The organism is Streptomyces sp. VTCC 41912, from assembly GCF_045799175.1.
Lineage (GTDB): Bacteria > Actinomycetota > Actinomycetes > Streptomycetales > Streptomycetaceae > Streptomyces > Streptomyces albulus_C.
This window is the reverse complement of sequence record NZ_JBJMAB010000003.1, coordinates 1-404141: the sequence shown is the minus strand read 5'-3', so window position 1 is coordinate 404141 and position 404141 is coordinate 1. Positions and strand designations below refer to the sequence as shown.

At 72.1% G+C, this 404141-nt stretch carries 359 protein-coding genes, 8 tRNA genes, 4 pseudogenes and 2 riboswitches; of the genes and pseudogenes, 181 read left to right on the top strand and 190 right to left on the bottom strand.

Going from position 1 to position 404141, the window contains the following annotated elements; genetic code table 11:
- The first annotated feature begins 256 nt into the window (after positions 1-256).
- A complete protein-coding gene (locus tag ACJ6WD_RS07215) occupies positions 257-1186 on the top strand; it encodes a Yip1 family protein (protein ID WP_016573136.1) in 930 nt (309 codons plus the stop codon).
- A 125-nt stretch (positions 1187-1311) separates the two neighbouring features.
- On the opposite strand, the gene ACJ6WD_RS07210 is transcribed toward ACJ6WD_RS07215, so the two are convergent.
- The 4 genes from ACJ6WD_RS07210 to ACJ6WD_RS07195 all read right to left on the bottom strand — a co-directional run bounded on the left by ACJ6WD_RS07210 (position 1312) and on the right by ACJ6WD_RS07195 (position 4493).
- A complete protein-coding gene (locus tag ACJ6WD_RS07210) occupies positions 1312-2898 on the bottom strand; it encodes a ricin-type beta-trefoil lectin domain protein (RefSeq protein WP_407615317.1) in 1587 nt (528 codons plus the stop codon).
- 153 nt (positions 2899-3051) lie between these two features.
- Positions 3052-3549: a phosphoribosyltransferase gene (locus tag ACJ6WD_RS07205; RefSeq protein ID WP_016573138.1), complete on the bottom strand. Its 498-nt coding sequence runs from the start codon at positions 3547-3549 to the stop codon at positions 3052-3054.
- Positions 3550-3618: 69 nt separating this feature from the next.
- Positions 3619-4194: a dCTP deaminase gene (gene dcd / locus ACJ6WD_RS07200; RefSeq protein ID WP_016573139.1), complete on the bottom strand. Its 576-nt coding sequence runs from the start codon at positions 4192-4194 to the stop codon at positions 3619-3621.
- Positions 4195-4334: 140 nt separating this feature from the next.
- A complete protein-coding gene (locus ACJ6WD_RS07195; protein ID WP_016573140.1) occupies positions 4335-4493 on the bottom strand; it encodes a hypothetical protein in 159 nt (52 codons plus the stop codon).
- 281 nt (positions 4494-4774) lie between these two features.
- On the opposite strand from ACJ6WD_RS07195, the gene ACJ6WD_RS07190 reads away from it, so the two are divergent.
- Together ACJ6WD_RS07190 and ACJ6WD_RS07185 are read left to right on the top strand one after the other, a co-directional pair.
- Positions 4775-4848: transfer RNA gene (locus tag ACJ6WD_RS07190), tRNA-Gly, on the top strand.
- 401 nt (positions 4849-5249) lie between these two features.
- A pseudogene (locus tag ACJ6WD_RS07185) lies at positions 5250-5744 on the top strand (trypco2 family protein); the annotation flags it as partial.
- Between the two features lie 134 nt (positions 5745-5878).
- Here the strand turns inward: ACJ6WD_RS07185 and ACJ6WD_RS07180 are convergent.
- Entirely contained in the window at positions 5879-6205 is a 327-nt protein-coding gene (locus ACJ6WD_RS07180; RefSeq protein WP_100606316.1) for a MerR family transcriptional regulator, read from the bottom strand.
- A gap of 634 nt (positions 6206-6839) precedes the next feature.
- On the opposite strand from ACJ6WD_RS07180, the pseudogene ACJ6WD_RS07175 reads away from it, so the two are divergent.
- Positions 6840-7576 (top strand): annotated as a pseudogene (locus ACJ6WD_RS07175) (PP2C family protein-serine/threonine phosphatase); the annotation flags it as partial.
- Between the two features lie 348 nt (positions 7577-7924).
- Here the strand turns inward: ACJ6WD_RS07175 and ACJ6WD_RS07170 are convergent.
- From ACJ6WD_RS07170 to ACJ6WD_RS07155, 4 genes are all read right to left on the bottom strand, one after another.
- Positions 7925-8233, bottom strand: a complete 309-nt coding sequence (locus ACJ6WD_RS07170; protein WP_376558456.1) for an SCO5918 family protein — start codon at positions 8231-8233, stop codon at positions 7925-7927.
- Positions 8234-8293: 60 nt separating this feature from the next.
- Entirely contained in the window at positions 8294-8683 is a 390-nt protein-coding gene (locus ACJ6WD_RS07165; protein WP_233657143.1) for a CBS domain-containing protein, read from the bottom strand.
- Between the two features lie 61 nt (positions 8684-8744).
- On the bottom strand, positions 8745-10259 hold the full coding sequence (locus ACJ6WD_RS07160) for a DEAD/DEAH box helicase (RefSeq protein WP_407615316.1): 1515 nt from the start codon (positions 10257-10259) through the stop codon (positions 8745-8747).
- Positions 10260-10541: 282 nt separating this feature from the next.
- Positions 10542-10745 carry a cold-shock protein gene (locus tag ACJ6WD_RS07155; protein ID WP_006604711.1) on the bottom strand — a complete coding sequence of 68 codons (204 nt, stop codon included), beginning with the start codon at positions 10743-10745 and terminating at the stop codon, positions 10542-10544.
- An 861-nt stretch (positions 10746-11606) separates the two neighbouring features.
- Between ACJ6WD_RS07155 and ACJ6WD_RS07150 the strand changes: the two genes are divergently transcribed.
- The 4 genes from ACJ6WD_RS07150 to ACJ6WD_RS07135 all read left to right on the top strand — a co-directional run bounded on the left by ACJ6WD_RS07150 (position 11607) and on the right by ACJ6WD_RS07135 (position 14283).
- Positions 11607-11906 carry a WXG100 family type VII secretion target gene (locus ACJ6WD_RS07150; RefSeq protein WP_016577972.1) on the top strand — a complete coding sequence of 100 codons (300 nt, stop codon included), beginning with the start codon at positions 11607-11609 and terminating at the stop codon, positions 11904-11906.
- Positions 11907-11980: 74 nt separating this feature from the next.
- Positions 11981-12277 carry a hypothetical protein gene (locus ACJ6WD_RS07145; RefSeq protein ID WP_233657145.1) on the top strand — a complete coding sequence of 99 codons (297 nt, stop codon included), beginning with the start codon at positions 11981-11983 and terminating at the stop codon, positions 12275-12277.
- A gap of 46 nt (positions 12278-12323) precedes the next feature.
- On the top strand, positions 12324-13022 hold the full coding sequence (locus ACJ6WD_RS07140) for a hypothetical protein (RefSeq protein WP_407615315.1): 699 nt from the start codon (positions 12324-12326) through the stop codon (positions 13020-13022).
- A 25-nt stretch (positions 13023-13047) separates the two neighbouring features.
- Positions 13048-14283, top strand: coding sequence for a hypothetical protein (locus ACJ6WD_RS07135; protein ID WP_233657147.1), 1236 nt, complete (start codon positions 13048-13050; stop codon positions 14281-14283).
- A gap of 75 nt (positions 14284-14358) precedes the next feature.
- Here ACJ6WD_RS07135 and ACJ6WD_RS07130 read toward each other — a convergent pair whose 3' ends face one another.
- A complete protein-coding gene (locus ACJ6WD_RS07130) occupies positions 14359-18741 on the bottom strand; it encodes an FtsK/SpoIIIE domain-containing protein (RefSeq protein WP_407615323.1) in 4383 nt (1460 codons plus the stop codon).
- Positions 18742-18989: 248 nt separating this feature from the next.
- Here ACJ6WD_RS07130 and ACJ6WD_RS07125 point away from each other — a divergent pair, with 248 nt between their 5' ends.
- Positions 18990-19931: a hypothetical protein gene (locus tag ACJ6WD_RS07125; protein WP_376441497.1), complete on the top strand. Its 942-nt coding sequence runs from the start codon at positions 18990-18992 to the stop codon at positions 19929-19931.
- Between the two features lie 3 nt (positions 19932-19934).
- Here ACJ6WD_RS07125 and ACJ6WD_RS07120 read toward each other — a convergent pair whose 3' ends face one another.
- On the bottom strand, positions 19935-20519 hold the full coding sequence (locus ACJ6WD_RS07120; protein WP_038520325.1) for a sigma-70 family RNA polymerase sigma factor: 585 nt from the start codon (positions 20517-20519) through the stop codon (positions 19935-19937).
- Positions 20520-20666: 147 nt separating this feature from the next.
- Complete coding sequence (locus ACJ6WD_RS07115) at positions 20667-21437, bottom strand: LamG domain-containing protein (protein ID WP_233657149.1); 771 nt, start codon at positions 21435-21437, stop codon at positions 20667-20669.
- A gap of 350 nt (positions 21438-21787) precedes the next feature.
- Between ACJ6WD_RS07115 and ACJ6WD_RS07110 the strand changes: the two genes are divergently transcribed.
- Complete coding sequence (locus ACJ6WD_RS07110) at positions 21788-22858, top strand: CoA ester lyase (RefSeq protein ID WP_233657150.1); 1071 nt, start codon at positions 21788-21790, stop codon at positions 22856-22858.
- Positions 22859-22863: 5 nt separating this feature from the next.
- The gene (locus ACJ6WD_RS07105; RefSeq protein ID WP_233657151.1) at positions 22864-23757 is read left to right on the top strand and encodes a CoA ester lyase; all 894 of its coding nucleotides are present in this window, start codon (positions 22864-22866) and stop codon (positions 23755-23757) included.
- A gap of 26 nt (positions 23758-23783) precedes the next feature.
- Here ACJ6WD_RS07105 and ACJ6WD_RS07100 read toward each other — a convergent pair whose 3' ends face one another.
- Entirely contained in the window at positions 23784-24920 is a 1137-nt protein-coding gene (locus ACJ6WD_RS07100) for a CapA family protein (RefSeq protein WP_407615314.1), read from the bottom strand.
- Between the two features lie 188 nt (positions 24921-25108).
- Positions 25109-26647 (bottom strand): alpha/beta hydrolase, encoded by a 1539-nt coding sequence (locus ACJ6WD_RS07095; RefSeq protein ID WP_407615313.1) that lies wholly within the window; start codon positions 26645-26647, stop codon positions 25109-25111.
- Between the two features lie 238 nt (positions 26648-26885).
- Between ACJ6WD_RS07095 and ACJ6WD_RS07090 the strand changes: the two genes are divergently transcribed.
- Positions 26886-27281 carry a hypothetical protein gene (locus ACJ6WD_RS07090; RefSeq protein ID WP_233657364.1) on the top strand — a complete coding sequence of 132 codons (396 nt, stop codon included), beginning with the start codon at positions 26886-26888 and terminating at the stop codon, positions 27279-27281.
- A 117-nt stretch (positions 27282-27398) separates the two neighbouring features.
- Here ACJ6WD_RS07090 and ACJ6WD_RS07085 read toward each other — a convergent pair whose 3' ends face one another.
- Complete coding sequence (locus ACJ6WD_RS07085) at positions 27399-27749, bottom strand: hypothetical protein (RefSeq protein ID WP_233657154.1); 351 nt, start codon at positions 27747-27749, stop codon at positions 27399-27401.
- Between the two features lie 690 nt (positions 27750-28439).
- Here ACJ6WD_RS07085 and ACJ6WD_RS07080 point away from each other — a divergent pair.
- Positions 28440-31529: a tetratricopeptide repeat protein gene (locus ACJ6WD_RS07080; RefSeq protein WP_233657155.1), complete on the top strand. Its 3090-nt coding sequence runs from the start codon at positions 28440-28442 to the stop codon at positions 31527-31529.
- A 420-nt stretch (positions 31530-31949) separates the two neighbouring features.
- Here the strand turns inward: ACJ6WD_RS07080 and ACJ6WD_RS07075 are convergent, their stop codons facing one another.
- Positions 31950-32555 carry a transglycosylase family protein gene (locus ACJ6WD_RS07075; protein ID WP_233657156.1) on the bottom strand — a complete coding sequence of 202 codons (606 nt, stop codon included), beginning with the start codon at positions 32553-32555 and terminating at the stop codon, positions 31950-31952.
- 517 nt (positions 32556-33072) lie between these two features.
- Here ACJ6WD_RS07075 and ACJ6WD_RS07070 point away from each other — a divergent pair.
- Complete coding sequence (locus ACJ6WD_RS07070; protein WP_038520338.1) at positions 33073-33252, top strand: DUF5708 family protein; 180 nt, start codon at positions 33073-33075, stop codon at positions 33250-33252.
- Between the two features lie 34 nt (positions 33253-33286).
- On the opposite strand, the gene ACJ6WD_RS07065 is transcribed toward ACJ6WD_RS07070, so the two are convergent.
- Entirely contained in the window at positions 33287-34537 is a 1251-nt protein-coding gene (locus ACJ6WD_RS07065) for a helix-turn-helix transcriptional regulator (RefSeq protein WP_267952421.1), read from the bottom strand.
- A gap of 630 nt (positions 34538-35167) precedes the next feature.
- On the opposite strand from ACJ6WD_RS07065, the gene ACJ6WD_RS07060 reads away from it, so the two are divergent.
- Positions 35168-36445 (top strand): helix-turn-helix domain-containing protein, encoded by a 1278-nt coding sequence (locus ACJ6WD_RS07060; protein WP_407615312.1) that lies wholly within the window; start codon positions 35168-35170, stop codon positions 36443-36445.
- A 961-nt stretch (positions 36446-37406) separates the two neighbouring features.
- On the opposite strand, the gene ACJ6WD_RS07055 is transcribed toward ACJ6WD_RS07060, so the two are convergent.
- The 3 genes from ACJ6WD_RS07055 to ACJ6WD_RS07045 form a co-directional block, all read right to left on the bottom strand.
- Positions 37407-37913 (bottom strand): DUF6344 domain-containing protein, encoded by a 507-nt coding sequence (locus ACJ6WD_RS07055; RefSeq protein ID WP_233657159.1) that lies wholly within the window; start codon positions 37911-37913, stop codon positions 37407-37409.
- Positions 37914-38259: 346 nt separating this feature from the next.
- Positions 38260-38697 carry a DUF5994 family protein gene (locus ACJ6WD_RS07050; RefSeq protein WP_331247645.1) on the bottom strand — a complete coding sequence of 146 codons (438 nt, stop codon included), beginning with the start codon at positions 38695-38697 and terminating at the stop codon, positions 38260-38262.
- Between the two features lie 127 nt (positions 38698-38824).
- Positions 38825-39049, bottom strand: a complete 225-nt coding sequence (locus ACJ6WD_RS07045; protein WP_020963616.1) for a hypothetical protein — start codon at positions 39047-39049, stop codon at positions 38825-38827.
- A gap of 264 nt (positions 39050-39313) precedes the next feature.
- Between ACJ6WD_RS07045 and ACJ6WD_RS07040 the strand changes: the two genes are divergently transcribed.
- Positions 39314-39769, top strand: coding sequence for a tellurite resistance TerB family protein (locus ACJ6WD_RS07040; RefSeq protein WP_016571096.1), 456 nt, complete (start codon positions 39314-39316; stop codon positions 39767-39769).
- A gap of 85 nt (positions 39770-39854) precedes the next feature.
- Here the strand turns inward: ACJ6WD_RS07040 and ACJ6WD_RS07035 are convergent, their stop codons facing one another.
- Positions 39855-40430, bottom strand: a complete 576-nt coding sequence (locus tag ACJ6WD_RS07035; RefSeq protein ID WP_407615311.1) for a TerD family protein — start codon at positions 40428-40430, stop codon at positions 39855-39857.
- A gap of 221 nt (positions 40431-40651) precedes the next feature.
- Between ACJ6WD_RS07035 and ACJ6WD_RS07030 the strand changes: the two genes are divergently transcribed.
- The 4 genes from ACJ6WD_RS07030 to ACJ6WD_RS07015 all read left to right on the top strand — a co-directional run bounded on the left by ACJ6WD_RS07030 (position 40652) and on the right by ACJ6WD_RS07015 (position 44130).
- Entirely contained in the window at positions 40652-41125 is a 474-nt protein-coding gene (locus ACJ6WD_RS07030) for a BlaI/MecI/CopY family transcriptional regulator (RefSeq protein WP_016571094.1), read from the top strand.
- Between the two features lie 3 nt (positions 41126-41128).
- Positions 41129-42094, top strand: coding sequence for a M56 family metallopeptidase (locus ACJ6WD_RS07025; protein ID WP_376557474.1), 966 nt, complete (start codon positions 41129-41131; stop codon positions 42092-42094).
- 200 nt (positions 42095-42294) lie between these two features.
- Positions 42295-42489 carry a hypothetical protein gene (locus ACJ6WD_RS07020; RefSeq protein ID WP_016571092.1) on the top strand — a complete coding sequence of 65 codons (195 nt, stop codon included), beginning with the start codon at positions 42295-42297 and terminating at the stop codon, positions 42487-42489.
- A 306-nt stretch (positions 42490-42795) separates the two neighbouring features.
- Positions 42796-44130: an LCP family protein gene (locus ACJ6WD_RS07015; protein WP_376441566.1), complete on the top strand. Its 1335-nt coding sequence runs from the start codon at positions 42796-42798 to the stop codon at positions 44128-44130.
- A gap of 117 nt (positions 44131-44247) precedes the next feature.
- Here ACJ6WD_RS07015 and ACJ6WD_RS07010 read toward each other — a convergent pair whose 3' ends face one another.
- Entirely contained in the window at positions 44248-44538 is a 291-nt protein-coding gene (locus ACJ6WD_RS07010) for a DUF1876 domain-containing protein (protein ID WP_407615310.1), read from the bottom strand.
- Between the two features lie 250 nt (positions 44539-44788).
- Between ACJ6WD_RS07010 and ACJ6WD_RS07005 the strand changes: the two genes are divergently transcribed.
- Positions 44789-45526 (top strand): DUF4097 family beta strand repeat-containing protein, encoded by a 738-nt coding sequence (locus ACJ6WD_RS07005; protein ID WP_407615309.1) that lies wholly within the window; start codon positions 44789-44791, stop codon positions 45524-45526.
- A 119-nt stretch (positions 45527-45645) separates the two neighbouring features.
- The gene (locus ACJ6WD_RS07000; protein ID WP_233657164.1) at positions 45646-46917 is read left to right on the top strand and encodes an MFS transporter; all 1272 of its coding nucleotides are present in this window, start codon (positions 45646-45648) and stop codon (positions 46915-46917) included.
- 81 nt (positions 46918-46998) lie between these two features.
- Here ACJ6WD_RS07000 and cobN read toward each other — a convergent pair whose 3' ends face one another.
- Positions 46999-50601, bottom strand: coding sequence for a cobaltochelatase subunit CobN (gene cobN / locus ACJ6WD_RS06995; protein ID WP_233657366.1), 3603 nt, complete (start codon positions 50599-50601; stop codon positions 46999-47001).
- 32 nt (positions 50602-50633) lie between these two features.
- A riboswitch (cobalamin riboswitch) is annotated at positions 50634-50786 on the bottom strand.
- Between the two features lie 85 nt (positions 50787-50871).
- Here cobN and cobG point away from each other — a divergent pair.
- Genes cobG through ACJ6WD_RS06980 form a run of 3 tightly spaced genes read left to right on the top strand, consistent with a single transcriptional unit; the run spans position 50872 to position 54577 of the window.
- Positions 50872-52380, top strand: a complete 1509-nt coding sequence (gene cobG, locus ACJ6WD_RS06990; protein ID WP_233657165.1) for a precorrin-3B synthase — start codon at positions 50872-50874, stop codon at positions 52378-52380.
- Complete coding sequence (locus ACJ6WD_RS06985; protein WP_044376979.1) at positions 52377-53009, top strand: precorrin-8X methylmutase; 633 nt, start codon at positions 52377-52379, stop codon at positions 53007-53009. The genes cobG and ACJ6WD_RS06985 overlap by 4 nt, the downstream gene beginning before the upstream one ends.
- Positions 53010-53011: 2 nt before the next feature.
- Positions 53012-54577: a precorrin-2 C(20)-methyltransferase gene (locus tag ACJ6WD_RS06980; RefSeq protein ID WP_233657167.1), complete on the top strand. Its 1566-nt coding sequence runs from the start codon at positions 53012-53014 to the stop codon at positions 54575-54577.
- A gap of 14 nt (positions 54578-54591) precedes the next feature.
- On the opposite strand, the gene ACJ6WD_RS06975 is transcribed toward ACJ6WD_RS06980, so the two are convergent.
- Positions 54592-55362 (bottom strand): cobalt-precorrin-6A reductase, encoded by a 771-nt coding sequence (locus ACJ6WD_RS06975; protein ID WP_376557483.1) that lies wholly within the window; start codon positions 55360-55362, stop codon positions 54592-54594.
- A 17-nt stretch (positions 55363-55379) separates the two neighbouring features.
- Between ACJ6WD_RS06975 and ACJ6WD_RS06970 the strand changes: the two genes are divergently transcribed.
- Positions 55380-56543: a cobalt-precorrin-5B (C(1))-methyltransferase gene (locus tag ACJ6WD_RS06970; protein WP_233657169.1), complete on the top strand. Its 1164-nt coding sequence runs from the start codon at positions 55380-55382 to the stop codon at positions 56541-56543.
- 81 nt (positions 56544-56624) lie between these two features.
- Here ACJ6WD_RS06970 and ACJ6WD_RS06965 read toward each other — a convergent pair whose 3' ends face one another.
- From ACJ6WD_RS06965 to cbiE, 3 genes are all read right to left on the bottom strand, one after another.
- Positions 56625-56966: a hypothetical protein gene (locus ACJ6WD_RS06965; RefSeq protein ID WP_233657170.1), complete on the bottom strand. Its 342-nt coding sequence runs from the start codon at positions 56964-56966 to the stop codon at positions 56625-56627.
- 142 nt (positions 56967-57108) lie between these two features.
- Complete coding sequence (cobM, locus tag ACJ6WD_RS06960) at positions 57109-57876, bottom strand: precorrin-4 C(11)-methyltransferase (RefSeq protein WP_233657171.1); 768 nt, start codon at positions 57874-57876, stop codon at positions 57109-57111.
- A gap of 21 nt (positions 57877-57897) precedes the next feature.
- A complete protein-coding gene (gene cbiE, locus ACJ6WD_RS06955) occupies positions 57898-59199 on the bottom strand; it encodes a precorrin-6y C5,15-methyltransferase (decarboxylating) subunit CbiE (RefSeq protein WP_407615308.1) in 1302 nt (433 codons plus the stop codon).
- Between the two features lie 223 nt (positions 59200-59422).
- On the opposite strand from cbiE, the gene tsaD reads away from it, so the two are divergent.
- The 3 genes from tsaD to ACJ6WD_RS06940 all read left to right on the top strand — a co-directional run bounded on the left by tsaD (position 59423) and on the right by ACJ6WD_RS06940 (position 63009).
- Positions 59423-60496, top strand: a complete 1074-nt coding sequence (gene tsaD, locus ACJ6WD_RS06950) for a tRNA (adenosine(37)-N6)-threonylcarbamoyltransferase complex transferase subunit TsaD (protein ID WP_407615307.1) — start codon at positions 59423-59425, stop codon at positions 60494-60496.
- Between the two features lie 231 nt (positions 60497-60727).
- On the top strand, positions 60728-61744 hold the full coding sequence (locus tag ACJ6WD_RS06945; RefSeq protein WP_233657174.1) for a cation diffusion facilitator family transporter: 1017 nt from the start codon (positions 60728-60730) through the stop codon (positions 61742-61744).
- Positions 61745-61935: 191 nt separating this feature from the next.
- Positions 61936-63009 carry a hypothetical protein gene (locus tag ACJ6WD_RS06940; RefSeq protein WP_407615306.1) on the top strand — a complete coding sequence of 358 codons (1074 nt, stop codon included), beginning with the start codon at positions 61936-61938 and terminating at the stop codon, positions 63007-63009.
- A gap of 30 nt (positions 63010-63039) precedes the next feature.
- On the opposite strand, the gene ACJ6WD_RS06935 is transcribed toward ACJ6WD_RS06940, so the two are convergent.
- Positions 63040-63981 (bottom strand): NADP-dependent oxidoreductase, encoded by a 942-nt coding sequence (locus ACJ6WD_RS06935; RefSeq protein ID WP_382467935.1) that lies wholly within the window; start codon positions 63979-63981, stop codon positions 63040-63042.
- A 188-nt stretch (positions 63982-64169) separates the two neighbouring features.
- Here ACJ6WD_RS06935 and ACJ6WD_RS06930 point away from each other — a divergent pair, with 188 nt between their 5' ends.
- Positions 64170-65327, top strand: coding sequence for an ATP-binding cassette domain-containing protein (locus tag ACJ6WD_RS06930; protein ID WP_407615305.1), 1158 nt, complete (start codon positions 64170-64172; stop codon positions 65325-65327).
- A gap of 90 nt (positions 65328-65417) precedes the next feature.
- Here the strand turns inward: ACJ6WD_RS06930 and ACJ6WD_RS06925 are convergent, their stop codons facing one another.
- From ACJ6WD_RS06925 to ACJ6WD_RS06915, 3 genes are read right to left on the bottom strand one after another with little or no spacing between them, the layout of a single operon-like run.
- A complete protein-coding gene (locus ACJ6WD_RS06925) occupies positions 65418-66380 on the bottom strand; it encodes an ABC transporter substrate-binding protein (protein WP_407615322.1) in 963 nt (320 codons plus the stop codon).
- Between the two features lie 23 nt (positions 66381-66403).
- Positions 66404-67078 carry an ABC transporter permease gene (locus tag ACJ6WD_RS06920; RefSeq protein ID WP_233657179.1) on the bottom strand — a complete coding sequence of 225 codons (675 nt, stop codon included), beginning with the start codon at positions 67076-67078 and terminating at the stop codon, positions 66404-66406.
- Positions 67075-67806, bottom strand: a complete 732-nt coding sequence (locus ACJ6WD_RS06915) for an ABC transporter permease (RefSeq protein WP_233657180.1) — start codon at positions 67804-67806, stop codon at positions 67075-67077. Before ACJ6WD_RS06915 ends, ACJ6WD_RS06920 begins: the two co-directional genes overlap by 4 nt.
- 304 nt (positions 67807-68110) lie before the next feature.
- Between ACJ6WD_RS06915 and ACJ6WD_RS06910 the strand changes: the two genes are divergently transcribed.
- Entirely contained in the window at positions 68111-68908 is a 798-nt protein-coding gene (locus ACJ6WD_RS06910) for a polysaccharide deacetylase family protein (RefSeq protein ID WP_407615304.1), read from the top strand.
- Positions 68909-69083: 175 nt separating this feature from the next.
- Here the strand turns inward: ACJ6WD_RS06910 and ACJ6WD_RS06905 are convergent, their stop codons facing one another.
- Positions 69084-70364: an esterase family protein gene (locus ACJ6WD_RS06905; protein ID WP_016578759.1), complete on the bottom strand. Its 1281-nt coding sequence runs from the start codon at positions 70362-70364 to the stop codon at positions 69084-69086.
- A 750-nt stretch (positions 70365-71114) separates the two neighbouring features.
- Between ACJ6WD_RS06905 and ACJ6WD_RS06900 the strand changes: the two genes are divergently transcribed.
- Positions 71115-72809, top strand: coding sequence for a VWA domain-containing protein (locus ACJ6WD_RS06900; RefSeq protein WP_407615303.1), 1695 nt, complete (start codon positions 71115-71117; stop codon positions 72807-72809).
- Positions 72810-73187: 378 nt separating this feature from the next.
- The gene (gene metG, locus ACJ6WD_RS06895; RefSeq protein ID WP_233657183.1) at positions 73188-74903 is read left to right on the top strand and encodes a methionine--tRNA ligase; all 1716 of its coding nucleotides are present in this window, start codon (positions 73188-73190) and stop codon (positions 74901-74903) included.
- A 156-nt stretch (positions 74904-75059) separates the two neighbouring features.
- Here the strand turns inward: metG and aspS are convergent, their stop codons facing one another.
- Positions 75060-76847: an aspartate--tRNA ligase gene (gene aspS, locus ACJ6WD_RS06890; RefSeq protein ID WP_233657184.1), complete on the bottom strand. Its 1788-nt coding sequence runs from the start codon at positions 76845-76847 to the stop codon at positions 75060-75062.
- 271 nt (positions 76848-77118) lie between these two features.
- Between aspS and ACJ6WD_RS06885 the strand changes: the two genes are divergently transcribed.
- On the top strand, positions 77119-79305 hold the full coding sequence (locus ACJ6WD_RS06885; protein ID WP_331247659.1) for a SpoIIE family protein phosphatase: 2187 nt from the start codon (positions 77119-77121) through the stop codon (positions 79303-79305).
- Here the strand turns inward: ACJ6WD_RS06885 and ACJ6WD_RS06880 are convergent.
- The 3 genes from ACJ6WD_RS06880 to ACJ6WD_RS06870 form a co-directional block, all read right to left on the bottom strand.
- Entirely contained in the window at positions 79221-80381 is a 1161-nt protein-coding gene (locus ACJ6WD_RS06880) for an AI-2E family transporter (protein WP_233657186.1), read from the bottom strand. The genes ACJ6WD_RS06885 and ACJ6WD_RS06880 overlap by 85 nt on opposite strands.
- Positions 80382-80541: 160 nt before the next feature.
- The gene (locus ACJ6WD_RS06875; RefSeq protein ID WP_016571780.1) at positions 80542-81495 is read right to left on the bottom strand and encodes a pirin family protein; all 954 of its coding nucleotides are present in this window, start codon (positions 81493-81495) and stop codon (positions 80542-80544) included.
- A 176-nt stretch (positions 81496-81671) separates the two neighbouring features.
- Positions 81672-82142: an SseB family protein gene (locus ACJ6WD_RS06870; protein ID WP_016571781.1), complete on the bottom strand. Its 471-nt coding sequence runs from the start codon at positions 82140-82142 to the stop codon at positions 81672-81674.
- A gap of 189 nt (positions 82143-82331) precedes the next feature.
- Between ACJ6WD_RS06870 and ACJ6WD_RS06865 the strand changes: the two genes are divergently transcribed.
- The 7 genes from ACJ6WD_RS06865 (at position 82332) to ACJ6WD_RS06835 (ending at position 91870) form a co-directional block, all read left to right on the top strand.
- Positions 82332-84158 (top strand): acyl-CoA dehydrogenase, encoded by a 1827-nt coding sequence (locus tag ACJ6WD_RS06865; protein WP_233657187.1) that lies wholly within the window; start codon positions 82332-82334, stop codon positions 84156-84158.
- Between the two features lie 315 nt (positions 84159-84473).
- Positions 84474-85769: a M18 family aminopeptidase gene (locus tag ACJ6WD_RS06860; RefSeq protein ID WP_038520376.1), complete on the top strand. Its 1296-nt coding sequence runs from the start codon at positions 84474-84476 to the stop codon at positions 85767-85769.
- A 1-nt stretch (position 85770) separates the two neighbouring features.
- A complete protein-coding gene (locus ACJ6WD_RS06855; protein WP_331247661.1) occupies positions 85771-87750 on the top strand; it encodes a BTAD domain-containing putative transcriptional regulator in 1980 nt (659 codons plus the stop codon).
- A 163-nt stretch (positions 87751-87913) separates the two neighbouring features.
- Complete coding sequence (locus tag ACJ6WD_RS06850) at positions 87914-88738, top strand: DUF4232 domain-containing protein (RefSeq protein WP_407615302.1); 825 nt, start codon at positions 87914-87916, stop codon at positions 88736-88738.
- 352 nt (positions 88739-89090) lie between these two features.
- On the top strand, positions 89091-89984 hold the full coding sequence (locus ACJ6WD_RS06845; RefSeq protein ID WP_407615301.1) for a hypothetical protein: 894 nt from the start codon (positions 89091-89093) through the stop codon (positions 89982-89984).
- A 188-nt stretch (positions 89985-90172) separates the two neighbouring features.
- Positions 90173-91078, top strand: a complete 906-nt coding sequence (locus ACJ6WD_RS06840) for a helix-turn-helix domain-containing protein (protein ID WP_407615300.1) — start codon at positions 90173-90175, stop codon at positions 91076-91078.
- A 153-nt stretch (positions 91079-91231) separates the two neighbouring features.
- Positions 91232-91870, top strand: a complete 639-nt coding sequence (locus ACJ6WD_RS06835) for a DUF4232 domain-containing protein (protein ID WP_038520379.1) — start codon at positions 91232-91234, stop codon at positions 91868-91870.
- Between the two features lie 69 nt (positions 91871-91939).
- Here the strand turns inward: ACJ6WD_RS06835 and ACJ6WD_RS06830 are convergent, their stop codons facing one another.
- A complete protein-coding gene (locus ACJ6WD_RS06830) occupies positions 91940-93754 on the bottom strand; it encodes an NHL domain-containing thioredoxin family protein (protein WP_407615299.1) in 1815 nt (604 codons plus the stop codon).
- Positions 93755-93818: 64 nt separating this feature from the next.
- Here ACJ6WD_RS06830 and ACJ6WD_RS06825 point away from each other — a divergent pair, with 64 nt between their 5' ends.
- From ACJ6WD_RS06825 to ACJ6WD_RS06815, 3 genes are all read left to right on the top strand, one after another.
- Positions 93819-94349 carry an LURP-one-related/scramblase family protein gene (locus ACJ6WD_RS06825; protein ID WP_016571790.1) on the top strand — a complete coding sequence of 177 codons (531 nt, stop codon included), beginning with the start codon at positions 93819-93821 and terminating at the stop codon, positions 94347-94349.
- A 238-nt stretch (positions 94350-94587) separates the two neighbouring features.
- Entirely contained in the window at positions 94588-95412 is an 825-nt protein-coding gene (locus tag ACJ6WD_RS06820) for a maleylpyruvate isomerase family mycothiol-dependent enzyme (RefSeq protein ID WP_407615298.1), read from the top strand.
- Positions 95413-95610: 198 nt separating this feature from the next.
- Entirely contained in the window at positions 95611-95886 is a 276-nt protein-coding gene (locus ACJ6WD_RS06815; RefSeq protein ID WP_407615297.1) for a hypothetical protein, read from the top strand.
- 314 nt (positions 95887-96200) lie between these two features.
- Here ACJ6WD_RS06815 and ACJ6WD_RS06810 read toward each other — a convergent pair whose 3' ends face one another.
- The 3 genes from ACJ6WD_RS06810 to ACJ6WD_RS06800 all read right to left on the bottom strand — a co-directional run bounded on the left by ACJ6WD_RS06810 (position 96201) and on the right by ACJ6WD_RS06800 (position 99252).
- Positions 96201-97454: a nitrate/nitrite transporter gene (locus ACJ6WD_RS06810; protein ID WP_374206784.1), complete on the bottom strand. Its 1254-nt coding sequence runs from the start codon at positions 97452-97454 to the stop codon at positions 96201-96203.
- A 116-nt stretch (positions 97455-97570) separates the two neighbouring features.
- A complete protein-coding gene (locus ACJ6WD_RS06805; RefSeq protein WP_233657195.1) occupies positions 97571-98263 on the bottom strand; it encodes a GntR family transcriptional regulator in 693 nt (230 codons plus the stop codon).
- Positions 98264-98400: 137 nt separating this feature from the next.
- A complete protein-coding gene (locus ACJ6WD_RS06800; protein ID WP_407615296.1) occupies positions 98401-99252 on the bottom strand; it encodes a GNAT family N-acetyltransferase in 852 nt (283 codons plus the stop codon).
- A 204-nt stretch (positions 99253-99456) separates the two neighbouring features.
- On the opposite strand from ACJ6WD_RS06800, the gene ACJ6WD_RS06795 reads away from it, so the two are divergent.
- Positions 99457-99633 carry a hypothetical protein gene (locus tag ACJ6WD_RS06795; RefSeq protein WP_165479645.1) on the top strand — a complete coding sequence of 59 codons (177 nt, stop codon included), beginning with the start codon at positions 99457-99459 and terminating at the stop codon, positions 99631-99633.
- Between the two features lie 107 nt (positions 99634-99740).
- On the opposite strand, the gene ACJ6WD_RS06790 is transcribed toward ACJ6WD_RS06795, so the two are convergent.
- Genes ACJ6WD_RS06790 through pdhA (ACJ6WD_RS06780) form a run of 3 tightly spaced genes read right to left on the bottom strand, consistent with a single transcriptional unit; the run spans position 99741 to position 103432 of the window.
- On the bottom strand, positions 99741-101207 hold the full coding sequence (locus ACJ6WD_RS06790) for a dihydrolipoamide acetyltransferase family protein (RefSeq protein ID WP_407615295.1): 1467 nt from the start codon (positions 101205-101207) through the stop codon (positions 99741-99743).
- A gap of 21 nt (positions 101208-101228) precedes the next feature.
- Positions 101229-102212: an alpha-ketoacid dehydrogenase subunit beta gene (locus ACJ6WD_RS06785; protein ID WP_376445164.1), complete on the bottom strand. Its 984-nt coding sequence runs from the start codon at positions 102210-102212 to the stop codon at positions 101229-101231.
- Positions 102213-102214: 2 nt separating this feature from the next.
- Positions 102215-103432, bottom strand: a complete 1218-nt coding sequence (pdhA, locus tag ACJ6WD_RS06780; protein WP_233657199.1) for a pyruvate dehydrogenase (acetyl-transferring) E1 component subunit alpha — start codon at positions 103430-103432, stop codon at positions 102215-102217.
- A gap of 325 nt (positions 103433-103757) precedes the next feature.
- On the opposite strand from pdhA (ACJ6WD_RS06780), the gene ACJ6WD_RS06775 reads away from it, so the two are divergent.
- The 3 genes from ACJ6WD_RS06775 to ACJ6WD_RS06765 all read left to right on the top strand — a co-directional run bounded on the left by ACJ6WD_RS06775 (position 103758) and on the right by ACJ6WD_RS06765 (position 106057).
- The gene (locus tag ACJ6WD_RS06775; protein ID WP_233657200.1) at positions 103758-104417 is read left to right on the top strand and encodes a response regulator transcription factor; all 660 of its coding nucleotides are present in this window, start codon (positions 103758-103760) and stop codon (positions 104415-104417) included.
- Positions 104418-104544: 127 nt separating this feature from the next.
- The gene (locus ACJ6WD_RS06770) at positions 104545-104961 is read left to right on the top strand and encodes a pyridoxamine 5'-phosphate oxidase family protein (protein ID WP_233657201.1); all 417 of its coding nucleotides are present in this window, start codon (positions 104545-104547) and stop codon (positions 104959-104961) included.
- A gap of 52 nt (positions 104962-105013) precedes the next feature.
- The gene (locus ACJ6WD_RS06765; RefSeq protein WP_407615294.1) at positions 105014-106057 is read left to right on the top strand and encodes a phosphotransferase; all 1044 of its coding nucleotides are present in this window, start codon (positions 105014-105016) and stop codon (positions 106055-106057) included.
- A gap of 33 nt (positions 106058-106090) precedes the next feature.
- On the opposite strand, the gene ACJ6WD_RS06760 is transcribed toward ACJ6WD_RS06765, so the two are convergent.
- Positions 106091-107758 (bottom strand): protein kinase domain-containing protein, encoded by a 1668-nt coding sequence (locus tag ACJ6WD_RS06760; protein ID WP_366407643.1) that lies wholly within the window; start codon positions 107756-107758, stop codon positions 106091-106093.
- 313 nt (positions 107759-108071) lie between these two features.
- On the opposite strand from ACJ6WD_RS06760, the gene ACJ6WD_RS06755 reads away from it, so the two are divergent.
- Positions 108072-109718 carry a protein kinase domain-containing protein gene (locus tag ACJ6WD_RS06755; protein WP_376559119.1) on the top strand — a complete coding sequence of 549 codons (1647 nt, stop codon included), beginning with the start codon at positions 108072-108074 and terminating at the stop codon, positions 109716-109718.
- An 85-nt stretch (positions 109719-109803) separates the two neighbouring features.
- Here the strand turns inward: ACJ6WD_RS06755 and ACJ6WD_RS06750 are convergent, their stop codons facing one another.
- The 9 genes from ACJ6WD_RS06750 to pdhA (ACJ6WD_RS06710) all read right to left on the bottom strand — a co-directional run bounded on the left by ACJ6WD_RS06750 (position 109804) and on the right by pdhA (ACJ6WD_RS06710) (position 120020).
- Entirely contained in the window at positions 109804-110364 is a 561-nt protein-coding gene (locus ACJ6WD_RS06750; RefSeq protein WP_308401734.1) for a bacterial proteasome activator family protein, read from the bottom strand.
- Positions 110365-110613: 249 nt separating this feature from the next.
- Positions 110614-111414, bottom strand: a complete 801-nt coding sequence (locus ACJ6WD_RS06745) for a hypothetical protein (protein ID WP_407615293.1) — start codon at positions 111412-111414, stop codon at positions 110614-110616.
- Positions 111415-111591: 177 nt separating this feature from the next.
- Positions 111592-112569, bottom strand: coding sequence for an NAD(P)H-quinone oxidoreductase (locus ACJ6WD_RS06740; RefSeq protein ID WP_233657206.1), 978 nt, complete (start codon positions 112567-112569; stop codon positions 111592-111594).
- A 108-nt stretch (positions 112570-112677) separates the two neighbouring features.
- Positions 112678-113817, bottom strand: coding sequence for a TrkA family potassium uptake protein (locus tag ACJ6WD_RS06735; protein ID WP_233657207.1), 1140 nt, complete (start codon positions 113815-113817; stop codon positions 112678-112680).
- Positions 113814-115385 (bottom strand): molybdopterin molybdotransferase MoeA, encoded by a 1572-nt coding sequence (locus ACJ6WD_RS06730; RefSeq protein ID WP_407615292.1) that lies wholly within the window; start codon positions 115383-115385, stop codon positions 113814-113816. The genes ACJ6WD_RS06735 and ACJ6WD_RS06730 overlap by 4 nt, the downstream gene beginning before the upstream one ends.
- A complete protein-coding gene (locus tag ACJ6WD_RS06725; protein ID WP_233657209.1) occupies positions 115382-116293 on the bottom strand; it encodes an NTP transferase domain-containing protein in 912 nt (303 codons plus the stop codon). Before ACJ6WD_RS06725 ends, ACJ6WD_RS06730 begins: the two co-directional genes overlap by 4 nt.
- Positions 116294-116347: 54 nt before the next feature.
- Positions 116348-117790, bottom strand: coding sequence for a dihydrolipoamide acetyltransferase family protein (locus tag ACJ6WD_RS06720; protein WP_407615291.1), 1443 nt, complete (start codon positions 117788-117790; stop codon positions 116348-116350).
- Entirely contained in the window at positions 117790-118824 is a 1035-nt protein-coding gene (locus ACJ6WD_RS06715; protein WP_407615290.1) for an alpha-ketoacid dehydrogenase subunit beta, read from the bottom strand. The genes ACJ6WD_RS06720 and ACJ6WD_RS06715 overlap by 1 nt, the downstream gene beginning before the upstream one ends.
- Positions 118821-120020, bottom strand: coding sequence for a pyruvate dehydrogenase (acetyl-transferring) E1 component subunit alpha (pdhA, locus tag ACJ6WD_RS06710; protein WP_016570495.1), 1200 nt, complete (start codon positions 120018-120020; stop codon positions 118821-118823). Before pdhA (ACJ6WD_RS06710) ends, ACJ6WD_RS06715 begins: the two co-directional genes overlap by 4 nt.
- Positions 120021-120267: 247 nt before the next feature.
- On the opposite strand from pdhA (ACJ6WD_RS06710), the gene ACJ6WD_RS06705 reads away from it, so the two are divergent.
- The gene (locus tag ACJ6WD_RS06705; protein ID WP_233657213.1) at positions 120268-120786 is read left to right on the top strand and encodes an Lrp/AsnC family transcriptional regulator; all 519 of its coding nucleotides are present in this window, start codon (positions 120268-120270) and stop codon (positions 120784-120786) included.
- A gap of 104 nt (positions 120787-120890) precedes the next feature.
- On the opposite strand, the gene ACJ6WD_RS06700 is transcribed toward ACJ6WD_RS06705, so the two are convergent.
- Both ACJ6WD_RS06700 and ACJ6WD_RS06695 read right to left on the bottom strand, forming a co-directional pair.
- Positions 120891-121481 (bottom strand): TetR/AcrR family transcriptional regulator, encoded by a 591-nt coding sequence (locus ACJ6WD_RS06700; RefSeq protein WP_233657214.1) that lies wholly within the window; start codon positions 121479-121481, stop codon positions 120891-120893.
- A gap of 2 nt (positions 121482-121483) precedes the next feature.
- Positions 121484-123010, bottom strand: coding sequence for a 3-hydroxyacyl-CoA dehydrogenase (locus tag ACJ6WD_RS06695; protein ID WP_331247681.1), 1527 nt, complete (start codon positions 123008-123010; stop codon positions 121484-121486).
- A gap of 145 nt (positions 123011-123155) precedes the next feature.
- Between ACJ6WD_RS06695 and paaN the strand changes: the two genes are divergently transcribed.
- Positions 123156-124838 carry a phenylacetic acid degradation protein PaaN gene (gene paaN / locus ACJ6WD_RS06690; protein ID WP_407615289.1) on the top strand — a complete coding sequence of 561 codons (1683 nt, stop codon included), beginning with the start codon at positions 123156-123158 and terminating at the stop codon, positions 124836-124838.
- Between the two features lie 184 nt (positions 124839-125022).
- Here paaN and ACJ6WD_RS06685 read toward each other — a convergent pair whose 3' ends face one another.
- The 3 genes from ACJ6WD_RS06685 to ACJ6WD_RS06675 are packed head-to-tail and all read right to left on the bottom strand — an operon-like array spanning position 125023 to position 127717.
- Positions 125023-125688: a TrmH family RNA methyltransferase gene (locus tag ACJ6WD_RS06685; RefSeq protein ID WP_016570500.1), complete on the bottom strand. Its 666-nt coding sequence runs from the start codon at positions 125686-125688 to the stop codon at positions 125023-125025.
- On the bottom strand, positions 125685-127049 hold the full coding sequence (locus ACJ6WD_RS06680) for an HTTM domain-containing protein (RefSeq protein WP_376555578.1): 1365 nt from the start codon (positions 127047-127049) through the stop codon (positions 125685-125687). Before ACJ6WD_RS06680 ends, ACJ6WD_RS06685 begins: the two co-directional genes overlap by 4 nt.
- Complete coding sequence (locus tag ACJ6WD_RS06675) at positions 127046-127717, bottom strand: DUF5819 family protein (protein WP_233657218.1); 672 nt, start codon at positions 127715-127717, stop codon at positions 127046-127048. The genes ACJ6WD_RS06680 and ACJ6WD_RS06675 overlap by 4 nt, the downstream gene beginning before the upstream one ends.
- Positions 127718-127882: 165 nt before the next feature.
- Here ACJ6WD_RS06675 and paaA point away from each other — a divergent pair, with 165 nt between their 5' ends.
- The 6 genes from paaA to ACJ6WD_RS06645 all read left to right on the top strand — a co-directional run bounded on the left by paaA (position 127883) and on the right by ACJ6WD_RS06645 (position 132738).
- Positions 127883-128866 carry a 1,2-phenylacetyl-CoA epoxidase subunit PaaA gene (paaA, locus tag ACJ6WD_RS06670; RefSeq protein WP_233657219.1) on the top strand — a complete coding sequence of 328 codons (984 nt, stop codon included), beginning with the start codon at positions 127883-127885 and terminating at the stop codon, positions 128864-128866.
- Positions 128863-129234, top strand: coding sequence for a 1,2-phenylacetyl-CoA epoxidase subunit PaaB (gene paaB, locus ACJ6WD_RS06665; protein ID WP_374206781.1), 372 nt, complete (start codon positions 128863-128865; stop codon positions 129232-129234). The genes paaA and paaB overlap by 4 nt, the downstream gene beginning before the upstream one ends.
- Entirely contained in the window at positions 129231-129941 is a 711-nt protein-coding gene (gene paaC, locus ACJ6WD_RS06660) for a 1,2-phenylacetyl-CoA epoxidase subunit PaaC (RefSeq protein ID WP_407615288.1), read from the top strand. Before paaB ends, paaC begins: the two co-directional genes overlap by 4 nt.
- Positions 129935-130432 carry a 1,2-phenylacetyl-CoA epoxidase subunit PaaD gene (gene paaD / locus ACJ6WD_RS06655; protein WP_376445438.1) on the top strand — a complete coding sequence of 166 codons (498 nt, stop codon included), beginning with the start codon at positions 129935-129937 and terminating at the stop codon, positions 130430-130432. The genes paaC and paaD overlap by 7 nt, the downstream gene beginning before the upstream one ends.
- Entirely contained in the window at positions 130432-131478 is a 1047-nt protein-coding gene (locus tag ACJ6WD_RS06650) for a 2Fe-2S iron-sulfur cluster-binding protein (protein WP_376555570.1), read from the top strand. Before paaD ends, ACJ6WD_RS06650 begins: the two co-directional genes overlap by 1 nt.
- A 126-nt stretch (positions 131479-131604) precedes the next feature.
- The gene (locus ACJ6WD_RS06645; RefSeq protein ID WP_407615287.1) at positions 131605-132738 is read left to right on the top strand and encodes an acyl-CoA dehydrogenase family protein; all 1134 of its coding nucleotides are present in this window, start codon (positions 131605-131607) and stop codon (positions 132736-132738) included.
- Between the two features lie 61 nt (positions 132739-132799).
- On the opposite strand, the gene ACJ6WD_RS06640 is transcribed toward ACJ6WD_RS06645, so the two are convergent.
- From ACJ6WD_RS06640 to ACJ6WD_RS06625, 4 genes are all read right to left on the bottom strand, one after another.
- Positions 132800-133144, bottom strand: coding sequence for a rhodanese-like domain-containing protein (locus ACJ6WD_RS06640; RefSeq protein ID WP_016570509.1), 345 nt, complete (start codon positions 133142-133144; stop codon positions 132800-132802).
- Between the two features lie 10 nt (positions 133145-133154).
- The gene (locus ACJ6WD_RS06635; protein ID WP_233657224.1) at positions 133155-134117 is read right to left on the bottom strand and encodes a hypothetical protein; all 963 of its coding nucleotides are present in this window, start codon (positions 134115-134117) and stop codon (positions 133155-133157) included.
- Positions 134118-134279: 162 nt separating this feature from the next.
- Positions 134280-135749, bottom strand: coding sequence for a DUF2252 domain-containing protein (locus ACJ6WD_RS06630; RefSeq protein ID WP_376555563.1), 1470 nt, complete (start codon positions 135747-135749; stop codon positions 134280-134282).
- A gap of 283 nt (positions 135750-136032) precedes the next feature.
- Entirely contained in the window at positions 136033-137226 is a 1194-nt protein-coding gene (locus ACJ6WD_RS06625) for an ABC transporter permease (protein WP_407615286.1), read from the bottom strand.
- Positions 137227-137395: 169 nt separating this feature from the next.
- On the opposite strand from ACJ6WD_RS06625, the gene ACJ6WD_RS06620 reads away from it, so the two are divergent.
- On the top strand, positions 137396-137830 hold the full coding sequence (locus ACJ6WD_RS06620; RefSeq protein WP_331247496.1) for a MarR family winged helix-turn-helix transcriptional regulator: 435 nt from the start codon (positions 137396-137398) through the stop codon (positions 137828-137830).
- 121 nt (positions 137831-137951) lie between these two features.
- Here ACJ6WD_RS06620 and ACJ6WD_RS06615 read toward each other — a convergent pair whose 3' ends face one another.
- Positions 137952-138314: a helix-turn-helix domain-containing protein gene (locus tag ACJ6WD_RS06615; protein WP_016574483.1), complete on the bottom strand. Its 363-nt coding sequence runs from the start codon at positions 138312-138314 to the stop codon at positions 137952-137954.
- 124 nt (positions 138315-138438) lie between these two features.
- On the opposite strand from ACJ6WD_RS06615, the gene ACJ6WD_RS06610 reads away from it, so the two are divergent.
- The gene (locus ACJ6WD_RS06610) at positions 138439-139089 is read left to right on the top strand and encodes an FMN-dependent NADH-azoreductase (protein ID WP_233657228.1); all 651 of its coding nucleotides are present in this window, start codon (positions 138439-138441) and stop codon (positions 139087-139089) included.
- Positions 139090-139267: 178 nt separating this feature from the next.
- Here the strand turns inward: ACJ6WD_RS06610 and ACJ6WD_RS06605 are convergent, their stop codons facing one another.
- Positions 139268-140533 carry an MFS transporter gene (locus tag ACJ6WD_RS06605; protein WP_407615285.1) on the bottom strand — a complete coding sequence of 422 codons (1266 nt, stop codon included), beginning with the start codon at positions 140531-140533 and terminating at the stop codon, positions 139268-139270.
- A 98-nt stretch (positions 140534-140631) separates the two neighbouring features.
- Here ACJ6WD_RS06605 and ACJ6WD_RS06600 point away from each other — a divergent pair, with 98 nt between their 5' ends.
- Positions 140632-141615 carry a LysR family transcriptional regulator gene (locus tag ACJ6WD_RS06600; RefSeq protein WP_407615284.1) on the top strand — a complete coding sequence of 328 codons (984 nt, stop codon included), beginning with the start codon at positions 140632-140634 and terminating at the stop codon, positions 141613-141615.
- 133 nt (positions 141616-141748) lie between these two features.
- On the opposite strand, the gene ACJ6WD_RS06595 is transcribed toward ACJ6WD_RS06600, so the two are convergent.
- Positions 141749-141832, bottom strand: a tRNA-Leu gene (locus tag ACJ6WD_RS06595).
- A gap of 455 nt (positions 141833-142287) precedes the next feature.
- Here ACJ6WD_RS06595 and ACJ6WD_RS06590 point away from each other — a divergent pair.
- The 6 genes from ACJ6WD_RS06590 (at position 142288) to pknB (ending at position 150316) form a co-directional block, all read left to right on the top strand.
- A complete protein-coding gene (locus tag ACJ6WD_RS06590) occupies positions 142288-143106 on the top strand; it encodes a DUF3662 and FHA domain-containing protein (RefSeq protein ID WP_016574846.1) in 819 nt (272 codons plus the stop codon).
- Between the two features lie 10 nt (positions 143107-143116).
- Positions 143117-143644 (top strand): FHA domain-containing protein, encoded by a 528-nt coding sequence (locus tag ACJ6WD_RS06585; RefSeq protein WP_233657231.1) that lies wholly within the window; start codon positions 143117-143119, stop codon positions 143642-143644.
- 132 nt (positions 143645-143776) lie between these two features.
- Positions 143777-145285 carry a PP2C family serine/threonine-protein phosphatase gene (locus ACJ6WD_RS06580; protein ID WP_233657232.1) on the top strand — a complete coding sequence of 503 codons (1509 nt, stop codon included), beginning with the start codon at positions 143777-143779 and terminating at the stop codon, positions 145283-145285.
- Positions 145286-145308: 23 nt separating this feature from the next.
- On the top strand, positions 145309-146706 hold the full coding sequence (locus tag ACJ6WD_RS06575) for an FtsW/RodA/SpoVE family cell cycle protein (RefSeq protein WP_233657233.1): 1398 nt from the start codon (positions 145309-145311) through the stop codon (positions 146704-146706).
- Positions 146703-148172 (top strand): penicillin-binding protein 2, encoded by a 1470-nt coding sequence (locus tag ACJ6WD_RS06570; protein ID WP_233657234.1) that lies wholly within the window; start codon positions 146703-146705, stop codon positions 148170-148172. The genes ACJ6WD_RS06575 and ACJ6WD_RS06570 overlap by 4 nt, the downstream gene beginning before the upstream one ends.
- Positions 148173-148318: 146 nt before the next feature.
- Positions 148319-150316 carry a Stk1 family PASTA domain-containing Ser/Thr kinase gene (gene pknB, locus ACJ6WD_RS06565; RefSeq protein WP_233657235.1) on the top strand — a complete coding sequence of 666 codons (1998 nt, stop codon included), beginning with the start codon at positions 148319-148321 and terminating at the stop codon, positions 150314-150316.
- A gap of 79 nt (positions 150317-150395) precedes the next feature.
- On the opposite strand, the gene ACJ6WD_RS06560 is transcribed toward pknB, so the two are convergent.
- From ACJ6WD_RS06560 to ACJ6WD_RS06535, 6 genes are all read right to left on the bottom strand, one after another.
- Positions 150396-151142: a class E sortase gene (locus tag ACJ6WD_RS06560; RefSeq protein WP_233657236.1), complete on the bottom strand. Its 747-nt coding sequence runs from the start codon at positions 151140-151142 to the stop codon at positions 150396-150398.
- A 26-nt stretch (positions 151143-151168) separates the two neighbouring features.
- A complete protein-coding gene (locus ACJ6WD_RS06555; protein WP_407615283.1) occupies positions 151169-152773 on the bottom strand; it encodes a class E sortase in 1605 nt (534 codons plus the stop codon).
- Positions 152770-153426, bottom strand: coding sequence for an aminodeoxychorismate/anthranilate synthase component II (locus ACJ6WD_RS06550; protein ID WP_233657238.1), 657 nt, complete (start codon positions 153424-153426; stop codon positions 152770-152772). The genes ACJ6WD_RS06555 and ACJ6WD_RS06550 overlap by 4 nt, the downstream gene beginning before the upstream one ends.
- The gene (locus ACJ6WD_RS06545; RefSeq protein WP_016572301.1) at positions 153423-153599 is read right to left on the bottom strand and encodes a hypothetical protein; all 177 of its coding nucleotides are present in this window, start codon (positions 153597-153599) and stop codon (positions 153423-153425) included. Before ACJ6WD_RS06545 ends, ACJ6WD_RS06550 begins: the two co-directional genes overlap by 4 nt.
- An 82-nt stretch (positions 153600-153681) precedes the next feature.
- Positions 153682-154371, bottom strand: coding sequence for a class E sortase (locus ACJ6WD_RS06540; RefSeq protein WP_376437888.1), 690 nt, complete (start codon positions 154369-154371; stop codon positions 153682-153684).
- A 36-nt stretch (positions 154372-154407) separates the two neighbouring features.
- The gene (locus tag ACJ6WD_RS06535; RefSeq protein WP_016571109.1) at positions 154408-155178 is read right to left on the bottom strand and encodes a DUF881 domain-containing protein; all 771 of its coding nucleotides are present in this window, start codon (positions 155176-155178) and stop codon (positions 154408-154410) included.
- Positions 155179-155348: 170 nt separating this feature from the next.
- On the opposite strand from ACJ6WD_RS06535, the gene crgA reads away from it, so the two are divergent.
- Complete coding sequence (gene crgA / locus ACJ6WD_RS06530) at positions 155349-155603, top strand: cell division protein CrgA (protein WP_016571110.1); 255 nt, start codon at positions 155349-155351, stop codon at positions 155601-155603.
- A 258-nt stretch (positions 155604-155861) separates the two neighbouring features.
- Here crgA and ACJ6WD_RS06525 read toward each other — a convergent pair whose 3' ends face one another.
- Both ACJ6WD_RS06525 and ACJ6WD_RS06520 read right to left on the bottom strand, forming a co-directional pair.
- On the bottom strand, positions 155862-156776 hold the full coding sequence (locus ACJ6WD_RS06525) for a rhomboid family intramembrane serine protease (protein ID WP_407615282.1): 915 nt from the start codon (positions 156774-156776) through the stop codon (positions 155862-155864).
- A 192-nt stretch (positions 156777-156968) separates the two neighbouring features.
- Positions 156969-157496: a peptidylprolyl isomerase gene (locus ACJ6WD_RS06520; protein ID WP_016571112.1), complete on the bottom strand. Its 528-nt coding sequence runs from the start codon at positions 157494-157496 to the stop codon at positions 156969-156971.
- A 291-nt stretch (positions 157497-157787) separates the two neighbouring features.
- Between ACJ6WD_RS06520 and ACJ6WD_RS06515 the strand changes: the two genes are divergently transcribed.
- Complete coding sequence (locus ACJ6WD_RS06515; protein WP_016571113.1) at positions 157788-158510, top strand: DUF5324 family protein; 723 nt, start codon at positions 157788-157790, stop codon at positions 158508-158510.
- Positions 158511-158780: 270 nt separating this feature from the next.
- On the opposite strand, the gene ACJ6WD_RS06510 is transcribed toward ACJ6WD_RS06515, so the two are convergent.
- Positions 158781-158853: transfer RNA gene (locus ACJ6WD_RS06510), tRNA-Ala, on the bottom strand.
- Positions 158854-158982: 129 nt separating this feature from the next.
- Here ACJ6WD_RS06510 and ACJ6WD_RS06505 point away from each other — a divergent pair.
- Both ACJ6WD_RS06505 and ACJ6WD_RS06500 read left to right on the top strand, forming a co-directional pair.
- Positions 158983-159531 (top strand): DNA-binding protein, encoded by a 549-nt coding sequence (locus ACJ6WD_RS06505; protein WP_016571114.1) that lies wholly within the window; start codon positions 158983-158985, stop codon positions 159529-159531.
- A gap of 66 nt (positions 159532-159597) precedes the next feature.
- Positions 159598-160983, top strand: a complete 1386-nt coding sequence (locus tag ACJ6WD_RS06500; RefSeq protein ID WP_331247488.1) for a serine/threonine-protein kinase — start codon at positions 159598-159600, stop codon at positions 160981-160983.
- A 6-nt stretch (positions 160984-160989) separates the two neighbouring features.
- Here the strand turns inward: ACJ6WD_RS06500 and ACJ6WD_RS06495 are convergent, their stop codons facing one another.
- The 12 genes from ACJ6WD_RS06495 to dnaA form a co-directional block, all read right to left on the bottom strand.
- Positions 160990-161796 (bottom strand): hypothetical protein, encoded by an 807-nt coding sequence (locus ACJ6WD_RS06495; RefSeq protein WP_407615281.1) that lies wholly within the window; start codon positions 161794-161796, stop codon positions 160990-160992.
- A gap of 249 nt (positions 161797-162045) precedes the next feature.
- The gene (locus ACJ6WD_RS06490) at positions 162046-163896 is read right to left on the bottom strand and encodes a vWA domain-containing protein (protein WP_407615321.1); all 1851 of its coding nucleotides are present in this window, start codon (positions 163894-163896) and stop codon (positions 162046-162048) included.
- 262 nt (positions 163897-164158) lie between these two features.
- Positions 164159-164293 (bottom strand): DLW-39 family protein, encoded by a 135-nt coding sequence (locus ACJ6WD_RS06485; RefSeq protein ID WP_003958712.1) that lies wholly within the window; start codon positions 164291-164293, stop codon positions 164159-164161.
- 245 nt (positions 164294-164538) lie between these two features.
- Positions 164539-164612 (bottom strand) — tRNA-Ile (locus ACJ6WD_RS06480).
- 99 nt (positions 164613-164711) lie between these two features.
- Complete coding sequence (locus tag ACJ6WD_RS06475; protein ID WP_407615280.1) at positions 164712-165404, bottom strand: DUF3566 domain-containing protein; 693 nt, start codon at positions 165402-165404, stop codon at positions 164712-164714.
- A gap of 15 nt (positions 165405-165419) precedes the next feature.
- Positions 165420-168044 carry a DNA gyrase subunit A gene (gene gyrA / locus ACJ6WD_RS06470; RefSeq protein ID WP_233657244.1) on the bottom strand — a complete coding sequence of 875 codons (2625 nt, stop codon included), beginning with the start codon at positions 168042-168044 and terminating at the stop codon, positions 165420-165422.
- A gap of 50 nt (positions 168045-168094) precedes the next feature.
- Complete coding sequence (gene gyrB / locus ACJ6WD_RS06465; protein WP_044370774.1) at positions 168095-170149, bottom strand: DNA topoisomerase (ATP-hydrolyzing) subunit B; 2055 nt, start codon at positions 170147-170149, stop codon at positions 168095-168097.
- Between the two features lie 408 nt (positions 170150-170557).
- Positions 170558-171091, bottom strand: a complete 534-nt coding sequence (locus ACJ6WD_RS06460; protein WP_233657245.1) for a DUF721 domain-containing protein — start codon at positions 171089-171091, stop codon at positions 170558-170560.
- Positions 171088-172224 (bottom strand): DNA replication/repair protein RecF, encoded by a 1137-nt coding sequence (recF, locus tag ACJ6WD_RS06455; RefSeq protein ID WP_233657246.1) that lies wholly within the window; start codon positions 172222-172224, stop codon positions 171088-171090. The genes ACJ6WD_RS06460 and recF overlap by 4 nt, the downstream gene beginning before the upstream one ends.
- A gap of 41 nt (positions 172225-172265) precedes the next feature.
- Positions 172266-173144, bottom strand: coding sequence for a phosphogluconate dehydrogenase (NAD(+)-dependent, decarboxylating) (gnd, locus tag ACJ6WD_RS06450; RefSeq protein ID WP_016571628.1), 879 nt, complete (start codon positions 173142-173144; stop codon positions 172266-172268).
- Between the two features lie 173 nt (positions 173145-173317).
- The gene (gene dnaN / locus ACJ6WD_RS06445) at positions 173318-174448 is read right to left on the bottom strand and encodes a DNA polymerase III subunit beta (protein ID WP_016571629.1); all 1131 of its coding nucleotides are present in this window, start codon (positions 174446-174448) and stop codon (positions 173318-173320) included.
- 1025 nt (positions 174449-175473) lie between these two features.
- Positions 175474-177336: a chromosomal replication initiator protein DnaA gene (gene dnaA / locus ACJ6WD_RS06440; protein WP_407615279.1), complete on the bottom strand. Its 1863-nt coding sequence runs from the start codon at positions 177334-177336 to the stop codon at positions 175474-175476.
- Positions 177337-177711: 375 nt separating this feature from the next.
- Between dnaA and rpmH the strand changes: the two genes are divergently transcribed.
- From rpmH to ACJ6WD_RS06395, 9 genes and pseudogenes are all read left to right on the top strand, one after another.
- A complete protein-coding gene (gene rpmH / locus ACJ6WD_RS06435) occupies positions 177712-177849 on the top strand; it encodes a 50S ribosomal protein L34 (RefSeq protein WP_009716483.1) in 138 nt (45 codons plus the stop codon).
- Between the two features lie 23 nt (positions 177850-177872).
- A pseudogene (gene rnpA, locus ACJ6WD_RS06430) lies at positions 177873-178241 on the top strand (ribonuclease P protein component); the annotation flags it as partial.
- 86 nt (positions 178242-178327) lie between these two features.
- Positions 178328-178645, top strand: a complete 318-nt coding sequence (yidD, locus tag ACJ6WD_RS06425; RefSeq protein WP_006604423.1) for a membrane protein insertion efficiency factor YidD — start codon at positions 178328-178330, stop codon at positions 178643-178645.
- Between the two features lie 3 nt (positions 178646-178648).
- The gene (gene yidC, locus ACJ6WD_RS06420; protein WP_376437870.1) at positions 178649-179773 is read left to right on the top strand and encodes a membrane protein insertase YidC; all 1125 of its coding nucleotides are present in this window, start codon (positions 178649-178651) and stop codon (positions 179771-179773) included.
- A gap of 14 nt (positions 179774-179787) precedes the next feature.
- Positions 179788-180294 carry a R3H domain-containing nucleic acid-binding protein gene (locus tag ACJ6WD_RS06415; protein ID WP_233657250.1) on the top strand — a complete coding sequence of 169 codons (507 nt, stop codon included), beginning with the start codon at positions 179788-179790 and terminating at the stop codon, positions 180292-180294.
- Positions 180295-180427: 133 nt separating this feature from the next.
- The gene (gene rsmG, locus ACJ6WD_RS06410; protein ID WP_037632570.1) at positions 180428-181153 is read left to right on the top strand and encodes a 16S rRNA (guanine(527)-N(7))-methyltransferase RsmG; all 726 of its coding nucleotides are present in this window, start codon (positions 180428-180430) and stop codon (positions 181151-181153) included.
- Between the two features lie 306 nt (positions 181154-181459).
- Positions 181460-182533: a ParA family protein gene (locus ACJ6WD_RS06405; protein WP_078486662.1), complete on the top strand. Its 1074-nt coding sequence runs from the start codon at positions 181460-181462 to the stop codon at positions 182531-182533.
- Positions 182530-183630, top strand: a complete 1101-nt coding sequence (locus ACJ6WD_RS06400) for a ParB/RepB/Spo0J family partition protein (RefSeq protein ID WP_407615278.1) — start codon at positions 182530-182532, stop codon at positions 183628-183630. The genes ACJ6WD_RS06405 and ACJ6WD_RS06400 overlap by 4 nt, the downstream gene beginning before the upstream one ends.
- 308 nt (positions 183631-183938) lie before the next feature.
- A complete protein-coding gene (locus ACJ6WD_RS06395; RefSeq protein WP_376437865.1) occupies positions 183939-184556 on the top strand; it encodes a GNAT family N-acetyltransferase in 618 nt (205 codons plus the stop codon).
- A gap of 107 nt (positions 184557-184663) precedes the next feature.
- Here the strand turns inward: ACJ6WD_RS06395 and trxA are convergent, their stop codons facing one another.
- The 7 genes from trxA to ACJ6WD_RS06360 form a co-directional block, all read right to left on the bottom strand.
- Entirely contained in the window at positions 184664-184990 is a 327-nt protein-coding gene (gene trxA / locus ACJ6WD_RS06390; RefSeq protein ID WP_016571638.1) for a thioredoxin, read from the bottom strand.
- A gap of 50 nt (positions 184991-185040) precedes the next feature.
- Positions 185041-186015: a thioredoxin-disulfide reductase gene (trxB, locus tag ACJ6WD_RS06385; protein WP_331247480.1), complete on the bottom strand. Its 975-nt coding sequence runs from the start codon at positions 186013-186015 to the stop codon at positions 185041-185043.
- Between the two features lie 113 nt (positions 186016-186128).
- Positions 186129-187118 (bottom strand): hypothetical protein, encoded by a 990-nt coding sequence (locus ACJ6WD_RS06380; protein WP_407615277.1) that lies wholly within the window; start codon positions 187116-187118, stop codon positions 186129-186131.
- Positions 187115-187810 carry an RNA polymerase sigma factor SigM gene (sigM, locus tag ACJ6WD_RS06375; protein WP_407615276.1) on the bottom strand — a complete coding sequence of 232 codons (696 nt, stop codon included), beginning with the start codon at positions 187808-187810 and terminating at the stop codon, positions 187115-187117. Before sigM ends, ACJ6WD_RS06380 begins: the two co-directional genes overlap by 4 nt.
- Positions 187811-187999: 189 nt before the next feature.
- Positions 188000-189718, bottom strand: coding sequence for a protein kinase family protein (locus ACJ6WD_RS06370; RefSeq protein ID WP_233657255.1), 1719 nt, complete (start codon positions 189716-189718; stop codon positions 188000-188002).
- A 107-nt stretch (positions 189719-189825) separates the two neighbouring features.
- Positions 189826-192060: a murein biosynthesis integral membrane protein MurJ gene (murJ, locus tag ACJ6WD_RS06365; protein WP_407615275.1), complete on the bottom strand. Its 2235-nt coding sequence runs from the start codon at positions 192058-192060 to the stop codon at positions 189826-189828.
- Between the two features lie 46 nt (positions 192061-192106).
- The gene (locus ACJ6WD_RS06360) at positions 192107-194362 is read right to left on the bottom strand and encodes a DUF6049 family protein (RefSeq protein ID WP_376447257.1); all 2256 of its coding nucleotides are present in this window, start codon (positions 194360-194362) and stop codon (positions 192107-192109) included.
- Between the two features lie 248 nt (positions 194363-194610).
- Here ACJ6WD_RS06360 and ACJ6WD_RS06355 point away from each other — a divergent pair, with 248 nt between their 5' ends.
- Positions 194611-196086 carry a CCA tRNA nucleotidyltransferase gene (locus tag ACJ6WD_RS06355; RefSeq protein WP_233657258.1) on the top strand — a complete coding sequence of 492 codons (1476 nt, stop codon included), beginning with the start codon at positions 194611-194613 and terminating at the stop codon, positions 196084-196086.
- 143 nt (positions 196087-196229) lie between these two features.
- Here ACJ6WD_RS06355 and ACJ6WD_RS06350 read toward each other — a convergent pair whose 3' ends face one another.
- The 4 genes from ACJ6WD_RS06350 to ACJ6WD_RS06335 all read right to left on the bottom strand — a co-directional run bounded on the left by ACJ6WD_RS06350 (position 196230) and on the right by ACJ6WD_RS06335 (position 200117).
- Positions 196230-196844 carry a hypothetical protein gene (locus ACJ6WD_RS06350; protein ID WP_233657259.1) on the bottom strand — a complete coding sequence of 205 codons (615 nt, stop codon included), beginning with the start codon at positions 196842-196844 and terminating at the stop codon, positions 196230-196232.
- Positions 196845-196970: 126 nt separating this feature from the next.
- Entirely contained in the window at positions 196971-198230 is a 1260-nt protein-coding gene (locus tag ACJ6WD_RS06345; protein ID WP_233657260.1) for an MFS transporter, read from the bottom strand.
- Positions 198231-198306: 76 nt separating this feature from the next.
- Positions 198307-199389 carry an inositol-3-phosphate synthase gene (locus tag ACJ6WD_RS06340; protein ID WP_407615274.1) on the bottom strand — a complete coding sequence of 361 codons (1083 nt, stop codon included), beginning with the start codon at positions 199387-199389 and terminating at the stop codon, positions 198307-198309.
- A 59-nt stretch (positions 199390-199448) separates the two neighbouring features.
- On the bottom strand, positions 199449-200117 hold the full coding sequence (locus tag ACJ6WD_RS06335) for a PadR family transcriptional regulator (RefSeq protein ID WP_407615273.1): 669 nt from the start codon (positions 200115-200117) through the stop codon (positions 199449-199451).
- Positions 200118-200478: 361 nt separating this feature from the next.
- On the opposite strand from ACJ6WD_RS06335, the gene ACJ6WD_RS06330 reads away from it, so the two are divergent.
- Positions 200479-203139: a transglycosylase domain-containing protein gene (locus ACJ6WD_RS06330; protein ID WP_407615272.1), complete on the top strand. Its 2661-nt coding sequence runs from the start codon at positions 200479-200481 to the stop codon at positions 203137-203139.
- Between the two features lie 124 nt (positions 203140-203263).
- Positions 203264-204745: a glycosyltransferase family 87 protein gene (locus tag ACJ6WD_RS06325; RefSeq protein WP_233657262.1), complete on the top strand. Its 1482-nt coding sequence runs from the start codon at positions 203264-203266 to the stop codon at positions 204743-204745.
- A gap of 88 nt (positions 204746-204833) precedes the next feature.
- On the opposite strand, the gene ACJ6WD_RS06320 is transcribed toward ACJ6WD_RS06325, so the two are convergent.
- The 3 genes from ACJ6WD_RS06320 to ACJ6WD_RS06310 all read right to left on the bottom strand — a co-directional run bounded on the left by ACJ6WD_RS06320 (position 204834) and on the right by ACJ6WD_RS06310 (position 207486).
- Complete coding sequence (locus ACJ6WD_RS06320) at positions 204834-205865, bottom strand: alanine racemase (RefSeq protein WP_233657263.1); 1032 nt, start codon at positions 205863-205865, stop codon at positions 204834-204836.
- Between the two features lie 55 nt (positions 205866-205920).
- Positions 205921-207039 (bottom strand): peptidoglycan bridge formation glycyltransferase FemA/FemB family protein, encoded by a 1119-nt coding sequence (locus ACJ6WD_RS06315; RefSeq protein WP_233657264.1) that lies wholly within the window; start codon positions 207037-207039, stop codon positions 205921-205923.
- A 129-nt stretch (positions 207040-207168) separates the two neighbouring features.
- The gene (locus ACJ6WD_RS06310) at positions 207169-207486 is read right to left on the bottom strand and encodes a hypothetical protein (protein ID WP_016578032.1); all 318 of its coding nucleotides are present in this window, start codon (positions 207484-207486) and stop codon (positions 207169-207171) included.
- Between the two features lie 229 nt (positions 207487-207715).
- Between ACJ6WD_RS06310 and rpsF the strand changes: the two genes are divergently transcribed.
- From rpsF to rplI, 4 genes are all read left to right on the top strand, one after another.
- The gene (rpsF, locus tag ACJ6WD_RS06305; RefSeq protein ID WP_016578033.1) at positions 207716-208006 is read left to right on the top strand and encodes a 30S ribosomal protein S6; all 291 of its coding nucleotides are present in this window, start codon (positions 207716-207718) and stop codon (positions 208004-208006) included.
- Between the two features lie 82 nt (positions 208007-208088).
- The gene (locus ACJ6WD_RS06300) at positions 208089-208700 is read left to right on the top strand and encodes a single-stranded DNA-binding protein (protein WP_016578034.1); all 612 of its coding nucleotides are present in this window, start codon (positions 208089-208091) and stop codon (positions 208698-208700) included.
- 129 nt (positions 208701-208829) lie between these two features.
- Positions 208830-209066, top strand: a complete 237-nt coding sequence (gene rpsR / locus ACJ6WD_RS06295) for a 30S ribosomal protein S18 (protein WP_003978893.1) — start codon at positions 208830-208832, stop codon at positions 209064-209066.
- A gap of 18 nt (positions 209067-209084) precedes the next feature.
- Positions 209085-209531 (top strand): 50S ribosomal protein L9, encoded by a 447-nt coding sequence (rplI, locus tag ACJ6WD_RS06290; RefSeq protein WP_016578035.1) that lies wholly within the window; start codon positions 209085-209087, stop codon positions 209529-209531.
- An 85-nt stretch (positions 209532-209616) separates the two neighbouring features.
- Here rplI and ACJ6WD_RS06285 read toward each other — a convergent pair whose 3' ends face one another.
- On the bottom strand, positions 209617-210435 hold the full coding sequence (locus tag ACJ6WD_RS06285; RefSeq protein WP_233657266.1) for a serine protease: 819 nt from the start codon (positions 210433-210435) through the stop codon (positions 209617-209619).
- 88 nt (positions 210436-210523) lie between these two features.
- The gene (locus ACJ6WD_RS06280) at positions 210524-211861 is read right to left on the bottom strand and encodes an MATE family efflux transporter (protein ID WP_038520462.1); all 1338 of its coding nucleotides are present in this window, start codon (positions 211859-211861) and stop codon (positions 210524-210526) included.
- 460 nt (positions 211862-212321) lie between these two features.
- On the opposite strand from ACJ6WD_RS06280, the gene dnaB reads away from it, so the two are divergent.
- On the top strand, positions 212322-213800 hold the full coding sequence (gene dnaB / locus ACJ6WD_RS06275; protein ID WP_078486669.1) for a replicative DNA helicase: 1479 nt from the start codon (positions 212322-212324) through the stop codon (positions 213798-213800).
- Between the two features lie 19 nt (positions 213801-213819).
- Here dnaB and ACJ6WD_RS06270 read toward each other — a convergent pair whose 3' ends face one another.
- A complete protein-coding gene (locus tag ACJ6WD_RS06270) occupies positions 213820-214170 on the bottom strand; it encodes a winged helix-turn-helix transcriptional regulator (protein ID WP_407615271.1) in 351 nt (116 codons plus the stop codon).
- An 88-nt stretch (positions 214171-214258) separates the two neighbouring features.
- On the opposite strand from ACJ6WD_RS06270, the gene ACJ6WD_RS06265 reads away from it, so the two are divergent.
- The 8 genes from ACJ6WD_RS06265 (at position 214259) to ACJ6WD_RS06230 (ending at position 225636) form a co-directional block, all read left to right on the top strand.
- Positions 214259-215083, top strand: coding sequence for a polysaccharide deacetylase family protein (locus ACJ6WD_RS06265; RefSeq protein WP_376437839.1), 825 nt, complete (start codon positions 214259-214261; stop codon positions 215081-215083).
- A complete protein-coding gene (locus ACJ6WD_RS06260) occupies positions 215080-216006 on the top strand; it encodes an NmrA family NAD(P)-binding protein (RefSeq protein WP_407615270.1) in 927 nt (308 codons plus the stop codon). Before ACJ6WD_RS06265 ends, ACJ6WD_RS06260 begins: the two co-directional genes overlap by 4 nt.
- Positions 216007-216184: 178 nt before the next feature.
- Positions 216185-219328 (top strand): BTAD domain-containing putative transcriptional regulator, encoded by a 3144-nt coding sequence (locus tag ACJ6WD_RS06255; protein WP_407615269.1) that lies wholly within the window; start codon positions 216185-216187, stop codon positions 219326-219328.
- An 87-nt stretch (positions 219329-219415) separates the two neighbouring features.
- The gene (locus ACJ6WD_RS06250; protein WP_407615268.1) at positions 219416-220546 is read left to right on the top strand and encodes a MerR family transcriptional regulator; all 1131 of its coding nucleotides are present in this window, start codon (positions 219416-219418) and stop codon (positions 220544-220546) included.
- A 101-nt stretch (positions 220547-220647) separates the two neighbouring features.
- Complete coding sequence (locus ACJ6WD_RS06245; protein WP_407615267.1) at positions 220648-221340, top strand: hypothetical protein; 693 nt, start codon at positions 220648-220650, stop codon at positions 221338-221340.
- Between the two features lie 373 nt (positions 221341-221713).
- A complete protein-coding gene (locus ACJ6WD_RS06240) occupies positions 221714-223072 on the top strand; it encodes a serine hydrolase domain-containing protein (protein WP_331247501.1) in 1359 nt (452 codons plus the stop codon).
- Between the two features lie 177 nt (positions 223073-223249).
- Positions 223250-224389, top strand: a complete 1140-nt coding sequence (locus ACJ6WD_RS06235; RefSeq protein ID WP_331247465.1) for an aminotransferase class V-fold PLP-dependent enzyme — start codon at positions 223250-223252, stop codon at positions 224387-224389.
- Positions 224390-224838: 449 nt separating this feature from the next.
- Entirely contained in the window at positions 224839-225636 is a 798-nt protein-coding gene (locus ACJ6WD_RS06230; protein WP_331247464.1) for a helix-turn-helix domain-containing protein, read from the top strand.
- A gap of 33 nt (positions 225637-225669) precedes the next feature.
- Here ACJ6WD_RS06230 and ACJ6WD_RS06225 read toward each other — a convergent pair whose 3' ends face one another.
- From ACJ6WD_RS06225 to ACJ6WD_RS06215, 3 genes are all read right to left on the bottom strand, one after another.
- A complete protein-coding gene (locus ACJ6WD_RS06225) occupies positions 225670-226122 on the bottom strand; it encodes a GNAT family N-acetyltransferase (protein WP_233657275.1) in 453 nt (150 codons plus the stop codon).
- 90 nt (positions 226123-226212) lie between these two features.
- On the bottom strand, positions 226213-226695 hold the full coding sequence (locus tag ACJ6WD_RS06220; protein ID WP_016572508.1) for a MarR family winged helix-turn-helix transcriptional regulator: 483 nt from the start codon (positions 226693-226695) through the stop codon (positions 226213-226215).
- A gap of 111 nt (positions 226696-226806) precedes the next feature.
- The gene (locus ACJ6WD_RS06215) at positions 226807-227316 is read right to left on the bottom strand and encodes a DUF2269 domain-containing protein (protein ID WP_407615266.1); all 510 of its coding nucleotides are present in this window, start codon (positions 227314-227316) and stop codon (positions 226807-226809) included.
- 149 nt (positions 227317-227465) lie between these two features.
- On the opposite strand from ACJ6WD_RS06215, the gene ACJ6WD_RS06210 reads away from it, so the two are divergent.
- The 3 genes from ACJ6WD_RS06210 (at position 227466) to ACJ6WD_RS06200 (ending at position 231263) form a co-directional block, all read left to right on the top strand.
- Positions 227466-228101, top strand: a complete 636-nt coding sequence (locus ACJ6WD_RS06210; RefSeq protein WP_376439194.1) for an HAD family hydrolase — start codon at positions 227466-227468, stop codon at positions 228099-228101.
- A 458-nt stretch (positions 228102-228559) separates the two neighbouring features.
- Complete coding sequence (locus ACJ6WD_RS06205; RefSeq protein WP_407615265.1) at positions 228560-230338, top strand: globin domain-containing protein; 1779 nt, start codon at positions 228560-228562, stop codon at positions 230336-230338.
- Positions 230339-230432: 94 nt separating this feature from the next.
- Positions 230433-231263, top strand: coding sequence for a pyridoxamine 5'-phosphate oxidase family protein (locus tag ACJ6WD_RS06200; protein ID WP_233657279.1), 831 nt, complete (start codon positions 230433-230435; stop codon positions 231261-231263).
- 59 nt (positions 231264-231322) lie between these two features.
- Here the strand turns inward: ACJ6WD_RS06200 and ACJ6WD_RS06195 are convergent, their stop codons facing one another.
- The 5 genes from ACJ6WD_RS06195 to ACJ6WD_RS06175 form a co-directional block, all read right to left on the bottom strand.
- Positions 231323-231802 carry an NUDIX domain-containing protein gene (locus ACJ6WD_RS06195; RefSeq protein WP_233657280.1) on the bottom strand — a complete coding sequence of 160 codons (480 nt, stop codon included), beginning with the start codon at positions 231800-231802 and terminating at the stop codon, positions 231323-231325.
- Positions 231803-231854: 52 nt separating this feature from the next.
- Positions 231855-232751, bottom strand: coding sequence for a LysR family transcriptional regulator (locus ACJ6WD_RS06190; protein ID WP_016570806.1), 897 nt, complete (start codon positions 232749-232751; stop codon positions 231855-231857).
- A 254-nt stretch (positions 232752-233005) separates the two neighbouring features.
- Positions 233006-234130 carry a cystathionine gamma-lyase gene (locus ACJ6WD_RS06185; protein WP_331247461.1) on the bottom strand — a complete coding sequence of 375 codons (1125 nt, stop codon included), beginning with the start codon at positions 234128-234130 and terminating at the stop codon, positions 233006-233008.
- Positions 234127-234693, bottom strand: coding sequence for a low molecular weight protein-tyrosine-phosphatase (locus tag ACJ6WD_RS06180; protein WP_407615264.1), 567 nt, complete (start codon positions 234691-234693; stop codon positions 234127-234129). The genes ACJ6WD_RS06185 and ACJ6WD_RS06180 overlap by 4 nt, the downstream gene beginning before the upstream one ends.
- Before the next feature lie 3 nt (positions 234694-234696).
- Complete coding sequence (locus ACJ6WD_RS06175; RefSeq protein ID WP_016570809.1) at positions 234697-235074, bottom strand: phage holin family protein; 378 nt, start codon at positions 235072-235074, stop codon at positions 234697-234699.
- A 48-nt stretch (positions 235075-235122) separates the two neighbouring features.
- Here ACJ6WD_RS06175 and ACJ6WD_RS06170 point away from each other — a divergent pair, with 48 nt between their 5' ends.
- From ACJ6WD_RS06170 to ACJ6WD_RS06155, 4 genes are all read left to right on the top strand, one after another.
- On the top strand, positions 235123-235440 hold the full coding sequence (locus ACJ6WD_RS06170) for a cupin domain-containing protein (RefSeq protein ID WP_016570810.1): 318 nt from the start codon (positions 235123-235125) through the stop codon (positions 235438-235440).
- Between the two features lie 202 nt (positions 235441-235642).
- Positions 235643-235876, top strand: coding sequence for a DUF5326 family protein (locus tag ACJ6WD_RS06165; protein ID WP_055582522.1), 234 nt, complete (start codon positions 235643-235645; stop codon positions 235874-235876).
- A 449-nt stretch (positions 235877-236325) separates the two neighbouring features.
- The gene (locus tag ACJ6WD_RS06160) at positions 236326-237102 is read left to right on the top strand and encodes an IclR family transcriptional regulator (protein WP_233657283.1); all 777 of its coding nucleotides are present in this window, start codon (positions 236326-236328) and stop codon (positions 237100-237102) included.
- Positions 237103-237206: 104 nt separating this feature from the next.
- The gene (locus ACJ6WD_RS06155; RefSeq protein WP_078486673.1) at positions 237207-237629 is read left to right on the top strand and encodes an SsgA family sporulation/cell division regulator; all 423 of its coding nucleotides are present in this window, start codon (positions 237207-237209) and stop codon (positions 237627-237629) included.
- 132 nt (positions 237630-237761) lie between these two features.
- Here ACJ6WD_RS06155 and ACJ6WD_RS06150 read toward each other — a convergent pair whose 3' ends face one another.
- The gene (locus ACJ6WD_RS06150; RefSeq protein ID WP_407615263.1) at positions 237762-239099 is read right to left on the bottom strand and encodes a YibE/F family protein; all 1338 of its coding nucleotides are present in this window, start codon (positions 239097-239099) and stop codon (positions 237762-237764) included.
- Positions 239100-239169: 70 nt separating this feature from the next.
- A riboswitch (TPP riboswitch) is annotated at positions 239170-239326 on the top strand.
- On the opposite strand from ACJ6WD_RS06150, the gene thiC reads away from it, so the two are divergent.
- Complete coding sequence (gene thiC, locus ACJ6WD_RS06145; RefSeq protein WP_233657285.1) at positions 239321-241105, top strand: phosphomethylpyrimidine synthase ThiC; 1785 nt, start codon at positions 239321-239323, stop codon at positions 241103-241105. Its footprint overlaps the riboswitch before it by 6 nt.
- Positions 241106-241225: 120 nt before the next feature.
- Here the strand turns inward: thiC and ACJ6WD_RS06140 are convergent, their stop codons facing one another.
- The 3 genes from ACJ6WD_RS06140 to ACJ6WD_RS06130 form a co-directional block, all read right to left on the bottom strand.
- Positions 241226-242107: a hypothetical protein gene (locus ACJ6WD_RS06140; protein ID WP_233657286.1), complete on the bottom strand. Its 882-nt coding sequence runs from the start codon at positions 242105-242107 to the stop codon at positions 241226-241228.
- A 210-nt stretch (positions 242108-242317) separates the two neighbouring features.
- Positions 242318-243361: a metallophosphoesterase gene (locus ACJ6WD_RS06135; RefSeq protein ID WP_376437804.1), complete on the bottom strand. Its 1044-nt coding sequence runs from the start codon at positions 243359-243361 to the stop codon at positions 242318-242320.
- Between the two features lie 280 nt (positions 243362-243641).
- Positions 243642-244742, bottom strand: coding sequence for a LacI family DNA-binding transcriptional regulator (locus ACJ6WD_RS06130; protein ID WP_233657287.1), 1101 nt, complete (start codon positions 244740-244742; stop codon positions 243642-243644).
- Positions 244743-245173: 431 nt separating this feature from the next.
- Here ACJ6WD_RS06130 and hisC point away from each other — a divergent pair, with 431 nt between their 5' ends.
- Positions 245174-246253 carry a histidinol-phosphate transaminase gene (gene hisC / locus ACJ6WD_RS06125; protein ID WP_376437799.1) on the top strand — a complete coding sequence of 360 codons (1080 nt, stop codon included), beginning with the start codon at positions 245174-245176 and terminating at the stop codon, positions 246251-246253.
- A 99-nt stretch (positions 246254-246352) separates the two neighbouring features.
- On the opposite strand, the gene ACJ6WD_RS06120 is transcribed toward hisC, so the two are convergent.
- Positions 246353-246721, bottom strand: coding sequence for a cyclophilin-like fold protein (locus tag ACJ6WD_RS06120; protein WP_233657289.1), 369 nt, complete (start codon positions 246719-246721; stop codon positions 246353-246355).
- A gap of 258 nt (positions 246722-246979) precedes the next feature.
- Between ACJ6WD_RS06120 and ACJ6WD_RS06115 the strand changes: the two genes are divergently transcribed.
- The 4 genes from ACJ6WD_RS06115 to ACJ6WD_RS06100 all read left to right on the top strand — a co-directional run bounded on the left by ACJ6WD_RS06115 (position 246980) and on the right by ACJ6WD_RS06100 (position 255088).
- A complete protein-coding gene (locus ACJ6WD_RS06115; RefSeq protein WP_233657290.1) occupies positions 246980-248488 on the top strand; it encodes a cytochrome ubiquinol oxidase subunit I in 1509 nt (502 codons plus the stop codon).
- Positions 248489-248497: 9 nt separating this feature from the next.
- Positions 248498-249499, top strand: coding sequence for a cytochrome d ubiquinol oxidase subunit II (gene cydB, locus ACJ6WD_RS06110; protein ID WP_016570822.1), 1002 nt, complete (start codon positions 248498-248500; stop codon positions 249497-249499).
- A 52-nt stretch (positions 249500-249551) separates the two neighbouring features.
- Positions 249552-253226, top strand: a complete 3675-nt coding sequence (gene cydD / locus ACJ6WD_RS06105) for a thiol reductant ABC exporter subunit CydD (RefSeq protein ID WP_407615262.1) — start codon at positions 249552-249554, stop codon at positions 253224-253226.
- Between the two features lie 185 nt (positions 253227-253411).
- Positions 253412-255088, top strand: coding sequence for a GAF domain-containing protein (locus ACJ6WD_RS06100; protein WP_233657372.1), 1677 nt, complete (start codon positions 253412-253414; stop codon positions 255086-255088).
- Positions 255089-255322: 234 nt separating this feature from the next.
- Here ACJ6WD_RS06100 and ACJ6WD_RS06095 read toward each other — a convergent pair whose 3' ends face one another.
- Positions 255323-256204, bottom strand: a complete 882-nt coding sequence (locus ACJ6WD_RS06095; protein WP_407615261.1) for an HAD hydrolase family protein — start codon at positions 256202-256204, stop codon at positions 255323-255325.
- A gap of 111 nt (positions 256205-256315) precedes the next feature.
- On the opposite strand from ACJ6WD_RS06095, the gene ACJ6WD_RS06090 reads away from it, so the two are divergent.
- The 3 genes from ACJ6WD_RS06090 (at position 256316) to pspAB (ending at position 258975) form a co-directional block, all read left to right on the top strand.
- On the top strand, positions 256316-257212 hold the full coding sequence (locus ACJ6WD_RS06090; RefSeq protein WP_407615260.1) for an LLM class flavin-dependent oxidoreductase: 897 nt from the start codon (positions 256316-256318) through the stop codon (positions 257210-257212).
- Positions 257213-257412: 200 nt separating this feature from the next.
- Positions 257413-258312 carry a zinc metalloprotease HtpX gene (gene htpX, locus ACJ6WD_RS06085; protein ID WP_016570627.1) on the top strand — a complete coding sequence of 300 codons (900 nt, stop codon included), beginning with the start codon at positions 257413-257415 and terminating at the stop codon, positions 258310-258312.
- Between the two features lie 99 nt (positions 258313-258411).
- A complete protein-coding gene (pspAB, locus tag ACJ6WD_RS06080) occupies positions 258412-258975 on the top strand; it encodes a PspA-associated protein PspAB (RefSeq protein ID WP_016570626.1) in 564 nt (187 codons plus the stop codon).
- A gap of 24 nt (positions 258976-258999) precedes the next feature.
- Here the strand turns inward: pspAB and ACJ6WD_RS06075 are convergent, their stop codons facing one another.
- Positions 259000-259542, bottom strand: a complete 543-nt coding sequence (locus ACJ6WD_RS06075) for an RNA 2'-phosphotransferase (protein ID WP_407615259.1) — start codon at positions 259540-259542, stop codon at positions 259000-259002.
- A 118-nt stretch (positions 259543-259660) separates the two neighbouring features.
- Positions 259661-260275, bottom strand: a complete 615-nt coding sequence (locus ACJ6WD_RS06070) for a PadR family transcriptional regulator (protein ID WP_233657295.1) — start codon at positions 260273-260275, stop codon at positions 259661-259663.
- Between the two features lie 183 nt (positions 260276-260458).
- Here ACJ6WD_RS06070 and ACJ6WD_RS06065 point away from each other — a divergent pair, with 183 nt between their 5' ends.
- Complete coding sequence (locus ACJ6WD_RS06065; RefSeq protein WP_407615258.1) at positions 260459-261049, top strand: hypothetical protein; 591 nt, start codon at positions 260459-260461, stop codon at positions 261047-261049.
- A complete protein-coding gene (locus tag ACJ6WD_RS06060; protein WP_407615257.1) occupies positions 261046-262395 on the top strand; it encodes a carotenoid oxygenase family protein in 1350 nt (449 codons plus the stop codon). The genes ACJ6WD_RS06065 and ACJ6WD_RS06060 overlap by 4 nt, the downstream gene beginning before the upstream one ends.
- 151 nt (positions 262396-262546) lie before the next feature.
- Here ACJ6WD_RS06060 and ACJ6WD_RS06055 read toward each other — a convergent pair whose 3' ends face one another.
- From ACJ6WD_RS06055 to ACJ6WD_RS06040, 4 genes are all read right to left on the bottom strand, one after another.
- The gene (locus ACJ6WD_RS06055; RefSeq protein WP_407615256.1) at positions 262547-263683 is read right to left on the bottom strand and encodes a MerR family transcriptional regulator; all 1137 of its coding nucleotides are present in this window, start codon (positions 263681-263683) and stop codon (positions 262547-262549) included.
- 297 nt (positions 263684-263980) lie between these two features.
- Positions 263981-264898 carry a metal-dependent hydrolase gene (locus tag ACJ6WD_RS06050; RefSeq protein ID WP_407615255.1) on the bottom strand — a complete coding sequence of 306 codons (918 nt, stop codon included), beginning with the start codon at positions 264896-264898 and terminating at the stop codon, positions 263981-263983.
- 123 nt (positions 264899-265021) lie between these two features.
- Positions 265022-266752: an SDR family oxidoreductase gene (locus ACJ6WD_RS06045; RefSeq protein ID WP_407615320.1), complete on the bottom strand. Its 1731-nt coding sequence runs from the start codon at positions 266750-266752 to the stop codon at positions 265022-265024.
- 116 nt (positions 266753-266868) lie between these two features.
- Complete coding sequence (locus tag ACJ6WD_RS06040) at positions 266869-267744, bottom strand: M24 family metallopeptidase (RefSeq protein WP_407615254.1); 876 nt, start codon at positions 267742-267744, stop codon at positions 266869-266871.
- Between the two features lie 288 nt (positions 267745-268032).
- On the opposite strand from ACJ6WD_RS06040, the gene ACJ6WD_RS06035 reads away from it, so the two are divergent.
- The 4 genes from ACJ6WD_RS06035 to ACJ6WD_RS06020 are packed head-to-tail and all read left to right on the top strand — an operon-like array spanning position 268033 to position 271825.
- Positions 268033-269172 (top strand): ABC transporter ATP-binding protein, encoded by a 1140-nt coding sequence (locus tag ACJ6WD_RS06035; protein ID WP_331247451.1) that lies wholly within the window; start codon positions 268033-268035, stop codon positions 269170-269172.
- Entirely contained in the window at positions 269169-270062 is an 894-nt protein-coding gene (locus ACJ6WD_RS06030; protein ID WP_233657301.1) for an ABC transporter permease, read from the top strand. The genes ACJ6WD_RS06035 and ACJ6WD_RS06030 overlap by 4 nt, the downstream gene beginning before the upstream one ends.
- A gap of 49 nt (positions 270063-270111) precedes the next feature.
- Complete coding sequence (locus ACJ6WD_RS06025; protein ID WP_016570615.1) at positions 270112-271023, top strand: ABC transporter ATP-binding protein; 912 nt, start codon at positions 270112-270114, stop codon at positions 271021-271023.
- Positions 271024-271048: 25 nt separating this feature from the next.
- Entirely contained in the window at positions 271049-271825 is a 777-nt protein-coding gene (locus ACJ6WD_RS06020) for an ABC transporter permease (RefSeq protein WP_233657302.1), read from the top strand.
- A 57-nt stretch (positions 271826-271882) separates the two neighbouring features.
- Here the strand turns inward: ACJ6WD_RS06020 and mltG are convergent, their stop codons facing one another.
- The 3 genes from mltG to ACJ6WD_RS06005 all read right to left on the bottom strand — a co-directional run bounded on the left by mltG (position 271883) and on the right by ACJ6WD_RS06005 (position 275127).
- A complete protein-coding gene (gene mltG, locus ACJ6WD_RS06015; protein WP_233657303.1) occupies positions 271883-272707 on the bottom strand; it encodes an endolytic transglycosylase MltG in 825 nt (274 codons plus the stop codon).
- Between the two features lie 307 nt (positions 272708-273014).
- Positions 273015-274307: a CynX/NimT family MFS transporter gene (locus ACJ6WD_RS06010; protein ID WP_376437757.1), complete on the bottom strand. Its 1293-nt coding sequence runs from the start codon at positions 274305-274307 to the stop codon at positions 273015-273017.
- A gap of 109 nt (positions 274308-274416) precedes the next feature.
- A complete protein-coding gene (locus ACJ6WD_RS06005) occupies positions 274417-275127 on the bottom strand; it encodes a FadR/GntR family transcriptional regulator (protein ID WP_038520533.1) in 711 nt (236 codons plus the stop codon).
- 617 nt (positions 275128-275744) lie between these two features.
- Here ACJ6WD_RS06005 and ACJ6WD_RS06000 point away from each other — a divergent pair.
- Positions 275745-276203, top strand: a complete 459-nt coding sequence (locus ACJ6WD_RS06000) for a VOC family protein (protein ID WP_233657306.1) — start codon at positions 275745-275747, stop codon at positions 276201-276203.
- Positions 276204-276414: 211 nt separating this feature from the next.
- Here the strand turns inward: ACJ6WD_RS06000 and lysA are convergent, their stop codons facing one another.
- Together lysA and ACJ6WD_RS05990 are read right to left on the bottom strand one after the other, a co-directional pair.
- Positions 276415-277830: a diaminopimelate decarboxylase gene (gene lysA / locus ACJ6WD_RS05995; protein WP_233657307.1), complete on the bottom strand. Its 1416-nt coding sequence runs from the start codon at positions 277828-277830 to the stop codon at positions 276415-276417.
- 15 nt (positions 277831-277845) lie between these two features.
- On the bottom strand, positions 277846-278322 hold the full coding sequence (locus ACJ6WD_RS05990) for an SAV_915 family protein (protein WP_407615253.1): 477 nt from the start codon (positions 278320-278322) through the stop codon (positions 277846-277848).
- A 277-nt stretch (positions 278323-278599) separates the two neighbouring features.
- Here ACJ6WD_RS05990 and ACJ6WD_RS05985 point away from each other — a divergent pair, with 277 nt between their 5' ends.
- Complete coding sequence (locus tag ACJ6WD_RS05985) at positions 278600-278932, top strand: hypothetical protein (RefSeq protein WP_374206783.1); 333 nt, start codon at positions 278600-278602, stop codon at positions 278930-278932.
- On the opposite strand, the gene ACJ6WD_RS05980 is transcribed toward ACJ6WD_RS05985, so the two are convergent.
- Both ACJ6WD_RS05980 and ACJ6WD_RS05975 read right to left on the bottom strand, forming a co-directional pair.
- Positions 278908-279930 (bottom strand): LysR family transcriptional regulator, encoded by a 1023-nt coding sequence (locus ACJ6WD_RS05980; RefSeq protein WP_331249361.1) that lies wholly within the window; start codon positions 279928-279930, stop codon positions 278908-278910. The two genes, ACJ6WD_RS05985 and ACJ6WD_RS05980, sit on opposite strands and share 25 nt — an antisense overlap.
- 212 nt (positions 279931-280142) lie before the next feature.
- On the bottom strand, positions 280143-281708 hold the full coding sequence (locus tag ACJ6WD_RS05975; RefSeq protein ID WP_407615252.1) for an MFS transporter: 1566 nt from the start codon (positions 281706-281708) through the stop codon (positions 280143-280145).
- 143 nt (positions 281709-281851) lie between these two features.
- Here ACJ6WD_RS05975 and ACJ6WD_RS05970 point away from each other — a divergent pair, with 143 nt between their 5' ends.
- Together ACJ6WD_RS05970 and ACJ6WD_RS05965 are read left to right on the top strand one after the other, a co-directional pair.
- Positions 281852-282913 (top strand): Lrp/AsnC family transcriptional regulator, encoded by a 1062-nt coding sequence (locus ACJ6WD_RS05970; protein ID WP_233657311.1) that lies wholly within the window; start codon positions 281852-281854, stop codon positions 282911-282913.
- The gene (locus ACJ6WD_RS05965) at positions 282910-283638 is read left to right on the top strand and encodes a rhomboid-like protein (RefSeq protein ID WP_233657312.1); all 729 of its coding nucleotides are present in this window, start codon (positions 282910-282912) and stop codon (positions 283636-283638) included. Before ACJ6WD_RS05970 ends, ACJ6WD_RS05965 begins: the two co-directional genes overlap by 4 nt.
- Here ACJ6WD_RS05965 and ACJ6WD_RS05960 read toward each other — a convergent pair.
- From ACJ6WD_RS05960 to ACJ6WD_RS05920, 9 genes are all read right to left on the bottom strand, one after another.
- Entirely contained in the window at positions 283629-284453 is an 825-nt protein-coding gene (locus ACJ6WD_RS05960) for an HAD family hydrolase (protein WP_233657313.1), read from the bottom strand. The two genes, ACJ6WD_RS05965 and ACJ6WD_RS05960, sit on opposite strands and share 10 nt — an antisense overlap.
- A complete protein-coding gene (gene serS / locus ACJ6WD_RS05955; protein WP_233657314.1) occupies positions 284450-285739 on the bottom strand; it encodes a serine--tRNA ligase in 1290 nt (429 codons plus the stop codon). Before serS ends, ACJ6WD_RS05960 begins: the two co-directional genes overlap by 4 nt.
- 671 nt (positions 285740-286410) lie before the next feature.
- The gene (pheA, locus tag ACJ6WD_RS05950) at positions 286411-287337 is read right to left on the bottom strand and encodes a prephenate dehydratase (RefSeq protein WP_233657315.1); all 927 of its coding nucleotides are present in this window, start codon (positions 287335-287337) and stop codon (positions 286411-286413) included.
- Between the two features lie 122 nt (positions 287338-287459).
- Entirely contained in the window at positions 287460-288773 is a 1314-nt protein-coding gene (gene efeB, locus ACJ6WD_RS05945; protein ID WP_331249358.1) for an iron uptake transporter deferrochelatase/peroxidase subunit, read from the bottom strand.
- Positions 288773-290872 carry a copper resistance protein CopC gene (locus tag ACJ6WD_RS05940; RefSeq protein WP_407615319.1) on the bottom strand — a complete coding sequence of 700 codons (2100 nt, stop codon included), beginning with the start codon at positions 290870-290872 and terminating at the stop codon, positions 288773-288775. Before ACJ6WD_RS05940 ends, efeB begins: the two co-directional genes overlap by 1 nt.
- A gap of 100 nt (positions 290873-290972) precedes the next feature.
- Entirely contained in the window at positions 290973-291461 is a 489-nt protein-coding gene (locus tag ACJ6WD_RS05935) for a copper chaperone PCu(A)C (RefSeq protein ID WP_016573588.1), read from the bottom strand.
- On the bottom strand, positions 291458-292114 hold the full coding sequence (locus tag ACJ6WD_RS05930; protein ID WP_233657317.1) for an SCO family protein: 657 nt from the start codon (positions 292112-292114) through the stop codon (positions 291458-291460). Before ACJ6WD_RS05930 ends, ACJ6WD_RS05935 begins: the two co-directional genes overlap by 4 nt.
- A 138-nt stretch (positions 292115-292252) precedes the next feature.
- Positions 292253-292990, bottom strand: coding sequence for a YcnI family protein (locus tag ACJ6WD_RS05925; RefSeq protein ID WP_233657318.1), 738 nt, complete (start codon positions 292988-292990; stop codon positions 292253-292255).
- 170 nt (positions 292991-293160) lie between these two features.
- A complete protein-coding gene (locus ACJ6WD_RS05920; RefSeq protein WP_331249357.1) occupies positions 293161-293991 on the bottom strand; it encodes a hypothetical protein in 831 nt (276 codons plus the stop codon).
- Positions 293992-294260: 269 nt separating this feature from the next.
- Here ACJ6WD_RS05920 and ACJ6WD_RS05915 point away from each other — a divergent pair, with 269 nt between their 5' ends.
- Complete coding sequence (locus ACJ6WD_RS05915) at positions 294261-294743, top strand: ATP-binding protein (protein WP_233657320.1); 483 nt, start codon at positions 294261-294263, stop codon at positions 294741-294743.
- A gap of 121 nt (positions 294744-294864) precedes the next feature.
- Here the strand turns inward: ACJ6WD_RS05915 and ACJ6WD_RS05910 are convergent, their stop codons facing one another.
- Complete coding sequence (locus ACJ6WD_RS05910; RefSeq protein WP_267952428.1) at positions 294865-294990, bottom strand: hypothetical protein; 126 nt, start codon at positions 294988-294990, stop codon at positions 294865-294867.
- Positions 294991-295130: 140 nt separating this feature from the next.
- Here ACJ6WD_RS05910 and ACJ6WD_RS05905 point away from each other — a divergent pair, with 140 nt between their 5' ends.
- Positions 295131-295331 (top strand): hypothetical protein, encoded by a 201-nt coding sequence (locus ACJ6WD_RS05905; RefSeq protein WP_331249356.1) that lies wholly within the window; start codon positions 295131-295133, stop codon positions 295329-295331.
- 385 nt (positions 295332-295716) lie between these two features.
- Here the strand turns inward: ACJ6WD_RS05905 and ACJ6WD_RS05900 are convergent, their stop codons facing one another.
- On the bottom strand, positions 295717-296346 hold the full coding sequence (locus tag ACJ6WD_RS05900) for a type III effector protein (protein ID WP_233657322.1): 630 nt from the start codon (positions 296344-296346) through the stop codon (positions 295717-295719).
- Positions 296347-296472: 126 nt separating this feature from the next.
- On the opposite strand from ACJ6WD_RS05900, the gene ACJ6WD_RS05895 reads away from it, so the two are divergent.
- The 7 genes from ACJ6WD_RS05895 (at position 296473) to ACJ6WD_RS05865 (ending at position 301867) form a co-directional block, all read left to right on the top strand.
- Positions 296473-296904 (top strand): Hsp20/alpha crystallin family protein, encoded by a 432-nt coding sequence (locus ACJ6WD_RS05895; protein WP_233657323.1) that lies wholly within the window; start codon positions 296473-296475, stop codon positions 296902-296904.
- A gap of 97 nt (positions 296905-297001) precedes the next feature.
- The gene (locus ACJ6WD_RS05890) at positions 297002-297397 is read left to right on the top strand and encodes a DUF2267 domain-containing protein (RefSeq protein WP_233657324.1); all 396 of its coding nucleotides are present in this window, start codon (positions 297002-297004) and stop codon (positions 297395-297397) included.
- A 62-nt stretch (positions 297398-297459) separates the two neighbouring features.
- Entirely contained in the window at positions 297460-297903 is a 444-nt protein-coding gene (locus tag ACJ6WD_RS05885) for a DUF2267 domain-containing protein (protein WP_407615251.1), read from the top strand.
- Positions 297904-298552: 649 nt separating this feature from the next.
- Positions 298553-299065 carry a hypothetical protein gene (locus tag ACJ6WD_RS05880; RefSeq protein WP_376439246.1) on the top strand — a complete coding sequence of 171 codons (513 nt, stop codon included), beginning with the start codon at positions 298553-298555 and terminating at the stop codon, positions 299063-299065.
- Between the two features lie 100 nt (positions 299066-299165).
- Positions 299166-300011 (top strand): DUF4097 family beta strand repeat-containing protein, encoded by an 846-nt coding sequence (locus ACJ6WD_RS05875; RefSeq protein ID WP_233657327.1) that lies wholly within the window; start codon positions 299166-299168, stop codon positions 300009-300011.
- A 72-nt stretch (positions 300012-300083) separates the two neighbouring features.
- A complete protein-coding gene (locus ACJ6WD_RS05870; RefSeq protein WP_407615250.1) occupies positions 300084-301082 on the top strand; it encodes an ATP-binding cassette domain-containing protein in 999 nt (332 codons plus the stop codon).
- Positions 301079-301867 (top strand): ABC transporter permease, encoded by a 789-nt coding sequence (locus ACJ6WD_RS05865; RefSeq protein WP_407615249.1) that lies wholly within the window; start codon positions 301079-301081, stop codon positions 301865-301867. The genes ACJ6WD_RS05870 and ACJ6WD_RS05865 overlap by 4 nt, the downstream gene beginning before the upstream one ends.
- Before the next feature lie 90 nt (positions 301868-301957).
- Here ACJ6WD_RS05865 and ACJ6WD_RS05860 read toward each other — a convergent pair whose 3' ends face one another.
- Complete coding sequence (locus ACJ6WD_RS05860) at positions 301958-303247, bottom strand: hypothetical protein (RefSeq protein ID WP_407615248.1); 1290 nt, start codon at positions 303245-303247, stop codon at positions 301958-301960.
- A 25-nt stretch (positions 303248-303272) separates the two neighbouring features.
- The gene (locus ACJ6WD_RS05855) at positions 303273-304415 is read right to left on the bottom strand and encodes an SPFH domain-containing protein (protein WP_308401739.1); all 1143 of its coding nucleotides are present in this window, start codon (positions 304413-304415) and stop codon (positions 303273-303275) included.
- A 305-nt stretch (positions 304416-304720) separates the two neighbouring features.
- Between ACJ6WD_RS05855 and ACJ6WD_RS05850 the strand changes: the two genes are divergently transcribed.
- From ACJ6WD_RS05850 to ACJ6WD_RS05840, 3 genes are all read left to right on the top strand, one after another.
- On the top strand, positions 304721-306382 hold the full coding sequence (locus ACJ6WD_RS05850) for an FAD-binding dehydrogenase (RefSeq protein WP_233657331.1): 1662 nt from the start codon (positions 304721-304723) through the stop codon (positions 306380-306382).
- Complete coding sequence (locus ACJ6WD_RS05845; RefSeq protein ID WP_407615247.1) at positions 306379-307221, top strand: SDR family oxidoreductase; 843 nt, start codon at positions 306379-306381, stop codon at positions 307219-307221. Before ACJ6WD_RS05850 ends, ACJ6WD_RS05845 begins: the two co-directional genes overlap by 4 nt.
- Positions 307222-307533: 312 nt before the next feature.
- Positions 307534-308259, top strand: coding sequence for a TetR/AcrR family transcriptional regulator (locus ACJ6WD_RS05840; RefSeq protein ID WP_376439253.1), 726 nt, complete (start codon positions 307534-307536; stop codon positions 308257-308259).
- Between the two features lie 41 nt (positions 308260-308300).
- Here the strand turns inward: ACJ6WD_RS05840 and ACJ6WD_RS05835 are convergent, their stop codons facing one another.
- A complete protein-coding gene (locus ACJ6WD_RS05835; RefSeq protein WP_233657375.1) occupies positions 308301-309770 on the bottom strand; it encodes an aminopeptidase P family protein in 1470 nt (489 codons plus the stop codon).
- A gap of 154 nt (positions 309771-309924) precedes the next feature.
- Entirely contained in the window at positions 309925-311721 is a 1797-nt protein-coding gene (locus tag ACJ6WD_RS05830; RefSeq protein WP_376437712.1) for a SpoIIE family protein phosphatase, read from the bottom strand.
- 551 nt (positions 311722-312272) lie between these two features.
- Between ACJ6WD_RS05830 and ACJ6WD_RS05825 the strand changes: the two genes are divergently transcribed.
- Together ACJ6WD_RS05825 and ACJ6WD_RS05820 are read left to right on the top strand one after the other, a co-directional pair.
- On the top strand, positions 312273-312983 hold the full coding sequence (locus ACJ6WD_RS05825) for a bifunctional DNA primase/polymerase (RefSeq protein ID WP_037683460.1): 711 nt from the start codon (positions 312273-312275) through the stop codon (positions 312981-312983).
- Positions 312984-313206: 223 nt separating this feature from the next.
- Entirely contained in the window at positions 313207-313773 is a 567-nt protein-coding gene (locus ACJ6WD_RS05820; RefSeq protein ID WP_233657335.1) for a hypothetical protein, read from the top strand.
- A gap of 236 nt (positions 313774-314009) precedes the next feature.
- On the opposite strand, the gene ACJ6WD_RS05815 is transcribed toward ACJ6WD_RS05820, so the two are convergent.
- The 3 genes from ACJ6WD_RS05815 to ACJ6WD_RS05805 all read right to left on the bottom strand — a co-directional run bounded on the left by ACJ6WD_RS05815 (position 314010) and on the right by ACJ6WD_RS05805 (position 316887).
- The gene (locus tag ACJ6WD_RS05815) at positions 314010-314978 is read right to left on the bottom strand and encodes a DUF5926 family protein (RefSeq protein ID WP_233657336.1); all 969 of its coding nucleotides are present in this window, start codon (positions 314976-314978) and stop codon (positions 314010-314012) included.
- A gap of 137 nt (positions 314979-315115) precedes the next feature.
- A complete protein-coding gene (locus ACJ6WD_RS05810) occupies positions 315116-315937 on the bottom strand; it encodes an ATP-binding protein (protein ID WP_407615246.1) in 822 nt (273 codons plus the stop codon).
- A gap of 53 nt (positions 315938-315990) precedes the next feature.
- On the bottom strand, positions 315991-316887 hold the full coding sequence (locus tag ACJ6WD_RS05805) for a glycerophosphodiester phosphodiesterase family protein (RefSeq protein WP_233657338.1): 897 nt from the start codon (positions 316885-316887) through the stop codon (positions 315991-315993).
- A gap of 398 nt (positions 316888-317285) precedes the next feature.
- On the opposite strand from ACJ6WD_RS05805, the gene ACJ6WD_RS05800 reads away from it, so the two are divergent.
- Both ACJ6WD_RS05800 and ACJ6WD_RS05795 read left to right on the top strand, forming a co-directional pair.
- Complete coding sequence (locus tag ACJ6WD_RS05800) at positions 317286-318770, top strand: trypsin-like peptidase domain-containing protein (protein WP_376444797.1); 1485 nt, start codon at positions 317286-317288, stop codon at positions 318768-318770.
- A gap of 44 nt (positions 318771-318814) precedes the next feature.
- Positions 318815-318901, top strand: a tRNA-Ser gene (locus ACJ6WD_RS05795).
- Between the two features lie 70 nt (positions 318902-318971).
- Here ACJ6WD_RS05795 and ACJ6WD_RS05790 read toward each other — a convergent pair.
- Positions 318972-319346 carry a hypothetical protein gene (locus tag ACJ6WD_RS05790; protein ID WP_233657358.1) on the bottom strand — a complete coding sequence of 125 codons (375 nt, stop codon included), beginning with the start codon at positions 319344-319346 and terminating at the stop codon, positions 318972-318974.
- A gap of 91 nt (positions 319347-319437) precedes the next feature.
- Complete coding sequence (locus ACJ6WD_RS05785; RefSeq protein WP_407615245.1) at positions 319438-319956, bottom strand: MarR family winged helix-turn-helix transcriptional regulator; 519 nt, start codon at positions 319954-319956, stop codon at positions 319438-319440.
- Between the two features lie 41 nt (positions 319957-319997).
- On the opposite strand from ACJ6WD_RS05785, the gene ACJ6WD_RS05780 reads away from it, so the two are divergent.
- Positions 319998-320954 (top strand): DMT family transporter, encoded by a 957-nt coding sequence (locus ACJ6WD_RS05780; protein ID WP_233657360.1) that lies wholly within the window; start codon positions 319998-320000, stop codon positions 320952-320954.
- Positions 320955-320990: 36 nt separating this feature from the next.
- A complete protein-coding gene (locus ACJ6WD_RS05775; protein WP_407615244.1) occupies positions 320991-321755 on the top strand; it encodes a class I SAM-dependent methyltransferase in 765 nt (254 codons plus the stop codon).
- 39 nt (positions 321756-321794) lie between these two features.
- Here the strand turns inward: ACJ6WD_RS05775 and ACJ6WD_RS05770 are convergent, their stop codons facing one another.
- Positions 321795-322790 carry a bifunctional DNA primase/polymerase gene (locus tag ACJ6WD_RS05770; RefSeq protein ID WP_407615243.1) on the bottom strand — a complete coding sequence of 332 codons (996 nt, stop codon included), beginning with the start codon at positions 322788-322790 and terminating at the stop codon, positions 321795-321797.
- Between the two features lie 474 nt (positions 322791-323264).
- Here ACJ6WD_RS05770 and ACJ6WD_RS05765 point away from each other — a divergent pair, with 474 nt between their 5' ends.
- The 8 genes from ACJ6WD_RS05765 to ACJ6WD_RS05730 all read left to right on the top strand — a co-directional run bounded on the left by ACJ6WD_RS05765 (position 323265) and on the right by ACJ6WD_RS05730 (position 330115).
- Positions 323265-323570, top strand: a complete 306-nt coding sequence (locus ACJ6WD_RS05765) for a hypothetical protein (protein ID WP_016572123.1) — start codon at positions 323265-323267, stop codon at positions 323568-323570.
- A 183-nt stretch (positions 323571-323753) separates the two neighbouring features.
- Positions 323754-324962: an acyl-CoA dehydrogenase family protein gene (locus tag ACJ6WD_RS05760; protein WP_407615242.1), complete on the top strand. Its 1209-nt coding sequence runs from the start codon at positions 323754-323756 to the stop codon at positions 324960-324962.
- Entirely contained in the window at positions 324959-325996 is a 1038-nt protein-coding gene (locus tag ACJ6WD_RS05755) for a bifunctional MaoC family dehydratase N-terminal/OB-fold nucleic acid binding domain-containing protein (RefSeq protein ID WP_407615241.1), read from the top strand. Before ACJ6WD_RS05760 ends, ACJ6WD_RS05755 begins: the two co-directional genes overlap by 4 nt.
- A gap of 1 nt (position 325997) precedes the next feature.
- The gene (locus ACJ6WD_RS05750; RefSeq protein ID WP_233661458.1) at positions 325998-327065 is read left to right on the top strand and encodes an acyl-CoA dehydrogenase family protein; all 1068 of its coding nucleotides are present in this window, start codon (positions 325998-326000) and stop codon (positions 327063-327065) included.
- A complete protein-coding gene (locus ACJ6WD_RS05745) occupies positions 327062-327496 on the top strand; it encodes a MaoC family dehydratase (RefSeq protein ID WP_331249640.1) in 435 nt (144 codons plus the stop codon). Before ACJ6WD_RS05750 ends, ACJ6WD_RS05745 begins: the two co-directional genes overlap by 4 nt.
- Positions 327493-328659: a lipid-transfer protein gene (locus tag ACJ6WD_RS05740; protein WP_020931178.1), complete on the top strand. Its 1167-nt coding sequence runs from the start codon at positions 327493-327495 to the stop codon at positions 328657-328659. Before ACJ6WD_RS05745 ends, ACJ6WD_RS05740 begins: the two co-directional genes overlap by 4 nt.
- A gap of 161 nt (positions 328660-328820) precedes the next feature.
- Positions 328821-329372, top strand: a complete 552-nt coding sequence (locus ACJ6WD_RS05735) for a SigE family RNA polymerase sigma factor (RefSeq protein WP_016572444.1) — start codon at positions 328821-328823, stop codon at positions 329370-329372.
- 194 nt (positions 329373-329566) lie between these two features.
- Positions 329567-330115 (top strand): Uma2 family endonuclease, encoded by a 549-nt coding sequence (locus tag ACJ6WD_RS05730; RefSeq protein WP_376437679.1) that lies wholly within the window; start codon positions 329567-329569, stop codon positions 330113-330115.
- A gap of 72 nt (positions 330116-330187) precedes the next feature.
- On the opposite strand, the gene ACJ6WD_RS05725 is transcribed toward ACJ6WD_RS05730, so the two are convergent.
- A complete protein-coding gene (locus tag ACJ6WD_RS05725; protein WP_233661462.1) occupies positions 330188-330679 on the bottom strand; it encodes a MarR family winged helix-turn-helix transcriptional regulator in 492 nt (163 codons plus the stop codon).
- A gap of 103 nt (positions 330680-330782) precedes the next feature.
- Here ACJ6WD_RS05725 and ACJ6WD_RS05720 point away from each other — a divergent pair, with 103 nt between their 5' ends.
- On the top strand, positions 330783-331529 hold the full coding sequence (locus ACJ6WD_RS05720; RefSeq protein ID WP_331249655.1) for a dienelactone hydrolase family protein: 747 nt from the start codon (positions 330783-330785) through the stop codon (positions 331527-331529).
- Between the two features lie 46 nt (positions 331530-331575).
- Here the strand turns inward: ACJ6WD_RS05720 and ACJ6WD_RS05715 are convergent, their stop codons facing one another.
- Positions 331576-332298 carry a response regulator gene (locus ACJ6WD_RS05715; RefSeq protein ID WP_331249642.1) on the bottom strand — a complete coding sequence of 241 codons (723 nt, stop codon included), beginning with the start codon at positions 332296-332298 and terminating at the stop codon, positions 331576-331578.
- Positions 332295-336422: a HAMP domain-containing protein gene (locus ACJ6WD_RS05710; RefSeq protein WP_407615240.1), complete on the bottom strand. Its 4128-nt coding sequence runs from the start codon at positions 336420-336422 to the stop codon at positions 332295-332297. Before ACJ6WD_RS05710 ends, ACJ6WD_RS05715 begins: the two co-directional genes overlap by 4 nt.
- Positions 336423-336674: 252 nt before the next feature.
- Here ACJ6WD_RS05710 and ACJ6WD_RS05705 point away from each other — a divergent pair, with 252 nt between their 5' ends.
- A complete protein-coding gene (locus tag ACJ6WD_RS05705; protein WP_331249656.1) occupies positions 336675-338546 on the top strand; it encodes a SpoIIE family protein phosphatase in 1872 nt (623 codons plus the stop codon).
- 598 nt (positions 338547-339144) lie between these two features.
- Here the strand turns inward: ACJ6WD_RS05705 and ACJ6WD_RS05700 are convergent.
- On the bottom strand, positions 339145-339342 hold the full coding sequence (locus ACJ6WD_RS05700) for a DUF397 domain-containing protein (protein ID WP_233661465.1): 198 nt from the start codon (positions 339340-339342) through the stop codon (positions 339145-339147).
- 8 nt (positions 339343-339350) lie between these two features.
- Positions 339351-340205 (bottom strand): helix-turn-helix transcriptional regulator, encoded by an 855-nt coding sequence (locus ACJ6WD_RS05695; RefSeq protein WP_233661466.1) that lies wholly within the window; start codon positions 340203-340205, stop codon positions 339351-339353.
- Between the two features lie 241 nt (positions 340206-340446).
- On the opposite strand from ACJ6WD_RS05695, the gene ACJ6WD_RS05690 reads away from it, so the two are divergent.
- From ACJ6WD_RS05690 to ACJ6WD_RS05680, 3 genes are all read left to right on the top strand, one after another.
- Positions 340447-340944, top strand: a complete 498-nt coding sequence (locus ACJ6WD_RS05690) for an ATP-binding protein (protein ID WP_275463740.1) — start codon at positions 340447-340449, stop codon at positions 340942-340944.
- Positions 340945-341357: 413 nt separating this feature from the next.
- Positions 341358-341846 carry a carboxymuconolactone decarboxylase family protein gene (locus ACJ6WD_RS05685; RefSeq protein WP_331249647.1) on the top strand — a complete coding sequence of 163 codons (489 nt, stop codon included), beginning with the start codon at positions 341358-341360 and terminating at the stop codon, positions 341844-341846.
- A gap of 138 nt (positions 341847-341984) precedes the next feature.
- Positions 341985-343637: a long-chain fatty acid--CoA ligase gene (locus tag ACJ6WD_RS05680; RefSeq protein WP_331249648.1), complete on the top strand. Its 1653-nt coding sequence runs from the start codon at positions 341985-341987 to the stop codon at positions 343635-343637.
- 58 nt (positions 343638-343695) lie between these two features.
- Here the strand turns inward: ACJ6WD_RS05680 and ACJ6WD_RS05675 are convergent, their stop codons facing one another.
- Together ACJ6WD_RS05675 and ACJ6WD_RS05670 are read right to left on the bottom strand one after the other, a co-directional pair.
- Complete coding sequence (locus ACJ6WD_RS05675; protein ID WP_407615239.1) at positions 343696-347691, bottom strand: PAS domain-containing protein; 3996 nt, start codon at positions 347689-347691, stop codon at positions 343696-343698.
- Between the two features lie 191 nt (positions 347692-347882).
- On the bottom strand, positions 347883-348431 hold the full coding sequence (locus tag ACJ6WD_RS05670) for an SSI family serine proteinase inhibitor (RefSeq protein WP_233661471.1): 549 nt from the start codon (positions 348429-348431) through the stop codon (positions 347883-347885).
- Positions 348432-348715: 284 nt separating this feature from the next.
- Here ACJ6WD_RS05670 and ACJ6WD_RS05665 point away from each other — a divergent pair.
- The 4 genes from ACJ6WD_RS05665 to ACJ6WD_RS05650 all read left to right on the top strand — a co-directional run bounded on the left by ACJ6WD_RS05665 (position 348716) and on the right by ACJ6WD_RS05650 (position 350919).
- Positions 348716-348806: transfer RNA gene (locus ACJ6WD_RS05665), tRNA-Ser, on the top strand.
- A 126-nt stretch (positions 348807-348932) separates the two neighbouring features.
- A complete protein-coding gene (locus ACJ6WD_RS05660) occupies positions 348933-349949 on the top strand; it encodes a GlxA family transcriptional regulator (RefSeq protein WP_233661472.1) in 1017 nt (338 codons plus the stop codon).
- 106 nt (positions 349950-350055) lie between these two features.
- Positions 350056-350715: an HD domain-containing protein gene (locus ACJ6WD_RS05655; protein WP_407615238.1), complete on the top strand. Its 660-nt coding sequence runs from the start codon at positions 350056-350058 to the stop codon at positions 350713-350715.
- Between the two features lie 131 nt (positions 350716-350846).
- Positions 350847-350919, top strand: a tRNA-Arg gene (locus ACJ6WD_RS05650).
- Positions 350920-351520: 601 nt separating this feature from the next.
- Here ACJ6WD_RS05650 and ACJ6WD_RS05645 read toward each other — a convergent pair.
- The gene (locus tag ACJ6WD_RS05645; protein ID WP_407615237.1) at positions 351521-352333 is read right to left on the bottom strand and encodes an NAD(P)H-dependent oxidoreductase; all 813 of its coding nucleotides are present in this window, start codon (positions 352331-352333) and stop codon (positions 351521-351523) included.
- Positions 352334-352404: 71 nt separating this feature from the next.
- Between ACJ6WD_RS05645 and ACJ6WD_RS05640 the strand changes: the two genes are divergently transcribed.
- The 3 genes from ACJ6WD_RS05640 to ACJ6WD_RS05630 all read left to right on the top strand — a co-directional run bounded on the left by ACJ6WD_RS05640 (position 352405) and on the right by ACJ6WD_RS05630 (position 355439).
- Positions 352405-353436: a GlxA family transcriptional regulator gene (locus tag ACJ6WD_RS05640; protein WP_407615236.1), complete on the top strand. Its 1032-nt coding sequence runs from the start codon at positions 352405-352407 to the stop codon at positions 353434-353436.
- 154 nt (positions 353437-353590) lie between these two features.
- The gene (locus ACJ6WD_RS05635; protein ID WP_407615318.1) at positions 353591-354466 is read left to right on the top strand and encodes a DUF2797 domain-containing protein; all 876 of its coding nucleotides are present in this window, start codon (positions 353591-353593) and stop codon (positions 354464-354466) included.
- Positions 354467-354533: 67 nt separating this feature from the next.
- Positions 354534-355439 carry an amidohydrolase family protein gene (locus tag ACJ6WD_RS05630; RefSeq protein ID WP_407615235.1) on the top strand — a complete coding sequence of 302 codons (906 nt, stop codon included), beginning with the start codon at positions 354534-354536 and terminating at the stop codon, positions 355437-355439.
- On the opposite strand, the gene ACJ6WD_RS05625 is transcribed toward ACJ6WD_RS05630, so the two are convergent.
- On the bottom strand, positions 355436-356059 hold the full coding sequence (locus ACJ6WD_RS05625) for an NADPH-dependent FMN reductase (RefSeq protein WP_407615234.1): 624 nt from the start codon (positions 356057-356059) through the stop codon (positions 355436-355438). The two genes, ACJ6WD_RS05630 and ACJ6WD_RS05625, sit on opposite strands and share 4 nt — an antisense overlap.
- Before the next feature lie 184 nt (positions 356060-356243).
- On the opposite strand from ACJ6WD_RS05625, the gene ACJ6WD_RS05620 reads away from it, so the two are divergent.
- From ACJ6WD_RS05620 to ACJ6WD_RS05595, 6 genes are all read left to right on the top strand, one after another.
- A complete protein-coding gene (locus ACJ6WD_RS05620; protein ID WP_407615233.1) occupies positions 356244-357050 on the top strand; it encodes a response regulator transcription factor in 807 nt (268 codons plus the stop codon).
- Positions 357051-357344: 294 nt separating this feature from the next.
- Positions 357345-358820 (top strand): sensor histidine kinase, encoded by a 1476-nt coding sequence (locus ACJ6WD_RS05615; protein WP_407615232.1) that lies wholly within the window; start codon positions 357345-357347, stop codon positions 358818-358820.
- 88 nt (positions 358821-358908) lie between these two features.
- Positions 358909-360306 carry a glycosyltransferase gene (locus ACJ6WD_RS05610; protein ID WP_407615231.1) on the top strand — a complete coding sequence of 466 codons (1398 nt, stop codon included), beginning with the start codon at positions 358909-358911 and terminating at the stop codon, positions 360304-360306.
- Positions 360303-362621 carry an ArnT family glycosyltransferase gene (locus ACJ6WD_RS05605; RefSeq protein ID WP_407615230.1) on the top strand — a complete coding sequence of 773 codons (2319 nt, stop codon included), beginning with the start codon at positions 360303-360305 and terminating at the stop codon, positions 362619-362621. Before ACJ6WD_RS05610 ends, ACJ6WD_RS05605 begins: the two co-directional genes overlap by 4 nt.
- Positions 362622-362750: 129 nt before the next feature.
- Positions 362751-364310: an MFS transporter gene (locus tag ACJ6WD_RS05600; protein ID WP_407615229.1), complete on the top strand. Its 1560-nt coding sequence runs from the start codon at positions 362751-362753 to the stop codon at positions 364308-364310.
- Positions 364311-364418: 108 nt separating this feature from the next.
- On the top strand, positions 364419-365195 hold the full coding sequence (locus tag ACJ6WD_RS05595; protein WP_402539453.1) for a TetR/AcrR family transcriptional regulator: 777 nt from the start codon (positions 364419-364421) through the stop codon (positions 365193-365195).
- A gap of 39 nt (positions 365196-365234) precedes the next feature.
- Here the strand turns inward: ACJ6WD_RS05595 and ACJ6WD_RS05590 are convergent, their stop codons facing one another.
- A complete protein-coding gene (locus ACJ6WD_RS05590; RefSeq protein ID WP_407615228.1) occupies positions 365235-365393 on the bottom strand; it encodes a hypothetical protein in 159 nt (52 codons plus the stop codon).
- A 189-nt stretch (positions 365394-365582) separates the two neighbouring features.
- Complete coding sequence (locus ACJ6WD_RS05585; RefSeq protein WP_376712405.1) at positions 365583-366827, bottom strand: S8 family serine peptidase; 1245 nt, start codon at positions 366825-366827, stop codon at positions 365583-365585.
- Between the two features lie 496 nt (positions 366828-367323).
- Between ACJ6WD_RS05585 and ACJ6WD_RS05580 the strand changes: the two genes are divergently transcribed.
- Positions 367324-368151, top strand: a complete 828-nt coding sequence (locus ACJ6WD_RS05580) for a TrmB family transcriptional regulator (protein ID WP_038520621.1) — start codon at positions 367324-367326, stop codon at positions 368149-368151.
- Positions 368152-368234: 83 nt separating this feature from the next.
- Here the strand turns inward: ACJ6WD_RS05580 and ACJ6WD_RS05575 are convergent, their stop codons facing one another.
- From ACJ6WD_RS05575 to ACJ6WD_RS05565, 3 genes are all read right to left on the bottom strand, one after another.
- Positions 368235-369077, bottom strand: a complete 843-nt coding sequence (locus ACJ6WD_RS05575) for a YceI family protein (RefSeq protein WP_233661483.1) — start codon at positions 369075-369077, stop codon at positions 368235-368237.
- Positions 369078-369399: 322 nt separating this feature from the next.
- On the bottom strand, positions 369400-372012 hold the full coding sequence (locus ACJ6WD_RS05570; protein ID WP_376447233.1) for an MFS transporter: 2613 nt from the start codon (positions 372010-372012) through the stop codon (positions 369400-369402).
- 29 nt (positions 372013-372041) lie between these two features.
- Positions 372042-372524 (bottom strand): MarR family winged helix-turn-helix transcriptional regulator, encoded by a 483-nt coding sequence (locus ACJ6WD_RS05565; RefSeq protein WP_037635873.1) that lies wholly within the window; start codon positions 372522-372524, stop codon positions 372042-372044.
- Between the two features lie 433 nt (positions 372525-372957).
- On the opposite strand from ACJ6WD_RS05565, the gene ACJ6WD_RS05560 reads away from it, so the two are divergent.
- Positions 372958-373191 (top strand): hypothetical protein, encoded by a 234-nt coding sequence (locus ACJ6WD_RS05560; RefSeq protein ID WP_233661485.1) that lies wholly within the window; start codon positions 372958-372960, stop codon positions 373189-373191.
- A gap of 356 nt (positions 373192-373547) precedes the next feature.
- Here ACJ6WD_RS05560 and ACJ6WD_RS05555 read toward each other — a convergent pair whose 3' ends face one another.
- Both ACJ6WD_RS05555 and ACJ6WD_RS05550 read right to left on the bottom strand, forming a co-directional pair.
- Positions 373548-373907 carry a hypothetical protein gene (locus ACJ6WD_RS05555; RefSeq protein ID WP_407615227.1) on the bottom strand — a complete coding sequence of 120 codons (360 nt, stop codon included), beginning with the start codon at positions 373905-373907 and terminating at the stop codon, positions 373548-373550.
- Positions 373904-374110, bottom strand: a complete 207-nt coding sequence (locus ACJ6WD_RS05550; protein ID WP_407615226.1) for a hypothetical protein — start codon at positions 374108-374110, stop codon at positions 373904-373906. The genes ACJ6WD_RS05555 and ACJ6WD_RS05550 overlap by 4 nt, the downstream gene beginning before the upstream one ends.
- Before the next feature lie 272 nt (positions 374111-374382).
- Between ACJ6WD_RS05550 and ACJ6WD_RS05545 the strand changes: the two genes are divergently transcribed.
- Positions 374383-375213: a Scr1 family TA system antitoxin-like transcriptional regulator gene (locus ACJ6WD_RS05545; protein ID WP_376447234.1), complete on the top strand. Its 831-nt coding sequence runs from the start codon at positions 374383-374385 to the stop codon at positions 375211-375213.
- On the top strand, positions 375210-375416 hold the full coding sequence (locus ACJ6WD_RS05540; protein ID WP_376558902.1) for a DUF397 domain-containing protein: 207 nt from the start codon (positions 375210-375212) through the stop codon (positions 375414-375416). The genes ACJ6WD_RS05545 and ACJ6WD_RS05540 overlap by 4 nt, the downstream gene beginning before the upstream one ends.
- A gap of 71 nt (positions 375417-375487) precedes the next feature.
- Here ACJ6WD_RS05540 and ACJ6WD_RS05535 read toward each other — a convergent pair whose 3' ends face one another.
- Positions 375488-375964, bottom strand: coding sequence for a VOC family protein (locus tag ACJ6WD_RS05535; protein ID WP_407615225.1), 477 nt, complete (start codon positions 375962-375964; stop codon positions 375488-375490).
- A gap of 160 nt (positions 375965-376124) precedes the next feature.
- Here ACJ6WD_RS05535 and ACJ6WD_RS05530 point away from each other — a divergent pair, with 160 nt between their 5' ends.
- Positions 376125-376778 (top strand): GntR family transcriptional regulator, encoded by a 654-nt coding sequence (locus ACJ6WD_RS05530; protein ID WP_407615224.1) that lies wholly within the window; start codon positions 376125-376127, stop codon positions 376776-376778.
- A gap of 42 nt (positions 376779-376820) precedes the next feature.
- On the opposite strand, the gene ACJ6WD_RS05525 is transcribed toward ACJ6WD_RS05530, so the two are convergent.
- From ACJ6WD_RS05525 to ACJ6WD_RS05505, 5 genes are all read right to left on the bottom strand, one after another.
- Positions 376821-377618, bottom strand: a complete 798-nt coding sequence (locus tag ACJ6WD_RS05525) for a hypothetical protein (RefSeq protein ID WP_407615223.1) — start codon at positions 377616-377618, stop codon at positions 376821-376823.
- A gap of 253 nt (positions 377619-377871) precedes the next feature.
- A complete protein-coding gene (locus ACJ6WD_RS05520) occupies positions 377872-378711 on the bottom strand; it encodes an RNA polymerase sigma factor SigF (RefSeq protein WP_037635852.1) in 840 nt (279 codons plus the stop codon).
- A gap of 190 nt (positions 378712-378901) precedes the next feature.
- Positions 378902-379711 carry an RNA polymerase sigma factor SigF gene (locus ACJ6WD_RS05515; RefSeq protein WP_016575579.1) on the bottom strand — a complete coding sequence of 270 codons (810 nt, stop codon included), beginning with the start codon at positions 379709-379711 and terminating at the stop codon, positions 378902-378904.
- Positions 379712-379975: 264 nt separating this feature from the next.
- Complete coding sequence (locus tag ACJ6WD_RS05510) at positions 379976-380269, bottom strand: Dabb family protein (RefSeq protein WP_016574700.1); 294 nt, start codon at positions 380267-380269, stop codon at positions 379976-379978.
- Between the two features lie 56 nt (positions 380270-380325).
- Positions 380326-380472, bottom strand: a complete 147-nt coding sequence (locus tag ACJ6WD_RS05505) for a hypothetical protein (protein WP_020930781.1) — start codon at positions 380470-380472, stop codon at positions 380326-380328.
- Between the two features lie 648 nt (positions 380473-381120).
- On the opposite strand from ACJ6WD_RS05505, the gene ACJ6WD_RS05500 reads away from it, so the two are divergent.
- The 7 genes from ACJ6WD_RS05500 (at position 381121) to ACJ6WD_RS05470 (ending at position 388238) form a co-directional block, all read left to right on the top strand.
- The gene (locus ACJ6WD_RS05500; RefSeq protein ID WP_016574698.1) at positions 381121-381906 is read left to right on the top strand and encodes a DUF2127 domain-containing protein; all 786 of its coding nucleotides are present in this window, start codon (positions 381121-381123) and stop codon (positions 381904-381906) included.
- A 28-nt stretch (positions 381907-381934) separates the two neighbouring features.
- Positions 381935-382414, top strand: a complete 480-nt coding sequence (locus tag ACJ6WD_RS05495) for a hypothetical protein (RefSeq protein ID WP_331248982.1) — start codon at positions 381935-381937, stop codon at positions 382412-382414.
- 402 nt (positions 382415-382816) lie between these two features.
- Complete coding sequence (locus ACJ6WD_RS05490) at positions 382817-382936, top strand: azolemycin family RiPP peptide (protein ID WP_020930782.1); 120 nt, start codon at positions 382817-382819, stop codon at positions 382934-382936.
- Between the two features lie 88 nt (positions 382937-383024).
- Positions 383025-385148: a YcaO-like family protein gene (locus tag ACJ6WD_RS05485; protein WP_407615222.1), complete on the top strand. Its 2124-nt coding sequence runs from the start codon at positions 383025-383027 to the stop codon at positions 385146-385148.
- Positions 385149-385217: 69 nt separating this feature from the next.
- On the top strand, positions 385218-386414 hold the full coding sequence (locus ACJ6WD_RS05480; protein WP_407615221.1) for a SagB family peptide dehydrogenase: 1197 nt from the start codon (positions 385218-385220) through the stop codon (positions 386412-386414).
- A 204-nt stretch (positions 386415-386618) separates the two neighbouring features.
- Positions 386619-387395 carry an SDR family oxidoreductase gene (locus ACJ6WD_RS05475; RefSeq protein WP_233661495.1) on the top strand — a complete coding sequence of 259 codons (777 nt, stop codon included), beginning with the start codon at positions 386619-386621 and terminating at the stop codon, positions 387393-387395.
- Positions 387396-387494: 99 nt separating this feature from the next.
- Positions 387495-388238 carry an SDR family oxidoreductase gene (locus ACJ6WD_RS05470; RefSeq protein ID WP_233661496.1) on the top strand — a complete coding sequence of 248 codons (744 nt, stop codon included), beginning with the start codon at positions 387495-387497 and terminating at the stop codon, positions 388236-388238.
- Between the two features lie 7 nt (positions 388239-388245).
- Here ACJ6WD_RS05470 and ACJ6WD_RS05465 read toward each other — a convergent pair whose 3' ends face one another.
- The 4 genes from ACJ6WD_RS05465 to ACJ6WD_RS05450 form a co-directional block, all read right to left on the bottom strand.
- Positions 388246-389133: a LysR family transcriptional regulator gene (locus ACJ6WD_RS05465; protein ID WP_407615220.1), complete on the bottom strand. Its 888-nt coding sequence runs from the start codon at positions 389131-389133 to the stop codon at positions 388246-388248.
- Positions 389134-389370: 237 nt separating this feature from the next.
- A tRNA-Ser gene (locus ACJ6WD_RS05460) sits at positions 389371-389458 on the bottom strand.
- A gap of 68 nt (positions 389459-389526) precedes the next feature.
- On the bottom strand, positions 389527-390027 hold the full coding sequence (tadA, locus tag ACJ6WD_RS05455; protein ID WP_020930784.1) for a tRNA adenosine(34) deaminase TadA: 501 nt from the start codon (positions 390025-390027) through the stop codon (positions 389527-389529).
- A 67-nt stretch (positions 390028-390094) separates the two neighbouring features.
- Positions 390095-390619, bottom strand: a complete 525-nt coding sequence (locus ACJ6WD_RS05450; RefSeq protein WP_407615219.1) for a hypothetical protein — start codon at positions 390617-390619, stop codon at positions 390095-390097.
- Between the two features lie 216 nt (positions 390620-390835).
- Here ACJ6WD_RS05450 and upp point away from each other — a divergent pair, with 216 nt between their 5' ends.
- Positions 390836-391471 (top strand): uracil phosphoribosyltransferase, encoded by a 636-nt coding sequence (gene upp, locus ACJ6WD_RS05445; RefSeq protein WP_016572552.1) that lies wholly within the window; start codon positions 390836-390838, stop codon positions 391469-391471.
- Between the two features lie 73 nt (positions 391472-391544).
- On the opposite strand, the gene ACJ6WD_RS05440 is transcribed toward upp, so the two are convergent.
- The 9 genes from ACJ6WD_RS05440 to ACJ6WD_RS05400 all read right to left on the bottom strand — a co-directional run bounded on the left by ACJ6WD_RS05440 (position 391545) and on the right by ACJ6WD_RS05400 (position 398161).
- Entirely contained in the window at positions 391545-392186 is a 642-nt protein-coding gene (locus ACJ6WD_RS05440; RefSeq protein ID WP_376556643.1) for a LytR C-terminal domain-containing protein, read from the bottom strand.
- A gap of 145 nt (positions 392187-392331) precedes the next feature.
- The gene (locus tag ACJ6WD_RS05435) at positions 392332-392631 is read right to left on the bottom strand and encodes a type II toxin-antitoxin system VapB family antitoxin (RefSeq protein ID WP_016572550.1); all 300 of its coding nucleotides are present in this window, start codon (positions 392629-392631) and stop codon (positions 392332-392334) included.
- A gap of 178 nt (positions 392632-392809) precedes the next feature.
- Positions 392810-393460, bottom strand: a complete 651-nt coding sequence (locus tag ACJ6WD_RS05430; RefSeq protein WP_407615218.1) for a DUF4232 domain-containing protein — start codon at positions 393458-393460, stop codon at positions 392810-392812.
- A gap of 45 nt (positions 393461-393505) precedes the next feature.
- Complete coding sequence (locus tag ACJ6WD_RS05425; RefSeq protein WP_407615217.1) at positions 393506-394099, bottom strand: hypothetical protein; 594 nt, start codon at positions 394097-394099, stop codon at positions 393506-393508.
- A complete protein-coding gene (locus ACJ6WD_RS05420; protein WP_407615216.1) occupies positions 394096-394770 on the bottom strand; it encodes an RNA polymerase sigma factor in 675 nt (224 codons plus the stop codon). Before ACJ6WD_RS05420 ends, ACJ6WD_RS05425 begins: the two co-directional genes overlap by 4 nt.
- 25 nt (positions 394771-394795) lie before the next feature.
- On the bottom strand, positions 394796-395293 hold the full coding sequence (locus ACJ6WD_RS05415; RefSeq protein WP_233661503.1) for an LPXTG cell wall anchor domain-containing protein: 498 nt from the start codon (positions 395291-395293) through the stop codon (positions 394796-394798).
- Between the two features lie 169 nt (positions 395294-395462).
- On the bottom strand, positions 395463-396710 hold the full coding sequence (locus tag ACJ6WD_RS05410) for a GTP-binding protein (RefSeq protein WP_407615215.1): 1248 nt from the start codon (positions 396708-396710) through the stop codon (positions 395463-395465).
- 7 nt (positions 396711-396717) lie between these two features.
- Positions 396718-396888 carry a 50S ribosomal protein L32 gene (gene rpmF / locus ACJ6WD_RS05405; protein WP_016576166.1) on the bottom strand — a complete coding sequence of 57 codons (171 nt, stop codon included), beginning with the start codon at positions 396886-396888 and terminating at the stop codon, positions 396718-396720.
- A gap of 217 nt (positions 396889-397105) precedes the next feature.
- Positions 397106-398161, bottom strand: coding sequence for an NAD(P)-dependent alcohol dehydrogenase (locus ACJ6WD_RS05400; RefSeq protein WP_038526159.1), 1056 nt, complete (start codon positions 398159-398161; stop codon positions 397106-397108).
- A 139-nt stretch (positions 398162-398300) separates the two neighbouring features.
- On the opposite strand from ACJ6WD_RS05400, the gene ACJ6WD_RS05395 reads away from it, so the two are divergent.
- Positions 398301-399158, top strand: a complete 858-nt coding sequence (locus ACJ6WD_RS05395; RefSeq protein WP_331249012.1) for a helix-turn-helix transcriptional regulator — start codon at positions 398301-398303, stop codon at positions 399156-399158.
- 66 nt (positions 399159-399224) lie between these two features.
- Here ACJ6WD_RS05395 and ACJ6WD_RS05390 read toward each other — a convergent pair whose 3' ends face one another.
- The gene (locus ACJ6WD_RS05390) at positions 399225-399419 is read right to left on the bottom strand and encodes a ferredoxin (RefSeq protein ID WP_016572926.1); all 195 of its coding nucleotides are present in this window, start codon (positions 399417-399419) and stop codon (positions 399225-399227) included.
- A gap of 45 nt (positions 399420-399464) precedes the next feature.
- Positions 399465-400676, bottom strand: coding sequence for a cytochrome P450 (locus ACJ6WD_RS05385; RefSeq protein ID WP_407615214.1), 1212 nt, complete (start codon positions 400674-400676; stop codon positions 399465-399467).
- 243 nt (positions 400677-400919) lie between these two features.
- Here ACJ6WD_RS05385 and ACJ6WD_RS05380 point away from each other — a divergent pair, with 243 nt between their 5' ends.
- Positions 400920-401417, top strand: a complete 498-nt coding sequence (locus ACJ6WD_RS05380) for a MarR family winged helix-turn-helix transcriptional regulator (protein WP_267953508.1) — start codon at positions 400920-400922, stop codon at positions 401415-401417.
- A gap of 81 nt (positions 401418-401498) precedes the next feature.
- Here the strand turns inward: ACJ6WD_RS05380 and ACJ6WD_RS05375 are convergent, their stop codons facing one another.
- Positions 401499-402662, bottom strand: coding sequence for a flotillin family protein (locus ACJ6WD_RS05375; RefSeq protein ID WP_233661506.1), 1164 nt, complete (start codon positions 402660-402662; stop codon positions 401499-401501).
- A gap of 11 nt (positions 402663-402673) precedes the next feature.
- On the bottom strand, positions 402674-402925 hold the full coding sequence (locus ACJ6WD_RS05370; protein ID WP_233661507.1) for a hypothetical protein: 252 nt from the start codon (positions 402923-402925) through the stop codon (positions 402674-402676).
- Between the two features lie 167 nt (positions 402926-403092).
- Between ACJ6WD_RS05370 and ACJ6WD_RS05365 the strand changes: the two are divergent.
- A pseudogene (locus tag ACJ6WD_RS05365) lies at positions 403093-403965 on the top strand (PLP-dependent aminotransferase family protein); the annotation flags it as partial.
- Between the last annotated feature and the right edge of the window lie 176 nt (positions 403966-404141).

The following is a 404141-nucleotide window of genomic DNA, read 5'->3' as shown; positions in this document are numbered from 1 at the left end:
CCCCCCCCCCCCCCCCCCCCCCCCCCCCCCCCCCCCCACCCCCGGCACCGCACCCGACCAGCCCCGCGCAGCGGCCCCGCGCCGCAGGCGCAAACAGAAACCCCCACGGCGGGAAGGCCGACAACGTGGGAAACCCACCCCGGAGGGGAACCCCTTAGGGGATGTCACAGCTCGGCTCCAAAGGGCCGCTGCCCCACCACGCGGCCCCACCCGCGCAGCGGGACCAGGTACTTTCGAGGGCGTGGCTGGATTCAGGATGGGGCGCGGACGGGATGCCCGACCCGCGCAGGACGGACAGCAGGCGGGGCAGCAGGCGCCGCACGGGTACGGCCCGCCGGCGCCGTACGGGCAGCAGCCCCCGCAGGGACAGTGGCCCTCGGCGCCGCAGGCGTACGGCGCGCCCCAGGGCGGGCCGGGCCCGCAGGGGCAGCCCGAGTACTTCGGCGACGGCGGCTACCAGGCGGCGGAGCCGACGCACCCCGCCTACGACAACCTCAACAACGCTCCGGGGCACACCCAGCAGTTCAGCGTCGGCGAGGCCCCGGACGCCTACGACGGGTACGGGGACGGCTACGGGCCGGCCGACGGCCAGTACGCGGCGGGCGGCACCTACCGCGCCGGCCAGAGCAGCGCGCCCCCGGCCGGTCCGCGGCTGCCGTGGCAGCAGTTGCTGTCCGGCATCGTGCTGCGGCCCACGCCCACGTTCTGGCAGATGCGGGACCACGCCCTGTGGGCTCCGGCGCTGATCGTCACCTTCGTCTACGGGCTGCTCGCGGTCTTCGGCTTCGACAAGGCCCGCGAGGACGTGCTCAACCAGACGATGGGCAACAGCGTCCCGTGGGTGCTGATCACCTCGGTGATGTTCATCCTGGGCAGTCTGATCCTGGGCGCGGTCACCCACACCATGGCCCGCCAGCTGGGCGGTGACGGCGCCTGGCAGCCGACCGTGGGCCTGTCCATGCTGATCATGACGATCCCGGACGCGCCGCGGCTGCTCTTCGCCATGTTCCTGGGCGGCGACAGTCCGCTGGTCCAGGTGCTGGGGTGGGCCACCTGGCTCGCCACCGGCTACCTGCTGACCTCCATGGTCAGCAAGTCGCACGACCTGCCGTGGCCGAAGGCGCTGGGCGCCTCCGCGATCCAGTTGGTCGCGCTGCTGGCCCTGGTGAAGCTCGGCACGCTGTAACCGGCGCACGACGCGGTCCGGCCCACGGATCGAGGGGCCCGTTCCGAAAGGACGTCACCGACGTCTCTCGGAACGGGCCCCTCGTCGTTCCGTGGGCGGGCCCGCCCTCGGCTTCCGGCGGCCGGTCAGGCGAACCGCTGGCCCGCCGACCCGTCGCACTTCTGGAGCCGTAGCGGGTCCTTCGCCGCGCCCAGCGTCAGGCACAGCGACGGGGCCGCGGTCGGGCGGAGCGTGCCGCCGTCCCGGTCGAACTGCTGGTTGGCCGCGCCCGAGCAGTTCCACAGCACCAGCGCGGCGCCGGCCTCGTAGCGGGCGCCCGGCACGTCCAGGCACCTCGCCTGGGTCAGTTCCACGTGCAGCGACTTGCGGCCCTGGTCGTACCACCAGCCCTGGTTGCGCTGCCCGTTGCAGTCCCAGCCGCCCACCGCGGTGCCGTTGCGGGACAGCCCGCCGGTGGCGTCCACGCAGGTCCCGGTCGCGGCGCTCCTCAGCGGCCGGTAGGCGTCGTCCCAGGCGCCCGGGTACAGCTCGGGCCGCCCGGTGTTCGCCGGGTCGGCGCAGGACGCCTCGCGCAGTTGCGGCGCCGCGTACAGCTGCGTCAGGCAGGACGCGAACGCGCCGTGCCCGCGGGCGTTGGGGTGGAAGGACTGGCGGACCGAATTGGCGTCCGGCGGGAAGGGGTTGGAGACGTTCACGTACAGGCCGCGGGCCCAGGTCTCGGGCATGCACACCTCGTGCCCGTGGAAGAGCCGCGAGGAGTCGAGGTAGGTGACACCGGTGTCCTGCGCGATCTTGCGCACGCCGCGTTCGAAGGCCGGCACCGCCGCGTTGCGTCCCCAGCCGGAGTCCGAGGTGTACCCGGTGCACCCGCCCGGGATCTTCCCCGGAAAGTTCGGGTTGTCCTCGACGTCCGGGCCGATCGGGCTCGGGTACGACATCACCACGAGCCGGTAGTCGCCGTCGGCGTACCCGGCGTCCCGCATCACGGTCCGCAGGTCCCGCACCGTCGCCTCGACCTTCGGCACCAGCCCGTCCACCCGGGCCTGCCAGCCCGGCTGGTACTTGGGCTCGCAGGTGCCCTGGAGCAGGAACCAGCGCTCGACGCAGTCCGTCATCACCGGCCCGAACTGGAGGTCGTCGTTGGCGCCGGCGACCAGCAGGACCATTTTCAGCCGGGTGTTGCGCGCCGCGATGGCCAGACTGTCGCTCTGCACCAGTTCATCGGCGTACTGCTTGGTGCCGCCGATCCGGATGTTGCCGGTGTACGCGCCCGAGCACGCGACGTTGTACGTCACGTCCGCCGCGATGCCGGTCCGGTGGATCGCGGAATCCGGCGACCGGTGGCACCAGTTGGTGGGCCCGTCGGTCCCCGGCTCGTACGTCCCGACGCCCTCGCCGGCGATCTCGCTGTCGCCCAGCGAGATCAGCGAGGTCTTCCGCTCGTCGAGCGGCCGCACGGCGGCGTCGCCGTACAGCTTCGCCGCCGCCTGCGCCCGGATCCGTTCCAGTTCCGGCGACAGCGGGGCAACGGCCGGCCGCCCGGCCGTCGTTGCGGTTCCCACCGTCGCGGTCCGGGCCGGGGCGGCACTCGCGCCGCCCGCCGTCACCGTGAACGCGGCGGTCAGCGCCGCCGCCGACACCGCCACGGCGGCCCGCAGCCGCCGCCCTCGTCCACGTCCGCTCCACTGCGGCCCGCGTCTCGCACGCACCATTGGGCCTCCCCTCCGGTCTGCTGTTACCGCCGGTTTCTACTCGGAGGTAGTGACCGGTGGAACACCCGGAGCAGAACTGGCCGAAAGGCGCGCCACAAAACGCCGCGAGCCCGCAGTGATCGCGGGCTCGCGGGACGGACGGGGAGCAGTGCGTCAGGCGTCGAGGATCTGGCCCTCGCGCCGGACCACCGGCGGCTCGACGCTCCACGGGAAGTTGATCCAGTCGTCCGTGCGCTTCCAGACGTACTCGCACTTCACCAGCGAGTGCGACTTCTCGTAGATCACCGCGCTGCGGACCTCGGCGACGGTCCCCAGGCAGAAGTCGTGCACCAGCTTGAGCGTCTTGCCGGTGTCGGCGACGTCGTCCGCGATCAGCACCTTCTTGTCCGAGAAGTCGATCGCGTTGGGCACCGGCGCGAGCATCACCGGCATCTCCAAGGTGGTGCCCACCCCGGTGTAGAACTCGACATTCACCAGGTGAATGTTCTTGCAGTCCAGCGCGTACGCCAGCCCACCGGCCACGAACACGCCGCCCCGGGCGATCGACAGCACGATGTCGGGCTCGTACCCGTCATCCGCGATCGTCTGCGCCAGCTCGCGGATCGCTCCGCCGAACAGCTCGTACGTCAGGTTCTCCCGCACGTCACCCACGACTCTCCCAGACCTCTTCCTCGTCTCCGGGACCCGCACCGGCCCCGCCTCGCACCTGCGTAAGGTGCCTCACACCTGCGTACGGTGGAAGTTCTTGAACGACCGCGACGCGGTCGGACCGCGCTGCCCCTGGTACCGCGAGCCGTAGCGCTCGCTGCCGTACGGGTGCTCCGCCGGCGAGGTCAGCCGGAACATGCACAGCTGCCCGATCTTCATGCCCGGCCACAGCTTGATCGGCAACGTCGCGACGTTGCTCAGCTCCAGCGTCACGTGCCCGCTGAACCCCGGGTCGATGAACCCTGCGGTCGAGTGCGTCAGCAGCCCGAGCCGGCCCAGGCTGGACTTGCCCTCCAGGCGCGAGGCGAGGTCGTCGGGCAGCGAGATGACCTCGTACGTCGAGGCCAGCACGAACTCGCCGGGGTGCAGGATGAACGCCTCTTCGCCCTCCGGCACGACCTCGCGGGTCAGGTCGGCCTGCTCGACGGCGGGGTCGATGTGCGGGTAGCGGTGGTTCTCGAACACCCGGAAGTAGCGGTCGAGCCGCACGTCGATGCTGGAGGGCTGCACCATCGCGTCGTCGTAGGGATCGATGCGCACCCGACCGGCGTCGATCTCGGCCCGGATGTCCTTGTCTGAGAGAAGCACGCAGACGAGGATACGCGCCCGCGCACACCCCTCCGAACGACGAGGGCCCGGCCCCCATCAGGGACCGGGCCGCACGAACCTCACCTCGACGTCACGCGCGAAGATCGCCGCCGACCTTCACCGCGACCCCGCGACCGCCGCTACCGCTTGGCGTGCTCCACCGGCACCGAGTGCCGCAGCCGAGCACAGCGCGGGCAGCGCAGCAGCCGCCCGGGACCGAGCCGGTCGGTGGTCTGCATGGGGAACGAAGCGGTGCTGAAGACGTGCCCCTCGGCACAACGTACGACGGTGCGCTCCATCAAGTCCCTCTCCCAACTGCGTGGACAACAAAAGCCACATTAGGGGATGAACTGGGTGCACTCGCAGGCGGCACTCCGATGCCCCACCGTACGCCTCAACTCCCGTGCCGCGCACCCGCGTACCGCCCCGCGGAGCCCGCCCAACCACCTCCCCGACGCCCCCTCCGAAGCACCCCACCCACCACCCGGACAAGCCAAACGCACCGCGGCACGGCGATGGGGTAGAGTGTGCGACGAAGCTCCGCCTCCAGGCTGGTTCACTCCAGACCGGGCGGTGTTACGCGGGTGTAGTTTAATGGTAGAACATGAGCTTCCCAAGCTCAGAGCGCGGGTTCGATTCCCGTCACCCGCTCCATGCGAAAGCCCCAGGTCAGCGACCTGGGGCTTGTTTGTTGTCTAGACCTCTCGCGGACCCGCGCGCCCTCCATGTGCCCCAACTCAGCGGGAAACAGCGGGTCATGGGGCAACAGGCCACCCCCAGTTCCCCGCGTCGGCCACTGATCTCGAATGGCGAGACGCGATTCACGTGACGTGCACCACCGAAGCGACGAACAATTGCCGACTTGCGCTTGCGAAGTGCACCGATTCCAGGCTTTGGGTAGCGCTCGTCAGTGGCCAACTGGCCTACTGGGGCCCGGAGATAGGGGGGACAACCTGGAATCCGGCAGTACCGAGTTGGCCGAGGCGCTCAAGGCCGTCCGCGACGGCCTCGCAGCAGCGCAACGGGACGGCGAGGGATGACCCTTCCGCTTCACGGTCAAGGACGTAACGCTTGACCTCGGCATCGAGCTACGGCACTCGGCATCTGCGGGCGGCGGAGTGCAGGCGTTCGTCGTCTCCGCCGACGCACGCGGTGAACGGGCAAAGAGCGAGACCCACAAGCTGACCGTGAACCTGCAGGTGCACCATGCGGAGGACCATCTGATCTCGGATGTGGGGCGAGGGCTCGCCCCACTCCCGGGCGAAGCACCTCTGTCCTGGGAGACCCGCGTGAGCGCACTCCTCCGCCAAAGAACGGTTGAGGTCCACAATCCTCGTGATGGGACATTCGGTTCCGGGAGCATCATTGCCCCTGGCCTCATCCTCACCGCAGCCCATGTGTCCTGCCGGCAAGGTCCAGATGGTCAACCGGTGTTGGTCCGTGCCCTCGAAGAGGGAGCGACCGTAGAGGCACGGGTGATTCGGCACGACGCAGAACTGGACAGCGCGCTGCTTCAGGCCGACCGAGGGCGCCTCGGAGCCGGAGTGCCGGCTCCGACAGACGGGGCGCCTTCCTGCTCATCGCAGCCTGGCGCCAGCGCATATGACCTCCCAGTACTCGTCAACATCGCCCCACCATGGATCAGGCCGCAAGTGACTTCACCACCGCTCGAAAAAACCAGCCGTTACGAGGTGGCACCGCGGGTACGCAGTTCTTCGTTGATGCGCTGGGCTTCTTCGAGTTGGTCTTCGAGGATGATGATGCGGCAGGCGGCTTCGATGGGGGTGCCGGCGTCGACGAGTTCGCGGGTGCGGGCGGCGATGCGCAGTTGGTAGCGGGAGTAGCGGCGGTGGCCGCCTTCGGAGCGCAGAGGAGTGATCAGTCGGTGCTCGCCGAGGGCACGGAGGAAAGCGGGAGTACTGCCGATCATCTCGGCGGCCCGGCCCATGGTGTAGGCGGGGTAGTCGTCGTCGTCGAACTTGTCGACGGGGCGGGAACTGCGAGGGGGCATAGACCTCTTCTTTCGGGGACGCGTCGAGGGGCCCGAGTGCCGTACTGGCACCCGGGCCCCGAGCTTTCAACACCATCTGCCGGCTGACTGCGCCGGCCTTCTTGTTCCGCTGGTCCGTCCTGGAAGACGGAAGTGCGGGGATCGCGGATGCGTGACCGGGGACCACCTTCCAATCTGGGGCCTGCGGTACCCGAGCGGTGCTCTGCCCGCCCGGGCGATCCTGATGGCGTTCTGCTTCTCACCTTCGGTTACTCGGTTGTACTGCTGGATATCGCGGGTGGTACACGCGGCCCCCAGGGCCGCTCGGCCCGGCAGACAGCGAAGGAACCCACCTTTTCCGGCCCCTCCGCGCCCACTGCCGTTCCGCAGACCTGCTCACGCGGCAGTTCATCTCTGCCGCGCCCTCTTCGACTTCTTGGGTACGAGGAAACACTAACCCCCGCACCCACCCATGTCTACTCTCGGCGTTATAGATTTTCTCAACAGACAGTGAGTGGACTTCTACCTCATGCACACCGGGAAGAGTGCCGTCCGGGTTGAAGACCGGCCCGGCGGCACAACCGACCCAGGCAGGGTGTGAGCGCATGAACGACACGACGACAACAGCACGACAGCTCCGAAGCCCCCTGCCGCCCTTGAAGACGGCAGCCCCGTCGGCATCCCACGCGCCCGCGACGCCGCCCGGGCTTTCGCCGACAGCCTCGACCCGTCCTTGGATTCCGAGGCTGCGGAAACCCTCGCCCTGGTGGCCGACATGCCTGTGACCAAGCACGGCTACACCGATCTGTTCTTCCGGTTCCGACGCAGGGAGCCGATGAGCGTCGCCGCGGAGATCCAGTGGGCGGTCCTGCCACCGCTGGCGATGTCCGTGCCCCGGGTCGCGGTGGCCGGGATTCTGGAGCCCGCGTACGACGTCGCGGGTGACAGCTTCGACACGCCCTCAACGGCGACATCCTGCATGCGGCGGTGGTCGACGCGATGGGCCACGGTCTCGATGCCGCCACGATGGCCACGGTGGCCATCGGTTCCTACCGGCACGCGCGGCGCATCAGCATCGGGCTCTTCGAGATCTACGCGTTCATGGACCGGGCGATCGCCGGCAAGTTCGGCCCCGACCGCTTCGTGACCGCCCAGATGATGCAGCTCAACACGGCTACCGGGAACGTCCAGTGGGTCAACGCGGGACATCCCGTGCCCCTGCTCATCCGCGGACGGCGCATCATCCGGCGGCTCCACAGCGCGACCACCCTGCCGGTCGGCTTCGGCGGCCAGGAGCTCCGGATCAGCGAGCGCACCGGGACCGAGAGGCGGGCGGCAGTCCGCTCCCTACCCCAAGCCCTCATGCGTGAACGGGGTGGAATCACCACGGACGGCTACCAAAGCTCCCGAGAGGGGAGCAGGCCAGCCTCAGACCGCCGGGCCTGCATTGTCGGGCATGGACTGTCACAACATCGCCGGCAGGGTGGAACGGCCGGGGCCGTTTTCTGCTCTCTTCTCACCGGCCGACGAGGCACCTCACTTGCCGAACCGGAACGAGCGCCCTACGTATCTGCGTTCCCCCGCCACGCGGACCCCGCGGGGAAGTCCCGGTCTTCCCGAGGTGGGCGGCGTGTAGCGCTTCGGCGTAGGGGATGCCGGCCCCTGGAAGGAGGGGCCTTGCGCTGGTCCGACCGCTGAGTCGGCCGCTGCGGGGCGGATTCTGTGCCCACAGCGGCCCGGTCAGGCTCGGGCCGGGCTCCCCAGCAAGGCGGACGCCGTCTCCAGTGGTGTGCGACCGGTCGGTGGTACGAGCGCGGCAGCCGGGCGGCACACGAAGCCGAGGCGGCTCAGGGCCCGGGTCACTTCACCGGCGGAGAAGTCACGGCGATCCTGCCGGGTGATGATCTCCCCGACCTGTTTGACGGGGTAATGGCGGCGACCGATGAGGACGGAGTCACCCGTGACGGGTTCGGCTTTGATCCCCTTCATCGCCTCCTGCACCTCGGTCTTGAGCAGGTCGAAAGGGAAGCGGGCGATGACGACGCGCATAGTGCCTCGACAGGGTCGAAGAGAAGCCGGAAACGGATCACCGGCCCGGACGGAGAGGAATCAATGGGTGAGGACGACGACGCCCAGGGCGTGCCCGTCCTCACCGATCACGGGCGAGGCCCGCAGCGCGCGTTGACGCATGGCGCGTTCCGCGTCGGGTGCGGGCGTCACCGGTGAAGTGAAGGGCCCACGGTCGTAGGTGAGGTCCCGCAACCGGGTCTCCTCGGTGTACCAGGAGCCCTGGCGGTGGGCCGTCAGCTGGGAACGGGTGATCAGGCCCGTGCACCGCCCGTCCTCGTCGCGGACGAGGAGATAGCCGGCACGGGCCCCGATGAGGACGGACAGAGCCACGTCGACGATCATGTCGTCGTCGACCTGTGGTCCCGTCGCCGACATGACGTCGCCGGCTGCCTTGCCGGAGCAGTCTGCCTGGGGGTAGCTCTGCAACATCAACGAAAGCCTCCGTGACGATGGTGATCCGATGAACCGAGCCTGATCGTCCGGCACCGGCCTAGGCGGCCGGGGCCGAAGAGGTCCGCCGCGCAGTCGGTGCCGCGGTTCGGGCCGATCCGGCAGCACGGCGTGCCTGGGCGGGGCGGCTGCGGCGGCCGCGTGTGGAGGAGCCGCTGCGCTTGGCACGTTCGACGACTGGTGCGGCGATGGTGACCGGGGTGCCGGAGGGTGCCTGGGCGCCTGTGATGCGGCTCAGTTCGGCCTCGCCGGAGCGGACCTGGGTGGTCTGCGGGATGATGCCCGCGTCCGCCATCAGGCGGTTCACGGTGCGGCGCTGGTTGGGCAGGACGAGGGTGACGACGCTGCCGGACTCACCGGCGCGCGCGGTACGGCCACCGCGGTGCAGGTAGTCCTTGTGGTCGCTGGGAGGGTCGACGTTGACGACGAGATCGAGGTTGTCGACATGGATACCGCGGGCCGCGACGTTGGTGGCCACCAGGACGGTGACATGGCCGGACTTGAACTGGGCCAGGGTACGGGTGCGCTGGGGCTGGGACTTGCCACCGTGGAGGGCCGCGGCGCGGACACCGCTGTTCAGCAGATGCTTGGTGAGGTTGTCCACGGCGTGCTTGGTGTCCAGGAACATTATCGACCGACCTTCGCGGGCGGCGATCTCGGTGGTGGTGGCGTGCTTGTCGGCGCCGTGGACGTGCAGCACGTGGTGCTCCATCGTCGTGACCGCGCCCGCCGAAGGATCGACGGAGTGGACCACCGGGTCCGTCAGGTAGCGCCGGACCAGGAGGTCCACGTTGCGGTCCAGGGTGGCCGAGAAGAGCATCCGCTGTCCTTCGGGCCGAACCTGGTCGAGCAGCGCGGTGACCTGGGGCATGAAGCCCATGTCGGCCATCTGGTCGGCTTCGTCCAGCACGGTGATGCCGACCTGGTTCAGCCGGCAGTCACCGCGCTCGATGAGGTCCTTGAGCCGTCCTGGCGTGGCGACGACCACCTCGACGCCGCCGCGCAGTGCGCTGGACTGGCGGCCGATCGACATTCCGCCGACGACGGTGGCCAGCCGCAGCTTGAGCGACCGGGCGTAGGGGGTGAGTGCGTCGGTGACCTGCTGAGCCAGTTCTCGAGTGGGGACCAGGACCAGTGCCAGCGGCTGGCGGGGCTCGGCGCGCTGCCCGGCGGTACGGGCCAGCAGGGCCAGACCGAAGGCCAGCGTTTTGCCCGATCCGGTGCGGCCGCGGCCGAGAACATCGCGTCCGGCCAACGAGTTCGGCAGCGTGGCGGCTTGGATGGCGAACGGGGCGGACATGCCTTCTGCGCTGAGGGCCGCCAGCAGCGCCGACGGCATGTCCAGCTCGGCGAACGTCTCGGCCGGGGGCAGGGCGGGAGTGTGGGTGACGGGCAGGGCGAACTCTCCCTGCAGGGGCGCGCGACGCCGTCCGGGGCCCCCGGAACGTCCTGTGCCCGAGCGGTTCGGCCCACCGGAGCGGTAGCCGCCGCGGTCTGAGCCGGACACGCCGCCAGAGCGGGAGTAACGGTCATTCGTGCGAGCTGTGCGGTTCATGGAGAACCTTCCTCGATGCGGTACGCCGAGGAATTCCTGGCGGCGATGAGCCGCACACAAAGAATCGCAAGAACGAACCGATGAAATGAGATGAAACGATGCGGGGCAGAAACATGTCGACCCTGCACGCCGAAGCGGGACAGGCGCCGCAGCAAAAGAAGGGCATCTGGCTTCCGCACACCGCGTGTGCGGCCGTTGTGGGCACGCGGGAAACGGCGAAAAAACAACGAGCTGGGGCCCGCACCCAAGGTGCGGGCCCCAGCTACGGTGTACGCGTCAGCCTCAGGCGGGAACGATGTTCTCGGCCTGCGGGCCCTTCTGGCCCTGCGTGACGTCGAAGTTCACCTTCTGGCCTTCCTGCAACTCGCGGAAGCCCTGGGCGGCGATGTTCGAGTAGTGGGCGAAGACGTCGGCGCCGCCACCCTCCTGCTCGATGAAGCCGAAACCCTTTTCCGCGTTGAACCACTTCACGGTGCCAGTAGCCATGTCATATCTCCTTCGGGGCAGTGCCCGGAGCCCACACCGTGTGAACTCCGTATCGCTGCGTTGATTGCCCGTCCGGAAATAAACACCGGAAACACGAAAGCACTCTGCCAGGTACGGCAGTGAGCAAGCTTGAAGTCTTGGGAACCACAACTGCAACTGAGATCGACGGTAGCACGGTATTGGCAGCCAGGCGCGGTGCATGATCCCGGCGCTTTCAAGAGGGCAAAAAACCCTTACCGCGCCAGTGGTCATTTCTGTAGTTGCGGCATGAGATATTCAGAAGCGGCGCGTGTCCGTATTCGACCGGAAACACGTCGAGCTGCTGGACCGCCGCCCCTGGCTCCGCAGGCACGAGCCGGGCTCCACCACGGCCAACACGGGTGTCCCTCGCCGCTCTCCGCTCTGCCCCGCAGGTCGCGTTTACGCAGGTCAGCTACCCAATAGCGACTGGTGACCCCGTTGATTCCCAAGCGCAGCGCGCGGGTTCGATTCCCGTCACCCGCTTCAGATCGAGAGCCCAGCCCAGGGGTACACCCCCGAGGCTGGGCTTCTTTGTTGTGTGCGGTGTCGGCGGCGTGGTCCGTTGGCGGCGTGGTGCCGTCGTCCCTCGTGTCCCGCGCCTCGGTCGACCGTGCGGCGGCGTGCGTGCCCGGGCGGCGGGAGGGGCGTCCGCGGCTTCCCGAGGCGCAGGTTGGTGGCGGACGGCGTTTGGCCGTGGCCTAGTTGGGCGTGGGGGTGGGGGCGGGGCGGGTCTTTCGTCACCGTTCCGCAACAGGCCGAACCGGGCTGGCGGGTGCCGCGTAGAGCCGGGTGTGAGCGGCCGAGCGGCCGCGGCGATCCGCAACGAGAGAAGGAACCGACATGGCCGGCGGCAACATTCAGATCAGCCCGGACGAGATGCGGGAGGCGTCGACCTGGCTGCAGAACCAGAAGGAACTGATGCAGCAGAGCCTTCACGAGGCCAACACCAAGATGGACGAGATGGTCGAGGCGGCCTATGCGACGCCGGGCTCCGAGACCAAGTTCCGTCCGTTCTGGGAGGAGTACAAGAACGGCACCGAGAAGGCGATCGAGGGTCTGCAGGGCGTCAGCGAGTTCATCAAGCAGGTCGCCGACGCGTTCGTCGACACCGACGACCAGACGTCCGGCGCCATCGGCTGACGTGGCCCCGTGTCCGGTCCCGCTCTCCGGTCGGAGGGCGGGACCGGACGGTGCTGACCGGAGAGGAGCAGCCGATGACCCGCATCAGCGTCCCCATCGAGGACTTGAACGAGACGGTCACGTCGCTTGAGGACATCGGGGAGCGGATCAACAACACCGCGCGGCTCAGCGACGTCGGGTCGAAGAGCGACGTGGGCGATTCGACGCTCGCCGAATCCCTCGCGTATTTCGACCACAAGTGGAGCGAGGGCCACGAGAAGGTGCAGGACAACGTGAAGGTCTTCTCCGAGAACACGAAGAAGATCGCCGATGCCTTCACGCAGACGGACGACGAGACCGTCAAGGCGCTGGACGAGTCGAAGAAGAGCTGACGAGAGCCGGAGGGCAGAGAGCCCCTTGGTGGAAGGGACACGCGTCATGACGCATCCGGTCACGGACCGGGATCCGGGGGCACCCGCGCACTACAAGCTGCGCTACCCCGGTTCGTGGTGGTACCTGGACCTCGACCCGAGCACCCGGGACGCGTCCATCCGCCGCCGGATCGAGCACCAGGCGAGGGGAGTTCCGCAGCTCTCCCGCGAGCGGCTCGACGGCCTGATCCGCACCACCCGGCACACGGCCCGCGAGGCCTACACCCGAGGGGCGCTCCAGGCGGCGGGCATGGTGGCGTTCCCCGGCGGGGACTCGATGCTCAGCGCCACCTCCGTCGTGGTGCGGATGCCCGTGCCGGAGGACCAGCCGGCGGACCTGGCCGAGGTGCTCTTCGGGGCGGGCATGCAGGCCGACGGCCCGCAGAGCGGCGGGTACCCGCCGCGCGAGGTGGAGCTGTTGGAGTTCGCCGAGGTCGGGCCGGTCGGGCGGATCGCCTCGATCGAGGACATCGACTACAAGGGCAAGCCGGTGCGCACGGCGCTGCTGCACACGCTGTTCCCGATCCCGGGCCGACGCGAGTACCTGGTGGTCTCCAGTTCCACGCCCAACGTGGAGCTCAAGGACCAGTTCTTCGAGGTGTTCGACGCGATCGCGGGGACGCTGCGCTTCGTGGAAGTAAAGAGCAAGGGCACGGCCGTGCCGGCCGCACAGGGCCCGCAGGGTATGGACGAGAACGGAAAGTGAGGGCGCGGCAATGGCGCGGCCAGCGGTGTCCGAGTGGGAGACGGTCTTCGGGTTCTCGGACGACCCGACGCCGGGCGATGCGGAGATGCTCACGACGCTCGCGGGCCGGTACCGGGCCGTCGCGGACGACGCGGACCAGGCACTCCCCATCGTCAGTGGCCTCAAGGGTCGCCAGATCGGCGAGGGCAAGGCCATGGACAAGCTCCGGGACAAGCTCGGGGACCTGGCCAACCAGGTGGAGAAGCTGCACAGTTCGTACGACAAGGCGGCCCGCGCGCTGAGTACGTACGCCGACCAGCTGGCGGACCACCAGCGCAAGGCGGACAACGCCATGGTCGACGGGCGGGACGCCAAGGAGCGGCTGCGGCGCGCCACCGACGCCGCCACCGCGGCGGGGTCCGTGATCAGCGGCCTGGACGCGGCGGACCCGCCGCCGCCGGACGACGAGGCGGCCCGGCGCAGCGCGCGGCAGGCCATGGAGAACGCCCGGCACGACCAGTCCTCGGCGCAAGGGGACGCCGACGCCGCCCAGCGGGACCTCGACGCCGCCCGGATGCTCGCCGAGGACGCGCAGGAGCTGCGCGAGTCGGACGCCTCGACGGCGGCCCGCGCGCTGGACGAGGCGTCGGGCGAGGCGGTCGGGGGCAAGAGCCTGTGGGACAAGATCAAGGACATCTTCAAGAAGGTGCTCGGCTTCATCAGCGCCGCCCTGGGGATCATCGCCATGCTCATCCCCGGGCTCCAGGGCCTCGGGCTCATCCTGACGATCGCCAGTCTGGTCACCGCGGCCATCCCCTTCATCATGAACATCGTCGACAGCATCCAGTCGGGCGAGTGGGACATCCTCGACATGGTCCTCAGCGGTCTGGGGCTGGTGCTCGGCGGCATCGGCCTCGTCAAGATCGCCAATTTGGGCGGGATCGCGAACACCCTCAAGACCGTGGGGAACGATCTCAAGACGATCCAGATCAACATCAAGAGCGTGGGCCCGACCCTCAAGGGGTTCGCCGGGTTCAAGGATCCGACGGCCTTCGTCGGAAACATCCTGTCGAAGTTCCCCAACGGGACGATGAAGGTCCCGGACGTGCTCAAGCAGCTGCCGGGCCTCAACAACATCTGGACCAAGACGGGGACGTGGTTCGACCAGAGCTCGAACCTCATCGGCGTGGCCGGGCTCGGCTGGGCGATCAACGGGGCCGTCCCCGGCGGTACGAAGGGCACGACCGTGCACGACCCCAGCTACGTGGACGGATCGACCTGATCCGGGCCGCGTCCCGGAATGCGTGAGGGCTCCCGCCCCGGCCGTCGCCGGGGTGGGAGCCCTCTGCCGTGGGCCTCAGCCGCCGGCCGGCGGGAGCACCGTCTCCGGGACCTGGACGGTGCGCAGCACGCCGTCGCCCAGGTGCAGGATCGCCCGGCCGGGGCGGGTCGCGCCCAGGCGGCTGCGGGGCACCTTGACGCCGATCAGTTCGCCGTCGCTCATGTTCTGCGGCTTCAGCAGCAGACCGCACCGGTTGCGGCGGGCCTCGGTGTGCCAGCCGGAGAACCCGGAGGAGAGCCGGTCGGTCTGCCCGGCGATCACCAGGCCCCGGCCGCTCTCGGCACCGGACTTGGCGATCGGCGTGAGGACCGGCTCGGCCTTCGACTTCAGCAGCAGGTCGGCGTCGTCCAGGAGCACCACGGCCCCCTGCGCCGAGGAGGCCAGCGCCTGCTCCAGCGCGGTGGGGTCGATGTCGGACTCGTCGAAGACCGCGAGGACCCCGGGCCGGCCGGCGAGTCGGCGCAACGGCGACCGGGCGGGCGCGCCGATGACGACGGGCGTCCCGACCGACAGCAGCGACAGGGCCAGCGTCGCCAGGACGGTGCTGCGGCCCGAGCGGGCGGGACCGGCGACGAGGAACGTCGGCGTGATGCCGAAGTCCGGTCCGAACGCGGTCAGTTCGTCGCCGCCGACGCCGGACAGCGCCCAGCGGGCGGAGGGCAGCGGCCGCGGCAGGTAGCGGACCGCCGCCTCCCAGGTGAGCCGGTCCGGCAGGGTGTCGACGCGGAACGGCCGGGTGGCGGCGGGCAGGTGGGCCACCCGCTGGCGGCAGTACTCGGCGATCTGCTGGAGCGCCGCGGCCTGCGCCTGGCCCTCCGGGTTGTCCGTGAGGAGCGCGATCTGCACCTCCGCCTTGTCGGCGGCGCGGAAGGCGCGGCCCGGCGGGATCTCGTCGGGGACGTTCCGCTGGGTGATGCCGATCATGCCGTACTCGGACTTCTCGTTGAGCTTCAGCACGAGCTTGTCCTCGGTGGAGCCGTTGACCCGGCTGGAGAACAGCGCCCGGTCGCCGGTCATCACCAGGTGGATGCCGACGCTCCCGCCGTCCCGGAGCAGGTTCAGCACGCCGGTCAGCAGGTTTCCGGCGTCGTACTCGCCGAGCTGCTTGTCGAAGACCTCCCACCGGTCGATGAACAGCACGATGTGCGGCGGCCGTTCGGCCTCCGGCAGGCTGCGGCGCAGCTCCGGCAGGTCGGCGCTGCCGTGGGCGGCGAGCAGTTCCTGCCGCCGGGCGAGCTCCGTCGTCAGCCGGGCGAGCAGCCGGGCCACCCGGTCGGGCTGGGTGCGCTGGGTGACGGCACCGCAGTGCGGCAGCCCCTCCATGGCCAGCAGGGCGCCGTTGCCGCAGTCGATGCCGTACATGTGCAGGCGGTCCGGGGAGTGGGCGTAGGCCAGGGTGCCGGCGATGGTGCGCAGCGTCTGCGACCTGCCCTGCCGGGGCGAGCCGATGACGTGCAGGTGCCCGAGCGTCGCCGGGTCGATCACCAGGGGGAGTCGGGCCTGTTGGGCTGGCAGGTCCAGCACGCCGTACGCGACGGGCGCGAGGTCGTAGTCCGAGGGCGGGGCCGGCGGCAGTTCACCGGTGACCAGCTGCTCGGGCAGCGGCGGCAGCCAGGGGCTGTGCTGCGCGGGGATGCCCATCTCCCGGTCCGCGTCCCGGATGGCGCGGACGAGTCCGGCGAGGTCGGTCTCCACCTCGGCGGGGGCGGCCGCGGCGCGGGGCCGCGGCGGCAGCGGTTCGCCGAGCCGTTCCCAGCCGACGGTCACCGCCCAGGGGGCCGGCAGCGAACTCGCCGCGGCACCGGGGCGGCGGCCGCCGACCCGACCGGACTGGAACGGCACCAGGGAGTTCTGGCCGAGGCGGACGTAGGCGCGGCCCGGCGTGCTCTGCGAGATCGACGCGGCCTCGGGGGAGTTGAGGACGTCCTGGCTCTCGCCGGAGTCCGTCACCCGCAGGGCGATCCGCAGATTGGTGTTGGCGCGGATCTCCGAGGAGACGACGCCGCTGGGGCGCTGCGTCGCCAGGATCAGGTGGATGCCGAGGCTGCGGCCCCGCTGCGCGATGTTGACCAGGCCCTTCACGAAGTCCGGCAGGTCGCGCACCATGGAGGCGAACTCGTCGATGACGATGAGCAGTCGGGGCATCGGCTCGTGGCCCGCCGGGTTGCGCTCCAGCAGGTCGACGTAGTCCTCGATGTCCTTGGCGCCGACCGCGGCGAGGATGTGCTCGCGCCGGGTGAGCTCCGCCGTCAGCGACACCAGGGCCCGCTCGACGAGGTGGGCGTCGAGGTCGGTGACCATGCCGACGGTGTGCGGCAGGTCCACGCAGTCCTTGAACGCGGAGCCGCCCTTGTAGTCGACGAGGACGAACGTCATCGCGTCCGGCCGGTTCGCCACCGCGAGCGAGGCGACCAGCGTCTGCAGCAGTTCGGACTTGCCGGAGCCGGTGGTGCCGGCGACCAGCCCGTGCGGGCCGTCGCGCTTGAGGTCCAGGAAGAACGGGCCGTCCAGGGAGACGCCGACGGCCGCCCGGGTCGAACGGCCCCCGGCCGCCCAGCGCGCCCGGATGCCGGCGGCCTGCGGCGGGTCGAGGGCGAGCACGTCGAGCAGCCGCGCGGCACCGGGCAGCACGGCGGCCTCCTCGTCGGCCCCGCCCGGGTCGCGCAGCGGGCCCATCGCGCGGGCCAGCGACCGGCACCAGTCCTGGGACACCGCGTCGGGCCGGATGCCCCCGACGGTGCCCCGACCGGAGCGTCCCACCCGCACGGTTCCGCCGGGCTCCTCGGCGACGACGGCCTGGCACTCCTCGGGCAGCAGCCGCTCCTCGGCGTCCAGGCAGACCGCGCGGACGCCGACGGCCGGTCCGTCGCGCAGGATCTGCGCCACGCCGGGCAGCGAACGCAGCCTGCGGGCGCCGTCGAGGACGACGAGGACGTCGGGGCCGGCGGACCGCTTCCGCCGGTCCTCCGCTCCGGCGCGCTCGGCGATCAGCGCGGTCAGTTCGGCGACCCGCCGGGCGCAGGTCTCCGTGCCGTAGCCGATGCTGGCCGGGGTGTCGCCGGACTTCTTGCGCACGTGCGGCAGCCAGCGCAGCCAGGACCAGCTGTCCCGGCCCGGGCCGCCGGTCGTCAGCAGGTGGATCTGGAGGTCGCGGGGGCTGTGCAGGACGGCGGCCTGGGCGACGGCCCACTGCGCGACAGCGCGGGCGACCGGGCCCTCGCCGGCGATCCCCAGCACGTCGTGCTGGCGCAGCGGAACGGTCACCGGGACGTCGTACGCGGTCCACGGGTCCTGGCGGCGGTGTTCGTCCTTGGTCGGGTCCTGGAGCACCACGTCGGAGGGCAGGTCGGCGGTCCCGATGCGCAGTTCCAGGAAGTCGGCGTCCGAGGTGCGGCGCTCCCACAGGCGGCGCCGGGGGCCGACGGCGGTCAGGACGACCTCGGCCGGGTCGGGGAAGCCGCGGCGCCGGGCGGTGCGTTCGGCCGCCAGGGCCTGCTGCGCGTCGCCCTCGATGCGGGCCTTCTTCTCCTCGTAGGCGGTGACCGCGTCCGAGTGGGACTGGCGTCCGCTGCGCCGGCTCACCAGGTAGTTGCCGAGGATGGCGACCGGGGAGAGCAGCCCGAACAGCAGCATCGACATGCGGCCGAAGACCAGCGCGCCGGCCACCGCCATCACCAGCGGGGCGAGCGCGGTGATCCACGGCAGCGGGCGGGCGGCGGGCGAGGCGGGCGGGGAGGGCAGCGTGAAGCGGGTGGCGTTCTCGGCCGGCCGCAGCCGCGGCGGCCGGTTGTAGTCCCAGCCGGCGCCGTCCTCCGAGGGCTGCACGGCCGCGTCCGGCCGCTGCGGCAGGGCGAGTTCGAGCAGGCAGCCGCCGACGAGGAGCTGCGCGCCGGCCTGCCAGGCGGTGGACTCGGCGAGGTCCTCGCGGTCCAGTTGCGGCGGGTCGCCGGCCGGCGCGGCCGCGTCCGGCGCCACCCGGCAGCGCCCTCCGGGGCCCACCGTCAAGATGGCGAACGGCCGGTCCGGCATGGCGCGCAGCACCTGGGCCATCCCGTCGTGCGCCAGGCCGATCCGGTACTCGCCGATGTCGAGGCGGTGCACCGCGCCCGCCGCGGTCCCGCCGACCGCACGGACCTCCACCAGCCCGTCCGGTTCGGCCGACGAGGTGCCCGCCGGGCGGCCCAGGCCGACGACGGCCGCGTGGTGCAGCGGCGAGTCCCGCAGCCGCAGGTCCGCGGGCAACAGGCGGTCGCCGGCGTACAGTCCGAGGCCCTCCGGGGGCCGGTGGACGCCGCCCGCCCCGGCCAGCGCCTCCGCGACGGCGCCCACGGGCGTGTCGGGGTCGGCGTCGAGGTGGACGTCGAACGCGTCACCGTCCCCCTCGACCACGGTCAACATCAACGACACGAAACGTCCTCCAGCCGGCGCGAATGGGGGGCCTCGGAAGCCGTGTTCGACGGCTCCGTGCCACTGACGTGAGCTACGGCGCCGGCCGGCGATTGGTTCACCCGGCGGGCTCGTGAACCATCCGGGGGCCGGCGCCGTAGTCGCCTTGGGAGGCACGGCGCCGCGACGCCGCCGCGGTGCCGCCCCGCTTTCGACCGTCCCGGCTCCGCCGCCGGGGCGTCCCGACAAGGAGTCAGAAGATGATCTGGTACGTCCTGGCCGCGGTGCTGGGGCTGGCGCTGATCGGGGCGGTGGCCGCGCTGATCGTCACCGAGTGGCGGTCCCGCCCGCCGAAGCCCGTCGCCGCCTCGGCCGCCGTCGTGGGACGGGAGGCGCTGGACGCGGTCAACGCGGGCCTGCGCCGGCTGACGGGCGAGTGCCTGCGCTCCGGCCGGTCGCTGCCCGACCTGTACGCCGTCGTCTACTCCGAGGAGCGGCTCGGACTGCTGCTGGCCGGCGCGGAGGAGACCGCCCCCGCGCCGTGGACCGCCGAGGAGGACGGCGAGCGCTGGACGGCCCCGCTCGACGCCCTGCACCGCCCCGGTCCGGAGGGCGAGCCGGCTCTGCCGTACGCGCTGACGGTGACGGTGGGGCTGGACGGCCCCGACCGGGTGCTGGTCGACCTCTCCCGGGCGACCGGACCGGTGTCCGTGACGGGCCCGGACGAGGAGGTGCACAGCCTCGTGCGGGCCGTCATCGCCGAGACGCTCTCCAGCCCGGTGGGCGCCCTCGCCGAGGTCACCCTGGTGGGATCCCTGGCAGGCGCGGGACTCGTGACCGGCGACGGGCCGCACAGCTCGCGGCTGCACACCGCGGCCACCTTGGAGGAGGCGTTCGCCCGGGCCGCTTCGGGGGCACCGGGACAGCCGCAGCCCGAAGCCTCCGACGTCACCCAGATCTTCCGGCTGATCGAGGGCAGCAGCCGGCTCGCCGTCCAGGGCGAGGCCCCGCACCTGTTCGTGGTGGACGCCTCGCAACTTCCGCGGCGGCAGGGGGCGTTGGACGCCCTGGGGCGCGGGGACGCGCTGCTGGTGGTCGGCGACGCGCCCGCGGGGTGGCGCTGGCGGGCCGGCGCCGGCGGCACGCTCGACACCGGACCGCTCGGCCTGGAGATCACCCGGCACGTGGGGCGTTTCGCGTGAGCCTCAGCCGGCTTCGCGCTCCTGGCCGTCCACGTGCAGTCCGCGGCTGTGCAGCGCCTCGCGCAGGGCGCGCGCGGCGTAGTGCGTCCGCGACTTGACGGTGCCCGGCGGAACGCCGAGGACCTGGGCCGTCTGGTTGACGCTGCGCCCCAGGTAGTGCACGTGCAGCAGGACCTCGCGCTGCGAAGGCCGCAGGTCGCGCAGCGCCTCGACGAGCACCTGGGAGGTCAGGACCTGGTCCACGTCGTCCGGGACCGTCAGGTGGGCGAGTTCCGGGTCACCGCTCTCCGGCGGCCTGGCCTGGCGGGCCCGGTGCCCGTCGATGACGAGGTTTCGCAGCACGGTGAACAGCCACGGCCGCACCGATTCCGCGGTCGGGTCGAGCTCCTCGGCGTGCCGCCAGGCGCGGATCGCGACCTCCTGGAGGACGTCCTCGGCACGGTGCCAGTCGCCCTCCAGGCGCCGTGCGGCGAACTGCAGTAACGCGCTGCCGTGGGAGTGGTAGAGGGCCCTGAGGAACTCGTCCGGGCGGGACTCCGGCGTGGCGGGGTCCGGTATGCGGTCTTCGGTCGAAGCGCTGGCCGACAAGGGCCTTTTCCTCTCCGGTCATCTGTGGGCGAGACGGGTCAGCCGGCTGCGGGAGGCCGGCGGGCACTGCCGCGAGCGGTCGTGCGTGCGCTCCGTGCGGTGTGTCCGCCGGCCTGCGTCGGCGGTGGGCCCGCCCCGGTGCCACGGTCAGTCCGGTTCGCGGGCCGACAGCGACTCGACCTCACGGGGCGTCAGTTCCCGGTCGTAGAGGTGCACGTCGGCGATGTCGCCCTGCCAGAAGTCGACCGTCTCCCCGTTGAACTTGGCGCGCCCGAGCACCACTTCACCGGTCGGGTCCACGCTGCTGGTGGCGATCCTGCTCCCCGCCAGTCGGCCGTCGACGTAGAGCTGCATGCGGTGGTCCTTCTGGCTGTACGTGCCCGTGAGGTGGTACCAGCGTCCGGCCTGCGGCTTCTCGGTCTTCTCCGCGACGGTGCGGGCGCCGGAGAAGCTGAACGCGAAGTTCTGGTCCTGCCCGGAGTACTGGAGGAAGAACGCGCTGATCTGGTCGCCGTCCTGGGACAGGGCGGTGTGGAAGCCGTTCATGTCGTCGGCGGTGAGCCGCACCCGTGCGGCGACCGAGTAGTCCTGGCCCTTGGTGTCGAGCCGGGTGCCGGTCTCGGCGTAGCCGCTGAGCCCGTCCAACTGCAGGGCACCGCCCGTGGGACCGTCGACCCACTGCGTGCGCCCGAGGACCTCCGTGTCGCGCTCCCCCGCCTTCGCGGTGCCGGACTGGTGCAGCGGCCACCACGCGACGCCGCGCAGCGCGCCGGGGTCGGCGCCCGGAGCGGACGCGACCGGCTTCGCCGCGGCCGGTTGGTCGCCGGCCCCCTGGCCGCGCACCAGTTGCACGACGACGAAGGCCAGCGCGACGGTCAGGACGGCGATCGCGGTGATGAGCGACCATCTGCGCTTCATGAATCTCCCCGAAACGTGCGGCGTACAGGTGTCACTCGTAGGTCACGCGTCCGCCCGGGGAGCGGTTCAAGGCCCACTTGCCTTGTGACAGGGTCGTTAAACAACAGGTAATGAGTGCCCCTAAATACACTGCCGTGCGGCGGAACGTGCTATGGCGCCCCAAATGGGCTGGCGCGAAGGCCCGTTGGGGCGCGCCGCCCCTCCCCTGCGCGACCCGCAACGGCAATTCCCCTCGCTTTCCGTGATCAACGGCACACGTACTGCCCGGTAACAAGGGGGGTGTGTCGGGCCTAGAGTGTGCGCCGGTGGCCGGCTCCGGGCCGGGGCGTTCGGCGCGAGGTGGAGGCAGGGTGCGTACTCCGAAGGACTTTTTCCGTCCGTTGGCCGTGGGGGCTCCGGAGCCGGTGCGGGAGGTGCCGTTCCGACCGTCACGGATGATCCACTTCTTCGATCCGGGCAATCCGCGGATGGCGGCGAAGGTGCCCGACATCGCGCCGGACGTCGACGTGCTGCTCGGCAACCTGGAGGACGCGGTCGCCGCGGACCGCAAGGAGGCGGCCCGGGCCGGGCTGGTGGAGATCGCCCGCGGGACCGACTTCGGCGAGACGCAGTTGTGGACGCGGATCAACAGCCTCGACTCGCCATGGGCGTTGGACGACCTGCTGACGCTGGTCACCGAGGTCGGCGACCGGCTCGACGTGATCATGGTGCCGAAGGTGGAGGGCGCCGAGGACATCCACTACGTCGACCGGCTGGTGGCGCAGTTGGAGGCGAAGGCCGGGGTGCGGCGGCCGATCCTGCTGCACGCCATCCTGGAGACGCCGCGCGGGGTCGCGAGCGTCGAGGAGATCGCCGGGGCCAGCCCGCGGATGCAGGGCATGTCGCTGGGGCCGGCGGACCTGGCGGCGAGCCGGCGGATGAAGACCACCCGGGTCGGCGGCGGGCACCCCGACTACCTGGTGCGCCAGGACCCGCAGCCGGGTGCGGCCGACGCGCCGCGCGCGGTGTTCCAGCAGGACCTGTGGCACTACACGATCGCGCGGATGGTGGACGCCTGCGCGGCGCACGGGATCCTGCCGTACTACGGGCCGTTCGGCGACATCAAGGACACCGTGGCGTGCGAGGACCAGTTCCGCAACGCGTTCCTCCTGGGCTGCGTGGGGGCCTGGAGCCTGCACCCGGTGCAGATCGGCATCGCGAAGAAGGTGTTCTCGCCGGCGCCGGCCGACGTCGCCTGGGCGCGCCGGGTCATCGCGGCGATGGGCGACGGGACCGGTGCGGTCATGATCGACGGGAAGATGCAGGACGACGCCACGGTCAAGCAGTGCCGGGTGGTGGTGGAGCTGGCCGACGCGCTGGTGACGCGCGATCCCGCACTGCGGGCGGCGTACGCGGCGGCGAGCGACGAGGGAACGGAGTAGGGGCCATGGCTGCGACGGACGAGGCGCAGGAGGGCGTGCGGGCGCGCCGGTCGGTGCTGTACATGCCGGGCGCCAACGCGCGGGCGCTTCAGAAGGCGGCGTCGCTGCCGGCGGACGGGCTGATCCTCGACCTGGAGGACGCGGTCGCCCCGGACGCCAAGGAGGCGGCCCGGGACCGGGTCGCGGCGGCGGTGGCCACCGGCGGGTACGGCCATCGGGAGGTCACGATCCGGGTCAACGGGCCGGGCACGCGGTGGTTCGCGGACGACCTGCGGGCCGCGGCGCAGGCCGGACCGGATGCGGTGGTGGTGCCGAAGGTGGAGTCGGCACGGACCGTGCACGAGGTGGAGCGGCAGCTGGAGGCGGCCGGCGCCCCGGACCGCACGGCGATCTGGGCGATGGTGGAGACCCCGCGGGCAATGTTGGACGCCCGCGCGGTGGCCGGTGCGAGCGAGCGGTTGACGGTGCTGGTGATGGGCACCAACGACCTCGCGAAGGAACTGCACGCCGCCCACGTGCCCGGCCGGGCACCGCTGTTGACGGGGCTGTCGCTGGCGCTGCTCGCGGCCCGTGAGGCGGGGAAGGCGATCCTGGACGGGGTGTTCAACGACGTCAAGGACCCGGCCGGGTTCGAGGCGGAGTGCGTCCAGGGGCGGCAGTTCGGGTTCGACGGGAAGACGTTGATCCACCCGTCGCAGATCGAGCCGTGCAACCGGGCGTTCGCGCCGGCCGAGGAGGAGGTGGCGCGGGCCCTGAGGATCATCGAGGCGTTCGAGGCCGCGGACCGCGAGGGCCGCGGGGTGGTCACCGTGGACGGCCGGATGGTGGAGAACCTCCACGTGGAGGAGGCGCGGCGGGTGCTGGCGCTGGCCGCGGCGGTGGCGGACGCCGGCCGGTAGCCGGACCGGCGGGGCCACCGGCGGCGCTACCGTAAGGGCCCCGGCGCACGCGCCGGGTGCAGGGTCAGCGCCGGCGCGGGGTCGGTGGTGAGGACGGCGGGGGCGAACCCGCGGGCGAGGCGGTCGAAGAGGGCGCCGAGCCAGCGGGCGTCCGCGGCGGAGGCGTGCCGCAGCCGCATCCGGTGGGCCTGGAAGGGGACGATCCGCAGTTCCCGCAGGCGTCCGGTGCCGGGCTCCAGCGTGGCGAGGTAGAGCGGGCGCAGGTCGTCGCGGTAGCGCTCGTAGCCGGTGATGCCTTCGTAGTCGTCGATGAAGTCGCCGCACCCGTGGAGGATGAGCTTGCCCGCGTACACCTCCACGGGGCGCGGATGGTGCGCGGAGTGGCCGTGGACGAGGTCCACGCCGGCGTCGACGAGGGCGTGCGCGCAGGCGGTCTGGGCGCGGGGGACGCCGTAGCCCCAGTTGGACCCCCAGTGCACCGAGACCAGGGTCAGGTCGCCGGTCCGCCTGCGGCTGCGGAGCAGGGCGGCCGCCGCGGCGGCGGTCGCCGGCGAGGGGCCGTCCGCCCAGTGCACGCCGCCGTGCCGGGCGGTCGCGGCCCAGGTGCGGGGGATGCCGCTGGACGGCATGCCGAGGGCGAGGACGAGCAACCGGTGCCCTCCGGGCAGGGGGACGATCGCGGGGCGGCGGGCCGCCTCGGCGTCGTCGCCGGCGCCCGCCGTGCGCAGCCCCTCGGCGGCCAGAGCCCGCAGGGTCTCCGTCAGTCCCTCGCGGCCGAAGTCCAGGACGTGGTTGTTGGCCAGGACGCAGACATCGGGGCGGGCGGCGGCCAGGCAGGGCAGGTTCGCCGGGTGCATCCGGTAGTGGATCTGCCGGCCGGGGGCGAAGGTGCCCCGCCGGGTGACGGAGGTCTCCAGGTTCAGCACGCGGGCGGCGGGCGCGGCGGCGTCGAGGGCGTCCAGGGCGGCGCCCCAGGGGTAGCGGACGTCGACGGGGCGGGGGACGGGGCCGTTGACGGCCTCGGCCAGGCCCACGTAGATCCGGGCGTCCTGGACGTACGGTTCGCGCAGTTCCGGGTCGCCGGGGCACGGCAGGATCTGATCGACCCCGCGGCCGAGCATCACGTCGCCGCAGAGTGCGAGGGTGACGGGATCAGCGGTCATCGGCACGCACCGGCTTCCTCCTCCCAGGTTAGGGGGCGGGCGGCAGGGCGGACGGGTGGCTCCGGAGCGGTGTTTCACGTGAAACGCGGCGCCGTGCCGTGGTGCGGCGGGTCCGGGCCCGCCCGGCGCCCCGCCGGGGCGGGCCGGGGCGAGGGCCGGGCCGCCTGGTGGCGGCCCGGCCCTCGGCCTCACCCCGCGCAGTACGCGTCCTGCGCGGGCCGCCGGCCGTCCCGCAGGTACCCGGTCACGGTCCGGTCCGCGCAGGCGTTCCCGTTCGCCAGGTAGACGCCGTGCCCGCCGTGGTCGACGGTCACCAGCCGGGCCCGCGCCCCGAGCGCCGCCCGCATCTTCAACGCCCCGACGTAGGGCGTCGCGGGGTCGCGGAGGTTCTGCACCATCAGCACGTTGGCGGGGCCCCGGTCGGTGATCCGGACCGGCGGGTCGGCCGGCCGGTCCGACCAGAACGCGCAGGGCGTGACGTTCGCCGGCATGCCGGCGGTGAGCGGGTGGCGCACCCGGTCGACGGCCACCGCCCGCCGGTAGGCGTCCGGATCCCGCGGCCACGCCACGTCGTTGCAGATCGTCGCGATCGTCACGGCGGCGTCCGCGTCGGGCAGCGGACCGGCCACGTCGGCCGGCAACTGCGGGGTCGCGGCGGGGTCCTGGGCCGCCTTGACCAGCGCGGCCAGCCGGGCGAAGGCGGTCTCGTCCCCGTAGAGCGCGGTCTGCATCGCCTGCCGCAGCCGGTTGCCGGTCAGCGGCGCCCCCGGCACGTTCGACGGCTTCGGCCGCCGGTCCAGCTCCGCGGCGACGGCGAGGAACAACGGCCTTACCTCGTCGGCTCGTTCGGCCAGCCGCAGCCCGTCCGCCGCCCGAGCCGGGTCCGCCGCCCAGGCCGCGAAGTCGGGGAACCGGTCGTCCGCCCCCTGCGCCATGTTCGCCAACCAGCCCCGCGCCACCCGCGTCGGATCGGGATCGCCGCTGCTGTCCAGCACCCACCGGTCGGTGCGGTCCGGGTGCGCCTGGGCGTACGCCGCCGCCACGTACGTCCCGTACGACACGGCCCAGGCGGACAGCTTCCGTTCGCCCAGCGCCGCGCGCAGCCGTTCGACGTCGCGCACCTCGTTCGCCGTGCTCATGCCGCGCACCAGCGCGCCGCCGTGGCGTGCGCAGGACCGCGCGATCCGGCGCGACCGGGCGGTGTTCTCCGCGATCCCGCCGTCCGGCGTCGGCCAGGACCGCAGCGTCACCAACTCCCGGTCGGCGGGGTCCAGTCCGCAGCCGCCCCTCGTGCTGCCGCCCACCCCGCGCGGATCGAAGCCGACCAGGTCGTACGCGCCCGCCAGCTGCCGTTGCAGCGCCGGGGCCCGCTGCGTCAGCCGGTCGACCCCGGAACCGCCCGGACCGCCCGGGACCACCAGCAGCGTGCCGCGCCGGGCGGCCGGCCGGTCGCTGCGCACCCGGCTCACCGCCAGCGAGACCTGCGGTCCCGTCGGGTCCCGGTAGTCCAGCGGCACCGGAAGGTCGGCGCACTGCTGCCCCGCCGGCCCGCCGGCGCGCTCGCAGGCCCGCCAGGCCAGCCGGGGTGCCGGCCCCCCGGCCTCGCCGCGCGCCCCGTCCACCGCCCGGGCGAACGGCGCGGCGACGCCCAGCGTCGCCGCGGTCAACGCGCCCGACAGCCCCAGCAGCAACGCCCTGCGGACCTTGATCCCCCTGCAACTCGTCATGTGTCAAGGTTCGTTGTCCCGTGCCCGGCGGCCCATCCGGCGGACCGCCCGCTCGTGGTGGGGTTTTCCCCCGGCCCGGGCGGCCGCGAGGGGGCGCGCGGCCGTTGGGCCACCCGGCTGAATATGGCCCGCGAGCGTTTGGCTCCCTGCGGGTTCTGAACACCGCGGACGGACAACCGCAGCACGATACGTCTGGCATCAGCAGGCCGATCGGGCAAGGAGAGCCGTGAAGAAACTAATGCAGACGGGGACCGTCGTCGGGGCGTGCGGACTGGTGTTGTTCGGCAGCGGCGTCGCACGGGCGCAGACCGATCCGGGAGACTCCCTGCTCTCCGCGGTGGCGGGCGCCGACGTCGGCACCGTCACCGGCATGATCTCCGGTGTGGTCTGCGACAACCGTCTCGCTGATTTCAATTACCAGTCGCCGGCGACCAAATCGCCGCACCCTTGCGTCAACGGCCCGGTCCACAGCGGGAACAGCAAGAACAGCAACAACTTCCTCAACCACGGAAACCCCGTGGACAGCGGGAACATCGAGACGGCCAGCGGCTCGACCAACAGCCTCAACACGGTCTACGGGGCTCAGAAGGACAGCAACAACAACATCTCCCGGATCCTCAAGGTCCTCCACTGAGCCGGACCACGCCGGCGAGCCCAAGCGGCCCGAGCGGCCCGAGCGGCCCGATAGCCGAAACGCGGTGCAGAACCCGTATTCCCGGTTCTGCACCGCGTGGTGGTCGCCGCCGACGGTCTACAGGTGCAGGCTGCCGGTGCCCTGCCCGATCTGCTGCATGTGGTTGGCACTGCCCGACGCGGTCCCCGTGCTGGTGGACCCGCTGTTGTTGGATCCGCTGCTGTTCACGGGGCTTCCGCTGTTGCTGGGATTCCCCGTCAGGTTGACGTTCCCGGCGTTCTTCGTGTTGCCGCTGTTGACGGAGCCGTTGATGCAGTAGCGCGCCCGCCCCTCGCACCGGAACCCGGCGAAGAACCGGACGAAGGTGTCGCCGCTCGCCCCGAACGGCCCGTCCCCTCCGGCCATCGCCGGCGACGCCCCGGCGCCCACCAGGAGCAGGCCGGAAAGGCCCACCATCACCCTCTTCATGCGGCGTGCTCTCTTCACAGTGCGATCCTGCCCCTCACGGTTGGAAATCCCCGGAGTCTTGCTACCGGCAGTGGGCAGTTCGACCAAGCCGGCAGAGCGGTCGATCCGCCCCGTTCACCCTGAACGACCACCGGATTCACCGTGTCGGCCCTCCACGGCGGAATTCCTCGCACCGGCGAATCCGCTCACGACCACCAAGGAGCGGGCCGCGCCGCCCCGGTCGGCGCGGAGCCGGTGCAGCGTCCGCAGGTCGGGTTCCCGGCCGACCAACCATGCGCGTACCGGAGCAAGTTGTCGGGGTCGCGGAACGGTGGGCGCGGCCTGGTGGTGGAGGCGGGCGCCGCCCTGGACGCCGCGGGCCTGCACGCGCTGCCCGTGGAGGTGCGCGGCGCCGTCGAGGACGTGCGCCGAAGCCGACCATGGCCGAAAGCAGCTCTTCCCACCCGCCCGATTCCGGAGTCGGCACGTCCGTAACCTCCTCCTCGCGATGCACTCGATTGTCACGGGCATATGCATTGTCAATGCCGCCGTGCTGGAACGCAGTTGACATCCCTCCCGGGCTTTTCCGTTCCCCGAACAAAGCCGTTCATCGTGAAGTCAGATTTGGACTTCAATCAATCCGATATGGCACTGGTCAGGCCATGCGTGTCATCCTCGATAAGCGGGACAGACCGGCGGGAGGGGGCGCTGGTGGAGATCGAAATTCGACTTTCCGGATCGGTCGAGGTGCGGGCGGCCGGCCGGCGCCGCGATCCCGGCCCCAGACAGACCCGCCTGGCGCTCGCCGCACTGGCCTGGGACGCGAGCCGCACCGTGAGCATGGACACGCTCGTGCACCGCATCTGGGACGACCACCCGCCGGCGAAGCCCCGGGCCGCCCTGTACGTGCACGTCACCCGCATCCGCAAGGCGTTGGAGATCGACGGGCAGCCGGCGCCCACGGTCCGCGCCGGGGCCAACTCCTACGTCATGGACGTCGATCCGGACCGCGTCGACCTGCGCCGCTACGTCAGCCTGGTCAACCAGGCACGCTCCCTGAAGGAGAGCAACAGCGCGGCCGACGCGCTCCAGCTGCTCGACCGCGCGGAGACCCTGTGGTGCGGCGAACCCCTGGCCGGCATCTCCGCCTACTGGGCCGGTGAACTGCGGTCCGCCGTAGGGGAGAAGAGCCTCGCCGCGGCGATGTTGCGGGCCGAGATCCTGCTCGAAGCCGGCCGGTTCGGGGAGGCGGTCCCGGTCCTGCTGCCGTTCGTCGCGGACCGCCCCGTCGACGAGGGGCTCGTCGAACGGCTCGCCCTCGCCCTGCACGGCTGCGGCCGCACCGCCGACGCCACCCGCCTCCTGCACCGCACCCAGCGCCGCATCGTGCACGACCTCGGCACCGACGCCAGCCCCCGGCTGGACCGCGTCCAACAGGGCATCCTCGCCTCGGCCCCCCTGGCCGCGCTCCTACCGGCCACCACGACCACCACCACGCCCCGCACCCCCGACGTCCCGGACAACCTGCCGGGCGACGTCCCGTGGGTCGGACGCCGCGCCGAACTCCGGCAGTTGGGCGCGGCGCTCTCCGAGGGCGGCGCCGCCCCGGTCGTCGCCCTCCAGGCGATCGGCGGCATGGGCGGCGTCGGCAAGACCTCGCTGGCCGTGCACGTCGCCCACCAGATGCGCCACCACTTCCCCGACGGCCGGCTCTACCTGAACCTGCGCGGCCACGCACCCGACCAGCCGCCCCTGGGCGTGGCCCACGCACTGACCATCCTGATCCGCATGCTGGGCACCGTCCCCGGGCCGTTGCCCCAGGACGAGGCCGAGTTGGCCGCGCTGTGGCGGAGCGCGGTGCGCAACCGCCGCATGGTGATGGTCCTCGACGACGCCGCCGGCCCCGCGCAGGTCCGCCCGCTGCTCCCCGGCGCCTCCCCCACGGTGGTGATCGTCACCAGCCGCCAGCGCCTCACCGGCCTGCCCGGCGTCCGCCCGCTCTCCCTCGACGTGCTGCCGCGCGAGGACGCGATCGCCCTCTTCGAGAACCGGCTGGGACCGCACGCCGCCCCCCACCGGGCGGACGTCGCGCACCTCGTCCGGCTCTGCGGCTATGTGCCCCTCGCCATCGAACTCATGGCGAGCCGGCTGCTGTCCCATCCCTCCTGGACCACCGCCGACCTGCTGCGCCTGCTCAACGACGCCGCCAGCCGACTCTCCGCCATCGACGACCACGAAGGGCGGCTGTCCACGGTCCTGGAGGTCTCGTACCGCACCCTGCCCCCGTTGGAACGGCTGGTCTTCCGACGGATCGGGCTGCACACCGGGAGCGAGTTCGGCGTCCCCGCCGCGACCGCGCTGACCGGACTCCCGCCCGACGTCACCGCCGGTGCACTCGAACGCCTGCTCGCGTACCACCTCGTCACCGAACCGTCCCCGCACCGCTTCCGGATGCACGACCTGCTGCGCGAGTACGCCCGCTCGCTGGTCGCCGACGCGGCCCCCGCCGCACTCGACGTCGACCCGCCGGACGAGGCCCGGCTGGCCCTGCGCCGCCTGACCGACCACTACCTGTACGTCGCGGACCGGGCGGACCGGCTGGCCTTCCCCTTCCGGGCCCGGGTGGCAGTGACCCCGGACGGCACGGTGCTCCCGACGGCGAACGGACCGCAACCGGCCACCGCCCACGACGCCGAGGAGTGGTTCATCACCGAGGGCGCCAACCTGCTGGCCGCCCTGGACCACGTGCGCACCCACGGGCCGGCCGGCCAACTGGCGCTGCTCACCCACGTCCTCGCCGGATTCCTGGACATGGAGGGGTACCTCGCCACGGCCGAACCCCTGCTGCGGCGCGCCCTCGCGCACTGGCAGTCCGCCGGCCACGCCGCGGCCCGGGCCCGCGCCCTCCTCGACCTCAGTACGGTGTGCGCGCACAGCGGTCAGTACGAGGAGGCGCACCGCACGGCGCGGGAGGCCCTCGACCTGGCCCGCACGCTGAAGGACCCGGGGCTGGAAGGCGAATGCCTCCACCAACTGACCATCCCCCTGTGGCACACCGGGCAATACGCACTGGCCCGCGACCTCCAGGAACTCTCACTGAATCTGCGACTGCAAACGTCGAACCAGTTACAGGTCGCGCGGAGCTACAACCTCCTGGGGATCTCCTATCTCCACTTGGACGAGAAGGAAAAGTCCCTCGCGTGCCTACGTCGAGCACTCTCGGGATTCACCGATGTCGGGGACCAGCGGGGCCGTTACCGTACCTTGAACAATATCGCCGAATTGCAGAAGCGGAACGGAAATTACGAATCCGCGGAAAACGCCTATCGGGAAGCCCTGGAGACCCACCGGGACATGGGCAGCCGAGGCGACCTCGCGACGCTCCAGGTGAACCTGGCGGGCATCCTCACCACCACCGGCAAGGCCCCCGAGGCACTCGGCCTGTACGAGACCGCCCTACCGACCCTGCGCAGCGTCGGCGACCAGCGCGGCGAGGCCATCGCCCTGAACGGCATCGGCAAGGCCCTGCAGGCGGTCGGCCGGATCGAGGAGGCGATCCCGCAACACGTGGCGGCCCTCTCGACCGCCCGCCGCATCGGCGCCACCGGCGAGGAGGCCACCGTCCTGTACGACCTCAGCTGCGCCGAACAACGGATCGGCTGCGTCCGGCAGGCCGCCGCCCACCTGGAGGAGAGCCTCACCATCTATCGACGCATCGGCGCACGCGCGGAGGAATCCCGTTCCGAACGAGCCCTGGACCGGCTGCGGCGCCACCGGGAGAGCCTCCCCGACGGATCGTGAACCAAAAGCGACAGACGGGATTAACGCGCGCTTTTTGCTGCACGCGGCGACGCCTCCACCGCGATTGGCATATGCCAGATGAATTTTACCGCCGCGGAAATTACACCTCTCCCAATAAAGGGAGCCGGGCCGATGTATAGGGATTTGCGCGAGCGAGCGATGATCCCTTAAATTGCGGAACCCGGGAAGCCCGCAAACGGGTTCTGCTTCCCATTCCCACAGGCGGCAAGCCGCTAATTCGGCCTGCCCGCGGCTCGACCCACCCCTCCAAGGAGAACTCCCCCATGGCACGTGTCGGCACCGTGATGACCGCACTCGCCGTCGTCGGCTTCGGCGTCGTCATCACCGACGTCTGCATGCCGTACCTCGTCCCGCACAAGCCGGTCCGGGCCGCCGCGGGCGCGTCGCCCGCGGCCGGGCTCACGTCAACCGCAGCCGCTGCCCCGGGTAAATCCGGTCCGGGCCGTTTCGTAGGCGCGCCCTGTTGAGGGCGTAGAGGTTGCTGGTGCCGCCGGGGGCGTCCGTGTGGTGGGCGATGTCGGAGAGGCAGTCGCCGGGACGGACGGTGTAGGTGCCGCGCCGGGGCGTCGTGCGGTGGGCCTCGGCGGAGGGGGGCGCGGGACCCCGGCTGGACGCGGCGCGGTCGCTGGTCGCGGCGCCCTGCACACCGCAGTTGGGCCAGGGGGAGAGGCCGCGGTCCTGGGCGATGCGCTCGCCGATGGCGATCTGCTCGGCGCGGCTGGCGAGGTCGGCGCGCGGGGCGTAGCGGCCGCCGCCGTAGGCGCGCCACGTGGACGGGGCGATCTGGAGGCCGCCGTGGTAGCCGTTGCCGGTGTTGGTGTGCCAGTTGCCGCTGCTCTCGCAGGCGGCGATCTGGTCCCAGTCGGTGCCCGAGGACGGTGGTGGCGCGGCGGCCGCGGGGTCCGCGGTGGCGACCGCGGCGCCCAGGAGTAACAGCACGGGGAGCAGGGCGCGCACGGCGGAGGGGATCGGTCCGGCGGTGCGGCCGGCGAGCGGCGACAACATGGCGTACTTCCTCCTGCATGCTCCAGCGGGGTCGCGGCATCGTGCTCGCCGCGACTGAGGGGCAGGCACCAGGTAACCCGCCGTCAGGTCGGGCGGCAGGTCTGGGTACGCCAGGGGAAGGGATTTTCACCCGTGCGGTCGCCAACCCGGGCCCTCCAGGCGCCGTTGGGCCACGGCGCCCCGGCGTCCGCCACCGTCGGTCCCCGGGTGCGCGCCCGCGCGCGTGGACATGCCGAGTCACGGGACGCGCGGCCACCACCACCCGACCGATTCCCCGTCATGACTTGGGAAGGGACACGGAATCCACCTATAGCGCAGGCAACTCGGATCAAGACATGACTGACAAATAACGCAATGTGACTGTCGCGACCGAGCCGCCGGTAGGACCCGGCGTACAGAGAAAGTGACAGTCGTCGCCCGGGGAAGTGCCTACCTGCGGACGATCCCTGCGCCCGGGCCGGGCGGGACGCTGGTGCGGTCAACCGGTTCCGCACCAGCGACGAGGACGTGGGAATTCATGAAGGGCATTGCGGTCGGCGTCATCCTGGCGGTCGTCGGCGTCATCCTGTGGCTCACCACCAAGGAGGTGCAGACGCCGGTGGTCTCGCTGCACAAGGTCGGCCTGGTGCTGGCGTTCGTGGGCGGCGCGGAGGCGCTGTTCGCCCTGTTCGGAGCGGGCAGGAAGGCCAAGAAATAGCGGCGGGGCATGCTCAACGGAGCGGTGGCGGAGGTCAGTTCCGCATTTCCAGGAGGTCGGACAGCCGTTCCCGGGCCCGGTCGGCGTGCCGGTACGCCTGGGCCCGCCGGAACAGCTCCGCGGCGTAACGGAGGTACCCGGCCGCCCGCTCCCGGTCGCCCAGCCGCGCGCAGGCTCCCGCGACCTCCGACAGCGCGGCGGCCTTCTCGTGGCACCGCCCGTCGTCGGGCAGGGCGGCGAGTTGTTCGCCGCGCTCGCGCACCCGGGCGTGGTCGCCCGCCGCCTCCGCGCAGACCGCCTCCGCGGTCGTCAACCAGAGTGGGAAGTCCGGCTCTTGGGCCACCGAGGCGACGACCAGCCCGCGCTCCACGATGGTCCGCGCGGCGGACCGCTCGCCACGGGCGAGCAGCAGCAGCGCATGGCGGCCGTTGACGGCCTCCCAGAGGCGGAAGCCGGCGGCGGGGGTGACCCGGCGGGCGGTCTCGGCCAGCAGCGCGGCGGCCCGGTCGGTCGCGCCGCGGTCCCACAGGTCCAGCGCCCGGTGGAGGGCGATGCCGGCGCGCGGGCCCGGCAGCCCGCCGTCGGTCGGCGGCTCCCCCAGGCCGGTCCCCGTCGCCCAATGGGCGCAGCCGCTCCAGTAGGCGCACCGGGTCAGCGCGTCCAGGAGCAACAGCGAGTGGAAAGCGCTCTCCGAGGGCGGGGCGACGGCCTCCTCCAGGGAGGCGGTGAGCGCGTACCGCAGTCCGTCCTGGACCCGGCCGGCCGACTCCAACAGGTCGGCCAGGGCGATCAGGGCGCGCACCCGGGTCTCCGCGTAGCCGGCGGGGCCGAGGCCGTCCAGCATCCGCAACAGGACGGCCGCGCCGTCGTCGGCCCGGCCCTGCGCGCCCAGTATTTCCGCGATGGCGAGTTGGGCCTCGGTGTACACGTCGTCCGGCCGGCCGACCGGTGAGGTGCCGGCCAGCGCGCGGAACGCCCGCAGCGCCCCTTCGGGATCGCCGCCCTCCCACTGGCGGCGGGCCGCGACCAGCCGGCCGACCAGGTCGAGCCGGCGGACCCGGCCGGCGGACTCCGCCCGTGGGGCGCCCCCGGAGATGTCCGCCATGCCGACGCCGAGCCGCCCGGCCAGGATCTTCAGGGCGCGGCCGCTGGGAATGCGCTTGCCGCGTTCGACGAGGGAGATGTAGCTGGCGGAGATGTCCGGTCCGGCGAGTTCGTGCTGGGTCATTCCCGCACTGACCCGGAGCTCTTTGATTCGCCGCCCGGTGTCCACCGGCTCAGGCATGCGACAAACCCTTCAGATTTCGAATGGCCCGGGACTTCGGCCGGGTACCCACGTCGTCGTCGAGTCGCAACGAATAGCGGGCACTTTACCAAGCAGTCAACAAGAAGTCGATACGGATTCGGCCCGCCCGCCGGCCGTTCCACACAAGCCAACCGACGTGCCACACACCTGTGTTGGCGTCCCGTTTTGTTGAGCGCGAGTTGCCGGGGAGGGGAGCCGGAGGCAGGAATGGACCCCCACCGCCGGAAAATACCGGCCAGCCGGTCGAATAAAAGGCAGAAGCTTCACCGCCCCGCCTTTCACCCGCCGACGCCACGGCCCTCTAGCCCGCAGTTCACCCGAAGACAACGCCCTCGATTACCTCTTATCGTCATACCCAGTCACGGATTTCAACCTCCGGATTCTGACAAAATGGACCGCCCAGGCAGGTGGCGGATAATCCGCGCATCGTCGCCGCCCAGGAGAGAACGAGGCGGCGAGCCGACGGTCGGCGTGACAAGAATTGACAAGGCGTCACGAGGAAGCCGGCCGGGCCGACGGCGGGCCGTCCACAGATCGCCCCGCGGCGTGGGCCCGTGGGTAGACTCGCCGTCACCGTCCGTTCCCCCAAGTCAACTGCGAGCGATTCCCTTGACGATCGAGCAGCCCGCCTTTGGACAACGAGTCCGGGAGATCCGGCGCGCTCAGGGGCTCTCCCAGGGGGACCTCGCCGGGACGGACCTCTCCCCCAGCTACGTCTCGCTGGTCGAGAACGGCCGCCGGATCCCCGGCACCAAGATCGTCCGTTCCCTGGCGGAGCGGCTGGGCACCACCGTCGAGGCGCTCAGCACCGTCCGCCGGCCGACCGACCGCCAGGTTCAACGCCTCGACCTGGTCGGCCGGTTGGTGGCGGCCCGGGCAAGCCAGTTGACCGGCGACTGGCCCGCGGCCCGGCGCCAACTGGAGGCCGTCCTCGCACATGCCGACGGGAGCGAGCAGGACCCGGTCCGCTGGGAAGCCCGCTGGGAACTGGCCACGGTCCTCGGCCGGTTCGACGACCCCGCCCCGCACGAGGTGGCACTGCGCCGGCTGCTCGACGATCCGATGACCCGCTCCGCGCCGGTGCTCTACGCCCGAATCGCCGTCGAACTGGCCCAGCTGCTGCGCACCGGTGGCCGGCTGTCCGACGCCGTCCGGGCGGCCGAGGACGCCGTCCGGGTCACCGCTGGGCTGGAGCCCGGCCGTCCGGAGCGGGCGCAGGCCCACATCGTGCTGTTGTCCGCGTGCGTGGACAGCGGCGAGTGGCGCCGCGCGGACGAGCTCGGCGCGCAGCTGCGCGCCGAGGTCGCACCGCTGCCCGCGGGCGAGGTGCGGGCCGGTGCGCTGTGGGCGGCGGCCGGTGCGCAGTACCTGGCCGGTGACACCGACGGCGCGCTGGCGCTCCTGGCCGAGGCCGAGACGCTGATCGCGTCGACGGACGGCGTCCGCCAGCGGTTCCGCCTGGCCCGCGCCCGGACCCTCCTGGCGCTCACCGCCGGCCCGTTGGACGAGGCGGACGCCTTACTGGCCCGCACCCGGCAGGCCGCGGCGCTGGTGGACACCGCATCGGCGCGGACCTGGCTGGCCGTGCTGGAGACGGTCGGCGCGCTGCGCCACGGCGACCCCGCGGGAGCCGCCGCCCAGGCCGCCGCGATCGACCCCGACATGGCCGGACTGTCCCCGCTGGACCGGGCACGCTGTCTGCTCCAGGTCGCCCGCGCGCACCGCGCCGGCGGGCGGGCCGCGGAGACCGAGGAGTTCTTCCAGGAGGCCGCCGCGGGATACGAACAGGCCGGTGCGTTCCGACTCGCCATGGAGTCCTGGCGGGAACTGAGCGCCGGCGCCCGCAACGCCGCAGAGCCGGATCCGCACGCGGTGATCCTGCCCTAGGTGTTCTGTCCGGCGCCCGTACGGTACCGCCCCGGCCCCCGCCGGAATCCCGGTCATGCCAAAGGGCCGCCCGGCGCGGGACGGCTGCTGCGTGACGGCATCCTGCGCGGAGGCGGTGGACGGCTCGCGCGCACCGGTCGACGCGGACGCCCGGCGTCCGGCGATCGCTCCCGACGGCTCGTCACGGACGCGTCGCGCGCGTCGTGGGCCGCCGCAGGCGGTGTGCCGGCCGGGCCGTGTGCTCTCCCCGAGAGCACTGCGCGCCGTGCCGGTCCCTGCGGCCGGTCGGTGAGGGTGCTGGCCGTCCCCGGTCAACGCCGGTGCCGTGCGGTGCGCTTCGTCATCGTGGGCCGGGCGACGGGACTCCGCTCACGGTGCACCGGGGTCGATCCCGGCCCTGGAAGCGGAACTGCCGTCTGCCGTCTGCCGTATGCCGTTTCACGTGAAACCACGGATGCCCGAAGCCTCGACTGCCCGGGGGCTGGAGGTCCGAAGCTGTCTGCGGCTTCCTGTCGGTTGCCACGGCGGCTTCTGCTGTCCGGCCTCACGTGGGGCGTTCATGGCTTCGTCACCGGTTCGTGTCCGGCCTCGTGCCCTCGACGTCGCACGCAACGTCACGTCACGTCAAAGTGTGTGGGTACTGCGGTGGAGGGTGCTCGTGGAGCTGGGTTCGGCCCTCTTGCCGAGCCTGGCGTCCGACGTGGCAACGGGCCTGGTGTCGGGCCTGTGGTGGGTCCGCTCGTGGGCTCCGCCATCGGATCCGGCGGTGCGTACGGTCACGCCGGACGGGACGTCCGGGGGGCTGCTCGGGGTGGTGCCCGGTGCGTTCGGCAGCGTGCTGCGGGTGCTGCTGCCGGCTGTGGGCGCCGCTCGGTGGTGCCGGTCCTGCCGCGGGGGTTGCCGCCAGGGAGCGCACCGGACTGCGGTGCGTCGGGTTGCCGGGGCGCATGCGCGGTTGGACTCACACGGCATGGGCGGTGCTGCGCTCGCGGCGGCGGGCGGCCGGGATGGCCGGGGCGGCGGCAGCGCTGTCGAGGTGCGCGGGGTCACCGAACGGGCCCGTGGACAACGGCAGGGCGCCGGCGGTGCGGCGGACGCGGGAGGTGGGGGAGGCCCCGTGCGCCTCGGCGCGGATGCGCTGCTTGATGGTCGGCGGCAGCGTCGGCAGCGGGTCCCGGCGGCGGACCGACGACGCCTCGCCGTACCGGGGGGCGGTGCGCGCGGCGGGCACGAAGGGCTTGACGGGGTCCGCGGCAGGCGTCAACGGACCTGGATCGGGGTCCGGTTCGGCGCCGTGCAGCGCTTCGGGGCGGGCCGTGCCCGGGGCGGTGCTGCCCAGGGTCCGCTCGTGGAGTGCGGCCTCCCGGCGGGCCGCGGACGCGGCGGCGGAGACCCCCAGTGACGCGAGCAGCTTGCCCAGCATCGCCAGGCACACCGCCCAGAACCTCATGACCTTGGTCGCAGCCATGGTCCCTCTCTTTCGGTCGGGATCCCGGGGAGGGATCCACAGGGTTCTTCCTGTTGCGTTTTCTTATGATGAGTACGCAATGGGAGGATTCACGGACCCACGCCCCCGGATCGGCGTTCTTCCGATGAACACCACCCGTCCGCAGTAGTCGCCCCCGGAAAACCCCAGGCAGCAGAGGGATCGGAGGGCGACGGAGCGGCCGGTTCGCGGCGGTGCGGGGGCCGCGGGGCGAGGCCGCGGGATGCGCGCTCCGGATTCCCGCGGTATGCCGGAGACCGACGGCCACGCTCCGCGCGCGGCCGCCGCGTTCCCTGGGGTGATGCGGGCTCGGCCAGGTGATGCGGTGTCAGGCCGGGGTCGGCACGCCGGCCCGCGCCGTCTCCGCCAGCATCCGGAGCGCGTCGGGCTCGGGGGTCGCGGGCGCCAGGATCAGCAGGTCCCAGCGGCCGTGGCCGGCCGCGACCAGGCAGACGGTGTCCGGGCCGGGGCGGTTGGTGGTGTGGCGCAGCCGGACGACGTGACCGGCGACGAGGATCCGGCCGGGCAGCGCGGACCAGCCGGCACCGTTCACCGTGGCGTGCGTGATCCGCGGCCAGTCGAAGGGCAACGCGGCCAGCAACTCGGGGAGTTCGGTGAGCAGGTCCGTGGAGTGCGGCCACCACACGCCGTCGATCCGCCGGGTCACCTCCCCGTGCGGGGCGATGGCCAGTCGGGCGACCGGCGGCGGTGCGTGGCGCTGCGGGGGGCGGGGGTGCGGGGAGCGGCCCTCGGGGGCGGTGGTCATACGTCGCTCCTGACGCGACGGATGGCGACCGCGGCGGCCGCGATCGCCGGGGACGGGAGGGGCCGGGCGAAGCCTGTCGTCGAGGGACGGCGGTCGGGCGACGGGCGGGCGGATCCGGCGGCGGGCGTCACCGGTCGTCGCCCGGCTCCCGGGAAGGCGGCGGGCCCGTCGGGTGCGCCCCGGGGCCGGCGCCGTGCGGGTGCTTGTGCAGCCGCTGCTGGAACGATTCCTTCAGGTGCGCGTACCGGTGCGGGGTGGGCCGACCGACCGTCTGGGCGTTGACCCGGATCAGGAACAGCACGCCCAACGCGATCAGGGCCAGCAGCACGAGCACGGACAAGAAGGTCTGCATGGCGCTCACCCGCAGGGTCCCGGGCACTCACGACGCGAGCATCCGGGACATCGTCGGAAACTCTTCGCTTTGCACTGGCTTCTCCACCGTACTCCGCACAGTGGGGGCATATCGCACCAAAGTTGGCCATGACGACCGGGGGCGGCATCCGCACACCTTCTACAGGGCTGTAGATTTTACTTACGCATGACCAAACGCATGCGTGAAGCATGCCCAGGGCCCGCCCTCCGCATGCTCGCGTCACGACCAGCCGAGGAGATTCACATGGCGCTCTGGGACCGGATCCGAGAGTCCGCGCAGACGATGCAGAGCCAGCTCGTCGCCAAGAAGAACGACCTCAAGAGCGGCGCCTTCCGCGACGCCAGCATGGCGATGTGCGCCCTGGTGGCCGCCGCGGACGGGGTCGTCGACCCGTCGGAGCGCCGGCGGGTGGCGCAGCTGATCGCCACCAACGAGGCGCTGCAGAACTTCCCCGCCGAGGACCTGCGGCTCCGCTTCGAGGGCTGCCTGGACAAGCTCGCCGCCGACTTCGACTTCGGCAAGGTCGCGCTGATGCAGGAGATAGGGAAGGTGAAGAAGAAGCCGGTGGAGGCGCGGGCGGTGGTCCAGATCGGCATCGTCATCGGCGGTGCCGACGGCGACTTCGACCCGACCGAGCGCGCGGTCGTGCGCGAGGTGTGCTTCGCGCTGGGGATCCCCCCGGCCGAGTTCGACGTCTGACCACGACGGGAGCGGGGGCCGGCGCGCCCCCGCTCCCGTGCCGTGCGACGGACCTCGTCCGCGTCGTGGGGCCGGTGCGCCCGGCTCAGACGTTGACGCCGAAGTCCGCCACGATCCCCGCCAGCCCGGACGCGTAACCCTGGCCCACCGCGCGGAACTTCCACTCCGCGCCGTGCCGGTAGAGCTCGCCGAAGACCATCGCGGTCTCGGTCGAGGCGTCCTCGGTCAGGTCGTAGCGGGCCAGTTCGGCGCCGCCCTGCTGGTTGACGACGCGGATGTAGGCGTTGCGCACCTGGCCGAAGTTCTGGCCGCGGCCCTCGGCGTCGTGGATGGAGACCGGGAAGACGATCTTCGTGACCTCGGCCGGCACGCCGTCCAGCGCGACGTTGAGGGTCTCGTCGTCGCCGTCGCCCGCACCGGTGAGGTTGTCGCCGGTGTGCTGCACCGAGCCGTCCGGGCTGGTGAGGTTGTTGTAGAAGACGAAGTGCCGGTCGGAGACGACCTTCCCGGCGTCGGTGCAGAGCAGCGCGCTGGCGTCGAGGTCGTAGTCGGCGCCGGTGGTCGTCCGCACGTCCCAGCCGAGACCGACCGAGACCGCGGTCAGGCCGGGTGCTTCCTTCGACAGCGAGACGTTGCCGCCCTTGGCGAGCGAGACTCCCATGGCTTCCCTCCAGGTGGTGGCCGGTGCCGGTTGCCGTGACCGGTTCCCGGTTGTGAACTAGGACCTGGCGGAAAAACTACAGGAGTGTAGAAGTAAGCGCGGCCGGGAGCGACGCCCGCGGGTGCGAACCCTTGGACGGGCCGGATGGCGGGGCCTCGGCCGCCGTAAAATGCCCCGGCGTCCCAGCCCGCGGGACGCCCGGCGCGACGGGAGGCGACGACATGGGCGGAACACCCTTCGGCAAGGCCCTCGGCGGCAACGGACGGGACCGGGCCCGGCGCGGACAGGGCCAGTTGGAGGCGCAGGTGCTGGCCGCGCTGCACCACGCGCCCGGACCGGCCACCGCCGCCTGGGTCCAGGAGCGGCTCGGCGACGACCTCGCCTACACGACCGTGATGACGATCCTGTCCCGGCTGCACGCCAAGGGGGCGGTCACCCGCGAACGGTCCGGCCGGGCCTACCTGTGGACCCCCGCGGCCGACGAGGCCGGGCTCGCGGCGCTGCGGATGCGCCGTGTCCTGGACGGCGAACCGGACCGGGACGCCGTGCTGACCAGCTTCGTCTCGGCGCTCTCGGCGCACGACGAGGAGGTGCTGCGCAGCCTCCTGGCCCGCGCCGAGGACGACGGCCGGGCTCCCGGTCCCGCCCCGGGGCCGGGCCGCGCGGGCCGCTCGGACGAAGCCCGTGGGGGGTGACCGGTGGGCGTCTTCGTCTTCCTGCCGCTCGTCCTGCCGCTGACCGCGCTGCCGATCGCCCGGCTCGCGGAGCAGCACCTGCACCCGCGGGTGACCACGCGGCTGCTGACCCTGCTGGCCGTGGTCCTCGGGGTGTGCAGCACGCTCTGCCTGGGCCTCCTGGTGGTCGTCGGGACCGCCCAACTGCCCGGCAACCCGCTGCCGGACGGCTGGTCGGACCCGGAGGTGCGGGCCGCCGTGCCGTTCGCCGAGGTGGCCGGCATCGCGGCGATCTTCGCGTTGACCGCCGCCCTCACCGTGTGCGGCGCCGCCCTGCGCCGGGACCTCCGCATCCGGCTCCGGGCCCACCGCGCGCTCGGCGTCCTGCCGGTCGGCGCCGATCCCGCGGTGCTGCCGGACGACGATCCGTACGCCTACGCCGTGCCCGGCACCCCCGCACGACCGGGGCGGCCGGCCCGGGCCGGCCGGATCGCGGTGTCCCGGGGCATGCTGCGGAGTTTGGACGAGGACGAGCGGTGCGCCCTCTTCGCCCACGAGCGGGCGCACCTGAACTGCCGCCACCACCGCTACCTGCTCGCCGTCCGACTGGCCGGGTGCGTCAACCCGCTGCTGCTGCCGCTGCGTTCCGCGGTCGCGTTCAGTGCCGAGCGCTGGGCGGACGAGGAGGCGGCCCGGGCGGTCGGCGACCGGCGGCTGACCGCCCGCGCGGTGGGGAAGGCCGCGCTGATCTCGCGGCCCGCGCCGTACCCGGTGGCGGTGCAGTTCGCCGCGCCCGAACCCGGGCCGGTGCCGCGGCGGGTGGCGGCGCTGCTCGGCCCGGTGCCCTCGGCCCGCACCTGGCCGCCGGCGCTGACCCCGGCGGGGCTGGCCGCGCTGGTCGCCGCGGCCGGCACGGCGGCGTCCGCACTGTCCGCGCTGAACGCGTCGGTAGCTCTGTTCCTCGTTCTGAAGGCAGCAACGCCGTGGTGAGTGCACACTGATGCCGGACTCTCCAGCACGCCACGCGACGGACACCTCTTTGTGACCCGGAGCACACCAACCGACTTCTACAGCGTTGTAGAAGTTGCCGGTAGGGTTGCGGCTGACATGCGCAACGGGCGCTGCCGGAGGGGGAGATGGCGACGAGGTGCGGACCCCTGACCTGGGACAGCCCGCCTCCAGAGGCGGAAGTGCGATGGGTCTATCAACCGGTCGAGGTCCAATACCCCGACGGCGCCTGGGAATTGGGCCGGATCAGCGCCTGGTGGACGGACGGGGCGGGCGAGACGTGGTGCCTGCTGCGCACCGTGCCGCACGGCAGCCGTCCCCAATGGCTCCGCTACGACCCGGAATCCGTGCGGTTGCTGCCCACCGAGGGCATCTGACGCACCGGTACGGGCCACCGCCCCGAGGCCCCCGGCCGGCACCGCCACCCGTCACCGACGGCGCGCCCACCCCCGCGTCCGCACACCTGCGCACTCGGCAAGACCAGCTCCAGAAGGACCAGAAGGGCCATCGGCGTGCATGACAGGACGACGCACAGGCAGGGGGCCCGGCGGGGCAACGGAAGCGGCCGGGGTTCGGCGGCGGACGACGGCGACCGCGGCGCGGGCGGCGGCCGCGCCGAACGGCGGCGGACCGGCTCCGGACGACGGGCCGGCGGCGGCTCCCGCAAGGGCGGGAAGACCAGGATGACCCGGCGCGGCCGGATCGTGGCGTGGACCGGCGGGGTGCTCGGGGTGCTCCTGCTCGGCACGGCCGGGGTCGGCGTGTGGGCGTACCAGCACCTGGACGGCAACATCCACGGCGCGGACGTGAACAGCGAGCTGGGCGGCGACCGGCCGGTCAACCTCAGCCCCGGCTCCAAGAACATCCTGGTCGTCGGCTCCGACAGCCGGGCGGGCACCGGCGGGGAGTACGGCAGCGGGCTGACCACCATGCAGTCGGACACCCTGATGGTGCTGCACATCTCCGCCGACCATAAGTGGGCCACCGCGGTGTCCTTCCCGCGCGACTCCTGGGTGGAGATCCCGGCGTGCGACAAGGGCGGCGGTTCGCAGTCCTCCCCGCACCACTTCAAGATCAACGAGGCGTACACCCTCGGCGGGCTCAGCGGCGACGTCGAAAAGGCCGCGGCGTGCAGCATCAAGACCGTCGAGAAGAACACCGGCCTGCGCATCGACCACTTCGTCTCGGTCGACTTCCAGGGCTTCAAGGGCATGGTCAACGCGCTGGGCGGCATCGAGGTCTGCCCCAAGCAGGCCATCCACGACAAGAAGGCCCACCTCGACATGGAGGCCGGCTGCCAGAACGTCACCGACGAGAAGGCGCTCGGCTACGTCCGCACCCGCTACAGCGTCGGCGACGGCTCCGACCTCGGCCGGATCGGCCGCCAGCAGGAGTTCATGAAGGCGATCGCGGCCAAGGCGCAGTCCAAGCTGACCAGCCCGACCGACCTCTACGGCTTCCTGGACTCCGCCACCAAGTCCCTCACCACCGACAAGGACCTGGCCGGGATCAAGCCGCTGTACGACCTCGCCTCCACGGTCAAGGACATCCCCACCGACCGCCTCACCTTCCTCACCGTCCCCACCTATCCGCGCGAGGCGGACGTCCCCACCGACAAGGCCAACGTCATCTGGCAGTACCCGCAGGCCGGCGAGTTGTTCGCGGACCTCGCCCACGACCGGGAGGTCGGCGCCGCCGGGAAGAAGAAGTTCGCCGAGGCCGAGAAGAACCCGGTGACGGCGCGCTCGGTCCGGGTGCGGGTGCTCAACGGCACCGTCACCCCGGGCCTCGCCGGAGACGCCGCCCAGAAGCTGCGCCAGCTCGGCTTCACCATCGTCTTCACCGACAACGGCGAGCGCTCCGACAAGTCCACCATCAGCTACCCGCCCGGCATGAAGACCCAGGCCCAGGTGCTCGCCTCGCGGCTGCCCGGCACCACCATCGCGGAGTCGGCACAGGCGGCACCGGGGGTGGTGACGCTCACCGTCGGCGCGAACTTCTCCGCGAAGGACAGCTGACGACGGGGACGACCGACGCCCGGCACCCGGGGGACCGGCCGCCGCGGGAACGGCTTCGCGCACGGGTGCGCGGGCGGACCGCGACCGGTCCGCCCGGGGCCGGGCGCACGGGGCCCGTCAGGCGTGCAGGCGCTCGACGGGGCGGGCGGTGTGCACCTCGATGTCGTGCGCGGCGCGGCTGAGCAACTGGTGACTCAGGTCGGACAGCGCCCGCGCCGTCGCCAGCTCGTCCCCGATGGCCGGGACGTTCTCGTCCGCCGGGTTGCACCGGGCGGATCCCTCGCCGATGAGCTGCCCGCCGTCCTTGCCACGTAGCCGGGCCTCGGCCCGTACCTCACTGCCGGATTCGACGATGTCGATCTCCGCGTGCCACGCCTTCGTGTTCGTACCCTTGCCCGTGCCGGTCACCGGAAGCCTCCTTATGCCGCAGCGGAACAGCCCCCACACCCAGCGTCGCACCGGCGCCCGGCGGTCGCACCCGGAGGTCTGCCCCCGCCGTGGCCCGGGGGACAGCCCCATGGTCCAACGGGCGGGAAGTGCCTAGGGTCGGTGGCAGGGGGCCCGGTGCCGGCGGCCGGCAGGCCGTGGCGCGGGCCCGGACCACAGAGGCGACGGGCCGACCCGGAGCCGTGAACGGACCGGATTCCGGGGGGACTTCATGCGCAGGTACGTCCGCTTCACCGGGGCCGCGGCACTCGCCGCGGCCGGGGCACTGGCGCTCGGCGCGTGCGGCCTCGTGGTCGGCGAGACCTTCTCCGACGACGCCACGGTGGCGCAGAAGATCACGGCGGTGCGGGTGGACACCTCCGACGGCGGCGTGACGGTGCACGGCGGCACGGGCGGGAGCACGGCCGGCGTGCACCGCAAGGTCACCTACCGGGGCGACCGGCCGCAGGGGCCGACGTACCGGGTCGAGGGCGGCACCCTGGTGCTCGGCGGCTGCGGCGAGCACTGCTCGGTGACGTACACGGTCGACCTGCCCGGCACGGTGCCGGTGACCGGCGGGACCTCCAACGGCGCGCTCAACCTGTCCAAGGTGGCCGCGGTGCGGGTGACCACCAGCAACGGCGCGATCGACCTGGACGGGGTGTCCGGCGCGGTGGACGTCCGCACCACCGACGGCGCGATCACCGGAAAGGGCCTGGCGGGCACCGGCATCAAGGCCGAGACCTCCAACGGCGAGGTCACGCTCACCGCGACGAAAGCGCAGGACGTCCGGGCGAAGACCTCCAACGGCGCGGTGTCGGTGACCGTACCGGACGCCCCGTTCCAGGTGTCCGCGCAGACCTCCAACGGCGCGAAGCGGATCGCGGTGCGCAACGACCCGGCGGGCCGCTACCGGCTCGATCTGACCACCAGCAACGGGGAGATCCACGCCGGGACGGCCAAGGGCTGAAGGCCCACCGGCCGGCGTCCACGGCGGCGGAACCACCACGTCGGAAAGGCGCCGGACCGTCGGGCCGGCGGCTGCTGGACTGAGAGCACCGCAACCGGTCGCCTCTCAGGACGGACACCATGACGACCACCGGCAGCTCCCACACCGCCCCCGCCCGACGCCCGCACCGGACCACGGCCGCACCGGACTCCGGGAGCCCGGCACGCCCGGCGCCGGCCGGTCGGGCGCCGCTCAAGGGCCGGCTCGCCGTGCTGGCGGTGACCCTCGGCATCTTCACCATCGTCACCACCGAGATCCTGCCGATCGGCCTGCTGACCCGGATCGGGGCGGACTTCGGCGTCTCCGACGGCACCGCGGGGCTGATGATGACGCTTCCCGGGTTCCTCGCCGCCTGCGCGGCGCCGACGGTGACGGTGGCGACCGCCCGGTTCGACCGGCGGCTGATGCTCTGTGGCCTCGTCGCCCTGCTGGCCCTGGCGAACTTCACGGCCGCGGCCGCTCCGGCCTACTGGCTGGTGCTGCTGTCCCGGGTCCTGGTCGGCGTGGTCATCGGCGGGTTCTGGTCGATCGGGGTCGGGCTCGCCGAGCGGCTGGTACCGGCGGCGTCGGCGGGCCGGGCCACCGCCGTGATCTTCTCCGCGGTGCCGCTGGGCTCGGTGATCGGGGTGCCCGCCGGAACCTTCCTCGGCGATCTGGCCGGCTGGCGGACCGCCTGCGCCGCGGTCGGCGGACTGGCGGTGGGGGTGTGGGTGTTGACCGCCCTGGTGCTGCCACCGCTGCCGGCGGTGCGGGCCACCAGTCCGGCGTTGCTGCGCGCCACGCTGCGCGGGGTGCACACCCGGTTCGCGCTGCTGATGACGTTCCTGGTCGTGCTGGCGCACTTCGGCGCGTACACCTACGTGACGCCGTTCCTGGAACGGACCACGCATCTGGCCACCGCCGCGACGGTGACGCTGTTCCTGCTGGTCTACGGCGTCGCCGGGGTCGTGGGGAACTTCGCCGGCGGTGCCGTGGTGGCCCGGCGTCCGCGCGCCGTCTTCGGGACCGCGGCCGCGCTCCTGGCCCTGGCCACGCTGCTGCTACCGGTCCTCGGTCGGGAACCGGTCGGTGCGCTGGCCCTGCTGGTGGTCTGGGGCGTCGCGTACGGCGCGGTGCCGGTCGCCTCGCAGACCTGGTTCGCCAAGGCGGCGCCCGGGGCGCCCGAGGCGGCCTCGGTGCTGTTCACCGCGTCGTTCCAGGCGACGCTGTCGCTCGGCGCGCTGGCCGGCGGGATGGTGGTGGACCGCACGTCCCCCGCGGTGGTGATGGTGCTGGGCGGGGCGACCGCGGTCCTGGTGGCCCTGGTCGCGTGGCTGCACTTCGCCAAGCGGCCTGCGTGGCCGGTGGGTTGAGGGGAGGGCCTCCGCGGAGCGGAGGGAGGCCGGGGCGGTGTTTCACGTGAAACACCGCCCCTCCGTCACGCCCCCGAGCCGTCAGTCCTCGCCCTCCAGCTCGCCCTCGGTCTCCAGGAACGCCTCGCGCAGCGCCGCCAGCGTCTCCGCGTCCGGCTTCTCCCACATGCCGCGGGACTCGGCCTCCAGGAGGCGCTCGGCGATTCCGTGCAGCGCCCAGGGGTTCGCCTCCTGGAGGAACGCGCGGTTCTCCGGGTCCAGGACGTAGGTCTGGGCGAGCTTGTCGTACATCCAGTCGGCGACGACCCCGGTCGTGGCGTCGTAGCCGAACAAGTAGTCCACGGTGGCGGCGAGTTCGAAGGCGCCCTTGTAGCCGTGGCGGCGCATCGCCTCGATCCAGCGGGGGTTGACGACCCGGGCCCGGAAGACCCGGGAGGTCTCCTCCACCAGCGTCCTGGTGCGGACCGTCTCGGGGCGGGTCGAGTCGCCGATGTACGCCTCGGGCGCCTTGCCCTTGAGCGCCTTGACGGTGGCGACCATTCCGCCGTGGTACTGGAAGTAGTCGTCGGAGTCGGCGATGTCGTGCTCGCGGGTGTCGGTGTTCTTGGCGGCCACCGCGATGCGCTTGTACGCCGTCTCCATCTCCTCCCGGGCCGGACGGCCCTCCAGCCCGCGCCCGTAGGCGTAGCCGCCCCAGACGGTGTAGACCTCGGCGAGGTCGGCGTCGGTGCGCCAGTCGCGGGAGTCGATGAGTTGGAGCAGGCCCGCGCCGTACGTGCCGGGACGGGAGCCGAAGATCCGGGTGGTGGCCCGGCGTTCGTCGCCGTGTGCGGCGAGGTCCGCCTGGGCGTGGGCCCGGACGAAGTTGCGGTCGGCGGGCTCGTCGAGGCCGGCGGCGAGCCGCACCGCATCGTCGAGCAGGCCGATGACGTGCGGGAACGCGTCCCGGAAGAAACCGCTGATGCGCAGGGTGACGTCGATCCGGGGGCGGCCCAGCTCGCCGAGTTCGACGGCCTCCAGACCGGTGACCCGGCGCGAGGCGTCGTCCCAGACGGGGCGGACACCCAGCAGCGCGAGCGCCTCCGCCACATCGTCGCCGGACGTGCGCATCGCGCTGGTGCCCCACAGGGACAGGCCGACCGACTCCGGCCAGTCACCGTTGTCCTCGCGGTAGCGGGTCAGCAGCGAGTCGGCGAGCGCCTGCCCGGTCTCCCAGGCCAGCCGCGACGGGACGGCCTTGGGGTCGACGGAGTAGAAGTTGCGGCCGGTCGGCAGGACGTTGACCAGGCCGCGCAGCGGCGAGCCGGACGGACCGGCCGGAACGAACCCGCCGTTCAGGGCGTGCACCGCGTGGTCGACCTCGGCCGTGGTGCCGGCCAGTCGCGGGACGACCTGCCGGGCCGCGAAGTCGAGGACGTCCGCGACCGCGGTCGGGTGCCCCTCGGCGACCCGGGCCACCGCGGCCGGGTCCCACTCCGCGTCCTCCATGGCCTGGACCAGTCCGCGGGCGACCGCCTCGGCTTCGTCGGCGGCGGTGCGGGTCGCGGCCGACTCGTCCAGGCCGAGCGCCTCGCGCAGCCCGGGCAGCGCGGAGGTGCCACCCCAGATCTGCCGGGCGCGCAGGATCGCCAGCACGAGGTTGACCCGGGCCTCGCCGACCGGGGCGGCGCCCAGGACGTGCAGGCCGTCGCGGATCTGCGCGTCCTTCACCTCGCAGAGCCAGCCGTCGACGTGCAGCAGGAAGTCGTCGAAGCCGTCGTCGTCCGGACGTGCCTCCAGGCCCAGGTCGTGGTCGAGCTTGGCGGCCTGGATCAGGGTCCAGATCTGCGCCCGGATCGCGGGCAGCTTGGCCGGGTCCATCGAGGAGATCGCGGCGTACTCGTCGAGCAGTTGCTCAAGCCGGGCGATGTCACCGTAGGAGTCCGCGCGGGCCATCGGCGGCACGAGGTGGTCGACGAGCGTGGCGTGCACCCGGCGCTTGGCCTGGGTGCCCTCGCCCGGGTCGTTGACCAGGAACGGGTAGACGAGCGGCAGGTCGCCGAGCGCCGCGTCCGGACCGCAGGCGGCGGAGAGGCCGGCGTTCTTGCCGGGCAGCCACTCCAGGTTGCCGTGCTTGCCGAGGTGGACCATGGCGTCGGCGCCGAACCCGCCGTCGGCGGTGGGGGTGGCGATCCAGCGGTAGGCCGCCAAGTAGTGGTGCGAGGGCGGCAGATCGGGGTCGTGGTAGATCGCGATCGGGTTCTCGCCGAAGCCGCGCGGCGGCTGGATCAGTATCAGCAGGTTGCCGCGGCGCAGCGCGGCCAGCACGATGTCGCCCTCGGGGTTGCGGCTGCGGTCGAGGAACATCTCGCCCGGCGGCGGGCCCCAGTGCTCCTCCACGGACTCCCGCAGCTCCTGCGGCAGCGTGCCGTACCAGCGGCGGTAGTCGGCGGCCGGGATGCGGACCGGATTGCGGGCCAACTGCTCCTCGGTCAGCCACTCCTGGTCGTGGCCACCGGCCTCGATGAGGGCGTAGATCAGCTCGTCGCCGTCGCCGGACGCCAGGCCGGGCACCGGCTCGGTACCGAAGTCGTAGCCCTCGGCCTTCAGCCGGCGCAGCAGCGCGACGGCGCTCGCCGGGGTGTCCAGACCGACCGCGTTGCCGATCCGGGAGTGCTTGGTGGGGTAGGCCGACAGCACCAGCGCCAGCCGCTTCTCGGCGGCCGGGATGTGGCGCAGCCGGGCGTGCCGGACGGCGATCCCGGCGACCCGGGCGGCCCGCTCGGCGTCGGCGACGTACACCGGCAGCCCGTCCTCGTCGATCTCCTTGAACGAGAACGGCACGGTGATCAGGCGCCCGTCGAACTCCGGCACGGCGATCTGCGAGGCGGCGTCGAGCGGGGAGAGGCCCTCGTCGTTCTCCTCCCAGGCGGCGCGCGCGCCGGTCAGGCAGAGCGCCTGCAGGATCGGCACGTCCAGGGCGGTCAGCGCGCCGGCGTCCCAGGACTCGTCGTCGCCGCCCGCGGAGGCTTCGGCGGGCTTGGTGCCGCCCGCGGCCAGCACGGTGGTGACGATGACGTCGGCGGCGCGCAGCTCCTCGATCAGCTCCGGCTCGGGGGCCCGCAGCGAGGCGACGTACAGCGGCAGCGGGCGACCGCCGGCCCGCTCGACCTGGTCGCACAGGTCGTGGATGAAGCGGGTGTTGCCGCTCATGTGGTGGGCGCGGTAGTAGAGCACCGCCACGGTCGGGCCGGTCGCCTCCGACGCCGGACGCTCCAGCGGGCCCCAGGACGGGGCGGCCGCGGGCGGCTCGAAGCCGTGGCCGCTGAGCAGAACGGTGTCGCTGAGGAAGCAGGCCAGCTGGGAGAGGTTGGCCGGACCGCCGTGCGCGAGGTAGGCGTGCGCCTCGGCCGCGATGCCGACCGGGACCGTGGACGCCTCCATGAGCTGGGCGTCGGGGGCCTGTTCGCCGGTGAGCACGACGACCGGGCGGTGCTGGCCCGCGGCCAGCAGCACGTCCAGGCCGTCCTGCCAGGCGCGGATGCCGCCGAGCAGCCGGACGACGACGAGGTCGGTGCCCTCGAGGAGTCCGGGGAGTTCGGCGACGTCGAGGCGGGCGGGGTTGGCGAGCCGGTACGGCACGGGACCCGTGGCCGCCCGGGCGCTGAGCAGATCGGTGTCGGACGTCGACAGCAGCAGGATCACGGCGCAGCCCTTCCTCGGGGTGTCCACGCCCCGGGTGGTCGTATGGACGGCGGGAGTTCCTGGCTCACCCGGCGGTGGCCGGGTTCACAGTGGCGGGACCGCGCCGGATTCTCACCGGGCTTCCTCCCTTGGCGCCGTCGCTGGCGTCCGGCGGGTCAGCCGACCCGCCGACCTGCATAGTAAGGGCTGCGGCCGCACCGCGGGAGCGGGCCTTTCGGAGCCGCCCTCCACGCCCCCCTCGCCACGGTTCCGGGCGAAACCGACGTAGGTATGCTCGCCGCCATGCCGCCCTCCCCCGCACCACGCCCCGACCGGGCCGAACCACCCGTTCGGGACCGCGGCGACGCCTGCCCGGGAGCGCTGCGGCTGCACCCCGCCGCCGACGGGAACCTGGCCCGAGTGCGGCTCCCCGCAGGGGACTTGACGGTCCGCCAGGCCACCGCCCTGGCGGACGCAGCGGAACGCCTCGGCGACGGGCACCTCTCGCTCACCTCCCGCGGCAACGTCGAACTGCGCGGCCTGCCCGACGACGGCGGCCGGCACCTCGCCGACCTCCTCGCCGACGCCGGGCTGCTGCCGTCCGTACGCCATGAGCGGATCCGCAACGTACTGGCCTCGCCGCTGGCCGGACTGGACCGGCACACCCCCTCCGACGTGCGGTTGTGGGCCCGGAACCTGGACGCGCTGCTGTGTGCGAGCGATGCCGCGACAGGACTTTCGGGCCGCTTCCTGTTCGTCCTCGACGACGGTCGGGGCGACGTGGCCGGCCTGGGCGGCGATGTGACCTTGCTCGCAGAATCCGGTCGACAGGACCCGCCGGCCGCCGGGTACGCACCGGGCGCCGCGTCCGGGTGGGGAGCGCTGCTCCGGGTCGGCGACGACCGGGCGGCACTGCGGATCGCGGCGGACGACGCCCCGCGGGCGGCCCTGACGGCCGCCGAGGTCTTCCTGGCCGCGGCCGCGGAGCGCGGCAGCGGCGCCTGGCGCGTCCGTGAGCTCCCCACCGCAGGACCGCTGACCGCCCAGGAGGTGCAGCGTGCGCTGCGGGCCGCGGGCATCGCCGCGGAGCACGTGGAACATCCGGCCGCCCCCGTCCCAGGGTCGGCCGCGCACTATGCCGATGCCACCGCCCCCGGCCCGGTCGAGGGGCCCGACGGTCGCCGCGCGCTGGCGGTCCTGGCACCGCTCGGCCGGCTGGCCGCGGCCCAGTGGCGGCTGCTGACCGCGACCGCCGCCGCGGACGGCGACGGCGAACTGCGCCTCACGCCCTGGCGCGGTGTCATCGTCCCCGGCCTGGCCGCCGCACCGGCGCACCGGCGGCTGCGCGAGTTCGCCGCCGCCGGCCTGATCACCGACCCGGCATCCCCCTGGCGCCGGGTCACCGCCTGCACCGGCCTGCCGGGCTGCGCCAAGTCCCTCACCGACGTGCGGAGCGATGCGGCGGGCGTGCTCGCCAGGGGCGAAACGGTTCCGGCGAACGGTTCGGGTGCGCCCGTCGGGCTGCCCGTGCACTGGTCGGGCTGCGAGCGGCGGTGCGGCCATCCGCACGGTGCCTGGGTCGACGTGCTGGCGACGCCCGACGGCTATCGGACCACCGCGATGTCTCCCAAGTCCCTTGCCCGACCGCCGGTTTCACGTGAAACAGCCGGGCCGGGCACCGTTTCACGTGAAACGCCCCGGCCGGGCGTCGTTTCACGTGAAACGCCGAGCGCATCCGCCGCCCCTCCGGCTGCCCCGCTCCCCTCCACCCCTCAACCCACCACCCCGAGGCCCCAGTGACCGCGTTCGACTACGAAAAGGACGGGGCGGCCATCTACCGCCAGTCCTTCGCCACCATCCGCGCCGAGGCGGATCTCTCCGCACTGCCCGCCGACGTCAGCCGGGTCGCGGTCCGGATGATCCACGCCTGCGGCATGGTCGATCTCGTCCGCGATCTGGCCTTCACCCCGGGCGTCGTGGCCAGTGCGCGCGCCGCGCTGCGGGCCGGTGCGCCGATCCTGTGCGACGCCACGATGGTCGCCAGCGGGGTGACCCGCAAGCGGCTGCCGGCGGACAACGAGGTGCTGTGCACCCTCGGCGACCCGTCGGTCCCGGAGCTCGCCGCGCGGATGGGCACCACACGCAGCGCTGCCGCCCTCGAACTGTGGCGGGACCGGATGGAGGGCGCCGTGGTCGCCTTCGGCAACGCGCCCACCGCGCTCTTCCGGTTCCTCGAAATGATCGAGGAGGGGGCGCCCCGCCCCGCCGCCGTCCTCGGCATCCCGGTCGGCTTCATAGGCGCGGCCGAATCCAAGGACGCGCTGATCGACCATCCGTCGAAGCTGGATCACATCGTGGTGCGCGGGCGGCGCGGCGGCAGTGCCATGGCCGCGGCCGCGATCAACGCCCTGGCGAGCGAGGAAGAGTAGGCGTGAGCGAGCAGCAGGCGAGCAGCGGCACGACGGACCCGGCGGCCGCGCAATCCCCGGAGCGGTCCACCGGCCACCTCTACGGCGTCGGCCTCGGCCCCGGCGACCCGTCCCTGATGACCGTGCGGGCGGTGGAGGTCATCGCCCGGGCCGACGTGGTGGCCTACCACAGCGCCCGGCACGGCCGGTCGATCGCGCGCTCCATCGCAGCGCAGCACATCCGCCCGGACCACATCGAGGAAGCCCTGGTCTATCCGGTCACCACCGAGTCGACCGACCATCCCGGCGGCTACCGCGGAGCCCTGGACGAGTTCTACGAAGCGGCGGCGGCGCGCCTCGCGGCCCACCTGGACGCCGGCCGCACCGTCGCGGTGATCTCCGAGGGCGACCCGTTCTTCTACGGCTCCTACCAGCACATGCACAAGCGGCTGGCCCACCGCTACCCGACCGAGGTCATCCCCGGCGTCACCTCCATCAGTGCCGCCGCGGCCCGCCTGGGCACCCCGCTCACCGAGGCCGACGAGGTGCTGACCGTCCTGCCCGGCACCCTGCCCGAGGAGGAGCTGACGGCGCGTCTGAGCGCCACCGACTCCGCCGTCGTGATGAAGCTCGGGCGCACCTTCCCCGGTGTCCGTCGTGCGCTGGAGCGCTCCGGCCGGCTCACCGAGGCCCGCTACGTCGAGCGCGCCACCATGGCCGGGGAGCGCACCGGCGCGTTCTCCGACGTCGATGCCGACTCCGTGCCGTACTTCTCGGTCGCGGTGGTGCCCAGCCGCATCGCCACCGCCGCGGAGCAGCCGGAGCCGGTGGCCGCGGACCGCGGTGAGGTGGTCGTGGTCGGCACCGGCCCGGCCGGCCCGCGCTGGCTCACCCCGGAGTCCCGCGGCGCCCTCGCCGCCGCCGACGACCTCGTCGGCTACACCACGTACCTGGACCGCGTACCGGTGCGCCCCGGGCAGCACCGGCACCCCTCGGACAACAAGGTCGAGTCCGAACGCGCCGAATTCGCCCTGGACCTGGCCCGCCGCGGCCGCCGGGTGGCCGTGGTCTCCGGCGGCGACCCCGGCATCTTCGCCATGGCCACGGCGGTCCTGGAAGTGGCGTCGGAGGAGCCCTACCGCTCCGTTCCGGTGCGCGTGCTGCCGGGCGTCACGGCCGCCAACGCCGCCGCCGCCCGCGCCGGCGCCCCCTTGGGCCACGACTACGCGGTGCTCTCGCTCTCCGATCGCCTCAAGCCCTGGGAGGTGATCGCCGAACGGCTGCGCGCGGCGGCCTCCGCCGACCTGGCGCTGGCCCTCTACAACCCCGGTTCCCGCAGCCGCACCTGGCAGGTGGCGAAGGCCCGGGACGTCCTGCTGGAGCACCGCGCGCCGGACACCCCGGTCATCCTCGCCCGCGACATAGGCGGCCCCGAGGAATCGCTCCGCACCGTGCGCCTCACCGACCTCGACCCCGACCAGGTCGACATGCGCACCATCCTGCTCGTCGGCTCGTCCCAGACCCGGCGGGTCCGGCGCGGGGACGACTCGGAGGTGGTCTGGACTCCGCGCAGGTACCCCGAGCGCTGACCGCCCGCGCGGCGTCAGCCGAGGAGCGTGCGCACCCAGTCCACCGCCGCGCCCGGCTCGGCGGCCACCGGCACGCCCTCCGGGACCGGCGGTCGCTGGACGACCACCACCGGCACCCCGGCCTCCCGTGCGGCCGCCAGCTTCGGGGCGGTCGCCGCGGCGCCGCTGTCCTTCGTCACCAGCACGTCGATGCGGTGCCGGCGGAGCAGGTCCCGTTCGCCTTCGAGGGTGAACGGGCCGCGGTCCAGGACGGTCGCCATCCGGGGCGGGTGCGGGGGCTCGGGGGCATCCACCGAGCGGACCAGGAACCACGGGTCCGTGAGGTGGGCGAAGTGGGCGAGGCCCATCCGGCCGGTGGTGAGGAAGACCCGGTCACCGAGGGTGGGCAGGACGGCGGCGGCCTCGGTGAGGGAGCGGACCGGGTGCCAGACGTCCCCGGGCTGCGCGTCCCAACCGGGGCGGCGAAGGGCCAGCAGGGGAACATGGGCGGTGGCGGCGGCCTGGGCCGCGTTGAAACTGATCGTGTCGGCGAAAGGATGGGTGGCGTCGATGAGCGCGTCCACCGCGTGCTCGCGCAACCAGCGGGCGAGGCCCTCCGGGCCGCCGAACCCACCGATGCGCACGTCGCCGGCGGGCAGCCGGGGGGCTGCCACCCGGCCGGCCAGCGAGGTCGTCACCCGCACCCCCGGCTCCGTCGCCAAGGCCGCGGCGAGGCGGCGGGCCTCCGTGGTGCCGCCGAGGATCAGCACCTGGCGGACGGGTTCGTGGACGGGTGAGGTCGGCATGAGCGGCGGGTTCCTCCGTGGGTGAAACGCAACCGAAGGGTACGGGAGGGCGGAGCGCGCAGCTCGCGCACACCGGGCTTCGGCACGGCTGGACGACGGGGGCGTGCGCCACGGCCGCCAGCACGGCCGCGTACACGGCGCTGTTGCGCGGGGAGTTCCCGGACCCGGTGACGATCACGCTGCCGAAGGGGCAGACGCCGTCCTTCGCGCTCGCGGTGGAGGAGTTGACCGGCGCCGGGGCGGGTCCGGCCACCGCCATGGCCGGGGTGGTCAAGGACGCCGGGGACGATCCCGACGTGACGCACGGCGCGTTGGTGCGGGCCACGGTGCGGGCGCTGCCGGCCGGCAGCGGCGTGGTCTTCGCGGCCGGTCCGGGCGTGGGGACGGTCACCCGCCCCGGACTGCCGCTGGACGTCGGCGAACCCGCCATCAATCCCGTGCCGCGGCAGATGATCCGGGAGCACCTGGCGCGCGTCGCACAGCAGCACGCCGGCAGCGGTGCCACCGCGGACGTCGAGGTGGAGATCTCCGTCGACCACGGCGAGGAGATCGCCCGCAGCACCTGGAATCCGCGCCTCGGCATTCTGGGCGGCCTGTCGATCCTGGGGACGACCGGGATCGTCGTGCCGTACTCCTGCTCGGCGTGGATCGACTCGATCCGGCGCGGAGTGGACGTGGCCCGCGCCGCGGGCCGACGGCACGTCGCCGGGTGCACCGGCTCGACGTCGGAGAAGGTCGCGGTCGCCCTGCACCACCTGCCGGAGGACGCGCTGCTGGACATGGGGGACTTCGCGGGGGCGGTGCTCAAGTACGTCCGCCGCCATCCCGTCGACCGACTGACGATCTGCGGCGGCTTCGCCAAGCTGTCGAAACTGGCGGCCGGTCATCTGGACCTGCACTCGGCACGGTCCCAGGTGGACAAAGGCTTCCTCGCCGAACTGGCGCGGCAGGGCGGCGCCGACGAGGCGCTGGCCGAGGCGGTGGCCGGGGCCAACACCGGCCTCGCCGCGCTCCAGTTGTGCGCGGCGGCCGGCGTTCCCCTCGGCGACCTGGTGGCGGCCACGGCACGGGACGCGTCATTGGCCGTACTGCGGGGTGCGCCGGTCGCCGTCGACGTCATCTGCATCGATCGAGCGGGGCTGGTGGTGGGCCGGGCGGAGTCACGGGGGCCGGGAGGCTAGCGCGACTGGCGCCGGATGTTTCACGTGAAACTCGCCCCGGCCCGATGGCCGGGATCCGACGCCCCGCCGTGCAGCCCCTCGTCACATCCGCGGCAGCGTCTCCCCGCGGCTGAGCCCTTCCTCACGGCTCATGCCGTCGTAACGGCCCCTCTCGTCCTCGCGGCCCGCTTCGGACCGACGGCGCTCGGCAAGGGCCTTGCGCGCCGCCATCTCGCGTGCGCGGTCCATCCGCTCCCGCATGCAGCTGTCGTCCCCACCGGTCAGCGCGCCCAGCGCGCTGCCCAGGGCACAGGCGGCCATCTTGACGGGACTGTCCTTCGACCGGCGCGGGGTGTCCTTGCCGCTGGCGGTGGCGACGGTGCTGCCGGTGAGGGTCAGCACGGTCGCGGCGACGACCGCGGTGGCGGCCATTCTGGTACGCATCCTGGCGTGCTCCTTTGCGTCAACCCCCCTGGGTTTCGCAGCTTCCTTACCGACCTCCGCGAACAGAAAAACAGACATTCACCCCGATGCGGTCATACAATTCAGCCGTACAGGTCTGCCGCACAGCGTGTTTGACGTCGCCTCAGGCACTGCCGTCGCAGGGCGCGTGCGGCCGCTCGCGCTCCGACGAGTAGAGGTGGCTGTCGCGGAACTGCTCGGCGCCCAGCGTGCGGCCGACCATGATCACGGCGGTCCGGACCACGCCCGCTCCCTTCATCTGGTCGGCGATGTCGCCGAGCGTGCCGCGCAGGACGAGTTCGTCGGGCCGCGAGGCCATCGCCACGACGGCCGCCGGGCAGTCGGCACCGTAGTGCGGCAGGAGTTCGTCGACGACCCGGTCCACGTACATCGCGGCGAGGTGCAGCACCAGCAGCGCACCGCTGCGCCCCAAGGTGGCCAGGTCCTCGCCGTCGGGCATGGGGGTGGCGCGCTGGGCGACGCGGGTGAGGATGACGGTCTGGCCGACGGTGGGCACGGTCAGTTCGCGCTTGAGCGCGGCGGCCGCCGCGGCGAACGCGGGTACTCCGGGCACGACCTCGTACGGCACCCCCGCCGCGTCCAGGCGCCGCATCTGCTCGGCCACCGCGCTGAACACCGACGGGTCGCCGGAGTGCAGCCGGGCCACGTCCTGGCCCTCCTCGTGGGCGCGGACCAGCTCCGCAGTGATCGCGTCCAGGTCCAGGTGCGCGGTGTCGATCAGCCGGGCCCCCGGCGGGCACTCGGCGAGCAGTTCGCGCGGCACCAGGCTTCCCGCGTAGAGGCAGACCCCGCAGGAGGCGAGGGTGCGGGCGCCGCGCAGGGTGATCAGGTCGGCGGCGCCGGGGCCCGCACCGATGAAGTAGACGGTCATGGCTGTCGGTCTCCTGGGGAGTTACGAGGGGTCCTGGGAGCGGGGCGGCGCGGCGGCCTCCTGCGGGCCGGGGTCCGGCGCGGCGGACGAGCCGGGCTTGACCGCCGACCACTGGGTGACCGGCATCGCCTGCCGCCAGCCCGTGAAGCCGCCGACCGGCACCGCGTGGGCGACCGCGAGCCGCACCAGTTCGCCGCCGTGCCGCCGGTACCACTGCGTGAGCAGCGCCTCGGACTCCAGCGTCACGGTGTTCGCGACGATCCGTCCGCCCGGGGGCAGCGCCTCCCAGCAGGCGTCCACCAGGCCGGGGGCGGTCAGTCCGCCGCCGATGAACACCGCGTCCGGCGTCGGCAGTCCGGTCAGTGCGGCGGGCGCGGCCCCCTGCACCACGCGCAGCGCCGGGACGCCGAGCGCCCCTGCGTTGCGGTCGATCCGTGCCGCCCGCGCGACGTCCCGTTCGACGCTGACCGCCCGACAACTGCGGTGCGCGCGCAGCCATTCGACGGCGATGGAGCCGGACCCCCCGCCGATGTCCCAGAGCAGCTCGCCGGGCGCGGGGGCCAGCGCGGCCAGGGTGGCGGCCCGGACATGACGCTTGGTCAACTGGCCGTCGTGCTCGTAGGCGTCGTCGGGGAGGCCGGGCACGACCGGCAGCCGGAGCGCGTCCGGCGCCCGCACGCAGTCCAGGGCGATCACGTTGAGCGGATCGCCGGCGGGCGCGTCCCAGCGCTCCGCCCGGCCCTCGACCACCCGCTCGCGGGCGCCGCCGAGTTGTTCGAGCACCCGCATCCGGGTCGGGCCGAAGCCCCGTTCCCGCAGCAGCTCCGCGACCTCAGCGGGCGTCGCCGGCCCGGCGGACAGCACCAGGACCCGCCGTCCGTCGTGCAGCGCCCGCACGACGTTCGCCGCCGGCCGGCCGACCAGCGTGACGACCTCGGTGTCCTCCACCGCCCAGCCCAGTCGCGCGCAGGCGTACGCCACGGACGACGGATGCGGCACCACGCGCAGCGGCCGCCGCACCGCCGCGTCCTGCGCCATCACCTCGGTCAGGGTCCGGCCGATGCCGTGGAACATCGGGTCCCCGCTGGCCAGCACGCAGACGCGGCGTCCGGCGTGCGCGGCGAGCAGCCCGGGCACGGCGGGACGCAGCGGCGAGGGCCACGGCTCCCGCTCCCCGGCGCACTCCGCGGGCAGCAGCGCCAGCTGGCGCACCCCGCCGATCAGCACCTCGGCCGCGACCAGCTCCCGCTGTGCGGCCGGCGACAGTCCCTCCCAGCCATCGGCCCCGATGCCTACGACGGAGAGCGGGAGCTGGGGAGTCACTGCGGGGCACCTCGGGGCGCGAAGGGACCGAACGGAGGTCGCGGGGCGATCGGGGGACGGGTGCCGAACTTTACTGACCGGCCCGGCGGCGCCGGCTCCCGGGGAGGGCGCACGTCTCCCGGCACGCTCCGGTGCGCCCACCCCCACCCTTCTTGCACATTGTTTGCAATTACTTGCTAATACTGTCCAGGGCACGGAACGCGACGCGGAAGGAGTGCGGCCCATGGGCTCGCCGGTGGTGCTGGGCATCGAATCGTCCTGCGACGAGACGGGCGCCGGCCTGGTCCGGGACGGGCGCCTGCTCGGGCACACCGTCGCGTCGAGCATGGCGGAGCACGCGCGGTTCGGCGGAGTGGTGCCGGAGATCGCCGCCCGGGCACACCTGCACGCGCTGACGCCCGTGGTGCGCAGCGCGCTGGCCGACGCGGGCCTACAGGCATCCGACATCGGGGCGGTGGCGGTCACCACCGGACCGGGACTCTCCGGCGCGCTCCAGGTGGGACTGGCCGGGGCCAGGGGGCTGGCGTACGCGCTGGACGTCCCGCTCTACGGCGTCCACCACCTCGCCGGCCACGTCGCCGCCGACACCCTCGCGCACGGTCCGCTGCCCGACCCCTGCGTGGTGTTGATCGTCTCCGGCGGGCACACGTCGCTGCTGCTCGTACGGGACCTGGCCCGCGACCCGATCGTGCACCTCGGCGACACGGTGGACGACGCCGCCGGCGAGTGCTTCGACAAGGTCGCGCGGGTCTTCGGACTGCCCTACCCGGGCGGTCCGGCCATCGACCGGACAGCGCGCGAGGGGGATCCGCGCGCTGTCCACTTTCCCCGCCCGCTCACCACGGGCCCGGCCGAGAAGCGGTTCGCGTTCTCCTTCTCGGGGTTGAAGACGGCGACGGCGCGCTGGGCGGAGACGCACCGCGCCGCGGGCCGTCCGCTGCCGGTCGCCGACGGCGCGGCCGCGCTGCAAGAGGCCGTCGCCGACGTGCTGACCCGCAAGGCGGTCGCCGCCTGCACCGAGCACGGCGTCGGCACGCTGGTGGTGGTCGGCGGCGTGGCGGCCAACTCCCGGGTGCGCGCGCTGGCCGAGGAGCGCTGTGCCGCCGCCGGCATCGCCCTGCGGGTCCCGCCGCTGGGGTTGTGCACGGACAACGGCGCGATGATCGCGGCCGTCGGCGACCTGCTCGTCCGGGCCGCCGCCGCACCGGCGCCGCTCGACGTGTCCATCGATCCGTCGGCACCTCTGGAGTACGCGGCGCTGCACCCCGTCGCCGCGGGCCGTGCGCGGGCCGCCTGACGGCCGCCGGTAGCTCGTTTCACGTGAAACGACGGATGACCACCGCGCGGAGCGCACCGGACCGGACCGTGTCCGTCCGCTCACGCCTCTCCGTCACACCGCTCTGACCAGGAACGATAGCCCGTTTGACGGTAATGACAACGGTCACCGGTGCAGCCTTTGGATCTTTTGTCGAAGTGCGGTTTGCTTCGCTGCGAGGAGCAAGGTGAAGCCAGGAGAAGGAGCGCGCCCATGTCCGAGCACGCCCACGGCGGGCACAGCCATGCACACAGCCACACCCATGCCGTATCCCCGGACGCCGATCGGCGCTGGCTGCGGGCCGCACTGATCCTGCTCACCGCCTACATGGCGATCGAGGTCGTCATCGGTTTCCTCGCGCAGTCACTCGCGCTGATCTCGGACGCCGCCCACATGCTCACCGACGCGGTGTCGATCGTGCTGGCGCTGGTCGCGATGCGGTTGGCCGCGAAGCCCGCACGGGGCGGGTACACCTACGGCCTCAAGCGCGCCGAGATCCTCTCCGCGCAGGCCAACGGCATCACCCTGCTCGTGCTCTCCCTCTGGCTGGCCTACGAGGCGGTCCAGCGGCTGATCTCGCCGCCCGAGGTCACCGGCGGGCTGGTGGTCATCACCGCGCTGTCCGGTGTGGTGGTGAACCTGATCTGCACCTGGTTCCTGTCGAAGGCCAACCGCTCCAGCTTGAACGTCGAGGGCGCCTACCAGCACATCCTCACCGACCTGTTCGGCTTCATCGCCACCGCGATCTCCGGTCTCGTCGTGCTGACCACCGGCTTCCAGCAGGCCGACGCGATCGCCTCGCTCGTCGTCGTCGCGCTGATGCTGAAGGCCGGCACGGGGCTCGTGCGGGAGTCCGGCCGGATCTTCATGGAGGCGGCGCCGGCCGGCATCGACCCGGACGCGCTGGGCGATCACCTGGTCGCCGCCGACCAGGTCGTCGAGGTGCACGACCTGCACATCTGGCAGATCACCTCGGGGCAGCCCGCGCTCTCCGCGCACATCCTGGTCGCCCCGGCGGGCGACTGCCACAAGGTCCGCCGCAGCCTTCAGGAGCTGCTGCGCACCGAGTACGGCATCACCCACGCCACGCTCCAGGTCGACCACCTCGGCGAACAGGACGAGGACGAGCTGCTGACCCTGGGCCCGCGGCCCTCCCCCGAGCACCCCTCCGGCAGCCACTGCGACGACTCCCACGGCCCCGTCCACCGCCCGGGACCGCACCGGCACTGACCGGCCGCCGCCGCGCGTCGAAGCAGCGGGCACCCCGCTGAGCAGCGCGCGGGCCCGCCCCGGCGCCGGGTCACCCGTGCGCCCGCCCGCCCTCGCGGTCACCCATTGGCACCCGTCCCGCTCGCGGCCGACCGGCGTACGGACTTGCCTGGAGATGGCAGCCATCGCCGTCGCAGGAAGGACCGGGACGCATGTCCGCGAGTGCACCCGCACGCGCCGACGGACGGGTGACGGCGGCGCGCTGCCCTCCAAGGCAGCCGCAGCGGGCCCGCTCGCTGGTCGGCGCCGCGCTGCTGCTGGTCGGAACCCTGTTGCTGCCACTGAGCCTGGCCGCCCTCTGGGCCCGCGCCGAACTCACCGACACCGAGCGCTACGTGGCCGCGGTCGCCCCGCTCGCCGGGAACCCCGCCGTACAGGACGCCATCGTCCGGGACGTCACCGACGGCGTGATGCCGCACGTGCGGCTGGACGGCCTGCTCAAGGTGGTGCCCCGCACCGAACGACCGGCACTGCGGCGGAAGTTCACCCGCGGCATCCGCGAGTTCGTCGACAAACAGGTGCGCCAGGTCGTCACCGGCCGCACCTTCCCCGCGATGTGGACCGGCGTGCACCGCACCGCCCACCGCACCCTGGACGGCACGCTGACCGCCTCCGGCGACGCCCCCGTCACCCTGGACCTCTCGCCGGTCATCGAGCGCGTCCGGCACCAGCTGTCCGGCAACGGGCTGGGCATCGACATCGTCCGCCGGGTGCCGCCCACCGGCGCCTCGATCGTGCTGCTGAAGTCCCCCGACGTGCCGCGCCTGCGGACCGGCTTCCAGGCCGCGCGCACCGGTGCGCTGTTCCTGCCGCCGGCCGCCGGGCTCTGCCTGCTGACCGGTCTGCTGCTGACCCGACGCCGCCGCCGGGCGCTGGTCTGCACGGCGGCCGGCTGCGCGGTCGCCTGCGCGCTCCTGACCACAGCACTGGCACTGCTCCGGGCCCGCCTCCTGGACGCGTTGCCGGCCACCGTCCCGCGCCCCGCCGCCGACGCCTACACCGATGCGCTGACCGCCTCCCTGCGTTCCGGCGCCTGGACCGCGGTCGGCGCGGCGGCGGTCACCATCGCCCTGACCGTCGCGGGCCCGCTGACGGTCCGCCTCCGTCGCGCCCTGCCGTCGGCCCGTCAGGACGACGCGGTGCCCTGGTGGGCGGCGTGCCCCGGCGTGCGGAACGTGCGACGTGGTGGCCGGCGCGGGCCCGCCGAGGACCGTCCACGCCGGTGACGGCCCGCTCGGGACCGAGGGCGGGCGCCCTCAGATCGCCAGGACCGTCTTGCCCTGCGCCCGCCCGGTGCGGCTGGCGGCCAGCGCTTCGGGGGCCTCCTCCAAGGGGACTTCGAGCCCCACCAGGACCGTCAGGCGGCCCGCGTCGAGGTGGCCGGCGAGGATCTCCAGGAGTTGCGGGGAGGGGCGGTTGACGAAGTTGAAGCCGCGCAGGTTGTGCTCGGTGAGGACGTCGGCGTCGGCGGAGCCGATCAGCGAGACCGCCACACCGCCGTCCCGCACGGTCCGGGTCAGCTCGACGAACCCCGCCGCGTCGCTGGTCATGTCGATCAGCACGTCCACCCCGTCCGGACGGCTCGCCAGGACCTGGTCGGCGATCGGCCCCGCGGTGTGGTCGACGGTCTCCGCGGCCCCCAGCGTGCGCATCAACTCCGCCTTGGCCGGACGGGCGGTGGCGATCACCTCCGCGCCTCGACCGGCCGCGATCTGGGTCACGAAGGTGCCGACCCCGCCGGTGGCGCCCACGATCAGCACCTGCCGGCCCTCGCCGATCCGAGTCTCCTCGACCAGGTTGTAGGCGGTCATCCCGGCCGTCGGAACGGCGGCTGAGGTGGCGTAGGTAACGCTGCGGGCGGCCAGGGCGATGGCGCCCTCGTCGGCCACGGCGAATTCGGCGTACGAACCGCCGCCCCGATCCGGCCGCTGGAACTGGCCGAACACCGGATCCCCGACGGTGAAGCGCCGCACACCACTCCCGACCGCGACCACCTCGCCGGCTCCGTCCGCCCCCAGCACCAGCGGGAACTTCGCGTGGACGGCCTCCCCGAACATGCCGTCGGCGAGCTTCCAGTCGACGGGGTTGAGCCCGGCGGCGGCCAGCCGCACCAGAACCTCACCGGGCCCCGGCTCAGGCTGCGGCAGCTCCATGAGCTGCGGGTCCGCACCGAAGGCGTTGACTGCTACGGCTCTCATGTGGCGTTCCCTTCCACCCTTCCGAGGAGCGGCCGGAGTGGATCGTAAGCACGCCGGCCGGGCCGGGTGCGGCAGGACGGGAGGCGGTGCCCCGGAAGCAACTCGTACGGCCCCCGTCCCCGTTCCGTTTCCCCACTCGATTGCCCGCATGACGGGACCGGTCCGGGGCAGCGGGATTCAATGGCGCAATGATCCGGTTCGAGTCGGTCACCAAGCGCTATCCCGACGGGACCACCGCTGTCGACGACCTCTCGTTCGACGTCGACGAGGGTGAGCTGGTCACCTTGGTCGGACCGTCCGGGTGCGGCAAGACGACGACGATGATGATGGTGAACCGGCTGATCGACCCCACGAGTGGACGGATCTTCGTCGACGACGCGGACGTGTCCGGTGTCGACCCGGTCCGGCTGCGCCGCGGGATCGGCTACGTCATCCAGCAGACCGGGCTCTTCCCGCACCGCACCGTCCTCGACAACACCGCGACCGTGCCCGTCCTGACCGGCTGGAAGCGGGCCAAGGCGCGGGAGCGGGCCGCCGAACTCCTCGACCTGGTCGGGCTGGATCCGGGCATCTACGGCACGCGCTACCCCGATCAGCTCTCCGGTGGTCAGCGGCAGCGGGTCGGGGTGGCCCGCGCCCTGGCGGCCGATCCGCCGGTGCTGCTGATGGACGAGCCGTTCGGCGCCGTCGACCCGGTCGTCCGGGACCGCCTCCAGAAGGAGTTCCTGCGGCTCCAGGCCACCATGCACAAGACGGTGCTGTTGGTCACCCACGACATCGAGGAGGCCATCCGGCTCGGCGACCGGATCGCCGTCTACGGCGACGGGCGGATCGAGCAGTTCGACACCCCGGCGCGGGTGCTGGGCGCACCCGCCACGCCCTACGTCGCCGAATTCGTGGGCGCCGACCGGGCGTTGAAGCAACTCTCGGTGACCGCCATCGACCGCGCCGACCTGGAGCGCCCGCCGTTCGCCCGGCTCGCCGAGCCGGCCGCGGAGGCAGTGGCCCGGCTGCGGGCCGAAGGAGCGCGCTGGGCGGTGGTACTGGACGCCGACGGGGCGCTGCACGGCTGGGTGGGCACCGAGCGTCTGGCGGGCGCCGGGGGAACCGTGGCGGACCATGCGCGGCGGATGGAGGCGTGGATCCCGGCGTCCGGAACCCTCAAGGCGGCGTTCAGCGAAATGCTGAAGCACGACGCCGGTTGGATCGCGGTCCTGGACGGTCGGCGCTTCTTGGGCGTCCTGACCCCGACCACCCTGCACGAGGCGCTGCGCCGCACCATCACCCCGGAGGACCGTGAGGTCTCGCGGGGACGGCCGGAGGTGGACTCGGTCCCGACGGAATGAGGGGCGGCCGGGGCGTGGCGTTTCACGTGAAACACCCACCCAGGCCGTCGCTCCCGGTGGGTGTTTCACGTGAAACGTCTCCCGTCCCGGTCAGCCCTTCAACAGACCTTTCGACACCAGGTAGTTGTGCGCCACGTCGGCGGGGAGCCGACGCCAGCTGTCGACCTGCTCGTTGAGATGGGCCAGATCTTCGGTGGTCAGCACGTGATTGAGGCGGTTCAGAGCGGCGGCCGGGCGGGCGCTGCCAGCCCGGGCGCGGTTGACGACGGGGACGACGTAGTCGGCGTTCTGGAGTTTCCGGTCGTCGACGAGGACGACGAGACCGAACTGGTCGAGAGTGGCGTCCGTGCTGGTCGTCAGCACCATCTGGTCCTGGCCGTTCTGCACCGCCTGTTTCGCGGGCGTGGTGCCGACACCCTTGGGATCCACGGCGGTGATGTCGATGCCGTACGTCTTCCGCAGGCCCGGTGCGCAGAACGGCCGTTGGACGCACTCGTCACCCGCCGCCAGCCGTACCGGCAGCTTGGCGCGGCCCAGGTCGCTGAGGGTGCGCAGGTGGTGCTCGGCGGCGTAGGCGGCACGCACCGCGAAGGCGTTCTGGTCGACGGCCCGGCCCGCCGGGAGGACGGTCAGACCACGCGGGGCGGCGAGGCGGCGCAGGGCGGTCATGGTGCGGTCCAGGTCGGGGGAGGCGACGGGGGCGGCCTCGGGGCCGTGCTCCTTGGCGTTGAGCCAGTCCGCGAAGGTGGCGGCGTACTCCGGGACGACATCGATCTGGCCGGCCTCCAGCGCGGGTTCGTACAGCTCGCGGTTGCCGACGGTGAGGACCTGGGTGCGGTAGCCCGCGTGGCCGAGCAGCGCCGCGTACATCTGGGCCAGCAACTCGCTCTCGGTGAAACCGGCCGAGCCGATGGCGAGATCGCGGCTGTCGCCGGGCGGGGCGGTGACCGCACCCCGGTGTTCCAGCGACGGCCCACCGGCGCAGGAGACCAGCCCGCACAGGACGGCCAGGGCGCTCGACGCACCGAGCGCGCCCCGGACCGGGCGGAGCAGGGCCGAGCCCGCACGCCACGCCCTCACCGGGTCCGCCCGCGCGCCCTCGCCGGGGCGAACCGCTGGACCAGCTCGAACACGGCCTCCATCAACAACGCGAACACCGCGACCACCACCGCGCCGGCCACCACCTGCGGGGTACTGGCCAGATTGAAGCCGGCGGTGATGATGCGGCCGAGCCCGCCGCCGCCCACCAGGGCGGCCAGCGTGGCGGTGGCGACGAGCTGCACGGCGGCGATCCGCACCCCGGTCAACACCAGCGGCAGGGCGAGCGGCGCCTCCACCCGCCACACCAGCTGCATCCCGGTCATCCCCATGCCCCGGGCGGCCCGGACCACGTCCTGGTCCACCTCGCGCATCCCGACGTAGGCATTGGTCAGCAGCGGCGGCACGGCGAACAGCACCAGCGCGATGACCGTCGGCCACTCCCCGTGCCGCCCGATCGGGGTCAGCAGGAGCAGGACGAGGACCGCGAAGGTCGGCACCGCACGGCCGACGTTGGCGAGATTGACCGCGAGGGCACCACCGCGGCCCAGATGGCCCAGCGTCAGCGCGATCGGCAGGGCGATGAGGGCACTGAGGACGAGGCAGGCGAAGGTGAGCACGGCGTGCTGGGCGAGCCGGTGCCCGATGCCGTTCTCGCCCGACCAGTTGGCAGCGGTGGTCAGCCAGGACCAGACGGCGGCGGGGGTGCTCACGCCCGCCGTCCGGAGGCGGTGAGCGGCCGTCGCCCGCGGGCCGGTCGCGAGCTGCGGCCGGCCCGCCGCCACGGAGTGAGCAGGCGTTCCAGGCCGAGCAGCAGCAGGTCGAAGGCGACCGCGATGAGCACGCAGAGGACGGACGCGGTCAGCACCTGCGCCTTGAAGTAGGAGTTCATGCCGGCGTAGATGAGGTTGCCCAACCCGCCGTAGCCGACGATCGCGCCGACGGTGGTCAGGGCGACCGCGGAGACCGTGGCGATGCGCAGACCGGCCATCGCGGCGGGCACCGCCAACGGCAGTTCCACCGTCAGCAACTGCCGCATCGGCCCGTACCCCATGCCCCGGGCGGCCTCCGTGGCGCCGGCCGGCACGCCGTCGAGGCCCGCGAGGAGGTTCCGGACCAGCAGGGTGAGGGAGTAGAGCGCCAGGCCGACCACGACGAGGGTGGCGGAGAGGCCGTAGACCGGCAGCAGCAGCGAGAACATCGCCAACGACGGGATCGTGTAGAGCACGGTGGTGATGCCGAGGACCGGCCCGACCGTCCACCGTCGGCGGCGGGCCAGCAGCGCCAGCGGGACGGCGATCACCAGCCCGAGGCCCACCGAGACCACGGTCAACTGCACGTGCTGGCCGACCGCGTCGAGCAGGATCTGGCGGCGGGTGCTCAGGTAGTCGGCGCAGATCCAGTCGTTGCGGGCCAGGCAGTCGTCCGGCGGGGCGGTCACAGCAGCAGTTCACCGCGGGTGCGGTGGGGTGTCGCGCGGGGTGCGTCCGATCGGGCTGTTGCCAGCGCCACACCCCACCCCCCTCTATACACATGGTGTGTACCCCCTATGTATAGTCCTGGGAGTCCGTTCGGAAGGCGATCGGCGCGCCGGGCCACGGCCCGTTCGCGTCCGCTTCGCCATGCCCGGAGTCCGGGACGCGGACGCTCCGGGCACCGCCCGTGGGCGCAGGGATCCGAGGAACACGGCCGAGAACTCCACAGCCGCCGGCTCACCGGCGAACGACTCCAGGAAAGACACCGCAATGCCGAAGCAGATATCCGCGACCCGCCGCTCGTCCGTACTCGGGCTGCTGACGGCCGCCTCCCTGGCCCTGGCCCTCAGCGGCTGCGCCTCGTACGACGTCACCACACCGGCCGACGCCCGAGCCGACGCCGCGACGAGCGACGCCAAGGCCCAGGACGCGAAGGCCGGAGCCGGTGACGGTGCCGTCGACTGCCGCAAGGCCAAGTGCGTGGCGCTGACCTTCGACGCGGGCCCGAGCGAGAACACCAACCGGCTGCTGGACATCCTCAAGGAGAACAAGGCCCACGCCACGTTCTTCATGCTCGGCAAGAACCACATCGCCGAGCGCCCCGCCGAGGTGAAGCGGATCGACGCCGAGGGCCACGAGCTGGCCAACCACACCTGGTCCCACAAGATCCTCACGGAGATCAAGCCGGACGAGGCCAAGCGCGAACTGTCCCGGGTCCAGGAGGACGTCCGCAAGATCACCGGCAAGACGCCCACGCTGATGCGCCCGCCGCAGGGCCGGACCGACGAAGAGGTCTCCAAGATCAGCAAGGAGCTCGGCCTGGCGCAGGTCCTGTGGAGCGTGACCGCGAAGGACTACCAGACCACCGACTCGGACCTGATCACCAAGCGGGTGCTCGACCAGACCAAGCGCGACGGCATCATCCTGCTGCACGACATCTACAAGGGCACCGTGCCGGCCGTCCCCGGCATCCTCAAGGAGCTCAAGAAGCACGGCTACACGGTCGTCACCGTGTCGCAGCTGCTCGCCCCGGCGAAGCCGGAACCGGGGATGGTCTACCGGCCGTGAACCGGGCCCGTCGGGACGGGCCGAGGTCCCGCTGGGGCGGGGCCCCGCGTCCCGGACGGTGCGGCCGGAGAGGGGAGCCGCGTCCTCACACGGGGGAGCGACCGCATGACGAAGGGGGCACCGGACCCTGTCCGGCGCCCCCTTCGCGCACGTCACCGCCCTGCCGGCGGTCGCGTCAGCCCTGCGGGCGCTCCGCCTCCACCCGCTTGTGGGACCGGTCGTCGGCCGGCGCCTGCCCCTTGGCTGCGCCCTTCTCCCCGCCCGGTGCCGGCTTCTGTGGCGCGTTCGGCTCGGTGTCCTGCGGGAACGTCAGCTGCTGGCTCTGCCATTCCAGGGCCGGCACGACCTCCCTGCGCCAGGTCCCGAACTGGTGGCTGCCGCGGGGCAGGATGATCGAGTCGACCCGCATCGGCGCCTTCACCGCGTGGATGAACTTCATGGTGTCGCCGTAGTCCGACTCGCCCTGTCGGCTGCTGGCCACCAGCGCGGAGACCTGCGGCGCGGGCAGGTGCTGCAACCTCCACAGCAGATCGTGCTCGTGCTGACGCTGGGCACCGGTCGGACCGGGGCCGAAGAGGCTGCCGGTGGTCAGGTCGTCCTTGATCGCGTAGTCACCGGAGAGCGAGACCGCGGAGGTGTACGCCTGCGGGTTGCGCATCGCCAGCTGGAGCGAGCAGGTGCCACCGGACGAGTATCCGAACGCCCCCCAGGCACTGGGGTCGTGGCCCACCCGGTAGGCCGACTTCATGGCGTCCGGCAGGTCCTTGGTGAAGAACGTCTCGGCCTGCGGGCCGCCCGGCACATCCACGCACTCGGTGTCGCGCGGCGGCGCGATGGTCGGCCGCACCATCACGATCACGGTCGGCTGCATCTTGCCCTGCGCGATCAGCCGACCGGCGTTCTGCGGGATCTGCAGGTGCTGCGCGAGGTTCATGATCCCGCCGGGGTAGCCGCTGATGACGACCATGACGGGGAACCGCTGTCGGTGGAACTGCTGCTGGAAGTACTGCGGCGGCAGATAGACGAAGCCCGGGTTGATGGCCCGGGTGCGGCGGCCGATGATCCGCACCGACTCGACCTTGCCCACCTTGTCCGCCGGGCCCTTCGGCAGTCCGGTCACCCGGTCGAGCCCCTGGGGGCCGGCGGGCTGGATCAGTCCGCCCTTGATGTTGCCGACCGTGGCGTACTGCCCGTCCCCCTGGCTCACCGAGGCTGGTGCCTGATCGTTGTTGCCCAGCAGCTCGTCCCAGTTGCCGTAGAACTCGAAGTTCGTGTTCACGGCGAGGGCGAGCGCAGCCACGATCGACACCTGGGTGACCACGATGGCCCCCAGCCTCCCCAACACGTGACGCCACCCGTTCCGCGACAGTCGGGGCCAGAGCCACACCGTCGCGGCGACACAGACCACCGCCAGCACGATCACTGTGATTTCGAGCGACTGACTGGTCAGCCCCATGCGCCCACATCTCCCGTCACCCTCGAAAGGGTTCTTGCCTTCTCACCGGCCGCCCCCCGAGGCACAACGGGCGGCTCAGGACAATGGTCACCGGAGAAGACGGACGCATCCGCGAATCGGATACCTGCGCGACTTACTTCTTACCGAGCTCTTGCCTGTTCGTTTCCCCCACGTGATGTGCGCAAGCGGGGCCGCAAGATCCGTGACAACTGACCGCACCACGCTCATGTTTCACGTGAAACGAAGCACGGGTGAACAGCTGGCGACAAAACACCCTCTTCGGGACTGACAACACCGATATCCGGCGAACCTCCATCACCCCCACCTGAACTTGCCCTTGCATCGGAGTAGTTGAGGCATCCACCGCTCCGCCCGGAACCCCCGTGACAGTCCGTCGACAATTTCGCTATCCGTCACAATGGGCATCTCATACGTAACTTCTGCACCACGAATGCGGTCAAGAGCCGCCATACGAGCGACAGGAACGCCCCTTTGAAAACGATCAATCGGGCTTTCCCTGGAAGAGCGCGCGCCCTATTCGCGTGGCCCGACATGCGCTTTCCGGCCCGACGCCGCGCCGACCGAAACCCTCGCCCCGCCCAACACCCTCGTATGGCCCAGCAACCGAGCCGCGGGTTCCCGCGATCAAGTCGGTGCAGACCGCTACCCTTACGTATCCGTCCTGGTCAGGGACATGTCCGCGCTTCACGGACATTCGCCGCACCCACCACACGCAAGAGAGGTCAGCCGATGGGCATTCGGAGTCTGCTGCGCAACGCTTTCGGTCGTTCCAAGGCGACCCGTGACGGATCCGGCGCGGCCCGGAACAATGCCGACCAGCCCGAGTCGGCAACGATCCCGGAGGCCCGCGAGGAATCCACCCCCGCTCCGGCCACCCCGACCACCACCGCGCCCCCCGAGGCCGAGGTCCCGGCCGCCCGCACGGCACCCGGCGAAACCTCCGGGCCGGCACCCGCCCCGGCCACCGCCTCGCTGCCCGCCCAGAGCGGCCCGGTCGAGCGCGCACCGGAGCCCCCCACGAAGGTGGAGCCGACGCGGGACGAGGCCCCGGTCCGGGACGAGGCGACCGCCGAGAAGGCCACGACCGACGCGACGGACGAGCCGGTGGCCGCCGTCGAGGCGACCGAGTCGGCCCGGCCCAAGGAGACCGACGCGGCCGCCGACGCGGGCACGGTGAAGGTCGTGGAACAGCGCGCGGCGACGCACGAGAACACGCGCGAGGCAGAACAAACGGCAGAAGAAGCGGCACCCACCGCGGCTGCCGCGGGCACCGACAGCGCCGCCGACCTGGTCAGCCAGGCGTTCGACGGCCCCGCTCCCTCCACCGCACCGACCACGACGGCCGACGCCCCCGCGCCGGAGGCTGACGAGCAGCCGGCACCGGTCGAGAAGGCCGAGAAGACTGAGAAGGCCGAGGCTGACGTCGAAGCAGCGGCGCAGCCGGCCGCCGACGCCGACACGGCAGCCGGGGAAGCCACGGAAGAGGCCGCGGGCGCGTCGACGGCCGAGGTCACCAAGGCTCCTGAGAAGGCCCCCGAAGCGGCACCCAAGGCGACCGTCGAGGCGGACGCCGAGGCAACTGCGGCCAACGAACCGGCAGTAGAGGCAGAGGCGACCCCGGAGGCGACCACCCCGCCCGTCGACGAGCCGGCGCCTGCCGAGTCCGTCGCCGCCGCGCCAGCACCGGCCGCCGTCTCCACGGAGACCGCCGCGGACGACTCCGTCCACACGGTCGCCCCCGACCTCCTCCCCCTCTACGAGGCCGCGCGCGCCACTCTGGAGAAGCACGAGCTCACCACCCAGCGCGCCACCGTCTACCTGGTCCTCGACCGCTCCGGCTCGATGCGCAGCTACTACAAGGACGGCACGGTCCAGCACCTCGCCGAGCAGGCCCTCGGCCTCTCCGCGCACCTCGACGACGAGGCCACCGTCCCGGTCGTCTTCTTCTCCACCGACGTCGACGGCTCCGCCGACCTGGATCTGACCAACTACGCAGGCCGCATCGAGGAACTGCACTCCGGCCTCGGCCACATGGGGCGGACCAACTACCACTGGGCCATCGAGGCCGTCGTCGCGCACTACAAGAAGTCGGGCTCCAGCCACCCCGCCTTCGTCATCTTCCAGACCGACGGTGCGCCGACCTCCAAGCCCGCCGCCGAGCGGGCCCTGTGCGAAGCGGCCGGACTGCCCATCTTCTGGCAGTTCATCGGCTTCGGTGATCCGGAGGCCAAGGGCTTCGACTTCCTCCGGAAGCTCGACGACCTGACCGTCCCGGAGAAGCGCGCCGTCGACAACGCCGGCTTCTTCCACGCCGGGCGCGACCCGCGCAGCCTCTCCCACGACGCGCTCTACCAGCAGCTGATGGTCGAGTTCCCCGAGTGGCTCACCGAGGCCCGCGCCGCCAAGGTCCTCAAGGACAGCTGACGCTCCGCGCCCGCGCCACTCAGGCCGCGGCAGGCCCCGACCGGGTCCTGCCGCGGCCTGTTTCCTTTTCCACGCCGCCGTCCGACCTCGTGTCCGCCTCTCCCGGCCGCCCTCGGCGCGCGGGGAAGGTTTCACGTGAAACGGCCCTCTTCCACCGTGTTTCACGTGAAACGAGACGGAGGGGCGCACGGCGGGTGCGTGATGATGGACGGGAAGGGGAGGGCTCGTTTCACGGGAAACGGACGGGGCGAGCCGCCGCCCAGCGACCTCCTTCAGGCCCGAAAATACTCGGGCGGGGACCTGCACCCCGTCCAGTACGATATTGACGTTGCGTAAAGCAAATCATCACTCACCGTAGCGACTTGGGAGCAGCCGGCAATGGCTCGACACCTCATCACCAGCGCCCTTCCGTACATCAACGGGATCAAGCACCTGGGCAACATGGTGGGGTCCATGCTCCCGGCCGATGTGTACTCCCGCTACCTGCGGCAGCGCGGGCACGACGTCCTCTACATCTGCGCGACCGACGAGCACGGCACGCCCGCCGAGCTGGCCGCGAAGGACGCGGGGCAGTCCGTCGCCGTGTTCTGCGCCGAGCAGCACGACAAGCAGAAGGCGATCTACGACGGCTTCGGCTTGGAGTTCGACCACTTCGGCCGGAGTTCCTCGCAGGAGAACGTCGAGCTGACCCAGCACTTCGCACGCAAGCTGCACGAGAACGGCTTCATCGAGCAGCGGGCCATCCGCCAGGTCTACTCGAACGCCGACGGCCGCTTCCTCCCGGACCGCTACATCGTCGGCACCTGCCCGCACTGCGGCTACGACAAGGCGCGCGGCGACCAGTGCGAGAACTGCACCCGAGTCCTGGACCCGACGGACCTGATCGACGCCCGCTCGGCGATCAGCGGCAGCGGTGACCTGGAGGTCCGCGAGACCACCCACCTCTTCCTCCTCCAGTCCAAGCTCCAGGTCGAGGTCGAGGGCTGGCTGGCCGGCAACGGCAGCAAGGAATGGCCGACCCTGGCGTCCTCCATCGCCCACAAGTGGCTGACCGAGGGCCTCCAGGACCGGGCGATCACCCGTGACCTGGACTGGGGCGTGCCGGTGCCGGCCGACGTGTGGCCCGAGCTGGCCGCCGAGGGCAAGGTCTTCTACGTCTGGTTCGACGCCCCGATCGAGTACATCGGCTCGACGAAGGAGTGGGCGGACCAGGCGCCGGAGGAGCGCGACTGGAAGTCGTGGTGGTACGAGGCCGACGACGTGCGCTACACGGAGTTCATGGCCAAGGACAACGTGCCGTTCCACAGCGTGATGTTCCCGGCGACGCAGCTGGGCACCCGCGAGCCGTGGAAGCGGGTGGACTTCCTCAAGGCGTTCAACTGGCTCAACTACTACGGCGGGAAGTTCTCCACGTCGCAGCAGCGCGGCATCTTCACCGACGCGGCGCTGGAGCTGCTGCCCGCCGACTACTGGCGCTACTTCCTGATGGCGCACGCCCCGGAGTCGGACGACACGTCCTTCACCTGGGAGCTGTTCTCCTCCTCGGTCAACAAGGATCTGGCCGACACCCTCGGCAACTTCGTCAACCGCGTGCTCTCGTTCTCGCGGAAGCGGTTCGGTGACGACGTGCCGGCCGGTGCCGAGGCCGGTGCCGCCGAGCAGAAGCTGGGCGAGGAGATCGCCGGGCTGCTCGCGGAGTACGAGGGCCACATGGAGGCGCTCCAGTTCCGCAAGGCGACGGCCTCGCTTCGGGCGCTGTGGAGCGCGGGCAACTCCTACCTGGAGGAGAAGGCCCCGTGGCTGGAGATCAAGACGGACAAGGACGCGGCGGCGCTGACGCTGCGGACCGCGATGAACCTCATCCACCTCTACGCGGTGGTCTCCGAGCCGTTCATCCCGGCGTCGGCGAAGGCCATGCGCGGTGCGTTCGCGCTGGAGGGCGACACCGCGACCTGGGTGTCGCAGGAGGAGGCGAAGGCGCTGGCGTTCGTGCCCGCCGGGACGTCCTTCACCGTGCCGCCGGTGCTCTTCGCGAAGATCACCGAGGATGACCTGGCCGCGTACCGGGAGCGGTTCGGCGGTGACGAGGGCTGAGGCCCGACGCCCGCAGCTGACGGGAAGTACGGCGGCGCCCCTGGACCGATCCGGTCCAGGGGCGCCGTCGTCCGTGCGGGCCCCGCGCGCAGGTGCCGCGGGATGCGCGAGGGCCCGGGACCGCGGTGGCGGTCCCGGGCCCTCGTCCGGTGCTGCTTACTTGGTCGGCTTGTACGGCGTGGGCTTCGCCGGGCCGGTCCGGATGCTCAGGTGCAGCTCCTTGAGGCGGGCCTCGTCGACCTCGGACGGGGCGCCCATCAGGAGGTCCTGGGCGTTGCCGTTGAGCGGGAAGGCGATCGTCTCGCGGATGTTCGGCTCGTCGGCGAGGAGCATGACGATCCGGTCGACGCCCGGGGCGATGCCACCGTGCGGCGGGGCGCCGAACTTGAAGGCGCGGAGCATGCCGCCGAACTCGGCCTCCACGGTCTCCTTGTCGTACCCGGCGATCGCGAACGCCTTGTACATGACCTCCGGCTCGTGGTTCCGGATCGCGCCGGAGGAGAGCTCGGTGCCGTTGCAGACGATGTCGTACTGCCAGGCCAGGATGTCCAGCGGGTCCTTGGTCTCCAGCGCCTCCAGGCCGCCCTGCGGCATGGAGAACGGGTTGTGGGAGAACTCGATCTTGCCGGTGTCCGCGTCGCGCTCGAACATCGGGAAGTCGACGATCCAGCAGAAGCGGAACTCGCCCTCGACGAAGTGGCCGGCGCGCTTGGCGGCCTCGACGCGGACGGCGCCCATGATCTTGGAGACCTCTTCGAACTCGCCGGCACCGAAGAAGACGGCGTGACCGGGCTTGAGGTCGAGGGCCGCGACCAGCGCCTTGACGTCGTCGTCGGTGAGGAACTTGGCGATCGGGCCGTTGAGCGCGTTGCCCTCGCCGACGCGGATCCAGGCCAGGCCCTTGGCGCCCTGCGTGACGGCGAAGTCGCCCAGCTGGTCGAAGAACTTCCGCGGCTGCTCGGCGGTGTCCGGCACGGCCAGCGCGCGGACGTGCTTGCCGGCGAACGCCTTGAAGCCGGAGTTCGCGAAGACGTCGGAGACGTCCACCAGCTCCAGCTCGGCGCGCAGGTCCGGCTTGTCGGAGCCGTACTTGAGCATCGCCTCGCGGAACGGGATGCGCGGGAAGGGCGAGGTGACCGTGCGGCCGTTGCCGAACTCGGTGAAGAGCTCGGTCATCAGCTGCTCGATCGGCTGGAAGACGTCCTCCTGCTCGACGAAGCTCATCTCGACGTCGAGCTGGTAGAACTCGCCCGGCGAGCGGTCCGCGCGGGCGTCCTCGTCGCGGAAGCAGGGCGCGATCTGGAAGTAGCGGTCGAAGCCGGCGATCATCAGCAGCTGCTTGAACTGCTGCGGGGCCTGCGGCAGCGCGTAGAACCTGCCGGCGTGCAGACGGGACGGGACCAGGAAGTCGCGGGCGCCCTCGGGGGAGGTCGCGGACAGGATCGGGGTCGCCATCTCGTTGAAGCCGAGCGCCACCATCTTGTGCCGGATCGCGGAGATCACGGCAGTGCGCAGCATGATGTTGCGGTGCATGCGCTCGCGGCGCAGGTCGAGGAAGCGGTACTCGAGGCGCTTCTCCTCGTTGACCCCGTCCTCGGCGTTGATCGTGAACGGGATCTGCTCGGCGGCGCCGAGCACCTCGACCTCGGTGACCTCGATCTCGACCTCACCGGTCGGCAGGTCGGGGTTGACGTTGTCGGCGCCACGGGCGCTGACCTTGCCGTCGATGCGAACGACGGTCTCCTTGGTCAGCGAACCGAGGACCTCGTTGGCCGGGGTGCCGGGGCGGGCGACGAGCTGCACGAGACCGTAGTGGTCACGCAGATCGATGAAGAGGATGCCGCCCAGGTCACGTCGATTGTGCAGCCAGCCGCTGAGACGGACGTCGGTGTCGACGTCCGCGGCTCGGAGCTCGCCGCAGTTATGGGACCGGTACCGATGCATCGCTCATCCAAGTCGTCGCGAGTCGAGGTGGGGAGCTGACGGGCGGAAAGGGGAGGCACCAGGCTGGCGCGCCCGATCGATCGCCTTGTGGATCACCCGAAAGACCACCCCAGGAGTGGCATAACCGCTCCAGGTTACCGCCCGCCCCAAGCGGCCTGGTTGACATATACCCATCAGCGTCCCCCCTGCCGGAAACCGGGCCCCCGGGCTGCGACGATGGTCACGCCCGGCTCGCTGGTCGGGCCACGTCAAATCCGCCTAAAGTGATGCAATGCGCACCAAGGAGCTCCTGGCCGTCCTCGCGACCGGCCTGTGGCGCTGGGACAACGCATCCGGCCGGGTGACCCTCGATGCCGAAGCGGCCCGGCTGCTGGGCCTTCCCGCCGAACCGGTCGAAGTCACCGAGGCGGCCGTGCGCTCCCGTTTTCATCCCGTCGACTTCGCCGAGATCAACGGCGTCGTCCAGCTGGCGGTATCCGAGGGGACCCTCGCCGAGGCGCGGCTGCGCATCGTGGACGAGCGCGGGGAAGTGCTGCGCACCGTCCGTTCCCGCTCGCGGCCCCGGATCGTCGACGGCGACTTCGAACTGGTCGGCACCCTCCAGGAGGTGCCCGAACCGCAGCCCGGCACCTCGGCCGCACGGACCCCGGTGACCGGCGACTGGCGCCGTTCGCGCGAGGCATTCCTGCTGGACGCGGGCCGGGCCCTGGCCGAGGCACGGTCCACCGCAGAGGTGCTGCGGGTCGCGGCCGGACTCTCCATGCCGGGGTTCATGCCGGACGCCCTGGCGGTCTTCGGCATTCAGGGCGACCGGCTCTCGGTGATCGGTCACCACGGGCAGCTCCCCGACGACGAGCTGCCCTTCTCCGAGATGATGTTGGAGACCGACTACCCGGCCGCCGAGGTCGTGCGGACCGGCCGGGCCATCTACCTCCCCACCCCGGAGGACTACCAGCGCCGCTACCCCATCACCTGGCCGTTGGCCGCCCCCTTCGACCACCGGTCCTGGGCGTACCTCCCGCTGGTCAACGCGGGCCGGACGATCGGCGCCTGGAAGGCCGGGTTCGCGCAGCCGGTCGCCTTCACGCCGGACGAGCGCTCGGTGCTGACCACCGTCGCGCGGATGCTCGCGCAGGCGCTGGCCAGGGCCGGCGTGCAGGAGTCGCAGCACGAGCTGGCCGTGGGGTTGCAGCGCAGCATGATGCCCACGGTGCAGCCGGATATCCCGGGGATGGCGGTCGCGGCCCGTTACGTACCGACCGGCGGGGGCCTGGAGGTCGGCGGCGACTGGTACGACATGATCCCGCTGCCGTCCGGACGGATCGCACTGGTCATCGGCGACGTCCAGGGACACGACGTGCGGGCCGCCGGGCTGATGGGGCAGCTGCGGATCGCGCTGCGCGCCTACGCCTCCGAGGGCCACCACCCGGACGCGGTGCTCTCCCGCGCCTCCCGCTTCCTCGCCGGGATCAACGAGACCGAGTTCCGCGGGCACGGCGAGGACCAGCGGTTCGCGACCTGTCTGTACGTCGAGGTGGACCCGGCCACCGGGTTGCTGGACGTGGCGCGGGCCGGCCACCCCGATCCGGCGATCCGGATGGCCGACGGCACGGTGATGCTGCGGCCCACGTCCGGCGGGCTGCCACTGGGCATCGATCCGGACGGCGACTACCCCACCACGAGGATCGTGCTGGAGCCCGGCGAGACCATGCTGGTCTGCACCGACGGACTGATCGAGACCGGCGGACACGACCTGGAAACCGGCTGGGGGCGGCTGCGCGACGTCTTCGAGGGGCACCGCGCCGGCACCGACGAGGGGGTCGCGGAGAGCCTGGAACGGCTGGCCGATGGCCTCGTCCAGGCGGTGCACGGCCCGTCGTCGCACCACACCACCGGTCCGTTGGTGGACCGTCGCGAGGACGACATCGCCCTGCTGTTGCTCTCCCGCGAGGGCGCCAGCTGCGGCCTGGACGCCGGGAACCGGCTCGCCCAGCGGCCCGGGCGGCGCACGGTGTTCTCGGTCGCCCAAGCGGAGCCGGAGCGGATCGCCGCGGCGCGCCGCCAGATGCGCGACGTGCTGCACGACTGGCGCGACCCGGACCAGGTCGACTCCGCGGTGCTGCTGGTCTCCGAGATCGTCACCAACGTGCTGATGCACACCGACGGGGACGCGTTGCTGGTGGCCGAGGTCTCCGGTGAGCACGGCACCCGGCGCCTGCGGGTGGACGTCGCGGACGGCAGCGACGAGTTGCCGCACCGCCGCCGCCCCGGTGAACTGGCCTCCTCGGGGCGCGGCCTGGTGCTGATGGAACTGCTCGCCGGGGCGTGGGGAGTGGACCCGCGCGGGGACGGCAAGTCGACGTGGTTCGAGCTCTACGAGGACGCCGGGACGCTGGCGGAGCCGTCGGGTCCGGTGTCGTCCGGCCCCGAGGAGTCCGTGACCGAGCCCGCCGCGTAGTGCTTGCGCAGTTCGTGCAGGACGCCGGAGACGGCCGCGGTCAGCGGGACCGACAGCAGCATGCCCAGGATCCCGGCGACGCTCGCACCCGCGGTGATCGCCAGCATGACGACGGCCGGGTGCATCTGCACCGTGCGGCTCTGGATCATCGGCTGGAGCACATGGCCCTCCAGCACCTGGACGGCGAGCACGACGCCGAGCGCCCAGAGCGCGATCACCAAGCCGCGGTCCGCGAACGCCACCAGGATCGCCACCGCGCCGGAGATGAAGGCGCCGAGGTAGGGGATGTAGGCGCCGACGAAGACCAGCGCGCCCAGGCCGAGCGCACCGGGAACGTCCAGGATCAGCAGGCCGACGGTGATGCAGATGGCGTCGATCAGCGCGATGAAGGTGGTGCCGCGCATGAACCCCTCGATGGACTGGAAGCCCCTACGGGCCATCCCCTCCACCCGCGGCGCCGAGTCGCCCGGCGCCCAGTCGTGCAGTGCGCGGACCGCCTTGTCGGAGTCGCGCAGGAAGAAGAAGGTCAGCAGCAGGGCCAGCACCGCGGCGGCGATGAACTGACCCACGATGCTCACGCCCGCAAGCAGCCCGGAGGCCGCGCTGCTGCCGAACTTGGTGACCAGCGTCTTGGCGTTGGTGGCGAGGTCGCTGAGCGAGTTCCCCGCCACGCCGAAGTGCTTGGTGAGGTCGCTCGCCGCGTCCTTGAGCGAGGCGATGATCTGGTCCCCGGTGTCGACCAGCGCGCTGACCACGATGTATCCGGCTCCGCCGACCACGACCATCAACACGGCACAGGTCAGCCCGGCCGCCAGTGAGCGGTTGAGGCGCATCGCCACCAGCCGCCGGTACAAGGGCCCGAGCAGCGCACTGCCCAGCAGGGCCAGCAGCACGGGCGTGACCGCCGCGCTCAACTCGACGCAGAGCCATACGCCGACGGCCACCACCGCCGCCACCAGGAGCCCGGCCGCGCACCAGGCGGCGGCCCGGCGGGCCTCGATCGGGAGCAGCGGCGGGGAGTGCGGCGGCCGGCCGTGCTCGGCACCACTCCGGTCTTGATCCGAGTCGTTTCGCACCCGGACAGTCCACCACGGCCGGGCCGCGGTGGACGGACATTGGAGGGCCACCTCACGTCCGGACGACGGGTCGCCAGCGCGGCGTTTCACGTGAAACACGAATGCGGGGGCGGTGTTTCACGTGAAACACCGCCCCCGCGATCCCACCTTCGGCGGCCGCTCAGCGCGCGTCAGCGGGAATCGTCCCCAGCCGGCCGGCCTGGAAGTCCTCGAAGGCCTGGGCCAGTTCGGCGTGGGTGTTCATGACGAACGGTCCGTAGTGCATCATCGGCTCGCGGATCGGCAGCCCGCCCAGCAGCACCACCTCGAAGTTGGGGCTGCGCGACTCCTGGCTCTCGTCGGCCCGGATCGTGAGCGCATCGCCCTCGCCGAAGACCACCGATTGGCCCATGTGGAACGGACGGCCCTCCGCGCCGGCCGTGCCGCTGCCGGCCAGGGCGTAGGCGAGACCGTTGAAGTCCGAGCGCCAGGGCAGGGTCACCTCTGCACCCGGGTTCACCGTCAGGTGCATCATCGTGATCGGAGTGTGGGTGACGCCCGGTCCCTGATGACCGTCGATGTCACCGGCGATCAGCCGCAGCAGCGCACCGCCGTCGGCGGAGGTCAGCAGCTTGACCTTGCCACCACCGATGTCCTGGTAGCGAGGCGCCATCATCTTGTCGCTCTTCGGGAGGTTCACCCACAGTTGGAGGCCGTGGAAGAGACCGCCCGACATGACCAGCGACTCCGGCGGCGCCTCGATGTGCAGCAGACCGGAGCCCGCCGTCATCCACTGGGTGTCGCCATCGTTGATGACCCCGCCGCCGCCGTGCGAGTCGCGGTGCACGAACGTGCCGTCGAGCAGGTAGGTCACGGTCTCGAAGCCGCGGTGCGGGTGCCACGGGGTGCCCTTGGGCTCTCCGGGCGCGTACTCCACCTCGCCCATCTGGTCCATCATGATGAACGGGTCGAGGTACTTGTAGGCGATCCCGGCGAAGGCTCGGCGCACCGGGAAGCCTTCGCCCTCGAAACCGCTCGGGGCGGTGGTGACGGTCAGCACGGGTCGGGTGCGCGCACCGGCGGGTGCGGCCACCTTCGGCAGGGTCAGCGGGTTCTCAACGGTCACAGCGGGCATGACGGCCTCCTCGGTCGTTCGCGCTTCAATCAAGTTAGTTGAAAGATGAACAACCTGCAAGACGTGCGGCATTCCCACTTCTCGCGCCAGGGCGTTTCAGCAGGTCAACGAGTTGCGGCAGGGCAAAAGAAGGCCGCCCCGAAGGGCGGCGTCAGACATCCAGGGAGCGCCGGCGACTAGCCGTACATCCGCCGCATGGCGAAGTCGACCATCTGCTCCACGGCCTTCGCGTCGAAGACCATCCGGTGGTCGCCCTCCATGTCGAGGACGAATCCGTAGCCGGTCGGCAGCAGGTCGAGCACCTCGGCGCCGGTGATCACGAAGTACTTGGACTCCTTGCCGGCGTACCGGCGCAGCTCCTTGAGCGAGGTGAACATCGGGATGACCGGCTGCTGGGTGTTGTGCAGCGCCAGGAAGCCGGGGTTGTCACCGCGCGGGCAGTAGACCTTGGACGTCGAGAAGATGCCCTGGAAGTCCTCGGCCGACATCGACCCGGTGGTGAAGGCGCGCACCGCGTCGGCGAGGGAGGGCGGGGACGGCTCGGGATACAGCGGCTGCTCGCCGTAGCCCCCGGGGGCCGGTTGCTGCGGCGGGGGCGGCGCTCCGTACTGCTGCCCGGCACCCGCGTTCTGGTCGTAGCCGTACATGCGCCACAGCGTACTGATTCGAGGGTCGCGCGGGGGACGCTCGTCACAGATCGGCCGTTAGGGGTTGCTTCTTATTACTGATGGGTAGCATCATCGTAGCTACTTGCTGGTATTGCGTATCGAGGTCCCTCCTCGCGTCGAGGTCTTCCTCGTACAGAGGCCCTCCCGAACCCTTACGGAGCCGTACCCATGGGGCACTACAAGTCGAATCTCCGCGACATCGAGTTCAACCTCTTCGAGGTGTTCGGCCGCGACAGCGTGTACGGCACCGGACCGTTCGCGGAGATGGACGTCGACACCGCCAAGAGCGTGCTGTCCGAGATCGCCCGCCTGTCGGAGAACGAGCTGGCGGACTCCTACGCCGACGCCGACCGGAACCCGCCGGTCTTCGACCCGGACACCAACACCGCGCCGGTGCCGGACACCTTCAAGAAGAGCTACCAGGCGTACATGGACGCCGAGTGGTGGCGCCTGGGCATCCCGGAGGAGATCGGCGGCACCACCTCGCCGCGCTCGCTCCTGTGGGCCTTCGCCGAGACCATCCTGGGCGCGAACCCGGCCGTGTGGATGTACGCCTCCGGCCCGGCCTTCGCCGGCGTGCTCTTCGAGGAGGGCACCGAGCAGCAGAAGCACATCGCCAAGGTCGCCGTGGAGAAGGGCTGGGGCTCCACCATGGTGCTGACCGAGCCCGACGCGGGCTCGGACGTCGGCGCCGGCCGCACCAAGGCGGTCCAGCAGGAGGACGGCTCCTGGCACATCGAGGGCGTGAAGCGCTTCATCACCTCCGGTGAGCACGACATGGCGGAGAACATCCTCCACTACGTCCTCGCCCGCCCCGAGGGCCACGGCCCCGGCACCAAGGGCCTGTCCCTCTTCCTCGTGCCGAAGTACGAGTTCGACTTCGAGACCGGTGAGCTGGGCGAGCGCAACGGCGCCTACGCCACCAACGTCGAGCACAAGATGGGCCTGAAGGCGTCCAACACCTGCGAGATGACCTTCGGCGACCGCCACCCCGCCAAGGGCTGGCTCATCGGCGAGAAGCACGACGGCATCCGCCAGATGTTCCGGATCATCGAATTCGCCCGCATGATGGTCGGCACCAAGGCGATAGCCACCCTCTCCACCGGCTACCTCAACGCCCTGGAGTACGCCAAGGAGCGCGTGCAGGGCCCGGACCTGGCGGCGTTCACCGACAAGTCCGCCCCGCGCGTCACGATCACCCACCACCCCGACGTGCGCCGCTCCCTGATGACGCAGAAGGCGTACGCCGAGGGCATGCGCGCCCTGGTGCTGTACACCGCCACGGTCCAGGACGAGATCATGGTCAAGGAGGCCGCGGGCGAGGACGTCTCCGCCGCCAACGCGCTGAACGACCTGCTGCTGCCGATCGTCAAGGGCTACGGCTCCGAGAAGTCCTACGAGCAGCTGGCCCAGTCGCTGCAGACCTTCGGTGGCTCCGGGTACCTCCAGGAGTACCCGATCGAGCAGTACATCCGGGACTCCAAGATCGACACCCTCTACGAGGGCACCACCGCCATCCAGGGCCAGGACTTCTTCTTCCGGAAGATCGTCCGCAACCAGGGCGCGGCGCTGACCCAGCTGGCCGGGACCATCAAGGCGTTCCTGGCCGACGCCGAGGGCGGCGCCGAGCTGGAGCAGGCCCGCGGCGAGCTGGCCAAGGCCGCCGAGGCGCTGGAGGCGATCGTCGGCGCCATGCTGACCGACCTCGCCGCCACCGAGCAGGACGTCAAGTCCATCTACAAGGTCGGTCTCAACACCACCCGCCTGCTGATGGCCTCCGGTGACGTCGTCATCGGCTACCTGCTCCTGAAGGGCGCCGCGGTGGCCGCCGAGAAGCTGGCCGACGCGTCGTCGAAGGACAAGGCGTTCTACGCCGGCAAGATCGCCGCCGCGAAGTTCTTCGCGCACAACGTCCTGCCGGGCGTCACCCTCCAGCGCACGCTGGCGGAGTCCATCGACCAGTCCCTGATGGAGCTGGACGAGGCCGCGTTCTGAGGCACCGTTGAGTCCGGGCGGTCCAGGGCCTGTTCCCGGACCGTCACCCGGTTCTCACAAACCTCTCAGAATCACTGATCACACTGGTGGTGCCCGCCTCTCATCCCCCCGGGAGGCGGGCACCACCGTCGTGTGGGCGGGTGGTGCGGAGGACGCCCACCGTTGCCCGTGGGCCCCGTTGCCCCGCAAGTGGCCCGGAAACCGCTCATTCCGCCGGCGCATCCGCCCGGCGAGGGGGAAATCGTGGCCGGAAGGCAATGGAGTCGCACCCCTCGGGCACGCGGAAGTGCGGAGTTGGCTCCTTATGCTGAATCCATGACCAACTCCGTCCGCTACGACCGCGGCCACACCGACGACCTCATGTCCTTCCTCGCCGCCAGTCCGTCGCCCTACCACGCGGTGGCGAACGCAGCGGAGCGGCTGGAGAAGGCAGGCTTCCGTCAGGTGGCGGAGACCGACGCGTGGGACGGCCGGAGCGGTGGCGCGTACGTGCTGCGCGGCGGTGCCATCATCGCCTGGTACGTGCCCGAGGGGGCCGACGCCGCGACCCCGTACCGCATCGTCGGGGCGCACACCGACTCCCCCAACCTCCGCGTCAAACCGATCCCGGACACCGGCTCCCGCGGCTGGCGGCAGATCGCCGTGGAGATCTACGGCGGAACGCTGCTCAACACCTGGCTCGACCGCGATCTGGGGCTCAGCGGTCGGGTGACGCTGCGGGACGGCAGCAACCGGCTGGTCACCGTGGACCGGCCGCTGCTGCGGGTGCCGCAACTCGCCGTCCACCTGGACAGATCGGTGAACGTCGAGGGGCTCAAGCTCGACAAGCAGCGCCACATGACGCCGATCTGGGGCCTGGGCGAGGTCGCCGAGGGCGACCTGATCGCGTTCGTGGCCGAGGAGATCGGGGTCCCCGCGGATGACATCAAGGGCTGGGACCTGATGGTCCACAGCGTGGAACCGCCCGCCTACCTCGGGCGCGACCGCGAACTCGTCGCCGGTCCGCGGATGGACAACCTGCTGTCCGTGCATGCCGGTACGGCCGCGCTGACCGCGGCGGCCGCCGCCGGTGACCGGCTGACCAGCATCCCGGTGCTCGCCGCCTTCGACCACGAGGAGAACGGCAGCCAGTCGGACACCGGTGCGGACGGCCCGCTGCTCGGCACGGTGCTGGAGCGTTCGGTCTTCGCCCGCGGCGGCAGCTACGAGGACCGGGCGCGGGCCTTCGCCGGCACCATCTGCCTGTCGTCGGACACCGGGCACGCGGTGCACCCCAACTACAGCGACCGGCACGAGCCGGGGCACCACCCGATGCCCAACGGCGGACCGATCCTGAAGGTGAACGTCAACCAGCGGTACGCGACCGACGGCAGCGGCCGTGCGGTGTTCGCCGCCGCCTGCGAACGGGCCGGAGTGCCCTGGCAGTCCTTCGTCTCGCACAACGCGATGCCCTGCGGCACCACGATCGGGCCGATCACCGCGGCCCGACACGGCATCCAGACCGTCGACATCGGCGTCGCGATCCTGTCCATGCATTCGGCCCGCGAGCTGTGCGGCGCGCAGGACCCGTACCTGCTGGCGAACGCCCTCGCGGCTTTCCTGGAGAGCTGAGTTGGAATTCTCACTGCTCGGCCCGATCTCCGTGCTGAGCGGCTCCGAGGAGCTGTCGCTCGGGCCCGCCAAACGGCGCAGTGTGCTGGCACTGCTGCTTCTGCAGCCCAACACCACCGTTCCACTGGAGCAGTTGATCGACTCCCTGTGGGAGGACGAACCGCCCGAGCACGCCCGGACGGTCGTCCAAGGGCACGTCTCGCGGTTGCGCGCCACGCTGGCGGCGGGCGGTGCCGAAGCGTTCGGCATCGAGCTGGCCACCCACGGCTCGGCCTACCTGCTCCGGCTGCCGGAAGAACTGATCGACGCCCACCGGTTCGGTGAACTGGTCGCGCTGGCCCGCCCCGAGGCGGCGCCGGCCGATGCGGTCCCGCTGCTGCGCGAGGCACTGGGGCTGTGGCGCGGGCCGGCGCTCACCGGCACGGTCACCAGCCCGCCGTTCGCGGCCGCCGCGCACGCCCTCGAAGAGCGCAGGCTGTCGGCCGTCGAGGCGCTCGCCCGGGCGTACGGCGCGCTCGGCGAGAACGAACAGGCCGCGGCCGTCCTGTACTCCGCGGCCGTCAACCACCCTTTGCGGGAGGGGTTGATCGCCGCGCTGATGCGGGCGCTGTTCCGGACCGGCCGGCAGTCCGATGCGCTGGAGTGGTACCACCGCACCCGACGACTGCTCAGCGAGGAGCTGGGCGTCGATCCGGGCGAGCGGCTGCGGTCGGCGTACGAGGAGATCCTTCGGGCGGAGACCGCGGACGATCCCCGGAAGGCCGCGGAGCCGACGCGCGGGGCCGCGGGCGCTCCGGCCGAGGGGCGAGCGTTTCACGTGAAACACGACGCTGACGCACCGGCTCCCCGTGACGGGGGCACGGGCGGGGCCGGCGACCCGGCACAGACCGGCCGGAGCGGTTCCGGCGGGGCACCTCGCCTGCTTCCCCGGCCGCCTGCCCGCTTCCTGGGACGACAGGCCGAACTGCACGCCCTGACGGACGTGTTGACGGACCGTACGACCGGGGAGAGCCCGCTCGCCGTGGTCGCCGGCCCGGCCGGGGTGGGCAAGACGGCATGCGCCGTGCAGTGGGCGCACCTGCACGCCGGCTCCTTCCCCGACGGCCAGCTCTTCGCCGACCTGCGCGGCTTCGGCGAGGGCGACGAGACGGCTCCGGCCGAGGTCCTGCGCGACTTCCTCCAGGCGCTCGGCACCCCGCCGGAACGGGTACCGAGCTCCGCGCAGGCCGCCTCGGCGCTGTTCCGCTCGCTGGTCGCCGAGCGCCGGGTGCTGGTCGTCCTGGACAATGCGCGCAGTTCGGCACAGGTGCGACCGCTGCTGCCCGGTGGTCCGCACTGCGTCACGGTCGTCACCAGCCGCAGCCGGCTCGACGGACTGGTCGCCACGGACTGCGCCCGGCCGGTGGGCCTCCAGGCCCTCGGCCACGACGAGGGCGCCGCGCTGCTCGGCGCCATGCTGGGGTCGGACCGGGTCGCGGAAGACCCGGCGGCGGCCCGCGAACTGGTGGATCTGTGCGACGGGTTGCCGCTGGCGCTCCGCGCCGCGGCGGCACAGCTGACCGCGCGGCCGCGCTGGCGACTGGCCCGGCTGGCCTCCGCGCTGCGCGACGAGCGGCGTCGGCTGGCGCTGCTGTCGGCGGAGGACACCGGAATAGCGGCGGCGCTGCGCGTGTCGGTCGCCCGGCTGTCCGCAGACGACGCCCGGCTGCTGCGGGCCTTGGCCAACAGCCCCGACGGGCATCTCAACGCCTCAGCCGCGGCTGCCCTCGCCGGGTCCGACCAGGAGCGCACGCAGGACGGACTCGAACGGCTCGCGGAAATGCACCTGGTGGACGAAGAGGCCACCGACGTCTACACGATCAGCGCCCTGACGCAGCTGTTCGCCCGGGACGGGGGTGCGGAGGGCGGCCGGCGACCGGACGGCGGCGAGGGAACGGAGCCCGACGGGTCGGGCGGACGCCCGGGAGGCGGGGCCGGCTGAGCCACGGCCGCGACGGGGGACACGGGCGTTAGGCAGGCGTTAGCGGTACGGCAGCGGCGGTCGGCAGTCTTGTGGACAGACCGCAGGACCAGGGCCGGCCGACCACGCCGGGCCAGACAGCGGAGCGCCTCGCCCCGCTCCGCCGCCCGGGGGGAGACCGGACATGCCACGCACCGATGCCGCCACCACGGCCCGTACGACCCGTTCGGCCCGGCGCCGTACGCTGCGGATCGCCGCGGCCGGGCTGACCGCGGTGGCCGCGCTGACCCTCACCGCCTGCGGAAGCCAGGACAACCCGCTCAAGACCAGCGACGCCAAGCCGTTCGACCCCGCGCCCCAGGACGCCAAGGACCCCGCGGCCAACGGCATGCACCACGACCAGGGCTCCCCCGCCCCGGCGCAGAAGGAGAACGGCGGCGCCAAGGGCAACGGCGGTGCGACCGGGAAGAGCGGCACGGGCGACACCACCGTGGCGGACAGCACGACCGCCGGCGGGAAGCACGGTCCCACGGCCGGTTCGGGACAGGCCGCCAACGGTGGCGGCCGCGGGTCGAGTGCCCGGCGCACCACCTGTGACCCCTCCAAGGTCCGCATCGTGGCACAGCCGCTGACCCGCCCGATCAACCACCTGCTGCTGCAGGCCACCAACACCTCCGGCGCCACCTGCGACCTCCACGCCTACCCCTACCTCCAGTTCGACGAGGCACAGTCGCCGGTTGCCGACCTTCCGGACAGCAAGCCGCAGGCCGTGGTCACCCTGGCACCGGGGGAGTCGGGCTACGCCGGTGTGCTGCTGTCCCGGGCCGACGGTGACGCCCAGGGCGGCCGCACGGCGACCTCGCTCTCCGTCAGCCTCGCCGGTCGTGACGGCGACGGGAGCGTCGGCGGGTCGGTGAAGGTCGCGCTGCCGGGCGGCTCGGCGTACCTCGACGACAGTGCGCAGGTGACGTACTGGCAGTCGGACCCCAACACCGCGGCCTCCTGGTAGTCCGGACCGCGTAGGGCCGACGACGGCCCCCGAAGCAGGGCGCCCGCGATTCCCCCGGCGGGCGCCCTTTCCTCTTGCCCGCTTCCCGTCGGTCCTCCGCAGCCGCGTGCGGCACGGCCTCCGGACCTGCCCGCGGCTGTCCCGTCATGTCCCAGCAGGCACCCCTCGGCGTCCCGAAAGCCGCCATCGCGCGCCACGTCACCGCAGGTCACAGCCCTGTGAGACGAGAGCGACGTCCCACAGGCCGCGCAGCGGCGGTGTACGGGGGCCGTCCCGGCCCACCATGGTCTCCGTCGTCGCGGGGGGACCCCGCGGACGGCACCACGGACCGACGAGGCGGAGGGGCACCGGCATGGAGGAACACGGCACCACGCCACCGGGGGACGGCACAACCCCGGTGGCGGGCACGGCATCCGGGCTCCGCCGGACCCTGCTGCGCCGGGTCCTTCCGACGGCCGCCGCGGCGGGTCTCGGGATCACCGGGATCACCGGGGTCGCGCACGGCGCCGTCGGTTCGACGCAGCGGGCCGCCGCCGACTTCCCGACCTGGGGGACCCGTTGGGTGGTGCACGCCAGCGCCGACACCGGCTCCCCCGCCGTCGGAATGATCAATGCCTCGGCGCCGGGGAAGGACCGGATCACCGCCGACTACCAGGTGAACACCGGCCGGCGCGTGTGCGAGGGCAACGCCTGCTCGACCTACATGGCGCACCTCACCGGGCCGGTCAGCGGCTTCCTCACCGTGGTCGCGGTGGACATACCGCAGGACCGGTTGCCGGGCATACCCGTGCAGGGCGGTCCGCCGCCCAGCCCCGGTGCCGCACGCCGGGAGATGCTGGCGCGCGCCGCCACCTGGCTGACCGCCGACAACGGGTCCCAGATCCCGTACAGCCAGTCCCAGGTCTGGAAGGACGGCTACCGGCAGGACTGCTCGGGCTACGTGTCGATGGCGCTCCGGCTGCCGACACCCGGCACCAACACCGTGGGACTGGCGACCGATCGCGGTCTCACCCGGCCGATCTCGCTCGGCGCGTTGAAGGGCGGCGACCTCCTCATCGACGCGTCGGGGGACAACAACAACCGTCACGTCGTCATCTTCGAGAAGTGGAACGACGCCGCGCACTCCTCGTACACCGCCTTCGAGCAGCGAGGTGACCACGGCACCGACCACCGGAGCCTGACCTACGGCCTGCCGGGCGGTGACCCGGAGTTCACGCCGTACCGGCCCGTGGTGTTCGGCGACTGAACGGCGGCAGCGAACGGGGGGCGAGGCACGTACGGCCGAGCTGGCTCACGATCGACCGGGCCGCAGCGCGCTGTTTCACGTGAAACGTCACCGAACGGTCCGGGTTCGTTCCGGATCGCGTAACGAGGGGTACTTCCGCCACAGGGGAGCGGAAGTGCCCCTCGCACGCGCATGGCCACTGTGCTGGAATGCGAGGCGTGCCTGGCCATGAGAACGACGCCACGAATGTCCGACGCAAACCACTGGCCCCACTCCCGGCTGAGCTCTCCGGTCCCGCCCGGGACTTCGTCTCCGCACTGCGCCGCATGCACGGCGAACTGGGGTACAGCCTCCAGGAGTTAGCGGCCCGCCTGCCGGCCAGCCGCTCGTCCCTGTCACGCTATCTACGCGGTCAGAGCCTGCCCGATGAACGACTGCTGGTGCAGTGGTGCAAGCTCTCCTTCACGGGTGAGGACCGGCTGCCGGCGCTGGTGGAGCTGCTCCACCACGCCCAGGAGGCGGCGGACGAGGCGGCGCCGCCGGCTACCGAACCGCCCGCAGCGGCCGAACCGGACGCGGCGGCACCGACGGACCGCGAGATCGCGGAGGAGGTGGCGGGTGCGGATCCACGGGAGGCGGCGCCGGGGCGGCGGCGGTTGCGGCTGGTGCTGGCCGGGCTCGGCACCGCCGCCGTCCTCGCCGGGGCCGCCTTCGCCGTCATGGCGCTGACCGGTTCGGACGCGGACGGCCGGGTGGCGGGCGACGGACGGGCATCGGCCGCGGCGGGCGCGGGACCGGCCGCCGGCTCGGCCCGGATCACCGTGAACAACATCGAACGGGCCTGCCGGCACAGCCGTACCGACTACTGCGCGCTCGGCCTGGCCCGCGACCCCTATGCGCCGTACCTGCGGCCCAACGTCGTGGGCCGCGTCTGGCACGGCGACGTCCTGCAGGCCATCTGCAAGATCGCCGACGGGATCAGCGTCACCGACGAGGCCGGCGGGCACAGCAGCATCTGGTTCCGGGTCGACCACGACGGTGGCAGGGCCTGGATGCCGGGCATCCGCGTCCGGCCGCAGCAGCTCGACGACGAGCTGCCCCGGTGCCCGAACTGACCGCGCCCGGGTTGAGCCGTCCACACCGGGGAAAGAGCAGCCGGAGGCCGGGCGGAACGCACCCGCCCCGGCCCTTCGAGGGGCAGTCGCTATCGTGGCCGTGCCATGACATAGCCGCCTCGCCGTCCGCAGTACCTCACCGGGGGACCTTCCATGACCGCACGCCGCACCCGTCGCCGCTCCGCCGTGTACGCCGCGCTGGCCCTCGGCCTGGCCGGCTCGCTCGCGCTGACCGGCTGCAACAGCAGCTCCTCGAAGTCGAAGACGAGCTCGTCCTCCAAGAGCAAGAAGCGCAAGATCATCGGCGGTGGCGCCGCCGCGGCAGGGGCCGGCGCCGGCGCGGCGGCCAACCGTCACGTGTCGAACTGCTACCTCACCACTGCCCGGCTCCAGTTCGGCCAGGTGACGGGGCCCAAGGGGTATGTGACCGTGCGGTACCGGAACTCCTCCGGCTCGCTGAGCTGCACGCTGTACAACGCACCGCTGCTGTCGTTCAACCAGGCGAAGACGCCGCTGCCGAGGGTGAAGCCCGACTCGGGCCACCTGGTGACCCTGCGGCCGCACTCCACCGCCTACGCGGTCATCCCGACCACCAGCGCCGCCGCCCTGGGCACGAAGCAGAAGGACGTGGCCGTCCAGTTCATGGGCCGCTCGGAGGATTCCCGGACCACCGGCCCGCCCGTGACGTACAACTTCGCCGAGAAGTACACGACGGTCTCCGTCGGCCAGAGCAAGGTCACCAACTGGTACAGCACCCTCTCCGCGGCCAAGCTGGAGGCCGGCGTCGGGTGACGTCCCGCGGCCGCCGACCCCCAGGCCGGCACACGTAGCCTCGGCTGGGGGCCGGCCTGGGGGTCGGAGCTACTCCGCGTCCAGCCCCGCCAGCACGAGGCCCAGCCGGGCCGTGCCGTCCCCGGTGATCCGGACCGGCACGCCCCAGTCCTGCTGGTGCACGTGACAGGCCGGGTACTCGACGTCCGGGGCGTCGTCGCAGGACGCGGCCATCGCCGAGACGTGCAGCACGCCCTCGCTCACGCCGTCCGCGAGGACCAGGTCCCGCGCCAGGTCCTTGCCCGCACCCGCCCCGTCGGCGAGCAGCTCCGGCGGCGTGGCACTGACCAGCAGCCGCGTGGAGGGACCGTAGCGGGTGTCGAGCTTCTGGCCGGCCGGGGCCTGGAAGACCACATCGAGCCGCAGGGTGCCGGGGGCGATGTCGGTCGCGGCCCGCTGGGTGCGGTGGGCCACCGACTCGACGCGCACCGCCTCCTCGGGGAGCCGGAGCCGGGTCAGCCGGTGCCGCGCGGACTCCACCACCACGATGTCGTCGTCGGCGAGGACCGCCGCGGAGGGCTCCCGCAGATCGGTGGCGAGGGTGGTCACCTCACCGCTGGCCGGGTCGTAGCGGCGCAGCGCGTGGTTGTAGGTGTCCGCGACGGCGACCGAACCGTCGGGGAGCGCGGTGACGCCCAGCGGGTGCTGGAGCAGGGCCTGCTCGGCGGCGCCGTCCCGGTGCCCGAAGTCGAAGAGGCCGGTGCCGACGGCCGTGCGGACCACGTAACCGTCCGCGGCGTCGTCGGCCGCCCGCTCGATCCAGCGCACCGCGCTGGTCTCCGAGTCGGCGATCCACAGCCGGTCGCCGGCCGCCGCGAGCCCGGAGGGCTGGGCGAACCACGCCTCCGCCGCGGGACCGTCCACCAGGCCCTCGTTGGTGGTGCCGGCCGCCACCGCCACCGTGCCGTCGGCCGGGTCGTAGGCCCAGATCTGGTGGACGCCGGCCATCGCGATCCACAGCCGGTCCTGCCACCAGGCGAGGTCCCACGGCGAGGAGAGGTCCACCTCGCGGGCCGCGCCCGCGGTCGGCGAGCCCTGCCACCACTGCTTGCCGGTACCGGCCACCGTCTCCAGCGTGCCGGTAGCGGGGTCGAAGACCCGGACCGCGTGGTTGACGGTGTCCGCGACGGCGACCGTGCCGTCGGGCAGCAGCGCCAGTCCCTGCGGCTCGTTGAAGGAGTCCGGGCCCAGCCCGCGCTCCCCGCTCCCGATCCGGCGCAGCACCTCTTCGCCGTCGGCGGCCAGCTCGACCAGTTGGTGCCGGGTGGTGTCGGAGACCAGGAAGGTGCCGCCGGGCAGCCGCACGGCCTTGCCGGGGAAACGGAGGTCGGTGGCGACCGGCTCCGGCGGCACGTAGGGGCCGTCCCCGCGCCGCAGCGTGCCCTTGGCGCCGTGCTCGGCGATCAGCTCCTCGACGAGCGTCTCGATGGCGTGCGCATGGCCCTCGCCCGCGTGCTGGGCCACGACGTAGCCCTCGGGGTCGATCACCACCAGCGTCGGCCAGGCCCGCACCGCGTACTGCTTCCAGGTCGCGAGCTCGGGGTCGTCGAGGACGGGGTGCTCGACGCCGTACCGCTCGACGGCGTCGACGACGGCCTGGTGGTCGGCCTCATGCACGAACTTCGGGGAGTGCACACCGATGATCACGACCGAGTCGCGGTGGCGCTCCTCCAGCTCCCGCAGCTCGTCCAGGACGTGCAGGCAGTTCACACAGCAGAACGTCCAGAAATCGAGGATGACAATGCGCCCTCGCAGGTCAGTGAGGGTGAGGTCGTTTCCGCCGGTGTTGAGCCAGCCGCCCTTGCCGATCAGCTCGGGGGCCCGGACGCGCGCACGTGAAGCCATGTGGACATTCAACGTCACTCCGGTGTCCAGGCATTCCGCAGGGGCCACGGGGAACACGTCACCCATGCTGCAATCCCACGAGGCGCACCACCCTCGCTCCCGCAAGTACTTCGTGCACGACCGGATCTTCGGCATCGGCGATGACTACTGGGTCGACGACGATCACGGACGGCACGCGTTCCTCGTGGACGGGAAGGCGCTTCGGCTGCGGGAGACCTTCGAGCTCAAGGACACCGAGCGGCGGGTCCTGATCACCATCCGCAAGAAGATGTTCAGCCTGCGCGACGCGATGACCATCGAGCGGGACGACGAGCCGTTGGCCACCATCAAGCGCAAGCGCCTTTCGTTGCTGCGCCATCACTTCCGCGTCGAGCTGGTCGACGGCACCGAGCTGGACGTGAGCGGCAAGATCCTCGACCGGGAGTTCGCGGTCGAGTACGACGGCGAACTGCTCGCCGAGATCTCACGGCGGTGGCTGACCGTCCGTGACACCTACGCGGTCAACGTCGTGCGGGAGGACGCGGACCCGGCGCTGCTGATCGCCGTCGCGGTCTCCGTGATCCGGATGGCCGAGCGGGAGCGGGAGGACGACTGAGGACGCGCCGGACGTACCGGCCAAAACCCTCTTACCGGGCGGTAATTGACCGGTCGCGCCGACTCCGCACCAATCGGGAGCGGCGAATCGCGCACAGTACCACCGGCAACGCTTTCGAACGGCCCGACCGTCAAACATCCGCCTACGATGGTCACCCGAAAGCACTGCCGGGGTGCCCGTGCGCAGCGTAACTTAACTGCCAGACAGCAGCCCGCGTACGAACCGTTCGAGGGGTCCCGTGACCGTCCATCCCAGCCTTCAGTCCTCCATCGATGCCTGGACGCACTCCATAGAAGCGATAACCGAGCTGGTGACGCCGCTCGTCGAAGGCGAGTGGAACAGGGCGACGGACCTGCCAGGTTGGTCCGTGCGCGACATCGTCTCCCACGTCATCGGCCTGGAATGCGAGATGTTGGGCGACCCCCGGCCGATCCACACGCTGCCCCGCGACCTGTACCACGTGCGCAGCGAGTCGGCCCGCCGGATGGAGGTCCAGGTGGACGTCCGCCGGCACCACACCGCGCCGGAGATGCTCAGCGAGCTCGAATACACCATCATCCGGCGCTCTCGGCAGTTGCGGAACGAGACCCGTCAGCCGGACACCGTGGTGCGCAGCCCGCTCGGCGAGGAGCGCACCCTGGAAATCGTCCTGGAGCAGCGGGCGTTCGATGTCTGGGCGCACGAGCAGGACCTCCGCCGGGTGTTCGGCAAGCCCGGCAACCTCGACTCGGCGGGTGCGCTGGTGGCCCGCGACCTGCTGGTGCGGGCGCTGCCCGGGATCGTCACCAAACGGGCCAAGGCGCCGGCCCGTTCGACGGTGGTCTTCGACATCAGCGGTCCGGTGGAGTTCATGCGGACCGTCCGGGTCGACGCCGAGGGGAAGGCCACCATCGACGGCAGCGTCTCGCTCGGTCCGACGGTGACGCTGACCATGGACTGGGACGCCTTCCACCAACTGGCGTGCGGACGGGTCCGGCCGGCGACCCTGGTCGAGCAGATCAAGATCGACGGCGACCAGGACCTCGCCCACGCCATCCTCGACAACTTCGCCGTCACGCCGTAACGCCCGGGCCGCTCAGGCACTCCCGAGGGGAACCAGTGACCCGGGCGGGGCGTCCCACGAGGAACTCAGGGGCCGCTGGGCTCGCTGGGGCAGCGTGGCTCGGCAGGCTTCGGCTGCGAGGGGCGCGACGTGGTGGAGGGAGCGGTGAAGGCGGGGGACGGCCGACCCGGGGCCGAAGAGGGCCGGGGGAGCGGCGGGATGTGGAACACCGCGCAGCACATCGCGGCGGACAGCGTCCACCAAGGCCACACCGTCACCATCCACCCGCCGCAGGCAGTCACGCCCACCCCGACCGGTTCCGCGGCAGAAGCGCTGAAGCAGGCAGTGCACAAGCAGTGGCGCGAGGAAACCCGTAAGCGCGGCCTCCATCTGCCCACACCGCTGCCCGTCGACTGGGCGATCCGCAAGGGATTTGCCGTTTCACGTGAAACAACGCTCTCCACCGATCCCTCCGGCAACTCCCGGACCGATTAAGGGAGATGGGCACCCCACGCATGGTGCTGCTCGGCGCACCGGGCGCAGGGAAGACGACCCTGGCCGTGTTCGAGGCCAGCCCCTGGCACGAGCTCTGACGCGCTGTTGAGCCTGACCGTGTTGCTCTTCGTCCTCGCCCGCTCGGTCCGGTGGCCGGCACGCTGCACCAGTTCCGGCACGGCCGGCTGAAGGAGCACCGGGCGTTGCAGCACCCCCGCCACCGGGAGGTGGTGGACGGGGATGCCGACGACGAGGACGGGAAGGGGGGCGGGCGGCCCGGACGAGGTGTCAGCCGGGGAGACCGGCGACCGTCCTCAGGCCGGGACGTGAACGGCCTCGACCCTGCTGACCACCAACCGTTCCCGTTCGCGCCGTGCCGCACGCCGACGCAGCCGGAGGATCTGCGAGATGCCGAGCGCCTCCAGGACGAAGACCGAGGCGAAGGCGATCCGGTAGTTGTCGCCGGTGGCGTCGAGCAGGACGCCGACCGCGAGCAGCGTGGTCATCGAGGCGGTGAAGCCGCCCATGTTGACGATGCCGGACGCGGTGCCCTGGCGCTCCGGCGGATTCGCCGGCCGGGCGAAGTCGAAACCGATCATCGACGCGGGGCCACAGGCACCCAGCACCGTACAGAGCACGACCAGCAGCGCCATGGGCGCGTGCGCGGCCGGCCAGCACAGGGTGAGCGCCCACAGCAGGGCGGTGGCCGCGACGGTGCCCAGCGCCAGCGGCATCCGCGCCGCGTGGTGGCGCGCGATGACCTGGCCGTAGACCAGGCCGACGGCCATGTTGGAGAGCACCACGAGGGTCAGCAGTTCACCGGCCGTGCCGCGGGAGAGGCCCTGCGCCTCCACGAGGAACGGCAGGCCCCACAGCAGCAGGAAGACCATCGCCGGGAACTGGGTGGTGAAGTGCACCCACATGCCCAGCCGGGTGCCGGGCTCGCGCCAGGCGGCCGCGATCTGGCCGCGGACGAACGCGGCGCCGCTGTGCTCGCGGGACGCCGGCGGCGGGGCGAAGCCCTCGGGGTGGTCCTTGAGGAAGAGCAGCAGCAGGGCCAGCACGACGATGCCGCCCAGGGCGCTGGCGGCGAAGGTCGTCGTCCAGCCGAAGGTGTGCAGCAGGCGGGCCAGGACGAGGGTGGAGATCAGGTTGCCCGCCATGCCGACCAGGGCGGCGATCTGCGCGATCATCGGGCCGCGACGGGCCGGGAACCAGCGGGAGCCGAGCCGCAGCACGCTGATGAAGGTCATCGCGTCACCGCAGCCCAGCAGCGCCCGCGAGCCGAGCGCCATGCCGTACGAGTCCGAGAACGCGAAGCCGAACTGGCCCGCGGTGTAGAGCACCACGCCGATGGTCAGGACCTTCTTCGCGCCCAGCCGGTCGACCAGCAGGCCGACGGGTATCTGCATGCCCGCGTAGACCAGCAGCTGAAGGATCGAGAAGGTGGACAGCGCGGAGGCGTTGATGTGGAAACGGTGGGCGGCGTCCAGGCCGGCCACGCCGAGGCTGGTGCGGTAGGTGATCGCGACGAAGTAGACGGCGACGCCGATGCCCCATACGGCCACGGCCTTCCGGCCGCCGGGCGGGTCCGAGGGAAGCAGCCGGACGCCGCCCCCGCCTATGCCGCCTATGCCACCACCGGTGGAACTGTCGCTGCCGGCAGCACCGTCGGTACGCCCGCTCATCGCTCGTTCCCCTGCGCGAGGTTGCGGACCCAGCTGACGTGCCGCTGTACGGCGTCGGTGGCGGCTTCGGCGTCGCCGGCCCGCAGGGCCTCCAGGATCTCGGTGTGCTCGGTGATGTTCTTGGCGATCCGGTCGGGGTGGGCGTGCATCACCGCGACGCCCATCCGCAGTTGCCGGTCGCGCAGCTGCTCGTAGAGCCGGTCCAGGATCTGGTTGCCGGCGCTGCGCACGATGGCGGCGTGGAAGGCCCGGTCGGTGATCGACACGGCGGCCAGGTCGCCCGCCGCGGCCTGCTCCCGCATCGTCTCGACCAGTTCGGTCAACTCGTTGATCAGGGCCGCGCCGGCGGGCACGGCCTTGGCCGCGGCGTGCTTCTCCACCAGCAGCCTGGTCTCGACGACATCGGCGATCTCCTGCGCGGAGACCGGAAGGACCAGCGCGCCCTTCTTCGGGTAGAGCTTGATCAGCCCTTCCACCTCCAGTCGCAGCAGCGCCTCCCGCACCGGGGTGCGGGAGACGCCCACCGCGTCGGCGAGCTCCCCTTCGGTGAGCAGCATCCCGCCCTCGTAGCGGCGCTCCAGGACGGCGTCCTTGATGTGGGTGTAAACCCGCTCGGCAGCGGGTGGCTGTTTGGCGGGAACGGGACCGGTCTCCCTCGTGGGGACGGTGGACAGGGACGCTGATGGCATGCGCACAGGATAGATACAACAAGTATGCGACCGGTACGGCATTCCGCGATGCGGACGATCAACGCGATATTTGCCCTGGTAGGAGGCGTTATGCGGGGTCGGCCGGGCCCGTTTCGGAGCGCCGGCCGACCGTCTCCTCAGGCCGACATCCGCCCCTGCGCGACCAGGCGGTCCACCACCTGCCGGTGGGCCGGTGCGCAGCGCGCGGAGGACTCGTGGCGATCGAACCACGCGTACTCGGCGATCTCCCGGCCAGGGGCCGGCGCGATGTCCTGGGGGCCGCCGGTGAAGCAGGTCATGTGCAGCCGCCGACCGTTCTTGCCGTGCGCCACGTCGTGGACGACGAACGCCTCGGAGAGCTCCGCGGCCGGGATGCGCAGGCCGAGTTCCTCCGAGAGCTCCCGGGAGAGCGCCTCGCGTGCCGTCTCCCCCGGTTCGTACTTGCCACCCGGGAGGTAGAAGGTGTCGTTCCCCCGCGTCCGCACGCTCAGCAGCCGGCCGTCCCGCACGTGGAGCCACGACACCGACCGCAGCGGCGCCTCCCGCTCCGCGGCGATCAGCGGGTGGCCGGTCCGGTCGTCGATCCGCCGCCCGCGCTCGGTGAAGCCCAGGTGGGCGGAGAACCGCCGGGCCCGGGCGTTCTCCTCGAAGACCTCCAGGGTCAGCGCGCCGTACCGCGCGGCCGCATGCTCCACCAGCTCCCGGCCGGTCCCGGCGCCCTGTGCCTCCGGCGCCACGAACAACCCGCCGATCTCCGCCCCGGCGTCGTCCCCGAACCGGAGTCCCAGCACGCCGATGACGACCCCGTCGCGCTCGGCGACCCAGTTCTCCGCCCGGACGAGATGCACCTCGCGGAGGATCCGGGCCCGCTCCCCCTCTCCTTCTCCCTCGATGAACGGATGCGCCTGCTTCGACGCCCTGGACCACAGGTCGCAGACCGCGTACTGATCCGCGTCCCGATAGCGCCGAATGACCGTGTGACTGCTCATTTCGCCGACCGTAAGGAGCCGGACGGCCGGCAGCAAACCCTTTCCGGTCGCGGTCCGCCCCGCTCGAAAGGGGGACCCGAGGGGGACCCACGGTCCGACTCAAGGCGTACGCGAGTCCGTACCTGACGCGTACGGAACGGCCGCATTCCCATGGGTGAATGGAGACACGGAACCGATAAGGCACCCGTACAAGGGGAGTTGACCATGCAGTCCAGGACGCACACCGGCCACCGTGCGCGCAACGCCGTCGCACTGGCCCTGATCGTCGCCACCGTGTGGGCCGGCGCCGCACTGGCCCGCAGCGCGGCGCCGGTCGACCCGTCCGCCCCAACCGGCCCGGTGGCGCACCTCAGCCGCGTGGTCGACCTCATCCGCGGCTGAGCAACGACCAAGGGCGGTGTTTCACGTGAAACGCACCGACCGTTTCACGTGAAACACCGCCCCACCGTCGTCCCGGACTCCCGCCCAGGACGATCAGTCCGGCCAACTCAGCCCCAGGTGATCAGCCGCTTGGGCCGCTCCAGGATCGCCGCGATGTCCGCGAGCAGCTTGGAGCCCAACTCGCCGTCGATCAACCGGTGGTCGAAGGAGAGGGCGAGGGTCGTGACCTGGCGCGGCTTGACCTTGCCCTTGTGGACCCACGGCTGGAGCTTGATCGCACCGACCGCGAGGATCGCCGACTCCCCCGGGTTGAGGATCGGAGTGCCGGTGTCGACGCCGAAGACGCCGACGTTGGTGATGGTGACCGTACCGCCGGACATCGCCGCCGGTGAGGTCTTGCCCTCGCGGGCGGTGGCCACCAGCTCGCCCAGCTCCGAGGCGAGCTGGGGAAGCGTCTTGGCCCCCGCGTCCTTGATGTTCGGGACGAGAAGGCCGCGCGGAGTGGCCGCGGCAATCCCGAGGTTGACGTAGTCCTTGTAGACGATCTCCTGAGTCGCCTCGTCCCAGGCGGCGTTGACCTCCGGGTGCCGCTTGATGGCGACCAGGAACGCCTTGGCCACCAACAGCAGCGGATTGACCCGCAGCCCGGCCAGATCCGGGTCCTGCTTGAGCTCCTGGACGAGCTTCATCGTGCGGGTCACGTCGACGGTGATGAACTCCGTGACGTGCGGCGCGGTGAAGGCACTGGCGACCATCGCCTGGGCGGTGGCCTTGCGCACGCCCTTGACCGGCACCCGACGCTCGCGCGCGGCGTCGAAGGCGGCGACCGGGGCCACCGCCGTCGGGACGGCCACCTCGGGGGCGGCCGGCGCCGCCGCCTCGGCCGGTGCGGCGGCCGCGTAGACGTCGTCGCGGGTGACGACGCCGCCCGGCCCGGTCGGGACGACCGTCGCCAGGTCGATGCCGAGGTCCTTGGCGAGCTTGCGGACCGGCGGCTTGGCCAGCGGACGCTCGGCGACCGGAACGACGGCGGCGGGCGCCGCCGGCGCCACGGGCACGGCCGCCGGAGTGGCGGCCGGCGCCGGCGCGCTGTGCCCGTTGAGCTCGGCCTGGAGCCCGGCGGTCACCGGCTCCGACTGGGCCGGCACCCCTGGCTGCTGCTTGCGCGCCCGGCGCTTGGTCGAGGACGGCGCGGCGCCGTAGCCGACCAGCACCGCCTGCCGACCCTGCGGTTCGGCGTCGTCCTCCTCGGCGGGCGCCGCGGCCTCACCGAGGGCCTCCCCGACGGGGCCGGCGCCCGGGTCGGTGTCGACCGCGATGATCACGGTGCCGACGTCGACGGTGGTGCCCTCGTCGAAGTGGAGCGCGTGCACCACCCCGTCGTAGGGGATGGGCAGTTCCACGGCGGCCTTGGCGGTCTCGACCTCGCACACGACCTGGCCGTCGGCAACGGTGTCACCGGCCTTGACGTACCACTTGAGGATCTCGGCCTCGGTCAGGCCCTCGCCCACGTCGGGCATCTTGAACTCGCGGATGCGCTGCGTGTGCGCGGCGCCGGCGGTCCCTGCAGTCATGGTCACGACTCTCCTCAGCCCTCAGTACGCCAACGCACGGTCAACGGCGTCGAGCACCCGGTCCAGCCCCGGAAGGTACTCGTCCTCCAGCCTGGACGGCGGATACGGGGCGTGGAAACCGCCGACCCGCAGCACCGGTGCCTCCAGGTGGTAGAAGCAGCGCTCGGTGATCCGGGCGGCGATCTCCGCACCCGAGCCGAAGAAGACGGGCGCCTCGTGGACCACGACCAGCCGGCCGGTCTTCTCGACCGAGGACTGGACGGTGTCGAAGTCGATCGGGGAGATCGAGCGCAGGTCGACCACCTCGACCGACCTGCCCTCCTCGGCCGCGACCTTGGCGACGTCCTCGCAGACCTTCACCATCGGGCCGTAGGCGACCAGGGTGAGGTCGGAGCCGGCCCGGGTCACCCGGGCCTTGTGCAGCGGGTCCGGGATCGACTCGGTGTCCAGGCGCGACTTGTCGTGGTAGCGGCGCTTGGGCTCGAAGTAGATGACCGGGTCGTCCCCGGCGATGGCCTGCTGGAGCATCCAGTAGGCATCGGAGGAGTTCGACGGGGAGACGATCTTGAGTCCGGCGACGTGCGCGAAGAGCGCCTCGGGCGACTCGGAGTGGTGCTCGACGGCGCCGATGCCGCCCGCGTACGGGATGCGGATGACGACCGGCACCTTGACCTTGCCCAGCGCCCGCGCGTGCATCTTCGCGAGCTGGGTGACGATCTGGTCGTAGGCGGGGAAGACGAAGCCGTCGAACTGGATCTCCACGACCGGTCGATAGCCGCGCAGGGCCAGGCCGATCGCGGTGCCGACGATGCCGGACTCGGCGAGCGGGGTGTCGATCACCCGGTCCTCGCCGAAGTCCTTCTGGAGCCCGTCGGTGACCCGGAAGACGCCGCCGAGCTTGCCGACGTCCTCGCCCATGATGAGGACCTTGGGGTCGGCCTCCATGGAGGCTCGCAGCGACGCGTTGATCGCCTTCGCGATGGTGATCTTCTCGTGGACAGCCATGGTCAGTTCCCCTCCGCGGCGGCGTCGGCGTCCGCGAACGACGCCTGGTAGGCGGCGAACTGCGCGCGCTCCTCATCGACGAGCGCGTGCCCGTCGGCATAGACGTTCTCGAAGATCGCCAGGTGATCCGGGTCGGGCATGGCCCGTACGACGTCGCGGACCCGCTTGCCCAGGACGTCGCTCTCCTCGTCGATCGCGGCGAGGTAGGCGTCGTCCACGAGGCCCTCGGCCTCCAGGTACTTCCGCAGCCGCAGGATCGGGTCCTTGGCCTCCCAGGCCAGCGTCTCCTCGTCCGGGCGGTACCGCGTCGGGTCGTCGGAGGTGGTGTGGGCGCCCATGCGGTAGGTGAACGCCTCGATCAGCATGGGGCCCTGGCCGGTGCGCGCGCGGTCCAGCGCCGCCTTGGTCACCGCCAGGCAGGCCAGCACGTCGTTGCCGTCCACCCGGACGCCGGGGAATCCGTACCCCTGGGCGCGCTGGTAGAGGGGGACGCGGGTCTGCTTCTCGGTGGGCTCGGAAATCGCCCACTGGTTGTTCTGGCAGAAGAAGACGACCGGGGCGTTGTAGACCGCGGAGAAGGTGAAGGATTCGGCGACGTCGCCCTGGCTGGACGCGCCGTCACCGAAATACGCGATGACCGCGGAATCCGCGCCGTCCTTCTGCACGCCCATCGCGTAACCGGTCGCGTGCAGCGTCTGCGATCCGATGACGATGGTGTAGAGGTGGAAGTTGTTGCTGTTGGGGTCCCAGCCGCCGTGGTTGACGCCGCGGAACATCCCCAGCAGGTTCGTCGGGTCGACGCCGCGGCACCAGGCCACGCCGTGCTCCCGGTAGGTGGGAAAGACGTAGTCGTCGTCGCGCAGCGCGCGGCCGGAACCGATCTGCGCGGCTTCCTGGCCCAGCAGCGAGGCCCACAGACCCAGTTCGCCCTGGCGCTGGAGGGTGGTCGCCTCGGCGTCGAACCGCCGGGTCAGCACCATGTCGCGGTAGAGACCGCGCAGTTCCTCGGGAGAGAGGTCGATCGAGTAGTCCGGGTGCTCGACCCGCGTCCCTTCCGGGGTCAGCAGTTGTACGAGCTGGTCCTGCTCCGCCTGGTCCGGCCCGGCGCTGTTCCCGGCCTTGGACTGCGTCGCCTTCTTCGCCGGCGTCGTCTTTTTGGCGGTGGTGCGCTTGCTGCCGCCGCGGGCGGTTTTCCGCTCGGCAGTGCCTTCCACGGTCACGTGCTGCTCCTCCGTCTGTCCGGCCCCCGGGGTCCGCCGGTGGCCGTTTGCGGCTCACCCGGTATCCGATACGGCGCACGGGGTGTGTGCGAACGCGGCCGGATCCGGGTGGAACAAAGCGCCCCGGAGTGGCCTGCTCATTGCACGTTACCCATTGTCAAAGCCGAAGTGGAAATGGCGCTGACCTGCGATTTTGCTTGGATTTCCAAGTAAATCGCGAAGGCTGGGAACAACTCCTGGTCACAGCGTTGCAGGCCGCCGGGACAACGGCACGTTATATCGGTGACCTGGAGCACGGGAAGAGTTGGTGTGTGAGACTAGGAAGGTGCGTGAAGACGGAAAAATCACGGTTTTCCTGCTCGATGACCACGAAGTGGTCCGGCGGGGCGTCCACGAAATGTTGTCGGTCGAGGACGACATCGAGGTGGTCGGCGAGGCCGGCACCGCGGCGGATGCCCTGGTCAGGATCCCGGCGACGCGTCCGGACGTGGCCGTGCTCGACGTCCGCCTCCCGGACGGCAGCGGCGTCGAGGTCTGTCGCGAGATTCGCGCCCAGGACGAAGAGATCAAGTGCCTGATGCTCACCTCGTTCGCCGACGACGAGGCCCTGTTCGATGCGATCATGGCCGGTGCGTCCGGTTATGTCCTCAAGGCCATCCGCGGCAGTGAACTCCTCTCCGCGGTCCGCGACGTGGCGGCCGGGAAATCACTGCTCGACCCGGTGGCCACCGCCCGCGTCCTACAGCGGCTCCGCGACGGCGACGCCGCGAAGGGCGACGACCGACTGGCGAACCTCACCGAGCAGGAGCGCAAGATCCTCGATTTGATCGGCGAGGGATTGACCAATCGCGCAATCGGCGAACGGCTCCACCTCGCCGAGAAAACGATCAAGAATTACGTTTCCAGCCTGCTTTCCAAGCTCGGCATGGAACGCCGTTCCCAGGCCGCCGCCTATGTCGCCCGCATGCAGGCCGAACGGCGCTGAGCAGGAACGACACCAAGGCCACGACCCCGGAGCCGGCGGTTCCGGGACCGGCGGAAGGGACCAACGTCCCGCCTCGCGGGGGCTGCCGCCCCTACCCGACGCCGCACCGGACGGGCAGGGTGACACCATGCCCACCGACGTCTTCCGCGCCATCGAGCTGTTGAGCAGCACCCCCTACGGCCGGGTGTCGGCCAGCCGGCGGGCGCTCCCCTTCACCACCGTCACCCGGCACGTCGTCGTCGACGGTCGCGTGCTCCTGCGCCTGCACCGCGGCTACGAGTACCACCGGGCGCTGGACGGCAGCGTCGTCGCCTACGAGGCCGACAACGTCAACAGCGGCGCCCGCGACACCTGGTCCGTGCAGTTCACCGGCACCGCCCGGGTCATCGAACCCACCCCGGTCGAGCGGCAACTGTTCGGCCGCACCCCGCGGTTGGCCGACGGCGTCCCGTACGACGCGGTCTTCCTGCGGATCGAGCCGGAATTCGTGACGCTGCATCACCTCACGGACGTCCCGGTCTTCGGATACGCACACCCTCTGTGAGGCTTTCCGGGACACCCACTCCACTGGGCGAAGTTGATCTAACATCTGGCGCGTGCTGCGCTCATCTGTAGTCCGGTCGGCGGCCACGCCCGACCGCGACACCCTCGGATCCCTGCTGCGCCACTACGACGGAGCCGGCGCACCGCTGTCCTGCGAACCCGTCGCCGAGGGCCTGCTCAACCACGGCTACTTCCTCGCCACCACCCGCGGCCGCTACTTCCTCAAACACCACCTCGACGGCGACCGGGCCGCGCTCACCCGCCAGCACCGCGCCACCCGCAGGCTGGCCGGGTGCGGCCTGCCCGTCGTCCCGCCCGTGACGGGCACGGACGGGCGGACCTTCACCGTCCTGGACGGCCGCCACTACGCCCTGCACCCCTGGAGGACGGGCCGGCACCTGAGCGGCACGGCACTGACCGTCGGCCAGTCGCGCCGGCTCGGCGGGCTGCTCGGGCTGGTCCACACGACGCTGGAGCAGGTGATGGCCGACGAACCGGCGCCGCCGCGGCCGCCGGGCACGGACGCCGCCGCCGACCCGCAGCGGACCTTCGAGACGATCGACGAGTTGCTGGCGCTCGCCCGCGGTGCCCGGCCGCGGACCAGCTTCGACGAGCTCGCCGAGCACCGCCTCCTGGAGCGCCGGGCCCTCCTGGAGCGGCAGGCGCACCGCCGGCCGGCGCCCGGTGCGGAGCCCCCGGCGGGCTGGGTGCACGGCGACTTCCACCCGCTGAACGTGCTCTACCGCGGGACCGAACCGGGCGCGATCGTCGACTGGGACCGGTTGGGCGTCCACCCGCGCGCGGAGGAGGCGGTGCGCGCCGCCGTGATCTTCTTCGTCCGTCCCTGCGGCACGCTGGACCTGTCGAAGGTCGCTGCGTACGCCGCCGCCTACCGCAGCGTGTGCGGGGCCGGGGCCGACGAGCTGGCCGCGGCCGTGCACCGGGTGTGGTGGGAGCGGCTGAACGACTTCTGGATGCTGACCTGGCGCTACCGGCTCGGCGACCTGCGCACCGATCCGCAGTTCCCCGCGGCGGCCGCGCTGGCCGTGTGGTGGACCCGCGAATTCCCCGCCGTGCGAAGGGCGTTCACGGGCTGACGCGCACGGCGCCAGCCCGTCCGTCCGTCCCGGTCAGCCGCCGGTCGCCCCACCGAGGGGCGTCGTGCCACCGTTGGTGGTGCCGCCGTTGTTGGTCCCGCCGTTGGTGGTGCCGCCGTTGGTGGTCCCGCCGTTCGACGTGCCGCCGTTGGTGGTCCCGCCGTCCGTCGTCCCGCCGTTGGTGGTGCCACCGTCCGTCGTCCCGCCGTTGGTGGTGCCACCGTCGGTGGTGCCGCCGTCGGTCGTCCCGCCGGTGGTGCTGGTCGGCGGCTCCGAGCTCGGCTGGCTCGACGGCGTCGGCTCGGACGACGGCTGGGTGCTCGGCTGGTGGGTCGGGCGGTGGGTGTAGGGGTTCCCGCCGCCGCTGGTGCTGCCCGGGTAGGTGTCCGTGGTGGACGGCTCGTCCGTCGGCGGCTGGGTGGTCTCGTCCGACTGGGACGGCTGCGGGGACTGGGTGACCGGCGTCTTGGTCTTGTGCTCGTTGGCGTTGCTGTTCTGCAGCGCGAAGGCCACGCCCACCGCGATGGCGATCAGTGCCAGCACCGCGATCAGCCAGATCTTGCCGCGGCCGCCCTTGGCCTGGCGGTAGCCGCCCTCGAAACCGCCGTCGTCGTCCCGCATGCCGGGCGTCAGGATCGGCTGGGCCGTGGTCTTCCCGGCGTCGGCGTGCGACATGACGGAGGTCTCGGCCGCTCCGCCGCGCAGCGCCATGGTGTGGCCGCCCTCGTGCAGCGCGACCGGGCCGGTGTTCCAGGTGCCGGTGTGGCCGCCCTGCTCGTGCAGCATCTGCAGCGAGTACTGGACCAGACCGCGCATCTCCTCGGCGCTCTGGAACCGGTCGTCGGGGTCCTTGGCCAGCGACCGCATGACCAGGCCGTCCAGCTCCGGCGGCACCGCGTCGGCGACCTGGGAGGGCGGCACCGGCATGTCCTGGACGTGCTGGTAGACGACCGAGAGCGGGGTCTCACCGGTGAACGGCGGCCGCTGCGCGAGGAGTTCGTACAGCAGGCAGCCGGTGGCGTAGAGGTCGGAGCGGGTGTCGACGGTCTTGCCGAGCGCCTGCTCCGGGGAGAGGTACTGCGGGGTGCCCATGACCATGCCGGTCTGGGTCATGGTCGACTGCGCACCGTGCAGGGCGCGGGCGATGCCGAAGTCCATCACCTTCACGGCGCCGCTGTTGGTGATGATCACGTTCGCGGGCTTGATGTCGCGGTGCACGATGCCGTGCTGGTGGCTGTAGGCCAGCGCCTCCAGCACCCCGGAGACGATGATCAGTGCCTGGTCCGGCGGCGGCGCCTCGGCGTTGAGCAGCAGGTCCCGGATGGTGTGGCCCTCGACCAGCTCCATCACGATGTACGGCACGGTGTTGCCGCTGACGAAGTCCTCACCGGAGTCGTAGACGGCGACGACCGCGTGGTGGTTCAGACCGGCGACGGACTGCGCCTCGCGCGTGAAGCGGGCCTTGGACACCGGGTCCTCGGCGAGGTCCGCGCGCAGCAGCTTCACGGCGACGGTCCGGCCCAGGCGCACGTCCTCGGCGGCGAACACCTCTGCCATGCCGCCGCGGCCCAGCCGACGCGTCAGGCGGTAGCGGCCGTCACCGACCAGCCCGCCGTTGCCCCACAGCTCCGGCGCGTCGGAGACGTTGGAGCCGGTGGCGTCAGGATCGGACGGCCCTTGGGGGCGCTGCGTCGGTGCCATCGGTCCTCGCCGTCGAATCGATCCGCATTGCAGCGGTAAGGTCTCGGTCTTCGCTAGAGCACGCTACAGGTTCCGCGGCACCCACCGGTCCGTCGTGGACCGGCCATCAAACCCTCCGCATCCCAAGTGTCGCAAGTTCACCAGGGGTGACCGGAAGTCCGAGCCCCTTCATGACCGTGCCCGGATCTTGCACATCTGGTCACGGAACGGGCACACAGCTTGACGTGTCCGTGCCCTGGGGCAGACTTGGCTGCGGAATTCTAGATTTTGATCGCTAGACATACGGGCAGTGCGCCTAGGGGGAAGCGGAACGATGAGCCAGGACGGCGCTCAAGGCCAATTCGAGGGCCGTTCGGTCGGCGGTGGACGTTACCAGCTCCGTGATCTTCTTGGCGCCGGCGGCATGGCCTCCGTGCACCTCGCCTATGACAGCGTGCTGGACCGCGAGGTCGCGATCAAGACCCTGCACACCGAGCTCGGCCGCGAGCAGGCGTTCCGCGAGCGCTTCCGGCGCGAGGCCCAGTCCGTGGCGAAGCTCACGCACACCAACATCGTCTCGGTCTTCGACTCCGGCGAGGACCAGCTCGACGGCGGCATGGTGCCGTACATCATCATGGAGTACGTCGCCGGCCAGCCGTTGCGTTCCGTGCTGGACTCCGACATCGCGCAGCACGGCGCGATGCCGACGGAAAAGGCGCTGAAAATCACCGCCGACGTGCTCGCCGCCCTGGAGGCGAGCCACGAGATGGGCCTGGTCCACCGGGACATCAAGCCGGGCAACGTCATGATGACCAAGCGCAACGTCGTCAAGGTCATGGACTTCGGCATCGCCCGCGCCATGCAGTCCGGCGTGACCTCGATGACCCAGACCGGCATGGTCGTCGGCACCCCGCAGTACCTCTCGCCCGAGCAGGCCCTGGGCCGCGGCGTGGACGCCCGCTCCGACCTGTACTCGGTCGGCATCATGCTCTTCGAGCTGCTGACCGGACACTTGCCGTTCGACGCGGACTCCCCGCTGGCCATCGCCTACGCCCACGTGCAGGAAGAACCGCCGGTCCCGTCGACCATCAACCGCTCGCTGCCGCCGGCGGTGGACGCGCTGGTGGCCCGGGCGCTGAGGAAGAACCCCAACGAGCGGTTCCCGACCGCCGAGGCGATGCGGGACGAGTGCCTGCGGATCGCCGGCTCCGGGCAGTCCGGCGCGACGCCACTGATCATCAGCGAAGGCCCGCGGGCCCGCACCAGCGGCGCCTCGGTCTCCTCCGCGGTGTTCCCCACCGCCTCCGGCAACCCGCACACCCCGGTGCCGCCGAGCGTCCAGCAGCCGTACCAGCCGACGCAGGCCGCCTTCGGCCCCTCGACTCCGCCGCCGGTGAACAGCCCCTACCCGACGCCGGCCCCGGCCCCGGCCCCGACGCCCCCGCCGTTCACCGGCGGCTTCCAGGCCCCGCCGCCGTTCCCCGGTCCGCCCGCGCCGGTGACGGGCGCCATGCCGCCGGCACGCCCCCGGAAGAACAACAGCGGGGTGATCATCGTCGCGGCGGTGGTGGGCGTGGTCGTGGTCACCGCGATCGCCATCGGCATCGGCTTGAGCGCAGGGTCCGGCGGCAGCAGCACCGGCGGAAGCGACAGCCCGACGTTCGCCTTCTCCCCGTCGCCCACCGCCAGCGTCCGTCCCGAGGACAAGACGGCGACGATCCAGGCCAGCCAGTGCACCAATCCGACGCCGAGCTACAGCCAGAAGGGCAAGGTCCTCTTCCCCTCGTTCAAGTTCAAGAACCTGGAGTCGGTCGAGGCGTGCATCAAGGCCGCCGGCTGGAAGTACAAGATCGTCAAGGAAGAGAACGACGCGATCTGGGGCAAGAACACCGTCACGGACCAGACTCCGGCGGCCATCAGCTGGTGGGACCCCCGCAGCAACGACACCGTCGAGCTGACCATCTCGACGGGACACAACTGAGAACAGCGGCATCTGACAGCCGGAGGGGCCGGCACGCGAACTGCGTGCCGGCCCCTCCGGCCGTTGTGGGTGTCGGGCGCCTCGATCAGAGGTAGGGGCCCGAGCGGGCGCCATCGTGACCGGGATGCTCAAGGTGGCCCTCGGCGGTGAGACCGGGCGGCAGGGCACGACGCATCTGCTCCAGTTGGGCGCGGGCCGCCATCTGCTGGGCGAAGAGCGCGGTCTGGATGCCGTGGAAGAGGCCCTCCAGCCAACCGACCAGCTGGGCCTGGGCGATCCGCAGCTCGGCCTCGGTCGGCACCGACTCGTCGGTGAAGGGCAGCGACAGCCGCTCCAGCTCTTCGACCAGCTCGGGGGCCAGGCCGTCCTCCAGCTCCTTGACCGAGCTGGCGTGGATCTCCTTGAGGCGCACCCGGCTCGCCTCGTCGAGGGGAGCGGCCTTCACCTCTTCCAGCAGCTGCTTGATCATGCTGCCGATGCGCATGACCTTCGCAGGCTGCTCGACCATGTCCGTCACCGGAGTCTCACGGGGCTCCCCGCCCTCGTCCCCGTCACCGGAGGCGGCGCTGCCGAGCGCCATGCCGTCCGGGCCGACGACCAGGACGTGCTGGTTCTCCTGCGACCGTTCGTTCATCGGCATATCCATGCCGCCATTCTCTCGTACGACAGGTCCAGAACGGTGGTGCCCCTGGCAGAAGGTGATCCACCCTTGCCGACACGACGAATTGCCCGTCGGACCCGCCCGTTATGCACCCCCGTCCCTGGCCGTACGTTTCACGTGAAACCACGGATTCTCGGCTGTTTCACGTGAAACCACGGAGCGTGAAACCACGGAGCGTGAAACCACGGGGAGCAACCGCTCAGCACCGCGGACCGTTTCACGTGAAACGGGACCTCAGCGGCGACGCAGTCGCAGTCCGAGAAAGGCCAGCCCCAGGCCGGTGAGGGCCATCCCGGCGCCCATCGGCAGGACCCGTTCGACCCGGGCGCCCGGGGCATCGAGGGGGTAGGGGCTTGCGACCGGATCCGGGCCGGCCATGGTCGAGTCCCCGTCCTCTTCGGGAGCGGGTGTGGGCGCCTGCCAATCGGGGGTCGGGGTGGGCGGGACGGCCAGGTCATGCGGGCGTGCGGGGTGCGGCCGTGGCGCAGGGCTCGTGTGCGGGCTGGGGTCCGCCGAGGCCGAGGGGGTGCGTTCGTGCGGCTTCGGCCGATGAGTCGGCGGCGGTGTGGGCTCGGGGGCCGGAGCATGCGGCGGGGCGGACGGCAGGGGCGGCTCGGAGACATCCGCATCCGCGTCCGCGGAGTCGTCCGGGGCGCCCTCGTCGAGCCCCGGCACGGGGTCCGAGCGCCAGGGGAAGCCAAGGCCGAACGGGTCGGCGTGGTGGTGTTGCCGCGGTTCGTGACGGAACGGACCGCCGGGGTGGTCCGGGAAACCCGGCAGCGCGCCGGAAAGGCCCAGGAAGGCATCCGGGAAGTCGCGGAAGTCGTAGGCGCCGGGGAAGTCCGGCAGCCCGCCAGAACGCCCTGGGTACTGCTCCGTCGAGAACTCCCCGGTCAGCACGGGGACCGCCGCGAAGTCGTCCAACGTCGCGTCGGGACGCGCGGCCGGAGTGGCCTGCCGGTCCGCGGCCAGCGCGGGACCGGCTGTCAGGGAGACGGGTAGGGCGGCGGCGAGCACCAAGAGACTGGAGGCCATGCGCGTACGGAACCCTGGAGCGACCACGGTGCCCCTCCCGTGCCGAGCCGTCGAGTGACGTGCCCAGCGTCACACAGCGGGTGGACCGCGGCATCTCGGGCAGATCGGCCGGGTGACCTGCCGGCACGGGGAGGGGCGAGGGGCGTTCAGGGCCCGGGGGCGGGGGCCGCGGCCGGCTCAGACCGTCAGGACGACCTTGCCGACGTGACCGCTGGCGTCCAGGATGCGGTGCGCCTCGGCGGCCTCCGCCATCGGCAGGGCCCGGTCCACGATCGGGCGGACCTGACCGTTGCCGATCAGCGGCCAGACGTGCTCCCGGACAGCGGCGACGATGGCGGACTTCTCACTGACCGGGCGGGCCCGCAGACCCGTGCCCGTGATCGCGGCGCGCTTGGCGATCAGCGCGGCGAGGTTGAGCTCGGCCTTCACCCCGCCCTGTAGCCCGATGATCGCCAGCCGGCCGGCGACGGCCAGCGCCTTGACGTTCTTCTGGAGGTACTTGGCGCCGATGATGTCGAGGATGACGTCCGCGCCCTTGCCCTCGGTGGCCTTGCGGATCTCCTGGACGAAGTCCTGCTCGCGGTAGTCGATGAGGACGTCGGCGCCCAACTCGGCGCAACGGGCCAGCTTCTCCGGTCCGCCCGCGGTGACCGCGACCCGCGCACCGACCGCCTTGGCGAGTTGGATGGCCATGGTGCCGATGCCGCTGGCACCGCCGTGGACCAACAGGGTCTCGCCGGGCCGCAGGTGCGCGATCATGAAGACGTTCGACCAGACGGTGCAGGCGACTTCGGGAAGCGCGGCGGCCGTCACGAGGTCGACGCCAGGCGGCAGCGGCAGCACCTGACCGGCCGGGACGGCGACCTTCTCGGCGTACCCGCCGCCCGACAGCAGCGCGCACACCTCGTCGCCGACCGCCCAGCCGTGCACGCCGGGGCCGACCGCCGCGATCCGTCCCGAGCACTCCAGGCCCGGGTACGGGGAGGCCCCGGGCGGCGGGTCGTAGAAGCCCTGGCGCTGGAGCAGGTCGGCGCGGTTCACGGCGCTGGCCGCGACCTCGATCAGGACCTCGCCCTCGGCGGGCTGCGGATCGGGCACTTCGGCCCAGACGAGGGCTTCGGGGCCACCGGGCTCGGGGATGGTGATCGCTCGCATGGGCGCGAGGCTACTCGCCGACCGGCCACGGGGCGAAAGGGCGGGGCGCGGCCCCGCCACAGGTCACCGCCCCGCGTACCGGTCGCCGGCGCCCCGTGCCACGGTCCGTCAGTCGTCCGCCGGGCGCATCGGGGAGACCGCGGTGCCGGGCAACGTCGGCTTGGCGGGCGGCTTCCCGGGGACGGCGGTCTCCTCCGCCGGGGCGGCGCGGACGATGGTGATCAGACGGTCCGCGGTCTGCAAGGGGCTCGCCCGCGGGTCGTCGTAGCCCAGGAGCCGGTGTCCGCGCAGCACGGAGACGACCAGGTCGTTCGTCTCCCGGACGGACTTGCCGACCTCGGCCTTGACCACCGGACGCTCCACCAGGTCCAGGCCGCTGCCCTGCTGGATCAGGTCTTCCATGACCGCACCCGCACTGGGGCTGTGCACCGACAGGCCCAGGAGCCGGCCGGCCGCACTGGCCGAGGTGATCACCGCGTCCGCGCCCGACTGCCGCAGCAGCGGCGCGTTCTCCTCCTCGCGCACGGCGGCGACGATGTTGGCCCGCTTGTTGAGCTGACGTGCGGTCAAGGAGACCAGCACCGCGGTGTCGTCGCGCTGGGTGGCGATGACGATCTGGTGCGCCCGCTGGATCTCGGCCCGCAGCAGGACGTCGCTGCGCGTCGCGTCGCCGACCACGCCCGCGTAGCCCTCGGCCACCGCCGATTCGACGACCTTGGTGCTGGGGTCGACGATGACGATCCGCTCCCGGGGCAGGCCCGTGGCCCGCAGGGTCTGCACGGCCGAGCGGCCCTTCGTTCCGAAGCCGACGATGACGGTGTGGTCGCGCAAGGCGTTTCTCCAGCGTTTCAGTTGCCACTGCTCACGGGTGCGTTCGGTCAGCACCTCCAGCGTGGTGCCGACCAGGATGATCAGGAACAGCACGCGCAGGGGTGTGACCAGGAGGATGTTCAACAGCCGTGCGCTGGCGCTGTAGGGGACGATGTCGCCGTAACCCGTGGTGGAGAGCGTGACGGTGGCGTAGTAGACGCAGTCGAGCAGGTCGAGCTGGCCACCGGCGTTGTCGTGGTAGCCCTCGCGGTCGATCCACACGATGAAGACCGTCGCGACGAGCACCAGCAGCGCCATCAGCAGCCGCCGGGCGACCTGTCGTATGGGCGCCTTCGGGCTGCGGCGGGGCAGTATCACCCGGTGCGAACGGTCCTCCGGGGTCTCGCGCGCCGCGGCATCGTGGGACGGGAGCTTCACGCGGTGCCTCCGGTGGGAGCTGCGGGGTCGTAGCAGGTGTCGGGGGTCGGCCAGCCCGCCGACCAGCCCGTCGGCCAGGGAAGTTCGAGGAGTTCGACCTCGGTGCCGCGCTCCGCGCCGCCGGACGGGATGACCGCCATCGCGTCCGCGGCAGCGATCCCGCGCAGCATCGCGGGTCCGTGGAAGTGCAGCGGCCCGGCCACCAGCCCGTGCCGGTCGTCGTCGCGGTAGGCCACCGGGACGAGCCGGGTGTCGCGCGGGTGCCCGGGGACGGCGGCGGCCAGCGGCACCCGGTACGGCGCGGCGGGATGGCGGGCGGCGAGCGTGCGGAGCAGGGGTTCGGCGAGCGTGAGCAGACCGGACACCGCGGCCAGGGGGTTCCCCGGAAGACCGACGAGGTGCCGGCGCGGTGCCAGGCGGGCCAGCAGCATCGGGTGGCCGGGGCGCACCGCCACGCCGTCCACCAGCAGCTCCGCGCCGAGCCGTTGGAGGGTCGGGTGCACGTGGTCGACGGGGCCCGACGCAGTGCCGCCGGTGGTGATGACCAGGTCGGCGGTGGATCCGGCGAGGGCCTCGTGCAGTGCTTCGGCGTCATCGCCGAGGTGTCGCGGGGGTGCCGCCTCGGCGCCCAGGGCGCGCAGCCAGGGCACCAGCATCGGGCCGAGCGCGTCGCGGATCCGACCGCCCTCGGGGAGCCCGTCGCGCAGCAACTCGTCGCCGAGGACGAGCACCTCGACGCGGGGGCGGGGGTGGACGGCGAGCTCGTCGTAGCCGGCCGCCGCGGCCAGGCCGAGGACCGCGGGGGTCACCAGCGTGCCGGCGGGCAGGAGTTGGTCACCGCACCGGCACTCCTGACCGCGCGGGCGGATGTCCTGGCCGGGCGGCACCGGACGCGGCGCGTACAGCCGGGCGCGGCCGTCGGGGAGTTCGAGGACCTCGCCGTGCTCGCTGCGCAGCACCGCGGTGGCGCCGGTCGGGATGCGGGCGCCGGTGGCGATGGGCAGCGCGTGGCCGTCGGGAAGCACCGCGGTGGTGGCGTGGCCGGCGAGGATGCCGGCGTCCGGGCCGGGCCCGGTGTCGTCGGCGGCGCGGTCGACGCGCCAGGGACCGGGGCCGGCGACCGCCCAGCCGTCCATCGCCGAGGTGTCGAACGACGGCAGGTCGGTGAGGGCCTTCAGCGCAGCGGCGAGCGTGCGGCCGAGCGCGTCGGCGAGCTCTGCGGTACCCGGCCCCACGGGCCCGGGCACCGCGCGTTCGGCGAGGTCACGGGCGGTGCGCCAAGGTGTGACGGCGTGGCCGGAGGACCGCGTCGCGGGGCGGGCGGACCCGGCGCCGCGAGCGTCGCCGCAGGTGGCGGAGCAGTCCTCCTCGACGTGGCCGGACCCGGGGGCGCCGCCGGTCGGGGGCGGTCCCACGCAGCCGGCGGCATGCTCGGCGGGCGCCCCGCCGGACGCGCCCGGCCGGTCGGTGCTCCCTGACCGCCCGCGGGTGGACGCGGTGCCGTTGACCAGCGCGAGCGCGTCGGCGAACTCGTCACCGAACGGGTCGCCGTGTTCCCCGTCGGTCATTCCGCGGGCTTCGTTTCGCCCGCCGGGGCACCGCCGGTCGTCCGCGCCGCCGCGGCCTCCTCGGTGGCCGCTTCCGCCGCCCAGCGCTCGGCGAGGGCGGCGGCCCGCTGCGCCAACTCCGCCACGTCGCGGCCCTGCTGTCCCGCCGCGTAACCGATCAGGAAGGTGGTCAGCGGCGCGGCCGGGCGGGCCACACCGTGTGCCGCGTCCCGCGCGAGGTCGAGGAGAGCCGCCGTGTCGACATCGAGGTCGATGCCCAGTTCGGCCTTGACTGCGGTGATCCATTCGTCCAACACGTGTCCATGCTCCCTGATCCGGGCGCGCGCCGTGCCGAGGTCCTCCCAGGTGTCGCAGTCGAAGGACGCCGTGGCCGAGGCGTCCGGGACCCGGGCGAGCGCCAGCGCGGACAGCAGGGGGCGCAGCGGCAGGTCGGTCAGGGTGCCGCGTTCGACCCGCAGCCGGTCCAGGGCGCGGCGCAGCGGGACGGAACGGTAGGCGGCCACCAGCGGCTGGTCGCGCCCGTCCGCATCGCGCAACAGCGCCCCGTCCCGGGGCGAGGCGGCACTGGCGGTCGCCGCGTCGAGGAGGGCGCGTACGGTCGCGGCCGTCAGGAACGGCAGGTCGGCGGAGAGGACCAGCACCGTGGGGGCGGTGGTGTGGCGCAGTCCGGCGTCGAGCGCGGCGAGCGGCCCACCGCCGGGCGGGTCTTCGCGGGTCTGGACCACCGGGCGGGCGGTCGGGCGGGCGGGGCCGACGACGACGGTGGCCGCGGCGTCGCGGCAGACGGCCAGGACCCGGTCCAGGAGGGCGCGGCCGCCGACCGCCAGGGCGGGCTTGTCCGCCCCGCCGAGCCGTCGGGCCGCCCCTCCCGCCAGCACGATCGCGTCGTAGTCGGTGTCGTCGCTCACCCCTTGAGTATCGCCGGGCGCGCCACGCTCACACCGTCTGCCGCCGCCCGGCCGTCACAACGAGCGCAGCAGCAGCGCGGGCTGCTCCACGCAGTCGGCCACGTAGCGCAGGAATCCGCCGGCGATGCCGCCGTCGCACACCCGGTGGTCGAAGGTGAACGAGAGCTGGACCACCTCCCGCACCGCCAACTCACCGTCGTGGACCCAGGGTTTGGCGGCTATCCGGCCGACGCCGAGCATCGCCGCCTCGGGGTGGTTGAGGATCGGGGTGGAGCCGTCGACGCCGAAGACGCCGTAGTTGTTGAGCGTGAAGGTGCCGCGGGACAGCTCGGCCGGGGAGAGCTTCCCGGCCCGCGCGGCGTCGGTGAGCCGGGCGATCTCGGCGGACAGCTGCTCGACCGTGCGGCCCTGGGCGTCCCGGACGACCGGCACCACCAGGCCGCGGTCGGTCTGCGCCGCGAAGCCCAGGTGGACGGCGGGCAGCCGGACGATCTCCTGGGCCGTGGTGTCCACGGTGGCGTTCAGCTCGGGGTAGCGGGCGAGCGCGGCGGTGCAGATGCGGGCGAGGAGGGCCAGCAGTGACACCTTGGGGGCACCGGGGACGTTCATCGCCCGGCGGGTGGCGAGGAGGTCGGTTGCGTCGGCGTCCACCCAGCACGTCGCGTCCGGGATCTCACGGCGGCTGCGGCTGAACTTCTCGGCCGCGGCGCCGCGCAGGCCCTTGAGCGGGATCCGTTCCTCACCGGGGACGGGCCCGGCGGCGTCGGCGGTGCCGGCGGTGCGGGCCGCGGCGGACTGCCGTTCGCCCAGGGCCCGCACCGCGGATTCGACGTCCGTCCGCAGGATCAGGCCGTCGCGCCCGCTGCCTCGTACCTCCCGCAGGTCCAGGTCGTGCTCCCGGGCGATGCGGCGCACCAGCGGGGAGATGACGGCCACCGTGCGGGGGCCGTCGGCCGCCGCGGTGCCGGGGGCGTCCCCGGTCGCGGTGCCGTTGGTGGCCGTGCCGTTCGTGGTGGCGGGGGGTGCGGGCGTGGCGGAGCGGCGCGCGGGGGCCTCCGCGGCGCTCGGGAGGATCCGCCGGCGGCGCGCCGCGGCACCGCTCGTCCCGTAGCCGACCAGGACGTTTCCCGAACCGGCAGCGTCCGTTCCCGCGCCCTCGGCGCCGGGGGCCGGGTCCGCCGGCGCGGCGACCGAGGCCGATCCGTTGGCACTGCCGGGGGCCGACCCGCGACCGGCCGAGTCCTCCGGTGCCGCGCCGACCGCGACCGTCACCAGGGGCGCCCCCACCGGGACTTCGGTGCCCGCCGCGCCGAAGCGGGCGGTGACCACCCCGCCGTACGGGCACGGCACCTCGACCATCGCCTTGGCGGTCTCGACCTCCACCACCGGCTGGTCGACGGCCACCACCTCGCCGACCTCGACCAGCCACTGCACGATCACCGCCTCGGTGAGGCCCTCCCCCAGGTCGGGCAGGGTGAACTCGCGCACCACGGCCATCACGCACCACGTCCTTCGGTCCAGCGCGACTCCCACTGGAGGCGGGCGACGGTGTCCAGGATCCGGTCCACGCTCGGGAGGTGGTGACGCTCCAGCATGGGCGGCGGGTAGGGGACGTCGAAGCCGGCCACGCGCAGCACCGGCGCCTCCAGGTGGTGGAAGCAGCGCTCGGTGATCCGCGCGGCGATCTCGCCGCCGGGACCGCCGAACCCGCTGGACTCGTGGACGACCACGGCCCGCCCGGTGCGCCGCACCGATGCGCACACCGTGTCGTCGTCGAACGGCACCAGGGTGCGCAGATCGACGACTTCCAGGTCCCAGCCCTCGACGCGGGCGGCCTCGGCGGCCTCCAGGCAGACGGGCAGGGACGGGCCGTAGGTCAGGAGCGTGGCGCTGCTGCCGCGGCGGCGGACCTCTGCACGGCCTATGGGGGCGACCGCAGTGGGCGCGTCCGGCGACCAGTCGGCCTTGGACCAGTAGAGCCGCTTGGGTTCGAGGAAGACGACCGGGTCGTCGGAGGCGATGGCGGCGCGCAGCAGCCCGTAGGCGTCCTCGACGGTCGCCGGGGTGACGACCTGGAGGCCGGGGGTGGCGAGGTAGTACGCCTCGGAGGAGTCGCTGTGGTGCTCGACGCCGCCGATGCCGCCGCCGTAGGGGATGCGGATGGTCAGCGGCATGGCGACCGCGCCCCGGGTGCGGTTGCGCATCCGGGCGACGTGGCTGACCAGTTGCTCGAAGGCCGGGTAGGCGAACGCGTCGAACTGCATCTCCACGACCGGCCGCAGCCCGTACATCGCCATGCCGACGGCGGTCCCGAGGATGCCGGCCTCGGCGAGCGGGGTGTCGCTGCAGCGGTCCTCGCCGAACTCCTCGGCCAGGCCGTCGGTGATCCGGAAGACGCCGCCCAGGGCGCCGACGTCCTCGCCCATCACGTGGACGGTCGGGTCGTCGGCCATGGCATCGCGCAGGGCGCGGGTGAGCGCCTGCGCCATGGTGGCCGGTTTGCGCGCGGTCGGCGCGGCGGTGGTCGTCATGGCCTGGCCTCCTGGGCGGGCGCCACGGTGCCCGTGGCGGACTCGGGTGCTTCGGCCCCTTCGGCCTCGGCGTCCAGCTCGGCGCGCAACTGGGCGGCCTGGGAGCGCAATTGGCTGGTCTGCTGGGTGAAGACGTGGTCGAAGAGGTCCATCGGCGCCAGCGACGCTTCGGCGTGCATCCGCTCCCGGAGGTCGGCGGCGAGGCGCTCGGCGCCGTCGCGAGTGGCGGTGGCGAACGCGTCGTCGAGCAGGGCGCGGTCGGTCAGCGCGCGCTCCAGCAGGGCTATCGGGTCGTGGGCCCGCCAGCTCTCGACCTCGGCGTCGGTGCGGTAGCGGGTGGCGTCGTCGGCGTTGGTGTGGGCCTCAAGGCGGTAGGTGACGGCCTCGACGAGGGTGGGGCCGCCGCCCTCACGGGCCCGGCGCACCGCGTCGGTGAGGACCTCGTGCAGGGCGGGGGCGTCGTTGCCGTCCACCAGGCGACCGGGCATGCCGTAGCCGACCGCCTTGTGGGCGAGGGTCGGCGCGGCGCTCTGCTTGGCGAGCGGCACGGAGATCGCGAAGCCGTTGTTCTGCACGAGGAAGACGACCGGCGCCTGCCAGACGGCGGCGAAGTTGAGCGCCTCGTGGAAGTCGCCCTCGCTCGTGCCGCCGTCGCCGACCATGGCCAGGGCGACCACGTCGTCACCCTTGAGGCGGGCGGCGTGCGCCAGGCCCACGGCGTGCGGGAGCTGGGTGGCGAGCGGGGTGCACAGGGGGGCGATGCGGTGCTCGTAAGGGTCGTAGCCGGTGTGCCAGTCGCCCCGCAGGAGGGTCAGGGCCTGCACCGGATCGAGGCCGCGGGCGACGGCGGCGAGGGTGTCGCGGTAACTGGGGAAGAGCCAGTCCTGCTCCTGGAGGGCGAGCGCGGCGGCGACCTGGCAGGCTTCCTGGCCCGTGGACGAGGGGTAGACCGCCAGCCGGCCCTGGCGGGTGAGGGCGGTGGCCTGGGTGTTGTACCGGCGACCGCGCACCAGCTCGGTGTAGAGCCGCTTCAGCAGTCCGGGGTCGAGCCGGCCGGCGGCGTCGGTGCCCAGGAGGCGGTACGGCTCGGCGTCGGGCAGAAGGGGCGCGGGATCGACGCGCGGCCGCCAGGCGGGCGGCGGGCCGGCAAGGTCACTGGTGTGCCTGCTGCTGCCGGGCTGCTCGAGAACCGTCATGTCGGGCACCTCCTCGTCATCGAAGGGGTGGCGCGATGCGCCTCATGGGTGGTGGGCGAGCCGGTGGTGCCTCCCAGCGGTCGCTGGGGGTCGGGCAGAACGCGAACGGTCGGGGCCGGTGACCCCTTCCCTACCGATTGTTCGGTCGCTGATGCATTTTGGCTACAGGCGGGTTCAGCCTGTGGACAAACGGTTCTCCACAGCTTGTGATGAAGGCAGGGAGTCCACAAAGGGGAGGCGGGAGCACATGCCGGAGGAACAGATGGCCAATCCGGGCGGGCAGCCGTCGGCGGCGCCCGCCCCCGCACCTCCGGCCGCACGCCCCCTCGACCAGATCGACCGCGCCATCCTGCGGCTGCTGCGGACCGACGGCCGGGCGTCGATACGCTCCGTCGCCGAGCAGGTGCACGTCTCGCGCGCCAACGCCTACGCGCGGATCAATCGGCTGCTCGACGACGGCGTCATACGCGGCTTCAGCGCCCTCGTGGACCAGGAAAGGGCAGGTCAGGGCGCCTCCGCCTACATCACGTTGAAGATCGTGCAGAACTCCTGGCGGACCGTGCGCAAACAACTCACCACGCTCCCCGGTGCCGCGCACATCGCGCTGGTCAGCGGGGATTTCGACGTACTGCTGCTGGTGCACACCAAGGACAACCGGGAGCTGCGCGAACTGGTCCTGACCCGGATCCAGGCGATACCGGAGGTGCTCAGCACCCGCACGTTGCTGGTGTTCGAGGAGACGGACCTCGGGGTGGAGGAGGGGTAGCGCCGGGGCCGCGGGCGAGGCCGGGGGCGGCGCCGACGGGGCCGTGTGGGGCCTTCCCGGCCCCTGTCCGCCCCGCCGCGAACCGCACGCGCGAACCCGCCCGCTCAGACCTTGCGCAGCCCCGAGAACGCCGTCCGCACCACGGCCTCGGCGACCTCGTCACGGCTGGCGGCGCCGCCCCGTCCGGGCCGGTACCACTCCACGATCGAATTGATCATGCCGAAGAGCAGGCGGGTGGCCAGCCGGACGTCCACGTCGTCCCGCAGGTCACCGTCGGCGGCGGCCTCCTTGAGGAGGTCGGCGACCCGGTGGTCGAACTCGCGGCGGCGCTCCATGGCCCACCGCTCGGTGTCGGTGTTCCCCCGCACCCGCAACAGCAGCGTCACGTAGGGGAGTTCGTCCATCAGCACCTCGGCCACCCGCCGGGTGACGTGCTCCAGCCGCTCGATCGCCCGCCCCTCCTGGGCGTCGGCTTCCGCGAGAACACCGAAGAGCCCGTCCAGGGCACGGCTTATCGCGCGGCGCAGGAGCTCTTCCTTGCTGCGCACATGGTGGTAGATCGACGACTTGGAGATGCCGGCCGCCTTGGAGAGGTGCTCCATGGAGGTGCCGTCGTAGCCGCGCTCGATGAACACCTCGACGGAGACCGCGAGCAGCGAATCGGGCGTGTAGGCGTCGCGCTTGGCCATGGTCATGATTAGAGCACCCATTCCTCGAGGTCCGCACGGCGCCGGAGCGCCCAGGACGGTACGTAGCGTCCCTGCGCATTCTGGCGGTGCAGGGAGTCCAGCAGGCGCCACGCCCAGGGGGCGCCCAGCCGGTCGACCCACTCCATGGGACCGCCGGGGTAGTTCACCCCGAGCCGCATCGCGGTGTCGATGTCCTGGGGGGTGGCGACGCCGCGGGCCGCGGCGTCCACCGCGAAGTCGATGATCATCGCGACCGTGCGGGCGACGATCATGCCCGGAACGTCGTCGATGACGCTGACCTGCTTGCCGAGCGCCTGGAAGAGTCCGACGGCCTCGGCGAGGTCCCCCTCGGAGGCGGTCGCCGAGGGGGCGAGGGCGACCCGGGTCGCGGCCCGGTAGTCGAGCGAGAGGTCGAAGCTGATGGTGGCGCCTGGGCCCCGGCGGGTGGCCGGAGCGCCGCTGGTCAGGGCCAGCAGGGCGCCACCGGGCAGCCGGACGGCACCCGCGGACTCCGGCTCCCGTGCGGTGCGGTCGCCGGTGACCTTGATGCCGGCCTCCTCGATCGCCTCGCGCAGCACCGCGGCGGGCCCGGGGAGCTCCCCGAGCACGGTGACCGAGGACGGCGCGGGGCAGGGCCCTGCGGTGTGCGGCTCGGGCCGGCGGGCGCCCTCGGCGTAGTCGAACCAGCCGCGCCCCGATTTGCGGCCGTGCAGGCCGGACTCCACCAGGCGGCGCTGGGCCAGCGAGGGGGTGAACTTCGGGTCCTGGAAGAACGCGGTCCACACCGAGTGGGTGACCGCCTCGTTCACGTCCTGTCCGATGAGGTCGGTGAGTTCGAACGGGCCCATCCGGAAGCCGCTGCCCTCGCGGAGGACGGCGTCGATGGTGGCGGGGTCGGCACCCCGTTCCTCGTGGACGCGCAGGGCCTCGGCGTAGAAGGGGCGGGCGATGCGGTTGACGATGAAGCCGGGGGTGTCGGCGCAGCGCACGGGGGTCTTCCCCCAGGTCGCGGCGGTGTCGTAGGCGGTGGTCGCGGCGTCGTCGTCGGTGGCGAAGCCGCTGACGATCTCGACGAGCGGGAGCAGGGGCGCGGGGTTGAAGAAGTGCATGCCCACGCAGCGCCCGGGGTGCCGGAGCCCGCCGGCGACCGCGGTCACCGCGAGGGAGGAGGTGTTGGTGGCCAGCAGGCAGTCCGCCGGGACGACGTCCTCAAGGGCGCGGAACAGCTCCTGTTTGGCGGGGAGTTGCTCCAGGATCGCCTCGACGACGAGTGCGGCGTCGGCGAGTTCGGCGAGGGTCTCGGCGGGGGAGAGACGGGCGCGGGCGGCGTCCCGTTCGACCGCCGGGATCCGGCCTTTCTCCACCAGTCGGTCCAACCGCCGCACGACGGCCTCGGCGGCCTGCGCGGCACGGCCCGGTGCGCTGTCGTAGAGCCGCACGGGGTGCCCGGCGACCAGCGCCACCTGCGCGATCCCCTGACCCATGGTGCCGGTGCCCACCACTGCCACGGTGGTGTCGGTGCCGATTGCCGTCATGGCAGCTGATCCTCCCCGAGCGAGTTTTCCACAGGTTGGTCGAGCACTCTTGCCCCGACCGATCGTTCGGTTACTCTAACTCCGTTGCTGTGTCACTCCCAGTCCCCATCCACTTTCCGCGCAGTCGACGAGGAGTTGGTCATCGATGGCCGCCGAAATGACCGCAGCGCAGTTGATCGAGAAGCACCGCCCGACCCTCGACAAGGCGCTGGAAGCAATCCGGACCCGCGCGTACTGGTCCCCGCACCCCGAGCACCCCAAGGCATACGGCGAGACCGCCGCACCGGACGGCCTGGCTGCCTTCGAGGCGCTGCGTGGCACCCGTTTCGCGCTCGACCAGCCCGGCACGGACGCCTGGACGGGCGAGGAAGTCTCGCCCTACGGGCCGGAGTTGGGCATCACCTATCCGCACCCGGACGTCTCGGTGCTGCTGCCGGCCATGCAGGCCGCGATCCCCGAGTGGCGGGACGCCGGCCCGGAGGCCCGCGCCGCGGTGTGCCTGGAGATCCTCGCCCGGATCAGCGCGCGCACCCACGAGTTCGCCCAGGCCGTGATGCACACCAGCGGCCAGGCGTTCATGATGGCGTTCCAGGCGGGCGGGCCGCACGCGCAGGACCGCGGCCTGGAGGCGGTGGCGTACGCCTACGAGGAGCAGACCCGCACCCCGCAGAAGGCGGCGTGGAGCAAGCCGCAGGGCAAACGGGACCCGCTGGAGCTGACCAAGTCCTTCCGGGCGGTGCCGCGCGGCGTGGCCCTGGTGATCGGCTGCAACACCTTCCCTACGTGGAACGGCTACCCCGGCCTGTTCGCCTCGCTGGCGACCGGCAACCCGGTGCTGGTCAAGCCGCACCCGCGCGCCGTGCTGCCGCTGGCGCTGACGGTCCAGGTGGCCCGCGAGGTGCTCGCCGAGGCAGGTTTGCCGGCCAATCTGGTGTGCCTGGCGGTGGACAAGCCCGGCGAGGGGCTGGCCAAGACGCTGGCGGTCCGGCCCGAGGTCCGGATCATCGACTACACCGGCTCCACCGCCTTCGGCGACTGGCTGGAGACGCACGCCCGCCAGGCGCAGGTCTACACCGAGAAGGCCGGCGTCAACACCGTGGTCATCGAGTCCACGGACAACTACAAGGGCATGCTGAGCAACCTCGCCTTCTCGTTGTCGCTCTACAGCGGCCAGATGTGCACCACCCCGCAGAACCTGCTGATCCCCCGGGACGGCATCGACACCGACGCGGGCCCGAAGTCGTACGACGAGGTCGTCAGCGATCTGGCGGGCGCGGTCAGCGGTCTGCTGGGCGATGACGCACGGGCCAACGCACTGCTCGGCGCGATCGTCAATCCGCAGGTCACGGCGCGAATCGGGGAGGCGTCCGGGCTCGGCGAGGTGGCGCTGGCCTCCCGCGAGGTGGCGAACCCGGAGTTCCCGGGAGCCACGGTCCGCACGCCGGTCATCGTGAAGCTGGACGGCGCCAAGCCGGACTCCGAGGCGGCGTACCTGTCGGAGTGCTTCGGCCCGGTGGCGTTCGCCGTGGCGGTCGATTCCGCCACCGACGCGGTGGCGCTGCTGCGCCGCACGGTCCACGAGAAGGGCGCCATGACGGTCGGGGCGTACACCACCTCTGCCGAGGTGGAGCGCCAGGTGGAGGAGGTCTGCCTGGAGGAATGCGCCCAGCTGTCGCTGAACCTGACCGGTGGGGTGTACGTGAACCAGACCGCGGCGTTCTCCGACTTCCACGGCTCGGGCGGCAATCCGGCGGCGAACGCGGCGCTGTGCGACGGCGCCTTCGTGGCGAACCGGTTCCGGACGGTGGAGGTCCGTCGGGAGGCGTGAGATCGCGGGCGGGCCCGGGGCCGAGCGGCTGCCCGGGCCCGGGTCCCCGTGTTCCGTGGGGACCCGGCGACCAGCCCGCGGCCGCACCGGGGAGTGAGCCGGTCCGGCCGTCCCCGCGCACGGCCGCCGTCATGCGCGGCCCGGAGCAGCCGGTCCGGGTGGAGTCCCGGCGGTCAGGGTCGCGTCAGACGTCCTCGATCCGGGCGTGGCGGGAGATCCAGGCGTGCATGGCGATGGCCGCGGCGGCTCCGGCGTTGATGGAGCGGGTCGAGCCGAACTGCGCGATCGAGCAGACCCGGGAGGCGTGCCGGCGGGCCTCTTCGGTCAGCCCCGGCCCCTCCTGTCCGAAGAGGAGCACGCAGCGGCGCGGCAGCACGGTGGTCTCCAGCGGCACGGAGCCGGGGAGGTTGTCGATCCCGATGATCGGCAGTTCCTCGGTGGCGGCCCAGGAGGTCAGGGCCTCGGTGTCGGGGTGGTGGCGGACGTGCTGGTAGCGGTCGGTGACCATCGCACCGCGGCGGTTCCAGCGGCGCTGCCCCACGATGTGGATCTCCTTGGCCAGGAAGGCGTTGGCGGTCCGGACGACCGAGCCGATGTTGAAGTCGTGGCTCCAGTTCTCGACGGCCACGTGGAAGTCGTGACGGCGGGTGTCGAGGTCGGCGACGATCGCCTCACGGGTCCAGTAGCGGTAGCCGTCGACGACGTTGCGACGGTCGCCGTGGGCGAGCAGCTCGGGGTCGTAGCGGCCGTCCTCGGGCCAGGGCTCCGGGTGCGGGCCGACGCCGATCTTGGGCCCGTACCCGTCGTCGTACTGGAGGGGCTCGGCGGGGGCGGTGGTTTCGCTGCTCACCCCACGAGCGTATGGCCATCGCCACCGGAGCGGGCAGCGCCCTCCGGTGGCCCCTCGCCGGCCGCCACTTCGGAGCCGGCGGCGCCGGTGCCCGGGAACAGCCGTCCGCGCAGGTGGGAGAGGCGGCCGCCGAGCCAGGTCAGGAAGTTCGTCGGCAGGAAGACCGCGTCGGCGGTGATCATCGCCAGCGAGAAGAACGGCAGCCCGAGCAGCACCGCGATCGACAGGTGCTCGCAGATCATGGCGACCAGCAGCACGTTCTTCAGGCGCCGGTTGAACAGGGTGAACGGGAACGCGACCTGGACGATCACGGTGCCGTAGGTGATCAGCATGACCATCAGGCCGTTGCTGCCGAGCAAGTGGGACAGCCCCGGCCAGGGGGAGAAGTAGTCCAGGTGCATCGGGTAGAAGACGGCGGTGCCGTCCTGCCAGCGCGAGCCCTGGATCTTGTACCAGCCGGCGGTGGCGTAGACGAGGCAGACCTCGACCATGATCACCAGCAGGACGGCGTTGTGCGCCAGGGTGGCGAGGGTGTCGAGGACCGTCCGGGGCTCCCCGGGGGCGTACCGCTGCGCCGCCCACCACAGGCCGTGCGCCGCCCACAGTCCCCACAGGGCCAGGCTCCAGCCGAAGTGCGGGAAGGGCCCGTGTCCGAACCAGGTGAGGCCGGCGGCGCCCTGCAGCTGGGCGACGGCGAGGGCGAGGCCCAGCACCGCCCACAGCACGATGCCGGTCACGTCCCGGGGCGGGGCCGCGCCGTCCTCCGCCGGGCGGGCGGCCGCCCGCCGGGCGCGGCGCGCGTCCAGGGACCACACCTGCCCGCACCGGGTCAGCACGAGGTACATCGACATCAGGTGGATGACGTTGTCGCCGCCGTCACCGATGAAGACGCTGCGGTTCTGCAGCGAGAGCACGCCGATCATGAACAGCACCGACATGGTGCGGGTGCGCCAGCCGAGCATCAGCAGCGCGCTGGCCGCGATGGCGAGGAAGTAGACGCACTCGAACCAGCCGCGGCCGTCGGACCACACCAGGACGGACAGGGCGTGGTTGCCGTCGAGCAGTTGGCGCGCCATGCCGGAGTCGAACGGGCCGGCGGGGCCGTAGAGCTGCTGCCGGTGCGGCCATTCCCGCAGCAGGAACAGCAACCAGGTGCCGGCGAAGCCGATCCGGATGACGGCGGTCTGGTACGGGGCCAGGGCGCGGGCGGTGACCCGGGCGAGACCACGGCCGATGAGGCGCTCGATGCGGGTCTCCTGATAGGCACCAGGAGCGTCGGCGGCCGGCGGGGCGTCGTTGGTGGTCTGCACGGTGCCGGTGCTCGGCGGGGTGGTGGGCGGCTGCGGCGTCGGTGACGTCACTTGTTCGTCGCCCCCTCGGGCAGATCGGAGGCGGTGATCTGCCACCAGGGCAGCACGCGGTAGACGGGCTTGTCGCTGACCTTCTCGGCGCTCCACGGCGGCGGGAGCACCGCCGTGGTCCGCGAGCGGAACTGGATCTCGGCGACCCGGTCGCCGTCCCTGGTCCACTCGCCGGACATCCGGAGCATCGCGATCCGGCGGAGGTAGCGGGCGAACATCTCGCCGCGGTCGCCGCTCGGGCGGTTCTGCGCGTCGAGGGTGCTGGAGAGCAGCTCCCAGCCGCGGCGCAGCTGGTTCTGCTGGGTGTGGCTGGGCAGCGGGTTGTGGAGGATGGCCTGCCCGTCGCGGGCGGTCAGGTCGGTCCAGTCGGTGGTGCGCGACGTGCCGTCCGGGGTGCGCAGCTGCGCACGGACCTGGACGTCGGTGTTCTGCTGGAGGGGGTTGGGGGCGAACAGCTTCCAGTTCTGCTCGTACTCGGGATAGACGTAGTCGCTGATCAGGCCGGACTGCTGCTTGCTGAGCGTGTTCGACGGTGCGACGTGCAAGAACATCATCGCGAGATGGATCAGGGCGGCGACCGCGATGGCGCTGGCCGCCGTTCCTATGACGATGCGCGAGGGCAGCGACAGCGCGGCCAACGGCCGCGTTTCGTCCCCGTATGACTGCATTCCCGCCCCGTTCCCAGTCCTCATGCGGGTGTCTCCGCCCCGGAACCGTACCTATGCGGCCGCTCCCGGCACACCTTCCCCGGGTTATCCACAGGCTTGACACCCGCCGCCGCCCCACCCACCATTGAACCGAACGATCGGTCGGTCGGGAGGAGGGGGCACCACATGACGACGATCGCGCCGCAGGACACGGGACACGAAGCCCTGTTCGACGCCACCATCGCCGCGGAAGAGCGGATCGAACCACGCGACTGGATGCCGGACGACTACCGCGCCTCACTGGTGCGCCAGATCGCCCAGCACGCCCACTCCGAGATCATCGGCATGCAGCCGGAAGCCAACTGGATCACCAGGGCACCGTCCCTGCGCCGCAAAGCGATCCTCATGGCCAAAGTGCAGGACGAGGCCGGCCACGGCCTGTACCTCTACAGCGCCGCCGAAACCCTCGGCACCGGCCGCGACGAACTCCTCGACAAGCTCCACACCGGCCGCCAGAAGTACTCCTCGATCTTCAACTACCCCACCCTGACCTGGGCCGACGTCGGCGCCATCGGCTGGCTCGTGGACGGCGCCGCCATCACCAACCAGGTCCCGCTGTGCCGCTGCTCCTACGGCCCCTACGCACGGGCCATGGTCCGCATCTGCAAGGAGGAGTCCTTCCACCAGCGCCAGGGGTACGAGCTCCTGCTCACCCTCAGCCGCGGCACCGAAGCCCAGCACGCCATGGCCCAGGACGCCGTCGACCGCTGGTGGTGGCCGTCGCTGATGATGTTCGGCCCGCCCGACGACGAATCGGCCCACTCCGCGCAGTCCATGGCCTGGAAGATCAAGCGGCACTCCAACGACGAACTCCGCCAACGCTTCGTGGACATCTGCGTCCCCCAGGCCGAAGCCCTCGGTCTCACCCTCCCCGACCCCGACCTGCGGTGGAACGAAGACCGCGGCCACTGGGACTTCGGCGCCATCGACTGGACCGAATTCCGCGAAGTCCTCAAGGGCAACGGCCCCTGCAACGACGAACGGATCGGCCGCCGCCGCCGCGCCCACGCCGACGGCGCCTGGGTACGCGAGGCCGCCGCCGCACACGCCGCCAAGCACCCGGCCCCCACGCCGCACACCGGCACCGACCAGGAGGAGGCGGCCCGATGACCACACCACGCCCCGCCAACACCCCGGCCCCGCCCGCCGGCACGCCCCAGCCCACCGGCACGGCGGACGCCGCACCCACCGCAGGCCCCGCCGACTGGCCCCTGTGGGAGGTCTTCGTCCGCAGCCGCCGCGGCCTCTCCCACACCCACGCCGGCAGCCTCCACGCCCCCGACGCCCAGATGGCGCTGCGCAACGCCCGCGACCTCTACACCCGGCGCTCCGAAGGCGTCTCCCTCTGGGTGGTGCCCTCCGCCCAGATCACCGCCTCCTCCCCGGACGAGAAGGACTCTTTCTTCGAACCGGCCGGCGACAAGCCCTACCGCCACCCGACCTTCTACGAGATCCCGGAGGGGGTGCACCACCTATGACGCCCACCCCCGCCCTCCCCCTCGGCGACGACGCCCTGATCCTCTCCCACCGCCTCGGCGAATGGGCCGGCCACGCCCCCGTCCTCGAAGAGGAAGTCGCACTGGCCAACATCGCCCTCGACCTCCTCGGCCAGGCCCGGATCCTGCTCTCCCTCGTCGGCGACGAGGACGAACTCGCCTACCTCCGCGAGGAACGCCAGTTCCGCAACATCCAACTCGTCGAGCAGCCCAACGGCGACTTCGCCCACACCCTCGCCCGCCAGCTCTACTTCTCCACCTACCAAGAGCTGCTCTACGACCACCTCGCCACCACCGACACCACCGTGGCACCGCTCGCCGCAAAGGCCGTCAAGGAGACCGCCTACCACCGCGACCACGCCGAGCAGTGGACCCTGCGCCTCGGCGACGGCACCGAAGAGAGCCACACCCGGATGCAACGCGCCCTGGACGCCCTCTGGCGCTTCACCGGCGAACCCTTCGACCCCGTCGAAGGGTTGGACGACGTCCCCTGGACCGCCCTCCGCACCGAGTGGACCACCCGCATCACCACCACCCTCGCGCGCGCCACCCTCACCGTCCCCGACGGCCCCCAGCACGGCGCCTGGACCGCCGGCGGCGGACGCCAGGGACTGCACACCGAACCCTTCGGCCGGCTCCTCGCCGAAATGCAGCACCTCCACCGCAGCCACCCGGGGGCGACATGGTGACCACCACGGCCCTGGAAGCGGAACTCCTCGCCCTCGCCGGCGCCGTTCCCGACCCCGAGCTGCCCGTCCTCACCCTCGCCGAACTCGGCGTCCTGCGCGGCGTGCGGCTCACCGCCCCCGACCACGTCGAGGTGACCCTCACCCCCACCTACACCGGCTGCCCCGCCATCGAAGCGATGTCCGCCGACGTGGAACGCGTCCTGCACGACCACGGCATACCCAGGGTCGACGTCCGCACCGTCCTCAGCCCACCGTGGACCACCGACGCGATCACCGACGAAGGCCGCCGGAAACTGGCCGCGTTCGGCATCGCCCCACCACGGCCCACCCGCCCGACCAGCGGACCGGTCACCGTCGACCTCACCCTCCGCTGCCCGCACTGCGGATCCACCGACACCACGCTGCTCAGCCGGTTCTCCGCCACGGCCTGCAAGGCGCTGCGCCGCTGCGAGTCCTGCCGCGAACCCTTCGACCACTTCAAGGAGTTGTGATGTTCCACCCGCTCCAGGTGCGGGAGATCGAGCGGCTCACGGACGACGCGGTGGCCGTCACCTTCACGGTCCCGCCCGAACTCCGCTCGACCTTCCGACACACCCCCGGGCAACACATCGCACTGCGCGCGACCCTCCACGGCCAGGAGATCCGCCGCACCTACTCCCTGTGCACCCCCGCCACCGATGACCCCGTCCTACGGGTCGGCATCCGCCTGGTCGAAGACGGCGCCTTCTCCACCCACGCCCTGAAGGAACTCGCCGTCGGCGACACCGTCGACGTGATGGCCCCGGCCGGCCGCTTCACCCTGGCCCCCCGCCCCGGCCAGTTCGTCGGCATCGTCGGCGGCAGCGGCATCACCCCGGTGCTGTCCATCGTCACCACCCTGCTCGCCCGCGAACCGCATGCCCGCTTCTGCCTGATCCGCAGCGACCGCACCACGGCCTCCACGATGTTCCTGGAGGAGGTGGCCGACCTCAAGGACCGCTACCCCGACCGGTTCCAACTGGTCCACGTCCTCTCCCGCGAAGAGCGGCAGGCCGGCCTCCCCTCCGGCCGCCTCGACGAGGAACGCCTGCACGCCCTGCTCCCCGCGCTGCTGCGGACCGACGCCGTCGACGGCTGGTTCCTGTGCGGCCCCTTCGGCCTCGTCCAAGGCGCCGAGCGGGCACTGCGCGCCCTCGACGTACCGCGCACCCGCATCCACGAAGAGATCTTCCACATAGACAACGGCGCCGCGGCCCCCGTTCCCGCCGCCACCGCGCCCGCACACAGCACGGTGACCGCCACCCTCGACAGCCGCTCCGGCACCTGGCCGGTCCACGACGGCGAATCCCTGCTGGAAGCCGTCCTCCGCAACCGCCCCGACGCCCCCTACGCCTGCAAGGGCGGCGTATGCGGCACCTGCCGCGCCTTCCTCGTGTCCGGCGACGTCCGGATGGACCGCAACTTCGCCCTGGAGTCCGACGAGGTCGACGCCGGGTACGTGCTGGCCTGCCAGTCCCACCCGGCCACGGAAAAGGTCGAGTTGGACTTCGACCGCTGAGGAACCGCCACCACCGTCCGCGTCCGCGCCATTCCCAATTCCTGCAACATGTTCTACCTTGACGCCTCGTCAGATCTGACACGTCGGAGGTCGGACGCCGACGGCGCGACGCGGGAGGACGGACCAGTGGACTTCACCTTCACCGAAGAACAACAGGCCGCCGTCGAAGCGGCACAAGCCGTCTTCTCCGGAGTCACCCCGGACGACGTCCCCAGCCCGGCACTCACCCGCGGCCCCGTCGCCGACGACTTCGACCGCACCCTCTGGCGCACACTCGCCGACGCCGACCTCCTCGGCCTCCCCCTCGCCCCCGAGCACGGCGGCGCCGGCCTCGACCCGATCGCCCTCTGCCTCGTCCTCCGCGAATCCGCCAAGGTCCTCGCCCGCGTCCCCCTCCTGGAGTCCTACGCCACCGCGCACACCCTCCAGCACCACGCGACCGACGCCCTACGGACCGAGGTCCTGCCACAGATCGCCAGCGGCAACCTCGTCATCACCGCCGCCACCAACGGCCACACCGGCCACGACCCGGCCGAACTCGCCGTCACCGCACGCCAGGACGACACCACCTGGACCCTCGACGGCACCCACACCGCCGTCCCCTGGGCACCCACCGCCGACCGGATCCTGCTCCCCGCCCACACCACCGACGGCCGCACCGTCCTCGCGCTCGTCCCCCGCGACAGCCCCGGCCTCAGCCTCCACGGCCAGACCTCCACCAACGGCGAACCGCACGCCGAAACCCACCTGGACTCCGTACGCATCGACGCCCGGAACACCCTCACCGACCCGGACGCCTGGGAGACCCTGCGCAACCTGCTCACCACCGGCACCTGCGCACTCGCCCTGGGCCTGGGCGAACGCGTCCTCGCCATGACCAGCGACTACACCAGCACACGCGAACAGTTCGGCTTCCCCCTGGCCACCTTCCAGGCCGTCGCCGTCCAGACCGCCGACCGCTTCATCGACCTCCGCGCGATGGAGGCCACCCTCTGGCAGGCGGCCTGGCGCCTCACCACCGGAGCCACCGGACCCCTCCCGCCCACCGGGGACATCGCGGTCGCCAAGATCTGGGCCGCCGAAGGTGTCCGCCGCGTCGTCCAGACCGCCCAGCACCTCCACGGCGGCTTCGGCGCCGACACCGACTACCCGCTGCACCGCTACCACGCCTGGGCCAAACAGCTCGAACTCGCGCTGGGCCCCGCGGCAGCCCACGAAGAGGCCCTCGGCGAACTCCTCGCCGCGCACCCGCTGAGCTGACGCGCCCACGCCCCACCCGCCACCGGGCAGCGGAGCCAGAAGGACGTCTCGACCAGCGGGTCTAGATGACCGCGCCCGCGCCGCCCTTGCCGTCCGACACCGGACGCCCGGCGGCCTCCCACGCCTGCATGCCGCCCGCGACGTTCACCGCGTCGACGCCCTGCTGGATCAGGTACTGCGCGACCTGGGCCGACCGCCCGCCGACCCGGCACAGCACGTAGATCTTCCCGTCCGCGGGCGCGGCCTCCGTCAACTCTCCGTAACGGGCGACGAATGCGCTCATCGGGATATGCAACGCCCCCTCGGCATGCCCCGCCTCCCACTCGTCGTCCTCGCGGACGTCCAGAAGAAAGTCCTCGGGCGTGAGGGCGTCGACACCGACCGTGGGCACAGAACCGAAATGCATGCTCCCGACGCTACCCGACCAGCTGAGCGAGGTACGCCTCGCGTTCCCGGAGGTCGGCCAACAGCTTCTCGGCGATCTCGTCCAACAACGCGTCCGGGTCGTCCGGCGCCATCTTGATCATCGCGCCGATCGCACTGGTCTCCAGCTCCGCGGCCACGGACGACAGCAGTTCCTTGCGCTCGGCCAGCCACTCCAGCCGGGCGTAGAGCTCCTCGCTCGCGCTCGGCCGCCGCTCCACGGGCGCCGGCCCGGCCTCCCACTCCCGCACCAGCTCCCGCAGCAACTTCTCGTCGCCCCGCCCGTACGCGGCGTTGACCCGCGCGATGAAGCCGTCCCGCCGGGCCCGCTCCGCATCGTCGCGCGCCAGGTCCGGGTGCGCCCGACGCACCAGATCCCGGTAGATCTTGCGGGCCTCCTCGCCGGGCCGCACCTTCGGCGGCGGCTGGACCGGCTGGTCGGTCAGCATCGCCTGCGCCTCGGGGAACAGCCCCTCCGAACCGAGCCAGCCGTGGAACAACTCCTCCACCTGCGGCATCGGCAGCACCGACGCACGGGCCTCACGGGCCTTGCGGATGTCCTCCGGGTCGCCGGTGCGCGCCGCCACGGCCTCCGCGATCTGCGCATCCAGCTCGTCCAACCGCGCGTACATGGGGCCGAGCCGCTGGTGGTGCAGCCGGGAGAAGTTCTCCACCTCCACCCGGAAGGTCTCCACCGCGATCTCGAACTCGATCAAGGCCCGCTCAGCCGCCTCCACGGCCTTCGCCAACCGCCGCGTCGCCTCGTCCTGCGCATCCGCGGCACCGGCCGCGCCCTCCGGCCCCCCACCGGCAGCGGCCGACCCCCCGCTCCGCTCCGCGCCCGGCACCTCCCCGCGGGCGTCCGCCGCCCCCGGTTCGGCCGGGGCACCGGGTGCCCCCGGTACATCCGGTCGGTCCTGGCCGTCCTGCGCGTTCTCCGCGTGCGAGTTCGTCACCCGGTCAGCGTACGGCCCTGCGGGAACTGGGCACCGGGCCGCACCTGAAGCATCCGGGTGGGGCCCCCTCCCCCCCTCCCCTCGCCCACCCACCCCCACCGCTCCCGCCAAAACCCCCTCGCCCCTCGCCCCCTCGCCCCCTCGGCCCCTCCTACAGCCCGCTCACACCCCGCTCTCCGCCGCCACCCGCCCGCTGCGGATCGCCGCGACGAGGTCCGCGTGGTCTGCTTCGGTGCGGTTCGCGTAGGTCACCGCGAAGGCCGCCATCGCTTCGTCGAGTGCCTCGCCCTTGCCGCAGTAGCCGGCTATGACGCGCGGGTCGGCGCTGTGTGCGTGGGCGCGGGCCAGGAGGGCGCCGGTCATGCGGGCGTAGTCGTCGAGCTGCCCGTCGGTCAGTTGGGCGGGGTCGACGCTGCCCTTGCGGTTGCGGAACTGCCGCACCTGGAACGGCAGTCCCGCGCCCGCACCGTCCGGTGTCGCCGCAGCCGTGTGTGAGGTGTCGTCGGCCTGGCCGGGTATGCCGTGTGCCGTGTTCTGGCGCACCGTGGTCCAGCCCAGCAGCAGGTCGCTGACGACTTGCATGCGTCGCTGGCCGAGCACCACGCGTCGTCCTTCGTGTTCCGCCGGGGGTGAGGGGAAGCCGGCTTTGGTGACGTAGGGCGCGAGTACGGAGCGGCGGGCCTCTTTCACCTGGAGGACCAGGGGCTCGCCGCGGTGGTCGAGCAGCAGCACCACGTAGGAGCGCAGTCCGACGCTGCCGGTCCCCACGATGCGGAAGGCGACGTCGTGCACGGCGTACCTGGCGAGCAGCGGCAGTCGGTCGTCGGGGAGGGTTTCCAGGTAGCCGGCGAGCGAGGCCGCGACGGCCGTCGCTTCGGCGTCGGGTATCCGGCGCAGGACGGGTGGTGCGTCCACGAAGCGGAGTCCGCCGTCGGGTCCGCGCTCGGTGGATTTCGCGGCGAAGCGCGCGCTGGTGTTCTTGCGGGCCTTGGCTTCGACCCGTTCCAGCGTGCCCAGGAGGTCGCGGGCGTCGGTGTGCGAGACGAGTTCTTCGTCGGCGATGGCGTTCCACGCCTCGGTCACCGGGAGCTTGGCGAGCAGCCGCATGGTGCGTCGGTAGGCGCCGGCGGCGTCCTGGGCGGCGGCCCGGCAGGCGTCGTCGTTGGCGCCCGCTTCTCGGCCGGCCAGGACTATCGAGGTCGCGAGCCGTTTGACGTCCCATTCCCAGGGGCCGTGGACGGTTTCGTCGAAGTCGTTGAGGTCGATGACCAGGCCGCCGCGGGCGTCGGCGTAGATGCCGAAGTTCGCGGCGTGCGCGTCGCCGCAGAGTTGGGCGCCGATGCCGGTGACGGGGCTTTCCGCGAGGTCGTGGGCCATGAGTCCGGCTGAGCCGCGGAGGAACGCGAAGGGGCTGGCGGCCATGCGCCCGACGCGTATCGGCGTCAGTTCGGGCAGTCGCCCGGCGTTGGATTCTTCGACCGAGGCGACCGCGTCGGGCCGGGCGGTCGTGAGCCGCAGGGCGGCCTGTTCGGCCCGGGGCAGCCGTGCCCGCAGTTCTCGGCCCACGGCCTTGGCCGACGGCCCTTCTTCGTCCGCCCTTGCGAACCCCGGTACGTATGGCACACGCGACATGGCGGGCCACCTCCCCCTTCACGCCCCTGGTTTCGCGCGGCATCCGCGGTGCGTGTCGGTGCACCGGGATCCCCCGCATCCGTCCGGCTCGCCGGGTGTTTCCGGCTTGCTGGTCGATGACGTTACCGATGTTCGGCGGGTGTCCGCCGGGCCTGTGGATAACTTTCGGATGCGGGGGAGCAGTTGCCGGGGAGCGGGAGCGGAGAGCGGGGACCGCGCGGGCGGCGGCGGGCGGCGGCGGGCGGCGGGCGGCTGCTGAAGGCCCCGCGCGGCGGCCGCCCGCCTACACCCCGACCGCCTCTTCCATCTCCTCCTCCGCGTCCGTCTCCCCTCCTGCTGCGGAGTGTGCCGGGGCCCGTCCGGGGGCGGGGGCCCGTTCGGGCACCGTGGCCGCCACTGCGGCGGCGGCCACGGCTCCGGCGTGGGCGATCGCTTCGGCTTCGGCGGTGCGTCGGCGGTTTTCGGCGAGTGCCGCCACGCCGACGGTCAGCAGGCCGACGACCAGCCAGCCGACGAGGGTCCAGACGTGTCCGGCGAGGCCGTGGTCGGCGAAGTAGACGTGGCTGCGGGTGCCTTCCACGAAGCCGGCGCCGTTCCAGAAGGAGTGCAGGGCGGCGAAGAAGCCGTTCTGCATCTCGGGCCGGAAGATGCCGCCGGAGGAGGTGAAGTTGAGCATCACGAACAGCGTCATGACGCCGAGCGTGGTCCATCGCTTGAGGAAGGTGTGCAGGCCGGTGCCGATGAGGAGGATGCCGGCCGAGTAGAGCCAGGCCAGGCTCCACAGGGCCCACAGGCCGTGGTCGACGAGGTGGAAGACGGGGCCGGCGAAGAGCGTGCCGATGATGCTGACGACGAAGGAGGTGCCGATCGCGAGGGCGGCGCGCAGGCGCATCGGGAGGACGGCGCCGGCGCCGCCGATCACGGCGACCGAGGCGTAGGAACCGATGCTGATGGCGACCAGCAGGAAGAAGATGCCCTGCCCGGTGGGGTCGTTCTCGGCGGTCGGTGCGATGTCGGTGACCTTCAGCGGGGCGCCTTGTTGGGCGGCGAGCGGGGTGAAGACCTTCTGGACGACGGTGGCGCTGGTGTCGGATCCGGCGGTGGCCACCAGGAGTTCGGGGGTGCGCGGTGCACCGGTGCCGGTGGCCTTGGCGCCGGCCAGGTAGGCGCCGAAGACGTCCTGGTCCTTGAGTTGCTCGATGGCGGTGGCGCGGTCGGGGACGGTGCGTGCTTCGAGGGTGCCGTGCGTCTCGTCGTTGAGTGTCTGGGCGAGGACCTGTGCGTGGGTGCCGGTTCCGACGATGGCGACGGGCAGGTGGTGCGGTGCGGGGTTGGCGAAGGCGCCCAGGTAGGCGAGGCCCATCCCGATGCACATCAGGAGCGGGGTGAGCAGGTGGGTCACCACGTGGCGCAGGTCGGCGGCGCGGGTGGGGTGCCGGTCGCTGTGGTGGTCGGGACGTCGTCGGTCCGCGGTCATGGGCAAGCCTTCTTCGTGGTCGTCCGGGGCCGGTCGTGGGGCGGTCCGGTCGTCGTCGTTCAGCTGTGGCCAGGGGTGGTGGCTCCGGTGGGTGGGGCACTCAGTAGTTGGCAATTACAACCCTCGCGCCACGTTGTACTATACAACTAGTTCACCGAAAGGCAACTCCGTGACCCACCGCGACGACTCCGTAGAGACCATCCAGCAGGAGATGACCGCGTTCGCCCGGCGCGCCCGCGCGACCGCCGCCCGCATGCACCCCGAGCTGTCCCTGGTCTCCTACACCCTGCTCGCCCACCTCGACGACCAGCAGGGATGCCGCGCCACCGACCTCGCGGCGCACTACTACCTGGACAAGTCCACGGTCAGCCGACAGATCGCAGCGCTGGAGAGGCTCGGCTTCGTCGAGCGGCGCATCGATCCGGACGACCACCGCGTCCAGGTCCTGCACCCCACCGCCGAGGGCGCCCAGGTGCTCGCGAACGTGACCGCCAGCCGACGCAAGGCGTTCCACGAGCGGCTCGCCGACTGGCGCGAGGAGGACCTCGACCGCTTCGCCTCGTACCTGGTCCGCTACAACGCCGCCCAGGAACGACTCGGCTGACGCACCGCGAACGACCGACGCCCCGGGAGCAGGGGTGCGCCCAACGGGGCGACGGCACTGCCCCTCAGCCCCACAAGAGCCGCGCCCTACGGCCCCCGCCAGCCCCCGGGCCGCCCCGCCGCTACTTCCGGAACCGCTCCGGACACTGCCCGCCCTCGACGAGGTAGGTCTCGGCCCAGCGCCCCAGTTCCACGAGGGCGGGCTCCATGGCGCGGCCGGCCTCGGTGAGCCGGTAGGAGACGCGCAGCGGCGGACCGGCGTCGACCTCGCGGACGACCAGGCCGGTCGCCGCCAGCTCCATCAGGCGGTCGGAGAGCATCCGCTCGCTGATGCCGGTGATGGCGCGCCTCAGGTCGGCGAAGTGAACGGGCCCGGGCATCAGGGTGGCCACGATCAGACCCGTCCAGCGCTTACCGAACAGCTCGAAGACGCGCGTCATACCGCCGTCGACCTGCCTACACACCGCTTCGTCGTGGTCCGCCATGCCTCCAGAGTACCGTCTTCCCGTTGGCTACTGCGGAAAAGTAAGTTCCTGTGCTATGAATAGTGACATACGGAATTCAACTAACGGCCGGTCCCGCCCGGCCCCGTAGCGAAGGACCGATCCCATGGCCACGCTCCTGCTCATCGACTCGTCCCTCTTCCCCGAGGACGGCTCCGCGTCCCGTTCGGTGACCGCCGCGTTCCGCAAGACCTGGGAGGAGCAGCACCCCGACGGCACCGTCATCCACCGCGACCTGGCCGCCGACCCGCTGCCCCACCTGGATGCCGTCGGCGCCTCCGCCGGCTTCTCCGACCCGGCCACCCACTCCCCGGAGCAGCAGGCCGCGTTCGCCCTGCGCACCCAGCTGGCCGAGGAGTTGGAGCAGGCCGACGCCATCGTCATAGGCGCGCCCATGTACAACTTCACGATCCCCTCGACCCTCAAGGCGTGGCTCGACCAGGCGATCATCATGGGCCGCACCGCCGGCGAGAACGCGTCGGTGAAGGGCAAGCCGGCCGTCGTCGTCGCCAGCCGCGGCGGCTCCTACGCGCCGGGCACCCCGCGCGAGTCCTTCGAGTACGTCCAGAACTACCTGGAGGCCGTCCTCAACGGCGCCTTCGGCCTCGACGTGGAGTTCATCGTGCCGGAGCTGACCATGGCCCCCGCCAACCCCGCCATGTCCGAGCTGGTCCCGCTCTTCGAGACCTCCCGCGCCAAGGCCCACGAGCAGGCCGAGACCAAGGCCAAGGAACTGGTCGCGCGCCTCTCCGCCTGAGCGGACGGCGCACCGCCCGACGGGAGCCCGGCCCGGAGACCGGCACCACACCGCCGACTCCGACGCGCACGCCGGCACACCGCCCCCGTCGGGCACACCGGGACGCGCCGCCCGGGGCAGCGACCACGCGCCCCGCGGCCCGTAGTTGCCCGCCCCCGGGCGGCACGTCCCGTACGCCTCACCCGGTGCTCGCCGCTCCCCTGGACGGGGCCCGGCCCAGCACCACGGTCAGCAGCGCACCCACCACGAGCGCGCCGCCCAACCAGATGACGCCACCGGCCCCCCAGCCGTCCGCGGCCCGCCCGCCGACCAACGCCCCCAGGGCGATGGCCGCGTTGAACACCGCCACGAACAGCGCGGAGACCGCCTCCCGCGCATCCGGCGCGGCCGCCATCAGCCAGGTCTGGGTGCCGACCGACACACCCCCGTAGGCCAGGCCCCAGAGGGCCACCATGACCGCGGCGCCCGGCACGCCCGCGGCGTGCCCCATCGGGGGCACCAACAGGACCGCGGTGGCCAGCACCGCGCAGATGGCCAGCAGTGCGGCCCGCGGGACACGCGCCGCGGCGGCGCCGCAAGCGAAGTTCCCCGCCAGCCCGGCGACCCCGAAGGCCAACAGCACGCTGCCGATCTGGCCGGGCTGCGCGCCCGCCACCTCCTCCAGGACCGGACGCACGTACGTGTACGCGGCGAAGTGCCCCGTCACCAGGAGCGCGACCAGGGCCAACCCGGTGCACACCGGGGGCCGGCGCAACAGCTCCAGTACCCCGCCCAGCCGTACCGCGCCGCTCGCCTCCAGCCGTGGCAGCAGGACGGCCAGGGCACCCGCCACCACCGCGCAGACCCCGGCCATCGCCACGAACGCCGTGCGCCAGCCCGCCAGTTCGCCCACCAGGGCACCGGCCGGCACGCCCAGGACGGACGCCGCCGCGACCCCGCTGAATATCAGGGCCGTGGCCGCCGCCACCCGCCGCTCCGGGACCAGCCGCACCGCCAGCCCCGAGGCGATCGCCCACACCCCGCCCATCCCAAGCCCCACCAGCACCCGGGCCACCAACAGCACCACAACATTCGGCGCGTACGCCGCCAGGAGGTTCGCCACCGCCAACGTGCCCATCAGGACGGCGAGGACGGCACGCCGGTCCCGGCGTCCGATCAGCAGCGTCAACACCGGGGCGGCGACCGCGGCGACCATGCCGGTGACGCTCACCGTCAGCCCGGCCGTCCCGTCCGTCACCCCCAGGTCCCGACCGATCGGCGTCAGCAGTCCCACCGGCAGCAGCTCCGACGTCACCACCGTGAACGTCGCCGCCGCCGACGCCGCTACCGCGGGCCACCCACCGCCCCACGGCCGCCGCAACTCCCCCGCAGCCGCCGCCGCTTGCCGGTCCGCAGCCGTGTCCGCGGCGCCCGCGACGCGCTCCGCACTCTCGCTCTTCGCCATGGCGCCCACCCAACGCCCCGCAGCGCCCGGGAACAACAGTGAACCCCTCACCCTTCTATGAGCAGGACTCATCGATCGACCGCACCGGGAAGGGAGTCATGAGCGGCCCGACCACCCGCAGCGGCCCGATCGGCGCCGGCGGCCTCGAACTCCGCGAGCTGGAGTGCTTCCTCGTGCTGTCCGAGGAACTGCACTTCGGCCGCACCGGCACCCGCCTCTACGTCTCCCAGAGCCGGGTCAGTCAGCTGCTGCGCTCCCTGGAGTCCCGGATCGGGGCGCGCCTGGTGGACCGCACGTGCCGCCGGGTCCGCCTGACGCCCCTGGGCGAGGAGTTCCTCGCCTCCCTGCGCCCCGCCTACGACGCCCTGCGCGCCACGGTGGAGAGCGCCCGGTCCGCCGCCCGCGGCGTCGAGGGCCGGCTCGCCGTCGGATTCCAGGGCACCGCGGACGACCAGATCATGCAGGCCATCGGCACCTTCCACACCCAGCACCCGCGGTGCACCACGGAGATCGTGGAGATCCCGCTCTGCGACCCGTTCAGCGCGCTGCGGAGCGGGGCGGTGGACGTGGCGGTGCTGCTGCTCCCGGTCACCGAACCGGACCTCGTGCTGGGCCCGGTGTTCTCGTCGCAGCCGCTCACCGTGGCACTGTCCGTGCGGCACCCCCTGGCATCCCGCACGGCCGTCGACGCCGAGGAGCTGACCGCGTTGCCCCTGATCTCCCCCGACGAGCCGGCGCCACCGTACTGGCGCACCGCGCAGGCGCCCACCACCACGCCCGGCGGCCTGCCCATCCCGGCCGGCCCCCGGGTCAGCACGCTCCAAGAGGGCCTGACGCTGACCGCGGCGGACCGGGGCGGGATGCTGCTGTGCCGACCGACGGCGGACTACCACGGGCGCCGTGACGTCGTCTTCGTTCCGATCACCGGGCTCCGGGAGTCGGTGCTGGGGGTGGTGCACCACGCGGCACGGGAAACCGCCCGGGTCCGCGCCTTCACCGCCGCCGTGCAAGCTGTGACGGCAGTCACTTCACCACCCGCAGGACACCCCGAACGGGCAAGCGCGGCGGGCGATGTGACGTAGGACTCACGTCGCGGTGCTCACGTGACCGGGCCCACTTCGCGCCCGCACCGCACGGCGGTCGACCCGCGGAACTGCGGACACAACGCAAGACCCCCGGTCTCCGGATTTCTCCGGAGACCGGGGGTCTCATCTGTGCGCGAGGGGGGAGTTGAACCCCCACGCCCTTTCGGGCACTGGAACCTGAATCCAGCGCGTCTGCCTATTCCGCCACCCGCGCATGGGTGCTGCCGGTTTATTCTCTCACGCGATCCGGGCCGTTCGGTCCGGGTCTTGCGGGAGCGCCTTCCGACATCGAGAACATTAGCACGGTGTCGGGGGTGACTTCACACGCCTTTCCCCCGGCCACGGGCCTGCGAGGGGCGGGGCGGCACTCACGGACGGCCGCGCGCGTTCCTCGGAGGGGCTCCCGGGACACTGGCCGGAGTCGGCCCCCGCCCCCTCGGGCGGATGGGCGGTTGCGGGACACTGGTATCGGGGCACATCTACGATCGCAGTGCACTGCAAGCGGCCGAAGGAGAGCGGCAGGAGGACGACGGACACCGGGCAACCCTGTGGTGGGCGACACTCGTCCTCCAGGCAGGAAAGGGGAACCAGCCGATTTCCCGGCGCGTGGATACGATCAGTAAGCAGTATCAGGACGACCCTGAGGAAGACTGAGGAAGGAGGTGCCCCGTGGGAGTACTGAAGCGCTTCGAGCAGCGTCTCGAAGGTCTCGTCAACGGCACCTTCGCCAAGGTGTTCAAGTCCGAAGTGCAGCCCGTTGAGATCGCCGGCGCTCTGCAGCGCGAGTGCGACAACAACGCCAGCATCTGGAACCGCGACCGCACGGTCGTCCCCAACGACTTCATCGTCGAGCTGAGCACTCCGGACTACGAGCGGCTGAGTCCGTACAGCGGGCAGCTCGGGGACGAGTTGGCGGGCATGGTCCGCGACTACGCCAAGCAGCAGCGCTACACCTTCATGGGCCCGATCAAGGTCCATCTGGAGAAGGCCGAGGATCTCGACACCGGCCTGTACCGCGTCCGCAGCCGCACCCTCGCCTCCAGCACGTCCCAGGACCGGCCCGGCCAGGCCGCGGCGGCCCGCGCCACCGGAGCGCCGAGCCAGCCCGGCGGCCACGTGGCCCCGCCCATGCCGACCTCGCCGCCGCCCGGTGCGCCGCCCGTGCCCCGGTCGACAGCGCCCGGCGCGGGACCGCAGCCGTACGCCCAGACCCGACGCTGGGTCGAGATCAACGGCACCCGCCACCAGATCTCGCGGTCCACCCTGGTGCTGGGTCGCAGCACCGACGCCGACGTGCGGATCGACGACCCGGGAGTCTCCCGGCGCCACTGCGAGATCCGCGTCGGACCGCCCCCCACGATCCAGGATCTGGGGTCCACCAACGGGATCGTGGTGGACGGGCAACACACCACCCACGCTAGTCTCCGCGACGGCTCGCGGATCGTCGTGGGCAGTACCACCATCGTTTACCGGCAAGCCGAAGGGTGAAGCGGGGCCAATGTCAGAGCTGACCCTGACGGTCATGCGGTTGGGTTTCCTCGCCGTACTGTGGCTGTTCGTCATCGTGGCCGTACAGGTCATCCGCAGCGATCTGTTCGGCACGCGCGTCACACAGCGCGGCGCCGCCCGACGCGGCGGACCCGAACCGCGCACCCAGCGCCAGGCCGCGCCCCAGCAGCAGCAGCGCCGCCAGGAGAGCGGCGGCCGCGGCGGGGGCCGGCAGCGGCGCGGAGCCCCCACCAAGCTGGTGGTCTCCGAAGGCACCCTGGCCGGTACGACCGTCGCCCTCCAGGGCCAGACGATCAGCCTGGGCCGGGCGCACGACTCCACCATCGTGCTGGACGACGACTACGCGTCCAGCAGGCATGCCAGGATCTACCCGGACCGTGACGGCCAGTGGATCGTCGAGGACCTCGGTTCCACCAACGGCACGTACCTTGACCGGACCCGACTGACGACCGCGACTCCGATTCCTCTGGGAGCCCCGATCCGCATCGGCAAGACCGTCATCGAGCTGCGGAAGTAGTACGACAATGAGCGAGCGGAGCGAGCGAGCCGTAACGGTCCACTCGGCGGACCCGGGCGTGCTCCCGACCGGAGGGTGGGCAGTGTGGCTCGACGAGACCGGCTGTACCCCGAGCCGACGGGTGAGGTGCGCATGAGTCTGTCGCTGCGCTTCGCCGCCGGATCGCACAAGGGCATGATCCGCGAGGGCAACGAGGACTCCGGCTACGCCGGGCCCCGACTGCTCGCCATCGCGGACGGCATGGGCGGCCAGGCCGCCGGTGAGGTTGCCTCCTCCGAGGTGATCTCCACGCTCGTCCAGCTCGACGACGATGTCCCCGGCTCCGACATCCTCACCTCGCTGGGCACCGCCGTGCAGCGCGCCAACGACCAGTTGCGGGTGATGGTCGAGGAGGACCCGCAGCTGGAGGGCATGGGGACGACCCTGACCGCCCTGCTGTGGACGGGCCAGCGGCTCGGCCTGGTGCACGTCGGCGACTCCCGCGCCTACCTGCTGCGCGACGGGGTGCTGACCCAGATCACGCAGGACCACACCTGGGTGCAGCGGCTGGTCGACGAGGGCCGGATCACCGAGGAGGAGGCCACCACCCACCCGCAGCGGTCGCTGCTGATGCGGGCGCTGGGCAGTGGCGACCACGTCGAACCGGACCTGTCGATCCGCGAGGTGCGGGCCGGGGACCGGTACCTGATCTGCTCGGACGGGCTGTCCGGAGTGGTCAGCCACCAGACCCTCGAAGAGACCCTGGCCGGCTACCAGGGGCCGCACGAGACGGTGCAGGAGCTGATCCAGCTCGCACTGCGCGGCGGCGGGCCGGACAACATCACCTGCATCGTCGCCGACGTGCTGGACGTGGACGGCACCGAGACCGCCGCCGGGCAGCTCAACGACACCCCGGTGGTGGTCGGCGCGGTCGCCGAGAACCAGCACCAGCTGAACGACCCCAGCACGCTCCAGACGCCGGCCGCCCGCGCCGCCGAGCTGGGCCGCCGGGACGCCCCGCCGGCTCCGGGAGGCGCCTTCGGGCCGCCCGGAAGCGGGGAGCCCGAGGTCGGCGGGGTGCCGCACGGCTCGTTCGGCGCGTTCACCGACGAGGACTTCCTCAAGCCGCGCCGGCGCGGCAAGTGGCTCAAGGCGTCGCTGTTCACCGTGCTCGCGCTGGGAGTGCTCGGCGGCGGGCTGTACGCCGGCTACCAGTGGACGCAGACGCAGTACTTCGTCGGCGCCAAGGACGACCACGTCGCGCTGTACCGGGGCATCAGCCAGGACCTCGCCTGGATCAAGCTCAACTCGGTCGACGAGGACCACCCCGAGATCGAACTCAAGTACCTGCCGGTCTACCAGCGCAACCAGGTCAAGGAGACCATCGCGGTCGACAACCGCAACCAGGCCAGCGACAAGGTGACCGAGCTCGGCAAGCAGGCCAACGCCTGCCAGGCCAAGGAGCAGCGGGAGGCCGCCGAGCGGGAGGCCGCGGCTGCCAAGGGCAAGAACGGCCAGAAGCCCGGCAGCAAGACGGGCACCCCCGCCGGAAACGGCGTGACCGGAGCCCTGTCCACCACTGCAGACCCCACCCCCACCCCCACTCAGACTCCCTCCGAGGAGCAGCAGAAGCTGGAGAAGAATTGCAGCACCCAGCAGTGAGGGCGTAGGGGGCCGGAGATTTCATGAGCAGTACAACGACCACGACCACCGTGGGCACGTTCGCCGCGCCCAGCCGTCGCAACACCGAGCTGGCCCTGCTGGTCTTCGCGGTGCTGATCCCGGTCTTCGCCTACGTCAACGTCGGCCTGGCGAAGGACGGTTCGGTGCCCGCCGGGGCGCTGGGTTACACCCTGGGGCTGGGCCTGTTGGCCGGCGTCGCGCACCTCGTCGTCCGCAAGTGGGCGCCGTACGCGGATCCGCTGATGCTGCCCATCGCGACGCTGTTGAACGGCCTGGGGCTGGTGTTCATCTGGCGGCTCGACCAGGAGCCGAAGATCAGCACCCCGCAGCTGGGCGGCGCCATGGCACCGGGCCAGATGATGTGGTCGACGCTGGGCGTCGCGCTCTTCCTCGGCGTACTGATCTTCCTCAAGGACCACCGCGTCCTGCAGCGCTACACCTACATCTCGATGGTGGTCGCGCTGGTCCTGCTGGTCGCACCGATCTTCTTCCCAGCACGGTTCGGCGCGCGCATCTGGATCACGATCCCGGGTGTGGGTTCGCTGCAGCCCGGTGAGTTCGCGAAGATCGTCATCGCGATCTTCTTCGCCGGCTACCTCATGGTGAAGCGGGACGCACTGGCACTGGCCAGCCGCCGCTTCATGGGCATGTACCTGCCGCGCGGCCGGGACCTCGGCCCGATCCTGGTCATCTGGGCGCTCAGCCTGATGATCCTGGTCTTCGAGACCGACCTGGGCACCTCGCTGCTCTTCTTCGGCCTCTTCGTGATCATGCTGTACGTCGCGACCGAGCGGACCAGCTGGATCGTGTTCGGTCTGCTGCTGAGCGCCGGTGGTGCGGTCGCCGTGGCCACCTTCGAGTCCCACGTGCAGGTCCGCGTCCACAACTGGCTCAACCCGCTGGAGCTGCTGAACGGCGGCGTGACGGAGACCGCGCAGGCGATGTACTCCTTCGGCTCCGGCGGCATCCTCGGGTCCGGCCTCGGACAGGGCTACTCCCGCCTCATCGGCGGCATCGCCCCGAAGAGCGACTACATCCTCGCCACCGTCGGCGAGGAGACCGGCCTGGCCGGTCTGATGGCGATACTGCTGCTGTACGGCCTGCTCATCGAGCGCGGCATCCGCACGGCGCTGGCCGCCCGCGACCCGTTCGGCAAGCTGCTGGCGGTCGGTCTCTCCGGTGCCTTCGCCCTCCAGGTCTTCGTCGTCGCCGGCGGTGTGACGGGTCTCATCCCGCTGACCGGCATGACGATGCCGTTCCTGGCGCAGGGTGGTTCGTCCGTCATCGCCAACTGGGCGCTGGTGGGCATCCTGCTCCGGATCAGTGACACCGCGCGCCGTCCCGCACCCGCCCCCGCCCCGTCCACCGACGCCGAGATGACCCAGGTGGTCCGCCCGTGAACAAGCCCCTGCGACGGGTCGCGGTCTTCTGCGGCCTGCTCGTCCTCGCCCTGCTCGTCCGCGTGAACTGGGTGCAGTTCGTCCAGAGCGACCAGCTCAAGAACGATCCGAACAACCGCCGGGTGGCGATCGAGCGCTACAGCACCCCGCGCGGCAACATCATCGTGGACGGCAAGGCCATCACCGGCTCGACGACCACGGACATCGGCGACTTCAAGTACAAGCGCACCTACAAGAACGGCAAGATGTGGGCGCCGGTGACCGGCTACGCCTCGCAGGCCTTCGACTCCAACCAGTTGGAGAAGCTGAACGACGCGATCCTCACCGGCACCGATGACCGACTCTTCTTCAGCCGCACGGTCGACATGTTCACCGGCGGCAAGCAGAAGGGCGGCAACGTGGTGACCACCCTCGACGCCAAGGCGCAGCAGGCGGCCTTCGACGGGCTCGGGGACAAGAAGGGCGCCGTGGTGGCGCTCAACCCGGAGACCGGGGCGATCCTGGCGCTGGCCAGCACCCCGTCGTACGACCCGTCGACGTTCGCGGGGATGAGCGACAAGGACGCCAAGGCGTACAACGGGCTGCTGAAGCAGAACGACCCCGACGACCCGATGCTGAACCGGGCGCTGCGGCAGACGTACCCGCCCGGCTCCACGTTCAAGGTCGTGACGGCCGCCGCGGCGCTGGAGAGCGGCCTGTACACCGACGTCGACGCCAAGACCGACTCGCCGGTGCCGTACATCCTGCCGGACACCGCGCACCAGCCCCTGAACAACGAGGGCAACATCCCCTGCGAGAACGCGACGATGCGGGTGGCGCTGCAGTACTCCTGCAACACCGTCTTCGGCAAGATCAGCGCGGACCTCGGCAACGCGAAGATGAAGTCCGAGGCGGAGAAGTTCGGCTTCAACGACGCGAAGATCGACACTCCGGTGCGGGCCGCGGAGAGCGTCTACCCGAAGGACAACCGGCCGCAGAACGCGATGGCGGGCATCGGCCAGGCGTCGAACCGCGCCACGCCGCTGCAGATGGCGATGGTCGCGTCGGCGGTCGCCAACGGCGGCAAGCTGATGAGGCCGTACATGGTCGACCAGCTCGTGGCCCCCAACCTCAACGTCGTGCAGCAGCACACGCCGCAGGAGATGAGCCGGCCGCTGAAGCCGGAGAACGCGCAGAAGCTGCAGAGCATGATGGAGACCGTGGTCAAGGAGGGCACGGGCACCACCGCGCAGATCCCCGGCGTCACGGTCGGTGGCAAGACGGGTACCGCGCAGCACGGCGAGAACAACAAGGACAACCCGTACGCCTGGTTCATCTCGTACGCGAAGACCGCCAAGGGCACCCCGGTGGCGGTGGCGGTCGTCATCGAGGGGTCAGACACCCTGCGTGGCGACATCGCCGGCGGCAAGCTCGCCGCTCCGATCGCGAAGAACGTGATGGAGGCGGTCATCGCCGGCGAGCGGTGACGGCGGTCATGGCGATACCGGTCACATATCAGGTTGCGGCTCCGGTCCGGTCCGGGACGGCGTGCCGGGTACGGTATGCCCGGACAGCACACCGCCGGACCACACACGGGTGCGGTCGGGACTGACGGAGAGGGCTGGAGAAGCTTATGGAAGAGCCGCGTCGCCTCGGCGGCCGGTACGAGCTGGGCTCGGTGCTCGGTCGTGGTGGCATGGCGGAGGTCTACCTCGCGCATGACACCCGCCTCGGCCGCACCGTGGCGGTGAAGACGCTGCGGGTGGACCTCGCCCGCGATCCGTCCTTCCAGGCCCGGTTCCGCCGTGAGGCCCAGTCGGCCGCCTCGCTGAACCACCCGTCGATCGTCGCGGTCTACGACACCGGCGAGGACTACGTCGACGGGGTGTCGATCCCGTACATCGTCATGGAGTACGTGGACGGGTCGACGCTGCGCGAGCTGCTGCACTCCGGGCGGAAGCTGCTGCCCGAGCGGTCGCTGGAGATGACCACCGGTGTGCTGCAGGCGCTGGAGTACTCGCACCGTGCCGGCATCGTGCACCGTGACATCAAGCCGGCCAACGTGATGCTGACCCGTACCGGCCAGGTCAAGGTGATGGACTTCGGCATCGCCCGGGCCATGGGCGACGCCGGGATGACCATGACGCAGACCGCGGCGGTGATCGGCACCGCGCAGTACCTGTCGCCGGAACAGGCCAAGGGCGAGCAGGTCGACGCCCGCTCCGACCTGTATTCGACGGGCTGCCTGCTCTACGAGCTGCTGACGGTGCGGCCGCCGTTCGTGGGGGACTCCCCGGTCGCGGTGGCCTACCAGCACGTGCGGGAGGAGCCGCAGCCGCCGAGCACCTTCGATCCGGAGATCTCCCCGGAGATGGACGCGATCGTCCTGAAGGCGCTGGTCAAGGATCCGGACTACCGCTATCAGTCGGCGGACGAGATGCGGGCCGACATCGAGGCGGCGCTGGACGGCCAGCCGGTCGCGGCGACCGCCGCGCTGGGTGCGGTCGGCTACGGCGAGCAGGACCAGCCGACGACGCTGCTGCGGGCGCAGGACCCGGGCGGTCCGAAGACGTCGATGCTGCCGCCGATGAACCCCGACGACGGGGGCTACGGCTACGAGGACCGCGCGGACCGGCGGCGGGGCGGTGGCCAGAAGAAGAGCAACCTCTCCACGATCCTGCTGGTCCTGGCGGCGGTCCTGGTCCTGGTCGGTGCGATCTTCATCGGCAAGGCCATGTTCAGCGGCGGGACCAAGAACAACACCATCTCGGTGCCCAACCTCGTCGGCAAGACGCTGGCGGAGGCGAAGTCCTACGGCGAGAACAGCTCCTTCAAGGTCGCCAAGCAGGGCAGCAAGCAGTGCGACAACGCCAAGAAGGGCCAGATCACCGAGCAGGACCCGGCGGCCGACGAGAAGATCGACAAGGGCACCACGGTCAAGGTGACGATGTGCTCGGGCGCGGTCAAGGTGACCGTTCCGGACGTGCAGGGCATGCCCTTCGACGCAGCGGAGCAGGAGCTCAAGAGCAAGGGCTTCCAGAACATCACCAAGACCGAAGAGGTCTCCGACCGGACGCCGGGCGTCGTCACGAAGCAGGACCCCAAGGGGCAGGCCGAGACGACCAAGGACACCCAGATCACGCTGACGGTGGCCAAGGCGGCGCCGAAGTCGACCGTTCCGGACGTCACCGGCCAGGACTTCAACGCGGCGCAGAAGCAGCTGCAGGACCTGGGCTTCACCGTCAACCGGACCGACCAGGACGTGTCCGACCCGGGGCAGAACGGCAAGGTCATCTCCCAGTCCCCGACCGGCAACCAGCAGGCGGCGCAGAGCTCCACGGTCACGCTGACCGTGGGCAAGGCGGCGCAGGCGCAGGTGCCGGGCGTGACGGGCAAGAAGGTGAAGGACGCCAAGCAGATGCTCCAGCAGGCGGGCTTCAACAACATCCAGTTCGCGGGCGGCAGTTCGCAGGACGACAACGCCATGGTCATCAGCCAGGACCCGCAGCCGGGAACCGGCGGTGACCCCGCGTCGACCACCGTCACCCTGACCACCATGGGTGGCAACAACGACGGCAACAACGACGGCGGCATCTTCGGCGGCCCGTTCGGCTGGGGCAAGAAGCACTAGCGCCCGCACGGCACCGTACGACGACGGAGCCCCGGCGGCCCTTGGAGGGCGGCCGGGGCTCCGTCGTGCGGTGCGGGGCTCAGCGGAGTTCGGCGGGCGGCGTGCGGTCCCCGTCGACCTTCTGGGTGCGGACCAGCTCGCCCCAGACGACGTAGCGGTAGTCCGAGGTGTAGACGGGGGTGCAGGTGGTGAGCGTGATGTAGCGGCCGGCCTTGTGCTTGCCGGACTCGGCGGGGACCTTGTCGAGGACCTTCACGTTGTACTTCGAGGTCTGCGGCAGCGTCGCGAAGACCTTGTAGACGTACCAGGTGTCCTTGGTCTCGAAGACGATCGGGTCGCCGTCCTTGAGCTTGTCGATGTTGTGGAACTTCGCGCCGTGGCCGTCGCGGTGGGCGGCGAGGGTGAAGTTGCCTTCCTTGTCCTGCGGCAGGGCGGACTTGACGGGCTTGGTGTAGTAGCCGGCCACGCCCTCGTTGAGGATGTCGCTGCCGGTGCCCTTCTTGACCAGCACGTCGCCGTTGTTCATCGCCGGGACGTGCAGGAAGCCGATGCCGTCCTTGGTGTCCAACTCTCCCGGGCCCTTGGGGCCGGGGGCCGCGGTGGCCCAGTGCTGGCGGACCTTGTCGCCCTGCTGGTGCGATGCGCGGTCGGCGAGGACGTTGGTCCACCACAGCGAGTAGACGACGAACAGACCGAGGACCAGCCCGGCCGTGATGAGCAGTTCACCGATGACGCTGACAACGGAGGCGAAGGTCTGCCACCTCCGGCGCGGTTCCGGTGGCGTCGCGGGCCGGTCGTGGTCCTCGTCGATTCCGCTGGCAGTCACCGCGTCGCTCCCCTTCAGTCGTCCGCTCAGCCGGCGAGCGCTGCTGGTTTGCCCTTGCTCCGCGGCCGCTCGTCGACCATCTTGCCCCAGACGATCAACCGATAGGTACTGGTGAATTCCGGGGTGCAGGTGGTCAAGGTGATGTACCGGCCGGGGCCGGTGAATCCCGACCCGGGCGGCACCGGCGTGATCACGCTGGTGTTGCTGGGAGAGGTCTGCGGGAGGACGCTCTCCATCTCGTAGGTGTAGTAGGCGCTCTGCGTCTCGACCACGATCTTGTCGCCCTTGGTCAGGCGGTTGATGTAGCGGAACGGCTCGCCGTGGGTGTTGCGGTGGGCGGCGACGGAGAAGTTGCCGGTCTTGTCCCAGGGCATGGCGGTCTTGATGCCGCTGGCGGCGTCGTAGTGGCCGATCATGCCGTGGTCGAGGACGGAGTGCTTGTCGATGCCCTCGGCGATCGGGGCCTTCACGTCGAGCTTGGGGATGTACATGATGCCGAAGCGCTCGCCGTCCGCGAGGTTCTTCTTCTCCCCGCCGCCCTGGTCCCACTCGTGCTGGAGGTTGTTGGCGGCGCCGCCGGCCTCCTCGCCGGCCATCACGTTCGTCCACCACAGCTGGTAGGTGACGAAGAGAAGCATCAGCACGCCGAGCGTGATGAACACCTCGCCCAGCGCGCGGCTGGCGATCAGGCCGGGGCTGTCCTTGGCGGCGCGCTGGGCCCGGCGGGCCTCGACGCGCGTCATGGGTGGTTTGGGCGCCTCGGCTGCGGTCGCGGCGGCGGAGGGGGACGCAGCAGCAGCCACGGCGCCGCGCCGACCGTGGCGGCCGCCCCGCTTGACCGCCGCCTGGGCAGCCTTGCGACGGGCCGCGCGGCCTCCCGTCTCCGAAGCGGTCGTGGTTTCACGTGAAACGGCGGTGGTGGAGTCGGTTTCACGTGAAACCGTCGCGCTGGTTTCACGTGAAACGTCGCCGCGGGCGGGCTGTTCGGCCTGGCGCAGCGCCATGGTCTCGTCGTCCGGCCGTGGCGGAGCAGCGGCAGGTGTGGGGCGCACGGACCGACCGGGCCGTGACGGAACCAGCGGGGGGATCGTGGGAAGAGGCGCGGTGAGGGCCTCCGCGACCCCGTGCGGGCCGTGCGGGCCGGGTATCGGCTCGGTGGGGGGCGGTGCGTAACTGCCGCGGCCGAAGCCGCCGTTCACCTGGCCGTAGAGATCGGCTTCGGGGCCGTGCGGCGGGGCGGTGCGGGGCACCGGCGGGGTGTCGCCGGGGCCGGGTCTGCGGTGCCGGGCCGAACGCCGCGGAGGGTCCGCTGCCTCGGGCCGGGACGGTGCCGGCGGGTCCTGGCGGGGCCGGAACCAGGGGGAGCCCTCGGCCGCGGCTCCCCCGCCGGGGCGGACGGAGGGCGCGTCCTGTGCGTACGGGGTCGGGTACGGGTCGGGATGGGGGCGCGAGGTCGCCGACCGGCCGGGCAGGGGGTCGTTCAGCGGGTCGTCGAGCCGTCCCACCGCCGCCTCGAACGCGTCGGACCGGCCGTGCGGGTCGGTGGGCGCGTACGGGTCCTGCGGTGCCTGCGGCGGGTCCTCGTGCGGCTCGTAGGACCGTCCTTCGTGCTCGGGGCGCAGCGCGGTCACGCGCCGGCCTTGCCGACCACCGGGGCAAGCCCCGCCGAACGCTCCACCGCTCCCTCGTCGCCGCACTCCACCAGCCAGTTGGCCAGCATCCGGTGTCCCCATTCCGTCAGTACCGACTCGGGGTGGAACTGCACGCCCTCCACGGGGAGTTCACGGTGCCGCAGCCCCATGATGATCCGGCCGCCGGGGGCGTCGTCCGCCTCCGTCCAGGCCGTGACCGCCAGCTCGTCGGGGACGGTGTCCGGTTCGACGGCCAGCGAGTGGTAGCGGGTGGCGGTGAAGGGCGAGGGCAGCCCGGCGAAGACGCCGGCGCCCTCGTGGAGGACGGGCGAGGTCTTGCCGTGCAGCAGCTCGGGGGCCCGGTCCACCACCCCGCCGTAGGCGACCGCCATCGACTGCAGGCCCAGGCACACGCCGAACACCGGGACGCCGGTGTCCGCGCAGTGCCGGACCATGTCGACGCAGATCCCGGCCTGCTCGGGGGTACCGGGGCCCGGGGAGAGCAGCACACCGTCGAAACCGTCCTGGGCATGGCGCGGGGCCACCTCGTCGTTGCGCAGTACCTCGCATTCGGCACCGAGCTGGTAGAGGTACTGGACCAGGTTGAAGACGAAGCTGTCGTAGTTGTCGACGACGAGAATCCGTGCGGTCATCGGGTGGCTGCCATCCCTTGGTCGACAGTGACGTCATTGAAGGGGAGCAGTGGCTCCGCCCACGGAAAGACCCACTGGAAGAGCACGAAGACCACCGCCAGGACGAGCACCACGGAAATCAGCGCCTTCACCCACGTGGTGCCCGGCAGATGCCGCCAGATCCAGCCGTACATGCTGTCGCTGTCCCCTTGCCGATGCCGTTTGACGATGTCGATTGCGACACCAGAGTAAGGGGAGAGGCTGTGCTCGGGTGGGTCAGCCGGTCAAAGCCGACGGCCTTCCCTGGGTGACGGATTGGGTCGAATCGAGGTGTGCCCAGGCGATCAGGCGGTGGCTGTGGCCCCACTCCGGTTCGCAGGTGGTCAGCGTGAGGTAGCGGCCGGGGCCGGTGAAGCCGGACTTCCGGGGGACCGGGTCGATCACGCCGATGTCGGTGGGCAGCGTCGTGTAGGGGTGGTTGTCGATGCGGTAGGTGAACCACGTGGTGCCGTCGGTCAGGACCACGGCGTCCCCGGGGCGCAGTTGCGGGAAGTCCTTGAACGGGTCGCCGTAGGTGCGGCGGTGGCCGGCGACGGCGAAGTTTCCGGTCGCGCCGAGCCGGGCGGTCCCGTCGTAGTGGCCCAGGCCGCGCTGAAGGACGTCGGTCCCGGTGCCCTCCAGGACGGGCTTGGCCCAGTCCGGCCCGAAGCGGGGGATGTACATCACGGCGAAGGACGCGCCCGGGGCGTAACGGCGGGGCGGGGCGGTGGGTGTGGGGGCGGGGGTGCCGGCGGCGGCGACCGGGCCGGTGGACCACTGGTCCTGGAGCCTGCCGATCTCGCCGTCCATCGCGCTGTCCGCCCGGACGCCGGTCCAGTAAAGGAGGTAGACGACGAAGAGGACGATCAGCGTGCCGACGGTGAGACAGATTTCGCTGGCCGTCCGCACGATCCACCGCACCGTCATCCGACCGCCCCTCCCTGCCGGCCCGCGGGATGCGGGCTACGGCTTCACAGGCTGTGCGTAGTGGAGATCCACTGTGCCGGAGTAGCCGGGAAGAGTCACCGCCTCGTCCTGGTCGACTTTCCAACCGAGGCCGTAGGCGTTGACGTACTGGAGGTAGTTCTGGATGGCGGGGGACGCGGTCAGGGCGCCGTTGAGGGCGTCCCGGTCGCCGACTGCGGTGATCTTGTAGGGCGGGGAGTAGACCCGGCCCTGGAGGATCAGGGTGTTGCCGACGCAGCGGACCGCGCTGGTGGAGATCAGCCGCTGGTCCATGACCTTGATGCCCTTGGCGCCACCGTGCCAGAGCGCGTTCACCACGGCCTGGAGGTCCTGCTGGTGGATGACCAGGTCGTTGGGCTGCGGCTCGGGGATGCCGGGGATCTTGGCGGTGGCGTTCGGCGGGGCGTCGGTGAGCGTGACCGTCAGTCCCTGACCGGAGACCGGCTTGGTGCCGGCGCTCTTCTCCAGGCCCTGGAGCGCGGCCTCCTGCGAGGCGGACGGGGCGGTGTCGCGGCGGGCGAGGGCGTCGACCTCGGAGCGCAGACCGGCGTTGCGCTCGTCCTGGGCGCCGTTCTTGTGGCTGCGTTCCTGGATGAGGTCGGACAGCCGGAGCATCGAGTCGTCCGAACGGAGGTTGGTGCCGCGGGCGGTGTCGAAGCTGAGCCAGAACATCAGGCCGGCGAGGGCGAAGACGAGGAGGGTGAGGAGCCGAACGGGCCGCAGTCGGGCTCGAAGGGGGCGCCCGGGGGAGCCGTCGGAAGTGCTCAACGTACCCTTACTCCTTACGACGCCGCGGAAGCACTACGCTAACGGACGCCCGGGAAGGAATTCCGTTCCCCTCGTGTCCGTACCCTGGCTCTCGTACCGCATCCGTGCGGAGGGAACCGCCCGCTCACCGTGGAGAGCGGGGGAGCAGCACATCGACAGGAGAGTTCCTCGTGCCGAAGTCACGGATCCGCAAGAAGGACGACTTCACGCCGCCGCCGGCGAAGACCACCAATCTGAAGATGAACGCAGGCCGCGGGTGGGTCGCGCCGCTGATGCTGGCGATGTTCGTCATCGGGCTCGCGTGGATCGTGCTGTACTACGTCTCCGAGGGCGACCTGCCGATCAAGGCGATGGGCAACTGGAACATCGTGTGCGGCTTCGGCTTCATCGCGGTGGGGTTCGGCGTCTCCACCCAGTGGAAGTAGCCCGCGCCCTCCCCCAGGGCTAGCGCAAGCCCTGCCCAAGGCCATCCACACAGTTATCCACAGCCGGGGAAAACTTCAGAAGATCTGTGGATAACCCTCGTGGGGTTGACGCCGGTGTGACCGGCGGCCCCCCTGGAAGCCGGCCTCCATCCCTGCCCCTTCCTGCGGAAACACCGCGCAGCGGGGCAGCGGGGCCGGCCTCTGCACAGCATGCACAAGATCCTTCACTGACTGTGGACAACATGGCCCCGCGGGGCCTCAACCCACCAGTTGAAGGCTGCGTACCCACACCACCGCGACGATCGCGAGCAGCACCAGCACGCATGTGCCGACGTGCACCAGCGTCCGGCGCTCCCGCGGTGCGTGCACCATGCCGAACGCCACCGCGGCGCCCACGATCAGCCCGCCGACGTGCGCCTGCCAGGCGATGTTCGGCCACAGGAACGTGAAGGCCAGGTTGAGGGCGAGCAGGATCAGCACCGGCTTCATGTCGTACCGCAGCCGGCGCATCAGCACGGCCGTGGCACCCAGCAGGCCGAAGATCGCGCCGGACGCGCCCAACGAGGGCTGGTTCTGCGCGCTGAGCAGGAAGGACAGGGCGCTGCCGCCCAGACCGGCGAGCAGGTACAGGGCGGTGAAGCGGAGCCGGCCGAGCGCCGCCTCCAGCGGCGGGCCCAGCCACCACAGCGAGAGCATGTTGAAGCCGATGTGCGCGATCTCCTCGTGCAGGAAGACCGCGGTCAGCAGGCGGTACCACTCGCCGTGCGCGACCCCGACCAGCTGGTAGCGGCTGGGATCGACGGCCAGGCCGATCAGGTCGAGCCGGTTGACCAGGTCGAAGCCGTACTGCTTGGACGCCAGCACCGCGACGAAGACCGCGACGTTCAGGCCCAGCAGGATCTTGGTGATCAGCTTGGGGTCGGCGGTGAGCGTGCCGCCCGCTATCGTGCGCGGCGCGCTGGCCCGCGGCGCCGGGCCGCTGCCGCCGCCGGTGCGCACGCAGTCCGGGCACTGGAAGCCGACCGAGGCGCTGACCATGCACTCCGGGCAGATCGGCCGGTCGCAACGGGTGCAGCGGATGCCGGTCGGCCGGTCCGGGTGACGGTGACAACCGGGCAGGCCGTCCTGGCCGTGCGCCTGCTGCGGCTCCTGCGGGCTGCCTGGCTGGTCCATCGGTCCCCTCGTCCTCATCCTCACCGGGGTCACCGGGGCACCCGCCCGTCACTCGAGCAGCGCCCCACAACGGGCTTCACGCCTCGCCCGTCGCCCGGGCACCGCCCCACAACGAGCTTCGCGCCCCGTCTCCATCTTCTACGACCGGACGGGGCGCGATGGTTCCCCGGAACAGGCCGGGGCGGGACCCGCTCAGCGGGTCTCGATGACCACCGACTCGATGACGACGTCCTGCACCGGACGGTCGGTGCGGGGGTTGGTCTGGGTCTCGGCGATGGCGTCGACGACCTTCTTGCTGGCCTCGTTGGTGACCTCACCGAAGATGGTGTGCTTGCCGGTCAGCCAGGCGGTCGGGGACACGGTGATGAAGAACTGCGAGCCGTTGGTGCCCGGACCGGCGTTGGCCATGGCCAGCAGGTACGGCTTGGTGAACGCCAGGTCGGGGTGGAACTCATCGGCGAACTTGTAGCCGGGGCCACCCGTACCGTTGCCCAGCGGGTCACCGCCCTGCAGCATGAAGCCGCTGATCACGCGGTGGAAGACGGTGCCGTCGTAGAGACGGGCGGTGGTCTTCTGACCGGTGTTCGGGTCGATCCACTCCCGCTCGCCGTTGGCGAGCTCGACGAAGTTCTTGACCGTCTTGGGGGCGTGGTTCGGCAGAAGCCGGAGTTCGATGTCGCCCTGGTTCGTCTTCAGGGTGGCGTAGAGCTGCTCAGCCACGATCTACCTTCCATAAGTCTTCACTGACGGTCCCCGATCCTGTCATGAACCGCCCGCCGGGTGCCGGGCCGCCACCTCTTGACGGTCTTCGTACTGATTTCCCGCGCACGATGCGGCAGTGCGTGGCATCGTCGTCATAAGGCTCCGGAAGGTCCCCAATGACCCGGATGCCCGTTCGCACATGCCGTGTGGGCAGGGAGCGGGCATGCTCGTCAATCGGGTGGACAGGCGACACAGCAGAGGTGGGGGAGCAGCCCCCAGACCCGGACCCCACCGAGGAGGAGGATCCCCGTGACCCGCAAGGACAGCGTGCGCGCCGCGACCCATTCGGCCAAGGACGGCGTACGGCACGCAGCCGAGGTGGTGGCTCCCTACGCCGGTACGGCCAAGGACGCCGCCGTCCACTACTCGCAGGAGGCCCGCACCCGGCTGGCTCCCCGGGTCGCCGAGGCGGCGCAGCAGGCCCGGGCCCAGTACGACACCCACCTGTCCCCGCGGATCGAGCACGCCCGCGGCGCGCTGCCGCCCAAGGTGGACGCAGCGGCGAGCCGGGCCGCCCTGCGCACCCTCCAGGCCGCGCGGCAGGCCGCCGACTACACCACCCCGCGACTGGAGAACGCCGTGGTCAACGCCCGGGCGGCGGCCGAGCCGGTGCGCGAGGAGGCGCTGGCCAGGGGCGCCGCGGCGCTGGCCGCGCTCCGCGGGCAGGTGACGGCCGCGGAGATCGAGAAGCTCCAGAAGAAGCAGTGCCGCCGGGCGGCCTGCGGCAAGGCCGCCAAGCGGCTGGCGCTGCTGGGCGTCGTGGTGGCCGGCGCGGTCGCCGCCTGGAAGTGGTGGGACAAGCAGGCCAACCCGGACTGGCTGGTCGAGCCCCCGGCGCCCACCGAGGTCGACGACCGCGCCCACCTGAGCTCCGTCGACGGCGGGCAGGGCGCCCCGCTCGACCCCGAGGTGCGGGCCAAGCAGGCCGAGGCGGAATCCGACGAACGACGGGGCGGCGACTCGACCGCCTGACCCCGGCTCCACCGCCACCGGGCCGCACCCCGCACCGGGGTGCGGCCCGGTGGCGTGCGCGGGCCCGGGCCGGCACCGGACGGGCACCCGGGCAGGAGCCCGCGGTCCGACGTCCAATCGTGCTTCCCGGTGGGCGAGTTGGGCGCGCTCGTGCCGGCCTCCGATGCCGCCGCCCGGACGGTCCGACGGCGCGCTCATCGGGGCCGTCCCACCACGGCGGCGCACAAAAAACCCCTCCGACGCGTTACCGCAGGTCGGAGGGGTTTGGAGTGGAGCCTAGGGGAGTCGAACCCCTGACATCTGCCATGCAAAGACAGCGCTCTACCAACTGAGCTAAGGCCCCTTCGCCGAACAGGGTACCCGGTGTCGGGGTGCTTTCCCGACCGGGTATCGCCGCGCACCGTCGCTCTCCGTAGGATGCTTCGCGAGATTCGCGGCAGCGAAGCGCGATCGGGCATACAGGGGAGACGGCATGGATGCAGCACAGCAGGAAGCCACCGCGCGGGCCCGGGAGCTCCAGCGCAGTTGGTACGGGGAACCTCTGGGCGCGCTGTTCCGCCGTCTGATCGACGACCTCGGGTTGAACCAGGCCCGGCTGGCCGCGGTGCTCGGCCTGTCCGCCCCGATGTTGTCCCAGCTGATGAGCGGGCAGCGCGCCAAGATAGGCAACCCGGCCGTGGTCCAGCGGGTGCAGGCGCTGCAGGAGCTGGCCGGCCAGGTCGCGGACGGCAGCGTCAGCGCCGCCGAGGCCACCGACCGGATGGAAGAGATCAAGAAGACGGCGGGCGGGTCGGTCCTGAACAACACCACCCAGACCACGTCGTCGACGGGCGCCACCACGGTGCGCCGGGTGGTGCGGGAGATCCAGTCGCTGCTGCGGTCGGTCTCCGACGCCGGCGAGATCATCGACGCGGCGAACGGCCTCGCCGCCACCCACCCCGAGCTGGCAGAGTTCCTCCGGGTCTACGGTGCCGGCCGCACCGCCGACGCCGTCGCCCACTACGAGGCGCACCAGAGCTAGCCAAGCGCGGGCGGCCGCCGGGTAGTTGGCCGCAGGGAGTCGTGATCCAGAAGCGGACGGGGCGCAATGGGTGAGATCTTCGCCGGTCGGTACGAGCTCGTGGACCCGATCGGTCGGGGCGGGGTGGGTGCCGTCTGGCGCGCCTGGGACCACCGGCGCCGCCGCTACGTGGCGGCCAAAGTGCTGCAACAGAGCGATGCGCACACCCTGCTGCGCTTCGTCCGGGAACAGGCACTGCGGATCGATCATCCGCACGTGCTGGCCCCGGCGAGCTGGGCCGCGGACGACGACAAGGTGCTGTTCACCATGGACCTGGTGCACGGCGGCTCGTTGGCCCATCTGACCGGCGACTACGGCCCGTTGCCCGCGGGCATGGTGTGCACGCTGATGGACCAGCTGCTGGCCGGACTGACCGCCGTGCACGCCGAGGGCGTGGTGCACCGGGACATCAAGCCGGCGAACATCCTGCTGGAGGCCACCGGCACCGGCCGCCCGCACCTGCGGCTGTCCGACTTCGGCATCGCGATGCGCAAGGGCGAGCCGCGACTGACCGAGACCAACTACGTGGTGGGGACACCGGGTTACTTCGCGCCGGAGCAGATGCTGGGGTCCGAACCGGACTTCCCCGCCGACCTGTTCGCGGCCGGGCTGGTCGCGCTCAGCCTGATCACCGGCGCCAAACCGGACACCGAGGCGCTGGTCCGGCGGTTCATGGACCACGGCGGCATACCGAACGCGCCCGAGGACGTCCCGGAGCCGGTGTGGCAGGTGCTGGCTTCGCTGCTGCACCCCGATCCGGACGCCCGGTTCAAGACCGCGACGGGGGCCCGGAAGGCGCTGCTGGCGGCGGCCGAGCTGCTGCCGGAGGCGACCATCGAGGACGAGGTCATCGAGGTCTTCGACCACATCGGGCCGCTGCCGTCCGGATTCGGTCCGGACGGTCCGCTGCGCGGCGCACCGCGCGGCGATGCCACCGGGGGCACCACCGTGGCCGGCGCCGCGTCCACCGCGCCCTCCGACACCGGCGGGCGCCCGGTCACCGGCCCGGCCTCCTTCACGGACACCGGGAGCTTCCACCTCTCACCGCCCGCGCCGTCGGTCCCGCCGCAGCCGAGCACCCCACCGCCCCCGACCACCCCGCCGCGCGGCACCGTCCCGGCCCCACCGACCGCCCCGCCCCGCACCCCGCCGCCGACGCCGCTGCCGGCCCCGATGCCGCGGTACGAGCCGACGGCCGCGGCACCCCCGCTGGCGCCCGCCACCCGCCCGTACACCGCCGGGCAGCCGCCGCTGCCGGGCCATCCCCCGACTGGCGGCACCGGCGTGCCGGCGGTACCCGCCCCGGCCGGCCCGGTGCGGAAACCGGGACCGCCCCCGAAGGTCGCGGTCCCGGTCCTGATCGTCGCGCTGCTGTGCATCGCGGTCGGGGTGTGGGCGCTGCTCGCCGGCTGACGGGCCCTAGCCCCTCCCCGGCGGTGCGGACCGGCGGGGTGACGCCCGGGTCGTCTGCTGGTCCGTGGGCGGCTGCTGACCCGGCGGGACGGCCGGGACGGCCCCTCGGGCGGCGGCGACCGCGCGCTGCGGTGCCGTGCGGTTGCCGTAGGCCACCGGTGCGGTGAACGCCCTCGCCGCGGCCGGTTTCCCGTCGAACGCGACGAAGCCGTCCTGGCTGACCGCGCCGCGCGCCGGGTTGTAGACGGTGAGCCCGAGCGCGCTCGGCACGAACGTGGTTGTCGATCCGGTGGAGTTGGGCAGTTCGGCGCTGAGGTTGAGGCGCTGTCCCCAGTCCACCGGGACGCGGTAGAAGCGGGTTGCGCCGGGGGTGAGGCGGTCCCGCCACACGCCCTTTCCGACCGCGGCCGCGTCGTTGAACCCGGTGCCGCCCAGGACCTGGTGGGTGGTGGTGTCCGTGGGCGGTGCGGGCGTGGCGGAGCTCCAGCCGCCGGGGGCCGACGGGGACGGGGCCGTGCCCCTGAGCGCGGGTTCGGTGAGGTGACCGATCTCGACGGCCCAGGGCTCCGGACCGGACGTCAGCGGACCTTCGCGGCTGACGACCACGTAGTTGGGGCCGGCGTGCTGGCAGTCGGAGACGTCCGGGCCGATCAGGCGCGCGGCGTAGTCGGCGACCGGGTAGGCGGTGCCGCCGCTGTGGAACTGCGCGGTCCCGTCCGGGCCGCAGGTGGTGCCGCCGCTGTCCTCGACCTTGACGGTCAGTCGGTCGGTGTAGTCCTCGACCCTGGTGCCCGGGCGGGGCGCGGCGACCACCGAGAAGTAGGCGTTGCTGATGTCGTCGAGGGCGACCGCGTAGCACCCCGTCGGAAGGTGTCCACGTGCTGCCCTCGGTCGAGTCGCGCGGCCTGCGCGCCGCGCTCTCGGCCCCCTTGACGGGCTTGCTGCCGGAGGCCGTCCGATAGCCCGGTGCTCCGGCGGCCGCGGCCGCCGGAGCCGCCGTGAGCGCCAGCAGGGCCAGCGCCGCGAGGGTGGCCGGGCCCCGCATCCCCGTTGCGTGCCGCGTCACCGCGCGGCTCCCCCGCTGCCCGACCGCGGCTTCCGGCGGGCCCAGCCGTACGACAGGGCGAGCCCGGCCAGCAGGAGGACGCCCAGCCCGCCGACGGAGACGCCGGCGACCCGGATCGCGGGCCAGTGACCGCCCGTCGTCCCACTGGCGGCCGGGCTCGAACCGCCGTCGGGCGCCTCGTCCTGGTCGGCCGCCGCGACCTCCGGACCGGCCTTCGCCCGCCCCAGGACGGCGACCCGCAGCACCACGCCGATCTTCGGGTTCTGCGCGATCTGCGCCGACCTCGCGCCGAGCGTGACCGCGATGTAGAAGTCGCCCTTGGCGTGGACGGGGATGACGGTGGGGTACGTCTCGTAGCGGTTACTCCAGGAGACCGGCACCGTTCCCATGCTCAGCGAGGCGGGTCGCCCGCTGTACGGCACCTGCGGGGTGAAGACGCCGGTCCCGCTGCCGACGGGGGCGCGGAACGGCGTGTAGACCTGGGTGCTGCCGAACGAGGTGCGGATGCTCTGGCCGGAGCGCGGCGCGTTGGCGAACTCCACGTCGTAGCGCAGCTGTTGGCCCCAGCTGACGGGCACCTTGTACCAGAGCGTCTGCGCGGGGAGGATCTGGTCCCGCCAGACCCCCGGGCCCAGCGGGCGGGCGTCATTGAACCCGGTGCCGCCGGTGACGTCCTTCGGCTGGGTGGTGGGCAGGGTGGCGGCCTTGCCGCCCGCGCCGTACTCCGGTGCCGACTGCGCGGGCGTGGCGCCCTTCGCCAGCGGTTGTTCCACGTGAAACATCAGCTCCATCGGCCAGCGCGCGGCGTCCGAGCCGGGGTCCGCGCGCCGTTCGACGACCAGCCCGTACCGGCCCGCCTTGTCGCAGGTACCGGTGCCGCCCTGCGACGGGATGCGGCTGACGGCCGAGGTCAGCGGGGTGGCACCCTCCCGCTGGCCGAACATCGCGGTCGAGGACTGGCAGCTGCCGCCCGCAGCGGACACGATCTGGGTGCGCACGGTGTCGAGGGTGTCGACCGCGGCGCCGGGCGGCGGCACCACGGTGGCGGAGAAGTCGGCCGCCGACGCCGCGTCCAGATCGACGGCGTAGTAGCGCTTCTCGTTGGGACCGATGCTGTCCAGGTACTGCCCGGGGCGGACGACGGGGGCGCCCTTGCGGTCGTCCGTGCCGCTGACCTGGGTGCCCCGGAACCGGTAGCCCGCCGCGGACAGTTGGCCGGCCCGCTGCAGCTGTCGGGCGAGCGACGCAGCATCCGGAGCGTCGTAGTACTGGCCGTTGCCGGACTTGGCGATGCACTCCAACCGGCTGCGGGACGCGCCGGCGGCCTGGAAGCCGACGACGTCGACGTGCAGATCGGGGCTGGACGCGGCGAGTTGGGACGCGATCTGGCAGGCCTGCGGGGTCTTGCAGGTGTCCGTACCGTCGGAGACCAGCACGATGGTGCGCTTGCCGCCCGCGCCGGCGGCCGGCCGGGGAAGGTCCTGGGCGGCCTTTGCCAGGGAGAGCCCGATGGGGGTGTCGCCCTTGGGGGTCACGCCCGCGACCGCCTTCTTGAGGCCGTCCCGGTCCAGCGGGGCGACCGGCTGGGCGAGCCGGGTGTCGTCACAGCCCTTGGGCTTGTCCGCGCCGTAGACCCGCAGACCGGTGGGATACCCCGCGGGCAGGGCGTCGACGACGGTACCGACGGCCTTGCGGGCGGCGGCGATGCGGGTGCTCCCGGCCCCGTCACCGCCGGCCATCGAGCCGGAGGAGTCGAGCACCATCACCAGCCCGCTCCCCTCGGCGGCGGACGGCGACGCCCGCAAGGCCGACGCGGCCGGGAGCGCCACCGCGGTCAGGGCCAACAGCACCCCCCACGCCCTCAACCTCGTCCGAGCAGGGGGGACCCGTACCTCCAGCGTCGCCCCCCTGCGTGGTGGTCGTGCCACGTCCCGTCCCCCTCGCGTCCGCCGGTCACAGCCCGGACATCGACATCACGACCAGCGGCTTTGCCGCTGCAACTCATTAATGTGCGATCGCAAATCGAGAGCCTGCCCGCCCCCGACACGTACGAAACCCCGGTCGCCCTTGGGGCAACCGGGGTCCATACGAACTGTGCTGTGCGTGGTCTCACACACCCGAACCTGCGGGCACGGAGTCGGTCGCCTCCGTCCACAGATCCTGCTCGGCGCGATCCGCCTGGATCTGGCGGTACACGAGGAGCCCGCCGATGGCGGCCAGTGCGACCAGGAGAAGCTTCTTCACCGCGCGACCTCGTCTTTCGTTGACGTAGGGGACCCTATGTCGGCCGATGATACACACCGGCCGATACCGATCGGTTATCTAGCCCGTACTCGACAACACCCCGTTCGGGGGTGCCAAACCGGCCTCAACTCCCGCCCCTTCACAACGAATCGCCCCCGACTTCCGTTCCCACGGTCCACCGGCCGGGCGCGCGCCCAAAAGCAGCGGCCCGGCCGGAGAATCCTCCGGCCGGGCCGTGTGTGCGGTGCGGCTACCAGGACTTGAACCTGGGGCCTCTTCCTTATCAGGGAAGCGCTCTAACCGTCTGAGCTATAGCCGCTCGCTCGCTGCACCAGAAGATTAGCGCACTTCAGAGGCGTTCCCAAAATCGGTTCCCGAAGCCTCGGGAACGCCCGGTGCAGACGCCCGCCACGAGCATTCACTCGTCCTCGGCGAGGGTCAGCTCCACCCCGCCCACGAAGCCCGCCGACAGGTTGTAGATGAACGAGCCGAGGGTGGCCAGCGCGGTCGCCAGGACCACGTCGATCACCGCGATGACCGAGGTGAACAGCAGCACCCGCGGCAGCGAGAGGAACGACTGCAGATCGAAGCCACCGCCCTCGGCGGAGCCGGTCGCCTCGCTGATCGTCTTGCCGACGGTGGAGAAGACGCCCATCGCGTCCATCACCATCCACAGGACCGCCACCGCCACCACCGTGCAGATGCCCAGCGCGATCGACAGCAGGAAGCTCACCTTCATCACCGACCAGGGATCGGTGCGCGCCACCCGGAGCCGGGCCTTACGCGTCCGCGGGGCCGTGCTGGCGCCCGTACGCGGCTTGCGGACGGCCTGACCGGCTCCGGTCTCGGCACCGCCCGTGGGATACGCCTGGGGCGGCTGGTACGGCTGCTGCGTGCCGCCCTGGGGCTTCCCCTGGCCGCCCCGGCTCTGTGGCTGGGGCTGCGGCTGTCGGCTGTTGGTCACGGTTCCCCCCTCATGGGCGCCCTCGTCCGGGGTGCCGTCGGACGCGACGGAGCCACGGGCGCTGCGTTCCCCCTCGGTTGCGGGTTCCGGCGCGGAGTCCTGTGTGACTTCCGCTCCGCCCGTCGCAGCGCCCGTGGCTCCACTCACGACCTACTCCTCGTGTTACTCCGCCGCGGGCTGCGCACCCTCGGCTGCGGTGGCCCCGGACTCCTCGGCCTCACCGGTCTCCTCGGGCCCGTCGGGCCCGTCGACCTCCTCGGCCTCGCGGCCGGCCTCGGCGTTGCGCGCGATGCCGACGACGGCATCTCGCTTACCCAGGTTGATCAGTTGGACGCCCATGGTGTCACGGCCGGTCTCCCGGACCTCGTTGACCCGCGTGCGGATCACGCCACCGCCGAGCGTGATCGCGAGGATCTCGTCGGTGTCCTCCACGACCAGCGCCCCGACCAGCGAACCCCGGTCCTCGACGATCTTGGCGGCCTTGATGCCCAGGCCGCCGCGGCCCTGGACGCGGTACTCGCCGACCGCGGTGCGCTTGGCGTAGCCGCCGTCGGTCGCGGTGAAGACGTAGGTGCCCTCCCGGACCACGTTCAGCGAGAGCAGTTCGTCGTCCTCGCGGAAGCTCATGCCCTTCACGCCCGAGGTGGCGCGGCCCATCGGACGCAGCGCCTCGTCGGTCGCCGTGAACCGGATCGACTGGGCCTTCTTGCTGATCAGCAGCAGGTCGTCGGTCTCGGAGACCAGCTCGGCGCCGATCAGCTCGTCGTCCGTGCCGTCCGCCTGCTCGCGCAGGTTGATCGCGATCACGCCGCCGGAGCGGGGCGAGTCGTAGTCCTTGAGCGGGGTCTTCTTCACCAGGCCGGCCTTGGTGGCGAGGACCAGGTAGGGCGCCGCCTCGTAGTCGCGGATCGCCAGGATCTGCGCGATCTGCTCGTCCGGCTGGAAGGCCAGGAGGTTGGCCACGTGCTGGCCGCGCGCGTCCCGTCCGGCGTCCGGGAGTTCGTATGCCTTGGCGCGGTAGACCCGGCCCTTGTTGGTGAAGAAGAGCAGCCAGTGGTGGGTGGTGGAGACGAAGAAGTGGTCGACGATGTCGTCTTCCTTGAGCTTGGTGCCCCGCACGCCCTTGCCGCCGCGCTTCTGCGAGCGGTAGTCGTCGGTCTTCGTCCGCTTCACGTAGCCGCCACGGCTGATGGTGACGACGATGTCCTCCTCGGCGATCAGGTCCTCGATGGACATGTCGCCCTCGAAGGGCACCAGCTTGCTGCGCCGGTCGTCGCCGAACTTCTCGACGATCGCGGCGAGTTCCTCGCTGATGATCTGGCGCTGCCGCTCGGGGGAGGCCAGGATCGCGTTGTACTCGCTGATCTTCCGCTGGAGCTCGTCGTGCTCGGCGGTGATCTTCTGCCGCTCCAGGGCCGCCAGCCGGCGGAGCTGCATCTCCAGGATCGCGTTCGCCTGGATCTCGTCGATCTGGAGCAGGCCCATCAGGCCCTCGCGGGCCACCTCGACCGTGTCGCTGCGCCGGATCAGCGCGATGACCTCGTCGATGGCGTCCAGCGCCTTGAGCAGGCCGCGCAGGATGTGGGCGCGCTCCTCGGCCTTGCGCAGCCGGAACTTCGTCCGGCGGACGATGACCTCGACCTGGTGCGTGACCCAGTTCCGGATGAAGGCGTCCAGGGACAGGGTGCGCGGCACGCCGTCGACCAGCGCGAGCATGTTCGCGCCGAAGTTGGTCTGCAGATCGGTGTGCTTGTAGAGGTTGTTGAGGACGACCTTGGCGACCGCGTCCCGCTTGAGGACGATGACCAGCCGCTGGCCGGTGCGCGAGGAGGTCTCGTCGCGGACGTCCGCGATGCCGCCGATCCTGCCGTCCTTGACCAGGTCGGCGATCTTCTGCGCGAGGTTGTCCGGGTTGACCTGGTACGGGAGTTCGGTGACCACCAGGCACTGGCGGTTCTGGATCTCCTCGACCGCCACCACCGCGCGCATCGTGATCGAGCCGCGGCCGGTGCGGTACGCCTCCTCGATGCCCTTGCGGCCCACCACCAGCGCACCGGTGGGGAAGTCCGGACCCTTGACCCGCTCGATCAGCGCGTCCAGCAGCTCCTCGCTGGACGCCTCCGGGTGGGCCAGCGCCCACTGCGCGCCCTCGGCGACCTCGCGGAGGTTGTGCGGCGGGATGTTGGTGGCCATGCCGACCGCGATGCCGGCCGAGCCGTTGATCAACAGGTTGGGGAAGCGGGACGGCAGGACCGTCGGCTCCTGGTTGCGGCCGTCGTAGTTGTCCTGGAAGTCGACGGTCTCCTCGTCGATGTCCCGGAGCATCTCCATCGACAGCTGCTTCATCTTGCACTCGGTGTACCGCATGGCAGCGGCCGGGTCGTTGCCCGGGGAGCCGAAGTTGCCGTTGGAGTCGACCAGCGGCATCCGCATCGACCACGGCTGGGCCAGGCGGACCAGCGCGTCGTAGATGGAGGTGTCACCGTGCGGGTGGTACGTGCCCATGACGTCGCCGACGACGCGGGCGCACTTGTAGAAGCCCTTCTCGGGGCGGTAGCCGCCGTCGTACATCGCGTAGAGCACGCGGCGGTGCACCGGCTTGAGGCCGTCGCGGACGTCGGGCAGCGCACGCGAGACGATGACGGACATCGCGTAGTCGAGGTAGGAGCGCTGCATCTCCGTTTCGAGCCCGACGGGCTCGACGCGCATCCCGACGCCGTCGATGGTGGCGGGCGCGCCCTCGGCGGTCACGCCGTCCGGGGTCACAGGGGGGTTCTCGTCGGCCATGGTGGTTCAAAGTCCTTTCGAGCTGCGGCTGGTGTGCGGGCCGACAGGGCTCAGATGTCGAGGAAGCGGACGTCCTTGGCGTTGCGCTGGATGAACGAGCGGCGTGCCTCGACGTCCTCGCCCATGAGGACGGAGAACAGGTCGTCCGCGCGGGCCGCGTCGTCCAGCGAGACCTGGCCGAGCACCCGGTGGTCGGCGTCCATGGTCGTCACGCGCAGCTCCTCGGCGTTCATCTCGCCGAGACCCTTGAAGCGCTGGATGGAGTCCTCGCGGATCCGCTTGCCGTTCTGCTTGCCGCGCTCGATCAGCGCGTCCCGCTCCGGGTCGGAGTAGGCGTACTCGAAGTCGTCCCGACTCCACTTGATCTTGTACAGCGGCGGGCGGGAGAGGTAGACGTGCCCGGCCTCGACCAGCGGTCGCATGAAGCGGAACAGGAAGGTCAGCAGCAGGGTGTTGATGTGCTGACCGTCGACGTCGGCGTCCGCCATCAAGATGATCTTGTGGTACCGGAGCTTCTCGATGTCGAAGTCCTCGTGGACCCCGGTACCGAAGGCCGAGATCAGCGCCTGGACCTCGTTGTTCTGCAGGATCTTGTCGACCCGGGCCTTCTCGACGTTGAGGATCTTGCCGCGGATCGGGAGGATCGCCTGGTACTCCGGGTTGCGGCCGGACTTGGCCGAGCCACCGGCGGAGTCACCCTCGACGATGAAGATCTCGCACTTGGTCGGGTCGTTGGACTGGCAGTCGCTCAGCTTGCCGGGCAGCGACGCCGTCTCCAGCAGCCCCTTGCGGCGGGTCAGGTCGCGCGCCTTGCGGGCCGCGACCCGGGCGGTGGCGGCCTGGATGCCCTTGCGGATGATGTCCGCGGCCTCGTTGGGGTTGCGGTCCAGCCAGTCGTTGAGGTGCTCGTGGACGACCTTCTGGACGAAGGTCTTCACCTCGGTGTTGCCCAGCTTGGTCTTGGTCTGGCCCTCGAACTGCGGCTCGGCGAGCTTGACCGAGATGATCGCCGTCAGACCCTCGCGGATGTCCTCACCCGTGAGGTTGTCGTCCTTCTCGCGCAGCAGCTTCTTGTCGCGCGCGTAGCGGTTGATCAACCCGGTCAGCGCGGCGCGGAAGCCCTCCTCGTGGGTACCGCCCTCGTGCGTGTGGATGATGTTCGCGAAGCTGTAGACACCCTCGCTGTACTGGGTGTTCCACTGCATCGCGAGGTCGACGGAGAGGTTCCGCTCCTTGTCCTCGGCCTCCACCGAGACCACCGTCGGGTGCACCAACTCGCCCTTGCGGGAGTTGAGGTACTTCACGAAGTCGACGATGCCGCCCTCGTAGTGGTACCGCACCGAGAGCGGCTTGCCGTCCTCGTCCACGTGGTCCGCGCGCTCGTCCTTGAGCGAGATGGTCAGCCCCTTGTTGAGGAACGCCATCTCCTGGAAGCGCCGCGACAGCGTCTCGAAGCTGTACGTGGTGGTCTCGAAGATCTCGCCGTCGGCCCAGAACGTGACCGAGGTGCCGTGCTTGTCGGTGGCCTCGTGCTGGGCCAGCGGGGCGGTGGGCACGCCCTGCTTGTACTCCTGCGTCCAGCGGTAGCCGTCCGTGCAGATCTCGACCGCGACCCGGGTCGACAGGGCGTTCACCACGGACACGCCCACGCCGTGCAGACCACCGGAGACCGCGTACCCGCCGCCGCCGAACTTGCCGCCGGCGTGCAGGACCGTCAGCACGACCTCGACGGCCGGCTTGTTCTCGGACGGCACGATGCCGACGGGGATGCCGCGGCCGTTGTCGACGACCCGGACACCGCCGTCGGCGAGGATCGTCACCTCGATGGTGTCGGCGTGGCCGGCCAGCGCCTCGTCGACGGAGTTGTCGACGACCTCCTGCACGAGGTGGTGCAGACCGCGCTCGCCCGTTGAGCCGATGTACATGCCGGGGCGCTTGCGAACCGCGTCCAGGCCCTCAAGGACGGTGATCGCGCTGGCGTCGTACGACTTCTCCACCGAGGAGTCGCCCACAGCGCCGGCCGAACCCCCCTCTTCGGTAGCAGCCATGTTGTTCTCGTTGAGGTCGCCGGAGTCGGCCACGAAGCGCCCTTTCTGGCACAGCACGAGCCCTTCCACACCTGTTGCGATCTCCCCGCGAAGGACAGGTGGGAGCGGCTCGTCGTTCGACTTGTTCCGCGAGTGGGCGGGATTGTCACCAGTCTACCGGTAGCGCCGACACTCATGGGGGTTTGTAGGCGCCTGAGTCGCCATGTGCCGCCCTGAACTGACGTCCGCCGACTCCCCATATGCGAGAAGGGGGCTCAGGGCGCCCACGCAGGCACTCAGCGCTTCGGGATGTCAACCGGCGGCTACCGTGAGCGCAGTCTCATGCGTCACACGTGTTTACAGGGTTCGTACCGGCGAGCGCCGTTTCACGTGAAACAGCCCCCGACCAGGCAGGAAAGCCCGAGAGGGGCGGTGTTTCACGTGAAACACCGCCCCTCTCCAGGAATGCTCCGCCGCGCGGTCGGGTCAGCCGTAGGTGTCGCCGGGCCCCTTGCTGCCCGGCGCCCGCAGCTGGCCGTACCGACGGGCCGGACCGCCCGGCCCCCACACCTTGATCACCTTGACCGTGCCGTGGCCCAGGTCCTCGTTGAGGCGGGCCACCAGCGTCGGGGCCAGCAGCCGCAGCTGCGTCGCCCAGGCCGTCGAATCGCACTGGACGGTCAGGACGCGGGCCTCCTCGTCGTACCGCTGCGGCTCGCAGTGCTGCGCCACCTCGGGCCCCACCAGCTGCGGCCATCGGCCCATCACCCCACCGACCGCCGCCGGGGTCTCCCAGCCGCGTTCCGTGATCAGGCGGTTGATCGCGGCGCCCAACGGCAGCGGGTCCCGGCCGTCCGCCCGCGCGCCCGAACGCAGTCCACCGCGCCGGGCCTGCTTCTTCTGCTGCACGGCGGCGCCCCGGGCCCGCGCCTGCTCCTTGGCGGCGACCAACGCCTGACGGGCCAGGTCCACGCCGGACAGCTCCGGCGGCTTGGGGCGCTCCGGCTGGGGCTCGGTCACCGTTCCACCTTCTCCACGAGGCCCCCGGAGACCGCGTACCGCGCCCCGACCAGCACTCCCGGCACGTCGTCGTCGACCGCCGCGGTCACCAGCACCTGCTCGCCCGGCGCCACCAGCTCCGCCAGCCGCTCCCGGCGCCGCGCGTCCAGCTCGGCGAAGACGTCGTCGAGGACGAGCACCGGCTCGTTGCCCTCGGTCCGCAGCAGCTCGTACGACGCGAGGCGCAGCGCCAGCGCGTACGACCAGGACTCGCCGTGGCTGGCGTAGCCCTTCGCCGGCAACTGCCCCAGCTTCAACAGCAGATCGTCGCGGTGCGGCCCGACCAGGGTCACCCCGCGCTCGATCTCGTTCTTGCGGGCCTCGCCGAGCGCCGCCAGCAGCACGCCGTACAGCTCCTCGCGGTTCGAGGCGGCGGCCATCGCCTCGCCCGCGGAACCGCGGTACTCCAGCCCCAGCGGTCCACCGCCCGGCGCCAACTGCTCGTAGGCCTTGTCCGCCAGCGGCCGCAGCGTGGCGATCAGGTCGAGCCGCTGGGCCAGCAGCTCGGCGCCGGCCCGGGCCAGGTGCTGGTCCCAGACGTCCAGCGTCGACAGGTCCATCTGCCGACCGCCGTGCCGCCGTGCCAACGCCGCCGTCTTCAGCAGGGTGTTGCGCTGCTTGAGGACGCGGTCGTAGTCCGCGCGCACGCCCGCCATCCGCGGCGAGCGGGCGGTGATCAGTTCGTCGAGGAACCGCCGGCGCTCGCCGGGGTCGCCCTTGACCAGTGCCAGGTCCTCGGGCGCGAACAGCACCGTCCGGACGATACCCAGCACATCACGCGGTCTGACCTGCGACGACCTGTTGATCCGGGCGCGATTGGCCTTGCCCGGGTTGAGCTCCAGCTCCACCAACTGCTGCCGTTCGCCCTGAACGACCGCGGCCCGGACGATCGCGCGGTCCGCCCCCATCCGCACCAGCGGCGCATCCGAGGAGACCCGGTGGCTGCCGAGCGTGGCGAGGTAGCCGACCGCCTCGACCAGATTCGTCTTGCCCTGCCCGTTGGGACCCACGAACGCCGTGACGCCCGGGTCGAGCGGGACCTCGACCCGGGCGTACGAGCGGAAGTCGGCGAGCGACAGGTGCGATACGTGCATGACTACGCGCCGACCTCCCCCGGCTGCTGAGCTGGTTGTGCTTACTTCTTGTTCTCGACCGCGTGGCCACCGAACTGGTTGCGCAGCGCGGCGATCATCTTCATCTGCGGGGAGTCGTCCTGGCGGGACGCGAAGCGCGCGAAGAGCGACGCCGTGATCGCCGGCAGCGGCACGGCGTTGTCGATCGCGGCCTCGACCGTCCAGCGGCCCTCGCCGGAGTCCTCGGCGTAGCCCCGCAGCTTGTCCAGGTGCTCGTCGTCGTCGAGGGCGTTGACCGCCAGGTCCAGCAGCCAGGAACGGATGACCGTGCCCTCCTGCCAGGACCGGAAGACCTCGCGCACGTCGGTGACCGAGTCGACCTTCTCCAGCAGCTCCCAGCCCTCGGCGTAGGCCTGCATCATCGCGTACTCGATGCCGTTGTGGACCATCTTCGCGAAGTGGCCCGCGCCGACCTTGCCGGCGTGCACCGAGCCGAAGTCACCCTCGGGCTTGAGGGCGTCGAAGATCGGCTGCACCTTGGCGACGTTCTCCTTGTCGCCGCCGTACATCAGCGCGTAGCCGTTCTCCAGGCCCCAGACGCCGCCCGAGACGCCGCAGTCCACGAAGCCGATGCCCTTGGCCGCCAGCTCCTCGGCGTGCTTCTCGTCCTCGGTCCAGCGGGAGTTGCCACCGTCCACGACGAGGTCGCCGGGCGAGAGCAGCTCGGCCAGTTCGTCGATGGTCGACTGGGTGGCGGCGCCGGCCGGGACCATGACCCAGACCACCCGCGGGCCCTTGAGGCCGTCCACGAGGGCCTTGAGGCTGTCCACGTCGGCCAGGTCGGGGTTGCGGTCGTATCCGATGACGGTGTGGCCGGCGCGGCGAATGCGCTCGCGCATGTTGCCGCCCATCTTGCCGAGACCGACGAGACCGAGCTCCATCACAGACCCTCTTTGCACATAGTCGTTGCTGTTCGTACCCGAGTCCGAGCCTACGCCCGAGACCCCGTGCACAGCTGTGGGCTCAGCCGCTCATCAGGGCCGCGTCAGCCAGTCGCCGCAAGGGCCCCGGCGCACGGCCGGGGCCCGCTCGGCACGAGGGCCGTCCGCCGGTGTCAGCCCGAGAGGCGGACCGGCATGATCAGGTACTTGTAGGCGTCATCGGCCTCCGCGTCCTTGGCCGGGCGGCCGCTGAGCAGCGCCGGCTTCGTCGACGTGGTGAACGCCAGCTGGGCAACCGGGGAGTCGATGGCCGACAGGCCCTCCAGGAGGAAGCCCGGGTTGAAGGCGATCGAGATGTCGTCGCCGTCCAGGTCGGCGTCGACCCTTTCCACAGCCTGTGCATCGTCGCTGGAGCCGGCCTCCAGGATCAGCACGCCCTGCTCGAAGCTCAGCCGCACCGGGGTGTTCCGCTCGGCGACCAGCGCCACGCGCTTGACGGCCTCGACGAAGGGCGCGGTCTCGATCACCGCGACGGAGTTGAACTCCGTGGGGAAGAGCGTGCGGTACTTCGGCAGGTCGCCTTCGAGCAGACGGGTCGTGGTCCGCCGGCCGGCGCCCTCGAAGCCGATCAGGCCCTCGCCCTGGCCGGAGCCGGAGAGCGCCAGGGTGACGGTGTCGCCGCTGCTCAGGGACTTGGCGGTGTCCAACAGGGTCTTGGCCGGGACCAGGGCGACCGAGGAGGTGTCCGGGTTCTCCGGCTTCCACAGGAACTCGCGGACCGCGAAGCGGTAGCGGTCGGTGGAGGCCAGGGTGACGGTGTCGCCCTCGATCTCGATCCGCACACCGGTGAGCACGGGGAGCGTGTCGTCACGGCCGGCGGCGATGGCCACCTGGGCGGCGGCGGCCGCGAAGACCTCGGCGGAGACGGTGCCGGTGGCGGTGGGCATCGTCGGCAGGGCCGGGTACTCCTCCACAGGCAGGGTGTGGAGGGTGAAGCGGGAGGAGCCGCAGACCACGGTCACCCGTACACCGTCGGTGGAAATCTCCACCGGGCGGTTGGGGAGCGCGCGGCAGATGTCGGCGAGCAGCCGGCCGGAGACGAGGACGGTGCCCTCCTCTTCCACGTCGGCATCGACCGAGACCCGCGCCGAGACCTCGTAGTCGAAGCCGGAGAGGCTCAGTGCGCCGTTGTCCGCCTTCAGCAGCAGGCCCGCGAGGACGGGCACCGGCGGACGGGCCGGGAGGCTCTTGGCCGCCCAGGCCACTGCCTCCGCGAGTACATCGCGCTCCACCCGGATCTTCACCGGAAACCGCCTCCTGCTGTTGCTGGCTCTCGCCCTGCTGGCTCTTCGTCGTCGGCTGAGTTGCCGGAGACCAGTCTGACGCACGCCGTCGATGGTCGGTGCGGCTCGGGGTCAAGTCGGCTCGACGGGAGCGGCGCGCTCCGGAGACAAGTTGTGCACAGGGCCCGGTTCCGAACGAATTCCCCGGTAGATATCCGTGGTCGTAGTAGTAGGGCCTGTGGAAACCGTGGACAACTGGCTTTGCGCAGGTCAGCGCCGATTTTTTGTCCACCGTGCCTGTGGGCGGAAGCCGTGGATAAGCGGCTCCGGCTGTGGACTGCGCGAAGTTCTGCACACCCCATGCACAGAGGCAGGGCACTTCTCCCCAGTGCCGTCCCCAGGAATACCCACGTTCCCCACAGCCCAACCCACCACCTTGGTGTGACCGCTTTCACTCGGCGCGGTGAGAGGTGGTGTTGCGTTGCCGAACAGTGGACAGCGGTGTGGAGAAGCTGGTGATCGCTGGGGACAACAGCCTCTGACCTGTGGGTAGCCGGTGGACAAGTCCTCGCGGTCCCTGTGGACGAAAACTCTGTCCACAGGCTGTGGATTACGGTTGGCCACAAATCCACAGCCGGTTGACCTCGTCCGATGATCCGTCAGCAGGCCGGCCTGTGGATCCCACAGGGATAACTTTCCCCTCCCCAGGTTGTGGACGGAAGATTCTTGCCCAATCTGTGGAGAGAAGCCGTGACCTGGCCAGGAATCGAACAGAGCTGACGCGCTCCACAGGTTTGGGACGGCGGCGGAGGGGCCGCGAACCCCGGCGCCTGGCCTGTCGACCGGCCCGCGAACCGCCTCACGACGCCGTCACACCGTCAGCGGCAGCGCCCGCGTCAGCGCCCTCCAGCGCCCTCCAGCGCCCTCCAGTCCCCTCCGGCTCCCCGCCCCCTGCGGTCCTGTACGGCGACGCCACGAAGAAGGGCGCCCCGGGAGCGGGTCCCGGGGCGCCCTGGTGGCGGTGGCGGCCTGCGGCAGGCCGCCCGTCAGCCGTTCTTGATGCGGTTGGTCAGCTCGGTGACCTGGTTGTAGATGGAGCGCCGCTCGGCCATCAGCGCGCGGATCTTGCGGTCGGCGTGCATCACGGTGGTGTGGTCGCGGCCGCCGAACTGCGCGCCGATCTTCGGCAACGACAGGTCGGTGAGCTCCCGGCACAGGTACATCGCGATCTGGCGGGCCGTCACCAGCACCCGGCTGCGCGAGGAGCCGCAGAGATCGTCCACGGTCAGCCCGAAGTAGTCGGCGGTCGAGGCCATGATCGCGGTCGCGGTGATCTCCGGCGCGGTGTCCTCACCGCCGGGGATCAGGTCCTTCAACACGATCTCGGTGAGCCCCAGGTCCACCGGCTGCCGGTTCAGCGACGCGAACGCGGTGACCCTGATCAGCGCGCCCTCCAGCTCGCGGATGTTCCGCGAGATCCGGGACGCGATGAACTCCAGGACCTCCGGCGGCGCGTTCAGCTGCTCCTGCACCGCCTTCTTGCGGAGGATCGCGATCCGGGTCTCCAGCTCCGGCGGCTGGACGTCCGTGATCAACCCCCACTCGAAGCGGTTGCGCAGCCGGTCCTCCAGGGTGACCAGCTGCTTCGGCGGCCGGTCACTGGAGAGCACGATCTGCTTGTTCGCGTTGTGCAGGGTGTTGAAGGTGTGGAAGAACTCCTCCTGCGTCGACTCCTTGCTCGCCAGGAACTGGATGTCGTCGACGAGCAGGATGTCCATGTCCCGGTAGCGCTTGCGGAACGCGTCCGCCTTGCCGTCCCGGATGGAGTTGATGAACTCGTTGGTGAACTCCTCGGAGCTGACGTACCGCACCCGCGTGCCCGGATAGAGGCTCCGGGCGTAGTGCCCGATGGCGTGCAGCAGGTGGGTCTTGCCCAGCCCCGACTCCCCGTAGATGAAGAGCGGGTTGTACGCCTTGGCCGGCGCCTCGGCGACCGCGACCGCCGCGGCATGCGCGAAGCGGTTGGAAGCGCCGATCACGAAGGTGTCGAAGAGGTACTTCGGGTTCAGCCGCGCGGTCGGTTCGCCGGGGCCGGTGGCCGGCGCGGGCTGCGCGGCGAGCGGGCCGGGCGCGCCACTGGGCGCCGGCAGCGAACCGGGACCGCCCGGCCGACCACCGGGCCCCGGCGGCGGAAGCTCGGAGTGGTCGCGGCGCTGCTGCTCATAAGGGGAGCGCGGGCCGTCCGAGGGCCGCGGACCGCCGCGGTCCGGTCCCTGCGAGCGGTAGTCGTTCTGGTGCTGCTGGAGATGGGCGGGCGGCGAACCGTACGGCTCGCGCCACTGCTCCGTGGACGTCTCGCGGTCGGGGTAGCCGCCGAGGTGCTGTTGCTGCCAGCCGTACTCCTCGCGGGGGCCGACCGCGTCGGTGCGGGAGTGCTGCGGCCACGCACCGGGCTCGTGCCGGTGCTGCGGGTAGTCGGGATAGGCGGGACGGACGCTGGGCAGGTCGTCGCCCTGGTGCGAGTCGTGGCGCCCGTCGTAGCCGTCGTACGCCTCGTGCTGCGGCTGTTGGTGAGGCTGTTGGTGCGGGGCGTGCTGCTGCTGGTGCGGTGCGGGCTGCGGAGTCGGGGGCTCCTCGGAGGAGTCGTCGACGGTGATCGCGATCCGGATCGGCCGTCCGCACTCGTGGCTGAGCGCCTCGCCGATCAGCGGCGCCAGCCGACCCTCGAGCACGCCCTTCGCGAACTCGTTCGGCACGGCGAGCAGCGCGGTGTCCGCGACCAGCGCCAGCGGCTGGGTCCGCTTGAGCCAGTCCTGATCCTTGGGCTTGAGGCCGTCGGCCTCGGACCGCAGGAGGTGATCGAGTACGCGTGGCCACACTGCGGCAAGATCGGCAGGTACGTCAGCCACAGGGCACGCTCTCTCACAGTCCCACGAATGTGTGATTCTCAGGACGGGCGGGAAGGAAATGAAGTTCAGCCACGGTAGTCAGGGCGGGCCTGGGGATTCAAGTTGTTGTCCACAGGCTGTGCATAGTGTGTCCTGGCGGGGGCTCTCCGCACCGTTCCGGAGCTGGTTTGACCGAATGGCGTAGCCCCGCGTACCGTGACCAGGTCGAGTTGTCGATGGCTGCTGCCGCCTGCCTCCGATGGGCAAAGATCGCGCTCTCGTGAGCGTGTAGCGGTGCACTCGGGCGTGGCGAGCTACTCGTGGGCGCACGGTGACAGCCAGTCGACGCCCCACAAATCTGTCTCTCTGAGACAACAAGTTTCCTGGAGCCCCCGAGTGAGCAAGCGCACCTTCCAGCCGAACAACCGTCGTCGCGCGAAGACCCACGGCTTCCGCCTGCGCATGCGGACCCGTGCCGGCCGCGCGATTCTCGCGTCGCGCCGTAGCAAGGGCCGCGGCCGCCTGTCGGCCTGAGCAGCCTGACCTAGGTCCATGACGTGCTGCCTACCGAAAATCGGCTGAGGCGGCGCGAGGACTTCGCGACCGCGGTACGCCGGGGACGCAGGGCCGGCCGCCCGCTCCTCGTAGTGCACTGTCGTAGCGGCGCAACGGACCCGCACGCAGCTGGGGGAAGTGTTCCCCCAGCGCGTGCGGGTTTCGTCGTGAGCAAGGCCGTTGGCGGAGCCGTCGTCCGCACCAAGGTCAAGCGGAGACTGCGCCATCTCATGCGCGACCGGCTGGACCGGCTGCCCGCCGGTAGCCTGGTTGTGGTACGGGCCCTGCCCGGCGCGGGTGAGGCGGAGTACGACCAACTGGCCCGCGACCTGGACGCCGCCGTCGAGCGGCTGCTGGGAGGGGCGCCGAAAGGCTGCAATCCCACCGGGGCGGTGACCGACGGCGGCCGCGCCGCTGGCCCCGGGAAGCCCGGACGGGACCCGGGAGGGAGCGCACAGTGAAGTACCCGCTGCTGCTTTTGATCAAGATCTACCAGTGGACCATCAGCCCTCTGTTGGGCCCGGTCTGCAAGTACTACCCGTCGTGCTCGCACTATGGCTACACGGCCATCGACCGGCACGGCGCGGTGAAGGGGACTGCGCTGACCGCCTGGCGCATTCTGCGGTGCAACCCGTGGTCGCTCGGTGGCGTCGACCACGTCCCTCCCCGGAAGCGTCCGGTTTGGCATCAGCGGCTGAGGAGCCGTCTGGGCGGGCCCACCGTCCCTGAGCCTGTCGCCCAGCCCGAGACTCAGCCCAACGCCCAAGGAGCCTGATTCGTGGACACGATCCTCAGTCCTCTTTATTACGCAGTTTCCTGGATCATCGTCCAGTTCCACTCGTTCTACAGTTTGATCTTTGATGCGAACAGTGGAGCTGCGTGGGGTCTGTCCATCGTCTCGCTGGTGGTGCTGATCCGTATCTGCCTGATCCCGCTCTTCGTGAAGCAGATCAAGTCGACGCGGAACATGCAGGCGCTCCAGCCGAAGATGAAGGCGATCCAGGAGCGTTACAAGAGCGACAAGCAGCGCCAGTCCGAAGAGATGATGAAGCTCTACAAGGAGTCGGGCACCAACCCGCTCTCGAGCTGTCTCCCGATCCTGGCGCAGTCCCCGTTCTTCATCTCCCTGTACCAGGTCCTCAGCCACATCGCGCAGAACAAGACCGTCGGCTTCATCGACCCGACGCTCCTGGCGAGCGCGCAGAAGGCGCACATCTTCGGTGCGCCGCTCGCGGCGAAGTTCATGGACAGCGCGGAGAAGATCCAGAGCCTCGGCGCTTCGGTGACCGACGTCCGCGTGGTCACGGTCATCATGATCGTCCTGATGTCGGCGTCGCAGTTCTACACCCAGCGTCAGCTGATGACGAAGAACGTCGACCTGACGGTGAAGACGCCGTTCATGCAGCAGCAGAAGATGCTGATGTACGTCTTCCCGGTCATGTTCGCCGTCTTCGGCATCAACTTCCCCGTCGGTGTCCTCGTCTACTGGCTGACCACCAACGTGTGGACCATGGGCCAGCAGATGTTCGTCATCCGCCGCAACCCCACCCCGGGCAGCAAGGCGTTCACCGAGCGTCAGGAGCGGCTGCGCGCCCAGGGCAAGCTGGTCGAGAGCCCGGCCGAGGTCGCAGCGAAGGAGGCCGCCGAAGAGGCGCGCCAGAACCGCCAGCAGCCCAAGCGGCAGACCAAGGCCAAGCGTCAGGGCGGTGCCGGTACCAGTGCACCGACCGGGTCCGCGCAGAACCGCACGCGGGCGAGTTCTGCGGCGGGCAGTAGCGAGGCTTCGCAGGACGCCAAGGAAAAGGGTGGTACGCCCGCCAAGGGCGGCGCCTCCGGATCCCGCAACACCAAGTCCGGGCAGCGCAAGGGCCAGCAGCGCCCCAAGCACCCGTCCAAGAAGTAAGAAGGAGTCCTTACGTGACGGACACGACCCCTGGCGCCAAGGGCACCGACACCCTTACCCGCTTGGAGCAGGAAGGCGAGATCGCCGCCGACTACCTCGAGGGCCTGCTGGACATCGCGGACCTCGACGGTGACATCGACATGGACGTCGAGGCGGACCGTGCCTCGGTGTCGATCATCGGCGACTCGGACAGCCGCGATCTGCAGAAGCTGGTGGGCCGTGACGGCGAGGTGCTGGAGGCGCTCCAGGAGCTGACGCGGCTCGCAGTGCACCGCGAGACCGGCGACCGCAGCCGCTTGATGTTGGACATCTCCGGCTTCCGGGCGCGCAAGCGCGAGGAGCTGGCCAAGGTCGGCACGAGTGCGGCGGAGGAGGCCAAGAGCACCGGCCAGCCCGTGAAGCTCGACCCGATGACGCCGTTCGAGCGCAAGGTCGTGCACGACGCGGTGGCCGCGGCCGGCCTGCGGAGCGAGTCCGAGGGCGAGGAACCGCAGCGCTGCGTGGTTGTTCTCCCGGCCTGACGCCTCGCGCTCAGTCTTTCTTTGGCCCCGTCTGCTCGCAGGCGGGGCCAAAACTTGTCAGCCTTCTGTGTTATCCCCGGTCGTAACGCCGGGTTCCCGGCAGGAAAAGCAGTCCAGAGGAAGGGCGGTTCCCGTGACCGAGGCATCAGCGGAGCTCCCTCCCGCGCCGAAAACGGCGCAGGAGGTATTCGGCGAGCGCTTTCCGGAGGCCGTGCGGTACGGCGAGCTGCTCGCCGATGCGGGCGTGAAGCGCGGGCTGATCGGTCCGCGCGAGGTGCCGCGGTTGTGGGAGCGGCACCTGCTGAACTGCGCGGTGCTTTCCGAGGTGGTCCCTCAGGGCGTCTCGGTGTGTGACGTGGGTTCGGGTGCCGGGCTGCCCGGCATTCCCCTGGCGCTGGTGCGCCCGGACCTCAAGATCACGCTCCTGGAGCCGCTGCTGCGGCGGACGAACTTCCTTCAGGAGGTCGTCGAGCTGCTCGGGCTGGACCACGTCACGGTGGTGCGCGGCCGTGCGGAAGAAGTCATGGGCAAGCTTCCGCAGGTGCACGTGGTGACCGCGCGGGCCGTCGCGCCGCTCGACCGGCTGGCCGGCTGGGGGGTGCCGCTGCTGCGTCCCTACGGCGAGATGCTGGCGCTCAAGGGCGACACCGCGGAGGAGGAGCTCAAGTCGGCCCGTGCAGCGCTGAGCAAGCTGGGTGTGGTGGACACCTCCGTCGTGCACGTCGGCGAGGGTGTAGTGGATCCGCCGTCGACCGTGGTGCGCGTCGAGGTGGGAGAGAGCCCCGGTGGGGTGCGCTTCGCCGCGAAGCGGGCGAAGGCGGCGCGTACCAGCCGGGTGTCGCGGGGGCGCCGACGCTGATGGTGGGCTGGGGAAGGGGCCCTGATCTGCTGGTCCGTGGTGGGCGTAGGCGTCCACGGAATGGCAGAAAGGGCGAATTCCGCAGGTGCCACAAAAAGCCACAAGACGGAGTGTCGCGGCTTATTCGGACGCGGCGCTGGCATCGTGTTTCACGTGAAACGTCGTTCTCTGCTGCAAGGGATCATCAGCCGCGGTCGTGCGGCTGCCGAGCCGCACGACCGGAAACCCACACGGGTCACGAAAGTATCCACAGGGGCGGGTTCATCCACAGGAGAACGGACCTCACTGGTTCGCGATACCGAAAGCATGGCAGGCTCTCACCATTGTGAGCCTGATGTCGAGGAGAGTGAATCCTTGCGGTCCGACGCCAACATCGCGGGACCGATGACCGATCCGGTCCCCGGTCCCCGCAACGAGTCGTTCGGGGACGACGTTTCACGTGAAACGCCGCCCCTGATGGACAACACACCGGTAGGTCGCGCAGCGCAGCTGGCGGTAGGGGCCATGGGCCGCGTAGGCGAGGGGTTGCCCCGTCCCGAAGCGACCCGCGTCATGGTGGTCGCCAATCAGAAGGGCGGGGTCGGCAAGACCACCACCACCGTGAACCTCGCGGCGTCACTGGCGCTGCACGGAGCTCGGGTGTTGGTGATCGACCTCGACCCGCAGGGCAATGCGTCGACAGCCCTGGGGATCGACCATCACGCCGAAGTGCCCTCCATCTACGACGTGCTGGTCGAGAGCAAGCCGCTCTCCGACGTCGTGCAGCCGGTGGTGGAAGTGGAGGGGCTTTTCTGTGCCCCCGCCACCATCGACCTGGCCGGTGCCGAGATTGAGCTGGTCTCGCTGGTGGCACGCGAAAGCCGGTTGGACCGCGCCATCAAGGCGTATGAACAGCCCCTGGACTACATCCTCATCGACTGCCCGCCCTCGCTCGGCCTTTTGACCGTCAATGCGTTGGTCGCCGGCGCCGAGGTGCTGATTCCGATCCAGTGCGAGTACTACGCGCTCGAAGGTCTGGGGCAGTTGCTACGGAACGTCGAACTGGTGCGGGGCCATCTCAACCCCAAGCTCCACGTCTCGACCATCCTGCTCACCATGTACGACGGACGTACCCGTCTTGCCTCACAGGTTGCCGACGAGGTGCGCAGCCACTTCGGCAATGAGGTGCTCCGGACGAGCATCCCCCGCTCGGTACGCATCTCGGAAGCGCCCAGCTACGGACAGACGGTGCTCACCTATGACCCGGGATCCAGCGGTGCGCTCTCGTACCTCGAAGCAGCCAGGGAGATTGCTCTCCGGGGGGCTTCCCCGCAGCCCGGAGAGCAGGGCCTGAGTGTGAACTACCAAGCACAGCACACCATCTCGGAGGGGACTCAGTGAGTGAACGACGCAGGGGGCTGGGCCGCGGGCTGGGTGCGCTGATCCCCGCCGCACCGCAGGGCACGGACCAGTCCGGGCCGGCGGTGGGACGGGGAACCACGTCACCGTCGTCCGGACCGGTTCTGGCACCGGACCGCGGAGTGGCGGCAGCCAAGGTGGCCTCGCTGCCGACGCCCGGTGTTTCACGTGAAACAGAGGCGCCGGCGGGTACGCAGAGCACGAGCGATCTTCCGGTTGAGGTGGCCGGCGCGCACTTCGCCGAAGTGCCGCTGGATGCCATCCGGCCGAACCCGCGGCAGCCGCGCGAAGTCTTCGACGAGGACGCCCTCGCCGAATTGGTCACCTCCATCAAGGAGGTGGGCCTGCTCCAGCCGGTCGTGGTCCGTCAGACGGCGCCGGGGCGCTACGAGCTCATCATGGGTGAGCGACGCTGGCGAGCCTGCCGAGAAGCCGGGCTCGAGAAGATCCCGGCGATCGTGCGTGCCACCGAAGACGAGCGGCTGCTACTCGACGCGCTGTTGGAGAACCTGCACCGGGCTCAGCTGAACCCTCTGGAAGAGGCCGCTGCCTACGACCAGTTGCTGCAGGACTTCAAGTGCACCCATGACGAGTTGGCCGACCGGATCGGGCGTTCGCGACCGCAGGTCACCAATACGCTCCGGCTGCTGAGGCTGTCGCCTTCGGTGCAGAAGAGGCTCGCAGCAGGAGTCCTCTCCGCGGGACACGCCAGGGCTCTGCTGTCGCTGGACGATCCGGAGGAGCAGGACAACCTCGCGCGCCGGATCGTGGCGGAGGGGCTGTCGGTCCGATCCGTCGAGGAGATCGTGACGCTCATGGGGGCGAGCCCCACGAGCGCCGGCAAGGCGAAGAAGCCCCGGGCGGGTGCTCGGGTGTCCCCCGCGCTCACCGGCCTGGCTTCCCGGCTGTCCGACCGCTTCGAAACCCGGGTGAAGGTCGACCTTGGCCAGAAGAAGGGGAAGATCGTCGTCGAGTTCGCCTCGATGGAGGACCTGGAACGCATCCTCGGCACCCTTGCTCCGGGCGAGGGCTCCGTCATGGGAAGCGCCTCGGCCGACGAGGGCGCCGACGAACAGTGACCTGACGTGTGAGGCTCGGGGCGAGCCGTGTTCCGGAAACTGATACCGGAACACGGCTCGCCCTTTGCTTTCTGGCAGTACCCGCGCCCATAAAGGGTGGATACGATGCGATCGGGTATGGCACGCATCCACGTGGAGAGACCTCACATCGAGGAGAGGGCCATGCAATCAGTGAGCCGCACCGGACTGCTGGTGGCGGGGTTCGGCCTCGCAGCCCTCGGAGGGTTCGTTGGTGGTCTGCTCAGGGAGCAGGTGGCGCTGACAGCACTGCGCGGTGCGGCAGGCGAGGGAAGCGAGGACCTGGTTCCATGGGCCGTCGGCTCGTACCGCTCACGCTGGACAACCTTCCAGATCTCCCCAAGCGCTGTCGCTCCTGCGTCTTCTGGGAGCTCGACCCCGTCAGCGGCGAGGCCGCGGTAAAGGCGGGACGTCCAGAGCTGGAGAAGGAAGCCTGGATCTCGGCGGTATTGCTGGAGTGGGGATCGTGCGGGCGCGTCGTCTACGTCGACGATGTGCCGGCTGGATTCGTCATGTACGCCCCGCCGGCTTACGTCCCGCGCTCCACGGCCTTCCCCACCAGCCCGGTGTCACCGGATGCGGTGCAGTTGCTGACGGCGTGGCTGACTCCTGGCTACCAGGGGCAGGGGCTCGGGCGGGTGATGGTTCAGACGGTGGCAAAGGACCTCATCCAGCGGGGCTTCAAGGCGATCGAAGCGTTCGGTGACGCGCGCTGGACCGAGCCGGCGTGTGTGCTGCCCGCCGAGCATCTTCTGGCCGTGGGCTTCAAGACCGTGCGCCCGCATCCCCGGTTTCCCCGGTTGCGACTTGAGCTACGAACCACGATCTCGTGGAAGGAAGACGTCGAGCTCGCGCTGGACCGTCTGCTCGGAGCCGTGCAGAAGGAGCCCGCGCTCCGACCGTTGTAGGCGACCGCAGCGATGTTTCACGTGAAACATCGCCAGGTGTTTCACGTGAAACAGGCCCGCCCCCACGAAGGGGCGGGCCTGTTTCACGTGAAACGTGACGTCGTGCCTCAGGCGAGGAAGTCCGCCAGGTCGCGCTCGATGGCGGCCTTCGGCTTGGCACCGACGATGGTCTTCACGACCTCGCCGCCCTGGTAGACGTTCATGGTCGGGATCGACATGACGCCGTACTTGGCGGTGGTGGCCGGGTTCTCGTCGGTGTTGAGCTTGGCGATGACGATCTCGTCGTGCTCGGCGGCAATGGCCTCCAGGGACGGGGCGATCTGGCGGCACGGGCCGCACCAGGTGGCCCAGAAGTCCACGAGAACGGGCTTGTCGCTCTTGAGGACGACCTCTTCGAAGTTGGCGTCCGTGACGGTCACCGTGGCGCCGGCCATGGCAATCTCCTTACTGGGTGGGTGATGGGAAAAGCTGTGTGGTGTGCGGGTCAGGCGGAAGCGGTCTTCTCCGGCTCGGCCGTGGCCTCGCCGTCGGAGAGCGCCGCGAGGAACCGCTCGGCATCGAGGGCCGAGGAGCAGCCCGTGCCAGCAGCGGTGATCGCCTGGCGGTAGGTGTGGTCGACGACGTCACCGGCCGCGAAGACGCCCGCGAGGTTCGTGCGAGTGCTGGGTGCATCGACCTTGAGGTAACCCTCGTCGTCGAGGTTCAGCTGACCCTTGAAGAGCTCGGTCCGCGGGTCGTGGCCGATCGCGATGAAGAGGCCGGTGACCGGAAGCTCGGAGGTCTCGCCCGACTTGACGTTGCGCAGCGTCAGGCCGGAGAGCTTGTTCTCGCCGTGGACCTCGGCGACCTCGCTGTCCCACACGAACTTGATCTTCGGGTCGGCGAAGGCACGCTCCTGCATCGCCTTGCTCGCCCGCAGCGCGTCGCGGCGGTGGACGACCGTGACGGACTTGGCGAAGCGCGAGAGGAAGGTGGCCTCCTCCATCGCGGTGTCGCCGCCGCCGATCACGGCGATGTCCTGGTCCTTGAAGAAGAACCCGTCGCAGGTCGCGCACCAGGAGACGCCACGACCGGACAGCTCGTCCTCGCGCGGGAGGCCGAGCTTGCGGTGCTGGGAGCCGGTGGCGATGATGACCGCCTTGGCGCGGTGGACCTTGCCCATGGTGTCGGTGACGGTCTTGATCTCCTCGGTGAGGTCGACCGAGATGATGTCGTCCGGCACCAGCTCGGCGCCGAAGCGCTCGGCCTGGGCGCGCATGTTGTCCATCAGATCCGGACCCATGATGCCGTCGCGGAAGCCGGGGAAGTTCTCCACGTCAGTGGTGTTCATCAGTGCGCCACCCGCGGTGACGGCGCCTTCGAAGACGAGCGGCTTCAGGGACGCGCGGGCGGTGTAGAGCGCTGCGGTATAGCCCGCGGGCCCGGAGCCGATGATGATCACGTTGCGGACGTCGCTCACGGGTGTCTTCCTTGTCTCTGCCGACGGCTTGCTGGGGTCTCGGAACTCTCACCCCACCCAACGGATCCTAAGGGGCGAGCATTCCCGGAGTGCCACAGCGCACGTGCCGGCGTTCAGTCTCGTCGATACGAGTGGGTCAGGAGGACCTTCCCCGGAGCCGGCGGGCTGCTGGAGATGCAGGAAGCAGTGACGACGTAGGCGGACACGCTCTTCGGGTCGGACGGATGCGGCAGCACCACCAGGAATGCGTCCTTGCCCTCATAGACGCTGCGCGTGGCGGCCAGCGGCTTCTCGGGGCGACCGATGCCCTGGCGTACACACGACGGGACGGTGTCCGCCTCGCCTCGGAAGGGTGTCTCGGGAGAGCTGCGGGTGCCGATCTCCGGCGCTTGCTGAGACTTCTTCGTGGCAAGCAGTTTGTGGACGTCCGTCCCGAGCGTCGCGACAGTCAGTCCTGATGGGGATTCTCCGCGGGCTGAGGCGGAACTGTTCTGCCTGGTGGCTTGAACGCCGCCGCTGCCGCCGCCCTGGATCAGCAGCCCACCGACGCTGAGCACCGCAGCGGCAGCCGCCGAGCCGAGCAGAACCCGTGGCCATCGTCGGGAGCGTGACGTACGACGTCCTGGCGTTTGGCGGCCGGGCCCAGAGGTGCCGCGGGATCGCCTGCTCGGCGGTGCGGACGGGGTGGTACGGGCGGCTGCCTGCCCGCTGGTTTCACGTGAAACAGGGGAGGGCGCGGCCGATGTTTCACGTGAAACCGGCACCGGTTCGGTCGATGTTTCACGTGAAACGGAAGCATGGCTCGGCGATGTTTCACGTGAAACGAGAGGCTCGCCCTCGGAGGTGACGGTATCCAGGAGCGCCTCGGCGGCGAGGGCGGCATCGATGCGCTCAGCGACATCGGCCGGCATCCGCGTCGGACCGGGGAGCGTGCCGAGGAGCCCTCGGATCTCGTCCAGGGACACTCGTACGTCTTCGCACAATGCGCAGCCAGCCAGGTGGTCCTCTAGATCCGCGGTGCGTGAGGGGGAGAGCAACCCGTCCGTGAGATCGGAGATCTCGGAGACCTCCGGGTGCTCGCCCGCGCCGGTTGTCGACGTCACGCTCGCCCACCTCCGCCCTTCACGGCATCTGTGCCCTTCGGTCCTGCCGTCGGTGGGACGGATGGCCCCTGCGCCCGGTTCCTTCCCCCGGTCGCGGGATTGCTACCCCCGCCGTCGCCGCGCAGATGGGTGACCAAGGGCAGGAGCCGCGCTCGGCCTCGTGAGCAGCGGCTCTTCACCGTTCCGGTCGGTACGCCAAGGATCTCAGCGGTCTCCGCGACGGAATATCCCTGCATGTCGACGAGTACGAGCGCGGCCCGCTGCTCCTCGGGGAGGGTCCGCAGCGCGACGAGGACTTCGCGGTGGAGGTCTTCCCGTTCCACCGGGAGTGCCGCGGATTCTTCGGGCTCGAGGAGCTGTTCCAGCCGCTCTGTTTCGGCGACCGGTGAGGTGCGGCGCGAGGCTGCCTTGCGGGCCCGGTCGAGGCAGGCGTTGACGGTGATGCGATGAAGCCAGGTCGTCACGGCAGACTGACCCCGGAACGAGTGTGCGGCGCGATAAGCGGAGACGAGTGCGTCCTGAACCGCATCAGCTGCCTCTTCGCGATCTCCGAGGGTCCGTAAGGCCACGGCCCACAGCCGGTCGCGGTGGCGCCGGACGATCTCCCCGAACGCGTCGGGGTCACCTTTCACGTGCAGCGCAAGGAGATCAGCGTCGGTTGGTGTTGAAGCCTTGTCGCTGTCGGTGGACACGGGCCCCCCGGCCGTAGCTGTCTGATCTCGGTCCCATTGAAGCCCGCCCGATGACGAATGTAAATGCTGGGAGAGGCACCTCGGTGAGCGGAGATGATCTACGTATGCAGAGGGGCGTGGACACGGGAGCCGGTGCGGCCCTGCGGCCGTTCGACTGCCGTACCCACGCCCCTCGGGGAGTGCGCGTGCTCAGCTGGTGAAGGACACCTCGGTCACGCCCTGCTTGTAGCCGGCGCCGCTGTAGGTGTCCTGCGGTGAATAGGGCATCGCTGTGATCCACACGACGACGTAGCGCGTCTTCGCGGGGGTCTTGAGCGTGACCTTGGCCGTTCCTCCCGAGGTCTTGGCCGTACCGAGCTCCTGCATGGAGCTCAGCGGCTCGGACGGTGAGAGGGAATCGGCCGCGTAGAGCGTCACCGTCGTGTGGTCACCGGTGTAGTGCAGCCCGATGGACGCGGTGCTTATCCGCTGCTTCGAGCCGAGGTCGTAGACCAGCCCGACGCCCTTCTTGAAGGCCGGGTTGAGATCGGGGCCCTCGCGGTAGCTCTTGCTGCGCCAGTAGGTCGAGGGGTCCCTGTCGTAGGTGTCCCGCGCCTCGTCGGGGTGCTGCGGCTGCCCGTCCGGGTAGTACTCGGCGCCGTCCACGATCTTGATCGCCTTGCCGTCGGGCTTCGTGCCGCCGCCGGCGGTCTGCGAGTTCCCCGGACTGTCCTGGTCGTTCTCCCGCTTCAGCAGGGTGTCCGCCAGCTGCCAGCTGCCCAGGCCCAGCGCGGCGATCAGGAGCGCGGACACCGACCACTTCAGCGCCTTGCCGGTGCGGCTCTGGAGCGGGGGCGGCGGCGCGGTGACGGGCTGTGTCGCCTGCACCGACTGACCGCTGTGGCCCCGCGGCTGGCCGTAGGAACCCTGCTGGTATCCCGTGCGCTGGTACGGCGGCGGAGTCGAGAACGCGGTCTCCGGCGGACGGATGCGCGGCATCGCGGCGACCGCCTTGGCCAGCTCGTCCGGCGTGGTGCACGCCGGCTCCTGGCGGGACGCGGTGGCCCCGTCGTTGACCAGGGCCCGCATGGCGAGCTCGGACAGCCCCCGGTGCACGCCCGCGCGCACCTGGTCCGGCGCGATCAGGCCGACGCCCTTGGGCAGGCCGGTCAGACCGTAGGCGTCGTTCTCGTAGGGCCAGCGTTGGGTGAGGGCGGCGTAGAGCAGCGCGCCGATTGCCTCGGTGTCCGTGCGCTGCGGGTGCTCACAGGAGATGCCGCGCAGCGCCGCCATGACGGCCAGGCCGCGGATGCGGTACTGCCCGGACTCCGTGCGCAGCACTGAGCTGGGGGTGAGGCGCAGGTGGGACAGGCCCTCGCGATGGGCGGCGGCCATGGCCTGCGAGACCTGGCTGACGAGCTGGTAGGCGTCGTGCGGTTCGAGCGGCCCGTTGGCGAGGACCGTCGCCAGCTCGGTGGCGTCCGGCAGCCACTCGTGGACGACGTAGACCAGGTCGTTGTCCTCGACGGCGTCGAGGACCTGGACGAAGCGTGGGTCGCCGAGGAGGGCGGAGGCCCGGGCGGCCGAGAGCACCGGACGGGCCCTCGGGTGGTCCGCGGGCAGGACGTGCACGCCCACCGCCCGGCGGAGCTTCTCGTCCACGGCGCGCCAGCTGCTGAATCCGTCCAGACGGGTGACGCACTCCTCGAGCCGGTAGCGTCTGGCGAGCTTGTGGCCGCTGTGGAGTTCGGGTGGCTTGGAGTCGGTCGCTTCGGCACCCTTGTCGTCGGTGCCTGCAGTGTCCGTTTCCGTGCTGGATACCTTCTCGGCCTCCGCACCGTCGTCCGTGGCCTGACCCGCCTTGGCGGTCAGCGGCTCTTCGCCGCTCGTGTCGGCCACGTCGACGGCAGCCGTGCTCCGTTCCGCCACCGTCGTTCCTGCCTCCCCATCCGTTGCAGGCTCAATGAGCCAAGACAATTGTGCCCACAGTCCGCCACTATGCACGACACACGGTGGCAGTCGATGGTTGTGCCCGGTCAGCGTCCTAGCTTGGATCTGACCATGCCGACCAGGGCGTTCAGCTCCTCGATCCGCATTTTTCGGGCGGCGAGGTAGAAGACGGCCAGAAGTGCGGCGGCGCCGCCGATGAGGGCGGCGAGTGATCCGACGAGTCCGGTGCCGAGCGCCTGCATCAGGACGTACACCAGGGCGCCGGAAACGATCGTGGCGGGGACGCTGGCGCCGGCCAGCCGCGCGTAGGTCCGCACCACGTGTGCGGTGTCCAGGTCGCCGTTCATCCGCTTGCTCAGCCGGCGCCAGGCCACGCCGACGCCGATCACGTACGCCAGGCCGTAGGACGCTGCCATGCCGATCACGGCCCAGCGGGCGGGCAGGAGCAGGAAGCAGAGCGCGGAGGCCGCGGCGTTGACGCCGGCGACGATCACCGTGTTGTAGAAGGGGGTGCGGGTGTCCTCGTACGCGTAGAAGGCGCGCAGGACGACGTACTGCACCGAGAACGGGATGAGGCCCACGCCGAAGGCCATCAGCATGTAGCCCATCGGGATGCCGGCGCCGGACGAGCCGTAGACCAGCGTGCACAGCGGGATGCCGAGCGCGAGGAATCCGAACGAGATCGGGACGATCGCCACGGCCGAGGTCCGCAGGCCCTGGGAGATGTCGTCCCGGACGGCGCCGGTGTCGCCGTCGTGGGCGGAGCGTGCGAGCCGGGGCAGCAGCGCCGCCATGACGGAGACGGTGATGATCGCCTGCGGCATGTTCCAGATCAGCTGGGCGCTGGCGTAGGAGATGAAGCCGGTGCCCGGGTGGCCCTGGCGGTCCGCGGTGTTTCCGGCCCAGGTGGAGAGCTGGGTGACGACCAGGACGCCGGCCTGGTTGGCGAGGACGAACAGGACCGTCCACTTCGCGAGCTTGGCGGCCTTGCCCAGGCCGTGGCCGCGCCAGTCGAACCGGAGCCGCAGCTTGAAGTCGGCGTCCCGCAGGTACGGGATCATCGCCAGCGCCTGGACCACCAGGCCGAGGAGGGTGCCGATGCCGAGCAGGCGGATGCCCTCGTCGGGGATGGTGGTGACGCCGATGTGGGAGGTCTTCGCCGTGCCGTAGACCCAGATGAACAGGCCGAAAGTGGCGATCATGACGATGTTGTTGAGGACCGGGGTCCACATCATCGCGCCGAAGCGGCCGCGGGCGTTGAGGATCTGCCCCATGACGACGTGCAGGCCCATGAAGAAGATCGTGGGCACGCAGTAGCGGGTGAAGGCGACCGCGACCTCGTTGGCCGCCGGATCCCTGGAGATGTCGAACGAGACCAACTTGACCAACAGCGGTGCGGCGAACACCGCCAGTACGGTCAGGACGCCCAGGACGACGACGACCAGGGTGAGAAGTCGGTTGGCGTACGCCTCGCCGCCGTCTTCGTCCTCCTTCATCGCGCGGACGAGCTGCGGGACGAAGACGGAGTTCAGGCCGCCACCGATGGTCAAGATGAAGATCATGGTCGGCAGCTGGTAGGCGACCTGCCAGGAGTCACCGAGCACCGCGCCGCCGAGCGCCGCGACGATCAGCGCCGAGCGGACGAAGCCGGTGAGCCGGGACACCATCGTGCCGGCGGCCATCACCGCGCTGGACTTCAGCAGTCCGGAGGCGCGGCCCCCGGACTGCTTGCCGGCCGCCGCCACGGGGGCGGGCTCCGGCTCGGGCTCCTCGGTGAGCTGCTGCGCCACCGGCTCCGGGCCGGTGGGGGACGCCACCGGCGCCTGTGGGGCCTGCGGCCCCTGCGGGGCCAGGGGGGCCACGGGGCCCGGCGGCTGGTAGGGCTGCTGCTGGTCGCGGAAGAGGTGGGCGAACGCGTCCCGCTCGGGCTGTTCGTCGGCGCCCTGGGCGTTCAGCGCGTCGCCTCCAGCCAGCTGCATCGTCGCGTCGGGATCGCCGTACGAAAGATCGTGGGTCGGGGCCTGGGGCCCCGCGGGCGCCGGCGCCGGCCACTGCTGCGGGCCGGGCGGCTGCTGGTACAGGGGGTGTGCGGGCTGTCCCGGGGACGGCGGGGGCGCGGCCTGGCCGTAGCCGGGCTCGGCGGTCGGACCCTGGCCCGTCGGGGCGGGCGACGCGTACGGGTCGTTGCGGTAGGGGTTCTGCGCGTAAGGGTCCTGGGCGTACTGGTCCTGGTCCGCAGGGGGCGGCGGCGTCGGAGGGACCGCCCCCGAGGGATCGCCATGGGCGCCCCGGCCGCGGTCACCGTCGTACGGCGCATTCATCGCTGCCCCACCTCATCCGTCGCCGGCCATCCGGCCCCGTCGTCTATCAACGGTCCACTTTCTCACCTGAGCCGGACGGCCCGGACTTCTCCGAACCGGTGTCCGGCGTGGGCTCACCCGGCTGCCCGGGGGCGTCGCCGCCCGTGCCTCCGTCGTCGCCGCCCTTCTCGTCGGCGGCGGAACCGCCGTTGTCCTCGCCGTTTTCCTCGTCGTCGGTCTCCTCGGCCGCCGCCCGCTTGCGCTGGAGGTAGATCCGGACGCCGGCGAGGACCAGCAGGAGGACACCGCCGGCGATGACGAGCATCACAGTGGCGGTGATCTCGGTGACGTTCACGCGGAACGTCATCGGCTCACCGTAGGGCTTGCCGTCCGCGGTGTAGAGCTGAGCGGTCACCCAGGCCAGACCGTTGGCGTTCGCGGTGGTCTCGAACTTGAACGACTGGCTGTGCCCGCCGTCCACCTTGATCAGCTGGCTCTTGCCCACGTCCAGACGGTTGGGCTGCGACGAGCTCAGCCGCAGGGTCAGGCCCTGGACGCCCTGCAGGAGGTTGTTCTGGACCGTCACCGGGATCGTGGCGCTGCGCCCGGAGAGCGTCGCCTCCGACTTCGGAATCAGGCGGACCTTCTTGGTCAGGCCGCCGAGGTAGCCGCGGACCGAGGTCCGGAACGCGGCGGCCCCCTTGTCGTCGCCCCGCCACGACGTGGACATCTCCCGCATTATGGCGTTGCCGAAGGGGGTGACCACGCGCTCCGGCTGGGCCAGGATCACCCGGAAGTCGTCCAGCGCGGTCTGGGTGTCCTCGATCTGCTGGAACGCCTCGATGGGGAGCTCCTCCCGCCGCAGGAACGACGGGTAGGCGGAACGGCTGGGGATCTGGCGGTTGGCGTTCGGGTCGGGCTTGGCCTTGGCCGCGTCACCGAGCTTCGTCGGCTGGACCCAGCTGGCCTGCTCCAGATTCCGCAGCGCGCTGGCCATCGCCTGGGCCTGGGGCGCCGAGGGCATGCGCTGCGGCGCGACGACGACGCTGCGCTGCTGCTCCGGGTTCTCCAGGCCGATCATCTGAGCCTCGGCGAGGAACTCCTGGATCGCCAGGCTGGCGTTCCCGGACTTCGACATGTCGCCTTCGAAGGCCCGGGAGAGCTGGGTGTCGGCGACGATGGCGGTGTTGCCGCCGCCGATGGGCCGGGCGGCCGTCGGGGTGTAGGAGAGGCCGTCGTCCCGCAGGCTGTCGCTGCGGGTGATGACGTTGTGGGCACCGGCCGACGTGGCGACGTCGACGATCGAGGAGTCGATGGCGCCGTTCACCGGCCAGGTGAAGTCGGTGCGCGGCTTCACGCCCAGGATGGTGTCGACCGTCTTCGAGGCGAGTTCGGTGGCCGGGCCGAGGTGGCCGAGCGCACTGGGCACGCTCTTTCCGTGGTGCGCGAGCGAGGCCAGGTCCGGGTCGCCGAACGGCAGGGCGACGACCTCGTGCCCCTTCACGGCGTTCTCAAGGTCGTTGAGCCACTGCATGGCGACGGCCTGGTTCTTGCCCATCGGGCCGTCCGGGCCGTGCACGCGGTACGTCTTGGTCATCGCTTCGACGGACGCGAGCAGGTCCGGATCGATGACGAAGGTCACCGGGAGGTTCTTGCCCAGCTCGATCATCTTCTGCAGCCGGCCGCCCGGCGCGATCTCCGCCGCCAGGTCGTCGTTGCGGAACACCGGAGTCTGCTCGGCGTCTGCGCCGGTCTCGGCCGTCAGGTGGGTGGTGGAGATCAGCGGCCACAGGTAGGTGAGCTGGGTCTTCTTCGCCGGGGCGGCGTCCTGCCAGGGCAGGAAGGTCCGGTCGATGCCGAGCACCTGGTCGTACGACGAGCTCGACGTGTGTCCGGACAGGGTGATCCCGAGCGGGTAGACGCCGTCGGCGCTGAGGCCGAGGTCCTTGACCGGGACGTTCACGGTGAAGGTCCGGCTGGCTCCCGGGTCCAGTCTGTCGACCTTCTCGGTGTGCTTGGCGATCTCCTCGCCGTCGGCTCCCGGCTGGTACCCGGTGCGTTTGGTCACAGCCTCGATGGAACTGCGGTCGTTCAGCGCGGCCCCGCGGTGGAGCCCGACGTGGGCGCCGGTGATCGGGTTCTTGCTGTCGTTGGTCAGCGTGCCGGAGACGGTGACCGTGTCGTCCTTGCCGGGCGCGGCCGGGGACATCGCGTTGATCGTGACGCTGACCGGGTGGGAGCCGGCCGTGTCGGCCTGCGCCGTGGCCGCCTGCGGGAGCTGCAGCGACGCCACGAGCAGGGGCACTCCGGTGAGCAGCGTCACGGTCCTTCGCAGCCACCGGCCACGCGGCCGTTCAGTCGCCTGGAACCCTGCCGCATCGGCCACGCGCTCGCCCGTCCCTCGTCGTGATCAGTGGTCGTCGGAATGTGCGTCCACGAATGGTAACGAGGCCCGGCGCGCCGTAGTGCCGCGGACTGCGCCACATGATCACTACGCCGGAAATCCGTGTGCGCTTGTCCCCTTTATTAACGTGACGCCGGGTGCCGCGCGGCCACGTACCCTTTTCTGTTGTGCCGAACGCCAACGATGACTTCCCCACCCCGCAGCCCGAGCGGACCCCGCAGCAGACGGACGCGCTGAACCACGTGCAGCGCCGCGCCGTGAGCGAACTGCTGCGGGTGTCCCCCGTCGCGGACGACCTGGCCCGCCGCTTCCAGGAGGCCGGTTTCACGCTTGCCCTGGTCGGCGGATCGGTCCGGGACGCGCTGCTCGGCCGGCTCGGCAACGACCTGGACTTCACCACGGACGCCCGGCCGGAGGACGTGCTGAAGATCGTCCGGCCGTGGGCGGACGCCGTCTGGGAGGTCGGCATCGCCTTCGGCACCGTCGGCTGCAAGAAGAACTCGTTCGACATCGAGATCACCACCTACCGCTCCGAGGCGTACGACCGCACCTCGCGCAAGCCGGAGGTCTCGTACGGCGACTCGATCGAGGACGATCTGGTCCGCCGGGACTTCACGGTGAACGCGATGGCGGTGCTGCTCCCGCAGAAGGAGTTCGTCGACCCGCACGACGGTCTGGAGGACCTCGCGGCCCGCGTGCTGCGGACCCCGGGGACGCCGCAGGAGTCGTTCTCCGACGACCCGCTGCGGATGATGCGGGCGGCGCGCTTCGCCGCCCAGCTGGAATTCGAGGTGGCGCCCGAGGTCGTCGAGGCGATGACCTCGATGGCGGAGCGCATCGAGATCGTCTCCGCGGAACGGGTCCGTGACGAGCTGAACAAGCTCATCCTGGCTCCGAACCCGCGCAAGGGGCTGCGACTGCTGGTCGACTCCGGGCTCGCCGACCGGGTGCTGCCCGAGCTGCCCGCACTGCGCCTGGAGAGCGATGAGCACCACCGTCACAAGGACGTCTACGAGCACTCGCTGACCGTGCTGGAACAGGCCATCGACCTGGAGGACGACGGGCCCGATCTGGTGCTGCGGTTGGCGGCGCTGCTGCACGACATCGGCAAGCCCAGGACGCGGCGCTTCGAGAAGGACGGTCGGGTCTCCTTCCACCACCACGAGGTGGTCGGAGCGAAGATGACCAAGAAGCGCATGACCGCCTTGAAGTACTCCAACGACATGATCAAGGACGTCGCGCGGCTGGTGGAGCTGCACCTGCGCTTCCACGGGTACGGCACCGGAGAGTGGACGGACTCCGCGGTGCGCCGCTACGTCCGCGACGCCGGCCCGCAGCTGGGGCGCCTGCACAAGCTGACCCGCTCGGACTGCACCACCCGCAACAAGCGCAAGGCCGGCGCCCTGTCCCGCGCCTACGACGGGCTGGAAGAGCGCATCGCGCTGCTTCAGGACCAGGAAGAGCTGGACGCGATCCGCCCGGACCTGGACGGCAACGCCATCATGGAGATCCTGGGCATCGGTCCCGGCCCGCAGGTCGGCAAGGCGTACAAGCACATGCTGGAGATGCGGCTGGAGCACGGCCCGTTGGAGCACGAGGCCGCGGTGGCGACTCTCAAGGAGTGGTGGGCCGCTCAGAGCTGAGTCGGCCGAGGCTCGCGTGGCCGTGAAACCGACGATGTTTCACGTGAAACGGGGCGCAGTGCCATGGGGCGGGGTTTCACGTGAAACATGCCGGTAGCTGACCGGCCGTTTCACGTGCAACCCCGCCCCTCGGCGTTCCCGCGCTACTTCAGCGGCTCAAGGCAGAGCACGAACCGCGTGGTGGAGGACCGGCGGTGGCGCTGGGTCTCCGCGTAGGCCGTGGTGTTCTTGGAACAGAGCGCGGTGTCGGTGGTGTCGGGGTGGACGGCCTGCACCTTGTACGTGGCCTCCGCCGTACCGCAGTCCACCACCTTGAGATCGGGCTTGATCTCGTTCCCCTCGTTCTTCATGCAGTTGCCGACCTCGGCGGTATCGGCGTTGTCCCAGGAACTCACCCAAGCGATGCCGATGACGATCAGGCCGACGACCGCGACGACCCCCTTCAGGATCGCCTTGGGGGAACGGGAAGGCCGGGGGTTCTGCGGTGGAACGGGCGCCCCACCCTGCATGGAGGGCTGCTGCGGCGCCGGGGGGAAACCCGGCTGCGGCTGCTGGCCGTAGGGAGGCTGTGGCTGCTGCGGGTAGGCGTACCCGCCTTGCGGCGGCGGCCCGGCCTGCGGTTGACCGCCCGGGGGCGGTCCGTACGGGGCTTGAGGCTGCTGCGGATAGGGCGGCTGGCCGTACGGCTGCTGGCCGTACGGCTGCTGTCCGTATGGGTTCTGGCCGTACGGGTTGTGCCCCTGCGGCGGCGTGGTCATGGGAATTCCCCCGAAATTGGTGTGCCCGGAAACGAGGTGTCCGGGCGCGTGGATCAACGTCCGTAACGTACCGGCTCCGGCGACGGCGTCGCACGGGCGAGGGTTCCCGCTAGGGGGAAGCCGCGCTCAACGGCGTCCGAAGCGGATCAGTGCCGCGGCGACCAGGGCGTAGAGCGCGGCGACCACCACGACCAGTACGGCGGACCGGCCGTCCGGTGGCAGCATCAGGGCGGCGACCGCGGCGGCGCCGACGAAGGCGACGTTGAACAGCACGTCGTAGAGGGCGAAGATGCGGCCGCGGAAGGCGTCGTCGATGGACGACTGGACCACGGTGTCCGTGGTGATCTTGGTGCCCTGGGTGCCCAGGCCGAGGACGAACGCGGCCGCCAGCATGGGCGCCGGGCGGAAGAACAGTCCGAGTGCGGGTGTGAGGACCGCGCCTGCCACGGCGCAGCAGGCCATCCAACCGAAGGGTGTGAACCGGCCGACCGCCCACGGGGTGACCACTGCCGCCGCGAAGAATCCGGCTCCTGACACGGCGACGGTCACTCCGAGCAGGGCCAGGCCCTCGGACGTGGTGTCGGACCAGGCGTACCGGCACAGCGTCAGTACCATCACCGTCAGCGCGCCGTAGCAGAAGCGGACCAGCGTCATCGTGGTGAGCGCGCCCGCCGGGGTGGGGCGTGCGGCGAGGTGCCGGAGCCCCTCCGCGAGTCCCCGCACCGTGCTCAACAGGGCTTCTCTGACGTGCGGTTGCAGGACCGTGGGGTCGGGGCCGAGCAGTTGCGGTGTCATCCGCAGGGCGGTGAGGGCGGAGCAGAGGTACAGCAGCGCGGCGAGCAGGACCACGACTCCGTCGAGGTCCGCACCGGCCAGCCGGATGGCGAAGGCGAGCCCGCCGCCGACCGTCATGGCGAGCGTGCCGGCCGTCGGTGCGAGGGAGTTGGCCGTCACCAGTTGCCGTCCACCGTCGACCACGCGGGGCAGGGCGGCCGACAACCCCGCCAGGACGAAGCGGTTGACGGCGGTCACGCACAGGGCGGAGACGTAGAAGAGCCAGTCCGGGACCTGCATCGCGATCAGGGCCGCGGTGAGCACGGCGAGCACGGTGCGCAGCAGGTTCCCGTACAGCAGGACCTGACGCCGGCGCCAGCGGTCCAACAGGACACCGGTGAAAGGCCCGAGGAGGGAGTACGGCAGCAGCAGGATCGCCATGGCGGAGGCGATCGCCTCGGGGGACGCCTGCTTCTCGGGCGAGAAGATGACGAAGGTGGCGAGCGCTGCCTGGAACACGCCGTCGGCGGCCTGGGAGAGGAGCCGTGCGGCCAGGAGCGAACGGAAGTCGCGTAGCCGGAGTAATACGCGGAGAGCGCGCACAGCATGCATGAGGCACAGCCTCACACAGGCCGCCGGCCTCCGGGAGGAATACCCGGAGGCCGGCGGAGAGGGGTGGGGCGAGCGGTCAGCGCTCGACCTCGCCACGGATGAACTTCTCGACGTTCTCCCGCGCCTCGTCGTCGAAGTACTGCACCGGCGGCGACTTCATGAAGTACGAGGAGGCGGAGAGGATCGGACCGCCGATGCCCCGGTCCTTCGCGATCTTGGCGGCGCGCAGCGCGTCGATGATGACGCCCGCGGAGTTCGGGGAGTCCCAGACCTCGAGCTTGTACTCGAGGTTCAGCGGGACGTCGCCGAAGGCGCGGCCTTCGAGGCGGACATAGGCCCACTTGCGGTCGTCCAGCCAGGCCACGTAGTCGGACGGGCCGATGTGGACGTTCTTCTCGCCGAGGTCCCGGTCGGGGATCTGGGAGGTGACGGCCTGGGTCTTGGAGATCTTCTTGGACTCCAGGCGGTCGCGCTCGAGCATGTTCTTGAAGTCCATGTTGCCGCCGACGTTCAGCTGCATCGTGCGGTCCAGGATGACGCCCCGGTCCTCGAACAGCTTGGCCATGACGCGGTGCGTGATGGTGGCGCCGACCTGCGACTTGATGTCGTCACCGACGATCGGCACGCCGGCCTCGGTGAACTTGTCCGCCCACTCCTTGGTGCCGGCGATGAAGACCGGGAGGGCGTTGACGAAGGCGACCTTGGCGTCGATGGCGCACTGGGCGTAGAACTTCGCCGCGTCCTCGGAGCCGACGGGGAGGTAGCAGACCAGCACGTCGACCTGCTTGTCCTTCAGGACCTGGACGACGTCGACCGGGGCCTCCGGGGACTCCTCGATCGTCTCGCGGTAGTACTTGCCCAGCCCGTCGAGGGTGTGGCCGCGCTGGACCCGGACGCCGGCGTTCGGCACGTCGCAGATCTTGATGGTGTTGTTCTCGCTGGCGCCGATGGCGTCCGAGAGGTCCAGGCCGACCTTCTTGGCGTCGACGTCGAAGGCCGCGACGAACTCGACGTCACCGACGTGGTAGTCGCCGAACTGCACGTGCATGAGGCCGGGCACGCGGCTGTCCGGGTCGGCGTCCTTGTAGTACTCGACGCCCTGTACCAGCGAGGCGGCGCAGTTGCCCACGCCGACGATGGCTACGCGAACCGAACCCATTCCGGTTGCTCCCTGTGTTCTCGATGAGGGCCTGCGGGGCAGGCCCTCATGTGGTGGTGTCATTCGGACGGATCCGGCCGGGAACCACCCCGGTGCCGGGGCAGGCCGCCCGTATCTGCTGACTGGTCGTTCTCGCCCTGCTCGGTGGACTCCGGAGCGCGCTGATCGCGCCCGGCTCGCTCGCTCTCGATGAGCTCGTTCAACCACCGCACTTCGCGTTCCACGGACTCCATGCCGTGCCGCTGCAGTTCGAGGGTGTAGTCGTCCAGCCGCTCGCGGGTCCTGGCCAGGGAGGTGCGCATCTTCTCCAGGCGCTCCTCCAGCCGACTGCGGCGGCCTTCCAGCACGCGCATCCGCACGTCCCGCGACGTCTGACCGAAGAACGCGAAGCGGACACCGAAGTGTTCGTCCTCCCATGCCTCCGGTCCGGAGTGGCTGAGCAGCTCTTCGAAGTGCTCCTTGCCCGCCGGGGTCAGTCGGTAGACGATCTTGGCGCGGCGTCCGGTGAGCGCCGTGGCGGGAACCCCGTCGGGGTCACCGCCCGTTTCCTCCACCAGCCAGCCGTGCGCGACGAGCGCCTTGAGGCAGGGGTAGAGGGTGCCGTAGCTGAACGCCCGGAACACCCCGAGCGAGGTGTTGAGCCGCTTCCGCAACTCGTAACCGTGCATCGGGGATTCCCGGAGCAGGCCGAGGACGGCGAATTCGAGGATGCCCGAACGCTTGCTCATCCTCCGCCTCCTAGGCCCTGTGCGGTCTTTATCTCGTGCTGATGTATCGACTCGATACATCCAGACGATAGAACGGTGCCCAGGGCGGAACAAGTGGTCGGACGGTGAACGGCGTCACATCACTTATTCGTGCGAGCCAACCTGACTGTTTTGGAGTGAATTTCAACACTGGGCAGGTTTTGGCCGTGCGTAGTCTGTGCGGCATGCAGACTGCCGGGAACCGTGGGCCTACACGTGACGTCCCTGACCTCGGCGTAGTGCGGCCCGCGCGTCAGGAACGGGTCGTGCTTCGGGGGGATCTGAAGACAACTACCGCCTTCAGGCGACGAGAGAGCGCGCCTGCCCGAGGAGTATTCGTTCCATGAGCGAGCACCGTCGCAAACCACCCCAGCCGCAAGGTGGCGGGCGTGCCGCTGCCAGACGCGCCGCACCACCCTCCGGGCGCCGAGCGGCCCCTCCTCAGGGTGCCGGCGCCGGGGCCACGCCTCAGCCGCCTCAGCAGCCCCAGCCGCGGCCGGGGGGACGTGCCGAGGCCCGCCGGGCCGCCCAACGCGGCGGTCGTCGGCGAGGATCCGACACCGCGGCGATGGCGTCCGGCGGTGGTGCCGGTCACGGCGGCGGCCGCCGTGGCGGAGGCGGTGGCGGAGAAGGAGGCCGGGGCCGCGGTCGGGGCGGAGGCAAGCCGCCCAAGAAGCGATTCATCGACTACCCGCGCGCCAACCACACCGGCTGGCGGAGGTGGATGCCCTCCTGGAAACAGGTGGCCAGCATGTGTGTCGCCGTTGCCGGCCTGGTCGTGGGGGTGGCCGGCGTCGGCCTTGCGCTGGTGCAGGTGCCCGACGAGAACAAGGCCGCCAGGTCGCAGAACAACGTCTACCTCTGGGCCAACGGCAAGACCATGGCCCGGGACGGCGAGACCAACCGCCAGGTGGTCGGGATCAGCGAAATCCCGCTTTCCATGCAGGAAGCGGTCATCTCGGCTGAGAACGCCTCGTTCCGGAAGGACCATGGCGTCGACCCCATGGGCATCCTCCGCGCGCTGTTCAACATGGCGCGGGGCGGCGACACCCAGGGCGGCTCGACCATCACTCAGCAGTACGTGAAGAACGCCATGCTGAGCCAGGAACAGACCCTGGACCGCAAGTTCAAGGAACTCTTCATCTCGGTCAAGGTCGGCTGGCAGCAGTCGAAGGACGAGATCCTCCAGGGCTACCTGAACACCAGCTACTTCGGTCGGGGCGCCTACGGGATCCAGGCCGCGGCCCAGGCGTACTACGGCAAGAACGCCCCCCAGCTGAACGCCAGTGAGTCCGCTTTCCTGGCCTCGGTGCTCAAGGGCGCGAACCTGTACGACCCGGCCGGCGGCATCGGGGCGAACGCCACCCCGGCGCTGAACACCGCCCGCGCCAAGGAGCGCTGGTCGTGGATCCTCGACCGCATGGTGGCGAACAACCACCTGTCGGCGGCGGAGGCGGCCAAGTGGAAGACCGAGGGCTTCCCCATGCCGCAGAAACCGAAGGCGGGGGCCAGCAAGGGCGGTCAGGTCGGCTACCTGATCGACGTCGCCAAGAAGTACGTCCTCAAGCACACGGACATCAGTGAGGCCCGCTTCGACAAGGGCGGCTACACGATCCAGACGACCTTCGACGAGAAGAAGACCAAGGCGCTCGCCGCCGCGGTGCAGAAGGTCAACGACCGTTACATCAACCCGAAGAAGCGGCCGGAAAAGGACAAGTACGTTCAGTTCGGTGGTGCTTCGGTGGTGCCGGGAGACGGCAGGATCGTGGCCCTGTACGGCGGTGAGGGCTACGACAAGGGGCACTTCAGCAACAACGCCGACACCTACGGCGTGCCGGTCGGCTCGACCTGGAAGCCGTTCGTCCTCGCCGCGGCGATGAAGTACGGCAAGGTCGGCAGTGGCCAGCCGCTCTCGCCGGACAGCAAGTACAACGGCGACGACCACCTCAAGGTGAGGAACCCGGACGGGACGTACGTCCTCAAGAAGGACAACTCGCCCTTCTACCAGGTGAACGAGAGCGACTTCCCCTGGGGCTACATCTCCTTGCGGAAGGCGATGGAGCAGTCGGTGAACACCCCGTTCGTCCAGCTCGGCATGGACGTCGGGATGGACAAGGTGCGGGACATGGCGCAGGCCGCGGGCATCTCGCCGGCCAGCTTCGACCGGAACCTCAACCCGTCCTTCGCACTGGGCACCTCCACACCGAGCGCGATCCGCATGGCCGACGCCTACGCCACCTTCGCCGCCTCCGGGACGCAGGCGGAGCCCTACTCCGTGACCAAGGTCGTCTCCGAGGGCAAGGAGCTGCCGGGCTTCGAGAAGCCGAAGCCGCAGACGGCGATCGACTCGAACATCGCCAACAACGTCACCGACGTGCTGGAGAACGTGATCCAGAACGGTACGGGCAAGGCGGCCAAGAAGCTGGGGAAGCCCGCCGCGGGCAAGACGGGCACCACCGACGAGAACAAGTCGGCCTGGTTCGTCGGCTACACCAAGCAGCTGTCGACGGCCATCACCATGTTCCGTGAGGACGCGCAGAACCCCCGCCAGCTGTCCATGAACGGCGTCGGTGGCTTCGACTCGATCCATGGTGGCGCACTGCCCACCGAGGTGTGGACGCAGTACATGCTGGAGGCGATGAACGGGCTTGCCTCGGAGCCCTTCCCGCCGGCCCAGTCGATCGGGCAGGTCATCAACGAGTCCGGTATGCCGACGCCCAAGCCGACGCCCACGCCGACGCCCACGCCCACTCCGTCGGACACACCGAGCAACACGGCCTCCCCGTCGCAGACCCCGACCGCAACTCCGACCGAGACCTGTTCTCCGTGGGACGTCCGTTGCAAGAACCACGGGGGGAACAACGGCGGCGGCAATGGCGGTGGCCCCGGTGGACCGGGCGGTGGCCCCGGTGGTTCGCCGCCGGCGACGCCCGATCCGACCGGTGGTGGGAACAACACCGGAGGTGGCATCTTCGGCGGCCCCACGGGCTCTGGCAACAACTGAGCGTTTCACGTGAAACGGTGCCGACGTTTCACGTGAAACACGGCTCCAACGAAGCCCCCGACCCGGACGACCGGGTCGGGGGCTTCGTCGCGTTCGTCCCCGGTGGGTACGGCAGGATGGGGCCATGACGAGCCTGCGACAGGACGAGCCCGTACGGCCGACGCGACGGGATGAGGTGGCGGCGGCCGGCAGCGAGCTGATCGGCGGGCCGATCGGCCGGCGCGCGCTGCTCGGGGCGCACTGGCTGTCGCCGGTGCGGGTCGTCGCACTCGTCGCCATCGGGATGTTCGCGCTCGGCATGGTGCAGAAGCTGCCCTGCTACAACGGCGGCTGGTTCTTCGGCGCCACCAGTCAGTACGTGCACGCCTGCTACTCGGACATCCCGCACCTCTACTCGGGCCGGGGGTTCGCCGACGGCCTGATCCCCTACTTCGACAAGCTGCCCGGCGACATGCAGTACCTGGAGTACCCGGTGCTGACCGGGCTCTTCATGGAGGTCGCCTCCTGGCTGACGCCGCACGGCGGCACGATCCAGGCCCGGGAGCAGATCTACTGGCTGGCCAACGCCGGCATGCTGATGGTCTGCGCCGCGGTCATCGCGGTCTGCGTCGCCCGTACCCACCGGCGGCGCCCGTGGGACGGGCTGCTGGTCGCCCTGGCACCGGCGTTCGCCCTCACCGCCACCATCAACTGGGACCTGCTGGCCGTCGCGCTGACCGCGGCCGGGATGCTGCTGTGGTCCCGCAGCCGGCCGCTGGCGGCGGGCGTCCTGATCGGGCTGGCGACCGCGGCGAAGCTGTACCCGGCCCTGCTGCTCGGTCCGCTGCTGGTGCTGTGCTGGCGGGCGGGGGCCTGGCGCGCGTACGGGCGGGCCGTCCTCGGTGCGGTGGTGTCCTGGCTGGTGGTGAACCTGCCGGTGATGATCGCCCACGATGCCTCCGGCTTCCACATCCGGGAGGGCTGGGCGAAGTTCTACACCTTCAGCCAGGAACGGCCCATCGACTTCGGTTCGGTCTGGCTGCTGATCTCGCAGCGGACCGGCAACCCCCTGGAGAACGCCAACCTCTACGCGTCGCTGCTCATGGTCGTCGGCTGCGGAGCCCTCGCGCTGCTGACCCTCTACGCCCCGCGCCGACCGCGCTTCGCACAGCTCGCCTTCCTCGTGGTGGCGCTGTTCATCCTCACCAACAAGGTCTACTCGCCGCAGTACGTCCTGTGGCTGATCCCGCTGGCGGCGCTGGCCCGGCCGCGCTGGCGGGACTTCCTGATCTGGCAGGCGTGCGAGGTCATGTACTTCCTGGGGATCTGGATGTACCTGGCCTACACCGGCAGCGGAGACAAGCACCAGGGACTGCCGCCCGAGGGCTACCAACTGGCCATCGCACTGCACCTGCTCGGCACGCTCTACCTCTGCGCCGTGGTGGTCCGGGACATCCTGCTGCCGGAGCGCGACGTGGTCCGTAGGGACGGCGACGACGACCCCTCGGGGGGCGTGCTGGACCGCAGCTCCGACGTGTTCGTGCTCGGACAGGCGTCCCACGAGCCGCGGCAGGCGCTGCACTTCGAGGGGGCGCCGCGCGTGCGCTGGGGCGTCGTACGGGACTGAGGGAAGCGGCGGAGAGCGTCAGGGCCCGGTGGTGCGGAAGATTCCGCACCACCGGGCCCTGACGTCGGTCTTCAGCCGGCCGGACGGCTCAGCGGTCCACGAGGCGGTCGTACTGCGTGGTGGTGTGCCGCAGGTGGGCGACCAGTTCCTCGCCGACCTTGGGCTCTGGGGCCTCCGCCGGTACGAACAGGATCGACACCTGCATGTGCGGGGGCTCGGCGAACCAGCGCTGCTTGCCGGCCCAGACGTACGGCGCGAGGTTGCGGTTGACGCTCGCCAGGCCGGCGCGGGCCACGCCCTTGGCGCGCGGCATCACCCCGTGCAGCGCCTTGGGGGACTCCAGGCCGACGCCGTGCGAGGTGCCGCCGGCCACCACGACGAGGTAGCCGTCCGAGGCCGCCTTCTGCTGGCGGTAGCCGAACCGGTCGCCCTTGGCGACGCGCGTGACGTCCAGCACCGAGCCGCGGTACTCGGTGGCGTCGTGGTCACCGAGCCACAGCCGGGTGCCGATCCGCGCGCGGAAGCGCGTCTGCGGGAACTGCTGCTGGAGGCGGGCGAATTCCTGGGGCTTGAGGTGGCTGACGAACATGGTGTGCAGCGGGAGACGGGCGGCGCGCAGCTGGTCCATCCACCCGATGACCTCGTCGACCGAGTCGGTGCCGTCGGCGCGGTCCAGCGGCAGGTGGATGGCGAACCCCTCCAGCCGGACGTCCTCGATGGCCGCGGCCAGCTTCGGCAGGTCCTCCGGCTTCACGCCGTGCCGCTTCATGCTGCTCATGACCTCGATGACGACCCGGGCGCCGACCAGTCCGCCCACGCCCTCGACCGAGGAGACCGAGCGGATCGCGCGGTCGGGCAGCGGCACCGGCTCCTCGCCGTGCCGGAACGGGGTCAGGACCAGCAGATCACCACTGAAGTAGTCCTTGATCTGGGCTGCTTCGTAGGTCGTGCCGACCGCGAGGATGTCGGAACCGAGCCTGGTGGCCTCGTCGGCGAGGCGTTCGTGGCCGAAGCCGTAGCCGTTGCCCTTGCAGACCGGGACCAGCCCGGGGAACTGCTGGAGAACGCTCTGTTGATGCGCCCGCCAGCGTGCGGTGTCGACGTAGAGGGTGAGCGCCATGGCCGGCCCGGAACCTTTCTCGTGGCTGGGGTGTGTCAGGAGTGCGGTGGAGCGGTCAGCGGCGCGACATGTAGATGTCGAGCGCCTTGTGCAGGAGCTTGTTGAGCGGGAAGTCCCACTCGCCGAGGTACTCCGCCGCCTGCCCGCCGGTGCCGACCTTGAACTGGATCAGACCGAAGAGGTGGTCGTTCTCGTCCAGCGAGTCGCTGATGCCGCGCAGGTCGTAGACGGAGGCGCCGAGCGCGTAGGAGTCCTGCAGCATCCGCCACTGCATCGCGTTGGAGGGGCGGACCTCGCGGCCGATGTTGTCCGAGGCTCCGTAGGAGTACCAGACGTGCCCGCCGACGACGAGCATGGTCGCGGCGGAGAGGTTCACCCCGTTGTGGCGGGCGAAGTAGAGCCGCATGCGGTTGGGGTCCTCGGAGTTGAGGGCGGACCACATGCGCTGGAAGTAGCCGAGCGGACGCGGCCGGAACTGGTCGCGCTTCGCGGTGATCTCGTAGAGCCGCTGCCATTCGGCCAGGTCCTCGTAGCCGCCCTGGACGACCTCGACGCCGGCCTTCTCGGCCTTCTTGATGTTGCGGCGCCACAGCTGGTTGAAGCCCTTGTGGACGTCCTCCAGCGCGCGGTCGGCCAGCGGCACCTGGAAGACGTAGCGGGGCTGTACGTCGCCGAAACCGGCGCCGCCGTCCTCGCCCTGCTGCCAGCCCATGCGGCGCAGGCGGTCGGCGACCTCGAAGGCGCGCGGTTCGATGTGGGTGGCCTCGACGTCCCGCAGTCGCTTGACGTCGGGGCTCTGAATGCCGCCCTTGATCGCGGCGGAGTCCCAGCGGCGGATGATGACCGGCGGGCCCATCTTCACGGAGAAGGCGCCCTGCTGCTTGAGGTGGGCGAGCATCGGCCGCAGCCACTCTTCGAGATTCGGCGCGAACCAGTTGATGACCGGGCCCTCGGGGAGGTAGGCGAGGTAGCGCTTGATCTTGGGCAACTGGCGGTAGAGGACCAGGCCGGCACCGACCAGCTCGCCGGACGCGTCGAACCAGCCCAGGCTCTCGGACCGCCACTCGGCCTTGACGTCAGCCCAGGCCGGGACCTGCATGTGGCTCGCCGCGGGCAGGCTCTGGATGTATGCCAGATGCTGCTCTCGGCTGATGGTCCTCAGGGTCAGGCTCATGCGGGGCGCTCCTCGGCTGGTGTGTCCCCATGGTCGGGGCTCCGGCTCTCGCGCCGAAGCCTACTGTGACCGGGGAGCGCCCCGTCTGGGCCGTACGGGGCCGGGCCCCGTATGCCGCAGCGCGGTGGTCTAGCCGACCACGCCGCCGAAGAGACCGCCGTGTGCGAGACCGAGGTAGAAGCCGACGCCGGCGGCGCCGAGCCCGATGATCAACAGGAAGCGTTCAGCCGTCGTCGAGGAGATGTACTGGCCCCACAGGCCCGTTCCGATGCCGATCAGGCCCACCCAGGAACTGACCAGGTGCAGGCCGGGCGAGAGCGCGCTGAAGGCGGCAATCGCACCGAGTACCAAGGTCACGACCGCGAGAGTGTTCTCCACGGGATGGGATTGGCCGTCGCTGTTGAGAAGCGCGAGCAGATTTCGCTGGGTCCGTGCTGCCTGTGCCATGCGGCACCTCCACTGACAGGGCGGCGCACTGTAACGCCGCTCACACCCGTTGTGTTCCAGATTGAGGGGTCCGCCGGGCGGATTTCAACCGGAAGCGCGGAGGCAGGTACTCTGTACGGTCTGCGCACATGTCTGCCCGGATTCTCCGGCGGACCGGGCGCGGAACGCATCACGACCCTCCTGCCACGGAACGACCGTGGCCGCTGAGTCCAAAGGAGGTGGGTTAACCATGCGTCACTACGAGGTGATGGTCATCCTCGACCCCGATCTGGAGGAGCGCGCTGTCGCCCCCCTGATCGAGAACTTCCTCTCCGTCGTCCGTGAGGGCAACGGAAAGGTCGAGAAGGTCGACACCTGGGGCCGTCGTCGTCTCTCGTACGAGATCAACAAGAAGCCCGAGGGCATCTACTCGGTCATCGACCTGCAGGCCGAGCCTGCGGTCGTCAAGGAGCTCGACCGTCAGATGAACCTGAGCGAGTCGGTTCTTCGGACCAAGGTCCTCCGTCCCGAGACCCACTGAGCGCGTACGCGTCCAGCGGTAATCGGGTTCGAGTAGCAGCAACACCAGCAGCCAGCAGCACACCCGCCGAGAGGTTCCCCTAATGGCAGGCGAGACCGTCATCACGGTCGTCGGCAATCTTGTCGACGACCCCGAGCTGCGCTTCACCCCGTCCGGTGCGGCGGTCGCGAAGTTCCGCGTCGCGTCCACTCCCCGCACCTTCGACCGCCAGACCAACGAGTGGAAGGACGGCGAGAGCCTGTTCCTGACCTGCTCGGTGTGGCGTCAGGCGGCGGAGAACGTCGCCGAGTCCCTTACGCGGGGTACCCGCGTGATCGTCCAGGGCCGCTTGAAGCAGCGGTCGTACGAGGATCGCGAGGGCGTGAAGCGCACGGTCTACGAGCTCGACGTCGAGGAAGTGGGCGCGAGCCTGCGCAACGCCACGGCGAAGGTCACCAAGACCAGCGGTCGTGGCGGCCAGGGCGGCGGCTTCGGCGGCGGCCAGGGCGGCGGTCAGCAGGGCGGCGGCCAGGGTGGCGGCGGCTGGGGCGGTGGCCCCGGCGGCGGTCAGCAGGGCGGCGGCGCTCCGGCCGACGACCCGTGGGCGACCGGTGGTCCTTCTGGCGGTGGCCAGGGCGGCCAGGGTGGCCAGGGCGGCGGCGGTGGCTGGGGCGGCGGCTCCGGCGGCGGCTACTCGGACGAGCCGCCCTTCTAGGTCCGGGCGATGCGTTCGTCCGCCGGTGTTTCACGTGAAACGGCTCGTTTCACGTGAAACGAGGTCGGCGAACGGCCTGGGGCCTTGAGGGCGTCAGCACACACTTCTTGAACTCACTGGAGAGAGACAATGGCGAAGCCGCCTGCTCGCAAGCCTAAGAAGAAGGTTTGCGTGTTCTGCAAGGAGAAGATCTCCTACGTCGACTACAAGGACACGAACCTGCTGCGGAAGTTCATCTCCGACCGCGGCAAGATCCGTGCCCGCCGGGTGACCGGCAACTGCACTCAGCACCAGCGTGACGTCGCCACGGCCGTGAAGAACAGCCGTGAGATGGCGCTGCTGCCCTACACGTCCACCGCGCGATAAGGGAAGGGTGACCGACAAATGAAGATCATCCTCACCCACGAGGTCTCCGGCCTCGGTACCGCTGGTGACGTTGTTGACGTCAAGGACGGGTACGCCCGTAACTACCTGGTTCCGCGTGGTTTCGCGATCCGCTGGACCAAGGGTGGCGAGAAGGACGTCGCGCAGATCCGTCGCGGTCGCAAGATCCGCGAGATCGCCACGATCGAGCAGGCCAACGAGGTCAAGGCTCAGCTTGAGGGCGTCAACGTGAAGCTGGCCGTCCGTGCCGGCGACGCGGGCCGCCTGTTCGGCTCCGTCACCCCGGCCGACGTCGCCTCGGCGATCAAGGCTGCCGGTGGTCCGGACGTCGACAAGCGTCGCGTGGAGATCGGTTCGCCGATCAAGACCCTGGGCGCGCACCAGGTCTCGGTGCGTCTGCACGCCGAGGTCGTTGCGAAGCTCGGCGTCGAGGTCGTCGCCGCCTGAGCGCAGCTCGCAGCAGCACGCTGAAGGGCCGCACCCCGTCACGGGGTGCGGCCCTTCGCGTTGGACGGGGGCACGGGGCCGAGGCTCAGTCCTCGTCCTGGGCGCGCTTGTAGAGATGGGCGATGTCCTCGTCGAAGTACGAGGCGTAGGAGACGTCGTCCTCGTCGCCGCCGCCCTCGTGGCCGCCGAGGATGCCTATGACCGTGCCGGTGTGGCTCTTGGGGTCGTAGTCGGCCAGCCAGGGGCTGCCGCTGGTGCCGCCCTCGAAGTCGGTGCACTGGATGCGCATCTGGGTGTCGCTGAACTTCGTGGTGCGGTTCTGGCAGGAGATCGGGGTGTCGCGGCTGGTGGGGTAGCCGGTGATCTTCACCTGGTTGTCGAAGCCGCGGTCGATGCCGAGGGTGTTGCCGCCGAGGACGTCCTGGATCTCCTTGCCCTGCTTGGCGTCGAGGACGAGGAAGGCGACGTCGAGGTCCTCGTCCTGCGACTTCGCCCAGCGGTCGTCGACCACGACCTTGCTGACCTTCCACAGGCCGGTCGGCTCGTCGCCGTTGCGGTAGTCGGGGGCGAAGACCAGGTCGTCCACCGGCTTGCCGGCGTCGGCGTCGAAGGCGCAGTGGGCCGCGGTGATCAGCATGTTCCGGCCCGGGCTCTGCACCACGCTGGCGGTGCAGAAGTGGGAGCCGTGGTCGTCCTTCTCGAAGACTGCGCCGATCCGGGCGTTCTCCTCCGTCCTGCGCGGCGTGTAGGCGTTGCCGTTCCTGGGCGGGGCGCTGGCCGAGGGGTCCTGGTCCTCGGGCTCGTCGCCGGATGCGCCGGACGTGCCGTGACCGGTGTGGCTGCCGGTGGTTCTGCTCGGGTGGGACTCCTCCGCCGCGTAGCCCACCACTGCAGCAGCCCCCACGATGACGAGCGTCAGGGGCAGGACGGATTTCCTGGCAAGCGAGCGCACAAGGTCATTATCTGCACGGGTCCGGGATTGGCGAGGTGGTTCACCGGGAGGCCCCCGTCACAATCCACCGACCGGACCGGGTGCGCAGCCACAGTGTGAGCATCCGGGTGGTCATCATCAGTGCCATCGCCCACCACAGGGCGACGAGGCCGCCGCCGAGGGCGGGGACGGCCAGGGCGGCCGGGGCGAAGACGGCGAGCGTCACCACCATCGCTCCGGCGAGGTAGGGCCCGTCTCCCGCGCCCATGAGGACGCCGTCGAGGATGAAGACGATGCCGGCGACGGGCTGGGTGATCGCGACGACCAGGAGCGTGGTGAGCAGCGGGGACCGGACGGCGGGGTCGGTGGTGAAGAGCGGGACGAACAGCGGCCGGGCCAGCACCACCAGCACCCCGAGGACGATGCCGGAGGCGATGCCCCACTGGACCATGCGGCGGCAGGCGGCACGGGCACCGTCCTGGTCGCCGGCCCCGAGGTAGCGTCCGATGATGGCCTGGCCGGCGATGGCGATGGCGTCCAGGGCGAAGGCCAGGAGCTGCCACAGGGACAGGACGATCTGGTGGGCGGCGACGTCGGCGTCGCCGAGCCGGGCGGCGACCGCGGTGGCGATCATCAGCACCGCGCGCAGCGAGAGCGTTCGGATCAGCAGCGGGACGCCGGCCTGTGCGCAGGCGCGGATCCCGGCGGCGTCCGGGCGGAGTGAGGCACCATGGCGACGGGCGCCGCGGACCACTACGACGAGGTAGACCGCGGCCATGCCGCACTGGGCGATGACGGTGCCCCAGGCGGAGCCGGCGATGCCGAGCCCGGCGACGTAGACCAGTCCGGCGTTGAGGGCGGCGTTGGCGGTGAAGCCGCCGATGGCGACGTAGAGCGGGGTCTTGGTGTCCTGGAGGCCGCGGAGGACGCCGGTGGCGGCCAGGACGACCAGCATCGCGGGGATGCCGAGGGCGCTGATGCGCAGGTAGGTCGTGGCGTACGGGGCGGCGGCCGGTGAGGCGCCGAAGGCTTCGACGAGCCAGGGGGCGGTGGGCAGGACGGTGACGATGACGGCCGCGCCGAGGAGGAGGGCGAGCCAGATACCGTCCATGCCCTGGCGTATCGCGGAGGAGAGGTCGCCGGCGCCGACCCGGCGGGCGACCGCGGCGGTGGTGGCGTAGGCGAGGAAGACGAAGACGGAGACGGCGGTTGTGAGGAGGGCGGCGGCGACGCCGAGCCCGGCGAGTTGGCGGGTGCCCAGGTGGCCGATGACGGCGCTGTCGACCATGACGAAGAGCGGCTCCGCGACGAGGGAGCCGAAGGCGGGCAGCGCCAGCGCGACGATCTCGCGGTCATGGTGGCGGAGGGCGCGCCGGGGCGTCGCGGGGGCCTGGGTCATGAGGCGCAATCTAATCGTCCACAGGTAAGAGATGCAACCGTGTTGCGGTCCTTACTTTACGCTGCGTGCCGGTACCGTCCGCGTGGCGTTGGCAACGATCATGAACAGGTTGCCGAAGTTTTTCTCCCCCACAACCTATGGATGAAGAAAGTGCAGGTCAGAGGGGTGGGGGTGGCGTGATTGTGTGCTTGTCCACAGAAGTTTCCCCCAGCCCGTGCACAGGATCCGGGGACTTCTCCACAGCTATGGGGCGGTCATCCACATGGCCTGTGGATAACCAGATTGGCGGACGGTGCGCGCGGGCCTACCGTGGTCCGGCACCCGCCGCCTGTTCCGGCCATGAGAACCCGTCCGAACTCGACGCGCCGTAACCGGAGTCGGGCGTCTCGAATGTCAGGGCTGTGCCGTAAGAAAGAACCGCACAGCAAGGTCCGCGTCGCGGACGGGAGGAGGTGCCGGGGTGAGCATTCCCGAGCCCATGGACGACCCCTGGGCGGACTCCGGTCCCAGCGACCTGCTGCCGGCCGCCCGCTCCCGCCGCGGTGATGGCAAGGGGCGGGGCCGCGGCGACCGTGCGGAGCGCGACGAGGACGGCGGGGGCTCCTGGCCCGGCGGTTTCGAGCGGGTCCCGCCGCAGGACCTCGACGCCGAGCAGTCCGTGCTCGGCGGCATGCTGCTGTCCAAGGACGCCATCGCCGACGTCGTCGAGGTGCTCAAGGGGGACGACTTCTACCGTCCCGCCCACGAGCTGATCTTCCAGGCGATCCTCGACCTGTACGCCAAGGGCGAGCCGGCCGACCCGATCACCATCGCGGCCGAGCTCACCAAGCGCGGCGAGATCGGCCGGGTCGGCGGCGCCTCCTACCTGCACACCCTGGTCCAGTCGGTACCGACGGCCGCCAACGCCGAGTACTACGCCGAGATCGTCCACGAGCGGGCCGTGCTCCGCCGCCTCGTCGAGGCCGGCACCCGCATCACGCAGATGGGATACGCGGCCGACGGCGACGTCGACGAGATCGTCAACAAGGCCCAGGCGGAGATCTACGCCGTCACCGAGCAGCGGACCAGCGAGGACTACCTGCCGCTGGGCGACATCATGGAGGGCGCGCTCGACGAGATCGAGGCGATCGGCTCGCGGCAGGGCCAGATGACGGGTGTGCCGACGGGCTTCACCGACCTCGACGCGCTCACCAACGGTCTGCACCCGGGGCAGATGATCGTGATCGCGGCCCGTCCGGCCATGGGTAAGTCCACGCTCGCGCTGGACTTCGCGCGGGCCTGCTCGATCAAGAACAACCTGCCGAGCGTGATCTTCTCGCTCGAAATGGGGCGCAACGAGATCGCGATGCGTCTGCTGTCCGCCGAGGCCCGAGTCGCGCTGCACCACATGCGGTCCGGCAGCATGACGGACGACGACTGGACGCGGCTGGCGCGCCGGATGCCGGACGTCTCGGCCGCCCCGCTCTACATCGACGACTCGCCGAACCTCTCGATGATGGAGATCCGCGCCAAGTGCCGGCGGCTGAAGCAGCGCAACGAGCTCAAGCTCGTGGTCATCGACTACCTCCAGCTGATGCAGTCCGGTGGCTCGAAGCGGGCCGAGAGCCGTCAGCAAGAGGTCTCGGACATGTCCCGAAACCTCAAGCTGCTGGCCAAGGAGCTGGAGCTGCCGGTCATCGCGCTGTCGCAGCTGAACCGCGGCCCCGAGCAGCGCACGGACAAGAAGCCGATGGTGTCGGACCTGCGTGAGTCCGGTTCCATCGAGCAGGACGCCGACATGGTCATCCTGCTGCACCGCGAGGACGCCTACGAGAAGGAATCGCCCCGGGCCGGTGAGGCCGACCTGATCGTGGCGAAGCACCGTAACGGTCCGACCGCGACCATCACCGTGGCGTTCCAGGGCCACTACTCGCGCTTCGTGGACATGGCGCAGACCTGAGCCGGGAGACCGAGCGAACTCAGTTCGCCTGGGACTCCTGGAATCCCACCACGGCCGCGCCGTGCTCGTGCGCCCACTCGGTCAGCACGGCGATCGGCTGCACCAGTGTCCGGCCCAGGTCCGTCAGCACGTACGCGACCCTGCCGGCCTCGGCGTGGCGGTCGACCAGGCCGTACCCCTGCAACCGCCGCAGCGTCTGGGTCAGCACCTTCCGCGAGATTCCGCCGATCAGGTCGACCAACTCGCCGTGCCTGCGCGGTTCCCGGCTCAACGCGAACAGCACGACCACCGCCCACTTGTCGGCGATGATCTCGATCGCCAGCCGAGCCGGGCAGTCGGCGAGGAAGACGCTCCCGGAGTACTCACACATGCCCCGACCGTAGCCCGCCGCCAGGAACCTGGAGGTACCCACCGCCTCACTAGCGTCCACGACGGAAGCTACCGAGCAGGGGGAACCCATGAGGGCAGAGACCGAATGGCCGGGCGGGCGGAAGGTCGTCGCGCTGGTCACCGTCGCGTTGGAGCTGTGGTCACCAGGGCACTGGCCCGCCTACGCGCCGATGGCCGCGGCGTGGCCGCTGCCCGGCGTCGACGACACGCACAGCACCTCCTGGGCGGAGTACGGCGTCACCACCGGCATCTGGCGGCTGCTCGACGTCCTCGGCGACCTGCCCGCCACCGTCGGCGTCAACGGACTGGTGGCCGAGCGGCACCCCGAGACCGTCCTGGCCGTGCACGAGGCGGGTCACGAGATCGCCGCACACTCCTGGGCCCAGGACGTGGTGCCCGCGCTGCTCGACGTCGATGCCGAGCGGAGCAACATCCGGCGCTGCACCGACGTCCTGCGCCGCGTCACCGGCGTGCGCCCGACGGGGTGGATGAGCCCGCGCGCCACCGGTTCGCGGCACACCGTCGACCTGCTCGCCGAGGCCGGCTACCGCTGGACCGGCGACCACGGCGACCACGACCTCCCGCAGGTCCTGTCCACCGCTCACGGTCCTCTGGTCTCCCTCATGCACAGCGACCACTCCGACGTCCGGGACGCCGCGGCCGGCCCGTACGCCTACCGCGACCTGCACCGCGAGCTACTGGACCAGATGCTCGCCGCCCCCGGCCCAGGCGTCTTCCGTCTGACCGTCCACGCCCACGTCGCAGGCCGACCGCTCCTCGCGGGCATGGTCGGCCAGATCCTCGACCACCTCCGTGCGTCCGGCGACGTCTGGGTCGCCACCCACGCCCAGGTGGCCGAACACGTCCTGACACACCAGGGAAGAACGCCATGACCCACGTCCTCGTCGTCGGCGGCACCGGAGCCATGGGCAGCCACGTGATCCGACGCCTGTTGGCCACCACCGACGCCACCCTCACCGTGCCCACCCGCGACCCGGAGTCCGCCCACGCCAGGGAACTCGCCGCCACCGCGCCCGAGCGCGTGCGACTGGTCCGTTCCGACGCGGCGGCCCTCGACGTCCTGATGGGGCAGGCCGACCGCGTGTTCGCCAACACCGACTTCTTCGCGACGGGCAGCGCCGTGGGTGAGTACCGGCAGGGGCTGCGCTTGCTGGCCGCCGCGGAGCGGGCCGGCGTGGAGCGTTTCATCTGGTCCTCGTTGGACAGCGCGGTGTCGCTGACCGGCCGCCCCGTCCCGCACTTCGACAGCAAGGCCGCCGTCGCCGCCCACATCGACCTGATGCGGTCGGAGGAAATGCTCCGAAAGGAGACCGACGGCTGGTACACGGACCACGTCTCGGTACTGACCACGGCGCCGTACTTCGAGAACCTGCGGGACCGGCTCACTCCCCGACCGGACGGCCGGGGCGGCCTGACCTTCAGGCTCCCCCTCGGCGCCGCCCACTACCCGCTCGTCGCCCTCGACGACATCGCCTGGTTCGCCTGCCATATGTTCGACAACTGGCAGTCCTGGGGTGCCCGCGACCTCGCGGTGATCGGCGACAGCCTCACCGGCGACGCGATCGCCGCCACCTTCGCCCGGGTCACGGGCGTCCCCAGCTCCTACCTTCCGATGCCGCACGACGAACTGTGCGCCGCCGTACCCGACTTCGGCCACGACTACGCGGCGATGTTCCAGTTCTTCGCCGACCGTGATCTCTGCGCCCGGGACCGGGACCTCAACCTCCTGCGCCGCCTGCACCCCGACCTGATGACCTTCGAGGACTGGCTGCGCCACACCGGATGGACGGGATGACCACCCACCAGGTCGCGTCCGCACGCGGGCCCGCACGACAAGGCTCGTCGCTCCGGACCGGGGCCGACGCCGGCCGGCGCTCCCGCTGGGGACGGTCCGCACGCGGTGCTCAACCTTCGGGCGGTGAGGCGTCGTTGATCCGGTGAGGGGCGTCGAACGCCCGTGGCAAAATCAGCGGGTGCAGATCGGGATGCTGGGCCCCTTGGAGGTGCGCACGGCGGACGGCGGCTCGGCCGACGTGCCGGGCGCGCGGTTGCGCGGACTGCTGGTCGCCCTCGCGCTGAGGCCGGGGCGGGTGGTCCCGAAGGCGTCGCTGATCGACTGGATCTGGGGGGAGCAGCCGCCCGCCGACGCCACGAACGCGCTGCAGCGCCTGGTCTCCCGGCTGCGGAAGGTGCTGCCGGGCGGGACGGTCGAGGGGCACCCGGACGGCTACCGGTTGGCGGTCGAGCCCGACGCCGTCGACGCCGTGCGGTTCGAACGCCTCGTCACCGAGGGGCAGGTCCGTACCGAGGACGCGGCCCGACGGGCGGGGCTGCTGCGCGAGGCCCTCGGGCTGTGGCGCGGTGCGGCCCTGCAGGACGTCGGTCTGCAGGACAGCGCCGCGTTCGACGCGGCGGTCGGGCGGCTGGAGGGGCTGCGGCTGACCGCCACGGAGGAGCGGGCCGACGCGGACGTCGCCCTCGGGCGCGGTGCGGAGGCGGTCACGGAGCTGACCGACCTGGTGGCCGCGCACCCGGTACGCGAGCGGCTCGTCGCCGCGCTGATGCGCGCTCTCGCCGCGGCCGGCCGCGACAGCGAGGCGCTGCTGGTGTACCAACGCGCACGGGAAGCCCTCGCCGACACGCTGGGCGCCGACCCCTCGCCGGAACTGTCGGCCGTGCACGTCGCGCTGCTGCGCGGTGAGTTGGGGCGGCGCGAGGAGAGCCGCAGGACCAACCTGCGCGCCGAACTGACCAGCTTCGTCGGCCGGGACACCGATGTCGCCGCGGTCCGCGGGCTCGTCGCCGAGCACCGGCTCACCACCGTCATCGGACCGGGGGGCGCCGGGAAGACCAGGCTGGCCACGGAGACCGCGCGCACGCTGCTCGGTGATCTGCCGGACGGGGCGTGGCTGGTGGAGCTCGCCGCCATCGGCGTCGACGGTGACGTGCCGCAGGCGGCGCTGGCCGGACTGGGGCTGCGCGACACGCTGCTCGGCGGGGCCCCGCACGCGGAGCCGACGGACCGCCTGATCGCCGCGGTCCGCGAACGGGAGGCGCTGCTCGTCCTGGACAACTGCGAGCACGTCATCGAGTCGGCGGCGGTCTTCGTCCACCGGGTGCTCGGGGAGTGCCGACGGCTGCGGGTCCTGGCGACGAGCCGGGAACCGCTCGGCATCACCGGGGAGGCGCTGTGGCCCCTCGAACCGCTGGCGCTGCCGGCGACCGACGCGGGCCCGGACGGGACCGCGAACTCCCCCGCCGTCCAACTGCTGCGGGACCGGGCCGGGGCGGTGCGCCGGGACCTTGCGGTCGACGCCCGGGCGCTGGTGACGATGGGGCGCGTCTGCCGTGCCCTGGACGGGATGCCACTGGCCATCGAACTGGCCGCGGCCCGGCTGCGCACCCTGTCCGTCGATCAGCTCGCCAACCGGCTCGACGACCGGTTCCGCCTGCTGACCAGCGGCAGCCGAACCGCGCTGCCGCGCCACAAGACGCTGCGCGCGGTGGTCGACTGGAGCTGGGAACTGCTCACCGACGCCGAGCGGACGGTGTTGCGCAGGCTCTCGGTGTTCTCCGGCGGGGCGAGCCTGGAAGCGGCCGAACGGGTCTGCGCCGGCGACGGGGTCGAGCCGGAGCTCGTGCTCGAACTGCTCACCGCGCTGGCCGAGAAGTCGCTGCTGCTCGCCGAGGGCGACGGCACGCCGCGCTACCGCATGAGCGGCACGATCAAGGAGTACGCCGGGCACCGGCTCGCGGAGGCGGGGGAAACGGACCGGGCGCGCCACGCACACCTGGCCCACTTCACCGAACTCACCGAGACCGCGGAGCCGCACCTGCGCCGGGCCGAGCAACTCCACTGGCTGGCCACGCTGGAGGCCGAGCACGACAACATCGGCGCGGCGATGCGCGGTGCGCTCGCGGCGGGTGAGGCGCAGGAGGCGATGCGGCTCGCGGCGGCCGCGGGCTGGTACTGGTGGCTCGCCGGGCACCGGACCGAGGGCAGGGAGCTGATCGCCGCGGCCAGCCGGACGCCGGGCGAGGTCACCGACGAGGTCCGGGCCATGGCGTACGCCTTCATGGTGCAGTTCGTCAGCTCCGGACGGGGCGACGAGCACCAGGCCGCCGAATGGATCCACAAGGCGTACCGGTCCAGCCAGCGCAGTCGGCGCCGCTCCCCGTTGCTGGGGCTCGTCGCCCCGCTGGAACGCATGCTGCGGGCCCCGGAGACGGCGTTGTCCGCGTTCGAACCGCTCCTCGACGACGTGGACCCCTGGGTGCGTGCCATGGCCCGGCTGCAGTCGGGCAAGATGCGGATCGTGCACGGGCTGGGCGGGACGGAAGCCGACGCCCACCTGGAGAAGGCGCTCGCCGAGTTCCGCTCGCTCGGCGAGCGGTTCGGGATCTCGTTCGCGCAGTCCGAGCTGGCGGACCGGATGGCGGCGCGCGGCGCGTTCGCCGGCGCGTGCGCGCACTACGAGCAGGCGATCACGGCGGTCATCGAGGTCGGCGCCACCGAGGACGTCATCCGCATGCGGGCGCGGCAGGCGCAGCTGTACTGGCTGTTGGGCGACGAGGACACCAGCGCGGCCACCCTCGCCGAGGCGCAGCGGTGCGCGGAGCGGGTCACCTGGCCGGACGCGCTGGCCGAACTGGCCCTGTCGAAGGCGGAACTCGCCCGGTGGGGTGGCAACACCGAGGAGGCGCGGGACCAACTCGGCATCATGGCGGCCTTGCTGGGTGACGAGGCGGACGGGGCGCAGATCCGTGCGTTGACGCACGACCTGCACGGCTACCTCACCGACGACCTCGACGAGGCCCGGGCGCACCGCGCGGCGGCCTGCGCGGCGGCGGCCGAGGCGGGATACGCGCCGCTGATCGCGCAGGTGCTGGTCGGGGTCGCAGACCTGGCACTGCGCCGCGACCGGCCGGAGCAGGCCGTGCGGCTGCTCGCGGCGAGCACGGACGTGCGCGGGCTCCAGGACCACTCCCACCCGGACGCGGCCAGGATCGAGCGGGCCGCGCGGGACCGCCTCGGCGCCGCGCGGTTCACCGAGGTGGCCCGGGAGGGCCCGGGGACCGGCTGGTCCCAGCTGGTCGAGGACGCGCTCGTGCCGTGACGGAGCGGAGCGTCCGCGGCGCGGGGCCACCGGCATCCCGGCGGACGGTTTGACCTTCAGGTTGGTCGAAGTCCGAGAATCGCGGCCATGGACGAGGACGGCGAGCTGTGGGGCATCGGCGCGTTCGCCCGGCGGGCGGGACTGACGCCGAGCGCGCTGCGCTTCTACGACGACTGCGGGGTGCTGCGACCGGACCGGGTGGACGCCGCAACGGGGTACCGGCGCTATGGGTCCGGGCAGGTGGAGCGGGCGGTGCGCCTGCGCCACCTGCGGGCCGCGGGGTTGCCGCTGGTGGATGTCGAGACCGTGCTGGACGGTCCCGAGGCCGCGGCCCGGGACGTGCTGCGGGCGCACCTGGAGCGGACCCAGCGGGCGGCCGAGGAGGCACGCGCCGTGGTGGAGGGCTTCCTGCGGGAGGCGTCCGCGGAGCCGGCGGACCACGGGGGAACCGCGCGGGCGCGGGTGGACGGGGCGGAGCTCGCCAGCGCGGTGCGGCAGGTGGGACCCGCGGCGGCGGTCGGCGCGCTGGCCGCGGAACACCCGGCGCTGGGCTGCGTGCTGCTGGAACTCGTCGACGGGGAACTGCGGTTGGTGGCCACGGACCGCTACCGGCTGGCGGTGCGGGCGCTGCGGCCGGAGGCCCACGAGGGCGGTCCGCGGCGGGGGCTGCTCGCGGCGGACACCGCGCGCCGGATGGCGCAGTGGACCGTGCGGCGGCGGTTGGTCGAGGTGGAGTTCCCGGCCGAGGCGGACGGTGCGGACACCGCACGGGTGCGGCTGCGCAGCGGGACGGAGAGCTGGGGCACGGGGGACCTCGGCGGGGGCGAGCCGGGGGAGTTCCCGGACTACCGGCTGATGCTGACGGGGCTGGCGGCCGTGCGGCACCGGGTGATCGTGGACCGGGCGGCGCTTCGGGGCGCGGTGACGAACCGGGGCGGCGCGGCGGTGTCGTTGGCGGTCGGGGCGGAAGCGGACGGCACCACAGAAGGGGTGCTGGAGGTGTCGGGAGGGGAGGCCGGGCCCGACAGGTTGCGGGCGATCCGCACCGGCCCCGGACTGCGGATCGCCTTCGACCCGGCGGTCCTGGTGCCGGCGCTGGAGGCGGGGGTGGGGCCCGACGTGCTGCTGGAGATCGCGGCGCCGGACCAGCCGGTCGTCGTCCGCTCGGCGGACCAGGGGAGTTTCACGATGGTGGTGATGCCCGTGCGGGAACGCTGAGGGCGGGCAGCGGAGAGCCGGCGCCGGCACGGCGAGGGACGCGGGAGCGGTACGGACGCCCGGGGCGGGCGTCGACGACGGCTGAGGGAGGAAGCGGGCGGATGGATCCGGAACTACCGGTGGTGCGGCTGTGCGTGACGGGCATGCAGGCCGAGGCGGAGGGGCGCACCGCGGCGGCGCGGGAGCTTTTCCAGCAGGCGTGGGACGGTGCCCGCGACGACTATGAGGCGTGCATCGCCGCGCACTACCTCGCGCGGCACCAGCGCTCACCCGCGGAGACGTTGCGCTGGAACCAGGAGTGCCTGGACCGTGCCGACCTGGTCGGGGACGAGCGGGTGCAGGGCTTCTATCCGTCGCTGTACGTGAACATGGCCACCGCGTACCGGGAACTCGGTCGACTCGCCTGTGCCCACCGGTATTTCGTGTTGGCGGCGGACCGGGCGGCCGACGCGCCGGAGGGGCAGTACGGGGACTGGAACCGGTTCGCGATCGCGGAGGGGTTGCGGGACACCGCGGCCGCCGCTGCCGCGGAGGGGGACGCGGAGGCAGCACGGCGAGGACGTGTCGACGTCGGGGTCGAAGGGCCGGTGCGGGAGTTGCTGGCGCGGTGGTGCGAGCGGGGCGAACTCAAGGCGTTGGGGCTGACGTTGCCAGCGTATCTGGGCTACCTCGGGACGGCCGGGGACCGGGTTCGGCTGCGGAGCGCGCTGCACAGGGTGCATGCGGCGCGCTGGCTTCCCGACGAGGAACAGACCTGGGTGGAGCGGGCGATGGGGGCCGTGGACGTGACGTGAGGGCGTACCCCGCGGGGGTGTTTCACGTGAAACGACGGGCTGAGGGAGGCGCGTCGTTTCACGTGAAACCGTGCCCGGCTGCTGCTGGGCACGGTGCCACGGCTGCCGTGAAGCGCTCGGCGGCGTTTCACGTGAAACACGGAGGCGCCGTTGGCGGTGGTCGCGGCAGGATGGCGGGCGTGGCGGGCAGCCGCTCGCCGCTGCCATGGGCCGGCCGAGCTGGCTCTGCCGGGTGGAAGTCGCGTTGAGGAGCGTCATGACGGTCGTGGAGTCCGTGGAGCCGCAGGGGCCCGAGCCGAGGGAGAACGGGGTGCGCCAGGTGGTCCCGCGCGGCGGGGCCGTCGTGGACTCGGTCGAAGACCACCGGGAGCTGATGCCGCAGACGCGGCGGGCGTTGCTCCGGCGGTTGGCCATCGCGCAGGCCGAGGGGCGGGCGCCGTCGATGATGGGGGCGGTGGTCCGCGGGGGCGAGGTGGTCTGGACGGGGGCCCGAAGCGCGGTGGACGGGGAGGTGCCGCACGGGGACGTGCAGTACCGGATCGGCTCGCTGACCAAGAATTTCGTGGCCGTGCTGGTGCTCCGGCTCCGGGACGAGGGGTTGGTGGAGCTCGACGACCCCATCGGGAGCCACCTCGCGGACGTCCCCGTGCCCGAGGCGACCATCGCCCAACTGCTGTCGCACAGTGCGGGGTTGGCGGCCGAGTCCCGTGGCCCGTGGTGGGAACGGACCGCCGGCGAGCTGCGGCCCGAGCCGACCGACCTGTTCGGCGAGGGGGCACGGCTGCACCCGGCGGGGCGGCGGCACCACTACTCCAACCCCGGCTTCGCGGTCCTCGGGGCGCTGGTCGAACGGCTGCGGGGCGGGACGCCGTGGGGCGAGGTGCTGCGCCGCGAGGTGCTGGAGCCGCTGGGTATGACGCGGACGACCCTTCAGCCGGAGATGCCGCACGCGGGCGGTTGGGCGGTCCACCCCTGGGCCGAGGTGATGCTGCCGGAACCCGCGCACGACACCGGACTGATGGGACCGGCCGGGCAGCTGTGGTCCACGACGGAGGACCTGTGCCGATGGGCGGTGTTCTCGCTCCGGGGCGACGAGCGGGTGCTGAGCGGGGCGAGCCTGGCCGAGATGCAGACCCCCGCGGTGCCGCCGGAGGGCGACGGCTGGGACGCGGGCTACGGCTTCGGGACGCAGCTCGTCTGGCGGAACGGACGCCGGCTGGTCGGGCACACCGGATCGATGCCCGGCTTCCTGGCGGTGCTGTGGGCCGATCCGTCGGAGGACACGGCGGCGCTCGCGCTGGCGAACTGCACCTCCGGCGTGCCGATCGCCGCGGTGGCGGCCGACTTCCTGGACGCCGTGGCCTACCACGAGCCGCGGATCCCGGAACCGTGGCGGCCACTGCCGGGCGCGGTGGACGAGGAGCTGTTGGCCCTGACCGGCCCCTGGTACTGGGGCGCCAGCCCGTTCGCGCTGCGGCTGACCGGCGGGCGGGCACTGGAGCTGGTCACGCTGTCCGGCAACGGCCGCACCTCGCGCTTCCGGGCCGAGGCCGATGGGACCTGGACCGGGCTGGACGGCTACTACGCGGGGGAGACGCTGCGGGTGGTGCGGGCCCCGGACGGAACCGTCAGCCACCTCGACCTGGGGACCTTCGTCTTCACCCGGGGCCCCTACGCGCCCGCCGGGCCGGTGCCGGGCGGGGTGGACCCGGAGGGCTGGCGGGGAGTCTGACCGGGGCGTGCGCACCGACCGCGGGTGCCGGCGGGCCCGCGGTCGCATGGCGGTAGGGCCGAGGCCCGGTGTCGGGCGCTCGGGCCCGTCCGGCCAGGTCGGAACGGGCGGACGTACAGTCGAGCCAGACGTCAGGAGCCGCCGCAGTGCGCGGCTCGCTACCGCTGGAAGGCCACTGTGACTGCCGTGACTGCGAACGCCGACACCCCGGTTCTGCTCGATCTGCCTCCGCTCGACGCCGCCCGTTTCGCGCGGATCGAGGACAAGGTCGCGGCGCTCATGCGCACCCGCTGCGATGTCGTCACGACGCAGGGCGAGGCGCTGCTGCCCCTGGAGGCGTGCATCCGCTCGGCGGTACGGCCCGGCAGCACCGCCCTCAACATCATCACCGGCCCCTACGGCGAGACGTTCGGTGGCTGGCTGCGTTCCTGCGGAGCCGAGGTGGTCACCATCAGCGCGCCGTTCACCGGAGCGGCCACCGCGGAGCAGGTGGCGGACGCGCTGCGGGAGCACCCCGAGATCGACTTCGTGAGCCTGGTGCACGCCGAGGCGGCGACCGGCAACACCAACCCCGTCGCCGAGATCGGTGCGGTGGTCCGCGAGCACGGCGCACTGCTGATGCTCGACGCGGTCGCCTCGGTGGGTGCCGAACCGCTGCTCACCGACGAGTGGGGAGTGGACCTGTGCGTCATCGGCGGGCAGAAGGCGCTGGCCGGTCCGGCCGGGGTCTCCGTGGTGTCGGTCAGCGCCCGCGCCTGGGAGCGCATCGCGGCCAACGAGCAGGCCCCGCGCCGCTCGTACCTCTCGCTGCTGGACTGGAAGGAGCGCTGGGTCGACGCCGGGCGCACCGCCCTGCCGCACGCCCCGGCGCAGCTGGAGATGCTGGCGTTGGAGCAGGCCGTGGACCGGATCGAGGCCGAGGGGCTGGAGACGGTCATCGTCCGCCACCGGGCCGCCGCCGCGGCGGTGCGGGCCGGCGTCGCGGTGCTCGGCGGCCCGGTGCCGTACGTGATCCGGGATGAGCATGCGGCGCCGGCGGCCACCACGCTCCGCACGCCGGCCGGGGTGGACGCCCGCGAGGTGGTCTCCGCCGCGCTCGCCGCTGACGGTGCGGTGCCGGTGCAGGCCGCTGCCGGTGCCCTGGCGGCGGAGATGATCCGGGTGAACCACTACGGGCGGGCCGCGGACCGCGCGGTGGTGCTGGCCTCGCTGGCGGCGCTGGCGGCCGGCATGCGGGCGCTGGGCGTGGCCGTGGACGAGGACGCCGCGGCTGCCGCGGCCGGTGCGGCATGGGACGAGGCCGTCGCCGCGGCCTGAGCCGTGCCGTGGCGCTGACCCACTGACCCACTGACCCGCTGCCGGAGGCGGGTTCGGCCGGAGGACGCGCCCTCGACAGGAGTGCCAGGGGTGTGGTCCGTTTCACGTGAAACGGACCACACCCTTTTTGCTGCCCAGTCCCGTCCCGCTTGCGCTTCCGAGTCCCCTTGCGGGCCATCCGCCCCGGGTGCGCCCGGTCGTCCTTCTCGCTCTCGCCGCCTCCCCTCCCTCCCCTCTCTCCCCTCCCCTTCTTCCTCACCGCGGTGAGGAAGTCTCCGTCGCGGCCTCCGCCACGCTCCCCGTTCCGGCTCCCGTTCTCCGGGCGCCCCTCCTCGCTTCTCCGCGCGGCCCCGGCCGTGCGCGGCGATCCGCACGCATGTTTTAACGCCCTCGTAGAATCGGAACGATCGACCCGGTTATTTCGGGGGTGTGGAACGCGGAGGAGCACGGTGGTCTCAGCAGGGGCGTGGCGGGCGGACGGCGGGGCGGTGACCACCCGCGCGGATGCCCGACGGAATCGTGCGCTGGTGCTTCAGGCGGCCCGATCCGCCTTCGAGGAGCGGGGGTTGGGGGTTCCGCTCGATGAGATCGCCCGGCGCGCCGGGGTCGGTGCCGGCACCGTGTACCGCCATTTCCCCTCCAAGGACGTGCTGTTCCGCACGGCGGTCAGGGAGCGGTTGCAGCTGTTCGCCGACGCCGCGGAGGAGTTGGCCGATGCGGACGATCCGGGAGGGGTGTTCTTCCGCTTCCTGGCGTCGGTGGTGCGGCTGGCCGCCCCCAACAAGGCGCTCTGCGAGGTGCTGGAGGCGGCCGGAGAGGCCGGTGCGGAGACGCCGGCGGGGCCGGAGCCGGAGTTCCTGCTGGCGCTCGGCGTCCTGCTGACCCGGGCCCAACGGGCGGGTGCGGTAAGGGCGGACGTCGATCTGGCGGACGTCCGCGCGCTGCTGAGCGGGTGCCTGGCGATGGAGCGCCGACGCGCGGTCGGGCGGGAGTCGGCGGCCCCGGACGCGGGGACGGGTGCGGCCCCGGCTGGCCGGATGACGGCGCTGATGCTCGACGGTCTCCGCGCCGCCCGGACCGTAACGGAACTTCCGGTGGCGGCCCCGGAGCGTAACGGAACCCGCTGTGCGGTGTGCGGTGCGGTGCTCGTGACGGCGCGCACCGGGCGGCCCGCGCGCTACTGCGGCGGGGCCTGCCGGCAGAAGGCCCACCGGGCGCGCCGTACCGCTCCCCCGGACCGCAGCTGACCGTTTCCCGGCGGGTCGGACCGGTCGGACCGGTCAGAGCTGCCGCTTGAAGCCCAGATGGGACGCCTCGAAGCCGAGGCGCTCGTAGAAGCGGTGTGCGTCGACGCGGGTGGCGTCGGAGGTGAGCTGGACGAGCTGGCAGCCGAGCCGCTCGGATTCGGCGACGGCCCATTCGATGAGCTCGGTGCCCAGGCCGGCCCCGCGTTCGTCGGCGTGCACCCGCACCGCCTCGATGATCGTGCGGGTGGCGCCGCGGCGGGACAGGCCGGGGATCACGGTGAGCTGGAGCGTGCCGACCACCCGGCCACCGCGGTCGGCGACGACCAGGTGCTGGTTCGGGTCGGAGTCCAGGGCGGCGAACGCGGTGCGGTACGGCGTCAGGTCGTCCGGGGACTCGCGGGTGGCGCCCAGCGCGTCGTCGGCGAGCATCGCGACGATGGCGGGCAGGTCGGCCTCGGTGGCGCGGCGTATCTCAAGATCGCTCATGGGCGTGACCTTATGCGGCGGATCCGGGGCGGCCCAGGGGTGCGGGCGGTCCGTGTCGCCCCCCTGGGTGGAATGTGGTGGTCCGGTGCGTTACGCGGAGGTGCCCAGCGCCTCGACCGCGGTCACCAGCGGGGCGAGCTCCGGCCGCTGGGCGGCGTCCCCGAGGGCCTCGCGCAGCGCGGTGTCATGGGTGGGGCGGGCCTCTTCGAGGAGGCGCAGGCCGTCGGGCGTGACGTTGGTGTAGATGCCGCGCCGGTCGTCCGGGCAGAGGTAGCGCGCGAGCAGCCCGCGCTCTTCGAGTCGGGTGACCAGCCGGGTGGTGGCGCTCTGGCTGAGTACGACGGAGTCGGCGACCTGGTGCATCCGGAGGTGTCCGCCCGGCCCGTCGTGCTGCTGGCTGAGCACGTTGAGGACCGAGAACTCCCGCACGCTGAGGTCGTGCCCGGCCTGGAGGGCGCGCTCGATGTGCGACTCGATGCGGCCGTGCAGGGAGGAGAGCGCGCACCAGCCCTGCGCGAGGCCCCCGGTGGCCGCTTCCTGCGTCGTGGCCGACTCCCGCGTCCGCTGCGTCATCGCAGACCTCCTCATCCGTCGTACGCACAGGGTAGGGCACATGTGAAATATCAGGCGCCCGCAAATAAGAGGCGTAAGCAATGATTGTTGATGCTGGTTGACGGTGTGCCATCAGGCCGGAGGGGTCGGCCGTGTCCCGTGCGGCCGGCCGCCGCGTCGGGTGCGCCCCCAGGGTTTGAGCACGGAGACCGCCGTGAGGAAGAGATAGAGGACGCAGGAGACCGCCGGCGCGACGAGCAGGCCGGGATCGGGCGCGGGGTGGCCGGCGGCGGCCGCCGCGGCGAGCCGGTCGATGCCGGGTCGGAGCGCGAGCACCGTCATGCCGACGGCCGGCAGCGTCAGCCAGAACTTGCTCAGGACCCAGCGGTGCCGGGTCAGTCCCCACGGGGTGCCCAGGGCCAGCAGCACACCGCTCGCCAAGGAGAGCACGGCCACGGGGAGCACCAGGTAGTCGGTGAGGATCCGCATCGCCCCGTAGGCGCCCGCGGCGGTCTGCGGGGCGTCGGTCGTGAAGCCGGTGAGCCCGAGGGCGAGGAGCCCGGTGGTGAGCCCCAGCCAACCGACGGACACGGCGACATGGACGACGAGGAGGGCCCGACGGGCGGGCCGGCTGAGCTGCATGCCCCCACGGTGGCGGGCGGCGCCCGGCGGGACATCTGACGGCGGGAGTATCCGCGTCTACGCGGCGACGCGTACGGCACGGTCGGCGTCCGGCCTCCGCCCGCCCGCCCGCCCGCACCGGGCAGCACGGCAGGCTCTAGGCTCCGCCCATGAGCAAGCTGCATCTGTTCGACATGGACGGCACCCTGCTCCACGGGTCCGCGGCCGCCGTCGAGATCTCCCGGCAGCTCGGGCTGGAACGGGAGATCGCCGTGTTGGAGCGGGCGTTCGCGGCCGGCGAGCTGACCCCGGCGGGCTTCGCGCAGCAGGCGTGCGCGCTGTGGGCGGCTGACTTGAGTGACGTTCAGGTGGCGGCGGCCTTCGAGGGCGCGCCGTGGCTGGCCGGCATCCAGGAGGTGTGGGCCGACATCCGGGCCCGCGGCGAGCGGTGCGCCGTGATTTCCCTCTCGCCGGGCTTCTTCGTCGAACGGCTCCTGGCGTGGGGCGTCGACACCGCGCACGGCTCCCGGTGGCCCGCGGTGCCGATCCGGGAGCCGCTGGAACCGGCCGGCATCCTCTCGTCGTCAGCGAAGGTACGGATCGCGGACGACCTCTGCGCGCGGTACGGGCTGACCCGGGACAACTGCGTGGCGTACGGCGACTCGATGTCGGACGCCGAACTCTTCGCAGTAGTACCGAAGTCGGTGGCGGTGAATGCGGATCACCATGTCAGCCACCTGGCCACGTATGCGTACACGGGGCGTGATCTGCGCGGGGCATACGAACTGGTGCGTACCGGCGAGTAATTCGTCGGGCCGGGCGTTTTTCGCGGTGGATTCGTCCGCTGTGCACAAGGAAATTGCTGTCTGTGGGGAGGATCACGGATATTGCCGGGGGCGCACGGAGTGTTCCCAGATCGGGGCTTGTGGTTTCAACTACTGCCGGTATGGTCGAGTCCGGCTTGGCGGGGGTGAGGTTCTCCGTGGGCGTGTGGACGGCAGGGCAAAGCTCGTCAGCCTAGCGGGGAAGCGGCCCGTGTCACCCGGGCTTCCGGCTGTTTGTCCGGTGCGGTGGAGCGGGATGGCATGCTGACGGTACGGCATCTGCGCCGCTTGATTCAGGGAAGTGAGATGTGTCCGCTTTAGGGGATGTTGCCGGGATCGCTTGAGTCGATTAAGAATTCCGGTCAGGGCGGGGGAATTCCGGCAGTTCCGGCCAGCGGAACGGCGAAGACAACCGAAAGACGTTCGAGGCGAGGCAGACCATGGACGCTCCGACCACCACGTCGGCCGATAGCGGCTCTTCTGGCGGCAGCAGTGGCGATTGGGGTTGGTTCACTCCGCCATCGAAAAAATCTTCCGGAGATCAACAGGACCGGCAAAACAGCCGGGACGGGCAGCAATCGCCACAGGGTGACCCCAATGCACCGGACGAACGGGCCGCATCGGAACGGATACCCAGCCGTCCGGTGAATCCGATACGCCCGGTGGGCACCGCCGCCGAGCGGGAACGCGAACCGGAACCGCAGCGGGTGCCGCGGCAGGCCCCGCAACCCCCGCGGGAGACGTCCCGTCAGCCCGCCGGCCCCGCGCCCGCCGAGCGGCCCGCACCGCCCGCCCCGCGCCAGGAGGCCGAGCCGGAGCCGGTCCACGAGCCCGCCGCACACTCCCCGTTCGACGCGTTCGGCCTCGCCGCCCCGCGCGCCACGCCGCCCGGCCCGGGGCCTTCGGCCCCCGCCGAGGCCCCGGCCCCCGCCGAGGCCCCGGCCCCCGCTGGCGTCACCGCCCCTTCGCCCCCGCCGGCCCCTTCGGCCGCGTCCGCACCGCCGGCCGCCCAGGCACCGGCCACCGCGGCACCCTCCCTCGCCACGTTGGCGGCCACCGGCTCGTCCGACGCGGGGGCCTCACCCGACGCGATCCTCATCCGCCGCACCATGGCCGAGATCGAGCCGGTGGCCGACAAGGTCACCTCCTACTTCTACGCGCTGCTGTTCGTCCAGCACCCGGACCTGCGGGCGCTGTTCCCCGCCTCCATGGACGCCCAGCGCGACCGGCTCTTCAAGGCGCTGCTCACCGCGGCCCAGCACGTCGACAACGGCAAGGTGCTCACCGAGTACCTCTCCCAGCTCGGCCGCGGACACCGCAAGTACGGCACCCAGGCCGACCACTACCCGGCCGTCGGCGAATGCCTGTTGAACGCGCTGTCCCGTTACGCCACGTCCAGTTGGAGCCCGGAGGCCGAGGGCGCCTGGGTGCGCGCGTACACCGCGATCTCGCAGATCATGATCGACGCGGCCGCCGAGGACGAGGCGATCGCCCCCGCCTGGTGGCAGGCCGAGGTCGTCTCCCACGAACTGCGCACCCCCGACACCGCGGTGCTGACGGTCCGCCCGGACCAGCCGTACCCGTTCCGCGCCGGCCAGTACACCAGCCTGGAGACCCCGTGGTGGCCGCGGGTCTGGCGGCACTACTCCTTCGCCTCGGCGCCGCGTTCCGACGGCCTGCTGGCCTTCCACGTGAAGGCGGTGCCGGCCGGCTGGGTCTCCAACGCGCTGGTGCACCGCGCCCGTCCCGGTGACGTCCTGCGGCTGGGCGCGCCGGGCGGCTCGATGACCGTCGACCACTCCACCGCCGGCGGCCTGCTGTGCGTCGGCGGCGGCACCGGCATCGCGCCCATCAAGGCGCTGATCGAGGACGTCGCGGACCACGGCGTCCGGCGCCCGGTGGACGTCTTCTACGGCGCCCGCAGCGACCACGACCTGTACGACATCGACACCATGCTGCGGCTGGAGCAGACCCACCCCTGGCTCTCCGTCCGCCCGGTCGTCGCCGTAGGTCCGGGCACCCGGGGCGGCCCCGGCACCCTGACCGGCCAACTCCCGGACGCGGTCCGGCAGTACGGCCCGTACCACGCGTACGACGCATATCTTTCCGGACCGCCGGGGCTGATCCGCAGCGGTGTGGAGGCATTGATGGGGGTCGGTGTCCCGGCCGAGCGGATCCGGCACGACTCCATCGAAGAGCTGGTATCGACAGGAGACTGAAGTCTTGGCAGCAGACGGTGAATTCGGTCGGCCGACGGAGGGGCGGGGGCTGCGCCAACCGGCGGAGCGCCCCGGGAGCGACGGTGAGCACCTGGTGCAGCAGAGACTCGGGACGTCCGGGCGCGCCGACCGCTTCTACGCGGACCAGGTCCTGGACCACCTCAACGTGCGGATGCAGGAGTTCGTGGCCCGGCAGGAGATGTTCTTCCTGGCCACGGCGGACCGGCACGGCGAGTGCGATTCGACGTTCCGGGCCGGCCCGAGCGGGTTCGTGCAGGTGCTGGGCGACCGGCTGCTGGCGTACCCGGAGTACCGCGGCAACGGCGTCATGGCGTCCGTCGGCAACCTCTCCGAGAACCCGCGGCTGGGCATCCTCATGATCGACTTCACCCGGGACCGGATAGGGCTGCACCTCAACGGCCGGGCGCGGGTGGTGCTGGACGAGGAGATGCGGGCGCACTTCCCGGACCTCCCGGTGGACCCGATCCCCGGCCGGCGGGCGCAGCTGTGGGTGATGGTCGAGGTGGAGGAGGCGTACATCCACTGCGCCAAGCACATCCCGCACCTGCAGAAGGTCCCGGTGAACGAGCGGGGCGCCCGGGCCTGGGGCACCGACGACTTCAAGCGCAAGGGCGGCGACTTCTTCGGGGCCGCCGCCGAGGCGGACCGGCGCCCGCCGTTCCGGCGTCCGCAGCACGTCAACGAGCACCTGCGCGGCGGACTGCACGAGGACCTCCCGGCCCCCGGCCACGGGGCCGAGCCGGCGTCCCTGCCCGGGCCGCGATCGCCGGGGAACGACCTCGCAGCCGAGCTGAACGGGGAGTTCCTCGAACGGGTCGAGCGGGTGCTGGCCCGTGCCCAGCCGCGTCGCCCCGCGGAGGACGGGCCGGAGTTCCGCGGCTGGTTCGACCGGCGCGACGGCTGACCGGCGGGCGGCACCCCCGGCGGCGGGGCACCACCGCCGGGGGTGCCGCCCGACCCGGGCTAGCCCAGGTCGGGGGCGTGCATCGCCCGCACGCCCTCGATGTTGCCGTCCAGGTAGTGCCGCAGGGACAGCGGGACGACGTCGACCGAGGCGATCCCCACCCGGGTGAAGGGCACCCGCACGATCTCGTACTCGCCGCACGGCTCCTCGACCTCGGGGCCGTGCCGGCGCGACGGGTCCATCGAGTCCAGCCGGCAGACGAAGAAGTGCTGGACCTTGACGCCGTCCACACCGCCGTCGGTGAGGTGCTCGACGGTGTCCACGAAGACCGGCACCACATCGGTGACCTTGGCGCCGAGCTCCTCGTCCAGCTCGCGGTGGAGGGCCTCGATGACCGTGGCGTCCTCCGGCTCGACGCCGCCGCCCGGGGTGATCCAGTACGGGGCCCGCCCCGGCTTGGTGCGCTTGATCAGGACGAGGTCCGCTCCGTCGAGCAGGATCGCGCGGGCGGTGCGTTTGACGACTGGCCGTACGGTCATAGGGGACAGATGCCGCAGTCACGGCCCGGTGAAACCCCGCCCGCCGCTCGCGTCACCACCCCGCGGCGCTGCGCAGCAGCCATTCATGGGCCCGGGCGATGTGCGGCAGGCCCAACGTGCCGGTCCGTACGGCCAGGAAGTAGGTCCGCAGCGGCGGCACCGGAGGGTCGAGGAGGGCGACCACCGCGCCGCTGTCCAGCGCTTCGGTGCACAGGTACCGCGGCAGCACGGCCAACCCGGCGCCCGCCGTGACGCAGGACAGCACCGCCCGCAGGTCACCGGCGACCACCGCGGCGGCGGCGGTCGGCTTGGCGTCGAAGACGGCGGCCCAGTAGCGGGCGATCAGCGGCAGGCTCTCGTGGACCTCGACCAGCGGAACCGGATCCAGCAAGCGGACGCCGCGGGCCTGGAGGGCGCCGGGACCGCCCAGTCGGGTCGCCCAGCGGGGCGCGGCGACCAGCACGTGTTCCTCGTCGCACAGGGGGGTGGCGGTGAGCAGTCCGCCGCGGGGGCGGGTGGTGGTGACGGTCATGTCGTGGTGTCCGGCGGCGAGGCCGTTGAGCACTTCGTCGGCGGCGCCGAAGGCGGTGCGTATGGACAGGCCCTGGGAGATGAGCGGGCTCAGGGCGGGTAACGCGCGTTCGGCGGTGAACTCCGGTGGCCCGCCCAGGTGGAGCGTGCGGGTGGGGGAGTCCTGATCCAGCCCGGCCTCGGTGATCTCGGTGAGGGCGTCGAGGTGCGGTGCGACCTTGTGGGCGAGCTCGTCGCCGACGGTGGTGGCGGTGACACCACGGGCGCAGCGGACGAAGAGGGGGCGGCCCAATTGCCGTTCCAGCGTGCGGATCTGGCTGGTCACCGCCGGCTGGGAGAGTCCGAGCAGCGCGGCGGCCCGGGTGAAGGAGCCGGCCCGGTGGACCGTGACGAAGGTACGCAGTAGCGCCAGATCCATCGGGTACCTCCTGCGCCCCTCGGAAGCCTGGTCGCGAGCCAACTATAAATTTGTCGATAGGGCTGTGTCGCTAGCGTGATTGGACACTGACGCTCAGTCAACTAGCCTTGTTGAAGCGGTTCGTTTCACGTGAAACATCGGTCCGTGAAAACGTCCGGACCGGATTCACGGGAACCGCCGGCCGGCAGGGTGACGAGGGGGGATACCCTGCCGGCCGTTCTGTGCGCTGCTGCCTTCGCGCTGGTGCCTTCGCGCTACGCCTTCGCCTCGTCCAGCGCCCGCAGGACGTCGGCGACCAGGTCCTCCGGATCCTCCACGCCGACCGAGAAGCGGACGAAGCCCTCGGGCACGTCGTCCCCGCCCCAGCGGGCGCGGCGCTCGGCGGTGGACCGCACGCCGCCGAAGCTGGTCGCGTCGTCCACCAGCGTCAGCGCGGCCAAGAACCGCTCCGCATGGGCCTTGTCCGGCAGGACGAAGGACACCACGGAACCGAAGCGGCCGGGCCGCATCTGCCGGACGGCGAGCGCGTGCGACGGGTCCGACGGCAGGCCGGGGTGGCGCACTGCGCCGACCTCGGGGCGGTCGGCCAGTGCGGTGGCCAACGCCATGGCGCCCTCGGCCTGTTGGCGGACACGCAGCGCCAGAGTGGCGAGCGAGCGGTGGGCCAGCCAGCTCTCCATCGGGCCGGGGATCGCCCCGACGGTCTTGCGCCACAGCCGGACGCCGTCGGCCAGCGCCGCGTCCCGGCTGGTGGCGTAGCCCAGCAGGACGTCGCCGTGGCCGGTCAGTGCCTTGGTCCCGCTGGCGACCGAGAAGTCCGCGCCCAGGTCCAGCGGACGCTGGCCGAGCGGGGTGGCGAGGGTGTTGTCCACGGCGACCAGCGCCCCGCGGGCGTGCGCCGCGTCCGCCAGCCGCCGGACGTCACAGACGTCCAGGCCGGGGTTGGAGGGCGTCTCGATCCACAGCAGCCGGGCGCCGTCGAGGACGTCGAGCTGGGCGTCGTCGGCGGTGGGGGCCGTGCGGACCTCGATGCCGTAGCCCTCCAGTCGGGAGCGGACGGCGGGCAGCAGCTGGTAGCCGTCGTCGGGGAGCACCACCGCGTCGCCGGCGCGCAGTTGGGAGAAGAGCACGGCGGTGATCGCCGCCATCCCGGAGGCGAAGGCGACTGTGTGGGCGGGTTCGTCCGGCGACTCCAGCTCGCCGATGGCGGCTTCCAGCCGGGTCCAGGTGGGGTTGGTGTCGCGGCCGTAGGTGTACGGGCCGGTGGCCTCGCCGGGGAGGTGGAAGTGGGCGGCGAACACCGGTCCGGGAAGGGCCGGTTCGTAGGCCACGGGCTCCGGGAGCCCGGCCCGCACCGCACGGGTGCCGTCGCCGGTCATGCGCTCTCCTCGTGGTGGGGGTGGAACAGGCCGGGCCGGGGCTCGGCGGGGCCGGGCGTCCCGGAGGTGACCTCGGCGCGGACCGCCTCCAGGAGGCCGTCGCAGGCCGTCTCGATCATCTCCAGGCACTCCTCGAAGCCGGCGAGGCCGCCGTAGTACGGGTCCGGCACGTCGAGGTCCGAGGGGCCGGCGGCCGGGGCGGTGCCGCAGCCGTAGGAGCGCAGCAGCCGGACCTTGGCGGCGTCCTCGGCGGTCGGGGCCAGCCGGCGCAGTTCGCGCAGGTGGCCCGAGTCGAGCGCGATGACCAGGTCGCGGCGCGCGAACCAGGAGGCGCGGAACTGCCGGGCGGTGTGTGCGCTCGGGTAGCCGCCCGTGCGCAACACGGCGAGGGTGCGGGGGTCGGCCCCGTCGCCCTCGTGCCAGCCGCCGGTGCCGGCGCTGTCGACCTCGACCAGCGCGTCGAGTCCGTCCTCGGTGATCCGGGCACGGAAGACGGAATCGGCCATCGGCGAACGGCAGATGTTGCCGGTGCAGACGAAGCAGACGCGGTAGCAGGTGGACAACCGTCAGTCCTTGTCGGGGAGCATCACGTGCATCGCCCAGGAGACGATGGAGACGATTACGCCGCCGAGCAGCGCCGCCCAGAAGCCGTCCACGTGGAACGCGAGGTCGGCCTTGCCTGCCACCCAGGAGGTCAGCAGCAGCATCAGCGCGTTCACGACCAGCGTGATCAGACCGAGCGTGAGGATGAACAGGGGGAACGAGAGCACCTTGACCACGGGCTTGACCAGGAAGTTCACCAACCCGAAGATCAGCGCCACCAGGATCAGCGTGAGCACCTTGCGGCCGGTGTTCTCTCCGGTGAGCGTGATGCCTTTGAGGAGCCAGATGGCCACGGCCAGGGCCGCGGCGTTGGCGAGCGTCTTGACCAGAAAATGCTTCATGGTGAGATCGTCGCAGACGACTGCTGACTGGTGAGAGGTGCGAACGGGATGAAGGCTTTCCGACTGGACGAACTGGAAGCGGAACGGGTCGCGAACGACGGCGCGTATCTGCAGTTCCTCCGGGAACGCACCATGTCGGTGGGGCTGTACGCGTTGGACGCCGGCACCGCGGACCCGCAGCAGCCGCACGCCCAGGACGAGGTGTACCTGGTGGTGAGCGGCCGGGCGGCGATCACGGTGGGGACGGAGACCGAGTCGGTGGCCCGCGGCAGCGTGGTCTACGTGCCGGCCGGGGTGCCCCACAAGTTCCACCACATCAGCGAGGACCTCCGGGTCGTGGTGGTCTTTTCTCCGCCCGAGAGCTGAGGGTCGGACCCCGGAACCCGTAAGGGTCAGCTCAGGGGAGAGCCGGGGCTGTCGGGCCCCCACGGCGCCCGCCGGCGGCCTAGCATCGTTGGTGTACAGGGGGAACCGGAGACGCGGTGCGACGGATGCGGAGCACGCGGACGGTGCCACCGGAGCGGTACGGACCGACAACGGCGCGACAGACAGAAAGCAGGGCAGAGCAGTGGCTGGTAAGGGGATACTCGCAGGGCTTCCGTGGTGGGTCACCTGGGTCGTGGTGCCCGTCATCCTGATCGTCGTCTTCGGCGGACTGATCGCCACCGCCGTGGGATTCCTGATCGGGCTGCTCTTCAAGGTGCTGATCGCGGCGGCGCTGATCGCAGGTGTCATCTACCTCGTGCGCAGGTTCACCGGATCCTCGTCCTCGTCCTCGTCCTCGTCGAAGAGCGACTGGTAGGCCGAGCCCCCACCGATCGGCACTGTCCGACCCGCACCCTCCGAAGACGCCCTGCCCCCGCCCGGGAGCAGGGCGTCCGGCGTTCCGGCGACCGTCCGACACGCCTTGCGCCGGGGCCGAACGAGGATCGGAATCCGGCCCACCTGCGGTTCTCGCACCGGTGGGGTGCACGGCGTTCCGCCTGCTCACCAAGAGTGTGTACCTTGCTTCGTAGCGTCATCGAGGCCGGGCGTGCCGTCGATACGGGGGCAACTCCCCGACTTTCGGCTCCCGTTCCGGATCGCCCGGGCTACAGTGCGGACGCAGGCGTCTTCCGGACGGTGATGTTCCGGAAAATACCGAGCGATCGGGCCGGAGTCGTGCCGGCCGTCCGGGGAGGCGCACGGCCGCGGGGAGCGGATCCCGCGGTCCGGGCCACGGGGCCATGGCACTCGGACCTGGGGGTTGCGTTGGCGATCGGCAACGACGAGTCCGGCTCGCACCCCACCCTGATCGGGTCGGTGCAGCGGGCGCTGCGACTCCTGGAGGCGGTGGCCGCGCACGCCGACGGTGCGCCCGCCAAGCAGCTGGCCAGGGAGGCCCAACTCCCCCTGCCCACGACCTATCACCTGCTGCGGACGCTGACCCACGAGGGCTATCTGCGCAGGGAGAACGGCGTCTTCGTCATCGGCGAGGGCGCCGAGTCCATCGGTCGGGCGGGGGCCCGGCGCCGGCAGCGCCGACAGTTGGCCGACGCGCTCGCCGTGGCGGGCCGTGAACTGGGCGCCGCCGTCTACTTCGCCGTCTACCGCGAGGGGGAAGTGGAGGTGGTGGCGATAACCGCCGACCCGGCGCGACCGCCCGTCGAGGAATGGGCCGACTTCCGTTCCACCGCCCACACCCACGCGATCGGCCAGTGCCTTCTCTCGCAACTCGACGAACCGACCAGGAAAGAACACCTGTCCCGTTATCCGGTGCAGTCGATGACGCCCTTTTCGGTGCGTTCCGAAGGTGATCTACTGAATCGGCTGGCTACGGTGCGTCGCGGCCAGGTCGCCTACGATCGCCAGGAATATGCCCTGGGCACGGTGTGTTCGGCGATCCCGGTCCGAGTCGGCTCGGCCGCCGCGACGCTGGCGGTTTCTCTTCCTGCGACGGAAGTGCACCGATTGCAAGCAGTTACGGAGCGACTACGGAAAATGGCGGAGAGGGTACTAACGACACTCGCCTTCTCTATCAGTATCTGAAAACTCACTCCTTGTGATCTGCCTGCATGTGACCGACGATGGCGTCAATAGGGCTTCCGGGGATGATTCCCGGCCATCTCCGATCAAGTGCGGGGCAGTGGTTGATGAACGACACGGTTCAGGCAGAAGTGATCATGAGCTTCCTCGTCTCGGAGGAGCTCGCCTTCCGGATCCCGGTGGAGCTGGAATTCGACAGCGCCGATCCCTACGCCGTCCGGCTCACCTTCGATCTCCCCGGAGACGCGCCCGTGACCTGGGTGTTCGGCCGTGAGCTGTTGCTGGACGGGCTGACCCGGCCGGCGGGCGAGGGCGACGTCCGGGTCGAGCCGTCCGCCCCCGAGCACCTCAGCGACGTCTACATCAGCCTTCAAGTCGGCCCCGAGCGGGCGCTGTTCCGGGCCAGCGCGCCGCCGCTGATCGCCTTCCTGGACCGCACGGACCGGATCGTCCCGCTCGGCAAGGAGGAGGTCTGCGACACCCTGGAGGCCGCGCTCGACCGGATCCTCACGGAGGCTCCGGCCGGCTGAGCCGCCCGCCCCGGCCCCTCTCCCCTGTTCCCCTGCCCTCGCCGCCCGGCCGTCGGCCGCCCCGCCCTGTTGCGCCCCGTCCGTCACCCGCACCGTCCCCTCGCACCGGCCGGCCCCGTGGCCCGCCCGCCGTCAGTGCTTCCGGCGCCGTCCGCGCGCCGCGCGTCGCCCACCGCGTCCACCGACGGCCGCCGTCCGCCCCGACCCGTCCGGCGCCGGTCGGTCCGCCGAGACCACCAGGGCCGCCAGCAGCGTGGTCACCGGCACCGACGCGACCAGCCCGATACTGCCCACCAGGGTGCGGACGATCTCCTCCGCGACGACTTCGCTGCCGGCGACCCGCCCCACACTGCTCTGCGCGATCGAGAACAGCAGGAGCAGCGGGAGCGCGGCGCCCGCGTAGGCCATGACGAGCGTGTTCACCACCGAGGCGATGTGGTCCCGCCCGATCCGCATCGCCGCGCCGTACAGCTTGCGCCAACCCACCGTCGGATCAGCCTCCTTGAGCTCCCAGACCGCGGCCGTCTGCGTCACCGTCACGTCGTCGAGCACCCCCAGCGAACCGATGATGATCCCCGCCAGCAGCAGACCGCGGATCTCGATGTTCGGGTACAGCCCGTGCACCAGCCCGGTGGTGTCGTCCGTGTTGCCGGTCAGCAGCGCCCAGTGGGTGAAGATCGAGCCCAACAGTGCGATGAGGAGGAGCGAGGCGAGGGTGCCGAGCACCGCCACCGACGTGCGGGCCGTCAGCCCGTGGCACAGGTAGAGCGCGATCAGCATGATCGCGCTGCCGCCGACCACCGCCACCACCAGCGGATCGGAGCCCTGGAGGATCGCCGGCAGGATGAACAGGGTCAACAGGCCGAAGCTGGCCGTCAGCGCCACCAGCGCGAGCACCCCGCGCAGCCGCCCGATGATCACCACCGCGAAGGCGAAGATCGCTGCCAGTACCCACATCGGCACCGTGCGATCGACGTCGGTCACCGCGTACTGAAGCTCCCTCGGAGCCTTGGGGGAGTAGGAGACGATGACGTCCTGTCCGGTCGTGTAGTGCCGTGGGGCGTCCGGCGTCACCACCGTCTGGAAGGTCCGGCCGGCGTTCTCCCCCGTGGTGACCTTGATCGTCGCCTGTTCGCAGGGCTTGCCGCGGGACGCTCCGCCGGCCGGTGGCTGGCCCCCGGGCGTGGTGGGCTGCGGCTGCTGCTCGGCGTGCACCGCCGCGCAGTCGACCTCCTCGACCTTGGTGACCCGGGCCTTCTCGGTGGGCTGGTCGAAGCCCACACCGGACGGTTTGTGGGGCGGCGCGCCACCGGGCCAGAGGACGAGCAGACCGACCGCCACCGCGGCCGCGAACGGGATCAGGACGGCGGCGATGACCTTGCGCAGATGGCGGGACACCGGTGCGGCCGGCCCGTGGCCGTGCGCGTGCGCATGGCCGGCGGTGGCGTGCTGGGTTTCGGGAGGGCTCACCGCCCGATCATTGCAAGAACCCGTGGGCCCCCTGTTCACACCGACGCCTCGGCCGCTACCGTGGTGGCACCTTTGCAATCGCGGGAGCTCGGAGCACCGGGCTGAGAGGGCGCTGACCTCCGTCCCAGCGGTGTTTCACGTGAAACACCGGATGACGGAAGCCGCTGCGTCGACCGCCGAACCTGTTACCGGGTAATGCCGGCGTAGGGAGTTGGGTCTACATGACTCTGCAGGATGCACGCACGCCTGAAAACGGCTCGGCCGACGGCGAAAAGCCGCAGATCGGCTGGCACAAGGGCTACGTTTCCGGATCGCGTCCGGACCTCCGGGTCCCGGTCCGGCGGGTGCACCTCACCAACGGCAAGGACGTGACGCTCTACGACACGTCAGGGCCGTACACCGATCCCCAGATCGAAACCGACGTTCGCCGCGGTCTGGCGCCGCTGCGCGAGAACTGGATCATCACCCGGGGCGACACCGAGGAGTACGCGGGCCGCCCGATGCGTCCCGAGGACGACGGGATCAAGCACACGTCACCGCGCGGTGGCCTGCGCAACCTCGACGCGGTCTTCCCCGGCCGGCCGCGCCAGCCGCGTCGCGGCCGGGGCGGCACCCCGGTCTCCCAGCTCGCGTACGCCCAACGTGGCGAGATCACCGCGGAGATGGAGTACGTCGCCGTCCGCGAGAACGTCTCCCCCGAGTTCGTGCGGGACGAGATCGCGGCGGGCCGGGCGGTGCTGCCGGCCAACATCAACCACCCGGAGATCGAGCCGATGATCATCGGCAAGAACTTCCTGGTGAAGGTGAACGCCAACATCGGCAACTCCGCGGTCACGTCGTCGATCGAGGAGGAGGTCGAGAAGATGACCTGGGCGACCCGCTGGGGCGCCGACACGGTCATGGACCTCTCCACCGGCCGCAACATCCACACCACCCGTGAGTGGGTGCTGCGCAACTCCCCCGTCCCCATCGGCACCGTCCCCCTCTACCAGGCGCTGGAGAAGGTCGACGGCAAGGCCGAGGAGCTGACCTGGGAGATCTACAAGGACACCGTCATCGAGCAGGCCGAGCAGGGCGTCGACTACATGACGGTGCACGCCGGCGTGCTGCTCCGCTACGTCCCGCTCACCGCCAACCGGAAGACCGGCATCGTCTCCCGCGGTGGCTCGATCATGGCGGCGTGGTGCCTGGCGCACCATCAGGAGTCCTTCCTCTACACGCACTTCGAGGAACTCTGCGACATCCTCGCCGCCTACGACGTCACCTTCTCCCTCGGTGACGGTCTGCGTCCCGGCTCCATCGCGGACGCCAACGACGAGGCGCAGTTCGCCGAGCTGCGGACCCTCGGCGAGCTGAACACGATCGCCAAGCGGCACGGCGTGCAGACCATGATCGAGGGCCCGGGCCACGTCCCGATGCACAAGATCAAGGAGAACATCGACCTCCAGCAGGAGATCTGCGAAGAGGCCCCGTTCTACACGCTCGGCCCGCTCACCACCGACATCGCGCCCGCCTACGACCACATCACCTCGGGCATCGGCGCCGCGATGATCGCCTGGTGGGGCACGGCGATGCTCTGCTACGTCACGCCCAAGGAGCACCTGGGCCTCCCGGACCGCGACGACGTGAAGACCGGCGTCATCACCTACAAGATCGCGGCCCACGCGGCGGACCTCGCCAAGGGACACCCCGGCGCCCAGGAATGGGACGACGCGCTCTCCGACGCCCGCTTCGAATTCCGCTGGGAGGACCAGTTCAACCTGGCCCTCGACCCGGACACCGCCCGCGCCTTCCACGACGCGACGCTGCCCGCCGAACCGGCCAAGACGGCCCACTTCTGCTCGATGTGCGGGCCGAAGTTCTGCTCCATGAAGATCTCCCAGGACATTCGCCGCGAGCACGGCGGTGCGCTGGCCGCCGACGCCGACGCCGCGGCCGGAATGGCGGAGAAGTCGCGGGAGTTCGCGGCGGCCGGCAACCGCGTCTACCTGCCGATCGCGGACTGAGCCGACGGGACCGACCGGGAACGGCCCGAAGACGTGCGGCGCGTGCGTCTTCGGGCCGTCCGCCCGTTCGTCAACGCGGCCGGGCACCGCGGGGCACCAACGCGGGCGTCCGCGCGGCAGCTACTCCGGCCGGCGTTCCGGCCCCCCGTAGTCGGGGCTGGTGAAGTCCGGGCTGGAGTAGCGGGGGCGGGACCAGGAGGCGTCGGTGTCGCGGCTGCTGAAGCGGGGACGGGTGTAGCCGAGCGTGGGGGTGCGGCGCTCCTCGGCCGGTGCGGGGCGGGGCACGTACCGGACCGGATCGTCCTCGGGGTCGGCCGCGGGATCGGCCAGCGCCTCGCGCAGGAAGGGCAGCAACCCGCGGTCCAGGAGGGCCTGCCGCCAGGCGTCGTGGGCGCTGTCCAGCGCGGCGGCCCGCTCCTTGGCCGCCGTGTCCCGGGCCGTGCCGTTGCGCAGCGCGGTGACGACCACGCAGCCCATGGCGACCAGTGCCCCGGCGGCGGCCAGCCCTGCGAAGACCCAGCCGACGCTGATCAGGGGCCGGGAGACGGCCGGGTCCGGGTCGACGGCGCGCAGCACGTAGCCGATGACGAGGAAGAGGACGGCCGCGATGCCGGCGAGCACCGGCACGAGGACGGTGGCCATCGCGGCGAGCCCGAACCCGGCAGGATCGGACTCCGGCTCGTCGTCCGCGGTGGCCGGTCCGGTGCGTTCGTCAGAGGTCTGGTCCGCCGACGGACCGCCACCTCCGGCGCCGGACGCGGCGGTCGACGGGGCGCGCAGCTCGGTGCGCAGCCGTATGAAGCGTTCGTATTCGGCCGTCGCGCAGGCGGCGATCGCGCTGGTCGCGCTGAGCGCCATCATGCGCAACTGCTCGCTGCTGAGCCGGTTTCCGGCGGCAGCGGCGAGATCGTCCGGGCGGTTTTCGGCGGTGCGCAGCGCCTCATCGAGGATCCGCGCGAATTCCGCGCGGTCCTCGTTCAGCAGGTGCGGAGCGCTGTTCATGTGGATCCCCCGAAGCTCCGTAGGGCCGTACGGGCCGGCCGGGGGCCGGGCGCCGGGCGGAAACGGAGGAGAGCCTGCTACGGATAGACCGATGGTAGAGCGCCGCCGGCGCGGGGTGACAGAGAGTTTGCGGAATTTGCCTGATGCCGCGACCGATTCCCGTCCTATCTGATAACAGGTCGGGACGGCATCGGACCGTCGGAGGAACCGTCAGCCCGCCAACGGGAGTTGGCAGACCAGCAGCTTTCCGGCCATCGTGACACCGCCGTCCATCGCGATGGCCAGACCGTCCGCGTAGACGTGCGGGCCGTCCACGGCGACGCCGTCGTCCTCGCCATCCTCCGCGCCGACCTCGCCCAGCAGGTACGGGATCGGGCTGTGGCCGTGCACGACGCGGTTGCCGCCGTAGGCGTCGAGCAGTTCGCGCACGGCCTGCGCGCCGGCCTCGTCGCGGAAGGCGAACCGCTTGGTGAACTTGCGGAAGAGGTCCCAGACTTCGTCGGCGTCGCTGCGCGTCAGCACGTCGTGGACGGTGTCGTTGACCTCCTCGATCGACGCGCCGTATTCGAGGTAGGCGGTGGTGTCGGAGTGCACGAGCAGGTGCCCGTCCTCCTCCATCACGGCGTCCAGGCGGGCCATCCACTGGAGGTGGTGGTCCTCCAGGCGGTCCATGTCGTTCTTCTGGCCGCCGTTGAGCAGCCACGCCGCCTGGAAGGAGGCGGTGCCGGCGCCGGACTGCACGGGCGTGTCGCCGAACCGCTTGGCGCCCAGCAGCAACAGCTCGTGGTTGCCCATCAGGGCCTTGCAGTAGCCGCCGGCCGCCGCGGCCTCGGCGGAGAGCTGCATGACCAGGTCGATGACGCCGATACCGTCCGGACCGCGGTCGGTGAAGTCGCCGAGGAACCAGAGCCGGGCGGTGCCGGCGGCCCACGTGCCGTCGGCGTCGATCAGCCCCTCGGCCTCCAGCGCGGCGCGCAGCTCGTCGTAGTAGCCGTGCACGTCGCCGACGACGTACAGCGGGCCCAGGCCCTCCGGCGCGGCGGCCGGCTCCTGCGCCGCCAGCACGGACGGGTGGTCGATGAGGGTGTCCGTGCGCGTGATGACCGGCAGGTCGCGGGCGGTCGGGGTGTACTCCTCGGGCATCTGCACCGGAGGCGCGGCGGGCGGCGCGACCGGGGGTGCGGCCGGCGCCTGGAGCGGTTGCCCGGCGGGTGCCGGGGGCGGCGGAACGGACTCCGGAGGTTGTGCCCCCATGGTCCACACCATGGGTCCCTGACTGGCCCCCTGAGTCATCGACCCCTCCACCGTTGCGCCGCCGTGCACCTCTCGGACCTTTGCCTGGTCGACGGCGGTCCGCAGTGTCGTGCGCCCATCATAGGAACGCCGCTCGCGGGTTGTGACGCACCCGGGGGTGATCAATCCTGCGAAGCCCGGCGTTCGCGATGGATTTCTCCCGGGATCAGCCCGTTTTTTCCTCGGCGGAGCGGGCGCCCGCAGCTCGCCGGGGCGCCTGGCCCGTCGTGCCGGGGCGCGCTCAGTCGCCGGCCGGGCCCCGCGGCGGGCTGACCGTCGTCCTCGGGGAGCGGCGTTGCGAGGAGGTGCGCACGATCAGATCGGTCGGTATCACCTGCTCGACCGGGCACGTGCTGTCGAGCCCCTCGATGGCGTCGATCAGGATCTGGACCACGGCGGTGCCGATGCGCCGCGGCTTGAGCGAGAGCGTCGTGATCGGCGGCTCGGTGGTGGCGTAGACGGTGGACTCGCTGCAGCACACCAGCAGCAGGTCGTCCGGTACCCGCAGTCCGTAGCGGCGGGCCGCGGCGAGCAGGTCGGTGCCGTTGGGGTCGAAGAGCCCGTAGACCGCGTCCGGCCGGTCCGGGCGGGCCAGCAGCCGGTCCGCGGCCACGGCGCCCGCCCGCGGGTCGTACGCGGGGTACGACTCGTAGACCGGGGCCTGACCGACCCGCTCGCACCAGTTCAGGTAGGCGGTGGTCGACAGCCGGGTGTAGGTGTCGGTGGTGGTGCCCGTGAGCAGTCCGATGCGGCGGGCGCCGGCCTCGGCGAGGTGGTCGAGCAGGCCGAGGACGGCTGCCTCGTGGTCGTTGTCGACCCAGCCGGTGACCGGGATGGTGCCGCCGGGGCGCCCGTCGGAGACGACCGGGATGCCGTGCCGGACGAGTTCGGTCAGGACCGGGTCGCCGTCGGCCGGGTCGATGACGACGGTGCCGTCGAGGGCGACGTTGGACCAGACGTCGTGCCGGGAGGTCGCGGGCAGGATGACCAGGGCGTAGCCGCGGGCCAGCGCGGCGGAGGTGGCGGCTCTGGCCATCTCCGCGAAGTACGCGAACTCGGTGAAGGTGAAAGGTTCATCCCCGTAGGTGGTCACGGTCAGGCCGATGAGGCCCGACTTGCCGGTACGGAGCGTGCGGGCGGCCGCGGACGGGCGGTAGCCCAGCCGGTCGGCCACCTCGCGGACGTGGCTACGGGTGGCATCCGGAAGCCGGCCCTTGCCGTTGAGCGCGTCGGAGACAGTCGTGATCGATACACCGGCTGCGGCGGCCACGTCCCGGATGCCCGCGCGTCCCAGTCGGCGACCGGACGACCGGCCCACCTGGTGCTTCCCTGCTGCTGTCATGGCGAGCCGATAGTAGGGCTCGCTACGGCCATTCGCGGGTGACCGCCGACGGCCGCAAGAAGGCACGTTTCTGCATGGTGATGTGCCGTCAGTTGCCTTGTGATTGAAGGAACTTGCCGGCTCTGATGGGTCTATGGGTGGAGTGGGGAGTGGTCTGCCTGGCGATATGCCCAGGTCTCGAAGAGGTCTCAAGTCACCTTGACGAGGGACGCGCGCCACGGAGTGAGCCACCGGCGCGCGCTGCATCGCTTAGCGCTCCCCTTCGGATGCACGCCCGGCGCTCGCCACGGCGGAGCCCGCGGGAAGGCCCGCGGAAGGCCCGTGGGAGCGCCCGCGGGAGGGCTGTCACTTCGGGGCCTGACGCCGGACGGGGCAATCCTCATAAGGTGTGCAGTATTGGAGTCGAGAGGGATGGTTGAGGAGGACCTGCGGTGAGCGAGAAGACCCCGAGGCTGCGTGCTGCGCTGGACGGCATCCCCACCTACAAGCCGGGGCGGCCGGCGGCGGCCGGCGGGCCGGTCGCCTACAAGCTGTCCTCCAACGAGAACCCCTACCCGCCGCTGCCGGGCGTCCTGGAGAGTGCGGTGGCGGCCGCCGGGTCGTTCAACCGTTACCCGGACATGGCGTGCACCGGCCTGATGGCGGAGTTGGCGGACCGGTTCTCGGTACCGGTGGACCACCTGGCGACCGGCACCGGATCCGTGGGCGTGGCCCAGCAGCTGGTCCAGTCGACGGCCGGTCCCGGGGACGAAGTGATCTACGCCTGGCGGTCGTTCGAGGCGTATCCGATCGTCACCCAGGTCTCCGGTGCGACGTCGGTGCAGGTGCCGCTGACCTCCGGTGAGGTGCACGATCTGGACGCGATGCTGGCGGCGATCACCGAGCGGACCCGGTTGATCTTCGTCTGCAACCCCAACAACCCCACCGGCACCGTCGTGCGCCGTGCGGAGCTGGAGTCCTTCCTGGACCGGGTGCCGGACGACGTGCTGGTGGTGCTGGACGAGGCGTACCGCGAGTTCATCCGCGACGCGGACGTGCCGGACGGGATCGAGCTCTACCGCGACCGCCCCAACGTGTGCGTGCTGCGCACCTTCTCCAAGGCGTACGGCCTGGCGGGGCTGCGGGTGGGCTTCGCGGTGGCGCACCCGGAGGTGGCCGCCGCGCTGCGCAAGACGGCGGTGCCGTTCGGCGTCAGCCAGCTCGCGCAGGAGGCGGCGGTGGCGTCGCTGCGCAGCGAGGCGGCGCTGCTGGAGCGGGTCGACGCGCTGGTCGTCGAGCGGACGCGGGTGTACGACGCGCTGGTGGCGCAGGGTTGGACCGTCCCGGCGTCGGAGGCGAACTTCGTCTGGCTGCGGTTGGGGGACCGGACCACCGCGTTCGCCGAGGCGTGCGAGCGGGCCGGGGTGGTCGTGCGGCCGTTCGCGGGCGAGGGCGTGCGCGTGACGATCGGCGAGGAGCCGGCGATGGACCTGTTCCTGGAGGCGGCGGCGGAGTTCCGCAAGGTTCTGTAGTCGTCTTCCGGTCCGTCGGCGGCGTGCTGCCGTCGGGCGGGCGGTGCGTTTCGAGGCCGTGGGTCCCTGTCCGACCCGCGGCCTCCGGCGTGTGCGGCCTCAGGCCTTCTGGACGTGGATGGCGTCGCCGCTGCGGACGGTGGCCAGCGCGCGCGGGTCGCCGTCGACGCGGCCCAGGACGTTGCAGGGGGAGGCGAGTCGGGACTCGTCGCCGCGGGATATCGGGGTCGGCCCGTAGGGGAGCGCGAGGGCGTTGCCCTCGGTCCAGAAGGCGACCGTGCCGGGGTCGACGACCTGGCGGGCGTCGGACTCCAGGGCGGGGGTGAGCCCGGTGTCGAAGTAGACCTCCTCGCCCCAGGTGTTCGCCGTGCCGTGGAGCGGCAGGGCGGCGAGGAGCGCGGTGGCGGTCGGGGTGTCGTCGAGGGTGGCGGTCACGTGCCCGGCGGGCCAGGAGATGCGGATCTTCATGGCGACGAATTCAACAATATGTTGAAGCCGCGCGGAAGGGCGTGGACATAACCTCGGCATAAACGTTCACGGGCCATGGATTCGAGCGTGACCGCAGTCACGTACCCCCCTTCCCCAAGGTGAGAGGCGCATGGGTAATAATGCTTGTGAATGTGAACGCGTTCACAAGCTCACGTCCTGATGCGTGGCGTCTCGCGCGCCGCAAAAAGGACATACCTGCCGTGAAGCGGCGATGCAAGGACGTAAGGAGGTCGCGACGTGGAACTGGCTCTGGCGCCGGAGACTATGGCGCGATGGCAATTCGGCATCACGACCGTCTACCACTTCCTGTTCGTCCCGCTGACGATCTCCCTCGCCGCTTTGGTGGCCGGACTTGAGACCGCATGGGTGCGAACCGGTAAGCAGAAGTACCTCAAGGCCACCAAGTTCTGGGGCAAACTGTTCCTGATCAATATCGCGATGGGTGTCGTCACCGGCATCGTCCAGGAATTCCAGTTCGGCATGAACTGGTCGGACTACTCGCGGTTCGTCGGGGACGTCTTCGGTGCGCCGCTCGCCTTCGAAGCCTTGATCGCGTTCTTCTTCGAGTCCACGTTCATCGGTCTGTGGATCTTCGGCTGGGACAAGCTGCCGAAGAAGCTCCACTGCTTCTGCATGTGGATGGTGTCCATAGGCACGATCCTCTCGGCGTACTTCATCCTCGCCGCCAATTCCTGGATGCAGCACCCGGTCGGTTACAAGTACAACCACGTCACCGGACGGGCCGAGCTGACCGACTTCTGGAAGGTGCTGACGCAGGACACCACCCTCGTCGTCGTCTTCCACACCCTGACCGCGGCGTTCCTGACCGGTGCCGCCTTCATGGTCGGCGTCTCCGCGTACCACCTGATGCGCAAGAAGCACGTCAAGGTCATGCGGACGTCGCTGCGGCTCGGCCTGGTCACCCTGGTCATCGCCGGCATGCTCACCGCGATCAGCGGTGACTCGCTCGGCAAGGTCATGTTCAAGCAGCAGCCGATGAAGATGGCCTCGGCCGAAGCGCTGTGGGACAAGGCCGCGCCGGCACCGTTCTCGGTCTTCTCGTACGGCGACGTCGCCAAGGGCCACAACAAGGTCGCCATCGAGATACCGGGCCTGCTCTCCTTCCTGGCGCACAGCGACTTCTCCTCGCCGGTCCCCGGCATCAACGACGTCAACAAGGCCGAGCAGCAGAAGTTCGGGCCCGGTGACTACCGGCCCAACATCCCGGTCACCTACTGGGGCTTCCGCTGGATGATCGGCTTCGGGATGACGTCCTTCGTCATCGGTCTGGCCGGTCTGTGGCTCACCCGCAGGAAGTTCTGGCTCGCGCCCGCGCTGCGGACCGGCGACGAGGAACCACCGCACCTCGCGCTCACCAAGGACAAGGTGCTGGGTGAGCGCCTGGCCAAGTGGTACTGGCGACTGGCCTTCGTCACCCTCGGCTTCCCGCTGATCGCCAACTCGTGGGGCTGGATCTTCACCGAGATGGGCCGCCAGCCCTGGGTCGTCTACGGCGTGCTGCGCACCCGTGACGCGGTCTCGCCAGGCGTCACGCAGGGCGAAGTGATCACGTCCCTGGTCGTCTTCACCACGCTCTACGCGATCCTCGCCGTGGTCGAGGTGCGGCTGCTGGCGAAGTACATCAAGGCCGGACCCCAGGAACTCACCGACTCCGACCTCAACCCGCCCACCAAGATCGGTGGAGACTCCACCGACGCCGACCGGCCGATGGCCTTCTCGTACTAGGAGGCGACCGTGCAACTCCACGACATCTGGTTCGTCATCATCGCCTTCCTCTGGACCGGGTACTTCTTCCTGGAGGGCTTCGACTTCGGGATCGGCGTGCTCACCAAGCTGCTGGCCCGGGATCGGAGCGAGCGGCGGGTGCTGATCAACACCATCGGCCCGGTCTGGGACGGCAACGAGGTCTGGCTGCTCAGTGCGGGCGGCGCGACCTTCGCCGCCTTCCCGGACTGGTACGCGACCCTCTTCTCCGGGTTCTACCTGCCCCTGCTGCTGATCCTGGTCTGCCTGATCGTGCGCGGGGTGGCGTTCGAGTACCGCGCCAAGCGGCCCGAGGAGTACTGGCAGCGCAACTGGGAGCACGCGATCTTCTGGACCTCGCTGCTGCCCGCGGTGCTGTGGGGCGTGGCCTTCGGCAACATCGTCCACGGCGTGAAGATCGATGCCCACAAGGAGTACGTCGGCGGCCTGCTCGACCTGCTCAACCCGTACGCGATCCTCGGCGGTCTGGTGACGCTGACGCTGTTCACCTTCCACGGTGCGGTGTTCGCCTCGCTGAAGACCGTGGGGGACATCCGGGAGCGGGCGCGCAGGATGGCGGGTGTCCTCGGACTGATCACCGCCGTGCTCGCGATCGGGTTCCTGGCGTGGACCCAGGCCGACCGGGGGAACGGCAGCAGCCTGGTCGCCATGGTCGTCGCCGTGGTGGCGCTGGTCGCCGCGCTCGGGGCCAACAAGCTCGGGCGTGAGGGCTGGGCGTTCGCGTTCTCCGGGATCACCATCGCGGCGGCGGTCGCGATGCTGTTCCTGACGCTCTTCCCGAACGTCATGCCGTCCACGTTGAACGAGAGCTGGAGCCTCACGGTCAGCAACGCCTCGTCCAGCCCCTACACCCTGAAGATCATGACGTGGTGCGCCGGGATCGCCGCGCCGCTCGTGATGCTCTACCAAGGGTGGACCTATTGGGTGTTCCGCAAGCGGATCGGCACCCAGCACATCGCCGAAGCCCACTAGCTGAGTCCCGCCCCGCCCGGCCAGGGCGGGGCGGGAGAACGGAAGGTTTCACGTGAAACCGGTCGACCCGCGCCTGCTCCAGTACGCCCGTGCCACCCGCGGATTCCTCATCGCGGTGGTGGTGCTGGGGCTTGCCGGCGCGGGCCTGGTCATCGGTCAGGCCATGCTGATCGCGGAGATCGTGGTCGGAGCCTTCCAACACGATCTCGCCCTCGACGCGCTGGTCACGCCGGTGGCGCTGCTCGCCGCCATCTCCGTCGGCCGGGGGCTGGTCTCCTGGCTCACCGAACTGGCCGCGCACCGCGCCAGCGCGGCGGTCAAGTCCGAACTGCGGATGCGGCTGACCGAGCGGGCCACGGCGCTCGGCCCCGGGGCTGCGGTCCAGCGCGCGGACGGGACCGAGGACGCCGGCACCTTGGAGCTGCGGACCGGGGAGCTGACGAACCTGGCCACCCGCGGCATCGACGCCCTCGACGACTACTTCGCCCGGTACCTGCCGCAGTTGGGGCTGGCGGTCGTGGTGCCGATCGCGGTGCTGGTCCGGATCGTCACCGGGGACTGGATCTCCGCGCTGACGATCGTGATCACCCTGCCGTTGATCCCGCTCTTCATGGTCCTCATCGGCTGGGCCACCCAGTCGCGGATGGACCGCCAGTGGCGGCTGCTCGCCCGGCTCTCCGGGCACTTCCTCGATGTCGTCGAGGGCCTGCCGACCCTCAAGATCTTCGGCCGGGCCAAGGCCCAGGCCGCTTCCATCCGCGCGATCACCGACGAGTACCGCCAGGCCACCCTGCGCACCCTGCGGATCGCGTTCCTCTCCTCGTTCGCGCTCGAACTCCTCGCCACCATCTCGGTGGCGCTGGTCGCGGTCGGCATCGGCATGCGCCTGGTGCACGGCGAACTCGACCTCTACACAGGGCTGCTGGTGCTGGTGCTGGCGCCCGAGGCGTACCTGCCGCTGCGGCAGGTGGGGGCGCAGTACCACGCGGCGGCCGAAGGGCTCTCGGCGGCGGAGGAGATCTTCGCCGTGCTGGAGACCCGGCCGCGGACGCCCGGCACGGCGCCCGCGCCCGACGGCACCGGGCTGACCGTCGAGCAGCTGGTGGTCCGCCACCGCGGGCGCAGCGCGGCGTCGCTGCCGGCGACCTCGTTCGAGGTCCGGCCCGGCGAGACCGTCGCGCTGGTCGGCCCCTCCGGCGCCGGCAAATCGACGCTGCTGAGCGTGGTGCTCGGCTTCACCGAACCGTCCGAGGGGCGGGTCCTCGTCGATGGACAGGACGTCGCCGACCTCTCCCCCGCCGACTGGCGCAGCCGGATCGCCTGGGTGCCGCAGCATCCGCACCTCTTCGCCGGCTCCATCGCGGAGAACGTCCGGCTGGTGCGGCCGGACGCCGACGACGCGGCGGTCCGCACGGCGCTGGGCGAGGCCGGCGCGCTGGACTTCGTCGATGCGCTGCCCGACGGCCCGGCCACCCGGCTCGGGGAATCCGGCTCCGGGCTCTCCGCCGGCCAGCGCCAGCGCATCGCGCTCGCCCGTGCCTTCCTCGCCGACCGCCCGGTCGTGCTGCTCGACGAGCCCACCGCCAATCTGGACGGTGAGACCGAGCAGGCCCTGGTCGAGGCGGTGGGCCGGCTCGCGGTCGGGCGCACGGTCCTGATGGTCGTCCACCGGCCGGCGCTGCTGGCGGTGGCGGACCGTACGGTGCGGTTGGCGGCGCCCGAGGTGGCCGACGGGTCCGTGGCACCGGCGGTGGCGGCAGTCTCCGCGCCGGGTCCGGATGCCGGTGCGGTCCCGGCCGCCGAGCCGGTCCCGCCGGTGGTCGGTGGGTCGGAGCCGGGTGGCTCCGTGCCGGGTTCCGCGCGTTCCGCGCTGGGACGGCTGCGGGGGCTGGCCCGGGCCCGGCGGGCGCGCCTGGGGCTCGCGTTGCTGCTCGGCAGCCTCGCCCTGGGCTGCGCGGTGGGCCTGATGGCGACCTCCGGCTGGCTGATCTCGCGGGCCTCGCAGGAGCCGCCGGTGCTGTATCTGATGGTGGCGGTGACCGCGACCAGGGCGTTCGGCATCGGCCGGGCGGTCTTCCGGTACGCCGAGCGACTGGTGGCGCACGACGCGGTGTTCCGGATGCTCGCCGACGTCCGGGTGGCCGTCTTCCGACGGTTGGAACGGCTGGCCCCGGCCGGACTCAAGGAGCGCCGCCGCGGCGATCTGCTGTCGCGGCTGGTCGCGGACGTCGATGCGGTGCAGGACTACTTCCTCCGCTGGTTGCTGCCCGTCGGGGCGGCACTGCTGGTCGGCGTGGGCACCGTCGCGTTCACCGGCTGGCTGCTGCCGGAAGCCGGGGTGATCCTCGCGGGCGGACTGCTGCTCGCCGGGGCCGGGGTGCCCGCGCTGTCGAGTGCGCTGGCCCGGCGTGCGGAGCGCCGGCTGGCCCCCGCCCGAGGGGTGCTCGCCACCCGGGTCGTCGATCTCCTCACCGGTACCGCGGAGTTGACGGTCGCCGGGGCCCTCGGGGCCCGCACGGAGGGGGTGCGCCGCGCGGACCGGGACCTGACCCGGATCGCCTCGCGTTCGGCCACCGCGGCCGGGGCGGGGGCCGGCCTCTCGGCGCTGCTGTGCGGGCTGACCGTGGCCGCCGCCGCGGTGGTGGGCATCCAGGCCGTGCACGCGGGCCGGCTGGCCGGCGTGGAACTGGCCGTCATCGTGCTCACCCCGCTCGCCGCGTTCGAGGCGGTCGCCGGGCTGCCGCTGGCCGCGCAGTACCGGCGTCGCACCCGGCACGCCGCGGACCGGGTGTTCGAGGTGCTGGACGCGCCGGCGCCGGTTCGTGAGCCGGACGCCCCCGTGGCCGCGCCCGACGCGCCGTTCCCGCTGACCGTGAGCGGTCTGACCGCACGGCACCCCGGGCAGGAGGAACCGGCGCTGGACGGCGTCGGCTTCACCCTGGCACCGGGCCGCCGGCTCGCCGTCGTCGGCCCGTCCGGATCCGGCAAGACCACGCTCGCGCAGGTGCTGTTGCGCTTCGTGGACCGCGAGTCGGGGACCTACACCCTGGCCGGGACGGACGCGCAGGAGATGGCCGGCGACGCGGTGCGACGGCTGGTGGGGCTGTGCGCGCAGGACGCGCACCTCTTCGACAGCTCGCTGCGGGAGAACCTCCGGCTCGCCCGGCGGGACCGCAGCGCCGGTGCGGGCGGTGCCGACGACCAGGACCTCTGGGACGCGCTCGACCGGGCGCGGCTGGCGGACTGGGTGCGTGGGCTGCCCGACGGCCTGGACACCATGGTCGGGGAGCACGGCGCCCGGCTCTCGGGCGGCCAGCGGCAGCGGCTCGCCCTGGCGCGGGCCCTGCTCGCGGACTTCCCGGTGCTCGTGCTCGACGAGCCGGCCGAGCACCTCGACCTGGCCACGGCCGACGCGCTGACCGCCGATCTGCTGGCGGCCACCAAGGGCCGGACCACGCTGCTGATCACGCACCGGCTCGCCGGGCTGGACGCGGTCGACGAGGTGTTGGTGCTGGACCGCGGCCGGGTGGCGCAGCGTGGTGCTTACGCGGAGTTGGCCGCGGTCGACGGTCCGTTCCGGCGGATGCTGGAGCGTGAGCGGGCGGTGGACGCGGCGTATCCGCGGATGGTGACCGGCGGGGACGGGAGCGTGCGGGAGGACGCCGAGCGGGTGCCCGCGGGGGCGTCCGCCGGCGCAGGCGCCGACGTGGCCGCGTTCTCGGGATGACGGTCGGGACCGGCGCCGGGCCCGGGAGGGCGCGGGCCGGTCGTCCGTGGGGGGGGGCGGGCCCGTGCCGGAGAACTGAACTTTCCCCTGAAATGGCCCCTTATTAGGCTCGGGGCATGGCAGTCACGGCAGGATCGCCCCCAGACCCCGTGGACACCGCACGCGCCGGTGGACGCCCGGACCCCATGGACGCCGCCACCGAGGCCACCCGCAGCCTCCAGGGACTGTCGTCCGAGCTGACCGCCCGGGTCCCACAGCTGTTGGAGGCGATGCGCACGGTCGGCGCCGGGCTGGACCTGCACATCACCCTGGACCGGATCGTGGAGACCGCCGCCGAGCTCGCCGATGCGCGCTACGCCGCGATCGGGATCATCGACGACGCCCGGGAAGGGCTGTCGGACTTCGTGACCTACGGCGTCACCGGAGAGCAGCACGAACGCATCGGCGCGCTGCCCGACGGCCACAAGGGCCTGCTCGGTGCGCTGATCCACGACCCGAAGCCGGTGCGGCTGGCGGACCTCACCCAGGACCCCCGCTCGGCGGGCTTCCCGCCCGGGCACCCGCCGATGCGGTCGTTCCTCGGGGTGCCGATCCGCGTTCAGGGCGAGATCTACGGCAACCTCTACCTGACCGAGAAGCGCGGCGGGGAGTTCAGCGAAGAGGACCTGCACATGGTGCGGGTGCTGGCCACCGAGGCCGGGATCGCGATCGGCAACGCCCGGTTGTACGCCGCGACCCGGCAGCGGGAGCGGTGGATCGACGGTTCGGTGGCGGTGACCACCGAGCTGCTCGCCGGCAGCGACGTCGACGACGCGCTCGCGGTCGTCGCCGAACAGGCCAGGAAGCTGGCGGATTCGACGGCCGGCATCGTGCTGCTGCCGGACGAGGACGGCGGGTTGGAGGTCGTCGCGGTGTCGGCCGACGACCCGACCGGAATCCTGGGGACCCAGATCCCGCCCGACAGCCCGGTGACCGAGCAACTCCTCGCCGGCGAACCGGTCTTCGTGGACGACTCGGCCAGCGATCCGCGGATGGTCACCGATCTCGCGCCGCGGTTCGGCCCCAGCATGCTGCTGCCGCTCAAGAGTGGTGGGCGGGTGCTCGGCACCCTCGCCACACCGCGGGGCCGTGGCGCCCGGGCGTTCTCCGCCGCCGAGCGGACCCTCGCCACGCAGTTCGCCGCACAGGCCGCGCTGGCGCTGGTGCTGGCCGACGCGCAGCGCGACCGGGAGCGGCTGGCGGTCTACGAGGACCGCGACCGGATCGCCCGTGACCTGCACGACCTCGTGATCCAGCGGCTGTTCGCGACCGGGATGATGTTGGAGAGCGCGCAGCGCAAGACCGTGGTGCCGGAGGTGGCCCGGCGGGTCGGCAAGGCCATCGACGAACTCGACATCACCATCCAGGAGATCAGGACCGCGATCTTCGCCCTCCAACAGAGCCCGGCCGAGGCGCCGTCGGGGCTCCGGACCCGGGTCCTGCGGGAGATCGGCACGGCTGCCGTACCGCTCGGCTTCCAGCCGTCGGCGCAGTTCGTCGGCCCCGTGGACTCCCGCGTCGGGGAGCGGGCCGGCAAGAACCTGATCGCCGCGCTGCGGGAGGCGTTGTCGAACGCCTTCCGGCACGCCGGGGCATCCCGGATCGAGGTCGTGATCGACGCGACGGCCAGCTTGCCGGACGGCACTCCCGGTGTCCGGTTGACCGTCGCCGACGACGGGGTGGGGATTGCGCGGGGCGGGCGCCGCAGCGGCCTCAAGAACCTCGCCAAGCGGGCGGAGTCGCTGGGTGGGTCCAGCACGTACGGTCCCGGGCTGGGCGAGGAGGACGGGGGGACGATGGTGACCTGGGAGGCGCCGCTTTAGGGGGAACGGGGGCGATGGCTGCCCCGGCCGGACGCGTGGTTTCACGTGAAACGGCCTTCTCTTTCCCGGAGTTGATCGTTTCACGTGAAACGTCTCGGTCCGGGAAGCTGTGCGTGGTTTCACGTGAAACCACGCGCACCGCGTGGAACTGCTGAATGAACGCGTCAGCTGAGCGAGGGCGTCAACCAGCGGTCCGTTGTCGCTTCGGGGGCGGCGGCACCGTCCCCGACGTTCTCACCGCTGGCGCAGGATCTGCTCGATCACGGCGGCCACGCCGTCGTCGTTGTTGGACGCCGTGCGACCCGTCGTCGCCGCCAGCACGTCCGGGTGGGCGTTGGCCATGGCGTACGAGGTGCCTGCCCAGGTGAGCATCTCGATGTCGTTCGGCATGTCACCGAAGGCGACCACCTCGTCCGGCGAGATCCCGCGCTCCGCGCAGCAGCGGGCCAGGGTGCCGGCCTTGCTGACGCCCAGGCCGCTGATCTCCAGGAGCGCGGTGGGGCTGGACCGGGTGAAGGACGCCAGGTGGCCAGAGGCGGCCCGGGCGAGGGTGAGGAAGGCGTCGGGGTCCAGCTCGGGGTGGTGCGCCAGCAGCTTGAGCACCGGGTGGTCGCAGGCGCTGCTGGCACTCTTCGTCGGACCGGGGCTGGACGGTGCGGCGAAACCCTCGGCGAGGAGCTTCTCCGCGGGCGCGATGACCGCGGCCGGGTCGAGGAGGAAGGGCGGGTACTGCGGCTCGTAGTGGATGCCGCTGGTGCGCTCCACGGCGAAGGTGGTGCCGGGAGCCGCCTCGCGCAGGGCGTGGACGACGTCGAGCGCCACTGTGTGGTCCAGCGGGCTGACCTCGACGATCCGGTTCTCCCGGTGCAGATCGACGACGGCCGCGCCGTTCGCGCAGATCGCCAGGCCGTGGCCGTGCACGTGATCGCTGACCACGTCCATCCAGCGAGCCGGACGCCCGGTGACGAAGAACACCTCGATGCCCGCCTTCTCCGCGGCGGCGAGCGCGGCGATCGTCCGGCCGGAGACCGTCTTGTCGTCGTGCAGCAGGGTGCCGTCGAGATCGGTGGCGATCAGCCGGGTGGGCCGGGGCGGCGTGGCGGGGGCATCAGTCACGGGGCCATCTTCGCGTACCGGCACGTACAGGCGTGCGGTGGGTGGTGGACCGGAGTCCGGTGCCCAGGTGGCCGGGCGGGGTTTCCGCGGCGCCCCCGTACGCTCGAATGCATGCGAGTGAGCACTGTGATCCTGCCTGTCCGCCGCTGGTCCGAGGGCGGGAAGGAGACCTGGCAGCGCGCCGAGGAACTCGGGTTCCACGCTGCGTACACGTACGACCACCTTTCCTGGCGGGACTTCCGCGACCAGACCTGGTTCGGCGCCCTCCCGACGCTGACCGCGGCCGCCACCGCGACCTCCCGGATGCGACTGGGCACCCTCGTCACCTCGCCGAACTTCCGGCACCCGGTCACCCTCGCCAAGGAACTGATCTCCCTCGACGACATCAGCGCGGGCCGCGTCACGCTGGGCATCGGCGCCGGCGGCAACGGCTTCGACGCGACCGCGCTGGGCCAGGAGCCCTGGTCGCCGCGGGAGCGGGCCGATCGCTTCGCCGAGTTCACGGCGCTGTTGCACCAACTGCTGACCCAGGACGCCGTCTCGCACCGCGGCACGCACTACTCCGCGGACGAGGCGCGCAACGTCCCCGGCTGCGTGCAGCGGCCGCGGCTGCCGTTCGCGGTGGCGGCCACCGGCCCGCGCGGGCTGAAGCTGGCGGCCCGCTACGGCCAGGCGTGGGTGACCACCGGTGACCCCAAGGTGTCGAACGCGGGCGGCACCCCGGCCGAGTCGCGGGAGGCCATCCGCAGGCAGGTCGACGGCCTGGCCAAGGCGTGTGCGGACCAGGGCCGTGATCTCGACGACCTCCAGAAGATCATGCTGACCGGCTTCACCCCGGACCAGCCGCTGGACTCCTTGGACGCCTTCGTGGACTTCGCCGGCCGCCATGCCGAGCTGGGCATCGACGAACTGGTCGTCCACTGGCCGATCGCCGATTCGATCTTCGCCACCGACCCGGCGGTCTTCGAGCGGATCGCCACCGAGGGGCTCGCCCAGCTCGGCGCGTAGCCGCGTCCGGCTGCGCATCGGCGACGAAGGGCCGCACATCCTGGTGCGCCCTGGCCTCCGGCCGGGGCTTTACCCGGTATATAGCCACCAAGAGGGAGAATTGGGGCAGCGGCGCAGTGTGCGAGCCCTGGCGCCCGTCGGATGACGGCGCGTGCCCGGGTCGGTGCACTGCGCGAAGTGCGGTGCGTAGTGGAGGAGCCATGGCACAGACCCGATTCGCCCCGGACCGTGGGCTGACCTCGCGCATGGTCATGACGATGTTCTTCATCGGGCTGCTGTACGTCGTGGTCGTCAGTGCGCTGGTGGTGCTGCTCAAGGGCGCCTGGGTGGTGGTCCTGTTGATCGCCGGGGCCATGTTCGTCGCCCAGTTCTGGTTCAGCGATCGGATCGCGGCCTTCAGCATGGGGGCGCACGAGGTCACGCCGGAGCAGGCGCCCGAACTGCACGGCGCCGTGGACCGACTCTGCGCGCTGGCCGACATGCCCAAGCCGCGGGTCGCGATCGCCGAGTCGGACGTGCCGAACGCCTTCGCCACCGGCCGCAACCAGAAGAACTCCATGGTCTGCGCCACGACCGGGCTGCTCAGGCGGCTGGAGCCGGAGGAGCTGGAGGGCGTCTTGGCGCATGAGCTCTCCCACGTCGCCCATCGCGACGTCGCGGTGATGACCATCGCTTCGTTCCTCGGCGTCCTGGCCGGGATCATCACCCGCGCCGCCCTGTGGAGCGGCGTCGGGCGCAACAACCGGGACCAGAACGCCGCCATCGCGGTGCTGATCGTCACCGCCGTCAGCGTCGTCGTGTACGCCATCAGCTTCCTGCTGACCCGGCTGCTCTCCCGCTACCGCGAACTGTCCGCGGACCGGGCCGCGGCGATACTGACCGGTCGCCCCTCGGCGCTGGCGTCCGCCCTGACGAAGGTCACCGGCCAGATCGCACGGATCCCCACCGAGGACCTCCGCAAGGCCCAGCCGTTCAACGCCTTCTACTTCGCCCCGGCGTTCAACAAGGAGAGCTTCAGCCAGCTGCTGTCGTCGCACCCCACGCTGGAGCAGCGGCTCGACCAGCTGGGCCGGATAGCGGCGCAGTTGGGGCGGCCGTGAACGGCTGCCGGCGGGACGGCAGCGACCGACGCACGGCGATGTTTCCCGTGAAACACCTCGCCGCGTCACCGGAGCGAAGGATCAAGGAGTAAGCCGCGCATGGGATTTCTGGACGCCATCCTCGGCCGTAGCAAGCCGGTACGCCCGGATCTGGACCAGCTGTTCGCGCTGCCGTCCGCCGCGGTCACCCTGCAGGCCGCGGCGGGGTTCCTCCCCACCGGGCTGGGGTCGGTGTGTTTCGCGAGCGTCGAGGGCGGCGCCTTCTCACGCATCCAGGACGAGGCGCGAGCGTTGCTGGACGGCTCGGTGGAGTTCACGCAGGACGCGTACGGCTACACGTGGTTGTTGGTGCGGCATGCCCCGGAGGACGTGGCGGGCCTGGTCAACGATCTGCACGCGGTCAACACGTCGCTGGAAGAGGCGGGGTTCGGGCCGCAGTTGCTCTGCTCCCTGATCGGGTTCCGCGATGAGCGGCAGCGGTCGTTGGCGCTGGTCTATCTCTACAAGCGCGGCACGTTCTATCCCTTCGCGCCGCGACCCGAGGGTGGCGAGAAGCGGGACAACCCGCTCGAACTCCAGGTCCGGGCGATGCTCGGGGACGATCTGACGGTCGAGAAGGACCTGTCCCGGTGGTTCCCGGTGTGGGGAGCGCCCGGCCTTTGACCTGTGCGTTTCCTGAGAGGGAGATCAGCCGGGGAAGCGGAGGAACTCCGGCGGGACCCGTGCGGTGAGCCAGACCCCGTTGGCGCTGATGTGGAAGACGTGACCGGCCCGGTGCATCGCGCCCGCGTCGACCGTCAGCACGACCGGAGTGCCGCGCCGTGCGCCCACGCGGGTCGCGGTCTCGCGGTCCGGTGAGAGGTGCACCGCATGTCGGGACATCGGGCGCAGCCCCTCGCGCCGGATGGCGGCGACGCTCCGCTCCACCGTGCCGTGGAAGAGGAAGCCGGGCGGCACCGCCGGCGGCAGTCCGAGGTCGATGCGGACGGAGTGGCCCTGACAGGCACGGATGCGGTCGTGCTCCAGGGCGTAGCGCTGCTTGTCGTTGTCGGCGACCACGGTCTCCAGCTCCGCTCGGGAGAACCGGAAACCGTGTCGCGCGGCGGCGTCGATCAGCTCCGCCACGGGAACCCAGCCGTGGGCGTCGAGGGCGATGCCGATCCGCTCCGGCTCGTGGCGCAGGTGTTTCGCCAGGTACTTCGAAATACGCACGGAGCGCTGGTGGTTCATGGCTTCAGCATGCCGCGGCGTCCGTGCCGCGCCACCCGAAATTCGGCGCGGGGCGGACGGGCCGCGCGTCACCGCCGTCAGTGGGCGCGCAGGCGACGGTGAGCGTCGGGCGCGGCCCTCACGCGTTGTCGGGCCGCTCGGGGGCCGGCTCCCCGTCCAGCTCCGTCTGCTCCGCCTCGTACCGGGCGCGGGCCAGCTCGCTGGCCTTCCTGGCCTTGGCGCTGGTCACCTCGTCGGCGGCCCAGCGGGCCCATTCCTCCATCGTCGCGGACAACCGCAGGCCGTACTCCAGCGCGATCTGCCCGTAGACAGAGATCATTTCGTCGTCCCACTCGGTGCTTTCGTCGACCTGCTTGTAGGTCTCGTGCGCGCGGGCGGCGGCCTCGGCCTGCGTGAGGAGGTAGGTGCGCGCCTCGAGCGGGGTGAGGATGCCGAGGAAGAACACCCGCAGCAGGGCGTCGTGGCGCTGCTGGCCGATGGGTGCGACCTCGGTGAGCCAGTGCCGCAGCTCGGTCAGGCCGTCGTGGGTGATCGCGTATTCCTTGCGGCCGCGCGGGCCCTGGGCGGCGACCTCGACCAGGCCGGCGGTCGTGAGCTTGTTCAGTTCGCCGTAGACCTGGCTCTGGGTCGCCGGCCAGACGCTGGTGAGTGAGGCGTTGAACAGCTTCATCAGGTCGTAGCCGCTCGCCGGGGACTCGGAGAGCAGGCCCAGCACGGCATGTCTCAGGCTCATGACTCGCACTTTACCTTCCACAGTCGACATGTCAAAGCTGGACTTTCCAACTTCGACATGTCACCGTTGGAATGTCGCCGGGATGGGAACGCCGCTCCCGACGCAGCTGTAGCCGCGTCCGTCGGCCGGTGCAGCGTCGACCAGTCGCCCGACGCGATCGGGCGCGACCGAAATGGGGGGATCATGAATTACCTGCGGAGCTTCATTCCATGGCTGGTCTTCGCGGGGGTGTCCACGGCCGGCTGGCAGTGGGGGGCGCTCGCTGGACTGGTGGCCTCGGTGGCGCTGCTGATAGCGGACCGCGCCGCGGGACTCGACCTGGAATCCCGGCTGTTGGAGTATGGCACCATCGTCTTCTTCACGGGCCTGACCGCCGTCGCCTTCGCCCGCCCCGACAGTGGCGTCGAGGCGTACAGCAGCGCCCTGTCAGTGGGGTGGCTCGCGCTCATCGCCTGGGTCTCGCTCGCCGTGCGGCGCCCCTTCACCATGGCGATCGCCCGCCGGATGGCACCGCCCGAGGTCTGGCGCACCCCGCTGTTCCGGCGCATCAACATCACCATCACCGCGACATGGGCCCTGTCCTTCACCCTCAGTGCTGCCGCCCAGGTCGTGATAGCCGCCTACGGCTTCGGCGCGACCCTGTCGGTCCTCGTGCAGATCGCCGGATTCGTCCTTCCCCTCCGATTCACCGCCGTCTATCCGGACCGGGCACGGACCCGCTTCCTACAGCAGTCCGGCGCGCGGCTCGACGCCCAGGGAGGCATGACCTCATGAGCACAGCTCCGTCCACCACGCTGTCGGCCGCGTCGGCCGCACCGCCGCACCTGGCCGGCAACTTCGCCCCGGTCACCGACGAACTGACCGCCTACGACCTCCCGGTCACCGGCTCCATCCCGCCGGAGCTCACCGGCTGGTACCTGCGCAACGGTCCCAACCCGCAGGACGCCGACAGCCCGCACTGGTTCTTCGGGGACGGCATGGTCCACGGCGTGCGCCTGGAGGGCGGACGGGCCGTCTCCTACCGCAACCGCTGGGTGCGCACCTCGACCTTCGTCGACCGCGTCCGCGTCATCGACGCCCAAGGTCACCACGACCCGACCGCCGGGGTCGCCAACACCCACGTCGTCCGGCACGCCGGTCGCACGCTGGCGCTGGTCGAATCGTCCTTCCCCTACGAGATCGACTGCCGACCCGGGCACGAGTTGGAAACGGTCGGACCCCACGACTTCGGCGGCCGGCTCACCACGGCCATGACCGCCCACCCCAAAACCTGCCCCACCACCGCTGAGCTGCACTTCTTCGGCTACGGCCATTCCACGGGCCGCTACCTGACCTATCACCGCGCCGACGCCGCAGGGGAGTTGGAGCTCAGCCGTCCGATCGACGTCCCCGCTGCCACGATGATGCACGACTTCCATCTGACGGCCCGCCACGTCGTCTTCATGGACCTCCCGATGGTCCACGACCGTCAACGTCCCGGCATGCCGTACCGCTGGGATCCGGAGTACGGGGCCCGCTTGGGAGTGCTGCGCCGGGACGATCCGCACGGCGAGGTCCGCTGGCTGGCCATCGATCCCTGCTACGTCTTCCACGCGCTGAACGCCCATGACGACGGCGATCACCGGATCGTCCTCCACGTCTCCCGCTACGCCGCGCTGGACGGCCGCTCGACCCCCTGCCTCTGGCGCTGGACCATCGATCTCGCCACCGGCACCGTGGCCGAGGAGCAAATCGACGACCAGGCAGGTGAGTTCCCCCGAATAGACGACCGGCTCGCCGGACAGCCCGCCCGCTTCGGTCACGTCACCTCCGCCGACGGACCCGGCACCGGCGGACGCCCCGGCGCGCTGCTCCGCTACGACCTGAGGACCGGCGCGGCGGTGCGGTACGACTTCGGGCCGGGACGCACCCCGGGCGAGGCGGCGTTCGCTCCCGCCGACGACCGGCCGGGCGGACCGGGCTGGCTGATCACCTACGTCTATGACGCGACGAGCGACACCAGTGACCTGGTGATCCTCGACGCGGACGACCTCACGGCCGGCCCGGTCGCCACGGTGTCCCTGCCCCGCCGGGTGCCGTACGGCTTCCACGGCAACTGGTTGCCGGACCCGGCCGTGTGACGCCCCCCGGAGGGGCGGTCAGGCGGGAGGGCCCGCCCGGCGTGATCCTTGACAACTGCACAGTGCGGCAAGCCGGAGCTGCCCTGGGGAAGGGCCCAGTACGGGAGGGGGCGCGGGTAGGGGCCAGCCCCCCGAGGCGCACGGCGGGCAGTCAGGAACGGGGCGCGTCCCCCTCGGCCGGACGGGGTTCCCGGGCGGCTGCGGTCAGGGCGTCCATGGTGCGGGCCTGCACCTCGCGCTGGGCGGCGGCGGCGATGAAGGCGGCCGTGTGCTGCGGCCCGACCAGATCGCGTACGGCCTGGACGGACGCGGTGGGCAGCGAAACGGCCTCGGTGCCGGCCGCGGGACGGGGGTCCGCGACGGGTTCGGGAGCCGCTGCCTCCCGCAGATGCCGTGGCCCGTTCTCGGTCCCCCTCGTGGGCCGCCCGCCGGCGTCCCGTCCATCCGGGACTGGCGGCTCGGGCCATCGCACGGCCGCCCCCGAGGCGCTGCCCGATCGTTCCGTCGGAGGGCTGTCGTATTCCGGCTGGCCGGGCGCCAGTGCCTCGGTGAGGTGGTGACGGATGTACCGGGTGGCCAGGGTGCGCATGGCGCGGGCCAGTTCGGCGTCGATGGTCTGTTGGGCGAGCGGTCGGAGGCGGCGTACCAACGCGGTGGCCTCCGCCGTCTCGGCCTCGGTGGGGGCATGGTGGAGGAACGTCCGGAAGACGTGCTCGGTGGTGAAGTCCAGGAAACGCGAGGCGATGTGCTCGACCTGGCCGCGCACCTCCCGCAGGTGCTCGGAGATCGCCAGGAGCGGGACGCCCGCGGAGTGCAGTTCGGCGGCGACGGCGAGTTCCTGGGGGCTGGGGACCAGGAACTCGTCGTCCCGGCCGGGGACGCGCTCCAGGACGCCCAGGTCGACGGCCTCGGCCACCGCTCGCTCGTCGGGGGTGCCGCCGAAGGCGGCGTCGAGGTCGGTGCGGCTGATGCGGGTCGGCTTCTCGTCGGTCCATGGCCCGTCGATCTCGGCGACCAGGCCCAGGACGCCGCCCAGGTCCCGTCCGGCGTCCCAGGCTTCGAGGAGTTCCTTGATGCTGGCGAGGGTGTAGCCGCGGTCGAGCAGGTCGGCGATCTGGCGGAGCCGCGCCAGGTGGGCGTCGCCGTACACGTTGGCGCGGCCGCGGCGCTCAGGGCGGGGGAGCAGCCCCCGGTCCTGGTAGGCGCGGATGGTCCGGACCGTGGCGCCGGTGAGATGGGCCAGGTCCTCGATCCGGTACTCGGCCGTCGGCGGCTGCTCGGTCGTCACTGCGGTGCTCCTTACGGGCGGCTCCCCCTCCGAGGAGGGCCGGTGTGCCGGTCAGCCGTCACGGGACGGCTGCCTACGTGGCAGTTGCCTGCGGGTCGCCGGGTCGCCGGGTCGCCGGGCCGCCGGGGCGCCGGGCCGCCGGGCCGGGGCGCCGCGGACCTCGGCAGCGGCACCTTCGGCCGTGCCACGGGCCGGGCGCGGCGGTGCCACGATACGGCTGCCCGGCTGCCCGGCCGCCTGCTCCGAAGCTCGCGGCGGGCACCGGGCCCGGCCGAGCAGCGCCCGGGTGGGGACTGGCTAGCGCAGCGCCGCGCGGCCCACCGCACCCGCTGCGGCGCGGGCGGCCGGGGAGGAGGCGAGGTAGGCGACGGCGGCACGGAGCGATCCTTCCTGCGACGGGTGGTAGGAGCGGCGCAGGTAGCGGGGGATCGCCGCGCCCAGTTCCCGCCAGGTGGGCAGCAGCCCCTTGCGCACCGCGCGGTTGTGCTCGCGGAGCGAGTAGCGGGCGGGAGCGGCCAGTTGGGGGTCGTGCCGGAGCAGGTAGGCCGTGCCCCAGGCCCAGAGGTACAGCAGGACGGGGGCCGTCACGCCCATGGCCAGGACGCGGCGGGCGTAGCGGGCGGGGTCCTGGCCGCCGGCGTGCTGGTACATGTCGAAGGCGACCGCGCGGTGCTCGACCTCTTCGGCGCCGTGCCAGCGGAGCAGGTCGAGCATCACCGGGTCCGGGTCGGCGCGGTCCAGTCCGTCGGCGGCCAGGACCCAGGTGCCGAGCACCGCGGTGAACTGCTCGATGGCGGCGATCAGGGCCAGCCGGAAGCGCAGCCACTCCCGTTCGGGGACCGGGACGGCGAAGGGGGGCCGGTCCCCCAGGAGGTGCTCGAAGAGGAAGTCGACGTGCCGGGTGTAGGGGTCGGTGGCAAGGCCCTGGTGGGCGAGGTGGTCCAGGACGTAGGAGTGCTGGACGCTGTGGGTGGCCTCCTGGCCCATGAACCCCTTGACGTCCTGGAGGAGTTGATCGTCCTCGACCAGGGGGAGGGCCTCCTTGAAGACCTTCACGAACCACCGCTCACCGGCGGGGAGCAGCAGGTGGAGCACGTTGATCACATGGGTGGCGGTGGGTTCGTCCGGTATCCAGTGCAGCGGGGTCTCGCGCCAGTCGAAGGAGACTCGGCGGGGCGCGATGGGGTGGTGCTCCTGGGCGTGTGACGTGCTCATCGGCAGCTCCTGACGTGCGGGATTCTCCTGATCTCGGGGTGGCGGCCGGACCGGTGGCGTCCGGCCCGGCCGCCACCCGGCACGGGCCGTGGGGCGCCTGCGGGGCATGGGCGAGCGGCGCGGCTACACCGGGGGTTCGATGCGGGCGAGGGCGCGCAGCGCCCGTGGGGTGAAGCGGGACAGCAGGTGGGCGCCGCGCGCCTCGGGGGTGACCGGGACCACTGCCTGGTTGCGGACCACCGCGCGCAGGATGGCGTCGGCGACCTTCTCCGGCGGGTAGTTGCGCATCCCGTACATCCGCGCGGCCTTGGCCTGGCGGCGCTTCTCCTCCTCGGCGGAGACCCCGGCGAAGCGGGCGGTGCCGGTGATGGCGGTGTTGACGAGGCCGGGGCAGATGGCGGTGACGCCGATGCCCTGCCCGGCCAGTTCGGCGCGCAGGCACTCGCTGAGCATCAGGACCGCCGCCTTGGAGGTGCTGTAGGCGGGCAGGATCCGCGACGGTTGGAAGGCGGCGGCCGAGGCGGTGTTGACGATGTGACCGCCCTGGCCGCGGTCCACCATCCGCTTGCCGAAGATCCGGCAGCCGTGGATGACGCCCCACAGGTTGACGTCCAGGACCTTCTTCCAGTCCTCGGTGGTGGTGTCCAGGAAGGCGCCGGAGAGCCCGATGCCGGCGTTGTTGACCAGCACGTCGACGGTGCCGTACTCGGCGTCCACCTTGTCGGCGAGCTTCTCCATCGCCGCCTCGTCCGAGACGTCGACGGCCTCGCCCCAGGCCGCCGGGGCGCCGATCAGCCGGGCCATCTCGGCGGTGCGGGCGGCGCCCTCGGCGTCCCGGTCGACGGCGACGATCCGCGCACCGGCCTCCGCGAACGCGAACGCGGTGGCCCGGCCGATCCCGCTGGCCGCGCCGGTCACCAGGACCAGCTGCCCGCCGAAGCGGTCGGCGTGCGGGCCGGCGGCCACGACGTCCTTCGCCGGGTCGCCCTCCTCCTTCGCGGTGATGAACGCGCCGATCCAGGAGACGAGCTGGTCCGGCCTGGTGCGCGGCACCCAGTGCTTGGCCGGGAGCGAGCGGCGCACCAGTTGGGGCGCCCACTGGTCGAGGTCGTCGTAGAGGCGCTGGGAGAGGAAGGCGTCGCCGGTCGGGGTGATGAGCTGGACCGGGCAGTGCGCGTAGGCGTCGGGGCGGGGGCGGCGCAGGCGGGCGCGGACGTTGTCGCGGTAGAGCCAGGCGCCGTGGGCCGCGTCGGTGGGCAGCGAGGCGGTGGGGTACTCGCCGTCGGGCACCTTCTCCACCCGGCGCAGGATGCCCGGCCACCGCTTGCCGAGCGGGCCCTTCCACGCCATTTCGGGCAGTGCGGGGGTGTGCAGCAGGTAGACGTACCAGGACTTGGCGCCCTGGTTGAGCAGTTGGGCGGCGCGTCCCGGGGTGGGGCGTGCCATCCGCTTCTTGATCCAGTGCCCGAAGTGGTCGAGGGACGGGCCGGACATGGAGGTGAAGGAGGCGATCCGGCCCTCGGTGCGTCGCACGGTGGCGAACTCCCAGCCCTGGACGGAGCCCCAGTCGTGGCCCACGAGGTGGACCGGCCGGTCGGGGCTGACCGCGTCCGCCACGGCCAGGAAGTCATCGGTCAGCTTCTCCAGGGTGAAGCCGCCGCGCAGCGGTCGCGGTGCGGTGGAGCGTCCGCAGCCGCGGACGTCGTAGAGCACCACGTGGAAGCGTTCGGCAAGGCCGCGGGCGACCTCCGACCAGACCTCCTTGCTGTCCGGATAGCCGTGCACCAGCACCACGGTGGGCCGGTCGGGGTCGCCGAGTTCGGCGACGCACAGGTCGATCCCGCCGGTGTGCACCCGGCGCTCCCGGGCCTCCGGGAGTCCGGTGCCGGCCGCCGCCGGCCGCCCTGCGCCCCGTTCCTGTCCGCGGCCCCGGCCTCGGCCCTGGTGTTCGTGCCGTCCACGTCCCGTCTTCACGCGGCCTTCTCCTCCTGCCAGCGCCGCACGTGCGGCAGATCGTCGTCCAACCAAAAGGCGCTTTCCTGCGGGTCCTTGGAGTCCGTGACGACCAGGATCTCCTCGAATTTCGCTCCCGTTCCCCGGAAACCGAGGTGGGGTTCGACCGCCCACAGCCCGGGCTGCGGAGGGTGGTCGGAGAAGGTGTACGGACTCCACAGTGGGGACCAGCCGTCCCGGTGGCCGTGCAGCGCGTCGGAGGCGAGGCCCTTGAGGGACTGGGTGCCGAACCCGAAGAGGGTGGGGGACCAGCGGCGCTGCCGGACGCGGTCGACCTTGTGCGCGATGACGCCGAAGGGGTAGGCGCGGTGGCGGTTGGCGTAGCCCTGCCGCACCATCAACCGGTCGACGTCCTGGTAGATCTCGCGCAGCGGGCGGCGCTCGCGGACCTCGCGCAGGATCAGCTCGCGGTGGGCTTCGAGATCGGCCAGCAGCCGGTCGTGCACGGGGTTGAGGCCCAGGCAGCCGGAGTAGCCGATGTCGGCGGTGTAGCCGTTGAGGACCGGTGCCATGTCGAGGATGAACGGCATCCCCGGCTCCAGTTCGCGGTGGGTGGGGAAGAACTGCAGCGGCACGCGGAAGTTGACGAACGCGGTGCGGTCGCCGAACCACGCGAACGGCAGGTGGAACCAGTCCCGTACACCGCGCTCGCGCAGCCACTCGCGTTGCATCCGCGCCGCGGCGCGCTCGGTGACCCCGGGTTTGAGCTGGGCGGCCACCGCTTCCGCGCAGGCGTAGGCGAGCCGCTGCACCTCCCGGAATCCCCTGAGCTCGGCGGTGCGTCCTCTCGTTGCTGCTGAGGTCGCTGAGGTCGCTGAGGTGACTGAGGCCATCGCCAACCGTCCGTCCGTAAGCGGTCCATCGCGGTACGTGCCCGTAACTTGCCACTGATGAATGTGACAATGACTGGAGGCTGCGTCAAGGGTGCGCGGCCGACGAGCCCCACGACACGGCGCGACGGCGGGGCGCGCGGCGGCGGCGACGGCACGGCGCGATGGCGGAGGCGCAGGGAGAGGACCGCCGGGAAGGCCCGGGAACGCCCGGGAACGCCCGGGGTGAGGGCCGAAAGCACCGTTCGATCCCGGTTCCCGTGCCGCTGAAGCAGGAGAACCCCTACGGGCATGTCGTACCCGAGGGGTAGGCGAAGACCACCGCAGGGGTTGACGACGGGTGTGGTGGGCGCCACTACCGTCGAACACGTGACTGTGATCGTGACCGAAAGCCTGACCAAGCGGTACCCGCGGGTGACCGCCCTGGACCGGCTCTCCGTTGACATCGCCCCCGGCGTAACGGGCCTGGTGGGTGCCAACGGCGCCGGAAAGTCGACCCTGATCAAGATCCTCCTCGGGCTGGCTCCCGCCACCGAGGGGACCGCCCACGTCCTCGGACTGGACGTGACCAAGGACGGCAGCAGTATCCGTGAGCGGGTCGGCTACATGCCCGAGCACGACTGCCTGCCGCCGGACGTCTCCGCGACCGAGTTCGTGGTGCACATGGCCCGGATGTCCGGTCTGCCGCCGACCGCCGCCCGGGAGCGCACCGCCGACACCCTGCGCCACGTCGGGCTCTACGAGGAGCGGTACCGCCCCATCGGGGGCTACTCCACGGGCATGAAGCAGCGCGTCAAGCTGGCCCAGGCGCTGGTGCACGACCCGCAGCTGGTGTTCCTGGACGAGCCCACCAACGGCCTGGACCCGGTCGGTCGGGACGAGATGCTCGGCCTGATCCGGCGCGTCCACACCGACTTCGGCATCTCGGTCCTGGTCACCTCGCACCTGCTGGGAGAGCTGGAGCGCACCTGCGACCACGTCGTCGTCATCGACGGCGGCAAGCTGCTGCGCTCCTCCTCCACCACGGAGTTCACCAAGGTCACCGCCTCGCTGGCGGTGGAGGTCACGGACACCGACGCCCATCCGGACGGCACCGGAGCGCTGCGCGCGGCGCTCGTCGCGGCCGGCGCCGCGGTGACCACCGGCGCCCCCGGCACCGAGGGTCTGGCCGCCCCGGGGCACGTCCTCTTCGTCGAGGCGTCCGGGGACGAGACGTACGACCTGGTGCGCGACACGGTCGCCGGGCTGGGGCTCGGGCTGGTGCGGATGGAGCAGCGGCGGCACCAGATAGCCGAGGTGTTCCGCGACGCGGACGCGCAGGCGGCTGCCGGTGCACCGGCGCGGCCCGGCGCCGCGCCGACGGCACGGAACGCAACGGCGGAGCAGGACACCGATCGGTCCACGACCGTGGGCGGAGGGAACGCAGGATGAGTACGGAAACCACGCCCGGCGGCGCCTACATCCACAACATCGGCTACCGGCACTACGACGGCCCCCGACTCGGCCGCTCCTACGCCCGGCGCTCGCTGTTCTCGCAGAGCCTGCGCGGCGCGTACGGGCTGGGGCGGTCGGCGAAGAGCAAGGTGCTGCCGATGCTGCTCTTCGGAGTGATGTGCCTGCCCGCCGGGATCATGGTCGCGGTGACGATGTTCACCAAGGCCAGCAGCCTCCCGATCGGCTACACCCGGTACGCGATCTTCCTCCAGGCCGTCATCGGCCTCTACCTGGCGGCGCAGGCCCCGCAGTCGGTCTCCCGCGACCTGCGGTTCAAGACCACGCCGCTGTATTTCTCCCGGCCGATCGAGCGGGCCGACTACGTCGTGGCGAAGTACGCGGCGATGGCGAGCGCGCTGTTCGTCCTCACCGCCGCCCCCCTGGTGATCCTCTACGTCGGGGCGCTGCTGGGGAAGTTGGACTTCGCCGCACAGACCAAGGGGTTCGGGCAGGGGCTGGTCTGCGTCGCGCTGCTGTCGCTGCTGTTCGCGGGGATAGGGCTGGTCGTCTCGGCGCTCACCCCGCGCCGTGGCTTCGGCGTCGCCGCGGTGATCGCCGTGCTCACCATCCCGTACGGCGCGGTCAGCGCCATCCAGGGCATCGCCACCCTCCAGGGCAGCGAGGCCGCCGTCGGCTGGCTGGGGCTGTTCTCCCCGATCACCCTCGTCGACGGGGTGCAGTCCACGTTCCTGGGCGGCACCAGTTCCTTCCCCAACGGACTGACGCCGTCGACCGGCGCCGGATGCGTGTACCTCCTCGTCTCGCTGCTCGTCATCGTCGGCTGCTACGGCCTGCTGATGCGCCGCTACCGGAAGGCCGGACTGTGACCTTCCGCCCGTCGCCCGCACACCGCCCCGCAAGGAATGGGCTGCACCCGTGAACACTCTTCACATCGACCACGTCTCGCGCTGGTTCGGCAACGTCGTCGCCGTCAACGACATCACCATGACCATCGGCCCCGGCGTCACCGGACTGCTCGGTCCCAACGGCGCCGGCAAGTCCACCCTCATCAACATGATGGGCGGCTTCCTCGCGCCCTCCAACGGCACCGTCACCCTCGACGGGACGACGATCTGGCGGAACGCCGCGAGCTACCGCCACATCGGCCTCGTCCCGGAGCGCGAGGCGATGTACGACTTCCTCACCGGGCGCGAATTCGTCCTCGCCAACGCCGAGTTGCACGGCCTGGGCCGGGCCGCGGCGGCCCGGGCGCTGGCCACCGTCGAGATGGAGCACGCCCAGGACCGCAAGGTCTCGACGTACAGCAAGGGCATGCGGCAGCGGGTGAAGATGGCCTCCGCGCTGGTCCACGACCCGTCGGTGCTGCTGCTCGACGAGCCGTTCAACGGCATGGACCCGCGCCAGCGGATGCAGCTGATGGAACTGCTGCGGCAGATGGGCGACGAAGGCCGCACGGTCCTGTTCTCGTCCCACATCCTCGAAGAGGTCGAGCAACTGGCCTCGCACATCGAGGTGGTGGTGGCCGGCCGGCATGCCGCCTCCGGCGACTTCCGCAAGATCCGCCGGCTGATGACCGACCGTCCGCACCGCTACCTCGTCCGGTCCGACGACGACCGGGCGCTGGCCGGGGCGCTGATCGCCGACCCCTCGACGGCCGGTATCGAGGTGGATGTCGTCGAGGGCGCCCTGCGCATCCAGGCCGTCGACTTCGCCAGGTTCACCGCGCTCCTGCCGCGGGTCGCCCGTGACCACGGCATCCGCCTGTTGACCGTCTCGCCCTCCGACGAGTCGTTGGAATCCGTCTTCTCGTACCTCGTCGCGGCCTGAGGCCAGAAAGGAGCCCTGAGGCACCATGTCCACGACCTCTCCCGCGGCCCCGCCGGCGCCTGCCGCCGCGCCCAAGGCCGCGCTCTTCCACCCGACTGTCGCCCGGCTCACCTACCGCGCGCTGCTCGGCCGACGCCGCGCCCTGATCCTCTTCGCGCTGCCGGCCCTCCTGGTGGCGATCGCGCTGATCGTCCGGGGGTTGACCGGTGCCGACGACACGACGGCCGGCGGCATCCTGGGCGGTTTCGCGCTGGGCACGATGGTCCCGCTGATCGGCGTGATCGCGGGGACGGGCGCGATCGGGCCGGAGATCGACGACGGCTCGGTGGTCTACCTCCTCGCCAAGCCGGTCCGCCGCTCGACGATCATCATCACCAAACTGCTGGTGGCGATCGGGGTGACCGCCGTGTTCTCGGCGATACCGGTGCTGGTCGCCGGGTTCGTGCTCAACGGCAACAGCCAGCAGATAGCCGTGGCGTACGCGGTGGCGGCGGCCGTCGCCTCGGTCGCCTACAGCGCCCTGTTCCTGCTGTTCGGCACCCTCACCCGGCACGCCGTGGTCTTCGGCCTGGTCTACGCCCTGGTCTGGGAGGCGTTCGTCGGGAACGTCGTCCCCGGGGCGCGGACCCTCAGCGTCCAGCAGTGGGCGCTCGCGGTCGGGCAGAAGGTCGGCGCCGAGGGGGCCCTCAGCTCCGCGGTCCAGCTGCCGCTCGCGGTCTGCCTGTTGGTGGCCGTCACCGGCGCGGCGACCTGGTACGCGGCGCGCCGGCTGAGGTCGCTGACGCTGGCCGGGGAGGAGTGAGCGAAGGCCGTTCCGGCCGGCCGGGGCGCCTTCCCGGTCGGCCCGACCGGCGTCGGGTCAGCCGCCGGTGGAGGTGTCGCCGGCGGCGGTGTCCTTCTGGGAGTTGTTGAACTCCTGCACGTTGCGCAGGTGCTGCCGGTAGTCGGCGGTGAAGCGGGTGTCACCCGGTTTGACGGTGACGAAGTAGAGCCAGTCCCCCGCGGGCGGCGCGGCCGCGGCCTTCAGCGCGTCGGCACCCGGATTGTCGATCGGGGTCGGCGGCAGGCCCTGGAACTTGTAGGTGTTGTAGGGGCTGTTGGTGCGGGTGTCGGCGTGGCTGGTGCGCAGCGTGCTGCGACCGAGCGCGTAGTTGATCGTCGAGTCCATCTGGAGCGGCATGTTCCGGGCGAGCCGGTTGTCGATCACCCGGGCCACCTTGCCCATGTCGGCCGGCCGGTCCGCCTCGGCCTGCACGATGCTGGCGATCACCACCGTGCGGTAGCTGGTGACGCGGTCGGCGGCCAGCCGCTGATCGGCGGTCTTGACCATGTACGTGAGCAGCGATGCCGGCGTGGTGTCCTTGCGCAGCGGATAGGTGGCAGGGAAGAGGTAGCCCTCCGGGTTGCCCTGCGCTTCGGCGGGCAGGTCCAGGCGCGCGGTCTTGGCGGCCTGCGCGGTGGTGCCGGCCGGGACCTTCAGGGCCCGGTCGACGGCCGCGTAGATCTGGCTGGCCCGCTGCCCCTCGGGAACGGCGAGCTGTCCGCTCTGCCGCTCGCGCAGCAGCCGCGGCACGATCAGCACGACGAGGGCGACCACGACGCACAGGACGGCGCCGAGCAGGAGCCAGCCGGCGCGCGAGATCCGCGGTCCGGGCCGGTGACCGGTGTGCTGAACATCGCTCATGGGGGCACGGTAGGCCAGCCCGCCGTGTTGCGGGACCCGCCCGGCGCAGCGGACCGGGGCTCGGGACGGCGCGGACCGGACGCGGAACGCCGGTACCGGCACTGCGCGGGGCGGCCCGGGGGCCGGCGTCCCGCACCGAACCGTCGGCAGCGGGGCCACTAGCCCGTTGGTGGGGCGGTGGCGCGACGGGGGCGGACGACGGACGCCGCAACGCCCACCCTCGCCACAACCGTCCCCTCACCCCGCCCCCCTCACCCCGCGGCCCGCACCGTTCACCCCTTACCGTTCGGCCTTCGGCCCTTCTCCCTCAGGCGGCAGCCCGCTCCCCGATGCGGCGGTCACGGCCGGCGCCCAGCCCCAGGAGGGCCAGGCCGGCGCAGACGACGAGCAGCAGGCACAGCGGAACGGTCCAGCCGTCGGTGGCCTGGTGGACGGCGCCGAGGGCCAGCGGGCCGACGGCGGCGAGGAGGTAGCCGCCGGTCTGGGCCATGCCGGAGAGCCGGGCGGCGGTGTGCGCGTCGCCGGACCGCAGCACCATCATCGTCAGGGCCAGGCCGAGGGCGCCGCCCTGGCCGACGCCGAGCACCGCGGCCCACAGCCAGGCACCCGCCACCGGCGCGATCAGCAGCCCCGTGACGCCGCACGCCATCAGGACGGAGACCATTACGCCCAGCAGCCGCTGACGGCGCATCCGGCCGGCGAGCGTGGGGACCACGAACGAACCGGCCATCTGCACCAGCGTGCTGAAGGCGAAGACCAACCCCGCCTCGCTCTTGCCCATGCCGTGGTCGGTGAAGATCGTCGGCATCCAGGCGATGACCACGTACGCGATCAGTGACTGCGAGCCCATGAAGAGGGTCACCTGCCAGGCGAGCGGCGAGTGGGTCAGCTTCGGGCCGTGCTCGGTGGTGTGGGCGGGCGCCGCCGCGGCCTCGCCGTGGTGCGTGCCCCGGCGGGCGATCACGGCCTGCGGGAGCCAGACGAGGGCGGCGACGGCGGCCAGCAGCGACCAGGAGACCAAGGAGCCCTGCCAGCTGCCGAGCGCGTTCTCCAACGGGACGGCGGAGGCGGCCGACACGGTCGCACCGAGGATCATCGCGGTCGAGTAGAGCGCCGTCATGCTCGCCGCCCGATCGGGGAAGTCCCGCTTGATCAGGCCCGGCATCAGCACGTTGAGCAGGGCTATGGAGCCGCCCACCACCGCGCAGCCGGCGAAGAGCGCGGCGACCGGCGGCGCGATCCGCAGCACGATGCCGCCGCAGAGCGCGACCAGCGCGCCGCACAGCGCCGCCTCGGTGCCCCAACGCCGCGCCAGCCGCGGCGCGATGACCGATCCCAGGCCCATGAAGATCAGCGGGATGGTGGTCACCAGGCTGCTGGCGGTGGCGGCCAGGTGGAAGTGCTGCGCCATCTCGTTGAGCAGCGGGGAGACCCCGGCGAGCGCCGCGCGCATGTTCACCGCGGCGAGCACGATGCCGGTGAGGAGGAGCGCGGGGTGGGCCCGCAGCCGGCGCCGGGCGGTGGCCACCTGCGGCGCGGGGATCAGGTCTTCCTCGGCGTCGATGAGGTCGACCGGAGCGGTCGAATCGGTCCCTGACATGCGTGCGTACCTAGCCAATCGTGCCCTCGTGCTGGGGAGGGCGGAGAAGGTCAGAAGGGGGAGGGGGCGGGAACGGGAGGGGAGCGGGGAGGGAGCCGGGAGCCGGCCCTCACTCGCCGGCGAGGAGGGCCTCCACGGCCCGTTTGGGCTTCTCCAGGAGCGCGCGGGTGGCGCGTTCGGCGGCGTCCGGGTCGCCGTGCGCGATCGCGTCCAGGACGGCGCGGTGGTCACCGTGCACGATCTTCGGCATCGCCTGGTCGTCCAGCGCGCTGACCAGCGCCTCCCGTACGGAACTGCTGAACCATCCGTAGGTCGCCGTCAGCGCGGTGTTGTGCGCGGCCTCGACGACGGCCTTGTGGAAGGCGATGTCGTGGTCCGCGTAGAGCTCCAGGCTGCCGGAGTGCGGCCGGCCCTCGGAGTCCTCCAGCGCGGCCTGGGCATCCAGGGCCGCCCGCATCCGTTCCAGGTCGGCGGGTTCGTGGCGGAGTGCGGCCAGGCGGGCGGCCTCCGCCTCCAGGGCGATGCGCAGTTCCAGGACGTCACGGATGCCGGCGCGCTGGACGCCGCGCATGATCTCGGCCGGGTCCGCGGTGGAGACGACGAAGGTGCCCTCGCCCTGGCGGGAGCGGAGCATTCCGGCGTGCACGAGGACGCGTACCGCCTCGCGGACGGTGTTGCGGCCGACCTGGAGCTGCTCGGCGAGGGCGTGCTCGGTCGGGATGCGGGTGCCGACCTGCCATTCTCCGGCGGCCAGTTGGGCGCGGAGCGCCTCGACGACGGTGTCGACGAGGGATTGCCGTCCTGCTGCCTTGAGTGCCATCGCCCTGGTCCCGTGTCCGTTCCTGTGCGTGTGTCGTCGTGCGGGTCGTGTGCCGCGGCGGCCCGCGCGTCGGAGCGCGGCCGCCCACCGGGTCCGGTGCGCCGGCCGGCCGGCCCGTTCGCCGGTGGCTCCGCCTCGCACGTTTGCCCGGTTGCCCAGTCATCCTACAACCAGTTCGTTTCCCCATGCACCTAAATCGCCCGCCCGGGATCCGCCGCGACGATCTCCGCCGGCGGCGATCCGTGGTGGGGTGGGGTGCGGAAGGACGACGGAGGGCGGGGATCGCAGACGGAACGGCGGACGGAACGGCGGACGCAACGGCGGTCGAGAAGCCTGGCCGGAAGCCCCGGCCAGGAAGCCGGACCCCAGCCGCCCAACCAACAGCCCAACCAACAGCCCAACCAACGAACGACAGCGAACGAACGACAGCGAACAACGACGAACAACGACGAACAACGACGAACAACGGCTGAACGACGACCAGTCGAAGCAGAGTGACGAAGCAGAGTGACGAAGCTGAGTGACGAAGCAGACTGACGAAGCTGAGTGACGAAGCTGAGTGTCGAAGCAGAGTGACGAAGAAGAGCGCAGAGCGGCGCAGGGGGAGAGGAGGCCCGGTGGCGGGCTTTTACCACGTGTGTTTCGTCGTGCCGGACATGGCGGCGGCGATCCGTGACCTGGGGGTGGCGGCCGGTGTCGAGTTCAGTGCGCCGCGGGCGGACCGGATCGGGGAGTGGGACTTCCGGATCGCCTTCACGCGGGGCGAGCCGCCGTACGTCGAGCTGATCGAGCCCGCGCCCGGCGGGCCGTGGGACGTGTCCGAGGGGCCGCGCTTCGACCACCTCGGGTTCTGGACGCGGTCGGTCGAGGACGGGTCCCGGCGGTTGGCGGCGGAGGGGTTCCCCGAGGAGTTCAGCGGCTGCCCCTACGGGCGGTCGTTCGCGTACCACCGGGTGGACAGCATCGGCGCCCGGGTCGAACTCGTCGACCTGGCCCGGCAGCCGGCCTTTCTCGCGGCCTGGAACCCGGGCGGAGCCCCGATGCCCCCGGTGGAGCCGGCACCGCCCGGGGCGTAACGGGGGGCGGTGTGGCGCCGGTGCGCCACGGCGTGGAGCCCCCGGTGGCGGAGTCCTGGGCGAGCACCACCACCGGGGGCGTTCCCGGGCCCGGACGGCCCCGGGTACGGGGGCGGTCCGGGGCGGAGCCGGGCCCGGGGCCAGGGGCCGGGCCAGGGGGCCGGCGTGGACACCCTCCGGCCCCCCTGGCCCTGAGTCCGTGCCCGGCCGGTCAGAGGCCGATGTCGCGTTCCTGGATGTCCGCCAGGGACTCCCGGCGGACCAGCAGCCGGGCGTGGCCAGAGGTCACCGCGACGACCGGCGGTCGCCCGACGAGGTTGTACCCGGAGGCCATGGACAGGTGGTACGCGCCGGCCACGGGGACGGCGAGCAGGTCACCGGGACGGACGTCGCCGGGCAGGTGGACGTCGGAGGCGAGGATGTCGCCCGCCTCGCAGTGCCGGCCGACGACGGTCACCGGTTCGGTCGGCACCGCCGAGCGGCGCCCGACCAGCCGTGGCGCGTAGCGCACCCCGTACAGCGCGGGCCGCGGGTTGTCGCTCATCCCGCCGTCCACCGCGACGAAGGTGTGGGAGCCGGTGCGCTTGACGGACAGCACCCGGTAGAGGACGACGCCCGCGGGGCCGGCGATGGCGCGGCCCGGTTCGACGGCCAGCCGGGGCACGGGAAGGCCGGCCGCCGCGCAGCTGCCGGCCAGTTCGGCGCGGACCTTGGTGGCGAGTCCGACCACGTCGAGGGCGGGCTCGCCGGGCAGGTAGGCCACGCCGTGTCCGCCGCCCAGGTCCAGTTCGGGCAGGGTGATGCCGTGTTGCTCGCGGACCCGGGCCAGCAGGCCGACCAGGCGCCGCACGGCCGAGAGGTACGGCTTGACGGCGGTGATCTGGGAGCCCAAGTGGCAGTGCAGGCCGACGAGTTCGAGGCGCGGCTGGCCCAGGACGCGGGTGATCGCGTGCTGTGCGGAGCCGTCGGTGAGGGACAGCCCGAACTTCTGGTCGTCGGTGCCGGTGCGGATCTTGGCGTGGCCGCCGGCGGCGATCCCGGGGACGACCCGGATCAGCACCTTCTGCCGGCTGTCCGCCGGGACCGCGGCGGCCAGCCGGGCGATCTCGGAGGTGCTGTCGATGACGATCCGGCCGACGCCGAGCCGGAGCGCGGCCCGCAGGTCGGCCGGGCTCTTGGCATTGCCGTGCAGCACGATCCGCTCCGGCGGGAAGCCGGTGGTGACCGCGAGTTCCAGTTCGCCGGCGGAGCAGACGTCCAGGCCCAGGCCCTCCTCGGCGACCCAGTGCGCCATGGCGCGGCACAGGAACGCCTTGGCCGCGTAGTAGACGTCGGTGTCGGGGAAGGCGCGCAGGTAGGTGCGGCAGCGGCGGCGGACCTCGTCCTCGTCCAGGACGTAGGCGGGGGTGCCGAAGCGGTCGGCGAGTTCGGTCAGCGCGACGCCGCCGATGGAGAGGTCGTCCTCGGGGAGCGGCAGGGTCGACGCGGGCCATATGGCGAGTTCGTCCGGGCCGTCGCCCGGGGACGGCGAGGGTGCCGGGTGCAGGGCCGTCGCGTCGGGGGCCGGCGGCGCGGTCCGCGGGGGCCGGGGGGTCTCGGTGGTCCGGGGCAGGGTCGTGTGGGTCATGGTGGGTGCCCCTCCTCAGACGGCCCGTAGCTGGGTGTTCCGGGAGCCCCGGGGGATTCCCGGGGCGAAGCACGGTTCGCGGCGGACGTCGGGAGCCAGGCGCGGGTCCCTGGGGACGTCCCGTGCGAACCGCGGATCGCCCGCGGCGTCCGGGGTGAACTGCGGTGCGCGCCCGGCGGCGTCGGCCGGGCGCCTGCCGTCCCGCGCGACGCCGGGGGTGAAGCGCGGATCGACGGTCACGGTGGCCGCGCCGAGGGGTTCGGCCAGTGCGCGCAGCGCGGGCTCGGAGAGCCGCACCCAGGGCTGGCCGCCGCCGAGGACCTCGGCCAGCCGCTGCGGTGAGGTGAAGCCGACGGCGGTGCGGCCGCCGAGGGGGGTGCGGAACAGGCGGGCGGTGCAGCCCGCGGGTCCCGGCCGGACGGGGACGAAGAGAGGCCCGGCCGGGACGCGATCAGCAGGCTCGGGGTCTTCCGCGTGGAGATGGTGGGACACGGCGTTGCTCCTCGACGGGACGGCGCCCCGGACCAGTGGACTGCGTGTGCGCCGGGGCTCGGCACAGACGCTATGCCCGGTGCGGGGGGCACCCCGTGGCTCCATGACGCTTCGTTGACGGTTAGCGGACCGGACTTGACGCGATGCTGCCGCCGGTGGCCGGGGCCCGTCGGACGGTGGCGCGATCCGGTCGCGGAGCGGTCCCGGACGGGCAACGGACCGTGACCGAAGTGGTCACCCCCTCCGTGGGGTTGCGGCCGTCCTCGACCTTGACACTGTGGGAACCACTCCACTGGGCGCGGGGGACGCGGTGCTGGTGCACGCCGGGGTCGCGATCGGCCGGGAGGAACTGGCGAGGGCCGTGCGGCGCGGCGAGGACGGCGCCGGGCTCGGCTTCGACACCGTCACGCTGCCCGGGCTCGACCTGGCCGCGACGGTCGTCCACCGCGGCCCGATGAGCCGGATCGTGCCGAGCGCGCGGGCCCTCGCGCACGGGATCGACGGCAACGGCTACCGCTCGGCAGGGTACGCCCGGGAGCTGTACCTGGAGTGCCCGGACGACCAGGAGCAGTGGGTCACCGAGATTCAGGAACCGGTCGTCCGGGCCTGAGGCCGGGGCCCGGGGACGGCGCCGACGGCCGTGGCCTCGGCGTCGGGATCCGCGGTCGGTGACCGGTGCCCGGCGGGCGGCGCGCCGTCGACCAGGCACCGGTTCACCGTCCCGGCGAACTCCACGGCGGCCGGGCTGAGCGCCGCCCACTGGCGCACCGCCCACCCGGTCGTCAGCGGTGGCAGCGCCGGGATCGGCACCAGCCGCAGGCCCGGATGGTCGGCGGTGGCGCGGTCGCCGGGCAGGCGCGGGACGACGGCGGGGCCGACGCCGAGTTCGGCGAGGAGCAGCGCGGTGTCCCAATCGGCGACGCTGGTGGTGCTGGGCCCGGGGACGGCGGGGGCCGGTGCCGGGGCGCCCTCCTGGTGGCCGAGGTGCCCGTCGAGGCGCATCCGGGAGGTGGAGTTCTCCGGCAGCCGGACGAGGCGGAGGCCGGCCAGTTCGTCCGGTGCGACGTGGTCGCGGGCGGCGAGCGGATCGTCGGCGCGGACCGCGAGCACCCACGGCAGGCCGATCACCGGGTGCTGCTCGATGCCCCGCACGGGCGGGCCGATGGTGATCCAGGCCAGTTCGGAGTCGCCGTCCGCGACCGCCTCGAAGCAGCGGCGGCTGGAACTCTCGGTGTGGAACTCCAGGTTGACGTGCGGATGCCGGTGCCGGAAGGCGACCACCGCGTCCGACATGAAGTGCCGGACGGTGGTGGCCCCGGTGGTGACCCGGACCGTCCCGCCGTCGCCCCGCCGCATGTCGGCCAGCCGGCGCAGCGCCAGGTCCAGTCCGCCCAGGCCGTCGGCGGCGGCGCGGTGCAGGATGCGGCCCGCGGCGGTCGGCGCGACGCCGCGCGGCCGGCGCTCCAACAGGCCGATGCCGGCCTCCCGTTCGAGGCGCCTGACGCGCTGGCTGACGGCGGACTGGGTGCAGCCGAGGTCGCGGGCGACGGCGCTGAGGCTGCCCGCCTCGCAGACGGCCACGAAGGCGCGCAGATCGTCGAGGGTCACCCGGCCACGCTAGCGCGCGGCTGACCGGCAACCCAAGCCATGGCTAAGGAGTTTGGAAGGAAACCCGAGGATTGACTTGGGTCTGCGCCCCCGGGACGATCGTCGCAGGGCCCTGGGCGGCAACCCGGAACCGTGGACGGCCGTACGGTTCCGGGTGCCGACCCGCCCGTACGGCGCCGCCCATGCGGTGCCGCCCGTACGGGCCGTCGGCGTCACGCCCCCGCCGGCGCCTCCGAGCGCGACCGGGCGTCGTCGTGCTCCGCGCCGCCGGTACCGGACGCACCGTCGGCGCTCGACGGCGCACCCGAGGGCGCGCCGCCCGGCCGTCCGCCGTCCGTCCGCGGAGCGCGCCGGACCACGGCGAGGACCAGCAGGCCGGTGGCGAGCGCCGCCAGGCCGGAGAGCAGCGTGATGTCCCGCAGCCCCGAGAGGTAGCCGTCGGCGAGCGCGGCCCGACCGCCGGAGGAGGCCCCGGAGTCCCGCAGGGCGGTGCCGAAGACCGTCCCCAGGACCGCGATCCCGAAGGCGAACCCGAGCTGGCGGAAGGTGTTCACCGCGCCGCTCGCCATCCCGGCCCGCTGCGGCGGGGCCGCGCCGAGCGCCGCCGACACCAGCACCGGCATCGCCGCACCGATGCCGAGCCCGCTCACCGCCAGACCGGGCACCAGCGCCGGCCAGCTCGCACCCGAGCCGAGCAGCGCGACGTGCAGCAGCGCCCCCGCGCCGATCAGCAACACACCGATGCCGAGCGGGAGTTGGGGAGAGAGCCGCTGGAGCGCCCGGCCGCCGAACACGCCGACCAGCAGCGACATCAGCGCCATCGGCGTCACCGCGAGCCCGGCCCCGATCGGGCTCAGCCCGAGCACGTCCTGCGTCCACAGCCCGACGAACGTCAGGTACGGGAAGGCCGCCGCCTGCATGAGCAGCGCCGCCAGCATCAGCACCGCGAACGACGGGCGGCGCAGCAGCCGGAGGTCCAACAGCGGCCCGGCGGTCCGCCGCTCGACGACCACGAACACCAGCAGGGCCAGCGCGGCGACCGCCAACGCCACCAGCGTCCCGGTCTCGGTCCACCCGTGCTCGCCGCCGCGCATCAGCCCGTAGGTCAGCGCGCCCGCGCACAACGTGAACGACCCGGCGCCCGGCCAGTCGATCCGCGCGCCCCGGTCGCCGTAGGACTCGCCGACGTGGCGCAGGGTCAGCCAGATGGCGATCGCCGTCAGCGGCAGGTTGACCAGGAAGATCGCCCGCCAGTCGGTCCACTCGGTGAGCATTCCGCCCAGCACCGGGCCGACCGCGGCCGCCGCGCCGCTGGTGCCGCCCCAGACGCCGAACGCCACCCCGCGGTCCCGGCCCTGGTAGGCGGCCATCAGCAGCGGGGTGTTGGTGGCGAACATCGCCGCCGCCCCGATGCCCTGCACGACCCGGGCCGCGACCAGCAGGTCCGCGCCGGGGGCCAGCCCGCAGGCCAGCGAGGCGAGCGCGAAGAGCGCCAGCCCGCCGATGTAGAGCCGGCGCCGGCCGTACAGGTCGGCCGCCGAGCCCGCCACCATCAGGAGCGCGGCCAGCGCCAGCGCGTAGCTGTCCATCACCCACTGGAGCGAGGAGAAGGAGGCGCCCAGGCCGTCGGCTATCCGGGGCAGCGCGGTGTTCACGATCGTCACGTCGACCAGCAGCATGAAGTTGCCGAGGGTGATGGCCACCAGGGGCCACCACTTCCCGCGCGCTCTGCCGTGGCCGTCGCTCCCGTCGGGCGCCTGCCCGGGTGCGTACCGCATGGTCCTGTCCTCCGTTGGATGGTGCGCTCACGTACGTGGCCGGGCAGACGCCCGGCCGGGGTACCACTCTGCGCCGCACCCCGCCCGCTTCCCCAGCCACGGCGTTCCCGGCGGTGCAATCCGACACGGGTTAGCCTCCAACGGTGAAAACCGACGGCAGCGCCGGCCAGCCGGCGCCCTTCGACGACCTCGACCGGCGACTGATCCACGCCCTCCAGACCGACGGTCGCGCCCCCTTCAGCCGGATCGCCGAGGTCCTCGGAGTCTCCGACCAGACGGTCGCCCGGCGCTACGCCCGCCACCGCGGCTCCGGCGGGCTCCGGGTGCTGGGCCTGGCCGAGCCGCGGGCGCTGGGCGAGGTGGAGTGGCTGGTGCGGGTGCAGTGCGCGCCGGACGCCGCGGTGTCGGTCGCCGAGGCGCTGGCCCGCCGCCCGGACACCTCCTGGGTCAGCCTGATGTCCGGCGGCACCGAGATCTCCGCGGTCTGCCGGTCGGGGAGCAGCGAGCACAGCGACACGCTGCTGCTCCAGAAGCTGCCGCGCACCCCGCGCGTCGTCGGCGTGACCGCCCACTGCCTGCTGCACGAGTTCTACGGCGGCCCGCAGAGCATGATCAGCAAGTCCGGTGCGCTGACCGACGAGGAGGCCGCCCGGTTGAGCCCGCCTCCCCCGCGGTCCCACTTCCGTCCGAGCACCGGGGACCCCCTTCCCGGCCCGCCGGCCGAACCGGTGGTGCTCTCCGACGCCGACCGGCGGCTCTTCGAGGCGCTGGGCCGGGACGGCCGGGCCCCGCTCGCCGACCTCGCCGCGGCCACCGGCTGGTCGCCCACCACGGTCCGCCGCCGACTGGAGGCGCTGCGCGCCGACGGCGTGCTGTACTACGACGTCGACTACGACCTGCGGCTGTTCGGGTACGGGGTGATGGTCGCCCTGTGGCTGTCCGTCGCACCGGCCGAACTCGCCGCCACCGGCGCGGCGTTGGCGGCCCATCCGGAGGTCGCCTTCGCCGGCGCCACCACCGGCCCGCACAACCTCTTCGCGTCCGTCCTGTGCCGGGACACCGGCGCGCTCTACACCTACCTGACGACCCGGGTCGCGGCGCTGCCGGGCGTGCGGACCATGGAGAGCGCGCCGCGGATCCGGCACGTCAAGGGGCCCGGCCCGTACGTCGCGGTCGGCCCCGCCGTCCCGAGGAGCCGTCGATGACCCCACCCCTCGCCGCCCCGGCCCGCCGGGCGTGGAACTGGGTGCTGGACTGGGTGCGCTCCACGCCCGGCACCCACATCTGGCTGTTGATCATCGGCATCACCAGCCTGGTGATCGCCTCGGCCTCCGAGGGGCTGGAGCAGTTCCTCCTGCACCGCACCAGCAGCAACATCCACGAGCTGAACGAGCATCCGGTGCCCTCGCTGCTGATCAGCGGGTTCTGGATCGAGCAGCCGGGGTCGTTCCTGCTCTACGCGGTGATGTTCGAGCTGGTGCACGCCAACGTCGAGCGCTGGATGGGAAGTTGGCGCTGGCTGCTGACCGTCGGCGCGGCGCACGTCGCGGCCACCCTGGCCAGCCAGGAACTGGTGCTGCTCGCCATCGAGGGCCACCAACTGCCGCGCTCGATGACCCACGTGGTGGACATCGGCGTCTCCTACGGACTGGCCGCCGCGGCCGGTGTGCTGACCTACCGACTGCCGTCGCCCTGGCGTTACGGCTACCTCGTCGGCCTGCTGGCCTTCTTCGGGGTGCCGCTGGCGACCGGCGCGACCTTCACCGACTTCGGCCACGCCATAGCACTGACCATGGGGTTCGCGTGCTGGCCGCTGACGCCGGCGGCACGGGTGGGGCCGTCCGACGTGGCGGCGGGGGACGACAGCGGAGGCGCGGCCGGGGCCGGGGACGGGGCCGGGCCGCCGCCCCCGCCCGGGCGTCAGGAGTAGAGCCGCTCCAGCACCAGCGCGACCCCGTCGTCCTCGTTGGAGGCGGTGATCTCGTCGGCCACGGCCTTGAGTTCGTCGTGGGCGCCGGCCATCGCCACGCCGTGCGCGGCCCACGCGAACATCGGGATGTCGTTGGGCATGTCGCCGAACGCCAGGGTCTCCTTGGCGGTGATGCCCAGGCGGCGGGCGGCCAGCGAGAGCCCGGTGGCCTTGGTCAGCCCCAGCGGCAGCAGCTCGACGATGCGGGGCCCGGCGACCATGACGCCGACCAGGTCCCCGGCGACCTGGCGGGCGGCGCGGGCCAGCGCGTCGTCGTCCAGCGTCGGGTGCTGTATGTAGACCTTGTTCAGCGGCGCGGCCCACAGCTCGCCCGGATCGTCGATCAGGACGTTGGGCAGCGGGCCCTCCTGGACCTGGTAGCCCGGGCCGACCAGCACCTCGCCGGCCAGGCCGTCGCGGCTCGCCGCCAGGTGGAGCGGGCCCACCTCCGCCTCGATCTTGGACAGCGCGAGGCCGGCCAGCTGGCGGTCCAGCGTCACCGACGTCAGCAGCCGCCGTTCACCGGCGTGGTAGACCTGCGCGCCCTGTCCGCACACCGCCAGGCCCTGGTAGTCCAGGGCGTCGAGGATGTGCCGGGTCCAGGGCACCGCCCGACCGGTGACGACGATGTGCGCCGCGCCCGCCGCGGTGGCCGCGGCGAGCGCCTGGCGGGTGCGTGCGGAGACGGACTCGTCGTGGCGCAGCAGCGTCCCGTCGAGGTCCGTCGCGATGAGCTTGTACGGCAGCGGCGAACCCGCCGGGGCTGAGGAGCTCACTTGGTGACGGGCTCCAGTACCTCACGGCCGCCCAGGTAGGGGCGGAGCACTTCGGGGACGCGGACCGAGCCGTCGGGCTGCTGGTGGTTCTCGAAGATCGCCACGATGGTCCGCGGGACGGCGCAGAGCGTGCCGTTGAGCGTCGCCAGCGGCTTGACCTTCGGCTTGCCGTCGACGGTCTCGCGCATCCGGACCGAGAGGCGGCGGGCCTGGAACTCGTCGCAGTTGGACGCCGAGGTCAGCTCGCGGAACTTGCCCTGGGTCGGGATCCACGCCTCGCAGTCGAACTTGCGGGAGGCGGAGGCGCCCAGGTCGCCGGTGGCGACGTCGATCACCTGGAACGGCAGCTCCAGGCCGGTCAGCCACTGCTTCTCCCACTCCAGCAGGCGCCGGTGCTCGGCCTCGGCGTCCTCCGGCGCGACGTAGGAGAACATCTCCACCTTGTCGAACTGGTGGACCCGGAAGATGCCGCGGGTGTCCTTGCCGTAGGTGCCGGCCTCGCGGCGGAAGCACGGCGAGAACCCGGCGTAGCGCAGCGGCAGCTGCTCCGCGTCGACGATCTCGTCCATGTGGTACGCGGCGAGCGGGACCTCGGAGGTGCCGACCAGATAGAAGTCGTCGCGCTCCAGGTGGTAGACGTTCTCGGCGGCCTGGCCGAGGAAGCCGGTGCCCTCCATGGCGCGCGGGCGCACCAGTGCGGGGGTCAGCATCGGCGTGAAGCCGGCCTCGGTGGCCTGCGCGATGGCGGCGTTCACCAGCGCCAGCTCCAGCAGGGCGCCGACGCCGGTGAGGTAGTAGAAGCGCGAGCCGGAGACCTTGGCGCCGCGCTCGACGTCGATGGCGCCGAGCAGTTCGCCGATCTCCAGGTGGTCCTTCGGGGCGAAGCCCTCGGCGGCGAAGTCGCGGACGGTGCCGTGCGTCTCCAGGACCGTGAAGTCCTCCTCGCCGCCCACCGGGACGTCGGGGTGGACGATGTTGCCCAGCTTGCGCAGCAGCGCCTGGGTCTCTTCCTTGGCCTCGTCCTGCTCGGCGTCGGCGGCCTTGACGGCGGCGGCGAGCTCGCCGGCCTTCTTCAGCAGCTCGGCCTTCTCGTCGCCACTGGCCTTGGGGATGAGCTTGCCGAGCGCCTTCTGCTCGGAGCGCAGCTCGTCGAAGCGGACGCCGGACGACCTGCGCCGCTCGTCGGCGGAGAGGAGTGCGTCGACGAGTGCGACGTCCTCTCCACGGGCGCGCTGGGAGGCGCGAACACGGTCGGGGTCCTCACGGAGCAGGCGAAGGTCAATCACCCCACCAGGCTACCGGGGCCGGCAGCCGGCCCTCGACGTGATATTCGCGGGTGCGGCCATTTGCCCGTTTTGCGGTTATTTATTCCGTGGCAGGGAATCGACCCCGCGCGCCTTCTCGAAGGTCGCTTCGTAACGCATCGTAAGGCCCTGCGGAATTCCCGGTTCTTGCCGCGAAAAGGGGCATTCACGGCGGCGGATTCCTGGCTTCCGGTGGCCGGCCCGATGTGGTCCCCAGGTTGCCCACCGGGTTGTCCACAGGGGGGAGGGGGTTGCGGATTCTTATCCACAGGCTGTGTGTGAGATCTGTGGAAGCCGGAATTGATCATTCTGTGCCCGAAATGCTCACCTATGGATTCTTGGTCCAAACCCCGTTCACGCACTCTTTCGTGTGGGATTACCTCGCCCTAAAGGATTGGTTACGGGAATTGTGCTGACGGGGCGCACGGTGATCCACTGTGGGCGGCTGTGGAGGGGTGTGTGGTCACTAGGGTGATATGTCGACTCTGTCCGACTCGGATGTCGACTTACCCACAGGTCGAGAAGCGACCCTGTGGATAACTTTGTGGACAACTGCGGAGGCTCCTGGGACGGCGTACCGGAACGGCGCCGCCGGCCCCGCCGAAGGCGCAGGTCACAGCCCGTGACCTGAGGGGCAGGAGGGGTGGCTGGGTTCAGCCCCGGCCGTCCTGGCAGCGCGCCAGCCAATCCGACGCCGCGGTGAACGCCGTATCGGTCACCTGCGGCCGGACGGTGGCGGTGACCTCGTCCGCCCGCGGGTACGAGCCGAGGAACCGCACGTCGCGGCAGACCCGCTTGAGGCCCATCAGGACCTCGCCCACCCGCCGGTCGGTGACGTGACCCTCGCAGTCCACCGAGAAGCAGTAGCGGCCGATGCCCTCACCGGTCGGCCGGGACTCGATCCGCATCATGTTGACCCCGCGGACCGCGTACTCCTGGAGCAGTTCCAGCAGCGCACCGGGGTGGTCGGCAGCCAGCCACAGCACCACCGAGGTCTTGTCCGCACCGGTGGGCGACGCCGGCCGGGCCGGGCGGCCGACCAGCACGAAGCGGGTGGCGGCGTTCTGCGCGTCGTGGATGCCGGCGACCAGGGGCTCCAGCCCGTACGTCGCGGCCGCGAACTCACCGGCGAACGCGCCGTCGTAGCGGCCCTCCTGGACCAGCCGCGCACCGTCCGCGTTGGAGGCCGCCGACTCCCAGACCGCGTCCGGGAGTTGGGCCGCCAGCCACTTGCGGACCTGGGGCTGCGCCACCGGGTGCCCGGTCACCGTCTTCACGTCGGCCAGCGCCGTCCCCGGGCGGGCCAGGAGCGCGAAGGCGATCGGCAGCAGCACCTCGCGGTAGATCATCAGCGGTTCGCCGGAGGCCAGTTCGTCGAGGGTGGTGGTCACCCCGCCCTCGACGGAGTTCTCGATCGGCACCAGCGCCGCCGCGGCCTCCCCGGCCCGGACCGCGTCCAACGCGGCCGGCACCGACACCATCGGCACCAGCTCCCGGGTCGCCGCCTCGGGCAGGGTGCGCAGGGCGGCCTCGGTGAAGGTGCCCGCGGGACCGAGATACGTATAGCGACTGGCCGACATGGAGTGGACTCCCTCATGTGCTCGCGGGAGCGCCCCGCTGTCTTTCCCCCTGCCCCTGCCACGATACCGAGCGGGCCGGCGGCGGGCGGACGCGTTCCGAAGAGTGGGCCCGACCGACCCGCTCAGCCCTCCAGCAGCGGCTGGGCCACGTAGTCGCCGTCCGAGGGCGCCGGCGGCACCGCGTACAGACCGCTGGCCTCGTGCCGCAGGAACGGCGACAGCGCGTCGCCGCGGTCCAGCTTCCGCTGGATCTGGGTGAAGGCGCGCAGCGGGTCGGCCTGCCAGCAGACGAAGAGCAGCCCGGCGTCCGGGGCGCCGTCGTCGCGGAAGCCGTCGTGGAAGGAGAACGGACGGCGCAGCAGCGCCGCGCCCTGGTTGGCCTCCGGGGCGGCGATCCGGGCGTGCGCGTTGGCGGGGATGACCGGGAGCCCGTCGGGGCCGGTGGCGTCCAGTTTCATCGGGGTGGTCTCGGTGCCGCCGGTCAGCGGGGCGCCACTGTCCTTGCGCCGGCCTATGACCCGCTCCTGCTCGGTGCGCGGGCGCTTCTCCCAGTCGTCGAGCAGCATCCGGATCCGGCGCACCACCGCGTACGAGCCGCCGCGCATCCACTCCTGCGCGGTGTCCGCGCCGACGAAGATCCGCCGGTCGAAGTCCGGGTCGGACGGCTTGGGGTTGTTGGTGCCGTCGACCTGGCCCATCAGGTTGCGGGCGGTCATCGGGTGCGCGGTGGCGCCCGGCGTGCGGTTGAAGCCGTTCATCTGCCAGCGCAGCCGGGCGGCCCCCGCCGCCTCCTTCTGCAGCGCGCGCAGGGCGTGGAAGGCGACCAGCGCGTCGTCGGCACCGACCTGGATCCACAGGTCGCCGTCGGAGCGCCGGGGGTCGAGGGCGTCGTTGGAGAAGGCGGGCAGCGGGTCGAGCTGGACCGGGCGGCGCGCGGTCAGGCCGGTCCGGTCGAAGAAGCCGTGGCCCAACCCGAAGGTGACGGTCAGCGACGAAGGGCCGGCGTCCCGCGCCACGTCGGTGTCGGCCTGCGGGGTGCGCCCGGCCATCAGCTCCCGGGCCGTCTGCGACCAGCGGCGCAGCAGCGCGGCGGCCTCCGTGCGGCCGGCGCCGGGCGCCAGGTCGAAGGCGACGAGGTGGCCGCTGGCCTGGAGCGGGGTGGTGATGCCGGCCTGGTGCTTGGCGCCCGCCGTGCGGAACGGGACCTCGGTCGACCCGATCGTGGTCAGCGCCGCCGGGGCGTCGCCCTGCGCGGCCGAGGCACCGAGCGCGCCGCCGGCCCCGCCGACGACCAGCCCGGCCGCGCCGGCCGCGCCGACGGTCCCCAGGAGGCGGCGGCGGGACAGCTGCGGGGCGGTGCCGTCCGCGGCCGGCGCGGATCGGGTGCGGGGGGCGTCGTCTGGCGGGGTGGCGGTGGCGTCCTGCTGCTTGCTCATCAGTCGATCGTCACGTTCCTGGTCTCGGTCACCTGGTCGAAGTCGGAGGTCCGCACGAGCAGTGACAGCTGCCACCGTCCCGGGACCGGGAGTTGGACGCCGCTCGCGGTCCAGTGGCCGGTGCCGCTGTGCCGGAGCGCGACCGGGAGCGGCCCCAGCTTCTTGGCGCCGAGCGTGAAGGAGACCTCCACCTGGGGGACGTCCCGGGCCTTGCCGGACGGGTCGGCGATCCGCAGCCGCAGCTCGTTGCCGCCGCCGCTGCGCCCGGGGTCGAGGTCGAGTCGGGCGGTGCCCTTGCCGTCCGCGCCGCCGGTGTCGAACGGGACGTTCAGCACGCGCGGTTGGTTGGCGTCGGGGGACCGGTCGGCCGAGGCGGCCTTGACGGCCTCCGCGGTACGGGCCGGCTCGGTGGTGGTCAGGGCGGTGGTCACCGCGAGCAGCAGCACCGCGACGGCGGCTTCGGTCAGGACCGACCGCCGCAGCCCCCGCCGCACCGGGTCGGCGTCCCGGATCCGCTTCTTCCGCGCGGTGGTCAACGCGGCCTGCTGGCGCGCCAGTTGGGCGACCCGGGCCGGGTCGGCGGGGCCGCCGGAACCGGCCGTGTCCGCCGCCGGCGCGTCTTCGGTGCCCGAGGGGGCTGAGGTGTCCTGCGCGGCGGCCGGGGCGGCGGTGGGCTCCGTGCCATCCGTGCCATCCGTGCCATCCGTGCCATCCGTGCGGTCCGTGCGCTCCGTGCGGTCCGTGCGGTTCGCGCCCTGGGCGGCGGCCGTCAGCCGGCCCGTCCAGCGGCGGGAGAGCCCAGCGACGGCCACCATCACCGCGACCAGCCCCACCTTGACCAGCAGCAGTTGCCCGTAGGAGGTGTCGGTCAGCGCGTGCCAGGAGCCGACCTGGCGCCACGACTGGTAGGTGCCGGTGGCGACCAGCACCAGCACGGAGCCGAAGGCCACCCGGGAGAAGCGCCGGACGGCGGTCCGCTCGACCGGCGGCCCCCAGTAGAGGGAGACCAGCAGGGCCGCCAGACCGCCGAGCCAGGCGGCGACCGCGAGCAGGTGCAGCACGTCGACGGGCACCGCGACGGCCGGCTGGAGCCCCGTCGAGGCGTGCTCGGCGATGGCCCAGGTGGTGGCCAGCCCCGCGGCGAGGACCGTGCCGCCCGCCGCGAGCCCGAACGTGAGGTCCTTGCGCCGCTTGGCGGTGTCCTCGGCGTCTTCGGCGTCTTCGGCGTCTTCGGCGTCTTCGGCGTCCTCAGCCTCACCGGTGCCGTCGGTGCCGTCGGTGCCGTCGGCGTCCGTGCCGACCGGTGCGTGGAGCCGGGCGTACGCGCCGAACAGCACCGCCACGAACAACGCCGCCGCGGCGAGCAGCAGCAGCCGGGACAGCAACGCGGCCCCCGGCTTGCTCATCACCACCTGCTGGAGCCCGCCGAAGTCGAAGACGTCGGCGAGCTTGCCGGAGCCGGTGTACGGGGTGCGCAGCAACAGCATCGCCAGCGTGGCGCCGGTCAGCAGCGCCCAGCCGCGGACCACCAGGCGCTGCACGGACCGCACCCGGGCGGCGGCCGGCCGGCACGCCACCACGAAGGCCGCGCCGCCGACCAGCAGCACGAACCCGGCGTAGGCGAGATAGCGGGCGATCTCGTAGAGCGCGCCCACCAGGCCGCCGCCGACCTGCTGCTGGGGAACGGCGGCGGCGGTCTTGGACGGCGCCCCGATGGAGAAGGTGAAGGCACCGGACACCGGGTGGCTGTCCGCCGAGATCGCCTGCCAGGCGACGGTGTACGTCCCGTTGGGGAGCCCCGGCGGGAGCCCCGCGCCGTATTTGACGACGCTCCCGCTGCACAGGTTGCGCAGCTTGCCGCGGTCCACCCGTTTGCCCTGCGGGTCCAGGACGCGCAGCGAGTCGTTCCCCATCGCCACACCCTCGGAGAAGGTGAGCGCGACCTGCTCGGGGGCGTGTGCCACCACCGAGCCCTGCGCGGGGTCGCTGCCGGTCAGCGCGGCGTGCGCGGCGGCCGGCGCGACGCCGGCGGCCAGCACGCCGAACAGCACCGCCACGACGACCAGCAGCCGTCGCGGCCGGAAGCCGGTGAGGACCATGGTGCTCGCTCCCCTTCCCGTTGGCATGAGGTGTCCGTTTCCTTCGCCGGGCCCGTCGCCGGGCCCTCCTCTCACGGTGTCCGCGGTGCGGCGGAGACCGTCACTTCTGCGGTCGGTAGTCGGCGGGCTTCACCGGGACCTCGACCTTGACCGGGTCGGCGGTGGCGAAGTGCAGCTCGACGGTGACCTTCTGGCCCGCGGTGGGCTTGCGGGTCAGGCCCATGAACATCAGGTGGTTGCCGCCGGCGCTGAGCGTGAGCTCCCCGCCCGCGGGCACCGGCAGCGAGTTGACCTGCTCCATCTTGTTGCCGGTGGTCTTGTGGATGCTGATGTCCTTGGACAGGTCACTGGTGACGGACGTCAGCTTGTCGGCGGTGGAGCCGTCGTTCTTGATCACGAAGTAGGCGCCGGCCATGTCCTGGGTGACCGGCTGCGGCATGTAGGCGCCGCTGACCGAGAGCTGGGGCTTGCCGTCCCCGCCGCCGCAGCCCGCGAGGGCGAGACCGGCGGTGAGGGCGAACGCGGAGCCGATGGCTATGCGGCGGCTGACGGGGGCGAGGCGGGCGCGGGGGGCGGTGCGGCGGGTCACGGGTTCTGTCCCTTGATGATCTTAGGAAGTGCGGCGGTGTAGTTGTCGGAGGTGGCTTCCTGCATCCCCATCCAGTGGATCTTGTCGTCCTTGGGGGAGCTCAGCAGGACCTGGGCGCCGTGGGTGGAGACCACGTCGCCGTTCTTCTTCTTGACCGGCGCCTCGATGCCGATGTTCACGCTGCGGGCGGCCTGCTGGATCTTGTTGAACGGGCCGGTGAGCCCTATGAAGTCCTTGTTGATGCCGCCGAGCCACTTCCTGAGCTGGGCGGGCGTGTCGCGCTCCGGGTCGGAGGTCACGAAGACCACCCGCAGGTCGCTGCGCTCGGCCGCCGGCAGCTGCTTCACCGCGACCGCGATGTTGGCCATGGTCGTCGGGCAGACGTCCGGGCAGTTGGTGTAGCCGAAGTAGATCAGGGTGGGGTGGCCCTTGGTCTTCTCCAGCAGGTCGTAGGGCTTGCCGTCGGAGTCGGTGAGGCTGAGGTCCGGCTTCTCCATCGGGCTGTCGAGGGTGACGATCGGCTTGGCCGCCGTCCCGCCGGAGACCTGGGCGACGGGCTGGTCGGAGCCGTCGCCGGAACCGCAGGCGGTCAGGGTCAGGCCGAGTGCGGCGGCCGCCCCCAGGGCGGACAGCAGCAGTTTTCTTCTACGCATGACGAGTGTGTCCTGGTATTTCCGTGGCGCTGGGCCGGTGGGTGTCAGGTGTTCTCGGATCGACGGGTGCGTACCGGAGGGTGCCGGACCGGCGCGTGGGGCGCGCCGGTCCGACCGGGTCCGGTCGCGGGGTGCGGATCAGGCGTTGCGGCGACGGCCGGCGAGCACGCCGAACGCGACGCCGACGATGCCGACGACGATCCCGCCGACGGCCAGCACCCGTGCCGTGGTGTCGCTGGTGGACGCCGGGGCGGCCGTGGCGTCGCCCTTGGCGCCGCTCTTGCCGTCCGCCGGGTCCTGGGCGTCGGCCGCGGTGAGCTTGAGCACCGGCGCCGGGTTCTGCGGCTCCGGGCCGCCGGGCTTGGCCGGCTCGATCCAGCGCACGACCTCCTTGTTGTCGTACGTCTGGAGGGCCTTGAAGACGAGCTGGTCGGTGTCGCTGGGCAACTGGCCGACCGAGAGCGGGAACTGCTGGAACTGCCCCGGCTCGATGCCCTTGCCGTCCGCGGTCCAGGTGATCTTCGAGGGGGCCTCGTTGACCTTCTCGCCCTCCATCTCGACGGGCTTGGCGAGCTTGGACTTGGTGATGTCGACCTTCCAGCCGGGCACCGGCTGCGGCATGACGGACGTCAGCGGGTGGTCGGTCGGCAGGGAGACCTCGACCTTCACCGTCGAGGCGTCGTCGCGCTCGTTCGGCACCTTGATGTTGACGGTGGCGAAGCCGCCCTTGGGGGCGGTGCCGGGCTGCACGGTGACGTGCGCGAAGGCCGGGCCGGCCAGCAGCAGCACGCTGCCGGCCGCGATCCCGCCGACGACGGGGAGCCGGCGGGCCAGGCGCCGCGCCGAGGACGACGCGCCGCCCGAAATCTCTGACATACCGGACTTCTTGGTCATGTGGACGCTCCACGAGGAGAAGGGAGGAAACGACTGCGGGGTGACGTGGTGCGGTGCCCGGCCTCGGGACGCACGGCCGCCGCGCGCCGCCGTCCCTCCCCGTGGTCCGTCGTGGTCCTCGGGGGTTCCTCGGGAGCGTGCTGCGCGTGGCGTCAGGCCGCGAGGGCCAGGCGGTCGGCCGACGGCGGGCCGCGTCGTATGACGCTGTGCTGGAGCGCCGGGTCCCGCGGACCGGGCGCGTCCCCGTGCGTCGAGAGGGCGCGCCGGCCCTCCTCCTGCGCCGCGCCGAGCGCCGCGAGCAGCGCCCGGACCAGCGTGAGCGAGCGGCGCACCGCGCCGACCAGCGCCCGGGCCGCGACCTCGCGCGCCGCCGGAGCGGACAGCCGCACCAGCCGCCACAGCGCGGCCTCGCCGCGCCGCAGCAACAGGCCGAGGCCGAGCGCGGCGAGCAGGTGCCCGAGCAGCATCGGCAGCGACGGGGCCAGGCAGCCCGCCATCATCGGCGCGCCGGCCCCGCCCGTCGGGTGCCCGCCGGCGCCGATCAGCCCGGCGTTGCCGGCCAGTTCCAGGCCGCCGGGGCCGAGCAACTGCCGTGCCGTGCCGCCGTCGAGCCGGACGCCCTCCAGCCCGCACGTCAGGTGCCGGGCCAGTGCCACCGCGGCCTCGTCGGAGAGGCCGGAGGCCCGCCCGGACAGGGCCGGCATCGGGTGCTGGCCCATCGCGAACAGCGCGTGCAGCGCCAGTTGTCCGACGGCCAGTCCGGCCGCGATCCCCGGCAGCGAGCGCTCCCGGCCGGCCAGCGGGGCCACCACCGCGAACACCGCGACCGCGGCGAGCCCCAGCGTCCACAACGGCACCGCGGCCATCGAAGCGGCCATGTGCCCGGCCGCGGACAGCGTGACGCAGGCCGCGGTGAACACCGCGGCCCGAAGCAGCCGCAGATCGGCGGCTGCCCGCGCTGTGGGGACGGAGGGGGCAGTCATGGCGGGCGCCATCATCCCACTGCCCCCGTTCGTCGCGTACGGCAGGGTTTCAGCGGCTACCCGCACGGGCGGCTCACGGGGCGCCCACCAGAGGCGTCCGGAGTCCCGCAGCGGGCGCGCGGCGGCGCACGCCCGGCACCACGCCTACACCTGTGCGCTCACTTTTCGCATCCGCCGAATGAGCGGTATCACGTCCCGAAGACGCTTACCGACCTTGCGGCCCGGCAATAGGTATCGGTATGTCGAGCCGTGGCCGGGAGGCGGGAGAGATGAGCATCTGGTGGTCCCTCCACCTGCGTCGGGAGGCCGCGAGCGTGCCGCTCGCCCGACGGCTGCTGCTGGGCGCGATGGAGACCGCCGGCGTCGACCCGGACATCTGTTACGACCTCTCGGTCGCCCTCTCCGAGGCGTGCGCCAACGCCGTCGAGCACGGGGGCGACGTCACCGACGACTACCGCGTCACCGTCTACATCGACGGCGACACCTGTCGCATCGAGGTCACCGACTCCGGACCCGGCTTCGGCCCCGCCGCCCCGCCCCATACCGCCGCGGACCGCGCGCTGCCGCCGGTCCCCGTCCCCGCCCCCGCGCAGGCCCCCGGATACGCCGAGGACGGCCGGGGGCTCTTTTTGATCGAGGCGCTCACCGACCACGTGCAGTACCGCAACCGCACCGGGCGGACCGGCGCGGTGGTCAGCTTCGACAAGATCCTCAAGTGGCGGGAGGGCGCGGCGCTTCCGATGGCGTCGTGAGTGGTCGAGCATGGGAAGTGGGCCATCGCCTGCTGAAACCCGCTGAGCTGCGCTGATTCGGCCCATGGTGCTCAGCGAACGGCTTGCGGATCGGCGCCGCGGATGATCACGGCCTGCTTCTTCAGTTCGACCTGGCAGAGGACAGCGCGGCCACGAACTCGTCCAGCTCTCCGGTGTAGACGATCACTTCTTCGTCTTCGGCCGGTGGGGCGAAGACGAAGAAGTCGTCGAGTGCTTCGGAGGTCACGGTGAGGGCGTTGGCGTCCTCACGTTGGTTGCGCTCGGTGAGGCGCCGGAGCAGTTCCTCCCGGTCGGCGGGGAGGTAGACGACGAGGGGGTGGCCGCCCGCTTCACGGGCGGCCTGTGCGGGGGCTTGTCCAACGCCCCTTGGAGATCACGGTGGAGACCACGGCCCTGACCGGCGAAACCGTGGCCACCGTGTATGAACGCGGACTCGCCCGCCTCGTCCATCACGAGATCGACCTCGACGGGCTGCTGTACACCACCCGCATGCGAACCGGCGTCGCGCCGATCCCCGTGGAGAACTACCGGCAGACCGGCCGCGATTGGATCCATGACGGCGCCTGACAGCACTGGACGCCGGTGCGGACTCGCCACCACGATCCATGCCATGGACGGACGAGCTGCGCTGCCTCCGGTACCTGGCTGACGGCCCTCACGTCTCCCTCGACGGGTGGAGCTACTGCCGTGACCGCAAACGATCACCGGCGTGGTGTGCCGGCTGGGTGTCGGTGTCCGTTCCTCCCGGACACTGCATCCGTGCGCCGGCGCTAGCTGGGCAGTGGAGGAATGCGTTGGTCAGTGACAGCGGTATCTGTCCAGTCCGACCTTGCACGTTCGGCTCGCGGGCTCCGTAAGCGCACTGTCGCGCCTTGGAGTTCCTTCCCCGCCGTCGTGTGGACCGGACGAGCTTGAGGTGGCCGTGGAACAGAAGCGTGCGCGCTGGGCGGGGTCAGGGGGGTGTGAGGGCGTCGAGTCGTGCGGCGAGGTCGGGGTGCGCGGTGGTCAGGTGGGGGCGCGTGGCGGTCAGGGGGGCGACGAGGTCGGTCGGGTCGTCCTGGGCGAGAGCCGCGTGGAGTTCCCTGAGCGGGTGTCGGGCCGCGGGGGGCAGGTCGGTGAGTGCGGTGATCTGACCGGCGAGGCGGCGCAGGTCGGCCGCGTTGGCGCGGGCCCAGGTGGACGTGGTGCGTTCGGCGGCGCGGGCCTGGCGGGTGGCCGTCACACGCTGTTCGCCGGTGGTCCCCACCGGGCCGGGACGGCCGCGCAGGTAGCGGCGCTCGGCGGCCTGGCGGCTGGCGACGCCGAGGGGGTGGGCGAGGTCGGCCCAACTGGCGCCCGCGTCACGGGCGGTTTCGATCAGGCCGGTCTCCCATCCGGCGAGCTGCTCGCGGACCTGCCGCAGCAGCATCAGGGAGGCCAGGGCCTGCTCCGGGGCCGGCCCGGGGCCCGGGGTGTCGGGAGGCTCGTGCCGGGCGGTGTGCAGGGCGTCGTCTATGGCGTTGAGGGCCGCCGCGGCGGCGAGGAACGACGCCGGGCTGTGGGCGTCGGTGCTGGACGAGGACGGCTGGTTGGCTGGAGTCACGGGCACCTCCCTAGCTGTCATCATGTCGACGACATCGTGTTTGTCATCCATTGGATGACATGTTACAACGGTGTCAGTGAGGCGCATTGGCAGTAACTGCCTGAACCTGCTGGAGGTGTTTTCACGATGTTGATGCGCACTGACCCCTTCCGTGAGCTGGACCGGCTGTCCCAGCAGCTGATGGGCCCGGGTACCTGGTCGAAGCCGTCGGCGATGCCGATGGACGCCTACCGCGAGGGCGACCAGTACGTGGTGGCCTTCGACCTTCCCGGCGTCACCGCCGAGGCGATCGACATCGACGTCGAGCGGAACATGCTCACCGTCAAGGCCGAGCGTCGGCCGGTGACGAAGGGCGACGACGTGCAGATGGAGCTGTCCGAGCGGCCACTGGGTGCCTTCTCCCGCCAGATCATGCTCGCCGACACCCTCGACACCGAGCACATCACGGCCGACTACGACGCGGGCGTGCTCACCCTGCGCATCCCGATCGCCGAGCGGGCCAAGCCCCGCAAGATCTCCATCGGCGTCGGATCCGGCCACAAGGAAATCTCCGGCTGACACCAGCCGGACGGGTGCGGAGGACGGGCACCCTAAATCCCCCTCAGCCCGCCCTCCGCACCCCCTGGGCAGTTTCGAAGAAGGGGCGGCGGACGAGATGACTCTGCGACGCGAAGCGTTCCTCGACCACGTGACCGAACGCGGCGAGTACGGCACCGTGGAGGAAGCCGAACGCGCGGCCCGGGTAGTGCTCGCCCTGCTCGGCGCGCACCTGGTCGGCGAGGTCCGCGCCCAGCTCGCGGCCCGCCTGCCGGAGGGATTCGCCCTGATCCTGCTCAACCCGCTCCAGAGCGCCGAACCGCTCACGCCGGAGCGGTTCGTGCGGGCGACGGCGGCCTGGATCGAGGGCGCCACCGAGCAGACCGCGACCTGGGACGTCAGCGCCGTGCTGTCCACGGTCGCCGACACGGCCGGCGACGACCTGCTGGGGCAGATCCTGCTCCAGCTCCCCGCCGGCTACGACCTCCTTTTCGGCCGCCCCCAGCCCACCTGACCCACACCTCGGTGCCACATCGGCATCACCCGACCCTGGCTCCACGAAAGGCATGCAGCGCAGTGATCACCGACGTGCACGGACCGCTTGAGCACCAGCAGCCGTACGGGGCGGCGTATGAGCAGATGCTGGAGAAGGTCCGCTACGAAGGCGCCTACCCCACCCGTGAGAAGGCCGACGAAGCCGTCCGCCTGGTCCTTGCGGGGCTGGGCCGCCAGCTGACCGGCAACGAACGCGTCGACCTGGCCGCCCGCCTGCCCCTGGAGGCCGCACGCGTCCTGACCGCACAGATCCCCGCCACCCAGCCCCTGACCGGCTGGGCCTTCGTCAAGGACCTCGCCGCCCGCCGCGGCGCCTCCATGGCCACCACCCGCTGGGACACCGGATCCGTCTTCTCCGCCGTCGTCGCCTACGCCGGCCCCGACCTGATCACCCGCATCCTCCACCAACTCCCCAGCGGCTACGCCCTGCTGTTCGGCCAAGCCGAACTCAACCCCGCCGCATAGACAGGCCGTGTCCTCTCGCCGCCCGGGGAGCGTGGGACACGGTGACGCGTGCACGGGCCGTACGGCCAGACCCCACGAGCCCCGCAGGTCGTCTACGGCGACGTACGCCACCTCGACCCCAACCGCCGGCGGCCCGGCGGAGCCGCCCCCCAGCCGGCAGCCACTGCGGGGCATGGTGCGGACGACCGGCCCCAGGCTGTTGAACGAGCCAAGAAACGCGATCTCCCTCGACAGCCGACTGTCCCGCCGGGTGCGTACCGCAGCGGGGCAGGCCCGCCCTATCCGGATGTGCTGTCCGCGGGCACACCCAGGGCACAACACACCGAAAAGCCCTGCGGACCAGTGAGAACCACCGAGCGTAGTTTTCCCTGGTCCGCAGGGTTTTCGCGGCAAAACCGCAGGCCAGCCCCCGCCCCACCCCATGTGGCCTCCAGCACCCTCTGGCGCCACGTGGCGTCACTTGGCGCCATTCGGTGCCACCCAGTGTCGAAGTGGCGCCCCGAAGGGCGGTGGGGGTCTGTGGTGCCACCCTGGTGCGTAGCGATTTTTTCTGTGTCTTCGCAGGTCGGGGGCGTTTCGGTGGTGCTCGCCCGACGTGCGGTGCCATGAGGGCTTGCGTGTGGCGCCATCGTGGTGCCACTATGACGTCATGGACCTCACGCCGTATGTCGACTCCCTCCACCGTGAACTCGCGGTGGCCGCCGAAGCCGGAGGGGACGAAGCCCGCGAGCTGGCCGAGCGGCTCACCGCCCCGCTGGACTCGGCCGCCCGGCTGACGATGCTCAACGTGCTCTCCGCCGCGATGGACGAGATCACCCGCGAACTCGCCCCCGGCTCCGTCGACGTACGGCTGCGCGGGCTCGACCCCGACTTCGTGGTGACGCCGCCGCCCACCGACGTCGCCGCCCCCCAGCCCATCGCGCCCGTCGAACCCCTCGGCGCCCCGGCCCCCGCCGACGGTGACGACGGCGGCACCGCCCGCGTCAACCTGCGCCTGCCGGCCCACCTCAAGGCGCGTGCCGAGGAGGCCGCGAGTCGGGAGGGCCTGTCGGTCAACGCGTGGCTGGTGCGTGCCGTTTCGGCCGCGGTCGGCGGCGGCCAGGGGCGCCCGGCGGAGAAGGCCCGCACGCTCGGACAGAGCTTCACGGGCTGGGTGCGCTAGCCGCGCCGGCGCCCGCCCGCCCCGCTCCACGCACCCCGCTCCACCCACACCACGTCCCACCAGCGGGGACGACTCCACGACCCAAGAGGACGGTACAGCCATGCCTTCTTTCGACACCCCCGAGCCGATCGCCGCCGTCGCCCACGTCGAGGCCGGTTCCCTCCAGTTCACCGCGGGCGACCGCACCGACACCGTCGTCGAGGTGCGCCCCCGCGAACCGAAGAAGGACCTGGACGTGCGGGCGGCCGAACAGACCGAGGTCACCTACGCGAACGGCGTGCTGACCATCCGGACGCCCAGGCCGCGCTACCGCATCGGGCGCCACGGCGTCGTCGACGTGACGGTCGAGCTGCCGGCGGGTTCGCGGGTCGACATGACCGGCGCCTGGACCCAGGTGCTCGGCGAGGGCCGGCTCGGCGAGGTCCGGGTCAAGACCTCCGCGGGCGACGCGCGCTTCGACTCCACCGGGCCGCTGCACCTGACCGCGTCGCACGGGTCCGTGACCGTGGACCGGGTCGAGGGCGCGGCCGAGATCACCACCAGCTCCGGCAGCCTGCGCATCGGCACCGTCGACGGCTCCGCCGTCCTGAAGAACTCGCACGGCACGACGAGCGTCGGCGCGGTCACCGGTGACCTGCGGGTGAGCGGTGCCCACGGCGACGTCGACGTCGCCCGCGCCGAGGGCTCGGTCACCGCGACCACCGCCTACGGCGCCCTGCGCATCGCCGAGGCCGCCCGCGGCACGGTCCAGTTGGAGACCAACTACGGCGCCATCGAGGTGGGCGTCCGCGAGGGCACCGCCGCCTGGCTCGACGTCAGCTCCCAGTCCGGTCAGGTGCGCAACACGCTCACCGCGTCCGAGAGCCCGAACGACGCCGAGGAGACCGTCGAGGTCCGCGCCCGCACCAAGTGGGGCAACATCGACGTCCGCCGCGCCCGGGCCTGAGCACCGACCCGCCCGCCCCACCCCACCCCTCTCACGTCCCAGCCAACCTCACCCTTCGAACGGGAGGGCTCCATGTCCGCTGCTGTCATGAACGCGCCAAGGTCGTCTTCGGGTGCGCAGCCGTCCGTCGCCGTCTCCGCCACCGGGCTGCGCAAGTCCTACGGCGACAAGACCGTGCTCGACGGCATCGACCTGCACATCCCGGCCGGTTCCGTGTTCGCGCTGCTCGGGCCCAACGGCGCCGGCAAGACCACCACCGTGCAGATCCTCTCGACGCTCCTCGCCGCCGACGGCGGACAGGCCCGCGTCGCGGGCCACGACGTGGCCGCCGCACCGGACGGGGTGCGCGCCGCGATCGGCGTCACCGGGCAGTTCGCCGCGCTCGACGACCTGCTCACCGCCGAGGAGAACCTGCTCCTCATGGCCGACCTGCTGCGCCTGGGCAAGCGTGAAGGGCGTTCCCGCGCCCGGGAGTTGCTCCGGCGCTTCGAGATCGCGGACGTCGCGCAGAAGCGGGCCGCGACCTTCTCCGGCGGCATGCGCCGCCGGCTCGACCTCGCGATGACGCTGGTCGGCGATCCGCAGGTGATCTTCCTCGACGAGCCGACCACCGGACTCGATCCGCGCAGCCGCCGCACCATGTGGGACACCGTGCGCGCGCTGGTCGCGGGCGGCACCACCGTCTTCCTCACCACCCAATACCTGGAGGAGGCCGACCAGTTGGCCGACCGGATCGCCGTGCTCGACGGCGGTCGGATCGTCGCCGAGGGCACCGCCGACGAGCTCAAGGCGCGGATCCCCGGCAGCCACGTCCGGCTGCGGTTCACCGACCCCGCCGCGTACGAGCGCGCGGTCGTCGCCTTCCCCGGCGCGGTCCGCGACGACGAGGGCCTCGCCCTGCGGGTGGCCGGCGACGGCGGCCTCGACGCGCTGCGCGCCCTGCTGGACCGGCTCGACGCCGCCGGGATCCGGGCCGCGGACTTCTCCGTGCACACCCCCGACCTGGACGACGTGTTCCTCGCCCTGACCGGCACCGGCACCCCGCACCCCGTGAAGGAGACCCAGCGATGAGCACCCTCGCGCACGCCGCGCACGACTCGATGACGATGCTGCGGCGCAACCTCAAGCACGCGATCCGCTACCCGTCCGTGGGGTTCGGCACCGCCGTGATGCCGATCCTGATGCTGCTGCTCTTCGTCTACGCCTTCGGGGACTCGATCGGCGCGGGACTGCCGGGAGGCGGGGGACGGGACGCGTATCTGGAGTACCTGACGCCCGGCGTCATCATCATGGGGGTGGCGGCCGGTTCGATGTCGACCTCGATCGCGGTCTGCTCCGACATGACCGAGGGCATCATCAACCGCTTCCGCACCATGAACATCACCCGCTCGTCGTTCATGACCGGACACGTCATCGGCAGCGTCCTCCAGACCATGGCGTGCACCGTGCTGGTGGTGGGCGTCGCGCTGGCCCTCGGCTTCCGGTCCCGGGCGACGCCGCTCCAGTGGCTCGCCGCCGCCGGTCTGCTCGCGGCGATCGCCTTCGCGGTGACCTGGCTGTCGACCGCGCTCGGCCTGCTCTCCAAGACCGTCGAGTCCGCGAGCAACAAGCCGCTGCTCATCCAGTTCCTGCCGTTCCTCGGCTCGGCGTTCGTGCCGGCCGCCTCGATGTCACCGGGGCTGCGCTGGTTCGCCGAGAACCAGCCCTTCACGCCGATGACCGAGGCGCTGCGCGGTCTGCTCTCCGGCTCGGAGATCGGCAACAGCGGCTGGCTCGCGCTCGCCTGGTGCGCCGCCATCTCCCTGGTCGGCTACGTCTGGTCGCGCGCGCTGTTCAACGGCACCACCAAGCGCTGAGGGCCCGTCGGCCCCTGCCGGACCACGCGCGAACGCGGCGCTCACGAGGGTTCGTGAGCGCCGCGTCGACGTCGTGGTGGGCGTCGTGGGTCAGTGGCGGTGCATGTTGTAGACGACCAGGAGCGTCGTCACCACGGCGGCCACGAGGAGGACCGTGAAGGCGATCTTCCACGGGCTGTAGGGACGGTCCCCGGTCACCTCGCCGGTCTCGGCGTTGACCATGACCTGCCACTGCTTGCCGTTGTAGACGTACGAGGCGAACCACACGGGCAGCAGCAGGAGCTTGTAGGTCACCGACCCGTAGTTGGTGTCCACCGAGTGCAGCCGCTGCCGGTCACCGCCGATGTCCCGCTTGCAGTCCTTCTCGATGACCTTGGCCATCTTCTGCTGGGCGTTCTGGAAGCCGGCCTCCGGCTCGACGTCGTACCGCAGGGTCCGAAAGCCCGCCAGGTACGCCTCCTGGTAGGCCACCGCCTGCTTCAGCGGCCAGGGCTCCAGTGCCTCCAGCCGGTCGGCCGGGACGTGCCCGACACCGGGGATCAGGACGTCGTCGAAGAACCGTTGGACGGTGCCGTTGACCCGGTACCAGCGGACCTTGGTCTCCTTGTTGTCGCCGGTGCCGACGGTGTACTCCTCGCCGCGTTCGCCGCTGTAGGCGGTCGCGGTCGCGGCGTCGTACGTCCAGTGCGGCACGTACGTCCCGTGCAGGGTCTCCGCCGCGTTCACCTTCTTCAGGCTGTTCGGCGCGAACCAGCGGGACTTCGCCCACTTGCCGAGGTTGTCGTGCACGTCCCGCTTGTTCACCCGGAACGGCACCAGGCCCTCGGGCACGATCCGGTCCCCGGCGGTCGAGGCGACCAGGGGCGTGGCGCAGAACTGGCAGCGGCCGGAGAGCGCGGAGGTCTCGTTGGCCGCACCGCAACCGGGGCACGTGAGGACCTGCCCGCCGGCCGCCGTCGGCTTGGGCGCCAGGCCCGCCAACTCCTCCCAGGCGTGCTCCCGCACCTCGCGGTTGACGGGCGCGATGGGCTGCTCGAACCGGCAGTTCGGGCAGCGCAGCACGTTGGTGCCCGGGGCGTACTCGGCGGTGGAACCGCAGCTCGGACACGCGTAGGACTGCGGCTGTTGCCCGCCCTGCCCGCCCTGTCCGTCCTGCCCGTCCTGCGGGGGCTGTTGCTGCTGCTGGTACGGCTGCGGCGGCTGCTGTTGCGGCACCTGCTGGTACGGCTGCGGCGGCGCCTGGGGCGGGTACCCCTGTGGCGGTGCCTGCTGCGGGTACCCCTGCTGGGGCGCCGGCGGCGGGTACCCCTGCGGAGGCTGCTGGGGATGGGGCTGTTGGGGCGGATACGGCTGCTGCGGCTGGTACGGCTGGTAGCTCATGGGGTCACGGCCTCCTGGCGGTGCGTCACGCCTGCGGCGGCAGCGGCGGCGGGGTGGCACGGAAGTGCGGGGCGAGCTCCGGCACGTTCTCCACGGGCTGCCACGCCGCCATCCCCTCGCGCCAGGCGAGCATGCCGCGCCGGACCGCGCCCGAGCCGATGTGCCCGGTGAACGTCGCGTGGTCGTAGGGGCCCTGCTGCTGGCCGTCCACGGCGACGTACCACTGGTACTGCTGCTGACCGGGCAGCGGCGGCGGCACGGCCGCGCCGCCCGGGGCGGGGGCGGCCGGCGCGGCGGGCTGCTGGCCCTGCTGGGGCGCGAACGCCTGCGCCAGCTGCTGACCGGCGGCCATGCCCAGCCCCAGGCCCACGCCCTCGCCGGCGCCGCCGGGGTTGTTCGCCGCGTCCCGGACCGCGTCCGCGGCCTGGAGGCGCGCGTAGTTGTCGACGTTGCCGATGATGCCCATGCGGCTGCGGGCGTCGATGGCCTGCTCGACCTCGGGCGGCAGCGAGATGTTCTCGATGATGAACTTCGGGATGGACAGGCCGTGCGAGGCGGCCAGCTCGTCCGTCAGTGCCTTCGCCAGGCGGTCGCCGAGCTCGGCCTGGCGCGCGGCGAGGTCGAGCATCGGGATGCCCGAGCTGGCCAGCAGCGTGCCGAGCCGCCCCACGATCAGCTGCCGCAGGTACTCCTCGACCTCTTCGGTGCGGAACTGCGGGTCGGTGCCGGCGAGTTCGGTGATCAGCCGGCCCGGGTCGGTGACCCGCGCCGCGTAGCCGCCGAACGCCCGCAGCCGGACCATGCCGAACTCGGGGTCGCGGACCGTGACCGGGTTCTGCGTGCCCCACTTCAGGTCCGTGAACTGCCGGGTCGTGACGAAGTAGACCTCCGCCTTGAACGGCGAGTGGAAGCCGTACTTCCAGCCCTGGAGCGTCGACAGGATCGGCAGGTTCCCGGTCTGCAGCTCGTGCATGCCCGGCGCGAAGACGTCCGCGATCCGGCCCTGGTTGACGAAGACGGCGGCCTGCGACTCGCGCACGATGAGCTTGGCGCCCATCTTGATCTCGTTCTCGAAGCGCGGGAAGCGCCACACGAGGGTGTCCCGACTGTCGTCGGTCCATTCGATGATGTCGATGAATTCGCCGCGTACGCGGTCCATGAAGCCCACGCCAGGTCCCCCCAGTTCGCTCCGGCCGCCCCGACCGGACCGCTGCCGGCGGTGACGACGACGGAGTACGTCCGCTCGGATGTCCCGTTCATAGTAGAAGCCGGACCTGTGGCGCCGCGGTGGTGGTGCGGCCGTCGCCCCGGGGGGTGTCCGCCCGGTGGTCCTTGTTGCGGCACCGACCCATCGGATACGTTCCTGTATCGGTTGTTACGGGCATGGACGCGACAAGGTTGTCGGCCGGGTGTCGACGGCCGCCGCGAACCGTAGAGGAGCTCCCCCATGAGCGAGCGCAACGAGGTGGCGGAATGAGCGACGACGCCGACGTCATCGTCGTGGGTGCCGGACTGGCCGGGCTGGTCGCCACCTACGAACTCACCCGTGCGGGGCGCCGGGTGCTCGTCGTCGACCAGGAGAGCGAGGCCAACCTCGGCGGCCAGGCGTTCTGGTCGCTGGGCGGGCTGTTCCTGGTGGACAGCCCCGAGCAGCGGCGGGCCGGCATCAAGGACTCGCCCGAACTGGCGCTCTCCGACTGGCTGGACTCCGCCGGCTTCGACCGGGACCGCGAGGACCACTGGCCGCGGCAGTGGGCGCAGGCGTACGTGGACTTCGCGGCGGGCGAGAAGCGCCGCTACCTGCACGACCTCGGGCTGCGGCTGATGCCGACCGTCGGCTGGGCCGAGCGCGGCGCCGGCCTGGCGACCGGCCACGGCAACTCCGTCCCCCGCTTCCACCTCACCTGGGGCACCGGCCCCGAGGTGGTCCGGGTCTTCGCCGAACCGGTGCGGGCCGCCGCCGAGCGCGGGCTGGTGGACTTCCGGCACCGCCACCGGGTCGACGAACTGATCGTGGAGGACGGGGCCGCGGTCGGGGTGCGCGGCAGCACGCTCGCGCCGTCGGACCTCCCGCGCGGGGTGGCCTCCGGGCGCGAGACGACGGGCGAGTTCGCGTTCCGGGCGCAGGCGGTGGTGGTGACCTCCGGCGGCATTGGCGGCAACCACGCACTCATCCGCGAGAACTGGCCGGTCGACCGGCTCGGCCCGGCCCCCAAGTCGATGATCACCGGCGTGCCCGCCTCCGTGGACGGGCGGATGCTGCAGATCACCGAACGGGCCGGCGGCTCCCTGGTGAACCGCGACCGGATGTGGCACTACACCGAGGGCATCAAGAACTGGGACCCGATCTGGCCCGACCACGCGATCCGGATCATCCCCGGCCCGTCGTCGCTGTGGCTGGACGCCACCGGACGCCGGCTGCCCGCACCGCTCTTCCCCGGCCACGACACCCTGGCCACCCTGCGCCACATCGTGCACACCGGCCACGACCACACCTGGTTCGTGCTGACCCGCTCCATCGTGGAGAAGGAGTTCGCGCTCTCCGGCTCCGAGCAGAACCCGGACATCACCGGCAAGGACCTCAAGCTCGCGCTGGCGCGGGTGAAGAAGGGCGCACCCGGCCCGGTCCAGGCGTTCCTCGACCACGGCGCGGACTTCGTCGTCCGGCGCACCCTGCGCGAACTGGTCGCCGGCATGAACGCCGTCGAGCCGTCGGCGCCCCTCGACTACGCGACGGTCGAACGGGAAGTGCTGGCCCGGGACCGGGCGGTGGCGCACCCGTACTCCAAGGACCTCCAACTGATGGCGGTGCGCAACGCCCGCGAGTACTGGCCCGACAAGCTGACCCGGGTCGCCAAGCCGCACCGCCTCCTCGACCCGGCGCACGGCCCGCTGATCGCGGTCCGGCTGCACCTGCTGACCCGCAAGACACTGGGCGGCCTGGAGACCACCTTGGACTCGCAGGTGGTCCACCCGGACGGCACGCCGTTCGCCGGGTTGTACGCGGCCGGCGAGGTCGCCGGCTTCGGCGGCGGCGGGGTGCACGGCTACAACGCACTGGAGGGCACCTTCCTGGGCGGCTGCATCTTCTCCGGCCGCGCGGCGGGGCGGGCGCTGGCCCGCGACCTGGCGTGAGCGCCCCCGCGACGGGCCGGAGCCCGGCCGGGGCGGGCGACCGCGGCGGGCGCACCGCGCTGGTGACCGGGGCCTCCTCCGGCATCGGCGCCGCGGTCGCCGCGGCGCTGGTCGCCCGCGGCTACCACGTCCTGGGCACCAGCCGGGACCCGTCGACGGTCGCCGCGCCGCTGCCCGGCGTCCGCTACCTCCCGCTCGACCTCGCCGACGAGGCCGGCATCGAGGCGTGCGCCACGGCGGCGGGCCCGGTGGACGTGCTGGTCAACAACGCCGGCGAGAGCCAGAACGGGCCCTTCGAGGAACTCCCGATGGCCGCGGTCCGCCGGCTCTTCCAGCTGAACGTCTTCGGCGCCGTGCGGCTCACCCAGCTCGTGCTGCCGGGGATGCGGGAGCGCGGCCACGGCAGGGTGGTGATGATCGGCTCCATGCTGGCCAGCTTCCCGCTCGCCTACCGCTCCTCCTACGTGGCCGCCAAGGCCGCGCTCAAGGGCTTCGCGGACGCCGCCCGGCGGGAGGTCGCGCCCTACGGCGTGGCGCTCACCACCGTCGAACCGGGCTCGATCGCCACCGGCATCAGCGCCCGGCGCACCCACTACGTGGCGGACGGCTCGCCGTTCGCGGACGAGTACCGGACGATGCTGGCCGCCCTCGACGCCAACGAGGCGCGCGGCATCCCACCGCAGAAGGTCGCGGCCACCGTCCTGAAGGCGATCGAGGCGGACCGCCCCCGGCCGCACTACGCCGTCGGCAGCAACGCCCCCGCGGTCTTCCTGCTGCGGCGGCTGCTGCCCGACGCGACGGTGCAGCGGATGGTGGCCCGGCGGCACGGGCTGCGCTGAGCGGGCCGCGCACGGCGGGCCGGGACGGTCCCCAGGACCAGACAGACCTGGCGGACCGGGGGAACCGGGCGACAACGGGCGGAACCCGCAAGAGCCGGAAAACGGCTGGAAATCGCCGTTGGACGAAGGTGGACTGCGCGGTCTCGCGAGAGGAGGACCTCCCCCGCGGCGTCCCCTTTCCCGGCGAGACCAGCGCGGCACCCCGATTAACGCGAAGTTGCTCGCGTTAATCTGTCCTGGACAATACTTGGCCAGAACCCGCACTGCAATCCGCGCTGCGATCCGTACCACGACCCCCGTAACGGAGCCGCTGTGACGACCGCGCACCAGGCCCCGGGCGAGACCCGCCCCGGCGGACGAACGGCGCGTACCCGCCGAGCCGTACTGACCGCCGTCTCCGAGGAGTTGGCCGACGGCGGCTTCGCCACGCTCACCATGGAACGGGTGGCCCAGCGCTCCGGGGTGCACCTGGCGACCCTCTACCGCCGCTGGCGCAGCGTGGACAAGCTGGTCTGCGAGCTGCTGACCGACATGAGCAGCGGGGTGCCGCTGCCCGACACCGGCACCCTGCCCGGCGACCTGCGCGCGCTGGCCCACGGGATAGGCCGGTTCTACGGCGCGGACCGGACCCGCGGCCTGATCGAGGCGGTGGTCGCCGCCGCGGCCCGCGACCCCCAGGCGGCCACCGCGCTGCGGGACTTCTTCGACGAGCGGCTGGTGCTGGCCGGCGAGCTCGTGCGGCGCGGCATCGCGCGCGGCGAACTCCCCGCGGACACCGACCCCGAAGCGGTGATGGCGGCGCTCGGCGCCCCCTTCTACTACCGGATCCTGATCGCCCGCCGCCCCGTGGAGCCCGGCCTCGCCGAGTCCACCGCCACCGCCGTGTGGGCCGCGGCGCGGGCGGGCGCCTACGCCACCGGTGACCGCCGGCCGGCCGGCACCCCGGAGCGCACCGGCCCGGAGCACGACGGCCCGGACGACGACGGCCCGGACGACGACGGCCCGGACGACGACGGCGCGCCGGGGCGGGGGGACTGAAGCCACCCGCTCCGGCGCGCCGTTGACGTTGCGCGCGGGGCCTACTTGCCGAGCAGGCCCGCCATCCACGCCTCGACCTCGTCCGACCGGCGCGGCAGCGCGGCGGACAGGTTGCGGTTGCCGTCCTCCGTCACGAGGATGTCGTCCTCGATCCGGATGCCGATGCCGCGGTACTCCTCGGGGACCGTCAGGTCGTCCGCCTGGAAGTACAGGCCGGGCTCGACGGTCAGCACCATGCCGGGCTCCAGCGTGCCGTTGACGTAGCTCTCGGTGCGGGCCGCGGCGCAGTCGTGGACGTCCAGGCCGAGCATGTGGCCGGTGCCGTGCAGGGTCCAGCGGCGCTGCAGGCCCAGCTCCAGGACGCGCTCCACCGGGCCCTCGACCAGGCCCCACTCGACCAGCTTCTCGGTGAGCACCCGCTGGGCGGCGTCGTGGAAGTCCCGGAAGCCGGCGCCCGGCTTCACCGCCGCGATGCCGGCCTCCTGGGCCTCGTGGACCGCGTCGTAGACCTTGCGCTGGAGGTCGGTGTAGCGGCCGTTGATCGGCAGGGTGCGGGTGACGTCCGCGGTGTAGAGGGTGGTGGTCTCCACGCCGGCGTCGAGCAGCAGCAGGTCGCCGGAGCGGACCGCGCCGTCGTTGCGCACCCAGTGCAGGGTGGTGGCGTGCGGGCCGGCGGCGCAGATGGAGCCGTAGCCGACGTCGTTGCCCTCGACGCGGGCGCGCAGGAAGAAGGTGCCCTCGATGTAGCGCTCGCTGGTCGCCTCGGCCTTGTCGAGGACCTTGACCACGTCCTCGAAGCCGCGCACCGTCGAGTCGACGGCCTTCTGCAACTCGCCGATCTCGAAGTCGTCCTTGACCAGCCGGGCCTCGGAGAGGAACACCCGCAGCTCTTCGTCCCGCTCCGCGGTGACCTTGTCGTGCAGCGCCTGCTCGATCGGGGCGTCGTGGCCGCGGACGACCCGTACCGGGCCGGTGGCCTCCTTGAGCAGCTCGGGCAGCTCGCGGACGTCCTTGCAGACGACGCCGAGCAGCGCCGCGGACTCGTCGAGGCTGTGGCGGCGGCCGACCCACAGCTCGCCCATGCCGTTCAGCCAGAACTCGCCGTTCTCGCGGTCGGAGCGGGGCAGGCGGTAGAGCGTCTCGTCGTGGCCCTCGGCACCGTCGCCCCGCGGTTCCAGGACGAGGACGCTGCCGTCCGTCTGGTCGCCGGTGAGGTGGACGTACTCGGTCGAGGCCCGGAAGGGGTACTCGGTGTCGTTGGAGCGGGTCTTCAACAGGCCCGCGGGGATCACCAGGCGCTCGCCGGGGAAGCGCGCGGAGAGCGCGGCGCGGCGCCGGGCGGCGTGCGACGCCTGGGCGATCGGCTCCAGGTCGCGCAGTTCGGTGTCGGCCCAGCCGCCCTTCATGTTCTCGGTGAGCTCATCCGATACGCCCGGGTACAGGCCGTTCTTGCGCTGCTTGATCGGCTGCTCTTCCTCTTCCGGGGTCTCCGGAGTGAGCTCGTCGGTCACCATGCCTCCTTTTAAGGCTTTTCAGACTGCACCGCATTCCATCGTAAGTGCGAGCGGAATGCGGTCCAGGGGTCTGACGAGGTGACCTGTCCCGCACGCCGGTCCCGGGGGCCGGGCGCCGCCGCGCCCACCCCCGTGACCTGCGGTGGCGCCGTTACTCCTCGAAGTACGCCGCGAGCAGAACCACGTCCTCCTCCGAGGACGGGTCGTCCAGCCCCTGCGGCAGCATGGCCCGCACGACGTGGTCCACCACGGCCTCCGGGTCGTGCCGGCTGGCCCGGGGGACGCCGGCGGCCGCGGAGTGCAGACGGGCGAACGCCCGGTCCATCGGCTCGCCGGTGCGGTGCAGCAGCCCGTCGCTGTACAGGAGCACGGTCTCGCCGGGGGCCGGTTCGATCTCCACGCTGGGCGCCTCCCAGCAGGCCAGCATGCCCAGCGGCGCGGACAGCGAGGTCTCCACGAACTCCGCCCGCAGGTCGCCGAGGACCAGCGGCGGGCAGTGGCCGGCCCCGGCCAGCACCATCTTGCGCGGCGCCGGCCCGCCGATCCCGGCCGGCACCGGGGGCCCGCCCGGACCGCCCGGCGGCTCGGTGAAGGCGAACAGCGCGGTGGCGCTCCGGGCCGGCTCGGTCAGCCGCATCAGCAGTTCGAGATCGGAGAGGACCGCGACCGGGTCCTCGCCCTCCATGACGGCGTAGGCCCGCAGCGAGGCCCGCAGCCGCCCCATGGCGGCCACCGCGCTCGGGCCGGACCCGGTGACCGAGCCCACCGCCAGACCCAGCGCGCCGTCCGGCAGCGGCAGCGCGTCGTACCAGTCGCCGCCGCCGCACGGCCCGGTGGCGTGCCGCACCGCGAGCCGGACGCCGGGGATCCGCGGCAGCCGGCGGGGCAGCAGCTCGTCGCGGAGGGTCCGGGCGGCCTGCCGGCTGCGGTGGAGTTCGAGCAGCCGGGCGAGGTGTTCGGCGGCGTGCGCGCGGTAGAGGCCGACGAGGTGGCGCCGCCGGTCACCGGGTTCGGCCGGTTCGTCGTACAGCCAGACCGCGGCGCCGATCCGGCCGACGGGGCCGGCGGTGAGCGGTACGGCGTAGCTGGCGGCGTAGCCGAGTCGGGCGGCGACCTCGCGCAGCCGCGGGTCGAGGTCCTTCTCCCCGGGGATGTCCGGTTCGGCGATCTCGGTGCGGGCCTCGGCCCCGGCGTCGTCGCCCGCGCCGGGCTCGGGGAGGCCGTCCAGTATCCGCGCGTACGACAGGGCGCGGCGCGGCACGGTCTCCAGGTGGCCGATCTCGGCGTGGCCCAGGCCCAGCCCGACGGTGGTCTTCGGGCCGAGGCCGTCCTGCGGCGCCAGCACGACCAGTCCGCGCCGGGCGCCGACGAGGAAGGCGCCGGCCCGCAGGAGTTCGCGCAGCGCGTCGTCCAAGGTGCGGGTGCGGACGAGGCGTTCGGTGAGGTCGTGCAGGGTGCTGAGGTCGGAGATCCAGCCCGCCAGCCGGTCCTGGACGGCGGCGATCCGGTCGACGGGGGAGGGGCCGCCGGCGGCGCCCGGTGCGTCGGGGCGGGCGTCGTCCTGCGCGGCGCCGGCGGTGCCGGACGGGCCGTCAGCGGAGGCGTCGGAGGCGGGATCGGTGGAATCGGTGGAATCAGAGGGATCGGCGGGATCGGTGGGAGGCGCCGTCACACGAGGGTCGGCAGTGTGCGCCGGGGCGGGAAGCGCTGGTTCGATTCCAGCCACTTTCGGGACGTGGGGGGCGCTCATGGCCGACGACCTACGAAGTGACCGAAAAAAGCCCAGTTCAGGCCGCGATGTGACGGGGAGTGCGGCTTTTTGTTGAGTGATGTTGTGCGGTCGTGCGGTCCGCTCAATGTCCTCAATAGCATCGCAAACCCCCATGTCATGCTGCTCCGCTATCAATGCCTCCACATGTACACGCACCAGCAATGTGATGTCCAGCACTGTCCCCTTGGGGTTTGTGGTGTCAGCGAGGTCTGTAGATTGGCCTGAAAAAAGCCCCCCGAGCGTCAATTTGAGGTCTGCTGGCGGCGATCAGCAGCGCGTCATATCCATCGTGGCGGGTACGTACTCGGATAGGTGCGGGGGCAGTTGGAGCCGCACCGGAACTCTCCGGCCGGCCCCGGCGTCCTATACGGCGACCACCGCGACGCACTCCCCAGTGGCGGGAAGGCACCACCGGAAGCGCAAGCGCCATGCGCGCGCCACCCTCCGCCACGTTCCACGCCCGGTGTACGGCGTGATGCGCTGCCTCGTACACGCGGTGACCCGATCGCCACGTGTGGTGATCGAGCGCGAACGACCTCCGGGTCGCACAACCAGGCCGGCCGGCCGAACCGCACGACCGGGCCGCAGCACCACCCGCACCACTCCGCACCGGCCCGGAACAGCACAACGGCAATTGCGAAACGGCACGCACCTACGGTGTGTCCAGCTCATCGGCGTGCAGTGCGAAGGACCCAAGCCCTCGGCGTAACGGAAAGGAACGAGCGCTCATGCGCGAGATCCTCGGAAGGCGACGCAAGCCCCTGTTCCGGCGCAGCGGGAGGTCGGCGCTCCTCGGTGCGGCGCTCCACTGCGCCACCGAGTGGCAGTGGCCCGTCCTCCCTGGCGTCGGGCTGCGACCCGCCGGGCGGCAGCAGGCGGGCGGCCGGCTCGGCCTCGGCGAGCGGGCCCCCCGCCGCTGCAACTGCCCCGACGCCGACTGCGCGGTGCCGGGGGCGCACCCCTTCGACCCCGCACTGCTGGCGGCGACCACCGACGCCCGCATGGTGCGGTGGTGGTGGAGCAACCGCCCGGACGCGCCGGTGATCCTGGCGACCGGCGGCCGGGCACCCTGCGCGGTGAGCCTGCCGGCCGTCGCGGGGGCCCGGGCGCTGGCCGCGCTGGACCACTTCGGCGTCCGCACCGGACCCGTGGTGGCCACCCCGACCCGCTGGTCGCTGCTCGTATCGCCGTACGACCTCGCGGAGTTGGGCGAACTGCTGAGCTCCCGGGACTGGGTGCCGAGCTCGCTGCGGTTCCACGGCGAGGGCGGCTACCTCGTGCTGCCGCCGTCGCCGACCGGCGCCGGCAAGGTCCGCTGGGAGCGCCCGCCGGCCAGCACCCAGGCCGCACCCTGGCTGCCGAAGGTGGCCACGATCGTCGACGCGCTGGTGACGGCGAGCACCAGCACCCCCGACGGCGGCAGCCGGCTCGCCTACTGAGCACCGCCGCACCGCACGCGTCCACGGGTGGCCGGAAACGCGTAGTTCCGGTTCACCCGTAAGGGTGTGAGCTGTCCCGATTCCTCCGGGAATCGCGGTCGAGGGCGCCCGGTGCCGCCCCGGTTGCCCGATAGGTTCGAGGCGCACCGCCCGCCGCGCCGCGGGCGGCACCTTCCCCGTGCCACACCTCCGGCATACCTCGTCACCTCCGCAAGTGGGTTCCATGCAGCGTGCGCGGATTCTCCGCCTGATCGGGCTCGCCGGCACCGCCGTGCTCGCCCTCGCCGTCCCCCTGGCCGCCGCGACGGCCGGGCCGGCGGACAGCCTCCTCCCGCCGGTGGTCCCGGACGCCGGCCGCGACCCCGGCTCGCCCGGCCCGTCGGCCGCCTCCGGCGACCCGCTCACCGAGCTGACCCGCCCCCTCCTGGCCCGGGGGCGCACCACCCACTGCGGCCCCGAACTCACCGCCCGCCCGGGGATCACGGCCCAGACCTGCGTCCTCGCCGAGGCCGGCCGCACCTGGGCGCGGACCTTCTTCCACAACTCCACGGGTGAACCGCTGCGCGCCGCGTTGACGCTGCTGCGTCCGGACGGCCGGAGCGTCCAGGCGAACTGCGCGGTACCGGCGGACGGGGCGCCCGGGGTGTGCGAGACGCCGGACGGTCCCACGGCGCGTGGGGCGCGGCTGCCGTACGGCGCGGTGGCGGAGTTCTCGGACCTGGCGGGGGAGCGGCTGCTGCTGCGCTCCGGCGGCAACTGGACGCCGGACGGCGGGAGTTCGGGGCGCTGAGGGCCCGGCCCTGCGAGGGCGTGAGTCCGGAGTCGGCCGTGGGCCGTCCGGGCATGGAAACGCCCGGTCGCTGGCGACGGGGGATGCACCAGCGACCGGGCTCCTAGAACCGTAACAAGAGATCGGCGGTTCGCAAATTCGATCGTGGAATTCCGGACGCGGATTTACCGGCAAGTACGGGCAGTTGCCCGCGACCTGTGACGGTTCTCACGTCCGTGCGCGAATCGACCGCGCGATCAGCTCAGGGTGACCTGACGGTTGGTGAGCCCGCCGCGGGCCCGGCGCTCCTCCGCGGTCAGCGGGGCGTCCGAGGCGAGCGCCTTGGCCAGCCGCTCGCCGAAGGCGGCGGCCGGGGCGGTGACCTCGTCGGCGCCCATCGACGACGGCAGGTCCCACACCGGGACGACCAGGCCGTGCGCCCGGAACGAGCCGACCAGGCGGGTGCCCTCGCCCAGCGACGAGGTGCCGGCGGCGTGCAGCCGGGCGAGCGCGTCGAGGAGCTGCTCCTCGGGGTGCGCGGTGACCCAGCGCAGGTGGTTCTTCTCCGGGGCCTCGCACCAGTACGCCCCCTCCAGCCCGGGGATCCGGGCGGTCGGGATCGCCGCGGCGTTGGCCCGCTCCAGGGAGGCGGCGACGTCGGCGGTGGCGTTCTCGGCGTTCTCCACCCAGAACTCGAAGCCGGTGTGGACGGTCGGCTCGAAAGGCGCGTCCGGGTCCAGCAGGTCCTGCAGCCGCGGCCCGTCGGCGGGGGCCCGCCCGGCGGCGACCGGGTGGCCGGGCTCGGTGGTCAGCGCCCGCTGGAGGGTGTCGGCGAGGTCCCGGCTGATGTCGCCGGACGAGGTGTCGTTCTGCAGGCCGAGCAGCACCGCCCCGTTGTCCCGGCGCAGCGCGGGCCAGGCCATCGGGAGCACGGTGGCCAGCGTCACCGACGGGACGTCCTCGGGCAGGCCGCCCTTGAGGGTCAACTCGGCGGTGGCGGCGGGCACCAGCTCGCGCAGCGCCACCCAGTCGCACTCGCCGGGCAGCCCCTCGAACGGGCGCCGGACCAGCTCGGTGACGGCGTGCGCCGCCTCTCGGCCGTGGCATGCCTTGTAGCGGCGGCCGGAACCACACGGACAGGGCTCGCGGGCGCCGACCACCGGCACCTCGGCGTCCTTGATCTGTACTGCTGCGGCCCGGGGCTGGGGACGGCGCTTCTTGGCCATGGCGACGGTGTCTCCTGGTGGTTCCTCTAGTGCGGACGCGTTCCGGCGCGAGCCTAGAGGAGAGCGGCGCCCGCAAGCCCGCCACACATCGCCGTCAGCGCGGCGGGACCCTCGGCACGGAGGGCGCGACGCCGGCGTCAGGGCAGGTCGTCGAGGTCCGCGAAGGTCAGGCCGGACGCGCCGCGGCCCGGGCGGCGGCCGTGGTGCGCGGTGCGCGGCGGTGTGCCGCGCGGGACCTTCCGCAGGGAGAGCGGGAGCCCGGCCGTCAGGTCGGACGGCAACTCGGGCGTGAGCTCCGCGGGCAGATCCGCCGTCAGGTCAACGCGCGTAGCGAAAGCACCCTGGAGCGAGAGGGCGGCCCAGACCGTCACCTCGCCGGGCGCGCTGTCGCGCACGCCCCAGTCCTTGGCGAGCGACCGGATGATCGCCAGCCCGCGCCCGCCGCGGGCGGTGACGGACGGAGTGGCCGGAACCGGACGGGTCGGACCGCCGCCGTCGGTGACCGCGACGATCAGGCGCCCCTGTCCGTCGATGCGCCAGGCGGCGCGCACGGTGGCGCCGGCGCCGACTGCGGGGGAACCGTCGTGGACGGACTCCCGGGCGCCGCCCCGGCCCGTTCCTGACGCGCCGTCGGGACCGCTTCCCGTTACGGAATCCGACGTGACGTCGTCGTATATCGGACGCGCATGGCGACACGAATTGCTCAGGAGTTCGGAGAGGACCAGCACCGCGTCATCGACGACACTGTCCTGAACTCCACTTGCCAACAGCTCTGCTCGCATGCGCCGCCTGGCCATGCCGACACCCACGGGTCCATGGGGTACGGCCATGATCGACGACGTCGGCACCTCTTGTGCCACCACCAACGCCACCCCCGAGACCTCCTTTGCCCCACGCCACGGGATGGATGCCCCAATGGACTGGACCGGAAACCGGCCAACCGGCACACAGTGACGCACTCGACACCGTCACCTACGGGCCGAATGCGCCGGTGCACACCCTGTGATGAGCCTTACCTAAGGCCGAGTTGGGTTCGTACCTGCTTGGGGCGGTTGGTAATGATTGCGTCGACGCCGAGTTCCCGGCACATCGCCACGTCGTCCGTCTCGTTGACCGTCCACACGTGCACCTGATGGCCCGCCCGGTGCGCCTTGGCGACGTATTCCGGATGCGCGCGCAGGATGCGCACCCCGGGGCCGGCGATGCCCACCCCGGGCGGCAGCCGGCCGTCGCGGTGGCGGGGGGTGAGGAACTGCATCAGGTAGACGCCCGGGATAGCCGGCGCCGCCGCGCGCACCCGGTGCAGGGAGCGCGCGGAGAAGCTCATGACGCGGACCGGGGGTATCCAGTCGCGGGTGGCCGGTTTCGTGTGGCCGAAGCGGGCGAGCAACTCGACCAGCCGCTCCTCCACCTGCCCGGCCCAGCGGGTGGGGTGCTTCGTCTCGATGGCCAGCTCGACGCGCCGGTCCGCGTCCGCGACCAACTCCAACAGCCGCTCCAGGGTCAGCACCGAGGTCCGCTCGGCGTTCCCCTGCTGCCAGTCCGGCTCCTCGTCGGCGTGCACCGGTCGCCCGCCGGTCCGCTGCACGTTCTCCACGACGCCGCCCGGCCCCTCCACGGTGTTCTTCCAGGACCCGAAGTCCAACGCGGCGAGATCGGCCAGCTCCAGCGCGGAGACCGCGCCGCGCCCGTTGGAGGTGCGGTTGACCCGCCGGTCGTGGACGCAGACCAGGTGCCCGTCCGCGGTGAGCCGGACGTCGCACTCCAGGGCGTCCGCCCCGTCCTCGATGGCCTTCCGGTAGGCGGCCAGGGTGTGCTCCGGCGCGTCGTCGGAGGCGCCGCGGTGGGCCACGACGGCGATGGCGGGACGACCCGGACGGGCCTTCTCGGCGGGGCGTGGGTAGGTCACCGGGTTATCGTCCCATCCGCCGTTCGGCGGCCGCCCGGGAGGCGATCACCGGCGCACCCGTCGCGCACGGAGACCAGGCACGATGCCTGATATGCCGCATGCGCCGTGCACCCCGGATCCGATCGGATCGGATCCGATGCGGTTTGCTCGGGAACGAGGCGAATAAGTCACAGGTTCGGCTTACGGTCCTCTGACGGGCCATGGGGAACGCTGGGGGGAGGCCGGGTGGTGACGGCCGGGTCGGTGCGGGGCGGTGGACCACCGACGGGACGGTCGGGACTCGCCCGGAGCGGCAGGATCGCGGATGCTGGAGTACCGCGGGATCCCGGATGCCGGGAGACCGGGATCCGGTCCCCGGGCCGGTACCGCCGTGAAGCAAGCTGACTGAGGAGAGAGCTGTGAGCACCGAGAACGAGGGAGCCGGAGTCCCGTCGGAGGCCAAGCCGCCGACCGGGCCGCAGCCGGACAGCGCCCCCGCGCCCGCCTCCGGCGAACCGACTCAGGCCGCGCCGGCCACGCCGCCCGCGGCGCCCCCGCCGCCGGACTACGCACCACGGCCCGCCGCGCCCGGCACCGCCGGCCCGGCCGAGCACGACCGCACCCAGCCGCTCCCCCCGACGCCGGCCGCCCACCCGGAACAGCCCCCGGCCCCGTCCTCGCCGTACGCCGCGGCCGGACACGGTCCGGCCGGTGGCTGGGGCGCGCCCCCGCCCGGCGGCGGTGACCCCTGGGCCCCGCCCGGCCACCAGCCGGCCCCGAAGAAGCGCAACGGCGGCCTGATCGCCGCGGTGCTGGTCGCCGCGCTGGTCGCGGGCGGCGTCGGCGGCGGCATCGGCTACTGGGCCGCGGGCCGCAACGACACCGGCTCGACGACGGTCTCCGCCTCCGGCGACCCCGAGGCGCTGAACCGCAAGCCCACCTCCGTCTCCGGGATAGCGCAGCGGGCGCTGCCCAGCGTCGTCACCATCGAGGCCCAGGGCGCGAGCGGCGACGGCGGCACCGGCACCGGCTTCGTCTACGACAAGCAGGGCCACATCCTCACCAACAACCACGTGGTCGCCAGCGCGGCCGACGGCGGCCGGCTCACCGCGACGTTCTCCAACGGCAAGAAGTACGACGCCGAGGTCATCGGCCACGCCCAGGGCTACGACGTCGCCGTCATCAAGCTCAAGAACGCCTCCGGCGCCACGCTCAACCCGCTCCCGCTCGGCAAGTCCGCCAACGTCCAGGTCGGCGACGCCACGATCGCGATCGGCGCGCCCTTCGGCCTGTCCGGCACGGTCACCACCGGCATCATCAGCGCCAAGGACCGTCCGGTGGCCTCCAGCGACGGTGGCGGCAGCAGCGCCTCCTACATGAGCGCCCTCCAGACCGACGCGTCGATAAACCCGGGCAACTCCGGCGGCCCGCTGCTGGACGCCGGCGGCAACGTCATCGGCATCAACTCCGCGATCCAGTCCGCCGGGAACGGCGGCGGGATGGGCGGCGAATCCGGCCAGTCCGGCAGCATCGGCCTGGGCTTCGCGATCCCGATCGACCAGGCCAAGCGGGTGGCGGACGACCTGATCAGGACCGGGCAGCCGGTCTACCCGCAGATAGGCGTCCAGGTCGGTATGCGGGAGTCCGGCGACGGCGCGACCATCGCCCAGACCGGCAACAACGGCAGCGAGCCGGTCACCCCGGGCGGCCCGGCCGACAAGGCGGGCCTGAAGCCCGGCGACACCATCACCAAGCTCGACGACACCGTCGTCGACAGCGGTCCGACCCTCATCAGCGAGATCTGGCAGCACAAGCCCGGCGACCGCGTCACCCTCACGTACAAGCGCAGCGGCAAGGAGCACACCACCCAAGTCACCTTGGGACAGCGCACGGGCGACAAGTGACGCGCTAGTCTGATCCCCGCGACACCGCACGCGCGGTGCCGCGGGGAGGCTTGCCCGAGCGGCCTAAGGGAACAGTCTTGAAAACTGTCGTGGCGGCAACGCCACCGTGGGTTCAAATCCCACAGCCTCCGCGCGGAAGAAGGCCCCTGACCTGGGAAGAGTGGTCGGGGGTCTTCGGCGTTCCCGGGGTGGCGGGTGGGGCTATTCGCCGAGGGCCCGGCGTTCTTCGGCGTCTTCCTCCTGGGTGTGGAGGTGTTTGAGGGCGGAGCGGGCGGCGGGGGTGTCGTCGCAGGTGGACCAGAAGGCGTGGGTGACGACGCTTTCGGCGAGGGCGAGTTGGCGGGCGCGCAACTCGGCGACCTGGGCCTGCTCGTCGTCGGACCAGCCCGGTGAGTCCTGGCGGGCGGTCTCGTGGAAGTGGCCGTTCTCCTTGGTGTGCGTCCAGCCGGGGAGGGGGTCGACCGACCACGGCAGGCGCTTGTAGAGATCCGCGAGGGCGGACTGGACCTGATGCAGCTCCAGCTGTGCTTCCCGGAGGTCCTGGGGGAAGTCGTAGGTCTTCTGCTTGTCAGCCACGGGGCAAGGATACCGCTCACCCGTTCGATTCTGCGGAGGTGGCGCGGGTGCCGTGGGGGGATTCACCTGGTTGGCGGGTGGTGGGCGCGGCTTACCGGCGCGGGGGCTCGACGCGGCTCAGCCAGGTGGTGAGGAGGGCTTCCAGGTGGGCGGCCTCTTCGGGGGTGAGGGCGTCGAGGAGGGTGCGCTCGTTGTGCATGTGGTCGGTGAAGGCCCGGTCGAAGAGGTCGCGGCCGGCGTCGGTCAGGGCGACCACGCGGCCGCGGCCGTCGGCGGTGGAGCGGCGGCGGGTGACCAGGCCGTCGCGTTCGAGGCGGTCGATCCGCTTGGTCATCGCGCCGGTGGTGACCATCGTGTGTGCGGCCAGCTCGCCGGGGGCCCGCTCGTAGGGTGCCCCGGCGCGGCGCAGGGCGGCCAGGACGTCGAACTCGCCCTCGCTGAGCCCGTATCGGCGGTAGACGAGGCAGAGCCGGTCGGTGAGGAGTGTGCCGAGGCGGTGCAGGCGGCCGATGACGCCTTGCGGGCGGACGTCGAGGTCGGGGCGTTCGCGGGCCCATTCGGCCTGGATGCGGGAGATGTGGTCGGGGGCGGTTGGCGGGATTTCGGGCATGGGGGGAGCGTATAACTTCCTGGGAAGGTACTTTGGCTTCCATGGAAGGTAATTTGCGGTGGGGTGTGGTCACGGCCGTTGCGCCGGTGGCCTGGGGAGCCAACTACTACGTGACGCACGAGTTCCTGCCCGACGGCCATCCGCTGTACGGGGCGGCGATCCGGGCGCTGCCCGCCGGTCTGCTGCTGCTGGTGGTGGGGCGGCGGCTGCCGCGCGGGGCGTGGTGGTGGCGGTCGCTGGTGCTCGGCGTGCTCAACATGGGCGGGTTCTTCGCGCTGGTCTACGTGGCGGCGCAGCGGTTGCCGACGAGTCTGGCCTCGGTGGTGATGGCGCTGTCGCCGCTGGCCATGGCGTTGATCGCGTGGGGGCTGCTGGGCGAGCGGCCGCGGGCCGGGCATCTGGTCGGGGCGGCGGTGGGGGCCGGCGGGGTCGGACTGATGCTGCTGACGGCGACGACGGCGGTGGATCCGGTGGGGGTGCTGGCGTCGGTCGGGGCCATGGCGATGTCGTCGCTGGGCTACGTGCTGGCCAAGCGGTGGAGCGCGGGGGGCGACGGCGCCGAGGTGGACGTACTGGCGTCCACGGCCTGGCAGTTGGTGGCGGGCGGGCTGTTGTTGCTGCCGTTCGCGGTGGTGGTGGAGGGCGCGCCGCCGGTCCTCGACGGGCGGGCGGTGCTGGGTTTCGGCTACGTGACGGTGGTGGCGACGGCGGTGGCGTTCGCCGCCTGGTTCGCCGGGTTGCGGCGGCTGCCGGCCGCGACGGTGGGGTTGATCGGACTGCTCAATCCGGTGACCGGGGTGTTGTTGGGGACGGCGCTTTCCGGGGAGGCGCTCGGCGGGCGGGAAGCGTGCGGATTGGTGTTGGTGCTGTGCGGGGTGTTCTTGGGGCGGCCCGGCGGCAAACCCGGCGGCAAACCCGGCGGCAAAGGGGAGAAGGCCGGGGCGGCGGTAAAGGGGCGGGGAATGCGGGGCCGGGTGGGGGTCGGCGGGGGGAAATAGCTGGCGGGGGTGGCCAAGGGCGGTGAGGGTGGGGGCATGGAGCGTTCTTTTGAGGAATGGGTGGCGGAGGCCGCCGAGGTGTCGGTGGCGGGCTGGGACTTTTCCTGGCTGGACGGGCGGGCCACCGAGCAACGGCCTTCCTGGGGCTATCAGCGGTTGCTGGCCGAGCGGCTGGCGGGGGCGTCGGCGGCGCTGGACGTGCAGACCGGGGGCGGTGAGGTGCTGGCCGGCGCGGGGACGTTCCCGCCGGTCATGGTGGCCACGGAAGCCTGGCCGCCGAACGTCGCCGAGGCCACCGCGCGGCTGCACCCGCTGGGCGCGGTGGTGGTGGTCGACGAGGACGAGCCGCCGTTGCCGTTCGGGGACGCGGCGTTCGACCTGGTGACCAGCCGGCATCCGGTGACGGTGTGGTGGGAGGAAATCGCCCGGGTGTTGCGGCCGGGCGGTACGTATTTCTCCCAACAGGTCGGTCCGGCCAGTGTGTTCGAAGTGGTGGAGTATTTCTTGGGGCCGCAGCCGGCGGAGGTGCGGCGCGCCCGGCACCCCGAGGACGCGCGGCGGGCGGCGGAAGCGGCGGGATTGGACGTCGTCGATCTGCGGCACGAAACGCTGCGGACCGAATTCTTCGACATCGGGGCCGTCGTCTACTTCCTGCGGAAGGTGGTGTGGATGGTGCCGGGATTCACCGTCGAGCAATACGAGGAAAAGCTGCGGGAGTTGGACGGGTTGATCCGTCGGGAGGGGGCGTTCGTGGCGCACACGACGCGGTTCCTGATCGAGGCGCGCAAGCCGGCGGCGTAGGCGGGCGGGCGGCCCCGGGCGGCGCGTGACGGGGGCCGGTCAGCGGCGGGCCGCCGAGGCGACGGTGGTGCGGGCCTCGGTGTCCGCGAGGCCGGTGTGGCGGGCTGCGGCCACCAGGCGCTCGGCGAGTTCCGGTCCGAGCCCCGACTCGTAGGCGCGGCAGGCGGCCCAGAAGAGGCGGGCGTTGCGCTGGCCCCGGGGAGAGGCGCGGACGAAGCGCAGGAGGGCGCCGGCGGGCGGCTGGGACCGGGTGCGCACGGGCGTGTGCGGGCGGCCGGTCGGTGTGCCGAGCGGGGGGTGCAGGAGCGCCAGCAGGCCGGGTGGGGCCGGCGCGGGGCGGCCGGGGGCGTCCGGCGCGAGGACGTACCGGCCGTGCGTGGTGAGGGAGCCGGGGCCGACGAGGTAGCCGCCCGCCCCGCGGACGTCGATGCCCGGGGCGAGCCGGCCGACGGAGTTGGCCACCGGTGGGGCGGGTGGGCCGGTGAACCAGAGGTGCCGGCCGCCGCTGGGGGTCAGGACGGTGACCGTCGCCGGGAGGTGGAAGCCGTGCGCCTCGGCGATGAGGCGGAGGGCGGTGGGGCCGTCGGCGCCGTTCTTGGTGTCGAGGTCGAGGCCGACGAGGTGGTGCGGGGGCCGGCCGCAGGCGATGCCGTAGCCGGTGGCCCACGGGGCGGCGGCGAACATCCGGCGGATCGCGAGCGGATCGGTGGCGGCGTCGTGGACGCCGTGGCCGAGGCGGCCGCAGGCGCCGTGGCAGGGCGGGGCGGCGGGGTCGGCGGCGGTGCCGTGATCGTGGTGCGGGGACCGCAGCGCGGGGAGTTTGCCGCGGGTCAGCGGGATGACGGGGTGGCCGCGCTCGGCGGCGCGCAGGGCGTGTGCGAGGGCGGTGTGGTGGGCGTCCGCCGGGGTGGCGGGCGGTGGCGTCCGCGGGGGCGGGTGCGGGGCGGGTCGGAGGGCGGCGGGGGCCTCCGGGGGGAGCGCGTCCGCCGCCTGGTGCGCGGTGCTCGGTGCGGTATGGCGTCGGGGCGTGGCCATGGCTTCATTTTCGTACGAATGTTCGAAGAAAGGAAGGGGGGTGGGGTGGGTGTGCGGCGAAGATCACGTGCGCGCCGGGTCGGCCGGGGCGGGCGCCGGAGGGCGTGCCCCTAGGGGCGACCGGCCTGTAGTGGATCACTGTGGCGGGCGGCGGTGGCGCGGGGGTGTGAGTGGGGGCGTCGGGGTTTACCCGGGGTTCCTCATGCTTGCGGGGGAATCGGCCGTTGGTGGCGGGTTCGGTGGGGGTCGGGTGGGCAATCCTGAGGTCGCGACGTCGAGGCAGGAGCCGCGGTGGTTGGCCAACTACCCGGTGAGTTCATGGAGTTAGCGCTTTACGGACCGGTCGGGACCGGTCGTCCGCAGTGGGGGCCGGGAGGTCGGGACCCCGCCCGGGGGAGGGTCTCGCAGGCCGGGTCCCTTATCGGAACCCTCAGGTCAGAAGCTAGAAGTTTGCCTTCCGTAGGAGGAAGAGACATGGCAAGCACCCGTACCGCCCGTGTCATCGCTGTCGCCCTCGCGCTGCCCTTCGCCGCCGCGCTCTGCGCCGGCGTCGCACAGGCCGACAACGGCGGCTTCGCGAACAACGGGTCGAGCTCGGCCGCCACCAGCCAGACGGGGACCGGCGTCGCCGGCGACAACCACGGCAACTCCACGACCGGCCAGCAGGTGGCCAACGGTCCCGGCGCGTCGAACCAGAACAACACCGCCAGCGTCAACGGTCACGGCTTCACGGTGATCGACCAGGACAACGCCAACGTCGACTTCAACCAGATCTGGTGAGGCGGTCCGCCCCATCCGCGTGGGGCGGTTGATCGGTGGGTGATGCGAGGCGTCGCGCGGCGGGCCAGTGGGCCGCTCTGGGGTTCACCGCGCGGACCTTGACAGCGAACGGGTTTCTGACGGACAGTCAGAAACCCGTTTCGCTCGTTCGCACGGCCATCACCCGAAGGAAGGCCCGCCGACGTGCACCTCGCCCCCACCCCGCGTCAGCAACGACTCCGCGCCGAACTGCGCGCCTACTTCCGCGACCTGCTGCCCAACGGCCCGGTCGCGGACCCGGCGCAACAGCGCACGGTGCTCCGCCGGATCGGCACCGACGGCCTGTTGGGCCTGGGCTGGCCGACCGCGTACGGCGGTCAGGGGCGCGGCCCCGACGAGCAGTTCGTCTTCTTCGACGAGGCGTACCGCGCGGGCGCCCCGGTCTCGATGGTCACCCTGAACACCGTCGGCCCGACGTTGATGAAGTACGGGACACAAGCCCAGAAGGACTTCTTCCTGCCGCGCATCCTCAAGGGCGAGCTGGTCTTCGCGATCGGCTACACCGAGCCGGAGGCCGGTACGGACCTGGCGTCGCTGCGGACCCGCGCGGTGAAGGCCGGGGAGGCCGGGGAAGCAGGGGAGGGCGGGCCGCCGGGCGGTCCGGAAGGGCCCGACTGGCTGATCGACGGCAGCAAGAGCTTCACCAGCAACGCCCACCAGGCGGACTGGATCTGGCTCGCCTGCCGCACCGACCCGGACGCGCCCCCGCACCGCGGCATCTCGATCGTCCTCGTGCCGACCGACGCGCCCGGCTTCTCCTGGACCCCCATCGAGACCGTCGGCGGGCTGATGACCACCGCCACCTACTACGACGGGGTGCGCGTGCCGTACGGGAACCTCGTCGGCGCGGAGAACGCCGGCTGGGGGCTGATCACCAACCAACTCAACCACGAACGCGTCGCGTTGGCCGCCATCGGCATGCAGGCCGAGGACGCCTACGACGCGGCGCTGGCCCACGCCCGCACACCGGACGCGGAGACCGGGGCGCGCCCCGCCGACCTGCCCTGGGTGCGCTCCCGGCTCGCCGAGGCGCACGCCCGGCTGGCCGCCACCCGGCTGCTCAACTGGCGGCTGGTCGGCGACGTGGGCGCCGGGACGCTCAGCCCCGGTGACGCCAGCGGGGTCAAGTTCGCCGGGACGGAGAGCACGGTCGAGGTCTACCGGATGTGCCAGGAGGTGGTCGGCGACACCGCGCTCGTGCGGGCCGGCTCGCCGGGCGCCCACGCGGACGGCGAGTTGGAGCGGATGAACCGCGCCGCGCAGATCAACACCTTCGGGGGCGGGGTCGGCGAGGTGCAGAGGGAGATCGTGGCCACGATGCGACTGGGCATGCGGAGGGGGCGGCGACGGTGAGCGGGGAGAAGGCGGCTTCGGAACGGACGGCGGCGCCGGCGGACGCCGCGTACGAGCGGGCGCTCAAGGCGTTCGAGGGGCGGCCGGCGACGACCGGGGGCACGGGCAGGGACCCGGTCAACGAGCCGATGATCCGGCACTGGTGCGAGGCGATGGGCGACACCCACCCCGCCTACCGGGGGCCGGACGCCACGGCCCCGCCGACCATGCTCCAGGCGTGGACGATGGGCGGGCTCGCCGGCCACCAGGGCCGCGCCGCCGGCGCCCACGACGCGCTGTTCGCGCTGCTCGACGGCGCGGGCTACACCGCGGTCGTCGCCACCGACTGCGAGCAGGAGTACCTGCGGCCGCTGCGCCCCGGCGACGCGATCAGCTACGACTCGGTGATCGAGTCGGTGTCCGCGCGCAAGACGACCAAGCTGGGCACCGGGCACTTCGTCACCACGCGGACGGACGTCCGGGCGAACGGGGAACTGGCCGGCACGCACCGCTTCCGGATCCTGAAGTACGCGCCGGCGGCCCGCCGCGGCCCCACGGAGCGGGACGCCGGCGGCCCGTCCCGGGCGAAGCGGCCCCGGCCGGTCGTCAACCGGGACAACGCCGGGTTCTGGGACGGCGTGGCCGCGCACAAACTGCTGATCCAGCGCTGCGGCGGCTGCGGCCGGCTGCGCCTGCCCTGGCTGCCCGGCTGCAACGGCTGCGGCGCGGCCGAGTGGGACACGGTCGAGGCGAGCGGCGCGGGAACGGTCTTCTCGTACGTGGTGATGCACCATCCGCCGTTCCCGGCCTTCAGCGCGCCCGAGGGGGCCACCGGCGCGGCGGGGCCGTACGCGGTGGGGCTGATCGAGCTGGCGGAGGGGGTGCGGATGGTCAGCAACGTGGTCGGAGTGCCGTACGACCGGGTGCGGATCGGGATGCCGGTGCGGCTGGAGTTCCTGCGGGCGGACGAGGAGTTGGTGCTCCCCGTCTTCCGGGCCGGGGACGATCCCGTCGCGGGGGCGGACCCGGCGGCGGGCGCGGGCGGGGAGGGCTGACGTGGACTTCACGCCCACCGAGGAGCAGCGCGCCGCGGGCGACCTGGCGGCGGAGATCTTCGGCGACCTGTCCACCCCCGAGCGGCTGGCCGCCCTGGGCGCGGCCACCGACGCCGACCTGTGGAAGGCGCTGTGCGCCGCCGGGCTACCGGGCGCGGTGGCGGAGACCGGGCTGCTGGGCCTGGTGCTGATGCTGGAGGAGCAGGGCCGCACGACCGCCCAGGTGCCGTTCGCGGCCAGTTGCGCGTACGGGCTGCTGGGCGTCGGCGCGCACGGCAGCGACGCGCAGCGGGCCCGGTTGCTGCCGGGGCTGACGGACGGCACGGAGGTGGCGACCGGGGCGTTCGCACGGGGCGGGGCGCGGCCGGTCACCGTCGACGGTGCGGCCGGCTCCGGACGGGCCCGACTCATCGGCACGGTGCCCGTCGTCCCCTGGCTGTGCGAGGCCACCGTGCTGCTGGTGCCGGACGCGCAGCGTCGGCTGTGGCTCGTGCGGACCGACGAACCCGGGGTCGGCGTCGCACCGGTGGCGACGACCGCGCCCTGGTCCGCGGGCCGGCTGACGCTGGAGGGAGCGGCCGCCGAACCGCTCGGCGACCCGCACCCGCCCGGCCGCGCCCACGACGACGTGCTCGCCGTCGCCCGGACGGCCTTCGCCGGTCTCCAGGCGGGCGTGTGCGCGGGCGCGCTGGCCCGGGCGGTCGCGCACACCACCGTCCGGGAGCAGTTCGGCCGCCCGCTCGCCACCCACCAGGCGGTCCAACTGCGGGCCGCCGAGGCGTACATGGACACCGAGGCGATCCGGGTCACCGCCTACGAGGCGGCCTGGCGCCGGGACGCCGGCCTGGAGCACACGACGCACGCGCTGACGGCTGCCTGGTGGGCCTCCGAGGCCGGCAAGCGGGTGGTGCACACCGGCCAGCACCTGCACGGCGGCATCGGCGCCGACCTCGACCACCCGGTGCACCGGCACTTCCTCTGGGGCCGGCAGCTCGACGCCTACCTGGGCGCCGGCGCCGCACTCCTCGAAGAGCTGGGCGCGTTGCTGACGAAGGAGTCGCAGGCATGACCACCGACGCCGCCCGGGACGCGGACGGGACCACCGCGCCCCACCCGGGCCAGGAACTCGCGCCCCTCACCCTCCCCGTCACCCGCACCCTGATCGTCGCCGGGGCGCTGGCCTCGCGCGACTACCAGGACGTGCACCACGACGCCGAGGCGGCGCGGGAGAAGGGCTCCCCGGACATCTTCATGAACATCCTCACCACCAACGGCCTCGTCGGCCGCTACCTCACCGACCGCTTCGGCCCCCGATGCGTCCTGCGCCGGCTCGCCATCCGGCTCGGCGCCCCCAACTACCCAGGAGACACGATGGTGTTGAGCGGGACGGTCACGGCCGTCGACGGGGACGTGGTCGAGGTGCGGGTCGTGGGGGCCAACGGCCTCGGCCACCACGTCACCGGGACCGCCACCGTCCAGCTGGGGACGGCCGCCCGATGACCCGCCACCGCCCCGACGCCCTCGGCGGCCGGGCCGCGATCGCCGGCATCGGCGCCACCGAGTTCTCCAAGGACTCCGGCCGCAGCGAACTCAAGCTCGCCGTCGAGGCCGTCCACGCCGCCCTCGCCGACGCCGGACTCACCCCGGACGACGTGGACGGCCTGGTCACGTTCACCATGGACACCAACCCGGAGATCACCGTCGCCCAGGCGGCCGGCATCGGCGAGCTGACCTTCTTCTCCCGAGTCCACTACGGCGGCGGCGCGGCCTGCGCCACCGTCCAGCAGGCGGCCCTGGCGGTCGCCACCGGGCTCGCCGACGTCGTGGTCTGCTACCGCGCCTTCAACGAACGCTCCGGCCGCCGCTTCGGCGCCGGCGTGCAGCAGCGCGAACCGTCCGCCGAGGGCACCGCGCTCGGCTGGAACCTCCCCTTCGGCCTGCTCACCCCGGCCTCCTGGGTCGCCATGGCCGCCCAGCGCTACCTGCACGCCTACGGACTGACCCCGGACGCCTTCGGCCACGTCGCGGTCACCGACCGCCGGCACGCCGCCCGCAACCCGGCCGCGTACTTCCACGGCAAGCCGATCACGCTGGCCGACCACGCCGCGTCCCGCTGGATCGTCGAACCGCTGCGGCTGCTGGACTGCTGCCAGGAGACCGACGGCGCCCAGGCACTGGTGGTCACCTCCGTCGAGCGGGCCCGCGACCTGCCGCACCCACCCGCGCTGATCACCGCCGCCGCCCAGGGCGCCGGCCGCGCCCAGGAGCAGATGACCAGCTTCTACCGCGACGACCTCACCGGACTGCCCGAGATGGACGTGGTCGCCCGCCAGTTGTGGCGCACCTCCGGCCTCGCCCCGGCCGACATCGACGTCGCCATCCTCTACGACCACTTCACGCCCTTCGTCCTCATGCAGCTGGAGGAGTTCGGCTTCTGCGGACGCGGCGAGGCCGCCGACTTCGTCGCCGCCGACGCGCTGCCCCTGAACACCCACGGCGGCCAGCTCGGCGAGGCGTACCTGCACGGCATGAACGGCATCGCCGAGGCCGTGCGCCAGCTCCGCGGCAGCAGCGTCAACCAGGCCGGCACGCCCGCCCACGTCCTGGTCACGGCCGGCACCGGAGTGCCGACGTCGGGGTTGGTGCTGGGGCGGGCGGGGTAGCCCGGTGGGCGTCACCGCGCCCGGCCCGCCCCTAGGGGAGCGCCCGGCGCGGTCCCCCCTGAGGAGGTCCGGCGGACCCCACCCCTACAACTTGAGGGGGACGCGGCTTCGGCACCTTGGGCCGACGCCCGCGCCCCACCCCCGCTTCTAGCGTGGAACACATGACCACGTCAGTGTGCACAAGCGCCTCGACGCCCGCGACGTTCCCGTCGTTCGCGTCCTACGTACGGGCCCGGGGGCCGGTCCTGCTGCGCGCCGCGCGGTCCCTGTCCTCGAACCCGAACGACGCCGAGGACCTCCTGCAGACCGCGCTGACCAAGACGTACGTGGCCTGGGAACGGATCGAGGACCACCGTGCGCTCGACGGCTACGTGCGGCGCGCGCTGATCAACACCCGCACCTCCGAGTGGCGCAAGCGCAAGGTCGAGGAGTTCGCCTGCGACGAGCTGCCCGAGCCGGACCCGGTGCCCGCGCCGGACCCGGCCGAACTCCAGGGACTGCGCGACGCGATGTGGCGCGCGATCATGCGGCTGCCGGCGCGGCAGCGCGCGATGGTCGTCCTCAGGTACTACGAGGACCTCAGCGAGGCCCAGACCGCCGAGGTCATGGAGGTCTCGATCGGCACGGTCAAGAGCGCCGTCTCGCGCGCCCTGGCCAAGCTCAGGGAGGACCCGGAGCTGGCGGGCCTGGGCCTGAGCCGGATCGCCGCCTGACGGCCGGCGCACGCGACGGAGCGGGCCCGGGGGCCCGGGGGGACGCGTAGGCGGCGGCCGTGGGACCGTGCGGGCGGGGAGCCGCGGAGGCGGACGGCTTCGGGAGCGAGGCGTGCGCGTCGGGCCCGGTGGCCGGTCCGGCCGGTCACGTACGCTGGACCCGGGTGCCTCTCTTCCTCTCCGTGGAGCACATGATGAATCGACAGCACTTCGAGCTGCTCGAACAGGCCCGCCGCGCTCTGCCTGGGGGCTTCAAAGTCGAACTGTCCGGTGACACCATCGTGATGCAGGCATCTCCTTCGGCCATGCATCAGCTGAACCTGAGCAAGATCCACGGTCAGTTCGACGCACACGTTCCAGAGGGGTACGTCTTCACCGGAAACACAGACCTGGTGTCTCCGCAGACGGCGAAGGTCCGCAACCCGGACCTGACGTACCTGCCCGAGGAAGCCATGACCACCACGGACAGCAGCGTCGCCGCTGAGCTGGCGCTGATCGCCGTGGAGGTCGTGTCCCCGTCGAACCCGGAGAACGACTGGGTCGGCAAGCTCCGTGACTACCCCCTGATGGGCGTTCCGCTCTACCTCGTCGTCGATGCGCGGCAAAAGGTGGTGACGCTGTTCAGCGAGGTGGAGAACGGTCGCTACCGGCTTCGTGAGGACGCCGACTTCGGCGAGGGCGTGCACATCCCCGAGCCCTTCGCGTTCGTCTTCGACACCGGTGTGCTCCGTCCCTACGGCTGAGGGGTTCACGACGTTCCGTGCCAACGGGTGGTGGTCGAGGGCGAGTCGGGGCGCGGTTCGGCCCGGGGGCCGTCAGGGCGTCCGGGTGTGGTGGTCCAGCAGGCGGGTGAGCAGTTCGACGAGTTGGTCGCGTTCGGCCGGGGCCAGGGGGGCGAGCAGTTCGTCGTGGAGGTCGTCCAGGAGCGCGTCGAGGCGGCGCAGGCGGCGGCGGCCTCGGGGCGAGAGCGTGACGAGGTTGCGGCGCTGGTCGTCGGGGTCCGGCGTCCGCTCCACGAGGTCGCGGGCGACCAGTTCGTTGATCACGCCGACCATGTCGGGGCGGTGGATGCCGGTGCGCCGGCTCAGCGCCGCCTGGCTGGCGGGCCCGTACTCCAGTAGGGAGGCGAGCACCGCGTAGTGCCACTTGCGGGCGTCGGCCCGGGCCAGTCCGTCGTTGATCAGCCGGTCCGACCGCAGGGTCAGTTGGGACAGCAGCCGGCTGGTCCGGCGGCGCAGCCGCTCGGGCGTGCGGGGCGTGCTGTCGTCGGGCAGGTCCGCGGCTTCGGCTCTGGTCACGGGGCTCATCCTAGCCATTGCGTTAGTGGGACTAACGCTATACGTTCGGTCCGCGCCGGCGGCGTTGGGCGACCAGCGGCAGCGGGCGCACCCACAGGAAGGACCATCCGCCATTCCCACCACGACGTTGCAGATTCCCACCCCGGACGGCCGGGCCGACGCCTTCGCCGCCTTCCCCGACGGCGGCGGCCGGCACCCGGGGGTGCTGATGTACGGGGACGCCTTCGGCATCCGGCCGGTGCTGCGGGAGATGGCCCGCGAACTGGCCGGGCACGGCTACTACGTGCTCGTCCCCAACGTCTTCTACCGGCACGGGCCGACCCCGGTGGTCGAGCTTCCCGCGCACATCGGGGAAGCGGCCCGGACCGCGGCCGTCGCCCGGCTGATGCCGTTGATCCAGGCGCACACCGCCGCCCGCACCCTGAGCGACGCCGACGCCTTCCTCGGCTTCCTCGCCGCCCGGCCCGAGGTCGGCGCCGGCCCGGTCGCGGTGACCGGCTACTGCATAGGCGGCCTGCTGGCCCTGCGCACCGCCGCGGCCCACCCCGGCCGGGTGGCCGCCGTCGCCGGGTTCCACGGCCCCGTGCCGGCCGACGGGCCCGACGGCCGGCACGGCCTGCTGTCCCGGCTCACCGCCGAGGTCCACCTCGGCCACGCCGCGACCGACGTGACGCCCGAGGACCTCGACGCGCTCAACGGGGCCCTGGACGCCGCGGGGGTCCGCCACACCTCCGAGATCTACCCCGACACCGTCCACGGCTTCACCATGGCCGACACCGACGCCTTCAGCGCCGACGGACTGAAGCGGCACTGGGACCGGCTGCTCCCCCTGCTGGCGCGCACCCTGGTCGAGGGCTGAGGCCGCCGGCCGGGGGCGGCCGCGCCGGTCGCCCCCGGCCGGCGTCCTACGCCTCCCGGCCCGCCATCAGCTGTTCCACCGCCTCCTCCAGGGCCACGATGCGGTCGGCGAGCCCGGCGGCTTCGAGGTCCCGGGCGTCGCGCAGGAGCAGTTCGATCTGGACGAGACGGCTGGCGATGTCCGACAGGCGGGCCTCGTCGCCGGCCGTGGGCGCCGCGCCGGGCTCCCGCGCGCCGGGCTCCGACGCGGGGGGTGCCGGCCGGTGCGGGGCGGGCTCGCGGAGGTCGGGTCGGCGGGGTTCGGCGGCCGGCGGGGCCTCGCCGGGACCGGTCAGCAGGCGTTTCAACTGGTCGGCCTGGGAGGCGAGTTGGTGGTTCTTGCGGTACAGGTCGAGGAAGACGTTGACCTTGGTGCGCAGCAGCCAGGGGTCGAAGGGCTTGATGAGGAAGTCGGCGGCGCCGACCGTGTAGCCGCGGTAGGCGTAGTTCGGGTCGACCGAGGCGCCGGTCAGCAGGATGATCGGGACGTCCTTCGTCTGGTCCAGGCCCTTGATGTTGGCCGCGGTCTCGAAGCCGTTCATGCCCGGCATCAGCACGTCGATGAGGACGACCGCGAACTCCTCGCGGAGCATGGCCTTCAGGGCCTCCTCGCCGGAGCGGGCGCGGACGACCTTCGGGGTCAGGGAGCTGAGGACCGCTTCGAGGGCGACCAGGTTCTCCTCCATGTCGTCGACGATGAGGATGGGCGCGGTGTCGGGTGGGGGTGTCATGGCTGCGGCCCTGCCGTTCCCTCGTCGGAGGTGTCGTCCGTGCTGTCGTCCGTGCTGTCGTTCGTGTTGTCGTCAGGGGTGGTGTCCGGGGCGTCGTCGGAGGTGACGTCCGGGCACCCGGCGGCCTTCCTGGTCTCCGGGTCGAGGAGTTGGCAGATGACCCCGAGCAGGCGGTCCACGTCGACCGGTTTGGGGATGTAGTCGTCGGCGCCGCTCTCGATGGCCTTCTCCCGGTCGCCGGGCATGGCCTTGGCGGTGAGCGCGACGATCGGGAGGTCGGCGAAGCGGGGCGTGTGGCGGATGGCCCGGATCATTTCGTAGCCGTCCATCTCCGGCATCATGATGTCCATCAGGACGAGGGAGACGTCCGGGGTCCGGTCGAGGACCTCCAGTCCCTCGCGGCCGTTCTCGGCGTACTTGACGTTGATGCCGACCCGGCCCAGTACGTGGGTCAGCGCGAAGACGTTGCGGATGTCGTCGTCGACGATGAGGATCCGGCGCTCGGCGAGGATCCGCCCGGGGCGTCCGCTGAGCCAGTCCTTCAGGCGGGTCGCCTCCGGCCAGCTCACGTCGCCGCTGTCGCCGGGGCGCAGGCCCGCGTGCGCCGCGATGCCCTCCCGGGCGGGGAACAGGTCGCCCGGGGACGCGGCGGTGGCGACCGGTGGGGCGGTGAGCTGTTCGGCCAGGACCGGGTGGGCGGCCGGGCCCGTCGGGGCCGGGGGCGCGGCGCCCGGGGCGGGCGTCTCGCCGGTGACGGTGGGCCCGCCGCCGTCCGGGGGAACGAGGGCGGTGGGCCCGCCGCCGGTGCCCCGCGCCGCGCCTGAGGCCGGGGTCGTGGACGGCCCGGTGTAGTGGGCGGGGACGTAGAGGGTGAAGGTGGAGCCGACGTCCACCTGGCTCTCGGCCTTGATCCGACCGCCGAGCAGGGCGGCCATGTCGCGGCTGATGGACAGGCCGAGGCCGGTGCCGCCGTACTTGCGGTTGGTGGTGCCGTCGGACTGCTGGAACGCCTCGAAGATCCCGTCGAGCTTCTCCGGCGGGATGCCGATGCCGGTGTCCTTGACGGACAGGGCGATGACGGCGTCGGCGGTGCGCAGGGACGCCTCGTCGAACTGGCCGCACGCGGGGCCGGGGACGCGTTCCACGAGGAGTTCCACGCCGCCGGTGGAGGTGAACTTCACCGCGTTGGACAGCAGGTTGCGCAGGATCTGCTGGAGGCGCTGTTCGTCGGAGAAGAGTTCCGCGGGGACGTCGTCGCCGACCCGGACGTCGAAGCTCAGCCCGCGGTCGACGGTGAGCGGGCGGAACGTGGCCCGTACGTAGTCGAGGAGCTTCTTCAGCGGCAGGGCCTTGGGGTGGACGTCCATCCGGCCGGCCTCGATCTTCGACAGGTCGAGGATGTCGTTGATGAGTTGCAGCAGGTCGGAGCCGGCGCGGTGGATGGTGACGGCGAACTCCACCTCCTGCGGGCTGAGGTGCTTCTCGGGGTTGTCGGCCAGCAGGCGGGAGAGGACGAGCAGGGAGTTCAGCGGGGTGCGCAGCTCGTGCGACATGTTCGCCAGGAACTCGGACTTGTACTGGGACGAGGTGGCGAGCAGTGCGGCCTTCTCCTCCAACTCGGCGTTGGTGAGCTGGAGTTCGTCGGAGCGCTGGCGGAGTTCGGCGGTCAGCCGCTGGGATTCCGACAGCAGGGATTCCGTACGGGAGTTGGCGATGATGGTGTTGATGGAGACGCCGATGGTGTTGACGAACTGGTCGATGAAGGCGAGGTGGACGTCGCTGAAGCGGCTGAAGGAGGCCAGCTCGATCACGCCGAGGACGTGGTCCTCGAAGAGGATCGGCAGGATGACGACGCTGGCGGGGGCGGCGGCGCCGAGTCCGGAGCTGATGGTGAGGTAGTCGGTGGGGACGGCCTCGACGAGGATCCGGTTCTTCTCCGTCGCGGCCTGGGTGATCAGGCCCCAGCCGGGACTGCCCATCCGCAGCCGGGGCAGGGCGCTGCGGCCTTCGGTGCGGCCGGTGCCGTAGCCGGCGATCAGCTCCAGGCCCTCGCCCGGTGCGGCTCCCGCCTCGGCCAGGAAGAACGCCCCGAACTGGGCGTTCACCAGCGGGGTCAGCTCGCGCAGGATCAGGTCGGCGACCTCGACCAGGTCGCGGTGGCCCTGCATCAGGCCGGCGATGCGGGTCAGGTTGGACTCCAGCCAGTCCTTGGCGCGGGTGGTCTCGCGGAGGTTGGCGACCATGAGGTTGATGTTGTTCTTCAGGGCGGCGACCTCGCCCTGGGCGTCGACGGTGATCGAGCCGGACATGTCGCCCTGGGTGACCGCGCTGGTCACCGCGGCGATCGCGCGCACCTGCGTGGTGAGGTTGAGCGCCAGCTCGTTGACGCTGGTGGTGAGCTGCTTCCAGGTGCCGTAGACGCCCTCGACCCGGGCCTGGCCGCCGAGTTGGCCCTCGCTGCCGACCTCGCGGGCCACCCGGGTGACCTCGGAGGCGAACGAGGAGAGGGTGTCGACCATGGTGTTGATGGTCGTCTTGAGTTCGAGGATCTCGCCGCGGGCGTCGACGTCGATCTTCTTGGAGAGGTCGCCGCGGGCCACCGACGTCGCGACCTCGGCGATGTTGCGGACCTGGGACGTCAGGTTGTCCGCCATGGAGTTGACGTTGTCGGTGAGGTTCTTCCAGACGCCGGAGACGCCGTGCACCTGGGCGCGGCCGCCGAGCCGGCCCTCGGTGCCGACCTCGCGGGCGACGCGGGTGACCTCGTCGGCGAACGCCCGCAACTGCTTCACCATGGTGTTCACGGTGTCCTTCAGCTCCAGGATCTCGCCGCGGGCGTCCACGTCGATCTTCTTGGTCAGGTCGCCGTTGGCGACGGCGGTGGTGACCTGGGCGATGTTGCGGACCTGCGAGGTGAGGTTCAGGGCCATGAAGTTGACGTTGTCGGTCAGCTCCTTCCAGACGCCGGAGGCGCCCCGGACCTGCGCCTGACCGCCGAGGTTGCCCTCGGTGCCGACCTCGCGGGCGACGCGGGTGACCTCGTCGGCGAAGGCGGAGAGCTGGTCGACCATGGTGTTGATGGTCGACTTCAGTTCGAGGATCTCGCCGCGGGCGTCCACGGTGATCTTCTGGCTGAGGTCGCCGTTGGCGACGGCGGTGGTGACCTGGGCGATGTTGCGGACCTGCCAGGTCAGGTTGGACGCCATGAGGTTGACGTTGTCGGTGAGGTCCTTCCAGACGCCGGAGACGCCGCGGACCTGGGCGCGCCCGCCGAGCTGGCCCTCGGTGCCGACCTCGCGGGCGACGCGGGTGACCTCGTCGGCGAACGCCCGCAGCTGGTCGACCATGGTGTTGACGGTCAGCTTCAGCTCCAGCAGCTCGCCGGTGGCCTCGACCGTGACCTGCTGGGTCAGGTCGCCGCCGGCCACCGCCGTGGTCACCACCGCGATGTCGCGGACCTGGGCGGTCAGCCGGGACGCCATGGTGTTGACCGCCTCGGTCACGTGCAGCCAGTCGCCGGCCAGGCCCTGCACCTTGGCCCGGCCGCCGAGCCGGCCCTCGGTGCCGACCTCGCGGGCGACCCGGGTGACCTCGCCGGTGAACAGCGAGAGCTGGTCGACCACGCGGTTGACGCAGCTGCCCAGGCGGCGCAGGTCGCCGCGGAGCTGGCGGCTGCCGTCGTGCAGGTCGACGTGGCGGGTCAGGTCGCCGTCGGCGATCGAGTCCAGCACCCGGGTGGCCTTGGCGACGGGGGTGACCAGCGCTTCGAGTACCGAGTTGGCGGCCTCCACGTTGGTCGACCAGCCGCCCTGGCCGGGGCTGGCGCTGAGCCGTTCGTCCAGCCGGCCCTCGCGGATGACCTCGTGGCGCAGGCGCGCCAGCTCGGTGGCCAGGTGGGCGTTGCGCGCGACGATCTGGGCGAAGACGTCCGTCATGTCGGCCAGCACGCCGTCGGCCGGCGGATCGCCCTGGGCGTGCTCGGCCCGGGCGGTGAAGTCACCGTCCCGTAGGGCGTTCATGGCGGCCAGCAGGGGGCGCAGCTCGCTGGTGCGCACCCACTGGCCGTCGGGGCGGGGGTCCGAGGGTGACGCCGCGGACTCGGGCCGGGTCGGGTCGGGCGCCATGGCACACCATCCCCCCAGTGATCGAGACCGAACTTGAACCGAACGGGTACCGGCCGGTCGGCTGGTGCAGCGCCGTTCGGCCCGTACCGGGCGGGGCGGTCCGGGGCTGGTCCGGTCCCGTCCCGGCAGGGTTCCGGAAGAGGCCCGGAACTGATCGAATTGGGCAGATATGTCATAGTATAAAGCGCCCGTAATGAGTTGCTTTTCCTGGTTTTATCAGGGGGCGCAGTGACGTCGCTGTCCCCACGGACGATGGCCCCGCAGGAGACCGAAACGGTGTCCCGAACCGGGCTGCCGGCGAACCAGCTGGCCGCCGCCGGGGCCCGCAGGTTCGTGCGCAACCTGCTGACCGAACGGGCCGCCGCCCCGGACGCCGCCCCCGGCGCCGCGGCGATCAACCCGGACCTCATCGACCAGGCCGTCCTCCTGGTCAGCGAGCTGGTCACCAACGCCGTGATGTACGCCGGCACCGACATCGACGTCGTCTGCCGGCTGGAGTACGGGCGCGAGCCGGCGGAGGGCGCCGCGCGCCGCCCGGCCGCGGCCCGCACCGCCGACCGCCCCGGCCCGGCCACCGTCGCCGTCGTCCTGGAGGTCTCCGACCGCCACCCCTCCCGCGTGGTGCGCGGCGGGGTGGACGCCCGCAGCGGGGAGCCCGGCTTCGGCCTCCAGCTGGTCAGCGCGCTCGCCGAGTCCTGGGGCGTGACCTACCGCAAGTCCACCAAGACGGTCTGGTTCCGCCTGGAGGCCACCGAGGGCGTACCGGGCGCCCCACCGGCGGGGCCGGCCCGGCACCCGCACGGCGCCGCGACCCCGGTCCGGGTGCCGCCCGGGCCCGGCGGCCGCCCGCCGCACGGCGACGCCGCCGAGTGGGTGGACCGCGGCGGGCCCTCGTTCCTCGCCGAGACCAGCGAACTCCTGGCCGGCCAGCTCGACCAGGACATGGTCACCGCGCTCGCCGCGCAGCTGCTGGTGCCGCGCCTCGCCGACTGGTGCGCGATCTGGCTGAGCGTCGAGGGCGGCCGGATGGCCCTCTCCAGGGTCTGGCACGTCGACGAGCGGCGGATCGGCCCGCTCCGCACCGACCTGGAGCGCGACCCGCCGACCGACGTCGCCGGCGCCGGCGGCACCCCCTGGCCCTGGCCGGAGTGCGCCGGTGCGTCCCCGACGGGCGGGTCCGCGCTGGCCTTCCCCCTGGTGGCCCGCGGCGAGCTCCAGGGCGTCCTGCTGCTGGGCCGGGCCGGCAGGCTGACGATGAGCGACACCGTCGTCCGGATCGTGGAGGACGTCGCCCGCCGGGTCGCCCAGGCCGTCCACACCGCCCGCCAGTACACCCGGCAGACCACCATCAGCCTGGCCCTCCAACGCCGCCAGCTGCCCGCGTCGCTGGCCAGCATCCCCGGCGTGGACACCGCGATCGTCTACGAACCGCACGGCGAGGGACAGACCGTCGGCGGCGACTTCTACGACGTCTTCCCCATGGGCGACCGCCGCTGGTGCTTCCTCCTGGGGGACGTCCAGGGCAAGGACCCCGAGGCGATGTCGGTGACCGGACTGGCCCGCCACCTGGTGCGCCTGCTGGCCCGCGAGGGCCACGGCGTCGAATCGGTCCTCGGGCGACTGAACCTCGCCATGGCCGAGGAGAGCGCGGAGGCGGTGGAGGTCGGCGGGGAGCGGGCCGAATCCCGATTCCTGAGCCTGCTCTACGGGGAACTGGCCGTCGACCCCGGCGTCCCCGGCGCCCGCTGCACGGTCGCCAGCGCCGGCCACCCGCCGCCGCTGCACCTGTTCACCGACGGCGCCGTGGAGCCGGCCTCCGACCCGCAGATGCTGCTGGGCATCGACGAGGGCACCGAGTTCCACGCCAGCACCTTCACCCTCGCGCCCGGCGAGACGCTGCTCTGCGTCACCGACGGGGTCACCGAACGCCGCTGCGGCAACTGGCAGTTGGACGACAACGACGGCCTGGTCGAGGTGTTGCGGGACGGCCTCGGCCTGGGCGCCAAGGCCCTGGCGGAACACATCCGCCGCGCCGCCCACGACTTCGGCACCGGCCCGGTGGAGGACGACCTCTCGGTACTCGTCCTCCAGGCGGTCATGCTGGGGCGCGGGCCTATGGGGTGAGGGCGGCCCGGGGACGGGCGTTCGACGGTACTCAGTGCCGGGGCGCCGCGGCGGGGCCGGAGGGGTGCGGGATGTCGCGCAGGTGGTGCCGGAGGAGCACATTCGCGTCGGACACCGCGCTCAAGTCGCCGTGTCGGTAAGCATCGGCGCGCTGCTGGGCGAGTGCGTGGCATCGGGTGCAGTCAGGGTGCGGCTGAGGTTCAGCCGGCCAGTTGGAGGGCGGCGTGTAGAGCATGGGAAGTCTCCTGGTGCGGCGGCCTGGTGGGGCCAGGCAAGGTTGTCCCCCATCGGGCCTGGTGGCTACCTGCCAGTTGCTCTGGCCGCCCTGCTGTCGTAGCGCCATAGTTGCCCCTGCCCGGTCAGGGAAGGCGAGCAGGGACAACCGTGAGTACTCCCCCAACTTGTCTGCGCCCAGGGAGAGTTGTGTGCATCCTGAGTGCGGTCGGCCGTGGGGCCGCCTCGATCAGGCAACACATGGTGACCGTAGCGCTACGCAAGGCGAGGTGGCAAGTGTGCCCCGGGGCATATATGTCGCACGACTGACGCAACCATGCCCCCCGTCCAGCTGGACGGGGGGCATGGTTGCGTCAGTAGATGGTCAGCTGGCGAAGTGGTCGAACTCCCCGGCCTTCACGCCGGCGATGAACGCCTTGAGCTTCGCCGGGGTGGTCCGCACGATGACGTCGGGGTCGTCGCTTTCGCGCAGCAGGATCTCACCGTCGACCGCGGCGGTTTCGATGCACTGCTCGCCACCGCCGCCGGAGAAACTCGACTTTTGCCACATGATTTCGCTCATTCCCTGACTCACAGTTCTCTTGCGATGTGGTGGATGAAACTCTGCGACTCTTCGGGTGAGAGTGCCGTTTGCTCGGCGAATCCGAGCAGTGTTCGGTAGCGGTCGAGGTCGGCTGCCGCGTCGAGGAATCGGCCCCCGAACGGGGTGTCGATGTGGACGGTGTCGAGCTGTGGTGTGACGCCGCTCGCGTACATCACGGTCTGTGTGACCTCGACGAAGTCCTCGCTGGTGAAGGGGATGACGCGCAGGGTGAGTCCAGGGCGCTCGGACGTCGACAAGAGGTATTCGAGCTGTGCTCGTGCGACTTTTCGCCCGCCCACGCGCATGCGTAGCGCGGCCTCGTGGACGATTGCTTCGAACTGTGGGGCACTGTCACGTTCGAGGATCGCCCGTCGTTCCATCCTGTGCTCGACCCGCGCCTGTATCTCGTCTTCGGGGAGTTGCGGAATGACTCCGGCGAACAGCGCGTGCGCGTACTCCTCGGTCTGGAGAACTCCTGGGAACGTCACGGGCTGGAGGCAGCGCAACCGCGTTGCGTGGTGCTCCAATTCTGCGATGTCGAGGAACCCGGGCGCGAGGATTCCTCGGTATCTGTCCCACCAGTTCTGACCTCGGCGCTCGCGCGCTATCGCGCACAGGGCGTCGACGAACGCATCGTCGTCGCAGGCGTAGAAGGTCGCCAGTCGTCGGATGCGATCCTCGCTGACGCCGACCCGACCCGCTTCTATGTGTGAAATCTTGGCTTGGTCGGTCGAAACCATCCCGGCCGCCTCACGGGCAGTCTTCCCCGCGCGCTCGCGCAGCTTGCGCAACTCTGCGCCCAGTCTGGCTTGTCGGGCCGTTGGATTGTCCCTCGGCGGCATGTCACCTTCCCCTGCTCGCGCTCAGTCTCCCGCGTAACGGTGTCATGGGTCCACCCAGTCTGGCGAACCTTAAGGAACAACCTTGCTCCGGGGCATGTATGCCCCTATGGTCCTCGCAACGGCGCCCCGTACGCCAGGAAGACCCGAAGTGCAGCCATCCACAAGCCCCTTGGGCGCCCAGGGATGGACCAGGCCACGGAGGGCAGCGGCGGCGCTCACGTTCTCGTGAGGAGACACGACCATGAGCACGGTTGACGAAAAACCCGTTCCCCAGCCGCACCACCCCGCCCGAGAGTCGTACCGCTTCAGCGTCCCGAGCGGTTCCGCCGCCCCGAAGGTCGCGCGGGAAATGGTCGCGAGGCTGCTGGTTCTCACCGGACACGCCCTCGCGTCCGAGACGGCGCGCCTGCTCGTCTCGGAGTTGGTCACCAACACCCATCTGCACACCCGCACCCGCACGATCCACCTCGACGTCCTACTCGGTCCGGCCCGCGTCAACGTCAGTGTCTGGGACGCCAGTCCCGAACTGCGCCCCGCGTTCCGCAGTGGCCGCGACGGCGCTGAGTCGGGGCGGGGGCTGTGCCTCGTCGCCGCCTTGGCGTCGGGGTGGGGCGTCGTGTGGCCCACCGGTTCCGACGGCTGGAAGCGTGTGTGGTTCGCGTTGGACGAAGGCCGCGCGGGGGCTGGTACGCCCGGCTGCACCCAAGCTGCCGGGCGGCCCGCGGAGGGCGCCGGGTGATTGCCGCCCACCCCGTCTTCTGGGGGCTGCTGATCACCATGACGAGCCTGGTGGCGCTGGCGCTGCTGATCGCCCGTGCCCTGATGTCGGGCCCTGGGGCCGGAGCGGCGCCGCCACCGTCCCCCGGCGAGGAACGGTTCGCCTACACCTGTCACTGCTGGCAGGACCCGGTACGCGTCACCGTCCGGAGGGAACCACCGCCCAGGCGCCGGCACGCCCGCCCGGGCCCCGGCGCGTCACTGCGCCACCGCTTCCGCCGGCGCCCGCCAGTCAGGAGCGCCCCGGACAGGGGCGAAGTTTCCGCAGTTCAGGAGGGTGCCGGAAAAACTTCCGGCAATCCCGTCACATCCGCGGGCGCCCATCCGTCGGGGCTGTGAAGACGCCGACAGGCCGAACCGAAGGAGCACACCGCCATGACGAAGACCGCCCTCTCCCGGATGCCCAACCCGGCCGAGTTCGTGCCCGAGATGAACGACGTCAGCGCCGCCCTCTTCCGGGCCACCGGCAACCAGTCGGTGCCGCGCACCACGATGAACCTCGTCCACCTGCGCGCCGGCCAGATCGTCAACAACACCTACCTGACCATCCTGAACACCAGCTTCCTGCGGAAGGCGGGGGAGTCCGAGGAGCGCATCACCGCCGTCTCCTCCTGGCCGGACGCGCCGTACTTCACCGACGCCGAACGCGCCGCCCTGGCGCTGGTGGAGGCCACCCTCCAGCCCGCTCCGCACGGCATGGAACGCGTCTCCGACGCGCTGTACGCCGAGGTGGCGCAGCACTACGACCCGAAGGCGCTGGCCACCCTCACCCTCGCGATCGGCCAGATCAACTTCTTCATCGCGGTGGCCGTCATCGGCAAGCCGCAGCCGGTCGGCTCCCTCGCGGAAGCGCAGTGGGACTGACACCCGCGGCAGGTCAGCGCCTTCCCGGCCGTTTCCGGTCCGAGGGAAAAGAACACGCCAGCAACGCGTGACATACCACCCGGTACGCATCGACAATCGCAGCACCACTACCCGCCCGTAACAAAGCGGAGGCACCCGGTGCTCAGCACGATGCAGGACGTACCGCTCACGGTCTCGCGAATCCTCACCCATGGGTCGACGGTCCACGGAAAGGCCCAGGTCATCACCTGGACCGGCGAGGCAGAGCCGCACCGCCGCACCTTCGCCGAGATCGGCCGCCGGGCCGCGCGGCTCGCGCACGCGCTCCGCGACACCCTCGGGGTGGGTGCCGCGGAGCGCGTCGGGACGCTCATGTGGAACAACAGCGAGCACATGGAGGCGTACCTCGGCATCCCCTCCATGGGGGCGGTGCTGCACACGCTCAACCTGCGGCTGCCCGCCGAACAGCTGGCCTGGATCGTCAACCACGCCGAGGACCGCGTGATCCTCGTCAACGGCACCCTGATCCCGCTGCTGGCCCCCCTGCTGCCGCAACTGCCCACGGTGGCGCACGTGGTCGTCGTCGGCCCCGGCGACCGCGCCCCGCTGGCCGGCGGCCACGCCCAGGTCCACGACTACGAGGAGCTGCTCGCCGGCCGGCCGGAGCACTACGACTGGCCGCAGGTCGACGAGCGGACGGCCGCCGCGCTCTGCTACACCTCCGGCACGACCGGCGAGCCCAAGGGCGTGGTCTACAGCCACCGTTCCCTCTACCTGCACTCGCTCCAGGTCAACACCGCCGAGGCGTTCGCCCTCGCCTCGCGGGACATCGCGCTGCCGGTGGTGCCGATGTTCCACGTCAACGCCTGGGGCCTGCCGCACGCCGCGTTCATGGCCGGCGCCTCGCTGCTGATGCCGGACCGGTTCCTCCAGCCCGCCCCGCTCGCCGAGATGATCGAGACGATCCGGCCCACCATCGGCGCCGCGGTCCCCACCATCTGGCAGGGCCTGCTGGCCGAACTCGACGCCCACAAGCGCGACGTGGCCTGTCTGCACACCGTCGTCATCGGCGGCTCGGCCTGCCCGCCCGCCCTGATGCGGGGCTTCGAGGAGCGGCACGGCATCCGCGTGGTGCACGCCTGGGGGATGACCGAGACCTCGCCGCTGGGCTGCGTCTCGCACCCGCCGGCCGGGGTGAGCGACGAGGAGGAGTGGGCCTACCGCGCCACCCAGGGCCGCTTCCCGGCCTCCGTCGAGGCCCGGTTGATCGGCCCGGCCGGCGAGGAACTGCCCTGGGACGGCGCCGCGGCGGGCGAACTCGAAGTGCGCGGCCCCTGGATCGCGGGCGCGTACTACGGCGGCGCGCAGGGCGGAGCGCTCCGCCCGGAGGACAAGTTCAGCCCCGACGGCTGGCTGCGCACCGGTGACGTCGGCACCATCACCCCGGACGGCTACCTGACGCTGACCGACCGGGCCAAGGACGTCATCAAGTCGGGCGGCGAGTGGATCTCCTCGGTCGAGCTGGAGAACCACCTGATGGCGCACCCGGGCGTCGCCGAGGCCGCGGTGGTGGCCGTCCCCGACGAGAAGTGGGGCGAACGGCCGCTGGCGACGGTGGTGCTGACCGACGGGGCCGCCCTGACCTACGAGGAGCTGCGGGCCTTCCTCGGCGAGCGGATCGCCCGCTGGCAGCTCCCGGAGCGCTGGGCGGTGATCCCGTCCGTCCCCAAGACGAGCGTCGGCAAGTTCGACAAGAAGGTGCTCCGCCGCCAGTACGCGGACGGGGAACTGAACGTCACCCTGCTGGCCTGACCGCCCCCGGGGCCCGCCGGTCGCTTCCGGCGGGCCCGGTGCCCGTGCGGCGGTCCGGCTAGTTCGTGCCGATCTTCGCCAGCAGGTCCACGATCCGGGCCTGCACCTCGGCGCTGGTGGACCGCTCCGCCAGGAAGAGCACCGTCTCCCCGGAGGCGAGACCGGGCAGTTGGGTCGGGTCCAGGTCGGCGGAGGTGTAGACGACCAGCGGGGTGTGGTCCAGATGCCCGTTGGCGCGCAGCCAGTCGACGATGCCGGCCCGGCGGCGGCGCACCTGCATCAGGTCCATCACCACGAGGTTGGGCCGCAGCTGCGTCGCCAGTGCGACCGCGTCGGTGTCCGCGTCGGCCCGGGCGACCTGCATGCCGCGCCGCTCCAGCGACGCGGTCAGCGCGCCCGCGATGGCGTCGTTCTGCTCAAGGAGCAGCACCCGCGCCGGCTGGTCCTCGGCGTCCCGCGGGGCGAGCGCCTTGAGCAGCACGGCCGGATCGGCGCCGTACGCGGCCTCCCGGGTCGCCTGCCCCAGCCCGGCGGTGACCAGGACCGGCACCTCCGCTGCCCCCGCCGCCTGGCGCAGCGACTGCAGCGCGGTGCGGGTGATCGGCCCGGTCAGCGGGTCCACGAAGAGCGCCGCCGGGTACGCGGCGATCTGCGCGTCCACCTCCTCGCGGGAGTTGACGATCACGGGGCGGTAGCCGCGGTCGCTGAGCGCCTGCTGGGTGGCGACGTCGGGCGCCGGCCAGACCAGCAGCCGACGCGGGTTGTCCAGCGGCTCCGGGGGCAACTCGTCGTCCATCGGCGGCTGTTGACGCTCCGTCACCTCGACGGCGCCGTTCGGCCCGTCCAGCGGCTCGGGACCCTCACTGCCCTCGTCGGGCGCGGAGATGGCGAACGCCCGGCCCTCACTGGCGTCCATCAGGTGCGGCTGCGGACCCGGCTGCTTGGGGCGGGCGGCCGGCTGCGGCGGGGCACCCGCCGCCTGGTGCGGGGCACCGGGCGCGGCGGCCTCGGCGGCCGGGCCGCGCTCGTCCTCCGGCGGCGGCGCGGCGAGCTTGCGCCGACGACCGGAACCGGTGGGCGTGCCGCCCGGCGGCGTGTTCGTGCCGCCCGCCGGGGTCGCGCCGGGCTGCGGCGCCGGACGCTGCGGATCGGTCAACTGCTGGGCGAACGGCACGCCCTGGCCGAGCGTGCGCACGCTGAAGGCCCGCCCGGCGGTGTGCCCGGACTCGTCGTCGGCCGGCGGCAGCGGCTGCCGGCCCTGCGGCGGCACGGCGACACCCGACGGAGCCGGCCCGCCCGCGGGACCCGGCGCCGGGGCGGCCGCGGTCTCCTCGGCGGGGCTGGGGCGACCCCGACGGCGGCCGGTGGGCGTGGCCGGGCCGGCGATGCCGGGGGCGGTGCCGGTGCCCGTGCCCGTCGCCTCCGCCGGTGCGTCCGGACCCGCCGGCTGCGCGACCAGGCCCTCGGGGCCCGCCACGAACGTGCCGGACGCCTCGGAGTCGGCCATCGCCGCGGCCGCGCGCTCCTCGGCGGCGGCCCGCCGCGCCCGGCGCCGGCCGGTCGGCTCGGCGTCCCAAGTCCCCGGTGCTTCGGGGGAGTCGTCGGCCGGGGTCGGTTGCCCGGCCGGTGCGCCGGCGGGCGCCTCCGGGCCCGCGGCCACCGGGCGGCGCGCCCGGCGCCGGCCCGTACCGCCGGCCTCCTGCGGTCCGCCCGCCACCGGCCCCGGGGCCTCGGCGGGTACCGGCGCCCCGCCCGCGACCGCGGGCAGCGCCGGCTGTGCGGTCGGCGGCTGCGGTGCCCGGTCCGCCGCGGCGGGCGGCAGGGCGAACGGCGAGCGCGCCGGGGCCGGGGCCTGCGCGGCGGCCCGGCCGCCGGCCTGCTGCGGAGCGCCACCACCGGGGGCGCCGGGCGCCCCCGGCTCGCCGGCCCGCTCGGGCGCCTCGGCCAGCGCCCGGCGGGTCCGTCGGCCGGCGGCACCCGGGGCGGAACCCTGCGCCAGTGCCGGCATCAGACCCGGCGCCGTCCCCTGCGACTGCCCCGCCTGCGGCCCCTGCTGGGCCGGCTGTTGCCCCCGTGACTGTCCCTGCGGCTGTCCCTGCGGCGGCACCGGCCCGAGCGCCGGGCCCGCCGCCGGGGTCAGGCCGGCTGCTGCCGACCGCCCGGCCGGGGCCCCGTCACCGGACCCGGACGGCAGCGCGGGCAGCGCCGAGCCCTCGGTCGCCGGCCGCGCCCGACGACGACCGCTCGGCGGCACCGCCTCGGCGCCCGTCGGCAGCCCCGCTCCCTGCGTGCCGTCGGCGCCGGCACCGGGCTCCGCACCCGGGCGCCGGGCCCGCCGACGCCCGGTCGGCTGCCCGCCGCCGGTGCCGTTCGCGGCTTCCGCACCCGCGGCCGGCTCCCCGGCCGCGGTCTGCCCACGGCCGTCCGTGCCCGGGCCGGCCGGGGCCGCGGTCGCCCCGTCGGTCGCCGCGTCGGCGGGCTCGGCCCCGTCGTCCGGCGCCGCGGCACCCTCGGCCGCCTCGTCCTCCGCCGGCTCCGGTTCGTCGATCAGCACCGGCAGTTCCAGCACGAACGCGCTGCCGCCCGCACCGGATCCGCCCGGCACCTGGTGCGTCTGGATCAACCCGTCGTGCATCCGCACGATCCCGCGGACGATCGGCCCGTGGACCGGATCGCCACCCCCGAACGGCCCGCGCACCTCGATGCGCACGACCTGGCCGCGCTTGGCCGCCGCCACCACGATCGTCGAGTCGCCGGGCACCGGACGACCGCCCGCCCGCCCGGCGCCGTCACCGACCGCGTGCCGCCCGGTGGAGTCCACCCCGGCGACGTCCGCGATCAGGTGCGACAGCGCCATCGCCAACCGCTCCGCGTCCACCAGTGCCGCTATCGGCGGCGCGTGCACCGCGAACTGCGCCCGGCCCGGCCCGATCAGCTCGATCGCGCCCTCCACGCCGGCCGCGACCACCTGGTCCAGCGACACCTTGGTCCGCTTGAGCTTGTCCTTTCCGGAGTCCAACCGCTGGTAGCCGAGGACGTTGTCGACCAGCGTCGTCATCCGGGCGTGCCCGGCCGCGAGGTGGTGCAGCATCTGGTTCGCCTCGGGCCACAACTGCCCGGCCGGATCGGCGGCCAGGGTGCCCAGCTCGCCGCTCAGCTCGGTCAGCGGCCCGCGCAGCGACTGTCCCAGGACGGCCATCAGTTGCGCGTGCCGCGCCGCCAGCGCGTCGAGGGGCCGGCGGTCGGTGAACGTCATCACCGCGCCCACCAACTGGTCGCCGTCCCGCACCGGCGCCGTCGTCAGGTCGACGGCGACCGCCCGGCCGTCCTTGGCCCACAGCACCTGCCCGCGCACCCGGTGCTTGCGGCCGGACTTGAGGGTGTCGGCGAGCGGGGTGTCCTCCAACGGCAGCTTCGAGCCGTCCGCCCGCGAGTGGTGGACGAGCGGGTGCAGCTCCTTGCCGCCCAGCTCGCTCGCCCGGTAGCCGAGGATCTGCGCCGCGGACGGATTGACGAGGACCACCCGGCCCTCGGAGTCGACGCCGACGACGCCCTCCGCCGCGGCCCGCAGGATCATCTCGGTCTGCCGCTGCTGGCGCGCCAGCTCGGTCTCGGTGTCCAGCGTCCCGGTCAGGTCCCGCACCACGAGCATCAGCAGTTCGTTGCCCGTGTAGCCGTTGCGGTGGTCGGCGTAGGCCGCCTCGAAGGCGGACTCGTACGGGGTGCGGCCGTCCTCCAGGTTGGCGCTGGTCACCTCGACCAGCAGCTCGACGCCGTCGGTCCGGCGCGCGACCATCCGCGTCGGCTTGGTCCGTCCCTCGACCTCGTCGTCCCGGCGCCGCATGGAACCGGGGATCCGCTTGGAGTCGAAGGAGGGCAGCAGGTCGAGGAGGCCCCGGCCGACCAGGGCGGTGCCCGGCGCCTCGAACATCTCCAGCGCGATGGCGTTGGCGTTGACGACCGTGCCGTTGCAGTTGACCAGCAGCAACGCGTCCGGGAGGGCGTCCAGTATGGCTGCGAGGCGAGCAGCGCCTCGGGATGGCCTGCTGCTCACGCGACGCTTCCTCCCTGTTACCGCATCTTGCCGATCCACCATGGCGGATCGCTGGGATGGAGTCTACGGGCACATGCCGGGGACGCGGAGGCGGATGACGACCCGCTTATGCCGCGCCCCGACGCGACTCCCCGCACGCCCGACATGTGCCCCTCGTCCGGATCTGACGCGCTACTCCGGCACGAACCGGGTCAGGAAACGGTCGACGGGAGCATCGGCTGGAAGCGGCTCCAGCGTTCGATCTCACACCCGTTGGTGCGCTTGAAGTCGGCGTTCACCGGGCGCCCCGCCCAGGTCCCGGCGACGTGCGCCCGCGCCGGACCGCCGTACATCATCGTGCACTGCGCCCCCTGCGGCACGGGGGCGAACGCGTCCTTGCCCCACCGCGTCATCCGGTCCAGCCGGTCGCAGGCGCGCCGGGCGTCGAAGTGGTTGCCGCCGCGCGGATGGCAGTACAGCTCGAACCTGCCGTCCGTGCGCTCCGCACCGGAACGGGTCACGGTGATCGTGAGGTGGTCCGCGCGCCGCCCGCCAGGCCGGTCGCCGGACCCCGCGGCGCCGGGACCGCCGTGCCCCAGCAGCGGCAGCACGTCGTGGTGGTACGGCAGCGGGATCGGCGCCGCGGAGGCGGCCGGCGCCAGCACGAGCGCCGGCACCGCGCACGCGGCGGCCGCGAGCGCCGCGGCGAACCTCGGCAGCGACCGGGCGCGGGACGGGGACGGGATCCGGCGAGGGGACATCACGGGCTCCTGACGGGCGAGTGCGGGGCGGCCCGCGAGCGGCGGGACCGGCCCGTACGGGACGGTCGGCGGTACGCGGTCGGTACGCGCCGGGGGCGCACGACACGCGTGCGTCGGTGCCGCCCCGACTCGGTTAACGCGCCGCCGGCCGTGACGTTGCGCCGCAGGAACGTCTTTGCCGGGTGGCCCGCGGGCCGAGTACCGTAGGGGGCGATTGGTGACAGGCCACCGAGCTGTGTCATCATCTGGTCACGCCACAACGCGCTCACGCGCGTCAGGTGTGTGGAGGCGTCGCCTAGTCCGGTCTATGGCGCCGCACTGCTAATGCGGTTTGGGTTTTAACACCCATCGAGGGTTCAAATCCCTCCGCCTCCGCTTTTGCATCATCCCGGGCCCGGTCATCACGACCGGGCTCGATTTTTTTTGCCCGCCCGCCGCCACCGGACCACCGGGCCGGCGGGCCGCAGCCCTGCACCGCCCCCGCCGCCTACGCTGCCGGTCATGCCCCTGCCGAGGTCGACGCCGCCAGCCCGGTCCGCCCCCGAGCGGCCCGCCCCCACCCCGCGCACCGTCGTGATGCTGGCCTTCGAGGGCGCCCGACTGCTCGACGTCACCGGCCCGTTGGAGGTCTTCAGCTCCGCCGCCCGCCTCGGCGGCCGCTACGCCGTCCGCATCTGCTCCCCCGACGGCCGGACCGTCACCACCGCCTCGGGCACCCGCCTGGTGGTCGACGCGGCGGCGCCGGAGGCCGCCGGCCGCCCCGTGGACACCGTCCTCGTGCCCGGCGCCGAGGAGCTCACCCAGGGCCGCTTCCCGCCCGGCCTGCTGGACGCCGTCCGCAGCCTCGCCGGCCGCTCCCGCCGGGTCGCCTCGGTCTGCGCCGGGGCGTTCGCCCTGGCCGGGGCCGGGCTGCTGGACGGACGCCGGGCCACCACCCACTGGCGCCACACCGCCGCCCTCGCCGCCCGCCACCCCACCCTCACCGTCGACCCGGACGCGCTCTACGTCCGCGACGGCGCGCTCTTCACCTCCGCCGGGGTCTCGGCCGGCATCGACCTCGCCCTGGCCCTGGTGGAGGCCGACGAGGGTCCCGACCTGGCCCGTGAGGTCGCCCGCGACCTGGTCGTCTTCATGCAGCGGCCGGGCGGCCAGTCGCAGTTCTCGGTGCCCGCCCGCACCCCGCGGCCCCGCCACGACGCACTGCGCGCCCTCCTGGACGCGATCGCCGCCGACCCGGCCGCCGACCACTCCAACACCGCGCTGGCCGCCCGCGCCGGCCTCAGCCCCCGTCACCTCACCCGGCTCTTCCGCGAGCACACCGGCACCACCCCGGCCGGCTACGTCGAGGCGGTGCGCCTGGAGGCCGCCCAGACCTTCCTCGCGAACGGCGAGACGGCCACCGCCACCGCCCGCCGCACCGGCATCGGCAGCGACGAGTCCCTGCGCCGCCTCTTCCTCCGCCGCCTGGGCGTCACCCCCTCCGCCTACCGCTCCCGCTTCCGCACCACCACCCGCTGACCCCCACCGGCGTACGTCGCACGTCCCCGTCGGATGTCCTCATCCGTGGGCCACCTGGCCGGCACACACCGGGCGCCGACCACCCCCGCCGCGCGAACCTTCCCCCATGACCACCAACGACCCCGCCCCCACGCCCACCCTCGCCGGCATCCCCGTCCCGGACAGCCGCCTGGCCCGCGAGGCCACCGAACTGGTCCGCGACGTCACCGACGACCTGATCTACCACCACTCGCACCGCGTCTACCTCTTCGGCGCCCACCACGGCCTCACCCACCGCCTGGCGTTCGACCCCGAGCTGCTCTACGTGGGCGCCCTCTTCCACGACCTCGGCCTCACCGAGAAGTTCCGCACCTCCCAGCAGCGCTTCGAGATCGACGGCGCCGACGAGGCCCGCGCCTTCCTGACCGCCCGCGGCATCCCCGAGGACCGCGCCCGCCTGGTCTGGGAGGGCATCGCCCTGCACACCACCCCCGAGATCCCCCACCACATGGCCCCCGAGGTCGCCCTCGTCACGGCCGGCGTCGAACTCGACGTCCTCGGCATCGGCTACGAAGCCCTGCCCGCGCAGACCCGCGAGGCCGTCGTCGCCGCCCATCCCCGCCCGGACTTCAAGCGCCGCATCCTGCGCGCGTTCCACGCCGGCCTGGCCCACCGCCCCCAGACCGCCTTCGGCAACGTCAAGGCCGACGTCCTCGACCGCTTCGAAGCGGACTACACCCGCCCGAACTTCGTCCGGATCATCGAGGACTCCCCCTGGCCGGCCTGAACCGCAACACGGGCGCACGGGCGTTTTCGCAGGTCAGGCAGGGTCTGGGAACTGGATTTCGCCTTACGGCGCAGCTCATGTAATGTTTCTCCTGCAACGCCGACCGGCAAGAAAAACCGCCGGAAAGCCAAGCGCTCGTAGCTTAACGGATAGAGCATCTGACTACGGATCAGAAGGTTGCAGGTTCGAATCCTGCCGAGCGCACAGCAGGTCAAAGCCCCCGCCGGGTTCTCCGGGCGGGGGCTTTGTCGTGCGGTGCGGTGGTGAAGGGCGGCAGTGGGGTCGGGGGGCTGTCGTTGGTGGCCGCGGCATTCCTTGGGGCGGTGGGCTGTGCGGCTTGGCGGTGTCGAAGCCCGCTCGCGTCAGTCTTCCTCCCAGGTCTCCCGCTCCGTGGTGGTCGATGCCAGCGCCAGTGGTCCGCGGAAGCCTGTGGCTCGGAGGAGGCCGGTGCCTTCCTCCTCCGCTCCGTCATCACCGGCATCTTCGTGCTCGATCTCGCTCGTGTATCCGGGGCAGTGCATGTGGATGTCCCCATACACGGTTCCGAACTGGCCCACGGGCTCGTTGACGGTGCCGCTGACGTCTTCTGGACGACGGGCTCTTCGCAGGGCCCTCCGTCGCGGTTCCTCGTACCGGGACCGTGAGACACAGCGACGGTACACAACGGCGTTTCTCAGGGCAGTAGTTACTGCTGGCGAGGGCGATGTCGTTGTGGTTTCGCGCCGAGCGCTGCTGGAGACTCCGCTGCCCTTGCGGCTCCCGTAGGCAGAAGGGGGAGAGGGCCGTGCTGCCCAGGCGTCGGTGTCTAGGAGGACAAGTGGGGTGTGTGGGAGGGGGGTTGGGGTGGGGTGGTGTAGTGGGCCCGGGGGCCGGTGGGGGGTGTGGGGGTGAGGTGGGGGTGGAGGAGGAGGTCGTCGTCGTAGTCGCCGGTGTTTTGGTGGCGGAAGGGGAGGGGGTCGGTGGTGGGGAGGGTGAGGAGGCGGTGGCGTAGCCGGGCGGTGGCGGTGGCGTAGGCGTCCGGGGTGGTGCGGTCCGCGCCGGGGATCAGCAGGGGTGGGGCGACGGACATGCCGGTGTACCAGAGGGTGCCGTGTTGGAGGGGGAAGAGGAGGTCGTTGAGGTCGCCGTTGACGCCCCGGGGGCCGAGGGTCGCGGCGCGGGCGCCGGCGGTGACGACGACCAGGGCGCGTTTGCCGGTGAGCGGGCCGTCCCCGTAGCGCTGGGGGCGGCCGGTGATCGGGTCAGTGTGGCCGAAGGCGAAGCCCTTGACGAAGACGCGGTCGAACCAGCCCTTGAGGATGGCGGGCATGCCGTACCACCAGAGGGGGAACTGGACGACGAGGGTGTCGGCCCAGGCGAGTTTGCGCTGTTCGGCGGCGATGTCGGGGCTCAGGCGGCCGGCGCTGTAGGCGCGTTCGGAGGCGTCGCCCACCAGGAGGCGGTCGGTCGGGTCGTGGTCGTAGTCGGCGGCGTCGACCAGCGGGTTCCACTTCATGGCGTAGAGGTCGGAGACCCGGTGCTGGTGGCCGTGGGCTTCGAGGGTGTGCAGCCCCGCCGTTTTGAGGGCGCCGTTGAGGGAGCGGGGGTCGGGGTGGGCGAACAGCCAGAGGACCTTCATGGCGTCCAGCCTCCGGGCGGGGCGCGGCGCGGACGAGTGGCCGGATGGTCAGTGTGTGCAAGGATCGGGCCATGGGTGGTCTGACGGGCGGCGAGCAGGGGCGGGGCGGGCGGCGGCACCGGGTGGCGGTGTTCGTGCGGCCGGGGATGTTGCCCATCGAGGTGGGGATCGTGCACCGGATCTTCGGGGAGGCCAGGTCGGCGGCCGGGGAGCAGCTGTACGAGCCGGTGACCTGCACGCTGGAGCCGGGGGCGGTGCCCACGGACGCGGACTTCACGGTGAACGTGGCGCACGGACCCGAGGTGTTGGGGACCGCGGACACGGTCGTCCTGCCGGCGTCCGCGGTCGACTACGACCCGGGGCCGGAGCGGCGGGAGGGGCGGCTGAGCCCGGCGATGACCGACGCGCTGGCCCGGATCCGGCCGGGGACGAGGATCGCGTCGATCTGCACGGGGGCGTTCGTGCTGGCCGCGGCGGGGCTGCTGGACGGGCGGCGGGCGACCACGCACTGGCGGTCGGTGGACGACTTCCGGCGGCTCTTCCCGCAGGTCGAGCTGGACGCCGACGTGCTGTACACGGACGAGGGCGACGTGTTGACGGCGGCCGGGGTCGCCTCCGGCGTCGACCTGTGCCTGCACATGGTGCGGTGCGACCACGGGGCGGCGGTGGCCAACGACGTGGCGCGGCGGACCGTGGTGCCGCCGCACCGGGAGGGCGGGCAGGCGCAGTACGTGCCGCGGCCGGTCCCGGAGCCGCAGGTGTCGTCGACGGGCGCGGCGCGGGCCTGGGCGCTGGCCCATCTGGACCGGCCGCTGAGCCTGCGGGAGCTGGCGGCCCGGGAGGCGATGAGCGTGCGGACCTTCACCCGGCGGTTCCGGGAGGAGGTGGGGCTGTCGCCGGTGCAGTGGCTGACGCAGCAACGGATCGGGCGGGCCCGGCAGTTGCTGGAGGAGACGGCGCTGAGCGTGGACCGGGTCGCGGCACAGGCGGGGTTCGGGACGGCGGCGTCGCTGCGGCAGCACTTCCAGGTGGCGCTGGGGGTGTCGCCGCGGGCGTACCGCAGCACGTTCCGGGGGACGGCGGACCTGTCCGACGTGGGGTAGGCGGAGTCGGGGCGTTGTCGGTGGGCGGTCGTACGCTGACGGTGTGTGGCGATGTACGGGACCGCGGTGGTCGGGCGGCGGGCCGGTGGCCGGGCCGGAAGGGCGGTTCGGTCAGCGGCTCGGTTGGTACTGCGCGGAGCGGGACGCCGAGCGGGTGAGCCTGCTGCCGCCCGGGAAGGCGCTGGCCTTCGCGGCGGTCGGGGAGCGGCGGTGCCTGGGGGTGCGGCGGGCCGGGCGGTGGCTCGTCTGCCCGTACGGCGCGGTGCTGGACGGCGCCGGGGTGAAGGACCAGTGTCCGCGGTGCGCGCAGCTGGACCGGTCGCGGTCGGTGGCGGCGGACACCATGGCCGACGATCCGCGCCCGTACGGCGTCTATCTGGCGTACTTCGGGCCCGGGCTGGTCAAGGTGGGGATCACGGCCGCGGAGCGCGGGGCGGCCCGGCTGGTGGAGCAGGGGGCGGTGGCCTACGCCTGGCTGGGGCGGGGGCCGCTGATGGCGGCGCGGCGGGCCGAGGCGGTGCTCGGGAGCGCGCTGGGGGTGCCGGACCGGTTCGCGAAGGAGGCCAAGCGGGCGGCGCGCGGGGCGCTGCCCCCGGTGGCGGAACGGGCCGCCGCGCTGGCCGAACTCCACGGTGTGGCACGGGAGTTGGCGGGCTGGCCGGAATCGCTGGAGCCGGTGGAGTTCGCGTGCGCGGACCACTCGGAGCTGTTCGGGTTGGCGCGGGTGCCGGCGGGCGGGGTCGTGGAGCTGGGTGGGCTGACCGCCGGGGCGGAGGTCGTGGGCGAGGTCGTGGCCGGGGCGGGCGCCGACGTGTACCTGCGCCTGCGGTCGGCCGACGCGGACGGCGAGGGCGGTGAGGGCGGCGCGGGCGGTGAGGCGGGTGCCGCTGGGCCGGTCGCCGTCCTGGACGCGCGGATGCTGTCCGGTTGGGTGTTGGAGGCGGCCCGGGGGCGGGTGACGACGGTGGCGGTGCGGCGGCTGCCGGAGGCGGGCGGCGCGGGGGGAGGGGAGCAGGAGGGGCTGTTTTGAGGGTGTGGGGCGCGGCTGTGGGTGCGGCCCGTTGACGGGTGTGCGGGACGGTGTGTGGAGGGCGGGCGTGGTGGACGTGACGGACGGAGCGGGTGTGGTGGAGGGGGACGGGCGGGTCGAGGAGTTCTGGCGGGGGCTGGGGCTGCCGGGACTGATCGACGTGCACACGCACTTCATGCCCGCGCGGGTGATGGCGAAGGTCTGGGCGTACTTCGACGCCGCGGGGCCGCTGGTGGGGCGGCGCTGGCCGATCGCGTACCGCTTCGAGGAGGACGAGCGGCTGGCGGTGCTGCGGGGCTTCGGGGTGCGGGCGTTCACCTCGATGGTCTATCCGCACAAGCCCGGCATGGCACGCTGGTTGAACGGCTGGGCGGCGGATTTCGCGGCCCGCACGCCGGACTGCCTGCGGACCGCGACGTTCTTCCCGGAGGACGGGGTCGCCGGGTACGTGGCGGACGAACTGGCCGGCGGGGCGCGGATCTTCAAGGCACACGTGCAGGTCGGCGGCTACGACCCGGCGGACGCGGTGCTGGACCCGGTGTGGGGGCTGCTGGCGGAGGCCGGGGTGCCGGTGGTCGTGCACTGCGGGTCGGGGCCGGCGCCCGGCAAGCACACCGGGCCGGAGCCGATCGCCCGGGTGCTGGCCCGGAACCCCCGGTTGCGGCTGGTCGTCGCGCACCTGGGGATGCCGGAGTACGTCGACTTCCTGACGTTGGTCGCGCGCCATCCGCGGGTGTGCCTGGACACCACGATGGCCTGCACGGACTTCGCCGAGCAGACCGCGCCGTTCCCGAGGGCGGAGCGGGGGCGCCTGCTGGACGTGGGCGACCGGGTGCTTTTCGGGAGCGACTTCCCCAACATCCCTTACGGGTACGCGCATGCGCTGGAGGCTTTGGCGCGGCTGGAGTTGGGCGAGGAGTGGCTGCGGGCCGTCTGCTACGGGAACGCGGCGCGGCTGTTCGGGATCGGTTAGACGGTGGCCCCGGTGGTCCCGGCGATGGCCCCGGATGCGGATGCGGATGCGGATGCGGGTGCGGGGTCCGTGGGGGCTCCGTCGGGCCGGGGGACCGCGGCGGCCAGGTGGGTCATGGCGGTGCGGAGGTCGGCGAGGGTGGGCGGGTCGGTGACGCGTTCTGCGGCGGGGTCCACCTTCGGGCCGATGGCGGGGATCTCCCGGCAGGCGTCCGCGACGACCGTGCCGGTCATCATGCGCAGCGTTTCGCGGAGTTGGGCGTTGGCGTGGTCGCCGCCGGCGGGGAACGGCGAGGCGGTGATCACGGCGACCGGCTTGTCGACGCACTCGCCGCTGCTGACCAGCCAGTCGAGCGCGTTCTTGAGGACCCCCGGGACGCCGTGCGCGTACTCGGGGCTGACGAGGAGCAGGGCGTCCGCGGCGCCGACGGCGGTGCGCAGCGCGGCGACGGGGCCGGGCGGCGTGGCGCCCTCGCCGTCCAGGTCGGGGTTGAAGTGCGGGAGCGCGCCGATGTCGGCGGTGCCGGTGGGGCCGTCGAACAGCTCCAGGGCGGAGCGCAGGACGGCGCCGTTGGAGGAACGGGCGCGGAGACTGCCGGAGAGGGCCAGGAGTCGGGGCATGGGGGCGACGTTACGGGGCCCCGGGCCGTGCGGGGGGCCGGGCCGGTCGTGACGGGTACGGCGGCGTCGGCGCGGGGCGTCCGCGCCGGGCCGGCGCGGCCTTGACCGAAGGGAGGGGAGATTCTCAGGAGATTCACAGGAACCGGCAAGGGAGCTTTCAGAGGCCGGGGCCAGGCTGCCGCCCATGACCCTGACTTCGTCGACGTCCTCAGCTTCGTACCGTGCGCCGGTCTCGGGCACGTCCTCCCGGAGGGCGACCGGTAAGGCGCCCGGCAGGCAGTCGGAGCTGCTGCGGGCGGACGGGAGTCCGGTGCGGGTGCTGGTCGTCGACGACGAGTCCTCCCTCGCGGACCTGCTGTCGCTGGCGTTGCGGTACGAGGGCTGGGACATCCGGGCGGAGGGCGACGGCGCGGGGGCGCTGCGGTGCGCCAGGAGCTGGCGGCCGGACGCGGTGGTGCTCGACGTGATGCTGCCGGACATGGACGGGCTGACGGTCCTGGGCCGGCTGCGCAACGAGGTACCGGACGTGCCGGTGCTGTTCCTGACCGCCAAGGACGCGGTCGAGGACCGGATCGCCGGGCTCACGGCGGGCGGTGACGACTACGTCACCAAGCCGTTCAGCCTGGAGGAGGTGGTGGCGCGGCTGCGCGGACTCCTGCGGCGGGCGGGTGCCGCGGCGGTGCGCAGCGAGTCGCTGCTGACCGTGGGCGACCTGGTGCTGGACGAGGACAGTCACGAGGTGTGGCGGGACGGCCAGGACATCCACCTGACGGCCACCGAATTCGAGCTGCTGCGCTACCTGATGCGCAACCCGCGGCGGGTGCTGAGCAAGACGCAGATCCTGGACCGGGTGTGGAGCTACGACTTCGGCGGGCAGGCCAACGTCGTCGAGCTGTACATCTCGTACCTGCGGCGGAAGATCGACGTGGGGCGGGAGCCGATGATCCACACCCGGCGGGGTGCGGGCTACCTGATCAAGCCGGCCGGGTAGCGGGCCGTGCGTTCCTCCGCGTCCGCGGTGACCTCCTGGGCCGGTGCCGGTGCCGGTGCCGGTGCCGGTGCCGGTGCCGGTGCGGGGGCGGGGGCGGGAGCCGGTTGCGGTTCTGCTTCTGCTGCCGTTTCTGCTTCCGATTCTGGTGCCCCCGAGGCTGCGGGGCCCGGTGACCGCAAGGGGCGGCGGCGCCGTTTCGGGTTCCGTTCCGGGCTCCGTTCGGGCTTCGGATCCGGCCGGTTCGGGCGCGGGGGAGGCCGGTGGACGCTGCGGACGCGGCTCGTGGTGTCGGCCGTGGCGCTGATCGCCGTCGTGGGGGCGGTGATCAGCACGGTCACCGCGGTCGCGCTGCACTCCTATCTCCAGGGGCAGTTGGACCACCGGCTCGTCGAGGGCATCAGGCGGGCGGACGGGCCGCGGCCGCACGATCTGGTGCCGGACAACGGACTGGAGTTCGTGGCGATACCGGGCCAGGTTCCCGGGACGGTGGGGGCGCGGGTCGCGCCGGACGGCACGCTCGCGGCCGGCGCGCGGATGAACCGTTCGACGAGCCGGCTGCCGTCGGAGCGGCTGACCACGCTCGACGCGCACCAACTGGCGGCGCTGGACGGGGTCAGCCGGGACGGCAAGCCGCACAGCACGGACCTGCCCGGCCTCGGTTCGTACCGGGTGCAGTACGCCGGGAACGGCGCGCTGGTGCTGGGGGTGCCGCTGAACGAGATGGACGACACGGTCGGGCGGCTGGTGCTCATCGAGTGCTGCGTGACGCTCGCCGGGCTGGTGGCGGCCGGGATCGCCGGTTCGGCCATGGTCGGGATCGCGCTGCGCCCGCTGCGGCGGGTCGCCGCGACCGCGACCCGGGTGTCCGAACTCTCCCTGCACCAGGGCGAGGTGGCGCTGCACGTGCGCGTCCCGGCGGCGGAGGCCGACGCCCGGACGGAGGTCGGTCAGGTCGGGGCGGCGCTCAACCGGATGCTGGGGCACGTCGGCTCGGCGCTCTCGGCGCGGCAGGAGAGCGAGACGCGGGTGCGGCGGTTCGTCGCCGACGCCAGTCACGAACTGCGCACGCCGCTCGCGTCGATCCGGGGCTACGCCGAGCTGACCCGGCGCGGGCAGGAGCGGCCCGGTCCGCAGACCCGGCACGCGCTGGGGCGGATCGAGTCCGAGGCGGAGCGGATGACCGGCCTGGTGGAGGACCTGCTGCTGCTCGCCCGGCTCGACTCCGGGCGCCCGCTGTCGTACGCCACGGTCGACCTGTCGCCGCTGGTGGTGGACGCGGTGAGCGACGCGCGGGCGGCCGGCCCCGGCCACCGCTGGCGACTGGAACTCCCGGACGCGGACGAGCCGGCGCTGGTGCGCGGGGACGCCGACCGGCTGCACCAGATCCTGGTCAACCTGCTGGCCAACGCGCGGACCCACACGCCCGAGGGGACGACGGTGACCGCCCGGGTGCTCAGCCCCCGGCGGCCCCGGCCGGGCGTGGTGCCGCCCGTCGGCGCGGCGCCGGACGCGGTCCGGTTGGAGGTGCAGGACGACGGGCCGGGGATTCCGGCCGCGCTGCTGCCGCACGTCTTCGAGCGGTTCGCGCGGGGCGACGCGTCCCGGGCGCGGGCCGCGGGCAGCGGCGGCAGTGGCGGCAGCACCGGGCTGGGGCTGGCCATCGTGCAGGCGGTGGTGGCCGCGCACGGCGGGACGGTGGCGGTGGCGAGCGTCCCGGGGCGGACGGTGTTCACGGTGGCCCTGCCGGTGGCCCGGGCGGACGGCCCGTAAGGCCGCGCGGGGGCCGCCGCGCGGACTCACAGCGGGCCCACAGGTGCACCACACAGCCGTGACAGGCCGGCCCGCGACCGTCGTGGGCATGACGACGCCTCCGCTGAGCCCGACGCCGTTGGGTTCCCTGCCGCCACGCGAGCATCTGCGCCCGGGCCAGACCGGGACCGTCCTCGACGTCGTGATCCCGGTCTACAACGAGGAGAAGGACCTGGAACCCTGTGTGCGCCGGTTGCACGAGCATCTGGTCCGCACCTTCCCCTACGGGTTCCGGATCACCATCGCGGACAACGCCAGCACCGACGACACGCCCCGCATCGCCGCCCTCCTCGACGACGAGATGGACCACGTCACCGCCGTGCGGCTGGAGCAGAAGGGCCGCGGTCGGGCGCTGCGCACGGTGTGGTCGCTGTCCGAGGCGCCGGTGCTGGCCTACATGGACGTCGATCTGTCCACCGACCTCAATGCGCTGCTGCCGCTGGTGGCGCCGCTGATCTCCGGGCATTCGGACCTGGCGATCGGGTCGCGGCTCAGCCGCAGCGCGCGGGTGGTCCGCGGGCCGAAGCGGGAGTTCATCTCGCGGACCTACAACCTGATCCTCCGCGGTTCGCTGGCCGCGCGGTTCTCCGACGCGCAGTGCGGCTTCAAGGCGATCCGCGGCGACGTGGCGGGGCGGTTGCTGCCGATGGTCGAGGACACCGGCTGGTTCTTCGACACCGAGATGCTGGTGCTGGCCGAACGGGCCGGGCTGCGCATCCACGAGGTGCCGGTGGACTGGGTGGACGACCCGGACAGCACCGTGCACCTGGTGCGGACCGCGACCGACGACCTCAAGGGCGTGTGGCGGGTGGGGCGGGCGCTGGCCACCGGCGCGCTGCCACTGGACCGGCTGGCCCGGCCGTTCGGCGACGACCCCCGGGACCGGGAACTGGCCGGCGTGCCGGGCGGACTGGCCCGGCAGCTCGTCGGCTTCGCCGTCGTCGGCGCCCTCAGCACGCTGCTCTACCTCGGCCTGTACTCCCTCTGCCGGCTCGGAGTGGGACCCCAAGTGGCGAACGCCGCGGCCCTGTTGGTGAGCACGCTGGCCAACACGGCGGCCAACCGGCGGTTGACGTTCGGGGTGCGGGGGCGGGAGCGCGCGGTCCGCCACCAGGCGCAGGGACTGGTGGTCTTCGCCATCGGGCTGGCGCTGACCAGCGGGTCGCTCGCGGCCCTGGCCGCCGCCACCGTCAGCCCCTCGGCCGGCAGCGAGCTGACGGTGCTGGTGGCGGCCAACCTCGCGGCCACGGTGCTGCGCTTCCTGCTCTTCCGCGCCTGGGTGTTCCCGGAGCGCGAGCGGCGGGAGGCGGCGGGCCGGGCGGCCGGGGACGGCGCCCGGAACGCCGGCCGCGGGCCGACGGCGCCGCACGACGTCCCCCACGCGCAGGACGCGCAGGACGCGCAGGACGCGCACGACCGGAACGACTGGAGCAGGAGCGCTCGATGAGTACCCGTCCACCCCATACGCAACAGGAGCCGACGGCGGCCCCGGGCGACGCGGCCGCACCGCGCGGCTTCGTCCAGCGGGTCGTGCGGGGGCGACCGGAGGACCCGCGGTGGGCCCGGCCCGCGCTGCTGGCGCTGCTGGTGGTCACCGCCGCGCTCTACCTCTGGGACCTGTCGGCGTCCAAGTACGCCAACCAGTTCTACTCGGCCGCCGTACAGGCCGGCAGCGTCAGTTGGAAGGCGTTCTTCTTCGGCTCCTCGGACGCGGCCAACGCCATCACGGTGGACAAGCCGCCGGCCTCGCTGTGGCCGATGGAGCTCTCCGTCCGGCTCTTCGGGCTGAGTTCCTGGGCGGTCCTGGTGCCGGAGGCGCTGATGGGCGTCGCCGCGGTCGGCGTGCTCTACGCGACCGTCCGGCGGCGCTTCGGGGCGGCGGCGGGGCTGCTGTCGGCCGGGGCGCTGGCGCTCACCCCGGTCGCCGCGCTGATGTTCCGCTTCAACAACCCGGACGCGATGCTGTGCCTGCTGATGGTGTGCGCCGTCGCCTGCGTGCTGCGCGCCCTGGAGGCGGGCCGGACCAAGTGGCTGGTGCTGGCCGGCGTCTGCTTCGGGCTGGGCTTCTTGACCAAGACCCTCCAGGCGTGGCTGATCCTGCCGGCGCTGGCCGTGGTCTACGCCGCTTGCGCGCCGGTGCGGCTGCCCAGGCGGCTGGGGCAGCTGCTCCTGGCCGGGCTGGCGCTCGTGGTGTCCGGCGGCTGGTGGGTCGCGATCGTCGAGCTGCTGCCGGCGTCGGCCCGGCCGTACGTGGGCGGTTCGCAGACCAACAGCTTCCTGGAGCTGACGTTCGGCTACAACGGTTTCGGGCGGATCGACGGCAACGAGCGGGGCAGCGTCGGGGGCGGTCACCGCGGCGGCGGCATGGGCGGCGGCTGGGGCCAGACCGGGATCACCCGGCTGTTCTCCTCCGACATGGGCGGTCAGATCTCCTGGCTGCTGCCCGCCGCGCTGATCCTGCTGGTCGTCGCCGTCGGCGTGCTGTGGCGGGCACGGCGCGCGGTCGACGCCGAACGGGCCGCGCAGCGCACGGAGTTCCTGGTGTGGGGCGGCGCGCTGCTGATGACGTTCACGATCTTCAGCTTCATGTCCGGGATCTTCCACCAGTACTACAACATCGCGCTGGCGCCGTACGTCGCGGCGCTGGTCGGCATGGGGTCGGTGCTGCTGTGGCGGCGCGGCGGCCGGCTGGCGCGGGGTGTGCTGGCGGTGGTCGTCGCGGTGACGGCGGTCTGGTCGTACGTGCTGCTGGACCGGTCGCCGCAGTGGCTGCCGTGGCTGAGGTGGGTGGTGCTGGTGCTCGGCCTGCTGGCCGCGGTGGGCCTGCTGCTGACGGCGGGCCCGGCGTCCGGCGACGGCGCGCGGTCTGCTGTGGACGGCGAGCCGGCCGCCGACGACAGTGCGGGCGACGCGGCCCGGGAATCCGCCTCCGTGCCGGGGCGGGCGCGGCAGCGCGTCGGGGTGGTGGCCGGCGTGGCGGCCGGGCTCGGGGTGGCGACGGCGCTGGCCGGCCCCCTCGCGTACACCCTGGACACCGTCAACACCCCCAAGGGCGGCTCGATCATCACCGCCGGCCCCGCGGTCCAGGGCGGCGGGGGCTTCCCCGGCGGCGGACCGGGGCGGATGTCCTGGAAGGGCGGCAAGGGGACGATGCCCATGCCGGGCGGCACCGGCGGGCAGGGCAGGACCGGCCGGGGCTTCCCGGGCGGGGCGGGCTTCCCCGGTGGCCAGGGCTTCCCCGCCGGCGGGGGTTTTCCCGGTGGCCAGAAGGGCGGCGCCGCCGGGCACGGCGGTCGGTCGCACGGCGCCGGTGGCGGCATGGGCGGTCTGCTCAACGGCGCCTCGGTGAGCGACCAGGCCAAGCGGCTGGTGGAGCGGGACGCCGACCGGTACACCTGGGCGGCGGCGGCCGTCGGCTCGCAGAACGCCGCCAGTTACCAACTGGCCACCCAGAAGCCGGTGATGGCCATCGGCGGTTTCAACGGCAGCGACCCGTCGCCGACCCTCGCCCAGTTCCAGCGGTACGTGGCGGAGGGCAGGATCCACTACTTCATCGTGGGGGAGCGGGGCGGGTTCCGCGGCGCCCTGGGCGGCGCCGAGGGCAAGCAGGCGGCCGGCCGTGGGATGCCGGGTGGCGGGATGCCCGGCGGTGGTGCCGACAAGGGCCCCGCGACGCAGATCAGCACCTGGATCGAGAAGACCTTCAAGAAGGTCACCGCGGGCGGGGCCACCTTCTACGACCTGACCCGGCGAAAGGCGTAGCGGCGGGTCCCCGGGCCCTTCGGTCCCCGGCCCGCGGGCCGGGGACCACCCCACCGAAAACGAAATGTACGGCGTATAAGAGTCCCTGTACGGTGTAAGCCATCCGCTCGCACCGTACAGGGAGCTCGTATGCCCGCCGTGGCCCCCGATGCCACCGCCGCCCTCCAATCCCCCGGCCGGCCCGCCACCCGCTGGCTGATCCTCGCCGCCATCTGCCTGGCGCAGCTCACGGTCGTCCTCGACAACACCGTGCTCAACGTCGCCGTCCCGTCCCTCACCGAGGAACTGGGCGCGACCACCGCCGACGTCCAGTGGATGCTCAACGCCTATTCGCTGGTCCAGTCCGGCCTGCTGCTGATCGCGGGCAACTCCGCGGACCGCTACGGCCGCAAGAAGATGCTCGCCGTGGGCCTGGCGCTGTTCGGCATCGCCTCGCTCGCCGCCACCCTCGCCCACTCGCCCGGCCAGCTGATCGCCGCCCGGGCCGGGATGGGGATCGGCGGGGCGCTGCTGATGACCACCACCCTCGCCGTCGTGATGCAGATATTCGACGACGCGGAGCGGCCCAAGGCCATCGGCATCTGGAGCTCGGTGAACTCGCTGGGCTTCGCCGCCGGGCCGCTGATCGGCGGCACGCTGCTCGACCACTTCTGGTGGGGCTCGCTGTTCCTGGTCAACCTCCCGGTCGTGGGGATCTCGCTGGTCGCCGTCCTCGCGCTGGTCCCCGAGTCCAAGAGCCGCGGCGGTGAGCGCCCGGACGTGCTGGGCGCGCTGCTGTCGATGGTCGGCATGGTCGGGGTGGTCTTCGCGATCATCTCGGGGCCGGTGCACGGCTGGCTGTCGGACCGGGTGCTGCTGTCGGCCGCCGTCGGCGTCGTGGGCCTGGCGCTCTTCGCCTTCTGGGAGCTGCGCATCCCGCACCCCATGCTGGACATGAACTTCTTCCGCAACCGCCGGTTCGTCGGCGCGGTCGCCGGCGGCATCCTGGTCGCCTTCGGCATGGGCGGCTCGATGTTCCTGCTCACCCAGCACCTCCAACTGGTGCTCGGCTTCGGCCCGTTGGACGCCGGTCTGCGGATGGCGCCGCTCGCGCTCACCGTCGTGCTGATCAACTTCACCGGCCTGGGTGCCCGGCTGATGCCCCGCTTCGGCACCCCGGGCATGATCGTCACCGGGATGTCCCTGCTGGCCGGCGGCCTCGCCGCGATATCCCTGCTGGGTGGCCACAGCTACGGCGGCATGCTCGTCGGCCTGGTCGTCATGGGCGTCGGCGTGGCGATCGCGATGCCGACGATGGCCAACGCCGTCATGTCCGCGATCCCGCCGGCCAAGGCGGGCGTCGGCGCCGGCGTCAACGGCACCCTGATGGAGTTCGGCCAGGGCCTGGGCGTCGCGGTGCTCGGCGCGGTCCTCAACTCCCGCTTCGCCGCGCTGCTCCCGGTGGTGGCCGCCGGCGCCGGGTCGCTCCCCGCGGCCCTGGGCCGCACGCACACCGCCCACGAGCGCACCGCCGTCCACGACGCCTTCGCGTCCGGCATCGGCACCAGCCAGTTGGTCGGTGCGGTGGCGGTGTTCCTCGGCGGGCTCACCGCCGCGGTGCTGCTGCGGCGGGCGGAGCGCGTCGAGCGCGCGGCCGCGGTTCCGGCGCCGGCCACCGGCCATGATCCGGCCACCGCGGCGGCGGAATAGCATCGGAGTCGGAAGACGGGACCCCGCTCGTCCCGTCCGGGCCGACGGCCGTCCCGACGGGGCGCGCCCGGAGGTCTCGTCCTACCGCACGACCCAAGGAGGGGCGCCATGGCAGCGGCGACGAACGAGCGCGCCGAGCAGCGACCGCACAGCGTCTGGCTGACCGGGCGCCCCCCGCTCAGGAGAAAGGCGGAGCAGCCGGCCGGACTCGGCCTCGACAAGATCGTCGAGGCGACCGTCCGGCTGCTCGACGCCGAGGGCCTGGCCAAGTTCTCCATGCGGCGCCTGGCCGCCGAACTCGGCGTGACCGCGATGTCCCTGTACTGGTACGTCGACACCAAGGACGACCTGCTCGAACTGGCCGTGGACGCGGTGGCCGGCGAACTGGCGCTGCCCGACGACGCCGACGACGACACCGCCGACTGGCGCGACCAGCTCCGCGGCCTGGCCACCACCTACCGCGACGTCCTGCTGCGGCACCCGTGGGCGCCGCGCCTGCTCGGCGAGGTCCTCAACATCGGCCCGCACTCCATGGCGTTCTCCAGCGCCACCCTGCGGGTCATGGCCCGCAGCGGGCTGGGCCCGGACGGCACCTCCGGCGCCCTGGCCTCGCTCTTCCACTTCGTCTACGGCTTCGCCACCATCCGCAGTCTGCACGAGGCCCGCTGCCGCGCCGCCGGCCTGAGCATCGACGACTACTTCGCCCACGTCATCGCGGCGATCTCGGACCGACCCGACTTCACCGAGACGATGGAGCTCTCCGCCCGGGCCGGCTACGCCATGCCCGACGCCAGCGCCCTCGACATGCTCGACCGCGACTTCGCCTTCGCCCTCGACCTCCAGATCGCGGGCATCGACGCGATGCGGGCCGGCCGGGCGGACTGAGCGCCCGAGCCGCGCGGCGAGCGGGGATCGCACCCGCGGCTACCGCGTCTCGATCCGCTCGGACCACGCGACGCCCTGCCGGTCGATGTGCTGGCCCCCGCGGTGTTCGGTCCGGGCGCAGGGCCGCGGGTTGTTGCTGTCCTCCGGTCGGGTCGCCCCGCAGAGCCGGGGCTGGCGCACCGGGCACGACTGGGTCATCTCACACCGCCACCAGGTCGGTACGGGTGCGGGCCCGGACCGGTCGGGAACGGTCCGGGCCCACGGGTTGCGGGTCGCAGTCCGGTTCGTCGGACGGGCACCGGACTGCGACGGTCGGTGGGGCGGTCGGCCGGCTGCGGTGCGGTCGGGTGACCGCACCGCAGCCGGGTCAGACCACCGGGGGGTGGATCACTTGGTGAAGGCCGCGGTGCCGTTCGGGGTGCCGAGGCCGGTCGGGCCGTCGTAGCCCTTGCCCGCCGTGCAGAGGTACGCCGGCGAGCAGGAGCCGTTGGCGCCGCTGGTGACGTCGTTCAGCGCGGAGGCGTGGGTGTACGGGTACGAGGCCGCGGTGTCGGACGCGCCCGGGGCACCCGCGAGGGCGTAGACGCCGGCGATGAACGGGGCGGAGGCGCTGGTGCCGCCGTACACGTTCCAGCCGGTGGCCTGGTAGCTGTCGTAGACCGCCAGGCCGGTGGCCGGGTCGGCGACCGAGGCGACGTCCGCCACGGCGCGCTTGGCGCAGCCGGTGTCCTTCTGCCAGGACGGCTTGGCGTCGTACTGCGAGCAGCCGGAACCGGCGCCCTCGCCGCCCGCCTTGGTGCCCCAGACCGACTCGCTCCAGCCGCGCGTGCTGCTGTCCTTCTTGAGCGAGGTGCCGCCGACCGCGGTGACGTACTGCGAGGCCGCCGGGTACTCGACGCCGTAGCCGCTGTCACCGGAGCTGACGGTGATCGCGACGCCCGGGTGCTTGAAGTACTTCTCGTCCGAGGTGGGGTCGGTGGAGTCCTCGCCGCCGCCGTAGCTGTTGGAGACGAACTTGGCGCCCATGGTGACCGCGCGGTTCACCGCCGCGCCCAGGTCGTCCATGTTGGCGCTGTTCGCCTCGACCAGCAGGATGTGGCAGGAGGGGCAGGCCGCGCTGACCATGTCGACGTCGAGCGATATCTCGCCGGCCCAACCGGAGTCCGGCGCCGGGTACTTGGTGCCGCCGTTCTGGTCGACCTTCTTGAAGCAGCCGTTGGCGGTGGTGCAGTCGGGCAGGCCGTACTGCTTGCGGTAGGTGGCCAGGTCCTTCTCGGCGTTGGGGTCGTCGTTGGCGTCGATGATCGCCACCGTCTGGCCCGAACCGCCGGTCTTCGGCAGCTTGTACGCGCTCTGCAGGTCGCTGGGGCCGAAGCCGGACGGGGTGAGGTGGCGGCCGAGGGACAGGCTCTGCTTCACGTCCGTGCGGGCCACCGCGTTGCACGCCATGTAGCCGGGCTTGGTCGGCTCCGAGCACAGGCGGTGGGTGTGGACGGCGGTGGACGTCGACGCGGTGGGGGACGCGTGCGGGGCGGCCGGGGCCGGCGCGGCGCCTGCCGGGGCGGCGGCGATCAGGCCGCCGAGGACGAGGGTGGCCGCCGAGAGCAGGGCCGGGACGCCGCGGCGCGCCAGCCCTCCGGTGCGGTCCGCTCTGCCGTTGTCCGCCGTGCGCTGTCGCAGGGAAGGCAAGGGAATGACCTCCGTGGGGGGAGAGGGGGCCGGCGGCCGACGGTCCGCGGGCGCCGGGTGGGGGGTGCGGGTGCGGTGCTGAAACGCGGTGGTGCCGGTGGTGCGGGTGGGGACCGGAGTCGCGGTGTCGCGCGGTCCGGGCGGCATGTCACGGACATGACAGGCAGGAAGGCGCAGGGGTGAGGTGCAGCCCCCGCACGGTCCCCCGTCACGTCGCAGGCATGACGTCCGGCCCCCCGTGGACTCCGGGCAACTCCGGTGGTGCGTCGCGCACGTGCACTCGATGGGTGCCACCCCGGTCAGTGGTGGCTTATGAGGAAAGTAGTGAACACACCGTCAAAGGGACACCCGGTTACGGCAAAGCCTTCTCCTGGTCCGCTTTTGGCAGCCTCCCGGACACCGACCCGCCGGGCGGCGCGGCCCGATACCTTGGTGCGTCATGGAGTGGGAAGAGGACGCGGTCGGCAACCTCGTCGCGCTGGGGCTGGCCCGTTACGAAGCACGGGTCTATCTCGCCCTGATCAGACGGGAGTCGTACACCGCCGCAGAGGTCGCGCGCGAGGCCGACGTGCCGCGCCAGCGGGTGTACGACGTACTGGACGCGCTGGTTCGGCGGCGGCTGGCCAATGCGCACCCAGGACGGGTGGCGACCTATTCGGCCGTCGCGCCCGAACTCGCCGTGGCCCGGCTGGTGGCGCTGCAACGCGAGTCCCTGGAGCGGCTGGAGCGCGCCTCCGACACGCTGGCCACCTCCCTCCAGCCGCTCTGGGCGGACGGCCGCCGGCACAGCGACCCGCTCGACTACGTCGAGGTCCTGCGCGATCCGGCGGCGATCGCCGAACGGTTCGCGGACATCCAACGCCAGGCCCGCCACGAGCTGTTGAGCTTCTGCAAGCCGCCGTTCGTCGCCCCCGCGGAGAACGCCGAGGGCATGACGGCCGCCCGCCGCCTGCACCGGGCCGGCGGCACCGTCCGCGCCATCTACTCCTCCGGGGCGCTGGAGGACGCCGGCATGCTCACCAACGTCCGCAGCTTCGCGGAGGCCGGCGAGGAGGCCCGCTTCACCGCGGACCTGCCGCTCAAACTCGTCATCGCCGACGCCTCGTTGGTGCTGTGCGACATGCCCGACCCGGTGGCCGGCGGGGACTCCACCACCGCCCTGGTCATCGAGCATCCGGCGCTCGCGGCCTGTCTGCGGCTGGCCTTCCTGACGGTGTGGGAGACCGCCGCCACCGCGCCCGAGCCACGCGAGGCGCTCCGGTCGTAGCCGAAGGGGCGGGCCCCGGCGAGAGAACTCGCCGGGGCCCGCCCCTTCGCGCGGACGCGCACGGACCCGCGTCCGGACGCCGCTCAGGCCATGGGCAGGCTGTCGCCCTGCACGGCCTGGATGTCCAGTTCCACCTTCAGGGTGGTGCCGATGGCGGCGATGCCGGCGGCCACGACCTGGTTGTAGTTCATCTTGAAGTCCTCGCGGCGCAGTTCCGCGGTGGCGCGGAAGGCGGCGCGGACGCCGCCCCACGGGTCCGGGCCGGTGCCGAGGTAGCTGAGGTCGAGGTCCACGGGGCGGACCACGCCGTGCAGCGAGAGGTCGCCGTGCACCGTCCAACGGTCCGGGCCGGCCGGTTCGAGGCCCGTGCTGCGGTAGGTGATCTGCGGGTACACCTCGACGTTGAGGAAGTCCTCGTTGCGCAGGTGGCCGTCGCGCATACCGTTGCCGGTGTCGATCGACGCGGCCTTGATGACCGCCTCCACGCGGGACTTCTCGACGTCCTCGGCGATGTCGATCCGGCCGCTGAACTCGGTGAAGCGGCCGTGCACGCTGGAGATGCCCAGGTGCTGGGCGACCGCCGCCACGGTGGAGTGCATGGGGTCGATGGTCCAGGGGCCCGGCGGCGGCAGCTCCACGCCGCCCTGGCGGGCCAGGGTGACGTTGCCGACGTCCATCCGGCCGCTGGCCGTGACGATCGCGCTGGAGGCGATCGGCGCGTAGCCGACCGCGGTGATGATGACCGTGTAGGGGCCGGCCGGCAGCGGCTCCGCGCTGCGCACCACGCCCTCCTCGTCGGCGGAGGCCCGCAGCACCTGCGCGCCCGTCATGTCGGTGACGGTCAGTACGGCGTGCTGTACCGCCCAGCCGTCCCGTGTGCGGACCTGCGCCCGTACTCCCGCAGCTCCCGCGCCCGTCGAAGTCATGTGCGTGCCTCTCCCGTTCAGTGCCGGTGCGTACCGCGTGGTGCTGGTGCGTGCCGTGCCTGTCCGTGCGTGTGTCCGTGTGAGCGTGTGGTCCGTCGGGCCCTGCGGGCCCGGGTGTCCCGGTCCGGCCCCGGCGCGTACCGTTCCCCGGCCGGTCGGTGGGGGTCGGACTCCGGCGGCGGCGCTGCAGGCCGTCCCCTGCCTGTGCGCAGCGCCGCCGCCGGAGCCCCGGGTCCGGTCCGGGGCGCGCCTCCGCTCAACGCGCGCCCCGGACCGGGGTGTGTCGCCCGGGCCGCCGCTGTCGCGGGGCCCGGGGCCGGGGTCAGTCCCCGGGGTGGGCGAGCTGGACGTCGTAGCCGTCCACCCCGCCGGCGTTGATCGCCAGGCCGGAGGCGACCGGCGGGTAGCCGCTCGCGATGACCGTGTAGTCGCCGGCGTCCAGGTCGGTGAAGGCGTAGGCGCCGTCCGCACCGGTGGTGGAGGTGGCCACGACGTTGCCCGCCGCGTCGACCAGGGTGACCCGGGCGTCGGCCAGCGGGGTGCGGTCCGCACCGGCCCGCACGACGCCCTGCACCCGGGCGCCGGACAGCAGCTCGACCTCGGTCCGGGTGGTGCCCTGGCCGCCGACCTCGACGGGCTGGGCGGTGGGCCGGTAGTTCGCCGCGTTGACCGCCACGGTGTAGGTGCCGGGGGTGAGTTCGGCGAAGGCGAAGGTGCCCTCGGCGGGGGTCAGGCCGGTGGCGAGGACCTCGCCGCGGACGTCGGTGACGACGACCATCGCGCCGCCCACCGCCTCGCCGGTCACCGCGCTGCGGACCAGGCCGACCAGGCCGCTGGTGCCGCTGAGCAGGATGTCGTAGGCGTGCGGCGCGTCGCCGATGACGACCGTGGACGCCTGCGGCTGGTGGCCGTCGGCCGCCGCGATCAGGACGTAGGAGCCGGCGCCGGGCGCCTGGAGCGCGTAGGAGCCGTTGGCCTGGGCGACCGAGCGGCCCAGCTGCCGGCCGCTGAGCGAGATCAGCGTGACGGCGGAGCGGGGCACCGGGCTGCCCTCGGCGTTGCGGACGAAGCCGTGCACCGCGGGGCCGACCGGGGCGGCGTCGCCGCCGCCGGCGGAGGCGTAGGCGGCCAGGGGCTGGGTCGCCTGGGCCGGCTTGGCCCAGGACGGGGTGTGCAGGCCGTCGTCGTCGGATATGGAGGGGGCGGCACCCACCAAGGCGGGCTCCCGCTCCTCGACCGCGGCGGCGGACGCCGGGGCGGACGCGGCGAGCGGGGCCGGCGCCGCGGCGGCCGCGGGGGTCTGGGACGCGTCGCTGTCGCCGTCTTGGGCGAGGCTGCGCTCCGTACCGGACTTGCTGCGCAAGGCGACCTCCTTGATGAACAGGGTGATGAGCAGGGCGAGTAGGGCGAACGGAGCCGCGTAGAGGAAGACGTCGCCGACGCCGTGCCCGTACGCGTCCTCCATGATCGACCGGATCGGGGCGGGCAGCGAGGACAGGTCCGGAATGCCGGTGCTGCCGGTGCTGCCGTGGCTCGCCGCCGCGGCGGCCTTGGGACCGAGGGCGGTCAGGCCGTCGGTCACGTAGTGCGTGACGCGGTTGGCGAGCACTGCGCCGAGCGCCGAGACGCCCACCGCACCACCGAGGGTACGGAAGAAAGTGACCAGCGAGCTGGCGGATCCGATGTCTTGGGGCGCGACCTGGTTCTGGGTCGCCAGGACCAGGTTCTGCATCATCATGCCGACGCCCAGGCCCATCAGCGCCATGTAGATGGCCGCGTGCCAGTACGGGGTGTCCGCGCGCAGGGTGCCCAGCAGGCCGAGGCCCGCGGTGAGCAGCACGCCACCGCTGACGAGGAAGACCTTCCAGCGCCCGGTGCGGGTGATGATCTGGCCGGAGATCATCGAGGCGAGGAACAGGCCCATGACCATCGGGATGGTCATGATGCCGGACATCGTCGGGGTCTTGCCCTCGGCCAGCTGGAAGTACTGCGAGAAGAAGACCGTGCCGCTGTACATGCCGACGCCGACGCACAGCGAGGCGATGGTCGCCAGGGTGATCGTCTTGTTGCGGAACAACCGCAGCGGGATCAGCGGCTGTTCGACCTTGGACTCGACGATCACGAAGATCACCGCGAGCAGGACCGCACCGCCGACCATGGCGAAGGTCTGCCAGGAGATCCAGTCGTAGTTCGTGCCGGCCAGGGTGACCCACACCAGCAGCAGGGTGACCGCGGCGGCGATGAAGAACGAGCCGAGCCAGTCGACCTTGACGCCCTCGCGCTTGATGACCGGGAGCTTCAGGGTCTTCTGGAGCACGATCAGCGCGATGATCGCGAACGGCACGCCGACGTAGAAGCACCAGCGCCAGCCGAGCCAGCTGGTGTCGGTGATGACGCCGCCGAGCAGCGGTCCGCCGACGGTCGCGACGGCGAAGGTCGCGCCCAGGTAGCCGCTGTACCGTCCGCGCTCACGCGGGGAGATCATCGCGGCCATGACGATCTGCGCCAGCGCCGACAGGCCACCGACACCGATGCCCTGCACCACACGGCAGGCGATCAGCATCCCGGTGTTCTGCGACAGACCCGCGATGACCGAACCGCTGACGTAGATGATCAGCGCGATCTGGACGAGCGCCTTCTTGCTGAACAGGTCGGAGAGCTTGCCCCAGAGCGGCGTGGTCGCGGTCATCGCCAGCAGCGCCGCGGTCACGACCCAGGTGTACGCGCTCTGCCCGCCGTGCAGGTCGTGAATGATGTGCGGCAGCGCGTTGGAGACGATCGTCGACGACAGGATGGCGACGAACATGCCGAGCAGCAGCCCGGACAGCGCCTCCATGATCTGACGGTGTGTCATGGGGCCGTCATGGGAGCCGCCGTGGCCGCCCCCATGCTTGGCATGCCCGCCCCGCACACCTGCTGGTGAGGTCGTAGCCATGTAGTTCCTTACTTCCTTTGCTTCGCTGCTCATCCGGCTGCGGGGGTGCGGGTGGGGGAGGGGGAGTCGTGATGTGCCCGGGTGCGGCAGTCGCCGAAGCTCGTGCGGAGCCTGGCGAGCAGCTCGATGAGGTGTCCGACGTCGGTGTCGGTCCAGTCGTCCAAGTACCGGGCGAGCGTCTGCGTGTAGCGCTCGGCGAGCTCCGCCAGGAGCTCCCTGCCCTTCGGGGTCAGCCGCAGCAGCCGCGACCGCTTGTCCGCCGGATCGGGCTCGCGCTCGATCCAGCCGCGCTCAGCGATGTGCGCGACGTGCCGGCTGGTCACCGACATGTCGATCGCGAGCAGCTCGGCCAGCTGGCTCATCCGCATCTCGCCGTGCCGGTCGAGGAGCGTGAGCACTCCGGCCGACGCCGGCGGGCAGTCCTGGGGCAGGATCCGCCCCATCTCCCGCTTGACGGCCCCGATGGCGCTGAGTTGCCGGGCCAGCTCTTCGTACTGACTGTGAGCGGCCACCGGCTCCTCCATGCCTCTTCACCTGCGCAACCTACGCGGTGTTTTGTTGCTTGGGGCAACCATAGGCAAAGTTGGTTGCTGAAGGCAAACGATTTGGCGGTCGAGGGGGCATGGAAAAGGCAAAGCCTGGCCCATGTAAATCCCAAGAAATCCGTTTTGGCGCGTAAAGATGCTGGTCAATGCGGTAGGGGCGGGTCGGTCCGGCGGTCGCGCGGCCTTTGTGTGGCCCCGTCCCCCGTGTCCACCCCGGGTGCTCACGCCATGTACGCGTCACGCAGCCCCGCGTAGACGCCCCGCCTGCGCTCCGTGACCAGGCGATACGCGCTCCGTAGGCGAGGTCACGGCACCCCTGTCCGCCGCGCCCGCGCGTGCACGCGGAGGATACGCGCCCCAAGGGTGCCCCCACGCCCGGGGTTCGCTAGGGTCCTTCTCCATGGCGACCAACCCGCAGAACCAGGCCGAGGGCAACTACGACCCGGCGGGCAGCACGCAGATGTTCAAAGCCTTCGTGGACGACGACGGCGCCCCGCAGGGCGGTGCCCCCCAGGGCGGCCGCCGCGCTCCCGTACCCCAGCAGGCGTCCGCCGGCCCGCGCGTCGGCCTGATCGTCGGCGTCATCGTCGCCCTCGTGGTGGTGGCCGGCGCGGCCTGGCTGGCGCTGGCCTGACGACCCCACCGGGCGGCGGGAGTTCACCCGCCGCCCCGGGCCCGAGGCCCGACGGACCACCGGCCCCGCCCGGCACCCACCGTCGGCCGGCCCCACCCGGCGCTCCCTGGGCCCACCGGGCGGGACCGTCTTCCCTCACCGCACGGGCGGACCCGCCGCGGCACCCTTCAGGGGAGCGCCCGGGACGCTCCCCGCAGGACGGACCGGACCGTGCGCTGAGTCCGTGAGTACGGACGGGACGGGGGCCGTCCCGGCTCAGGGCCTTTCCGGTCGGGGGAAGTTGCGGCTGGGGCGAGGGACGGTCCAGCCCTACGCCCCTCAACACCTGCCCGCTCTGCGCTACGCGACGGGCGGACCTAGGCGACGGGTGGAGCCTCGAACCCTCCGCCGTCCCCTCCGCTGTCCTCGTCGCCCTCATCGGAGACGCCCTCCAGGAACAGCAGACGGGCACCCCGACTCTCCGACACCCGCAGCACCTTGGTGAGGTGGGCGTTCAACTCCACCGCCAACAGGTGGATTTCACCGGGCGTCCACGCACGCTCGGCGAGCACCCGGCCGGAATCCTCGACGAGTTCGGCCGCCGAGGCCAGCTGCTCCGCCTCGACCCGGTCGGCGAGCCGGGAGACGTACCCGATCCCGTTGCCGCGCAGGAGATAGCACGGCTTCCCGTCCCAACTGGTCCACGGCAACAGCCGCGCGCCGTCGATGGCGTTCACCGCGCCGCCACCTCCACCCCGTGCAGCCGACGCGGCCCGACGTCGACACCGTGCACCGCCAGCCACAACTCCCGCCGCCGACCGCGCTGCACGCGGCGTTCGTGCCGTGCGGTGGGCCAGGCGCCGGTCACCCGGTGACAGCCGTGGGCGGGCAGTAACAGGCCCAGCAGAATTTCGAAGATCGTTCGGATAGTGTGCGGCACTGTCGTCAACCTCCATGGGGTTGAGGGGCATGCCCCGGGCCGTCAGTTGCGGTTACCTATCCCGCGGGTGCCCGGGCCGCTCGTCGCAGGTGGGTTCCCATTCCTCGTCGCAGGGTGCTCCGTCGCACACGCCACGTGGCGTGTAGAGAGCCAGCCACAAGGCCACCCTTCTTGAACTCTCCGTAGCGCTTTCGCTACCAAGCGCATTCAGCGTGGCCTACAGTCAGAGAGTCCTCAACTTGCGCGATATGGGTGGAGAGTTGGTGACCCAGATGGTGAACCGGAAGAACGTAGAGTCCGACGACTCGCCCGGTGGCCGCTTCGCACGGCGTTTACGCGGCCTGCGAGACGAGCGCGGATGGACGCAGGAAGAGCTGGCGGCGCACATGGGATTTTCCCCGACGCACATTTCCGCCGTAGAAACTGGGCGTCGTCCTCCAACTCCTCGTTTCGCGGCGAGTGCCGACAGGGTGTTCGGCACGGGCGATCGGTTGGAACGTCAGGGCCGTGCCGTGTGGGCCAGCGCGATACTGGAAGGGTTCGACGAATTCGTGCCGCTCGAGGCGCAGGCGACGGAGATCAGGCTCTTCGAGCTGGGAATCATCCCTGGACTGCTCCAGGTGCCCAACTACGCCGCCGCCATCACGGCTGGTGCTGTCCGCCGGGGTGCGATCACAGAACAACAAGCGGAAGAACGGCTGTCCCTCCTCGCGAAGCGGCAGGCTTCCCTCGAACGGACTCCGCCACCGATGGTATTCGTCGTCCTGGACGAGAGTTGTGTGAGGCGTCCGGTCGGCGGACCACAGGTCATGGCTGAGCAGTTGGATCGGCTCCTGGAGTTCGCCGAGTCGCCTTCCACGGTCTTCCAAGTAGCCCCGTACGACCTGGGTGAGCGACGGGCGTTCGACCTACCTGTCACGCTGCTCACCCTCCCGGACCGGGCTCACATTGCCTACGCCGAGTCGTCGCAGCAAGGACGACTTGAGCGCGACATGAAATCAGTTCAGCCTCATCTAACGGCCTACCATCAGCTACAGGCCGAAGCCTGCTCGCAGGTGGACTCTGTGGCCTTGATCAAACAGTTGCGAAGGGGCACACCGTGACGACTGAATCTCCCCATTGGGTCAAGAGCAGCTACAGCAGCAACGGCGGCCAGTGCATCGAGGTCGCCACCAACCTCGTGCTCCCGCACGGCGTCGTCCCGGTCCGGGACAGCAAGGCCGTGGAGGGGCCGGTCCTCTCCTTTTCGGCTACCTCTTTCTCCTCGTTCATCATGGCGGTCAAGGACAACGGGCTGTCCCGCTGACCCTGTTGCGCCGAGTGATGGGCAGAACGGCCACCAAACCGGGGGCCGTTGCCGTGTCACCGCCAGGCGGCTCACCCCTTCCCGTCGGCCGCCGCCCTGATGGCGGCGATGTCCAGCTTCTTCATGCCCATCACGGCCTGCATCGCGCGGGCCGCTCGGGCCCGGTCGGGGTCGTTCAGGATGTCGGCCATTCCGTCCGGGGCGACCTGCCAGGACACTCCGTACTTGTCCTTCAGCCAGCCGCAGGGGCCCTCCTCGCCACCCTCGGAGAGCTTGGCCCAGTAGTGGTCGATCTCCTCCTGGTCGGCGCAGGTGACGACGAAGGAGATGGCCTCGTCGAAGGTGAACTGCGGTCCGCCGTTGAGCGCGATGAACTCCCGGCCGTCCAGTTCGAACTCGACGGTCAGCACCGTGCCGGGCGTACCCGGACTGCCCTCCGTGTAGTGCGTGACGTTCTTGATCTTCGAGTTCGGGAAGACCGAGCAGTAGAACTCGGCGGCCTCCATGCCCTGGGTGTCGAACCAGAGGTTGGGGGTGATCTTCGGCATGACGCGCTCCTGGTGAGGGGGCCGGACGTCCGGCTGACGGTGATCGGTTGATCGGCGGCCCGGGGGCCGTCCTCTGTATCGACCGTCGCGCGGTGCCGGACTCATCGCCATTCGGGTACGAATTCCGCCGACGAGGTCCCCAGTCCCGCGAGGAGGGCGCATGAACGCCGAGGAGCAGGGTCAGCCGCAGCCGCAGCCGCAGCCGCAGCCGCAGCCGCAGCCGCAGCCGCAGTGCCGAGACCGCGCCGAGGGGTGGGACGAGGCCGCCGCCCTCCGGGACGCCCCGCCACTGCTGCGCCGCCGAGGCGGCCAGCGGCTCGCGCGGGAGTGGTGGGGAGCGGGACGGTCCGTCTGGTCGGCCGAGGTCGGGGCGCGGGAGCTGGTCGTCGACCAGGTCGCCGTCACGGAGGAGGCGGCGCCCGCGGCCGTCGCGCACGTGCTCGGCATGGCATCGGGGGAGCCGGCGTGCGTGCGCCGGCGTCGGTTCGTCCTCGACGGCAAGCCGGTGCTGTGGGCCACGAGCTTCCTGCCCGCCGCGTTGGTGGCCGGTTCCGCGGTCGTCGACGAGGACACCGGACCCGGCGGCGTCTACGCGCGCCTGGCCGAACTGGGCAGCGCGCCCGTGCACTTCCGGGAGGAGGTCCGCAGCCGGATGCCGTCCGAGGGGGAGGTGGACCGGCTGCGGCTCGGCGCGGGCACGCCGGTGATCGTCATCGTCCGCACCGCCTTCGCGGACGGCGGGCGCGCGGTGGAGGTCAACGAGATGGTCCTGGACTCGGCCGCGTACGTCCTCGAATACGACGTGCCCGCGTAACGGTGGCCGGCCGGCCGTCGTATGTCGTGAACCGCCGTCCGCTCACTTCCACTTGAACGTGACGTCCTTGGTGTCCAGGTGCATGCCGAGCGGTACGCGCCAGGCGTCCAGGCAGACCCGCCAGGTGCCGGTCGCCGGTTTTCCGGGGGACAGGGGGAGCGGGAGGTCGCGGGTGGAGTCGAGGGTGGCCCAGTCGATGCCGAGGGCGCCGATGACGTGGCTGCCGAAGGTGACGGTGCCTGCGGTGACCGGGTGTTGGCCGGTGTTGAGGAAGTCGATGGTGACCCGCTGGCACCAGCGGACGTCGGTGTCCGCGAGCACGGGTTTGCCGACGACCAGGCCGGACGGGGCGTTGGGGCCGGCCGGGATGGTGGGGGAGGGTGGGGTGGGCGGCTCGGGGGTGGTGGAACCGCCGGGTCCGGTTGTGGGTGAACCGCCGGGAGGGGCAGGGGTTTTGGTCCCGGGAGGGTTGCCGCCCTGACCCGTCGTTGCGCCGGGCGGGGCTGAGGGCGGGGTGCCGGCGCCGTCGGACGCGCCGGGTGTGCCGGGCGGGGTGGTGCCGGTGGTGCCCGGTGCGGTCGGGCGGGAAGGGCCGGAAGAGCCCGGGGAGCCGGGAGAGGCGGAAGGGCCGGTGGCGCCGCCGCCTTCCAGGGGCGTCAGTTCGACGCCGTCCCGTGGGGGCGCGGGTCTCGTGGGTGCGCTCGGGTCGGCGGGGCCTGCCGCGCCCACTGCGGCGTAGCCGGATCCGGCCGCGCTGCCGCAGCCGGTGAGGACGCCGCCCAGGCAGAACACGGCCGCCGAGGCGGTGGCAACGTAGGCAACAGGCGTGGTCCGTCGCATGGTGCGGACACCTCCCAGCGGTAGCTGGGCACAGTGTTGCTGACGAACCATCAGAAGAGAAGGGCGGCGGAGCACAGGGCTGCGCCGCGCGAAGGGTCGACGCGGGGCCGAAAGGACGGGGGCGTCACGGGAGTCACGGCACGCGGCCGGTGGAGGCGGAGTCGGGCGTCGCGTGGTGGCGCGCCGTCGTCTTGGTTGCTGTCCGCCGAGCGACCGGATCGGCGCTCGCCGATGCCCCTCGGCGGACCGTGCCTCAGTCCGAGATCAGACCTTCCCGGAGTTGTGCCAGCGTGCGGGTGAGCAGCCGGGAGACGTGCATCTGGGAGATGCCGACCTCCTCGCCGATCTGGGACTGCGTCATGTTGGCGAAGAACCGCAGCATGATGATCTGGCGCTCCCGGGGCGGGAGTTTGGCCAGCAGCGGCTTGAGGGACTCGCGGTACTCCACGCCCTCCAGCGCACTGTCCTCGTAGCCGAGGCGGTCCGCCAGGGAGCCCTCGCCGCCGTCGTCCTCGGGCGAGGGGGAGTCGAGCGAGGAGGCGGTGTAGGCGTTGCCCACCGCCAGGCCGTCGACGACGTCCTCCTCCGACACCCCCAGGCACACGGCGAGTTCGGGCACCGTGGGCGAGCGGTCCAGCTTCTGGGAGAGCTCGTCACTGGCCTTGGTGAGGGCCAGGCGGAGCTCCTGGAGGCGACGCGGGACGCGCACGGACCACGACGTGTCGCGGAAGAAGCGCTTGATCTCGCCGACCACGGTCGGCATCGCGAACGTCGGGAATTCCACCCCGCGTTCGCAGTCGAAACGGTCGATGGCCTTGATCAGACCGATGGTGCCGACCTGGACGATGTCCTCCATCGGCTCGTTGCGGCTGCGGAAGCGCGCGGCCGCGTAACGCACGAGCGGGAGGTTCAGTTCGATGAGTGTGTCGCGCACATACGCGCGCTCGGCGGAGTCCTTGTCGAGCGTGGCGAGCCGCAGGAACAGGGACCGGGAGAGCGAGCGGGTGTTGATGGCGTCGACGTCGTCATGCACGTGTGGTGCCGGCGCGGGAATCGCGGGAAGCACCTTCGAGCTGCCCAGTTCTACGGACATGCCACCCCCTTGAGGTCGCGGACGGGTCGCTGCGGCGTCCCCGGCCCAGGGCGGACCGAGGAGTTATGCCTCCACCTGAATACCGGAGGCAGCACCACGGCAAACGCGGTTCCAGCAGAATGTCACATGTCGGCAACGCGCTGTAGCGTCTTGTCGACATATCCGTGCAGGAACGGGTCGCCCGTGCCGGTTAGGCGTCGATCCTGTTTGCGGATCGCAGTCGGGCGAAGCTCCGCGACAGTAGCCGGGACACGTGCATCTGCGAAACCCCGAGTTCCGCACTGATCTGGGACTGCGTCAGATTGCTGTAGTAACGAAGCAGGAGGATGCGCTGCTCGCGCTCCGGGAGCTGGACGAGGAGGTGCCGCACGAGGTCCCGGTGCTCGACGCCGGCCAGTTCGGGGTCCTCGTAGCCGAGGCGGTCCAGCAGGCCGGGCAGGCCGTCGCCCTCCTGGGCGGCCTCCAGCGACGTGGCGTGGTACGAACGGCCCGCCTCCAGGCAGGCCAGCACCTCGTCCTCGCCGATCTTCAGCCGCTCGGCGATCTCGGCGGTGGTGGGGGAGCGGCCGTGCAGCACCGTCAGGTCCTCGGTGGCGCCGTTGACCTGGACCCACAGCTCGTGCAGGCGGCGCGGGACGTGCACGGTGCGGACGTTGTCCCGGAAGTAGCGCTTGATCTCGCCGACGACGGTGGGCATCGCGAAGGTGGGGAACTGCACGCCGCGCTCCGGGTCGAACCGGTCGATGGCGTTGATCAGGCCGATGGTGCCGACCTGGATCACGTCCTCCATGGGTTCGTTGCGGCTGCGGAAGCGGGCCGCGGCGTAGCGGACCAGCGGGAGGTTGGCCTCGATCAGTGCGGCACGGACGCGGGAGTGCTCGGGGGTGCCGGGTGTCAGGCCCGCCAGCTCAGCGAAGAGCACCTGCGTCAGCGCCCGGGTGTCCGCGCTACGGCTCTCGCGGGCCGGAGCCTTGGGCGCAGTACGGGCCGTCACGGTCACGCCACCCTTCACAGTGCATGTATCGCAGCATGTATCGCGTATCGCATGTATCCGGCAAAAGCGGTCATAGCATCACAAGACATGTGCACTGTGTGCAAGCACCCCATAACGCCGTGTTGAAGAGAGAGTTGGCGTCGCGCGCGGGTCACGCGCGGGTTGCGCGCGACGGGGGTGCGGTGGGGGGCCCGGGAGCATGGCGAAGCCCCCCGTCCGGGCGGGCGGGGGGCCGGGACGCCGGCGGCGGCGCGGTGGCGCCGGCCGGGGTCAGAACTCGTAGTCGGCGATCACCCAGGTGGCGAATTCGCGCCACTGGGCGGCGGCCGCCTGGTGGGCCGGGTGCTCGATGTAGCGCTTGAGGGCGTCGGTGTCGGCGACGGCCGAGTTGATCGCGAAGTCGTAGGCGATCGGCCGGTCGGTGATGTTCCAGGCGCACTCCCAGAACGTCAGCTCCGGGATCTCCTTCTCCAGCGCGGCGAAGGCGCGGACGCCGGCCTGCACGCGCTCCTCGTCGCGCGAGACGCCCTCGTTGAGCTTGAACAGGACCAGGTGGCGGATCACGGGTGGCCTCCGTGCGGCGGGACGATGCGCAGCCGGTCCGGCGGGCCGACTGGGACCTAGCTGACCAGCTGGGTCATGAACTGGCCGACGCTCTGCGCGGCGGTCGAGATGCCTTCGAAGCCTATCTGGACCAGCCCGGCGGCACGCTTGGGGGTGGCGATGATCGTCCAGAGCACGAAGATGACGACCAGGTACAACGCCACTTTCTTCGCTGTCGCCATCAGTTCCGTCTCCCCTGCGGCGGGACCCTGTGCCCCTACGGCGTTCCGCGTGGGCCCCCTGGCCCCCGTGGCCGCTCCGGTTGCCGGTGCGGTCGGGCGAGTGTAACCACAGGTGTTCGACCGGGGCAGGCGGTGCGGGCTGTCCGGCCCTGCCCTTCACGCGGGTCTTATGGACCAAAGGCCCATCAAGGGGGGTCCTTCGCCCGGCGGTTGGCGTGGCTCGCCGGCGGCAGGATGGAGGCACGGGTCACGGCGGGTCTGGCAGGAATCCGCAGGGGCCCTGGGACCAGTGCCCCACTGCGGGGTCCGCGTCGCGCGTTCCCTCACGGTGCGGCGTGGACATCGGGGCCGGTCCTCATCGGGGGAGGCGGAGCCAGCCCCCTGGCCCGCCTCCCCCGGCCAACGCCCCGCGCCCCGCGCGCCGGGCGCGCGCACCAGTCCGGACCGTCGTCCCGGCAACCTCAGGACCGTTCTTCTCGTCCCTCTGTCCGTAAGGCATCCCCGTACGCCGGCGATTCCCGCATGTACGCGACAATCGCCCGGCACGGAGCGCGGACCCGCGCCGCGGCGGCCGACCGCCGCGGCACGACGGCCCGCGCGGGACGACGAGAGGAACACGGGGCTCCAACGGTGAAGATCGACTGGAACCGGCGCACCTGTGCGCGGCGCGGACACATCACCTACCTCCCGGACGAGACGCACCTCCAAGAGAGACTGCACGCCGGCACCGCCCTGGGCACGGCCTGGCGGTGCCTGCGCTGCGGGGACTTCGTGCTGGGCGAGCCGCACGGCTCCGGGCCGGCCTGCGACGCCCCGCTGGTGCCGCGCGGGAAGGCGCTGCGGGACCTGTTCATCCTGCGGTTCCTGGCCGTCGAGCGGGCGCTGCGCGGGCTGTTCGTCGTGCTGGCGGCGCTCGCCGTCTGGCAGTTCAGCAACAGCCAGGACGCGGTACGCCAGTTCTTCGACAAGAACCTGGACGTGGTCCGTCCGATCGCCGTGCACTTCCACTACGACCTGGACCACTCCCCGGTCGTCGACACCATCCGGAAGACCTTCGGCTACCAGCACTCCACCCTGCTGCTGGTGGCCGGGCTCCTGCTGGCGTACGCCCTGGTGGAGATCGTCGAGGGCGTGGGCCTGTGGTGGTCCCAGCGCTGGGCGGAGTACCTGGCGGTGGTGGCGACCGCGGCGTTCCTGCCCCTGGAGATCTACGAGCTGACCGAGAAGGTCAGCTGGCTCAAGATCGCCACCCTGGTCATCAACATCCTCGCGGTGCTCTACATCGCGGTCGCCAAGCGGCTGTTCGGCCTGCGGGGCGGTCGCGCGGCCTTCGACGAGGAGCGGCACAGCGCCTCCTTGATGGAGGTCGAGACGTCCGCCGGGGTGTCCGCGCCCGCGCCCGCCCATAATGGCTGAACGCACCGTACGAGGGGGAAAGCAACCCATGCGACCCAAGCACACGAACTCCGCGCACCGGCAGTCCGGTTCGCCGCACGCACCCGTCCGCCGGACCTGGGGGCGCCGCCCGATGGTGGTGTTGGCGCTGCTGTTCGGGATGGTGGCCGCCGCTGCCGGCCCCGCGGCCGCCGCCGGACTGTCCGAGGCCGCCGCGGCCCGCCCCGCCGCCGTGGCCGCCCCGCACGCTCCGTCGGGCGCCCGGACGGCCGCCGTCGACGCCGAGCGCGTCGAGGCGGCCGCCGCGGCCCCCGTGAAGTGGCGGCACAGCGCGCACAGCAGCCACCACCAGGTCACGCACCAGGCGTCCTTCACGTCCCACGACAAGCCGAAGAAAAAGAAGATGGGCTTCTTCAAGAAGCTCGGCGTCTTCCTGATCGTGATCGTCGTGGTCATCATCGTCATCGTGATCCTGTTGATCTGGCTGATCGTGCACTTCATCCGGAAGGCTTTCCGCCGCCGGGACTGACGGATCACGTCAATTCCTTCTGCGCCGTCCGCGCACTGCGGGGGCGGTCGGAGTCCACAACGGACTCCGACCGCCCCCGTTTTCGTTTTCCGTGCGATTTTCCCGGGGATTTCCGAGTGACTGGAAAGGGGGTGTCGCCGGCCTGCGGCCGGTTCGCGCGCTTGCGCCGCCGGAGGTCTCCGTGAGCGGCCGCGCCGTCGGAAGAAGTCCCAGGTCAGGGGCGTATGTAAAGCGCAAAGAAATGCGTCGCACTATCGTGCTAATGGGGAAACGAGTCATTTCATCGGTTTTTCTTGACGGGGATTACCCGAGTCCGCGGAAATAGTGGTCGAGCGCTCACCCGGAGTGTTGGCGGGTGTGACTCGTGGGGTAATTGAAAAATCCACGGAAAGGGGAATCGTCATGGCCGAGGAAGACGACCTGTTCGAGGAGATGGCCATTCCGGAGTCGGAGACGGCCTTCGCCGGCCACAGCTGTCTTTGTTTCGTCACCGAATACGACGACACGGAGTCGGCGGAGTAACGGCGAGACGTGCCTCCCGGCCGGCGGAAGAACCGGCCGGGAGGCACTTCTCGCGCCCCCACCCCACGGCTCCCGAAGGCGGACAGCATTGGAAACCCCCCGGCCCCCCGCCCCGCTCACCCTCCGCCGCGACGTCCGGCTCGTCAGCCGCGGCCGGCACCTCTACGTCTGCGCGAGCACCGGCACCCTGCGGGTCCCCGTCCAGCTGCCGACCGACGACGCGGACCACCGGACGGTCGCCCTCGACGCGGTGCCCGAGCGGGTGGCCGAGGGCCTGCACGCCCGCGGCCTGGCCCACCCCGGGGACGGCCGGCTGCCGCACCCGCTCTACGGGACCGGCGCCGAACGCGGGCGCCGGCCGGTCGTGGTCGTGGGAGACGGCCCGTTGGCCACCGGGGCGACCGCCCTCCTCGAAAGGGCCGGGGCGCGGACCGCACCGGCCGACACCACCGACCAACCCGCCGCGGTGGTCCTCCCGTTGGGCCTGCCCGAAGGCGAACTCCGCCGCCGCACCGCCCTGGTGCTGGACCGCGGGACACCGCTCGTGACGTACCTCAGCACCCCCACCCGGCTGCTGCTCGCCACCCTCAGCCCCCCGCGCACGCCCTGCCCGGTCTGCCTCGTGCGGCGGATCCGGGCCAACCACACCTGGCAGCCGGTGGCCGGACTGCCGCTGGACCTGCTGCTGGGCGCGGCACAGAGCGAGGCGTGGCCGACCACCGCCGTCGCGGCCGGCGCGGTGGCCCACGCGGTGCTCACCGCCCTCGCCGCCCCCGAGGCACCCCCCGGGCCCCCGGAGCTGACCGAACTCGACCACGCCACCTGGGAGCGCACCGGGCACGCCCTGTTCCACACCCCCGGCTGCCCCGTGTGCGCGAGCGCCGCCGTGCCCCCCAAACGGGACGGGACGGCCGCCGTGGACGTCGCGGAGAGCTGGCGGCTGATGCGCGGCGCGGTCGACCCGCTGACCGGGATGGTGCCCGAACTCCGGGTGGACGAGCCGAGCGGCCCCGACGGCACCACCTATGCGCGCACCGCCGGCATGACCACCACCACGTGGTTCTCCCCGGTGGCCGCCGAAGCCCGCGGCGGCGCGGTCAAGAGCGACCCGGTCAACGCCCGGGTCTGCGCGGTGGGCGAGACCATGGAGCGGTACGCGGCCGGGGTGTACGACCCCGACCGGCTGGTCCGCGCCACCCTCGCGGAACTCGGCGACGCCGCCGTCGACCCGCGCAGCCTGCCACTGGGCTCTGACCAGGAGTACGCCGCCCAGCGCCGCTACGCCCCCTTCGACCCCGCCGTGCCGATCGACTGGGTGGCGGGGACGTCCCTGACCACCGGCCGCCCGCGGTACGTCCCGGCCTGCGCCGTCTACCTGCCCTACCGCTTCCCGCGCGCTCACAAGCCGTGGTTCGACCCGATCTCCACCGGGCTCGCCGCCGGCGGCTCGTACCACCACGCCGTCCTCGGCGGCCTGATGGAGAGCGTCGAACGCGACGCCACCCTGGTCTTCTGGGAGAACCGGCTGACCCTGCCCGGCCTCGACCTGACCGGCCTGCCCGACGGGCCCGCCCGGCGCATCGTGGACCGGATCACCGCCGAGGGCGCGACGGTCACCTGCAAGGACCTCACCACCGACCTGGGCATCCCGGCCGTCGCGGTGCGGTTCGCCGGGGGCACCGCCGAGCGGCCGGTCGTGGTGCACGCCGCGCGCGCCGACCTCGACCCGCACACCGCGCTGCTGGGCGCGCTGGAGGAGGCGTGCCTGTGCCGGACCGGCGCCGGCATCTGGCTCGACGAGGGCGAAGTGCCGTCGGCCGACGCCGCGTTGAGCAGCCTGAGCGAGTTCTGCCTCTACTACTGCGCGCCCGACCGCCAGCACCACCTGGCCTTCTGGGCGGACGGGCCGCTGCACCCGCTGCCCGCGGCCCGGCCGGCCGGCAGCCTCCAGGACGACGTCGCCGAGGCCGTCCGCCGGCTCGCCGCCCGCGGCCACGAGGCGATCGCCGTCGACCTGACCCCCATCGACGTCGCCGAATGCGGCGTCAGCGTGGTCCGCACGGTGGTCCCGGGCCTGTGCCCGCTCACCCTGCGCAGCGACTTCCACCGCCGCGGCGGCCCCCGCGTCCGCCACGCCCCGGTCGCGATGGGCGTGCGCGCCACCGCGCTGACGGAGGACCAACTCAACCCCTGGCCACTGCCGTTCCTGTGACACCCGCCGACCTCCCCCCACCGACCGCCGACGACCGCCGACGACCCGCCGGAGGGCCCGGACCACCGCATGGACGACACCACGGCCCACGACGCACCGGGCGCCCCGAACGGCGCCCCCGATCACGACGCCCGTCCCTACCGCCGCAACCCCGACCTGCTGCTGGAGTGGGCGGACGGCGGCGGCCCGGTCCTCGTCGACTGCGGCAACTGGCGGAAGTTCGCCGCCAAGCCCGTCCTCGTCGACCTGCTCAACCATCTCGACCGCCCGCACACCGCCGACCAACTCCAGGACCGCTGGCGGGAGTCCGCCCCGGGCGGCGACGTCCGCAGGCTGCTGGACCGGCTCGCCGCGGCCGGCATCCTCCGCCGCTGCGCCCCGCCCCCGACGGACCTCGCCGAGGACGCCGAAGACGCCGAAGACACCGAGGACGCCGAAGACACCGAGGGTGCCGCCGAGGACGCCGCGAGGGACCCCGGCGCCGGTTGGACCGCGTACGAACGCGCCGTGCACGCCCGCTCGGGCCTCGGCCCGGACGCCGCGGCCGGCCGCGGCACCCCGCCGCCGGCCCGCCTCCACCACCCCGGCGTCGACGCGGTGATCCCCCTTCCCGACGGCGCCGACGCGCCCAGCCGTCCGCTGGTCGACGTCCTGGCGGCGCGCCGCAGCGTCCGCGGCTACGCCCCCGACCCGGTGCCGCTGCCGCTCCTCGCCGCCCTGCTGGCCCGCGCCGCGCGGGTCCGCGGGCACCTGGCGCCGCGGGCCTACCAGCAGACCCAGCGCCCGGCCCCGTCCGGCGGCGCCCGCCACAGCCTGGAGGTCCACCTGGTGGCCCGGGCGGTCGCCGGACTGGCCCCCGGCGCCTACCACTACGACCCGTTCGCCCACGCCCTGCACCGGCTCGCCCCCTGGACCGACGACCTGGCCGCCTTCCAGCAGCGCACCGTCACCGACCCCGCACTGCTGGACCACGCGCCCCCGGCCAGTCTCTGCCTGACCGCCGTGGCGGCGCGCACCACCTGGAAGTACGAGGGGATGGCCCTCAGCCTGATCTACCGCGACACCGGCTGCCTGATGCAGACCCTCTCGCTGACCGCCACCGACCTGGGCCTGGCCTCCTGCCTCACCGGCCGCATGGAGGTCCCGTTCACCGCCCCCTTCCTGCCCCCGTCCCTGCGCGCCCACCTCAGCCACGTCGGCAACATGGCCCTCGGCCTCCCCACGAGCCCCCTGGCGGCCCCCGACGTCACCCCCCTCGATCCCTGACGAACAGTCAGATCCCGGGCGCCATAGGAAACCCCTATGGCACCCGCTGGAATTTGCTCTTTGCCTCGTGTTCTTTTCCGGATCTACCGTGAAACGGCTCGACGAGGTGCGCACCGCGACTTCTTTCGAAGAATCGCGCCCGGCGCACGCCGCTTTCTCCTTTCCGTCGAGCGGATCCGTACGCGAGCGAAAAGGAACGGTGGCATGACCACGAGCGAAACCGGACGGGGAACACGCGAACTCGCAGGAAAGCGGGCGCTGGTCACGGGCGGCACCCGCGGCATCGGCGCGGCCGTGGTGCGCCAACTCCTGGCCGCGGGCGCCGAGGTGCTCACGACCGCCAGGACGGCGCCGGACACCGTGCCGCAGGGAGCCGCCTTCGTGGCGGCCGACGTGCAGACGCGGGCCGGCGCGGAGGCGCTCGCCGCCGCCGCGCAGGAGACGCTCGGCGGGGTGGACGTCGTCGTCCACAACGCGGGCGGGGCGCGCCCGCACGCGGGCGCCTCGGCCATCCCCGACGAGGAGTGGCAGGCGGCGCTGGACCTGAACTTCCTGTCGTCGGTGCGCCTGGACTCGCTGCTGGCGCCGGGGATGCGGGAACGGCGTTCGGGGGCGATCGTGCACGTCTCCTCGGCCGCGGTCCGCACCCCGGTGGGCCAGTTCCTGCACTACACGACGGCGAAGGCGGCGCTGGAGAACTACAGCCGGGGCCTGTCCTTGGAGCTGGCCCCGTTCGGAATCCGGGTCAACACCGTGTCCCCCGGCCGGACCGCCACCCCCGGCGGCGAGGCGACGCGGGAGCAGTGGGCGCGCCTGAACGCGGCGCCGGGCCAGACCAACGCCGCCGACGCCCCGCCGTTGGGGCGCGACGGCCGGCCCGACGACATCGCCGACGCGGTGCTGTTCCTCGTCTCCGACCGGGCGGGCTGGCTGACCGGGAGCAACCTCGTCGTGGACGGCGGCGAATTCCCCCGGGGATGACACCGACGGTATTCCGCAACCCCGTCCTCGAAAAAAGGAATTCACGGGCGTGAGCTGATCGCAGCACCGCGCTCACGAGAAAGCAGAAGGAATCCAGTCATGGGCAAGTACAGCGGCAAGAACGCAGTGATCACGGGCGGCGGCAGCGGCATAGGGCTCGCGACGGCGAAGCTGCTCGTGGACGAGGGGGCCCGCGTGGTGATCACCGGTCGCTCCCGGACCACGCTCGACGCGGCGCTGGAGCACCTCGGCCCGCACGCGGTGGCCGTCCGGGGCGACGTGGCCGCGCTCCCGGACCTGGACGCGCTGGCCGACCGGGTCCGGGGCGAACTCGGCACACTCGACGCCCTGTTCGTCAACGCCGGCATCGCCACCCTCACGCCCTTCGCCTCGACGACGGAGAAGGCGTACGACGAACTGTTCGCGATCAACGTCAAGGGCGCCTACTTCAGCGTGCAGAAGCTCGCCCCGCTGCTGAACACGGGTGCCGGCGTCGTCCTCACCACCTCGGTCGCGAACGTCCTCGGCGTACCGGAGACCAGCGTCTACGCGGCCGGCAAGGCGGCCCTGCGCTCGATGGCCCGCAGCCTCTCCCGCGAGCTGCTGCCGCGCGGCATCCGCGTCAACGCGGTCAGCCCCGGCCCCGTCGACACCGGGGTCCTGGAAGGCACGCTGACCCCGGAGGCCGCCGAGCAGTTCAAGGCGCAGCAGGTCGCGAACAATCCCATGCAACGCTTCGGCACCCCCGAGGAGATCGCCGGGGCGGCCGCGTTCCTCGCCTTCGACGCCACGTACACCGCCGGCGCCGAACTCGTCGTGGACGGCGGCGCCACCCAGCTCTGAGCCCGTCCTACCGTTGTGCCACGGGCTCGGACCAGGTCTCCTGGCGCAGGAGTTCGAGCAGGGCCGTCTCCGCCGGGCCCGCGACGGGCCGGACCACGGCGATCACGGGCTGGGACACCGCCGGGAACACCGGACGCACGAGGTGCTCGTGACCGCGGGGCACCGCGGAGGCCGGGACGAGCGTCGCCCCCATCCCGTGGGCCGCCCAGCGCACGGCCGTCGCCGTCTGGGACACGCGGGCGGCCGTGGTCGGGGTCGGCCCGTTGTCCCGCAGCACCTCCAGCAGCACGCCGTCGAGGGCGCTGTCACGGTCGAACCGCACCCACGGCTCACCCGCCAGCTCCCGCAGCTCGACCCGCTCCGCGGCGAGCTGCGGGTGCCCGGCGCCCAGCACCACCACGAACTCCTCGTCGCCGAGGTGGTGGGCGTTGGCGGGAGTCCGCTCGCACTTCGCCATCAGGGCGAGGTCCAGCATGCCCCGGCGGTACAGCCGATCCATCTCGGCGGAGCTCGGCTCCTCGAAGACGGTGACCTCCACCCGCGGGAAGCGGCGGCGCAGCGCGCCCAGCGCCCCCGGCAGCTGCCGCGTGCCGAAGCCCATCTGCACCGTGACCACCAGCTCGCCCACCAGCTCCTCGGCGCCGGCCCGCGCCGTCGCCCGCGCCCGCCGCGCCGCGCGCACCGCGGCCTCCGCGTCCCGCAGGAACGCGCGGCCGACCACGGTCGGCACCAGCCCCGTCGGCGTGCGGGCGAACAGCTCCACGCCGAGTTCCCGCTCCAGGCCGCGGATCTGCTGGGACACCGAGGGCTGGGCGACGCGCAGCCGCTCCGCCGCCGCGGTCACCGACCCCTCCTCGGCAACGGCCAGGGCGTACTCGAACTGACGAAGGCTCATCGGATCCCGTCCCCTCCCCGCGGGGACCGCGGCCCCGTCGTCCTCGCTGTCACAGCGGGCAACCCGGTTCCGCCGGCGGAGATTCCCGCCGCGAGCGGCAACTCCGCTGCCCCTCGAAGGAGATGGAGGGAGGACGGGCTGCCGCGGGGAGCCTCAACACCCCAGCACCGATCACCACGCGGCCCACACGCACAACACCCCCCTGAACTGCGTTTCCACAGTTCAGGGGGGTGTTACTGGCGGTAGCGGAGGGATTTGAACCCTCGGTGACTTGCGCCACACTCGCTTTCGAGGCGAGCTCCTTCGGCCGCTCGGACACGCTACCGAGAGAGAGCTTAGCCCAAGGGGCCCCGTGCGCCGAAATCGGATTGCGGTCAGTGGGGCGCGCGGCGGTCAGCGGTCGCGGAAGAAGGCGGTCAGGAGGGCCGCGCAGTCCGCTTCCAGGACACCGGTGACGACCTCGGGACGGTGGTTGAGCCGGCGGTCGCGGACCACGTCCCAGAGGGAGCCGACCGCGCCGGCCTTGGCGTCCCGGGCGCCGTAGACGACCCGGTCGACGCGGGAGAGCACGATCGCGCCGGCGCACATCGTGCACGGTTCGAGGGTGACGAGGAGCGTGCAGCCGGTCAGCCGCCACTGCCCGACGGTCCGGGCGGCGGCGCGCAGGGCGAGGACCTCCGCGTGTGCGGTGGGGTCGCCGGTGGCCTCGCGTTCGTTGTGGCCGGTGCCCAGGACCGTGCCGTCGGCGGACAGCACGACGGCGCCCACCGGGACGTCTCCGGTCCCGGGGGCGCGGGCGGCCTCCGCCAGCGCCCGGCGCATCGGCCCGGTCCAGGGGTCGCGCAGCGGGTCGGGCGTGGGGGAGGGGAGGGAGGCGGACGGAGGGACGGTCATGTCCCCAGTGTCGGGGACGGGGTGGTGCGGCCGGTGCCGGGCCCGGCGGTGCGAGGGCCCGGCGGGTTCAGCGGACGGCTTCCAGGAGGTCGGAGCAGCCCAGGGCCTCGGCGATCGACCCGAGGGCGTCGCCGCCGAGGGCCAACAGCTCCCGCTCGCCGACGCCCACGTCCTCCAGGAGCCGGGCGTCGCCGAGCGGGCCGCGGGCCACGGGTGCCTCGTCGGCGTCCCGGCCCTCTGGGTCCTCGTCCTCCGTTTCCGGTTCGCCGTCCTCGGTGCCGTCCAGGTCGAGCAGGTCGAGGTCGTCCGCGTCGTCGTCGCGGCCGAGCAGCTCGTCGGTCAGCATCGTGCCGTACGAGCTCCTGGCCGCCATCGCCGCGTTGGAGACGAAGACCCTCGGGTCGTCCTCGCCGTCGATCCGGACGACGCCGAACCAGGCGTCCTCCTGCTCGATGAGGACCACTACCGTGTCGTCGGCGGCTGCTTCTCGGGCCAGGTCGGTCAGATCGGTCAGCGTTTCCACATCGTCGAGCTCTGTGTCGCTCGCTTCCCACCCGTCTTCGGTGCGCGCGAGCAGTGCGGCGAAGTACACCGTGACTCTCCCACTCGTAGAGGCGTGCCGGGCCGGGCGGGGCGGCGCTGCACGCCGCTGCTTCCCGCCCCTTCGGAATCGTGGCAGAAACATCCCGTCCGCGCGGCGTCTTCGACGCTGCGTCGTGCGGACGTTGTGAGAGATGTCGCTCACGTGCCGGAGCGCGGGCGGCATATGACGGGCGCCGGGGCCTTGCGGCTCGGTTAGTGTCGAGGTATGCGGATCCACGTCGTCGACCACCCGCTGGTGGCGCACAAACTCACCACTCTGCGCGACAAGCGCACCGATTCCCCGACTTTCCGGCGGCTCGCCGACGAGCTGGTCACCCTGCTCGCCTACGAGGCCACCCGTGATGTGCGCACCGAGCAGGTCGACATCGAGACGCCGGTGACGGCGACCACCGGCGTGCGGCTGTCGCACCCCCGCCCCATGGTCGTGCCGATCCTGCGGGCCGGGCTGGGCATGCTGGACGGCATGGTCCGGCTGCTGCCCACCGCCGAGGTCGGCTTCATGGGCATGGTGCGCAACGAGGAGACCTACGAGGCGCACACCTACGCGACGCGGATGCCCGACGACCTGTCGGGGCGGCAGGTGTACGTCGTCGACCCGATGCTGGCCACCGGCGGCACGCTGGTCGCGGCGATCAAGGAGCTGATCAAGCGCGGGGCGGACGACGTCACCGCGATCTGCCTGCTCGCCGCGCCCGAGGGCGTCGAGGTCATGGAGCGCGAGCTGGCCGGCACGCCGGTGACGGTGGTCACGGCCGCCGTCGACGAGCAGCTCAACGCGGACCGCTACATCGTGCCGGGCCTGGGCGACGCGGGCGACCGCATGTACGGCACGGCGGGCTGAGCCCGTCCTTCGCGGCTGAGCCGCCGGTAGTCGCGGGGCCCCGCACCACTCGTGGTGCGGGGCCCCGCGGCGTTCAGCACTTCGCGGGGGCCGGTGCCTGGGCCGGGCGGGACAGCAGGGCCAGGGCCTTGGCGGACTGCTGCGGGGCGGTGAGCTCCTTGAAGGCGCCGCCGATGATCAGGTCGAGGTCGGCGCTCTTGCGGTCGTCGGTCTTCAGCTGGGCGCCGGCGAGCTGGGTGGCCAGCACCTTCAGCGCGCCGCCGGTGGCCGCCGCGGGGCCGAGCAGCATGCCGGTGCCGGCCACCTTCTTGTCGTAGGCGGCCGGGGCGTTGCCCACCTTGCCGATCTTGAAGCCGCGCTTTTGGAGTTCGTCGGCGGTGCGCTTGGCGAGACCGGAGCGCGGGGTGGCGTTGTAGACGTTGACGGTCAGGGACGCCGGGGCGGGCGGTTTGGCGGCCGACGGGGCGGCCTTGGCGGGACCGCCGGTGCCGTCCGGGCACGGTCTGGTGTCCTGCGCGGCCTGGGCCGTGTTGCCCCGGCCGCCGAAGACGTCGATGAGCTGCAGAGTTCCCCAGCCGACCAGCCCGAGGGCGCAGGCGCTGGCGACGATGCTGAGGATGATGCGGCGACGGTGGCGGGGGCGGCGCATCCGCGGGTACCTGTCGCCCGTGATGCGGTACTTACCGCCCATTCCCGGAGGCGTCAGCATGCTCATGGCCGCAGCGTAGTCCCGGGCGTGTGCCGTGCCTACTAGATGATCAGTGCGTTGTGTGAGGGAAACCCGAGTGGGCCAATTCGACTGGCGCCGCGGCGGGTTCCCGTGCTGACGCCCGAACGGCCCAGCGGGCGCCGTCCGACCGTCAGTTGTCGAGTTCGAGGACGCGGGCGTGCAGCACCTGGCGCTGCTGGAGGGCCGCGCGGACCGCGCGGTGCAGGCCGTCCTCCAGGTAGAGGTCGCCCTCCCACTTCACGACGTGGGCGAAGAGGTCGCCGTAGAACGTGGAGTCCTCGGCGAGCAGCGTTTCGAGGTCGAGCTGCTGCTTGGTGGTCACCAACTGGTCGAGGCGTACCGGGCGCGGGGCGACGTCCGCCCACTGGCGGGTGCTCTCCCGGCCGTGGTCGGGGTACGGCCGCCCATTTCCGATGCGCTTGAAGATCACACGGAAAGCCTACCGGGCCGGAGGCACCGGGCGCAGCCAGGAGGGGGCGGCGCAAAGGAGATCAATCACGGCAAAATTGGATCTTTGGTGGGTGATGAGCTGGCTGATACGGCACGAACGGGCTATCGCTCGCTCGTCCGCTCGCGACGGCCGGCAGCCGCCCCGGAACATGGCCGGATCACCACCGTCCCGGGGCCGGTGGGCCCGGCTGCCAGTAGGTGACCGCGGCGGTGCCCGGGTCCACCCGGATCGGGGCGCGACCGTCCACGCCGACCTGTGCGGGGGTGGTGCGGGCGGTCAGGGCGATGCCGAATTGGGACGCCTTTTCGGTCGTGCTGGCCGGGGCGCTGCGGCCGCCCGGTCCGCCGGGCGCGGCGGCGGTGAGCACTTCGGCGTAGGCGGTGCCGTCGGGCGGGAGGACGACCGGGGTGCGCGGTCTGCTGTACGGCAGGGGCGGGAGCGGGCCGGGGAGCCGGTCGCCGAAGTGCAGCAGGGGGTAGGGCTGCGCGGCGAAGGTGCAGGTGCGGTCCGCGACGTTGGTGACGGTCAGCAGCATGCGGCGGTCCCGATGCGGCTCCGCGCCGGCGTGGAACCGCAGCATGTCGGGCGTGCAGGCGTTCCGGTCGTGGGGGTGCGCTCCGGCCGTGGGCGTCGGGGCGGCGGCGGTGCGCGGGCCGGCGGCGTCCCGTTCGCCGCCGGCGTTCTGGCAGGCGGCGAGCGGGAGGGCGGCCGCGGCGGCCAGGACGGCGGCGACGAGGGTTCGGGCGCGGCGGGCGGCGCCGGGGCACCCGGACGGGGTCGGGGGCGAAGGTGCGGGCCGGAGGGGCATGGGCACGATTCTCGGGGAAGGGGGGCCGGGGCGGACAGGGACCGGTCAGCGAACGCCGGGCGACGCGGTGGCCGTGGCCGGGGGCGGGGACGGCGCGGACGGCGTGGACGTGGGGAGGCTGCTGGGTTCCGCACCACCGGTGGCACCGCCGGTGGCGCGGCCGGACGGCCGACTGGTCGGGACGGGCGGGGCGGTGCTGGGCGTCGGACGTCTGGAGGGGCTGGCCGGGGCGGTGCCGAGGGGGCCGCGGCCGGGTTCGGCGGAGTGGCCCGGCGCGGACGGGGACGGGACGGGGGTCGGGGTGGCGCCGCGCGGGGACGGCGTGGACGGGACCGGCGGGGCCGCCGGCTGTGGAGGGGCCGGGGCGCGGTCGGAGGTGGTGGCGAGGTGCGCGGCGAGGGCGACCACGGCGGCGGTCGCCGCGGCGGCCAGCGGCAGCGCCAGGCGGCGCGGCCGGAAGGCGGTGCGCAGGGCCGGCCAGGACGGGCGGCTGCGGCCCGGGCGCGGGCCGGGGGGCGCCGCCGGGCGCAGGTCGTGGACGTCGACGGCGTCGGCGCGGGCCGCGAGGGCGCGGCGCAGCCGGTCCTCGACGGGGCGTTCGCCCGTGGCGTCCCAGGGGGCGGTGTCGCGGGTGCTCAAGACCGTTCCTCCAGGATCTTCTCCAGGGCGTCCAGGGCGCGGCTGGCCAGGGACTTCACCGCGCCGCGGCTGATGCCGAGGGTCGTGGCGATCTGCGCTTCGGTGAGGTCGCCCCAGTAGCGCAGGACCAGCACCTCGCGGCGGCGGGCGGTGAGGGCACCGAGCGCGGCGAGGACCTCGCGGTGCTCCTCGTCGAGCACCACCCGTTCCTCGGCGGACGGCGCGTCGGCCTCGTGCGGCGGGGTGTACTCGCGGGCGGTGCGGCGCCGGCGCAGCACCGAGCGGGCGGCGTTGACCACCGCGGTCCGCAGGTAGGCGAGGGCGTTGTCGACCTCGCCGAGCTGTTCTCCGTGGCGCTTGTAGAGGGCGGCGAAGGCGTCCTGGACGACGTCCTCGGCGGTGGCGCGGTCGTCGACGAGGAGGACCGCCAGCCGGACCATCTTCAGCCGATGGGCGTGGTACAGCTCGGTGAGGGTGGGACGGTGCGGCTCCGGGGCGTCGTCCCAGGAGTGGGCCGACTGGCGTGCGGAAGCGGGGAGTTGGTGGACGGATGCGGAGTTGCGGGCCGGCGACGCGCGGCGGACGGCGCGCAGCAGGCGGCGCCAGGCGGCGCGCCGGAGCCCCGGCAGGGCGAATCCTGCCGGGGCCGGGTGCGGTGCGTAGTGGGCCATCGTTCCCTCGGGCGTACCCGGTCGGTCAGGCGCGGTTCCGGCGCACGACGTAGAGCGCGCCGCCGCCCACCGCGATCAGGGCGGCCGCGCCGGCGCCCAGGGCGAGGGTGGTGCCGGAGGAGGCACCGGTCTTGGCGAGCTGCCGGCCGTCACCGGTGTCCTTGCCGGGGGCCGGCCGGCTGCCGGGCTGGCTGGGGACCGGCGAGGGGGTGGCGGTGCCACCGGGCGGCACCGGGGACGGGGTGGCGCTGTGGCCCGGGGGGAAGGTGGGTTCGGCGCTCGGGGCGCTGCTGTGGCCGGGCGGCTGGGTGGGTTCGGCGCTCGGGCCGCTGCCGTGGCCGGGCGGCTGGGTGGGGACGGGCGACGGGCTGGCGCCGGCGGCCGGGCCCGAGGCGTGTGCGGAGGCGGGGGCGGCGTAGGCGGTGCCGGTCGTCGAGACGGCGGCGAGCGCCATGGCGGCCAGGAGGCCGGCACCGGCCGCACGGCGCGTGCGGGAGGGACGGGCGGTACGGGACGGGTTCACGGTCGGCTGCTCCAGTTCGTCGACGGTGGCGCCCGGGGGGCGCCCTCACCCGAGACGACGTGCGGCCGGGGGCGGGGTTGCCGCCCGCGCCGAAAAACTTTTCGCGGGCCGGCACCGCGTTCGCGACCGTATCCCGTGCCGGCCGGCCGGTGCGCCGGGGCGGCCCCGGCTAGCCCCTCGCCGCGGTGCCCACCGGCGCGTCCGCGTGGCCGTGGCCGTGGTCGTGCGCGCAGGCGTCGGTGGGGCCGTGCACCGCCCAGGCCGGGAACGGGTCGTCGGCCGCGGTGGGGACGGGCTCGTCGGGGGCGAGGAGGCAGGCGGTCAGGGCGGCGTGCAGGGGCGCCGGGCGCAGGTCGGTGCCGATGAAGACGAGTTCCTGGCCGGACGGGGCGAGCGGTTCGGCGGGGCCGGCGGAGTCGTCAGCGCTGTCGGTGTTGTCGGCGTGTGTCCCGGCCGGCTCGAAGCGGGCGACCGCGCCCGCCTGGGACCACAGGCCGGTGACGCCGGGCCGGGTGGCGAGCCGGAAGAAGCCCTTGGAGCGCAGGACGTCGCCGTAGGCGCCGCTGTCCATGCCGGTGGTGACGAACTGCCAGAGGCGGCCCGGGTGGAAGGGGCGCTCCGCCCGGAAGACGGTGCTGGAGATGCCGTACTCCTCGGTCTCGGGGACGTGGTCGCCGTTGAGTTCGCGCACCCAGCCGGGGGCCTGTTGGGCGCGTTCGAGGTCGAAGCGGCCGGTGTCCAGGACCTCGGCCAGCGGGACCCGGCCGTGCCGGGCGGGGACGATCCGGGCGGCCGGGTTGAGGCGGGCGAGGGTGGCCGCAAGGCGGTCCGCGGCGGCCGCCTCGACCAGGTCCGTCTTGTTGAGGACGAGGACGTCGGCGAACTCGATCTGGTCCATCAGCAGGTCGCTGACCGTGCGCTCGTCGTCCTCGTACGGGGCCAGGCCGCGCTCCTCCAGGGCGTCGCCGCCGGCGAGTTCGGGCAGGAAGGCGGCGGCGTCGACGACGGTGACCATGGTGTCCAGGCGCGCCAGGTCGCCCAGGGTGGCGCCGTCGTCGCGCGGGACGGCGAAGGTCGCGGCGACCGGCATCGGCTCGGAGATCCCGCTGGACTCGATCAGCAGGTGGTCGAAGCGGCCGGCCCTGGCCAGCCGGTCGACCTCCGTCAGCAGGTCGTCGCGCAGGGTGCAGCAGATGCATCCGTTGGTCATCTCGACCAGGCGTTCCTCGGTGCGGGAGAGCGCCGCGTCGCCGCCGCGGACCAGGGCGGCGTCGATGTTGACCTCGCTCATGTCGTTGACGATGACGGCGACCCGCAGGCCCTCCCGGTTGGCCAGGACGTGGTTGAGCAGCGTGGTCTTGCCCGCGCCGAGGAAGCCGGAGAGCACGGTGACGGGCAGGCGGGGGCGGGTCGGCACGGCGCGGTCAGCCCTTCGGGTCGATCAGGCCGCGCCGGTACGCCGCGACCAGGCGCTGCGGGACCTGGTAGACGGAGCCGTCGACGGTGACCGGCACCAGCTGCGGGGTGCTGGCCTTCCATTGGGCGCGGCGGTGGCGGGTGTTGCTGCGGGAGAGCTTGCGCTTGGGCACGGCCATGGTGGTGGGCCTTCCGTCGAGCGGGTGGGAGCCGGACGGGACGGAGGCTATATGGAAATGGGCACCGTTTTCAATTAGACTGCGGTGCAGTGCCTGGGGTCACGGCACGCACCACGCCCGGGGCAGCCAGTGGGGGCGGCCCCGGGCGCTCGCCCGCGCCGCGGCGCGGGGGTGACGGGTCGTCAGCGCGGCCGGCCGACGCGGCCGGCGCGGCGGCTCAGATCGTCGAGGTGTCGATCACGAAGCGGTAGCGGACGTCGCTGGCCAGCACCCGCTCGTACGCCTCGTTGATCCGGTCGGCGCTGATCACCTCGATCTCCGAGGTCAGGCCGTGCTCGGCGCAGAAGTCGAGCATCTCCTGGGTCTCCGCGATGCCGCCGATCAGCGAGCCGGCGATCGAGCGGCGGCCGCCGATCAGCGCGAACGGCGCGATGGGCAGCGGCTGCTCGGGGACGCCGAGCTGGACCAGGGTGCCGTTGGTGCGCAGCAGTCCGAGGTAGGCGCCCATGTCCAGGTTGGCCGAGACGGTGTTGACGATCAGGTCGAAGGTGCCGGCCAGCGCCTCGAAGGTGGCCGGGTCGCTGGTCGCGTAGTAGTGGTCGGCGCCGAGGCGCAGGCCGTCGTCCTTCTTGCGCAGCGACTGGCTCAGGACGGTGACCTCCGCGCCCATCGCGTGCGCGATCTTGACGCCCATGTGGCCGAGGCCGCCCAGGCCGACCACGGCGACCTTCTTGCCGGGGCCCGCCTGCCAGTGGGCGAGCGGGGAGTAGAGGGTGATGCCGGCGCACAGCAGCGGGGCCGCGGCGTCCAGCGGGAGCGCGTCGGGGATGCGCAGCGCGTAGTTCTCGTCGACGACGACGTGGGTGGCGTAGCCGCCGTAGGTGGCCTCGCCGTTCCGGTCGGTGTCGTTGTAGGTGTTGACGGTGCCGAGCTCGCCGGTGCAGTACTGCTCCAGACCGGCCCGGCAGTTGTCACAGGTGCGGCAGGAGTCGACGAAGCAGCCGACGCCTACCCGGTCGCCCACCTGGTAGCGGGTGACCTCGGAGCCGGTCGCGGAGACCACGCCGGCTATCTCGTGGCCGGGGACGATCGGGAAGTTGCCGCCGTCGCCCCACTCGGCGCGCACGGTGTGGATGTCGGAGTGGCAGATGCCGGCGAACTTGATGTCGATCAGGATGTCGTGGGCACCCAGTTCGCGGCGCGGGACGGTGGTCCGCTCCAGCGGTGCCTTCGGTGCGGGTGCGGCGTACGCGGCGACAGAGGTGTGGGTCATGCCACCGAGCATGCGTGGCCGCGACGGTGCCAACCAGTGCACTCTTGAACATATGCATGCTGTGCCTACTACTGACGGAACCCCCTTGGGCGGCGGGAAGCCCGCGGCCCCCGGTGGGCGGGCGGGGCGGCCGGTGCCCGTGGCCGTCGACCGGCGCACCGAGCTGAGTGACTTCCTGCGTTCGCGGCGGGCCCGGCTGCGGCCCGGGGACGTCGGGCTGCCCGAGCGCGGCACGCGGCGCCGGGTGCCGGGGCTGCGCCGCGAGGAGCTGGCGCAGCTGGCCGGGGTGAGTGTGGCGTACTACACGCGGCTGGAGCAGGGCCACGGCCAGAACGTCTCGGACGCCGTGCTGGCGGCGCTCGGCACCGCGCTGCGGCTGACCCCGGCCGAGCGCGATCACCTCCGGCTCCTGGTCCGCCCGGTCCCCCGCCGGGCCCGGCCGGTCGCCGGCCCGCAGCGGGTGGGGCCGGCGTGCCGGCAACTGCTGGACGCGTTGGAGCTGGTCCCCGCGTTCGTGGTGGGCCGGCGGCTGGACATCATCGGCTGGAACGGGCTCGGCCGCGCCGTGTTCGGCGACTTCCCGGCGCTGCCGCCCGAGCGGCGCAACCTCGCCTGGCAGGTCTTCCTGGACCCGGCCACCCGCGCGCTGTACGTGAACTGGGAGGACAAGGCGGAGGTGACGGTCTCGCTGCTGCGGCAGGAACTGGCGCGGATCCCGGACGACCCCGCGCTGACCGCGCGGATCACCGAACTGACCGTGCAGAGCGAGGAGTTCCGGCGCTTCTGGGCCCGGCACGACATCAAGGACAAGGGTTTCGGGACGAAGCAGCTGGACCACCCGGTGGTGGGCCCGCTGACCCTCACCTACGGGACGCTGCGCGTGGCGGCCGAACCGGGGCAGACGCTGGTGACCCACCACGCCGTGCCGGGTTCGTCGTCCGAGGCGGCGCTGCGGGCACTGGCGGCGCGCGCGACGGCGTGCGGGGCGGCGGGTTAGGGGCGCGCCCCGGGCCCGCGGGGGGATGCGGGGACCGGGGCGCGGGCGGGCGGGGCGGCCGGTGGCTCAGTCGGTCACCGTGATCGCGGCGGCAGGGCAGATGGTCGCCGCCTCACGGACCGCGTCGTGCAGCGCGGCGGGCGGCGCGGTGTCGAGGAGGACCACGATGCCGTCCTCCTCCCGCTGGTCGAAGACGTCGGGCGCGGCGAGGACGCAACTGCCGGCGCCGCAGCACTTGTCCTGGTCGACGTGGATGCGCATGGTGCTCCCAAGGGTGCGTGGTGGTCGGTGGTGGGGGCGCCCGGGCTACCAGGCGATCGGCAGCGAGTGGACCCCGTAGATCGCCATGTCGCCGCGGAACGGGATCTCCTCGTGGGGCACGGCCAGCCGCAGGTCCGGCAGGCGGCGCAGCAGCGTTTCGATGGCGATCTGGAGCTCCACCCTGGCCAACGGCTGTCCCAGGCACTGGTGGACGCCGAAGCCGAAGGCCACGTGGCGGCGGGCGTCGCGGGCCACGTCGAGGTCGTCGCCGCCGGGGAACACCTCGGCGTCCCGGTTGGCGGAGCTGATCATGCACAGGACGCCCTCGCCGGCGGCGATGGTGCGGCCGCCGATGACGACGTCCTCGGTGGCGATCCGGGGAACGCCGTTGTGGACGATCGTCAGGTAGCGCAGCAGCTCCTCGACGGCGCCCTTGACGAGCGCGGGTTCGGCGCGCAGCCGGGCGAGTTGGTCGGGATTGCGCAGCAGCACGAGGGTGGAGAGGGCGGTCATGTTGGCGGTCGTCTCGTGGCCGGCGACCAGCAACAGGCGTCCCATGGTGGCGATCTGGGTGTCGTCGAGCTCGCCGCGGGCGACCAGGCGGCTGATGATGGCGTCGTCCGGCCGCTCCCGCTTGGTCCGGGCGAGCCGGGCGAGGTACTCCAGCAACTCGTCCTGGGCGGCCCGGACTTCCTCGGGCGTGGACCGCAGGGTGAGCAGGACCCGGCTGCGCTCCTGGAAGAACGCGTGGTCCTCGTAGGGGACGCCGAGCAGCAGGCAGATCACCAGGGACGGCAGCGGCAGCGCGAACTCGGTGACCAGGTCGGCGGAGGTGCGTCCGGTGGTCATCCGGTCGACCAGGTCGTCGGCGAGGCGCTGCACCTCGGGGCGCATCGCCTCGACCTTCTTGACGATGAAGTCGGCGGTGAGCATCCGGCGCAGTCGGGCGTGCTCCGGGTCGTCCATGCGCAGGAAGGTCGGGTTGGTGCCGATGATCTCGCGGCCGCCGGCGGTCAGGAAGGGGAAGCCGGTGCGGTGGGCGTCGGCGCTGAAGCGCGGGTCGCCGAGGACCGCGCGGACGTCCTGATGGCGCGTCACCAGCCAGCAGGAGGAGCCGTCCCAGAGGGTGGCCCGGGTGACCGGTTCGGTGCGGGCCGCCTCGGTGACGTCGGGCGCGGGGTCGAAGGGACAGCCGGGGGCGCGGCTGGCCGGGACGGTGAGGGCGTCGGGGGGAGCGGTGCGTTCTGCGGTCGTCATGCGGCCGGTCCTTCCGCGTGAGCTAATTACCTAACTTAGGTAATTAAGATGTCGTCACGCTAACGCAGGCCCGGCGGGGGAGGGAAGGGCAGATCGCGGCAGCACCGAGGTTGGCTCAAACCGCATGGCCGCAGGGGCGGATGGACGACGGTCGGCGGGGCGGGGTGCGGACGGGTCGGGCGGTGGCCGGATCCCGGTACGGACCGCGCCGGATCCCCGGACCGGTCCGGCTACAGTTCCCCCATGTCGGACCCCGCGTCCCCCGAGGACTCCACCGCCGCACTGCAAAGAGTGCTGGCCACGCTGTCCTACCTGCTCACCCGCTCGCGGGCGCACGAGCGCCAGGCGAGCCAGGCGGGCGTCACGGCCGGCCGCTCCGACCTCCACCTGCTGATGGCGCTGGAGGACAGCGGCGGCGTCAGCCGGGTCGGCGACCTGGCGGTGCAGCTGATGGTCGAGCCGCCGCACGTCACCCGGCAGATCAGCCAGTTGGCGGCGCAGGACCTGGTCGAACGCACGCCGGACGAGTTGGACCGGCGGGCCCGGCGGGTCGCGATCACGCCGCACGGCAAGGCCGTCCTGGAGAGCTTCCGGGCCGCCCGACTGGCCGAATTGCGCCAGGCGTTGAGCGATTTCGACGATGCCGACCTGGACGTCACCAAGGCGGTCCTGCTCCGCCTCGTCGACTACGTCCGCGACAAGCACCTGGAGGAGCCGCGGGTGCGGGGGCGCGGGGCCTGAAGCGGCGCGGCGCCCCGGGGCGGGACCGCGCGGCGGCCCGCCCCGCAGCGAGGGCACCGGTGGCGGTGCCCCGACGGCTGACTACTCGATCTCGACGCGGCCGCTGTGCGCACCGCCGTTGCCGTTCGCGGAGCCGGACGCGCCGCCCGCGGTGTCGGACGAGGACTGGGTGCCGAGGTTGCGGCGCACCGAGTCCAGGATGGTCAGGCCCTGGCCGACCAGGCCGGCGGCGATCTCGCCGAGGCCGTCGGTGCCGTTGAGGACGTTGACGTTGGCGTTGGACAGGCCCGCGGACGCCTCCTTGACGATCTGCGGGAGCTGGTCGATCAGCATCCGGTCCAGGGCCACCCGGTCGTGCGAGGCGGCCGCCTCGGCCTGGATCTTCATCCGCTCGGCCTCGGCCGTGGCCAGCAGCTTGATGCGCTCGGCCTCCGCCTCGGCGGGCTTGACGACCTCGGCGACCAGTTCCTGCTGACGCAGCCGGGCGCGGCGTTCGGCCAGCTCGGTCTGGGCGGCCAACACCTCCTGCTGGGCGTGCGCCTGGGCGAGCGGGCCGGCCTGCGCGGCGCGGGCCTGCGCGCGGTCCACCTCGGCGGAGTACTCGGCCTGGACCACCGCGGTCTGCCGGTTGTACTCGGCCTGGTTGCGCACCGCCTCCTGCTGGGCCTCGACCGCTGCCTGGGTGGCCTGCGCCTGGGCGATCTGGGCCTGGCGCTGGATGGCCGCCTTGTGCGGGGCGGACATCGCCTCGATGTAGCCGGTGTCGCCGTCGTCGATCGACTGGATCTGCAACGAGTCGACGATCAGGCCGATCTTGGCCATTTCGGTCTTGGACGTCTCCAGGACCTCGGTGGCCAGCTTCTGCCGTTCGGTGACGATCTCCTCGACCGTCATCGAGCCGATGATGGAACGCAGGTGACCGGCGAAGACCCGGCCGGTCAGGATCGACATCTGGTCCTGGTCGGACAGGAAGCGCTGGCCGGCGTTGACGATGCTCTCGGTGTCGTTGCCGACCTTGAACGCGATCACGGCGCGCACCGTGAGGGCGATGCCCTGCCGGGTCACGCACTTCTCGGCGACCTCGGACTCGCACATCGCCAGGGTCAGGAAGCGGACCTTGCGGAACACCGGCAGCACGAACTTGCCGTGGCCGGTCACCACCCGGAAGGGCGCACCGCCCTGTCCCCGCCTGCCACCGGAGATCAGCATGGCTTGATCGGGGGAAGGAACGCGGTAACCGAACATCACTCGTCTCCTCAACCAGCGTCGCCGGTCGACCCGGCCGACGCGTCCAACGGATCAGACCACTCCATGACGTCGACCTGGCGATTGCCTCGGGAGTCGATCACGAGCACGGTCGCCCCTTTGGGCAGGGGCTCGGCGGACCACGCGAGGAAGGCTTCCGAGCCACCCCGGATCCGCACCAGAACCTCACCGGGTCCGGCAGTGCCGCGGGTGCCGATCAGCAGCACTCCGGCACAGCCGATCACCGCATCATCCTGGGCCATCGACCGCTGCCCTCCCCCGTTTCGTTCTTGGAATCCGACGATAGCGCTCCGGCCCGCGCCGGCCTATGGCGGGAGGGCGGCGAGTTGGTGCGCCGTTGAGGGGACGTGCCGGGGCCGAGCGGCGAAGGGCCGTCGGACCGGGGGCGGGGGACGGCAGCAGCGGGGCGCGGACGGCCCAGGCCCTCGCCCTGCTCACCCAGGTGCTGCGCCGCGACGGCCACCCCTCGATCGCCGTCGAGGACCCCGGTTCGCTCGGCGTCCGGCAGCACCTCCAGTACTGGGGCGCGGCCACCCCGCCGGTCCCGGTGGACGCCGACGGCCTGCGCGTCGACGCGCTTCGGGCGAGCGGCGCCCGGGCGGTGCTGCTCACCCCGGCCCACCAGTTCCCGACCGGCGTGGTGCTCGGCGGCGCCCGGCGCCGCGACCTGCTGCGCTGGGCCACCGAGTGCGAGGGGCTGGTCATCGAGGACGACTACGACGCCGAGCACCGCTACGACCGCCCGCCGGTCCCCGCGCTGCACTCCCTCCTGCCCGACCAGGTCTGCTACGTCGGCAGCGTCTCCAAACTGCCGGCCCCCGCACTGCGGGTGGGCTGGTTGCTCGCGCCGCCCCGCCACCGGGAGGCGCTGGTGGACGCCAAACGGTTCGCCGACCTCGGCAACGCGGCGCTGCCGCAGCTCGCGCTGGCCCACCTGATGGCGTCCGGTGAACTGGAGCGCCTGATCCGTCAGTTGAGGCGGCGCCACCGGGCCCGCCGGGACGCTGTGGTCGCCGCGGTCCGCAGCCACCTCCCGACCGCGACCGTCCACGGCGCCGCGGCCGGCCTCCACCTGACGATCACCTTCCCGCCCACCGCCCCGCCGGACACCGCGCTGGCCGCCGCCGCCCTCGCCCGCGGCGTCAAGGTCCACCCCCTCTCCTGGCACGGCCAACGCCCCTACGGACGCCCCGGCCTGGTGCTCGGCTACGCGGCCCGCACCCCCGGGGAACTGACGGAGGGCGTCGCGGTCCTGGGTGAGGTGGTCCGTGGCGGTGGCTAACAGGGGTGAGGGCCCGACGGGCGCGCCATGGGGCGGGGCCTCGGCGCCCTCGCCCTGCTCACGGCCGTCTTAGTCGAGCGTTAGTGGAGCGGCAGCCTGGCGGTAGTGGTGGCGGCCAGAGTGGTTGTCGTACCGAGGAGAGAACGACTTCGACTTCCCTGGGGGGACCCGAAATG

Excerpts from the sequence above, each read along its gene's own strand:
- ACJ6WD_RS07215 (WP_016573136.1), top strand. The coding sequence starts at position 257 with ATGGGGCGCGGACGGGATGCCCGACCCGCGCAGGACGGACAGCAGGCG.
- ACJ6WD_RS07210 (WP_407615317.1), bottom strand. The coding sequence starts at position 2,898 with ATGGTGCGTGCGAGACGCGGGCCGCAGTGGAGCGGACGTGGACGAGGG.
- ACJ6WD_RS07195 (WP_016573140.1), bottom strand. The coding sequence starts at position 4,493 with ATGGAGCGCACCGTCGTACGTTGTGCCGAGGGGCACGTCTTCAGCACC.
- ACJ6WD_RS07180 (WP_100606316.1), bottom strand. The coding sequence starts at position 6,205 with ATGCCCCCTCGCAGTTCCCGCCCCGTCGACAAGTTCGACGACGACGAC.
- ACJ6WD_RS07170 (WP_376558456.1), bottom strand. The coding sequence starts at position 8,233 with ATGCGCGTCGTCATCGCCCGCTTCCCTTTCGACCTGCTCAAGACCGAG.
- ACJ6WD_RS07165 (WP_233657143.1), bottom strand. The coding sequence starts at position 8,683 with ATGTTGCAGAGCTACCCCCAGGCAGACTGCTCCGGCAAGGCAGCCGGC.
- ACJ6WD_RS07160 (WP_407615316.1), bottom strand. The coding sequence starts at position 10,259 with ATGAACCGCACAGCTCGCACGAATGACCGTTACTCCCGCTCTGGCGGC.
- ACJ6WD_RS07155 (WP_006604711.1), bottom strand. The coding sequence starts at position 10,745 with ATGGCTACTGGCACCGTGAAGTGGTTCAACGCGGAAAAGGGTTTCGGC.
- ACJ6WD_RS07150 (WP_016577972.1), top strand. The coding sequence starts at position 11,607 with ATGGCCGGCGGCAACATTCAGATCAGCCCGGACGAGATGCGGGAGGCG.
- ACJ6WD_RS07145 (WP_233657145.1), top strand. The coding sequence starts at position 11,981 with ATGACCCGCATCAGCGTCCCCATCGAGGACTTGAACGAGACGGTCACG.
- ACJ6WD_RS07140 (WP_407615315.1), top strand. The coding sequence starts at position 12,324 with ATGACGCATCCGGTCACGGACCGGGATCCGGGGGCACCCGCGCACTAC.
- ACJ6WD_RS07130 (WP_407615323.1), bottom strand. The coding sequence starts at position 18,741 with ATGTTGACCGTGGTCGAGGGGGACGGTGACGCGTTCGACGTCCACCTC.
- ACJ6WD_RS07125 (WP_376441497.1), top strand. The coding sequence starts at position 18,990 with ATGATCTGGTACGTCCTGGCCGCGGTGCTGGGGCTGGCGCTGATCGGG.
- ACJ6WD_RS07115 (WP_233657149.1), bottom strand. The coding sequence starts at position 21,437 with ATGAAGCGCAGATGGTCGCTCATCACCGCGATCGCCGTCCTGACCGTC.
- ACJ6WD_RS07105 (WP_233657151.1), top strand. The coding sequence starts at position 22,864 with ATGGCTGCGACGGACGAGGCGCAGGAGGGCGTGCGGGCGCGCCGGTCG.
- ACJ6WD_RS07100 (WP_407615314.1), bottom strand. The coding sequence starts at position 24,920 with ATGACCGCTGATCCCGTCACCCTCGCACTCTGCGGCGACGTGATGCTC.
- ACJ6WD_RS07095 (WP_407615313.1), bottom strand. The coding sequence starts at position 26,647 with ATGACGAGTTGCAGGGGGATCAAGGTCCGCAGGGCGTTGCTGCTGGGG.
- ACJ6WD_RS07090 (WP_233657364.1), top strand. The coding sequence starts at position 26,886 with ATGCAGACGGGGACCGTCGTCGGGGCGTGCGGACTGGTGTTGTTCGGC.
- ACJ6WD_RS07085 (WP_233657154.1), bottom strand. The coding sequence starts at position 27,749 with ATGAAGAGGGTGATGGTGGGCCTTTCCGGCCTGCTCCTGGTGGGCGCC.
- ACJ6WD_RS07075 (WP_233657156.1), bottom strand. The coding sequence starts at position 32,555 with ATGTTGTCGCCGCTCGCCGGCCGCACCGCCGGACCGATCCCCTCCGCC.
- ACJ6WD_RS07070 (WP_038520338.1), top strand. The coding sequence starts at position 33,073 with ATGAAGGGCATTGCGGTCGGCGTCATCCTGGCGGTCGTCGGCGTCATC.
- ACJ6WD_RS07065 (WP_267952421.1), bottom strand. The coding sequence starts at position 34,537 with ATGCCTGAGCCGGTGGACACCGGGCGGCGAATCAAAGAGCTCCGGGTC.
- ACJ6WD_RS07055 (WP_233657159.1), bottom strand. The coding sequence starts at position 37,913 with ATGGCTGCGACCAAGGTCATGAGGTTCTGGGCGGTGTGCCTGGCGATG.
- ACJ6WD_RS07050 (WP_331247645.1), bottom strand. The coding sequence starts at position 38,697 with ATGACCACCGCCCCCGAGGGCCGCTCCCCGCACCCCCGCCCCCCGCAG.
- ACJ6WD_RS07045 (WP_020963616.1), bottom strand. The coding sequence starts at position 39,049 with ATGCAGACCTTCTTGTCCGTGCTCGTGCTGCTGGCCCTGATCGCGTTG.
- ACJ6WD_RS07040 (WP_016571096.1), top strand. The coding sequence starts at position 39,314 with ATGGCGCTCTGGGACCGGATCCGAGAGTCCGCGCAGACGATGCAGAGC.
- ACJ6WD_RS07035 (WP_407615311.1), bottom strand. The coding sequence starts at position 40,430 with ATGGGAGTCTCGCTCGCCAAGGGCGGCAACGTCTCGCTGTCGAAGGAA.
- ACJ6WD_RS07030 (WP_016571094.1), top strand. The coding sequence starts at position 40,652 with ATGGGCGGAACACCCTTCGGCAAGGCCCTCGGCGGCAACGGACGGGAC.
- ACJ6WD_RS07015 (WP_376441566.1), top strand. The coding sequence starts at position 42,796 with ATGACCCGGCGCGGCCGGATCGTGGCGTGGACCGGCGGGGTGCTCGGG.
- ACJ6WD_RS07005 (WP_407615309.1), top strand. The coding sequence starts at position 44,789 with ATGCGCAGGTACGTCCGCTTCACCGGGGCCGCGGCACTCGCCGCGGCC.
- ACJ6WD_RS07000 (WP_233657164.1), top strand. The coding sequence starts at position 45,646 with ATGACGACCACCGGCAGCTCCCACACCGCCCCCGCCCGACGCCCGCAC.
- cobG (WP_233657165.1), top strand. The coding sequence starts at position 50,872 with ATGCTCGCCGCCATGCCGCCCTCCCCCGCACCACGCCCCGACCGGGCC.
- ACJ6WD_RS06975 (WP_376557483.1), bottom strand. The coding sequence starts at position 55,362 with ATGCCGACCTCACCCGTCCACGAACCCGTCCGCCAGGTGCTGATCCTC.
- ACJ6WD_RS06965 (WP_233657170.1), bottom strand. The coding sequence starts at position 56,966 with ATGCGTACCAGAATGGCCGCCACCGCGGTCGTCGCCGCGACCGTGCTG.
- cobM (WP_233657171.1), bottom strand. The coding sequence starts at position 57,876 with ATGACCGTCTACTTCATCGGTGCGGGCCCCGGCGCCGCCGACCTGATC.
- tsaD (WP_407615307.1), top strand. The coding sequence starts at position 59,423 with ATGGGCTCGCCGGTGGTGCTGGGCATCGAATCGTCCTGCGACGAGACG.
- ACJ6WD_RS06945 (WP_233657174.1), top strand. The coding sequence starts at position 60,728 with ATGTCCGAGCACGCCCACGGCGGGCACAGCCATGCACACAGCCACACC.
- ACJ6WD_RS06940 (WP_407615306.1), top strand. The coding sequence starts at position 61,936 with ATGTCCGCGAGTGCACCCGCACGCGCCGACGGACGGGTGACGGCGGCG.
- ACJ6WD_RS06935 (WP_382467935.1), bottom strand. The coding sequence starts at position 63,981 with ATGAGAGCCGTAGCAGTCAACGCCTTCGGTGCGGACCCGCAGCTCATG.
- ACJ6WD_RS06930 (WP_407615305.1), top strand. The coding sequence starts at position 64,170 with ATGATCCGGTTCGAGTCGGTCACCAAGCGCTATCCCGACGGGACCACC.
- ACJ6WD_RS06910 (WP_407615304.1), top strand. The coding sequence starts at position 68,111 with ATGCCGAAGCAGATATCCGCGACCCGCCGCTCGTCCGTACTCGGGCTG.
- ACJ6WD_RS06905 (WP_016578759.1), bottom strand. The coding sequence starts at position 70,364 with ATGGGGCTGACCAGTCAGTCGCTCGAAATCACAGTGATCGTGCTGGCG.
- ACJ6WD_RS06900 (WP_407615303.1), top strand. The coding sequence starts at position 71,115 with ATGGGCATTCGGAGTCTGCTGCGCAACGCTTTCGGTCGTTCCAAGGCG.
- metG (WP_233657183.1), top strand. The coding sequence starts at position 73,188 with ATGGCTCGACACCTCATCACCAGCGCCCTTCCGTACATCAACGGGATC.
- aspS (WP_233657184.1), bottom strand. The coding sequence starts at position 76,847 with ATGCATCGGTACCGGTCCCATAACTGCGGCGAGCTCCGAGCCGCGGAC.
- ACJ6WD_RS06885 (WP_331247659.1), top strand. The coding sequence starts at position 77,119 with ATGCGCACCAAGGAGCTCCTGGCCGTCCTCGCGACCGGCCTGTGGCGC.
- ACJ6WD_RS06875 (WP_016571780.1), bottom strand. The coding sequence starts at position 81,495 with ATGCCCGCTGTGACCGTTGAGAACCCGCTGACCCTGCCGAAGGTGGCC.
- ACJ6WD_RS06870 (WP_016571781.1), bottom strand. The coding sequence starts at position 82,142 with ATGTACGGCTACGACCAGAACGCGGGTGCCGGGCAGCAGTACGGAGCG.
- ACJ6WD_RS06865 (WP_233657187.1), top strand. The coding sequence starts at position 82,332 with ATGGGGCACTACAAGTCGAATCTCCGCGACATCGAGTTCAACCTCTTC.
- ACJ6WD_RS06860 (WP_038520376.1), top strand. The coding sequence starts at position 84,474 with ATGACCAACTCCGTCCGCTACGACCGCGGCCACACCGACGACCTCATG.
- ACJ6WD_RS06850 (WP_407615302.1), top strand. The coding sequence starts at position 87,914 with ATGCCACGCACCGATGCCGCCACCACGGCCCGTACGACCCGTTCGGCC.
- ACJ6WD_RS06845 (WP_407615301.1), top strand. The coding sequence starts at position 89,091 with ATGGAGGAACACGGCACCACGCCACCGGGGGACGGCACAACCCCGGTG.
- ACJ6WD_RS06840 (WP_407615300.1), top strand. The coding sequence starts at position 90,173 with ATGCGAGGCGTGCCTGGCCATGAGAACGACGCCACGAATGTCCGACGC.
- ACJ6WD_RS06835 (WP_038520379.1), top strand. The coding sequence starts at position 91,232 with ATGACCGCACGCCGCACCCGTCGCCGCTCCGCCGTGTACGCCGCGCTG.
- ACJ6WD_RS06830 (WP_407615299.1), bottom strand. The coding sequence starts at position 93,754 with ATGGCTTCACGTGCGCGCGTCCGGGCCCCCGAGCTGATCGGCAAGGGC.
- ACJ6WD_RS06825 (WP_016571790.1), top strand. The coding sequence starts at position 93,819 with ATGCTGCAATCCCACGAGGCGCACCACCCTCGCTCCCGCAAGTACTTC.
- ACJ6WD_RS06815 (WP_407615297.1), top strand. The coding sequence starts at position 95,611 with ATGTGGAACACCGCGCAGCACATCGCGGCGGACAGCGTCCACCAAGGC.
- ACJ6WD_RS06805 (WP_233657195.1), bottom strand. The coding sequence starts at position 98,263 with ATGCCATCAGCGTCCCTGTCCACCGTCCCCACGAGGGAGACCGGTCCC.
- ACJ6WD_RS06800 (WP_407615296.1), bottom strand. The coding sequence starts at position 99,252 with ATGAGCAGTCACACGGTCATTCGGCGCTATCGGGACGCGGATCAGTAC.
- ACJ6WD_RS06795 (WP_165479645.1), top strand. The coding sequence starts at position 99,457 with ATGCAGTCCAGGACGCACACCGGCCACCGTGCGCGCAACGCCGTCGCA.
- ACJ6WD_RS06790 (WP_407615295.1), bottom strand. The coding sequence starts at position 101,207 with ATGACTGCAGGGACCGCCGGCGCCGCGCACACGCAGCGCATCCGCGAG.
- ACJ6WD_RS06785 (WP_376445164.1), bottom strand. The coding sequence starts at position 102,212 with ATGGCTGTCCACGAGAAGATCACCATCGCGAAGGCGATCAACGCGTCG.
- ACJ6WD_RS06770 (WP_233657201.1), top strand. The coding sequence starts at position 104,545 with ATGCCCACCGACGTCTTCCGCGCCATCGAGCTGTTGAGCAGCACCCCC.
- ACJ6WD_RS06760 (WP_366407643.1), bottom strand. The coding sequence starts at position 107,758 with ATGGCACCGACGCAGCGCCCCCAAGGGCCGTCCGATCCTGACGCCACC.
- ACJ6WD_RS06755 (WP_376559119.1), top strand. The coding sequence starts at position 108,072 with ATGAGCCAGGACGGCGCTCAAGGCCAATTCGAGGGCCGTTCGGTCGGC.
- ACJ6WD_RS06750 (WP_308401734.1), bottom strand. The coding sequence starts at position 110,364 with ATGGATATGCCGATGAACGAACGGTCGCAGGAGAACCAGCACGTCCTG.
- ACJ6WD_RS06745 (WP_407615293.1), bottom strand. The coding sequence starts at position 111,414 with ATGGCCTCCAGTCTCTTGGTGCTCGCCGCCGCCCTACCCGTCTCCCTG.
- ACJ6WD_RS06740 (WP_233657206.1), bottom strand. The coding sequence starts at position 112,569 with ATGCGAGCGATCACCATCCCCGAGCCCGGTGGCCCCGAAGCCCTCGTC.
- ACJ6WD_RS06730 (WP_407615292.1), bottom strand. The coding sequence starts at position 115,385 with ATGACCGACGGGGAACACGGCGACCCGTTCGGTGACGAGTTCGCCGAC.
- ACJ6WD_RS06720 (WP_407615291.1), bottom strand. The coding sequence starts at position 117,790 with ATGGCCGTGGTGCGCGAGTTCACCCTGCCCGACCTGGGGGAGGGCCTC.
- ACJ6WD_RS06715 (WP_407615290.1), bottom strand. The coding sequence starts at position 118,824 with ATGACGACCACCGCCGCGCCGACCGCGCGCAAACCGGCCACCATGGCG.
- pdhA (WP_016570495.1), bottom strand. The coding sequence starts at position 120,020 with ATGACGGTTCTCGAGCAGCCCGGCAGCAGCAGGCACACCAGTGACCTT.
- ACJ6WD_RS06705 (WP_233657213.1), top strand. The coding sequence starts at position 120,268 with ATGCCGGAGGAACAGATGGCCAATCCGGGCGGGCAGCCGTCGGCGGCG.
- ACJ6WD_RS06700 (WP_233657214.1), bottom strand. The coding sequence starts at position 121,481 with ATGACCATGGCCAAGCGCGACGCCTACACGCCCGATTCGCTGCTCGCG.
- ACJ6WD_RS06695 (WP_331247681.1), bottom strand. The coding sequence starts at position 123,010 with ATGACGGCAATCGGCACCGACACCACCGTGGCAGTGGTGGGCACCGGC.
- paaN (WP_407615289.1), top strand. The coding sequence starts at position 123,156 with ATGGCCGCCGAAATGACCGCAGCGCAGTTGATCGAGAAGCACCGCCCG.
- ACJ6WD_RS06675 (WP_233657218.1), bottom strand. The coding sequence starts at position 127,717 with ATGCAGTCATACGGGGACGAAACGCGGCCGTTGGCCGCGCTGTCGCTG.
- paaA (WP_233657219.1), top strand. The coding sequence starts at position 127,883 with ATGACGACGATCGCGCCGCAGGACACGGGACACGAAGCCCTGTTCGAC.
- paaB (WP_374206781.1), top strand. The coding sequence starts at position 128,863 with ATGACCACACCACGCCCCGCCAACACCCCGGCCCCGCCCGCCGGCACG.
- paaC (WP_407615288.1), top strand. The coding sequence starts at position 129,231 with ATGACGCCCACCCCCGCCCTCCCCCTCGGCGACGACGCCCTGATCCTC.
- paaD (WP_376445438.1), top strand. The coding sequence starts at position 129,935 with ATGGTGACCACCACGGCCCTGGAAGCGGAACTCCTCGCCCTCGCCGGC.
- ACJ6WD_RS06650 (WP_376555570.1), top strand. The coding sequence starts at position 130,432 with ATGTTCCACCCGCTCCAGGTGCGGGAGATCGAGCGGCTCACGGACGAC.
- ACJ6WD_RS06640 (WP_016570509.1), bottom strand. The coding sequence starts at position 133,144 with ATGCATTTCGGTTCTGTGCCCACGGTCGGTGTCGACGCCCTCACGCCC.
- ACJ6WD_RS06630 (WP_376555563.1), bottom strand. The coding sequence starts at position 135,749 with ATGTCGCGTGTGCCATACGTACCGGGGTTCGCAAGGGCGGACGAAGAA.
- ACJ6WD_RS06625 (WP_407615286.1), bottom strand. The coding sequence starts at position 137,226 with ATGACCGCGGACCGACGACGTCCCGACCACCACAGCGACCGGCACCCC.
- ACJ6WD_RS06615 (WP_016574483.1), bottom strand. The coding sequence starts at position 138,314 with ATGGCGGACCACGACGAAGCGGTGTGTAGGCAGGTCGACGGCGGTATG.
- ACJ6WD_RS06610 (WP_233657228.1), top strand. The coding sequence starts at position 138,439 with ATGGCCACGCTCCTGCTCATCGACTCGTCCCTCTTCCCCGAGGACGGC.
- ACJ6WD_RS06605 (WP_407615285.1), bottom strand. The coding sequence starts at position 140,533 with ATGGCGAAGAGCGAGAGTGCGGAGCGCGTCGCGGGCGCCGCGGACACG.
- ACJ6WD_RS06600 (WP_407615284.1), top strand. The coding sequence starts at position 140,632 with ATGAGCGGCCCGACCACCCGCAGCGGCCCGATCGGCGCCGGCGGCCTC.
- ACJ6WD_RS06585 (WP_233657231.1), top strand. The coding sequence starts at position 143,117 with ATGTCAGAGCTGACCCTGACGGTCATGCGGTTGGGTTTCCTCGCCGTA.
- ACJ6WD_RS06580 (WP_233657232.1), top strand. The coding sequence starts at position 143,777 with ATGAGTCTGTCGCTGCGCTTCGCCGCCGGATCGCACAAGGGCATGATC.
- ACJ6WD_RS06575 (WP_233657233.1), top strand. The coding sequence starts at position 145,309 with ATGAGCAGTACAACGACCACGACCACCGTGGGCACGTTCGCCGCGCCC.
- pknB (WP_233657235.1), top strand. The coding sequence starts at position 148,319 with ATGGAAGAGCCGCGTCGCCTCGGCGGCCGGTACGAGCTGGGCTCGGTG.
- ACJ6WD_RS06550 (WP_233657238.1), bottom strand. The coding sequence starts at position 153,426 with ATGACCGCACGGATTCTCGTCGTCGACAACTACGACAGCTTCGTCTTC.
- ACJ6WD_RS06545 (WP_016572301.1), bottom strand. The coding sequence starts at position 153,599 with ATGTACGGCTGGATCTGGCGGCATCTGCCGGGCACCACGTGGGTGAAG.
- ACJ6WD_RS06540 (WP_376437888.1), bottom strand. The coding sequence starts at position 154,371 with ATGACGGTGCGGTGGATCGTGCGGACGGCCAGCGAAATCTGTCTCACC.
- ACJ6WD_RS06525 (WP_407615282.1), bottom strand. The coding sequence starts at position 156,776 with ATGGACCAGCCAGGCAGCCCGCAGGAGCCGCAGCAGGCGCACGGCCAG.
- ACJ6WD_RS06505 (WP_016571114.1), top strand. The coding sequence starts at position 158,983 with ATGGATGCAGCACAGCAGGAAGCCACCGCGCGGGCCCGGGAGCTCCAG.
- ACJ6WD_RS06500 (WP_331247488.1), top strand. The coding sequence starts at position 159,598 with ATGGGTGAGATCTTCGCCGGTCGGTACGAGCTCGTGGACCCGATCGGT.
- gyrA (WP_233657244.1), bottom strand. The coding sequence starts at position 168,044 with ATGGCCGACGAGAACCCCCCTGTGACCCCGGACGGCGTGACCGCCGAG.
- recF (WP_233657246.1), bottom strand. The coding sequence starts at position 172,224 with ATGCACGTATCGCACCTGTCGCTCGCCGACTTCCGCTCGTACGCCCGG.
- gnd (WP_016571628.1), bottom strand. The coding sequence starts at position 173,144 with ATGGAGCTCGGTCTCGTCGGTCTCGGCAAGATGGGCGGCAACATGCGC.
- ACJ6WD_RS06405 (WP_078486662.1), top strand. The coding sequence starts at position 181,460 with ATGGCAGGCTCTCACCATTGTGAGCCTGATGTCGAGGAGAGTGAATCC.
- ACJ6WD_RS06395 (WP_376437865.1), top strand. The coding sequence starts at position 183,939 with ATGGGCCGTCGGCTCGTACCGCTCACGCTGGACAACCTTCCAGATCTC.
- trxA (WP_016571638.1), bottom strand. The coding sequence starts at position 184,990 with ATGGCCGGCGCCACGGTGACCGTCACGGACGCCAACTTCGAAGAGGTC.
- murJ (WP_407615275.1), bottom strand. The coding sequence starts at position 192,060 with ATGAATGCGCCGTACGACGGTGACCGCGGCCGGGGCGCCCATGGCGAT.
- ACJ6WD_RS06350 (WP_233657259.1), bottom strand. The coding sequence starts at position 196,844 with ATGACCACGCCGCCGCAGGGGCACAACCCGTACGGCCAGAACCCATAC.
- ACJ6WD_RS06345 (WP_233657260.1), bottom strand. The coding sequence starts at position 198,230 with ATGCATGCTGTGCGCGCTCTCCGCGTATTACTCCGGCTACGCGACTTC.
- ACJ6WD_RS06340 (WP_407615274.1), bottom strand. The coding sequence starts at position 199,389 with ATGGGTTCGGTTCGCGTAGCCATCGTCGGCGTGGGCAACTGCGCCGCC.
- ACJ6WD_RS06335 (WP_407615273.1), bottom strand. The coding sequence starts at position 200,117 with ATGAGCAAGCGTTCGGGCATCCTCGAATTCGCCGTCCTCGGCCTGCTC.
- ACJ6WD_RS06330 (WP_407615272.1), top strand. The coding sequence starts at position 200,479 with ATGAGCGAGCACCGTCGCAAACCACCCCAGCCGCAAGGTGGCGGGCGT.
- ACJ6WD_RS06325 (WP_233657262.1), top strand. The coding sequence starts at position 203,264 with ATGACGAGCCTGCGACAGGACGAGCCCGTACGGCCGACGCGACGGGAT.
- ACJ6WD_RS06320 (WP_233657263.1), bottom strand. The coding sequence starts at position 205,865 with ATGGCGCTCACCCTCTACGTCGACACCGCACGCTGGCGGGCGCATCAA.
- ACJ6WD_RS06315 (WP_233657264.1), bottom strand. The coding sequence starts at position 207,039 with ATGAGCCTGACCCTGAGGACCATCAGCCGAGAGCAGCATCTGGCATAC.
- ACJ6WD_RS06310 (WP_016578032.1), bottom strand. The coding sequence starts at position 207,486 with ATGGCACAGGCAGCACGGACCCAGCGAAATCTGCTCGCGCTTCTCAAC.
- rpsF (WP_016578033.1), top strand. The coding sequence starts at position 207,716 with ATGCGTCACTACGAGGTGATGGTCATCCTCGACCCCGATCTGGAGGAG.
- ACJ6WD_RS06300 (WP_016578034.1), top strand. The coding sequence starts at position 208,089 with ATGGCAGGCGAGACCGTCATCACGGTCGTCGGCAATCTTGTCGACGAC.
- rpsR (WP_003978893.1), top strand. The coding sequence starts at position 208,830 with ATGGCGAAGCCGCCTGCTCGCAAGCCTAAGAAGAAGGTTTGCGTGTTC.
- rplI (WP_016578035.1), top strand. The coding sequence starts at position 209,085 with ATGAAGATCATCCTCACCCACGAGGTCTCCGGCCTCGGTACCGCTGGT.
- ACJ6WD_RS06280 (WP_038520462.1), bottom strand. The coding sequence starts at position 211,861 with ATGACCCAGGCCCCCGCGACGCCCCGGCGCGCCCTCCGCCACCATGAC.
- ACJ6WD_RS06270 (WP_407615271.1), bottom strand. The coding sequence starts at position 214,170 with ATGTGTGAGTACTCCGGGAGCGTCTTCCTCGCCGACTGCCCGGCTCGG.
- ACJ6WD_RS06265 (WP_376437839.1), top strand. The coding sequence starts at position 214,259 with ATGAGGGCAGAGACCGAATGGCCGGGCGGGCGGAAGGTCGTCGCGCTG.
- ACJ6WD_RS06260 (WP_407615270.1), top strand. The coding sequence starts at position 215,080 with ATGACCCACGTCCTCGTCGTCGGCGGCACCGGAGCCATGGGCAGCCAC.
- ACJ6WD_RS06250 (WP_407615268.1), top strand. The coding sequence starts at position 219,416 with ATGGACGAGGACGGCGAGCTGTGGGGCATCGGCGCGTTCGCCCGGCGG.
- ACJ6WD_RS06245 (WP_407615267.1), top strand. The coding sequence starts at position 220,648 with ATGGATCCGGAACTACCGGTGGTGCGGCTGTGCGTGACGGGCATGCAG.
- ACJ6WD_RS06240 (WP_331247501.1), top strand. The coding sequence starts at position 221,714 with ATGCCGCAGACGCGGCGGGCGTTGCTCCGGCGGTTGGCCATCGCGCAG.
- ACJ6WD_RS06225 (WP_233657275.1), bottom strand. The coding sequence starts at position 226,122 with ATGAGCGATCTTGAGATACGCCGCGCCACCGAGGCCGACCTGCCCGCC.
- ACJ6WD_RS06220 (WP_016572508.1), bottom strand. The coding sequence starts at position 226,695 with ATGACGCAGCGGACGCGGGAGTCGGCCACGACGCAGGAAGCGGCCACC.
- ACJ6WD_RS06215 (WP_407615266.1), bottom strand. The coding sequence starts at position 227,316 with ATGCAGCTCAGCCGGCCCGCCCGTCGGGCCCTCCTCGTCGTCCATGTC.
- ACJ6WD_RS06210 (WP_376439194.1), top strand. The coding sequence starts at position 227,466 with ATGAGCAAGCTGCATCTGTTCGACATGGACGGCACCCTGCTCCACGGG.
- ACJ6WD_RS06205 (WP_407615265.1), top strand. The coding sequence starts at position 228,560 with ATGGACGCTCCGACCACCACGTCGGCCGATAGCGGCTCTTCTGGCGGC.
- ACJ6WD_RS06195 (WP_233657280.1), bottom strand. The coding sequence starts at position 231,802 with ATGACCGTACGGCCAGTCGTCAAACGCACCGCCCGCGCGATCCTGCTC.
- ACJ6WD_RS06190 (WP_016570806.1), bottom strand. The coding sequence starts at position 232,751 with ATGGATCTGGCGCTACTGCGTACCTTCGTCACGGTCCACCGGGCCGGC.
- ACJ6WD_RS06185 (WP_331247461.1), bottom strand. The coding sequence starts at position 234,130 with ATGACCGGCGACGGCACCCGTGCGGTGCGGGCCGGGCTCCCGGAGCCC.
- ACJ6WD_RS06175 (WP_016570809.1), bottom strand. The coding sequence starts at position 235,074 with ATGAAGCATTTTCTGGTCAAGACGCTCGCCAACGCCGCGGCCCTGGCC.
- ACJ6WD_RS06170 (WP_016570810.1), top strand. The coding sequence starts at position 235,123 with ATGAAGGCTTTCCGACTGGACGAACTGGAAGCGGAACGGGTCGCGAAC.
- ACJ6WD_RS06155 (WP_078486673.1), top strand. The coding sequence starts at position 237,207 with ATGAACGACACGGTTCAGGCAGAAGTGATCATGAGCTTCCTCGTCTCG.
- thiC (WP_233657285.1), top strand. The coding sequence starts at position 239,321 with ATGACTCTGCAGGATGCACGCACGCCTGAAAACGGCTCGGCCGACGGC.
- ACJ6WD_RS06140 (WP_233657286.1), bottom strand. The coding sequence starts at position 242,107 with ATGAACAGCGCTCCGCACCTGCTGAACGAGGACCGCGCGGAATTCGCG.
- ACJ6WD_RS06135 (WP_376437804.1), bottom strand. The coding sequence starts at position 243,361 with ATGGGGGCACAACCTCCGGAGTCCGTTCCGCCGCCCCCGGCACCCGCC.
- ACJ6WD_RS06130 (WP_233657287.1), bottom strand. The coding sequence starts at position 244,742 with ATGACAGCAGCAGGGAAGCACCAGGTGGGCCGGTCGTCCGGTCGCCGA.
- ACJ6WD_RS06120 (WP_233657289.1), bottom strand. The coding sequence starts at position 246,721 with ATGAAGATCCGCATCTCCTGGCCCGCCGGGCACGTGACCGCCACCCTC.
- ACJ6WD_RS06100 (WP_233657372.1), top strand. The coding sequence starts at position 253,412 with ATGGACGCCGCCACCGAGGCCACCCGCAGCCTCCAGGGACTGTCGTCC.
- ACJ6WD_RS06090 (WP_407615260.1), top strand. The coding sequence starts at position 256,316 with ATGCGAGTGAGCACTGTGATCCTGCCTGTCCGCCGCTGGTCCGAGGGC.
- htpX (WP_016570627.1), top strand. The coding sequence starts at position 257,413 with ATGGCACAGACCCGATTCGCCCCGGACCGTGGGCTGACCTCGCGCATG.
- pspAB (WP_016570626.1), top strand. The coding sequence starts at position 258,412 with ATGGGATTTCTGGACGCCATCCTCGGCCGTAGCAAGCCGGTACGCCCG.
- ACJ6WD_RS06075 (WP_407615259.1), bottom strand. The coding sequence starts at position 259,542 with ATGAACCACCAGCGCTCCGTGCGTATTTCGAAGTACCTGGCGAAACAC.
- ACJ6WD_RS06070 (WP_233657295.1), bottom strand. The coding sequence starts at position 260,275 with ATGAGCCTGAGACATGCCGTGCTGGGCCTGCTCTCCGAGTCCCCGGCG.
- ACJ6WD_RS06065 (WP_407615258.1), top strand. The coding sequence starts at position 260,459 with ATGAATTACCTGCGGAGCTTCATTCCATGGCTGGTCTTCGCGGGGGTG.
- ACJ6WD_RS06060 (WP_407615257.1), top strand. The coding sequence starts at position 261,046 with ATGAGCACAGCTCCGTCCACCACGCTGTCGGCCGCGTCGGCCGCACCG.
- ACJ6WD_RS06050 (WP_407615255.1), bottom strand. The coding sequence starts at position 264,898 with ATGAGCACGTCACACGCCCAGGAGCACCACCCCATCGCGCCCCGCCGA.
- ACJ6WD_RS06040 (WP_407615254.1), bottom strand. The coding sequence starts at position 267,744 with ATGGCCTCAGTCACCTCAGCGACCTCAGCGACCTCAGCAGCAACGAGA.
- ACJ6WD_RS06035 (WP_331247451.1), top strand. The coding sequence starts at position 268,033 with ATGTCGTACCCGAGGGGTAGGCGAAGACCACCGCAGGGGTTGACGACG.
- ACJ6WD_RS06030 (WP_233657301.1), top strand. The coding sequence starts at position 269,169 with ATGAGTACGGAAACCACGCCCGGCGGCGCCTACATCCACAACATCGGC.
- ACJ6WD_RS06020 (WP_233657302.1), top strand. The coding sequence starts at position 271,049 with ATGTCCACGACCTCTCCCGCGGCCCCGCCGGCGCCTGCCGCCGCGCCC.
- mltG (WP_233657303.1), bottom strand. The coding sequence starts at position 272,707 with ATGAGCGATGTTCAGCACACCGGTCACCGGCCCGGACCGCGGATCTCG.
- ACJ6WD_RS06010 (WP_376437757.1), bottom strand. The coding sequence starts at position 274,307 with ATGTCAGGGACCGATTCGACCGCTCCGGTCGACCTCATCGACGCCGAG.
- ACJ6WD_RS06005 (WP_038520533.1), bottom strand. The coding sequence starts at position 275,127 with ATGGCACTCAAGGCAGCAGGACGGCAATCCCTCGTCGACACCGTCGTC.
- lysA (WP_233657307.1), bottom strand. The coding sequence starts at position 277,830 with ATGACCCACACGACCCTGCCCCGGACCACCGAGACCCCCCGGCCCCCG.
- ACJ6WD_RS05975 (WP_407615252.1), bottom strand. The coding sequence starts at position 281,708 with ATGCGGTACGCACCCGGGCAGGCGCCCGACGGGAGCGACGGCCACGGC.
- ACJ6WD_RS05965 (WP_233657312.1), top strand. The coding sequence starts at position 282,910 with ATGACCCCACCCCTCGCCGCCCCGGCCCGCCGGGCGTGGAACTGGGTG.
- pheA (WP_233657315.1), bottom strand. The coding sequence starts at position 287,337 with ATGTCGGCCAGTCGCTATACGTATCTCGGTCCCGCGGGCACCTTCACC.
- efeB (WP_331249358.1), bottom strand. The coding sequence starts at position 288,773 with ATGAGCAAGCAGCAGGACGCCACCGCCACCCCGCCAGACGACGCCCCC.
- ACJ6WD_RS05940 (WP_407615319.1), bottom strand. The coding sequence starts at position 290,872 with ATGGTCCTCACCGGCTTCCGGCCGCGACGGCTGCTGGTCGTCGTGGCG.
- ACJ6WD_RS05930 (WP_233657317.1), bottom strand. The coding sequence starts at position 292,114 with ATGCGTAGAAGAAAACTGCTGCTGTCCGCCCTGGGGGCGGCCGCCGCA.
- ACJ6WD_RS05925 (WP_233657318.1), bottom strand. The coding sequence starts at position 292,990 with ATGTCAGAGATTTCGGGCGGCGCGTCGTCCTCGGCGCGGCGCCTGGCC.
- ACJ6WD_RS05920 (WP_331249357.1), bottom strand. The coding sequence starts at position 293,991 with ATGACTGCCCCCTCCGTCCCCACAGCGCGGGCAGCCGCCGATCTGCGG.
- ACJ6WD_RS05915 (WP_233657320.1), top strand. The coding sequence starts at position 294,261 with ATGAGCATCTGGTGGTCCCTCCACCTGCGTCGGGAGGCCGCGAGCGTG.
- ACJ6WD_RS05895 (WP_233657323.1), top strand. The coding sequence starts at position 296,473 with ATGTTGATGCGCACTGACCCCTTCCGTGAGCTGGACCGGCTGTCCCAG.
- ACJ6WD_RS05890 (WP_233657324.1), top strand. The coding sequence starts at position 297,002 with ATGACTCTGCGACGCGAAGCGTTCCTCGACCACGTGACCGAACGCGGC.
- ACJ6WD_RS05880 (WP_376439246.1), top strand. The coding sequence starts at position 298,553 with ATGGACCTCACGCCGTATGTCGACTCCCTCCACCGTGAACTCGCGGTG.
- ACJ6WD_RS05875 (WP_233657327.1), top strand. The coding sequence starts at position 299,166 with ATGCCTTCTTTCGACACCCCCGAGCCGATCGCCGCCGTCGCCCACGTC.
- ACJ6WD_RS05870 (WP_407615250.1), top strand. The coding sequence starts at position 300,084 with ATGTCCGCTGCTGTCATGAACGCGCCAAGGTCGTCTTCGGGTGCGCAG.
- ACJ6WD_RS05865 (WP_407615249.1), top strand. The coding sequence starts at position 301,079 with ATGAGCACCCTCGCGCACGCCGCGCACGACTCGATGACGATGCTGCGG.
- ACJ6WD_RS05860 (WP_407615248.1), bottom strand. The coding sequence starts at position 303,247 with ATGAGCTACCAGCCGTACCAGCCGCAGCAGCCGTATCCGCCCCAACAG.
- ACJ6WD_RS05850 (WP_233657331.1), top strand. The coding sequence starts at position 304,721 with ATGAGCGACGACGCCGACGTCATCGTCGTGGGTGCCGGACTGGCCGGG.
- ACJ6WD_RS05825 (WP_037683460.1), top strand. The coding sequence starts at position 312,273 with ATGCGCGAGATCCTCGGAAGGCGACGCAAGCCCCTGTTCCGGCGCAGC.
- ACJ6WD_RS05820 (WP_233657335.1), top strand. The coding sequence starts at position 313,207 with ATGCAGCGTGCGCGGATTCTCCGCCTGATCGGGCTCGCCGGCACCGCC.
- ACJ6WD_RS05815 (WP_233657336.1), bottom strand. The coding sequence starts at position 314,978 with ATGGCCAAGAAGCGCCGTCCCCAGCCCCGGGCCGCAGCAGTACAGATC.
- ACJ6WD_RS05785 (WP_407615245.1), bottom strand. The coding sequence starts at position 319,956 with ATGCCCGAAATCCCGCCAACCGCCCCCGACCACATCTCCCGCATCCAG.
- ACJ6WD_RS05780 (WP_233657360.1), top strand. The coding sequence starts at position 319,998 with ATGGAAGGTAATTTGCGGTGGGGTGTGGTCACGGCCGTTGCGCCGGTG.
- ACJ6WD_RS05775 (WP_407615244.1), top strand. The coding sequence starts at position 320,991 with ATGGAGCGTTCTTTTGAGGAATGGGTGGCGGAGGCCGCCGAGGTGTCG.
- ACJ6WD_RS05770 (WP_407615243.1), bottom strand. The coding sequence starts at position 322,790 with ATGGCCACGCCCCGACGCCATACCGCACCGAGCACCGCGCACCAGGCG.
- ACJ6WD_RS05765 (WP_016572123.1), top strand. The coding sequence starts at position 323,265 with ATGGCAAGCACCCGTACCGCCCGTGTCATCGCTGTCGCCCTCGCGCTG.
- ACJ6WD_RS05745 (WP_331249640.1), top strand. The coding sequence starts at position 327,062 with ATGACCACCGACGCCGCCCGGGACGCGGACGGGACCACCGCGCCCCAC.
- ACJ6WD_RS05740 (WP_020931178.1), top strand. The coding sequence starts at position 327,493 with ATGACCCGCCACCGCCCCGACGCCCTCGGCGGCCGGGCCGCGATCGCC.
- ACJ6WD_RS05735 (WP_016572444.1), top strand. The coding sequence starts at position 328,821 with ATGACCACGTCAGTGTGCACAAGCGCCTCGACGCCCGCGACGTTCCCG.
- ACJ6WD_RS05730 (WP_376437679.1), top strand. The coding sequence starts at position 329,567 with ATGAATCGACAGCACTTCGAGCTGCTCGAACAGGCCCGCCGCGCTCTG.
- ACJ6WD_RS05725 (WP_233661462.1), bottom strand. The coding sequence starts at position 330,679 with ATGAGCCCCGTGACCAGAGCCGAAGCCGCGGACCTGCCCGACGACAGC.
- ACJ6WD_RS05715 (WP_331249642.1), bottom strand. The coding sequence starts at position 332,298 with ATGACACCCCCACCCGACACCGCGCCCATCCTCATCGTCGACGACATG.
- ACJ6WD_RS05710 (WP_407615240.1), bottom strand. The coding sequence starts at position 336,422 with ATGGCGCCCGACCCGACCCGGCCCGAGTCCGCGGCGTCACCCTCGGAC.
- ACJ6WD_RS05705 (WP_331249656.1), top strand. The coding sequence starts at position 336,675 with ATGGCCCCGCAGGAGACCGAAACGGTGTCCCGAACCGGGCTGCCGGCG.
- ACJ6WD_RS05700 (WP_233661465.1), bottom strand. The coding sequence starts at position 339,342 with ATGAGCGAAATCATGTGGCAAAAGTCGAGTTTCTCCGGCGGCGGTGGC.
- ACJ6WD_RS05695 (WP_233661466.1), bottom strand. The coding sequence starts at position 340,205 with ATGCCGCCGAGGGACAATCCAACGGCCCGACAAGCCAGACTGGGCGCA.
- ACJ6WD_RS05690 (WP_275463740.1), top strand. The coding sequence starts at position 340,447 with ATGAGCACGGTTGACGAAAAACCCGTTCCCCAGCCGCACCACCCCGCC.
- ACJ6WD_RS05685 (WP_331249647.1), top strand. The coding sequence starts at position 341,358 with ATGACGAAGACCGCCCTCTCCCGGATGCCCAACCCGGCCGAGTTCGTG.
- ACJ6WD_RS05670 (WP_233661471.1), bottom strand. The coding sequence starts at position 348,431 with ATGTCCCCTCGCCGGATCCCGTCCCCGTCCCGCGCCCGGTCGCTGCCG.
- ACJ6WD_RS05660 (WP_233661472.1), top strand. The coding sequence starts at position 348,933 with ATGCCCCTGCCGAGGTCGACGCCGCCAGCCCGGTCCGCCCCCGAGCGG.
- ACJ6WD_RS05655 (WP_407615238.1), top strand. The coding sequence starts at position 350,056 with ATGACCACCAACGACCCCGCCCCCACGCCCACCCTCGCCGGCATCCCC.
- ACJ6WD_RS05645 (WP_407615237.1), bottom strand. The coding sequence starts at position 352,333 with ATGAAGGTCCTCTGGCTGTTCGCCCACCCCGACCCCCGCTCCCTCAAC.
- ACJ6WD_RS05640 (WP_407615236.1), top strand. The coding sequence starts at position 352,405 with ATGGGTGGTCTGACGGGCGGCGAGCAGGGGCGGGGCGGGCGGCGGCAC.
- ACJ6WD_RS05625 (WP_407615234.1), bottom strand. The coding sequence starts at position 356,059 with ATGCCCCGACTCCTGGCCCTCTCCGGCAGTCTCCGCGCCCGTTCCTCC.
- ACJ6WD_RS05620 (WP_407615233.1), top strand. The coding sequence starts at position 356,244 with ATGACCCTGACTTCGTCGACGTCCTCAGCTTCGTACCGTGCGCCGGTC.
- ACJ6WD_RS05610 (WP_407615231.1), top strand. The coding sequence starts at position 358,909 with ATGACGACGCCTCCGCTGAGCCCGACGCCGTTGGGTTCCCTGCCGCCA.
- ACJ6WD_RS05605 (WP_407615230.1), top strand. The coding sequence starts at position 360,303 with ATGAGTACCCGTCCACCCCATACGCAACAGGAGCCGACGGCGGCCCCG.
- ACJ6WD_RS05600 (WP_407615229.1), top strand. The coding sequence starts at position 362,751 with ATGCCCGCCGTGGCCCCCGATGCCACCGCCGCCCTCCAATCCCCCGGC.
- ACJ6WD_RS05595 (WP_402539453.1), top strand. The coding sequence starts at position 364,419 with ATGGCAGCGGCGACGAACGAGCGCGCCGAGCAGCGACCGCACAGCGTC.
- ACJ6WD_RS05590 (WP_407615228.1), bottom strand. The coding sequence starts at position 365,393 with ATGACCCAGTCGTGCCCGGTGCGCCAGCCCCGGCTCTGCGGGGCGACC.
- ACJ6WD_RS05580 (WP_038520621.1), top strand. The coding sequence starts at position 367,324 with ATGGAGTGGGAAGAGGACGCGGTCGGCAACCTCGTCGCGCTGGGGCTG.
- ACJ6WD_RS05575 (WP_233661483.1), bottom strand. The coding sequence starts at position 369,077 with ATGACTTCGACGGGCGCGGGAGCTGCGGGAGTACGGGCGCAGGTCCGC.
- ACJ6WD_RS05570 (WP_376447233.1), bottom strand. The coding sequence starts at position 372,012 with ATGGCTACGACCTCACCAGCAGGTGTGCGGGGCGGGCATGCCAAGCAT.
- ACJ6WD_RS05560 (WP_233661485.1), top strand. The coding sequence starts at position 372,958 with ATGGCGACCAACCCGCAGAACCAGGCCGAGGGCAACTACGACCCGGCG.
- ACJ6WD_RS05545 (WP_376447234.1), top strand. The coding sequence starts at position 374,383 with ATGGTGAACCGGAAGAACGTAGAGTCCGACGACTCGCCCGGTGGCCGC.
- ACJ6WD_RS05535 (WP_407615225.1), bottom strand. The coding sequence starts at position 375,964 with ATGCCGAAGATCACCCCCAACCTCTGGTTCGACACCCAGGGCATGGAG.
- ACJ6WD_RS05530 (WP_407615224.1), top strand. The coding sequence starts at position 376,125 with ATGAACGCCGAGGAGCAGGGTCAGCCGCAGCCGCAGCCGCAGCCGCAG.
- ACJ6WD_RS05525 (WP_407615223.1), bottom strand. The coding sequence starts at position 377,618 with ATGCGACGGACCACGCCTGTTGCCTACGTTGCCACCGCCTCGGCGGCC.
- ACJ6WD_RS05520 (WP_037635852.1), bottom strand. The coding sequence starts at position 378,711 with ATGTCCGTAGAACTGGGCAGCTCGAAGGTGCTTCCCGCGATTCCCGCG.
- ACJ6WD_RS05495 (WP_331248982.1), top strand. The coding sequence starts at position 381,935 with ATGCGACCCAAGCACACGAACTCCGCGCACCGGCAGTCCGGTTCGCCG.
- ACJ6WD_RS05490 (WP_020930782.1), top strand. The coding sequence starts at position 382,817 with ATGGCCGAGGAAGACGACCTGTTCGAGGAGATGGCCATTCCGGAGTCG.
- ACJ6WD_RS05480 (WP_407615221.1), top strand. The coding sequence starts at position 385,218 with ATGGACGACACCACGGCCCACGACGCACCGGGCGCCCCGAACGGCGCC.
- ACJ6WD_RS05475 (WP_233661495.1), top strand. The coding sequence starts at position 386,619 with ATGACCACGAGCGAAACCGGACGGGGAACACGCGAACTCGCAGGAAAG.
- ACJ6WD_RS05470 (WP_233661496.1), top strand. The coding sequence starts at position 387,495 with ATGGGCAAGTACAGCGGCAAGAACGCAGTGATCACGGGCGGCGGCAGC.
- ACJ6WD_RS05465 (WP_407615220.1), bottom strand. The coding sequence starts at position 389,133 with ATGAGCCTTCGTCAGTTCGAGTACGCCCTGGCCGTTGCCGAGGAGGGG.
- tadA (WP_020930784.1), bottom strand. The coding sequence starts at position 390,027 with ATGACCGTCCCTCCGTCCGCCTCCCTCCCCTCCCCCACGCCCGACCCG.
- upp (WP_016572552.1), top strand. The coding sequence starts at position 390,836 with ATGCGGATCCACGTCGTCGACCACCCGCTGGTGGCGCACAAACTCACC.
- ACJ6WD_RS05440 (WP_376556643.1), bottom strand. The coding sequence starts at position 392,186 with ATGAGCATGCTGACGCCTCCGGGAATGGGCGGTAAGTACCGCATCACG.
- ACJ6WD_RS05430 (WP_407615218.1), bottom strand. The coding sequence starts at position 393,460 with ATGCCCCTCCGGCCCGCACCTTCGCCCCCGACCCCGTCCGGGTGCCCC.
- ACJ6WD_RS05420 (WP_407615216.1), bottom strand. The coding sequence starts at position 394,770 with ATGGCCCACTACGCACCGCACCCGGCCCCGGCAGGATTCGCCCTGCCG.
- rpmF (WP_016576166.1), bottom strand. The coding sequence starts at position 396,888 with ATGGCCGTGCCCAAGCGCAAGCTCTCCCGCAGCAACACCCGCCACCGC.
- ACJ6WD_RS05400 (WP_038526159.1), bottom strand. The coding sequence starts at position 398,161 with ATGACCCACACCTCTGTCGCCGCGTACGCCGCACCCGCACCGAAGGCA.
- ACJ6WD_RS05390 (WP_016572926.1), bottom strand. The coding sequence starts at position 399,419 with ATGCGCATCCACGTCGACCAGGACAAGTGCTGCGGCGCCGGCAGTTGC.
- ACJ6WD_RS05385 (WP_407615214.1), bottom strand. The coding sequence starts at position 400,676 with ATGACGACCGCAGAACGCACCGCTCCCCCCGACGCCCTCACCGTCCCG.
- ACJ6WD_RS05380 (WP_267953508.1), top strand. The coding sequence starts at position 400,920 with ATGTCGGACCCCGCGTCCCCCGAGGACTCCACCGCCGCACTGCAAAGA.
- ACJ6WD_RS05375 (WP_233661506.1), bottom strand. The coding sequence starts at position 402,662 with ATGTTCGGTTACCGCGTTCCTTCCCCCGATCAAGCCATGCTGATCTCC.
- ACJ6WD_RS05370 (WP_233661507.1), bottom strand. The coding sequence starts at position 402,925 with ATGGCCCAGGATGATGCGGTGATCGGCTGTGCCGGAGTGCTGCTGATC.